Raw genomic sequence first — 461373 nt, forward strand, 5'->3', positions numbered from 1 at the left:
AACTGACGGCACCCCGCGGAGCGCCCGAAGTTCATGCAAACCCCGATTCTAACCTGATTCGGCACTCCATGCGGATGCGTATGGTTGGGGTGCCCACAGGATCAGGGCGAGCTGTAGTCTCTGTCTGCCGGGAGCGGCAGGATCCGGTGCAATGTGGCGCGCGCGGCCTCGAAGGAGAAGTGTTCGCGCACGTTGTCCAGTCCGTGCTCCGAAAGGCGATGCCACAGCGCCTCGTCATCGTGCAGCCGCAACACAGCAGCGACGAAACCCTCGGCATCATCGGCAAGCAGGATCTCTTCGCCGTCGCGCAATTGCATGCCCTCGGCCGCGATGCCAGTGGCGACCACCGGCAAACCGTGGCTCATTGCCATGTTCACCTTGCCCTTCACGCCGGCACCGTAGCGCAACGGGGCAAGCGCTACGCGGCAACCCTCCATCCACGGCGTGAGATCGGCTACGCGTCCGTGGATCTGCACGCCGGGCGTAGCCAGTGACGGCCGCGCGGTTTCGGGAATGTCCCCGATCAGGTGCAGCGCGATGTCAGGCCGTTGTGCGTGGAGGCGCGGAAAGATCTCGCCGACCAGCCAGCGCACCGCGTCCTCGTTTGGCGGATGGTTGAAGCCGCCCACGAAGACCAGTCCGCTGCGTGGGGCGAAACCAGTTTTGCGCCCATACACTTCATGCACATTGGAGAGCAGTTCGATCCGTGCTTCCGGCAGCTCCCGGGTGAGCAGGGCATGTTCGACCGGGCTCACGACGAGAGTGATGTCGCAAGCCTGGATCAGTGCCAGTTCCCGACGCCGCGACAACTCGGCCTGACGAGCAAGCGTGCTGTTGTCGGTGTGTTCCGCAGCGCGTTGTTCGCGCAGAAAGTGCAGGTCCACGGTGTCGAACAGCACCTTGGCGCGCGGCACCAGCCGGCGCACGAGATCGAGGTTGGGAGCGGCCACGTAGTGGCGACAGAGCATCACGGCATCCAACGTGATGCCCTCACTGCGCAGCCATGCAGCCAACGAGGGCGACCATGGCTTGCACAGCGTGTGAGCGCCGACACGTCCCAACCGCACGATCTCGTCCTGCGTGGCGGTGCGGTTGTCCGCCATGAAGCTGACACGCCAACCGAGCTGACGCAACAGATGCATGATGTTGAGCAGGCGCAGCGATCCAGAGTCCCGAGCCGCATCCGGCGTCAATGCATCGACGATCAGGATGTGAGCTCGCTGTGCATGGTGAATGGCTATCTCAACCGGTGTGCGCGGCACTGGCTGCCGCTGCAGTGCAACCTGCCATTTGTCCACGAAGGTGGTGCGGTTGGTGGTCTGGTATTGCTTCACACCGGCGAACGGATCCAGCCCGGAGCTGATTCCCTCGCAGTGCACCACCAGGCTTTCCGGTTGGTAGAGCACACGTCGGCCGACGGCCCGCACTGCAAAAGCTAGATCCATGTCTTCACAGTAGGCGGGGGCGTAGCGTTGGTCGAAGCCACCGACAGCATGGAACAACGTGGACTCGATCATTAGTGCCGCCCCGGAAACATAGTCCGCGTCGCGGCGATACAGGAAGCGCGGATCGTCGCGATCCTCGAAGCGGCCGTAGTTCCATGCGCTGCCGTCGGCATACACGATGCCTCCGGCCTCTTGCAGGCGGCCGTCTGGGTACGCCAGCCGGCTACCGGCGATGCCGCAGGCCGTTTCCTCGGCGAAGCAGTCGAGGAGGCGGTCCAGCCAACCCGGTGTCACCTGGGTATCGTTGTTGAGAAACAGCAGGTGCGCGCCGCGCGCCGCCGCGGCGCCGGCGTTGCAACTGCCTATGAAGCCGAGATTGCGTTCGTTGCGCAGCAGGCGCAGGCCATCGACGCGTCTCAGCACGGCAACGCTCTCATCGGGCGAGGCATCGTCCACCACGATCACCTCGAACGCCGCCTCGGCGCCATGGCGGGCGATCGAGCGCAGGCAGGCCAGCGTGTAGGGCAACTTGCCGTGGATCGGTACGATCACCGAGACGCGTGGTGTTTCGCTGCACGGCAACGCGAATGGCGCGAAAGGCGTATCGAGCGGTTCAAGTTGCCACGACGCGTCGGTCGTGTTGCGCGGACGGAACTCCTGCGCGATGCGTGCCATCGTGCCGCGCAGACCGCGCTGCGCCACGCTGCCGCCCAAGCGTTGCAGCAAGTAATGCAGGCGTTTTAGTCGCCACGAGATCGTACTGGTCAGAGTCGCTTCCTTGTTGATGCAGGGCGGTGGATTATCCGTTGCCGGACGAGGTCGCGCGGTCACAGGTTCTGGTAGTTCGGCCCCGAACCGCCTTCCGGCGTTACCCAGTTAATGATCTGGTACGGGTCCTTGATGTCGCAGGTCTTGCAGTGCACGCAGTTGGCGGCGTTGATCTGCAGGCGCTTGCTCCTGCTCCCATCAGGCATGGTGTCCTGCACGATCTCGTAGACGTTGGCGGGGCAGAAGCGTGTGCAGGGGTTGCCGTATTCCGTGGCGCACTTGTCCACGCACACGCTGGTGTCGGCCACGTGCAGGTGGACGGGCTGGTCCTCGTCGTGCTCGGTGGCGGCGAAGTAGACCGCCGCGAGGCGGTCGCGCGGCGGCAGTTCGCGCGGTTGCACATAATCGCGCTTCGGTTCCTCGCACTGGCCGAGCTTGTGCAGCGACGACCAGTCGGCCTTGTTCTTCAGCGTCCAAGGCGAGCGGCCGCCGGTGACGGTTTCCCACGCGGCGTTCAACAAGCCGAACCACAGGCCCTTCTTGAAGGCGGGCTTGATGTTGCGCACCTTCTTCAGTTCCGCCATGGCTTCGGAACCGCGCAGCTTCGCATCGAAGCCGGCAGGGGCGAGTCCGTTGGCGGCGAGGTGCTCGGCGGCCAGCACGCCGCTGCGGATGGCTTGATGGGTGCCCTTGATCTTGGGCACGTTGAGCAGGCCGGCGGTATCGCCGATCAGCAGCGCGCCGGGCATCTCCACCTTCGGCAGCGACTGCCAGCCGCCGGTGACGATGGCGCGCGCACCGGCCGAAAGGATGGTGCCGCCCTCCAGCAGATCCTTCACATGCGGATGGTTCTTCCACTGCTGGAAGGCTTCCCACGGCTGGTAGTTCGGGTCGCTGTAGTCGAGGCCGCTGACGTAGCCCAGCGCGATGCGGTCCTTGTCCAGGTGGTAGAGGAAGCTGCCGCCGTAGGTGTGGCTGTCGGCGGGCCAGCCGAAGCTGTGCACGATCTTGCCGGGCGTGACGCGGCCGACGGGTACCTGCCACAGTTCCTTGATGCCGATGGAATAACTCTGAGGGTCGCTGTCGGCATCGAGCTTGAAGCGTTGGATCAGCTGCTTGGTGAGGCTGCCGCGCGCGCCTTCCGCGAGCACGGTGACCTTGGCCTTGATGTCGATGCCCTGGGTGTAGCCGGGCTTGTGCGAGCCGTCCTTCGCCACGCCCATGTCGCCGATGCGCACGCCGGCGACGGAACCGTCCTCGTTGAAGACAGTGTCGGCAGCAGCGAACCCGGGGAACACGTCTACACCCAGCGCCTCGGCCTGCGGTGCCAGCCAGGCGCACATGGCACCCAGCGAGACGATGAAGTTGCCGTGGTTGTGCATGCCCGGCGGCACCGGCAGCTTGCGGCCGCCGGTCTTGCTCAGCAGCCAGAATTCGTCTTCCGTGGCAGGGACGCAGATCGGTGGCGGGTTGTCGCGCCAGCCGGGCAGCAGGGCGTCCAGCGGGCCGGGTTCGATCACCGCGCCGGAGAGGATCTGCGCGCCGATGGTCGAGGCCTTCTCGATCACGCACACCGTGGTGTCGGGCTGCAGCTGCTTAAGCCGTATCGCGAACGACAGTCCTGCCGGACCGGCGCCGACCACGACGACGTCGTATTCCATGGTTTCGCGTTCGCTCATGGCTTCCCCGGCATTTCAGTGGACGGTGTCGCCAGTGCGACACATGCATTGCGGTATTGTCCGGTTTCGCGCGCTGCGCGGCAAACCCGGCGCCCCGGGCTTGCGCAGGCTTCACGAATGATGGCGATAATTCGGTCACGCTTAATTGAGGAGTGCGGCCACGGATGGCCGCTTCTTGATCTTCGCGTTCATGGATGAGCGCATATCTAAGGGATGCCGATGAGTTCGCTTCCGCCGATCACCGACCTGGACCTGCGCCGCGCCACCGTGTGCCAGCTGTTGCACTGGATGGCCATCGGACGCATCAATCCCCAGGCCGTGGCCGAGGCTTATGGCGAGGCGATCGAACGCATCAATCCGCAACTCAATGCTTACGTGGGCCTCAGCCCGGGTTTGTTGCATGAGCAGGCGCGTACCGCCGGGCACCGCCGCCGCGATGGCGTAATCGGCCGGCTGGACGGCATTCCGGTGGCGGTCAAGGACAACCTCGACATCGCCGGCTGGCCCACCCGCGCCGGCCTGCCGGGTCGCGGGGCGCCCGCGACGGACGATGCCCACGTGGTGGCGCGGCTGCGCGCCTCGGGTGCAGTGCTGGTGGGCAAGACCAATATGGACGAAGGTGCGTTAGGCGCAGCCACCGACAACCCGCATTACGGTCCTACCCACAATCCGTGGAAGCAGGGTATGAGCGCGGGTGGATCCTCGGGCGGTGCCGCGGCGGCAGTGGCCGCCGGCTTGGCCGCCGCGGCCGTGGGTTCGGACAGCCTTGGCTCGATACGCATACCCGCCAGCTACTGCGGGGTATACGCGCTCAAGCCTACCCATGGCGAAATTTCCGCGCGCGGCCTGGTGCCGGCGGCGCGTCGGCTGGATGCGGTGGGCTTGCTCGCGCGCAGCGTGGCCGACCTGACCGTGCTGCTGCAGGTGCTGGCCGGCTACGATGCCGACGACGCACGTTCGCGCCGCCGCCGCGTAGCGCTGGACCTGCCGGACTGGGAGCCGGGCAAGCTGCGCAGCGGTGTGCTGCCCGACCTCGCCGCGGTCGGCGTGCAGCCGGACGTGGCGGCACTGTTCGGTACGGCGCTGGAAAAACTCGCGCACGCGCTGGGCGGCCGCCGCACCGTGGACTTCGCCGACTGGGATTTTGCGCGTACCCGTCGTGCCGGCCTGCTGCTGATGGAGGCCGAGATGCTGGTTACCTTCGCGGACGATTTGCAGGATGCGGCGCATCCGCCGTCGCCGCGCTTCCGCGAGATGCTGAGTTACGCCGAACGCAAGGGCGCGGCCGATTACGCCAGGGCCGACCGTGTGCTGGATGCGGCCACGCTCAAGATGCGCCGGCTGTTCTCGCAGATCGACGTGCTGGTGCTGCCCACCACGCCATGCGGTGCATTCCCGCTGGCTGGGACGGAGCCCGGCAACCATGCCGACCTCACCAGTTTCGCCAGCCTTGCTGGGTGTCCCGCGGTGAGCATCCCGATGGGTATCCTGCCGAACGGGATGCCGGTGGGCCTGCAACTGGTGGGGGCGCGCGGTTCGGATTTGCGCCTGCTGGAGCTGGCCGCGGTGTGCGCCGCCACGCTGGATGCCGATCCTGCTTATCCGGCCATCGTTTGACACCTAGGTTCGCGCTTTTGTAGGTGCGCCCCCTTGCGCGATGGCTTTTGGCTTCGACAGACACTGGAGTCGTCGCGCACAGGGTGCGCTCCTGCAGGCGGTGTTTTGGCGCTATATGCCGTCTGGTGCAGCTTCCAGCCAACCTGGTTGTTTGGGCAATCGGCCATGCTCGCGTAGGATGCCCGTTCGGCCCGTCCGGCGGCGGGCCGCATATCGTTTCCGAAGTCGGCATTCCATGAACGCACGTTTAGCTCCGCGCACCGATCATCTCGACGAACTCGAGGCCGAAAGCATCCATATCTTCCGCGAGGTGGCGGCCAGCTTCCGCCGGCCGGTGATGCTCTATTCCATCGGCAAGGATTCCTCGGTACTGCTGCACCTGCTGCGCAAGGCGTTCTATCCCGCGAAGTCGCCGATCCCCTTGCTGCACGTGGACACCACCTGGAAGTTCCGCGAGATGATCGCCTTCCGCGACGAGGTGGCCGCGCAGGGCGATGTCGAGGTGCTGGTGCACATCAATGAGGATGGCGTGCGGCAGGGCATCTCGCCGCTCACCCATGGCGCCACCGTGCACACCGACGTGATGAAGACGCAGGGGCTGAAGCAGGCGCTGGACAAGTACCAGTTCGACGCGGCCATCGGCGGTGCGCGGCGCGACGAGGAAAAATCCCGCGCCAAGGAGCGCGTGTTCTCGTTCCGCAACGCACAGCACCGCTGGGATCCCAAGCACCAGCGTCCGGAGTTCTGGCACACGTTCAACACGCAGATCCGCAAGGGCGAGAGCGTGCGTGTGTTCCCGATCTCCAACTGGACCGAGATGGACGTGTGGCAGTACATCCGTCGCGAAGGCATTCCGGTGGTGCCGCTGTACTTCGCCAAGCCGCGCCCGGTGGTGGCGCGCGACGGTGCGCTGATCATGGTGGACGACGAACGCTTCGCCCTGCGCGAGGGCGAGAAGGTGGAGATGCGCACGGTGCGCTTCCGCACGCTGGGCTGCTACCCGCTCACTGGCGCGGTGGAATCCACCGCCGGCACGCTGGACGAGATCATCGACGAGATGGCCGAGTCGCGCAGCTCCGAGCGGCAGGGGCGCGTGATCGACCACGATCCCACGGCATCGATGGAGCGCAAGAAGCAGGAGGGCTATTTCTGATGGCCGCCAACGCCAACAGCGCCGAGCGCGCCCGGGGCCTGCTGCGCTTCATCACCTGCGGCAGCGTGGACGACGGCAAGAGCACCCTGCTCGGTCGTCTGCTGTACGACGCCGGCATGGTGCCGGACGATCAGCTCGCCGCGCTCGAACGCGACAGCCGCAAATTGCACGCCGAGGCGGGCGCCGCCTTGGATTTCGCCCTGCTTACCGATGGTCTCGATGCCGAGCGCGAACAGGGCATCACCATCGACGTGGCGTGGCGCTATTTCCATACCGAGCGACGCAGTTTCATCGTGGCCGACTGCCCCGGACACGAGCAATACACGCGCAACATGGCGACTGGCGCTTCCAACGCCGACCTGGCCGTGGTGCTGGTGGATGCACGTAAAGGCCTGTTGCCGCAGACGCGCCGTCACACCTACATATGCAGCCTGCTCGGCATCCGCCAGGTGGTGTTGGCGGTGAACAAGATGGACCTGGTCGGTTGCGACGCAACCGTTTATCGCGGAATCACCGAGGCTTATCGCGAACTGGCGCAGACGCTTGGCATCACCAAGGTCGATTGCCTGCCGGTGATTGCTCCGGGCGGCGACAACGTGGGTGCGCGCTCCGAGCGCTTGTCGTGGTACCAGGGCCCGACCTTGCTGGAATTGCTTGAGGTTGCCGATGCCGCGCCCGCGCGCGCTGAGGATTTCCGCATGCCCGTGCAATGGGTGAACCGGCCCGACCAGAGTTTCCGCGGCTACGCCGGTACGATCTGCGGCGGTCGCGTGTCGCGCGGCGACGAAGTGCTGGTTCAGCCAGGCGTGCAGCGTGCGCGCATCGACCGCATCGTCACGGCCAGCGGCGACCTGGAGAGCGCGAGTGAAGGGCAGGCGGTCACGCTGTGCTTCGACCGCGAGCTTGACGCCAGCCGCGGCGACGTGGTCGCCGACGCGCTGCGCCCCGTGCCGGTAGCCGACCAGTTCGCCTGCCACGTGGTATGGCTGGGCGACAACGCACTGCTGCCCAACCGCACCTACTGGCTGAAGATCGGCGCGCGCACCGTCAACGCGCGGGTGATGTCGATCAAGCACAAGGTGGACGTGAACACGCAGGCGAAGCTCGCCGCACGCCATCTGTCGCTCAACGAAGTGGGTTATTGCACGGTGGGCCTCGACGAGGCGATCGCGTTCGAGCCTTACGCCACCAACCGCACGCTGGGCGGTTTCATCCTGATCGACCGCCAGAGCAACGCCACCGTGGCCTGCGGCATGATCGACTTCGCGCTGACGCGCTCCGCCAACGTGCATTGGCAGCACGTGGACGTGGACAAGTCGGTGCGCGGCGGCAGCATGGGCCAGCGCCCGTTGTGCCTGTGGTTCACCGGCCTGTCCGGCGCGGGCAAGTCCACCATCGCGAACCTGGTGGAGAAGCGCCTGCATGCGCTGGGCCACCACACCTACCTGCTCGACGGCGACAACGTGCGCCATGGCATCAACAAGGACCTGGGTTTTACGCCCGAAGACCGCGTGGAAAACATCCGCCGCATCGGCGAGGTGGCGCACCTGATGGTGGACGCCGGCCTGATCGTGCTGGTCAGCGCCATCTCGCCCTACCGCAGCGAGCGGCGTTCGGTGCGCGAGTTGTTCGACGAGGGCGAGTTTGTCGAGGTATTCGTGGACACGCCGCTGGCGGAATGCGAACAGCGCGACCCCAAAGGCCTGTATCGCAAGGCACGTGCTGGCGAGATCCGCAATTTCACCGGCATCGACGCCCCCTACGAGCAGCCGGAGTCGCCCGAGGTGCACCTGCAAACCGCGGGCCTGCGCGCCGAGCAGCTGGCGGAACAGGTGACTGCACAGCTGCTGGAGCGCATCATCGAGCCAGCGGACGACGATTATCCCGTCTAGGCCATGAGCGGCTGGCAGCACATCCCCTTGCCGGGTGCCGATGTGGATGTGTGGCCCCAGTGGCTGGACGCAGCCGAAGCGGATGCATTGTTCGGGAAGTTGCGGCAGGCCATTGCTTGGGAGACCCACCGCATCCGCCTGTTCGGCCGTGAAGTCGCGTCGCCGCGCCTGAGTTGCTGGATCGGCGATCCGGGCGCTGCCTACACCTATTCGCGCAGCCGCTTCGAGCCTCGGCCATGGCCAGCGGTGTTGGCTGCTCTGCGGCCGCGCGTCGAACAGGCCTGCGGTGCGCGCTTCAACAGCATGCTGGCCAACCTGTACCGCGACGGCAACGACACAATGGGTTGGCACAGCGACGACGAACCGGAATTGGGCGCGCGGCCAGTCATCGCTTCGTTGAGCCTGGGGGCGGAGCGGCGCTTCCGCTTTCGCCGCCGCCGTGCGCGCGGCGAACCCGTGCAGCTTGGCGATACCTTCGAACTGATGCTGCCGCACGGCAGCCTGTTACGCATGGCCGGCGCTACCCAGCGGTTGTGCCGACATGACCTGCCTCGCATGCGCAATCTGGCGGAAGCCCGCATCAACCTCACTTTCCGCCATGTCGATACGGCTGCGCACTGAGTCCATGGCTTGGAATGCCTTGCGCGCGCAGGGGATAATGGGTGTCTCTTTCCCCCGCAGAGCGCCACCGCGATGACCGAGAAGACCGTACTCAATGCCACCCACCGCGCGCTGGGCGCACGCATGGTCGATTTCGGCGGCTGGGACATGCCGATCAACTACGGCTCGCAGATCGAGGAGCACCACGCGGTGCGTCGCGACGCCGGCATGTTCGACGTCTCGCACATGACCGTGATCGACCTGCACGGTGCACGCACCAAGGATTTCCTGCGGCACCTCGTGGCCAACAGCGTGGAAAAGCTCAAGGTGCACGGCAAGGCGCTGTACACCTGCATGCTCAACGAGCAGGGCGGCGTGATCGACGACCTGATCGTGTACTTCCTGGGCGACGAGCACTACCGCCTGGTGGTGAACGCCGCCACGCGCGCCAAGGACCTGGCATGGATCGAGAAGCAGGCTGCGGCCTTCGGTGTGGAAGTGAAGGAGCGTCCCGAGTTCGCGATGATCGCGGTGCAGGGTCCGAACGCCCGCGCGAAGGTGCTTGGCCTGTTGCACGAGGTGGATCGTCCGCGCATCGAAAAGCTCGGCAAGTTCGCCGCCGCTGCGGCGCAAGGACCGCATGGCATGCCGCTGTTCGTGGCGCGCACTGGCTATACCGGCGAGGACGGCTTCGAAATCGTCGTGCCGGCCACCCATGCCGTGGCGTTGTGGGAAGCGTTGGCTGCGGCAGGCGTCGTACCGGCCGGCCTCGGCGCGCGCGACACGCTGCGCCTGGAGGCCGGCATGAACCTCTATGGCCAGGACATGGACGAAACCGTTTCGCCGTGGGAGGCCAATCTCGGCTGGACCATTGCACTGGACGAAGGCCGCGACTTCATCGGTCGCGCCGCGCTGGAGAGGCAGAAGGCCGATGGCGTGAAGCGCGTGATGGTGGGCCTGGTGCTGGACGAGAAGGGCGTGTTGCGCCACGGCCAGAAAGTGCTCACCGCGAACGGGGAGGGCGAAATCCTCTCCGGCAGCTTCGCGCCCACGCTGGAGAAGGCCGTCGCCTTCGCCCGCATCCCGGCCGGCGAGCCGGGCACGGTCCGTGTGGATATCCGCGGACGCGAGTTGCCCGTACGCCTGGTGAAATATCCCTTCGTGCGCGATGGTCAGCCCTGCGAAGGCATCTGACCGCGCATCCTCTTGCGGCTAGAATGGCCGCCCGACTCCGCCCCTTTCCAGACCCGATATAGGACCCGACCATGAGCGAGATCCCCGGCGACCTGAAGTTCAACAAATCCCACGAGTGGGCCCGCGTCGAGGACGGCGGCCTGGTGCGCGTGGGCATCTCCGACCATGCGCAGGCCCAGCTTGGCGATCTGGTCTATGTGGAGCTGCCGGAAATCGGCGCAAGCGTCACTGCCGGCAACGCCGCCGCCGTGGTGGAGTCGGTGAAGGCCGCTTCGGACATCTACTCGCCGGTGTCCGGCGAGGTGGTGGAAGTCAATGAGGCACTCAACGACAAGCCGGAGACGATCAACGAAGACGCCTGGGGCGAGGGCTGGATCTACCTGGTGCGCATGAGCGACCGTGCCGAACTGGACCAGTTGCTGGACGCCGGCGCTTACGAGGAACTGGTCGAGAACGAAGACCACTGAGTCTTCTTGCCCTGCGAGTTCGACGACGGCCGCCTTGCGCGGCCGTCGTCGTTTCCGGCATCCGGTGTGGTGCATCGATTTCGCAAATGGACGTCCATTTGCATTGGCGGGCGGGTGAATCGGCGTGGCTTTTGGCTGGGTCGCCGCGCCACCCTGCCGGTCGAGCCGGGATGTCTTGGGCGGGTTTTGGTGTCCTTGGCGGAGGCGAATCCCTTCCGTTGCCGGTCGGTTCGAGATGCGGCTGGTCGCGTCCCGTTCATCTGGCTGGACGCTGCTCGTGGGTGCGCGTGACGTGTGTCGTTGCGTTGCTGAAACGGAGCGGCTAATTCCTCGCGATGCGCATGACATTGCCGTGAAGTGCCTTGTTTCCAGCGTTTTGTCGTTGTCTTCTGGTTAATGCTTGATTTTTCGTGTGGAAGTATAGACGTCCATAAGAAAATGCATGGCGCGGCGATCCGGAGTTGCTGTCGGCATGGTCGGCGTGGGCCCTCCGGCGAAAGGGTTTGATTTGCCGATCAAAATCCATTGACAGCTGAAATCTTACGGAATAGCTTTCGCCCAAGTTCACGGGGAACGGCAACATGGCATCACCGAAATTCATCAAGCCTTACGTGGAGCACGGCGAGAAAGCGAACGCAGTACGCAAGATCACCGTTTCGATTCCGCTCCATGTACTGCGAACGCTGTCCGACCTGCGCACCGAACGTCAGGTGAAGAATTTGAGGCATGCCACGAACAGCGATCTGCTGGTCGAGGCGTTCCTCCACGCTTTTACTGGGCAACCACTGCCAACCGATGAGGAGCTAAGACGAACCATGGCCACTGCCAAGAAATCCGCTGCAAAGAAGCCGGCTGCCAAGAAGGCCGCCGTGAAGAAGGTCGCCAAGAAGGCCGCCGCCAAGAAGCCGGCCGTCAAGAAGGCTGCCGTGAAGAAGGTCGCCAAGAAGGCTGCCCCGAAGAAGGCTGCCGCCAAGAAGCCGGCTGCTGCCAAGAAGGCCGCTGTGAAGAAGGTTGCCAAGAAGCCGGCAGCCAAGAAAGCTGCTGCGAAGAAGCCTGCCGCCGCCAAGGTGGTGAAGGCTGTCAAGACCACCGCCAAGAAGTAAGCAACACAACAACGAGCGTCAAACGATTTCTCTCCCTGCGGTGCCCAGCGTGGGGAGATCGATTCGGAACTTCGTCCCGGCCCTGCCGGGACGTTTCGTTTTGGGCACGGGAAAACCGGTAGCGTTTGGGCCCGGAGTGGCTTGAAAGTCCGTGGCACGATGGCCGTCATGGTGCCGAGGCGTGTGTCACGGCTTGCGGGGGCGGATCGCGCGATTTGCGCACCTTGGCGCAATGCGGTTACCTTGTCGTCAATCCGCGCCGCGGCGAGTCGGGGACTCTCCGCATCCTGGATGCACAGGGGGAAAGCGCGGGTATCTGTCGACACTCGGTGAGAGACCATGGGTACCCGATATACCTACATCGCACGCCGTCGCGCGCGCGGGGCCGTCCGGCCCGTTGCCATAGCCATCGTCGCCATCGTCGCAGCGCTCGCTGCGGCGTCGTGGTTCCTGATCGTTCGCCCTTACCGACAGCAGATGCAACTTGATGCCGGCCTTGCGCCTTCGGCGCCCGCGGCAGGCAAGGCGGAGGCGACGCAGGCCGAGGCCGCGCCGGCCAACCTGCAGGCGCTGGACGTCAACCAGTTGTTGAACGAGGCCAGCAAGGCCCTGAAGGCGCAGCGTTACCTGGCGCCTGCCGGCAACAACGCGTTCGAGTTCTACTTGCGCGTACTTGCCAAGCAGCCGGACAACCCGGTGGCGACCAGCGCCTTGCGCGAGACGTTCCCGTTCGCCGCCTCGGATGCCGAGCAGTCGGTCAACTCACGCAACTTCGACGAAGCGCAGCGCGAGATCGACCTGTTGGCCAAGGCCGATCCGGCGAATTACACGTTGACCATCCTGCGTTCCAAGCTCGATGCCCAGCGCAAGCTGGCCAGCCAGCAGGAGCAGCAGACGCAGGATCAGCAGAAGGCGGCGCAGCTCGCCGCGCAGAAGGCCACTGCCGACAAGTTGGAAGCCGCCAAGCAGGCCGAGCAATTGCAGGCGCAGCAGGCGCTGGCCGCCGAGCAGGCCAAGGCCAAGCAGCAGAAGGCCGCCGAGCAGCCGCAGACTGCGACGCAGCCGCAGGGACAGACGCAAACGGCTTCGACCGAGACCGCCGGCGCGCAGAACAGCAGCGCGGTATTGTTGAAGGCGGTGCAGGCGAGGTATCCGACTGCGGCGCTGCGCACGGGGCAGGCCGGTTGGGTGCTCGTCGGTTTCACGGTCACCGCGGAAGGCGCCACCAGCAACGTACACGTGGTCGATGCACAACCGCGCCATGTGTTCGACCGTGCCGCCATGGATGCGATCGAACGCTATCGTTTCAAGCCGGCGATGCGCGACGGCAATCCGGTGGAAAGCACGAACGAGCAGAAAATTGAATTCAGCACCGGTCGCTGAGCGGCCACGCGATTCGTGAAGAAAAAACGGCACATGCATCGCATGCGCCGTTTTTGTCCGGTTCGAAGCTGATCGTCAGTGCTGCTGGTGCTTGCGGGACTTCTTGCGCGCGGGTTTGGCCGGTGCGGTCTTGGCTGGGGTGGCGCTTTCCACGCCGGCCCAGTCGACGTGGGGCAAGCCGAGCAGATCGTCGAACACCATCGGCATCAGCCCGCTGGGCATCGCGCCGCTGGAATTCCACAGCGTCACCACGCCGGCGTGGTACTTCGGGAAAAAGCCGATCATGGTTCGGTAGCCCGCCACGGCGCCGGCATGGAAGAGCAGCGTTTCGCCGTTGTAGGTGTAGACGCGCCAACCCAGCGCGTAGCTGGCATTGCTGAGCCGCGCGTGTCGCCACGGCGTGGCGCGCACCTCGGTGGGAGTCGCCACGCCGGGCGCGTGCAGCACGTCGAGCAGCGTGGTGGGCAACACGTCCTGGCGGCCGCCCATCTGCGCGATCAGCCATAGCTCCATGTCGCGGATGCTGGCATTGACTCCGGCGGCCGGCGCCACGCGGTAATAGGCGTCCTTGGGTTCGAACGGCACCCAGCTCTGGTTCCTTCCTGCATGGTGCGGCTGCGCCCAGCTTTTGCTGGACTCCAGCGCGGCACGTCCGTAGCTGGCCGTCTGCATGTGCAACGGTTTGAAGATGTCCTGTTCGACGAGTTTGTCGAAGAAGTTGCCGGTACGCGCGAACAGTACGTCGCCGATCAGGCTGAACGCCACGTTCTGGTAGCCGTAGCACACGCCGGGTGCGCAGGTGTTCTCGACTTCGTCGAGCTTGCGCACCAGTTCGTCGTAGGGCACGTCGTCTTCGAGCAGGTTGTCATAGGTGTTGTGCGGCAGGCCCACTCGCTGGCCGAGGATGTCGGCCACGGTGGCCAGCTCGGTGGACTGCACATCCTTGAGCTTGAAGTAGGGCAGCACGTTGACCAGCTTGGTATCCCAACCGAGCTTGCCGGCGTCGACCTCAAGTCCGGTGACCGCGGTGGCGAAGGCCTTGGAGAGCGACGCCAGGCGGAACACCGTGATGGCCGTCACCGGTGTCCGGGCAGCGGCGTTGGCGTAGCCCTGGGTGTGCTCGAACACCACCTTGTCGTCGATCACCACCGCCGTGGCCAGCCCTGCGGCGCCATGGCGCGCATCGAGCTCGTCCAGCCAGCGTTGGTAATCCATCAGCGTGGCCTGGACGCGCGCCTGCGGAAGTTCCTCGGAGGGGATGTTCGCGCTGGCCGGCGGCAGGGCGCTTGCCGGGGCGGCTCGGACTTGGGGCTGTGCTTGGAGCTGTGTCTGCGCCTGTGTTTGGGACTGCGCCTGCATGGCGTGGACGCTGGTGCAGGCGAGGCAGGTGGTGCAGGCAAGGGCGAGGTGTCGAATCCGCATCTTCTTCGCAAGGCTGGGCGACGCGCGAAACGCCGAGATGGAATGCGTGGACGGGATCCATCGGCCACGCGGAACGCCGATTTTCCGGTACTTCGCGTGCCGGGACAATGCGCCCCCCGAGATGACCTTCGACGGCCGCCATATGGCGACACGCGGCGTGGAGGCGCGTGCTAGCCTTGCGCCCTTCCGGGCATGGCCCGTGCGGGATGCCACAGTGAGTTCGATTCGTTCCGCCGCCACGCGCGAGGGCGCCGAGTCTGGGCTGTCCGCGTTGGCGTTCTTCTTCGTGATGACGTCGTACTACATCATCCGGCCGGTGCGCGACCAGTTGAGTGGAGCTGTAGGTTCGCAGTCGTTACCGTTGTTCTACGGCGTGGTGTTCGCGGTCATGCTGTTGTTCACGCCGGTGTTCGGCTGGCTGGTGGCGCGCTTCTCGCGGCGCCGCATGCTGGCCTGGAGCTACAGTTTCTTCGCCGTCTGCCAGTTGGCCTTCGTGCCGGCCTTCATGGCGCAGGATCGCGTGGGCGCCCGAGAACTGGGTGTGGTGTTCTTCGCCTGGGGCAGTGTGTTCAACCTGTTCGTGGTGTCGCTGTTCTGGAGCGTGATGGCGGACATCTTCTCCAGCGAGCGCGCACGCCGAGTGTTTTCCTTGATTGCGCTCGGCGGCATGGCGGGAGCGATCTGCGGCCCGTTGCTCACCCGTCTGCTGGTTCACTGGCTGGGCGTGGCGCCATTGTTGGTGGTATCGGCACTGACGCTGGCGGCTGCACTGGTGCTCTTGCTGCACCTGTCTGCACACCACGAGCAGGCGCGGCCGGGCAGGTCGGGCGGCGAGGCGATCGGTGGCTCGTTGTGGGCCGGCGTGCGTGAACTGTGGTCGCGCCCATTCCTGCGCTACATGGCATTGCTCATGCTGTTTGGCGATGGCGTCGGCACGTTGGCCTACGCGCTGGTGGCGGATTACGCGAAGCTGCATTTCGCCGGGAACGTAGCGCGCACCGCGTTCTACAACGACCTCGACCTTGCCACCAACACGCTGGGCGCGCTGCTGCAACTCACGCTTACGCGCTGGTTGCTAGTGCGCTTCGGCCCGGGCTGGGGCCTGGTGCTTCCTTCGTTGGTGAATGTGGCGCTGTTGCTGACGGTGATGATGGTCGGTCATGGCAGTGTGGCGGTGCTGGGTACCACGATCCCGGCGCTGGCCGTGATGATGGTGACCACACGTGGTTTCGCCTATGGCATGACCAAGCCGGCGGTGGATGCGCTGTATACGCGCGTGCCGCGCGAGACGCGCTACAAGGGCAAGAACTTCGTGGAAACCGCAGTGTGGCGCTTCGGCGACTTCGCGGTGACCAGCGCAGTGAGCGGCCTGCGCCTGCTGGGCGCGGGTATCAGCGGCCTCGCACTGGCGGGCGCCGGCGTGGCCGTGCTCGCCACCTGGGTGTCGATACGCGCCGGCTGGTCGCCCGATCTCGCGTCGGAGGAAAAGCGGGCCGCGTGAAGTGGCCGCCGCGCGCCTTCCGTACGCCCAATCCCGGCCTCAACCGGTGATGTAGCGTTCCAGATGCTCGATCTGTTCGGCCTGCGCGTCGATCACCGCCTTCACCAGGTCGCCGATCGAAATGACGCCCACCACCCTGCCGTCGTCGAGCACGGGCAGGTGGCGCACGCGGCTGTCGGTACACAGGCGCATGCAGTCGAGCACGTCGGTTTGCGGCCCCACGGTCAGCGGATCGCCGTGCATGATCTCGCTCACCGTCGCCTGCGACGACGAGCGACCCTGCAGGATCACCTTGCGCGCGTAATCGCGTTCGGACACCACGCCCAACAACTGCTCGCCACGCATCACCAGCAGTGCGCCGATGCGGTGCTCGGCCATCCGCTTGATCGCGTCCAGCACGGGCGCATCGGGCGCGATGGTGTGGATGGTGCCGCCTTTGTTCTCCAGCAGATGCTTGACCTGACGCATGTCCGATCTCCGGCCGTGGGAGCATGTGGTCAGTCTAACGCTGACATGCGCAACGGGTGTTGCCGCCCTGTGAAACACCGGCCTGGAGACGGCGGCAGAGGACAGTCGCCCGCTCCATTTCCGCGATCATGGAGGATCGCAATGGTCAGGGGCGCCCGAGGTAGGACGGGCCGCCGAGTTGGCGCATCTGCCGCTCGATCCAGCCAGCGCGGCGCATTACATAGGCGCTCGGACGATCCGCGTGCAGGCGCCGTGGGCTGGGCAGCACGGCGGCCAGCCGTGCCGCCTGCGACGGATCGAGCCGCGCGGGAGGTTCGTTGAAATAAGCCTCGCTGGCTGCGCCCACGCCGTAGATGCCGTTGCCCAGCTCGGCGATGTTCATGTACACCTCGAGGATGCGCCGCTTCGGCCAGGTCAGTTCGATCAGCACGGTGAAGTACGCCTCCAGCCCCTTGCGCACGAAGCTGCGGCCGTTCCACAGGAATAGGTTCTTCGCGACCTGCTGGCTGATGGTGCTGGCGCCGCGCAGGTGAGCGCCGTCGTCGGCAGCGTCGATCGCCTGGTGGATGGAGCTGAAGTCGAAGCCGTGATGGTAGGGGAACTTCTGATCCTCGCCGGCCACCATCGCCAGCGGGACCCATGGCGATACCTGCGACCACGGCACCCAGTGCTGGTGCAGACGGAAATCGCGCTCGCCATGCACCCAGGCGCCGACGTGCCGCTCCAGCATTACCGCGGAGGTGAAGGGCGGCACGAAGCGCATTGCCAGCACCATCAACCAGGTGAGCCCCAGCCAGGCCAGTACGGCAAAGACGATCCAGCGCAACACGCGGCGAGGGGAGAGTTGAAGGGGCATGGTGGGCGAATGGCGGGGAGTCGGGGCAGTATAGGTGCGGCTATTGCGCGGCCGTCATCCGGCCCCATCTAGCGGGGATCGTTTTGCGAGGTATCGGCTGTGGAAACCGTATTTGTCGAAGATGTGCTGCACCGCTTCCTGCTCGAGCGCGCCGGCGTGCGTGGCGCGTTGGTGCGGCTTGGGCCGGCGTGGCGCGAGGTGGCTGGACGCGTCGACTACCCGGTCGAGTTGCGCAATCTGCTGGGCGAGGCGCTGGCCGCCAGTGCGTTGCTGACCGCCAATATCAAGCTCGACGGCGAGTTGTCGGTGCAGTTGAAGAGCGCAGGCGCGTTGCGTCTGCTGTTCGCCGAGTGCACGGACCATGGCCGTTTGCGTGGCCTGGCGCGCTGGGATGGGCCGCTGCCCGAGCCGCTGTCGCTGGAATCATTGCCGCAGGCGGTGATGGCCATCACCATCGGCAACGTTGAACGCGGCCAGCGTTATCAGGGCCTCGTGGAATTGCGCGCGACGGACCTGGCAGGTGTCCTGGAGAACTATTTCGCGCAGTCAGAACAGTTGCCCGCGCGCCTGCTGCTGGCTGCCGACGGCGAGCACGCGGTGGGCCTGATGCTGCAGAAGCTGCCCGACGAAGGCGGCCAGGGCGCGGTGCAGGACGACGATGCGTGGACACGGGTGATGCACCTCACAGGCACGCTCGGTGCCGAGGAAATGCTGACCACCGCGCCGGAGCAACTGCTGTACCGCCTGTACCACGAGGAGTCCGTGCGCCTGTTCGCGCCGCGCCCCTTGGCCTTCGGCTGCAGCTGCTCGCGCGAACGGGTGGTGGCGATGTTGCGCTCGCTGGGCCGCGAGGAAGTGGAGGCCACGCTGGCGGAGCAGGACGGCCGCATCGAGGTGAACTGCGAGTTCTGCGCGCAACGCTACGAGTTCGACCGCATCGATGCGGAGCATCTGTTGCGCGATGCGGGCGGGGCGGGCACTTCCGGCACGGCGTAAGCGCCCGGCGGGCGCGCCTTGTGCGTGTCTACGGCAAGCGGTTTTCCGGGCGCAGCCAGTATTCGGCGGCCTGCCCACGTGCGAACAGGAAGCCTTGGCCGTAACGGCAGCCCATGTCGAGTAGAGCCTGTTGTTGCGCTGTGTTCTCGATGCCTTCGGCGATCACTTGCATGCTCAGCGCATCGGCCAGCACCTGGATTGCGCGAATCACGGCCGCACCCTGGCCCTTGCGGTCGCTGTCCAGCTCGGTGACGAAGGAGCGGTCGATCTTCAGCGCGTCGAACGGATACTGGTGCAGGTAGCTCAGCGAGGAGTAGCCGGTGCCGAAATCGTCGAGCGCGATGCCCATGCCCTGCAGGCGCAGGTTTTCCAGCATCCGCTTCACCTGCGCCGGATTGTCCAGCAGCGTGCGCTCGATCACCTCGACGCGGATGCTGGAAGGCGGCACGTGGTACTTGTCCAGCAGCGCCAGCAAGCGGGCATCGAAGTCATCCGAGCGGAAGTGCAGGCCGGAGACATTGATGCTGATCGTGCCCTTGCCGCCAAGCAGCTGCATGGCTTGGGCGCAGACCTGTTCGAAGACCAGCCAGTCGATGGCCTCGGCGCAGCCGGTCTCCTCGGCGATCAGCAGGAAATCGTGCGGCAGCAGCAGGCCGCGCTCTGGGTGGTTCCAGCGCAGCAGCGCCTCGTAGCCGGCGATGCAGCCGTCGGCCAGCGACACGATGGGCTGGTAGAACGGCACGAACTCGCGGCGAGCCAGCGCATGGCGCAGATCGCCCTCCATGCGCAATTGGGACAGCGCCTCGTGGCGCAGGCGATCGTCGAACAGGGAGGCGCGATGGCGGCCGCCGTCCTTGGCGTGGTACATCGCGGAATCGGCGTCGCGCAACAGCTCCTCGGGTTGGCGATAGTGCGTATCTGCCATCGCGATGCCGATCGAGGCGGAGGTGAAGATTTCGCGGGTACCCAGGCGGAACGGCGCCTGCAACTCCTTCAGCACACGTTCGGCGGTGCGCTGCGCCGCGGCGACGTCTGGCACCTGCTCGAGCAGCACGGCGAATTCGTCGCCACCCAGTCGAGCCACGATGTCGCGGGTTTTCAGGCAGGCGCGGATCCGACCGCCGACCTGGAACAAGAGGTCGTCACCGACCAGATGGCCGACCGAATCGTTGATGACCTTGAAGCGGTCGAGGTCGATGAACAGCACCGCAAACCCATCCTTCGGGTTCGCGAGGTAATGCTGCAATGCCTGCTCCAGACGTTGCAGCAGCATGGTGCGGTTCGGCAGGCCGGTGAGCGAGTCGTGCAGGGTCTCGTACTTCAGCCGGCGCTCGATGCGTTCGCGTTCGGCGATCTGCTCGCGCAGATCGCGGTTGGCGAGGCCCAACGCGCGGGTACGCTCCACCACGCGGCGCTCCAGGCTGGCGTAAGCCTGCTTCAGCGTGGCGTCGGCATGCTTGCGCTGCAATGCGTTGGCCACGTGGTAGCTGACGAAGGTGAGCAGTTCCTGGTCGCGTTCGCTGTAGGTATGTTCGGGGCTGTAACTCTGCACGGCCAGCACGCCGCGCACCTTGTCGGCCCAACTCAACGGCACGCCCAGCCAGCACACCGAGCGCGCCCCCGGGTTGACGATCTCGCCGCTGGCGATCAGGCGATCGATGGTCGCCATGTCCGCCAGCAGCGGTTTGCCGGTGCGTTGCACGTATTCGGTGGCTCCGCCGCCACGGCGGCGTGGCGGGCGTTCGCTGTTCATCTCGTCCACCGAATAGGGAAAGGTGATGAACTGCGTTTCCTCGTCGATAAGCGCGATGTACAGATTGCGTGCGTACAACAGACCGCCGATCACGCGATGCACGGCGGGATAGAAGTCGTCGAGGCTGTCGGTGGTGCCGGCCAGCTCGGCGATGCGGAACAGCGCCGCCTGCAGTCGTTCGCCGCGCTGGCGCTGCAGCACTTGCTGTCGCAGCACGCGGTTGGCCTCGCGCAGCGCGGTGGTGCGATCGGCGACGCGGCGTTCCAGTTCCACGTGGGCGCCACGCCGTTCTATCGTGGTCTGCACGTGCTGTGCCACATAGCTCAGCAGGTCGAGATCGTGCCGGGTGTAGCGCATCTTGGCGCGATAACTCTGCACCACGATGCAGCCGACGACCTGTCCTGAGCGGAACAATGGCACGCCGATGCAGTGCTCGCAGCGCGTACCGTGCAACTGGAACTGCCCGCCCAGTTCCTGCGCCAGCTCGTCGATGGCACCGAACAGAGGGCGCCCACGACGCAACAGGTTCCAGGTGACACCATGCAGCAGCTCGTTCAGCGGCACGCTGCGTTCGGGCGAAGGCACATCGACATCAAGGCTGTCCACGTAATACGGGAAGCGCACGCTGTCGCTGGCGGCGTCATACAGCGCTATGTAGAAGTTCTCCGCGTACATCAGGCTGCTCACGATGGTGTGCAGTGAGCGCATCAGCGCGGGCATGTCCTGTTCCGCGCTGGCTTGCTCTGCGATTGCATAGAGCGCGCGCTGCAGGCGTTCAGCCAATGCCAGCCGGGAGATCGCCTCGTACAGACGGCTGGATTCGGAGAGTTGGTTAAGGCGGGCATCGGCGAGCCGTCCCAGCCAGGCCAATTTGCCGCGCAGCGGCAGGGCAACCGGTTCGTCGTGGCTCAGTACGAGCACGAGCTGGTGTTGCACATCTTCCGCCAGTTCGTGGCGCCACCCGTGAGATTCCACACCCGGGCTTGCCAGCGGTTGCCAATGCAGCCGACCGGCGATGCCGAGATCCTCCAGGATGCGCGCGCAGGCCTCCAGCACGCTTGCGCTGTCCTGCGCCTTGAGCAACTGCTCGATGGCTGCCGGCACGCCGGCCAAGTCCTTGGCCAAGGCAGGCATGGGCGTGGAGCGCGGCGGCGGGGAAGCTGGGCTCATCAAAAGGGCAGGCGGGCAGGCTTCGGCGAAGAACCCGTTATATCCTGCGGGTCAGTAGTGCGCCAGTTGGAATCCAAGGTGACGCGAACCCCGCTATTGAGATGGCGGTCACAGGGTGTATTCATTAACTGTACCGAAACCCTTGTGTCGTTGTTATTTAAATGTAAAGTGCAGTAAACTTCTGCCGACAATTCCGAATCATAGCTACCGTAACGAACCTGCCGTCTATGCGTCGACTGCTTGCCCCAATGCTGCTGTGCTTGCTGCCCTTTGTGGCGGCCGGTCAGGGCGTGGACGATGCTAACGGCCAACTGGCCGGACAGTTGCTGAAGCAGCCGCCAGCGCAGGTCGCCAAGGTGAAGTCGGGCTTGGCGGTGCCGTTGTGGCGTGGCACGGACGGCCGCCTGCTCGTGCTCAAGGCAGGCGGAAGCAATGGCGCCCAGGCACAGCGCGATTCGCTGTTGTCCCCCCATGCTGTCGATGCCTCCACGCTCGTGAGCACCGGCCTACAATACGGCCTGGCACCGAACTGGCAAGCGAACGCTGATGTCAGCCAGCAATCCTGGGTCAACAGCCCATTGCGTGTGGTAGGCAGCGAGGTTGGCGCCACTTACTTCAACGGGCCTTACAGCCTTGGCGTGAGCGTTGGCAGCAACAGCACGCCAAACAGTACCAGTCTGCCGCGTGTGCTGCCCGGTGTGACACCCAGCGTCGATGGCCTTACCGGTTTCGACAGCAGCTCGCAGCTCAATGCACGCGGCCGCCTGGCGCTGGGTACCAACAGCGGTGTGGACGTGGGCGCCAGTGTCGGCCGCATCCATCTGTTGCCGGGCAACCTGTTGGGCATCAGTACGCTGGATCAGAAAGCGATCAGCTTCGGCGTCGACCATGGCCCGATCAGCGGCACCCTTATCGGCCGCACCATGCAGCCCTTGGCTGGCGTGCCAGGGAATGGCTACAGCCCCGACCGCCGCTGGAACAGCATCGACCTTGGCGTGACGTGGCACTTGCCGTGGCAGGGCTCACTCAGCGTGGGAGCTCAGAACCTGTGGTCGTCCGGTGCGCCGACGAACACGCCGGCCGGCCCCGAGCCGGATCAGTCGCGTACACCTTACGTGCAATACCACCAGGATCTTTGATCCGCGATTCGCCCTGAATATCGCGCAGACAAGAGCGCCGTCGCGTACAGCGATGGCGCTCTTGCTTTGATGGTGCGATAGATCTCGGCTGTATGGACGCGTGTCTCCACATTGGCCGGGTCGTTCGGCTCCTAAAGCGTGCGAGTTCGCCAGCCTAAGCTGGGTATCTCATGCAACGCGCGCATAGCAGGCAGCAGTAATGGCGCGTCATCGCGCTGGGCGCTGCGCTGTCACATTGGGAAGGCGAGCGCTGCTTGCGGAGCCTCCAGCGCCAGACGTAGCGGCTCCAGTTGCTGTGCATAGCGGCGCCATTGGCCCAGTCCGCGTACATGGATCGACTCGCGTACCTGAGCGCTGCTGGGCGTAGCGACAGGCGCGGCATTGCGTTCAGGGCGGAAGCAGCCTTCCTCGACAGCCAGTCCGCAGTGAGCCAAGACACGGCTTACGGTTGCTTCGGTACCCTGCACGAGCGCCTCGTAGCCCACGTCGAGCATGGCGCCGGGCATCGTGCTGTGCCAATGCTGCGCCTGTCGCATGTATTGCGCGTGATAGTGCGCGAGTGCTGTGAGGTCGTAGCTGTACGAGGAAATGTTGCCGAACAGAGCCTTGTAGTTGGAAAAGCAGGTATCCATGGGATCGCGCACCATATGCAAGATGGGGGCGTGCGGCAGGGCTCGCCGGATGAAGGAGAGCATCTGGATGTTCGCGGGCAGCTTGTCGATGTAATAGGCCCTGCCTTGCGCACGCCATTGGGTCTGCTTCAAGTAGCGCTGACCCAGCTCGCGGTAATCGACGTTGCCGCTGCGGCGGATGATTTCCAACAGGCCTGCGGACTGCGCAGGTGCCACGTCGGCCACCCAGTGCAGTTGGCGCCAGAAGTCGATGATTTCCCCTGCCGAAGCGACTAGCGAGTGGCTGGAAAGGATTCGTTCCAACAGGGTCGTACCCGACCGAGGCATGCCCACGACGAAGATGGGTACGGGGCCTGGCGGTCTGGCAGGGCCAGGCGGCGCGGGTGTCGCTGGCATGTTGAGCAGGGCCGCCGTGACAGCTTCCTCTGCCGCAGCGTCGTAGGGATTCAGGCTGCGCATGATCGCATTGCAACGCGATAGCGCCTCCCAGGCCTCCCCGTTCTGCCCGAGATCATCCAGCGTCTTGAAACGGGCATATTCGAATTCCGCACGCACGAAACCACGATCGGTATCGGTAGTTTCATGCGGTATCTGACGCAATTGCTTGTCGATCCGATCCAGCCGGTTCGCCCCGGGACGCTGCTTGCGTAGATTGACCAGTACCGTAACGGCGTCGCCGAATTGCGGCCATCGCGCAAGGCAGCGCTCCAGCACAGCCTCAGCCTCGTCAATCCTGCCGCTGAATTGCAGCAGCAGGGCGTGCATGTGGTGCTCGCCGGGCGAGTCGGCTCCAGCGTGCAGGGCCAATTGGATCCGCTCCAACGCCTTGGCGAGGTCGCCGATCATGAAGCGCAGGTGGGCCTGTGCAGCCAACAGGTCGGCCGGTGGAGCAGGTGCTTCTTCCAACAGGTCGAGGCAAGCCCGTGCAGCAAGGATTTCGCCATTGGCAACAAGGCGTTGCGTCAAGGAGACGATCAGCGGCGCATTGCGCGGGAGCCGGCTGGCAGCCGCCAGCAGCGGATGGCTGGAGGCGCGCAAGCGTCCGCGCCGAAACAATACTTCCGACAGCTCGATGAGCGTAGTGGTGTCGTGTGGCGCTTGGGCCAGTCGTGCTTCCAGCGACGTTTGCGACGAGGCTAGGCGGAGGTCGTCAGCCTCTTCCGGATGCCCGGAACGATGCTGGAATTTGTCGGGAAGGAGAGGCGTGAAAGGCATTGGGGGATAGTAGTTCTGCTCTTCTGTGGGCTCAATTCGTTGCTTCGTTCAGCGCTGTAGGGGCGGACATCGGTACTTGAACATGCCTTGGCAAGGGGTGTTCGTTACCGCCAATTCGTAAATATTTGCGGTTATAAAGTATAAAATTTGTGTTGACCTGCATTTTCTAACGTCATATTTTTGCTGTCGGTGGTCGTTAAGCGTACGGAATTTCGCATAATCTCATGCGAACTTGCGTCGCCGGAGGAATTTCCGCGATCCGCCGGATCCTGGCATTTGGGCCATCGATCCTTTGCACGCAATCCATTTGGGGAGAATCACGATGAGCATTCGATACCGTGCCGACGCCACGCGCTGGCGCCCGACGGCCTTGGCGATTGCCGTGGGCTTGAGTTTCAGCGGGGCCACGCTTGCGCAGAGCACTGTCGGCAGCGTCTTCGGCCAGGCGCCAGTGGCGTCGGGTGAGACTGTAGTGGTCAGCAACACGTCGGGCTTCACGCGGGAAGTGCCTGTGGACAGCACGGGCCGCTATCGCGTCGACAATCTGCCCGTGGGTACCTATACGGTCACCCTGAAGCAGAACGGCAAGACGGTGAGTGCGCGCGACAACACCTATGTCTCCACCGGTGCCGCCGCAGGCGTTGACTTCGCTAGCGCCGCCGGCGGCTCGAGCAACGCCAATCCCACCCAGCTGTCCTCGATAACGGTCTCGGCCAGTGCGTTGCCCGCTATCGACGTCACCAGCGTCAACTCGAGCACTGTCATCACTGCAGCCGATCTGCAGCGGTTGCCGGTGGCGCACAGCGCCGAGGCCATCGCACTGCTCGCGCCGAACACCGCCTCAGGTAGCGGCTTCTTCACCGGGCCGTCCGGTCAATCGCTGGTGTCGTTCGGTGGTTCCAGCGTGTCAGAGAATGCCTATTACGTGAACGGCTACAACGTCGGCGAACCGTACAAGAATCTGGGCGGCTTCCAGTTGCCCTATGGTGCCATCGAGCAGCAGGAAACCCTTACCGGCGGGTACGACGCCAAATATGGTCGTTCCGACGGCGGCGTGATCAACCAGGTCGGTAAGCGCGGCAGCAACGAGTGGCACTTCGGTGGCCAGGTCGCTTGGCAGCCGCGCTATCTGGAGAGCGATCCGGTCAATTACCGCTACGGCAACCCGGCCATTCCCGCATCGAGCAGCCTGGTCAACTATGCCGCGGGTCCGAATGCTCCCGGGTCTCTGCGCCAGTACCGCAACGACAACACGTCCTGGCAGACGATCTACTCCGCCTACGTGGGCGGCCCGCTGGTCAAGGACAAGCTGTACATGTTCCTGGCAGGCGAGACCACGCGCACGCAAGGCACCAATGTCGAGAACAACGACAATGCCAAGGTGCAGGATTACCGCAACAAGGAAACGAAGTTCTACGGCAAGCTGGACTGGAACATCACCGACAGCAACATCCTGGAACTGACGGCGCTGAAGGACAACAACAGCCTGGGCGCCGGATCGACCTACGATTTCGACTACGACACGCTCCAGCGCGGTGCGTTCTCCAGCAAGAACGATGTCACCAAGGACAACGCGCAGATCTATGTAGCGCACTTCACCAGCTACATCACCGATGCGGCCACGCTAAGCATCACCGGTGGCAAGGCACGCTTCCAGGATCCTGTCGTATACGGCAATACCAGCCCGCTGCCGTTCATTTCCGGCGCGAGCAATGCGACGCTGCCCGACGGCAGCCATCCGGGCAACGCGCAGACCAACACCTCATGGACCGCGCCGGGCGCCAAGAACGCTACCCGCGGTCTGCGCGTGGATTTCGATTACAAGCTGGGCGACCACGATCTGCTTGCGGGTATCGACAACATGTTCTACCGGGCTGTGGACCAAGGGCCGGATCAGCAGAACCCGTTCGATCCATCGGTCAATTACTACTGGCGTTACATGGCTGGCGGTCAGGTGCAGAAGCGCGAGATCGGCTGGATGACCAGCATGTCGACGGCGCAGAAGGCCTACTACCTGCAGGACAACTGGCAGGTGGCGCAGAACGTGTACCTGAGCATCGGTCTGCGCAACGACCGCTTCACCAACTACAACGACTTGGGGCAAGCCTTCGTCGACGAGAAGAACCAGTGGGAGCCCCGTATCGGCGCTAGCTGGGATGTGTTCGGCGACTCGTCGTTCAAGGTCTACGGCAATGCAGGCCGCTACTACCTGGCGCTGCCCGACAATGCGGCGGAGCGAGCAGCCAACCGCTCGACCTATCTCACCACGCTGTATTCGTACGCCAGCATCGACCCGGTCACGGGTATCCCGCAGGGCCTGACCCAGGCCGGACCGACGACTTCCCCGGACGGCGAAACGGGAGCGCCTAAGGATCCGATGCAGGTTGCCGCGCGCAATCTGAAACCTGAGTACCTGGACGAATTCATCGTCGGCTTCGACAAGAAGCTGGGGGACAACTGGGTGTACGGCGCCAAGGCCACGTGGCGTAACCTGAAAGCCGCAATCGACGACGAATGCGAGCCCGGCATGATCGCCGCCAAGATGACCAAGATGGGCCTCGATCCGAACGCCTACTCCGATTCGTTGTATGGCGCTTCGTATTGCCGCCTGTTCAACCCGGGGCGCACCAACGACATGCTGGTGGTGTCGGACGACGGCAGCAGCAAGGTCACCGTGCCCATGACTCTGCAGGACTGGGGCTTCAGTCGCGGTGCCGTCCGCAAGTACGGCGCGCTGAACCTCTATCTGGAGCACCCGTTCGACGGCAAGTGGTATGGCCGCATCGATTACACCTTCACGCGAGGCTTCGGCAACACCGAAGGCCAGGTGCGCTCGGACTTCGGCCAGGAAGACATTTCCAAGACCGAGGACTGGGACAGCTGGCAGCTTATGGATGGGCAGTACGGCGAGTTCGCCAATATCCGCAAGCACCAGGTCCGCTTCCGCGGTAATTACCAGATCAATCCAGAGTGGCTGCTCTCCGCCACGCTTCTGGTGCAATCCGGTATGCCGCAGGAGTGCCTTGGTTATTACGGGCCGCTCACCCAGGGGCCGGGAGGCTACAAACCCGGCGGCGACAACGACCCGACCGGCTACAACAACTACGGTACCGGCAACTATCACTGGTGCAATGGCCAGCGCGTGCCGCCTGGATCGGTCGGCCACACGCCATGGACCGAGCTGCTCAACCTTGGCGTGCACTATCGTCCGGCGTTCGCCGGGAACAAGCTTGGCTTCAACCTGGATATCTTCAACGCGCTGAACCAGCAGCGGCCGTTGCAGACGGACCCGTCGTTCCCGGCTTCGTTTGATCCGACCAGCAACACGATTTACGTCAACACTTACTACAAGCAGCCGTTGTTCACCAACCCGCCGCGCACCGTGCGGTTGTCGGTGACCTACGATTACTGACAAGTTCCGGCGTTGATGCCACATCGCCACCGGTCGTCAAGACCGGTGGCCTTTTTTATGGGTGTCCGGCTGGCCTCGTTTGCATCATTTCGATGTACGGATGCGCAGGTCGCCGCTGAAGGTCTCGACATTGATCGTGCCGCTGCCGTTGCCAAGGGTGGCGTCGAGCTTGCTGCCGGGGCCGTGTTCGGATTTCTGCGCGGCGCCGACGTCGCTGCGCAGGTCGCCGCTGAAGCTGCTGGCATGCACGGTGGCATTGGCGACGGCGGGCAGTTGCAATTGCACGTTGCCGCTCATGCTGTCGACAGACAGCTTGCCGTCCTGCGCGAGGTTGCCGGCGAGCTGCACGTCGCCCGACACCGTGCTCAGCGTGAGCTGGCGCCATGGGCCGCCATTGCCTTGGATGCGACCGGAAACCGTCTGCAGTTTCGCCTGATCGCCCAGCACCGGGGCGAGGATGTCGCCGCTCACGGTCTGCAGGTTGGCTTGCGTTGCATGGCCAGCCAATTCGATGTTGCCGCTGACGCTTTCGATGTAGAGCGACGGACTGTTCGCGTTGATGCGCGCCCGCCCGCTGACCGTATTGACGGAGATCTTGCCGCCATCCATGCCGTCGACTACCAGCGGTGCGCTCACCACGCGTACATCCAGCGAGGCGCCGCGCGGTACGTGCAGATCCAGCATGGTCGGGCCCATGCGGTTGTCGCTGCCCCAATTGAGCCAGCCGCCGCCGTTGCCCTGCGGTTGAACTTCGATGGCGAGCTTGTCGTCATTGCCTGTGATCGCCAGCGGCTTGGCGCCGTCGCCGAGCTGGCCGTCGACCTGCACCGTGGCCCGATCCCATGCGGTGACGCGTACTTCGCCGGAGATGTTGCTGATGCTGATGTGGGCAGTGGGCGTCGCGGCATGCTGCAGGTTGATCGGCGTGCCAGCCATGGCCTGGCCTGCGCAAAGGCACAACAGCAAGGGGGCGTAACGGGCGGTGGTTTTCATGGTCGTTCCCGGCTGCGGTCAGCCGGCCTCCTGGGCGAGATGGCGCAATTGCGTTTGTTGCTGTTCGGTGCGCGCCAGCAGGCGCTGCAACGAGGTGGAATCGGGAGACTGTTGCATGGCCTGCCGCAGTTCGATGCGGGCAGCATCCAGTTCGATCGCCGCACCGCTGAGGCGCGGATCGGCCGGCTTCCAAGGCGCGCTGGCCAGTGCAGGTGCGTTGCCCGGTGCGTCATGGGCGGTGCGGTGCAGGTGCAGACCGATATCACCGACAAGCAGGAAAGCACCAGCCAGCGCGGCGGCGAGCAGCCATGGCCGCGGCGGCGCATGACGGGTGACGTGCTGCGGTGCCGCGCTTTCGCCGCGGTCTTCCAGTGCGGCGTCGATCGTCTCCCACAGGTCGCGGCGCGGTGCGACGGGCTCGCGCAGCTTGCGCATCTGCTGGCGCCATTCGAATTCGTTCATGGGTTTTCTCCCAGGGCGCGGCGCAGCAGTTGCCGCGCGCGGTGCAATTGCGCTTTGGACGTGCCCACGGCCATGTCCATCTCCTCGCTGATTTCTTCGTGCCGCCAACCTTCCACGTCGTGCAGCACCAATACGGCGCGCGCGCGCGGCGGCAGCTTGCCGATGGCGCGTTCGAGTTCTTCGCGTTCGGCGGCGCAGAACGGCGTTTCGCCATGGTCGGGCAGTTTTTCCTCGTCCATGAAACCGACCGGGTCGGCGCGGCGGGCGCGGATTTCCATCAGTGCCATGTTGACCGCGAGGCGGTACAGCCAGGTGCCGAACGCACTTTCGTGACGGAAGCTGGGCAGCTTCTGCCATGCACGCACGAAGGCTTCCTGGGTGAGATCCTCGGCACGGGCATGGTCATAGCCGGCCAGCCGGTACATCGCGCCGTTGATGCGTTCAACATGCCGGCAGTACAGCCGCTGGAACGCACGGCGGTCGCCCATGGCGGCCGCGCGCGCGTCGTCCTTGTCGTCGTCGGCGGCAGCGGGGGCTGGCGGCATGGGGCTGGCGGTGGCGGGGCAGGCAGCGATCATCTTGCCAGCTTGGATGCCCGCCGTGCCGAAAGGGTTTGCATCGCCGCGGGCACAGGTCCGCGGCGATGCGCGCACGCTCAGGCCGAGGCGACCTTGCGCTCGATGGTTTCCAGCGCGAGGGCTACGCGTTGCTGTTCCCCGCGCAGCGCCGCCGGTGTGCGGGGCGAAAAGCTGGCCAGATATTCGCCGATAGCGGCCAACTCGACCTGCCAGCCTGCCTGATCCACGTCGAGCAACTCCGCCAGTGCGGCCTTGTCGAGGCTCAGCCCGTCAAGCTTCAGCTCGCCGGGGGCGGGGAGGGTGCCGACGGGGGTTTCCTTGCCGCGCACCTTGCCTTCAACGCGCGCGATCATCCACTCCAGCACGCGCAGGTTGTCGCCGAACCCCGGCCACAGGAACTTGCCGTCCTTGCCCTTGCGGAACCAGTTGACGTGGAAGACCTTGGGCAACTTGGCGCCGGGCTGGTCGAAGCTCAGCCAATGCGCAAAGTAGTCGCCGTAGTGGTATCCGCAGAAGGGCTTCATCGCCATCGAATCGCGGCGCAGCACGCCGACGGCGCCGGTGGCTGCGGCCGTGGTTTCCGAGCCCATCGCGGCACCCATCAGCACACCGTGCGTCCAGTCGCGCGCCTCCATCACCAGTGGCAACAAGGAAGGGCGGCGACCGCCGAACACGATGGCGCTGATCGGCACGCCCTGCGCGTCTTCGGCCTTGGGCGACCAGGTGGGGCACTGCCTGGCGCTCACCGTGAAGCGCGAGTTGGGATGTGCGGCGGGTCCATTGGCAGGGTCGTAGGGGCGGCCCTGCCAATCGGTGACCGGCGTGCCGGGCAAGCCCTCCCACCACGGCTGGTTGTCGGCGGTGACGGCGACATTGGTGAAGATGGTGTCGTGCGAAATGCTTTTGAGCGCGTTGGGGTTGCTGCTGTCGCTGGTGCCCGGTGCCACGCCGAAGAAGCCCGCCTCGGGATTGATGGCGTATAGACGTCCATCTGTGCCGGGGCGCATCCAGCAGATGTCGTCGCCCACCGTCCACACCTTCCAGCCATCCCTGCGGTAGCCCTCGGGCGGAATCAGCATCGCGAGATTCGTTTTGCCGCAGGCCGAGGGGAAAGCGGCGGCGATGTAGTGCGTTTCGCCGCTGGGGTTCTCGATGCCGACGATCAACATGTGCTCGGCCAGCCAGCCCTCGTCACGGGCCTGGTTGCTGGCGATGCGCAGCGCGTGGCATTTCTTGCCCAGGAGTGCGTTGCCGCCGTAGCCGGAGCCGTAGGATTTAATCGTGCGCTCCTCGGGGAAGTGCATGATGAAACGGCGTTCCGGATCCAGTTCGCCGGTGGAGTGCAAACCCTTCACGAAGATGCCTTCGTTTTCGATGCGCTCCTGCGCCGCTTTGCCCATGCGGGTCATGATCTTCATGTTGGCGACCACGTAAGGGCTGTCGGTGATCTCCACGCCGCAACGCGACAGCGGCGAGCCGATCGGGCCCATGCAGTACGGGATCACGTACATGGTGCGGCCTTCCATGCAGCCGTCGAATAGCGCATCCATCTTCGCGTGCGCCTCGGCCGGGGCCAGCCAATGGTTGTTCGGACCCGCATCCTGCTCGTTCTGGTGGCAGACCAGGGTGAGGTGCTCCACGCGTGCCACGTCGGACGGATGGGAGCGATGCAGGTAGCAGCCTGGGTGGGTCTGCTGGTTGAGCTCGATCAGGGTGCCATCGGCCAGCATTTGCCGGACCAGCGTCTGGTATTCGGCTTCGGAGCCGTCGCACCAGTGGATTTTCGCGGGACGGGTAAGTGCCGCAACTTCGTTGACCCAACGTTCGAGCGCGTCCAGAGTGCTTGCCATCATGTCCTCACTGGTCTTTATAAAAAAGGGTGGAGGAACCGTAGTTTGCGAGCACTGGCATTGCAAGGAAGAGTGCAGCAAAAACCGCCAGTGGCGTTTTCTTGCGCCGCATCTTAGGGATGGCGCGTGGGATGGTGGCCAGGAAGATCGGTCGTAAAAACGGCGCCAAGCGGCGCCGTTCGCAAGCTCTTGCCGGAGGGGGTCAGGCCGGAATAAGGGTAGCGATCATGTGTTCCACGTAGCCATCGAACTCTTCGTGGTTGATGCGCGGAAGACCCAGGGTGAAATTCAGTTGCAGAAAGCCCACGTAGGCGGCGTACGTGAGCCGCGCGCGATTCAACGCCTCACGTGGCGGCAGACCGGCTTCGCGGTAGGCGGTGTGCAGGAACTCAGTACGTCGCTGCGACACGCGCGCCATCACGGGAACCACCAGCGGATGATCCAGCGCCTTCAGCAAAGCGGCGTACACGCGGTGTGGCTGCAGCTCGTGCGCCACGCGGCGGAACAATTCGGGCAGGCGCTGGCGCGGATCGGCGATCTGCTCGATCTGGCCCAGCACTTCGTTTTCGCCGTACTGCTCCCAGCGTTCCAGCGCGGCCTGCAGCAACGCTTCGCGGGTGCGGAAGTGCCAGTAGAAGCTGCCCTTGGTGACGCCCAGTTGGCGGGCCAAGGCTTCGACGGCCAGCGCACCCACGCCTTGGTCGGCGATCAATTGCAGGGCGGCTACTTCCCAGTCTTCCGCGGTGAGGCGGGTTCGTTCGGGTTTCGGGCTTGAATCCATGACCGTATGGTAGCCGCTGCGCCGGGCTTTAGTAACCCGCGCGAATGGGTTGACGGCGCTCGATCGAGCAATCCATACTCATCCGTATGGACAAGTCAATTGCCCCTGCTGCCCACATCGAATCCATCGCCGCCCTCGACGGTGCACAGTTAGCTATGGAGACGCATCGTGCGGATGGCGCGCCCACTCTCTTGTTCGCCCATGGCTTCGGCCAGACGCGTGGTGCGTGGAACGGGGCAGTCGCCGCGTTGGCGGCGTGTGGCTGCCGCTGCGTCAGCTTCGACGCACGTGGTCACGGCGAGAGTGGACGCGCGCCGGGCGGCGATTACCACATGCAACAGTTTGTGGACGACCTGCTGCTGCTGGCCCGTGCGCAGCCCGAACGGCCGGTGCTGGTCGGTGCCTCGATGGGCGGGCTGCTTGGGCTGGTGGCCGCAGGAGAGGCGCAGCCTCCACCGTTTCGCGCCTTGGTATTGGTAGACATCACGCCGCGTTGGGAGACGAAGGGCGTGGAGCGCATCCTTGCCTTCATGCAGGCGCATCCGGCCGGTTTTGCCGACTACGTGGAAGCCGCCGAACAGATCGCCGCCTACCTGCCACACCGTCCCGGCCGCAAGAGCGAGGAACAATTGCGCCCGCTGCTGCGCGAAGGCGCAGACGGTCGCTTGCGCTGGCATTGGGATCCGGCCTTGCTGGCCGGCGACTTGATCGCCGAGAGCGAGCGCTATCAGCCGCGCCTGTTCGCCGCCGCCACGAAGGTGGGGGTACCGGTGTTGCTGCTTTCGGGCGAGCGCAGCGACGTGGTGTCGCATGACACCGTCGCCGAGTTCAGGCAACTGGTGCCGCACGCACGCCACATCGAAGTGGCTGGCGCCACCCACATGCTGGCGGGTGATGCCAACGATGCATTCACCCGCGAGATCGCACATTTCATCCAGTCACTGGACGATGCAGTTGCCGGGTCAGGCGCATGCATCGCCCAACAGGCATGACCGCAACGAGGAAGTCGAGATGGCCGTAATACTCACCCTGCTGGCGGCGCTCATCGCGAGCGGCGCCTGTGCCTACCACCGCAGCAGCCTACGCACTTTCGCCATCGCGGCGCCGTTGGTCACGCTGGTCGTCGGCCTGCTCGCCGGCGCGTTCTGGACGATGGTCGTCCTGCTGATTGTCGAACTGGGCATCGCGATACCACTGCTGATGGACAGCTTCCGCCGCAGGAAGATCACCGCCCCGCTGCTGAAAATGTTCGCCAAGGTCACGCCGAAGCTGTCGGAGACCGAGCAGACCGCTCTGGAAGCCGGCACCGTGGGGTTCGAGGGCGAGCTGTTCTCCGGCAAGCCGGACTGGCACGAGCTGCTGAAGCAGCCCAAGCCCGAACTGAGCGTGGAGGAGCAGGCCTTCCTCGACGGTCCGGTGGAAGAGCTCTGCGGGATGATCGACGACTGGCAGATCACCCATGAGCTGGCCGACCTGCCGCCGGAAATCTGGGCCTTCATCAAGAAGCACCGCTTCTTCGGCATGATCATCCCGAAGCAGTACGGCGGCCTGCAATTTTCCGCGCTGGCGCATTCGGCGGTGCTGCAGAAACTGTCGACGATGTCGGCCACAGTGGCGTCCACGGTGGCCGTGCCGAATTCGCTGGGCCCGGCGGAGCTGCTGCTGCACTACGGTTCGGACGAGCAGAAGAACTACTACCTGCCGCGCCTCGCGGTAGGTGAGGAGATTCCCTGCTTCGCGCTCACCGGCCCCTACGCCGGCTCCGACGCCACCTCGATTCCCGACTACGGCGTGGTCTGCAAGCAAGTGGTGGACGGCGTCGAGACGCTGGGCGTGAGGCTCAACTTCGACAAGCGCTACATCACGTTGGCACCGGTCGCCACCGTGGTGGGTCTGGCTTTCCGCATGTACGACCCCGAGCATCTGCTGGGCGAGAAGGAAGATCTCGGCATCACGTTGGCGCTGCTGCCACGTTCCACACCTGGGCTGGAAATCGGCCGTCGCCATTTCCCGCTCAACATTCCGTTCCAGAACGGCCCGATCCACGGCAAGGACGTGTTCGCACCGCTCAGCACCCTGATCGGGGGCCCGCAGATGGCCGGCCACGGCTGGCGCATGCTGGTGGAATGCCTGTCGGTGGGCCGCGCGATCTCGCTGCCGTCGAACGCAACCGGTGCGATGCGCGGCTCCGCGGCGGCTACCGGCGCGTACGCGCGCATGCGCAAGCAGTTCGGTCTCGCGATTGCCCGCTTCGAGGGCGTGGAGGAGGCGCTGGGCCGCATCGGCGGACTTACCTACGCCACCACTGCGCTTTCGCGCGCCACCGCGGCGGCGGTGGACCGCGGCGAGAAGCCCGCGGTGCCCTCGGCCATCGCGAAGTACCACGCCACCGAATGGGCGCGCGTGGTGGCCGGCGACACCATGGACGTGCACGGCGGCAAGGCGGTGCAGCTGGGCCCGAAGAACTACGCAGGACGCGGTTGGTCCAGCGTGCCGATCGCGATCACGGTGGAGGGCGCGAACATCATGACGCGCAGTCTGATGATCTTCGGCCAGGGCGCGATCCGCTGCCATCCTTACGTGTTGAAGGAAATGGACGCGCTGTCGATCGTCGATTACCGGGAACGGTTGCACAGCTTCGACAAAGCGCTGTTTGGCCACATCGGCTTCGGCCTGTCCAACGCAGCGCGCAGCTTCGCGATGGGACTCTCCGGCGGACGCATGGGTGAGGCTGCGGGCGATTCCTATACGCGCCGCTACTACAAGAAGCTCAACCGCTACTCCGCAGCGCTGGCGTTGTGTGCCGATACCTTCATGGGCGTATTGGGCGGCAAGTTGAAGTTCAAGGAGAAGCTCTCTGCGCGCCTCGGCGACGTGCTGAGCTATCTGTACATCGCGAGCTCGATGCTCAAGCGCTACGAGGATACCGGCCGGCCGGAGGCGGATCGTCCCTTCCTCGCCTGGGGCTTCCACGAGTGCATGTGGCTGATCCAGAACGCGCTGGATGGCGCCATACGCAACTTCCCGGTGCGTCCGGTGGCGTGGCTGCTGCGCGTGCTGGTATTCCCGCTGGGCCGCCGCGAAGTGCCACCATCAGATCGCCTTGGCCGGCGCGTGGCCGCGCTGCTTACGGCACCGAACGATGCCCGTGCGCGCCTCACCGAGTGGGTGTACCTCACGCCCACGGCGAACAACACGGTAGGCCGCATGGACGCGCTGTTGCCCGACGTGATCGCCGCCGAGCCGGTGGAGCGCAAGTTCCTCAAGGGCTTGAAGGCCGGCCAGTTCAAGGCGCACGACTACGATGGCCAACTGGCCGAGGCGCTCGCCGCCGGCGTGCTCAGCCAGGCCGAACACGACCTGCTGAAGCGAGTGCACGCGGCGGTGTTCGAATTCATCTCGGTGGATGACTTCGACCCGTCCGAGCTGGGCGCGGCAGTGACCCGCGCGGACGAGCGCCGCAAGCAGTTGGCCGACGCGGCCTAAGCCGGGTCGTGCCCAGGGTTATGGACGACGGGGCGTGCGTCGCCCCGTTCGTCCGTCGGGAGCCAGGAACATAAGCAGCGCGCGGAGACTGTGACGCCGGTTTTCCGTATTGTCGCCGGCCGTGGGCTCTCGGCCTGTTGATCTGCTTCAAGGCGCCGAATTTCGCCGCCATCGCGCCGCGCGTTGTGGCGCTGGGGCCGGGGCGTTGCAAAATCGCGATCAGCGATCGCTGATCGCTGGCCTCTGCCGAGCTCGGCAACGGTTATGCGTGGCCGGTGGCGGTGCGGGTGCGCGACGACGCAAGCACGGAAGCGTCCCGTGCACCCATCGAGATATGGCTGTCGCTGCGACCCAGGGATGAGGCGCCTTAGGCAGCGTGCGCCACATCGAGCAGGCAGCGGTTCTTGCCCGCCCGTTTGGCCTCGTAGAGCGCCCGATCGGCACTCTGGATAAGCGCCTCGTCCGACGGCGTATCGGTGCGCCACACCGCGATGCCGATGCTGGCGCTGACCCGGGCCGTCACCTCGCCGGACGGTCCGGGCAAGGTATAGGGCAGGGCGAGCGTATCGCACAGTTGCTGGCAGCGCTGGAGCAGCAGCGACAGTTCCATCGCGTCTTCAAGGACCAGCGCGAATTCGTCACCGCCCAGCCGCGCCACCGTGTCGCCGGCGCGCACGCACCCGCGCAGGCGTTCTGCGATGGCCTTCAGCAGGGCGTCGCCGACGGGATGGCCGTGGGTGTCGTTGACTGCCTTGAAGCCGTCGATGTCCAGCATGGCCAACGCGAAGCCGCGGCCACTCGGGGAGTTCGCGATGGCCTCGAGCAGGCGCTCGTGGAACAGCGCGCGGTTCGGCAGGCCGGTGAGGATGTCGTGGGTGGCCTGGTGGCGCACCTGGGCCTCGACGCGCTGGCGCTCGGCGATCTCTTCCCGCAGTTGGTGGTTGCGCTCGGAAAGTTCGCCCAGCGTCTGCTGCAGCTGCATGCGCGCGTTGTAGAGGTCGAGGAACACGCGCACTTTCGAGCGCAGGATGGTGTCGTTGACCGGTTTGGCGATGTAATCCACCGCGCCGGAGCGGTAACCCTTCAGGCGGTTTTGGTCATCGGCATACGCGGCAGTAACGAAGATGATGGGCGTGTCACGCAGCTGCTCGGCATCGCCGAGCAGGGAGGCGACTTCGAAACCATCCATGTCGGGCATGTTCACGTCGAGCAGGATCAGCGCGAACGAGTGCTCCAGGCACAGGGCCAGCGCCTCGCTGCCGCTCGTCGCTTCGATCAGCTCCGCGCCGCAGTCGCCGAGCAGGCGGCGCATCGCCACGAGGTTGGCGTGGGTGTCGTCGACGATCAGGAGCTTCGGACGCTTGTCGTTCATGGCAGGCATAGCCGGTTGAGCAGGGGAGCGATCGCATCCAAGGGTACGCAATGGTCGGTGCCGGCGCGATCGATGGCAGCTTGTGGCATCACGCGCGCCAGGGCGCTGTCCGGCGACTGCACGATGGCGCAGCCTCCCAGCCGGCGCAACTCCCACATGCCCTCGGCACCGTCGGCGTTCGCTCCGCTGAGTACCACGCCGATCAGGGCGCTTCGCCATGCTGCGGCAGCGGAGGCGAAGAGGACGTCAATCGAGGGCCGTGAAAGGTTGACGCGTGGATCGGCCGACAGCGTGAAATGGAAATCGCGCTCCACCAACAAGTGGTAGCCGGCAGGTGCGACCTGCACCACGCCACCGCGTACCGGCTCACGCTCCCCCGCCTCGATCACCGGCAGCTGCGAGACATGTCCCAGCATCTCGCAGAGCAGTTCCACCGTTTCCGAGCCGGTGTGGCAGCAGACCAGCACCGCCTGCGGCAGGCGTGGATCAAGTCCGCCCAGGACTGCCTTCAGCGCTTCGGTGCCGCCGGCGGAGCCGCCCAGCACGATCGCCGCCATGCGTTTCACAGCCGTCGTCCCGACATGGCCGCGCCGCGCCGGTAGATCCGCAGGTTGGCATCGACGGGCGCGAAGTCGGCTTCGGCCGCGGCCGCACCCGGGCGCTCGCGCAGCCCCAGGCAAAGGAAGCCGTCGCGCACCAACGAGTCGCGGAACAGCGCAAGGCAGCGCTGCTGCAGCGGGTTCGTGAAATAGATCAGCACATTGCGGCACAACACCAGCTGCGCCTCGCAGAACATCTCGTCGGCCGTCAGGTTGTGCTGGGCGAACGTGACGTTGCGACGCAGCCGCCGGTCGAGCTTGAGCAGGCCGTAGCGCGCGCTGCAGTAGTTGGAAAACGAATGGAGGCCGCCGGCCGCCACATAGTTGCGCGACCACTGCTGCGCGGAGCGCAGCGGATAGATGCCTTCGTGCGCACGCTCCAGTGCGCGCGTGCTGAGGTCGGTGGCGAAAATCTGGCTGCGTTCGTACAGTCCGGCTTCCTCCAGCAGGATCGCCAGCGAATACACCTCCTCGCCGTGTGCGCAGCCCGCCTGCCAGATATTGATCTGCGGGTGCGAGGCGAGCATCGGCAGCACCTGCTCGCGCAGCGCATGGAATACGGAAGGATCCCGGAACATGTCCGAGGCCGGTACCGACAATCCTTCCAGCAGCTGCGGCAGTAGCTCCGGTTCGTGCAGCAGGCGATGGATGAGCGCGCTGATCGAACCGCCGCCGTGCCGTTCGGCCAGCAAGCGCGCGCGGCGCAGCAGAGAAGCCGGCGCGTACTGACTGAAGTCATAGCCGTGGCGTCGGCGCATCGCCTCCACGAACAGATCCAGTTCGATGCCTTCCAGCTCGATTTCGTCCAGCACGTGACTCATTGCTCAGCGGCGCAGCCAGACGCGGATCATCGAGTTGAGCCTGTCGAGGTCGACCGGCTTGGAGAGATAGTCGTTCGCGCCAGCCGCAAGGCAGTGCTCGCGGTCGCCACGCATGGCCTTGGCGGTGAGCGCGATGATCGGCAGTTGCGCGAAGCGCGGCTGGGCACGGATCTGCCGGATCGCCTCGTAGCCGTCCATGCCCGGCATCATGATGTCCATCAGCACGAGTTCCAGCGCGTCTTCCTCGTCCAGCATGCGCAGTGCCCTGGGGCCGTCCTGCGCCATGCTGACCTTGAGGCCCCAGCCGCGCATCACCTTCGACAGCGCGAACAGGTTGCGCATGTCGTCGTCCACCAGCAGCAACTGGTGACCCCGCAGCCCGTCGGTGGCGTCGATGGCGCCAGCAGATGGCTCCTGTCGTATGCGGTGCAGGAACAGGCTGACCTCGTCCAGCAGCCGGTCCGGCGAACGCGCCCCCTTGATCACGATGCTGTCGGTGTACTGGCGGATGCGCAGGCTTTCCTCGCGGCTGAGATCGCGGCCGGAATAGATCACCACCGGCGGCACGCTGCCGCTGGCGGCGAGGCGTTCCAGCAGCTCCATGCCGGAGAGGCCAGGCAGGCCGAGATCCAGCACGATGCAGTCGTAGGTATTGTGCGCGAGCTGCTCCAGCGCCTGTTCGGCGGAGTCCGCCTCGTCGATCTCGACGCGATCCTGCTGCAACAGACTGTGCAAGGCGCGGCGCTCGGTGGCATTGTCCTCGACCACCAGCAGACGGCGTGCGCGGTCGCGCGCCACATGCAGCAGGCGATCCACCGCGCCGTTGATCTGCTCGCGGCTGACCGGCTTGGTGAGGAAACCCGCCGCACCCAGTTCGCGGCTGTGCTCGGCGTCGTCGGCAGCCGACAGGAAATGCACCGGAATGGAGCGCGTGGCCGGATCGGCCTGCAGCCGCTCGGCCACGGTCCAGCCGTCGATGCCCGGCAACATCACGTCGAGCAGGATGCCCAGGGGGCGGTAACGACGGGCCAGCTCCAGCCCGCTCTCGCCATCGGTGGCGAGCAGCATGGGGTAGCCCTTCTGGCGCACCATGTCGGCGAGGATCCGCGCGAACGGAAGATCGTCCTCCACGATCAGGATCGAGGTCTCGCCGGGAGCGAGGCGTTCGCGGTCGTCGGGCAGGTTGCCCGGCAGCAGCGACGGATTCGGCAGCGGCCGAATGGGTGGTGCTGTCGATGGTTCCACGGCCGCCGTCGACGTGGCGGACGCGCTGTGTTCGGGCAGCAGCAGGGTGAATTCACTGCCTTTGCCGCTCTCGCTGCGCAACACGATGTCGCCGCCGAACAAGGCAGCCATGCGCCGCGAGATGCTCAGGCCCAGCCCGGTGCCGCCATATTGCCGGCTGGTGCTGGAATCGACCTGTTCGAACGCGGCGAACACCTTTTCCAGCTTTTCCGCGGGAATGCCGATCCCGGTATCGGTCACGCTTATCGCCAGCAACGGCGTTCCGGTGAGCAACGCGGGAAGTGGCAGATCGGCGGTTGGCCTGTCGATGCGCACCTGCACCGATCCGGAAGCGGTGAACTTGAAGGCGTTGGCCAGCAGGTTGTTGATGATCTGCTCAAGCTTGCCCGGATCGGTATGGATGCTTGCGGGCAATCCCTCGGCCAGCTGCACGCCGAAGTCCAGCCGTTTGTCGCGGGCCACGTGATCGAAGTTGCGGCGCAGGCTACGGGCGAGGTCTTCCAGCGCGTAGTCGCACAGCGCCAGTTCCATCTTGCCAGCCTCGATCTTGGACAGGTCGAGGATGTCGTTGATCAGGCGCAGTAGGCTGCTTCCCGCGTCGTGGATGATCTGCGCCGACTCGACCTCCTCGCTATCCAGTCTGCCGCCCGGGTTCTCAGCCAGGCTGCGCGAAAGGATCAGCAGGCTGTTCAGCGGCGTGCGCAATTCATGCGACATGTTGGCGAGGAACTCGCTCTTGTACTGGCTGGCGCGCGCCAACTCGTGAGCCGTCTCGGCGGTCTCCGCCTGCAGCGCCTCAAGTGTCCGCTTCTGTTCGTGCAAGGTGTCGCTCTGCAGGCGCAGCTCCTCGTTCGAGGCCTGCAACTCCTCCGCCTGCACTCGCAATTCCTCCTCGGAGACCAGCAGGCGCTGCGACTGCTCCTCAAGTTCCAGGGTCTTCGCATGCAAGGTGTCGTGCGATTCGCGCAGGGCCTGCTGCTGCTGGCGCATGGTGATGCTGCTGAGTCGCAGCTGGTCGGCCTGCTCCTGGGTCTGTTCGAGCAGATACTGGGTGCGGACGGCTCGGCTGAGGTTGTCCAGCGAGAGGGCAACCATCGGCAGCAGCTGTTCCAGCAATTGTCGATGCAATGCGGTCGGGGCTTCGAAACTGGCGAATTCCAGGACACCGATCAGGCGGTCGCGCAGCAGCACAGGCAGGATCACCAGGTGGCGCGGCAGTGCGCTGCCGGTGCCGGAATCGATGCGCAGGTAGTCGTCCGGCAATTGGTCCAGTTCGATGGAGCGATGGCTCTGCGCGCACTGGCCGACCAGACCTTCGCCCGGCAGATAGTGCACGGCGGGATTGGCGCCGAGCCGCAGGCCGTAGCTGCCGATCAGGTCGAGCCGCCTGCTGGTTTCATCGTGCAGATAGAGCAGGCCAAGGCCGGCCTTGAGCAGGGGCATCAGCTCGCCGGTCAGCCGCTCGGCGTACTCGCGGTGACTGGTTGCTTCCTGCAGTTGCCGCGAGATCGCCGCGACCTGGCTCTTCAGCAGGGCGTTGTCGCTTGTCGCGATCGCCATTTCCTTGAACACCTGCAGCGCGCGGGCGATCTCGCCGATCTCGTCGCCGCGTTCCAGCTGGCGGATCTCGACGCTGTGGTCGTGCGTGGCGAGCCGGCTCATCTGATCCGTGATGCGTCGCAGCGGCCGGGTGATTAGGCGGAAGCACAGCGAAACCACCATTCCGCCCAGCAGCAACATGATCAGCGTGAATACGCCGTCGATCACGCGGGTGCGCGTCATCAGGCTGTCCAGGCGCGCGGTGCGGCTGGACAGCAGGTCCTGCTCGCTGGCGCTCATTTGATCAAGCAGGGTAAGGACGTCGGTGGCCTGCACGGTACGGTGCTCGATGTAGTCGGCCTGGATGTGCTGCCTTTGCGCGGGCTGTTGCGCCGGATCCAGCGTCCCGAGGTTCTTCAACGGCGTGAATACCCCGACATTCACCTCCTGGATCCATTGCGCCACCAGGTTGTCGAGCCGATCGATGCGCACCTGCTGCAGCGGGTTGTCAGCAGTCAGCGCGCGCAGGTGGTGCGCAAGCCCCGCATATTCCTGCATGTTGGAGAGGTAGGCGTTGCGCTCGTCGGCGCGTTGGTCGAGCAGGTAGCCGCGGATGCTGACCTGGGCGGTCTTGGTCGCATGGCGGATATCGTCGATCTGCTGCAGCACCGAGTAGGTATGCACGTACCAGTGCCGCGCCACATCCTGCTGGCGCAGCGAATCCAGCGTGAGCAGGTTGGCGACCAGCGGCACGCCAAGCAATAGCACGATGGCCAGCTGGATCTTGCGTTGGATCGGCTGGTTTGCCAGCCAGGAGTACTTTTTTCGGGGCTTCGTAGGTGTCGTCGCTGGCATGGTCGTGTCGCCGAACGTGTCGAGGAACTGACCGTCGCACGTCCCTGCCGTGCGCGGGCCTACTGCTGCGCACAGGGTAACCGCTACGGGCGCCCAGCCATAGACGGGCGCCCGTTTGGGCTTAGCGTCGACGCCAGAAGGGGGGCACCAGCGAGTGCCGTCGCAAGGCGACGGCCAGCAGCGCCGCCGAGCACAGCAGGCACAGCGTCAGCGCCACCACGGAAGCCTCGGCGCCGAACACGCCGCCGCTGAGCCAGTCCGGCCCCGTGCGCGTGGACACCAGCCAGCCATCGGCCTTCAGGCCGGAGACCGGGATGCCGTAGACGGTGCCCTGGCAGAAGTTCCAGGCTGCGTGCAGGCCCATGCAGAGCAACAGCGAGCGGGTGGCGTGGTAGAGCAGGCCGAACAGCAGGCCTGCCTCGATCGCGATGGCCGTCGAGCTCCACACGGTGGCGCCTGGGTTGGCGGCATGGGCGAAGCCGAAGAACAGCGCGGAGATCAGCAGCGCAGCCCAGGTGCCCAGGCCTTCCTCCACGACGCGGAACAGCACGCCGCGGAACAGGATCTCCTCGGTGATGCCTGCGCCGATGCCGGCGACCAGCAGAGGCGGCAGCCAGTCGGCGTGGGGGTTGAAGCCGACGACGTGATAGCTGCCCAGCAGCCAGAGCACGCCCACCACGGTGCTGAACAGCAGGCCGCCCGCGAGCAGGCCGCGGAATACATCGGGCCAGCGCCGCAGCGCCAGCTCAGCCGGCTTGCGGCGTTCGACCACGAGGGTCAGGAACAGGTAGGTGACGATCGCCGGAAGCATGGCAACCGCGAGATAGGTCAGTGCCGAGGTCATCGGCGTCTTGGCCATGCCCTGCATGAGCAGATGGACGAGCGCCGCAGCCGATCGGTTCAGCACGAGGAAGAGCGCCATGAAGATCACGATGCGCGCCAGCGGCGAGCACACCAGCCAGCGCTTCCAGGCTGGCGGTGTGGCCGGCGTGACGTAGGCGAGCGTTGGCGTGGCATTCATGCGTGCGATCCATGGGATGAGGTGCCGCAGAGCCTAACTGGCGTACGGTGTCCCGTCTGCGTGACTTCCGCCACGCGCAGCCGCAGGTGGCTGCTACGAGGTGGCGTACAGGACCTGGGCCGCCTCCCCGTATGCATGCTGCATTATCCGGCCATGGACGGGCGTCCACTCCGTGTTCCTCGACGCCAGGTCCATCCATCAGCCCCCGGACGTGGCCTTCTTCCGTGGCCGGCGCATAAACAGCTGCCAGCGCGAACCACGGGAAGGGCGGGACTTACATTTCCACTGACGTCGCATGCTCGCGCGTGGCCGAGAAGCGCACCGCGGGCGAGCGCTCCTGCGCCAGCTGCAGGTTCACCCGCGAAGGCGCGAGATAGACCAGTTCGCCTGCAGCATCGATGGCCAGGTTCATGGCGTTCTTCTCACGGAACTCTTCCAGCTTCTTCGCGTCGTCGCAGTGCACCCAGCGCGCGGTGGACACGGTCACCGGTTCGAACGCGGCATCCACGCCGTACTCGTCCTTGAGGCGGTAGGCCACCACGTCGAACTGCAGCACGCCCACCGCACCGAGGATCAGGTCGTTCGACATCAGCGGACGGAAGAACTGCGTGGCGCCTTCCTCGGACAGCTGCGCCAGGCCTTTCTGCAGCGCCTTCATCTTCAGCGGATCGCGCAGGCGCGCGCGGCGGAACAGCTCCGGCGCAAAGTTGGGGATGCCGGTGAAGGAGACCGGCTCGCCCTCGGTGAAGGTGTCGCCGATGGAGATGGTGCCGTGGTTGTGCAGGCCGATCACGTCGCCGGGATACGCGGTTTCCACGATCTCGCGGTCGCTGGCCATGAAGGTGAGCGCGTTGGCGATGCGCACCTCCTTGTTCGTGCGCGTCTGGATCATCTTCATCCCGGCGCTGTAGGTGCCCGAGCACACGCGCATGAAGGCCACGCGGTCGCGGTGCGCCGGATCCATGTTGGCCTGGATCTTGAACACGAAGCCGGTGAGCTTCTCCTCTTCAGGCTGCACTTCGCGCGTGATGGTGGCGCGGGCGCGCGGTGCTGGCGCGTGCTCGACGAAGAAGTCCAGCAGCAACTGCACGCCGAAGTTGTTCACCGCCGAACCGAAGAACACCGGCGTGAGCTTGCCGGCGAGGTAGTCGTCCAGGTCGAACGAGGGCGCGGCGCCCTGCACCAGCTCCAGTTCTTCGCGCAGTTCGGCCAGGGCCTCGCTGCCGAGGGCTGCTTCGAGGCCCGGTGCATCGAGGCCCTTGAAGATGGTGGAGTCCTGCCGCGTGAAGTTCTTGCCCTGCTCGAACAGGTGCACCTCGTCGAGCAGCAGGTGGTACACGCCCTTCAGGCGCTTGCCCATGCCGATGGGCCAGGTCAGCGGCGCGCAGGCGATGCCAAGCACGGATTCCACTTCGTCCAGCAGCTCGATCGGCGACTTGCCCTCGCGGTCGAGCTTGTTGATGAAGGTCATGATGGGCGTATCGCGCAGGCGACACACTTCCATCAGCTTGATCGTGCGCTCTTCTACGCCTTTGGCGCAGTCGATCACCATCAGCGCCGAATCCACCGCGGTGAGCACGCGGTAGGTGTCCTCGGAGAAGTCGGCATGGCCGGGCGTGTCGAGCAGGTTGACGATCTTGCCCTCGTACGGGAACTGCATCACCGACGAGGTCACCGAGATGCCGCGCTCCTTTTCCAGCGCCATCCAATCCGAGGTGGCGTGGCGCGCGGCCTTGCGGCCCTTCACGCTGCCGGCCATCTGGATCGCGCCGCCGAACAGCAGCAGCTTTTCCGTCAGCGTGGTCTTGCCCGCGTCGGGATGGCTGACGATGGCGAAGGTGCGGCGGCGGCGGGTTTCGGCGAGATGAGTGGACATAAAGGAGGCATCAGTCGATGAGCTAACCGCTCATTCTAGCTTGCACGGGGCGGGTTGGCCTTGGGCGGCCTGGGCAGCCTCAAACGGGCGATCCTGGGGATATTCGGCCTCCCGATGCTGCTGAAGGGCAGGGTGCCATGAGCGAGCCCAGGCAATAAGTCGACAGCAAGGCGTTTAGGTGCCTCGCTTTCCATGGCTTTTGCTGGAGACGCAACCATGGAACGTTTGAACGGCAAGGGGCATTGGCGCCGCCATCTCGGCTGCCTCCGCGAATGAGGGCGGGTGCGTGCGTCCACGTGACCGACATTGACGTCGTGCGCGGTAGGGAGCTGGCAATGCGGCTTCGCGTGCTGGTGAATGATGCCGGCGCGTCCAGTCGCTGCGCCTGGCCGCCGCCACGTGCATGTGCCCGGAAAGGTAGATCGGCTTGCGCATGCTCTTGCCTTGGTCGGTGCCGCGGCAGCGCGCCAGCAGGGCGGCCGTCACGCCGGCCGGGATGATCTACAGGTCGTCGGCGTCGAAGCCGCCGGCCTTGAGCTGATCCGCGAGATAGGCGGCGAGTGCGGGCGCCTAGTGTTGGCTCTGCGCCGTGGGCATGCCGATCGCATGGTGCAATGCCGCCATGGTGTCGGTCAGTTCACGCGCAAGCGGCGCGGTATCGGTCAGCACCGTGCCAACGAACAGGCCCAGGACGAGCAGGGTGGCCAGCGGCCGCAGCGGTAGCGTCGAATGACCTTCATTCGGCGATCTCCCCGCGGTGCGCCAGATGACACACCACGGGGAGCATGCGCGGCGCATCGGTCGCGTGCAGCGACGGCGCCGGGCCGGACGGGGTCGCGGAACGGCGCCGCACGGTTCAGCGCATGATACCGGTATGCCCCAGCGAGTAGCGGCCCGGCTGCGGCCACACCGCCAGACCGTGCGGCTCGGCGCCGACCTTGATCTTGCGCACCGCGCCGGTGGCGGTATCAAAGGCGTAGACCACATCATCGAAGCGGCCGGACAGCCACAGCGTCTTGCCGTCCGCGCTGACGTTGCCCATGTCCGGGCTGCCGCCGCCGGGGATCGGCCAGTTGGCGACGACCTTGCGCGTGGCGAAATCGATCACCGACACGCTGCCCTTGCCGCCGCGCGGGCCGTGCACCTTGTTGGAGCCGCGGTTGGCGACGTAGAGCTTGGTGCCGTCGCGGCTCGGATATTCACCATGCGTGCCGATGCCGGTCTTGATGAAGCCGATCTTGGTGAAGCTGTCCCCGTCGATCAGGAACACGCCGTCGGCCATCATGTCGGCGACATAGAACACCTTGCCGTCGGGCGAGACGCGGATGTCCTGCGGCATGCCGTGCTTGTCGAGGTCGAGGTAGCCGAGCACCTTGTGGTTGACCATGTCGATCTTGACCAGCTTGCCGCCGAACTCGCAGGTGAAGATCGCGTAGCGGCCGTCAATCGAATAGTCCGCGTGGTTGATGCCCTTGCATTCCGGCGCCTCGATGCTGAACTTCAGCGCCATCGTGTGCGCATCGCGGAAATCCAGGCGCGCATGCGCCTCGGCCACCACGATGGCGAGCTTGCCGTCGGGCGAGAAGTACATGTTGTACGGGTCGTCCACCGGAATCGCCGCGCCCGGCTTGCCGGTCTTCGGGTCGATCGGGGTGAGGCTGCCGTTGTTGCGGCCTTCGGAATTGTTGGTGACCCACAGTGTCTTGAGATCCCACGAAGGCACCACGTGCTGCGGGCTGCGGCCGACGGGGAAGGTATCGATCACCTTGTAGGTGGCAGGGTCGATCACGCTGACGCTGTTGCCGCGCAGGTTCGGCACGTAGATGCGCGGCAGCGCACCGGCCACTGCCGGGCTGAACATGTTGTAACCCGCCTGGCTGTACATGTCGGCGGCATTCACCACGCGCGGCATGCCCGGCACGGTGGTGACCGACTGGGCCACGGCGACGGCGGAAGCGCAGAGGCCAACAAGGGCGCCAGCGATCAGGGCGAGGCGGGGAAGACGATGGGTGTGTCGGGTCATGATCGGTTCGCTGCGGGAATGGGGAAAAGCGGATCGGGCATTATCGCTCAGACGTGTCCTTGCGGATCGCCTCGACAGTGCGCGTCACGATGGCGTCGACGCCGAGCTGGCCCAACGCGGCGCTGGAACGATGCGGATCGCCGCCATACACGCCATCGGCGGCGCCGAGCTTCGGCGCACCGCGCAGGCCATCCAGCCGCACCATCTGCGGGGCCACCGCCAGTTGCAGCGAGGTGTCGGCCAGCCCTGCGTGGGTGCCGATCTCGTCGTCGCGGACGCCGTGCTGGCGCAGGATTTGCGCATATCCGGTGGAGCTTGCCTCGTAGTACTCCGGCGGCACGAAGGCGCGCGCTTGCGTACCGGCCCATTGTTTGTTGAGTTGCGCCACTACGCGTTGCAGATCCTTCTGGTAACCGCCGTGGTCACCGAGAAAGACGATGTTGCGGAAGCCGTGCACAGCAAAACTGTTCGCGGCCGATGCGAGCAGTTGCTCGAAAGTGGCGTCGGGGATGGTGATGGTGCCGGGAAAGCGCATGTGCGAACTTGGCGGCGCATAGCTGCCCTCGGGCACGTAGTCGACGGTCGGCGCCACCAGCGCATTGCCGAGCTTTTGCGCGATCCGCTCGGCCAGCACGGTGGCGCGCCGGTTGTGCTTGCCCACCGCGATGTAGGGACCGCTCTGCTCCGTGCCGCCGATGGGAATGATGAGGGTGGTCCTCCCGGCATGGACCTGGTCGCGGATTTCGGTCCAGGTGAGATCCTGCAGTTGCACGGTGGCAGGGGTCTGGGCGAACGTGGCTTGCGCGGCGAGCAGTAGTACGGCGAGCGCGAAGGCGCGTTTCGGGAAGCGTGGCGACATGTTGGTCCTTGCGTGGGATGTGGGGTCAGGCTGCCTTGAACGTCACCACCAGCACGTCGCGGTGCGCGGCCTGCATGGGATCCTTCGGCACCACCGGGGTAACGCCGTGGAATACGCGGTGGTCATCCAGCAGGGCCGCGTCGAAAGCATGGACGAGGGTGAACTGGCCCAGTTCGCGGCCATCCGGTGCGTGGATGGTGGTGGTGCCGCGCTCGATGTTCTCGCGGTCGATCAGCAGTACCAGGACATAGTCCACGCCGTCGCGGTGAACGCCCTCGGGCGTGGGTTCGCCGGCGGCGTCGGCGCGTGCCTCGATGCGGAACTGGTGCGTCTCGATGCGCCAGGTCCGCACATCCGGCGCCAGCGCACCGAAGTTGTCGCGACAAAACGCAAGGATGCGCCGCAGGCTACTGCTGCCCGCGATGGCCGGTTCCACCGGTTCGAACCAGCGCTCGATGCCTCCCTGCAGGGCGTTGTAGGCGAGGCTCTGGTAATGCGGCTGGTTGGGTTCGCGGATGATTGCGCCGGTGGTGGCGTCGGCGGTGAACACGGCATGCCGGCGCCGGCGAAGGCGGCCGCGCGCGGCCAGGTAGCCGTCATCGCCCAGCGTGTTCCAGCTCGCGGCAAATGCGGGCCAGTCGTCCAGCGTGGCTGCGTCCAGCAGGCCGTGCATCGCGTCGGCGGTGAGGAAGGCGAAGCCTTCGTGCTGCAGCGCTGCATGCAAATCGGATGGGTTGGGGAGGTCCATCCGCGCAAACTAACAGTTTGCGCATGAAGCGGCACTGGCTGGTGCGTGGCGGAACGCGGGCAAATCCTTGCGTTTGCCGGTGGATTCCTCTCCCTCAGGGAGGGTGGCGGTAGCCGGGTGAGCGGTCGGGCGGGACGAGGCAATGCGGCAAGTCCGAGCCACTGTTTCGCGTCGCCTTTCTCGGGAGAAGAAGTTCTCTTCGTGCGAACGAAAAGCTTCGGTCACAAATGGACATATGAACGTCCAGACGTTTAGACGTCTATTGACATGAAGGAAAGTCATATTGCAGAATCCGTCGTACTCATCGAGACCGGCTGAGGGACAGGCCCTTTGAAGCCGGGGCAACCTGCGGAATGTTCCGCGACGGTGCCAACTCCTGCGGTGGCGCGAAGGCGCCCCGGCAGATGGGCAGCTTGCGCAGCGGCGTCTTGCCGTATCGCGCGGGGCTCCTCTCCGGCATCCGCAGGCGATGCCGAACGGAGAGACGCATGAGCCAGCCGCAGCCCGAAACCTGTATTCCTTGTACCAGCGACGTGGTCGGCCCGTCCGTGGCGCCGCGCGCGCTCGGCGCGCAGCGCAGCACGCGGCGGCTGACGCTCAGCCCGAAGCACGGCAACGGCCCGCGCGAGGTCGACGTGCACTACCTGTGGTGTGGTGCGCCGGATGCGCCCACCGTGATCGTGCAGGGCGGCATTTCCGCGAACCGTGACGTCACCGCGCCGACCGGAACCACGGCGGGCTGGTGGCAGTCACTGGTGGCCGAGGACGCGGCGATCGACTTGGTCCGCTTCCGTGTCCTGGCCATCGACTGGCTCACCCCAGTGGAGCTGGGTACCACCACCATTTCCAGCGAGGACCAGGCCGATGCACTGGCCGCGCTGCTCGACGCGCTGGGCATCGTCAAGACGCATGCCTTCGTGGGTTCCTCCTATGGCGCGATGGTCGGCCTGGCTTTTGCGGCCCGGCACCCGCAGCGCACCGACCGCCTGGTGCTGCTGGCCGGCGCGCACCGGGCTCATCCGCTTTCCACCGCGCAACGCAGCGTGCAGCGCGGCATCGTGCGGCTCGGCCAGTCCAGCGGCCAGCTGGACGAGGCGTTGGCGCTGGCGCGCCAGCTCGCCATCACCACCTACCGCGGCAGCGCCGAATTCGGCCGGCGCTTCGCCGGCGAGCCGGAATGGCGCGGCGAGCGGTTCCATTTCCCGGTCGAGGACTACCTCGAGCACCAGGGGCGCCGCTTCGTGGAGCGCTTCGATGCCGACCGCTTCCTTGCGCTGTCCGAATCCATCGACCTGCACGACGTGAAGCCCGAGCAGGTGCCGTTGCCGACCACCCTGATCGGCTTCCCGTCGGATCGCCTGGTGCCTCTGGCCGACCTCTGCGAACTGCAGCGCCGCCTGCGCGGCCCGGCCACGCTCGAAGTGGTGGAGTCGCCCTATGGCCACGACGCCTTCCTCAAGGAGCCGGAGCAACTCGCGCCGCTGCTGCGCGAAGCCCTGCGCTGAGACACACATAGCCAAGTATCGGATTCCGGAGAACACCATGAGCGAAAACACGGCCCCCAGCACCCGCGCAGTGCGCGCCGGCATCGAGAGCGACACCCAGCACGGTGCGGTGGTGCCGCCGCTCCACTTGTCCACCAACTACAGCTTCGAAGGTTTCGGTCGCAAGCGGCCCTACGACTACTCGCGCAGCGGCAATCCCACGCGCGACCTGCTGGCGAACGCCCTGGCCGAACTGGAGCAGGGTGCGGGCGCGGTGGTCACCGCCAGCGGCATGGCCGCGGTGGCGCTGGCGCTGGAGCTGGTGCCGGCCGGCGCCACGGTGCTGGCTGCGCACGATTGCTACGGCGGCACCTGGCGCATCCTCGACGCCTGGGCGAAGAAGGGCCGCTTCGCGGTGCAGTTCGCCGACCTCACCGATCCCGCCGCGCTGGCGGCCGGCCTTGCCGCCAAACCCGCGCTGGTATGGGTGGAAACGCCGTCCAATCCCTTGCTGCGCATCACCGACGTCCGTCATGTGGCGCAGGCCGCGCACGCCGCCGGCGCGCTGGTGGTGGTGGACAACACCTTCCTCTCGCCCGCGCTGCAGCAGCCGCTGGTGCTGGGCGCCGACGTGGTGGTGCATTCCACCACCAAGTACATCAACGGCCACAGCGACGTGGTGGGCGGCGCCGTGGTGGCGCGCACGCCGGAGCTGGCCGAGCAGCTCAAGTGGTGGGGCAACTGCAATGGCCTTACCGGCGCGCCGTTCGACAGCTACCTCACCCTGCGCGGCCTGCGCACGCTGGGCGTGCGTCTGCGCCAGCACCAGGAGAACGCCGAGCGCATCGCAGCGCACCTGGACGGCCATGCCGCTGTGCGCAAGGTGTACTACCCGGGTCTTGCGTCCAACCCGTACCACGCGCTGGCCGCGCGCCAGCAGCAGGGCTTCGGTGCCATGCTCAGCTTCGAGCTGGACGGTGACGAGGCACAGATCGCCGCCTTCGTCGACGGGCTGGAGTACTTCTCGCTGGCCGAGTCGCTGGGTGGCGTGGAAAGCCTGGTCGCGCATCCGGCCACCATGACCCATGCCGCGATGGCGCCGGAAGCGCGCCGCAAGGCCGGCATCGCCGACACGCTGCTGCGCGTGTCGGTGGGCATCGAGGACGGCGACGATCTGCTGCGCGACCTCGATGCCGGGCTGGCGCGCGCCGTGGCCGCGGGCAAATCCAAACGTGCGGTGGGTGCGTGAGCGCGGTGCTGGTCGAGACCATGCCTGCAGCGAAACGCGAGCAGGCATTCGCGATCGCGGTGGTGCTGCTGGGCACCGGCGTGGTCGGCGGTGCCTTCCTCAAGCTGCTCAACACGCCGGCCGCCGCTTCGCTGCACCTGGTAGGCGCAGCCAATTCGCGCCGCCAGCAGACCGAGCCCGCCAAGCTCGCCGAGCGCAACCTGCGCGAGCAACTCAAGAGCACTGGCGCGCAGCGCGACGACGCAGTCCTGCTCGCCGCGCTGGCCGCCAGCGATGCGGCGACCAAGGTGATCGTGGACGCCACCGCCAGCACTGCGCTCGCTGCGCGCCACGCGGAATGGCTGGCGCAGGGCTATCACGTGGTCACCGCCAACAAGTCGCTCGGTGGCGGCGAGCTGCCCGGCTGGCGGACATTGCAGGCCGCACTGGCCAACGGCGCGCGCTACGGCGATTCCGCCACCGTGGGAGCAGGCCTGCCGGTACTCTCCACCCTGCGCCGCCTGCGCCAGTGCGGCGATGCCCTGCTCACGCTGGAAGGCGTGTTCTCCGGCTCGCTCAGTTACCTGTTCAACGGCTACGACGGCAGCCGTCCGTTCTCCGCATTGCTGCGCGAGGCGCGCGAGCGTGGTTACACCGAGCCCGATCCGCGCGCCGACCTTTCCGGCGAGGACGTGGCGCGCAAGCTGCTCATCATCGCCCGCAACGCCGGCTTCGCGCTGGGCTGGGACGAGGTACAGGTGGAAAGCCTGGTGCCCGAACCGCTGCGCGCCATCGATACCGGGGAATTCCTCGCCCGTCTCGAAGAACTCGACGAACCGCTCGCCACCCTCCATGCCGAAGCCAAGGCGCGTGGCAACGTGCTGCGCTTCCTCGCAAGGCTCAACCAGCGCGGCCATGCGCGCGTAGGCCTGGTCGAGGTGCCGGCCGAGCATCCCGCCGCACGCCTCTATGGCACCGACAATCAGTTCGCGCTCACCACCACCCGCTACCACACGCAGCCGCTGGTGATCCAGGGGCCGGGTGCGGGGCCGGAGGTCACCGCACAGGCATTGCTGGGCGACGTGCTGGCACTGGGCTGAAAATCTTTATGGGAGCGCACCCTGTGCGCGAATGCTTTTGCTCTGGTCGGGCATCAAGGCATTTGCGCACAGGGTGCGCTCCTGCCGTTAGGCCTTCGGCACGAACTGCAGGTACGGCTCCGCCTCGCGCAACGCGCGGGCGAAGGACGGCCGCTCCATCAGCCGCTGCCGATAAGCGGCGATATGCGGGAAGTCGTCCACCGGCTCCGCCCACGCGGAGTAGAACAGCGGCGGTGCGGCCGCGCAGTCGGCCATGGTGAACTCGTTGCCTGCTGCCCAGGTGCGCTGACTCATCTCCTGATCGAGCAGCGCATATGCCGTGCGCAGCTGCGTACGTGCCTGGTCCACGCCAATCGGGTCGTGGCCGCCCTCGGGGCGCATGCGGTCGGTAATGATTTTCTGCGTGGGCACGTGCAGGTAAAGGTCGAAGAAGCGGTCGCGCTCGCGCACGGCCAGCGCAGCTTGCGGACCGATCGGCACCAGCGTCGTGCGCCCCGGATAGTGCAGCGCCAGGTATTCGATGATGATGCTGGACTCCGGCACGGTGCGGCCGCGCGTTTCGTCGCGCAGCACCGGGAAGCGCAGGATCGGCCACACCTTGCGGAAATCCTCGCGCGAAGCTTCGTCGTCCAGCCGCACCATGCGTGGCTCGAACGGCGTGTCGTTCTCGTACAAGGCGATCAGCACCTTGTGGCAGAACGAGGACAGCGGGTGCATGTAGAGCAGCAGGCTCATGAAATTTCCTTTGTGGGGCTGGGCCATAGTGGCGGTCTTCCATGGATCGACGAACGGACTGACAGGTTTTCGACAGGCCGGGTGATTGTCGGCGGACCCGGCCGGATGCTAGCGTCGGCGCACCCCACACCCACAAAGGAACGTGCATGAATTCCGTACCGTCGGAAGCCGTTGAAGTGCGTTTGGCCCGGCTCGAGCGTTCGTTGCGACGCGCGCGCTGGGGCATGGTTGGCCTGTTGTTGCTGGTGGTAGCGATGTTCCTCGCCTGGTACGGCGTAGGCGGCATCGTGCAGCGTGAGATACGGGTGCATCGCATCTATGCGGTGGATGACGCGGGCACGGTGCGCGTTCGGATCGGACAAGATCGCCCTGGCATCCAGCGCTTGAGTCCTGTATCGGGTGTCGTTCTCTATGACGAAACGGGCTTGGAGCGCGGAGGCATGGCGACTATGGCCAATGGCCGCGTGGCGCTTGGGTTGGATGCGCCGACTACACCGAAGGGCACGGCGCGCGATCGTGTCGGCCTGATGGTCGATGGCAAAGGCAACACGATGTTCATGCTGCTGGACGCTCAGGGTGCGCCCGTGGTGATGGCAAAGGGTGCCGACAAGGGCGGCACCCTGCAGGTTCTGGAGGCCACGCCGGATGGGAAGCAACTGCAGGTGCGCACGTTGGGCGTGCATGGCGATACGCAGTCGACGGAGAGCGACGACTGACGGGGAAACGGCGGTTGCCTGCGGTGCAGGGCGAAAGCCCGCTTGCCGCAAGCAAAAAGACGACGGCCGCTTGCGCGGCCGTCGTCTTTTCACCCAGAAGTGAGCCTCAGCGTCCGCCGAGGAACAAGCTGAGGTTGGCCACGTTGAGCGTGCCGATGCCGGCGCCAGGCGTGTAGTTCGGCGCGCCGTAATAGAACCAGTTGTCGCCTGCGTTCACGCTGTTGAATGCCGACCACTTGCCGTAGCCGAAAATGTCCTGCAGCAGATACACCTGCGGGTTCCACAAGCCCACGCGATGCCCGGTGCTCTGCGTCAGCAGCGCGCTGATGCCTTTGAGCTGCGGCGCCACGAAGCGGGCTCCGCCTTCGGAGATCACGTCGCTGCCGGCACTGGACACCATCACGTAACCGGTTTCCAGATCCGCATTGAGCGAAATATCCGGTACGTTGTGGCCGGTGAAATTGGCAGGCAGCTTGAGCAGAGTGGTGGGGCCCGCGCTTGGGTCGATGCAGACCAGCGATTGCTTCTTCTCGCTGCTGCGGGTGCCGCGGGTGAGCCACTGATGCCACGCCGCCTGCCACGCTTGGCATGGCCGGCTGAGCGACGGAATGCCAGAAAAATGCCGCTGCACCGCGGTCTGGCGATGCCGCGGCAATTGGAGGCGGCCTCGAGGAGGGACTTTTGCGGGGGGCTCGCCTTAATTTGTCCAGCGTCAGTCGTACAACGCGAGCTCGGTACCGGGTTCGTGTTCCAGCGCAAAAGTGTCGACATGGCTGCTGGTCGACTCGCCGAGGGTGAAGAAGGCGACCTGGCGCAGCAGCGTGCTGGCTTGTTCGTGCATGGACCGGCTGGTGGCGGATACCTGTTCGACCAAGGCCGCGTTGCGTTGCGTGTTGTCGTCCATCGCGGTGATGGTGCGGCTCACCTCGTCGATGCCGGTGGCCTGCTCCTGGCTGGCGGCGACGATCTCGGCCACGCTGTCGGTGACTTTCTTCACGCTGTCGATGATGCCGGCCAGGGTCTGTCCGGAGCGTTCCACCAGTTCGCTGCCGATATTGACCTTGTCGACGCTGTCGGCGATCAGCGCCTTGATCTCTTTGGCGGCACCAGCAGAGCGCTGCGCCAGACTGCGCACTTCGCCGGCCACTACCGCGAAACCGCGGCCCTGTTCGCCGGCGCGTGCGGCCTCCACTGCCGCGTTCAGCGCGAGCAGGTTGGTCTGGAAGGCGATTTCGTCGATCAAGCCGACGATGTCGGCGATGCGCCGGCTGGAGGCGTCGATGGCCTGCATGGCGGCGTTGGCCTCGGCCACCACACGGCCACCTTGCTCGGCCTGCGTGCGTGCGCTGCGGGCGAGCTGGTCGACGTGGCTGGCGTTGTCGGCGTTGTGCCGCACCGAGGCGTTCATTTCTTCCATCGAGGCGGCGGTTTGCTCCAGTGCGGCAGCCTGATCCTGGCTGCGCTGCGAGAGGTCATCGTTGCCTTCCGTGATCTGCGCGGAGGCTTCGCCGACGGTTTGTGAGGCGCTGCGGATCGAGCCGACGATCTCGCCGAGCTGTTTCATCATGCCCTGCAGCCGGCCCAGTACGGATTCCGAATGCGCCGTGTCGTTTGCCTCGTGGCGCAGGTCGCCGGCAGCGATGCGTCCCACGATCTCGCGCAGGTGCTCGGGTTCGGCGCCGAGATCGCGCGTGATGGCGCGCAGCACCAGCCATGCGCCCAGCACCAGCACGACCACGATGGCGGCCCCGGAGACGGTGTTGGCCACCATCGCGCGATGCACGCCTTGCGCCGAAGCGTCCAGGTGCTGTTGCACGTCGGCGCGGGCGGCGGCGATCTCGTGGTTCAGCAGGGTTTCGAGAGCATGTTGCGCGTCCTGCATGGCGGACACCTTGCTGGCGGTGTCGCCCTTGCCGCCGAGCATCACGGAGGCTGCGTCGGTGGCGCTCTTCACGTAGGCATCGTAAGCGTCGCCCAGGGTCTTGGCGGTGTCCTGATGGCCGTTCAGCGCAAGCATGCGCTTGCTCGTGGCGGCGGCTTCGGTCGCGATCGCCTTGACGTCGTCCAGCTTGCTCTTGTCGCCTTCGGCAACGGCGCTCTGGATGGTCTGCGTCGTGCGCTTGCTCAGCTCGTCAAGCTGGGTGACGCCTTCCAGGTAGGGGTAGTCGTCGGTGCCCAGCGCGGACACCATGGTGGCGGAGCGCGAGGCGATGGTGCTGCTCGCCAGCCAGCCGGCGACGAACAGGGCGAGGGTGACGCCGGGCAGGAGCAGGATGCGGGTCTTGAACTTCATGGACGGGCTCTCGGGCGGGCTGACTCGCCCGTCGCCTCGAGGCGACGGGCGTGCACGGTCAGGGCAGCTGCAGCACGGCCCGGACCGAGCCGTTCACCGCGCTGCTGTCGACGTAGCCGACCGCGGATGGATCGGCGGCCACGGCCTTGACCACGGCGTCGTCGCTGCCCAGCTCCTTGGGCGGCACGGCGCGGCCGCTGAATACCAGGCGCGACCATACCGATTTCACCTGGCTGGCCGACTTGCCGGTGGCTGCCTGGTAGAACTTTTCACGCAGCGGGTTGGAATCGGCCAGGTCGAACAACTTGGCGTTACCGCCCGCGGGCAGGCTGGTGGTCTTGCCAAGGTAGAGCGCGGCGGCGTCGTCCTTGCTGAGCGATTTGACCGGGCTGCTGGCGCTCACGATCACCACGGTGCCAGCGAAGGCAGGGGCGCCGACCAGCGCCAGTGCGCCAGCGACGAGACAGTTTCGGAAGATGCGATGCATGACGAACCTCAGAACAGGAAATCGACGACGGCGGAGTACACGTCCACGGCATGCCCGTCGTAGCCGGGGACCACGTCCGTGAAAGTGCCGCCATGGGAAGAAGGCTGGACGTGATCGGCCTGCAGCTTGATCGCCACGTTCTTGTACACGTCCCAGCGCACGCCCGCCGAGGCGGTGTGCTGGCTGTTGCCTTCAACCAGGCCGTCCACGCCCTGCGCAAGGGGCATCAGCGGCGGATACGGCGGGAATGCGTAGTTCGAGCTGTTGTCGCGCTTGGCGTAGCCAGCCCACGTGACATAGGGCATCCACTTGCCGAAGTGGTAGCCGGCCGTGCCGTACCAGCCGGAGGCGGTGCCCAGCGCGTCGGAAGCGGAGCGCAGCTTGGCGTACTCGCTGGTGAGCAACAGCTTGCCGTCGTCGTAGTTGCCGCCCAGGCTCATGAAGGTGGTGCGCGCACCGTCGGCGTTGATGGTACTGGCGTACTGGTCGAAGCCGACCATCTGCAGGCTGTCCACCAGCAATCCGAGGTTGTCCGAGCGGTAGGTCACCTTGCCGGTGCTGGCTCCGCCGCGCAGGCGCAGGTTGCCGATCTCGTAGGTGACGTAGGCACCAGCCAACTGGTTGACCTTCAACCGTGCGGTCGTCTCGGTGGTGTCGGGCAGCGGGCTGGAGGCGTGCCCGCCCAGCGCCTGCAGGGTGAGGTAGCCCGCGCCGGCGTTGTGCGACCAGCTGATGTCCGCACCTTCGTAGTTGTCCATCGCGGCGAGGTTGTAGACCTCCAGCGGCGCGCGCACCCACGGGTTGGCATAACCCACATAGCGGTAATCGGAGACCAGGTAAGCCGGCCAGCCCAGCCGGCCCAGTCGTAGCGTGGTGTCGCTGCTGAGTTTGTAGCGCAGGAAGGCCCACTCCACCGTCGGGCGGAAGCGGCCCTTGGCGTCCTGCATCGCGATGGCCTGTGCGGTGGCACTGAGGCTGGACGTGAAGGTGAGGTCGAGCTGGCCGCCGACGCGCGAATCGACCAGGCCGGTGCCGCCTTCCTGGGCGCCCTTGAGCTGGCCTGGATTGACCAGCAGCATGTCGTTGGTGTTCGTGGCGGTATAGCCGACCGTGCCGAAGCCGGAAAAACGCCAGGAGAAGCTGTCGTCGGCATGCGCACTGGAGGCAGCGGCAATCGTTGCCACGAGGGTCGCGGCAAGGGTCTTCTTGGAAAGCATTGGGTTGGATCCGTTGATGGTCGATAGGGAAGGGCGTGGCCCTTGCCAGACGTTTAACGGCAATCCAACGAAAAACTTGAGAGGCGGGCGGTTTGGGAGTCGGCCCCGAGCCCGGAACGGGGCGCTTGCGGCACAATAAGCCCTTTGGCGCGTCGCTGGCGGCAGTCCAGACGGCGCCTTTCTCCGTTCCCCAGTCAAGCCATCCCCATGACCGCCATCAAGCAAGCCGACCTGATCCAGTCCGTCGCCGACGCACTGCAGTACATCAGCTACTACCACCCCGTCGACTACATCAAGAACCTCGCCGCCGCGTACGAGCGCGAGGAGTCGCCGGCGGCGAAGGATGCGATGGCGCAGATCCTGATCAATTCGCGCATGGCCGCCGAAGGCCATCGTCCGCTGTGCCAGGACACCGGCATCGTCACCGTGTTCCTCAAGGTGGGCATGAACGTGCGCTGGGACGACGCCACGATGTCGCTGGAGGACATGGTCAACGAAGGCGTGCGCCGCGCCTACAACGACCCGGACAACAAGCTGCGTGCCAGCGTGCTGGCCGACCCGGCCGGCAAGCGCAGCAACACGAAGGACAACACGCCGGCCGTCATCAACGTCTCCATCGTGCCGGGCGACACCGTGGACGTGATCGTCGCGGCCAAGGGCGGCGGTTCGGAAGCCAAGAGCAAGTTCGTGATGCTCAACCCCTCCGACTCCATCGTGGACTGGGTGCTGAAGACCGTGCCGACCATGGGTGCCGGCTGGTGCCCGCCGGGCATGCTGGGCATCGGCATCGGCGGCACCGCCGAGAAGGCGATGTTGCTGGCGAAGGAGTCGCTGATGGAGCACATCGACATCCAGGAGCTGATCGCGCGCGGCCCGCGGAACCGCGCGGAAGAACTGCGCATCGAGCTGTACGAGAAGGTCAACGCGCTGGGCATCGGCGCGCAGGGCCTGGGTGGTCTCACCACCGTGCTCGACATCAAGGTCAAGGATTACCCGACCCACGCGGCCAACCTGCCGGTGGCGATGATCCCCAACTGCGCCGCCACCCGCCATGCGCACTTCACGCTGGATGGTTCGGGGCCCGTCCTGCTCGATCCGCCGTCGCTGGAAGACTGGCCCAAGCTCACCTACAGCCCGCAGAACGCGCGCCGCGTGAACCTCGATACGGTGACCAAGGAAGAAGTCGCCGCGTGGAAGCCGGGCGAAGTGCTGCTGCTCAACGGCAAGCTGCTCACGGGGCGCGATGCTGCGCACAAGCGCATGGTGGAGATGCTCAACAAGGGCGAGCCGTTGCCGGTCGATTTCCATGGCCGCTTCATCTACTACGTCGGCCCGGTCGATCCGGTACGCGACGAAGTGGTCGGCCCGGCCGGCCCCACTACCGCCACGCGCATGGACAAGTTCACCGAACAGGTGCTGGCGCAGACCGGCCTGCTCGGCATGGTCGGCAAGGCCGAGCGCGGCCCGGCCGCGATCGAGGCGATCAAGAAGCACCAGTCGGTGTACCTGATGGCCGTGGGCGGCGCCGCCTACCTGGTGTCCAAGGCGATCAAGGCCTCGCGCGTCGTCGGTTTCGCCGACCTTGGGATGGAGGCGATCTACGAGTTCGAGGTGCAGGACATGCCGGTGACCGTGGCGGTGGATTCCGCCGGCACTTCCGTGCACCAGACCGGACCGAAGGAGTGGCAGGCGCGGATCGGCAAGATTCCCGTGGTGGTCGCCTGATTTTCCCCTCTCCCCTTTGTGGCGAGGCCATGCTGCTTGCGAGCCACTGGCTTGCGTATGGCTGAGCGCCCGAGCGCTGGTGCGAGTGCCGGGGGTGCTTGGCGAGGAACGAGCCTAGCAACGGACAGGGTGAGGGGGCGCGAGAGCATCACATCGAAGCACGTGGTGCTTCGTCAAAGTCATTCGCCAGATTGTCCCTTCAGCCCAACCCTCTCCCCGGCGGGGAGAGGGAGTGCGTCGTGCAGTGCCTTCAAGGCATCGAGCAGGCGCTCGGGTTTCCGCAGCGCCTGCCTTGCCGTGCCCACCGCGCGCCGTACATTTCCAGGCGTGGCGGCTCGTTCGATCAATGCCAGCGCGGGCGCACGACAAGCGGACAGCGCATCGATCCAATCTGCCGGCTGGCGCAGCCCGAGCATGCGTGCAGCACGGAACGCGGGAGCCAGCGATGCCACGTCATCGAGTGAACGAACGAAGGCTGCCGCATCGTGTCGTTCAAACGATGGATCCAGCGCTTCGCCCAGCGCGGCCAACGCATCGGCCATGCGCCGGCGCAATACATCGGTGGAACGCACCGGCAACACCAGCCATGCGGTGGCTACGCCGATGGCCGCACCGGCCGCGATGGCGGCCAGGCGCAGTGTCATCGCCGATGCCGCGGGTAGTCCCGCGTAGTTCTGCAACAGCGCCAGCGCCACGGTAACGAACAGCGCCCACCAGGCGTAGTTGAGCTGGCGCAGCCAGGTGCCGAGGAACAGCGCGAGCAGGATCACCGCGGCGCTGCCGTGCGCATCGGCCGGTGCGGCGAGCAGGGCCGCTGCAACGCAGCCGCCCGCCGCGCCGGCCAGGCGCAGCAGGCTCTTGTATGCCACCTCCAGCCGACCGCGGTTGCCGCTGTGCACGATGAAGGCGGTCAGCACCACCCATGGCCAGTGCTCGCCGAAACCCAGGTGGCCCACGGCGAAGGCGAGCGCCAGCGCCACCGCCATCTGCAAGGCCATGCGCGTGGTGGCCGAAAGTCGCGCCTGGCTGGCCGGGGCGCGCGTCGGTGCGGCAACGTGGTGCTTGCGCTCATCGACCAGCCAACCCATGCGCCGGCCCAGCGCGTCGAGCAAGGACACCCAGGCCAGCGCCAGCAGCGCCACCAGGATCGGAACCAGCGCGGCGGGCAACGGCCCGCGCTGCGCCCCGGACAGGTGCGGCACGGTGAGCACGGTCACGAAGGGCAAGGCGACCAGCCGGCTGGCACGCCGCGCCAGCTCGCCGAACTGGCGCAGCCACACCGACGACGCCACGCCCACGGTGAACGCCGTGGCGCCGATCCACGGTGCGTGCAGCAGCAACCAGCCGACGCCGGTCGCGGCGAGGCCTACCACGGGCAGGGCGATGGCCGCTTCCAGTTGGCCGCGGTGGTCGCGGTCGAGCCGGCTGCGCGCCAGCGACAGGCTCAGCACCACCGCCAGCACCGCGCTGCCAGGGCCGGGTGCGAGCCATTGGGCGCAGGCCATGGTGAGCAGGGCGGCCAGCATCGCCGCCATGGCCTCGGGCAGTGCCCGCAACATCGTGGACAGGGCGAAAGGCGCGGCAGTCATGTGCTGGCGGGTTCCTGGTCGGCAGCGCCGCAGTCTAGCAGCGCGGCGACAGGGTGCTCTTGGTTCCGGCAAGTGGACGTCTGGACGTCCAAATGGCATTGGATGAATCGACGGTTGCAATCGTGTTGCCGCAGCGCAACACTGGGCGGATCATTTCCCCAGCCACCACCCAAGAGACCCGTGAACCCCAACGCCCCTGCGCCGCTGCCTGCGGACGCCCCCTGGATCGTGATGAAGTTCGGCGGCACCAGTGTCGCCACCCTGCCGCGCTGGCAGAACATCCGTGAGCTGGTCGCCAGCCGCCGCGCCGAAGGCGCGCGCGTGCTGGTGGTCGTATCCGCGCTCACCGGCATCACCGACGCGCTGAAACAGCTGTGTGGCGAGGGCGACCAGGGCAAACGCAAGGCGGCGGCCAGCGCGATCGCGCAACGCCACTACGACCTGCTCGGCCATATGCAGCTCCAGCTGCCGGCCACGCTGGGCGCGCGCCTGGACGAGCTGGCCGCATTGGCGGCGGAAGGCCCGTCGCGACTGGGCGAACTGGCCTGGGCAGCCTTGGTGCAGGCGCACGGCGAGCTGATGTCCAGCGCGCTGGGCGCAGCCTTTCTCAGCTACAGCAGCTTGCCCACGCAGTGGGTGGACGCGCGCGATTGCCTCGCCGCCGTTGCGCTGCCCAACCAGAACGAGCGCACCAAGCTGCTTTCCGCGATGGTCGAGGCCAGGCCCGATCCGGCCCTTAACGCGCGCCTCGCCGCGCAGGGCGAGGTGTTCATCACGCAGGGCTTCATCGCGCGCGAGAGCGAAGGGCGCACCGTGCTGCTCGGCCGAGGCGGCTCGGACACCTCGGCCTCGTACTTCGGCGCGTTGCTCAAGGCAGCGCGCGTGGAAATCTGGACCGACGTGGCCGGCATGTTCACCGCCAACCCGCGCCAGGTGCCGGGTGCACGCCTGTTGCAGAAGCTGGACTACGAGGAGGCGCAGGAAATCGCCTCCACCGGCGCCAAGGTGCTACACCCGCGCTGTCTGTCGCCGCTGCGCGAGCCGCGCGTGCCGCTGCTGGTGAAGGACACCAACCGGCCCGAGCTGGAGGGCACGGTGATCGGCCCGCAGGTGCGCGAGCACGCGCCCTCGGTGAAGGCGATCAGCGCGCGCAAGGGCATCACCCTGGTGTCGATGGAATCGGTGGGCATGTGGCAGCAGGTCGGTTTCCTTGCCGACGTGTTCGCGCAGTTCAAGCAACACGGTCTCTCGGTGGACCTGATCGGTTCGGCCGAGACCAACGTCACCGTGTCGCTCGATCCCACCGAGAACCTGCTCGATTCCGACGCGATCGCCGCGCTGGCCGGCGATCTCGCCAAGGTGTGCCGGGTCAAGGTGATCGCGCCCTGCGCGGCGATCACCCTGGTCGGCCGCGGCATGCGCTCGATGCTGCACACGCTGTCCAGTGTGCTGGCCGAGTTCGACCAGCTGCGCGTGCACCTGATCTCGCAGTCGTCCAACAACCTCAACCTCACCTTCGTGGTGGACGAGGACGTGGTGGACGACCTGCTGCCGCACCTGCACGAGCTGCTGATCACTGCCGGCGCGCTGCGTACCGACGACAGCGTGCTGTTCGGCCCGAGCTGGCAGCAGCTGTACGGCAGCGGCGAGGCGGCGGTTGCGCACGCGTGGTGGCGCGAGCCGGCCGAACGCAGCCGGCTGCTCGATATCGCCGCCGAGGCCACGCCGCGCTACGTCTACCACCTGCCAACGGTACGCCAGCAGGCGCGCGAGCTGAAATCCTTGGCAGCGGTGGATCGCCTGCACTACGCGGTGAAGGCGAACACGCACCCGGCGATCCTGCGCGCATTGGCCGCGGAGGGTTTCGCCTTCGAATGCGTGTCGCCGGGTGAACTGGAATCGGTGTCGGCGGGGGTGCCTGCGGACGTGCCGCTGCTGTTCACGCCCAACTTCGCCTCGCGTGCGGATTTCGAGCGCGGCCTGGCTACACGCGCCACGATCACGCTGGATGCGCTGCACCCGGTGGAATACTGGGGCGAGCTGTTCCGCGGCCGCGAAATCGTGTTGCGCGTGGACCTAGGGCGCGGCCTCGGCCACCACGAGAAGGTGCGCACCGGCGGCAGCGGCAGCAAGTTCGGCCTGCCCGTCGAACAGCTCGATGTCTTCCTGCGCCACGCCGACGCGCATGGCGTGGTGGTGCGTGGCCTGCATGCGCACCTCGGCTCGGGCGTGCTTGACGCGAAGCACTGGGGCGAGGTGTACAGCCAGCTGGCCAGCCTCGCCGAGCGCATCGGCAGCATCGCCTTCCTCAACATCGGCGGCGGCCTGGGCGTGCCCTCGCACCCGGGCGAGGCGAAGCTGGACATCACCGCGCTGGACAAGGTGCTGCGCGAGGTCAAGGCGGCCTACCCGCATTACCAGTTGTGGATGGAGCCGGGCCGTTACCTGGTGGCCGACGCCGGCGTGCTGCTGGCGCGCGTCACCCAGACCAAGGGCAAGGGCAGCTGGCGCTACCTCGGCGTGGACACCGGCATGAACAGCCTGATCCGTCCCGCGCTGTACGACGCCTGGCACGAGATCGTCAACCTCAGTCGCCTGGACGAGCCCTCCGACGCGCTGTTCCAGGTGGTTGGCCCGATCTGCGAAAGCGGCGACGTGCTGGGCAGCGACCGCCGCCTGCCCGAGCCACGGGAAAGCGACGTGATCCTGATCGCCCAGACCGGCGCGTACGGCAAGGTGATGTCCTCGCCCTACAACCTGCGCGGCGAAACGGAAGAGGTCGTGCTGGATAATTGACTGCCTTTCTCCCTCTCCCCTCTGGGGAGAGAGTTGGGTGCTCGTAGGAGGCTATCCAACGAAGCGGAGGTTTCAAGGATGAAACACTTGCACGTGGATCGGGCACGACGTCTGAGAGTCGGCCAAACCGAAGCCGAACAAAAACTCTGGCACCACCTGCGCAACCGCCAGATGCAAGGCTGGAGATTCCGCCGCCAGCATGAAATGGATCGTTACATCGCCGACTTCGTCTGTCCGGATGCAGGCCTGATCGTGGAGTTGGACGGCAGCCAGCATGGCGAACAGGTGATTTATGACGAAACTCGCACGCGCAAGTTGGAAGCCATGGGCTACCGCGTGCTGCGTTTCTGGGACAATGACGTACTGACAAATATCGAGGGCGTGCTTGAGGCGAGTCTGGAGGCCTTGGCAAGCCCGGCCCCCCACCCCAACCCTCTCCCCGGAGGGGAGAGGGGGCAGGGCTCGCGGGAGACTTGAGAGAATGACGACGATCCACAATCCCCGCCTGACCCGGGTGTTCCGCTTCCTGCACGCAAGCTACGCCGACGGCGTGGCCGAGCTGGCATATGCCTTCGACGATGGCGAGCCCATGGTGGAGCGCATCCGCTTCCCGCATGCCCCCGCACTGCCGGTGGAGCGCAAGGCCGCATTCGATGCCGCACTGAAACTGCTGCACCTGGTCGCCGGCGTCAGCTACTACAAGGCCGGCGTGCCGCCGAAGATCGAGGTGACCTACGGTCCGTTGGACGACGCCACCGCCGACCTGCTCGATGCGCTTTACCTGCATGGTCTGGCCGAGTTTGCGTATCGCAACGGGCTGGACCTGCGCGGGCGCATCGTGTTCCCGCGCCTTGGTGCGGAAGCCGATCCGGCGATCCCACGTGGTGGCGTGAGCTGGCCTGAAGCGAAAGCCCTGGGCCTGCCGCAACGCACCCTGGTTCCCATCGGCGGCGGCAAGGATTCCCTGGTCGCGGTGGAAGCCATCAAGTCCATCGGCGGTGAAGCCACCGCCGTGTGGGTCGGCAACTCCGCGCTGATCGCGGCCTGCGCCGAGCGCACAGGTCTGCCCATGCTCAACCTTCAGCGCGAGCTGGCGCCGGCGCTGTTCGAGCTCAACCAGCGCGGTGCGTGGAACGGCCACATCCCGGTGACCGCGGTGAACTCGGTCATCCTCGCCGTGGCCGCCATCCTCTATGGCTTCGACTCCATCGCTTTCGCCAACGAACGCTCCGCCTCCGCCGCGACGCTGGAATACGAAGGCCAGCAGGTGAACCACCAGTGGAGCAAGGGCTACGCCTTCGAACAGCTGCTGGGCGACTGGTTGCACACGCACGTGGCCGCCGACCTCGACTATTGCTCGCTGCTGCGCCCGTACTCCGAACTGGCGATCACGCGTGCGTTCGCAAAGCTCACGCCGTATTTCGACGCCTTCTCCAGCTGCAACCGCAACTTCAAGATCCTCGGTCCCAAGCCGGCGGACCGCTGGTGCGGGCAGTGCCCGAAGTGCCATTTCGTGTTTCTCGCACTGGCGCCGTTCCTGCCCAAGCCTCGCCTGCTCGCGATCTTCGGGCGCAACCTGCTCGACGACGAGACGCAGGCGGCAGGGTTCGACGCCCTGCTGGAATACCAGGACCACAAGCCGTTCGAATGCGTGGGCGAGGGCGCCGAGGCGCGCGCGGCCATGTATGCGCTGAGCCAGCGGCCGGAGTGGCAGGAGGACGCGCTGGTGGCGCGTTTCAGCAGCGAAATCCTGCCGCAGCTCGAGGTGGCGCAACTCGCGCTGGAGCCATGGCTCGAACCCTCCTTCGAACATCGCGTGCCAGAGCGCCTGCAGGCCGCGTTGAAGGCCATCGCCTGATGCGCATCGCCGACCTGGCGGGCAAGCGCGTCGCGGTGTGGGGTTTCGGCCGCGAGGGCCGCGCCGCGATTCGCGCCATCCATGCGCAACTGCCGCAGCTGCCGCTGGCGCTGTATTGCAGCGAGGATGAGGCCGATGCGGCGCGCGCATTCGACGCCGCGCTTACCGTCTATGGCCAGGAGCCGGGCTCGGTAGCTCTGTGCGCCTACGACGTGGTGGTGAAGTCGCCGGGCATCTCCGCCTACAAGCCTGCGGTGACCACCGCGCAGGCACAAGGCACCGCGTTCACCTCGGGCACTGCGCTCTGGTTCGCGGAGAACGCGGACGCACGCGTGATCGCGGTGACCGGCACCAAGGGCAAGAGCACCACCACCGCCTTCATCGCGCATCTCGCGCGTGCCCTGGATGTGCGCACCGCGCTGGCCGGCAACATCGGCCTACCCTTGCTGGAGCTGCAAGGCCAGTCCGCCGATTTGTGGGCCGTCGAACTTTCCAGTTTCCAGACCGGAGAAGCGGGTGCGCTGGAGCTGGGCGTGGTCACCAGCCTGTACGAGGAACACCTCGACTGGCACGGTTCGCGCGAGCGCTACGTGGCCGACAAGCTCAAGCTCGCGGATGTGTCGCGTACCCTGCTGGTCAACGGGCAGCAGGCGTACTTGCTGGAGCGCACCGCCGCGCATCCGCATCGCCTCGTGTTCGGCACGCCCGAGGGCTGGCATGTGGCCGATGCTGCGATCCGCCGTGGCGAACAGGCCGTGTTCGACATCCACGCGATGGCTGCGCCCGGCCTGCACAACGCGCTCAACGCCTGCGCGGCGCTGGCTGCACTGGAAGCGCTGGGCTACGACGCGATCAAGGCCGCGCCGGCATTGGCGGATTTCCGCCCGCTGCCGCATCGCCTGCAACCGCTCGGCATCCGCGACGGCCTGGCATGGATCAACGATTCCATCAGCACCACGCCGCTGGCCACGCTGGCTGCGCTGGACAGCCTGGCCGGACGCGAGGTCACGGTGATCGTGGGCGGGCATGATCGCGGGCTGGACTGGTCGGACTTCGTGCGTGCCGCCAAGGATCGCACCGACCTGCGCATCGTGACGCAGGGGGCCAACGGACCGCGCATCGCGTTGGCGCTGCGTACGGCCAAGGCCACGGTACCGCTGGGCGAGGCCGAGGATTTCGCCGACGCGGTGGCGATGGCACGCACTGTCACGCCGGCGGATGGCGTGGTGCTGCTGTCGCCGGGCGCGCCCAGCTTCGACCAGTTCAAGGACTATGCCGAGCGCGGTCGCCGTTTCGCGGAGCTGGCCGGCTTCGCTGTCGAAACGACCGGCATCGATGGGCTCGGCATCCGCTGACGCCGTGGTGGCGTGCCCGCTGTGCGGCGATTCGTCCGGCGTGTCGTGGCGCGAAACCACCGGTATCTACCGCCATTGTGCGTCGTGCGATCTGGTCAGCCGCGACCCGGCGACATGGCTGGACGCCGTGGCCGAGCGTGCCTATTACGGCACACACGACAACCGCGTCGACGATCCCGGCTATCGCCGTTTCCTCGCGCAACTTGCCGGACCGTTGATGGTACGTCTCGCGCCTGGCGCGCATGGTCTCGACTATGGTTGCGGTGCGGCGCCTGCGCTCGCCACGATGCTGAGCGAAGCGGGTTTCCCGACGGTCGGCTATGACCCGTTCTTCGCTCCCGATGAGATGCCGCTGGCCGCGCGCTACGACTTCGTCACCTGCACTGAAGTGCTGGAGCACATGCATGCCCCCTTGCGCGATCTTGCACGCATCGACGCGATGCTCGTGACTGGCGGCTTGCTCGGCCTGATGACCGAATTGCGTCCGGCAATGGCGGGGTTTGCGCGCTGGCATTACCACCGTGACCCTACGCATGTGGGATTTCATTCCGAGGCTTCGCTGCGTTGGATCGCGCGGCGGTTTGGCTGGGAGCAGGTCGGTATGGATCGGCGCGTGAGTTTGTGGCGCAAGTCGCGGTGAGCTGCGCGTTTTCTCCCTCTCGTGCCTGCGGGGAGGAGTGGGGGAGAGGGTGGTTCTGGCGACGACCGTTCGTTTCCGCGATCGGGCTCGCCTGCCGGCGCTCGAGCCCCTTTCTTTGCTGGCCCAAAGGAAGGTGGCCCAAAGACCGGCCTTGCTCAATCCGCCGGGATTACAAGCCTGTTGTTTCGAGGATGTTGGAACTGCATCGCGCGACACGACCGCCGCCGCCGTCACGCCGCGCCGAATCCTGGAGCTGAGGCACACGCGAAATCGGGGTCGTCACGCTCGTCATCCCGGCGAAGGCTGGGATCCAGTAGCCGTATAGCTCGTCGCAACTGGATTCCGGCCTTCGCCGGAATGACAGGCAACCGCCACGCTCTGCTTTGGCCGTTTGCTTCTGCACGCAGGAGCGCGCTGCTTTTCTTGGGGCGCACGAAACCGCTTTGTCACTTGCGAGAACGACATGGAAACTTCTGCGCGACCTCATGCCGCCGAAGTGTCGATCCCGCCTTCCCGCAGCAATGCATCCAGTTCCCCCAGCCAGGGCCGAAATTTTTCCCAGCGGCCTACGGCGCGGCGGTGCATGCCCTCGCGGACCTGCGCGGTGCTGGCGGTGGCCACGGCGGAAGGATTGTTCTGGAAGGCCAGGCAGGCGTCGTGCCATTCCAGGTCGCAGTGTGCGAGCAGCTTGCGGGTGGTGGCTTCCTGTTCGGCCACCAGGGTTTCGTAGTCCACCTGCAGGATGCGGCCGGGCAGCACGGCGTTCCAGTGGGCCATCATGCGGTCGAACTGGATGTAGAAGCGGCCGATGTCGAGCAGGTCGAAGCTGTAGCCGTGGAAGGCGGAATTTTCCGCGAAGGCTTCGCGGAAGTTGCTGAGGCAGGTGTCGAGCGGATGGCGGCGCAGGCAGATGATCTTCGCTTTCGGCAGCGCCTTGGCGATCAGTCCCAGATTTAGGAAGTTATGCGGCAGCTTGTCGATGAAGCGCGGCTTGAGCGCGGTCTGCGGGCGGGTGGCGTCCACGTAGCGCAGGCCGAGCTGGTGCCAGTCGTACCGGTGCGATTGCGCGATCAGTTCCGGGCACAGCCTTGCCGGTGCGCCGGCAGGCGCCAGGCGGCAGAGCTGCGTGCCGAAGTCCATCAGTTCGCCGGCGGAATGCACGTCCGGATGGCTGGACAGGATGCGCTCCACCAGCGTGGTGCCGGAGCGCGGCATGCCTACGATGAAGATGGGTTCGTCGCTGCCGTAGCCGCTGCCGCTGTCCACCGTGCCGGGGAACGCCGCGATCAGCGCGTCGACCATCGCGCTATCCCGCTGGGGTTGGTAGTCCACGCGCGTGCGCGCGGCGGCCTTCCCCAGCCGCATGTGCTCGAAGGAGGCGGCATGGTCGCCGAGATCTTCACACTCCTTGGCCAGCGCGCTGTGCAGGTGGATTTGCGCATCGATATCGCCGGCATGTTCGGCCAGCAGCGTGCGCAGAGCTTCGACGTGGTTGCGGTCCGGCGTTTGCCGGTACAGGCGCGATCGCAGCCCGTAGGCCGGCCAGTACGTCGGCTGCAAGGCTACGCAAGTGTCGAAGTGCGTTTCGGCGGCGGCGAGGTTGCCGGTGAAGGTGGCGGTCACGGCGGCATTGAAGCGGACGACGGCGTGATCCGGCAGCGCGGCCGTCGCGCGACGGAACATCGCATTGGCGCGCTCGAACGCATTGCATTGCATATAGACGCCGCCCAGCACATCCAGTGTCAGCGGATCGGCCGGCGTCAGCGCGTAGGCGATGTTGGCGACCTGCAGGGCTTGGCCATAGCGGCATGAAATCGCCAGCGCAAGCGCGAAATACGTGGCGTATTCGGCGTTCTCGGTTTCGATGGCCACGGCGCGGTTCAGATGTTCCAGTGCACGACCCTGTTGCCTGGTGTCGAGGCAAATGCGGCCGGCGAGGTAGTGCGCTTCGGCGCAGTTGGCATCCACCTGCGTGGCGTGCGCGGCGAGTTGGCCGGCTTGCGCGTGGTCTCCGCGGGCCAGGGCTTGCCGGGCGTCGTCCAGCAGCTTGCGCAGTGCGGGAGGGGTTGGCTTGGTGTTGTTCATGGCCGCCATTATGGAAAAAACCGCGCCTTTTCGGGCGCGGCTTTTCGAGGTTTCCTATGGCAGGGGCGCTTACCAGATCTTCACCCGCTGGTCCGGCGCAAGATAGAGCTTCTGGCCGGGCTGCACGTTGAACGCCGGGTACCATGCATCGAGGTTGCGCACGGTGAGCGCGCGGAACTGCGCGGGCGCGTGCACGTCGATGCTGAGGCGCTGGCGCTGGGCGGCGTCGCGTATCTTCGAGCGCCAGGCCTGCCCGAAGGCCAGGAAGAAGCGCTGGTCGCCGCTCAGGCCGTCGATTGTCGGCGCGGGCTTGCCGCCCAGCGACTTGTGATACGCGAGGTACGCGATGGTGAGGCCGGAAACGTCGGCGATGTCTTCGCCCAGCGTCTGCTCGCCGTTGACATGCAGGCCGGGCAGCGCCTCGTACTGGTCGAACTGCTTGGCCAACTGCTCGGTGGCGCTCTTGAAGTGCGCCTCGTCGGCGGGAGTCCACCAGTTTTCCATCTTGCCCTGAGCGTCGAAGTCGGCGCCGGTGTTGTCGAAGCTATGGCTGATCTCGTGGCCGATGATGGCGCCGATGGCGCCGTAATTGGCAGCGGCGTCGGCCTTCGGGTCGAAGAACGGTGCCTGCAGGATCGCGGCGGGGAAGTTCAGCGCGTTCTGCAGCGGCAGATTCACCGCGTTCACCGTCTGCGGCGTCATCCACCATTCGCCGCGATCCACCGGCTTGCCGAGCTTCGCCAGCTGGTGTTCGTATTCGTGTTTTTCCGCACGCAGGTGGTTGCCCAGTGGATCGTCGGCGCTGACCAGCATGCTGCCGTAGTCGCGCCAGTGTTCGGGATAGCCCACGCCCACTTTCAACGTGACCAGTTTCTCCTTCGCCTTGGCGCGGGTTGCCGGGGTCATCCAGCTCAGCGTGTCGAGGCGTTCGTCGAAGGCGGCGATCAGGTTCTTCACCAGTTGCTGCACTTCGGCTTTGGAGGAGGCGGGGAAGTATTTCTGCACGTAGAGCTGGCCCACCGCATCGCCGAGATCGGTGTTGGTGGCGCCCACCGCGAGCTTCCAGCGCGGCTGTTGCTGGGGCGTGCCCTGCAAGGTGTGGCCATAGAAACCGAAATGGAGGTCGGCGTAGGCCTTGGGCAGCAAGGGTGCGGCGCCGTCCAGCGTGTGGAAGGTGAGCAGGGTCTTCCATGCATCCAGCGGTTCGCTGCCGACCAGTGCGGCGAGGCGGGTGATGGCGCCGGGCTGCCACGCGTCGATCCGCTTCTGGCCGCCCAGGCCGGCGGCCTTGAAGTAGCTGGCCCAGCCCAGGCCGGGTGCCTTCTGCGCGAAGTCGGCCGTGCTCCACAGGTTGTTCGCCTTGTGCACGTCCTGGCTGTCGACCAGGCTTTCCTGCGCCTTGGCGATCTTGGTTTCCAGGTCGATCACCGTGGCGGCCTTGGCCTCCGCGTCGGCGATGCCGGCCTGCTTGAACAGCGCAACCACGTAGGTGTGGTACTGGCTGCGGAACGCCGCCATGTTTGAATCGTCGGCGAGGTAGTAGTCCCGGCTGGGCATGGCCACGCCGCCCTGCAGCAGATACGCGACGGTGTGCGAGGGATCTTCCAGCCCCTGCGTCACGAACAGGCCGAACAGGTTCTCGGTATGGAAGTTGGTGGCGTTGACCGGATCCACGTCGGCGCGCAGGCGGCTGCCGAGCACGCGGGCGAGGTCGTCCTTCGAGGCGATGGCGTCGATGGCGGACAGTTCGGTCTTCAGCGGCGCGAGGCCATGCTGCTCGATCGCGGCCTCGTCCATGTAGGCGGCGTAGTAGTCGGCGATCCTGCGTGCGTTGCTGCCCGCGGCGGGATGGCTGGCGCCGGCGTTCTTGATGAGGTCGGCGGTGTGCTGCTCGGTCAGCTCGAAGATCTTGAGGAAGGTGCCGGTGCTGGAGCGGTCGGCGGGGATCTGCGCGGTCTTCAGCCAATTGCCGTTCGCGTAGTCGAAGAATTCGTCGCCCGGCTGTACGGAGTGGTCGATGCCGGCGAGGTCGATGCCGATGTCGGGGCCGTGTGCGACAGGCACGGCGGCAAGGGCTGGCATGCCGCAAAGCGCGGCGGCGATCGCCGTTGCCAGGATCCATCGAGTGCTTTGCATGGGTGCCACCTCGCTGTCTTGGGAGACGGGCACGATAGCGCCAAGCGGGTGGTGTTGCAGGTGCCGGAAGACCGGGAGCGCGCTCTTGCGCGCTCCCGGCGTGCCTTGCCGTCAGTGCTGGTTGTTGTCCTGTTTCTTCGGCGGAGTGTGTGCGGGCTTGGCAGCCTGATGCTGTTCAGCCGGCGCCGGATGGGCAGTCGGGCTGGGTGCCGGCTGGGGCCTGGCTTCCGGGCGCGGCGCGGGAGGTTGCGGTGCACGTTCCATCTCCACCGGTCGCGGTGCGGTGGCGTGGGTGGGCTCGGGGCGCGGAGGTGCCGTGTGCATGGCTTCGGGGCGCGCTGCTTCATGCGGCGCTTCGACGCTATGCACCACCTCGGCAGCACGGGGTGCCTCGGCGGGACGCGGCGCTGCCACCGCATGCGGAGCCTCGACGGGACGCGGTGCCGCGGCAGCTCGCGGCGCTTCGAAAGGACGCGGTGCTGCGGCAGCCCGAGGCGCTTCGAAAGGACGCGATGCTGCGGTAGCGCGCGGGGCTTCGACGGCCCGCGGCGCTTCTGCAGCGTGCGGCGCCGGCTGGGCGGGAGCGCCGGCGTGTGCCTGCTGGAAACGCGCAGGCTCGGCGCCGCGTACCGGCGTGCCGAAGTGCGGCATGGTCATGGCCTGCATGGCGGGTTTCTGCGCAGCCGCTGCTGGCGCGCGTTCGTTGTTCGCGCCGTTGCCGATGTAACGGTTGTTGCCGCTGTTCGTCGTATTGACGTAGCGGGTGTTGTTCGTAACGTTGTTGATCGTGCGGCTGTTGTTGATGTTGTTGGTGACATAGCGGTTGACCACCGTCGTGGAGCGCGAGACATAGACGGTGTTGTTGTGCACCACCGCCGGACGCTGCCAGCCGCCGCCCTGGCCTTCCGGGCCGCCGCCATGCCTGCCCCAGTTCATGCCCCAACTGTTCCAGCCCCAGCCGGGATTCGGGCCGGGACCGCCCTGGTTGTCGTGGTGGTGTTCGAACAATGCTCCAACCACGATGCCGACGCCGAAGGCGATGGCGCCCGTCGCCACGATCTGGCCGGTGCTGTAACCGGCGGGCTGGGCATAGGTGTAGCCGGGGTAGGGCGCCATCGGCTCGCCGTATACGGTTTCCGGGTCGTATTGCGGCACGTACACCGTATCGGGCTGCGCGGGCAGGATCTCGATGGTCTGCGGCGGCGGTGGCACCTCGGCGGGGCCGGCATACACGGGCTGTGCGTCGCCTTCATACGCCACTTGTTGTTCGTCCGTCGGCGCGGTCGAGGGCTGGCTGACCACCTGCATCTGCGCCGAGCTGCGCAGGCTGCCATTGTGCTGCGCGCGCTGGCGCATCACCTGGATGGCGTTCATCACGTCGGACGGGTCATTGACGTAGGCCTCGCCCAGCGCGGTCGTCCACGGGATGTTCTGCGCCATCTGGTCCAGCACATTGGGAAACTGCGTCAGGCCCTTCACGCTGGGATCCCACGGCTGCGGATTCACCGCATCGGCCAACTGGCTACCGGTGAGATTCGGATGCTGCTGCAGCATGTTGTCGGCGGCCGTGATCTGGTCGGGATACGTCGAGCCGGCCAGCACTTGCGCTACCAGCTTGTCGGGGAACAGGGCGATCGGCGCCACCATTTGATAGAGCTGGTCGGCCGAGGGAGGCGTGTACGGCGCGGGCTGTTGTGCGCTGGTGCCGGCGGATGCGGGTGCGGTGCCCGCGGCGGCCGGGTTCGCGGCTTGCGAATCGGCGGCCTTGTTGCAGCCGGCCAGCATCACGACGCCGGCGCAGAGCAGCGTGCAGGCGGCGTTGCGGGGGAAGGTTCGGTCGATCATCGGAAACACTCCATGGGGATGACGATGGAACAGAAGCGGTGCGGTGATTATTGCCATGCGCGTCGTACGGTATTCGTTACGCGCAATGCGCCGGTCATGCGCGATTCCGCAAAAAGGACGGTGTTACGGACTTTCTTGCGAACACGTTCAGCGTTCGTACCGGTAGTTGAAGCTGGCGCGACTGAAGTCGGTGGCGCTTTGCGCCTCGAAATTCCAGCGATGGTTGAGCCGGTAGCGTAGCGTGACGACCTGGCCGGGTTCGAAAAGACCTACGCCGTAACTCAGGTAGAGCCGTGGCGACAGGTACTTGCCCACGGTGAAGGCGGAGTTGCCGCCCAGCGCCTCGTTGTTGGAGACGCCGATGTCGTCCACGCCGATCTTCGAACCGATGCTCTTGGCCAGCAGGTTGCCCGCCGCCGAACCCAGCGCCTGCGCGGCGGCGCCCAGCATGTCGCCCTCGCCGCCCTTCACCTGCGACAGCGGCTTGCCGGTGACGAGATAGGAAAGTGCGTCGGACTGCTCCATCAGCGGATTGGAGAACACGGTGAGCACGGGGCGTTGCGCGGTGCCGGAAATCTGCAGCCCCACTTCCTGGCCTTCGTCGATGGTGGCATTGGGATTGAGCTTGCGGCTCGCCCGGATGTCCAGGCCCGGGTTGTCGATGGGGGTGCTGGCGAACAACAGCTTGCCACTCTGGATCGCCAGGTTCTGGCCGTAGGCCTTGTACGTGCCGCTCACGGTGACCTGGCCCTGGCCGGTGGTGGTGCGGCCAGGACGCTCGCTCGCCGTGAGTACGCCGCGGAGGCGGCCGTCCAGGCCCATGCCGGCGAGATGGGTCTTGTTGCCCAGGTCCACTTTCACCGTGGCGGTGAACGGCAGCGATGCGCCCGGCTCCGGCTGCGGGCGATCGACCACCACCACGTCGGGCGACGCCTTGCTCGCACCCGCGCCGGGCAGCTTGTCGAGATTCACGTCGGCGCTGTCCAGCAACACTGCACCGTTGAGGTCCAGCCCTTGCGCGTTGCGCTGCAGGCGCAGGTCGGGCGCGATCGCGACCTTGGCGGCGGGGATGTCGGCGGCGGTGAACTGGCTGCCCTTGATCGCGATGTCGGTGGAGACGTCGCCCCCCAGGCCCACCACGCCGCTTACCGTCAACGTCCCTGCACCGGACTGCACACTGCCATCCACGCGCAGGCCGCGCGTGTCGATGGCGCTTGCCGTCAGCCGCCCTTGCGCAAGCTTCAGCCCTGCTGCGGGAACCTCGGCGGCGAAGTCGTCGAGCGTGGCATTGCCGTCGATGGCCGGCTGCGTCAGCGTGCCGCCGAGATGGAAGCTGCCGCTGGCCCGGCCATGCACGTTCGCCAGCGCGTCGCTGAACAATTCGATGAAGGCAAGGCTGTTCAGACGCAGGTCGATCTGTCCGGCCAGTGCTTGTTGCTTGCCGCTCAAACTCATTTGGCCGTCCAGGCGTCCGCCGTGGTCGAGTCCTGCCTGCAGGGTGAAGCGCTGGCTGTGCGGGTCGAGTTCGACGTTCAGCGCGAAGCTGTCATAGCTCAGCAACGGCGCGTCGGCATGCTCGGTGTAGGTGATGCTGCCGCTGCTGGAGCCGATGTTGGCGTGGCCGCTGAATGTGCCGGCCGCATTGCGGTGCATTTGACCGTCGCCCTGCAGGCTTCCGTCCACGCGCACCGGCAAATCGGATTCGCCTGCGGCATTGAGCAGCAGCGCAAGCGGCAACGCGCGCAGCCGGTAGCTGGCGTCGAGGTTGCCGGCCTTGTCCTGCTTTGCGCTGGCGCACAGCTGCGGGTCGCCCGCCGTGAGGCACAGTTCGGACAGGCTGAAGGCGCCGTCGCGCCAGGCCAACTGGCTGGCGTTCTGCAGGCGCCAGCCGGGCAGGCCTTGCGGATCGAGGTTCAGCGTGGACAGCGTGCCGCTCCATCCATCGTTCTTCAGCGCCCCATGTAATGCCAGCGCACCGGAAACCTGGCTGCCGCGCGCGTCCAACGTCAACCGGTGGTCGCCCTGGCTACCCTCGGCGAGCAGGTGGATACGCTGGAACACCAGTCCGCCGGCGTGCGTGCCGCCCATGGTGAGTTCCAGCTTTCCCGCGGGATGGCTGATGTCGGGAATGCCGACGATCAGTTGCAACGTATCCACGCGCTGCTGCTGCCATGCCAGCGCGTTGCCGTTCAAGTGACCGTTGACGGAAAGTTTCGGCAGCAGGCCGCGGATGGAGAACCGGCCATCCAGGCGGCCGCCGGCATCGGGCAGCCAGTCGCCCAGCGAGGCGATGGCGAGCGTGAGCTCGGCGTTGTTGCCCACGCCGGGTTTGGCGTCGATCTGCACCGTGCTGCCGCCGGAGGACAGCTTCAATTTGCCGTCGATAACCCGGTCTGGCGACAGATGCAGTTTTCCCTCGCCGCCGAGGCTGCGGTCGCGCAAGCGTCCGGCGAGTTGCTTGAGCTCCAGCGTGGCATCGGGTCCGGCTTTCGCCAGCGTTCCCTGGCTGGCGATTGCGAAATCCAGCGCGCCGTTCCATCCGGCGAACAACTGGCCGGGATCGATGCGGCTGGCCTTGGCGTCGAGTTGCCAGCCGAGCACGGGTTGCAGTTGCAACCTGCCTTGAGCCTGCAACTGGCCCTGCGCCTGTTGCAGGGTGAGCGGGTGCAGGGCGATGGCCTGCGGCGTGCCGTCGATGTTCAACACTAAGTGCGCGGGCTTGCCGGGCGGCCCGACAGTGAAATCGCCGGCCGCATGGAAATTTTCTGCATTGCCGTATGCATCGAGCTTGCCCGCGCTTGCCAAGGGCTGGCCAACCAGTTCGGCGGGCAATTGCAGGTCGCTCCATTGGATCGCCAACTGGCCACCCAAGGGCTTCGCGTCCAGTCGCAGTTTGCCGTTGGCTGCCAGTGTTCCCTTGATCTGCGGCGAAGCCAGCGTGAGCTGCTGCAGCTCCAGCGTGTTGCCGTCGCCGCTGAGGCTGGCGCGCAACGGTTGCAACAGGAGACGGTACTGGTTCAGATCCAGCGTGCCGGTGAGTTCGCCGCCATGGCGGTCGCCCTGGCCGTGCACGGCCATCGCCACGGATGCCAATGGGCCGTCGCCGAGCAGCGGCTTGGGATCGAAGCGTGGCGCATCGAGCGTTGCCTTCCATGCGTACTGGGCGTCCTGGCTCAAACCCAGTTGCAGATGTGCCGCCATGGGTTGCGCGAGTTGCAGGTCGAGCTGCGCCTGCCTGCCGTCGCTGCTGGCGACCAGCTGGCCGGCGTAGCGGGTAGCGCCCAGTTGCCACGCGAAGTCGGCATGGCCGTTGCCGCGTTGTCCGCGGGCGAGGGCCAACTGGCCCTGGAGATCGACAACGCCGTCCGGCGCGCGCAGTTTCAGCGTGTTGATGGCGATGCCTGCATGCGTCCAGCGGCCGGCGAGGTCGAGGTTGTCGGAGGCGAACACGGGCTGGCCGCCCCGGCTTACATGCACCGCGCCGACATGCGTGCGATCCAGCAGCAGGTCGATCGGCGGCTGCAGCGAGAAGCTGCCGGAGCTTTCGTTGGTGTCGCTGCTTTTCGGCAGCGACACCGTCACGTCTTCGAGGTCGAGATCGCGCACGTGTACGCGGGCCGCCAGCAATGCCCAGAAGCGCAGGTCGAGGCGTGCGTGTGCTACGTCGATGCGCGTGCCCTGGCCATCGTCGTAGCGCAGCCCGTCGAGTTGCAGCGGACCGATCAAGCGGCCTTGCGCGTGCTTCCACTGCAGCGCGCCATGCGTGGCGGATTGCGCGCGTGCCAGGGCGAAGCGCAGCCCTGCGCCGGTATCCAACAGCCACCACAGCGTGGCTGCAATCACTGCCAGCAGGATCGCGAAGGCGATGGCGAGGCGCTTCAGCCACTTCATGATGTTGTCTGCTGCCTCCGGTTTGTTTCGGTCGCCGTGCATTTGCGCGTTGCAGGGCCAGGCCCTTTGCCTATGTTGAAGCCGGGCTGTCCTGCCCGTCTTCGACTCGTCGAGTCCGTTGCGCAGACCCGGCACCGCGCATCGTCCACTTTGTGGCCGATGCGCGTGCGACCCATCCGTGGATCGCCTGTGAGCAGTCGCTGCAGGCGAATGCTCACAGGTCCGGCCCGATCACCAGGTGCAACACCACGCCATGGCGCTGCGAATTGTCGATGGGCGTGCCGAGGTCCACCCGGACCATGCCTACGGGCGAACGCCAGCGCACACCGATGCCGGTGCCGAGCTTGGGCTGGAAATCCACGGCGTCGAAGGCATTCCCGGCGTCGAGGAAAGTGGCGATGCCCCAGTTGCGGGTGAAGTAGTGCTCCACCTCCGCGCTGGCGACGAACAGGTTGCTGCCGCCGACAACCCGGCCGTAGCTGTTTTCGGGGCCAATCGACTGGAAACCATAACCGCGCACCGAGCGATCGCCGCCAGCGAAGAAACGCAACTGCGGCGGCAGCGCGGAGAAGTCGTCGGTCCAGGTCTTGCCGGCGCTGCCGCGCAGGATCAGGCGGTTGCGCTTTTTCGCGCCGAACGCATGTATCCATTTCGCATCCGCGGTGAGCTGGCTGAAGCTGGCCGAGGAGAGCAGGTCACCCGCGGTGCTGCGCGCCGCGAAATTCAGCGACCAGCCGTCGTGCACGAAGTCGTAGTTGTCCGCCTGTTTGCGCGACAGCGAGGCCTCGGCGAACACCAGCGTGCTGCTGCCGTGCTCGATGCCAGGCGTATCGTCCGGTTCGTCGCTGCGCTTGCCCACGGTGAAGGTGCCGGACAGCGCATGCAGGCCCACGGTGCGCGTCCAGCCGTGCCAGAGCTGCGTTTCGTTGGCGACCAGCTCCAGCGTGCGCGATTGCGAAGTGTCGGTGTTCGCGTCGCGGTAGTTAGCGCCGAAGTCGAGGCTGCGCTGGTTGTCGCCGGGCAACGGTATGGAATACAGCGTGGACAGCGTTTTCAGCCGTTGCGCCAGTACCAGTTCGTTCTTCCATTTGTCGCCGCTGCGGTTCACCCAGCGCCGCTCCAGTCCGCCGCGCACACCGAAGCCGGTGTCGGTGCCGATGAACGGGCCGCCGGTGTAGATCGTACGTTTCGCCGGCGCCAGCTCGACCTTGACGTCGACCTTGCCGTCGGCCTTCTCGTCAACCTGCGGCAGCACGTTGACCACGGCGAAGTAGTCCGCACCGTTCAATGCCTGCTGCAACTGCAGCAACTGGTTCTGGTCGAAATAGTCTCCCGGCTTGAACGGCACGTAGCGCTCGAGGAAGCCATCCTTGAACTGCGACCCTACGAAGTGCACCGCGCCGTAGCGATAGCGTCGACCGACCTGCCATGCGAGACGGATCGCCGCCGTGTGTTGCGCCGTGTTCACTTCCACGCGATGCGTCGTCAGCCTCGCATCGAGAAAGCCGCTGGCGGTGAGCGCCGCCGACAATGCGTCGCGTGCGGCGTCGTAGCTGGCGTCGTCCAGTTGCCTGCCGCGCATGCGGGTCAAGGCACTGCGGGCGCGGCGGATCGAAGGCAGCGCGAGCGCTTCGGCATCCAGTTGCACATCCACCGAAGCGACCTTCACCGGCTCGCCGGGGTGCACGTCCAGCGTCACCTTCCAGTCCTTGCCGACCTGCTGCAATTGCGCCGTGATGTCCGCGTCGTAATAGCCGTAGGGTTCCAGTGCGGCCTTTGCCTGCGCAGGCGCCCGCGCGTACAGGCGGCGCACCTGCGCGTCGCTCACGTCGCGCCGCGCGTACTGCGACAGCCCTACCGATGCGCCGATCGCCTGCTGCAGCGGTTCGTCCACGCCACGCACCACCAATTGCACGCCAGCCTGCGCGAGTGTCGCGAACAGCAGCAGCGGCAGCAGCGCGAACGGAAAGATGCGACGCATGCGTGGGGATCCGTCCTCGATGGATGTAGTCGGGGACAGCTTAGCGAAGTGGCGTGGCGAGTGCGCCGGTGCAGGCTTCCCTGGAAACGGTACCGACTGTGGTGGCGGTGCCATCTCGCCAGTATTGCCGGCATGCTTCTAGGTGGAAGCGGACATCTCGCGTTTCATCGGCTCCCACACTTACTTCGCAAAACTCACGCTGCCTCGCACACCACGAGGGTCTGAGGGAAGGCAAATGGCCAAGGCACTCCTTGCTGGAGGGCGCGGGTCAGAGAAGTCGACAACGCTTACGATCAAGCCATTCGGCCCTCATAGACCGCCAAACCGCCGCTCCCAAGAGATAGAGATCGAATTAGGTATCTCTTGCCTGGCGCTTCACAACTAAGGCCAAGGCAGCATAGTGGCGTTCATGCGCCAGCGGCCGGTTTGCGTGGCCAACGGCGCCACGGTTTGTAGAGCTCGGCCAGGAAACATGGCGCCTTGCCGAGGCGTGGGCGCCAAGAACTTGCGCCTCGCGCTACCTCATAATCGGCAGTGCGTATTGTCGGAATCGCCGGGTCGATCCAGCGTACCAGGGGCCGGGCCAGGGACAGGCGCACACCATCCATAACGCGAGGGAATGACCATGGCACTGACGCGGCAAGTGATCTCGACTCTGCAGGACAACGGCACGGACATCATGGGGCCGGACGTGATGGCCTACCACTACCCGGACGCGAGCATCATCTCCGGGAGTTTGTTGACGGTGGAGGCGAACCATTTCGCCGTGCTCAAGTCGCGTGGCGCAGTGCTCGGCGTCTACGACACTGGCCAGTATCCGATCCAGACGCCCGACAAACCGCTGCTGGGCGGCTTCGTCACCGGTTTCTTCGGCGGCAATTCGCCGTGGCAGTACGAGGTGCTCTATGTGAATCGCGCCAAGTTGCTGGTGCGCGCCAGCGGCGTGGCCACCTCGGCGGAGATGGCCGAGATGGTGTACCAGGTCGACTACTACATCCACGTCGACAGCAAGGACGATGCGCTCAAGCTCACCACGCACATGCCGTTCAGCGGGCACTACATCAAGGCCGACGAGGTGGCCAGTTACGCGGCTCCGGTGGTCGAGCAGGCGATCAACCAGGTCGTGCAGGTCACGCCGATGGAGAAGATCAACGAGCACATCCACGAAGTGGTCGAGCTGCTGAAGGAGCACATGAGCGCGTTCCTCTCGGTATTCGGCATCACCTTGAACGACGCCAAGGTGCTGATCCTGCCCAAGGACGACCGCATGCGTGAACTGATTTCGCTGCGCGCGTTCGGCTTGAGCGAGCTCGATGCGGTGCGCTACTACACGGCGTTGAAGATGGCCGAGCGCGGCCTGGTCTCTGCGCCGAACATGGCGGTGGGCGCGCCGTTCTCGATTGGCGGCGCCACGATGGGCACGTACCCGGTGCCCGATGGTCATGCATCGGTGACGCTGCCGAAGGGGTGACGGCTGTCCACGCACACCGCCCCCGCCGGGGCGCGGTGTGCGTCCACCGGATTGGAGATTGCACGATGGAATTGAAGACGACGGAAAACCCGATCGAGACCGCGGACCCGGCCACGCAGGTGCTGTCGAACCTGTTCTACGGCTGGGGCTACAACTTCTATCGCAAGGAAAACCAGCTTCGCGCGGACGACCTGCTGATACGCGCCAAGGTCAGCGAGATGCTAGGCCAGATGCGCGCGCACCTGGCCGGATTGGAACGGGATTGGCGGCGCGAACACCTGCCCGCGCCGACGCGCGAACACCCGTTCCCCGATGCCGCGGCCATCGCCACGGCGCAGGCCTTGCAACGCGCGCAGCAGGGTCTGGAATCGCTGGAGACAAAAGTGCGCACGGCGCCCGTGCCGGAGATGGATCGGGTGACGCAGCGGCACGTCAACGAGCGTGACGCACTCGAACGCCTCGCGGCGGTGGACGGCGATCTGGTGATGGCGGTGAAGTCGGTGTTCGATGCGGCGGCCGGCCTGCTTGATCCGGCCACGGCCGCCAGCGCGCTGTCCGCGATCCTCGCGCACTCGGGCATCGATGCGCTGCTGGCGCGGCGTGCCGAGGTACTGTCGGTTGTCGCTGTGACCTGACTTGCCGCTGCCTTTGTCACGATCGCGCGCTGTGACACGTCGTATGGCACTCAGCCTGGCTGGATCGCATCGAAGTCCACCAGGTCACTCTCTTCACCGCGTACATACAGGCGCTTGCGGCGGTGTGGGTAGTCGCAGACGTCCTGTTCCAGCCGCTGGCCAGCCACCAGCAGCACCAAGGGTGCATCGGTGGTGTTGGTGATGACGTGGGCGGGGCCGTTGCGGGCGAAGCCGAGGAAGTCGCCGGGGCCGATGTCGTGGGCCTGTTCGTCGATCAATGCACGTCCGTGTCCGGCGAGTACGTAGACGAATTCTTCCTCGTACAGATGGCGGTGGTATTCGCTGGAATCGTGGCCGGGCGGCAACTCGATGCGATGCACGCCGAGCTGGGTCAGGCCGGTGACGTCGCCCAGCGACTTGCGCAGCCGCAGCGCATTCGGATTCAACGGATGCGGACGTGCTTCCGCCTCCATGGCTTCGATGTCGGCGGCGGCCAGCAAGGCAGGGTGTGGCATGCGGTTCTCTCGGAAGGTTGATATCAGCGGCGCGGTCGCCGCACGCCTGCGCCCAGAGTGCCGATCAACAGCAGGGTGAGCGTGATTTCGATGACGGCGAGCATGCGTTCGATCGATGAACTCCATGCCTCGGCCACGCCATGGCAGAAGTAGAACAGGGCAAGGATGCCGACCCAGAGCAGGGCGCGGCGCGGATTGCGCAGCGCGGCCAGCGGCAGCAACAACGGAATCAGGGCGATCGCCAGTACGAGCGTCATCGGCATGCTTTGCGGCGGCAGCAGCCAGCCATGCCAGACCAATTGCAGCACGGCGAGCGCAGCCCATGCGGCAAGGCCGAGCTTTTGTTCGGAGGGCAGGGCGCCAGCGCTCATGCGCCTGCGGCCAGCTTGCGCGCGGTGTCGGCGAGGCGGCGGCCCAGTGCGCGGGCGAGTTCGCGCTCGTGCTCGCTGATGGCGTTCTCGCCCTTGGGGCCGGCTACATGGCTTGCGCCGTAAGGGGAGCCCCCGGTTTGCGTGATGCTGAGCGTGGGCTCGGTGAACGGAATGCCCACCAGCAGCATGCCATGGTGCAGCAACGGCAGCGCCATCGTCAGCAGGGTGGATTCCTGGCCGCCGTGCATGGTGCTGGTGGAAGTGAACAGCGCGGCGGGCTTGCCGGCCAGCGTGCCGCTGGCCCACTCGGCGCCGGTGCTGTCGAGGAAGTGCTTGAGCGGTGCGGCCATGTTGCCGAAACGGGTCGGACTGCCAAGCGCGAGGCCGCTGCATTCCTGCAGATCCTGCCTGGTCACGTAGGGTGCGCCCTCGTCAGGTACAGGCGGCTGCGCAGTTTCAGTGACGGGCGCCACCGGCGGCACCTGACGCAGGCGCGCGCGCATGCCGGGCACCTCCTCGATGCCGCGGGCGATCAGTCGCGCCAGCTGCGCGGTGTGGCCGTTGCGGCTGTAATAGAGGACGAGGACGTCATTCATGCGTGTGGGCGCGATGTGGGCAATGCGCTAGTGTAAGAGTTATGCAAGGCCCGATCTTGCTCGTCATTCCTGCGCCTCCGGCCTTCGCCGGGATGACGAGCAAGGAGCCCCATCGCTCCACCCGCTCGTCCAGGGCGTAGCGAAGCGGAGTCGAAGGGCAATGCCTTGCGCAGGTGTTTCGACTTCGCGGAACTCTGTTCCGCTACGCTCGGTACGAACGGTTTCCGGTTTTTGATCAGGTTGGCGAGCCGCCCATGCAACTGCGTTTCGACCGCGACCGCACGCACAGCTTCGGCCACTTCCTGTGGCAGCGCTTCGTCGACGACAAGTGCTTCGAGACAGCTGGAGCGCTGTCCTACACCACCTTGGTGTCGCTGGTGCCGCTGATGGTGGCGGCGCTGGCGATGTTCGCGGCGTTCCCGGTGTTCGCGCAGTCGCGCGACCTGCTGCTGGACTTCGTGTTCCGCAACTTCGTGCCGGCGGCGGGTCATCACATCCAGGACGCGCTGCAGAGCTTCGCCGGCAATGCCAGCCAGCTCACCGGCATCAGCATCCTGATGATGCTGTTCAGCGCGATCTCGATGATGGTCAGTATCGAAGACCGTTTGAACCGCATCTGGCGGGTGCAGCGGCCGCGCCGCTGGGCTGCGCGCCTGCTGTTGTATTGGGCGGCGCTGACGCTGGGGCCGGTGCTGGTGGGCGGCGGTATCGCGGCCAGTTCCTACCTGAGTGCGCAACCGCTGTTGCAGGGGACGGCCACCGTCGCCGCGTCGTCCGTGCCGCTGCGCCAGGGAGCGGCGGCTGTCGCCGCATCGCCCGGTCTGGGCACGCATGCGTTGCGGGTGGTGCCATTCGTGGCCACCTTCGTGTCCCTGTGGCTGATGTACGTGCTGGTGCCGAACCGCCGCGTGTCGCGGCGCGATGCCACCGTGGGCGCGCTGGTCGCCGCGATCCTGTTCGAGTTCGCGCGCTGGGGGTTCCGTCTGTTCGTGCACGGGGCGCACACTTACCAGCAGATCTACGGCAAGGCGCTGGCGGCGATCCCGATCTTCCTGGTGTGGATCTATTTGTCATGGATCATCGTGATCCTCGGCGCCTCGATCGCCGCCTCGATCTCGGCGTACGAGTACGAGCCGCCAGCCGAGCGGCTGCCCGAGGGCGCGGAGTTCCTCGGGCTGATGGTGGTGCTCAAGCACTTCGTGGACGCGCAACGGCGGGGCGAAAGCGTGGATCCCGCGTCGATCTGCGCCAGCGAACCGCGGCTGCGCGCCGCCTCGGCGGCGGTCTATGTCGACGACCTCCTGCGTGCAGGTCTGGTCCAGCGCAACGAATCGGGCGGCTGGCTGCTCAGCCGCAGCCTGGACAGTGCCGATCTGCTGCGCGTATACCTGCACACCCGCTACCGCCTGCCCCTGCAGCCGACGCAGGAAGCGACGGCGTTGAACCTGCCGTTGCCGCCGGAGTTGCTGGCGATGCTAGACGAGCTTGCGACCGCGATGCGCTCGACCTTGGGCACGCCGCTCCTGCAAGTGTTTCCCGCAGCGCTTGCTGCTCCGGAGGAATCTTCACCATGAAACGACACGTCTGGCTTGCGGCACTGCTGCTACCGCTGGCGCTGGTGGGCACGGCGCGCGCCGCGATGCCTGCCCATCCGGCCATCCACGTCACCACGATGGACGGCAAGGCCTATGACCTGGCCGCCCAGCACGGGCATTGGGTGATCGTGAATTTCTGGGCCACGTGGTGCGTGCCATGCATTGCCGAGATGCCGGTGCTTTCGCACTACGTGGCCTCGCACAAGAACGTGCGTGCCATCGGCCTCGCCTACGAAGACAGCGAACCCGCCGACATCAAGGCATTCCTCGCCAAGCATCCGGTGGTCTACCCCATCGCGCAGGTCACGCTGGACAAGCCGGTCAAGGATTTCGACGAACCGCGCGGCCTGCCAACCACCTACCTGATCGCACCGGACGGCACGGTGGCGGCGCATTTCCTCGGCCCGATCGATGCCGCCAAGCTGGACGCGGCGATCAACAAGGCCAGGTGATGCCAGCAGCGCGCTTCCTCGTCCGTGGCCGCGTGCAGGGCGTGTGCTTTCGCGCCAGTACCCGCGAACAGGCTTTGGCGCTGGGTATCGAAGGCCATGCGCTCAACTTGCCCGACGGCGGTGTCCAAGTGCTGGCCGTCGGCAGTGCCGCCGCGCTCGATGCGCTGGAGCGCTGGCTGTGGCAAGGGCCGCCCGCGGCGCAGGTGGATGCGGTCGAGCGAATGGCCCTGCCCGAGCAGGCAGCGAACGGATTCCGCATCGCCTAGCAGGCGCCTGTTGGCTAGTACGTGTCCGGCACCCAGTGGGCTAGCTTGGTGACATGCTCCTTGCCGGGCTTGCCCTTCAACTTGGGCAGCTTTACGGGCGGAGTGGCCTTGCCGTGCAGGGGCACCTGCTGCAGCAGGTGCCGGATCAGGTTGATGCGGCCGCGTTTCTGGTCGTTGAAGTCGGCCACGAACCACGGGGCCTGGTCGCTGTGCGTGCATTCGATCATCGTGTCGCGCAGCCGCCCCATCTCGGCATATTTGTGCCGCGCCCGCAGATCCACCGGCGACAGCTTCCAGCGCTTCAGCGGATCGTTGGCACGATCGGCGAAGCGCTGTTCCTGTTCGGCCTGGTCCACCGTCAGCCAGTACTTCAGCAGGACGATGCCGTCGTCGACGAGCAGCTTCTCGAAAGCCGGCACCGCCTGCATGAAGGCCTCGTATTGTGCCTTGCTGCAGAAGCCCATCGCCGGCTCGACCACGGCGCGGTTGTACCAGCTGCGGTCGAACAGCACGAGCTCGCCGGCGTTGGGCAGGTGGGGGACGTAACGCTGGAAGTACCACTGCGTGGCCTCGGTGTCGCTGGGCTTGGGCAGCGCCACGATGCGGCAGCCGCGGGTATCCAGTCTTTCGCTGATGGCCTTGATGGTGCCGCCCTTGCCGGCGGTGTCGCGTCCTTCGAAGATCACCAGCAGCCGCTTGCCGCTGCTGCGCAGCCCGTGCTGCAGGCGGGTCAATTCGACCTGGAGCTCCTCCAGGGTCTCGCGGTAGCGCTTGCCCATGCCTGCTCTATCCGTTGCCGTGGCGGGAAAGACTATACCTGCCGGGCGTCAGGTGCCGTGCGAGACGCATTTGTTGGGCGTCAGATGCCGCCTAGGGCCTGCAGCTGATCGGCCTGGTTCTCGCGGGTCAGCGTGTTGACCAGCTCATCGAGGTCGCCCTGGATGATTTCCGGCAGGCGGTACAGGGTGAGGTTCACGCGGTGGTCGGTGATGCGGCCCTGCGGGAAGTTGTAGGTGCGGATGCGCTGGCTGCGATCGCCCGAGCCCACCTGCAGGCGGCGCTCCTGCGCCTGGGCCGCGGTCTGCTTGGACTGCGCCTCGTCCAGCAGGCGGGCCCGCAGCAGGCTCATCGCACGGGCGCGGTTCTTGTGCTGGCTGCGCTCGTCCTGGCACTCGACCACGGTGCCGCTGGGCAGGTGGGTGATGCGGATGGCCGAGTCGGTCTTGTTGACGTGCTGGCCGCCCGCTCCCGAGGCGCGGAACGTGTCGATCTTCAGGTCGGCGGGGTTAATCTCGATGGCGTCGATTTCGTCCAGCTCGGGCAGGATCGCCACCGTGGCCGCCGAGGTGTGGATGCGTCCCTGCGACTCGGTTTCCGGCACGCGCTGTACGCGGTGCGTGCCCGATTCGAACTTCAGCCGCGAGTACGCGCCCTTGCCCTCGACGCGTGCCACGATCTCCTTGTAGCCGCCATGCTCGCCGTGGCTCTCGCTGAGGATTTCCACCTGCCAGCGCCGGCGTTCCGCGTAACGCGCGTACATGCGGAACAGGTCGCCGGCGAAGATCGCCGCTTCGTCGCCGCCGGTGCCGGCGCGCACCTCGAGATAAAGGTTGGCCTCGTCGCGCGGATCTTTCGGCAGCAGCAGGATCTGCAGTTCGCCGTCGAGCTCGACGAGGCGCGCTTGCAGTCGTGCGATGTCGTCGGCAGCCATCTCGGCGAGCTCGGGATCGTCCAGCATCGCGCGTGCATCGACGAGTTCGCGCGTGGTGGATTCGTGCTCGCGCAGTGCGCCGGCGACGGGCTCCAACTGCGCGTATTCGCGCGACAACTCGCGGAAGCGCGTGCCGTCGGCCAGCACGTCGGGCTGGGCCAGCAGCAGGCCGATTTCCTCATGGCGTTCGGCGAGGGTTTCGAGTTTGCGGCGGATGGAAGGCGTCATGGCATCGTCGGTTGCGTGTGCAGGAGCGCACCCTGTGCGCGATTGCTCCTGGCTTCGGTCGAAGCGCAAGGCATTCGCTCACAGGGTGCGTTCTACAACAGGTCGGGGTCTTGCGGATCGAGGTCGTACAGCCGACCCGCCGCATGCAGCAGATCAAGGTCACCCGAAAGCGCCGCTTCGCGCAAGCGCGCACTGGGATGGTGCAGCAGCTTGTTGGTGAGCGTGTGGGCGAGGAAGCCCAGCGCCTCTTCGGGCGACTTGCCGCGTGCGAGCATGGCGCGGGCCTTCTCCAGCACCTCGTCGCGCTGCGTCTCGGCGTGCTGGCGCAGGTCGAGCGCGGGGTTGCGCACGCCGAGGGCGCGGCGCCAGGCCATGTAGCGATCCACCTGCAGGTCGATGATGGCGTCCGCCTCGCGGGCGGCGGCGGCGCGCGAACGACGGTTGTCGTCGATCACCTGCTGCAGGTCGTCGATGGCGTAGAGGTAGACGTCGGGCAGTTCGGCTACAGCCGGTTCGATGTCCCGTGGCACCGCGATGTCCACCATGAACATCGGCTTGCGTCGGCGCGTGGCGAGGGCCTTTTCCACCATCGCACGAGTGACGACGGGCGTACGAGCCGCTGTGGAGGAAATCACGATGTCGGCTTCGGCCAGGTGCTGCGGCAGGTCGGCCAGCGCGATCGCGTAGCCGCCGTAGCGTTGGGCGAGATCCTGCGCGGTCTCCAGGGTGCGGTTGGCCACGATCAATCGGCGCGCCTGCTTGTCGGCAAGATGGCGCGCGGCCAGCTCGATGGTGTCGCCCGCACCGATCAGCAGCACGCAGGCTTCGCGCAGGTCGGCGAACACCTGTTCGGCAAGGCGCACCGCGGTGAACGCCACCGACACGGTGTGTGCGCCGATGCGGGTTTCGGTGCGCACGCGCTTGGCCACGGCGAAGGTGTGCTGCAGCAGGCGATCCAGCGGCGCCTTCAACGCGTTCGCCTCACGCGCCAGCTGGTAGGCATCCTTCACCTGGCCGAGTATCTGCGGCTCGCCCAGCACCATCGAATCGAGGCCGGTGGCGACGCGGAACAAGTGGCGCGCGGCGGCCTGTTCGTCGTGGCGATAAAGGAACTCATCCAGCTTGCCGGGAGTCAGCTGATGGTGGCGACTCAACCATGCCTGCGGCAATTGTTCGGCTCCGGCGGCCACGCTCACGTACAGCTCGGTGCGGTTGCAGGTCGACAGGATCAATGCCTCCTCCACGCCAGGCTCTCGCTGCAGTTCGTGCAGGGCAGCGAGGGCGGAATCGGGGTCGAACGCCACCTGCTCGCGCAGGGATACCGGCGCGGTAAGGTGGTTGAGCCCGAGGGCGATCAGCGGCATGAGGTAACGAGAGTCCCGGCGTGGATCAGGCGGCGTAGGCTAAGCTTGTCGTCGAGGCGCCGTGGATTCGGACACGGTGTGGCATGTGTGCAGACGTGACGGACAGACGATGGTCAGTGTGCGAAGCGGGCGTTGCGGATTCAAGCAGATGCGGCATTTTACGGCAGCCGCCACGCTGATGCTCGGGCTGGCCGCCTGCGCGCAGGCACCCCTCAGGCCTGCGGCCAGGCCGACGCCTGCGGCCGCCCCTCAGCCGTTGGCGCACATGGTGGTGGCGACGCCGGATGCGGACCACGACCTGCTCGCGCAGCTTATGGCTGGCGAGATGGCATTGGGCCGTACCGACCTGAAGTCTGCCGCTTTGCACTACGGCAAGGCGATGGCGATCAGCAACGACCCCGAGGTGGCCGAGCGCGCGGCGATGCTGGCGATCGCGGTGCACGACGATGACGCGGCCAGCCGCGCGCTGGCCCGCTGGCAGTCGCTGGGCGCCAAGCCGGCACCGATGGCGCAGGCGCGCGCGCAGCTTGCGCTTGATCACGGCGATACGCCCGAGGCGCAGCACCAGTTGCAGATCCTCACCGACAGCCACGACAAGAATGCCTGGCGCGACTTCGGACAAGTGCTGGTGGCCGCGCGCGACCAGGCGCAGGCCGCGCAACTGCTGGAAACGCTGGCAACGCCGCAACGCCTGCCTGCCGATCCGCAGGCTTGGCTGGCGATGAGCGAGCTGGGCGACAAGCTGGGCCGGCATGCCTACGCACAGCGGGTTGCGGACGCCGCCATCGTCCGTTTCCCGGGCAACGCCGAGGTTTATGTGTGGTCGGCGCAGATGAAGGCCGGCAACGGCGATACGAAGGGAGCGTTCGCGTTGCTGCAACAGGCGACTGCCAAGTCGCCGGACAACGTGCGTCTGCGCCTTGTCTACGCCAGCCTACTCAGCCAGTCGGGCGATGATGCGGCGGCCATGAAACTGCTGGATCATGGCCCGCAGGACGCCGACACCTACCAGTTGCGTGCTGCGCTCGCCGTGCACGACAAGGACAGCAAGGCGCTTTCCGCGCTGTATCGCCAGTTGCAGCAGGCTGCGCCCGGCGTGCGCGCACAAAACGCCTTCCTGCTCGGTCAGCTGGCGGAAATGCAGCATCGCGACGCCGAAGCCCTGGCCTGGTACGACCAGGTTGGCGACGACGATCCGCATGCCTTCGACGCCGATCTGCGCAGCGCCGTGTTGCTGCAGGCGCAAGGCAAGAGCACCGACGCGCACGAACTGCTCGGCCAGATGGAAATGGACTATCTCGACCAGCCGAACCAGCTGCGCCAGGCGTGGCAGCTCGACGCCGAAATCTACATGCAGGAGCAGAACTATCCGCAGGCCATCAGTGCCTTCACCCGCGCGCTGCAAGTGGTGCCGAACGACCCGGGGCTGCTGTATGGCCGCGGGCTGGCTTATGCCAGCGCGGGGCAGGTCGACCCCGCCGTGCGGGATTTCCGCAGCCTGCTCAAGCTCAAGCCCGACGACATCGACGCCAGCAATGCGCTGGGCTTCACCCTGGCCGACGCCAACCGCGACCTGCCGGAGGCTGAGCAGTTGATCGGCAGGGCGCGGGCGGCGCGGCCGAACGATCCGGCCATCGCGGATTCGTGGGGCTGGGTGCAGTACCGGCTGGGCCATCTTGATCAGGCGGTGCAATCGCTGCGCAGCGCATGGCAAGCCGGCAAGGATGGCGACATCGGCGTGCACCTCGGCGAGGTGCTGTGGGAACAGGGCGATCACCGGGGCGCGCAGCAGGTGTTCGATGCCGTGCGCAAGCTCGACCCGCACAATGCCAGCCTGCAGAGCACCCTCAAGCGGTTGAATCCATGAAGCGTCATTTCCGATTTCTCGCGGTGGCCGTGCCGCTGCTGCTCGCCGCCTGCGTGCCGCAGCAGGCGACGCGTATCAAGGGCGATGCGGGTTTGCTGAGTGCGCAGGTCGCGCGCGAACAGGCGCTGGCGCACACCGACCACTGGACGCTGCAGGGGCGGTTGGGCGTTTCCGACGGCCATGCCGGCGGTAGCGGTAGCCTCACCTGGACACAGGACGGCGATCGCTACGAATTCGTGCTGCATGGACCGGCGCTCAGCGGCGCGGACTTCCGCCTCAGTGGCGGTCCCGATGGCGCCACTTTGGAAGGAGTGAACGGCGGTCCGCTGCACGGTCCGGACGCGGAGGCGCTGATGCAGCGCGCATTGGGCTGGACCGTGCCGCTGCACGATTTGCGTGCCTGGGTGCTGGGCCTGCGTGCCGACAGCGGGCCGGCCGAGCTGGCGTTCGGCGACAACCGGCTGCCATCGTTGCTTACGCAGGATGGTTGGTCGGTGGACTACCGAACCTGGGACACCACGCGCCAACCGCCATTGCCTACCACCGTCTTTGCCGCGCGGCCGCCGTACAAGGTGCGGCTGTCGATCGAGGCATGGAGTCTGCATTGAGCGGACAGTCGCGCCGGATCCGATCGTTGGCGCCATGGTCCTGGGCGGAGGGGTTGCTGCAGGAGTGACCGCACGCATCCGACTCGCTAGAGTGCGCCGGGGCGCGCATGGGGAAGGGTGGACGTGGCTGCATTTCGACGAAGTGCCATAGGGGCTGCCATGTCCCTGATGCTGGGGCTGGCGACCGTCGTCGGCGCGCAGCAGCGGCCGGGCGATGGGCCGCCGCCTGGCATGCCGTTACGACCGCCACCACCCGGCACGCCGCCGCCAGGTCCGCGGCCACCTCCACCTCCTCCTCCGCTTCCGCGGATTGAGTCGGTTCAGGCGAGCACGCCCGCGCCCTTGCTGCCTACGTCGGCAACGACGGCAAGCCCGCAGGCGACAGCCGATGCCGCAATGCCAGCAGTGCCCGTGTCGACGCCTGCGGCCCATGCCGAAGCGGTTCCGGCGACACTCCCGGCGCAGGTCGCGCCGACGCCGATCCACGCCGAAGTTCCGGCGAATCCATCGCAGCGACCGCTGCCGTGGCTGTTGTTGCTCGCGCTGGCCGGTGCGCTGCTGGCCTGGTGGGCGTCGTTGCGCCGGTCGCGGCAGCTGCACGCGGAGGCCGAGCGGCTGGTGCGCCAGCAGCGTTTCCTGAAGTCGGCGCACAGTCATTTGCGGCAGAAGTCCGAGCAGTTGCAGCAGTTGTCGATGCACGACCCCCTCACCGGCACGCTGAACCGGCAGGCGTTCGCCGCGGAACTGCGCGAGCGCATCGATCACCTGGCGAAGTACAACCAGCCGCTAAGCCTGATCGTGTTCGACCTCGACCACTTCAAGGCGATCAACGACAGCCACGGCCATCTGGTCGGCGATGCAGCACTGGCCCTGGTGGTCGGTGTGGTGCGCGAGCATCTGGTGAGCGACGATCTGTTCGGCCGCTTCGGCGGCGACGAGTTCATGATCGCCTGCGCCGGGCACCACGTCGCACATGCCATGGCGCTGGCCGAGCAGTTGCGCGCCGCCGTTGCCGCGCGGGCGCCCCTGGCCGAGCCGCCGATTCCCGACCTCACCCTCAGTCTTGGAGTGGCGCAGGCGGATCCGGATCACGGCTATCACCCCGACGAGCTGTTCGCGCGCGCGGACGCGGCGCTCTACGCCGCCAAGCAGGGTGGCCGCAATCGGGTCGCTGCCGACGTGCCGGTCGAGGCGGCGTCGGGTGCGATCCGTCGGCATCTGTGATCCGTGCGCCGGCGCGGCGGTTAAGCTAGAGGGCTCCCTGGAATCCATCGGCCCATGTCATTCCGCATCGAGCGCGCCCGGCTGGCGCAGGTTGACGATCTCCGCGGCATCGAGCGCGCAGCGCAGGAACTGTTCCGCGGCCATGCCGCGTGGTCGTCCTATGCCGCCGCACCCATGGACGCACAGGCATTGGTCGAGGCGATAAGCGCGGCGCGCGTGTGGGTGGCGCTGGACGTTGGGGATCAGGTCGTGGGCTTCGTGGGCGTGGCGATCGAGGACGGCGAAGCGGCCATCGCCGAGATCGACGTGCTGCCCAACCATGGACGGCGCGGCATCGGTGCGGCGCTGCTGGAACACGCCTGCGCGTGGGCGGCCGAGTCGGGTTATCCGTCGGTGGTGCTGGGCACGCTCTCGGACGTACCGTGGAATGCGCCGTTCTACGCCCGTCACGGTTTCGAGGCTATCGATCCGAAGCAATACACGCCGGCGCTGGTGGCACACCAGGCGTACGACCGCGAACGCGGCTTTCCCATGCACCTGCGTGTCTTCATGCGCCGTCGCCTGCGCGCTTCCCCGGACAGCTGGACGCGCTGGCCGGCACCCGCCAAGCTCAATCTGTTCCTGCGCATCACCGGCCGCCGCGCCGATGGTTACCATGAGTTGCAAACCGTATTCCGCCTGCTCGACTGGGGCGACGAACTGCGTTTGCGCGTGCGTGCAGATGATGCGATCCGGCGCCTCACCGACGTGCCCGGCGTGCCCGAACAGGACGACCTGGTGGTGCGCGCAGCGCGGCTGCTGCGCGAGCATGCGGGTGGTGTGCGCGGCGTCGACATCGAGGTGGAAAAACGTATTCCGATGGGCGGCGGCCTTGGCGGCGGCAGCTCGGATGCGGCCACCGTGCTGGTGGCGCTGAACCATCTCTGGGGTTGCGGGCTGGATGAAGGCGCGCTGGCGGAACTGGGTCGGCAGCTGGGCGCCGATGTGCCGGTATTCGTGCGCGGCCGTTCGGCCTGGGCCGAGGGCGTAGGCGAGCGGCTCACCTCGCTGGCACTGCCGCGGCGACATTACGTGGTGCTCGATCCCCACGAGCACGTGCCTACCGCTGCGCTGTTTCAAGCGCCTGAATTGACACGAAATGCGCCCCGGGCGACAATTTCGTCCTTTGTTTCGGGCGAAACGACGGAAAACGCCTTCACACCGGTGGTGCGCGAGCGCCATCCGCGCGTGGCGGCGGCGCTGGACTGGCTGGGCCGCCACGGTGCGGCAAGGCTTTCCGGCAGCGGTGGTTGCGTGTTCCTGGAGCTGCGCTCGCGGGAACAGGCGCAGGCCATCGCGGATCGTTGCCCCGCTGCGTTCACGGCCCACGTGGCCACCGGCGTCGCGGTTTCGTCCTTGCATGAAGCATTGGGGCGCCATGAAGGCGGCTCGAACCAGCCGGAAACGGCGGGTTGAACTACAAGCGAGTCAGGGATGGTTCGCGACCCGAGGGGCAGCCACGAAGGCTGCCTTTCGGTATCCATGATGGGGCGTCGCCAAGCTGGTTAAGGCACGGGATTTTGATTCCCGCATACGCAGGTTCGAATCCTGCCGCCCCAGCCACTCAGAGAGCTTGGGTGGCGGAAATTGTCCGGGCTGGAGAGCCCGTCGTGCGGTAGATGTTTACGACGTTTCCCGGTCCATGGAACCGCCACGGGCCGGCGAACCGAGGACAATCTGCCCTCGCACGGCGAGTTTTCGGCCTTGAATGTTTTCACCACCCTAGCTCTCTGCACTTTGCAGCATTTTCGAGGAATGCACGCGTGGACAGGTCCAGCCCGATGATGCTGTTTGCCGGCAAGGCGCACCCGCAGCTTGCCGAGGATGTCGCCCACCGACTGGGCGTGCCGTTGGGCAAGGCCCTGGTCAGCACCTTCAGCGACGGCGAGGTGCAGATCGAGATCGAGGAGAACGTGCGCAACCAGGAAGTGTTCGTGCTGCAGCCCACGGGTGCGCCGAGCGCGAAGAACCTGGTCGAGCTGCTGGCGCTGGCCGATGCGCTGAAGCGCGCCTCCGCCGCCCGCGTGACTGCGGTGGTTCCGTACTTCGGCTATGCGCGGCAGGATCGCCGGCCGCGTTCGGCGCGCGTGCCGATCACGGCGAAACTGGTGGCCAAGATGATCGGCACCGCCGGCATCGACCGCGTGGTCACGGTGGACCTGCACGCCGAGCAGATCCAGGGTTTCTTCGACATCCCGGTGGACAACGTCTACGCCTCGCCGGTGCTGCTGGCCGACATCTGGCGCAACCACAGCATGGACGACCTGATCGTCGTGAGCCCGGACGTGGGCGGCGTGGTGCGCGCCCGTGCGCTGGCCAAGCGCCTGGACGACGCCGACCTGGCGATCATCGACAAGCGTCGCCCCAAGGCCAACGTGGCCACGGTGATGAACATCATCGGCGACGTCGCGGGCAAGACCTGCGTGATGGTGGACGACATCGTCGATACCGCCGGCACGCTGTGCGCCGCGGCGGCTGCGTTGAAGGAGCGCGGTGCGAAGAAGGTGGTGGCCTATTGCGTGCACCCGGTGCTTTCCGGTGCGGCGATGACCAATCTGGAGAACTCCCAGCTCGACCAGCTGGTGGTCACCAATACGCTGCCGCTGAGCGCGGAGGCGAAGGCCAATGCGAAGATCCGCGTGTTGTCGGTGGCCGAGCTGCTGGCCGAAACGATCCGCCGCATCGCCTTCGGCGAGTCGGTAAGTTCGCTGTACGTCGATTGAGAATTTGCTGGTCCGCTCAGGATGAGCGGTTTTGATGTTTGGCTTTTCGCGGCAGGACGCCGCGTAGAAGTGACGGACTTTTCTGGTCGCGGAAAAGTCGAACTGCCGCCGCGAGGCGGCTTCCCAAATCAAGGTAGTACCGAAATGGCACAGACTCATGAAATCAAGGCCGAGAGCCGCAAGGACGAGGGGAAAGGTGCGAGCCGCCGCCTGCGTCGTGCGGCCTACGTGCCGGCCGTCATCTATGGCGCGGGCCAGCCCCCGCAGAGCATCCAGATCGAGCACAACACCATCCTGCTCGCCGCCAAGCACGAGTGGTTCTTCTCCTCCGTGCTCGACCTGAGCGTCGACGGCAAGGTGCAGAAGGTGCTGGTGCGCGACTGGCAGAAGCACCCGTTCAAGCAGCAGATGATGCACATGGACTTCCTGCGCATCGACGAGAAGCACGCCATCCGCGTGAACGTGCCGCTGCACTTCCTCAATCAGGAAAAGTCCGCCGCCGCCAAGACCTCCGGCGTGGTGATCTCGCACAACCTGACGGAAGTGGAAATCTCCTGCCTGCCGAAGGATCTGCCGGAGTTCATCGAACTCGACCTGGCCGACCTGAAGCCGGGCGACATCATCCACCTGTCGCAGCTGAAGCTGCCGAAGGGCGTGGAGATCGTCGCGCTGCACCTGGGTGCCGACCATGACACCACGGTGGTCACTGCGAACGCGGTGAAGGAAGAAGTCGAGGAAGCGCCGGCCGCCGAGGCCGCTCCGGCTGCCGAGGCCAAGCCTGCCGCTCCGGCCAAGGACAAGAAGTAAGCCGCGGCACCCCGCGTCCCATCGGGCGCGGGGTGCGTGCGCTTGCTTGCCGTCATGGCGGGTCTGCGACTCATCGTCGGGCTGGGCAATCCCGGTGCCGAATACCTCCGAACCCGGCACAACGCCGGGTTCTGGTTTGTGGACGCCCTCGCGGCGGGGCAGGGCGAGCGCTGGGGTTTCGACGGCAAGCTGCACGGCGAAACCTGCAAGCTGCGCATCGGCGGCGAGCCAGTGTGGCTGCTCAAGCCTGCCACCTTCATGAACAAGAGCGGCATCGCGGTGGCTTCCGCGCTGCGCTATTACAAGATCGAGCCGGACGAGTGCCTGGTGGCGCACGACGAGCTGGACCTCGATGCCGGCACCGTGCGGATGAAGTTCGACGGCGGCCACGGCGGCCAGAACGGACTGCGCGACATCGTGGCCCATCTCGGCCATGCCAAGTTCCATCGCCTGCGCATCGGCATCGGTCATCCGGGTCACAAGGACAGGGTCACGCCCTGGGTGCTCGGTCGCCCCTCGGTGCAGGACGAAGACGCCATCCTCGACGGCATCGCGCGCGCGCTGGACGTGCTGCCGCTGGCGGTCGAGGGGCAGTTCGACAAGGCCATGCAGCGGTTGCATACCGTCGCTGGCAAATAGTTTCCGGGTATCGCTGCCGTTTTCGCGGAGCGGCGCCTGCAACGGCACAAACGCTTTCGGAGTTTTCCATGGGCATCAAATGCGGCATCGTCGGCCTGCCCAATGTCGGCAAGTCCACCCTGTTCAACGCGCTGACCAAGGCCGGCATCGCCGCGGCGAACTTCCCGTTCTGCACCATCGAGCCCAACGTGGGCGTGGTGCCGGTGCCCGATCCCAGGCTCAATGCGCTGGCGGCCATCGTCAACCCGCAGAAGGTGATTCCGACGGCGGTCGAATTCGTCGACATTGCGGGCCTCGTTGCCGGCGCGTCGAAGGGCGAGGGCCTCGGCAACAAATTCCTCGCGCACATCCGCGAGGTGGATGCGATCGCCCATGTGGTGCGCTGCTTCGAGGGCGACGTGATTCACGTGGCCGGCAAGGTCGATCCCATCGCCGACATCGAAACCATCGACACCGAGCTGGCGCTGGCCGACCTGGAGTCGGTGGAGAAGGCGCTGAATCGCGCCGAGCGCGCGGCCAAGGCCAACGACAAGGAAGCGCTGGCGAAGAAGCCGGTGCTGCAAAAACTTGCCGCCGCGCTCAACGATGGCAAGTCGGCCCGCAGCGTGAAGCTGGACGAGGAGGAAAAGGCGCTGGTGCGCGACCTGTTCCTGCTCACGCTGAAGCCGCTGATGTACATCGCCAACGTGCTGGAAGACGGCTTCGAGAACAATCCTCATCTTGACGCCGTGCGCGCCCGCGCCGTCGAGGAAGGTGCCGAGGTGGTGCCGGTGTGCGCCGCCATCGAGGAAGAGCTGGCCCAGCTCGACGACGCCGACCGCGACGAGTTCCTCAAGGACCTGGGCCTGGACGAACCGGGTCTCAACCGTGTGATCCGCGCCGGCTACAAGCTGCTCGACCTGCAGACCTACTTCACCGCCGGCGTGAAGGAAGTCCGCGCCTGGACCATCAAGCGCGGCCACACCGCGCCGCAGGCCGCCGGAGTGATCCACACCGACTTCGAGCGCGGTTTCATTCGTGCCGAAACCGTCTCCTACGACGATTTCATCCAGTACAAGGGCGAATCCGGCGCCGCTGCTGCGGGACGCCTGCGCAAGGAAGGCAAGGATTACGTCGTCAAGGACGGTGACGTGCTGCATTTCCTGTTCAACGTCTGAGCCGGATCGCGCGCACGGCCGCGCCAATCGCCTCCATTCCGTGCAAGGATGCGCGCCGTCCGGCGAGGTGCGGGGTGGATATGGCGAAGGCGGCGTTGCGGATCCGGCTGGGACGCCCGGACGACGCGCGTGCAGTAGGTGCGCTGGTGCGCCGTTTGACTCGGCGCTGGATCCTTCCCGACCAGCCGTACGAAGCCGGGTTGGCGCTGCTGTCGCGGCAAGGCACGGCCATCCAGCGCATGCATATGAGCGAGGGTCATCGCTTCCATCTTGCCTGGCTCGGCAGCACCCTGGTGGGCGTGGCGACGATGCGCGACGACAGCCACCTTACCCAGCTTTTTGTCAGTACCCGTTATCAAGGTCGTGGCATTGCACGACGCCTGTGGCTGCGCACGATGGCCGATGCCGTGCGCCGAGCCGGCACGCACCGCTTCACGCTCAACGCGTCGCGCTGTGCGGTTCCGGCGTACCGGCGGCTGGGGTTCGTGGCCACCGGGCCGGAACGCCTGTCGCCGAACGGCGTGCTCACCACGCCGATGGCGCTGGAGCGCGTCCAGTAGCGCGTCCAGCGGGCATAATGCGGGTTTTTCCGCCTTGTGATTGGAGCGCGCATGCCAGGCCAGCAGCACGAAGTCACTTTCCGTTTCCTCGCCCAGCCCACCGACGTCAACTTCGGCGGCAAGGTGCATGGCGGCATGGCGATGAAGTGGATCGACCAGGCAGGCTACGCCTGCGCGGTGGCGTGGAGTGGGGCGTATTGCGTCACGGTTTCGGTCAGCGGCATCCAATTCGTGGCGCCGATCCTGATCGGTGATGTGGTCACGGTACGAGCCAGGCTGATCCATACCGGCACTTCCAGCATGCATCTGGCGGTGGATGTGCTGGCCAGCGACCTTCGCAAGAACGAGCAGCGACTGGCGACCAGTTGCGTGATGGTATTCGTGGCGCTGGATGCCCCGGACGGCAAGCCCACGCCGGTGCCGAGCTGGGAGCCACGCGACGCCGCCGAGCGTCAGCTGCAGGCGCATGCGCGCCGGTTGCAGGAGCTGTCGCGCGAAATGGAGCGCCTGGTCGACGTGCAGGCCGGCGAAGGTGCACAGAATTCGGGCTGAAATCGTCGCGCCAATGTGTTTGCGAGGCGCCGCAGGTGTTGACAGTCGGCGGGTCGATCCACACAATACGCGTTCTTTGTTGGAGGGATACCCAAGCGGCCAACGGGGGCAGACTGTAAATCTGCTGGCTTACGCCTTCGGTGGTTCGAATCCACCTCCCTCCACCAGTCGATTCGCGCAGGTTGCGATTGGACTGGTTCGCCGGGTCGACCTGGTCGATTCGGCAACGGGTTCCGCGCAGGGCGGGAGTAGTTCAATGGTAGAACCTCAGCCTTCCAAGCTGATGGTGCGGGTTCGATTCCCGTCTCCCGCTCCATTGATCCCGCCGTTTGAAATCTTGCTCATGTAGCTCAGTCGGTAGAGCACTTCCTTGGTAAGGAAGAGGTCGCTGGTTCGATTCCAGTCATGAGCACCATCATCGTTGCTCGCCCGTTCCGGGCGGTTTTCCTCTCACTGACTCCACCGGGATTCTGGTCATGGCAAAGGGCAAGTTCGAGCGCACCAAGCCCCACGTGAACGTGGGCACGATTGGTCACGTGGACCACGGCAAGACGACGCTGACGGCGGCGCTGACGAAGGTCGGTGCGGAGCGTTTTGGCGGTGAATTCAAGGCCTACGACGCGATTGACGCGGCGCCGGAAGAAAAGGCGCGCGGTATCACGATCTCGACGGCGCACGTGGAATACGAATCGCCGAATCGCCACTACGCGCACGTGGACTGCCCGGGCCATGCCGACTACGTGAAGAACATGATCACGGGTGCGGCGCAGATGGACGGCGCGATCCTGGTGTGCTCGGCCGCGGACGGCCCGATGCCGCAGACGCGCGAACACATCCTGCTGTCGCGCCAGGTGGGCGTGCCGTACATTGTCGTGTTCCTGAACAAGGCCGACATGGTGGACGACGCCGAACTGCTCGAGCTGGTCGAGATGGAAGTGCGCGAGCTGCTGTCGAAGTACGACTTCCCGGGCGACGATACCCCGATCATCAAGGGTTCGGCGAAGCTGGCGCTGGAAGGCGACCAGTCGGAAATCGGCGTGCCGGCGATCATCTCGCTGGTGGAAGCGCTGGACACCTACATTCCGGAGCCGCAGCGCGCGATCGACCAGCCGTTCCTGATGCCGGTGGAAGACGTGTTCTCGATCTCGGGTCGCGGCACGGTGGTGACCGGCCGTATCGAGCGCGGCGTGATCAAGGTGGGTGACGAAATCGAAGTGGTCGGCATCCGTCCGACGCAGAAGACCACCGTCACGGGCGTGGAAATGTTCCGCAAGCTGCTGGACCAGGGTCAGGCGGGCGACAACGCCGGTCTGCTGCTGCGCGGCCTGAAGCGCGACGACGTGGAGCGCGGCCAGGTGCTGGCGAAGCCGGGCACGATCACCCCGCACACGGACTTCGAGGCCGAGGTGTACGTGCTGTCGAAGGACGAGGGTGGCCGTCATACCCCGTTCTTCAAGGGCTACCGTCCGCAGTTCTACTTCCGCACCACCGACGTGACCGGTGCGATCGAGCTGCCGGAAGGCGTGGAAATGGTGATGCCGGGCGACAACATCAAGATGGTGGTGAGCCTGATCCACCCGATCGCGATGGACCAGGGTCTGCGCTTCGCGATCCGCGAAGGCGGCCGCACTGTCGGCGCCGGCGTGGTGGCCAAGGTCATCAAGTAATACCCTGCGGGATCCGGGTGACGGGATTCGGGAGCGTGACAGCGCGCTTTCGGGTCCTGGGGTCCGGATCCCGTTTTCCGTTTCAGATACGCCAGTAGCTCAATTGGCAGAGCAGCGGTCTCCAAAACCGCAGGTTGGGGGTTCGAGTCCCTCCTGGCGTGCCATCTTCCGAGGATCGACGACGGATGGCGGCAAACGGATGCTTCATGCATCCGGTTGCCGATGACATCCGCAGATTGCGCATGAATACCAAGGCAGAACAGCCCAAGGGCACGACCGCCGCCGATATCGCCAAGCTGGTGCTGGCTACCGTGATTCTGGTGGCCGGCATCGTGGCGTATTCGTGGTTCAGCAACGACGCCGGCGTGCCGCCGGTGGCGCGTCTGCTGGGTGTGTTGGCGGCGCTGGTGGTCGCACTGGCGATCGCCTCGTTCACCGCGCTGGGTCGCCGCGTGCGGCACTTCCTCGCCGAGTCGCAGTTCGAAATGCGCAAGGTGGTCTGGCCGACTCGCGACGAGACGATCAAGACCACCGGCGTCATCATCGTCGTGGTCATCGTGCTCGCCCTGTTGCTGGGGTTGATTGATTTATTCCTGAAGACAGTCATTCTTGACTGGCTACTGAAGCTTTGAGGCCTGAGCCATGAGCAAGCGTTGGTATGTGGTGCACGCCTACTCGGGTTTCGAGAACCAGGTTCGCCGGGCGCTTTCCGAGCGCATCCAACGTGCCGGGATGGAAGAGAAGTTCGGTGAAGTGCTGGTGCCGACCGAGGAAGTGATCGAGATGCGCGGCGGCCAGAAGCGCCGCAGCGATCGCAAGTTCTTCCCGGGCTATGTGCTGGTGCAGATCGAGACCAACACCGAAGGCAAGGCGCTGCGCATCGACGACGAGTGCTGGCATCTGGTCAAGGAGACGCCCAAGGTGATGGGCTTCATCGGCGGCACCGCCGACCGTCCGTTGCCGATCCGTGACAGCGAGGCCGACGTCATCCTGAGCCGCGTGCGCGAAGGCGTGGAAAAGCCCAAGCCCAAGGTGCTGTTCGAGCCGGGCGAGATGGTTCGGGTCACCGACGGCCCGTTCAACGACTTCAACGGCGTGGTCGAGGAAGTCAACTACGAGAAGAGCCGTCTGCGTGTGGCGGTGCTGATCTTCGGTCGCTCCACCCCGGTGGAGCTGGAATTCGGCCAGGTCGAGAAGGCCTGAGGCAAATCCTTGCCCCGGCATGGGGCTTGCTAGGAAGCTGGTCAATCTTTATACTGCACGGTTCCCGCCGGGGTCTTTCGACCCGGCGTGTCCGTGTTTCAAGGAACCCGCAGGATGCGGGTTTCCCTCCCAACCAGGGACGTTGTCTGGCGAGGAGCCGCAAGGCGCCTGAACTCGCGAGGAAAATCCAATGGCAAAGAAAGTAGTCGGCTACATCAAGCTGCAGGTCAAGGCCGGTCAGGCCAATCCCAGCCCGCCGGTCGGTCCGGCGCTGGGCCAGCGCGGCCTGAACATCATGGAGTTCTGCAAGGCGTTCAACGCCGCCACGCAGAAGATGGAGCCGGGTCTTCCGATCCCGGTCATCATCACCGCGTACTCCGATCGCAGCTTCACCTTCATCACCAAGACCCCGCCCGCTTCGGTCCTCATCAAGAAGGTCACCGGCGTCGCCAAGGGTTCTTCCAAGCCGAACACCGACAAGGTCGGCAAGATCACCCGCAAGCAGCTGGAAGACGTTGCGAAGCAGAAGGAGCCGGATCTGACGGCTGCCGATCTGGACGCTGCAGTGCGCACCATTGCCGGTAGCGCGCGCAGCATGGGCCTGGTGGTGGAGGGTTAAGACATGGCAAAGATCACCAAGCGTATGAAAGCCGCCCAGGCCGCTGTGCAGCCGGGCAAGATCTACGGTCTCGAAGAGGCCCTGAAGATCGTCAAGGACAACGCCAAGGCGAAGTTCGCTGAATCCGTCGACGTGGCCGTGCGCCTCGGCATCGACGCCAAAAAGTCCGATCAGGGCGTGCGCGGCTCTTCGCTGCTGCCGCACGGCACCGGCAAGACCGTCAAGGTCGCCGTGTTCGTGCCGGCCGGTGAGAAGGCCGAGGCTGCCAAGGCCGCCGGCGCCGATGCTGTCGGTATGGACGACCTGGCCGAGCGCATGCAGGCCGGCGACCTCGACTTCGGTCGCGTGATCGCCACGCCGGACGCGATGCGCGTGGTCGGCAAGCTGGGCCAGCTGCTCGGTCCGCGCGGCCTGATGCCGAACCCGAAGGACGGCTCGGTCACCGCCGACGTCGCCACCGCAGTGAAGAACGCCAAGGCCGGCCAGGTGAAGTTCCGCAACGACAAGGCGGGCATCATCCACGCCACCATCGGCAAGGCCACGTTCGAGGCCTCGCAGCTGGCGGACAACCTCAATGCGCTGGTTGCCGACCTGCTGAAGGCCAAGCCGGCCACGGCCAAGGGTCAGTACCTGCAGAAGGTTGCGCTGTCGTCCACCATGGGCGTCGGCGTGGCCGTCGATACCTCGTCGCTGAACATCGCGACCAAGTAAGCAAGTGTTTTTCCGCGCAGCAGGTTGCTGCGCGGACCGTTTTTGAGGGCAGCCCGGTCGCATGGCCGAGGCAGCCGTCAAAGACCGCAGGCGCGACCAGCGCGCGACGACGACGGGCAGGGAGCTCGTTCATGGCAGGGAATCGCCGTCGCCGCCAAGCCGGTCGCTTAATCGGGTGCTCGTCACCTGGCCTGCGCAGATGGTGTCGCCCCCACTGGAATGATTCGTCGTTCTGGAAAGGCCACCACCCGGGGCGTTTCGCGTCCCCGACGTCAAGGATGGCGTCGCCCAGGACCGCAAGCGGCAGGAGCCGTGAGCGGAGTTCATTTGGAGGAGTGCAATGGCTCTCAATCTGTCCCAGAAGCAAGAAGTAGTCGCCGAGCTGGCAGAAGTCGCCGCGAAGGCTCACTCCCTGGTCGCTGCCGAGTATGCGGGCACCACGGTCGAACAGATGACCGCGATGCGCAAGAAGGCACGCGAGACCGGCGTGTTCTTGAAGGTTGTCAAGAACACCCTGGCGTCGCGCGCCGTGGCAGGCACCGAGTTCGAGGTCGTCAAGGACGTCCTGACCGGTCCCCTGCTGTACGCGTTCTCGACCGAGGAGCCCGGCGCTGCCGGTCGCCTGATCAAGGAATTCGCGAAGACCAACGACAAGCTCAAGGCCAAGGTCGTCTCCGTGGAAGGCAAGCTGCTGCCGGCCGCGCACGTGGACGTGCTGGCCTCGCTGCCGACCCGTGAAGAAGCCCTGGCCATGTTGGCCCGCGTGCTTGCCGAGCCCGCTGCGATGTTCGCCCGCGCCATCAAGGCCGTGGCCGACAAGCAGGGCGGCGGCGAAGTCACCGCGGAAGCCACGGCTGAAGCCTAAGCTCGACGCTTATCCCATTCGAATCAATTTCCAGAGGAAATCAACATGTCCCTGAGCAACGAACAAATCGTTGAAGCCGTCGCCGCCAAGTCGCTGATGGAAGTGATGGAGCTGGTGAAGGCCATCGAAGAGAAGTTTGGCGTGTCCGCCGCTGCCCCGGTTGCCGTGGCCGCTGCCGGCGCCGCCGCCCCGGTTGCCGAAGCGCAGACCGAATTCGACGTGATCCTGAAGTCCGCCGGCGACAAGAAGGTCGACGTGATCAAGGCCGTTCGCGCGATCACCGGCCTGGGCCTGAAGGAAGCCAAGGACCTCACCGAGGCCGGTGGCGTCCTGAAGGAAGCCGTGTCGAAGGAAGACGCCGACAAGTTCAAGAAGGACCTGGAAGCTGCCGGCGCCACGGTCGAACTGAAGTAATCGGCGCTCTTGCGCGCCGTCGGTTCGACCTAGCGCAAGCCAAGCCTGGGGGCGAAAGCTCCCGGGCTTTGGCCGCTTAAGGAGTTGCGCGGCGCGAAGCGCCGCCGCGGGCCAGGATGGCCTGCCGTGGATCAGGCGCTAGCGCCCGATTCAGCGGAACCCGCCGGAGGCGGGCGAGTCGGAAGTGGGCAGGAGCCCATTTCCGACACATCGGGCACGGACGCTTTTGCTTTTTGAGGTATCGCGGCTGTCGATTCGCCAAGAGTCAACAACCGCGATCCCCCAGATCAAGCTTTCATCATTTCAGCCGGTGCGTGCACCACCGGCGTCACTGCGAACCGAGGCGTCAACCATGACCTACTCGTTTACCGAGAAGAAGCGCATCCGCAAGGATTTCGGCAAGCGGCCCCCCGTGCTGGGCGTGCCCAACCTGCTGACCATCCAGACCGACTCCTATCGCGAGTTCCTGCAGGAATTCGTCGCGCCCAAGCAGCGCGAAGACAAGGGTCTGCATGCCGCCTTGAAGTCGGTGTTCCCGATCGTGAGCTATTCGGGCAACGCCGCACTGGAATATGTGGACTACCGCCTGGGCGAACCGGGCTTCGACGAACGCGAATGCCGCAACCGCGGCATGACCTTCGGTGCGCCGTTGCGCGTGACCGTGCGCCTGGTCATCTACGACAAGGACAGCCCGGCCTCGAAGAAGGCCGTGAAGTACGTCAAGGAGCAGGAGGTCTACATGGGCGAGATCCCGCTCATGACCGACACCGGCACCTTCATCATCAACGGCACCGAGCGCGTCATCGTCTCGCAGCTGCACCGTTCGCCTGGCGTGTTCTTCGACCACGACCGCGGCAAGACGCACAGCTCGGGCAAGCTGCTGTTCTCGGCCCGCGTGATTCCCTACCGCGGTTCGTGGCTGGACTTCGAGTTCGACCCGAAGGACGCGCTGTTCACCCGCATCGACCGTCGCCGCAAGCTGCCGGTGACCGTGCTGCTGCGCGCGCTGGGCTACACCAATGAGGAGATGCTGGGCATCTTCTTCGAGCACAACGTGTTCCATCTCGGCGCCAAGGGCGGCACCACGCTGGAGCTGGTTGCCGAGCGCCTGCGCGGCGAAACGCTGTCGTTCGATCTGGCGATTGGCGGCAAGGTGCTGGTGGAAGCCGGCAAGCGCATCACTGCGCGCCACGTGCGCCAGTTGGCGGCCGAGGACATCACCGCGCTTGAAGTGCCGGACGACTATCCGGTCGGTCGCATCCTCGCCACCGATATCGTCGATGCCAAGACCGGCGAGCTGCTGGCTTCGGCCAACGACGAAATCACCGCCGAGCATCTCGAGAAGTTCCGCAAGGCAGGCATCGGCACGCTGCCGACGCTGTATGTGAACGACCTCGATCGCGGCGCGTACATCTCGAACACGCTGCGCATCGACAACACCCGCACTCCGCTGGAGGCGCTGGTGGAGATCTACCGCATGATGCGTCCGGGCGAGCCGCCGACCAAGGACGCCGCGCAGAACCTGTTCTTCAACCTGTTCTTCACCTTCGACCGCTACGACCTGTCGGCCGTGGGCCGCATGAAGTTCAACCGTCGCGTGGGTCGCAAGGACATCCTCGGTCCCGGCGTGCTGTACGACCACAAGTACTTCGGCGACCGCAAGGAAGAGGAGTGCCAGCGCCTGGTCAGGGAGCAGGGCGAATCGTCCGACATCCTCGACGTGCTGAAGGTGCTGATCGAGATCAAGAACGGCCACGGCACCGTGGACGACATCGACCATCTCGGCAACCGTCGCGTGCGCTCGGTCGGCGAAATGACCGAGAACACCTTCCGCATCGGCCTGGTGCGCGTCGAGCGCGCCGTGCGCGAACGCCTGTCGCTGGCCGAGGCCGATGGCCTCACCCCGCAGGACTTGATCAACGCCAAGCCGGTGGCGGCGGCGGTGAAGGAGTTCTTCGGCTCCTCGCAGCTCTCGCAGTTCATGGACCAGAACAACCCGCTGTCGGAAGTGACGCACAAGCGCCGCGTCTCGGCCCTGGGCCCGGGCGGCCTGACGCGCGAGCGCGCCGGCTTCGAGGTGCGCGACGTGCACCCGACCCATTACGGCCGCGTCTGCACCATCGAGACGCCGGAAGGCCCGAACATCGGCCTGATCAACTCGCTCGCCGTGTACGCGCGCACCAACCAGTACGGCTTCCTCGAGACGCCGTACCGCAAGGTGGCGAACGGCAAGGTCACCGATAAGGTGGATTACCTGTCGGCGATCGAGGAAGGCGACCACGTGATCGCGCAGGCGAACTCGCCGCTCGACAAGCACGGCGCCTTCGTCGAAGAGTTCGTGTCCTGCCGCTTCCGCGGCGAGTCCGAGCTGCGTCCGGCGGCCGAAGTCGACTACATGGACGTCTCGCCCATGCAGACCGTGTCGGTGGCTGCGGCGCTGGTGCCCTTCCTCGAGCACGACGACGCGAACCGCGCACTGATGGGCGCGAACATGCAGCGCCAGGCCGTGCCGACCCTGCGTTCGCAGACGCCGCTGGTGGGTACCGGCATCGAGCGCGCGGTGGCACGCGACTCCGGCGTCATCACCACCGCCAAGCGCGGCGGTGTGATCGACCAGGTGGACGCCGGCCGCATCGTGGTGCGCGTGAACGAGGACGAGGTGGGCGAGCACGATGCCGGCGTCGACATCTACACGCTGACCAAGTACACCCGCTCCAACCAGAACACCAACCTCAACCAGCGTCCGCTGGTGAACGTGGGCGACGTGGTGGCGAAGGGCGATACGCTGGCCGACGGTTCGTCGACCGACCTGGGCGAGCTCGCGCTCGGCCAGAACATGCTGATCGCCTTCATGCCGTGGAACGGCTACAACTTCGAAGACTCGATCCTGCTCTCCGAGCGCGTCGTGCAGGAAGACCGCTATACCTCGATCCATATCGAGGAGCTGGCCTGTGTCGCGCGCGACACCAAGCTGGGCGCCGAGGAAATCACCGCCGACATCCCGAACGTGGGTGAGCAGGCGCTGGCACGTCTCGACGAGAGCGGCATCGTCTACATCGGCGCCGAAGTGAAGGCGGGCGACATCCTGGTCGGCAAGGTCACGCCGAAGGGCGAGAGCCAGCTGACGCCGGAAGAGAAGCTGCTGCGCGCGATCTTCGGCGAGAAGGCTTCGGACGTGAAGGACAGCTCGTTGCGCGTGCCGCCGGGCATGGATGGCACCGTCATCGATGTGCAGGTGTTCACCCGCGACGGCATCGAGAAGGACAAGCGCGCGCGCCAGATCGAGGAAACCGAGGTCAAGCGCATCCGCAAGGACTTCGACGACCAGTTCCGCATCCTCGAAGGCGCGATCTACAACCGCATGCGCGTCCAGCTCGTCGGCCAGACCGCGGTGAGTGGTCCCGGCGGCCTGAAGCGTGGCGCCGAGATCACCGACGCCTACCTCGATGGCCTGAAGAAGGACGACTGGTTCAAGATCAACGTCAAGGACGAGTCCATCACCGAGTTCCTGGAGCGTGCGAGCGACCAGGTCAAGCGCCACAAGGAAGAGTTCGACAAGCGCTTCAAGGAGAAGCAGGGCAAGATCACCCAGGGCGATGATCTCGCGCCGGGCGTGCTCAAGATGGTCAAGGTGTTCCTGGCCGTGAAGCGCCGCATCCAGCCGGGCGACAAGATGGCCGGCCGTCACGGCAACAAGGGCGTGGTGTCGAACGTGGTGCCGGTGGAAGACATGCCGCACATGGCCGACGGTACGTCGGTGGACATCTGCCTGAACCCGCTGGGCGTGCCCAGCCGTATGAACATCGGCCAGATTCTCGAAGTGCATCTGGGCTGGGCGGCCAAGGGCCTGGGCAAGAAGATCCAGCAGATGCTGGAGGCGCAGGCCAAGGTCAAGCAGATCCGCGAGTTCCTCGACCAGATCTACAACCACCACGTCTCCGGCGCGGTGCAGCACGTCGACCTGAAGTCGCTGACCGACGACGAGATCCTCGCGCTGGCCAAGAACCTTCAGGCAGGCGTGCCGATGGCCACGCCGGTGTTCGACGGTGCCGAGGAAACCGAGATCAAGGCGATGCTGAAGCTGGCGGATCTGCCCGAGTCGGGCCAGACCACGCTGTTCGACGGTCGCACCGGTGAGGCGTTCGATCGTCCGGTCACCGTGGGCTACATGCATTACCTGAAGCTCAACCACCTGGTCGACGACAAGATGCACGCGCGCTCCACCGGTCCGTACTCCCTGGTCACCCAGCAGCCGCTGGGCGGCAAGGCGCAGTTCGGCGGCCAGCGCTTCGGCGAAATGGAAGTCTGGGCGCTGGAAGCCTACGGCGCGGCCTACACCCTGCAGGAAATGCTCACGGTGAAGTCCGACGACGTGCAGGGCCGCAACCAGATGTACAAGAACATCGTCGACGGCAACCACGAGATGGCGGCAGGCATGCCGGAATCCTTCAACGTGTTGGTGAAGGAAATCCGCTCGCTCGGCATCGATATCGATCTGGAAGAGGTCAAGTGAGGATCGGGATCCCGCAGTCGGGACTCCGTGCGGGCAACAGCCGTTGCCGCCGGAATCCCCCTGCCGGATCCGCGAAACAGTCCACCTGACCACCGGCCCCGTCCAAGAATTTGCTCCGATCGGAGACTCCCATGAAAGACCTGCTCAACCTGTTCAACCAGCAGCGCGCCACGCCCGAGTTCGACTCGATCAAGATCGCGCTGGCTTCGCCGGAGCTGATCCGCTCCTGGTCCTACGGCGAGGTGAAGAAGCCGGAAACGATCAACTACCGCACCTTCAAGCCCGAGCGCGACGGCCTGTTCTGCGCCGCCATCTTCGGCCCGGTGAAGGACTACGAGTGCCTGTGCGGCAAGTACAAGCGCATGAAGCACCGCGGCGTGGTCTGCGAAAAGTGCGGCACGGAAGTGACGCTGGCCAAGGTGCGCCGCGAACGCATGGGCCACATCGAGCTGGCTTCGCCCACCGCGCACATCTGGTTCCTCAAGTCGCTGCCGTCGCGCATCGGCCTGATGCTGGACATGACCCTGCGCGACATCGAGCGCATCCTGTATTTCGAAGCCTTCGTGGTGATCGACCCGGGTTTGACTGCGCTGGAGCGCGGCCAGCTGCTGAGTGAAGACCAGTACCTCGAAGCCGTGGAAGAACACGGTGACGAGTTCGACGCGCGCATGGGCGCCGAGGCCGTCTACGAGCTGCTGAAGTCGCTGGACCTGCCGGGCGAAGTGATCCGCCTCAAGGAAGAAATCGCTTCCACCAACTCCGAGACCAAGCTGAAGCGCCTTACCAAGCGCGTGAAGCTGATCGAAGCCTTCATCGAGTCCGGCAACAAGCCGGAGTGGATGGTGCTGACCGTGCTGCCGGTGCTGCCGCCGGACCTGCGTCCGCTGGTGCCGCTGGATGGCGGCCGTTTCGCCACGTCCGACCTCAACGACCTGTACCGCCGCGTCATCAACCGCAACAACCGCCTGAAGCGCCTGCTCGAACTCAATGCGCCCGACATCATCGTGCGCAACGAGAAGCGCATGCTGCAGGAGTCGGTGGACGCGCTGCTCGACAACGGCCGCCGCGGCCGTGCCATCACCGGCACGAACAAGCGCGCGCTGAAGTCGCTGGCCGACATGATCAAGGGCAAGCAGGGCCGCTTCCGCCAGAACCTGCTCGGCAAGCGTGTGGACTACTCCGGCCGCTCGGTGATCACCGTGGGCCCGACGCTGCGCCTGCACCAGTGCGGCCTGCCCAAGAAGATGGCGCTGGAGCTGTTCAAGCCCTTCATCTTCGCCAAGCTGCAGGCCCGCGGCGAAGCCACCACCATCAAGGCCGCCAAGAAGCTCGTCGAGCGCGAGGAAGGCCAGGTGTGGGACATCCTGGAAGAGGTGATCCGCGAGCATCCGGTGCTGCTGAACCGCGCGCCGACGCTGCACCGCCTCGGTATCCAGGCGTTTGAGCCGATCCTGATCGAAGGCAAGGCGATCCAGTTGCACCCGCTGGTCTGTACCGCGTTCAACGCGGACTTCGACGGCGACCAGATGGCCGTGCACGTGCCGCTGTCGATCGAGGCGCAGCTGGAAGCGCGCGCCCTGATGATGTCCACCAACAACATCCTGTCGCCCGCCAACGGTGAGCCGATCATCGTGCCGACCCAGGACGTGGTGTTGGGCCTGTACTACATGACCCGCGAGCTGGTGAATGCGAAGGGCACCGGCATGGCGTTTTCCAGCATCAGCGAAGCGCGCCGTGCCTACGACAACCGTGCGGTCGAGCTGCACGCCAAGGTCAAGGTGCGCATGAAGCAGGTGCACATCGCCGCCGACGGCAGCCGCACTGAAGAGACCAAGCTGGTCGAGACCACCGTGGGCCGCGCCCTGCTGGCCGAGATCCTGCCGGAAGGCCTGCCGTTCCAGCTCGCCAACACCGAGCTGACCAAGAAGGCGATCTCGCGCCTGATCAATGCCAGCTACCGCGGCCTGGGCTTGAAGGAAACCGTGGTCTTCGCCGACAAGCTGATGTACACCGGCTACCGTTTCGCGACGCGCGCCGGCATCTCGATCGGCATCGACGACATGAAGATCCCGGCCGAGAAGAAGGCGATCCTCGAGGAGGCCGAGAAGGAAGTCGTCGAGATCCAGCAGCAGTACCAGTCGGGCCTGGTCACCGCCGGCGAGCGCTACAACAAGGTGGTCGACATCTGGTCGCGCACCAACGAGCAGGTGGCCAAGGCGATGATCGACGGCATCGGCACCGAGACGGTGACCGACGGCACGGGCAAGCAGGTCGCCCAGAAGTCGATGAACTCGCTGTACATCATGGCCGACTCCGGCGCGCGTGGCTCGGTGGCGCAGATCCGCCAGCTGGCCGGCATGCGCGGCCTGATGGCCCGCCCGGACGGCTCAATCATCGAGACCCCGATCAAGGCCAACTTCCGCGAAGGCCTGAACGTGCTGCAGTACTTCAACTCCACCCACGGCGCCCGCAAGGGCCTGGCGGATACGGCGCTGAAGACAGCGAACTCCGGTTACCTCACCCGCCGTCTGGTGGACGTGGCACAGGATGTGGTCATCACCATGGACGATTGCGGCACCGAGGACGGCATCCTCATGCAGCCGATCGTCGAAGGCGGCGACGTGGTCGAGCCGCTGCGCGACCGCGTGCTGGGCCGCGTGGTGGTCGAGGACGTCTACGCCCCGGGCAACGACGACCAACCCATCGTCGAGCGCGATACCCTGCTCGACGAAGCCCTGGTCGAGAAGCTCGACAAGGCCGGCGTGCAGTCGGTGAAGGTGCGTTCGCCGATCACCTGCGCCGCCAGCCATGGCGTGTGCAAGCTGTGCTACGGCCGCGACCTGGCCCGCGGCCACCTGGTCAACATGGGCGAGGCCGTGGGCGTGGTCGCCGCGCAGTCGATCGGCGAGCCCGGCACCCAGCTCACCATGCGTACCTTCCACATCGGCGGCGCGGCTTCGCGTGCGGCTGCCGTGGACAATGTGACGGTGAAGACCACCGGCACGCTGAAGTTCAACAACATCAAGACGGTGCAGCACGCCCAGGGCCACCTGGTGGCGGTGTCGCGTTCGGGCGAAGTGTCGGTGCTCGATGTCAGCGGCCGCGAGCGCGAGCGCTACAAGGTGCCTTACGGCGCCACCATCGCAGTGAAGGACGGCGATTCGGTCAAGGCCGGCCAGGTCGTCGCCAACTGGGACCCGCACACCCACCCGATCGTGTCGGAAGTGGCCGGTACCGTGCGCTTCATCGACTTCATCGATGGCGTCACCGTGCAGAGCCAGACCGACGAACTGACCGGTCTGGAGTCGGCCGTGGTGACCGATCCGAAGCGCCGCGGTACGGCCGCCAAGGACCTGCGTCCCATCGTGCGCCTGGAAGACGCCAAGGGCCGCGAGCTGAAGCTGCCGGGTACCGATGTGCCGGCGCAGTACATGCTCCCGGCCGGCGCCATCGTGTCGATCCAGAACGGTGCCGCGGTGGGCGTGGGCGACGTGGTGGCGCGTATCCCGCAGGACGCCTCCAAGACCCGCGACATCACCGGCGGTCTGCCGCGCGTGGCCGACCTGTTCGAAGCGCGCAAGCCGAAGGAGCCGGCGATCCTGGCCGAGCGTTCGGGCGTGGTCAGCTTCGGCAAGGACACCAAGGGCAAGCAGCGCCTGATCATCAAGGACGTGGACGGCAACGAGCACGAGGAGCTGATCCCGAAGTGGCGTCAGGTCATCGTGTTCGAAGGCGAGCACGTGGAGAAGGGCGAAACCATCGTGGACGGCGAGCCCAGCCCGCACGACATCCTGCGCCTGCTGGGTGTGGAGCCGCTGGCTACCTACCTGGTCAAGGAAATCCAGGATGTGTACCGCCTGCAGGGCGTGAAGATCAACGACAAGCACATCGAAGCGATCATTCGCCAGATGCTGCGCAAGGTCGAGATCACCGAGCCGGGCGACAGCCACTATCTGCGCGGCGAGCAGGTGGAGCGCGTGCGGATCAATGCCGAGAACGAACGTGCAGAAAGCAAGGGCGAACGCCCGGTCGACTACCAGTCGGTGCTGTTGGGCATCACCAAGGCATCGCTGGCCACCGAGTCCTTCATTTCGGCGGCTTCGTTCCAGGAAACCACCCGCGTCCTTACCGAAGCGGCAGTTCGCGGCACGCGCGATACCTTGCGTGGGCTGAAGGAAAATGTTATCGTCGGACGTCTGATTCCCGCGGGTACCGGCTTGGCATACCATGCCTCGCGTCGCAACCAGGGCGGCTTGTCCGCCTCGGATTTCGAGACGCTCTCCGGTACCGCTTCCGTCGTCTCGTTTGCCGAGGCGCCGGCCGGTGGTGATGGTGGTGTCGAGTAAGTCCGATACGGGCTTTGCTCGCTAGACATACGAAATGAGGTGCACGGATGCACCTCGTGTTCGGGTCATGGAAGGCGGGACGCTGGCTTGCCCAAGGCAGGCTGTCCGTGTTATATTCCCGCTTCTTGGCAGACCGAGCTTGTTCGGGCTGCCTTTATGTTTTCAGAATAGGCTACGCATGGCGACTATCAACCAGTTGGTGCGCAAATCCCGCAGCCCGAAGAGCTACAAGAGCGATTCGCCTGCCCTGCAGAACAGCCCGCAGCGTCGCGGCGTCTGCACGCGCGTGTACACGACCACCCCGAAGAAGCCGAACTCGGCGTTGCGCAAGGTTGCCAAGGTGCGCCTGACCAACGGTTACGAGGTCATCAGCTACATCGGCGGCGAAGGCCACAACCTGCAGGAGCACTCGGTGGTGCTCATCCGCGGCGGCCGTGTCAAGGATCTCCCCGGCGTGCGCTACCACACGGTGCGCGGCAGCCTCGACTGCGCTGGCGTCACCAAGCGTCGCCAGTCGCGTTCGAAGTACGGCGCCAAGCGCCCGAAGGCCTAAATTGAAGAGTGCGGTCAGGATGACCGCTTTTCTTGGGGCATGGATGCCTACTCAAAGAGACAATAACTATGTCGCGTAAAGGTTCCCATCCCGCCCGTGTGGTGTTGCCCGATCCCAAGCACGGCAGCCAGCTGATCGCCCGCTTCATCAACATGGTGATGAAGAGCGGCAAGAAGTCGGTGGCCGAGAGCATCGTCTACGGTGCCCTTGAGCATCTGGGCGAGAAGCACGCCGAGCCGGTGGCTCTGGTCGAGAAGGCGCTGAACAACGTTGCGCCCGCCGTCGAAGTGAAGTCCCGTCGCGTCGGTGGTGCCACCTACCAGGTGCCGGTCGAAGTGCGTCCGGGTCGTCGCATGGCGCTGGCGATGCGCTGGGTGATCGAGGCTGCCCGCAAGCGTGGCGAAACCTCGATGCCGCGCAAGCTGGCTGCCGAGTTGCAGGAAGCTTCCGAGAGCCGTGGCGGCGCCGCCAAGAAGCGTGAGGAAACTCATCGCATGGCGGAAGCCAACAAGGCCTTCTCGCACTACCGCTGGTAATCCAGCGGTAAATGCGCCGCCCGCATGTGCGGGCGGCGCCAAACAAGCCGGCACTTGTGCCGGATTTTTTCATGACTAGTGCGGCTCGGATGGCCGCCGCTGCCCACATCGGGGATGGATCTCCGTCGGATACGACTATGGCACGCACCACTCCCATCGAGCGCTACCGCAACTTCGGCATCATGGCCCACATCGATGCCGGCAAGACCACGACCACGGAGCGCATCCTGTTCTACACCGGTGTCTCGCACAAGATCGGCGAGGTGCATGACGGTGCGGCCACGATGGACTGGATGGAGCAGGAGCAGGAGCGCGGCATCACCATCACCTCCGCCGCCACCACGGCGTTCTGGAAGGGTATGGATGGTTCGATGGAGCAGCACCGCTTCAACATCATCGACACTCCCGGGCACGTTGACTTCACCATCGAAGTGGAACGTTCGCTGCGCGTGCTCGACGGCGCGGTGTTCGTGCTGTGTGCGGTCGGCGGCGTGCAGCCGCAGTCCGAGACCGTGTGGCGCCAGGCCAACAAGTACCACGTGCCGCGCCTCGCGTTCGTCAACAAGATGGACCGCACCGGTGCGAACTTCTACAAGGTCGTCGACCAGCTGAAGGCCCGCCTTGGCGCCAACCCGGTGCCGATGGTGGTGCCGATCGGCGCCGAGGACGACTTCGAGGGCGTGGTCGACCTGCTCAAGATGAAGGCGATCATCTGGGACATGCCGTCCCAGGGCATGAAGTTCGAATACCAGGATATCCCGGCGAACCTCGCGGCCAAGGCTGCCGAGGCCCGCTCGTACATGGTCGAATCCGCCGCCGAAGCCAGCGAAGAGCTGATGAACAAGTACCTTGAAGAGGGTGACCTCTCCGAGGACGACATCATCGCGGGCATGCGTTCGCGCACCCTGGCCAGCGAAATCATTCCGGTTTATTGCGGCACCGCCTTCAAGAACAAGGGCGTGCAGGCGATGCTGGACGCGGTGGTGCATCTGCTGCCGTCGCCGGTGGATCGTCCGCCGGTGGCTGGCGTGGACGAGAACGACAAGGAGGCGACGCGCACGGCGGACGACGCCGCGCCGTTCTCCGCGCTCGCGTTCAAGATCATGACCGATCCGTTCGTCGGTTCGCTGACCTTCTTCCGCGTCTACTCGGGCGTGCTGAATGCCGGCGATGCCGTGTACAACCCGGTGAAGTCCAAGAAGGAGCGCATCGGCCGCATCCTGCAGATGCACGCGAACGATCGTCAGGAACTGAAGGAAGTCCGCGCCGGTGACATCGCCGCAGCGGTCGGCCTGAAGGATGTGACGACCGGCGACACGCTGTGCGCGCAGGATCACGTCATCACCCTGGAGCGCATGACGTTCCCGGAGCCGGTGATCTCGATGGCGGTGGAGCCGAAGACCAAGTCCGACCAGGAAAAGATGGGTATCGCGCTGGGCCGCTTGGCCGCCGAGGATCCGTCCTTCCGCGTGCGTACCGACGAGGAATCCGGTCAGACCATCATCTCGGGCATGGGCGAGCTGCATCTCGACATCATCGTCGACCGCATGAAGCGCGAGTTCAACGTGGAGGCGAACGTCGGCAAGCCGCAGGTGGCCTACCGCGAGACGATCCGCAGCAGCGACGTGAAGTCCGACTACAAGCACGCCAAGCAGTCCGGCGGTAAGGGTCAGTACGGTCACGTGGTGATCGAGATGTCGCCGATCAGCGATGCCGATCGTGCGGACGAGAAGATCGCAGCGCAGATCAAGGACGACTTCCTGTTCATCAACGACATCACCGGCGGCGTGATCCCGAAGGAATTCATCCCCTCGGTCGAAAAGGGCCTGCGCGAAACCATCACCAGCGGTCCGCTGGCTGGCTTCCCGGTGGTGGGCGTCAAGGCGAAGCTGGTGTTCGGTTCGTACCACGACGTCGACTCGTCCGAAATGGCGTTCAAGCTGGCCGCCTCGATGGCGTTCAAGCAGGGCTTCGCAAAGGCGTCGCCGGTGCTGCTCGAGCCGATCATGAAGGTCGAGGTGGTGACGCCTGAGGACTACGTGGGCGACGTGATGGGCGACATGAGCCGTCGTCGCGGCATCCTGCGTGGCCAGGAAGACACGCCGTCGGGCAAGACCGTCGACGCGTTCGTGCCGCTGGGCGAAATGTTCGGTTACGCCACGAGCATCCGCTCGCTGACGCAGGGTCGCGCCACCTTCACGATGGAATTCGACCACTACGCCGAGGCGCCGAACAACATCGCCGAGCAGGTGATCAAGAAGGCTTGATTTTTGCGGTCGTCCTTGACCGCGAAAATCAAATGGGCGGCCATTCATGGCCGCACTCTTCAAGTAAAGCGTCGCGGTCTTGGCTGATCGCGAAATTTTAGAAGCAGGCAGTGCGGCCTTCTGGTCGCGTAAGCACAACGACGCGGCGTAAGCCGCACTGACAAAAGTACTATCCAGAGGTCTCTAGTCATGGCAAAGGGCAAGTTCGAGCGCACCAAGCCCCACGTGAACGTGGGCACGATTGGTCACGTGGACCACGGCAAGACGACGCTGACGGCGGCGCTGACGAAGGTCGGTGCGGAGCGTTTTGGCGGTGAATTCAAGGCCTACGACGCGATTGACGCGGCGCCGGAAGAAAAGGCGCGCGGTATCACGATCTCGACGGCGCACGTGGAATACGAATCGCCGAATCGCCACTACGCGCACGTGGACTGCCCGGGCCATGCCGACTACGTGAAGAACATGATCACGGGTGCGGCGCAGATGGACGGCGCGATCCTGGTGTGCTCGGCCGCGGACGGCCCGATGCCGCAGACGCGCGAACACATCCTGCTGTCGCGCCAGGTGGGCGTGCCGTACATTGTCGTGTTCCTGAACAAGGCCGACATGGTGGACGACGCCGAACTGCTCGAGCTGGTCGAGATGGAAGTGCGCGAGCTGCTGTCGAAGTACGACTTCCCGGGCGACGATACCCCGATCATCAAGGGTTCGGCGAAGCTGGCGCTGGAAGGCGACCAGTCGGAAATCGGCGTGCCGGCGATCATCTCGCTGGTGGAAGCGCTGGACACCTACATTCCGGAGCCGCAGCGCGCGATCGACCAGCCGTTCCTGATGCCGGTGGAAGACGTGTTCTCGATCTCGGGTCGCGGCACGGTGGTGACCGGCCGTATCGAGCGCGGCGTGATCAAGGTGGGTGACGAAATCGAAGTGGTCGGCATCCGTCCGACGCAGAAGACCACCGTCACGGGCGTGGAAATGTTCCGCAAGCTGCTGGACCAGGGTCAGGCGGGCGACAACGCCGGTCTGCTGCTGCGCGGCCTGAAGCGCGACGACGTGGAGCGCGGCCAGGTGCTGGCGAAGCCGGGCACGATCACCCCGCACACGGACTTCGAGGCCGAGGTGTACGTGCTGTCGAAGGACGAGGGTGGCCGTCATACCCCGTTCTTCAAGGGCTACCGTCCGCAGTTCTACTTCCGCACCACCGACGTGACCGGTGCGATCGAGCTGCCGGAAGGCGTGGAAATGGTGATGCCGGGCGACAACATCAAGATGGTGGTGAGCCTGATCCACCCGATCGCGATGGACCAGGGTCTGCGCTTCGCGATCCGCGAAGGCGGCCGCACTGTCGGCGCCGGCGTGGTGGCCAAGGTCATCAAGTAATAAGTGGCCAAAACGCCGTTGGAATAGCGGCTTTTGGTAAAAAGTCCGGCCATGGATGGCCGGTTCTTGATCTTCGCGAACACGGATGTGAGCACGGGTAACGCCGAGCTCTTCCCATACGGGAAATTTGTCGTTATAATTCCCAGCTCCCTAGTCGTTCGAACTCGGTTTCGATCGACTCACCGCGAAATGAGGCGCAGGAAGTGCTTCGAGTTCGCAGGCCGTGGACGGCCATCGCATTTGGTCTGATTCCGGGGTTATCCCGTCGTCAAGCCAGATTGCGCAGCAGGATTTGCGCCAGGCGAGCAGACCAATGCTCGCTTGGCGTTTTTCGGGTCGGGATTTCGCCTTGGCGCAATTCCGATGGTTCCAAAGAGCAGTGCGAGGCGGTGAGAAGCCGCTTCGTTGCACATTCAAGTTCTTTTGATAACAGGACACGGTTTATGGCGAACCAGAAGATTCGCATCCGGCTCAAGGCGTTCGATCATCGTCTGATCGACCGTTCGGCCAGCGAGATCGTCGAGACGGCCAAGCGCACGGGCGCCACGGTGCTCGGCCCCATCCCGCTCCCGACCAAGATCGAGCGTTACACCATTCTGGTGTCGCCGCACGTCGATAAGGATGCACGCGACCAGTACGAGACCCGTACCCACAAGCGTGTGCTCGACATCGTCGATCCCAACGACAAGACCGTGGACGCGCTCATGAAGCTTGATCTCGCCGCTGGCGTCGATGTTCAGATCAAGCTCGGTTGAGCGATAGACAGGATACGAACATGAGTATCGGACTGGTAGGCCGCAAGTGCGGCATGAGCCGGCTCTTCACTGAAGACGGACGCTCGATTCCGGTGACGCTGATTGAAGCGACCCCGAACCGCGTCACCCAGCTGAAGACGGAAGACAACGATGGCTACAGCGCGGTGCAGGTCGCGGCGGGCGTGAAGCGCGCTAGCCTGCTGACGACGCCGCTGAAGGGTCATTACGCCAAGGCCAAGGTTGAGCCGGGTCGTGGCCTGTGGGAGTTCCGCGTGTCCGCCGACGACCTCGGCAAGTACAGCGTGGGCACGGAGATCAAGGCGGACGAGGTGTTCTCGGTCGGCCAGATCGTCGACGTCGCCGGCGTCTCGAAGGGCAAGGGCTTCCAGGGCACCATCAAGCGCCACAACTTCAAGATGGGCGATGCGACGCACGGTAACTCGCTGTCGCACCGCGCGCCGGGTTCGATCGGTCAGCGTCAGACGCCGGGCCGCGTGTTCCCGGGCAAGAAGATGTCGGGCCACATGGGTGCGGTGAACCGCACGCAACAGGGTCTGGAAGTGGTCAAGGTCGACGCCGAGCGTCACCTGATCGCGGTGAAGGGCGCTGTCCCCGGTGCGGCCGGTGGCGACGTCGTCATCCGTCCGACCACCAAGGGTTGAGGAGAGACGCCATGGAACTGAATGTCATTGGCGCCAAGCCGCTCAGCGTGTCGGACGAAGTGTTCGGCGGCGAGTTCAAGCAAGCCCTGGTTCACCAGGTGGTGGTTGCGTACCAGGCCGGCGGTCGCGCCGGTACCAAGGCGCAGCTGTCGCGTGGCGAGCTGTCGGGTACCACCAAGAAGTTCAAGAAGCAGAAGGGCGGCGGCGCCCGTCACGGTGACTATCGCGCCCCGATCTTCGTGGGCGGTGGTGTGACCTTTGCCGCGAAGCCGCGCAGCTACGAGCAGAAGGTCAACCGCAAGGCCTACCGCGTGGCGATCCGCTCGATCCTTTCCGAGCTGAACCGCCAGGGTCGCCTGAAGGTGGTCGACGGTTTCGGCGTCGAGCAGCCCAAGACCAAGGCGATGGTTGCCAAGCTCGCCGAGCTGCAGGTTTCCGGTCGCGTGCTGCTGGTTTCCGAGGATGCCAACGAGGCGCTGTACCTGGCTTCGCGCAACATCCCCTATCTGCATGTGCTGGACGTGATGGCGCTGAACCCGGTCAGCCTGGTCGGTTCCGACCACGTGGTGATGACGGTCGACGCCGTGAAGAAGATCGAGGAGTGGCTGGCATGAGCAACGAACGCATTCTCGACACGCTGCGCGCGCCGCACATCTCCGAGAAATCGGCTCGCGTCAGCGAGCACAACCAGTACGTATTCGTGGTTGCCCCCACGGCGACCAAGGCCGATGTCCGCGAGGCGGTGGAGAAGATGTTCGACGTCAAGGTCGAGCAGGTGAACCTCGTCAACAGCAAGGGCAAGGTCAAGTCCTTCCGTTTCCGCGCTGGCAACCGCCAGGGCAAGCGCAAGGCCTATGTGCGCCTCGCTGATGGCCAGTCCATCGACGTGTCGGCCAAGGCCTGAGCCAGGAGTTCCTCGAGATGGCACTAATCAATCACAAGCCAACCTCGCCGGGTCGTCGTGACGCCGTCAGCGTCCGCACCGAGGGGCTGCACAAGGGCGCGCCCTACGCGCCGCTGACCGAAAGCCAGTCGAAGACGGGTGGTCGCAACCATTTCGGTCGCATCACCACGCGTCATCGCGGCGGCGGTCACAAGCAGGCTTACCGCATCATCGATTTCAAGCGCGACAAGGAAGGCATTGCCGCCAAGGTCGAGCGCATCGAATACGATCCGAACCGCACCGCGCACATCGCGTTGCTGTGCTACGCCGACGGCGAGCGCCGCTACATCATCGCGCCGAAGGGCGTGCAGGTGGGCGACCGCCTGTTGTCCGGTCACGACGCGCCGATCAAGGTGGGCAACTGCCTGCAGCTGCGCAGCATTCCGGTGGGGTCCACGATCCACTGCATCGAGATGAAGCCCGGCAAGGGTGCACAGATCGCCCGCTCCGCCGGTGCCTCGGTGCAGCTGGTGGCCCGTGAATCCGGCTATGCCACGCTGCGTCTGCGCTCCGGCGAAATGCGCCGCGTGCCGGTCGAGTGCCGCGCCACCATCGGTGAAGTGGGCAACGGCGAGCACAGCCTGAAGAAGCTCGGCAAGGCCGGCGCCAAGCGCTGGATGGGCATCCGCCCGACCGTGCGCGGCGTGGTGATGAACCCGGTCGACCATCCGCATGGCGGTGGTGAAGGTCGTACCTCCGGCGGCCGTCATCCGGTCAGCCCGTGGGGCACGCCGACCAAGGGTTACAAGACCCGCAACAACAAGCGCACGCAGCAGTTCATCGTGCGTCGCCGCAAGTAACAGGAACCCGACATGCCACGCTCTCTGAAGAAAGGTCCGTTCGTCGACCTTCACCTCGCCAAGAAGGTGGAAGCCGCGGTTTCCGCCAACAACAAGCGTCCGATCAAGACCTGGTCGCGCCGCTCGATGATCCTGCCCGAAATGGTGGGCCTGACCATCGCCATCCACAACGGCCGCCAGCACGTGCCGGTGCTCGTCAACGAGAACATGGTCGGGCACAAGCTCGGCGAGTTCGCGGTGACGCGCACCTTCAAGGGCCACGTCGGCGACAAGAAGGGCAAGTGATGAGCACCGAAGCCAAAGCGATCCTGCGCAGCGCCCGCATCTCGGCGCAGAAGGCACGCCTGGTGGCAGACCTGGTCCGCGGCATGCCCGTGGGCCGGGCCAGCGACGTGCTCCAGTTCACCAACAAGAAGGCCGCGCACATTGTCCGCAAGGTGCTGCTGTCTGCCGTCGCCAACGCCGAGAACAACCTCGGTGCCGATGTCGACGAGCTGAAGGTCTCGCGCATCTTCGTGGACGAAGGTCCGGCGATGAAGCGCATGTATGCCCGCGCCAAAGGCCGCGGTTCCCGCATCCTGAAGCGCACCAGCCACATCACCGTGGTCGTTGGCGAGTAAGAGGAAGAAGACGATGGGTCACAAAGTTCATCCCACCGGCATCCGCCTCGGCATCGCCAAGGACTGGAACGCCAAGTGGTACGCCAACAAGGGCGACTACGCGAAGTATCTCGTGGCGGACATCAAGGTCCGCGAGATGCTGAAGAAGAAGCTGGCTGCCGCCGGCATCTCGAAGATCCAGATCGAGCGCCCGGCCAAGACCGCGCGCGTGACGATCCACACCGCCCGTCCGGGCGTGGTGATCGGCAAGAAGGGCGAGGATATCGAGAAGCTGCGCAAGGAAGTCAGCGATCTGATGGGCGTCCCGACGCACATCAACGTCAACGAAGTGCGCAAGCCCGAGCTGGACGCCCAGCTGGTGGCCGAGTCGATCGCGCAGCAGCTCGAGCGCCGCATCATGTTCCGTCGCGCGATGAAGCGCTCGGTGGGCAATGCGATGCGCCTGGGCGCGTTGGGCATCAAGATCAACGTTTCCGGCCGTCTGAACGGCGCCGAGATCGCCCGCTCCGAATGGGCCCGCGAAGGTCGCGTGCCGCTGCACACCCTGCGTGCGGATATCGACTACGGCACCGCCGAGGCGAAGACGCAGTACGGCATCATCGGCATCAAGGTGTGGGTCTACAAGGGCGAGATCTTCGACGTGGCCCAGATCGGCCAGGAACCGAAGGACGAGTCCCCGGCGCCGTCGTCGCGCCGCGAGGGTGGCGAAGGCCGCCGTGACCGTGAACCGCGTCGCGATCGTGATGGCGAAGGCCGTCGCGAGCGTGCGGCGAAGTAAGGAGAGTTGCCATGTTGCAACCCAAGCGAACCAAATACCGCAAGCAGTTCAAGGGCCGCAACGACGGTCTGGCGCACTGCGCCAACCTCGTCAGCTTCGGCGAATTCGGCCTGAAGGCGACCACCACCGGCGCGCTGACCGCGCGCCAGATCGAGGCCGGTCGTCGTTGCATCACCCGCTTCGTGAAGCGTGGCGGCAAGCTGTGGATCCGCGTGTTCCCGGACAAGCCGATCACCAAGAAGCCGATCGAAGTGCGCATGGGCGCCGGCAAGGGCGGCGTGGAATTCTGGGTCGCCCCGATCCAGCCCGGTCGCATGCTTTATGAAATCGAGGGCATCGACGAGGCGTCGGCGCGCGAGGCGTTCCGCCTGGCTGCCGCCAAGCTCTCGGTGCAGACCCAGTTCGTGACCCGGGCGGTGATGTGACATGGCCATCAAAGATCTGACCACCAAGTCGGCCGAAGAGCTCAATCAGCACCTGCTGGACCTGCGCAAGGAACAGTTCAACCTGCGCATGCAGAAGGGTGCTGGCCAGCTCAACCAGCCACATCAGCTGCGCCGCGTCCGGCGCGACATCGCCCGCACGAAGTTCGTGCTCGGCGGCAAGAAGTAAGGGACCGCCGATATGAGCGACAACCAGAAGCAGGCGCGTACCCTCGAGGGGCGCGTCATCAGCAACAAGATGGACAAGACGGTCACCGTCCTGATCGAGCGCCAGGTGCAGCACGGCCTGCTGGGCAAGATCGTGCGCCGGTCGACCAAGCTGCACGCGCAGGACGACCTCGGCGCGAACGAGGGCGACCTCGTGCGCATCGCCGAGTGCCGTCCGCTGTCCAAGACCAAGCATCACCGCGTGGTCGAAATCGTCACCCGCGCAGCCGTCTAAGAGGAGGGTGCAGACATGATCCAGATGCAAAGCACGCTCTCCGCGGCGGACAACAGCGGTGCCAAGGAACTGATGTGCATCAAGGTGCTCGGCGGCTCCAAGCGCCGTTACGCCGCGATCGGTGACGTGATCAAGGTCACCGTGAAGGACGCCATTCCGCGTGGCAAGGTGAAGAAGGGCGAGGTGTACAACGCCGTGGTGGTTCGCACCGCCAAGGGTGTGCGCCGTCCCGATGGCTCGCTGATCCGTTTCGACGGCAATGCAGCGGTGCTCCTTAACAACAAGCTCGAGCCGATCGGCACCCGTATCTTCGGGCCGGTCACCCGCGAGCTGCGCAGCGAGAAGTTCATGAAGATCGTCTCGCTCGCGCCCGAAGTGCTCTGAGCGGAGACCAAACCATGAACCGTATCCGCAAGGGTGATCAGGTCCTCGTGATCACCGGCAAGAACAAGGGTCAGCGCGGCGAAGTGCTGCGCGTGGAAGGCGAGCGTGTGTTCGTCTCCAACGTGAACCTGATCAAGCGTCACACCAAGCCGAATCCGCAGGCCAACCAGGCCGGCGGCATCGTCGAGCGCGAAGCTTCGATCCATCTCTCCAATGTGCAGCTGTTCAACCCCGCCACGAACAAGGGTGAACGCGTTGGCACCAAGACGCTCGCTGATGGGCGCAAGGTCCGCGTGTTCCGTTCGAATGGCGAGGTCGTGGACGCGTAAGGATTAATGACATGACGCGCCTTGAGACGTTTTACAAAGAGCAGGTAGTGCCGAAGCTCACCGAGAAGTTCGGCTACCAGAACGTGATGCAGGTTCCCCGCATCACCAAGATCACGCTGAACATGGGCGTGGGCGAAGCTGCGGGCAACAAGAAGATCCTCGAGAATGCCGTGGCCGACATGGCGAAGATCTCGGGCCAGAAGCCGATCACGACCAAGGCGCGCGTTTCCGTGGCCTCGTTCAAGATCCGCGACGGCTGGCCGATCGGCTGCAAGGTCACCTTGCGCCGCGCCCAGATGTTCGAATTCCTGGATCGCCTGATCAACATCTCGCTGCCCCGTACCCGCGACTTCCGCGGCGTGTCGGGCCGCGCCTTCGATGGCCGTGGCAACTTCAACTTCGGCGTGAAGGAACAGATCATCTTCCCGGAAATCGACTTCGACGCCGTCGATGCGATGCGCGGCATGGACATCGCGATCACCACGACCGCGAAGACCGATGCCGAGGCCAAGGCGCTGCTGGAAGCCTTCAACTTCCCCTTCCGTAATTAAGCACGTCGCAACTGATAGACGCGAGAGATATATCAAATGGCAAAGACCTCGATGGTCAACCGCGACATCAAGCGGACCAAGCTCGTCAAGAAGTTCGCCGCCAAGCGCGCCGAACTGAAGGCGATCGTGCTGAGCACCACTGCCTCCTACGAGGAAAAGATGGAAGCGCAGGGCAAGCTGCAGAAGCTGCCGCGCGACGCCAGCCCGATCCGCCAGCGCACCCGCTGCGCGCTGACCGGTCGCCCGCGCGCCGTGTACGCCAAGTTCAACCTCGGCCGCAACAAGCTCCGCGAAGCCACCATGCGTGGTGACGTGCCGGGCCTGCGCAAGGCCAGCTGGTAAGACCCAAACTGGGGCAGGGCGGACGAGTCCGCCTCGCCCGATGCGGCGGCAGGCCTTGAGGGCTGCCGCCGTCGGCGCAATTCCAGTGCCGATATTCGCAAAGCCGGAAAAAGCTGTTATAGTCGTCGGTCTGCGCAACGCAGGCTGACGCTTTGTCAGCATCACAATCTAGAAGATTTCCGGTTTTATCGGATATCGGTGCACTCTGAAGGATGTTTTCATGAGCATGACTGATCCCATCGCCGACATGTTTACGCGTGTCCGCAATGCCCAGCTGATGGGCAAGCACACGGTGAGCATGCCGTCGTCGAAGCTGAAGGTGGCCATCGCCAACCTTCTCAAGAACGAAGGCTACGTACTCGACGTGCAGTCCGCCCAGGCGGAAGGCAAGCCCGTTCTCGAAATTCGCCTGAAGTACTTCGAAGGCCGTCCGGCCATCGAGTCCATTTCCCGCGTCAGCCGTTCCGGTCTGCGCATCTACCGCGGCAAGGATGAACTGCCGAAGGTGCTCGGCGGTCTGGGCATCTCGATCATCTCGACGTCCGCCGGTCTGCTGACCGACGCGCAGGCCCGTGCCAAGGGTCTGGGCGGCGAAGTCATCGGCCAGGTCGCTTAAGGAGCCGACGATGTCACGTGTTGCCAAGAAGACGATCAACCTGCCGAAGGGCGTGGAGCTGAAGGCTGCCGCCGACGGTGTTTCCGTGAAGGGCCCGAAGGGCACGCTGTCCATTCATGTGTTGCCCGGCGTATCGCTGAAGGTTGAAGGCGATGCCGTCAACATCCAGCTGGCCGAAGGCGCCGACGACAAGTTCGGCGGTACCGCGCGCGCACTGCTGGCCAACATGGTCAAGGGCGTGTCCGAAGGTTATGAGCGCAAGCTGGAGCTGGTCGGCGTGGGTTACCGCGCGTCCATGACCGGCAAGGCGCTGAACCTGAGCCTGGGCTTCTCGCACCCGGTGGTGTTCGAGGCTCCGGAGGGCATCACCCTGGAAACCCCCACGCAGACGGAAATCCTGATCAAGGGTGCCGACAAGCAGGTGGTGGGCCAGGTTGCCGCCAAGATCCGCGCCTTCCGCTCACCCGAACCCTACAAGGGCAAGGGCGTGCGCTATGCCGGCGAGAAGATCACCCTGAAGGAAGCCAAGAAGGCCTGAGTACGCTTTCCCTGCGTGTGGAAGCGGCCATCCATGGCTGCACTACTCACAAGAGCACTGCGTAACTATTGCCGATCCGCTTTCGAGGAACAGACAGATGAACAAGAACGAATCACGCCTGCGTCGCGCCAAGTCCACGCGTTCGCACATCCGCAAGCTCGGTGTGGCGCGCCTATCGGTGCACCGCACTGGCCAGCATCTCTACGCCCAAGTGTTCGCCGCCGACGGCCAGCAAGTGGTGGCCGCTGCCTCCACCGTGCAGAAGTCGGTTGCCGAAGGCCTGAAAGGCACCAAGAACCTGACCGCCGCTGCCGCGGTGGGCAAGGCCGTGGCCGAGCGTGCGCTGGCTGCCGGCGTGGAGTCGGTGGCGTTCGACCGCTCCGGCTTCCGCTTCCATGGCCGCATCAAGGCGCTGGCCGACGCTGCCCGCGAAGCCGGTCTGAAGTTCTGATTGAGGAATCCGGCCATGACGGCCGGACAGTTTTCGCGGCATGGATGCCGTGTCTTGAATCGACCACAAAAACTCCAAGCGGCCCAGCCGCAAGCAAAAGTCCCGGATGATCCGGGCATACGGAAAAGACTATGTCTTCGACTGATCGTGAAAATTCAGACGGCCTGCTCGAGAAGCTGATTGCCGTCAACCGCGTGGCCAAGACCGTCAAGGGTGGCCGCCAGATGAGCTTCACCGCGCTGACCGTGGTCGGCGACGGCGAGGGCAAGGTCGGCTTCGGCTATGGCAAGGCGCGTGAAGTGCCGGTCGCCATTTCCAAGGCCATGGAGCGCGCCCGCCGCAACATGGTGAACATCGATCTGAACAACGGCACCCTGTGGTACGCCATCAAGGCCAACCACGGCGCTGCCCGCGTCTACATGCAGCCGGCTTCCGAAGGTACCGGCGTGATCGCCGGCGGCGCCATGCGTGCCGTGCTGGAAGTGGTCGGCGTGAAGAACGTGCTGGCCAAGGCCGTCGGCTCGCGCAACCCGATCAACCTGGTGCGCGCCACCATCAAGGGCCTGCAGGCTGTCGCTTCGCCGAAGCAGATCGCCGCCAAGCGTGGCAAGACCGTGGAAGAGGTGCTGGGCAATGGCTAAGAAGAACGAAACCGCCGGCACCGTGCGCGTGCGCCTGGTGAAGGGCCTGCGCGGCGTGCAGGCACGGCATCGCCTCAGCGTCAAGGCGCTGGGCCTGAACAAGACCAATGACGTCAGCGAGCTGAAGGACAGCCCGCAGGTGCGTGGCTTGATCAACACGGTCTACTACCTGGTCCAGGTGGAGGAATAATCATGCGTCTCAACGACATCAAGCCCGCCGCCGGTTCGCGCAAGACGCGTCTGCGCGTGGGTCGTGGCATCGGTTCGGGCCTCGGCAAGACGGCCGGTCGCGGCCACAAGGGTCAGCACGCCCGTGCTGGCGGCACCCACAAATACGGCTTCGAAGGCGGCCAGATGCCGCTGCAGCGTCGCCTGCCCAAGGTTGGCTTCCGCTCCAAGCTGAAGGCCGAGAGCCAGCAGGTGTTCCTGTACCAGCTCGCCAACCTCAAGGCCGACGTGATCGACGCGATCGAGCTGCACAAGGCCGGCCTGATCGACAGTCGCGCCAAGAAGGTCAAGGTGGTGTTGAAGGGCGAAATCGGCCGTGCGGTGAAGCTTTCGGGTCTGCTGGCTACGGCCGGCGCCAAGGCTGCCATCGAAGCGGCCGGCGGCAGCGTGGAGTAATCGCGTGGCCCAGGCCAAAGGCAACGCACTCGGCAAGCTCGGCAAACTGACCGAGCTGCGCCAGCGCATCTTCTTCGTGATCGGTGCGCTGGTGGTGTTCCGCCTCGGTTCGTTCATTCCGGTGCCGGGCGTTAACCCGGACGCGATGAGCAACCTGGTTCAGGGCAACGGCCTGATGGACATGTTCAACATGTTCTCGGGTGGTGCACTGGCGCGCTTCTCGGTGTTCGCGCTGGGCGTAGTGCCCTACATCTCGGCATCCATCGTGATCCAGATGATGGGTTCGGTGATCCCCAGCCTGCAGGCGCTGCGCAAGGAAGGTGAATCCGGCAAGCGGCGGATGACGATGTATACCCGCATCGGCACCGTGGGCCTGGCGTTGTTCCAGTCCTTCGGCATTGCGGTAGCGCTGCAGAAGCAGGTCGCCGCGGGCGGAGCGCCGGTGGTGTACATGCCAGGCTTCGGCTTCGTGCTGGCTTCGGTCGTGGGCTTGACCGCAGGCACCATGTTCCTGATGTGGCTGGGCGAGCAGATGACCGAGCGCGGCATCGGCAACGGCATCTCGCTGCTGATCTTCGCCGGCATCGTGGCCGGTCTGCCGGGCGCGGTGGTGCACACCCTGGGCATGTCCAGCAACGGTGAGCTCTCGGTGCTGATGTTGCTGGTCGTGTTTGCGATCGTGCTTGGCGTTACCGCGTTCTGCGTGTTCATGGAGCGCGCGCAGCGGCGGATCACGGTCAACTATGCACGGCGTTCCGGTGGCCAGCGCGGCTATCAGAACCAGAGTTCCAGCCTGCCGCTGAAGATCAACATGTCGGGCGTGATTCCGCCGATCTTCGCATCCAGTCTGCTGATGTTCCCGGCGACAGCGGTGAGCTGGTTCGGCGCCGGCCACCAATCGCGCTGGCTGCAGGACCTGACCCAGGCCCTGAGTCCGGGCGAGCCGCTGTGGGCGCTGGTCTATACGGTGCTGGTGATCGGCTTTGCGTTCTTCTATACCGCGGTCGTGTTCAACTCGGAAGAGACGGCGGACAACCTCAAGCGGTCCGGCGCACTGATCCCGGGTATTCGCCCGGGTCGCGCCACCGCCAGCTACATCGACGGCGTGATCACCCGCTTGACCGGAGTGGGTGCGCTGTACCTGGTACTGGTCTGTCTGGTGCCGTCGTTCATGCAGAAGTTTTGGCATGTGCCGTTCTACTTCGGTGGTACGTCGCTGCTGATCGTGGTGGTCGTGGTGATGGATTTCACCTCGCAGGTGCAGGCGCACCTGGTCAGCCACCAGTACGAAAGTTTGCTCAAGAAGGCCAATCTCCGTCGCAACTAGTGGCTGCTGGGCGCGGGAGACGGGTCGAAAACCCGGAGGGTCAGGCGGCGTTGAGCGCTGCAGGACTTTCCTGACAAGTTGATTCAAGATAGAATTGCGCGTTTACCGCGCACGAAAGCACTCGGAGAAAGCACATCATGGCGCGCATCGCAGGTGTCAATTTGCCGGTCCAGAAGCATGTCTGGGTTGGTCTGCAGAGCATTTACGGCATTGGCCGCAGCCGGGCCAAGAAGGTCTGTGTGGACGCTGGCGTGGTTCCCACCACCCAGATCAAGTCGCTCAGCGAAGGCGAAGTGGAAAAGCTTCGCGCGGAAATCGCCAAGTACGTCGTGGAAGGCGATCTGCGCCGCGAAGTGGGCATGGCCATCAAGCGCCTGATGGATCTGGGCTGCTATCGCGGCCTGCGCCATCGTCGTGGCCTGCCGGTGCGCGGCCAGCGCACGCGTACCAACGCACGCACCCGCAAGGGCCCGCGTCGCGCCATCAAGAAGTAACGGATCGAGAATATGGCCAAGCCTGTCAAGACCAAGAAGAAGATCAAGCGCGTTGTCACGGATGCCGTGGCCCACGTGCAGGCCTCCTTCAACAACACCATCGTCACCATCACCGATCGCCAGGGCAACGCCCTGTCGTGGGCGACTGCCGGCGGCGCGGGTTTCCGCGGTTCGCGCAAGTCGACCCCGTTCGCCGCCCAGGTCGCCGCCGAGAAGGCTGGCCGTGCCGCTGGCGACTACGGCGTGAAGACCGTGGAAGTGCGCATCAAGGGCCCGGGCCCGGGTCGTGAGTCGGCCGTGCGTTCGCTGAATGCCTTGGGTTACAAGGTGCTCAACATCATCGACGTCACGCCGATTCCGCACAACGGCTGCCGTCCCCCCAAGAAGCGTCGAGTCTAAGGAGCACAACCATGGCACGTTATCGTGGAGCTACCTGCAAGCTCGCCCGCCGCGAAGGCGCCGACCTGAGCCTCAAGAGCCCGGCCCGCGCAATCGACTCCAAGTGCAAGCTGGAGAACAAGCCCGGCCAGCATGGCGCCAACAAGCGCATGCGTATGTCCGACTACGCCGTCCAGTTGCGCGAGAAGCAGAAGGTCAAGCGCATCTACGGTGTGCTTGAACGCCAGTTCGGCAACTACTACACCAAGGCTTCGACCCTCAAGGGCAACACCGGCGAGAACCTGCTGCGCCTGCTCGAGAGCCGCCTGGACAACGTCGTCTACCGTATGGGTTTCGCGGTCACCCGCGCCCAGGCCCGCCAGATGGTTTCGCACAAGGCGGTGCTGGTCAACGGCAAGAAGGTCAACATCCCGTCCTACCAGGTCAAGCCGGGCGACGCGATTGCGTTGACCGAGCGTGCCCGCGCCCAGCTGCGCGTTCAGGAAGCGGCGACCGTGTTCGACACCATGGACCTGCGTCCGGGTTGGGTCGAAGTCGACAGCAAGAAGTTCGAAGGCACGTTCAAGGCGGTGCCGGATCGCGGCGACCTGCCGTCCGACATCAATGAAGCCCTGATCGTCGAACTTTACTCGAAGTAATCATCGGAGCCTTGCATGGCAGTTTCGTCTACTAGCGTGCTGCGGCCGCGTGGCCTCAGCGTCGAACAGCTTGGCGCCAATCGCGCCAAGGTGGTGGTCGAACCGCTCGAGCGCGGTTTCGGTCACACCCTGGGCAACGCGCTCCGTCGCGTCTTGCTTTCCTCGATCCCCGGCAGTGCCATCGTCGAGGTCGAGATCGACGGCGTGCTGCACGAATACACCACGCTTGAGGGGCTGCAGGAGGACGTGATCGAAGTCCTGCTGAACCTCAAGGACGTGGCGATTCGCCAGCATACCGGCGACGAAGTCACCCTCACCTTGTCCAAGAAGGGCAAGGGCGTGGTCACGGCCGGCGACATCGTCGTCGACCACTCGGTGGAGATCATCAACCCCGAGCACGTGATCTGCCACCTGACCAAGGACATCGCGCTCAACATGCGCCTGAAGGTGCGTCGCGGCGTGGGTTACCAGCCGGCCAGCTCGCGCGTCCATCCGGACGACGAAGCCCGTCCGATCGGTCGCCTGCAGCTCGACGCCTCGTTCGCGCCGGTGCTGCGCGTGGCCTACGAAGTGGACGCCGCTCGTGTCGAGCAGCGCACCAACCTCGACAAGCTGGTGCTGGACATCGAGACCAACGGCACGATCGGTGCCGAAGACGCGGTGCGCAAGGCTGCCGAAATCATCAACGACCAGCTGTCGGTGTTCGGTGACTTCTCGCGTCGCGAGAGCGCCACCGACAAGGCCGAGAAGAGCGGGTTCGATCCGCTGCTGCTGCGCCCGATCGACGATCTGGAGCTCACCGTGCGTTCGGCGAACTGCCTGAAGGCCGAGAGCATCTACTACATCGGCGACCTGGTGCAGAAGACCGAGGTCGAGCTGCTGAAGACGCCGAACCTAGGCAAGAAGTCGCTCACCGAAATCAAGGATGTCCTTGGTTCGCGCGGCCTGGCCCTGGGCATGAAGCTGGAGAACTGGCCGCCGGCCGGCCTCTCGCACGGCATGCAGTTGGGTTGATAGTTACTAGAGCGATCGTCCTTGATCGCCATGCAGCAAGACATCGGCCAAGGCGTGCATAGCGCCTTGGCCGAACGTCAAAAGCGGCCACTCATGGCCGCGGCGTAATTTTTGCGATCGTCCGTGATCGCTGCGCCATACGCGTTCGGTGGGCACATGTCGTGCGTTGTCACCGGGCGCCGGAAGTGGCCATCCATGGCCGCACTCTGAATAGAAGCCCGTATCACCAAGGGCCTCATCAGCGGGCAACCGCGGGAAGCCGGACATGAGTGCCGGCTTTTCATAACAACAGACCTACATAGAGAGTATTCGCCATGCGCCACATGAAATCCGGTCGCAAGCTCAACCGCACCAGCGCCCACCGTGAAGCGATGTTCAAGAACATGGCTTCGTCGCTGTTCAAGCACGAGTTGATCCGTACCACCCTGCCGAAGGCCAAGGAACTGCGCCGCGTCGCCGAGCCGCTGATCACCTTGGCCAAGACCGATGGCGTTGCCAACCGTCGCCTCGCGTTCGCGCGCCTGCGCGACAAGGAAGCGGTCGGCAAGCTGTTCGTCGAGCTGGGGCCGCGTTACCGCGAGCGTCCCGGCGGCTACCTGCGCATCCTGAAGTGCGGCTTCCGCGACGGCGACAACGCCCCGATGGCGTATGTCGAGCTGGTCGGTCGCCCGCAGGCCGAGGCTGTCGACGCCGAGTAAGCGTCGCGTTCGCGGACATTCAGACATCCAAACGAAACCCCGGCCGGGCGACCTGCCGGGGTTTTCGTTTGCGCAGCCGGGAGCGTGGCGTGACGGTACTGACAGGCCGCTGGCAAGCGGGTAATGTCGTCTCTCCGCTCCACTTCCTCTCGCCCATGAATCCCATGCGTTGGTCGTTTCGCATTTGCCTACTGGCGGGTTTTCTCGTCTGTGCCAGTCTGATCGGTTTTGCGCTGTATGCGCAGTACGTGCTGCAGATGGACCCGTGCCCGTTGTGCATCCTGCAGCGCGTGGCGTTCATTGGGCTCGGCGTGGTGTTCCTGGTCGGCGGCCTGCACGCGCCGCGCGGCGGCAGCCGCTGGCTTTACGTGGCGCTGCTGGTGTCGGTCGCGCTGGTGGGCATCGGCATCGCCGCCCGTCACTTGTGGATCCAGTCGTTGCCGTTGGACCAGGTGCCGAGCTGTGGGGCCCCGCTGGGCTATCTGCTGGAGACCCGTGCCAGCAACGGGGGCCTGATCCATGTGCTGCTCAAGGTGCTCACCGGTTCCGGCGAATGCGCCAGAGTGCAACCCATCCTTGGTTTGTCGATGCCGTGGTGGTCGCTGATCTGGTTCGCGCTGCTCGGACTGTGGGCAGTCCTGGCCGGCCTGCGCCGCACGAAGGTGATGGTGCGATGAGCAACGGAACACAGAGCGAGGATTGGGCGCCGTCGTCCTGGCAGCAGCGCAGGGCACTGCAGCAGCCGCACTACGAAGACGCCGCCGAGTTGGCGCAGGCCACGGCACAACTGGCACAGCTGCCGCCGCTGGTAACTTCGTGGGAAGTGTTGGCGTTGAAGCAGGCGCTGGCCGAGGCGCAGGAGGGCAAGCGCTTTCTCTTGCAGGGTGGCGATTGCGCGGAAAGTTTCGCCGACTGCAGCAGCCCGATCATCTCGAACCGGCTCAAGGTGTTGCTGCAAATGAGTCTGGTACTGGTGCACGGGTTGAAACAGCCGGTGCTGCGGGTAGGACGTTTCGCGGGCCAGTACGCCAAGCCGCGTTCGGCCGATACCGAGACGCGCGACGGCGTGGCGTTGCCCAGCTTCCGCGGCGACGTGGTCAATGGGCCCGAATTCACCCCTGCGGCGCGGCGCGCCGATCCGCAGCGCCTGATTCGAGCGCATGCGCATTCCGCGCTGACGATGAACTTCGTGCGCGCGCTGATCGACGGCGGCTTCGCCGACCTGCACCACCCGGAATACTGGGACCTGGCATGGGTCGAGCACTCGCCGCTGGCCGCTGAATACCGCCGCATGGTGGCCGGTATCGGCGATTCGTTGCGCTTCATGGAAACCCTGGCGGGGCCGATCGCCGGCTTCACCAAGGTGGATTTCTTCACTTCGCACGAAGCGCTGTTGCTGCATTACGAGCAGGCGGTCACGCGGCAGGTGCCGCGGCATCGGGGCTGGTTCAACTTGTCCACCCACTTTCCGTGGATCGGCATGCGCACTGCGGCGCTGGACGGCGCGCACGTGGAGTATTTCCGCGGCATCCGCAACCCGATCGCCGTAAAGGTCGGCCCTTCGGTGACGCCGGATCAGCTGCTGCCGTTGATCGACGCGCTGAACCCACAGAATGAGGCTGGCCGGCTCACTCTGATCCATCGCATGGGCAATGCGAAGATCGCCGAGGCGTTGCCGCCGCTGTTGCAGGCAGTGATGCGCGATGGTCGGCGCGTACTGTGGGTTGCCGATCCCATGCACGGCAATACCGAAAGCACCTCCAACGGTTACAAGACGCGCCGCTTCGACAATATCCGTGGCGAGCTGGACCAGGCGTTCGACATTCACGCTGCGGCCGGTACGCGGCTGGGTGGCGTGCATCTGGAGCTGACGGGCGAGGACGTCACCGAATGCACCGGCGGTGCGCGTGGACTGTCGGAAGCCGACCTGCAGCGCGCGTACAAGTCGATGGTTGATCCGCGGCTCAACTACGAGCAGTCGCTGGAGCTCGCGATGCTGATCGTGCGCAAGTCGGTGGGCGGCCAGGGTAGCGAAGCGGGTTGAGTCGAGTTGCGACGGACTCAGCCCGTCGTTTCGAATGCGTCTTCCGCTTCGCGCGCATCAGCATCTGCCGGCGGCGGAAAGTGGTACCACGCCTCGTGTGGAGAGGCCTTGCAGCAAGACAGGCATTGCGTCATCGACCAGTAATGTCCGCAGCCCGGGCAGCAGCCGGCCGTCCAGAACGTATTCCACACCGTACCGCAGCCGGAGCCGGGTTCGCTCGATGTGCACTTCCAGCGGCTGCCGGGGCGCGGCTCCCAGGCGCAGAGCGGGCAGTGGATGTGCGGCTGGCGTTCCATGTGAGGTATCCGTTGCCCGTTATTTCGGCGGTGCCACCGGCTTGCCGTCCACCGTGTCCAGGAACTTCGGCGGCTGCCACGCATGCGTGTGCTGCTCAAAACCGTATGCGATGGAGATCAGCGTGGGCTCGCTCCATTTCGCGCCGAACAGCACGATGCCCACCGGCAAGCCGTGCGCCCAGCCAGCGGGCAGCGTGATCGAGGGATAGCCGGCCACCGCGGCGGGTTGCGAGGGGCCGCCGATGGTTGGATCGCCGCTGACTATGTGATCGCCCAGCACGGGATCGGTCATGAAGGCCGGTCCCCAAGACGGTGCCAGCAGTGCATCGAGGTGCTGCGCTTGCAGTGCTGCATCGATGCCCTGGGGACCGGAGAGCTGCTTTGCCTTCGCCAGCGCGTCGCGATAGGCCTGATCGGTGAGCGAGCCGCGCGCCTGGGCCTGCTCGAACAGCTCCTGCCCGAACCACGGCATCTCTTCGGCGGCGTGCGCGTTGTCGAAGGCGATCAGGTCGGCCAGCGTGTGTACCTTCAGCCCGGTGCGCGTAGCGAGGTAGGCGTTGATGTCGTGCTTGAAGTCGTACTGCATCACGGTGGACTCGGCGTCGCCGAGTTCGTTGATGTGCGGCAGCTGCACCGGGTCGACGATGATCGCGCCCTGCGCCTTCATCGCGGCGATGGCTTCGTCGAGCACGCGGTCGGCGTTCGGCTCGACGCCGCCCAGTGCGCGCACCACCCCGATGCGCTTGCCGCGAAGACCGTTCGGGTCGAGGAACTGAGTGTAATCGGTGGCGTGCTGGTCGGCGTCCGCAGTGGCCGGGTCGCGCTCGTCGCTGCCGGCGATCACCGAGAGCAGGGCGGCCGCGTCGGCCACGCTGCGCGCCATCGGCCCCGCGGTGTCCTGGTTGGTGCTGATCGGCACGATGCCGGCGCGGCTCACCAGGCCCAGCGTGGGCTTGATGCCGACCAGGTCGTTCATCGACGAGGGACAGATGATGGAGCCGTCGGTCTCGCTGCCGATGGCCACCGTCGCCAGCCCGGCGGCCACCGCTGCGGCGGAACCCGCACTGGAACCGCAGGGGGTGCGGTCCAGCGCGTAGGGGTTCCGGGTCTGCCCGCCGACACCGCTCCAGCCGCTCGAAGCGTGGTTGGAGCGGTAGTCGGCCCATTCGCTGAGGTTGGTCTTGCCGAGGATTACCGCGCCGGCCGCGCGCAGCTTCGCGGCCACGGTGGCGTCGTGCGGCGCCGGGGCGCCGGCCAAGGCCAGCGAGCCGGCGGTGGTCTGCTCGCGGTCGCCGGTATCGATGTTGTCCTTCAGCAGCACGGGGATGCCGTACAGTGGCCCATGCTGCTTCGTCCGCTTCGCGTCGAGCGAGGCGGCGATCTTCAGCGCATCGGGATTGGTCTGCAGCACCGAGTGCAATGCGACGCCGCTGCCATCGATGCGCCGGATGCGGTTGAGGAAATCCCGCGTCAGCCCCTTGCTGCTCAGGTTGCCCTCATCCATGCGCTGTTGCAGCTGGGCGATGGAGGCATAGTCGTCGTCGTGCTGCTGCGCGGCCAGCGGCATGCTGGCGAGCAGGGCGACGACGAGCAGTGGGCGGGCGAACAGTTGGCATGTCATGGCGTCCCCCAGGCACTGCGACGTGGTGTCGCGATGCGCGGAGCATAGCCCGGTTGGGCAACCCGATCTGCCTATACTCGACGCATGAATCGGCCACCCTTCTGCCTGGCGCGTGCCGTCGTCATACGCATCGTCCGGTGCGCGATGGTGCTTGCCCTGTCGTCGCTGCTGTCGCCAGCGTTTGCCGGATCCCAGGCATCGATGGCACCGGCGGTGCCCGATACGCTGCAGCAGCGCATCGCCGCATGCGTCGCATGCCATGGCGGGCATGGCGAAGGTTCGCCCGGAAGCGGCTTCTTCCCGCGCCTTGCCGGCAAGCCGGCCGGGTATCTCAGGCGCCAGCTCATGGATTTCCAGAACGGCCTGCGCCAGTACGCGCCGATGGAATACACCGTGCGCGGCTTGAGTCCGGACTACCTGCACGAGATCGCCGAATACTTCGCGGCGCAGCAGGTGCCATACACGCGCTCGCCTTTGCCGCCCGTGCCTGCGCAGGCAATGCAGCGCGGCGAGCAGCTCGTCACGCTGGGCGATGCCGCACGCGGCGTTCCCGCGTGCGCACGATGCCATGGCAACCAGCTCACCGGGGTGCAGCCGGACATTCCCGGTCTGGTGGGCCTGCCGTACGACTACATCAGCGCCCAGCTTGGCGCGTGGCGCACGCATACCCGTGCCACCGTGGCACCGGATTGCATGGCGGAAGTGGCAGCGCGCCTGGGCGAGTCCGACATCACTGCGGTGTCGGCATGGCTCTCCAGCCGCGAGCTGCCCGCCGACATGCATGCGCAACCGGCCGGCAGCGTGCGGCCGCCGCTGCATTGCGGTGTGCTCGCCGGGAATGGAGCGGGTACATGAAGCGGCTGCTGCGTGTCCTGTCCTTGGCGTTCGTGTTGGCGCTGGTGTTGCTGACGTGCTGGTTGCTGCATCCACTCGGGCATGTACCGGTATCGCACGGCGAGAGCGCCGCCAGCGAGGCGAGCCTGCGCGATCCGGCGTTGATTGCAAGGGGCGCGGCACTCGCCGTCGCCGGCGATTGCGCCGCCTGCCACACTGCGCAAGGCGGGGTGCCCTTTGCCGGTGGCCGCCTGTTGCCGACGCCGTTCGGCAGCATCGCCACGACCAACCTCACGCCCGATCGAACCACCGGGCTCGGCGACTGGAGCTTCGAGGATTTCTGGCAGGCGCTGCATTCCGGCATCGGGCGGCAGCGCGAGCCGCTGTACCCCGCATTCCCGTACACCTCGTACACCCTGCTCACGCGCGACGACGCACTGGCGATCTATGCATACCTGCAATCCTTGCAGCCGGTGCATCGCACGGACATTCCGAATGAACTGGCGTTTCCATACAGCATCCGCCGGTTGCTGGTGGCGTGGCGTGCGCTCCACTTCCGCGAAGGCACGTATCGACCCGATCCGAAACGGACGGCCCAATGGAATCGCGGTGCCTATCTCGTCCAGGGCCTCGCCCATTGCAACGAATGCCACGCACCGCGCGATGCGTTGGGCGCGGTCATGCCGGATCGTTTCCTCGCTGGCGGCGAGATGCCCGCGCAGCACTGGTACGCGCCCGATCTTTCCACGCAGGCCAACGGCGGCCTCGCAGGCTGGCATGCGCAGGACATCGTCGACCTGCTGAAGACCGGCCAGTCCGCGCGCGGCACCGCCTTCGGCCCGATGGCCGACGTGGTGCGGCAAAGCACGCAGCACATGGACGACGCGGATCTGCACGCGATGGCCGACTACCTGTCCATGCTGCCGTCGCGCCAGTTGCCGGCCCCATCGCCAGTGCCACCCGACGCTGCCCATCTGGTGCAGCAGGGCAAGGACGTCTATCGGCAACGCTGTGCCGACTGCCACGGTGCCGACGGCCATGGCGCGCCCGGCACCTATCCGTCTCTGGACGGCAACGTCTCCGTCGTTGAGCCTGGCGCCATCAATGCCATCCGCATGGTGCTGCTCGGTGGCTTCGCCCCCAGCACCGTCGCCAACCCGCGGCCGTATTCCATGCCGCCGTATGCGCAGCAGCTCGACGATGCCGAAGTTGCCGCCGTGGTCAGCTACATCCGTCAAGCCTGGGGCAACCACGCGGGCGCCGTGAGCCCGCAGGATGTGGGAAGGTATCGGCATACTCCCGAGGATTAGGGTCGAACCCGGTCAGCCTGCGGGAGGTGTGCTTGCGTTGATTGCGAGTTGGGCGGCGAACGCCCGTTTGTACGCGGGGCGTGCTTCGCCGCGGGCCACATAGGCGGCCAGGTCCGGGAATTCGTCCAGGATGCCCGAGGATCTCGTCCTGAGCAGCACCGACACCATCATGAGGTCGCCTGCGCTGAACGCGCCGTCGAGCCAGTCGGCATCGCCAAGGCGAACGGAGAGCTCGCGCAGCCGGTGGCGGATGCGATCCTTGACGAGCGGCAGGCGCTCCGCGGCCCAGGGCTTGTCGCCCTCCATGAACTTGGCGGTTTGCAGGTCGAGGATGGGCGGCTCCACGGTGTTGAGCGCGGCGAACATCCACATGACCGCGCGCGCCCTGGCATCGGCATTGTCCGGCAGTAGGCCCGCATGGCGTTCGGCGATGTGGAACACGATCGCACCGGTTTCGAACAGGGCGAGATCGCCTTCCTCGTAGGTCGGGATCTGGCCGAAGGGATGCAGGCGCCGATGCGCGGGCTCCTTCATCGCACCGAACGAAACAAAGCGGACTTCGTAGGGCAGGTCCGTTTCCTCGAGCGCCCAGCGGACGCGCGTGTCGCGCGCCAGTCCCTTGCCGCCATCGGGCGAGCGTTCAAAGGCGGTAATCGTGATGGTCATCGCGGGGCTCCCGCAAAACAGGTATTGCCTATGGGTGGTCTGCGCTCTTCGACGGTTTGCGCAGCACCGAGTAAACCACCGGCAGCACCAGCAATACCAGCGGCACCTGCACCAGCATGCCGGCGATGATCGCCACCGCCAGTGGTTGCTGCATCTGCGAGCCTTCGCCGATGGCGAGCGCCAGCGGCAGCAAGGTGAGGATGGCGGCGATGGTGGACATCAGGATCGGCCGCATGCGGTGGTGGCCGGCGTGACGCAACGCTTCGTGCAGCGACATGTCTTGCTCGGCTTCGCGCAATTCGGTGAAGTAGAAGATCGCCAGCTCGGTGACGATGCCCACGATCATCGTCATGCCCATCATTGCCGAGATGTTGAGTTCGATACCGGTGATCCACAGCCCCACGAACACCGCCGCCAGCGCCAGCAACGGCGCCACCATGATCGCCAGCGCGACACGGAAGCTCTCGTACAGGAACAGCAACAGCGCGAACACCAGCGCGATGGCCGCCAGCATCACCAGGCGCAGGTCGTGGAAGGCGGTCTGCTGCTGCGCGTAGAGGCCGCCCAGCTCGTGGTACATGCCGGGTGGAAGCAGGCCCGGTTTGGCCAGTACCTGTTTCACGTCGTTGGCGGTGGAGCCTAGGTCGCGGCCCACGATGCGCGCAGTCACGGCGATCATGCGCTTGAGATTGTCGCGGTTGATTTCCGGCTGGCCCTGCACCGCGCGGATGGTGGCGAGTTCGGACAACGGGACGACGTGGCCGTCGCCTGCGCGTATCGGCAGCGTGGCGAGCTGTTCCACCTGCGCGCGCGAGGCAGGCGGCAGCCATACGCGCACACCGAGCATCTTCGGTCCCTGCGGCAGCTGCGCCGCCACGTTGCCGCCCATCGCGTCTGACACCTGCTGCGCCACCGTCGCCGGATCGAGGCCGAGCAGACCGGCCTTTGCCGGATCCACGCGCACGTCCAGCGCGTCGCCTGCGGGATTGATGCCGTTGTGCACTTCGGCGATGCCATCGACCTTGCCGATGGCGGCGGCCACCTTCTTCGCGGTGTCGTCCAGCTGCGTCTCGTCGTCGCCGTAGAGCATGATCTCGATGGGCTGCGGCACTTCGGTGAGGTCGCCGATCAGGTCTTCCATCAGCTGCGCGACGTCCACGTCGAGGCCCGGCACCCGTGCCGCGACCTGCTGGCGGATCTGCTCCATCACATCGGCAGTGGCGGGGCGGGAGCCGTTCTTCAGGCGCACGAAGAAGTCGCCCGTATTCGCCTCGGTGAGCCCGCCGCCGAGCTGCAGGCCGGTGCGCCGCGAATAGGTGTCCACGTAGGGGTTGGCGCGGATGATTTTTTCCACCTGTTGCAGCAGGCGATCCGTCTCGTCCAGCGAGGTGCCGGGCGGCGAGAGATAGTCCAGCGTGAAACCGCCTTCGTCCATCTGCGGCATGAAGCCGCTGCCGACTTGCCGGTACGCCAGCGCGCCAGCCAGCAGCAACGGGATCACGCCGATCAGCACCAGCGCCGGGCGCTGCAGCAGACGGCCCAGCGTGCGTTCGTAGCCGGCGAGCATGCGTTGCGAGAAGCGGCCTGGCGGATGTTCCGCGGCATGGCGTTCGTCGATCAGCCATTCGGCCAGCAGCGGCACCGCCACCCAGGTGAGCAGGTAGGAGATCACCAGCGCGCTGGCCATGGTCAGCGACAGCGCCTTGAAGAACGCGCCGGTGACGCCGCTCAGGAAAGCCAGCGGCAGGAAGATCACTACCGTGGCGGCGCTGGAACCGGTGAGCGGGCGGGTGAATTCCAGCGCCGCGCCAGCGATGCGTTCGCGCACTTCGCCGGCGCCGCCGTCGCGCAGCCGGCGCATGATGTGTTCCAGCATCACGATCACATCGTCGATCAGCAGGCCCACCGCGGCGGCCATGCCGCCCAGTGTCATCATGTTGAAGCTCATGTGCAGCACGGTCAGCAGCAGCACGGTGATCGCCAGCGTGGCCGGTACCACGATCAGCGCGACCAGGATCACCCGCACGTTGCGCAGAAACACGAACAGCACCAGGGCCGCCAGCACGATGCCGATCAGGATCGCGTCGCGCACGCTGCCGGCCGCGCCCAGCACCAGTTGCGTCTGGTCGTACCAGTTGGCGATGTGCAGGCCCTTCGGCGCCTGCCGTTGGTACTCGGCCAGCCGCTGCTTCACGTCGTTGGCGATCTGTACGCTGTTGCCGTCGGGCTGCTGGAATACCTGCATCAACACAGCATCGTGGCCGTCGGCGGTGGTGCGCACCCACTGCGGCTCGTGATCCATGACTACCGTGGCCACGTCGGCCAGGCGCAGCAAGCCGTGCGCGTCGGCGCGCAGCACGATGTCGCCCAGCGCCTTGATGGTGGCGGGCTGGTTGTCGGCCAGCAGCAAGTACAGCTTGTAATGGTCCTGCAGGCGGCCCATCGATTGGATGGTGGCGGCGTTCGCCACCGCATGCTCCACGTCGGTGAGCGCGAGGCCTTGCGAGCGCAGCTTCGCCGCATCCACATCCACATGGAACTCCGCGACTTCGCCACCCTGCACGTCCACCTGCGCGACGCCGGCGACGCCGGAGAGCAGCGGGCGCAGCTGGTATTCGGCAATGTCGTGCAATTGCGCGGGCGTTAGCGTGTCGGAGCGCAGGCTGTAGGCAAGGATGGGGAAGACGGTGGGATCGAGCCGGATCGCCTGCACGTCCACGCCGGGCGGCAGGTGCGGCAGCGCTTCGCCGACGGCGGCGTCGACGTCGAGCAGGGCGCGGCCCATGTCTGCGCCCCAGTCGAAACCGATGTTGATCTCGGCGCTGCCGCGACTGGTGGTGGAACGCAACTCGCGCACGCCGCGCACCTGGCGGATCGCTTCCTCGACCGGCCGCGTGACCATCGCCACCATCTGATCGGCGGGCTGGTCGCCGGTATCCAGCGTCACGCGTACGCGCGGGAACGACACGTCGGGGAACAGCGATACCGGCAGATTGAACGCGCCGAGGATGCCGCCGATGGCGAGGACGAAGGCGAGGAACAACAGCGAGCGGCGATGCCGGTGCATCCAGTCGGTGATCGTCGATGGCGTGGCGATCACGGTTTGCTCTCGCTGCCGGCCTTGTCGCCTGTCTGGTCGTCGTCGGCCTTGCTGTCGCCCGTGCGCACCGCCGAGCCGTCGTCGATTTCGTAGGCACCCTGCACGATCACCGGAAGCCTTGCGTCGAGCTTGCCCAGCACGCCCACGGTATCGCCTTCCGGTTGGCGCAGCTGCACGTCCACGCGATGCGCCTTGTCGTGGTCGAGCTGGAACAGATAGTCGCCCTGCTCGTCGTTCAGCACGGCGGCGCGCGGCACGGCCCATGCGGTGTAGTCGTCACTCTGGATCGTGGCGGCCAGCGCCACACCGGCCACCAGCGCCGCATGGCCGCTGGCGGCGATTTCCGCCTGCACGGGCAGCAGATGGGTCTGCGGATCGATCGCGCTGCCCACCATCGTCAGCTTGCCTGCGAACGGCTTGCCGTCGCCGTACACGCCGTGCAACTGCACCGGCATGCCCGCGTGGAGTAGCGCGCCGGCGTCGGGTTGTACGCCCAGTTCGGCGACCAGCGCATGCGCGGGCATGAAGTTCAGCAGCGGCGCGTTCGCGGCGAAGCGGTCGCCCAGCGCCACCGACACGGCGGCGACCACGCCGTCGTCCGGCGCCGCGACAGTTTCCTGCGCAGTACCGCCGCCCAGCGCCTGCTGCGCTTCCAGGGCGGATTGCGCGTCGGACAACGCTTTGCGCGCGGTGGCGACCTGCGACTGCGTGGCCAGGTGCTGTGCCGCCATCTGTTCGGTGCGCCGCAATTCGCTGCCGGCCAGGGTCAGCGCGCCCTGCGCCTGCTGATAGGCGCTGCGCGCGACTGGATCGGGCGCAATCGTCAGCAGCGCGTCGCCGCGCTTCACCGTCTGTCCCGCGCTGACCTTCAACGCGATCACCTGGCCGCCGTGCGCGAGGCTGATGGTACGTGCGTGGTGCGGGTCGGCCACTGCACTGCCCCAGGCCTCCACGCTGTCGTGGAAGCGCTGCTGCGCCGGCATCACGGTGGTGACCAGTGCCACGCCCTTGGCGTCGTCGGATTGATCGTCGTCGCTTCCCTTGCCGCCGCAGGCAACCAGCAGCAGGGCTGTGGCGGCCAGCGCAGCACAGCGTACGAACAGGGATCGATTCATTGTCTGGGTGTCCGTTGCATGACGAAATCCGTACGGCCCAGCAGGGCTTCCAGCGCGATGGCCGTGGCGGAGCGCGATTGCCGCAGCGCGATCAGGTCGGTGTCGGCGGCGAGTGCGTTGGCGCGTATCGAAAGATACGTCGGCCAGTCGATCAGGCCTTTCTGCCAAGCCTGCTGCGCGGCGTCGCGCGCGGCATCGAGCTGCTTTGCATGCACGGCCTGCGCCTGTTGCTGCGCATCCAGCGTACGCAGGTCGGCGGCAAGACGGTGCATGTCGCCGCGTGTGGCAAGCAGGCGCGCATCGTAGTCGTCCTTCAACTGCTGGCGCGTGGCTTTCTCGATGGCGATGTTGCCGCGGTTGCGGTCGAACAGCGGCAGGCTGAGGTTGATGCTGAAGCCGTTGGACTTGATGCCGGTATTGTCGCGAGCGTTGTTGAGGCCCACGCTGATCGCGGGGAATTGCGCGAGGATGGCGCCGCGCAAGGTCGCCTCCTGCGCGCGGTAGCCGGCTTGCAGCGCGAGCAGGTCGGGACGGCGCTTGGGCAGGTCGATCAATGCCTCTTGCAACTGCGCGTCATCCGGATCGGCGCGATATGGCTGGCCTACCAGGTCCAACGGGGCGTTGGGCGCAAGGCCAAGCAACTGGCGCAGGTCGCTTTCCGCCTGGTGCAAGGCCACTGCGTTGTCGGACGCCTGCTTGCGCGCGTCGGCCATCGCATTGAGCCCTGCGCTGGCACCGTCGTAACTCAGGTTGCCGGCACGCACGGCGGCCTGCACCGCCTGGTCCACTGGCGCCAACGCCTGCTGCTCGGCATCGAGTTCGGCCTGCTGCGTGCGCAGGTTCTGCACTTGCTCGAACAACAGCCGCGCCTGTGCGATGGTCTGCCATTCCGCCCACAGCAGGTCGAGGTTCACCTGCTCGGCCTGCGCATTTGCCGCGTGCTTGCGCGAGGAACGCAGCAGGATGGAACTGACGTCCTCGGCGATACCGAGGCTGTAGGCCCTGGTGACACCGCTTTCGCCGCCATCGCCATGCGGCAGATCCTCGCCGAAGCTCAATTGCGGATCGGGCAGCAGGCCCGCGGCGAAAGCCTGCGCGCGCGCGATGCCGAGTCCATCGCGCTGCGTCCTGAGGTCTGGATTGTTCGCCACCGCCAGCATCGCCACCTCGGTGACGTCGAGGCCATCGGCCGGATCGAAACGATGCGTCGCCAGTTCCGGCACGGGCATCGTGTTGGCCGGCACGCTGAGTTGCGTGGCACTGGCGGCACCCTCGCCGTTGCCCAAGGGCAGTGGGTGATAGGTGGCGCAGCTGCACAGCAGAGCTGCCGTGGCGAGCAGGGCAGCGCGAAGAAATGGGCGTGGGCGCACGTCGGAAATCATGTTGGATATGATTGCAGGGAGGCGCTTAGGGCTTTCTTATCGGTTGATGTTTTCGCAAGATTCAAAGCGATTTCGAGCCGCTGTCGCGGTCTTTTCTCTGCGCGGCTGTATGGACTGGAGACATTGGTAACAGGTGTGCCAGGACATGGGTTACACCGCGGCAGGCGATCGAAAGCCCGCCGCAGGCGAGCCAAGTTGCGAAAGTGAAAACTTGTCGCGAGCCACCTGCCCTCATTCCATCCCTTTTTCCGGAGGGGAGAGGGAGACGAGCGCGGCAAGCGCGCGCCAGGGCTCGATGTCCCAATGTCCTCGTGCCTGTCCTGAGGGTGAGGGCAGCACGAACACGCTTGTCGTGCCAATGCACTCGTCCTGCAGGCCATACGAAACGGCGTGCCCCAATGCGGCGCGTGCCGCGTTCTTGCTGGTGAAGGCGATCACCCTAGGCGCATAGCGTTCCATCTTCGCGCGCAACGCCGGCACGTCGAACGCCCCGGGCGGCAGTTCGTCGTCGTTGCCGCTGTGGCGCTTGGCGAGATCGGTGAGGCCGATGCCGAATTGCGGCAGCAGAGGGAACTCCGCGGGAGCAAGCAGGCGTGCGGTGATGCCGGCTTCGTGCAGCGCACGCCAGAACAGGTTGCCCGGATGCGCGTAGTAGGCGCGTTCGGCGGCGGAGCGCTTGCCGGCCGCGGTACCGCAGAACACCAGCGCGAGACCGGGCTGCAGCACGTCGGGCAGGACGTGTAGAGACAGGTTCCTAGCCTTGCGCGTCATCGTCGAGCAGGAAGTCGGTGAACTGGAAGCGGCCGTCGCGCAGCACGGATTCGCCGCGCTTGAGCCTGACCGGCTGGCGGAACAAGGGGCCGCCCCAGCTCAGGGTGTGGAACTCGCCGCGCTCGCCGCAGGGGTCGACGCCGGCGGGCAGCGCGTCGAGCAGGCTGGCGTCGTAGGCGCGGCCGCTGAACGCGGCGTCGAGCTGTTGCGTATCCACGCAGCACAACATGGCGCGGTGTCCCTCGGCCACGAAACGGCGCGACAGCGCAGCGGTGTCCTCGCCCCACAGCGGGAACACCGCGCGCCAGTTGTCCCGGCCGAGCTGGCGCACGCGGTAGTCGCGCACGTCTTCCAGGAACAGGTCGCCGAAGGCGCAATGGCGGATGCCGGGCCAGCGCATGCGTGCCTCGGCCAGTGCCTGTGCGTGCGCGGCTTCGTAGGATTCGTTGCTGCCCGGCCAATCCAGCAGCACTTCCACCAGCGGCAGGCCCAGCGCGGCCACCTGCGCCTGCAGCACGTCGTGCCGCACGCCATGCATGGCGATGCGCTGATAGTTGCGGTTGATCGTGGTGAGCAGGGCGACCACCTCCCAGCGAGGGTCGGTACGCAGGCGCTGCAGGGCCATCAGGCAATCCTTGCCGCCGCTCCAGGCGAGCAGGGTGGGTGTGGGCGTGTCGCTCATGGCGTGGTCGTTTCCCGGATGACGGCTGCCTGCCAATCGAGTGTGGCATGCAGGCGTTGTTGCGGATCGAGGCGGAAGTCCAGCGCCAGGCCCAGCGCGCGCGCGGCGGCGGCGGTGAGCGCCAGGCCGAGCCCGGCGTGCCCTGCATGGGGCAGCTGTTTGCGCCAGAAGCGTTGGCCGAAGCTGGCGAGGTCGGCGTCGGTGAGGCCGAACGCGGCGTTGTCGATGGCGAGGCCGCGTTCGCTGATGCTGAGCCGCACGGTGTCGCTTTCGGGAGCGTAGGCGCAGGCGTTGCCCAGCAGGTTGCCGACGATCACCTCCAGCAGGGCGGGATCGGTATGCAGTTCGGCCGGCGCCGTCCCCTGGATCACCAGCGCGATGCCGCGCGCGGCGACCGTTGCGTGCTGACGTTGCAGCTGGCGCTCCAGCCAGGGTGCCAGCGACAGTTGTTGCCACTGCGGCTGCTCCAGCCCGGACTGCAGGCGCGTGAGCAGGAGCAGGGCGGTGACGGTGGCTTCCAGCTCCGCGCCGATGCTGCCGATCTCCGCCAGCAGATCAGGCAGGCTGCGGCCGCTGGGGTAGCGCGCCTCCACCTCGGCCAGCGCACGCAGCTCGGCGAGACGCGTGCGTGTTTCATGGGCAAGGCCGCTGGCGAACTGGCGCTCGCGTGCAAGGCCGTCATCCATGCGCGCCAACACATCGTTGAAGCGCGCCACCAGCGGGTCGAGCTCCTTGAGGCCGATGGGCGCAAGGCGCTGTCCCGGGGCCTGCGGGCCGATGCGTCCCATGTGATCCACCAGTGCACTCATCGGGCGCAGGCCGCGGCGCACCACCAGCGGCACGGCGATCAGGGCGATGGCGGCGGCGAGCAGCGGGCCCAGTGCGAGGATCCAGTCGAACGCCAGCATCAGTTCGTCGAGCGAGTGGCGGTCCTGTACGAACAGCAGGCGACAGGTGCCGGGCGCGGTGCTGCCGGGACGGGCGAAGCTCAGTCGCACCGTGTCCAGATGGTGCTGGTGGTGGCCGAGCCGTGCGTAGCGTGGCTTCGCATCCACGTTGTCGGGCCAGCCCTCAGGCACGGCTGGCGGTGGCGGGTCACTGCGTTGCGGTGGGGTACCGTCGCAGCGGAGTTCGTACCAGGCATCGTCGCCTGCCGGGCCGGCGACGACGTGGCCGGAAGGCGCGGCCTGTTCCTGGGCGAGCATGCTGCCGAGCGCGCGGGCCTGGTCGAGCAGGTTCTGGTGAAAGCGGCTGGACAGCTCATGGTCGATGCGCCAGTCCATCAGCTTTGCGCCGCCGCCCAGCACCAGCAGGCAGACGATGGCCAGCAGCACGGTGACGCGGGCGGAGAGGGAGGCGGGCTTCATGCTCGGCTTCGCTTCGTGGGCGCGTGCCAATCTCCCCTCGTCCGCTTGCGGGAGAGGGGTTGGGGGAGAGGGGCTTTTGCTTCTGCTTGTGGGCTTACGCAAGGTTCAAAGCGGTTTCGAGCGCCTGCCGGCGCCCGAGTTACTTTTCTCTTGCGTGGCCAAGAGAAAAGTAACCAAAAGAGAAGGCCACCCCGCGGCGGCGCTCTCCGGGCATCCTGCCCTGCGAGTCCGTGAGGCGTGGCCGGGCTTTTCGGCCGGGCTCCTGCCCGGTCGAAAAGGCGAGCCCATCCTTGGGCTCGCCCGCTGCGCGGCCTGATCGTCCCCGCCTCACCGTCACCGAGGGGGCCCGGGAAAAGCAGGCGCGCATCGTGCGCGCCGGAAGCAAAAACAGGAGCCGAGGCGTTGCAAGCTTGCGATGCTTTCGTTCTCGCTTCCGCGCGCCTGGAGTGCGCTGCTTTACCAGGGGCCTCTATGGCGCGGCGGGTGGGCGGAGGAAAGCCCGCAGGGTGGCCCGCAGGGAGGCCGGCCAGTTTTTCGCCGGGACAGGAGTCCCGTCGAAAAAGCCCGCAGCCCACCCGCGCACCCGCAGGGCAGGATGCCCGGAGGGCGCGCCATCGGGGTGCCCTTTCTCTTTGGGCACGCAAAGAGAAAAGAACTCGGCCACCGGCAGGTGGACGAAACCGCTCTGTTACTTGCCATAACGCAGCCAAAGCAAAAGCACCCTCTACCCCAACCCTTCTCCCGCAAGCCGGAGAAGGGAGAATGAGCGCAAGCGAGTAATGAAACGTCCTCACGGGATCAAATACCCCGCCCCGCGCCGCGTCTCGATCAACCCGGCGACGCCCGCCGCGTCCAGCTTGCGCCGCAGACCGAACACCAGCACCTCCACACTGCGGTCCGACACCTCACTGTCGCTGCCGGCGGTGCGGTCGAGGATCTCCTGCCGGCTGAAGGCGCGGCCCCGGTGGCGCAGCAGCAGGCCGAGCACGGCGAATTCGCGTGGCGTCAGCGCCAGCGGCTGGCCGTTGACGCTGGTGCTGTGCGAGCGCGGATCCCAGCTCAGCGCACCATGGCTGAGCACGTCGGGCCGGGCCTGCTGCGGGCGCCGCGACAGCGCGTGCAGGCGGGCCACCAGTTCGTCGAAGGCGAAGGGTTTGACCAGGTAGTCGTCGGCGCCGGCGTTCAGCGCCTCGATGCGGTCGGGCACCTGGTCGCGGGCGGACAGCACCAGCACGCGCGGCCGGCGCCCGCTGGCGGGCAGGCTGCGCAGCACGCCGATGCCGTCCAGCCGCGGCAGCATCAGGTCCAGCACCACCAGTTCGTAGTCGTAGCTGGTCAGGAAGCCGCAGGCTTCCATGCCGTCGCCGGCGGCATCCACGGTGAAACCCGCGCCCTGCAGGCCGTGGCGCAGGGTCTGGCGCAAGCGTTCGGAGTCTTCCACCAGCAGCAATTTCATGCCAGGTCCATTGTCCAAGCCGGGACGGGGAGGCCTATTGTCGCCGTTCGGGCTTAGCAAAACATTCGGCTTTTTGCACCCTGCGCCGCGCATCGACAGTTATGCCAGGCAACCGCTATAAAGGCTTTCTATTCGGGGAGTTACGCAGTGAGCGAAGAGATCCTGATCAACGTGACTCCGCGCGAGACGCGGGTGGGCGTGGTCGAGAACGGCATGTTGCAGGAGGTGCATGTCGAGCGCGCCTCCAGGCGCGGCTACGTGGGCAACATCTACAAGGGCCGGGTGCAACGGGTGATGCCGGGCATGCAGGCGGCGTTCGTGGAGATCGGGCTGGATCGCGCCGCCTTCCTGCACGCCTCGGACATCGTGCGCCCCGCGTTGCCGGAAGGCGCCGAGGGCAACGGCCACGGCAATGGCCATACGCCGTCGATCAGCGAGCTGGTGCACGAGGGCCAGGAGGTCGTGGTGCAGGTGGTGAAGGATCCCATCGGCAGCAAGGGCGCGCGCCTGTCCGCGCATCTGTCGATTCCTTCGCGTTACCTGGTGCTGCTGCCGTATGCGCACACCATGGGCATTTCCGCGCGCATCGAGGACGAGACCGAGCGCACGCGCCTGCGCGAGGTGATGGGCAGCCTGGTCGGCGAGAATCCGCTGGGCTACATCGTGCGCACCAATGCGGAAGGGCAGAGCGCCGAATCGCTGGCCTTCGACGTGACCTACCTCGGCAAAGTGTGGCGCGTGGTGCAGGAGAACATCGCCAAGACCCGCGTGGGCGAGCGCGTGTACGAGGAGCTTTCATTGCCGCTGCGCAGCCTGCGCGACATGCTCACCGACGACATCGAGAAGGTGCGCGTGGACTCGCGCGAAACCTTCGACAAGGTGGTGAAGTTCGTGCACAAGTTCATGCCCAGCCTGGACGACCGGGTGGAGCACTACGACGGCGAGCGGCCGATCTTCGACCTGTACAGCGTGGAGGACGAGATCCAGCACGCGCTGAAGAAGGAGGTGCCGCTGAAGTCGGGCGGCTATCTGGTGGTGGATCAGACCGAGGCGATGACCACCATCGACGTGAACACCGGCGCCTACCTCGGCACGCGCAATCTCGAGGAAACCGTCTACCGCACCAATCTCGAAGCGGCGCAGGCGGCGGCCCGGCAGCTCAGGCTGCGCAACCTCGGCGGCATCATCATCATCGACTTCATCGACATGGTCGACGAGGAGCACAAGCGCCAGGTGCTGCGCATGCTGGCCAAGGGGCTGGCGCGCGACCACGCCAAGACCACGGTATATCCGATGTCTTCGCTGGGCCTGGTGGAGATGACCCGCAAGCGCACCACCGAAAGCCTGGAACGCCAGCTGTGCGAACCGTGCCCGGCCTGCAGCGGGCGCGGCACGCTGAAGACCGCCGAGACGGTGACCTACGAGATCTTCCGCGAGATCACCCGCGCGGTGCGCCAGTTCAACGCCGAGAAGCTGCTGGTGATGGCCAGCCCCGCCGTGGTCGGCCGCATCCTCGAAGAAGAGTCCGCCGCGGTGGCCGAACTGGAGGAGTTCATCTCCAAAAGCATACGCTTCCAGGCCGAGGAACATTATTCGCAGGAACAGTTTGATGTGGTTCTGCTGTAACCCAGTCGCCATGGCCGTGGCCCCCCGATGAACGCCGGCTGGCAGCGGCGGCTGCACTTCGTCGCGCTCGCATTGGGCTGGTTCGTCGGCATCGCGGTGATCGCCTTGGCCGTGCTGATGGCGCTGGCGCAGTTGCTGGTGCCGCTGGTGGCACGGCATCCCGAGTGGGTGGCGCGCGAGTTGTCCGCGAAGCTGGAGCGTCCGATCAGCTTCGCCTCGCTGCAAAGCGGATGGAGCGGCTCCGGTCCGCGGTTCGTGCTGCGCGATGTCACCGTGGGCGTGCCGCCGGGGGGCGCAGGCAAGACCATCCACATTCCCGAATCCGAATTGCAGATCGATTTTGGCGGCTGGTTGCCCACGCGGCACCTGCTGAACCTGCGCACGCACGGCCTGCAGCTCGACCTCAGTCACGCCAGGGACGGCAGCTGGCACGTCAACGGCCTCGGCACAGGCGGCAGTTCGCAGCAGCCCGGTTTCGGCCGGCTCTCGGTGGAACTGTGGCTGGACGATCTGCGGCTCGACATCACCGAGGAGGCCAGCGGCAAGCATTACAGCCTGATCGCCAGTCAACTGCGGCTCAGCCGGCGGGGCAACCACATCCGCGTCGGCGCGCTGCTGCGCCGCGAGGGTGCGCCGGGCGTGCTGCACGGTGCAGGAGATTTCCGCGACGACGGCAGCAGCGGCAGGGTGTGGCTGTCGGGGCGGCAACTCGACCTCGCCGCGCTGTTTGCAGGAGTGGATCTGGGCGGCTACACCGTGCAGGGCGGCAAGGGCGACGTGGCCGCATGGCTGGACTGGAAGCAGGGCAAGGTGGTGCGCAACCTCAGCCGCTTCGATCTCGACGGCATGCGCATCACCGGCACGAACGGGAGTACCGAGGTACCCGCGCTGCATGGCGAGGCCGAACTCACGCGCACCGCCGATGGTTACGAACTGCGCTGGGCTGGTGACGACCGCAGCGCGCTTGCGGTATGGCTGCACGATCCCGGCACGCCTCGGCTCTCCGTGCAGGCCGCTGCGCGCGACCTGCAGATCGCGCCGTTGCTGCCTTGGCTGGGTCTCGCTCCCAAATTGTCGCCCGCGCTGGCCGCATGGCTGGGCGGTGGGCGGCCACGCGGCAAGTTCGACAACGTGTCGCTGGGATGGTCGCAGGCCGGCGGCTTGCAGCGCCTGGGCGCCACGTTCAGCGGTCTTGCCATCGATCCGGTCGGTACGCTGCCCGGCGTGGACGGCCTCGATGGCACGTTGCGCGGCGACAGCGAGGCCGTATCGCTGGAGCTGCCCGCACAGGCGACGACGGTACGCGCCACGCATGTGTTCCGCCAACCCTTCGTCATGTCGAATCTGGCCGGTACGCTGGCGTTCTGGCATGCGGACGACGACTGGCATGTCGGCGTCGATGCGCTGGATTTCGAAGGACAGGGTTACGGCGGCCAGGCACGCGGCGAGATTCGCCTGCATGACGCCGGCGGTCCGCCGTTCCTCGACATCTATACCAGCCTGACGCATGCCGACGTCGTTGCCGCCAAGCTGTTCTGGCCGGTCAATGTGATGCCGCCGCCTACCGTGGCATGGCTGGATCGTGCGCTGGTCGGCGGCAGTATTGACCACGCCGAAGCGCTGGTACGCGGCGACCTCAGGGACTGGCCGTTCCAGCACAACGAAGGCCGTTTCGAAGCACGCGCGGAAATCAGCGACCTCGGCTTCCGCTACGCCGCCGACTGGCCCGAGGCCACCGGTGTCCACGCCATCGCCAGCTTCATCGACAGCGGCATGCTGGTGCAGGCCGATACCGGGCAGTCGCTCGGCGTGAAGGCCGACAAGGTGGTGGCGCTGATCCCGGAATTCGCCAACGGCACGCTGGATCTCAACGTCGATGGCCATGGCAACGGTGCCGACTTGCTGGGCTTCGTGCTGAAAAGCCCCATTGCCAGCAAGCAGGCCGACCAGCTGGCCAAGCTGAAACTGGGCGGCAGCGGCAACTTCGACTTCCATCTCTCGTTGCCGCTGGGCGCGCCGCAGGACTTCAAGCTTGCCGGCAACGCGCAATTGAACGATGTGGACGTGAGCGACGAGGACTGGAGCCTCAAGCTCGACAAGCTCAACGGTCCGGCCACCTTCGACGGCAAGGGCTTCCATGCCGGCCCATTGAACGGCAGTGCACACGGCCAGCCCTCCACGCTGGACCTGGCCATTGCCGGCGCGACCGGCAATCCGAATACCGTGGTGGCGGCGAAGCTGAGCGGCATCTACAGCCTGGCCGACATCACCAACGGCTATCCCTCGCTGGACTGGCTGGCGCCGCTGGGCGAGGGCCGCAGCGTCTTCAACATCGGCTTCAACCTCGCTGCGCCGGCCGATGGCGGCGAACTGGCGCAAACCCTCACCATCGACTCCACGCTGACCGGCATGGTGCTGAAGGTGCCGGTGCCGCTGAAGAAGGACGCCGCGACCGCGTTGCCGCTGCATCTCGTGCTGGCACTGCCGGTGAGCGGCGCCGATCTCAAGGTGCAGCTGGGCGAGCAGGCGCGCGGCCATCTGCGCCTGGCGGATGGCAGCAAGCCGCTGGCCGGCACGCTGGCGTTCGGTACGCAGATGCCCACCGAGCTGCCCGTGCAAGGTCTGCGCATCCGCGGTCATGCGGCCAAGCTGGACGTGACCGGCTGGGTGCAGCAGGCCGTCGCCCTCACCTCCGGCAACAGCGGCGCCGCCACGGGCAGCGCAGGCAGCACGAGTAGCGCAGTGGGTGCGAGTAGCGCAGCGGGTACGAGCAGCGGCCCCGCGCTGGAAAGCGTGGACGTGAGCACCGACCACGCCGAGTGGTTCGACCACCCCTTGGGCGCGATGACTTTGCAGGCCACGCCAGCCGTCGGTCATTTGCAGGTGGACGTGGACGGCGTGGCGTTGGCAGGCCGCTTCACCGTGCCCGACAACGATCTCGACAAACGCGGCATCACCGCGCGTCTCACCCATCTGCACTGGCCCAACCCGCCTGCACCTGCCGGCAAGGCAGCCGCCAACCAGCCCGTCGAAGATCCCGCCAACACCGGCATCAATCCCGCCGCGCTGCCGCCGCTGCACCTGTGGGTGGGCGAATTGAGTTTCGGCGACGCAAAGCTGGGCGAGGCCCGGCTGGAAACCTGGCCCACGACGCAAGGCATGCACATCGACCAGTTGCGCGCGCTGTCACCCAGCGTGCAGATCACCGGCAGCGGCGACTGGAACGGCACGCCTGCCAACAGCCACACCCGCATGCACATCGGCTTCGCCGCCGACGACCTTGGCAAGATGCTTGCCGCGTTCGGCTACACCGGCCTGGTCAACGGCGGCAAGACGGAAGACCAACTGGATGCGAGTTGGCCTGGCTCCCCCTCCGCCTTCAGCCTCGCCAACGCCACCGGCACGCTGGCTGTCGACGTCAGCGATGGGCGTATCCCCGAAGTGGCGCCCGGTATGGGGCGTTTGTTCGGCCTCATCTCGCTGGCCGAATTGCCACGCCGCCTGACACTGGATTTCGGCGACGTGTTCGGCAAGGGTCTCGGCTTCGATTCGATCAAGGGCGATTTCCAGCTCGCCGACGGCAATGCCACCACCAACAACCTGGCCATCAAGGGGCCGGCCGTGCAGATCAGCATCACCGGTCGCACCGGTTTGCGCGCCAAGGACTACGACCAGTACGTGCAGGCGACTCCGCATATCGGCAACAGCCTGCCGGTCATCGGCGCGGTGGTGGGCGGTCCGGTGGGCGCCGCCGCAGGCCTGGCCGTGCAGGGCATCCTGGGCAAGGGCCTCAACAAGATCGCCAGTACGCGCTACCGCTATCACGTCACCGGCAGCTGGGACAAACCGGTGATGACCCTGGTAGAGAAGAACGATGTGCCCGCCGCATCGGCCCCCGTGACCGTACCGCCCTTGTTGCCCGCCGCGTCATCGTCCAGTCCCGCCATCACGATGCCGCTGCGCGATCCGTCGCAGGCGTTGCCCGCCGCGGCGTCCTCGGCCGGTCGCTGACACGGCTTTGATTTCACGCGTCGCGCCCCCATTCTTACGACTCTCACCGCATCGACACAAAGACCCATGGAATCCCTGATCGCCCAGGCCCAGAGCCGGCTGCTTACCCCCGGCGGACTCGCCACTGGCGACCTGGAGCGCGTATTCGCGCAATTGATGGGGCCGTCCATCGATGCCGCCGACCTGTATTTCCAGCACTCGCGCAGCGAGTCGTGGACACTGGAGGAGGGCATCGTCAAGGACGGCAGCCATTCCATCGAGCAGGGTGTGGGTGTGCGCGCGATCTCCGGCGAGAAAACCGGTTTCGCCTATTCCGACGAAATCGTTCTGCCGCAGCTGCTGGAAGCTTCCAGGGCCGCGCGCGCCATCGCGCAGGATGGTCGCGGTGCCGGCCAGCCGCTGGCGCTGGGCAACGCGCGGCAGCTCTATCCGGCCATCGACCCGGTGGAAAGCCTGCCCAATCCGGACAAGATTGCGTTGCTGCGTGAGGTGGACGCCTACGCTCGCTCGCGCGACCCGCGCATTACCCAGGTCATCGTCAGCATCGCCGCCACGATCGACACCGTGCTGATCGCCGCCTCCGACGGCACGCTCGCGGCCGATGTGCGTCCGCTGGTGCGCCTCAACGTGCAGGTGATCGCCGAGGCCAACGGCCGCCGCGAGCAGGGCTATGCGGGCGGCGGCGGCCGTTACGGCTACCGCGAGCTGATCGAGAACGGCCGCGCACTGGCCTTCGCCGATGAGGCAGTGCGCCAGGCGCTGGTGAACCTGGATTCCGTCGATGCCCCTGCCGGCCAGATGACCGTGGTACTCGGTCCCGGCTGGCCCGGCGTGCTGCTGCACGAGGCGATCGGCCATGGCCTGGAGGGCGACTTCAACCGCAAGGGCAGCTCCGCCTTCGCCGGTCGCCTCGGCCAGCGCGTGGCCGCGCCCGGCGTCACTGTGGTGGACGACGGCACGCTGCCCGGCCGCCGCGGCTCGCTCAGCGTGGACGACGAAGGCACGCCGACCAACTGCACCGTGCTGATCGAGGACGGCATCCTCAAGGGCTACATGCAGGACAAGCTCAACGCACGCCTGATGGGCGTGGCACCTACCGGCAACGGCCGTCGCGAATCCTTCACCGCGCTGCCGATGCCGCGCATGACCAATACCTACATGCGCAGCGGCAGCCACGAGCCGGAGGAAATCATCCGTTCGGTGAAGAAGGGCCTTTATGCCCCCAACTTCGGCGGCGGTCAGGTGGACATCACCAACGGCAAGTTCGTGTTCTCCGCCAGCGAGGCCTACCTGATCGAGGACGGCAGGATCACCGCTCCCGTGAAGGGCGCCACCCTGATCGGCAGTGGCCCCGACGTGCTTACCCGCGTCTCCATGATCGGCAACGACATGAAGCTCGATGAGGGCGTGGGTGTCTGCGGCAAGGACGGCCAGAGCGTGCCGGTAGGCGTGGGCCAGCCCACGTTGAAGATCGATGCGATGACGGTGGGCGGGACTGCCGCGTAACGCCTGAGTTGCGCGGCTTTTGCCACCGGAGAATTTGATCGAGCAGGCAGCCAGCCCCTGCAGGCAGGCTCGAGCGCGTAGCTAGGCCGCGCTGCCGAGCGCACCGGCAGCACAATGCGCAACTTGATCTTCCAGTCCTTTGATTTGCTCGCCAAGCGAATTCATGTGTCTCGCATTGGCCTCGTGATCAAAGACTTTCGGAGCATCGAGTGTCGAAGGATCTGCACCTGCGGCAAGCAAGTACGCCACGATGGCCGAGTGCCCGAAGTCGGAGGCTACCCGAAGTGGAGTAAAGCCGAATTCGCCCTTTTGATGCAGATTGATGCCGCTTTCGACGAGCAGTTTGGCGGCTTCGAGATCTCCCCAGGCGCAGATGCAATGAAGCGCATTGTCCCCCAGGGCATTCGTATCGTTGATCGAGTGGAACGGCACGGAACCGAAGTCTGCGGTGCTCTGGACCTTTTCCAAGAGCTCTTGGATTTGCACTTTCATGGCGAAGCCTCGGAATGCTTGATGTTTGAATCAATCCGCGCCGCGAAATGGCGTCGGCTCATATGAACTGCCGCCCTTATTGCACGAGAAAAGCACCGCAGACGCTGTTGCCGTGCACTGGAAGATAGGCCCGATATCGAGGGCTCGCCAGTGCACCTCTAATTCGACTTCCCCGCCTGATCGCCGTATTCCCACTCGTAGGGCACACCGGTGTCGCCAAGGATGAAGCGGACAAGATCGGCAAAGCCGGCTTCGGCTCGCACGTCGTTGGCGAGGATCAGTACGCATCGCTCATGGGCTTCGATGCAGACAAGCGTGTTGCCGGTCTGCTCGTCATGGCCACCCTTGAAGAAGCCGTGCCCCTGCGGGCCATCGAACACGACCACGCCGAGCCCGGCATACAGGTCCTTGCGCTGCTGGTCGACAGGCAGGTCCTTCTGGACCGTCGGGAACTGCGTCCGCGTTCCGATGTGCAGTTGCGGCTTGACCATCTCCATGCGCGAAGCTGGTGACAAGCCCTTGCCGCTCACCAGGGCCGCGGCGAACTTTGAGAGGTCGTCGATGGTCGTGTCCATGGAGCCGGCGGCACGGACCTTCGAGCGCCTGTCATGCGGCTGCGGCTCGCCCTTGTCGTTCCAGCCATCCGCGAGATTGCCGGCGAAGTCGGCACGCCACATCAGCGAGCTGCGCTTCATGTCGAGCGGCTCGAACACGTTCTCCTGCACGAGGTCGCCGACGTCCACGCCGAGGTGTTGTGACTTGCGGCCGTTCTCGATCGCAAACTGCAGCAGGATCATCCCTTCGCCCGAATAACTGAAATGCGAGCCCGGCTCGAAATGGATGCGCAGTTTGTGGTCGGGCTCAAGCCAATAGAAGTTCAGGAAGCCCGTCGAATGGGTCAGCACCATGCGCGGGGTGATCTTCTTCCAGCGCTCGTCGTCGGCGAGGTCCTTGTACGGACCGTACTTGTCCCGATAGATCGCCTCGGTGTCGTAGGCAGGGAGCGGCTTGTCGAGATATGCGGCGACCGGCGTGTCCAGATCGATGCGGTGCTGGTCGACCAGTCGCATCACCGTATAAGCAAAAACGGTCTTGGTCAGCGAAGCGCCGTACATGACCGTGTCGGTACGCAGCGGGTCGCCCTTGGCGTTCCGGTCGCCATAGGCCTTGATGTAGATCACCTTGCCGCGGTCGATGACGGCGATGGCCACGCCCCTGGCGCCCGTGTGCTCCATAAGCTTTTCGACCTGCCGGTCGATGGCACTGCCCGCGGGGAGTGCCCCGGGCTCGCGCGCCATGAGGGGAGCGGCGAACAACAGCAAGGCGAGTAGGCAGATACGCATCATGGTCGCTCCTACGATGAATTTCTGGGTGCCTGTTCGTGCGAGAGCACGCGACTGCGCGGGCTGGCGTTTCAATGCTCGTGCCTGCACGGACTCGGATCGGTACATGTCCCGATCAATCCCGGTCGAATGCCTGCCTGTGACCGATACGACTCATCTTCCTGTGGCTGGCGACTAGGCTAAGCGGTGGCGAAGCCATCCGCATTGAACGAAGCATTAGATGATTGCCTCGCCTCGCCTTGGCACAAGCGCAAGCGCAAACGCAAACGCAAGCGCAAACGGCAGAATCATCATTGCAGAACTCGATGGGCAGGCAGCACCGTCTACCCGACATCCTCCCGCGTCCCCCAGATGCTGCCCATGACAGGGAGAACGATTCAAAACCAATAGTCAGCGACGCATCGACCGTCTCGTGGCAAGTCATCCGTAGTGGCAAGCCCGTCGTGACGGACGATGGGAATCTGCGCAACGCTCTCCAGGTCGGCCAGCCGCAGGTTGACCCCCATGGGGCGCAGCCCATTGTTGTCGTCCTTCAAACCGCGCCAGTAGGCCACGCAGCCGCAGACGGCGCAAAAATGAAACACGACCCATCTTCCCTGCGTGTAGGTTTGGGTAGGGCCCGAGACGTCAATGCCTTCCTCTTCATAAGCATAGGCCCACAGCGCGCCATAGCGGTGACATGCGGTGCAGTTGCACGCCGTAGCTGACTCGAGCACTCCTTTGAAGCGCCATTGAACAATGCCGCAGCGGCAGGAACCATGGATCATTTCCGTCTTCGCCACGGGATTCTCCTTCGATCTCGCCGCCGCCATCCGACGCTTGATTTAAGCGGCGACAGGGCGTCCGCTCGGATGAATAATCAGTCGTTACCCGAATAGTTCAGTATGGCTTTCAAGGATTGTTGATCGATCGGTGCGGACGTGTGCTCGTGGAAGATTTTCCATGACTCGTCGGAGCGCTTTAACCCTATCGTTATGCGGTTGCTGAGCGATCGCAGCTCTTTCCCTTCGGCTGATACCGCGGTGTATGTAAGGATCGCGTGCCCAATGGCCAACGCTCCGGCCACAGTGGATTGAGCATCTCTGACATCAACAACAACGCGTTCGGTGCCGAGGGAAGAAAACCAGCCATCCGCCATGTTTCGTCACGACTGGATACCTTGAAGCGACCATGCGCCCCACATGTCGAAGACATGCACGTCATCGTCATAGAGAGCTGCGAATGCGTCGACGTCTTTGGCAAAGACGGCTGCCTTGTACGAGTCGAGTATCTGTACAACCGGATCGGTTCGTTCATTCATGCGAAATCTCCCTTGACGGCCAACGCCTGAACCAAACCGCTCCGCGAAACGGTGTCGGCCCGGATGAATTGCTATGTGCCAAGCTCGCCAGATACATATTCGATCAGTTCTCGGGTGTTTCTGACAAACTCCGCCTCCAAATCAATGTCACACTTGCTTGCAAGAACCATGATCGACCACAAGCAATCCGACAATTCATGGCCAAGTTTTGCTTTGTAGCCGTCAATATCCCGGATGCCGGCGTTTGCCTGGACGAGCTTCGCCAGATCGCCCACGTCCCCTACGAAACCAAGCATCAGTTCTTCCGTGGTCCAGGCGCGTCCATACTTCTTGCTCTCAAGCTGCTCGTAGAGCTCATTCAGCTGCAGCGCCGATTTTTCAAGATCGCTGAGTTTCATATGGATTGCTCATGACTCTGGAGTTAAACGGCGGCGGAGCCGTCCAACTTGGATGAAAGGTTAGAACTCTACGACGCGTACATGGCCTGCGAGCTCGCCTGAAAGCTGTTCTGCGAGAAGGACTGCGTCTTGAAGAGTTTCATTTGTGTCGTGGGAAGCGGTGAGCATGAAGTAGGGGTACGAACCGTCTCCGACGCACAGCTCGTCAATGGCGCCCTCGATCTTTGCCGCGTCAACTCCAACCACTCCGACATAGCCGACCTGTTCCTTGATCCATTGCGCAACGATTCCATCGAGCTCAGTGCGATAGCAGTGCAGCGAATGAAGAACAACTTTGCGGGGAGGAGTCATTGAGTTTTAACTTGGATTCGGTTGTTGAATGAAGTCTAGTTCTGCAGCTTATCCCGACCTGCGGACTCCAGTCATGGATGGCTTTCTATACAGACCAACCATTCCCCCAGGTCGCGCTGTCTATTCCCAAGGCCTAATCCTGCAGCTTTTCCCGGATGCAACGATCGTGCGGCGATCCTCTCCTCAAAGCGGATGTCGGCAACCGCAAGGTGCGTGCAAGGCGTCGGCGTGCATCGAGCTCAGAGCAGCGCTGCAACCTTCTTCGCCGTCGCCCTGGCCGATTGGGGATTCTGGCCGGTTACCAGTCGGCCGTCGGCGACGACCTTCGAAGTGAACGGCAGCAAGGCCTTCTCGTAGTGCGCGCCGCGCTGCCTCATGGCTTGCTCGGCGTTGTAGGGCACCTTTCGGGCGACCCCGGCCAGCACTTCCTCCGCCCATGCAAAGCCGGTGATCCGTCGTCCGGCGACCAGTAGCGTGCCGTCCGACAGCTTCGTGTTCAGCAGGCCGCAATAGCCATGGCAGACAGACGAAACGATGCCGCCGCGCTCATAGATGTCGCGCGTGATCCGCTGCAGCCCTGCGTCATCGGGGAAGTCCCACATGACCGCGTGTCCGCCCGTGAAATAGATCGCATCGAACTCCACCGGATCGATCTGGTCGGGCTGGGCGGTTTCCGACAGGAGTGCCATGCGGGCATCGTCGGTCAGCCATGCCTTCGCGGTCGCGTCGATGTTCGGCCATTTGAGGGAGCGCGGCTCCAGCGGCGAGATGCCATCCTTTGGGCTCACGATCCGCTGCGCCCAACCTCGCTCGGCGAAGACCTGATACGCGTGGGTCAGTTCCGCAACCACAGGCCGGTCGCCTCGGAAGGGTCGGCGTAGTGGGCGACGTTGGCGACGACGTGAAGTATGCGTTTGGTCATGGCGGAGGCTGCTGCTGAATGCATTTTCCACACCCGCTGCGAGAGTGCAGGACCGCCCAATGCCAATGTCTGTGCCTTGTCGAGGTATAGCTATGCATAGGCAACCTTGGGACAGTGACCGCAACATGCAGTCGATTCGACTCTATGGCATGCCGTCAGTTATTCCCCGTCGGCAGCAACTCGCCAACCCTGGGGCCATCCTCCTTGCCTTCGGTGAGCCAGAATTGGATGCCGTAGGCACCTGTGTGTCGATGTATGTAGTAAGTCGTCCCCTCCTTGGCGGCAATCTCGAATCGCGCCGAGGCCGTCAGGCCCGTGTGTCGGTAGAGCACACGGAATTGATGCGTACCAGGCGTCAGGTAAACATCGCTGGGTATTTCCCGGAGCTCCCAGTCATTTTTGCTCCACTTGCCATCCACGGACGTAATGAACAGGAAGTACCCTCCAGAGTGCAGGAGGGTTCCTGCGGGGTCCGAAAGAGCGACCAAGTGCGCCATATGGGTCAGGTCCGCGGTTGGGGGCACAAATCGGCGTACATCGGCCGAGCAGCCGGCCAACACGATCAGGGACATCCAGAGCAGGTTTTTCATCAGAGTGTCCAGACGTTCGTGTTTAAGGGACGACATACCGGATATCGAACCGGCCGACGGGGTAAGTCAAAATATTCAGCTGATTGCCCCAACTAAAGTTGATCCGGGTTATGGATGTGTCCAGGCGTGAGTTGTCGGAAGCAACCAGTGCATAGCCGGCATCAGCGCCGGGCACCGCCACGTCGAGCGTCATCGAGAGCGGCGTGAAACCATGTGCGCCGTCTACGGAATAATCGTATCCGTCCGGCGATGGGTTGATCACTTGTCCAGTCTTCGTCAGTACGCGGACCACCGGGACCGCAATGCGCTTGTCCAGGCCGAAGCACGCACAGTACGAGGTGACTTTCAGATGAAGCGCGCCGTGCACGGGCGACAGGCGATACAGGCGGTAATAGGAATTGCCTTGCGCCAACTCCACCACCGGGGCACCCGGCCCCAGTTCGCCCTCGACAGATTGCGCACCTAGCAACGGCGCATCGGTCTGAAGTCTTACTGCTGCCAACGGAACCGGGTTGGCATGTGCCAAATCGCCCATGACGTCTTGGGTGGGGGGCACGGTGGCGCACCCGGAGATGAGAGGAATCGGGAGAAAGAGCCATCTGACTTTCATGCATGCGTCCTTGATTGTGTTTCACCGAAAAAGGGCAAAAAAGGGCGATACCTGTCCTGGCGAACGGTGAAACTCGATTACCCTGTCGCCCGAGATCTGAGGGGCGGTGAAGCCGTCCGAATTGAACGATATGCCGGGCATCTGCTCCGTTGCGAAAGCGCGACACTCATAAGCTGGCAACTGGAATGCCGGAGAATTTATGGGCCAGACCGTGGAATTTGCCAAGCCTGTGGGCGGCGAGACTAGAGATGTCAGCGGGTGTCGGATGGGCGCTTTCATGTCGCTTTGAGGATCCTGCGCCCCGTTTGGCTTTCCAACGCCGGTTCCAGATCCTGAAGATCGGCCAGCGTTGACTACTGTGACGTGTGCGTTGGGACTGGTGCAATTCCATCCCGCCAATGCCGTTGGGATTGTCGACGTCCTGATTCGGACCAGCTCCTTACCCGCAGAGTGAAATCGGTGAAGCCCCCCACGCAAACGTGTCTCATCGATTGCCCCCGTTTTGGACCTTGACGGTGGGGCCAAGTGTGGCTGCCGCATCGCTCGACAGCTTAGCGCGACCGATCCGCAGCTGCCCGCCTGGATGAGTAGTCATGGCGCAGCAAGCCAGGAGCGCCGGAAAGAGCTGGCAGTCCGCCCATGGCTTGTAATGGCTCGAAATTCTTCCGCCTCGTCGACTTGCGCAACCTGACAGCCAGTTATTGACGTGGCGCTGTCGTTGGTTTCCGGCAAGGGCGCAAGCGGGCGTGGCTGCAAGCCTGTAAAATGCCTGCTTCGCATGGGCGCCAGGCCCGTCAAGGATTGCTGCTGACATGAAGACCATCGAAGGCGATTTCGCCACGCCCAAGGGCCGATTTGCCATCGTCGCAGGCCGTTTCAACGGCTTCGTGGTGGAGCCGCTGGTGGCCGGGGCGCGTGATGCGCTGGCGCGCCATGGCGTGAAAGACGAGGACATCGACCTGATCCGCGTGCCTGGCGCGTGGGAGATCGCTGCCGCCGTGCACAAGCTGCTCAATGGCTCCCGGGAGAGCGCCAATCGTTACGCCGCGGTGATCGCACTGGGCGCGGTGATCCGCGGTTCGACGCCGCATTTCGACTATGTGGCTGGCGAGTGCGCCAAGGGGCTGGCCAAGGCGGGCTTCGATTCCGGCGTGCCGGTGGCGTTCGGCGTGCTCACGACCGACTCCATCGAGCAGGCCATCGAACGCTCCGGCACCAAAGCCGGCAACAAGGGTGCCGACGCGGCGATGGCCGCGCTGGAGATGGTCAACCTGTACGGCCAGCTTTGATGCACGCGCGCCCCGAAGGCATCGACCTCGCCGCGCGCTCGCGCGCCCGCCGCCGTGCGCTGCAGGCGCTGTACGCGTGGCAGCTTTCCGGCAGCCACATGAATGCGGTGATCGAGCAGTTCCGCCACGAGCAGGACATGGAAGTGGCCGACCTCGACTACTTCGAGGACCTGCTGCATGGCGTGGAGCAGCACGTCGCCGAGCTGGACGCCTCGCTGCGCCCCTACCTCGATCGCGAAGTGGCCGAGGTCGATCCCATCGAGCGCGCCGCGTTGCGCCTCGCCGCCTACGAGCTGAAGCACCGTCCCGACGTTCCGTACCGCGTGGTCATCAACGAGGCGATCGAGGTCACCAAGCGCTTCGGTGCCGACCACGGCCACAGCTACGTCAACGGCGTGCTGGACAAGCTGGCTGCCGAACTGCGCAGCACCGAGAAGCGTGGCTGATGACCGGCATGGGCGTCTCGTCCGTGCCTGAGCTGGAAACTGCGCGGCTGCGCCTGCGCGCGCATCGTCCCGACGACCATGACGCTTGCACGGCGATGTGGGCCGATCCGGCGGTAGTGCGCTACATCGGCGGCCGGCCGTTCACCGCCGAGGAAACATGGCGCCGCATGCTGGGTTCGCGTGGCATGTGGAGCATGCTCGGGTTTGGCTACTGGGCCGTCGAGGAAAAGGCCGGCGGGCGTTATGTCGGCGACATCGGCTTCGGCGACTTCCGCCGCGAGATCGAGCCCTCGCTGGTCGGCATGCTGGAATTCGGTTGGGTGCTGTCACCGCAAGCCCATGGCCATGGCTATGCGAGCGAGGCGATCGCTGCGGCGACTGCCTGGGCCGATGTGCATCTGCCGGATATGCGTGCGGTGTGCCTCATCAACGAAGGCAACGCCGCCTCCATCCGCGTGGCCGCGAAAGCCGGCTTCCGCGAGTGGCAGCGCACCACCTACCACGGCGAGCCTGCCCTGGTGTTTGCCCGCTGAGCGGGCGACTCACCTCGCCGGGCAATCGCGGCTGTTGTCGGCGATGCCGGTGATCAGCCAGCGCCCGTCCACCTGCGCCAGGTTGAGGACGTCGGTGCCGCAGTGGTGCGGCTTGCCGTCGAGCAGGAAGACATAGGGCGCCCATACCACGGCGATGTTGTCGTCCACGCGCACCTGCGGGTCGCGGATGCGTTCCTCGATGCTCGCCTTGCCCGGTTTCACATGGTCGACGAAGTCGCCCAGCGCGATTTGTTCCGGTTTGCCGTGGCGCATCAGCGTAGCCATGCCCGCAGACAACACTTGCGCGCGCATGCCTGCCTGGTCGTAGCGCGACATGGCCGCGAAGAAGGCCTGGACCGGCGCCAGCACGGCTGCGTCGCCGGGTGCGGATGGCGAGGCTGCAGCCAGCATCGGTGCGGCCGCGAGCAGGGCGAGTGGCAGGACGGCAGGACGGAAACGGGCACAGTGCATGGCGGCAAGCTCCGGCGGGGAAGTGCAGCCAGCCTTGCACGCATGCGGCCCCGGCACATGCGCCGCAGGTCACGGGCTTGCGTCGCGTGCGCCCGGATGCTCTGCTCTTGGGTCATCCCTGCTGCAGATCCGCCATGGAATTCCGCCTGATTGACCGTATCCGCGAGCGCACGGCGCTGGGGCGCGAGGACGTGCGCCTGGGCATCGGCGACGACGCCGCACTGCTGGCCGTACCTGCGGGGCAGGAACTGGCGGTGGCGATCGACACCCTGGTCGAGGGCGTACATTTCCCGCTGGGCACCGCGCCGGCCGACATCGGCTGGAAGGCGCTGGCGGTGAACCTGTCCGATCTCGCCGCGATGGGGGCCGTGCCGGCCTGGGCCTTGCTTGCGCTGACCTTGCCGCAGCCCGATGCGGCCTTCATCGACAGTCTTGCCGACGGCTTCGCGCAATTGGCACAGCCACATCGGCTGGCGCTGGTGGGAGGCGATACCACGCGCGGTCCGCTCACGCTCAGCGTGGCCGTGCACGGCTTCGTGCCGCCGGGACAGGCGTTGACACGTGCCGGCGCGCGCGTGGGGGATGCCGTGCTGGTCACCGGCACGCTGGGCGATGCGGCGGCAGGGCTACGCTGCCTGCAAGGGCCGATGCAGACGGACGCGCGGACATCCATGCGCGATGTGCTGATCGATCGCCTGAATCGCCCCATGCCGCGGGTGGCGGCGGGATTGGCGCTGCGTGGCCGCGCCAGTGCCTGCCTTGACGTGTCCGACGGACTGCTCGCCGACCTCGGTCATCTCTGCGACGCTGGCGGTGTGGGCGCGGAGATCGACGCGGCCCTGCTGCCACGCTCGCCTGCATTGCTGGGTCTGTTCGACGAAGTGGCCGCACGCGATTTCGCGTTGGGCGGCGGCGACGACTACGAGTTGTGCGTCACCGTGCCTGTCGCGCGCGTGGCCGAGGTACAGATCGACCTGGCGCGGCTGGGCTGCGGCGCCACGCGCATCGGCCGCATCGTGGCGGGCGAGGGCGTGCGCGTGCGTGATGCGGACGGCCGCTGGCTGGAACCCGGACGTGCGGGCTGGGATCATTTCGCCGCATGAATACTCCCGTCGAACGCAAGACACTCACCGCCGCGCAGCGCGGCGCACTGCTTGCCACGCCCGCGGGCTGGATCGCTTGCGGCCTCGGCTCCGGCCTCGCGCCGGCGGCGCAGGGCACCTTCGGCTCGCTGGCGGCGATCCTGCCGTGGCTGTTGCTGCGCGAGCTGTCGTTGCCGCTGAACCTGCTGGTGATCGTGCTGGGTTTCGCGTTGGGCGTATGGGCTTGCGAGATGGCTGGCCGAGCACTGGGCGTGGACGACCATCGTGCCCTGGTGTGGGACGAGTTCGTCGGCCAGTGGATTGCACTCCTGCCCGCGCTGCTGGCGCCTTGGTGGGCGGTGATCCTCGGCTTCGCGCTGTTCCGCCTGTTCGACGTATGGAAGCCGTGGCCGATCCGCGTGTTCGACCGACGCCTCAAGGGTGGCATGGGCGTGATGGTGGACGATGTGATCGCCGGCGTGTTTGCCGCGGTGGTGCTGGCGATCGTGCTGCACTTCCTCCACTGAGGCGTTTCACTTCAGGCAACCAAAGCTGCGCAAGGTGGCTTCGACGGCCTGATCCAGCGGGGTGTGCGGTTCCTCGCCCAGCCACGCCAGCAGCCGGCGATTGTCCAGTTGCAGCGGCTCGCTCCACAGGTAGCGCATCTCGCGCAGTTCGCGCAGCATCACCACGAACGGCGCGGCCAGCCATGTCAGCCACCATGGGAAGGCACGCAGCGGCAGCGCGGCATTGCCGGTGGTGCGACGCACGGCGGCAAGCAGGGCGGCTTCGTCCACGTGATGGCCGGCGAAGTGGAAGCGGGCATGGCGTTCCAGCTCGCCTTCGCGCTCCAGCAGGCGCGCCACTGTTTCGCCCACGTCGGGCAGATAGGCCCAGGCGTGCGGCAGGCCGTGGCGCCCCGGGTAAAGCAGGCTGCGTGCGGGGCGCCCCGGTTTGATCATCGCCGCGAACCAGTTGTTGCCCGCGCGCGGCCCGAAGAAGTCGCCACAGCGCAGGGTCAGGCTGCGCACGTCGGTGGCCTCGGCCAACCGCCGTTCCATGGCCACGCGGATGGCGCCCTTGCGGGTCAGCGGTTGCTGCGGATCGTCCTCGGCAAGCAGGGGGAAGGCGTCGGGGCCGTAGTTGTAGACCGTGCCCGGCAGCACCAGGCGTGCCGCATTGGCGCGCGCTGCGGCAAGGCTGTTGTCCAGCATCGGCAGCACCAGCTTGTCCCAGTCGCGGTAGCCCGGCGGATTCACCGCGTGGACCAGCACGTCCACGCCGGCGGCGGCTCGCGCCACGTCGCTGGCGTGCATCGCGTCGCCTTCGCGCCATTCGATGCGTGGATCGAGGCCGGGGCGGTCAGCGTTGCGTACCAGCGCGCGCACCGTCCAGCCACGGCGCAGCAGGGCCGCGGCAATCGCGCCGCCAGCGCCGCCGGTGGCGCCGAGGATCAGGGCTGTCTTCGATGTGTTCATGGCGGTACTCCTGGATGGGTGGAGCCAGCCTGGTACAGGACTGCATATTTGAAAATTGCCTAATGTCGAACGTCTGCTATAAATAAATGTATGGATGTCAACGAACCGGGGTGGGACCTCTACCGTTCCTTTCTCGCGGTAGCGAGCGAAGGCAGCCTGTCCGCGGCTGCGCGCATGCTGGGCATGACCCAGCCCAGCCTGGGGCGGCATGTACGGCAACTGGAAGCAACGCTGGGCGTGGCCCTGTTCACGCGCTCCCCGCAGGGATTGATGCTGACCGAGGTTGGGTCCGAACTGGCGGAACATGCGCGCGGCATGGCCGCCGCGTCATCCGCGCTGCGGCGCGCGGCTTCGGGCAGCCGGCAGGAGGTGCGCGGTGTGGTTCGCATCACCTGTAGCGAGGTGATCGGCGGCGAGGTGCTGCCCGCCATGCTGGCCGGCCTGCGCCGGCAGCAGCCCGGCATCGTGATCGAGCTTTCGCTGTCGGACGCGCCCGAGGATCTGCTGCGCAAGGACGCCGACATCGCCGTGCGCATGTTGCGGCCCAGCCAGGCTGCATTGGTGGCGCGGCGCGTGGGTGCCATCGGCTTGGGGTTGTATGCCCACCGGCGATACCTGAAGGAACGCGGCACGCCGGACACGTTGGCCGATCTGCATCGGCACGCATTGATCGGTTTCGATCGCGAGACGCCGGCCCTGCGCGCGATGCGCGGCCGCGCACCGGGCGGAGAGGTGTTTGCGCGCGAGCATTTCGCGTTGCGTACCGACAGCGGGCTGGCGCAACTGGCGGCACTGCGCGCCGGCTACGGCATAGGTGCATGCCAGCGCGCGCTTGCCCGCCGCGAACGCCAACTGGTGCCGGTCTTGCCCGAGGCATTCGGACTGGACCTGGACACCTGGCTGGTGATGCACGAGGACCAGCGGGCGAACCGTCGCGTGCGGCTGGTCTACGACTACCTGTTCGAGGCACTGGCGGCCTACGCGGCCGAGGGCCCCTGAGGCCGCTCCACTTCCCGTTGTGCCTGGGCGGGACGGCGGGCGATATGGTTGCCAGTTTTTCGCAGCGGTTGAGCCAGAACCTTTGTCGCGGGGCTTGCGGGCATTTTGATCGTCGGCTTGGCTGGCAACGGGCGTTTATCGGTAATATCGGCGAACTGGTTTCGGTGGTGTGGAATGGTCGAGGCCATGCGCTCACACCAGCTTTCTTGCATCGTGTTCACAGGGGGAGCGATATGCGTCAAGGGAAGATCGTAGGTGGCGTGTTTACGGCGACGGCTGCCGTCTTGCTGACGGGTTGCGTGCCGCCTTCCGCGGTGCGGCCGCCAATCACACAGGGGCAAACGACGGTCAAGTCGATCATGCAGGACACCGATGGCTATGTGAGCCGCGAGTTCTCGCCGTATGAGTTGTCTGCCGAGGTTCGCAACGATGTCGTCAACATGGATGCGAGTCCCGCCGGGTTCGGTCGGATCGTTGTTGAAGGGCAGACCATCAACAAGAAGATCGGCGGCACCGATGTTTCTCAATTCGATTACCACTGGGTGGTTGAAAATCAGGGAAACGGCATGATGCGCAGCGTCGTGACGATGTCGGCCAATGGCATTCCCGTGAACTTGGCGCTGAATCTCAATTATCGGAACATCTTCAATTTGCGTTCTCAGCTTGTGCGGCTGGACCAGACTTACGCCCCACTCATCATCGAGACCAACGCCATTTCCCATTTCGATGCCGTCTCGAGCGGCCGCAACCAACTGGACTATGAGTTCACCGAAACCTACGAGGGGCAGCCGCGCGGATCGGTCGACAGCCAGACCAAGTGCACCATGGGCGTCGCATTCAGTGCGGCGGATCTGAACCCGAAGATTGCCGGTTCGGCGCGCAGTCTCGACTGTGACTTCATCAACAGGAATGGTGTGACGACCAGCAGGTCGCATTACGCCTATCTGGACAAGTACGGCATTGCCATGCTGCTTGATCGCGAGAACGCCACGGCGCACATCACCTTCAAGGTCACCGACTTCACCGTCAACTGAGGTTCGTCGCTTTGTCAGAGCATCTGCGGCCCGTATCGAAAATGCGGGCCGTGTGCGCTCAGAGCGTCGACTCGTGCGCGCGGCAGTCGTTGCAAGGGAGTAATGGCGGGGTGACGTGATTGCGGTTGTATTGCACTTTGCGCATTGGTTGGTGCAATGCGCGTGTCGCTTGATGGCTGGCTGGATGCATTCATGTCGAAGCGACGGACCCTGAAAACGGTCACGATCGGAGTGGGTGCCGTGGTACTCGCGCTGTCGGCGGCCATCTGGATCGCGGGCGTCGTGTTGACGCATCCGGCGCGTGCCGTCATCGGTGCGCCGCCAGCGGACTTTCCTGCGCGCGATGTGTCGATCGAGAGCGCCTCCGGCGCACTCCTGCACGGCTGGTTCGCGCCGGGATCGGGAAAGGGTGCGGTGCTGCTGCTCCATGGCGTACGCGCCAATCGGCTGAGCATGTTGGACAGGGCGAGGTTCCTGCATGACGCCGGCTATTCCGTGATGCTCGTCGACTTCCAGGCTTCCGGCGAAAGCAGTGGCAGCGGGATCACCTTCGGTTATCTGGAGTCACGGGATGCGGCCGCGGCGTTGGCCGAACTGAAGCGACTGGCTCCGGGCGAGCGCGTGGGCATCGTGGGCACGTCGATGGGTGGTGCGGCGATCTTGTTGGCCGACCCGCCGCTGGATGCCAATGCGATAGTGCTCGAACAGGTTTATCCCACGCTGTCCCAGGCGCTGGATGATCGGTTGGAGTTGCACGCGGGTGTTGTAGGGCGTTGGCTTGCACCTTTGCTGGCTGTCACTGTCAAGCCGCGTCTTGGCGTAACAATGGAGCAGATGCGACCGATCGACCGGATCAGTCAGATTCGCGTACCGAAGCTGCTCATCGTCGGCGATGCCGACCAGCACACGCGCCTGGCCGAGTCGATGGCGATGTACCAGGCAGCGGCAGAACCCAAGGCATTATGGGTAGTCCGCGGCGCGGCCCATGTCGATCTTTGCAAGTACGGCGGCATGGAGTACCGGACGCGCCTGTTGGCCTTCCTGGATCATTGGCTGCGCCCGTCTTCATGACCGGTTGCCGTCACTTCTCGTTGTGTCCCGGCCCGTATCGGCGATCCGGACCACGGTAGACCGCCACGCGCGAAAGCCGTGGCGTGTCGTAGGCGAATTCCAGCAACATGCGCAGCCTGCTCGTGCGCACCGGGTCGAAGCGCGTGAGCTTCTTGTGGCCGATGGTGGTGCCCCAGGCCAGCGGTTGCCACGCGCCGTCGTTCCAGGTTTCCACGCGATGGTTGGCGATGCCCTGGCCCAGCGCGATTGCTTCGCCGAGTTCCAGCGTATCGAATTCGACCTCATGCGGCAGTTCGAATTCCAGCCACGCATTGCGCACGCTGCGCGCGGCGCTCCAGTACGCGTCGGGATTGGCGTCGAGCACGTTGGAGGCCGGGTGCGCGATGTCGCTGCTGCTGGCGTGCACGCTGGCGCCTTGCAGCAGATTGGCGGCGAGCAACGCGGTGCGCTTGGCGGTGAAGCCTTGCAGCGACGCGATGTCCGTATCTTCGAACAGCCCGTCGCGGTTCGGCGGCACGTTGAGCAGCAGTTTGCTGTTGCGGCCCACCGAGCTGAAGTAAAGCTCCATCAGCGCGTCGGGCGAGCGCACCTCGTCGTCCTCCTCGGGATGCCAGAACCAACCGGGCCGGATCGACACGTCCGATTCGCCCGGGCGCCACGCGCTGCCGTGCGGGTCGCCGTGCCCCAGCAGGTCGCCGACCCAGGGGCGGTCGTAGCCGGGATAGGGCACGCTGGCCGGGGCGATGCTGGACCAGCAGGTTTCGCCGGCTACGCCTTTCTCGTCGCCGATCCAGCGTACGTCGGGGCCGGCATCGGAGAACATCACCGCGTCGGGTTGCAGCTTGCGTACGGTGGCGTGGATACGCGGCCAGTCGTAGGCCTGCTTGCGGCCGTTCGGGCCCTCGCCGTTGGCGCCGTCGAACCATACCTCCACGATCTTGCCGTAGTTGCCGAGCAGTTCGGTGAGTTGCGCGATGTAGTAGTCGTTGTAGGCCTCGCCGCTGCCGTAGACCTTCGCATTGCGATCCCACGGCGACAGATAGAGGCCGGCGCCCAGCCCTTCGGCGCGGCAGGCGTCGGTGAACTCGCGCACCACGTCGCCTTGTCCGTTCCGCCATGGGCTGCTTTTCACCGAATGCCGGGTGGTGGCGGTTGGCCACAGGCAAAAGCCGTCGTGGTGCTTGGCGGTGAGGATCATGCTGCGGAAGCCGGCCTGCTTCGCGGTGCGCGCCCATTGCCGCGCGTCGAGCTTGCGCGGATTGAAGATGCCGGGCGATTCGGCGCCATCACCCCATTCCTTGCCAGTGAAGGTGTTCACCGTGAGATGCACGAACATGGCCAGTTCGTCGCGCTGCCAGCGCAACTGCTGCGGCGTGGGGCGCGGGCGCATTCCGACGGTGACGGGTGCGGCCGTCGCGTCGGCGCGACCGGTGCGGGTCAGGCCAAGCGCGCCCATCGAAGCGGCGGCCGAGCCGGCGAGCAGGAAACGGCGACGATCCATGGGCGAACCTCCGCGAGCGATGCCATGGCATCCGGTAGGCCACTATATTCAAATATGACCATATTGTTCAAATATGATCCATTCCGGCGACTGCATCCGGTGCCTGGCCTCATCGCTCATGCAAAGCACGCCGCGCACACGCGCAAGACTTGCATTGGTTCGATGCGCCGACGCAGCATGCGGAAGGATCGGCACACACCGATCGCCCCTGCCTGTCGATGGAGTCCCCCATGCAATACCGCCGCCTTGGCCAATCCGGCCTGCCTCTTTCCGTCCTCTCCTTCGGTACCTGGGCCACGTTCGGCAAGAGCGTGGGGCGTTCGCTGGCGCGCGATATGCTGGCGCTGGCCTGGGATCGCGGGGTGAATTTCTTCGACAACGCCGAGACCTATGGCAACGGCGTGGCCGAGTCGCTGATGGGCGATGTGCTGGCAGACCTGCGCTTCCCGCGCGACAGCTGGTGCGTGTCCAGCAAGGTGTTCTTCGGTGCCAGCGATCATCCGAAGCCGACCCAGCGCGGGCTGTCGCGCAAGCACGTGGTCGAAGCCTGCCACCAGGCCCTGCAGCGGTTGCGCGTGGATTACCTGGATCTCTACTTCTGCCATCGCCCCGACCCGGACACGCCGATCGAAGAGACCGTGGCGGCGATGGATCTCCTGGTACGCCAGGGCAAGGTGCTGTATTGGGGCACCAGCGAGTGGCCCGCCGATGCGATCCGCGAGGCGCATCGCATCGCGCGCGAGAACCACCTGACGGCGCCGACGATGGAGCAGCCCCAGTACAACCTGCTGCATCGTGAGCGGGTCGAGGTGGAATACGCACCGCTGTACCAGGACTTCGGCATGGGCACCACGATCTGGTCGCCGTTGGCCTCGGGCCTGCTCAGCGGCAAGTACGACGACGGTGTGCCTGCCGACTCGCGACTGGCGCACCCCGACTATGCATGGCTGCACGACACGGTGCTCGGCGAGCATGGCCAGCGTGTGGCGAAGGTGCAGCGGTTGCGGCCGCTTGCCGACGAGCTGGGTTGCAGCACCGCGCAACTGGCGATCGCCTGGTGCGTGGCCAATCCGCATGTCTCCACGGTGATGCTGGGCGCAAGCCGGCTGGAGCAGCTGCAGCACAACCTCGACGCGCTGGACGTGTTGCCGAAGCTGGACGAGGCGATGCGTCAGCGGGTGGCGCAGGCTGTCGCGTAAGGCCGGCGACCGGCTCTGCCCATCGTGGCGATTGACATGTTAATGAGAATCATTATCATCAATTTCGCTTGAAACTCACAGCGGAGTTATCCATGTCGATCGCCACTACCTTGAGTTTGCCTACCTTGAGTTTGCCGGCTGCCAGCATCCGCAAGCTGCCGCGTCTTTCACTGCGTTCCCGTGCCGGCGAAACGACAGCCGCCGTGCGCCGCATCAGCAGCCAGTCGCTGCTGGAAGGCGGGCGCGAACTGGTGATCCAGCACCAGGGCAGCGAATACCACTTGCGGCTCACCCGCAACGACAAGCTGATCCTCACCAAGTAAGCGCATGGCCGGCGTTCGCAGGCGCAGCGGGCGACGGCGCGCGCGCTATTGCGGATCGGATGGTACGCGTTCGTGACGCTGGAGGCGGCCGATGCATGGTCCATGGTGGCGACAACGACTGACGCGATGCCCGCAGGCCGCACGCGGGGATGTATGTCGACGCCATCTGCGCATGACGCCGGCGACGCTGGCCGCCGCGCTGCCGGCACTCGGCAGCGTGTTGTACATGCCGCTGGTTGTCTGCGGCCAGGATCTGCCGCAGCGGCCGTGCAAGGTGCTGGTGGCGGCACCCGAGTTGGCGCCGCTGTTGCGGGTGGACTGGCTGTTGGCGGCCAGCGAAATCGCACCGGATGGTCCGCGCGAGTGGATCGACGGCATCGATCGTGAGGGGCATCCCTGCCTGCGCCTGCATCTTCTGCCGGATACCGACTACCTGGGCTGGGACCGCCTGTTGGCGCTTGGCAAACCGATATCGGTGCCGCCGCCGCCACACCTGCGGGCGCTGGACGCCCACCCGCTGCGCTTCCATCGCCAGCGGCTGTATGGCCTTGATTTGCTGCGCGGCGAAACGGCTGCCCGGTTGTCGCCTTTGGGCCGGCAACTGCTCGGACGCATCGTGTGTGCGCAGGCAGGGCAGGGAGATCGCGAACAAGGTTCTTAGCGCGAGCGAAGCAGGTCGTCCGCGGCAGGAGTGTGGAAATGCCGCTTGAATGCGAGCTCGCCGGTGCGCGGTTCCTGCAGTTCGCGGGCGTAGCGATGGCCGGCGTAGATCGCGTGCGCGATCAGCCCTGGTGCCTCGGCGTCGCCGATGCAGCGCAGGCTGCGGATGCCGGCATCGGACCACTCAGCCTCACGCTGCTTCAATTCCCGGTACAGCGCATCGTCGGGCAGGCGGGCGGTGACGGTGACCACCGCATCGCAGGCCAGCTCGCAGCGCTGATGGGTCCAGACGTCCTCGACGGTGAGCGTGCCGCCGTCGTAACCGACGATGTCGTGCGATACCAGCGCCTCGATTCCCAGCTTGGCCATCCGCTTCCGGATATGCCGGTAGTCGAGCGTGTGCTGGCTCCACGGCGCGATGCCGTCGTCCGGGGTCAGGTGCACCACGTCGCAGCCGCGCAGGCGCAGCAGTTCGGCCGCCACGCTGCCGTGATAGAAGCCGTCGTCGTCGAACACCACCACGCGGCCTTGTGGCAGGCGACCGTCCATCAGGTCGTCGGGGGTGAACACGCACGGGTTGTCGGCGAAGCCGGGGATGTCGAAGCCGTTGCTGCGGCCGTAGCCGTCGCGGCGCCAATGGCAGCCGGTAGCCAGCACCACGTGCTCGGCACCGAAGTCGAGCACGTCCTGGGCACTCAGCGCCGAGTCGAGATAGACGGCCACGTTTGCCAGCTTGTTGATCTGTCCGACGCGCCAGTCGCGCACGCGCGCCCATTCGGCCAGCCCCGGCATGCGCGACTCGCGGGTGACGCGTCCGCCCAGTTCGCGGCGTGCCTCGGCCACGCTCACATCACAGCCGCGCTGGCCCAGGGCAAGCGCGGCTTCCAGTCCGGCAGGGCCGGCGCCGACCACCAGCACGCGGGTCGGGGTGCGCATTGGCGCGATGCGTTCGGGATGCCAATCCTTGCGCCATTCCTCGCCCATGGTCGGGTTTTGCGTGCAGCGGATCGGCGAGATGGTCATGTCGCCGGAGACGCAGATGTTGCAGCCGATGCATTCGCGGATGTCGTCGATGCGGCCCTCTTCGATCTTCCGCGGCAGGAACGGATCGGCGATCGACGGCCGCGCGCAGCCGATCATGTCCAGCACGCCGCGCTTGAGCTGCGACACCATGGTGTCGGGCGAAGTGAAGCGGCCAACGCCCACCACCGGCTTGCTCGTGCTCTTCTTGACGAAGGCTATGAAGGGCTCCTGCGCACCCTCGGCGGCGAAGCGCGAAGGCACCGAGTCGTTGTACCAGGCGGCCAGGTTCACATCCCACAGGTCCGGCAGTTCGGCCAGCATGCCCACGATGTCCTGTGCCTCGGCAAGTTCCACGCCGCCGGGGCCAAGCAATTCCTCGGTGGCGAAGCGCAGCGCCACCGCGCAGCGGTCGCCCACCGCATCCTTCGTGTCCTCCAGCACCTCGCGCAGCAGGCGCACGCGGTTCTCCAGCGGGCCGCCGTATTCGTCGCTGCGCCGGTTGCGCCGTCGCTGCAGGAAGTGCATCGCCAGCGACAGGTCGTGCGCAGCGTAGACGTAGATGATGTCCATGCCTGCGCGCTTGCCGCGGATCGCCGCCTCGCGGTGCCAGCGCCGGTACTCGCGGATATCGTGCAACGTCATCTCGCGCGCCTGGTGCGGATAACCGTACTTGGTGGGCTGCGCTGAAGGTGCGAGCAGTACCTCGCGCGAATACAGGTTCGACGCGGTGGGGCCGTTGTGGGTCAGCTCCAGCGCAGCCAGCGCGCCGTGCGCGTGCACCTTGTCGCACATCAACGCCAGCGCGGGGATGTCGCGGTCGTCCCACAGCCGCGCCTCGACGTAAGGCGTGAGGTCGCCGCTGGGGTGGATCTCGCATTCCTCCGTGGAAACCACTGCCCAGCCGCCTTCGGCCTTGGTCTCGCGCATCGCCGCATGCGCCAGCGGCATCGCGTGGCCCATGCCATTGCAGTGCGGCACCTGGAAGAATCGGTTCTTCGCGGTGACGGGGCCGATCCTGAGCGGGGTGAACAGGATGTCGTAGCGCGGGTCCCTCATTCCGGCAGCACCCCGATGGTCGGGCCGGCATGGCGACGCAGGCGCATCAGCGCGTACAGCGGCAGGCCCGCGGCGATCAGCCCGAGTGCGTACAGAAAAGGTTCGCGGCCGGTGCCGACGAAGGCGAACACCACGAACAGCACGCAGACGCTCGCGACAATCATGGTCCGGCGCGTGGCGCAGGCGGCGTTGCGCCTGCGCCACAACACGGCCAGCGCCAGTCCGCAGCACAGGTAGAGCGGCAGGCTGGCGGCCGTGCCCACCCGGGTGAGGAAGGTGAACGCCGACACCAGCGACTTGCTGTAGCTCATCGCGATCATCGCCGAAGCCAGCGCACCGGTGACGAGCAGCGCCACCACCGGGGTGCCCTGGCGGTTGTGACGCGCCAGGACGGCGGGCAAGACGCCGTTGCCGGCCATCGTGCAGGTCAGCTCGCCCACCAGCAAGGTCCAGCCGTTCAACGCGCCCAGCCCGCTGATCGCCACGAACAGTGCCAGCCAGCGTCCGGAGCCGGCGACGGCATAGCGTTCCATCAGCAGCGCGAACGGCGCGCTGGCGTCGGCCAGTTCCTGCTGCCGGATCAGCAGCAAGGGCACGGCCGAGACGACGATGTAGATGGCCGCGGTGAGTATGGCGCCGACCATGGTGGAGCGCGGGATGGTGCGTGCCGGGTCGTCCACGCGTGCCGCCGGTACGCTGGCCGATTCGATGCCGATCATCGCGAACAGGGCGATGGTCGAGGCTGCGGTGACGCCGCCCAGGGTGATCGGCGTGGCGGGCAGGTGCGCGGTGTAGCTTGCCGGCGAGGTCAGCAGCACCCAGCCGCCCAGCAACGCGATCGCCAGCATCGGCAACAGCTTCAGCACGGTGGTGAGGATCTGCATGCCGCCGCTGCTGCGCACGCCGCACAGGTTGACCGCCACCAGCGCGCACAACAGGCCTTGCGCGAACCACATGGGCGGCAGCGCGGCCAGCGGCGGGAACACCACGACCAGGTAGCCGACCACGCCCGTCGCCAGCGCGGAATTGGTGAGCCACACCGACACCCAGTACGACCACAGCGCCAGATACGCCGTCAGCCTGCCCAGCGTGTGGCTGATGTAACCGTAAGGGCCGCCAACGTCCGGCAACGCCTGGGCCAGTTGCGAAAACACGCGGGCCAGCACCAGGCAGCCCGCCAGCACGATGCCCCAGCCGATCAGCGCGTTGAAGCCGTAAGGCGCCAGCGATGCCGGCAGCACGAAGATGCCCATGCCGATCACGTTGCCGATCACCAGCGCCGTGCAGGTCCAGAAGCCGATCTTGCGCTCGCCGTGCGCGGCGGCCGCGTTGTTGCTCATGCGGACTCCCCGGCAGGCCCGGCGTAGGCCGCGCGCAGCAGGTTCTGGAAATGCCAGACCCCGCTCTCGCGTTTTGGATTCAGCCGGCCGGGCACGTAGCGGCCGGAGGCGAGGCCCTTCTGTACCGCCTCGCAGATGGCAATGTCCTCGTGCTGCACCTCATCGCTGAAACCCTGGTCGGCGGCGATGCGCGCCTGCGCGCCCGTATCCTGCGCGTAGTAGTAGTCGAACACCACGCGGCAGCGACCGGGCCCCAGCGGCAGGATGCGGTTGGTCTGCAGCCGCCCGGGCATGATGTTGAGCATCACGTTGGGATAGACGAAGTAGTAGAAGGCCTCGCCATCGCCATAGATCTCGCTGCTGTTGCGCAACGGCGAGGATTGCAGCGAGTGCCACGGGAACAGCTCGGTGTCGTAGGCGCGATAGTCGAGCACGCGCGACAGGCCGGGGTGCACATGCGGCAGGTGGTAGCCCTCGAGGAAGTTGTCGACGTAGACCTTCCAGTTGCATTCGATGTCGTAGGTGTCGCGGCGCAGGTAGCGCATCGCCGACAGGTCGATCGGCGCGATGCGCTCGGCGATGCCGCCGTAGACCGCATCGAATGGCGGCACCTCCGCGGCCAGCGCGACGAACACCAGGCCCTGCCATTCCTGCACGCGCAGCGGCGGCAGGCGGATGTCCTCGACCTTGAAGTCGCAGGCGTCCTGCATCTCCGGCGCGCTGCGCAACTGGCCTTCCAGCGTGTAGGTCCAGCCGTGGTATTTGCAATGCAGCGCGCGGATACCCTTGCCGTCGCACAGCGCCAGCGGGCCAGCGCGGTGGCGGCACACATTGGGGAAGGCGCGCAGCACGCCGTCCTGCCCGCGGACGAGCAGGATGGGAACGCCGGCCACCTGCTCGACCACGTGGTCGCCCGGCTCGGCCAGCTGCCCCTGCTGCGCGACCAACTGCCAGCTGCGTGCGAATACCGCGCGCTGCTCCATCGCCAGCATCGCCTCGCCGGCGTAGTAGCGGGCGGGCAGGGCATGCGCGCGATTGAGTTCCTCGACCCTGGTGTCGGCAGTCATGACGGCTTCGATTCCCCGGTGGCATGGGCGCAACGGGCCATCGTCTTCATCGGCGTCCCCGCTCGGCGCGTTCCGGCAGTGTATGTCCGATCACGGCGAGTGTGTCCATCGTCGCAGCGCCACCGTCGTGCCACTATCTGCCGGCCGGATTCGAATGCTAGATTGCCGCGAACCCAATGAGGAGCTGCCGTTGCCCATGCCACGCGCTGTGTTCCTGCCGTGCCGTTCGGGGATTGCCCCACAGGTACCTGTCGCATCGTCGCGGCAAGCCGGCGCATGACGGAAGTCGTCGTCACCGGCACGCTGGAGCAGGCCCTGGTTCACGCCGCGCGGTTGCTGGAGCGCGATCCGGCGCTGGCGGTCGGGCAGCTCGACGAGATCCTGCACGCGGCTCCCGGTCACCCGGGCGCCCTGCAATTGCTGGCGACGGCGCGTTCGCTGCAGGGTGACTTGCCTGGCGCGCTGGACGTCCTCGCGCCGCTGGCGCGCGCCCAGCCGAACTGGGCGGCGATCCACTTCGACCTGGGCGTGGCCCTGGCGCGTAGCGGCCGCGGGCAGGAAGCCATCGCCGCGCTGCGCCGGGCGGTGATGCTGAAGCCGGATCTGCCGCAGGCCTGGCGCGTGCTCGGCGATTGCCTGATGGCGGCCGGCGAGCAGGAGGCTGGCGATGCGGCGTATGCCAGACACGTGCGCCATTCCACCCGCGATCCGCAATTGATGGCCGCCGCCGTCGCCCTGGTCGAGAACCGCATTCCCGAGGCCGAGCAACAGCTGCGCGCGCACCTGAAGCAGGTGCCCACCGATGTGGCGGCGATCCGCATGTTCGCCGAGGTCGCCGCCCGGCTGGGCCGCAACGAGGACGCCCTGCAACTGCTCGAGCGCTGCCTGGAGCTGGCGCCCGGTTTCCGCGAGGCGCGCCGCAACTACGCGCTGGTCCTGCATCGAAGCAATCTGCCGGAGCAGGCTCTGGCCGAGATCGAGCGCCTGCTCTCGGCCGATCCCGGCGACGCCAGTTGCCGCAACCTGAAGGCGGCGGTGTTGTGCCGGGTCGGCGACTACGAAGCGGCCATCCGCATCTACGCCGAACTGGTGGAGAGCTATCCGGACACGCCGAAGCTGTGGGTGAGCTACGGCCATGCGCTGAAGACTGCCGGCCATCTCGAACGCGCCGTCGCCGCCTATCGCCGCAGCCTGGAACTCGAACCCTCGTTCGGCGAAGTCTGGTGGAGCCTGGCCAATCTGAAGACCTTCCGCTTCGGCGCAGACGAACTGGCCGCGATGTGCGCGCAGCTGGCGCGCGCGGATCTGGCCGAGGGCGACCGTTTGCATCTGGAGTTCGCCGTCGGCAAGGCATTGGAGGATGCCGGCGAGTACGAACCGTCGTTCCGCCATTACGCGCAAGGCAACGCGATCCGCCGCGCGCAGTTGCACTACAGCGCCGACGACACCAGCGCGCGGGTGCGCTACATCCGCGAGCATTACACCCGCGATTTCTTCGCTGCGCGCGCCGGTGGCGGCAGTACGGCACCCGATCCGATCTTCGTGGTCGGCCTGCCGCGTGCCGGCTCCACCCTGATCGAACAGATCCTCTCCAGTCACAGCCAGGTCGAAGGCACGATGGAGTTGCCGGAGATCATCTCGATCACCCGCCTGCTGCGCCAGCAGGGCGACACCGACGAGGCGATGCCCTATCACGCTGCGCTGGCGGCGCTCGATGCCGACGCGCTGCGCGCGCTCGGCGAGCGCTACCTGGCGCACACCCGGATCCAGCGCAAGACTCCGGCACCGTTGTTCATCGACAAGATGCCGAACAACTTCATGCACATCGGCCTGATCCAATTGATGCTGCCGAACGCGAAGATCATCGACGCGCGCCGACATCCGCTGGCCTGCGGCTTTTCGGCTTTCAAGCAGCATTTCGCGCGCGGGCAGCATTTCAGTTACGACCTGACGGACGTAGGGCGCTACTACCGCGATTACGTGGCGCTGATGGCGCATTTCGACGCCGTGCTGCCTGGACGCGTCCACCGCGTGGCGTACGAGCGCATGGTCGAGGACACCGAGGGCGAGGTACGCCGGCTGCTCGACTATTGCGGTCTGCCGTTCGAAGACGGGTGTCTGCGTTTTTTTAAGAATCCGCGGCCGGTGCGCACGCCCAGCTCGGAGCAGGTACGCCAGCCGATCTACCGGGAGGGGTTGGATCACTGGCGGCATTACATGGCGTGGCTGGAGCCGCTGGCATCGGCACTGGGGCCGGTGCTGGAGAGTTATCCGGAGGCGCCGGAAGGGGAGTAGCAGTTCGACAACGATCGACAGTCGTGGACTTGCCTGGGGAGGGTTTATGCACACGAGTAGATTGAAACGGATCATGGGGATGCGGCGGGTCCGGGTAGCCCGGCTGCCGCTGGCGGCGGCTATCTGCCTGGCCATCGCCGCGCCGGCCATTGCCCAGGACACAGGGCAACCTGCCGGGCAGGGCGGAACGGCGACGGCGACGGCGAAGCAAGCAACGCCGCCGGCGAAGAAGCCGAAGACCACCACCCTGAGCGAGGTCACGGTGACCGCGCAGAAGCGCGTCGAGAACCTGCAGAAGGTGCCGATCAGCATCAACGTGCTGGAGAACGACCAGCTCCAGTCGTTGCAGGTGCAGGGCTTCAAGGACTACGTGCAATACCTGCCCAGCGTCGATTTCCAGGAAGGCGGCGGCGGCATCGCCACCGGACCGGGCTTCGCCTCGATCTACATGCGTGGCGTGGCCAGCGGCGGCAACACCAACCACTCCGGTTCGCAACCCAGCGTGGGCGTATACCTCGACGAGCAACCGATCACCACGATCCAGGGGCCGCTCGACATCCACATGTACGACATCGCCCGCATCGAGGTGCTGGCCGGACCGCAGGGCACGTTGTACGGCGCCAGCGCCGAGGCCGGTGCGCTGCGTATCATCACCAACAAGCCCGACCCCAGCGCTTTCGCGGCGAACTATTCGCTGGATACCAACACGGTCACGCATGGCGGCATCGGCGGCACCGTGGAGGGCATGCTCAACATTCCGCTGAGCAGCGACGCGGCGATCCGCCTGGTGGGTTGGCACGAGCACGATGCCGGCTATGTCGACAACGTGGCCGGCACCCGCACCTACCCGACTTCCGGCATCACGATCAGCAACGCGGACAACTGCGTGCCCAGCGCCACGCTGCAGTGCGTGGGCCATGCCCGCAACGACTACAACGACGTCAACACCAGCGGCGGCCGCGCCGCGCTCAAGGTGGACCTGGACGACAACTGGTCGATCACCCCCACCCTGATGGGTCAGCAGACCATTTCGCACGGCACCTTCGCCAGCGACCCGACCGTCGGCTATCAGGACGTCACCCACTTCTATCCCGAATATGTCGACGACCGCTGGTGGCAGGGTGCGCTCACCGTGCAGGGCAAGATCGGCGATTTCGATCTCACCTACAACTACTCGCATCTCAAGCGCAACCAGGAGGAAGCGACCGATTACAGCGACTACTCCTTCTGGTACGACACGCTGGAGGGCTGGGGCAGCTATATCACTGACAACAGTGGCCAGCTGATCAATCCGTCCCAGTTCATCACCGACCGCGACCACTACACCGACAGCAGCCACGAGCTGCGCATCGCCTCGCCCAGCGACGACCGCTTGCGCCTGGTGGCCGGCGCGTTCTGGCAGAAGGACAAGCACGACATCATGCAGGACTACCAGATCGACGGCCTGGCGTCCTCGCTGTCGGTGCCCGGCTGGCCGAACACGATCTGGCTGACCCGGCAGATGCGCTACGACTACAACGAGGCGGTGTACGGCGAGCTGTCCTACGACTTCATTCCCGACGTGCTCACCATGACGGTCGGCGAGCGCTACTACCGGACCAAGAACAACCTCTACGGCTTCTACGGCTACAGCACCGGCTTCGACCCCACCTCGAGCTACGGTCAGGCCGGCTGCATCAACGCCTCACCCTTCCTCGGCGCGCCATGCCTGGACTTCAACAAGTCAGTCAAGGACAGCGGTTCGCTGGGCAAGGCGAACCTGACCTGGAACATTTCGCACGACGCGATGATCTACCTCACCCACTCGGAGGGTTTTCGACCGGGTGGCATCAACCGTGCGGGCGATACACCGCCTTACCAGGCGGATTTCCTGACCAACTTCGAATTCGGCTGGAAGACCTCCTGGCTCGACAACCGCCTCTCGTTCAACGGCGCCGTGTTCCGCGAGAACTGGAACAATTTCCAGTTCAACATCCTCGGCCCCAACGGCCTGACCATCATCAAGAACGCGGGCTCCGCGCGCATCGACGGTTTCGAGTCGCAATTGGTCTGGCAGGCCAGCTACCACCTGAATCTCAGCGCAGGCGTCGCGTTCTACGATGCCAAGCTGACCTCGAACTACTGCGGTTTCACGGACAACGCAGGCAACCCGGTCACCAACTGCCCAGCCGGCACCATCAACCCGCAAACCGGCGACGCCGTGACCGGGCCGGAGGCGCCCACCGGCACCCACCTTCCGATCACGCCGCGCTTCAAGGGCAACCTCATCGCGCGTTACACCTTCGACCTGGGCGACAACGACGCCTATGTGCAGGGCGCCCTGGTGCACGTGGGCGAGCGTAGCACCGACCTGCGAGTCGAGGAGAACAGCCTGTTCGGCGACCTGCCGGCGTACAACCTGGTCAACCTTTCCGCGGGTTTCGAGAAGGGTAGCTGGACGGCCAGCCTCTACCTCAACAACGCGTTCAATGCACACGCGGCACAGTACAAGTTCGCCGAGTGCGGCGTGGATATCTGCGGCGCCCACGGCGCATCGTCGCTGTATCCGGACGGGCAGGTCTATACCGGCTACAGCCAGCCGCGCACCTTCGGCGTCCGCTTCAAGCAGGACTTCTGATCGGCGGCCGCAGGCCGCCGATCAGGGCGATCCACGGACGGATCGCACACCGGTCAAGCGCTACGCTTGACCGGTGGAACTGCACCCGGACCTGGTCTGGGTGCAGCGAGCCCGGAAAGTGCAGCCCTGCACTTTCCGGACATCAGGCAAGCCGCTTCAAGGCGGATCGGCAAACCATCCGACGCCCTCAAACCGCGAATTGCTGCGTCCACCGAGCTTTTCGGCACCAGACCGCACTGCCCTGTCCGTTGTCCGCGCAGTGTCCGCGGACACCGGGTGGCCTCGGTGTCGTGATCGCAAGTTGCAGTAATCAAAGGTGTTTTTGTGGAGTTTCGGGTTGGCATGCGGATTGCTGAAATGAGGGCAGGGTCGCACTGTCCGCGGCCGGGGAATACACGATGATCCGCGACACTTCCGCGCAAGACCGCATCGTCGAGGTCAAGCCCAACCGCAAGCGCCGCCTGCTGTTCATTGGCGGTGGCGTGGCCTTGCTGGTGGTGCTGGCGTTCGTCATGCCAAGCATCCTTCGCCTCTTCTCCGCCGATGCCTCGGTGAGCGCGTCGCGGTTGGCCTTCGCCACCGTCGAGCGCGGGCCGTTCGTGCGCGACATCGCCGCCGAGGGCAAGGTGGTGGCGGCGAACAGCCCCACGCTCTACGCCACCTACGGCGGCGCGGTGAAGCTGCTGGTGCACGCCGGCGACGTGGTGAAGAAGAACCAGGTGCTGGCCGTGGTGGACAGCCCCGAGCTGCGCAACAAGCTGGCGCAGGAACAGTCCAAGGCTGATGGGATGCAGGTTGACTACCTGCAGGCGCAGGTGGACGCCCGTACCAAGCGCGGCGACCTGCAGAAGGCCTACGACAACGCGCAGATCGACGCGAAGAGCGCCGCCAACAACCTCGACCGCGAGCAGAAGGCCTACGCCGCCGGCGCCTCCACCGGAGTCGCGGTCGACAAGGCCAAGGACGATCTGGAAAAGGCGCGCATCGCGCTGGACCACGCCAAGGCCGATCTCGGCATGAACAACGACAGCCTGAACTTCAACATCCAGGCGAAGAAGCTGGCGCACGACAACCAGATGCTGGTGGTGCAGGACCTGCAGCGCCAGGTGGACAACCTCAACGTGAAGTCGCCGGTGGACGGCCAGGTCGGCCAGCTGTTCATTGCGCCGGTGGCCACGGTGGCGAAGGACGCGCAACTGCTCAGCGTGATCGACCTCACCGCGCTGGAAGTGGAAGTGCAGGTGCCCGAGAGCTTCGCGCGCGACCTTGCCATCGGCATGGGCGGCGAGATCAGCGGCAACGGCACCACCTGGAAGGGCCTGGTCAGCGCGATCTCGCCCGAAGTGGTGAACGGCGAAGTGGCCGCCCGCGTGCGCTTCGAAGGCACCACGCCGAAGGAGCTACGCCAGAACCAGCGCCTGTCCGTGCGCATCCTGCTCGACCAGCGCAGCAACGTGCTTACCGTGCAGCGTGGCTCTTTCGTCGACGAGTCCGGCGGCAGCTATGCCTACGTCGTCACCGACGGCATCGCCACCAAGACTCCGATCCGCGTCGGCGAAAGCAGCATCGACAAGGTGGAGATCCTGCAGGGTCTGAAGGAAGGCGACCGCATCGTGATCTCCGGTACCGACAGCTTCAAGGGCGCGCAGCGCGTAGCGATTAGCAGGTAAGGGCTTTTCCTCTCCCATCGGGAGAGGGTGCCCGCGGGGCGGGAGAGGGTACGGGCGGAGCACAACGTTTCGTTCCAGCCGAATCCTCTCCCCCAACCTCTCTCGCAGAGAGGGGCTTCAAAGAACCATCCACCACCACCGAGGAACGTGAACCATGCTGAAGATGACCCACCTGTCCAAGGTCTACCGCACCGAAGTGGTGGAGACCTACGCGCTGCGCGATTTCAATATCGACGTGAAGGAAGGCGAGTTCGTCGCCGTCACTGGTCCGTCCGGCTCGGGCAAGACCACCTTCCTCACCATCGCCGGCCTGCTGGAAACCTTCACCGGAGGCGAGTACCACCTCGACGGCATCGAGGTGAGCCAGCTCAACGACAACGCGCGCTCGAAGATCCGCAACGAGAAGATCGGTTTCATCTTCCAGGCGTTCAACCTGATCCCTGACCTCAATGTGTTCGACAACGTGGAAGTGCCGTTGCGCTACCGCGGCATGAAGGCGCCCGAGCGCAAGCAGCGCATCATGGACGCGCTGGAGCGCGTGGGCCTGGCCTCGCGCTTCAAGCATTACCCGGCCGAGCTCTCCGGCGGCCAGCAGCAGCGCGTGGCGATCGCGCGTGCACTGGCCGGCTCGCCCCGTCTGCTGCTCGCCGACGAACCCACCGGCAACCTCGACACGCAGATGGCACGTGGCGTGATGGAGCTGCTGGAGGAAATCCACCGCGACGGCGCCACCATCGTGATGGTGACGCACGATCCTGAACTGGCAGCACGCGCGCAGCGCAACGTGCACATCATCGACGGCCAGGTGGTGGACCTGTCCGAGGATCCGCGCTTCCACGCCAGCGTGGCCGCCGGCCGCGGCAACGCCAGTCAGGCCTGAGCGCGCATGGCCGTCCACGTATCCATCAATCGCGAGTCTCATCCATGCGCCTGAAGCTGCTGCCCGTGCTGCTCCTGCTCGCCGTCGCCCCCGTCGCGGGGCACGGCGAGGATTTGATGGATGCCTACCGGCAGGCCATCGCCAACGATCCGGTGCTGGCCACGGCCGATGCGCAGCGGCTGATGGTGGCCGAGGGCGTGCCGGTGGCGCGCGCGGCGTTGCTGCCGCAGTTGTCCGGCGCGCTGGAGGTGGATCAGATCCACGGCGGTGGCGGTGAGACCACCAGCAGCAACGGCAACATCGTGAGCACCGGCAGCGGCGGTCACACGCGTGACCGCAACCTCTCCGGCAACCTCAGCCAGTCCATCCTCGACCTGTCCGCCATCGACAACCTGCGTGCGGCGGGCGCGGCCAGGGACTCGCAGGAGCAGACCTACCAGGCCGCGTTGCAGAGCCTCTACGTGCGCGTGGCCACGGCGTACTTCAACGTGTTGCAGGCACAGGACATGCTGGACATCGACCGCGCCTACGAGGACGGCTACAAGACGGAGTTCGAGCAGACTTCCACGCGCTTCAAGAGCGGTTTGTCGATGGAGGCGGACGTCAACCAGTCGAAGTCGTACTACCTGTACATCAAAGGTATGCGGATCAGCGCGGAGGACAATCTCAAGGACGCGCGTCGCGCACTGGAACAGATCACCGGCAAACCGATCGATGCGTTGAAGAAGTTGCGCGACGATATCCCCATGCAGGCACCGCAGCCGAACGACGAACAGACGTGGGTGGACGCGGCGATGAAGACCAACCCCACCGTGCTTGCCGCGCGCTACGCCGTGACCAGCGACGAGCACAAGGTGTCGGCCGCGCGCGCCGGCCACCTGCCCACGCTTACCGCGGGCGTGGGCTACAACAAATTCGGCCAGTGGTCGAACAGCATGCCGGGCACCGCCGCCTACGGACCGGCCACCACCACCGTGGGCCTCACGCTCAACATTCCACTGTTCAGCGGCGGCCTGGTTCATGCGCAGGTCAAGCAGGCGCTTTACCAGCGCGATGCCGATCTCGGCACGCTGGAAAGCCAGCGCCGTCAGGCTGCGCGTGACGTCGCCAACTATTTCAACCTGGTCAACGACGGCATCGATCAGGTGGGCAGTGCGCGTGACGCGGTGGACGCTGCGCAGAAATCGCTGACCTCGATGCGCGCGGGTTATTCCATCGGTACGCAGACCCTGACCAGTGTGGTTTTCGCGATCCAGAACCTGGCCGAGACGCAGAGCCAGTACGCCGCGGCCAGGTACCAGTTCGTCCTCGACAAGCTGCTGCTCAAGCAGGCCGCAGGCACCATCGACATGCACGACCTGGAAGCGGTGAACGGGTTGCTGCAATAACACTGCTTCCTTCTCCAGCTGCGGGAGAAGGAAACAGCTACGGACCTCTCCCGCAGGAGAGGATGTTCAACCTCGGAGTGACGGCATGTTCGCCTACTACTTCCAACTCGGCTTGCGCAGCCTGCGCCGTAATCCCGCGCTTACCGCGTTGATGGTGATGGCGATTGGCTTCGGCGTGGCTGCGTCGATGATCACGTATTCCGTATTTCGTGCTGTATCGGGCAATCCGATTCCCGACAAGTCAGCGCAGTTGTTCACGCCGCAAGTGGACAGCTGGGGGCCGCAGCAGAACCTGAAGGGTGGAGAACCACCGAACGCACTGGACTACGTGGACGCGATGGCGCTGCTGCATGCACATGCGGCGAAACGCCAGACGCTGCTGTATCCGGTGCAACTCGCGGTGATGCCCGATGCCAGCCACGAGCTGCCGCTGAACGTGGGTGGCTATGCCGTGGACGATGATTTCTTCGCGATGTTCGAGGTGCCGTTCCGCTACGGTGGCGGTTGGGGCGCGCTGGACGATGACGCGCGTGCCGCAGACGTCGTCATCAGTACTGAGCTCAACCAGAAGCTGTTCGGTGGCGCGAACAGCGTGGGACGCACGGTCAACCTGAGTGGTCATGACTATCGCGTGGTGGGAGTCGCCAGCCACTGGAACCCGAACCCGCGCTTCTACGACCTGTTCAGTACCAACGGCTTTGCCGGTCTAGGCGAGCTCAGCGGCGAGCCGGACTTCTACTTGCCGGTTACCCGTGCGCTGGACTTGCACATGTATACCGCCGGCAGCAACAGCTGTCGCGGCGCGCTTAGCTACATCAGCTGGGCCGAGTACACGCAGAGCACCTGTGTGTGGATCACGCCATGGGTGGAATTGGACAGCGCCGCCGAAGTCGCGAGCTATCACGCGTTCCTCACCCACTATGCCGCCGAGCAACAGCACGCTGGCCGCTTCAACTGGGCACCCAACGTACGCCTGCGCGACGTGGCGCAGTGGCTGGACTACCAGCAGGTGGTGCCCCCGGAAAGCCGCATCTCGCTGGCGGTGGCGCTGGGCTTCTTCCTGATCTGCCTGGTCAACACCATCGGTTTGTTGCTGGCGAAGTTCATGCGCCGCGCCGGTGAGATCGGCGTGCGCCGCGCGCTGGGCGCGACGCGCGGCGAGATTTACGCGCAGTACCTGACCGAGGCCGGCACGGTGGGATTGGCTGGCGGCTTGCTGGGGCTGCTGCTTACCGCAGTGGGTGTTTCCGGCGTGGGCATCCTGTTCCAGCCGGAAATCGCGCAGTTGGCGCGGCTCGATTTCTCGCTGGTGGGTCTGACGCTTGTGGTGGCCATCGTCGCCACTGTGCTGGCGGCGTTCTATCCGGCATGGCGGGCGGCGCACGTGCAGCCCGCCTGGCAATTGAAGTCGAGCTGAGGAGGCGACCATGAGCTTGCAGATCCGCCCCATCCTCATCGCGCTGCGCCGGCACAAGGCGGGCACCCTGCTGATCGCGCTGCAGATCGCGTTGACGCTGGCCATTGTGTGCAACGCGCTGTTCATCATTCACCAGCGGCTGGCCAAGTTGTCCGAAGTCAGCGGCGTGGACGAGGCCAACGTATTCGTCATCGCCAACTTCTGGGCCGACGTCAACCAGCCGACCACGCAGATCGATGCGCAGGTGCGTGCCGACATGCTTGCGTTGCGGCAATTGCCTGCCGTGCTTGATGCCGCGCCCGCCAGCGGTTACCCGCTGAAGGGCCGCGGCTGGGACAACCTCGTCACCATGGCGCCCGACCAGACCAAGCCGACCACGGATACGGCGGTGTACACCGGCGACGAACACTTCATCGATGCGCTGGGTCTGCGACTTGTCGCTGGGCGGAATTTCCGGCCGGACGAAGTGGTTGCTTTGGGCACCCAGCAGAACATCACTCCGGCGACGGTGATCGTGAGCAAGGTGCTGGCCGATCGCCTGTTCCCAGCCGGAGACGCCTTGGGCAAGAGCTTCTATGCGATGGGAACCACGCCAAGCACCATAGTTGGCATCGTCGATCCACTGCACCGGCAAGGCGTGGATCAGTACAGCACCTCGTATGCCGGGCAGGCGCTGATCTGGCCGATGCGGGCGGATGATTCGCGCGGCATCTACTACATCGTGCGTGCCAAACCCGGCCAGCTTGCCGACGCCATGCGCGAGGCGCCGAAGGCGCTGTACGCGCAGAGCCCCATGCGCATCATCGATCCCAAGGACGGCATCCAGAATTACGCCACGATCCGCCAAAAGGCATATGACAGCGACCGCGGTATCGCCGTCCTGATGGGCATCATCTGCGTGGTACTGCTGGCGATCACCGCCGCGGGCATCGTGGGGCTCACCAGCTTCTGGGTCGGCCAGCGCCGCAAGCAGATCGGCGTGCGTCGTGCACTGGGCGCACGGCAACGCGACATCCTCACGTATTTCCTCACCGAGAACTTCCTCATCAGTGCGGCGGGCGTGGCACTTGGCACCGTGCTCGCGATCGCCTTCAACCTGTGGACGGTGACCCGCTTCGCGATGAGTCCCATGTCGATGGCCTACGTGGGCGTTGGTGTGCTCGTGCTGATTCTGTTGGGACAGGGTGCCGTGCTGGCGCCGGCGCTGCGCGCCTCGCGCGTGTCGCCGGTCGAGGCGACGCGTTCGGTGTGACGTTTTTGATCCCTCGCCTGCCTGCAGGGGAGGGAAGGCAAACGTCTTCTCCTGATGAACAGGAGGAGACAAACCCCGGAGAGAACGAAATGTTCGCCTACTACCTTGACCTGGCACTGCGCAGCCTGAAACGCAGCCCCGGCCTCACCCTGCTGATGGTGCTCGCCATCGGCTTCGGCGTGGCCGCATCGATGACCACGTGGTCGGTGTTCCGCGCCGTGTCGGGCGATCCGATCCCGTGGAAGTCGTCCCGGCTGTTCGTGCCCCAGCTCGACATCTGGGGACCGGACAGCCGCAAGAAGGGTGGCTATACCGATATCTCCGATGCGTTCGACTACACCGACGCGTTGGCATTGATGCGCGACCACCGCGGCAAGCTGCAGTCGGCGATGTACCAGGTGTCGCCGTCGGTGGTGCCGGCGGATGCCGCCAAGCACCCGATCAACGTCAGCGGCCATGCCGTGTTCAGCGAGTTCTTCCCGATGGTGGAGGCGCCGTTCAAGTACGGCAGCGGCTGGAGCGCGCAGGACGACCAGAACCGCTCGCACGTGCTGGTGCTCAGCGACAAGCTCAACCAGAAGCTGTTCGGCGACGTCAACAGCGTGGGCAAGAGCGTCAACATCGAGGGCAAGGATTACCGCGTGGTCGGCGTGGTCGACCGCTGGAATCCGCAGCCGCGCTACTACGACGTGGTGAACACCGGCGGCTTCGTCGGCGACGGCGCCGAGGATGTGTTCCTGCCGTTCAATACCGCCATCGACGTGGGCATGCCCAACAACGGCAACACCAACTGCAACGAGATCCCGAAGGAAGCGGGCTTCATCGGCCTGCAGCATTCGAGCTGCGTATGGATCGCCTACATGGTGGAGCTGGACAGCGCCACCGACGTCGACAGCTACAAGAACTACCTCGATGGCTACATGCGCCAGCAGCAACAGGCCGGCCGCTTCAACTGGGCGCCCAAATACAAATTGAGCGACCTGCCCGCATGGCTGGACTCCGAGCACGTGGTGCCCGACGACACCAAGGTGTCGCTGCTGGTGGCGCTGGGCCTGCTGATCGTCTGCCTGGTCAACACGGCAGGGCTGCTGTTGGCGAAGTTCCTGCGCCGCAGCGGCGAGATCGGCGTGCGTCGCGCGCTGGGTGCTCCGCGCGCGGCGGTGTATGCGCAGTTCCTCACCGAGGCGGGCATGGTCGGTGCGGCGGGGGGCGTGCTGGGCCTGCTGCTCACCGGCGTGGGCGTGGCCTGCGTGGGTTGGGTGCTGCCGAAGGACATCGCCGCGCTGGCGAGGCTGGACGTGTCGCTGCTGGCCATGACCCTGGTGGTGGCGGTGATCGCCACCGTGCTGGCCGGTTTGTATCCCACCTGGCGAGCCTCGCGCGTGCAACCCGCGTGGCAGCTGAAGAGCAACTGAGGAGAGCGCCATGAAACTGCATCCCATGATCTCGGCGCTGCGCAGGCACAAGGCAGGCGTAGTGCTGATCGCGCTGCAAATCGCGTTGACGCTGGCCATCGTCTGCAACGCGGTCTTCATCATCGGCCATCGCGTGGAACGCGTGAATCGCGCCACCGGCCTCCAGGAGCAGGACCTGTACCTCGTCTCCCAGCAATGGGTAGGTGCGCCCACCGGCGACGATGCGGACAGCATCCAGAAGATGGACGCCATGCAGCGCGAGGATCTCGCTGCGCTGCGCGCGATGCCGGACGTGGCCTCGGTGACGCCGACGAATTCGCTGCCGCTGCTCAACCAGAGCTGGAACGGCGCGATGTCGCTCAATGCGGACGCCAAGCTGCTCGACGGAAATGCGCGGACCACCTACTACTTTGGTGACGAGAATTTCGTGCATACGCTGGGCCTGCACCTGATCGCCGGACGCGACTTCAACGCAGGCGACGTCACCAACAAGGGCTTCCGCAACACCAGCGAACCCGCCGTGGTGATCGTGACCAAGGCACTGGCCGACAAGCTCTTCCCGAAGGGCAGTGCGGTGGGCAAGATCGTCTACCTCGACGGCAGCGGTACGCCCAGCACCATCATCGGCGAGGTCGAGCGCCTGCAGGTGCCTTCGACGGGCAGTTGGGCCGGCAGCTTCGCTTGGAATGCGACGATCGAACCGGTGCGCCTCAACGGCAATTCGTCCAGCTACGCCGTGCGCGCCAAGCCGGGTCGCCTGCTGGCGGCGATGAAGGCCACCACGCCCCTGCTGTACAAGGTCAATCCCCTGCGCGTGCTCGACGACGACAGCGTCAAATCGTTCGCCGACATACGCAGCGATGCCTATCGCGCCGACGTCGGCATGGCCGCGCTGATGGGCGTGATCTGCGTGATCCTGCTCGGCGTCACCGCTGCCGGCATCGTCGGCCTCACCAGCTTCTGGGTGGGCCAGCGCCATCGCCAGATCGGCGTACGCCGCGCACTGGGCGCGCGCAAGGTGGACATCCTGCACTACTTCCAGATGGAAAACCTGCTGATCGCCGGCATCGGCGCGGTGGTCGGCGTGGCATTGGCCATCGGCCTCAACCTGCTGCTGATGAAGCACTACGAGATGGACCGCATGCCCATGTTCTACGTGCTGGCCGGCGTGGTGCTGGTGCTGCTGCTGGGGCAGGGCGCCGTGTTCAATCCTGCGCGCCGCGCCTCCAACGTGCCGCCGGTGGTGGCTACGCGGGCGGCTTGAGCTTTCGCTGTATCCCCCTCTCCCGCAGATGGGAGAGGGGCCAACCGGGGAGATGCACAGCGTGTTCGGCTACTACTTCGATCTGGCACTGCGCAGCCTCAGGCGCAACAACGCGCTCACCGCGCTGATGGTGCTGGCGATCGCGCTGGGCATCGGCGCGTCGATGACCACGCTCACGGTGCTGCACGTGCTGTCAGGCGATCCGCTGCCTGGACGCAGCGGATCGCTGTATTACCCGCAACTCGATCCGCGCGATGGCCATGGTTACGTGCCTGGAAAGGTGGAGCCGATGGACCAGCTGACCTGGATCGACGGCATGAACCTGCTGCAGGCGAAACGCGCCGATCGGCAGGCGCTGATGACCGGCGGCGACGTGGCGGTGCAACCCGACAACAGCACGCTTGATCCGTTCTACGAGGACACGCGCTTCACCACGACCGGATTCTTTCCGATGTTCGGCGTGCCCTTCGAGTACGGCCACGCCTGGGGCGACGCGGAAGACGAGGCGCATGCCAGGGTGGCGGTCATCAGCAGCCGGTTCAACGACAAGGTTTTCGGCGGCGGCGACAGCACCGGCAAGACGCTGCGGTTGGATGGTGCGGCCTTCCGCATCGTCGGCGTGACCGGCGACTGGCGTCCCAACCCGAACTTCTACGACCTGAACCGCAAAAGCTACAACGAGGACGAAGGCGTGTTCATACCGCTGTCCACCTCGCAGGACCTGAGCATGGCCCACGACGGCAGCGTCAACTGCTGGGGCAACGGCGGCGCCGGTCAGGCGCCGGACCACGATTCCCCCTGCGCATGGATGCAGCTCTGGGTGCAACTGGACAGCCCGGCCGAGGTTGCCGCCTACAAGGAATTCCTCGTCCACTATTCCGAGCAGCAGAAGGCGCTGGGGCGTTTCCAGCGGTCGCCGAACGTCCGGCTGCGCAACGTGATGCAGTGGCTCGACTACCAGCAAGTGGTGCCCGACGACGTGCGCCTGCAGACGGGGCTGGCCTTCGGTTTCCTGCTGGTGTGCCTGGTGAACACGGTGGGCCTGATGCTGGCGAAGTTCCTGCGCCGTGCCGGCGAACTGGGCGTGCGCCGGGCGCTGGGTGCCTCGCGTCGTGCGCTGTTCGCGCAACTGCTGGTGGAGTCCGGCGTGGTCGGGCTGATCGGCGGCGTGGGCGGCCTGTTGCTGGCGCTGGTCGGCTTGTGGCTGGTACGCCGGCAGCCGGCGGAATACGCGCCGCTGGCGCACCTCGATCCTCTGATGTTGCTGGCCACCTTCCTGCTGGCACTGGGCGCGAGCCTGCTGGCCGGCCTGCTGCCCGCATGGCGCGCCTGCCAGGTGACGCCCGCCCTGCAATTGAAGAGCAACTGAGGACGCCACGATGGAGCTGCGACCGATCTTTTCCACCCTGCGGCGGCACAAGACCACGGCGTGGCTGCTGATACTGGAAATCGCGCTGACCTGCGCCATCGTCTGCAACGCGGTGTTCCTGATCGGGCAGCGCCTGCAGCGCATGGATCTTCCCAGTGGCATCGCCGAGCACGAGCTGGTGCAGATCCAGCTGGGCCCCATCGGCAAGAACGCCGATGCCAAAGCGCAATCGGCCACGGATCTGGCTGCCCTGCGGCAGATCGCCGGAGTGCGGCAGGCGGCGATGACCAACCAGATGCCCTTCAGCTGCTGCAGTGATTCCACTGGCAGCATCATGCTCGATCCGCACCAGCAGCAGGGGACCGCGCAGGTCGCGGAGTTCATGGGCGGCGCCGGCTTGCTGAGCACGCTTGGCGCCGAACTGGTGGAAGGGCGCGACTTCCAGCCCAGCGAATACGTCGACTTCGATGCGGCGGTGCAGGCGCTGCACGATGGCAATGCGCGTGGCCTGCCGCAGGAGATCATTCTTACCCGAGGTCTTGCCGAACGCCTTTGGCCGGGACAGGAAGCCTTGGGCAGGACGGTTTACTTCGGCGACGCCTTGCCGTTCCGCGTCATCGGCGTGGTCGCAAGCCTGGCGCGGCCGAAACAGCTGGAGCAGGGAGTCCAGTACAGCACGGTACTACCGATACGCATGACGGTAGCCGACGGCTCCAGCTACATCCTCCGCACGGCGCCGCAGGATCGCGAAGCGATACTCAAGGCCGCGGTGGCCAAGCTGAAGCAACTCGATCCCAACCGCGTGGTGCTGGTGAAGCGCACCTACGACGATGCGCGCCGCGAGTATTTCGCCGGCGACCGTGCGATGGCCGGCATCCTGGTGGGCGTGATCCTGGCGCTGCTCACCGTGACTGCGCTGGGCATCGTGGGCCTCGCCAGTTTCTGGGTGGGGCAGCGTCGCCGCACCATCGGCGTGCGCCGCGCATTGGGCGCCACCCGCGGCGACATCCTGCACTACTTCCAGGCCGAGAACTTTCTGCTGGCCAGCTTCGGCATCGCGCTCGGCATGGTGCTGGCCTATGGCATCAACCTGTTCCTGATGCTGCATTACGAATTGCCGCGGCTGCCCGGAATCTACTTTCCGGTGGGCGCCCTGGTGCTGTGGGGCATCGGCCAGCTGGCCGTGCTCGGCCCCGCGCTGCGGGCAGCGAACGTGCCGCCGGTGGTGGCGACGCGCAGCGTGTGAGTTTCCCTCTCTTTTCTTCCGTTTGCGGAAGAAGGGAATGCAGTAAGGAGAAAAGGATATGTTCGGCTATTACCTCGATCTCGCCTTGCGCAGCCTAAAGCGCCACAAGGTGCTCACCCTGTTGATGGTGCTGTCGCTGGCGCTCGGCATCGGCGCCTGCATCACCACCACGACCGTGTTGCGACTGCTTTCGGGCGACCCGCTGCCGCAGAAGAGCGGCCAGCTGTTCTATCCGCAGGTCGATCCCAACGCCAAAGAAGGCTATATCGCCGGCCAGACCGAGCCGCCGGCGACGATGACCTACGTCGACGCGATGTTCCTGCTGCACGCGCACCGCGCGAAGCGGCAGGCGGCGGTGGCGCTGACCTCGGGCAAGATCGCGCCGCAGCGGGCCAACGAGCGGCCCTTCTACAGCGACGGAGTGCAGACGACGGCGGATTTCTTCGGCCTGTTCGATGCGCCGTTCGAGTACGGCAGCGGCTGGACGGCGGCGGACGACGAGGGCGGCTCCCAGGTGATCGTGATCGCGGGCTTCCTCAACCAGAAGCTGTTCGGCGGCGCCAACAGCGTGGGCAAGACGATCCGCATGAACGACCACGACTTCCGCATCGTCGGCGTGCTCAAGCCGTGGTCGCCGCAGCCGCGCTTCTATGCGCTGGACCTGGGCGGCCATGACTACGGCGGCGATGGCGATGCGATGTTCCTGCCGCTGAAGACCGCCATGGATCTGAAGATGGGGCCGCAGGACATCGAGTGCTACAACGCAGTCACCGATGTCGACAACCTCGCGGCCGCGCCGTGCATGTGGCTGGGCGTGTGGGCGGAACTGCCGGACCAGGCGGCCGTGGCCGACTACCGGACGTTTCTCGCCAACTATGCGAAGCAACAGGTGGCCCAGGGTCGCTTCAGTCGCGACGAGACCGCGCTGCTGGATCTGATGGGCTGGCTGCGCGACCAGCAGGTAGTGCCCGACGACGTGCGGCTGCAAGCCGGCCTGGCGTACGGCTTTCTGCTGATCTGCGTGCTGAACACGGTCGGTCTGCTGCTGGCCAAGTGCCTGCGCCGCTCGCGCGAGATCGGTGTGCGTCGTGCGCTGGGCGCCACGCGTGGTGCGATCTTCGGCCAGTTCATGGTCGAAGCCGGCATCGTCGGCCTGGTCGGTGGCGTGCTCGGACTCGGCTTCGCCGAGCTGGGCCTGTTCGGGATACGCCACCAGCCCGCCGAGTACGCCAGCCTCGCGCATCTGGATCTGTCGATGTTCCTGTTCACCTTCGTGGTCGCAGTGATGGCCAGCCTGGTCGCCGGGCTGCTGCCCGCATGGCGCGCCTGCGCGGTGGCGCCGGCACCGCAACTCAAGGCCAGCTGAGGAGATACCTATGGAAATCCTTCCGATACTCGCCAGCCTGCGCAAGCACCGCATCCCGACCGTGCTCATCGTGCTGGAGATCGCGCTGACCTGCGCCGTGCTGTGCAACGCCGTCTTCATGATCGGCCAGCGCGTGAGCGCCATCCGCCTGCCCAATGCCATCGACGAGCACAGCCTGAGTACGGTCGGGCTGAGCGGCACCGACGAGAAAACCGCCGGCAGCGATATCCCGCGCAACCTCGCGGCGCTGCGCGGCATTCCCGGCGTGCAGGCGGTAGGGGCGATCAGCACCTTGCCGCTCAGCCACAACAACTGGGGATGGAGCTTCGGCACCTCGCCAGATGAGTCGGTCTTCAACAAGAAGACGGTCAATTTCTCGCTGTTCTTCCTCGGCGAAGGTGCCGACAAGGCGCTGGGCCTGCGGCTGCTGGAGGGACGCTTCTTCAACGCCGACGACTACGCGGACAGCTCGTTCGGCAGCGCGCCCCTGCCGGAGACGCACGTGACCCTGGTGACGCACAGCATCGCGGAGCGCATGTGGCCCGGGCAGTCGGCGCTGGGCAAGACCTACTACACCACGTCGCATTACTACACCGTGGTCGGCGTGATCGCCGACGTGCTGCGGCCGAACATCGATGGCCAGGGCGAAGCGAGCAATTACTTCAGCGCCTTCTACCCGATGAGCGCAGAGGGCTCCAAGGGCAATCTTCGGCGCTATGTGCTGCGCAGCGCTCCGGGCGACCGCGACCGCGTGATGCGCGCGGCGGAGCAGAAGCTCATCGAACTGAATCCCAACGGCGTGACCAAGAGCGCGATCTACTCGGACATGCGCGACCAGTACTTCGCCGACATGCGCAGCATGGCGTGGATGCTGGTGCTGGTCTGCGTTGTGATGCTCGCGGTGACCGCGTTCGGCATCGTCGGCCTCACCAGCTTCTGGGTGGGGCAGCGGCGCCAGCAGATCGGCATCCGCCGCGCGGTGGGCGCCAGCCGCGGCCACATCATGCAGTACTTCCAGACCGAGAACTTCCTGCTCAGCGCCGCCGGCGTGGTGCTCGGCACGGCGCTGGCCGATGGCATCAACCTGTACCTGATGCGGTACTACGAGATAACGCGCATGCCTTGGTACTACCTGCCGGTCAGCGCGGTCGCGCTGTGGGCCATCGGCCAGCTTGCTGTGCTCGGCCCTGCGTTGCGTGCGGCAGCCGTGCCGCCGGTGGTGGCGACGCGTAGCGCATGAGTTTTCCCTTCCTCGCGCGCGTGGAAGGAAATGCAACAAAGGAGAGATGCAATGTTTGGCTACTACCTCGACCTCGCCTTGCGCAGCCTCAAGCGCAACAGGGTGCTCACCGCGCTGATGGTATTGGCCATCGCGGTGGGCATCGGCGCCAGCATGACCACCTTGACGGTGGTGCATCTGCTGTCGGGCGATCCGATGCCCGGCAAGAGCAGCGTGCTGTTTTTCCCGCAGGTGGATCCGGAGAACCCGGTCACGCTCTCGCTGCATCGCAATCCATGGCCGGCCATGGATTACCGTTCAGCAGTCGACATCTGGAGTTCGCACCGAGCCGATCGTCAGGCGATTCTCACCAGCAGCTCCGTGAAAGTGCGCCTGCCGGATAGTGGTCAACCGCCATTGATGCTGAGCATGCTCTCCACGTCGACGGATTTTTTCCCGATGTTCGACGTGCCGTTCCAATACGGCTCGGGCTGGAGTGCGGATGATGACGCCAGTCGTGCACGCGTGGCGGTGATCTCGGCCGACCTGAACCAGAAGCTGTTCGGCGGCGCCAACAGCGTGGGCCGCATCCTGCGCGTGCGCGATGCCGACATGCGCATCGTCGGCGTGCTCAAGCCCTGGCGCCCCACGCCGCTGTTCTACGACCCGTGGAGCCAGAACTTCAGCAAGTCGGAAGATGTCTTCGCTCCGTTCAGCAGCAGCCTCGAGATCAACAAGGGCAACTTCCAGGCCTACACCTGCTGGCACGTGCCGCCGTCGATGGGCAATCTGCAGGATGCCGATTGCGTATGGGTATGGGTGTGGGCCGAGCTGGACAGCCCGGCCAAGGTGCGCGACTACGCGCGTTTCGTGGACGACTACGCCAACACGCAAAAGTCGCTGGGCCGATTTGCGGTGGGCAGCGAGCACGCGCGTTTGCACGACCTGATGACATGGCTGACCGATCGCGGCCAGGTGCCCGACGATGTGCGCTTGCAGGCATGGCTGGCGTCGGCCTTCCTCGTCATCTGCCTGTTCAACGCGGTAGGCCTGCTGCTGGCGAAATTCCTGCGCCGCAGCGGCGAGATCGGCGTGCGCCGCGCGCTGGGTGCCAGCCGTGGCGCCATCTTCGCGCAGTGCCTGGTCGAAGCCGGTTTGATCGGCTTGCTCGGCGGCTTCTTCGGCTGGCTGCTGACCCTGGTCGGCTTGTGGCTGGTGCGGCGGCAGCCTGTGGATTACGCCCATCTCGCGCATCTGGATACCGCCATGTTCTTCGTCACGTTCGCAATGGCCATCGGTGCCAGCCTGATCGCCGGGCTGATACCGGCGCTGCGCGCCAGTCGCGTGGTTCCCGGCTGGCAACTCAAGGCGCTGTGAGGAGGCCGAACATGCAGATCAAACCGATACTCGCGGCACTGCGCCGCCACCGCCTGGCCACTTTGCTGATCGCGATGGAAATCGCGTTCGCCTGTGCCGTGCTGTGCAACGCCTGTTTCCTGGTGGCGCGGCGCTGGACGATGATCCAGATCAACAGCGGCGTCGACGAGAGTTCGCTGGCGGTGTTGACGGTCAACGGCTTCGAACCGAGCCAGGCCGCCGACGTTAATGCGCGCATGCTGGCCGGCTTGCGGGCGATCCCGGGGATGCAGTCGGCCACCCTCATTAGCGAGGTGCCCTTCGGACCGCAAACAGGTGCAGCCGGCATCTCGCCAGATGCTGGCGGGTTCAAGGACCTGATCGGCGTGGTGGATTTCGTGATGGCAGGCCCGGGCACGTACAAGGCGCTCGGTTTGAAACTGGTCGAAGGGCACCTGCCGCAGCCCGGTGACTACCAGCCTGCCACCAGCTTCGCTCCTGAGGATGTGCAGGTGCTGGTCACCCGCGCGCTGGCCGAACACGCATGGCCTGGCGAAAGTCCGCTGGGCAAGGATTTCTGGTGCGACAAGATGCACTTCCGCGTCATGGGCGTGGTGGATCACTTCGCCCGCGCCCAGCCCGGTCAATACGACATGCAGCAGGGGGAGTGGACCGTGTTCACGCCGGTCGTGCCGGGTGGCTCGCTGGCCGGCACCTACCTGCTGCGGGCCCAGCCGCAGGATGTGCGGCGCGTGCTGCAGGTGGCGCGTGGTGCTGTGCAGAAGATCGCGCCCGACGTCGTTCTGGACCAGGACAACAGCAGGACCTTGAGCGACCTGCGCACGAAATACTTCCTGACCGACCGCATCATGATCGGCCTGCTGCTGGGCGTGGTCGCCCTCATGCTCGGTGTCACCGCTCTCGGCATCGTCGGCCTCACCAGTTTCTGGGTGGCGCAACGTCGCAAGCAGATTGGCATACGCCGTGCGATCGGAGCGACGCGCGGGGACATCCTGCGCTACTTCCAGACCGAGAACTTCCTCATCGTCACCTTCGGTATCGCCCTCGGCATGCTGCTGGCCTACGTGCTGAATGCGGTGTTGATGAAGTTCTACGAATTGCCGCACCTGCCGCTGTACTACCTGCCGATGGGCGCGCTTGCGCTATGGATGCTTGGCCAGCTCGCGGTGCTGGGTCCGGCCCTGCGCGCGGCGGCGGTGCCGCCGGTGGTGGCGACGCGATCCGTGTGATTTTCCATGGGCGGGCGAACCCGCCACCAATCGTTGACCTTGATGGAGTGATGCATGAAGAAGATTCGGCGGGCGATCGGCACCGTATTGGCTACGGCCGTGCTCGTAACAGCAGGTGCCGCGAGCGCCGCCCCGGCGGAGCAGGATGCTGCGCACTGGATGACACGTGCCCAGGTCACCGGCGTCATCGCCGCCAACCAGAAGATCGTTTCGTCGAACGGCATCCAGGAGCAGATCAAGGTGCGCATCGGCGGCATCGACCAGTGGCTGACGATACGCGGCCGCGACCTGCGCAATCCCATCCTGCTGGTGCTGCATGGCGGCCCGGCTTCGACGGACATGCCGCAGGCCTGGACGTTCGAATCGCCGTGGCAGGACTACTTCACCGTGGTCGAGTGGGACCAGCGCGGCGCGGGCAAGACCTATGCAGCGAATACCGAAGCGCAGATGGCACCGGGCATGAGCATCGCGGGGATGGCCGACGATGCGGCGCAGCTCGTCGACTACCTGCGCCAGCGCTTCCACAAGCAGAAGATCTTCGTGATGGGGCACTCCTGGGGCAGCGTGCTGGGCGTGGAACTGGCGCAGCGCCATCCGGACTGGCTCTACGCCTATGTCGGCGTGGGCCAGGTCGTGAACATGCGCCGGAACGAAGAGGACGGCTACGCCTTCGCCATGCGCGAGGCCAAGGCGCGTGGCAATGCCGCCGCCGTGCACGAGTTGGAATCGATCGCCCCTTATCCGGGGCCGAAGGACATCACGCTTGACCAGATCAGCGTGCGCGACAAATGGGAGATGTACTACGGCGGCCTCGCCTGGGGGCGCCAGGATTACCAGTTCGCGGCGGACACCTGGGACCTGTCGCCCGACTACAGCGAAAGCGATGTGGACGCCGTCGGCAAAGGCAGCCTTTTCTCGCTGAAGCATCTGCTGAAGCCGCTGCTGTCGGTCGATTTCGATCGCACCACCACCTTCGGCTGCCCGGTGGTGCTGTTCGTCGGCGCGCACGACAACACCACCTCGCACACCTTGGCTGAGCAGTGGTTCGACAAGCTCCAGGCACCGTCCAAGCATCTGGTGGTGTTCGCCGATTCGGCGCACATGATCATGCTGGAGCAGCCTGGTCGCTTCCTGGTTCATTTGGTGGACGACGTGTTGCCGTATGCGCAGAAGGCCGGCGATGCGGCGCCGACCGAGACCGAGCGCAACCACTGATCCTGGGCGAGGTTCCCGCGATGCTTCGGCATCACGGGCGGCCTCGGGAGAAGTCTGTAGTAAGCATCTGGACGGGGAACCAATGTTCGGTTACTACCTGAATCTCGCACTGCGCAGCCTGAAGCGCACGCCGATCCTCACCGGCCTGATGGTGCTGGCAACCGGGCTCGGCATCGGCGCGTCGATGACGATGCTGACCGTGCTGCACGTGATGACCGACGATCCGCTGCCGGGGCGCAGCGCGCAGCTGTACACGCCGCATCTCGATCCGCTGCCGCTTGAGTACAAACTAAGAGACGACAGTCCCAATCCCACCGACGATCTGACCTGGCCCGATGCGATGGCGCTGCTCAAAGCCCATCGCGGCGTGCGGCAGGCGGCGATGGCGGGCGGCTCGTTGCTGCTGTGGCCGGGTCGCAGCGATCTGCGTCCTTTCTATGTGAACGGGCGCTACGCCACAGCAGACTTCTTCGCGCTGTTCGGCGTGCCGTTCGAGCGCGGCGGCGGCTGGAGCGCGGCAGACGATGCGGCCGCAGCGCAAGTGGTGGTGCTGACCGAAACGCTGGCGCGCAAGTTGTTCGGTACGGGCAACGCGGTTGGCCAGACGGTGCGCTTGGGCGAGCACGACTTCCGCGTGATCGGCGTCGCCGCCCATTGGGTGCCGAAGCCTCTGTTCTATGCCGACCAGACCGGCACCCAATACAGCGACGCCGATCTGTTCTTTCTGCCGCTCTCGGTGGCGGTGAGCCAGAAGTTGCAGGTCAGCGGCAATCGGTCTGGCTGGGCCAAGGGCGACGACAGTTCGCTGACCAGCGCGAACATGAGCTGGCTGCAGTTCTGGGCGCAACTGGACACGCCGACACAGGTCGCAGCATATCGACAGTACCTTGTCGACTACTCCGCGCAGCAAAAGGCGCTGGGTCGTTTCCAGCGGCCGCCGACCAACGCGAAGCTGTACAGCCTGATGGGCTGGCTGGCGCACGAAAATCTGGTGCCCAACGACGTGCGTTTGCAGCTGTGGCTGGCGCTGGGTTTCCTGTTCGTGTGCATGGTCAACATCGTGGCGCTGCTGTTGGCGAAGTTCCTGCGCCGCAGCGGCGAGATCAGCGTGCGTCGTGCACTGGGCGCCCGGCGGCTCGACATCTTCGTGCAGCTGGGCCTCGAGTCGGCGCTGGTCGGCGTGGCCGGTGGCGCGCTGGGCGTGGCCATTGCGCAACTGGGCTTGTGGAGCATCCGCCAGCGCCCGGACGACTACGCCAGGCTGGCGCAGATGGACGCATCGATGCTGCTGGGCACGCTCATGTTCGCCGTCGTCGCCAGCGTATTGGCCGGCCTGCTGCCGGCGTGGCGTGCCTGCCGCGTGCCGCCGGCGCTGCAACTGAAAGCGATGTGATGGCGCGAAGCATCGCTATTTCTCATGTTCGTCCTCCCGGCGCAAGCCGGGATCCAGTGGCGACCACGCCTGTACAGACCACACGGCCGCTGGATTCCGGCTTGCGCCGGAATGACGGTACGAATGCATCACGGGGCTGACCATGCAAATCCGACCCATCCTTTCCACCCTGCGCCACCACAAGCTCACCGCCACCTTGCTGACCCTGCAGGTGGCCTTCACCTGCGCCATCGTCTGCAACGTGGCCTTCATGGTGGCCAAGCGCGTGCAACGCATCAGCGTGCCAACCGGTATCGCCGAGAACGAACTGTCGGTGATCCACAGCGTCGGCATCGGAAAAGGCGAAAACATGCAGGCGCGGCAAACGACTGATCTGGCGGCCTTGCGCGCGATTCCCGGGGTGCGTTCCGCCGCGGCGGTCAGTTATTCGTTGCCGCTGAACCAGAACGAATCGTCCAGTGGCATCTGCCCCAGCAAGCAGGCGCTGGATCGGGCGATACAGCTCAATTCGATCGATGGCAGCGGCTGCGTGCAACCTGCCTTGTACGACGGTACGCCGGGATTGGTCGCCACGTTGGGCCTGCATCTCGTTGCAGGGCGCGATTTCCTGCCGGGCGAATACGTGAGCGAGGGCAAGCCCGCGGTTGCGATCGTCACGCGTGCGTTGGCGGAGAAACTGTATCCGGGTCGGCCGGCGCTGGGACAGAACATGTACGACGGCGACAACTTCATCCGCATCGTCGGCATCGTGGATACCCTGCTGCGACCTGCCTTGCGCAAGCCGGGCGTCGACGGCGACAGCATGATCTGGCCGCAACGGCCCGACGACACCGGCGTCACCTACGTGTTGCGCAGCGCGCCGCAGGATCGCCAGCGCGTGCTCACGGCCGCCGAAGCTGCGTTGCTCCAGGCCAACCCCAACCGCATCGTCGATCCCCAGCAGATGCAGACCTACACGCAGATCCGCCGCGGCTACTTCCAGCGCGACACCACCATGATCGGCCTGCTGATCGCTTCCGCGCTGGGTCTGCTGTTCGTCACCGCGCTGGGCATCGCCGGGCTGGCGAATTTCTGGGTGCAGCAGCGCACGCGCAGCATCGGCATCCGTCGTGCCATCGGTGCAACGCGCGGCGACATCCTGCACTACTTCCAGGCCGAGAATTTCCTGATCGTCACCGCCGGCGTGGCGATCGGCGCACTGCTGGCCATCGGCCTGAACCTGTTGCTGATGACGCAGTACGAACTGCCGCGCCTGCCGTTGTGGTACCTGCCGGTCGGCGCGCTGGCACTGTGGGCGCTGGGCCAGCTTTCGGTGCTGTCGCCTGCGCGGCGCGCGGCGGCGGTGCAACCGGTGGTGGCGACGAGAAGCGTGTGAGTTTTCTCCTCTCCCGCGGTGGGAGAGGACAGTGAGATTGAGGGAGACAGGAATGCTCAGCTACTACCTCGACCTGGCATGGCGCAGCCTCAAGCGCAACAGGGTGCTGACCGCGTTGATGGTGCTGGCCATCGCGCTAGGTATCGGCGCGAGCATGACGATGATCACCGTGCTGCACGTGATGACGGCCGATCCGATACCGGGGCGAAGCGTGCAGTTGTTCTATGTGCAGGTCGATCCGAAGGGCATGGAGGAGTACACCAAAGACAGCGATCCACCGGATGAGATGACCTGGCGTGATGCGATGAATCTGGTGCATGCCGGCAAGGGTGCGCGTCAGGCAGCCATGTCGGGCGGGCAGGTGACGGTAGTGCCATCGCAGGGTGTATCGCATGCCTACGATGCAGATGCGCGCTACACCACGGCGGATTTCTTCGCGATGTTCGGCGTGCCCTTCGTCGATGGCGGCGGCTGGACGGCCGGCGATGACGCCAAGCATGCGCGCGTGGCGGTGATCGCCAGGGATCTCGCCGACAAGCTCTACGGCACATCACATGCGGTGGGCCAGACCCTGCGGCTGGGCAAGTACGACTTCCGTGTCGTCGGCGTGATCGACCGCTGGAACCCGGTGCCGCATTTCTACGATCTCTCGATGGGCAACTACGCCAAGCCGGAGCAGGTGTTCCTGCCGTTCGAGACGGCGATGGAGCTGAATCTGGACACGTCAGGAAGCCTGATGTGCTGGGGCGGGAATTTTCCCGGCATGGGCGGCATGCCCAAGTCGGATCAATGCGCCTGGGTGCAATTCTGGGTGCAACTGGACAGTCCTGCACAGGTGGCGACTTATCGGGCATTTCTCGTCAGCTATTCGGATCAGCAGAAAGCACTGGGCCGCTTCGGGCGGCCACCGAACGCACGCCTGCGCGACGTGATGGGATGGCTGGACTACAACCGGGTGGTGCCGGGCAGCGTGCAGTTGCAGACATTGTTGGCATTGGGCTTCTTGCTGGTGTGTCTGGTCAACACGGTGGCGATGTTGCTGGTGAAGTTCCTGCGTCGGGGCGGCGAACTTTCCGTGCGCCGCGCGATGGGTGCGTCGAAGCGCGATGTGTTCGCGCAATTGCTGGTGGAGGCGGCGTTGATCGGCGTGGCGGGTGGCGTGGTGGGCCTCTTCTTGTCGGCTTTTGGTTTGTGGATCGTACGGAAGCAGCCGGTGCCATACGCCGCGCTGGCACACATGGATGGCGCCATGCTCGGCGCCACCTTCGTGCTGGCGTTGTGCGCCGCCTTGCTGGCGGCCTTGTTCCCGGCATGGCGCGCCTGCCGCATCGTGCCTGCCCGTTTGCTCAAGACACAATGAGGCCGCGACCATGCACCCCGTCGTTTCCGCACTGAAGTACCACAAGACCACCGTCGTGTTGGTGGCGCTGGAAATCGCGCTGACTTGCGCCATCGTCACCAATGCGTTGTTTCTGGTGGGCGACCGCATGGCGGCCATGCGCATGACCACCGGCGTGGCCGACAACGAATTGGTATGGGCGCGCACCACTGGCCTCGACCTGGGGCAGGGCGACAAGCCCGTGGACGACACCGATGCCGACCTGGCCGCCTTGCGCAGCATACCCGGCGTGGAGTCAGTGACGACGACCAACTCGCTGCCGCTGTCCAGAAATTCCTGGGGCTCAGGTGTGTTTCGGCGTCCCGGTGACGCCAAGAGTGATTTGAGCGACCCCGTGGTTCAGTACCTTGGCAGCCACGACATGCTGAAGACGCTGGGCATCAAGCTGTCGGCAGGGCGCGATTTTCTGCCGCAGGAATACGTTGATTTCAACCCGTTCAAGAATCAGCCGCCACCGTCAGTCGCCATCGTCACACACACGCTGGCCGAGCAATTGTGGCCGCGACAGAGCCCTATCGGCAAAACCTTCTGGCTGGACAGTCGTGGCAAGAAACCAGTACAGGTGGTTGGTGAAATCGACCACCTACTCAACCCGGAGATCAGCAAGAGTCTGGGCGTCGATCGCAGTTACATCCTTCCAGTGACGCATTCCGACACTTACGTGCTTCGCGTACGGTCGGACAGGCGCGGCGCGGTCAAGCTGGCGATACCCAAGGTGCTGCAAGGCACCGACCCCGCGCGCATGGTCGACGCCCATATCTACTCGAATACAGTTTCGGACTACTACCACGGCGACCGCGCGATGGTCTGGTTGCTGCTGGTGGTCACGGGCTGCCTGTTGGCGCTGACCGCACTGGGCGTGGTGGGCCTCTCCAGCTTCTGGGTGCAGCAGCGCACGCGCAGCATTGGCATCCGTCGCGCCATCGGCGCCCAGCGGCACGACATCCTGCGCTACTTCCAGTTCGAGAACCTGCTGATCGTCAGCGCCGGCATCGTGATCGGCTCGCTCGGCGCGGTCGGATTGAACCTGTGGCTGATGCAGCACTACGAGCTGGCGCACATGCCGCTGGCGTGGCTGGCCTCGGGCGCCGTTGTGCTGTGGCTGCTCGGGCAGCTCGCCGTGCTCGGCCCTGCGCTGCGTGCCTCGCACGTGCCGCCGGTGGTGGCGACACGGAGCGTATGAGATTTCCCTTCGACCGTTGGACGAAGGTGTTGAATAGGTGGGCGTGGATGCGGATGGAACGGGATGTTCCTCTTGGGCCGGATTTCCGCTCGTCTCCCTTCCGTGGAAGGGTTGCAGATAGGGGGTATTGGGATGTTCGGTCATTATCTGGATCTGGCCCTGCGCAGTCTGAGGCGCAACAAATTGCTCACCGCGCTGATGGTGCTGGCGATCGGCTTGGGCATTGGTGCGTGCATCACCACGTTGACCGTGCTCCATCTGCTTTCGGGTGACCCGATGCCGGGCAAGAGCGGACAGTTGTTCTATCCCCAGATCATGCCGGACACGCGCTCGAAGACCGAGCCTGAAGGCGAGTACACCTACATCGACGCCACCAACCTCCTGCGCGAACATCGCGCCGATCGCCAGGCCATCGTGGTGAGCGCGAAGCTGAAGGTGTTCGGGCGGCCAGGCACACGGCCGATGTCGCTGTCTACGGTGGCGACTACCGCGGATTTCTTCCCGATGTTCGGTGTGCCGTTCCACTACGGCGCAGGCTGGAGGTCGGCGGACGACGATGCCCGGGCGCGCGTGGCAGTGATCTCGCAGGCGCTCAACGACAAGCTGTTCGGCGGTGCCGACAGCGTGGGCAGGAGCATCCGGCTGGACAAATGGGATTTCCGCATCGTCGGCGTGCTCAAGCACTGGCGCCCGATACCACGTTTCTACGACCTGTACGGACAGGGCGGTTTCGCGAGCGACGACGGTGTGTTCATCCCATTCGCAACCTCGCGCGACCTGGCGGAGCTGGGCATCCAGGGCAACTCCCTCGACTGCTGGGGTCAGCTCACCGACCAAGTACACCTGGAAAGTCAGCCTTGCGTGTGGCTGCAGTACTGGGTGGAACTGGATACGCCATCGAAGGCGGCGGCGTACCGCGAGTATTTGGTGCATTACTCCGAGCAACAAAAGGCCCTGGGGCGCTTCCAGTTCAAGGGCAAGCCGCTCACCGCACTACGCGGCCTGATGGACTGGCTCAGCTACAACCAGGTGGTGCCCAGCGATGTGCGCCTGCAGACGTGGATGGCATTCGGATTCTTGCTGGTGTGCCTTATCAACACGGTGGGTCTGCTGTTGTCAAAGTTCCTGCGACGCTCGGGGGAGATCGGCGTGCGACGAGCCTTGGGAGCATCTCGCGGGACGGTGTTCGCACAGTTGTTGACCGAGGCCGGCCTCATTGGCGTTGCCGGCGGCATGCTTGGTCTGCTGCTGGCGCTGGCGGGGCTATGGGCAGTGCGATGCTCGCCAACAGATTACGCCACGTTGGCGCATCTGGATCCGGACATGTTCCTCATTACCTTCGTGCTGGCCATCCTTGCCAGCCTGCTGGCGGGTCTACTGCCCGCATGGCGTGCCTGTCTGGTGCCCCCTGCCTTGCAACTGAAGAGCCATTAAGGACGCCATGATGGAATTGCGACCGATCCTTTCCGCATTGCGTCGGCACAAGCTGGCGACCGGCCTGCTGGTGCTGGAGATTGCAGTGGCCTGTGCGATCCTGTGCAACGCGGTGTTCATGATTCGTCAGCGACTGGTCGAGATGCAGGTGCATACCGGTCTCATCGAAAGCGGACTGACGTGGCTGATGACCGACGGTGTGTCGGGCGACGATGCCACGCCAGTGACGGAACGTAACCTCGCCGCATTGCGCGGCATAGGTGGAGTACAGTCCGTCGCGACTGTGGTATCGCTGCCGTTGGCCAACAACGACATGAACTTCAATCCCAGCATGGACGCGGATGGCCGGAGGCGCGGGCCGAATGCGCAGCTGATGCTAGGCTCGCCTGGCTATCTACAGACGCTTGGGTTGAAGCTCGTGGAGGGGCGTGATTTCGCGGCCGATGAATACGCCGGCATGGACGTATGGCTGCCACAGTCGTCCTCGATGATCGTCACCCGTGCGCTGGCCGAGCGCCTATGGCCTGGCAAGGATGCGCTTGGACAGGTGTTCTGGATCGGTAAGCGGCGCTTTCAGGTGATCGGTGTGGTGGAACACATGGTGCGCGGCGAGTTGCGCGGCACCGCATCGGAATACGTGGCACTGTTCGCCGCGCGACCGGGTTCATCGCTTTCGGCCCTGTACGTGCTGCGCACCGACACAGCTTCGCGCGACCGTGTGCTGCGCGAGGCCGCCGACAAACTGATGGCACTCAATCCGCAGATGCTGATCAACGACAAGGGCACCTACACCTACTTGCGTGACGATTACTTCGCCAATGACCGGGCCATGGCGTGGCTGCTCGCCACGGTGTGCGTAGCACTGCTGGTTGTCACGGCTCTGGGTATCGGCGGCCTCGCCAGCTTCTGGGTGGCGCAGCGGCGCAAACAGATTGGCGTGCGCCGCGCCATCGGTGCTACCCGCTGCGACATCCTGCGCTACTTCCAGACCGAAAATTTCCTCATCGTCACCGGCGGCGTCGTACTGGGCATGGCGTTGGCCTATGTGATCAACCTGCTACTGATGGAGCATTACGAGCTACCGCGCTTGCCGGTCAGTTATTTTCCGATCGGCGCCCTGGCGCTTTGGGCCATCGGCCAGCTTGCTGTGCTTGGTCCCGCGCTGCGCGCTGCGCGCGTACCGCCGGTGGTAGCCACGCGCAGCGTGTGATGCAGAATTTTTCGTGCATCTAGGTCGATGGTCATGGCAACCTTTTCCCTTGGAGCCGCATCCATGCGGACATGTGCAGGAACAAGATGCGTACCGTACTGATCGTCGATGACAACCCCGCCGTGGGCGAGGCGCTGTCGCTGCTGCTGTCACTGCATGACATCCGCCCGCTGGTGGCGCTGAACCAGGCCGATGGCCTGGCCGCGCTGGAGCGCGAGCGGGTGGATGTGGTGATCCAGGACATGAACTTCACCGCCGACACCACCTCGGGCGAGGAGGGCGTGGAGCTGTTCCGCGCGATCCGCGAGCGGCACCCCGACCTGCCGGTGATCCTGCTCACCGCTTGGACGCACCTGGAAACCGCGGTGGAGCTGGTGAAGGCCGGCGCCGCCGACTATCTCGCCAAGCCGTGGGACGACAACAAGCTGCTGGCGACGGTGGAGAACCTGCTGGAGCTTTCCGAATCCACGCGCGAGGCAAGCCGCGTGCGGCGCGAGCGCCGCCGCCGCCGCGAGGTGTTGCAGAACACCTACGAGCTGGACGGCCTGGTGTTCGCTTCCGAGGCGATGGCGCGCACGCTGGACCTGGCCTGCCAGGTGGCGCGCGCCGAAGTGCCGATCCTCATCACCGGGCCGAACGGCGCGGGCAAGGAGCGCATCGCCGCCATCGTGCACGCGAACTCGCTGGTGAAGAAGGGACCGTTCGTGGCGGTGAACTGCGGCGCGTTGCCCGGCGAGCTGATCGAGGCGGAGCTGTTCGGTGCCGACGCAGGTGCCTATACCGGCGCGAACAAGGCGCGCGAAGGCCGCTTCGAGCTGGCCGATGGCGGCACGCTGTTCCTCGACGAGATCGGCAACCTGCCGTTGCCGGGCCAGATGAAGCTGCTGCGCGTGCTGGAAACCGGACAGTTCGAACGGCTGGGTTCCGGGCGTACGCGGCAGGCGAAGGTGCGCGTGCTTTCCGCCACGAATGCCGACCTCAAGGGGATGATACGCGCAGGCACTTTCCGTGAGGATCTCTATTACCGCCTCAACGTGATCGAAGTGAACCTGCCGCCGCTGTCCGAGCGCACGGACGACGTGCTGCCGCTGGCCGAACATTTCCTCGCCGGTCGCGCCGTGCTGGGTGACGCCGCGCGCGAGGCATTGCTGGCCTACCCGTGGCCGGGCAACGTGCGCGAGCTGAAGAACGCCATCGAACGCGCGGCGCTGTTGGCCGGCGGTAAGCCGATCACGCCCGAGCTGCTCAACCTGCCGCAGGTCGCGCCGGCCGTCGCGCGCAATCTCGATGAACCCAGCCGCGAGGCAGTGGAGGGTGCGCTACATCTGGCCGATGGCGTGGTGAGCCGCGCGGCACAGTCGCTGGGCCTGTCGCGCCAGGCGTTGTATCGGCGCATGGAGCGTTATGGACTGACGGCACCGGCGTGACCTATGTCGCTTGCGGGCAGGGTGGCGGCATGGAAAGCTGCTGTGACGTTCGCGCTGCTCCACCGGGGGATCCCATGCGTATCCGAAGCCTTGCACTCCTGTCGCTCTGCCTGCCGTCCCTCGCGGCCACGGCGCAGACGGCATCCGACCAGTGGACCACGCCCGCGCCAGCCGCCAGCATCGCCACCGCACACGACTTCCGTTCGCAGGTCGCCGGTGCTGCGGCCAAGCCTTCGCCGTTCAAGTTCAAGGCCGAACGCAAGACATGGGAGGAGGAGCCTCCGCCGCCGCGCGCCAACGACCAGAACGCGGTGATGGGTACTGAACGCCCCTGGCAGAACGGGCAGCCGCCGGTGAGCTGCGCGCAGACGCCGCACGATCCCGCGTGCCATTGAGCAGGCTCCTATGTGGCGTCACCTGAATTCGTTGCAGTTCCGCCTGACCATGCTCCTCGCGGTGGCCGCGGTGGCGGGTGCATTGGTGTATGTGGGCCTTACCCAGTGGCCGCTGCCGCAGCTGATCGGGTGGCTGCACAAGGATCTGGCGGTGTCCTTGCGGACGCCGGCGCAGATGGGCATGTATGGCGGCCTCGTGGTCAGCGTGCTGGTGCTGTTGCCGCTGGCATGGGGGTTGGCCTATCAGGTGATGGCACCGGTGAGTCGGCTGCTGCGCGCGCTGGAAGGCGCGGTGGCGAGCTACCGGGACGGCGATTTCAGCTTCTCCATCGCAGCACGCCGCAGCGACGAACTGGGCGAGCTGATCCGCATGCACAACGCGCTGGGCCAGACCCTGCGGGATCAGCGCCAGCACCTGGTGCAGCGCGAGCTGCTGCTGGAGACGGTGGTGCAGAACACGCCGGTGGCGCTGGTGCTCACCGACATCAGCGGCCGCGTGGTGTACTCCAACATCGCTTCGCGCCATCTGTTCAACGATGGCAAGAGCCTCAACGGCTTGAACTTCGCCGACACGTTGACAGCTGCCCCGGAAGCCCTGTCCCGTGCGGTGGAAAGCGGCGAGGACGCGCTGCTCAGCGTGGAACTGGATGGTGCCGAGGAAACCTTCCACCTGTCGCAGCGGGCGTTCCGCCTGCAGGGGCGGCCGCATCGCCTGCACTTGTTCCGGCGCATGACGCGCGAGTTGTCGCGGCAGGAAGTGGCGACCTGGAAGCGGGTGATCCGCGTCATCAGTCATGAGCTCAACAACTCGCTGGCGCCGATTTCTTCGCTGGCGCATTCCGGCGCAGAACTGGCCCGTCGCGGCGACCTGGAACGCCTGCCCGGCGTGTTCGCCACCATCGGCGAACGCGCGCGGCATCTGCACGGCTTCATCGCCGGCTACGCCAGCTTCGCCAAACTGCCGGCGCCGCAGCCGCAGGCGGTGGAGTGGGAGCCGTTCCTTGCCTCGCTGGCCTTGCATTGCCGCTACCAGCTCGCTTCGCCCGTGCCTGCGCACCCCAGCCATTTCGACCCGGTGCAGATCGAGCAGGTGCTGATCAACCTGATCAAGAACGCGCACGAATCCGGCAGCGCCGAGGACGGGGTAAGCCTCGCCATCCTCGACGCCGGCAGCGAGTTGCGCATCGAAGTGGCCGATCGTGGCCCTGGCATGAGCGAAACCGTGCTGGCGCAGGCGTTGCTGCCGTTCTATTCCACCAAGCGCTCCGGCACCGGCCTGGGCCTTGCCCTGGCACGCGAGATCGCCGAGGCGCATGGCGGACGCGTACTGCTTGCCAATCGCGAGGGCGGCGGCCTGCGCGTGAGCCTGCGGCTGCCGCAATACGGCTCGCGCTAGGCACAAACCCGTAGAAGCGCACCCTGTGTGCGACGGCTCTTGGCTTCGGCCAGACACCGGAACATTCGCGCACGGGGTGCGCTCCTACGGCGGTCATCGCGCTCGCCTATACTGCCTTCCTCACCGGAAAGAGGGGCAAGTCATGGGATCGGTTCTTGCATTGGTCATCGTGGTGCTGGTGGTCGTCACCTTGCTCAAGATGGTGCGCATCGTGCCGCAGGGCTACGAATGGACGGTGGAGACTTTCGGCAAGTACACGCGCACGCTCACGCCGGGCCTGCACCTGCTGATTCCGGTCTACCAAGGCGTGGGCCGCAAGATGAACATGATGGAGCAGGTGCTGGACGTGCCCAGCCAGGACGTCATCACCAAGGACAACGCCGTGGTGCGCGTGGACGGCGTGGTGTTCTACCAGGTGCTGGACGCGGCCAAGGCCGCCTACGAGGTGGCCCAGCTGGAACAGGCCACGCTGGCGCTGATCATGACCAACATCCGTACCGTGCTGGGCTCGCTCGACCTCGACGAAAGCCTGAGCCAGCGCGACGCGATCAACGCCAAGCTGCTGCGCGTGGTGGACGAGGCCACCCATCCGTGGGGCGTCAAGGTCAACCGCATCGAGATCAAGGACATCGCGCCGCCGCGTGACCTCGTCGACGCGATGGCGCGGCAGATGAAGGCCGAGCGCGAGAAGCGCGCCAACATTCTCGATGCCGAGGGTTTCCGCCAGGCGGCGATCCTCAAGGCCGAGGGCGAGAAGCAGTCGGTGATCCTCGCCGCCGAAGGCGAGAAGGAAGCCGCGTTCCGCGCCGCCGAGGCGCGCGAGCGTTCGGCCGAAGCCGAGGCCAAGGCCACCACCATGGTGTCCACCGCGATCGCCAACGGCAACGTCAACGCGCTCAATTACTTCGTCGCCAACAACTACGTCGAGGCGCTGAAGGCGATGGCGGCCTCGCCCAACCAGAAGATGCTGTTGCTGCCGATCGAAGCCACCGGTGTGATCGGTGCGATGGCTGGCATCGCGGAGCTGGCCAAGGAGTCGCTGGGGCAGCAGCAGGCTGCCGCGAAGGCGATGCCGCCGGCACGGTGACGCGCAGGCCTCTCTCCCGCGGAGGGAGCTTTGTTTTCTTGTGGTTGGCAAGCGACGAAGTGGTTTCGTGTGCCTGCCGGCGCCCGAACTACGTCTTTTCTGCGTGCCCAAAGAAAAGCGGCCAAGGGGTAAGGGCACTCCACGGAGGCGCTCTTCGGACGTCCTGCTCGGTCGAAAAGGTATTGCCATCCCTCCTTGGCGACTACCGTTGCGCAGCCTGATCCATGCGGCTCCGTCGCATAGTGGCTTTCAGGGAGCAGCGCGCTGATGCAATGGCCAGATGAGGGCAAAGCCGAAGCAGAGCGTAGCGAGGCGTTCGGGGCTCTGCTCGTCATCCCGGCGCAGGCCGGGATCCAGCGGCGACCAAGCTTGTCCATGCCGTCGCGCCAGTGGACGACCAGCTTCGTTGTTGTGAGGCTCCTCCGGCCTACGCCGGAATGACGAGCGCGTGGATCCTCGCTATCTGGGTATCGCGCGGTGTGGCCGTCCTGTCTATCGCGCAGGCGAGAGTGGCTTCCAAGTCCTCGACACGGCTTGCTCGTAGTTTCGGCGGATTGCGGATTCGGCCGGTTCATGCATACCAGCAAAGAGAGATGACCCGGCGCCGGTCGGTGACCGACACCGCTTTGCTCCTTGCTCCAGGCATCGAAAGCCGCATCGCCGCGCCCGCGGAAAGCAACGCCAAGCACATATCCGAGAAAAGCCCGGTCAATGCGAGAAACGCCTGATCAACCTGCCCAATCTGGCCTATGATCGTTCGCCATCAGGACAAGCGAGCCCGCTCCCCTATGCAGGAGTGGAAACCAATCTTCTGGATACCTCCATGCTCGGACAGATCGCAACGCATTACCTGTGGTGGATCCTCGCCCTGGCGTTGATCGCCGGCGAGGTGATGATGCCCGGCTATTTCCTGCTGTGGATCGGCATCGCGGCGGCGGCGATGGGCGTGCTGCTCTGGCTGTTCCCTGGGTTGGGCCTGCTCGCACAAGCGGTACTGTTCGCACTGCTGGCGCTGGCCGCATGCGTTGCCTATGCGCGCTGGTTGCGGCCGCGGATCGAGCGCGGCGCCCCTGGTGGCGAACGGCTCAACCGCCGTGGCGAGCAGATGATCGGCCAGCGCTACGATTTGATCGAACCCATCGTCAACGGTCGCGGCAAGGTGCGTGTAGGTGACGGCCAATGGCTGGTGAGCGGGCCGGACTTGCCCTTGGGCAGCACGGTGGAAGTGGTGGCGGTGGACGGCACCACGCTCAAGGTGCGCGCCGCCGCATGAGCGCCAGCTTCGCGGCCGCCACTGCGAATACGCGCATCGCTTTCCTGCTGGAACTGGCACGGCGGCTGCATCAGTACGGCACCTCGGCACCCCGTCTGGAGATGTCGATCGACCTCTGTGCGCGGCGGCTGGGCCTGCAGGCCGATGTGTGGTCCAGTCCCACCGCCATCATCATCTCCTTCGCGGATCTGGCACTGGGCGACGAGGGCGTGGCGCAGACCACGCAGGTGATGCGGCTTGCGCCCGGCGACGTGAACCTCGCACGCCTGTGCGACGTGGACGCCATCGCCGACCGTGTTATCGCGGGCGAACTGGATCTGCGCGAAGGCTTCCGCCTGCTGCGCACCCTCGGCGCGCCGGATACGCGCAAGGCGAAGGCCTATGTGGTCGCCAGCTACGGTTTGTCCGCGGCCAGCATCGCGGCGCTGTTCCTGCAGAGTTCCTGGGCCGACCTCGCGGTGGCCGCGGTGGTCGGCATGCTGATCGGTGCGATCACGTTGCTCTCCGCCACCCGCCCGCGCGTGGCCGCCGCCAGCGATGCGATCAGCGCCATCGTGGCGACCTCGGTGGCGATCCTGGTCAGCGCCTTCGTGGTGCCGCTGGCGATCAAGTCGGTGGTACTGGCGGCGCTGATCGTGCTGGTGCCTGGCATGTCGCTCACCACGGCGGTGCGCGAGGTTTCCAGCGGGCATCTGGTGTCCGGCATGGCGCGCATGGGAGGCGCCACCGCGACCTTGCTCAAGCTGGTGTTTGGCACGGTGGCGGCCACCGAGGTTTGCGCCGCGTTTGGCATCGAGCCGAACAATGCCGTTTTGCCGCCCTTGCCGGCTTGGACGGACTGGCCCGCCCTGCTGGTGGCCGCCGTGGCGTTTGCGATGCTGTTCCGTGCGGCCAGACGCGACTGGCCGGCAGTGATCGTGGCGGTGATCGTCGGCTACCTGGCCACGCGTTGGGGCGGTGCCTTTTCCGGTCGCTTGCCCAGTGCGCCGTTCGGCGTATTCGTCGGCGGTCTGGTGGTCAGTGCGCTGGCCAATCTTTATGCGCGGACGCGGCACCGGCCGGGTGCGGTGATCCGCGAGCCGGGCATCCTGCTGCTGGTGCCGGGCAGCGTGGGGTTTCGCAGCATGTCCTTCCTGCTCGAACGCGACACCACGCTGGGCATGGATACGGCCCTGCTGCTGGTTACCCTATTGGTATCGCTGGTGGCGGGTTTGCTGTTCGGCGAATTGCTGGTTTCGCCGCGTCGTTCTCTTTGAAGGGAGCGACGGTCCAGATCGGGGCCTGGGTTTTGCATCCGGCCTGTGGCGAACCCATCCGGTGCATTCCACCTGTTTCGCGCCAGGATAATCCGGGAAGAATCCGCTTGCGCCAGTAATAAAAACGCCGGCTCGGAAGCCGGCGTCTTCATGTCATGTAGAGAGGCGAATCAGACCAGCAGGTCCTTTTCCTTCTTGCCGGCCTTCAATGCATCGTTGAACCAGCGCGGACGCTTGCCGCGGCCGGACCAGGTCTGCTCGGCATTCGCCGGATTGCGATACTTCGGGGGCACTACGCCGCCGCTGCGGCGCTTGCCGCGCACGCCGCCGAAAATGTCGTCGAAGCTGTAGCCCTCGGCCTTGATCAGGGCATGGACCTTTTCACGCAGCTTGGAGACCTTTTCTTTCTTCAATTCATGCTGGCGCGACTGTGCCTTGGTGATGAGGTCATTGAGCTGGTTATGGTTGAGGTTCTTGATATCGATGGCGGCCATCGGAGACTCCAGTGACAGGATGGATTTGTGGCGACCCGGAAGCATGCGGACGAATGGCATTGCCGGCGCGGCGTTATTCTTACCTGAATAAACGACATTTTGCAAAGAAAATGGTTCCGGATTGGCCATTGCATGCATTTTGGCAATTATCCGGATAATCTCCGACATGGCCATGAAAGCAAACGGCCGCACAAGGCGGCCGTTTGTCGTTGCATTTGAAACCGATTTCAGCCGAGCATTTCAATCAACTCGTCGCGCGTCACGGCACGGCTTTCCGCTTCATGACGCGCACGGTATTCCAGCGTGCCGGCGGCGAGGCCGCGTTCGCTGACCACCACGCGATGGGGAATGCCGACCAGTTCCATGTCCGCAAACATCGCGCCGGGGCGCAGACCGCGATCGTCCAGCACGACTTCGATACCGCGCGCGGCGAGTTCCTGGTACAGCGATTCACCGGCAGCGGTGATATCCGGATTGCCCTTGGGATTGATCACGCATACGGCCACGCGCCACGGTGCCATCGCTTCCGGCCAGACGATGCCGGCATCGTCATGACGCTGTTCGATAGCCGCCGCCACGATGCGGCTGATGCCGATGCCGTAGCAGCCCATCATCATCACCTGGGACTTGCCCTGGTCGTCCAGCACGGTGGCGCCCAGTGCCTCGGCGTATTTGCTGCCAAGCTGGAACACATGGCCCACCTCGATGCCGCGGGCCAGGTGCAGCGTGCCCTTGCCGTCGGGCGAGGGATCGCCCTCGACCACCTGGCGCACGTCCTCGATGCGGGTGATGTGTGCGTCGCGCTCCCAATTGGCGCCGACGTGGTGCGTGCCGTCGGCGTTGCCGCCGCAGACGAAATCGGACAGCACGGCTGCGCTGCGATCCACGATCACCGGAATGGTGGCTGGCAAACCTGCCGGTCCGATGAAGCCGGGGCGCGTACCGGTGGCGGCGAGGATTTCCGCTTCGCTGGCCAGAACGACCTCATCGGGTAATTCGGCCAGCTTGCCGGCCTTCACTTCGTTGAGTTCGTGGTCGCCGCGCAGGCACAGCGCCACCAGGCCGTCGCGGCCTTTCACCAGCAGGGTTTTCACGCATTGCATCAGCGATACGCCGAGAAATGCGCTGACTTCGGCAATCGTCTTCTGGGTGGGTGTATCGACGCGCTTCAATTCGGCGGCGGGAGCGGGGCGTGTGGTGGTGGGCGCCAATGCCTCGGCCTTTTCCACATTCGCCGCGTAATCGGAGCCATCGGAAAACACGATGGCGTCTTCGCCGGAAGCGGCCAGCACCTGGAATTCGTGACTGGCATTGCCGCCGATCGCGCCGGTGTCGGCCTGTACCGCGCGGAATTGCAAACCCAGCCGGCTGAAAATGCGCGAATAAGCGTCGTACATCGCCTGATAGGTTTCGGCCAGCGACTCCTGGCCGAGATGGAAGGAATAGGCGTCCTTCATCAGGAATTCGCGTGCACGCATCACGCCGAAACGGGGGCGGATCTCGTCACGGAACTTGGTCTGGATCTGATAGAAATTGACCGGCAGTTGCTTATAGCTGTTCAGCTCGTTGCGCGCGTAATCGGTGACGACTTCCTCGGCGGTGGGCGCGTAACAGAATTCCTGCTCCTTGCGGTCCTTGATCTTCAGCAACTGCGGACCGAATTTCGCCCAGCGGGCGGTTTCCTCCCACAGCTCCTTGGGCTGGATCGTGGGCATCAGCATTTCGATGGCGCCGGCGCGGTTCATTTCCTCGCGCACGACGTTTTCCACCTTGCGCAGCACGCGCAGGCCAAGCGGGGACCAGGTGTAGAGACCGGAGGCGAGTTTGCGGATCATGCCGGCGCGCAGCATCAGCCGGTGGCTGGCGATCTCGGCGTCGGCGGGTACTTCCTTGACGGTGGCCAGATGGAATTGGCTGAGGCGCATGCAGGCGGTTTCCGGCGTTGAAAGAGCCGGATTATAGCGGCGCGCGCACCCGCACCCGCGGGCCGCACTCGACGGCTCCGCGGATAGGCATGGCAGGGGAGATTCCGGTGCCGGTCGAAGTTGCGGCCGTTCCCGCAGCGAGTGCCTGCGTTGCAGGCACGGCACCAGCTGCGATCATTTGCGGTTACTTGCCGGCGCAGTACTGCTGGTATTGCGCGTTGGCGGTATCGACCTGCTGCTTGCGCTGGGCGTCGTCCAGCACGGCAGGCTTGCCGCCCTGCTGCATCACCACCGGGCCGCTTCCCTGCAGGGTGGTGAGGTTGGATTTCAGCGTGGCGCACAGCTTGGCGCGGTTGTCGGGCGTGTCGGCCATCGGGGCCGACGGGGCGGGGGGCGGAGTGTCGGCCTGCGTGGAGGCGTTGTCGGCAGCCGGCTGCTGGGCCGGTGCGTCGGCATCGGCGGATTCCACCCCGCCGGCCAGCTTCACCTGCTGGTATTTGGTGCCCTGTGCCGGCGCCGACTGCGAGTAGTGCACCGTGCCCGATGCATCGGTCCACTTGTAGATTTGCTGGGCGGTAGCTAGCGGGGCGAGCAACAGCAGCGCCACGGCGATCAGCGAACGGGACATGGGGTTCTCCAGAGGCTAGGTTGGGCGGGGCTCCCCACCCCGCACAGGTGCATTAGTAGAACTCCCGCGCGGCCGGGACTCAAGCGGGTGATGGTTTACACTTTCTGCACCCTGTCACGGATAGCTCCATGAGCGACTCGCTGCCCGCCCGCCAGCCAAGGCATCGTGGCATTTACCTGTTGCCGAACCTGTTCACCACCGGGGCGATGTTTGCCGGCTTCTACGCGATCCTGGCCAGCATCGGCGGCCGTTACGCCGACGCGGCGGTGGCGGTGTTCGTCGCCGCGCTGCTGGATGGGCTGGACGGCCGCGTGGCGCGGCTTACCGGCACCCAGAGCGAGTTCGGCGTGCAGTACGACTCGCTGTCGGACCTGGTGAGCTTCGGTTTGGCGCCGGCGCTGGTGATGTATACGTGGTCGCTGTCCACGCTGCACGACTTCGGCCCACTGCTGGGCAAGCTGGGCTGGGCCGCCGCCTTCATCTATGCCGCCTGCGCCGCGCTGCGGCTGGCGCGCTTCAACACGCAGGTAGGCGTGGCGGACAAGCGTTATTTCCAGGGACTCGCCAGTCCGGCCGCGGCGGCGGTGTGCATGTCCTTCGTGTGGACGATGGACAAGTTCAAGATTCCCGGAGCCGAACTGTGCTTCGTCACGCCGTGGATCGCCGTGATCACCGGTCTGCTCATGGTCAGCCGCGTCCGCTATTTCAGCTTCAAGTCGCTGCCGCTGGGCGACCGCCAGCACGTGCCGTTCGGATGGATCGTGACGGCGCTGCTGATCCTGGTGTTGCTGTATCTCGACCCGCCGCGGGTGCTGTTCGTCGGCTTCAGCATCTATCTGTTGTCCGGCCCGGTGATGACGTTGTGGGGGCTGGCCCTGCATCGCCGGCGCGCACGGCGCGGGGGAGTCGGATGATGTCTGCCGCCGCGCATCGCGAGCGCGTGTTGCGCGCCCTGGGGCTGGAGACCTGGCAGCGCCGGCAGCAGGCCGTTGCCGACGCGCCGGTCATGGCCGCTGAAGCGCTGCCGTCGCCTGCGTCCAGTACCGATTGCGTGGTGCTGTTGCCGGCTGCCTGCGATGCACGCGAACTGGATCTGCTCGGCCGTGCATTGACCAGCGGCGGCGCGGCATTGGCACGTGCCGCGCGCGTGCGGGTGTCGCCAGGCGAAGCGGAAACGGCGATGCCGCAGGCGCGCGCCTACCTGGCCTGTGGGGAAGCGCAGGCGCACGCGCTGGGGCGCAGCTTGCCGATGCAGGTGACTGCACAGGCGCAGATCGTGCTGGTGGACGAGCCCGTGCGCCTGCTGGGCGACCCTTCGGCCAAGCGGCGGTTGTGGATCGCGTTGCGCACCTTGCGCCGCGGTCTTGCGGCGGGACGGTAGGCGCAATGGTCGCGGTGGCCAAACCGGCCAGCCACATGCGCCTGATGCGCATGGACGACCTCGATGCGGTCGCGGCGGTGGAGCAGGCTTCCTACGACTTTCCGTGGACGCGTGGCATCTTCGCCGACTGCATCAGGGCGGGGCATCCCTGCTGGGTGCTTTGCGTCGACGAGGAAGTGGCCGGCTACGGCATCCTCTCGGCAGGCGCGGGTGAGGCGCACGTCCTCAACATCTGCATCGCCGACGCATACCGCGGGCAGGGCTTGGGCCGGCACCTGTTGGGCCGTCTGCTGGACGTGTCGCGCTGGAGCGGCGCCCAGCGCGTGTTCCTGGAGGTGCGACCCTCGAACCCCTTGGCGAAGGCGTTGTACGAATCGGTGGGTTTTCGCGAGATCGGTCGCAGGCCGCGCTATTACCCTGCGAAGGACGGACGCGAGGACGCGATCGTGATGGAGCTCGATCCCAATACGGCCATGGGCCATATTGGGAAATAGGCGAGGGTGCTTTGTTTCTGTCGCAAGATTGACCCCTCACCCCAACCCTCTCCCTAAGGGGAGAGGGGGAAAGTCAGTCAACCCTTCAGCTTTCCCGCCTGCTCTCGCATCGCCGCGAGCTGGGTGTTCCAGTCCACGATGCGTTGGCGCTCCTGTGCCACCACTTCCGCCGGTGCATTGGCGACGAAGTTCGCGTTGCCCAGCTTGCCCTCGCACTTCTTGATCTCGCCCTCGACGCGGGCGATTTCCTTGGCGAGGCGCGCCTGCTCGGCGCCGAGGTCGATCAGGCCGGCCAGCGGGATCAGCACGCGCAGCGAGCCGACCACGGCGGCAGCTGCGGCAGGTTCCTCTGCGCCCGGTTCGATCCACGCCGGCGATTCGGTGCGGGCTAGGAAGGCGATCTGCGCGGCGAACTTCGCGGCACGCGTGCTATCCGTGGCTTCGCCACCGGCGAGCAGCAGCGGGATGGTCTTGCCCGGTGCGATGTTCATTTCCGAACGGATCCTGCGGATGCCGGAGAGCACGGCCTTGAACCACTCGATCTCGGCGGCGGCCGCGGCATCGGATGCGAAGTCCGCAGCACACGGGTAGGGGCGCGCGTACACGCTGGATTCGGCGAGGCTGAGGCGCGGCGCCACTTCCTGGTAGATCTCTTCGGTGATGAACGGGATCACCGGGTGCAGCGCGCGCAGCACCGCTTCCAGCACTACCAGCAAAGTGTGGCGCGTCGACGCGGCCGCTGCCGCATCCTCGCCGTTGAGGGCAGGCTTCGACAGCTCCAGGAACCAGTCGCAATACTCGTTCCACACGAATTCGTACAGCGCCTGCGCCAGGTGGTCGAAGCGGTACGAGGCGAAATGCTGCTCCACTGCCGCCAGCGTCTGCCGGAGACGGGTGAGGATCCAGCGTTCGGCTTCGGTTGCCGGCGCACCGGCGGGTGCGGGAATCCGACCCTCGGGCAGGTTCATCAGCACGAAGCGTGCGGCGTTCCACAGCTTGTTGCAGAACGCCTTGTAACCCTCGGCGCGCTTCAGGTCGAAGTTGATGGTGCGGCTGTAGCTGGCCAGCGCGGCGAAGGTGAAGCGCAGCGCGTCGGTGCCGATGGCCTTGATGCCCTCGGGGTATTCCTTGCGGATGCGCTTTTCCACCTTCTCGCGCACCTGCGGGATCAGCAACGACCGGGTGGACTTCGCCACCAGCGGCTCCAGCTCGATGCCGTCGATCAGGTCCAGCGGGTCCAGCGTGTTGCCCTTGGACTTGGACATCTTCTGGCCTTCGGCGTCGCGCACGATGGCGTTGATGTACACCTCGCGGAACGGCACCTGGCCGGTGAAGTACTTGGTCGCCATCACCATGCGCGCGACCCAGAAGAAGATGATGTCGAAGCCGGTGACCAGCACCGCGCTGGGCAGGAAGATCTTGTCGGCTTGCCAGTTGGCGATGACTTCGCCGCGCTCGTTCTTCACCGAGCCATCCAGTGGCCAGCCAAGGGTGGAGAACGGCCACAGCGCGGAGCTGAACCAGGTGTCCAGTACGTCCTCGTCCTGCTTCAGCACGCCGACCGGCGCGACGGCGGCATGCGCGCGCGCGTCCGCCTCGTCCTCGCCCACGAAGATGCTGCCCGCTTCGTCGTACCACGCCGGGATGCGGTGGCCCCACCAGAGCTGGCGGCTGATGCACCAGTCCTGGATGTTGTCCAGCCACTGCGTGTAGGTGGTACTCCAGTTTTCCGGCACGAACTTGACCTCGCCCGAGTGCACGGCGTCGAGCGCGGGTTCGGTGATCGCCCTGCGGCCGCCCGGACGGCCGTCCGCCTGGACGTCCGACGTGAGGTCGACGAACCACTGGTCGGTAAGCATCGGTTCGATCACAGCGTCCGAGCGCTGGCTCACCGGCACCTGCAGCTTGTGCGCCTTGGTTTCGACCAGCAGGCCGGCGGCTTCGAGGTCGGCCAGCACACGCTTGCGTGCGTCGTAGCGGTCGAGGCCGCGATAGGCCTCCGGCCCGTTGTCGTTGACCTTTGCGTCCAGCGTGAAGATGGTGATCGGCGCGAGCTTGTGGCGCTGGCCGATGGCGTAGTCGTTGAAATCGTGCGCGGGGGTGATCTTCACGCAGCCGGTGCCGAATTCGCGGTCGACGTAATCGTCGGCGATCACCGGGATCTCGCGGTTCGACAGAGGCAGCGTGAGCATCTTGCCGATGAGGTGCGCGTAGCGCTCATCCTCCGGATGCACGGCCACGGCGACGTCGCCCAGCATGGTTTCCGGACGCGTGGTGGCGACCACCAGCGATTCGTCGCTGCCGGTGACCGGGTAGCGGATCGACCACATGTGGCCGTCGCGCTCCACGTTGTTCACTTCGAGGTCGGAGACGGCGGTGCCCAGCACCGGGTCCCAGTTCACCAGCCGGTTGCCGCGGTAGACCAGGCCGGCGCGATACCACTCCACGAACACCTTGCGCACCGCGGCGGAGAGGCCTTCGTCCATGGTGAAGCGCTCGCGCGACCAATCCGCGGCGGCGCCGATGCGACGCATCTGGTTGGTGATGGTGGAGCCGGATTCCTCCTTCCACTGCCACACGCGTTCCACGAACGGCTCGCGTCCCAGGTCGTGGCGCGTCTTGCCCTCGGCGGCGAGCTGGTTCTCCACGATCTTCTGGGTGGCGATGCCCGCGTGGTCGGTGCCTACCTGCCAGAGCACGTTCATGCCGCGCATGCGCTGGTAGCGCACCAGCATGTCCATCACGGTCTGCTGGAAGGCATGGCCCATGTGCAGGGTGCCGGTGACGTTCGGCGGCGGCAGCAGGATGCAGTAGGGTTCGCCCTGGCCGGACGGCCTGAACGCGCCGCTGGCTTCCCAGCGGGCGTACCACGTCGACTCGATCTGGGCGGGTTCGAAACTCTTTTCCATGGGGGCTCGCGATGGCGCGCACCGGCCGGGTGCGGAATCTGGCGTCAAAGCCCTGAATTGTACGGGTGCGGGGGCGGAACTGACAAAGCGCCGGGACCGCTGGCGGTCGTCTCGCCAGGCGGGCGCAAGCTCAATGCTCGACCAGTTCGCCGCCCCAGCTGGCAGGGTCCGCATCGGCCACCGTCTGCGTGAACGTCCACAGGTGGCCGCCGATGTCCATGGCCGAATACTGGCGTTCGCCAAAGGGCCAGCTGGCCGGCTCGCGGACGATGCGCGCCCCCGCGGCGACGGTATGCGCATGATGTGCGTCGGCATCTTCCACCCGCACCATCACGGATTGCCGCGGCGGCTGTTCGTCGCTTTCCGGGCCGGCGTCGCTGACCACCATCGCGCCGTCACCGTAGACAAGCTGGATGCGATGGTCGCCGATGCGCAGCCTGGTACGGAACCCGAATGCCCGGCACAGCCAATCGGCGGCCTCGTGCACGTCGGCGTAGCCGAGCACGGGGATGATGGTGGCGTTCGGGATGGACCGGTTGGTGCGCATGAGTGGACCTCGATGCGGGGTGGCGACTTCAGCCAGGTGCCGTGGCGACGCTTCCTTCGAGGATCATTCCAGCTTTCGCGCGATGACGTAAGTGGCGATGGCGCAGGCACTGGCGACGTTCATCGAGGAATTCTCGCCGCGCATCGGGATGTGCACGGTGGCGTCCGAGGCGTCCAGCAGCGGCTGGCAGACGCCGGTGCTCTCGTTGCCGAGGACCAGGCAGATGCGCTCGCCGGGCGTGATGGCGAGCTCGGCGAGGTCGATGCTGGTCGAACTGATTTCCAGGCTGACGATGCGGTAACCGGCCCGTTTCAGCCCGGTCACGATCGGCAGCGGATCGTCGGCCTGCTCGAACGGCACGCGTTGCTCGGTGGTGCGCGCGGCCTTGCGTGCCTTCGGGTGCGCCGGCGTGCAGGAGCCGCCGGTCAGGAAAATCTTCTCGATGCCCAGCGCGTCGGCGAGACGGAACAGGCCGCCCACGTTCGCAGGTCGCCGTACGTCGTGCGCCAGCAGGCAGAGCGCGTGCTTCGCGGGCGCGGGCTGGTGCGTGCGGTGGCCGAGTTGCGTGTTCGACATGCCTGGAGGCGGCTGGTGGGTTTGTGTAGGAGCACCCTGTGCGCGATGGCTCTGGTACTGATCGGAGCAAAAGCCATCGCGCACAGGGTGCGCTCCCATGGAGGAGCAATCAGGCGCGGCGGTGCCGGTTGATGTTGTCGCGCAGTTCCTGCGCGGCCGCCCGCGCGGCCTGGGCGAAGTCTTCGCCGCTGCCGGCATAGAGGATGGCACGCGAGGAGGAGATCATCAGGCCGCTGCCGCCGGCCGTGAGGCCATGCCTGAGCACGGCTTCCACATCGCCGCCCTGCGCACCGATGCCGGGCACCAGCAGGGGCATGTCGCCGACGACGGCGCGCACGTGGCCCAGTTCCTCCGGCCAGGTGGCGCCGGTGACCAGTGCGCAGTTGCCGTGCGCATTCCAGTCGCGGGCGATGGTTTCGGCCACGCGCAGGTAGAGCGGCGCACCGCCGCAGTCCAGCGCCTGGAAATCCGCGCCGCCGGGGTTGGAAGTGCGGCATAGCAGGATCACACCCTTGTCGGCGCGCTCGAGGAAGGGGGCGATGGAGTCGCGGCCAAGGTAGGGATTCAGCGTCACCGCGTCCGCCTGGTAGCGTTCGAACGCTTCGCTGGCATAGTGCTGCGCGGTGCTGCCGATGTCGCCGCGCTTGGCGTCGAGGATCACCGGCACGCCGGGGTGCCGGGCGTGGATGTGCGCGATCAGGCGCTCCAGTGCATCCTCGGCGCGCAGCGCGGCGAAGTGCGCGATCTGCGGCTTGAAGGTGCAGACGAGGTCGGCGGTGGCGTCGACGATGTCGCGGCAGAACTCGAACACCGCGTCAGTATGACCCTGCAGGTGCGCCGGGAATTTTGCGGGTTCGGGGTCGAGGCCGACGCAGACGAGAGAACGGTTGCGCTGCCATGCGTTTTGCAGGGACTGCATGAAGTGCATCGGAATTTCCTCGTCGCCGCTTTGGTTTGCTCCCTCGCCCCTCCGGGAGAGGGTTGGGGTGAAGGACAATCTTGCGTTGCCGCCTGATGGTGGTGCTGTTCTTCCGGAGATCGGGGCCAGCCTTGGCCCCTCACCTCAATCCTCTTCCGCGCTCCTCAGAGCAGGGCCATCCATGGCCCTTCCCCACTCCCGGAGGGGAGAGGAGGCAAACGCAAAGAGTCGTGCTTACGCCAGCTTCTTGTACTTCACACGATGCGGCTTTGCGGCCTCGTCGCCCAGGCGGCGCTTCTTGTCCGCCTCGTACTCGTTGTAGTTGCCGGGGAAGAACTCGACGTGCGAGTCGCCTTCGAACGCGATGATGTGCGTGGCGATGCGGTCGAGGAACCAGCGGTCATGCGAGATCACGATCGCCGCGCCGGGGAATTCCAGCAGCGCGTCTTCCAGCGCGCGCAGGGTTTCCACGTCGAGATCGTTGGACGGTTCGTCGAGCAGCAGCACGTTGCCGCCCTGCAGCAGGGTCTTGGCCATGTGCAGGCGGCCGCGTTCGCCGCCGGACAGGCTGCCGACGATCTTCTGCTGGTCGGTGCCCTTGAAGTTGAAGCGGCCGATGTAGGCGCGCGACTGGATCTCGAAGTTGCCGATGGTGAGGATGTCCGAACCGCCGGAAACTTCCTGCCACACGTTGTTCTTCGGGTCGAGCGCGTCGCGCGACTGGTCGACGTAGGCCAGCTTGGTGGTGTGGCCCAGCTTCACCTCGCCCGAGTCCGGCGTCTCCTTGCCCATGATCATCTTCATCAGGGTGGACTTGCCGGCGCCGTTGGGGCCGATCACGCCGATGATGGCGCCCGGCGGCACCTTGAACGACAGGTCCTCGATCAGCACGCGGTCGCCGAACGACTTGGTGACGTTCTTGAACTCGATCACTTCCTGGCCCAGGCGCTCGCCCGGCGGAATGAAGATCTCGTTGGTTTCGTTGCGGCGCTGGTAGTCGACCGAGTTCAGCTCCTCGAAGCGGGCCAGGCGCGCCTTGCCCTTGGACTGGCGGCCCTTGGCGGCCGAACGCACCCACTCCAGTTCCTTCTCGATCGCCTTCTGGCGCGACTTCTCCTGGTTGGCTTCCTGCTTCAGGCGCGCGTCCTTCTGCTCCAGCCATTCGGTGTAGTTGCCCTTCCACGGGATGCCGCGGCCGCGGTCGAGCTCGAGGATCCACTCGGCGGCGTTGTCGAGGAAGTAGCGGTCATGGGTGACCGCCACCACGGTGCCGGGGTAGTCGTGCAGAAACTGCTCCAGCCAGTCGACGGATTCGGCGTCGAGATGGTTGGTCGGTTCGTCCAGCAGCAGCATGTCGGGTTTGGACAGCAGCAGGCGGCACAGCGCCACGCGGCGCTTCTCGCCGCCGGATAGCGGGCCGACCTTGGCGTCCCATGGCGGCAGGCGCAGCGCGTCGGCGGCCACTTCGAGCTGGCGCTCCAGCGCGTGGGCGTCGTTCGCGGCCAGGATGCCTTCCAGCTGTTCCTGTTCCTTGGCGAGCGCGTCGAAGTCGGCGCCTTCCTCGGCGTAAGCGGCATAGACCTCTTCCAGCCGCTGCTGCGCGTCGAGGATCACCGACACGCCTTCCTCGACCACTTCGCGCACGGTCTTTTCCGGATTCAGGTCCGGCTCCTGCGCCAGATAGCCGACCTTGGTGCCGGGTTGCGCACGCGCCTCGCCCTGGAAGTCGGTATCCACGCCGGCCATGATTTTCAGCACGGTGGACTTGCCCGCGCCATTGACACCGAGCAGGCCGATCTTCGCGCCGGGGAAGAAGCTCAGCGAGATGTCCTTGATGATCTGGCGCTTCGGCGGGACGATCTTGCTGACCCCGTTCATGGTGTAGATGTATTGCATGGGTGCTCCTCAGGGCAGCCCGCAGGCCGCGAAGGCGGTCTGGGCAGGCAGGGAAAAACTAAAGACCATCAATTATCGCCGATAGGCCGTTTTCCTGCCATGGCGGGCTGGCAAAATGCCGGCTAACTGGCCCGTTTCACGTCAATTCCGGATCCCGTGCCGATGCCCGCCGCCTGGTCGCTGCCCCTGCTCATCCTCGTCTCCTTTGCCGCCGGCGTGCAGAACGCGCTGGCGGGCGGCGGCTCGTTCATGACGTTCCCGGCGCTGCTGTTCGCCGGCCTCGATCCGCGCATGGCGAACATCGCTTCGACCATCGCGCTGTTCCCGGGACAGGTAACCACCGGACTGGCGGGGCGCAGGCAGGTTTCCGGCGCCGAGGGCCTGTCGTTCCGCATCCTGTTCTGGATCAGTCTGGCCGGCGGCGCGGCGGGCGCGGTGCTGCTGCTGGTGACGCCGATCAGCGTGTTTACCAGGCTGGTGCCGTTCCTGGTGCTGTTCGCCACCGTGGTATTTGCCTGGGGCAGCTTCTTCCGCAAGCCGCGCAAGGAAGGCGAGTCGCCCGCGCTGGGCCACAAGGCGGCGTTGGCGGCGCAGGTCGGCATCGCCATCTACGGCGGTTACTTCGGTGCCGGCATCGGCATCCTGATGCTGGCGGCGCTGACGGCGGCGGGGCTGGCCGTGCGCGTGGCCGGTGCCACCAAGAACGTGTTGGCGGCGGTGATGAACGCGGCGGCGGTGGTGATCTTCATGGTGCAGGCACACACGTTGCCATGGCGGCTGATCGCCTGCGTGGCGGTGCCGGCCATCGTCGGCGGCCAGATCGGCGCCTACCTGCTGCGCCGGGTCAACGAGAAGGTGCTGCGCGTGGTCGTGGTGTGCATCGGCATCGCATTGACCGTGGGGCTGTTCGTCAAGCAGTAAATCGTGTCCGGACGGCTATTCGCAGCCGGATGCACTGGCTGCGCTATCATGGACGGCCCCTTTCCCATCCCCGGATCCACGAGGTTCGAATGTTCCCGAAGGACTGCACCATCGCCGGCTACGACTCCGAGCTGGCCAAGGCCATTGCTGATGAAGGTCGTCGTCAGGAAGACCACGTCGAATTGATCGCTTCCGAGAACTACGCCAGTCCGCGGGTGATGGAAGCGCAGGGTTCCAAGCTCACCAACAAGTACGCCGAAGGCTATCCGGGCAAGCGCTATTACGGTGGTTGCGAGTACGTGGACGTGGCCGAGAAGCTGGCCATCGACCGCGTGAAGCTGCTGTTCGGCGCCGACTACGCCAACGTGCAGCCGCACTCCGGTTCGCAGGCCAACCAGGCGGTGTACTTCGCGCTGCTGCAGCCGGGCGACACCATCCTCGGCATGAGCCTGGCGCACGGCGGCCACCTTACCCACGGCGCCAAGGTCAACCTGTCGGGCAAGATCCTCAACGCCGTGCAGTACGGCGTGGACGGCAACGGCATTGTCGACATGGACGAGGTCGAGCGCCTCGCCCTCGAACACAAGCCGAAGATGATCGTGGCCGGCTTCAGCGCCTATTCGCAGGTGATGGACTGGGCGCGCTTCCGCGCCATCGCCGACAAGGTCGGCGCCTACCTGTTCGTGGACATGGCGCACGTCGCCGGTCTGATCGCCGCGGGCGTATACCCCAGTCCGCTGCCGCATGCGCACGTGGTTACCTCCACCACCCACAAGACCCTGCGCGGCCCGCGCGGCGGCATCATCGTCGCCAGCAAGCAGGGCATGGGCGAGGGCGCGGAGGAGATCGAGAAGAAGCTGCAGTCCATCGTGTTCCCCGGCATCCAGGGCGGCCCGCTGATGCACGTGATCGCCGCCAAGGCGGTGGCCTTCAAGGAGGCACTGGAGCCGGCCTTCAAGGACTACCAGGCGCAGGTGGTGAAGAACGCCCAGGCGATGGCCAAGACCATCATCGCACGCGGCTACAAGATCGTTTCCGGCGGCACCGAGAACCACCTCATGCTGATCGACATGATCGGCAAGGGCGTCACCGGCAAGGACGCGGAAGCCGCGCTGGGCAAGGCGCACATCACGGTCAACAAGAACGCCGTGCCGAACGACCCGCAGAAGCCCTTCGTCACTTCCGGCCTGCGCGTGGGCACCCCGGCCGTCACCACTCGCGGCTATCAGGAGGCCGATTGCGTGGATCTGGCGAACTGGATCTGCGACGTGCTCGACGCGCCGAACGACGAGGCGGTGATCACTGCCGTGCGCGCCAAGGTCGAGGCGCAGTGCAGGAAGTTTCCGGTCTACGGCTGAGCGATCCGGCATGCCAGCCCTGCAGGTAGGACTGATCGGCGATCGCAACGACGGGGTGATCGCCCATCGCGCCATCCCACTGGCGCTGCAGAAGGCGGCCGAGGCTTGCGAGATGACGGTCGAGCCGGTTTGGCTGCCGACCGATACGATCGGCGATGGGGCTGCACTGGCCGAGTTCGACGGACTCTGGTGCGTACCGGCCAGCCCTTATCGCGACATGGATGGTGCGCTTGCAGCCATTCGCGTTGCGCGTGAGCGGCACGTGCCCTTCCTGGGCACGTGCGGCGGCTTCCAGCATGCGGTGATCGAATACGCGCGCAATGTGCTGGGATGGCGCGACGCAGAGCATGCTGAAACCGCGCCCGATGCGCAGCGCCAGGTCATCGTGCCGCTCTCGTGTCCGTTGGTCGAGGTGACCGATGCCCTGCGACTGGTCGAGGGCTCCCGGTTGGCGAAAGCCTATGGCGTCACCGAGGCCGCCGAGGGTTACCACTGCAACTACGGATTGAACCCGGAATTCCGCACAGCGCTCGCCGATGGCCCGCTGCGCATCAACGCGGTGGATCGCGTCGGTGACGTGCGTGGCCTGGAGTTGGACCGCCATCCGTTTTTCGTCGTCACGCTGTTTCAGCATGAGCGTGGTGCATTGCAAGATCGGCTGCCACCGCCGGTGCGTGCATTCGTGCAGGCAATGATCGACACTCGCTGACATGCATTGCCCCTTCTGCCAGCACGAAGACACCCGCGTGATCGACTCGCGCCTCACCGACGATGGCTCCACCGTACGCCGTCGTCGCGAGTGTCCGCAGTGCGGCGAACGCTTCAACACTTTCGAGACGGCCGAGCTCAAGCTGCCTGCCATCGTGAAGAGCGGCGAGCGACGCGAGGCCTTCGACGAGCGCAAGCTCAGGGTGAGCTTCGAACGGGCGCTGCAGAAGCGCCCGGTGGCCAGCCACAACGTGGACAGCGCGGTGCGCGAGATCATCAACGACCTGCGCCGCAGCGGTGAGCGCGAGGTGCCTTCGCGCCAGGTCGGCGAGCTGGTGATGCGCGAGCTGAAGAAGCTCGACCAGGTAGCTTACGTGCGCTTCGCCTCGGTCTACCGCAAGTTCGAGGACGTGCAGGCTTTCCTCGAAGAAATCGCACGGCTGGAGCACGACTTGCCCGAGCTGGAAAAGCTGCAGTTGTCGCTGCTGGGCAGCGGCGAAGGTGCGGAGCCGCGCCGCTCCCGCAAAGGTTAGTCACCTTGCCGCTCTCCCCGGCGAGGAGGATCAGCATGAGCCAAGCCTTCACCGCCCTCGATCACCAGCACATGGCGCACGCACTGCGCCTTGCCGAGCGCGGCCTGTACACCACGCAACCCAACCCGCGCGTGGGTTGCGTGATCGCGCACGGCGACGAGGTGGTCGGCAGTGGATGGCACCGGCGCGCGGGCGAACCGCATGCCGAGGTGCATGCACTGCGCGAGGCGGGTGAACGCGTACGCGGAGCCACCGCTTATGTGACGCTGGAACCCTGTGCCCATCACGGCCGCACGCCACCCTGCGCGGATGCACTGGTCGCCGCCGGTGTGGCGCGCGTGGTGGTCGCGGCGGAGGATCCCTTCCCGCAGGTGGCCGGTCGTGGCATCGCAAAGCTGCGCGCCGCCGGCATGACCGTGGACGCCGGTCTGCTGCGTGACGAAGCGAGAGAACTCAACGTCGGCTTCTTCAGCCGCCTCGAGCGCGGTCGCCCTTTCGTGCGGCTGAAGCTGGCGATGAGCCTGGACGGCCGTACCGCATTGGCCAATGGGGAGTCGAAGTGGATCACAGGCGAAGCCGCCCGCGCCGACGGGCACCGCTGGCGTGCGCGCTCAAGCGCCATTCTCACCGGCAGCGGCACGGTGCTGGCCGACGATCCCCATCTCACTGTGCGCCTGCCGGTGGCCGAAGCCTTCGCGACGCCGTTGCGGGTGGTGCTGGACCGCGACCTGCGCGTGCCGGCGCACTTTCACGTGATGGATGCCACCGCGCCCACCCTGTGCATCCACGATGCGCAACGGGCGCCGCCAACCGTTGCGCCGGCGTCCGTGCGCCATGCAGGCGTGCTGCTGGACGGAAACGGGCGGCTCGATCTGAACGCCGTGCTGGCGCTGCTGGCACGCCTCGAAGTCAACGAACTTCACGTGGAAGCGGGCTCCCGGCTCGGCGGCGCTCTGCTGGTTGCGGGCTTGGTCGACGAACTGCTGTTGTACGTCGCCCCGGTCCTGTTGGGTGACCTGGCATGCCCGCTGCTGGAGCTGCCGCCGCTGGCGTCGATGGCCGAACGCTGGCGGCTTGCCGTGGTCGAGCAACGCCAGGTTGGCGTGGACTGGCGGCTGCGCCTGCGGCCACAGCCAGCACGCCCATGGGCGGTCTCGCCGGACTGAACGGCGACCAACGTCCACGACAACGGAGACAACGCTGAAACATTGGTGGCGTTGGATGGCTGGGGAATCCTGCCGATCTTGCCGTCCGCCATGCCGTCGATGTACGCCGATACCGTCTTGCGCCCCGCCTCGCCGTCGTTCATGCGGGAGCCTCGCCCCATGGTCGGCGCCAGCTGGTCCCGCGGCGACTGGACGTGGCTGGTGCTGCTGTCGCTGCTGGCCTTGGCCGCTCGCTGCATCCGCCTGGGCCACCAGCCGTTCTGGCTGGACGAGGTTTTCACCTACCAACGCATCCGCCTGGACACCGCGACGCTGATCGCCGACAGCTTCGCCAACCGGCACATGCCCAATTATTTCCTGCTGCTGCGCTCACTGATGCCGGCGCAGCCGGACTTCGCCGCGTTGCGCCTGCCCTCGGCGCTGTTCGGCGCGCTGTCGGTCGGCGTGGTGTTCGCGATCGGGCGACGGGTCGCCGGGCGTTTTGCAGGTTGCATGGCCGCGCTGTTGATGGCGCTCGCGCCGACCCAGGTGCAGTACGGCCAGGAAGCGCGTTCGTACGCGCTGCTGTTGTTGCTGGTCGCGATCGCGCTGTGGGGCCTGATAGGTCTGGCGCAGCAGCCGGTACGCGCCGCCCTGGGCTGGCGTCGCCCGGACAACCTGTGGCTGGGGTGGGTGGCCTGGTTTGCCGGAACCCTCGGTGCGCTGGACCTGCTGGGCGATGCGATGCCCTGGCTGCTGGCCTCCAACGGCGCGCTGTTCTGCATCTGGCGGCACCTGCGCGTGACGCATCCACCGGCCCTGGCGCATGGATTTCTGCGTAACTGGTTGTGGATACAGGCGTTGGTGCTGGCGTGTTGCCTGCCGTTCTACGTCGCGATATGCGTTGCCAGCAACGCGCGCATGCTTGATGTCTTCGACTGGGTACCCGCGCTGAGCTGGCGCGGGCTGTGGGTGGCGGCCGGCAGCATCTACCTGATGCGCCCGGCCGAGGTGGTGCAGTTCGGCCTGATGCCGGCAGGGGCGGCCGTGCTCTCGCCTTGCGTGGTGGTGCTCTGCGGGCTGGGGCTGTTCCGTCTGCGCGGGCGCATGGAAGGACGCGTGCTGGGCCTGGCCTTCGCCGTGCTTCCCCTGTTGCTGCTGGCGGTGTCGCTGGTCAAGCCGATGCTGGTGCCGCGTTACCTGCTGTGGAGCGCGTTGGCGTTCTTCGTGCTGGCCGGTGTGGGCGCTGCCGCGCTGCCGCAGCGGTGGCGGCCGATCATCGCGGTAGCGTTGCCCTTGCTGTGCCTGCTCAATCTGTGGCCGGTGTATCGCGTCGAAGCCAAGCCGCGCTGGGATCGCACCGCTGCCATGCTGGCGACAGTCGCTCGGCCCGGCGACACGATCTACGTGGACGATCCGAATGCCCCCGCGATGCTGTCGACCCTGCAGCCACGCAGCCAGCCGCCTTTGGCCAGCAAGGCCCTGGTGACCGGCCGGCTGGATCTGGCTGTGGCGCGCTGGAGGCAGGGCAGCCGGGTATGGGCGGTGAACGGGCGCTCGGCGCTGGGACAGCGCGAAAGTCTTGCGGGTTTCGAGGCGAAGCTCGCGGCACTCGGTCATCCGCAGCAAACAACGGCGTTGGGCCGCGAGATCACGGTGCTGGAGTTTGCGCCGCCTCCGGCGGGTTGATCCTGGTGTCGTGCGCCAGCGGAAACGCTGTGTCATGCCCCCGATCGGGGCTGCCAGGGGCATTGATGCTAGACTTTCGCTGTCGGCCCTTGAGGCCGGCGTTATGTTCAACGTCTTCAGGGCGGGGTGAAATTCCCCACCGGCGGTAGGTGTCCCCGCGGACACGAGCCCGCGAGCGCCTTCGCCGCAAGACGAAGGGTCAGCAGATCCGGTCCGACGCCGGAGCCGACGGTCAGGCCATCCCGGTTCACCGGGGCGGCGCACAGTCCGGATGAAAGAAGACGGTTCGACGCGCGGCCTTGCCGTGCGGCGGCCTCATGCCTTGGGGCGTTCTCGCTCGTTTCCATGGAGAACGTTTCATGATCCTGTTTGTGCCCCATGCCGTGGCGGCCTTCCCCGGGAGGCTGTGCTGATGTTCACCGGCATCATCCAGACCGTGGGCCGCATCGCGCGGCTCGAACCGCGCGGCGGCGACCTGCGTCTGCACGTCGATACCGCCAACCTCGACCTTGCCGATGTGCAGCTGGGCGATTCCATCGCCGTTTCAGGCGTGTGCCTCACCGCGGTGGCGCTGGAAGCGCGCGGTTTCGCCGCCGACGTTTCGAATGAAACACTGTCGCTAACCACGCTGGGCGGGCTCAAAGCGGGCGATCCGGTGAACCTGGAGAAGGCGCTGCGCCTTGCCGATCGCCTGGGTGGCCATCTCGTCTCGGGCCACGTCGACGGCCTCGGCAAGGTGGTGTCGGTGACGCCCGATGGCCGTTCGCAGCGCTGGACCTTCGAAGTGCCGGCCAGCCTGGCGCGCTACATCGCCGCGAAGGGGTCGGTGTGCATCGACGGCACCAGCCTTACCGTCAACGAGGTCGCCGGCAATCGCTTCGGCGTCAACCTGATCCCGCACACCGTCGAGCGCACAACCTTCCACGCGAAGCGCGCGGGCGACGCGGTGAACATCGAAGTGGACGTGATCGCGCGCTATGTCGAGCGGCTGGTCGCTAGCGGGGATGCGCCGAAGCTCGACGAGGCTTTCCTCAAGCAGCACGGCTTCGCCTGACGCCCCAGCTTGTCATGCCGGCGCAGGCCGGCATCCAGTGACAAGAAGGCGTCGCCAGGCGAGGGCGTGCATTGCTTCCGGCTGATCGTGATCTCGTGCGTTGTCGTTACTGGATGCCGGCCGCGCCGACATGATTGAAAAACAAACTCCTGAATCATCTGGATTCCCCATGAGCTTCAACACCATCCCCGAAATCCTCGACGACCTGCGCGCCGGCCGCATGGTGGTGATCCTCGACGACGAGGACCGCGAGAACGAAGGCGACATCGTGATGGCTGCGCAGATGGTGCGGCCAGAGGACGTCAACTTCATGGTGCGCGAGGCGCGCGGCCTGCTGTGCCTCACGCTCACCGAGCAGCGCACGAGGCAGCTTGGCCTGCGCCCCATGGTCAGCGACAACACGTCGCCGTACCACACCAACTTCACCGTCTCGATCGAGGCGGCCGAGGGCGTCACCACCGGCATTTCCGCGCACGATCGCGCGCGCACCATCCAGGTGGCGGTGAAGAGCGACGCGCAGCCGCAGGATCTCTCGCAACCCGGGCACATCTTTCCGCTCACGGCGCAGCCCGGTGGCGTACTGACCCGCGCTGGCCACACCGAGGCGGGTTGTGATCTCGCCGCGCTGGCCGGATTGGAGCCGGCCTCGGTGCTGATCGAGATCCTGCACGAGGACGGTTCGATGGCGCGTCGCCCGGAGCTGGAGGTGTTCGCGCAGAAGCACGGCCTCAAGATCGGCACCATCGCGGACCTGATCCGCTACCGGTTGGAAACCGAGAAAACCATCCAGCGCGTGCACGAGGAGGACGTCGACACCGAGTTCGGTCCTTTCCGGCTCATCGCCTGGCGCGACGCGATCCGCCACGGCCTGCACTACGCCCTGGTGCGCGGTACGGTGGACGATGGCGCGCCGGTGCTCAGCCGCGTGCACGTGCGCAACACCTTGTCGGATGTGCTGCACCTCAAGCGCGACGATCTGGGCCTCACCGTCACCAGCGCGTTGCGCCGCATCGCCGACGAAGGGCGCGGCGTGCTGTTGGTGCTCTCCGGCGAGGACACCCCGGATGCGCTGTTGGCCCGGCTCAAGCGCCAGCCCACGACGCTGGAGCCGGAAGCCGCGCAGCAGCAGGAATGGCGCCAACTCGGCCTGGGCGCGCAGATGCTGGCCGACCTCGGCGTGCACAAGCTGCGCGTGCTGGGTACGCCACGCAAGCTGGTGGGGTTGGGCGGCTTCGGCCTTGAAGTGGTCGAACACGTATAGGAGTGCCGCGAGCGCGATAGTCCTGTGTTTGGTCGAAGCCACGAAACGCCGTCAAACGTACACGGGGCGCTCCTGCACGATTGCCTGCGGCGTGCCACGCGCACGCCATATCTTGCGCGCCGCCTGCCCGCATAATCCGGGAATCCCAGCTGATTGACCATGGCCATGCCCGCGACCCGCGTCCGATTGATTGCCCCTTCCGGTTATCCGCGCGACAGCGTCGCGGTGGCACGCGGCGTGGATCGCCTGCGCGAGGCCGGTTGCACGCTGGACGGTCTGGACGTGCTGGATCGCATCGAACAACGCTACGCCGGCAGCGATGCCGAGCGTGCCGCCGACATCAACGCGCTTGCCACGCTGGATGTCTTGCCCGACATCGCGCTGGCGATCCGCGGCGGATACGGCGCCACGCGCCTGCTGGAACACCTGCACTACGGTGCGTTGCGCGAGCGCCTGGCGGGCACCGGCACCGTGCTGGTGGGACACAGTGACTTCACCGCAATCCAGTTGGCGCTGCATGCCAGGTGCGGCCTGATCACCTTTGGCGGGCCCATGTTCGATCCCGATTTCGACGCCGAGGTTCCGAGCGAACTGACCTTGCCGCATTTCTGGCGCACGATTCGTTCGACGCAGGGATGCGCCGAGTGGAACAGCAGTGCCGAGTGCGAACTGGAGGTCGAAGGCCCGTTATGGGGCGGCAACCTCGCCATGCTGTGCAGCTTGCTTGGCACGCCGTATTTCCCGCGCATCGACGGCGGCATCCTGTTCGTGGAGGACGTGGGCGAGCCGCCGTTCCGCATCGAACGGCTGTTGTACCAGTTGCATCTTTCCGGTGTGCTGGGGCGCCAGCGTGCCCTGTTGCTTGGCGACTTCACCGAATGCAGGCATGGCATTCACGACAACGGCTACGACCTGGCTGCAGGTCTGGCGCAGATCCGCCGCGTCATCGGCATCCCCGTGCTGGAAGGTCTGCCGTTCGGCCATGTGCCGGACAGGTTCACGCTGCCATTCGGCGTGCCGGCGCGATTGCGCGCGAATGGCGGCAAGGCGACGCTGGAATTCTCGGGCTACCCGCATTTGGGGTAGGAGCAAGCCTTGGTGCAACGGCTCCGGCGTTTGATCGAGGTCTGGGGACATCAAGTACAGGGTGCGCTCTTATCGGGCTGCGGCGAGCGCTAGGTAGCGCCGGTGCAGTGCGGCCACGGCCGCGTCCAGCGCGTTTTCGTCGCCACTGTTGTCGATCACGTCGTGGGCCAGCACGAGCCGCTGCTCGCGGCTGGCCTGTTGCGCCAGCATGCGCCGGGCCAGAGCCTCGTCGATGCCGTCGCGGGCGACCAGTCGGGCCAGCTGCAATTCCACCGGCGCATCGACCAGCAGCACGCGGTCGATCCAGCGGTAGTGGTCGAGGTTTTCGGCCAGCAGCGGGATCGCCAGCAGGCAGTACGGCGACGTATTTGCCAGCGCCCGTCCGTGCAGCCATTGGCGCACGCGTGGATGGATGATGGCTTCAAGCGTTTCCCGCGCCGCCGGGTCGGCGAACACGCGGCGACGCATGGCAGGGCGGTTCAGTCGGCCCTCGGCGTCCAGCGCCGTGTCGCCGAAGGCAGCAACCACGGCGGCGAGGCCTTCGCTGCCCGGCGCGACCACTTCGCGCGCGGCCACGTCGGCGTCGTGTACCGGTACGCCCAGTGCGATGAAGCGTTGCGTTACCACGCTTTTGCCTGCCGCGATGCCGCCGGTGAGCGCGACGATGTAACTGCTCATCGCAGGCCTGTGAGTCGCAGATAGATATGCAGCAGGCTGTCGCCAGCTACGAACCAGACCCAGCCGGCCATGGCGATGAAGGGGCCGAAAGGCATGGGTACGCCGCTTTCATGGCGGCGTAAAGCGATCAGGCTGCCGCCCACGATGGCGCCGATCAGCGAGGAGATGAGCACGATGGGCAGCAATGCCATAGGCCCCATCCAGGCGCCCAGCGCTGCCAGCAGTTTGAAGTCGCCGTGGCCCATGCCTTCCTTGCCGGTGAGCAGCTTGAACAGCCAGTACACGCTCCACAGGCTCAGGTAGCCGATGGCCGCGCCAACAATGGCGGCGGGCGTGGCGATGAACATGGCCTTCAGCGCCAGCAGCAGACCCAGCCACAGCAAGGGCAGGGTAAGTTGGTCCGGCAGCAATTGGGTTCGGAAATCGATGCCCGAGAGCGCGATCAGCGTCCAGGTGAGTATCAGGCCGGCAAGTGCTGGCCAGGTCGGGCCGAACTTCCACACCATGACGGCACTGAGCATGCCGCTCAGCAATTCCACCAATGGGTACTGGATCGAGATCCTGACCTTGCAATAGCGACAGCGTCCACCTAGCAGCAGCCAGCCGAACAGCGGGATGTTGTCCGCCGCCGACAATGGGTGCTTGCAGTGCGGGCAGTGCGAAGGTTCGCGCACGATGCCGGGCGGCAGGGTCTCGTCGGCAGCTTCCAGTTCCAGTATGTCGCGCGCCTCGCGGCGCCATTCTGCGGCCATGCGTTCGGGCACGCGCAGGATGACCACGTTGAGGAAACTGCCTACCAGCAGGCCAAGCACGGCGGCAAGGGCGATCCACACGGAAAGGGGCAAATCGGGCATGCGTGTCGGAGTAGGGCTACAGGGCGCTCAAAGCTTACGGTGTCGTTGCAGGAGCGCACTCTGTGCGCGATGGGCTCCTGCTTCGATCAAGCGCTAGAGCTATCGCGCACAGGGTGCGCTCCTACTGCAAGACGATCAGAATGTGCCGGCGAGCTTGAAGATCGGCAGGTAAAGCGCCACCACCATGCCGCCAACCACCACGCCGAGGATCACCATGATCATCGGCTCGAGCAAGGTGGAGAGGGTATCGACCGCGTTCTCGACCTCTTCCTCGAAGAACTCGGCCACCTTGAACAGCATATTGTCCAATGCGCCGGATTCTTCGCCGATGGCGGTCATCTGCACCACCATGTTGGGGAACAGGCCGGTCTGCTTCATCGCCAGCTGCAACTGGTGGCCCACCGAGATGTCGTCACGCATTTGCTTCACGGCGTCGCCGTAGACCACGCTACCGGTGGCGCCGGAGACCGAGTCCAGCGCCTCTACCAGCGGGACACCGGCATGAAAGGTGACGCCCAGCGTGCGGGCGAAGCGGGCGATGGCCGATTCGCGCATGATCTTGCCGAACACCGGCAGCTTCAGTGTCACACGGTCGAGAAAGTGGGCAAATTTCACTGAGCGACGCTTGCCTTCCACCAGGCCAACCACGCCCCCGATGACGACAAGGAGGATCAGCCACCACCAGCTTTTCATGAATTCCGAAGCGGCGACCACGAACTGGGTTGGGGCCGGCAGGGCAGCGCCTGCTTGCTTGAAGGTGTCCGCGAATACGGGCACAACGAACAACAGCATGATCATGCTGACCAGGAAGGCCACCGCCACCACCATGATGGGGTAGAACAATGCTTTCTTGATCTTCTTCTTCAGCGCCTCGGTGCGTTCCTTGTAGGTGGCCACGGTGTCCAGCACCGTATCCAGCACACCAGACGCTTCGCCGGCACGCACCAGGTTGCGATAGAGCTCGTCGAACTGCACCGGATAGCGCCCCAGCGCTTCGTGCAGCGACTGGCCGCCTTCCAGGCCTTGCTTCACGTCCATCAATATGTTCTTGAAGCGGACGTTTTTCTGGCCGTCGGCAATGATGTCGAAGGACTGCACCAACGGCACGCCCGACTTCATCATGGTGGCGATCTGGCGGCTGAACACCGCCACGTCGCGCGGCGTCACCTTGCTACCCGCGGAGCCGAACAGCGGCTTGGCGCGTTCTTTCACGTTCTGCGGGTTCATGCCCTGGCGGCGCAGTTCGGCCTTCACCAGCGAGGCATTCTTCGCCGGCATCTCGCCCTTCATGACCTTGCCACGCTTGTCCAGCGCCACCCAGTCATAGGTGGTGAGCTTGCTGACGGCGGAACGCTCGGCGCCGAGCGCGCGCGTGTCCTTCTTTACGGTGGCGGGTGCCGTAGCCATGCGTGTCCCCCTGATGGTGCGTTCCGGTAGCCATCTGGGCCGCGGAACCGTTCTGATACCGTAGCTTACGTCATTTTCCTACCGTAAAACCGTGGCGGCCGCCGCAGCTTCGCGGCTAAATCGATCCGGTGATTACAGCGGTGCCCGGTCAGTCCTTGGTCACGCGATCGATCTCGGTAAGGCTGGTGAGGCCCTGTTTTACCTTGAGCATGGCCGAGGCGCGCAGGTCGTTGATGCCAGCCGCCCTGGCGACTTCGGCGATCTGCAGCGCGTTGCCGCCCTGCAGCACGATCTTCTGGATCTCTTCCAGCATGGGCATCACCTGATAGATGCCGACGCGCCCCTTGTAGCCCTCGTTGCACTCGTCGCAGCCCACCGCCTCGTAGAGGGTGAATCCTTCGTCGATCTCTTTCTGGGTGAAGCCGGCGGCCAGCAGGGCTTGTGGCGGCAGGTGCTGCTCGCGCTTGCAACTGTGCAGGCGGCGCGCCAGGCGCTGGGCGATGATGAGGGTGACAGAGGAAGTAATGTTGTATGGCGCAATGCCCATGTTCATCAGGCGCGCGATGGTCTGTGACGCATCGTTGGTATGCAGGGTGGAGAGCACCATGTGGCCAGTCTGCGCGGCCTTGATCGCAATCTCGGCGGTTTCCAGGTCGCGGATCTCGCCCACCATGATCACGTCCGGATCCTGGCGCAGGAAGGAGCGCAGCGCGCTGGCGAAGGTCATGCCGCGCTTGACGTTCTGCTGCACCTGGTTGATGCCCTCGACGCGGATTTCCACCGGGTCTTCGGCCGTGGAGATATTGCGCTCGGCGGTGTTCAGCATATTCAGGCCGGTGTACAGCGACACCGTCTTGCCCGAACCGGTGGGGCCGGTGACCAGCACCATGCCGTAGGGTTTGTGGATGGCGTCGATGAAGAGTTTCTGCTGGTCCGCTTCGTATCCCAGCTTCTCGATGCCGATCTTCGCCGCCGCACCGTCGAGAATACGCAGCACGATCTTCTCGCCGAACAGCGTGGGCAAGGTGCTGACGCGGAAGTCCACCGCGCGGCTCTTGCTGAGGTTGAGCTTGATGCGGCCGTCCTGCGGCACGCGTTTTTCGGCAATGTCGAGCTGGGCCATCACCTTCAGGCGCGAGGCGATGCGGTTGGACATCTTCAACGGGGGGCTGGCCACCGCGCGGAGCATGCCGTCCATGCGCAGGCGCACGCGATACTGGGTTTCGAATGGTTCGAAGTGGATGTCCGAAGCGCCGCGCCGAATCGCGTCCACCAGTATCTTGTTGATGAATTTCACTACTGGGGCGTCGTCGTTGGCATTGGCGTCGATGCCGGTCGAGCCTTCCTCACCGTCGCCGCCTTCGGTATCCAGGTCGCTGAAGTCTTCGCCGCCCATGTCGGGCATCACGTCGTGCATGCTGCTGAGCGCGACGTCGATAGCGCGATTGAGCTGGGCGCGTTCGACCAGGATCGGCTCCACCATGCAGCCGGAGTGGAACTTGATCTCTTCCAGCGCATTCAGTTGCATCGGGTCGGCGATGCCGACGAACAGGCGTTTGCCACGTTGGAACAGAGGCAGGGCTCGGTGCTTGCTCAGCAGGGCCTCGCTGACCAGGCTGATCGGCAACTGCGCCGGGTTCATCGCCGTCACGTCCAGCATCGGCATGCCGAATTCCTGCGAGGCCAGGCGCAGCAAGCGCAGGCCATCCACCATGTTTCGGTCCAGCAGCCACGAGGTCAGGGTGGCGCGTTGTTGGGTGCTTTCCTGCACCGCGCGGCGCGCATCCGCCTCTGGTAGCAGGCCTTCGGTCACCAGTCGCCGGGCAAGCCCGGTCAGCCCCATGAGTGGCGTTTGCATTGTAGATGACATGAATGGCGCCCCTTGGATCTTTAGATCTGCGGCCGAATCTACCCCAGTCCGCCTCGCAGGTCATCAAGGGGGTGATAGGCGCAGTCGCCGGGCCGGCTTCACGTTATGATCCGCGGAGACCTAGGGGAACCCGCCGTTGAACCGCCTCAGCATTATCCTTCCCGCCAAGAACGAAGCCCCGGCGCTGGCCGAATTGTTGCCACGCTTGCGCATTGCGCAACCCGATGCCGAAATCATCGTAGTGGACGACGGCTCCACTGACGGTACTCGTCTGGTTTGCGCCGAAGCTGGCGTTGTCTGCCTTTCGTCACCGTACTCGATGGGCAACGGCGCAGCCATCAAGCGCGGCGCTCGCGCAGCTCAGGGTGACGTGCTGGTGTTCATGGATGGCGACGGCCAGCATGATCCGGCCGATGTGGCGCGCCTGCTGGGCAAACTGGATGAAGGCTACGACTTGGTGGTCGGTGCGCGCGACTGGGACAGCCAGGCTGGAGTGGGCCGTGGCGTCGCCAACACCCTCTACAATTGGCTGGCCACCCGCATGACTGGGCACCAAGTCGCTGACCTCACCTCCGGCTTCCGTGCCGTGCGTGCGGACAAATTCCGCGAATTCATCTATCTGCTGCCCAATGGGTTCAGTTATCCCACCACCAGCACCATGGCCTTCTTCCGCAGCGCCTACCCGGTGGCTTACGTGCCGATCAAGGCGGCGCAGCGAGTAGGTAAGAGTCATATCAAGCCTCTCAAGGACGGCGTGCGTTTCCTCCTTATTATTTTCAAGATCGCCACGCTGTACTCGCCCCTCAAACTCTTCGTGCCGGCCAGCGGGCTGTTCTTTTTGCTGGGTTGCGTCAATTACGCCTGGACCTTCATGCACTATGGCCGCTTGACCAATGGCAGCACGCTATTGTGGAGCGCTGCGGTAATTGTGTTTCTGATCGGGTTGATATCGGAGCAGATAACATCCCTGATTTATCGGCAAAATCAGTAATGATGGCGCGGCCAAGATCGTCACACTGAATTAGAGATTATCCATCAATGGAAGCAGCAACAAAGCGTGCGTTGATCACCGGTGTTACCGGTCAGGATGGCGCCTATCTGGCCGAATTCCTACTTGATCGTGGGTACGAGGTTCATGGGATCAAGCGGCGCGCATCCTCCTTCAATACCAAGCGTATCGACCATCTTTACCGCGATCCGCATGACGCTGGGGTGCGCTTTTTCTTGCATCATGGTGACGTCACGGATTCTTCCAGCATGATCCGTATCATGCAGCTGGTGCAGCCGGATGAGGTCTACAACCTGGCCGCCCAAAGCCATGTGGCTGTGTCGTTCGAACAACCGGAATATACTGCCGATACCAATGCGCTTGGCACATTGCGTCTACTGGAGGCCATTCGCATTCTAGGGCTGCGTCAGCGTACCCGCTTCTATCAGGCATCGACCTCCGAGATGTACGGACTGGTGCAGGAAACCCCGCAGCGCGAAAGCACGCCATTTCATCCGCGCTCTCCCTACGCGGTAGCGAAGCTCTATGCGTACTGGATTACGGTGAACTACCGCGTCGCGCACGGCATCCATGCGAGCAACGGTATCCTGTTTAATCACGAATCCCCGGTGCGGGGAGAAAATTTCGTTACTCGCAAGATCACTCGCGGTCTCGCGCGTATCAAGCTCGGATTGCAGTCGTGCCTGTATCTGGGAAACCTAGATGCGAAGCGGGACTGGGGGCATGCGCGTGACTATGTTGTTGCGCAGTGGCTGATGCTGCAGCAGGACCAGCCGGATGACTATGTGATTGCTTCGGGTCACCAGTACAGCGTCCGCGAGTTCGTCAATGCGGTCGCACGTGAAATGGATATTCGCCTAACTTGGCGGGGCAACGGCTTGGACGAGCAAGGTATCGACGACGATGGGCGGGTAATCGTCGCCGTCGACCCGCGCTATTTCCGCCCGGCGGAGGTGGATACCTTGCTGGGCGACGCCTCGAAGGCAAAGAGCAAGCTCGGCTGGTCACCGACCGTCGGTTTCAACGAGCTCGTACGCGAGATGGCGCAGACCGATTTACTAGCCGCGCAGCGCGATGAATTGATTACCCGGCACGGCTACCGTGCCGACGATTTCAACGAGTAGCGTGCATGCGTTTGGCATGGAACATAGCGGCGGCAATGGCCAATTCGGTCGTTCTCGTGCTGATCAACCTCATTGCGTTGCCGTTTTACCTGCGCTTCCTTGGCATGGAGGCATACGGCCTGATTGGGTTCTACACGACACTGCAGGCGGTGCTGCAGGTACTCGATCTGGGGCTTGCGCCGACGGTCAGTCGTGAAATTGCTCACGGCGCGGAAACTGAGCAGCAGCGGCGTTCAGCATCGCTGTTGCGAACGCTGGGCCTGATATATGCCGGTGTCGCAGTTGCGATCGCCACTATTGTCGTGCTGATCGCGCCATGGATCGGTGCGCACTGGCTGCAGGCAAAGGCGTTGCCGGAATCGGTCGTTGCCCAGGCCGTTATGCTGATGGGGGTTAACCTTGCCTGTCGTTGGCCTATAAGTCTTTACCAAGGTGCATTGATTGGTGCGCACCGACTTGCGCGCGCCGCTGCCACGAGCATGACGGTCAATATTTGTGCGGCCATCACCACCATCGCGGTGCTTGCATGGGGAATGCGCAGTATTCGGGCTTTTTTTGTCGTGCAGGCGGGATTCGGCTTATTGCAGGTGATCGTCCTGCGAGTGCTGGCGCACAATGCCGTCGGCGAACGTGATGCACCATATGACTTTGGTGATCTGCGTCGGGTATGGCATTTTTCTGCTTGGATGTCCGGGATTGCGACTACCTCTCTCGTTTTCACCCAGCTCGACAAGGTGTTGCTCTCGCGTCTGATTGACCTCGGTTCGTTCGGGCACTATATGCTCGCCGTGCTGCTGGTAAGCGGGTTATCGGTATTGACGGTGCCTACCTTCAACGTCATATTTCCGAAGTTCACGACATTGCACGCTCGCGGCGACATTGCCAGTCTTGCAACCTTCTATTCGGACACGAGTCGCATATTCGCCGTTGCAGTGTTTGCTTTGGCGCTGGCGCTGGCGCTGCACGTCGAAGCAATCGTGACTCTTTGGACGGCACGCCCGGACGTGGCATTGCAGGTGGCGCCGTTGGTCGCATTGCTCGTTGTTGGTTCGGCGCTTAATGCGGTTATGAATTTCCCGTATGCGCTACAACTTGCTTTTGGTCGGCCACGTATTCCATTCGCGATCAATATTTCGCTTCTTGTGCTTGCGCTGCCAACGATCGTGTGGCTGGCGAGGCATTACGGCGCAATCGGTGGTGCATTGTCCTGGGCGCTGCTCGGCAACGTATACCTGTTTGTCGGTACGATAGTGACGGGGCGTCGTGTTGCATCGTTTGCAGGTATTGGTTGGCTTGCGCGCGATATTCTGGTGCCGCTCGCGATCGTGCTCATGCCGGCATTGCTGGGGCTGTGGGTGACCAGAGATGCCATCCTTCCGCCATGGGCGGAAACCATGGTTGCGATGCTGGCCGCATGCGTCGGTGTCGCCGTGGGCGCGTCCTACAGTCCCTTCGCTCGTCGACAAGTGTTGATCTTTCTCAGGAGATACATGCGGCTATGTCCGAATTGAAGGGAACTTCGGCCGGCGCGGATGGTGTAATCAAGCGGCATCTCAGTTTTCCGGGGTCGCCTCCGTCGCCAACGGGCATATCGCAGGCTGCGTACCTGCTGCTGGGCTTGCTGCTGTTTCCGTTTTACTGGCTTGCGGCAGCCCTGCTCGGTGCACCTGGAATGCGGTTTCGTCGCAAATGCTTTGCCGCTGGAGTGCGCCTCCTGCTTGCAGGTCATTTTGCCGATGCGTACCGGTGCATCGTGTGCCCCCTGGATTCAGTGCGACATTTCGAAATGGAATTTTTCTGGGGGCGCATATACTCATTGCGTCCGTCGCGCATTCTTGACATTTCATCGCCGCGTCTGCTGACGTTACTGGCATTGCGCGCGGATACGGGTGCATGCGCTGACCTCGTCAATCCTGATGCTAAGGATCTTGCCCGCACCCGCGCGATGGCGCAGGGATTAGGTGTCAATGATCGCTGCCGCTTTCTTGAGGTCCTCGTTGACGCGTTGCCTGATGATGCGCGCAATTATCCGTTGGTCACATGCATGTCTGTGCTGGAACACATCGTCAACGATCTTGATGCGGTGCGTGTTATGTGGGGGTGCGTCGCGCCTGGTGGTCGACTGCTTCTATCGATGCCCTGTGCTGCCCAGGCCATGGATGAATTCACGAATGTGGATGAGTATGGCTTGCTTGCTCACGACAGTGCGGGGTTCGTCTTCTGGCAGCGCTACTACGATGAATCGCGCCTGCAGGAGATCTTCGCCATTACAGGCTCTCCCGTGGCGCGCGAGCTGTATGCTGAACGTGTGTCTGGCACCTATGATGCCGATGTGCTGGCCAAACGCTCGAATTATTTCTTTGCCCGTTGGCGCGAGCCTTTGGCCACGGTTCTGGCCTACGCTCGCCGCGATAATCTCGCTACCCTACCGGGAATGGGTGTGGTAGCCCTGGAATTCAGAAAACCCGTCGTTGAATGACTGTGCAAACAAACAACATGATTCCATGGGCCGAACCCACATTGTGGGGGCGTGAAGAAGAATATGCGGTAGATGCCCTGCGTTCGACTTGGATTTCCGGCGGTATCTACGTAGATCGGCTTGAGAGGGACTTCGCGCGTTACGCAGATGCGCGCCAGGTGCTGGCGGTGGCAAACGGTACGGCGGCGCTTCATCTTGCATATCTGGCTGCTGACATTGGCGTAGGCGATGAAGTCATCGTGCCGGGTTTCGCTTTCATGGCTGCGGCTAACATGGCGCGTATGGTGGGTGCGACCCCGGTGTTTGCCGATATCGACCCGGCAACGTGGTGTATTTCTGCTGAGACCGTAGCGCCATTGATCACGTCGCGCACGAAAGCAATCGTGCCTGTACATACCTACGGAAATGTCTGCGCGCTGGAGCCGTTGCTTGCTCTTGGCGCAGAGCATGGCGTACTGGTGATCGAAGACGCTGCCGAGTCGATTGGTTCGAAATATCGCGGCCGTATGTCTGGCACGATTGCGCCGATTGGTACCTATAGCTTCCACGCTACCAAGACCATCACGACCGGTGAGGGGGGCGCGGTCACCACGAGCAACGATGCTTTTGCCGCTCGCATGCGCCTTTATCGCAGCCACGGCATGGCTCAGACGCGTTACCTGCACGAAGTGGCGGGTCATAACTTTCGCCTGACCAACTTGCAGGCGGCGATTGGGTGCGCGCAACTCGAGCAGATTGACCGCATAGTCGCCAAGCGCGCCGAAGTCTGGAGCAGGTACCGTGCGCGTCTTCTGGCGCTCCCTGGCGTGGAGATGCAGGTCATCGAGACGGACGTCGACCCGGTGATGTGGGCGGTTGGTGTGCGGCTGAACTACGCACATTTTCCGCAGGGACGCGATGCGGTGATGAATCTGATGATGGCGTCTGGCATCGAGACGCGCCCGGGATTTTATCCCGCCAGTGCGATGCCTCATCTATATGGCCCGCAGCTGCTGCCGATCAGCGATGCGCTTGCCGCGTCGATCTTAGTGTTGCCATCGAGCCCCAGTCTCGAGGTGGCGCATATTGATCGCATCTGCGATGCGTTGGCCTCGTTCGCGCGCTGACATGCCCGCATCCGGCGCGATTGAATGTCTGTTGTTGCGGCCAGGTGGCGAAGTGGCGCTCGCGCGCTTTTTTGCCGATCTTGAGGTTGCTGGCGACGATGTATTCTTCCATCCGCATGCCGGCGATGTTGCAACGTTGCGTGCAATCGCCGAACGACCCGGCAAGGATCTGTATGTGGTGTTTCTCGAAGAGGGTAACGTGCGGGCCTACGGCCTGTTGCGTGGCTGGAATGAAGGTTATGACGTTCCAAGTCTGGGGGTCGCGGTGCATCCTAACGTGCGTACCTGCGGCTTCGGTCGACTGATGATGGAATATCTTGAAGCGATGGCCCGTTATCGGGGTGCTCCGGCGATACGTCTGCGTGTACGCAAAGACAACGTGCGGGCGATCGCGATGTACGGGCGCCGCAGCTATGTGATGCAACCCGACGCAGGTGACGCGCAGTTGCTCGTAGGCTTCAAGACGCTAGGTGCAGGCGCATGAACGCCGAACTCAGCATTTGCATTCCCACGCTCAACCGGGCGAACTTCATTGGTGAGACGCTGGACAGCATCGTGTCGCAGCTCGATCCTGGCATGGAGATCGTCATCGTCGACGGAGGCTCGACCGATGGGACGAAGGGCATTGTAGAGTCTTATGTTGCTCGCTTCCCACAGATTCGCTATGTGCTCGCTGGTCAGGCTGCACAAGCTTCCAATGCCGGTTTCGATCGCGACTGCAGCTACGCCGTGCAACTCGCCAATGGCACGCACTGTTGGCTGATGACGGACGACGATGTGCTGAAACCCGGTGCGGTAGCCCGCGTGCTGGCTGCGGTGCGAGAGGCTCATGACCTGGTAATCGTCAGCTGTGAAGTTCGTGACCTGGAATTGCGCGAACAATTGATGCGCTCCCGCCCTGGCCTGTCGCAGGACCGTGTGTTTGTCGCCGGGGAGTGGGATGACTTCTTCCGCAAGGTCATTGCTCACGTGACTTTTGTCGGAGCGGTGGTCGTGCGTCGTTCGTTGTGGCTCGAGCGCAACCCCGAAGACTACTTCGGCAGTGGCTTCGTGCACGTAGGGGTCTTGTTCCGCAAGCCAATTGAGGGCACTGCAATTATCCTGGCCGAGCCGCTTGTAGTGATCCGCAACGGCAACGGTCAATGGAATGCGCGCGCCTTCGACATCTTCATGCTGCGGTGGCCGCAACTGGTATGGTCGTTCGAGGGTATATCGGATGGTGCCAAGCGCGTCGCAACGCCGCGGGAGCCATGGCGCCTACTGCGCGTTCTGCTGCTGCAACGTGCATACGGGCGATATTCAATGCGTGAATACGAGTTGATGCGCGATCGCTTCGGCTCGGCGTGGAAGCGATTGCTTGCACGAAATATCGCTCGCCTCCCGCTGGGTCTTTTGTATTGGCCGGCGCGGCTGTACGGGCATTTCAGGCATGAAGATCCGCGCTTCTTTATCGAAACCTTGGACGAAGCAATGCGAGCCGCTGACGCGCGCCGACACACTTCGTTCTGACGAGACCAACATGCCATCGAACACATACAGTTCCATCGATTGCTGCCGCATTTGCGGTAACACACATCTTGAGCAGGTTCTCGACCTCGGCGAACAAATGCTGACGGGAGTGTTCCCGCGTTCACGCGACACGCAAGTCACCTCCGGTCCGCTGAGGCTGGTGAAATGCATGGGGGATGAAGCTTGCGGCTTGCTGCAGCTCGCGGAGTCTTACGATCTGGGCGAAATGTATGGCGACAACTATGGTTATCGTTCTGGACTCAACGCGAGCATGGTGCAGCATCTGCGCGCGAAGGTAGAGCGAGTGCTCAACTTGGTATCTCTGCGAGCTGGGGACCTTGTTGTTGACGTCGGCTCCAACGACGGGACAACGCTAGGTGCCTACCCGGAGTCGCTTGGCATCGACCTGTTAGGTGTCGACCCCACTGCTGCGAAGTTCCGCCAGTACTACAAGCCGCACGTTGACTTGTGTGCCGACTTTTTTACCGCCGATTCGCTGCGAAAAGCGCGGCCAGACAAACGTGTGCGCGTGTTGACGTCATTCTCGATGTTCTATGACCTCGAGTCGCCCATGGCCTTTATGCAGGACGTATACAACGTCCTCGCAAACGATGGCGTATGGGTGTTCGAACAGAGCTACATGCCGGCGATGCTTGATTCACTGTCCTTCGATACGGTCTGCCATGAGCATTTGGAGTACTACGCCCTCAAGCAAGTGAAGTGGATGGCGGACCGCGTTGGCTTCACTATCGTCGATGTCGAGTTCAACAGCGTCAACGGAGGCAGTTTTTCGGTAACCGCAGCTAAGACAACGTCCGGCATTCCGGAAAGTCCTGACGTCAAGCACATCCTTGCCGAAGAGCGGTCGCGCGGTTTCGACACGCTTACACCGTTCAAGGATTTCGCTGGCCATGTCGCGGCGTCGCGTGATGCCCTACGAGCGTTTATGGCTAAGTCGAAGGCTGAAGGCAAGACCATCGCTGCTCTTGGTGCATCGACGAAAGGCAACGTGCTGCTGCAGTATTGCGACGTCAGCACAAATGATGTTACCGAGGTGGGGGAAGTGAATTCGGATAAGTTCGGTGCGATGACGCCCGGAACGTTTCTTCCGATAACCGCCGAAGCGGATGTGCTCGCACATGGATACGACTATTTCCTTGTGCTTCCGTGGCATTTTCGTCGCCATTTCCTTGCCAATCCCAACTACGTTGGACGTACGTTGGTGTTTCCTTTGCCGAGCCTGCAAGTTGTGCACGTAGGCTAGATGCCTAGATGATGCAGCGCCCCGAGACAGGTCCGTCGTTAAGCTGCACGCTCGCATTGACTGCTTTATATACGTGCCCGGGTAGCGGTTTGGTAATCCATGCGGCACGGTTTGATTGCCGCTTCGTGCACTCCGCTGAGAGTGCGATGCGACCTTAGGATATCTTCGGCATCCCGTGCCGGACCAGCATTGTGAGCTTTCGCAGTTGCCAACTCACCGTCGAGAACCATTTTGCGATTGAAATCGTACGCGTCGCCTGTATTTCGCGCCGGCGCGCGCGTAGAAAGCCGCCTTCACGAAACGGGGATGCAAAGGCCGGCAGGTAAACCTCGTGCAGCAACGTGGTATTGCGACGCAGTAAAGAGAGGATGAGGCCCTCGATCAGTAGCGCGATTAGGTGCGCGAAAAGTAACGGCCACATCAGCAGGGTGGGAGTCAGAATCATCAACGCCCGGGTCTTGTTGTGCTCGCTCAGCTTGCGGCGTCGGATCGAGGTATGCAGGCCGGCATCGGCACGGTTCCCGCCAAAGGTTGCGCCCTGTCGATGGCGATAGTAGCTACTGCGCAGTGCGCGAACAGGTATGCCGTGCAGACGGGCGACTCCGCAAAGATATAAATCCTCACCGATTGATCCCATCCAGTCCGGGAAGCCGCCGAGTTCATGCCAAGTATCGCGCGAACACCACAGGCATGCGCCAATGACATAGGCAACTTCATCCCTCCTGGGATCAAGATTCGGAATTGGATTGCAGAATGGATCCAAAAGGCACCCGCGATCGACCAGGGTGTCGTTCTCCCAATCCAGTTGTGGAAGCGTCAAGATTGCCTGTCCATCGATTTTCGTGGCTTCGCCTAGCAGGTGCTGGATGGCGTCTGGTGCTAGCGTGGCATCGTTATTAAGCAGGAGGACATATTTTCCTCGGGCACGCGCAACCATGCGATTATTGCCAATACAGAAGCCAACGTTTTGTTGGCTGGCAATTATGTCTACCTGTGGATAGCGTTGTTTTAGCAGGGCAAGCGAGTCATCCGTCGAGGCGTCATCGTGAACAATGACCTCGATATTATGGCTGCCTTGCTGAGTCAATACGGACTCCAGACACTCGGTAAGCAATGCGGCGCCGTTATAGTTGGCAATACATACCGAGCAGTCAGGTACCGCCGGGGGATTCACGGCTGAGTGGTATTGAACCATGCCCATGTTTTCTCCAGCCCCTCGCGCAGAGAAGTTCCGGCGCTCCACCCGAACTGCTCCTTGGCCGAGCCGGCATCCATAACGATATACGGTGCATCGACGGCACGGCTGGCATCGTAGTCCCGATACAAGAATTTGCCAGTAACTGATTGCAGAGTATCGAACAAAGTATTGAGGCTAATGCCTATACCGCTGGCCGCGTTATAAGGACGGTGTCCGACCGGCGCCGGCGTTTCTGCCACGGCGACGCACAGCTTAATGAAATCGTCGATATAGAGATAGTCACGAACTACGGATCCATCACCCCATACAGATAATGTTTCGCCGCGACTAATTTTTTTCATACAGGCGGGGACGATGCCAAAACCGGCGCGCACTATTTGACCGGGACCGTACAGATTGGACGGCCGCAATATGGTGGCACTTCCGTCATATTGGCTGCACCAAGCGCCGATGAAGTGCTCGGCTGCGACTTTGCTCGCACCGTGATAGGAGCGCGGCTGAATGGCTGAATTTTCCTTTGCACTCTCTCCCGGATTGGTAGAGTAGAGACTTCCCCCGGAAGAAAGATAGAGCAGCTCCGTTTGGGGATGACACTGCAAGGCCTGTAGCATGGTAACCAATGGCCGCAGGTTGTGCTGCAACTCCTCCATTGGACGGTCTGCCGAACTTCCTGGCGTCGAGCAGGAAGCGGCATAAACCACCACGCGGCTACGTTTGAGCAAGGGTAGGAAGTGTTCCACTTGGCTCAAATTGCTGGTGATGACCTCCACGTTCTTCATGTGAAGATCCACAGGGCGACGGCTTACAGCGATCACCCTTTCATCGCGCTCTGCGAGTGCATGTGTCAGTGCGGATCCTACAAAACCACTTGCACCAAAGACTAGGATGGAGTCACGCAATGCCGTCACCCTCGAGCAGCTTCTTGTAAATGCCAGTGTAGCGGAGGGCACAGTCGCGCCAGGTGCCGAACTCATGCAGAGCCCGATTGCGCGCTGCGCTGCCAAAATGCCGATTGGTTTCGGTGTTCTCCAAAGCGGTTAACGCATGGCCATAGTCTTCCGGGTTGTCACACAGCATGCCGGTTACTTTGTCGTTCACTATGCTTGCGTGTGCAGGCATGCGCGAGGCAATGATCGGCAGCCCGGCAGCCATGGCTTCTAGCATGACTTGCGGCCTCCCCTCTGCATGGCGGCTCAACGTTATAAGGCCGCTGGCGTACGGAAACCAGTCAGTCGCTAGTTGTCTTGGCGTCGCCGCGCCGTGATACTGCACCCAATTTGGAACCTCAACGCTTTCCTGCATGGGGCCGAACAAGTGCAGCTTGCGTTCGGTACCTTGGAAATACTCTTTCGACCAATCAAATAATGGGCCCAGCTTGTCTGCAGTCAAGCGAGTAACCGCCAGCCACTGTTTGGTGGGATATGCAGTGACATCTCGGTCAATGGCGTACCAGCACGTATCGATGCCAAAAGAGACAGGCACCACGTCGGCAACGTCGCCAAACGCCGCTTGCAGCGGTTCAGTCATCCATTCGGCATTTGGGCAAATTACTGTTTTTCGTCCACGCATGACTCGTCGCAATGCTCGACGCATCAGAGGAAGGCGAAGTAACTTGAGATCGTTGCCTAGAGCGGTAACCAGAGCAGGTTTGCCGTCGTTCGGTAATGGAAGGGCGCACTGAAGCCAATTTATGTGATAGATGTCGGTCGCAAATTCTCGGCGATAAGCCGACGCCAGCATCCATAGTAGGGTGACAGGAGCAAAAAGATCCTTGATGCGCCCCTGTCGCATCAAATGCGAGATGCCTCCCATAGACATGAGCCGTCGAAGCCACTGCTCTTCCGCTGCGGTAGTGACTGCTGTCGCGTCAGCAGGTAACTCGCCGGGAGGGGCCCAGACACCCAATTGGACGCCATCGGATCGTGCGAGCGCATCGACCATGTGACGAATGAATACGCCGCGCCAATCCAATTCATCGCTTGGATAAGAGGGGCTTGTCAGGAGTACGCGCATAATTGGGTAATGCCGAATGTGTCTTATGGTGAGCTTTCTTCATTGCAGCGCTGGGAGTGCGCGCAATTGCGCTAACGTGGCACTGAGACGGTCGCCATAATTCAATGCTTCAAGTTGCTTGATGGCGTCCAGCGCATCCTCTTTCCTGCCGAGCGCTGCAAGCATTCGTATCAAGGTAATTCGATAGACGGGTTCGTGAGGATCGGCTTCCACGGAAGCTTCAGTCATGCGCAAGCCAAGACCCTTGTCGTTGAGCACGTTCCAGCCGTAATCACCATAATTGGCAAGCAGACGGGCATCGGGATTGGGATGTGAAAGCGCGGCCATGAAAGCTTCCATCATGCGATTGACAGGCAGATCGCAAAAGCTGTCTTGCACGCACTTGGTCAGTGCAGCCAATGAGCTCTCATCTTGGATGCCCGGCTTGTGTGCCTTGAGCTTGCCAATCAGGCTGGTCCACCAGGCATCTTTGATGGGCAAGTGCATTCGCGCGTTCATGAAGATTAGCGCTTGCTCGGGGAGAATGGACGAACCGGGCAGGGCAGCTGAACGCTCAAGTGGCGCATAGGCCAGCTTGGTGAAGGGCGATGTGGGGTCGTAGTTCGAATAGATGATGTATGTGCGTCCCAATTCGTACTGGGCACGCGGTGAGGTGGGGCGACGGACTGCCAACGATTCAGCCATGCTGATCGGGTTGCTCCATTCGATCGAGGTGGCCAGAGTCTGGCTTGCCCATAGCAGCAGCAGGCCAATCAGTAGTACGCGGCGTGCAAACATGAAACGGCTTACTTCGAGGGCCTGGCTTCGAACCGGTGTCAGTGATGGGATGATTGCCAGCATCAAGCCAAAGCTGGCGAAGTAGTTGCGATGCTCGAAGATCAGTTCCAGCGGAATAATGGTTGCAGTTAGCGACTGACAGCCGAGGAACAATGCTAGGCCAAGGGCGGCGAGAGGCTGGCGCTTTCGGATCGCGAAGATCGCGGCGCCCAAGGCGGCAAGTGCGAGGACGCAAGCCAGTGTCGTCCATGGTTGGAGCAGGCCTGTCGAAATGTTGAAGTCATCGTGATAGAACGATAGTGCATGTGGTGTTGGCAGTACTGTCCACACTAGATAGTCCATCACGATGCGGGCTTCGCTGAGCAATCGCGTGCTCATGGTGAAATCGCGTGTTGCCCATGCTGCTGGATTCAATAGTCCGTGCAGCAGCCATGTGATCCCAATGATCATCGGCAGGAGCAATACCATCACGAATAGTGAGGCGATGCGCCAATCTTTGTGATTTTCGTTGCTACGGAATCCGAAAACGAGCCATTCGATCAAAATTGCGTAGAGCGGCAACATAACCGCAGTTTCTTTGGCCAGTAACCCTACGGAAGTTGCGGCGATGAGGCTGGATACGCAGAGTGACAGCCCAGCCCAGCCTTGCTGCTTCTGGCGCAGCATGGACTGGCGACCTGCCACATAGCCGATCAGGCCGAGCATTACGAAGAGATTCGCCATGCTCTCCATGCGCTGCACTACGTAGAGCACGGCTGTGACGTTGACTGGTAACACCAGCCAGCCGCCAGCTATCAGTGCGGCGAGAATGCCTGTTTGCTGTTCTGCAGGAGTAGGAAGGATTTCCCCTGGTCCTTCAGTCTTTGTGCTTCTCAAGGTAGCCGTGAGCAGTTTCTTGGCAAGAACGAACGCCAGCAATCCGTTCAACAAGTGGATGATCAGGTTGATCAGTTTCCAACTCCATGGATTCAGCCCGCTAGCCAGGTAATTTGCAGCAAAACTCAATGAAGCCAAGGGGCGTTTGAAATCACTGGAGGGTGATGAGAGGGCGGCATTTATCAAGGCCGGTATGCTGGTACTTGCAGGTTGCACGCCGTGGTTGTCGACAATATTGGGGTAGTCATCGAACAGCCAGTAGCCGGAGAGACCGGGCCAATAGATCGCAGCCGTGATACCGAGGAAGCCAAGCAACAGCCAAAAGCCAGGGCGGCGGAATCGCAATATCTTCATGAATGGATGGAAGACCTGGAGGGTTTTGTGCGAACCATGTATGAGGCGCCCGAGTTATTGTGGAAGGACGATGGGGCACTTCTTGCCAATGGTCGCCTTGTCAAAATCGACGCTCCACATGCTTGAGTTGACGATGCGAGGGCGATACCGCCAGCTTGGGCTGAACAGGCTGAGCGTTTCGTCGTGCCCTGGAAAGTCCACTCCAGCCATGTCCGTTAATGAAGGGAAAGTGCTGGTGCTGAGGGTGCGCTTTTCCGCATTGCTGCGCAAAGTGGAGAGCCTGTCCGGGAAGTTCGTCGCGTAAGCGTCCGAGTACCAAAACAGTGCAGGTATTTCATACTCGTATTTGGTGCCTATTCCGTGGCCTCCTTGGTCGCAGGTTGGCGTAATTAACATTTCACCGTGATCTGACTCGTACCAGAGTGCGCTGATCGCGTCGCTTTTGCGCAGCGTGTCTATGATGGCTGCAAGCACATGATCGGTATACAGGATGGTGTTGTCATAGCTGTTCTGCAGGCGCACGCCGTTTGGTACCTGGCTGATCGAGTCGCTCCATGTAGGTTTGAATTGCTTGAACTTGTCAGGGTAGCGAAAGTCGTACTGGAGGTGACTTCCCATCATATGCAGTACGATAAAAAGATTGCCCTGGGTATTGCTCAACGCGTTGTGCAGAGGTTGCAGAAGATTGCCGTCGTAGCTGCCGGGGGCGTTCCAACTGGAATGGTTGAGCCATTCAACATGCTGCGCTTCGTAAGCGTACACCGCGATTGGTGAATCAAAGTAGCCAATTGCCAATTGGTTGGAAATCCAGAATGTCTCGTAACCGGCTTCTTGCATGGCTCGAAGTATGGATGCCTGCCCAAATGCTATGCTTCGGTTGGTAATCGGCTTGCGAGTGATAATCAGCGGAATGGCGTCGATTGATTCTGGCCACGAGGTCACCATGTGCGTGATGGGCACAAGGTTTGTCATATGGCTGAGTTCGGGGTTGGTTGGACGCGAATAGCCAAAGAGTTGCCAATGGTCGCGACGGCTGCTTTCGCCGATCACCAGTACGTAGACTTGCCGCTGCGGTTTGAGTGTTACCAGATGTGCTCCAAAACGATACGCATCAAGCTTGGCGGCATCGGCACGCATGCTGATCCATTCGGAATGATATGTTGCAATGCGCTCAACCACGCCAAAGGGGTAGCCGAGCGCAATGGTGCCGGACAGCATTGGCCCGAGATTTAATGTTCCATGTGTTGGTTTCTGCGATGCCTCTCTATCGGTTATTGCGGCGACGCCTGCGGCAGCCAAGGGGGTGGCTACAGCAATCACCAATGTCCATGTACGGAATGAATTTCGCCATCGCAGGCGGACGCGGAAGCACCTCCAGGCGCACCCTAGGCTCAGCATTGTCGAGGACAGCAGAATCACAGCGAGAGGAATCAGGGAGGTTCCCAGGTATTCGCGAGCTTCGTTTGGGTTGGTGGCCATCAAGGTAGCAATGACTTCAGCCGAAGTCGGGTGCTGATACCTTGAGACGAAGTACGCCTCCATCGGAGCTAGCAGCGCGAATGGAGTTAACAACAGGCAACCCAGCCAGGGCACGTCACCGAACAAGGCGAAGAAAACCAGTAGCAGGACGACGGGGAAAACGAAACCCTCGATCCATACTGGAAGGCTGTGGTAGTACCACAACCACAGCAGGTTAGGCAGCATCAGCAATGCACAAAGCAAAAGCACAGCAAGCCAATCTTTGCGTGAATCGCGTGGGGTTGGAAGCGTCGTCATGGATGCTTTTGGTTGGCAGCCGGGACAGAGGGGTATTGGGTTGTCGTATCGGTTTGCAAAGTGGCCCGAAGGCGAGCTAGCTCATCTTGCCAGTAATTCTGTCGCTCCAGCACCCATTCGTGCAGCATAGACATGCTTACTTGGGCATGGGTGATATTTCCTTTCACCAGCTGATAGTGATCTAGCAACTGCAGCCCAAGTGGTGGATATCCTGCTGCTCCCAAAGTGGCAGCGGCCTGTAATGCAAAGGCCGGACGAATCTGCATATCCAATGCGCGCTCGAATTCGATCAGCGCGACATCGGGTTGGTGTTCGGCAAGCGCGATGCGGCCACGCAGCCAAGTCAAATCTTGTTGAGAGTTTGCGGCGGACAGCCTTGGGTTGTGCAGGCCTGCGTCGATGAAGGATTGCAAAGTTGCCAGGTCAAGCCCGGGGCAACGTTCCGATATGGCGATTGGCAATGCGTGCTCAAACCAGCGCACGAACAAAGTGCCGGTGCTAGTCGTGCTCTGCATCGCTTTGCGTGCGGCATCGGTATCAGTCATGCCAACGCCCCCAACCATGCAACGGGCGTCGATCAGGTTGAAAACGAGTTGGGATTGTTCGGGGTGCGCGGCCAACGAGACTTCAAGGCGATTTATTGCCGCCAGTGGCCGGTCATTTTCCATCTCGATTTCAGCGGCATTCGCCTGAGCCCGGGGCGAGGCGGGGTTGATCTTAGCCCAAACCAATCCCTGTGTCCTTACGTCGCCCCACACCTCGGCGCGTGCATGCGTGATGGTGGCAAGAATCAAAGGGAGTACGACCACCAATGAGACTTTGAAGATCTTCAACCTGCATGTATCCGTCAACCACAGCCCCAGTGGCCAGAACATGAGCAGAGCCGGCGCGTAGTTCCGGTGCTCAAAGTAGAGTTCCAATGGAAGCGAGGTAGATTCGAGCAGCTGGCCCGCGAAGTAGAACAACAGTGCAAGCGCGAATGCCGGATGCCACCTACGTTGCCACCATGCAACGGCAATTAGCGAGCACACCGCCAGTGTGGAAGGTAAGGTGATTGCCGGATGCAGCCACGAGCTCGAGGCGACGTACTGGTCGTTGAAAAGGCCACTGGAAAAAGGGCGAGGTAACCACAGCAATTGGAGGTAATCCATCAGCACGCGTGGTTCGGTCAGCAAGCGCTGGCCGATACTCCAACTACGGATGCCAACCGGGCCGCCAGTCATCAGGCCCTGCGCGCCGGCTTTCACGAGGTAGCCGATCAGGGCGAGGGCAGGAAGAAGGCCTAGAACCGCCATGGTCCAGCGATAGGCGCGGCGCGAAGCATGGGGCCGTACGGGATGTCGGTCTCGCAGCAGAACGATTTCTATCAGCAATGCGTACAACGGCAGGAGCGCACCATTGGCCTTGGCGAGGGTACCAAGCAAGGTAAAGCCGCCCAGCCCGAGCACGCTCCACATCATGCCGGACTTCAGCCGGCCTTCGCATAGTCGGTGACGACCATGTAGCCAAAGCAGCAGCCCCGCCAATGTACAAACAGTCGCCAGCATGGCTTCGCGCTGCACGACATATAGCGTGGTGGACACCATCAAGGGATGCAGCAACCACAGTGCGCAGCCCAGCGACGCAGCCACACTGCTGCGCCTCTTTTCAATTCCCAGGAACTTGCCGAGGCGGGCCAGTAGCAGGTACAGCAGTACACCGTTGAGCAGGTGCAGGATCAGATTGGTTCGTTTGAAAGGTAGAGGGTTGGCTGGCCAGTCATGGGCGTCTAACAAGAAGGTCAACATGGCCAGCGGGCGCCCAGTAGGGTCGGCAGTGCCCGAAGTGATGTAGCGCCAGAACGTATCCCAGTGAGTTACCGGGCCGTATGCCCCCAACGCAGGTAGGCTGCCAAGGTCATCGAACAGGAATCCGCCGGAAAGTCCGGGCCAATAGGCCCAGAGCGCAAGCAGGCCAGTCAGCAACAAGGTCGCCACGGGAAGAATCTGTTGATGTCGCTGCTGCATCATCTTCCGACAGCCTTTGGAAAAGCGAAGGGCCGCATGTAGCGGCCCTTCGCAGTGAACACGATCTTTGGAAATCAGCCGCCGTTGTTGCAGGAAGACGGCAGATACTTCGCGTTGACGGTGGTGGCAGCGTTGTTGCAGCTCCAGGAGATGCTGCCGCCGTTGGGGATGGCCGACAGAGCAAAGAACGCACCGTTGATGGCTGAGTTGGCCTGGCCACCGAACTCGGCGATGATCTTGCCGGAGGTGGCAACGCTCACCTGGGTCACGTATTTGCCGCTGATGGAGGCGACATTCGACGGCAGGCCAGCGGATTGCGGGGTGGTCGGCCAGTATCCCTTATTGGCATAAAACTCGGCCATCGGGGTCTTGACGCCGTCGGCGAGCACAGCACCTTCCGATACCTGCGAACGGATCAGGTAGTTCTGATAGGCCGGGATGGCGATTGCGGCGAGGATGGCGATGATCGCGACCACGATCATCAGTTCGATCAGGGTGAAGCCTTTCTGCAAGTTCTTCATGGTGGTTCCTCTGTTGGCTAGCTAGCGTTGTGGCCCCCTGGGTTCCGCCCCGATACCCCCTAGGCGGGATCGAACCCCATAACGTCATGGTCAGGAACGACCAGGAAGCTGGCAGATGCGAAGCACCGAACATGCCACGTCATCATGCATGAATATTGCCGCATATCTTGCGTAATCGCTACTGAGGAGACTGTCACGAAAGACAGCTCCGATGGATTGGGAACAGTCGAATGTGCCTAGATCGGAGGGCAGTCGCCCATCGGTATGCGTGCAATTTATGGCGACAAGTGACGCATTTTGTCAGTTTTCCCGCGCGGGCCGGCTATCAATTGCGGCAGGTCGCCGGCAGGTACTTAGGGTTGATCGTGGTACCGGAGGTGTTGCAGGTCCAGTTGATGCTGCCGGTACCCATGGTGGGAGACAGCACCAGCTGTTGGCTCAGGATGGCCTGGTTGGCAGCCGGGCCTGCGTACGACACAGTGATCTTGCCCCCGGTGACGTTTACGCCGGAGACATACTTGCCGCTGATCGAGGCTGGAGACGGCAAGCCGGCAGATTGATTGCTGGTTGGGAAATTGCCGACGTTGGCAGCGTAGTCCCAAACTGCAGACTTGACCCCATCGGCCAAATTCACGCCTTCGGTGACCTGGGCACGGATCAGATAGTTCTGGTAGGCAGGAATGGCGATGGCGGCAAGGATGGCGATGATCGCGACCACGATCATCAATTCGATCAAGGTGAACCCTGAAACTTTGTGTTGATATGGCATGGTTTATCCCCCTTAGGATTCCATGGATCTAGGCATGATCCATACCAAGGGCAAGGCGTTGCTCGACGACAGGCGCCGGAAATGCGATGGAAATCACTGATGCGCCTGCAGCCCTCGTGGCTCTGCGTCGATGGCCTGGTCACCAGGCATCGATGGCCAGAATCTTCAGTGGCTTTTTGGTCTTTGGCGAAAGGATGACCGTGAAGTCTTGGTCGCCGCGCAGCAGCGGGAGCGCCAGCAACGGATTGCCCCCCATCGCAGTCTGAAGTTGTCGGAGTTGCCGATGTTGATCCGGTGTGGCCTTGACGAGTTGATCCAGTGATTTGGTATGGCTAATGAACCTGCCGACGATCTGTTCGTAAGGTACATAGAAGCGAGGAAGCCGATCGATGTCTTTGCCACTGGACAAGACCTTCAAGGCGAACGCTGCACCCTCACTACTCGACGGAGGGATGGCTCCCACCAGCATAGGTCCAGTCCACGAGCGTTTGCGAAAAGCAGGCAGGTCCCCTTGGGCCAGATCCGCATCGCTGATTTCGTCGGCGGCTACCAATACGAACCGATCCGCTTCCGCGACGATGAAGATTGGCCGTGCGGCGGCAATTGCATGGATGCCATAGCCGAACGCAAGCGTTTGCAAGGCGGCGATGATTGAGAGATCCAGCCTCAAGAGTCTCCTCGGTTTGCGCGGGTTGGCCGCCAGCAAGGTCAGCAAGGGGCCGATACTTATGTCCACCCCCATCAATACGAGCATCAGCTTGCTGGCGCCGGCGGCGATGAAATAGGGCGGTGGAAACCAGAGGAAATACAAGACGGCGCCGATCGACGTGGCCAGAACGAGGCTGATCGCGAGATGGATGCCCGCGGCTTTCCAGCGTGACATGCTCGGCTCCTGTGAATGAGGCACTTACGTAGCCCGGCGTACTGGGTGCGGCGGCTATTTTGCATGATGTTCAAATTGATGATGAAGCCGCGGTCTTGCGCCGTCGCCAGTGCATGCTTACCTTGGTGCATTGACAACCACTTTGTGCCGGGGAACCACCATGAAAAACACACTGACCGCCGTGCTGCTGCTGGCGCTGGTGACCTCGCCCGTGCTGGCGGCTGACACCGATACCGTGGCACCGATGGATACCGCGATCACGCTGGAGCATGTGCCGCATCCGTTCAATGTGCGCGATCTGGTGATGATGCAGCGGGTGAGCGATCCGCAGCTGTCATCTGACGGGCGGTACGCGGCATTTGGTGTGCGCAGCACGGACTACGCAGCGAACAAGGGCGTCAACGCCCTGGCGGTTCTGGATCTGTCGCGCGACGGTAAACCGGTGACGGTGGTGGACAAGGGGGCTTCCTTGCCGCGCTGGTCGGCGGACGGCAAGAGTCTTTACTACCTGGCTCCGGCCGCTGGCATGTCGCAGCTATGGCGGTTGGATTTCCCGGCGGGCAAAGACGGTATGGACCTCACTGGCCACAAGGCCCCGGTGCAGGTGAGCCATGGCGTACTGGACGTGCAGGCCTACAAGCTGGCCCCTGATGGCAAGAGCGTGCTGCTTTCCTATGCGGTGTTCACCGATTGCGGCACGCTTGCCTGCACCAAGCAGATGCAGGACAAGCGTGCGGCGGACAAGGCCAGCGGCACGATCTACAAGAAATTGTTCGTGCGGCATTGGGATACCTGGGCCGACGGCACGCGCAATCAGCTCTACCTCGGGCACTTCGATGCCAAAGGCCAGCTGCCCGCGGAGCCGACCCTGCTTTCGCGCGGCATCGATGGTGACATCCCAAGCAAGCCCTTCGGCGACGACGGCGAATTCGCGTTCTCACCCGACGGCAAGACGGTGTACTTCGACGTGCGCATCGCCGGCAACAGCGAACCGTGGTCCACCAACTTCGACATCTACAAGGTGCCGGCCGATGGTTCCGCGGCGCCGGTGAATCTCACTGCTGCGAACAAGGCCTGGGATGCCTATCCGGTGCCTTCGCCAGACGGCAAGACGCTGTACTACCTTGCGATGAAAACGCCGCGTTTCGAGGCGGACCGCTTCGGCATCATGGCGCTGGACCTGGCCACGGGTGCGACGCACGAGATCGACCCGCAGTGGGATCGCTCGCCAGGTGGCATGGGTATTTCCGCGGACGGCAAGACGCTCTACGTCACCGCCGACGATAATGGTCAGCATCCGCTGTTCGCCGTCGATGCGGCCAGCGGCAAGGTGCGCCAGATAGTGGGCGATGGCGAAGTGGATAGCTATTCGTTGGCCGGTTCGCGCTTGCTGATTGCGCGCAACGATCTGAAGCGTCCTACTGATCTCTACACTGTGGATGCCGACGGCAAGGATCTCAAACAGGTCACTCACTACAACGCTGCCATGCTTGCGAACGCGCACGAGGGCGACTTCGAGTTCTTCACCTTCAAGGGTTGGAACGACGAAACCGTGCAGGGTTACGTGGTGAAGCCGGTGGGCTACCAGCCAGGCAAGAAGTACCCGGTGGCCTTCATCATCCATGGCGGCCCGCAGGGCGCAATGACCAACAGCTGGAGCTACCGCTGGAACCCGCAGACCTATGCGGGGCAGGGCTTTGCGGTGGTCACCGTCAATTTCCACGGCTCCACCGGCTACGGCCAGAAGTTCACCGATGCCATCTCGGGCGACTGGGGCGGCAAGCCGCTGCAGGATCTCAAGCTCGGCTGGCAGGCCGCGCTGGGCAAGTACGGCTTCCTCGACGGCAATCGCGCCTGCGCCCTGGGAGCAAGCTATGGCGGTTACATGACCTACTGGATCGCCGGCGTGTGGAACCAGCCGTGGAAATGTCTCGTCGACCACGACGGCGTGTTCGATGCGCGCATGATGTATTACGCCACCGAGGAACTGTGGTTCGAGGAACACGAGAACGGTGGCCCGCAGTTCGAGGTGCCGGACAATTACGAGAAGTTCAACCCGATCGATCACGTCAAGGACTGGCGCGTGCCGATGCTGGTGGTGCACAGCGGGGACGACTTCCGCATCCCGATCACGCAGGGTCTGGGGGCGTTTACCGCGATGCAGCGTCGCGGCATCCCCAGCGAGTTCCTCACTTTCCCGGACGAGAATCACTGGGTGCTGAAGCCGCACAACAGCGTGCTCTGGCACGACACGGTGAATGCGTGGTTGAAGAAGTGGACCGCTGAGCCGCAGCAATAAGGGCTGGCGCCTGTAGGGGCGCGCAAGACGCGCCCCTACAGCCACTTCGCCCGCTTCAATCCGATGTAGATGCCGCCGACCAGGCAGGCCACCACTCCGATGATGAGCGGGTAGCTCCACGGCTTGGACAGTTCGGGCATGTGTTGGAAATTCATGCCGTACCAGCTGGTGATGAGGGTGGGGGCGGCGAGCATCGCGGCCCAGCCGGCGAGTTTCTTCATCACTTCGTTCTGGCCGAAAGTGACCAGTGAAAGATTCACGTTGATTGCCGCGGCGAGCATCTCGCGCATGGCGTTGATGGAGTCGTTCACCCGTGTCACATGGTCGTGCACGTCGCGGAAATACACCGCGAGCTCGTCGGGGATCAGTTGCGGATGCAGGCGCACCAGCTGGCTGATGACGTCCTGCAACGGGGCTACGGCAAGACGAAGTGTCATCAGGTCGCGCTGCATGTCGTACAGGCGACGCACGGTATCGCGGTTGAAGTTTTCGGAGAAAATGCTCTGCTCCAGCTCCTGCAGTTCCTCTCGGTGGTCGCGCACGATGGGCAGCAGGTTGTCCACGATGAAGTCCAGCACGCTGTACAGGCCATAGCTGGGGCCCAGCGCCAGCAGTTCCGGCGTGTGTTCGCAGCTGCGCCGCGCCGGGGCGTACGACAGCGATGCGCCGTGGCGAACGGTGACCAGGTAGCGTGGCCCCAGGAAGATATGCGTTTCGCCGAAGGCGATGTGGCCGTTGTCCAGCTGCGCCGTCTGCACCACGATGAACAGCGAGTTGCCGTAGGCCTCGATCTTGGTGCGCTGGTGTGCGCTTTGCGCATCCTCGATGGCGAGATCGTGCAGGTCGAACTCTTCCTGCAGTTGTAGCAGCAGTGTTTCATCCGGCTCATGCAGTCCCACCCACACGAAGGTGTCGGGTTCCTTGAGCACGTCGCTTATTGCATCAATGTCCACGTCTCCAATGCGCTGTCCGTTGTTGCGATAGGCGACGCAGTTGACGACCATCGAGGTGTTGGCGGATGCGCTAGGGACGCGGGCCATCGGATTCATGTGGGCATGATGCCGTGCGGGCCGTGATGCGGCAACGCCGTGAGACGTGGATCCTTGCCTGCCTGTACCATCCGTCGGGTTTGTATTCGTCATGAAACAGGGGCGCAGAGTAATGAAGGGGCACGATTACCGGCTGGGTTACCGTGCCGACCTCGAGGGACTGCGTGCCGTGGCCATCCTGCTGGTGGTTGCTGTGCACGCCGGTGTGCCTTGGCTGCGCGGCGGCTTTGTTGGCGTGGACGTGTTCTTCGTGCTATCCGGTTTTCTCATCACCGGGTTGCTGGTGAATGAGATCACCAGTACCGGGCGGCTCTCCTTCGCGGAGTTCTACGTGCGCCGCCTGCGCCGTCTTTTGCCGGCATTGCTGGTGATGCTGTTGATAGTCGGCGCGCTAGCGTCCTTGTTGCTGGCGCCGGCGGAACAGCTCGGACAGTCGTCCGCGGCAGCCACGGCGACCCTGTGGTTGAGCAACATCCATTTCGCTTTCGCCCGACTGGATTATTTTTCACCGGGAACCGAGACGAATCTGTTCCTGCACACGTGGTCACTGGGCGTGGAAGAACAGTTCTATCTGATCTGGCCGGCGCTGCTGGTGTGGTTGCTTGGGCGTGATGGCGAGCCCGGCATGGCGCGATTGAAGATCGGCATGTTCGTCGTCGCGCTCGTCAGCATCGCGGCGTGCGTGTGGCTGAGCTACAAGGCGCCACAGCTAGCGTTCTACATGATGCCAATGCGCGCCTGGCAGTTCGCTGCTGGTGCGTTGGTATGGCTGTATTTCAAGGGAAACGGCGCGGCCGGTGCCTTGCAAGTGATGAGTCGCTATGCCGACCTATTGCCGGTTGCTGGGTGGGCAGGGTTGGCCGCAATCGCACTGGCGGCGGTGTGGTTCAGTGCGGACATTCCTTATCCGGGCGGCTATGCCTTGCTGCCCACGCTGGGTGCCGCGGGCGTCGTCGCGGCGGGATGCATGACCACGCAACCGGTAGGGGTATCGCGACTGCTATCGTGGCGGCCCCTGCAGTGGATCGGTGGGATTTCCTATTCGTGGTATCTGTGGCATTGGCCGATCTTGCTGCTCGGCTACGCGTTCACTGGCTCCGACGCGCCGCAATACCGGGCTACCTGGCTGTTGCTGTCACTGCTGCTTGCCTATGTCTCCTGCCGGTACATCGAAGCGCCTGTCCGTAACCGACAAGAATGGTTGACGCGTCCTCGCACGGCGATCTTCGCAGCGCTGGCGCTGATGCTGGTGGCCAACAGTTTGTGCGTGCGCTGGAACAATCGCGCCGACGAGCGGATGAAGTTGCCCACCATGCAGCGCTACGTCTTGGCGCATGGCGATGCGCCGGTCATTTACAGCATGGGCTGCGATGATTGGTACCAGAGTGACCGGGTACGTATCTGTGCCTTCGGTCCAGCCGATGCCATGCATACGGCAGTGTTGATGGGCGACAGTCACGCCGGGCAGTGGTTCCCAGCCGTCGCCAAGGTGTTCGATCGACCGGGTTGGCGCTTGCTGGTGCTTACCAAGTCGTCCTGTCCGATGGTGGACGTGCCCTTCTTTTATGCCCGGATTGGCAAGCAATACACCGTATGTGAGACGTGGCGCGCACATGCCCTGGCACAGATCGCCGAGATCAAGCCCGATGTTGTGCTGCTTGGATCGACGGACACGAACGGCTTCTCAAGAGAACAATGGGTAACCGGCACGGCTAAGGTGTTAGGCGCGCTCAACCCCGCAGTGGGCCGCATCTGGCTATTGCGCGACACGCCCAGCCTGCCGTTCGACGGGCCGGATTGCCTGGCGGAGCATGCGGGGCGGCCAGCGTGGCTCGGTTTGCAGCATGCATGCAGTGCCCGGGTGGACAATGGCCACGCGGATCAGGTGTATCGATGGCTCGATGAGGCGGCGAGCCGCTTTGCCAATGTCGGTGTGTTGGACATGGACAGCCAAGTATGCCCTGGGAAAGTGTGCTCGGCAGAACGCGATGGCTTGGTGGTGTTTCGCGACAACCAGCACCTGACCAGCAGCTTCGCAGCTTCGCTGGGGCCGGCGATGGCCGAGAAATTGGGTATCGGCACGCCGCAGCCGTAGGCGCCGCGGCTCTGCTAGCGGTTGGGTAGCGGAGCCGCGCCCAAAACTGTCCTCACGATCGTGCCGGGGTCACGCGGCGCAAGTTCCACGCTAGTGCCAGCCAGACCGGCAGGGCCAGCAGTATCCAAGGCTGGTTCTGCTGCACGGCGCCAGGCAGCAGGTGCAGCGCCACGGTGGCAAGCACCGCGAACAATTGCAGCATCAGCACGATGTTGGCGAAACGAGTGGGGGCGATGCCGTGGCGGACGCGCCACAAGGTGGGCAACAGGAGAAAGGCGAGCGGGCTGAACAACAGCAGGTTGGCGTTGGCCCAGGCGGAGTGGTGGCTGGTGAGCGTCCACAGCGCGAGCAACACGATGCCGACGAGGCCGGCGGCGATGAGGTAGAGCGTGCCGAGTAGTGCGTGCGCCGTTGGCCGGCGCCGCGCGGTCAGCGCGAGCACGATGGCGAAGATCAAGCCGGCTATGCCGAGCGGCATGCGTAGATCGGGTGCCAGTGCCGGCGGCACCGAAACATGGTTGGGTGACAGCAGTTGCTCGTCCTGCACCAATGGTCGCTTGCCACCGTGATCGTCGGTTACGCGGACGTCGCGCAGGTTCGCCTGCAACTCGGCGGGAAGGAAGCTTCCCTGCCACGCATTGAGCGGTTGGTCGGCATAGGGGCCGAGTCCCAGGTCGAGCAGCAACATGAGCCAGGGCTGGGCGCTCATCAGGCGGTCGGTCTGCTGGCGGTAGGTCATGCCGGCCGCTTGTGCAGTCAGGTGCGCCTTGATGACACCGCCAAGCGCCTTGTCCAATGCATCCCGCACGCGGGTGGTGCAGTTGTCGGCGTAGTAGTCGTAGTTGTAGCCGGCGTTTTCCGGGCGCAGGTTCCAGAGCAGGAAGTCGCGCAGCGCGGCGGCCTGCCCCGGCGAGAGGGCCAGATGCTGGCGCGTGATCGAACGGCCTACTTGCACGTAGTAGCCCTCTTCGTCCTCGGTGGGCTCGGCATCCATCAGGTAGTGCATGCGGCCGCGTGCGAAGTTGAGGAAGAAGTTCTTCTCGTTGAAGTCGAACACGCCGTAGTTGAAGTTCATCGCCTCGCCGCTGACGGTGTCACGCAGCTCCAGCGCGTCGTGGCCGAAGCGCTCCCAATACACGTCGCCGGGCCCATAGGTGACCAGCGAGACTTCCAGGTTGGCGCCAGGAGCATTGGCGATGCTCGCATGGGCAGGCAAGACGGCCAACAGGAGCAGGACAAGGAAGGTGAGCAGGCGGGCGGTAGGGCGCATGGGTTCCGGGCTTTTCATCTTCCCCTGCACGCAGGGAAAGCATGGGACGAGGGAAGGTTTGTGACGAGAGGTGTATCCCGCTGCACCCTTCCTCTGCAACCAGGGGAGGGGTGAAAGCCATAGCCCATTGGTCACTGCAGATGCGTGGCTCAGGCGTCCGACGCGCGGCGTGACACGTGGAACTGTTGCACGCGGCGGTCATCGGCTTCGGTGACGTGGAACCGGAATTCACCTGCCGTAGTTTCCTCGTCCACTTCGGGCAGGTGGCCAAACTCGGCGGTGACGAGGCCGCCGATGGTGTCGAACTCTTCGTCGGAGAAGTCCGCGCCGATTTCCTCGTTGAAGTCCTCGATGGGCGTGAGCGCGCTGACCAGCCATGAGCCGTCGGCCTGGACATGAATCTGCGCCGGCTCTTCCGCGTCGTCGTGCTCGTCGTCGATCTCGCCGACGATCTGCTCGAGCACGTCCTCAATGGTGATGAGGCCGGCCACGCCGCCGTATTCGTCCACCACCATCGCCAGATGGTTGCGGCTGCGCCGGAACTCCGCCAGCAGCACGTTGAGGCGCATCGACTCGGGAATCAGCACCGCGGGGCGCAGGATCGCCCGGATGTCGAAATCGGCGCCGTTGCCGAAGTACTTCAACAGGTCCTTGGCCAGCAGCACGCCGAGGATCTCGTCCTTGTCCTCGCCGTGCACGGGAAAGCGCGAATGGCCCGATTCGACTACGGCGGAAAGGATGTCGGAAAGCGGGGCGTCGGCGGCGATCATCACGATCTGCACGCGCGGCACCATCACGTCGTCCACGGTGAGCTCGGTGACCTTGAGCGCGCCCTCCAGCATGGGCAGCGTGTCGGCGCTCAGCAGGCCGTTGGCCTGGGCGGTGCGCAGCTCGTCGATCAGTTCCGCGCGGTTGCGCGGTTCGCCGGAAAACAGGTGGCCCAGTCGATCCCACCATTTGCGATGGGCCGGGCCGCTGGTACTGCCGGGGTCGTCGTTCATTACTCGGGTTGCAACTGCCCGGATGCGGGCGGAAGCACGAGTCTAGCGGAAAAAGCGTGACAGTTCAGGGTGTAAGAGCCTGCTCACGATCTCCAGGCACCCCCACGTTGCCATCGATTGGGCGTCCGGTGGAAGTGCGTGGCGCAATGCCCGACTACTGTCAGGTCAAGCCGCGCGCTGCCGTATGGCGCTCAATCGATGACAACGCGAAGGGCCGGGTTTGTTTGCGCGTAGGCTTGCGTCATCGCTCGGTCTTGGACGCACGTCCACTCCTTCGCTCTTCCTTGGCCTGCACGCAAACAGCCTCCGGCGCAGAGTGTTTGGAAATCGTGGGCAGCCGTCACGCATAGGGATCGGCGATGCCCAGGCCGGCGAGGATGCGCGTTTCCAGCGCCTCCATCGCCACGGCTTCGGCCTCGACGATGTGGTCATGGCCGAGCAGATGCAGCACGCCGTGCACGGTGAGGTGGGCCCAGTGGTCGTGTGCGCGCTTGCCTTGTTCGGCGGCTTCGCGTGCCACCACGGGGGCGCAGATCACCATGTCGCCGATCAGCGGCAACTTCATGCCCGGCGGCAGTTCCGCCTCGAAGGACAGCACGTTGGTGGCGTAGTCCTTGCCGCGGTAATCGCGGTTGAGCGCACGGCCTTCGCCGGCATCGACGATGCGGATGAAGAGTTCGGTGGCTTTGCGCCGCTTGGCCCCATGCAGCGCGGCTTCCACCCAACGGCGGAAGCTGGTGGACGACGGGATGCCGGCGCGTGGTACGGCATAGCCCACATGCAGAGTCGTCGTGCTCACCGCGTTTGTTCCTCGGATGCCTGCTCGAAGGCCTCGTAGGCGCGCACGATCTTCGCCACCAGCGGGTGACGCACGACGTCGCGCGAGGTGAAGAAGGTGAAGCTGATGCCGTCCACGCCACGCAGCACTTCCACGGCATGGCGTAGGCCGGAGCGCACATTGCGGGGCAGGTCGACCTGGCTGACGTCGCCGGTGATCACCGCCACCGAGCCGAAGCCGATGCGGGTGAGGAACATCTTCATCTGTTCGACGGTGGTGTTCTGCGCCTCGTCGAGGATCACGTAGGAGTCGTTGAGCGTACGGCCTCGCATGTACGCCAGCGGCGCGATCTCGATCACGTTGCGCTCGATCAGCTTGGCCACCTTTTCGAAGCCGAGCATCTCGTACAGCGCGTCGTACAGCGGGCGCAGGTAGGGGTCGACTTTCTGCGAGAGGTCCCCGGGCAGAAAGCCCAGTTTCTCGCCGGCCTCGACGGCAGGACGCACTAGCAGCAGGCGTTGCACGCGGTTCGCCTCCAGCGCCTCCACCGCGCTGGCCACGGCGAGGTAGGTCTTGCCGGTGCCCGCCGGGCCCACGCCGAAATTGATGTCGTGGCGCGCGATGGCGTGCAGGTAGCGCGCCTGGTTCGCGCCGCGGCCTTTGATCACGCCGCGCTTCACCTTGATGGCGACTTCCTGTGCGCCCTCGCCCGCGTCGTCGGTGAGAGAATCCACGCCCGATTCGGCCAGGTGCAGATTGATCTTCGCGCCGTTGAGGGTCTCGTTCTCTGTGACGACGTACAACGCGCGCAGCACCTTCTCGGCGGCGCGCGCGCCGGTTTCCTCACCGATCACCCGGAACAGGTTGCCACGGTGGTCGATCTCCACGCCCAGGCGCAGTTCGATCTGGCGCAGGTGCTCGTCGAACGGCCCGCACAGGCTGGCGAGCCGGGCGTTGTCTTCCGGGGCTAGGGCGAAATCGCGTTCGTTGAGGCCTGGGGTCATGCTTTTGGGCTTCCTCTCCCCTCCGCGGAGAGGATTGAGGTGAGGGGATGGTCTTGCGAAAACCTGCGGAGCGTGTGGCCAGATTGACCCCTCACCCCGCTCCTCTCCCCGGAGGGGAGAGGAGGTAAATCAAATCTCAGGCGGCCGCTTCGGCCAGCGCGTGTACGCGCCCGCGCAGCGAGTTGGTCATGGCGTCGGTGACGAACACGTCCACGAAGCGGCCGATCATGCGTGCGTCGCCGGGGAAGTTCACGTAGCGCATGTTTTCGGTGCGACCGGCGAGTTCGTGCGGGTTCTTGGTGCTGGGCTTTTCCACCAGCACGCGTTGCACGGTGCCGACCATCGCCTCGTTGATGGCCCTTGCCTTGGTGTTGATCGCGGCCTGCAGGCGTTCCAGCCGTTGATGCTTCACCGCCATCGGTGTGTCGTCGGCAAGGCTGGCCGCCGGGGTGCCAGGGCGGGCGGAGAAGATGAAACTGAAGCTCTGGTCGAAGCCCACGTCCTCGATCAGCTTCATGGTCTTCTCGAAATCCTCGTCGGTTTCGCCGGGGAAACCCACGATGAAGTCGGACGACACGCAGATGTCCGGGCGCACCGCGCGCAGCTTGCGGATCTTCTGCTTGAACTCCAGCGAGGTGTAGCCGCGCTTCATCGCCGCGAGGATACGGTCCGAGCCGGCCTGCACCGGCAGGTGCAGGAAGTTGGCGAGCTTGGGCACGCTGGCGTAGGCCTCGATCAGCGAGTCGGAGAACTCCAGCGGATGCGAGGTGGTGAAGCGGATGCGGCCGATGCCCTCGATCTGCGCGATGGCGTGGATCAGCACGGCAAGATCCGCGATGCCGCCGTCGTGCATCGGGCCCCGGTAGGCGTTGACGTTCTGGCCCAGCAGATTCACTTCGCGAACGCCCTGTTCGGCGAGCTGCGCCACTTCCACCAGCACGTCGTCGAACGGACGGCTGATCTCGGTGCCGCGGGTGTAGGGCACCACGCAGTAGCTGCAGTACTTCGAGCAGCCTTCCATGATCGAGACGAAGGCGGTGGGGCCTTCGGCGCGCGGCTCCGGCAGCTTGTCGAACTTCTCGATCTCGGGGAAGGAGATGTCCACCTGCGGCTTGCCGCTTTCGCGGCGCGACTCGATCAGCTCGGGCAGGCGGTGCAGGGTCTGCGGGCCGAACACCAGGTCCACGTAGGGGGCGCGCTTGATGATGGCCTCGCCTTCCTGTGAGGCGACGCAGCCGCCCACGCCGATCAGCACTGGCCTGCCGCCCTGCTTGTGTTCCTTCCAGCGGCCGAGCTGGCTGAACACCTTCTCCTGCGCCTTCTCGCGGATCGAGCAGGTGTTGACCAGGATCACGTCCGCCTCGGACTCGTCCTGGGTCAGCTCCAGGCCGTGCGATGCCTTGAGCACATCGGCCATCTTGGCCGAGTCGTACTCGTTCATCTGACAGCCGTGGGTCTTGATGAAAAGCTTGCCGCTCATGGTGCTGGTTACCGTGGTTGCGCGAGGCGCGGCGCGGATTGCGCCGAACCGCGCATTTTACGCCGGCTGGCCCTTGCCTGCCATCAGCGGGCTTGTCGGATCAGATACTTGAGGCGGTTCGTTGCGCGGGCATGGTGCACGAAACGATGCGATCGCTCTTGGCGCGGAAGTCGCACGGCGGCACACTGCCGCCATGTTTGAAGCCGTGCGCCACAGGGGGAACGCCGGCCGGCCTGATCCCGGTTCCCCAACGACCAGCATGATCCTTGCACGGATCGCGCTGGGCTGCGCCCTGCTGGCGGCATTCTGGCTGCCGAAGGCGCACGCCAGCACCCTGTACCGCTGCACCGGAGCCAGCGGCGAAGTGGCATATACCACCAGTACGGTGGGCTTTCGGGGATGCAGCCGCATAGCGGGTGCCCAAGGTCCGGCGCTGCGTCGTGCCGTGGCGAAACCGGCGGCGTCCCTGTCCGGCGTGACGGGGCGCGTGTACAGCGCGAGCATCGACCGATTGCCTTTGGCATCGCTGGCGCAGGTAACCAGCGAGGTATTCACCACGGCCCGGCCGGCATCGGAAGGAATGAGGGGAGTCGCTGCAGCCGAGGCCATGCCGAAGACAAATTCGGCGGCAGACAGCGGTCCAGGCGCCAACCCGGCACAGGATCAACAGACGCGCCACTACATAGAAACGCACTACTACAAAGTAGTGCACGCCGACGGCAGCGTGTATTTCGGCGATTCCATACCCATGCGGCAAAACGGCGATGTGCTGACGAAGAACGTGTTGATGATACTCACCTGTATCGCCTGCGATCTGCACTCGAATATCCATTGGGACACCGTGCATCTCAACACGGCCGACTACGCGGATGCCATCCAGCTGGCCAGCCGGGAATCGGGCGTGGACGAAGCCTTCATCCGGGCGATCATCCACGCCGAGAGCGCGTTCAATCCGCGCGTGCAGTCGATCAAGGGGGCGCAGGGATTGATGCAGCTGATGCCTGGCACGGCTGTCAGCATGGGGGTCCTCGACGCGTTCGACCCCAGCCAGAACATCCGCGGCGGAGCGCGTTACCTGGCCTTGCTGCTGCGCACCTTCAACGGGAACAAGCACCTCGCCGCTGCGGCCTACAACGCCGGCCCCGGGGCGGTGGAGAAGTACAACGGCGTACCTCCCTATGCGGAAACGCAGGTTTACGTCGAGCGCGTGGATACCCTGCGCAAGCGTTACGAGGCGAAGCTGCACGAGCCGCAGGCGGAGCGCTCGGGCTGAGTCACTGCTGCTCGCCGTTGTCGGTCGCCGCGGCCGCGCTCATCGGCGGCCGTTCGGCCAGCGTGGCCGTGACATGGAATGGGCTGCCGTTGCGCAGCCCGGAGATTTCCACCTTGGTGCCGGGCTTGATTGCCGCTTCGCGCCGACGCAGGTCTGCCGGGTCGCGGATATCGTCGTCGCCGATGCGCAGAAGGATGTCGCGCGACTGGATGCCGGCCAGCGCTGCGGGACTGCCCGGGTAAACGTCGACGACCGAGGCGCCGCGCGCAGCCGGCGGCAGGCCGCTGTTGGCGTCCACCGGCACGAAGGTGTAATCGGCGCCCAGCCAACCGCGCACCACGTGACCGGTGGCGACGATCTGATCCAGCACTTTCTTGGCGGTCCCGGCCGGAATGGCGAAGCCGATGTTTTTGGTGTTCGTGGTCTGGTTGATCAGCAAGGTGTTGATGCCCACCAGCTGGCCCGTGGTGTTGACCAGGGCGCCGCCGGAATTGCCGAGGTTGATCGCCGCATCGGTCTGGATGAAATCCTCGGCGCTGGAGGCGTTCAACTGGCGCCCCACTGCGCTGACGATGCCCATGGTCACGGTCTGGTTGAGGCCCAGCGGGTTGCCGATCGCCAGCACCACGTCGCCGGGGCGCAGGTTCTGCTCGGCGAGCTGGATTACCGGCAGGTTGCCGGCGTCGATCTTCAACACGGCGAGGTCGGTTTCATCGTCCGCACCGACCAGGGTGGCCTTGGCCACGCGGCCGTCGTACAACAGTACCTGGATGTCGGTGGCGTGCGAGATCACATGGTAGTTGGTGAGCACATAGCCCTGCGCGCTGACGATCACGCCCGACCCGAGCGTCTGTTCGCGGCGCGCATAAGTGGTGAGCGTGCCGCCGAGCATCTGCTGCAGGATGGGGTTGTCGTACATCTTGATCGCCCGTTCGTTGACGATCTTGTCGGCATAGATGTTCACCACCGAGGGCGCCGCCGCGGCGACCGCATCGGCATAGGACGCGGGGGCATGGAGGGGCGGTGCGTCGTTGGTCTGCGCGACAGGCAAGTGCAGGCGCGCACGAAGGCGCTCGCCGCTGGCCGGCCAGAGCAGGCCGATCACGAAGGCCGCGGCCAAGCCGGCGACGACACAGCGGGCGAGGAAGGCGAGCGTGCCGGCGGCATGTTTCATGTCGTGCTACGAGTCCGTGACGGGCGGGCTGGCGGTGGGTTAGGCTGGCGACGACGAGCAGCGTCGAATAGCCGCAGCCCTTTTATTGTACGGTGTGGGGGCTGACGCTAGACTAACGCGATTCACAGGGGTTCCAATCTGATTGCTGGGCGCGAGCCCTTCTTGACGCAGCAAGTACCGGAGAGCCTGATGGCGAACGAAGTCGTCGATCATGGCCGCCGCCGGTTTCTCACGTCGGCCACCGCAGTGGTCGGTGGCGTGGGGATCGTGTCGGCAGCCGTGCCCTTCATCAAGTCGTGGGAACCCAGCGCGCGAGCCAAAGCCGCAGGGGCTCCGGTCACCCAATCCCTCAAAAAGATAGAACCAGGCCAGCAATTGATCGTCGGCTGGCGCAGCCTGCCGGTATTCATCGTCAACCGCTCGCCGTCGCAGTTGGCCGCATTGCCCAAGCAGGACGCGCGGCTCGTCGACCCGAAATCCGACGGCGCCTCCGCCGCTCAGCAACCCAAGTACGCACAGAACGAAACGCGCTCGATCAAGCCCGAGTGGCTGGTGATGATCGGCATCTGCACCCACTTGGGCTGCGTGCCGAATTACGTGCCGGACCTCAAGCCCGAGCCGTTCGACCCGAACTGGCAAGGCGGCTACTACTGCCCCTGCCACCACTCGCGCTACGACATGGCCGGCCGTGTATACCAGGGTGTGCCTGCGCCTAAGAACATGGAAATTCCGCCGTACCACTTCATCGACGATACGACCGTGCAGATCGGCGTGGATCCGAAGGAGGGCGCGTGATGGCCAACGTATTCGTCCGCATCGGCGACTGGGTCAACGAGCGTGCGCCCGGCCTCGCGCCGACGTACCGCAAGCACATGACCGAGTACTACGCGCCGAAGAACTTCAATCTCTGGTACTACTTCGGCTCGCTGGCAATCCTGGTGCTGGTCAACCAGATCGTCACCGGCATCTTCCTCACGATGAACTACAACCCGAGCGCGGCCGGCGCCTTCGACTCGGTGCAGTACATCATGCGCGACGTGGAGTGGGGCTGGCTGATCCGCTACATGCATTCCACCGGCGCATCGCTGTTCTTCGTGGTGGTGTTCCTGCACATGTTCCGCGGCCTCATGTACGGCTCGTACAAGAAGCCACGCGAGCTGGTGTGGCTGCTCGGCATGCTGATCTTCCTGGTGTTGATGGCCGAGGCCTTCATGGGCTACGTGCTGCCCTGGGGCAACATGTCGTTCTGGGGCGCCAAGGTGATCGTGTCGCTGTTTGGCACCATCCCGGTGATCGGCAGCCACCTGGTCGAGTGGATCATGGGCGACTTCCTGCCCGCCGACGCCACGCTCAACCGCTTCTTCGCGTTGCACGTGATCGCGCTGCCGATCGTGCTGCTGCTGCTGGTGGTGCTGCACCTGGCCGCGTTGCACGAGGTGGGTTCCAACAACCCCGACGGCGTCGACGTCAAGCACGGCCCCAAGGGCAACCGCTGGGACGCGCTGAAGCCGGCCGACGGCATCCCGTTCCATCCGTACTACACGGTGAAGGATCTGTTCGGGGTTGGTTTCTTCCTGATCGTGGCAGCCTTCATCATCTTCTTCGCGCCGACCTTCGGCGGCTGGTTCCTCGAGCACGACAACTCGATCCCGGCCAACAACCTGGTTACCCCGGCAGAGATCAAGCCGGTGTGGTACTTCACTCCGTTCTACGCGATCGTGCGCATGATCCCGTCATTCGCAGGCACGGCCGTGTGGGGTGTGCTGGCGATGTTCGGCGCAATCGCGGTGCTGTTCCTGCTGCCCTGGTTCGACCGTGGCCAGGTCAAGTCGGTCCGCTACCGGGGTACCGGCTACAAGGTGGCGCTGACGTTGTTCGTGATCGCGTTCTTCGGCCTCGGTGCGGTGGGTGCGGGCATCACCGCGGAGGTGATCCCCGCATGGTTCGGCAACGTCGACCTGACCACGTGGGAGAACGCGTTCGGCCGCACGATGACGCTGATCTATTTCGGCTTCTTCGCTTTCCTGTGGGCCTACACACATTTCGGCTGGGAAAAGACCAAGCCGGTTCCGGATCGGGTGACGACGCATGACTAAGCCGACGCTCTTGATGAAGCCCGAGCTCCTGATGAAGCGACTCCTTCCTGCATTTGCGCTGGCTCTTGGCCTGCTGTTTGCCGGTCAGCCGGCGGCGCATGCCGAAGGCGAAGGGCAGTTGATGGCGTCCGGCTCCAACATCCGCGACCAGGCCTCCCTGCAGCGCGGCGCCAAGCTGTTCTTCAACTACTGCGTGGGCTGCCACTCGCTGAAGTACATGCGTTACTCGCGCATCGCCGACGATCTCGGGCTGACCGAGCAGCAGGTGATGCAGAACCTCAACTTCACCGGCGCCAAGTTCGAGGATCCGGTGATCTCGCACATGCCGGCGGAGGACGCGACGAAGTGGTTCGGCAAGGCCCCGCCGGACCTGTCGCTGGAAGTGAGTGCGAAGACCGCCGACTGGGTCTACACCTACCTCAATACCTTCTACCTCGACCCGAAGAGCCCGATCGGCTGGAACAACACCACGCTGCCGAACGCGGCGATGCCGTTCCCGCTGTGGGAACTGCAGGGCGAGCAGGTGGCAGTGACCAAACCCGGCTCCGATGAAGCGGAGAAGCTGGAGCTGGCGCATCCCGGCAAGCTGACCCCTGGGCAATACCAGCAGGCCACGCGTGACCTGGTGAACTTCCTGGAGTACGTTTCGGAGCCGGCGGCCCTGCAGCGGCATCACTACGGGGTCTGGGTCCTGCTGTTCCTGGCGCTGTTCACCCTGCTGGCCTACCTGCTCAAGAAGGAATACTGGAAAGACGTCCACTGATTCCCGGCAGCAATACCATCGAATGCGGCGGCCAGGGGCTGCCGCATTCGCGCAACCGCAACAGGAATATCGCGCATGGTTCCAAGCGCCCGCTCACGCAATGCACTCACCCTCTACACCACGGCCGATGACATCCAGTGCCATCGTGCCAGGCTGGTGTTGGCCGCCAAGGGCGTCAGCTACGAGCGCGCACTGGTCGAGCCGGGCAAGCCGCCGGAGGATCTGCGCGACCTCAACCCCTACGGCAGCACGCCCACCCTGGTGGATCGTGACCTGACCCTGTACGACGCGGGCGTGGTGTGCGAATACCTCGACGAGCGCTACCCGCACCCGCCGCTGATGCCGATCGACCCGCTCTCGCGTGCCAGGTTGCGCGTCGCTGCGGTGCGCATCGAGAAGGACTGGCTGGTTGAGGTGGATACCATCCGTGCCGGTGGGCGCACCGCCGAACCTGCGCGCAAGCGCCTGCGTGCGCACCTGCTGGCGGCGTTGCCGTTGTTCAAGGCATCCAAGTTCTTCCTCAATCCCGAGATGAGCCTGGCAGATTGCCTGGTGGCGCCGGTGGTCTGGCGCTTGCCGTGGCTGGGCGTGGATCTGGGGCGCGAGGGCAAGCCGATCTTGGATTATGGTGAGCGGCTATTCCACAGCCAGGGTTTTGCGCGCAGCATGACCGAGCAAGAAAAGGCCATGCGACCCTGATGAGCGAAGCAACGCAACCGATGACTTCCAATCGCCCCTACCTGTTGCGGGCGATCTACGACTGGATCAGCGACAACGGCCTGACCCCGTACCTCTTGATCGATGCCAGCGGCGAAGGCGTGCGCGTGCCGCCGCAAGTGATCAAGAACGGCCAGGTGGTACTCAACATCGCGATGCGCGCGGTGGCGAACCTGGAACTCGGCAACGACTGGATTGGGTTCTCTGCGCGCTTCTCTGGCGTCAGCCAGGTGGTGCGCATCCCGGTCGGCTCGGTGCTCGCGCTGTACGCGCAGGAGAACGGGCAGGGGATGATGTTCCCGACCGACGAGGAAGGTGGCGATACACCACCGCCCGCGCCAGCGCCCGACGAGCCGCCATCCAGTCAGGGCGGTGCGGGCGGCGACAAACCCAAGCGCGGTGCACCGTTCCTGCGGGTCATCAAATAAGACAATGTTTCCGGATGCGGGGCGCTCGATGAGCGTAACCGGGCTCCGGGTGTCGATCGATCTCAGTGCAGTGTGTTGCCGCCGCTGGAGCGGCGGCGTGGACGTAGCGGGATCACATTGCTGCTGGCAGCGCCGTCCGCGTGAGGTGCGCCCGGCTCGGTGGGTGGATGCCACGTTTCCGTGCCGGCGGCCGGGATATCGAGCTGATCCGACGGCGAGAGCACGACCGTGGGCAGCCGCAGCTCGCTGAGCGTGTCACCCAGTACCCACAACGAAGCCTGTTCGCGATCCGCGCCGTCGATGCTCACTTCGAAGCCGTAGCAGCGCTCCAGTCGCTGGCGGCCGGCCACACGACGCAGCCGCAATGCACGCAATCCCACGGACTCGTCCAGCATTTGCAGGCCGTAGCGTTCGCACTGCAGGCGCGCTTCGGTGGCCGCGCGGTCGCGCGCGGCGCTCAACTTCAGCCACAACGCTATCGCGGCGACCAGTGCCAGCAGTATCAGGAGATCATGGATGTTGCCCATGCATGCAGTGTGTGGGCAGGCGGCGCGGCGTGCAAGTTCAGGAAATGCGCAGGCGCAGCGAAAGGTCAACCGCGTGTACGTGCTTGGTCAACGCACCGACCGAGATGAAATCGACCCCGGTGCGTGCGTATTCGCCAATCGTGCGCAGGTCGACGTTGCCGGAAGCTTCCAGCGGCACGCGCCCCGCGGTGAGCTGCACGGCCTCGTCCATCAGCGGCACGTCGAAGTTGTCGAGCATGATGCGATCCACGCCGGCGTCCAGCGCCTGCTCCAGTTCGTCGAGGTTCTCCACTTCGACTTCCAGCAGCAGGTCGGGATGCAAACGGCGCGCGGCCGTCACCGCGGGAACGATCCCGCCGGCGGCGATGATGTGGTTCTCCTTGACCAGGATCGCGTCGTAAAGGCCGATGCGGTGGTTGTGGCCACCGCCGCAGCGCACGGCGTATTTTTGCGCCAGGCGCAGGCCCGGCACGGTCTTGCGCGTGTCGAGCACGCGCGTGCGGGTTCCGGCCACCGCTGCCACGTAGGTGGCCGTAGCGGTGGCGGTGCCGGAGAGCAGCTGCAGGAAGTTCAGCGCCGAACGCTCGGCGCTCACCAGCGAACGGGCATGGCCGAACAGCCGGCAGATCGTGGTATCCGGTGCCACGCGCTCACCCTCGCGCACCTGCCAATGGATTTGCACGGCGGGATCCAGGCGCCGGAAGCAGGCATCGAACCATGGCGCGCCAGCAATCACCGCGTTGTCGCGGCAAGTGAGCACGGCATCGGCCACGGCGTCGGCCGGCAGCAATTCAGCGGTGGCGTCGCCCTTGCCGAAATCCTCGGCAAAAGCGCGTTCCACGTCGGTGGCGATCAAGTCGGAGCTGGGCGGGTCGAACATGAAACCAGAATTCATCCGGCGTCCGGGCTGTTGGGTGCGTCGGGCTGGCGCAGGCGGCTGACGATGGCGCTCATCGCGCGGTCGAACAGCGCATTGGTGGCCAATACCTGGGCGTGGCCGCTGGCCAGCAGCACGGCCAGTTCCTGCGGCGAGTAGTCGGCCACCTTCAGCCCGCGCCGGTTGACGAAAAGATAGCGGCCGCTCATCGGGCTGACCCAGGAAAGCTTGGCGCGCACCATCGGTTCGTCCGGCAGCTGGAACTCCAGCCATATGCCGGGCTGCAATGCCTCCACCTGTTTCCATTCGGGGCTGTCGGTGTCGACCGGTACGCTTTCCTCGGGCAATTCCTCCGGCTCGGCGTGCTGCTCGACGATGGGTTGGATGCTTTCCGGAATCGCGGCGACAGGGGCCGTCTCGGCGACTGTTGGTGCGTTGGGTACGGCGACGCGCGCCGGCTCGCCCAGTTGCTGACCGTACCAGTCGCGCAGTTGGGTCAGCAGGCGCTCGATGTCCTGCGGCTGGAAAGCGACATTGGCCAGGCCCTGGCGCAGCGCGCGTTCGATAGCAGGCAGCAGTTGGCGCAATTGCTGGCGCGAGGTGGCGTCCGGCACGGGCCGCGTGCTGGCGATGAAGTCGTCCACAAAGCGCAGGGCGTCACGGAATTCGCCCGACTCTTCGCCCTGGCGCAGCAACACCAGCACCAGATGGTTGGCCCAGGCGCGAGCCAGCACTTCATGCACCAGCGGTGGCAACTTGCGGCCGTCGATGCGTTCGACGATCTCGCGGGCGGCGCGTCGGCGCGCCTGCTCCAGCTTTTCGCGGCCGCGCGTGGACTCGGCCACACGCTGCTCGGCCAGTTCGGAGCGGCGCCGGTTGGATTCGTGGAACTGCTGCAGCCCCTGCAGCAGGCGCTCGAATATGCCGAGGTCGTCGTCGAACTCGTGGAGCAACTGGTCGACAATGCTCTTGATCGTGTCGTGCAGGCGATTGTCGCGATCGGACTCCGGCGACCAGCCTTTGGCCTGCTCGGCGAGGGCGTCAAGCAGGCGGCGCGCCGGATGCTGGCGATGGGCGAACAGCTTGCGGTCGAGGATCGCGGCCTTGAGGTAGGGAATCTGCAGCCGCGCCAGCAGCGCTTGCATCTCGGGCGGCAGGGTATGGTCGTCGAGGATGAACTCGAACAGCATGCCGACCAGGTCGATGGTGTCCTCGTCGACACCTGCGACATGGGTGGGTCGCATGCCGCGCAGCGCCCCGAGCTGGCCCAGCAGTTGCTCCTTGAGCTGTGAGACGGCTTCGCGATCGAAATTGCCGGTGCCGTCCACCATGGACGGTGACTGCTGGGCACCACCAGCCGCCAGCTGGGTCTGCAGCACGCTGAGCGCACCCAGCAGTTCGCCGGCGGAAGGAGGTGGCCCGCTGCTCGCATGGCCGGCATGGGTCGCTGCAGGTGCTTCGCCGCCACGGCGGGCGACGAACAGGCTATGCAGGGTCTGCAGCAGTTCGACGGCAGCGGGATCGGCAGCTTCGTCCGTGCCGGCTCCACCCGTGGCCACGGATGCCGTTGACGTGGCGGTGCGCGTTGCGGTGCCGCCACGCGGCGCCGATACGCGCAGCTGCGGCAGCACGCCGGCGCGCGCCAGCGTTTCATTCGCGTCGGCGTACAGTTCTTCCAGCGTGGACAGCACATAGCGGTCGAACAGCTTGTAGATCAGCAGTTTGACGCGCATGTCCGCGGCCAGCTCCTTCAGCGCCAGCCGGAAGGCCTGCGAGAGCGCCGTCGGGGCGATCGGGTTGCTGGAATCCTCGACTTTGCGGCCACCGCAGATCACTGAGAGGCGCTGGTTGATCGCAAACAGGTCGCGCGCCAGCCGGCTCTCGTGCTTGCTGCCCATGCTGGTGATCGCCAGCGACTCCTCCAGGTCGGCATCGGCCACCAGCGAAAGCTCGGCCATCGCTGGCGCCGGCGTGGCGGATGCCGTGGCGGCGTTCCCAGTCAGGCCGCCCAGCTCCCGGTTCACCGTGGCGAGGAAGCTGCGTTCGACCGCCGGCCGGCGCTTGCGCACCTCGCGCATGCCGTCGAAGTAATGCGTCTGGGTGGCGTTGTTCTCGGCCTTTTCGGCGAGATCGAACAGCGCGTCGTCCACATGCTCGAACAGGTTGCCCAGGCACTGCTGCAGCCGCTTGCCGGCTATGCCGCGCACGGCGTTGAGCAACTCGCCCACGCGTTCGCCCGTGTTGGCGTCGAGACGTGGCCCTAGCGGCACGATCTTGGGCGGTTCGAAGGCGTCGGTCATGGCCATACCGGGAGTCTGTCGTTGGCTAGGTGGCGTCTTGCGGGCGGGCCGGTCCATCGGCGGGTTCGTGGCGAGGGAAGGGGGGCTCAGCCGGCGGTCGGGAAGTCGTGCAGTTGGATAGTGGCGATCCCTTCCTCCGGCAGCATCACAGGGATGCCGTCGGCGACACGATAAACCAGCTTGCGGTCGATGGTGATCAGGCCTTCTTCAAGACGCTCGCCCACGGTGTTGCCGGCTGTCGTCACCAGGCCGCCGGCCGCTATGGCGCCGTTGAGCGCGCCCAGCTCGGCGCGACCGAGCAGGCGCACCGGTGTCTTGCTTACGGGGCAGCACAGGATGTCGAGCAGACGCTTGTCCATGGGGCAAAATCGTTGCGAAACCGGAAAGCCCGTACAATAACCCCTTTTGGACGGCCGAACCATGACAGCAACGACGGAAACGCCGCGGGTGGGCGTGGTAATGGGCTCGCGCTCGGACTGGGAAACCATGGAGCACGCCTCCGCGGTGCTGACCGAGCTGGGCGTTGCACACGAAGTGCAGGTAGTGTCTGCCCACCGCACGCCGGATCTGTTGTTTCGTTATGCCGAGCATGCAGCCGGGCGCGGTATCCAGGTGATCGTTGCCGGTGCCGGCGGTGCCGCCCATCTGCCGGGCATGCTGGCGGCCAAGACCCGGTTGCCGGTGCTCGGGGTGCCGGTGCAGTCGAAGGCGCTGAACGGCATGGATTCCCTGCTTTCCATCGCGCAGATGCCGGCCGGTATCCCGGTAGGCACGCTGGCGATCGGCCGCGCCGGTGCAGTAAACGCAGGCCTGCTCGCCGCCGCGGTGCTGGCGCTGCACGATACCCGCCTTGCACAGGCGCTGGAGAACTGGCGCGCCAAGCAGACGCAGGCCGTGCTCGATCAGCCGGACCCGCGTGCATGAGCGAGTCGCGCCAACCCGTGCTCGGCATCCTCGGCGGCGGCCAGTTGGCGCGCATGCTGGCGCTGGCGGCGGCGCCACTGGGCGTGAACAGCCTGGTGGTGGACAGTGCCGCCGATGCCTGCGCCGGCCAGGTGGCGCCGCTGGTCAAGGCCGACTGGGGCGACTACGCCACGCTGGAAGAGTTTGCGCGCAAGGTCGACGTGGTTACCTTCGATTTCGAAAACGTGCCGGCCGAGACAGCGCAGTGGCTGGCCGAGCGCGTGGCGGTATTCCCGAACCCGCGCGCCCTGGCGGTGGCGCAGGATCGCCTCGCCGAGAAGACCCTGTTCCGCGAGTGTGGCCTGCACACGCCCGAGTTCATGGCGGTGGACGATCGAACCGGCCTCGATCGAGCGTTGGCCGCGGTGGGTGCGCCGGCCATCCTCAAGACGCGACGTTTGGGTTACGACGGCAAGGGTCAGTTTCGCCTGAAGTCGTTGGCTGACGCCGATGCGGCCTGGGCCGCGCTGGGGGCGCAAGCGGCGAAGCACGGCCTGATTCTGGAAGCCTTCGTACCGTTCCAGCGCGAGCTGTCGGTGGTGGCGGTACGTGGCCGCGACGGCGATTTCCGTACCTGGCCGTTGACCCGCAACTGGCATGTGGATGGAGTGTTGTCGATGAGCCTGGCTCCGGCGCCGCAGATCGACGAGTTGCAGCCGCGCGCTACTGCGTTGGCGCGCACGCTGGCCGAGCATCTGGATTACGTGGGCGTGTTCGCGCTCGAGTTGTTCGTGAAGGATGGCGAGCTGCTGGGCAACGAGATGGCGCCGCGCGTGCACAACTCCGGGCACTGGACCATCGAGGGAGCGCATACCAGCCAGTTCGAGAATCACGTGCGCGCCGTGCTCGGCCTGCCACTGGGCGACACCGGCGCACGCGGGCAGTCGGCCATGTTCAACTGGATCGGCGAGCTGCCCGACCCGGCGCCCGTGCTGCGGGGCGTCGATGCGCACTGGCATGACTACGGCAAGTCGGCCCGTGCCGGTCGCAAAGTGGGGCACGCCACGGTTTGCGCGCCGGACGCGGTGCAACTGGCACAACGGCTGGAAGTGTTGGGCCGTGAGTTGAACCGCGAAGCGCAGGTGGCGCCGACAGTGGAAGCGCTGCACGGCTAAACTGCCTGTCGCTTCAGGCATGAAAAAGCCGCGGGTGTCCGCGGCTTTTTGTTTACGGGCGTTTGGAAGGCTAGAGCAAGAGCATTCGTGCTTGATGGTCAAAAAGGGGCTTTTGCTCCTTTTTTGACTCGCCTGATTCGCAGGGCGAATCAGGCTCCGCTTCGCGTGCGCTCATTCCAGAGCGGGGAGCGCACGAGCGCGCTCCTCAGCCCTGCATCGCCTTGGCGACTTCGGCCAGGTAATCTTCCTGCACCTTCTCGATGCCTTCGCCTACGGCCAGGCGCACCACCGAAACCACGTCGGCGCCTTCCTTCTTCAGCGCGTCGCCCACGGTGACGTTGGTGTCCAGCACGTAGGGCTGGCCGACCAGGGTGACCTCGGAGACGATCTTGTTGATCTTGCCCGAGACGATCTTTTCCAGGATGTCGGCCGGCTTGGCCTTTTCCTTGTCCGACATCGCGGCCAGCGCGATTTCCTTTTCCTTGGCGATGAAGTCGGCAGGGACGTCCTCGGCCTTCACATAGGGCGGGTTCATCGCCGCTACGTGCATGGCGATGCCCTTGGCCAGCTCGTCCGAGCCGCCCTTGAGCGCCACGATCACGCCGATCTTGCCGCCGTGCGAGTAGGTGGCCAGCGGGCCATCGTTCTCGACGCGCGCCGCGCGGCGCACTTCGATCTTTTCGCCGATGGTCGCGGTCTGCGCCTTGGCGGCTTCCTCGATGCTGGCGGCGCCCGGGAAGGCGGCGGCCTTCACGGCGTCGATGTCGCCGGCGCTGGCCTTCAGCGCGGCCTCGGCGACGGCGTTGGTGAACTCGATGAAGTTCGGCGCCTTGGCGACGAAGTCGGTCTCGCTGTTGACCTCGACCAGCACGGCCTTGCCGCTGGCCTGCGCGGCGGCGATGCGGCCTTCGGCGGCAATGCGGTCGGCCTTCTTCTCGGCCTTGACCATGCCGGTCTTGCGCAGCCATTCCATCGCGGCGTCGATGTCGCCGTTGTTCTCGACCAACGCCTTCTTGCACTCCATCATGCCGGCGCCGGAACGCTCGCGCAGTTCCTTCACGAGTTGGGCGGAGATATTGCTCATCGGTATTCCTCGAATGCTTGAGGCGTCGTGGCGGATCGCGCCACGACGCCGGGATGGGCTTCGTCGTTGTCGAAGCGACGGCGGTCGCCCGCCGTCACGTCGCCTTACTTGGCGTCGCGCGGAGCACGGCCTTCGCGACCGCCGTCACGACGCGGCGCACCGGCACCCTTGCGCGGGGCGGCATCGCGGTCACGGCGCGGAGCAGCCTTGCGCTCGCTGCGCTCGGCCTTGGCGACCGGATTGCCTTCCTCGTCCAGCTCGACGAACTCGTCGGCGTCGCCCTGGGCGGCAGCCGGGGCAGCGGCCTTGCCTTCCAGGATCGAGTCGGCGGCAGCGCGGGCGTACAACTGGATCGCGCGGATCGCGTCGTCGTTGCCGGGAATTGCGTAGTCCACCAGCTCCGGGTTGTAGTTGGTGTCGACCACTGCCACCACCGGGATGCCCAGCTTGCGGGCTTCCTGCACGGCGATGTCTTCGTGGCCGATGTCGATCACGAACAGCGCGTCGGGCAGGCGGTTCATGTTCTTGATGCCGCCCAGCGAGTTCTGCAGCTTCTCGCGCTCACGACGGCGTGCCAGCACTTCGTGCTTGACCAGCTTTTCGAAGCTGCCGTCGGTTTCGGCCGCTTCCAGCTCCTTGAGCTTGGCCACCGACTGCTTCACGGTGCGGAAATTGGTGAGCATGCCGCCCAGCCAGCGCGCGGTGACGAAGGGCATGCCAGCACGGGATGCTTCCTCGGCCAGCGCCTCGCGAGCGGAACGCTTGGTGCCCACGAACAGGATGGTGCCGCGCTTCTGCGCCAGGCCCGACAGGAAGTTCATCGCATCGGTGAACAGCGGCAGGGTCTTTTCGAGGTTGATGATGTGGATCTTGCCGCGGGCGCCGAAGATGTACGGACCCATCTTCGGATTCCAGTAACGGGTCTGGTGACCGAAATGCACGCCGGCTTCGAGCATTTCGCGCATGGTGACTTGAGCCATGGTGTAACTCCTTAAAGCATTGGGCCTTGTGTAGGCGGCCCGGGGGTTGGGACCTCCACGCATCCCCGGCTTCGACCGCGGCAGCGAATGCTGCGCGCGGCACCCCGAAGAACGGTGCCGATGCGTGTGTGGCGTTGGGTTTGGGATGCTGCCGCGGCGCGGTTACAATCCCGTTTCGCCTTGCAGTGCGCACCGGTCGAAAGCCTCGATGACGGTCTGCAAAACTGTGAGATTGTAGCCGGTACGCCGGCGCGGCGGCAAGTTGCCTGCGATGCCGGCTTGATCGGCACAAGGACGCCGCCATCTGGGTTTCCACTATGGCCATTACGCTGAAATCCCCGAAGGACCTTGAAGGCATGCGCGAGGCCGGCCGGCTGGCCGCCGAAGTGCTGGCCATGCTCAAGGAGCACGTCAAGCCCGGCGTCACCACCGAGGAGCTGGACCGGCTGGCCTACGAGCACATCGTCAACGTGCAGAAGGCGGTGCCGGCCAACGTGGGCTATCACGGCTTCCCGAAGACGCTGTGCACTTCGGTCAACCACGTGATCTGCCACGGCATCCCCAGTCCCGGCAAGGCACTGAAGGAAGGTGACATCGTCAATCTCGACGTCACTGTCATCAAGGACGGCTGGCACGGCGACACCAGCCGCATGTATTTCGTGGGCACCCCCTCGGTACTGGCCAAGCGGCTGGTGGAGACCACGCACGAGGCGATGATGCGCGGCATCCGCGCGGTGCGCCCAGGCGCCACGCTGGGCGACGTCGGCCATGCGATCCAGCAGCACGCCGAGGCCGCCGGCTTCAGCGTGGTGCGCGAGTACTGCGGCCACGGTATCGGCAAGGTCTACCACGACGAGCCGCAGGTGCTGCACTACGGCAAGCCTGGCACCGGCGTGGAGCTGCAGGAGGGCATGACCTTCACCGTCGAGCCGATGGTCAACGCCGGCAAGCCGCAGACCAAGCAGCTGCCCGACGGCTGGACCGTGGTTACCAAGGACCACTCGCTTTCCGCGCAGTGGGAGCACACCATTGCGGTCACCGCCGACGGCTTCGAAATCCTCACGCCTTGGCCGGATGCCTAAAGCGTGGGTGCGGCAAGGTGGCATCAGGCGTGATCATCGTCTTTCTCGCTTCCCTGGTATTAATCGCGCTCTGCATCCTCTGGTTGCCAGCATGGTCGGCGGCATTGCTGCTGCGTCGCATGGGAGTGCCGCAACCGCTTCGCGTATTGCGCGTCGTCATGCCGTCGCAGTTGCTGGTCGCTGCGGCTCTGATCTGGGCGGCCGATGCGGCCGGATTGACCAATCCTGCCGGCTATTCGCTGGCAATCCTGCTGCTGACCGGCATCGCCGGCGCCGCCATCGTATGGCGCCAGCGGCGCGGAAACGTTTGACTGGTGCTGAGGCCGTGCTGTACTGGGCGCCATGACGACTGCGCCTCGGTTGCCCTTGCCTCCCTTACCGCGTCTGCCGCCGGCCGTGCCGCGTTCCGGCGTATCCGTGGACGCGCGGCGTGCGTTGCGGCAACTGCTCGGTGATGTGGACCGCGACCTGGCGACCGTCTTCCGCGAAGGTGCCGATGCCAGCATGCTGGCACGACGGCGTGCCGAGGCGGTGGCGCGCATCGTCGTGCATGTGTGGACGGCCTGCCTCGGCGAAGTGAGCGGCGCGGCGCTGTTCGCGGTCGGCGGATTCGGTCGCGGCCTGCTGTTTCCCCATTCCGACGTGGATCTGCTGGTGCTCGTCACGCAGCCCGAGCCGGCGCGCCTGCGTGCGCTGGAGCAATGCTTCGCCACGCTGTGGGACGTGGGTCTGAAAGTGGGGCATGCGGTGCGCGAGCCGGCACAGTGCCGTGCCCTGGCGGCCGAAGATGCCAGCGTGTTCACAAGCCTGCTCGATGCGCAATGGATGGCGGGCGATGCGGCATTGGAAGTCGCGCTGCGCGCCATCGTGGACGATCCCTCGCTGTGGCCGCCGCGCGATTACCTCGCCGCGCGACTGGCCGAGCGCGACGCGCGCCATGCACGCCACGGCGACACGGCGAGCAATCTTGAACCCGATCTCAAGGACGGCCCCGGCGGCTTGCGCACGCTGGATTCGCTGCGCTGGCTGGGGCGCCGGCTCGCGCATGCCGGCGGTTTCGAGGCAATGCAGGATGCGGGCCTGCTGGACCCCGCCGAGCGCGCCAGCCTGTGCGATGCCGAAACCACGCTGCGGCGTTACCGCTGGGCGCTGCACCAGGAGGCCGCGCGGCCGGAAGAGCGCCTGCTGTTCGACTACCAGCGCGCGCTCGCCGTGCAGCTGGGTTTCGAGGACGAGCACGAAAAGAACCTCGGCGTCGAGCAGTTCATGCAGGGGTATTACCGCGCGGCCAGCCAGGTCGAGCGATTGGGTGTGCAGATCGCCGAACGTTTTGTCGAGCTGCTGGAGCCGCCCGGCGAAGCGAAGCCGGTGGGCGAGCATTTCGTGCGTTACGGCACGCGGCTGGCGGCGCGCGATCCAGAGTTATTCGCGCAGCGGCCGGCGGCGCTGGTGGAAATCTTCATCGCGCGGCTGGACGAGCCGGGCCTGATCGGCTTCACCGCCGACACCATGCGGCGCATCCACCAGGCCACCGCACAACACGACGGCAAGCTGGCCGACGATCCCGCGGTGCTGGCGGCATTCCTGCACTTGCTCAAGCGCGGCGCGCCAGCGGTGGATGCGCTGTGGCGGATGAACCGGCACGGCCTGCTCGCCGCGATCCTGCCTGCGTTCGGCAAGGTGTTCGGGCGCATGCAGTACGACCTGTTCCACGTCTATACCGTGGACGAGCACACGCTGCGCGTGCTGCGCCAGATGGCGCGTTTCGCCGATCCGGATGCGCGCCGCGAATTCCCTGTCGCCTGCGATGTCTGGTCCAGCCTGGGGCAGCCGGAACTGATGCTGCTGGCCGGCCTTTTCCACGATATCGCCAAGGGGCGAGGCGGCGACCATTCCGTGCTGGGTGAGAGCGATGCACGCGCGTTCTGCGCCAGGCTGGGCTTGCCCGCTGCCGACGGCGAGCGCGTGGCATGGCTGGTGCGCTGGCACCTGCTGATGAGCACCACCGCGCAGCGGCAGGACATCACCGATCCCGACGTCGTGCGCAAGTTCACCGACGCCGTGGGCGACCGCGAGCGACTTGGCCGGCTTTACCTGCTGACCGTGGCCGACATCATCGGCACCAGCCCCAAGCTGTGGAACGGCTGGAAGGATCGCCTGCTGGTCGATCTCTACGTGGCGGCACGGCAGGCGTTGCGCAGCGACACGCGGCCGGGACACGACGCAGCGGCACGCATCGACGCCTGTCGCGCGCAGGCGCTGATCCTGCTGCAGGAAGACGGTATCGCCGCGGCGACCGCCGAGCAGGCGTGGGGAGCATTCCCGGCATCCAGTTTCCTGCGTCATCGCCCCGAGCAGGTCGCCTGGCAGACCGCGGCCATCGTGCGCGCGGGCGGCGTGTGGCCGCTGGTCGCCGTGCATCCGCTCTCGGTGCGCGGCAGCACCGAGCTGTTCGTCTGCACACCCGATCGCGACGGCCTGTTCGCCAGTGTCACCGCAATGCTGGACCGACTGCATTTTTCGGTGGTGGAGGCGCGCATCCTCGGCTCGAACGCCGGCATGGCGATGGACACTTTTCTGTTGCTGGAGGCGGATGGCCAACATCCGGCCAGCGCGGATCGTGCGGAAGAACTGCACCAGCGCATGCAGCGCGCGCTGGCGCAGGGCGGGCGGATCCTGCCACCGCGGCGCAGCATGTCGCGCCAGCTGAAGCACTTCCAGATGCCGCCGCGCATCGACTTCCGGCAGGAGAGCGGGCGTACGCGCATGGCGCTGGTATGCAGCGATCGCCCAGGCCTGCTGGCTGCGGTGGCCCAGGTGCTGGTGGCCTGCGATGCGCGCGTGCACGACGCCCGCATCGCCACCTTCGGCGAGCGCGTGGAGGATTTCTTCCAGCTCACCGATCGCCATGATGCTCCGTTGGACGAAGCGCGGCGACAGCGACTGCGGCGGGCCTTGCTGGAGCGGCTGGGCTAGCCTTGCAGTGGCTCCTGTGGACGACGGGTTTCCGCACAAGGAACGCGTCCCCGGGGGAAACTTCAATCCGATGCGTCGGCACCCCACAGCGCTTCCATGTTCACGTCGAGGTTCAGGTTCCACAGGTCCGCCACCTCGACGATGCCAAACGATTCCACGTCTCCGCTGCGCCGGATCGGCGAAACCAGGCGCAGGCCCTCCGGCGTGGTGAGCGAAGCCACCACGGGCTGGTGGCCGGCGATGCCGCGCTGGACCACGATGCCGGCCGAGCCGTTGCGCAGGCGCACGCCGGTGCCGGGCGGATAGATCCCCAGCGTCTTGATGAACACCCGGGCCAGTTGTTCGTCCAGCACGGCGTTCTCGTTGAGGAACAACCAGCGCAACGCCTGCTTCGGTGGCAGTGGCGAGCGGTGGTCGCGGCCGACGATGCGCGCGCAGTACACGTCCGCCATGGCCAGCAGGCGGGCGGGTCGGCCGACTTCCGCACCATGCTTGCCGGCGGGGTAGCCGCTGCCGTCGCCGCGTTCGTGGTGGTCGCGCACGGCGTCCAGCCAGATCGCATCGTCGATGCCCAGTTCGCGCAGGCGCGTTGCGCCGCGTTCGCAGTGCGCACGCACCGCCGCCCGCTGGGCGTGACTGATCGGGCCTTTGTGCATGGCGAGTGCATCGTGCAGGGCGGACATGCCGATGTTCATCGTCAAGGCGGCGCAGACGGTGGAGGCCAATTCGTCGGCATCCAGCTCCAGTGCGATGCCGGTGATCTGGCAGACGATGGCCACGTTCACCGCGTGGCGGCTGCTGTAAGGCCCTTTGATGCACAGCAGGGCGCTGGCCAGTGCCACATCGGGGTTTGCCTCGCAGGCAGCACGCACCTGCGTGGCGATGTTCGCCAGTGTGGCCGAGAAGTTCTCACGCGCCGGGTTGGACAGCAAGGCATGCAGGCTCCGGCGAGCGCCCAGCACGCGTGCCAGTGGCGATGGCGGGGGCTCCTGCGACTCCAGCGGCAACGGTCCGCGGCATTCCTCTTCGGAGCCGTAGAACAGGCCGTGTTGCAACAGCATGTCCCGCAACGCCTCGCTGACGATGACCTGGCCTGAGCACAGCAGCAGATTGCCCCGCGCATCGTAGGCGTTGAAGCGCATGGGGCGGCCGACGATCAGCTCGCTAGTGTCGATGGGACGCCGCGGCACGGATCCTCCTTCGATTCGGTTGAGGTGGTGGAGAGGCTGTTCACTTCATCGCCTCCTGCGGTCCCGCGCCAGCCCATGACGCCAGGATGGGAAGCGGCCCAGGCCCGGGCAGGCGGGCAAGCGCTTCCCGCAGCGCATCGGCGGTGTCGCCAGCCGGCGACGGAGTGGCCACCGGGGGAACGCCGGCCCAGGCATTGCGGCCTTGCCGCTTGGCCGCGTACAGGCACTCGTCGGCGAGGTTCACTACTTGTTCCCAGCGGAGTTTTTCCGGTTCGCCGGCAAAGAACGGGTAGTTGGCGAAGCCGATCGAGCAGGTGAGGTGCACGTGCTCGCCGTTGCCCAGGTCGAAGCGCTCGGCGGCCACGGCCGCACGGATGCGTTCGGCGAACTGCGGCCCGGCGTCCGGCGGGGCGGACCGGGCCAGGATCAGGAATTCCTCGCCACCCATGCGCACAGGCGTGTCGGCACCACGGGTGGCCGACAGCAGCATGTCGCGGAACTGCTGCAGCACGCGGTCGCCGCTGGAGTGGCCCCAGGTGTCGTTGACCCGCTTGAAGTGGTCGATGTCCACCATCAGGAACAACAGGTGCATCGGCGGCAGGCCATGCATCAGCGCGTCCTGGTGATATCTGCGTGCGCTGGCCAGGTCGGGCTCGATGTGCTCGCTGAGGTAGCGGCGGTTCTTCAGGCCGGTGAGCGGATCGATGAGAACCTGCCGGGCGAGCGCTTCATTGGCCTGTTGCAATGCTTCGTTGGCCTGCGCCAACTCGGCGGTACGTTGCGTGACCAGCGTTGCCAGCGCGCGGTTGCGCCGACGCAGCGCCGTCGAGCGCCAGTGCACGAGCTGGGCCAGCACCAGCAAGGCCGAAGCGATCCATAACAGCCAGGCCCAGGTAGAGCGGTACCACGGCGGCAGGATGCGGAAGTCGAACGTGGCCTCGCGGCCCTGCTGGCCATAGACGTTGCGCGCACGCACGTGGAAGCGGTAATGGCCATCGGGGAGATTGGTGTAGTCGCGGTAGGTGCTTTCGCTCCATGCCGACCAGTCGCGATCAAGCCCCTGCAGCCAGACCTGGTAGCGGGTGGCGTCGGACAGGGTATAGCTGGGCAGGGCGAACTCGAAGCGGATCGAGTTCTGTTCCCAGGGTATGTCGGGCGAACCGGCTGTCGCGAAGTTGTCGGCGAACAGTACGTGATTATCCGGACCGGTCGCGCGGCGCAGCAACGTGCTCAGTTGTGCGTCCTGCGGTATGACGCGCGTGGAGTCGTAACGGAACAGGCCCGCGTCGCCACTCATCCACAGAATGCCGTCGGCGTCGTCCAGGAGCGCGGAAATGTTGGTCCCCGCCAGCGGCTGCAGCGGGGCGGCCTTCCAACGCCAGCCTCGGGCGGTATGCACGGCATGGCGGACCTCTTTCAATCCGCCGCCGTGGCCGGTGTACATCCACAATTCGCCGTTGCTGTTCTGATGCAGTGCATCGATCTGCGGCGGCCCATCCGGGAACAGGTCGGCGAGCGCGGGGTCGGGTCCGAAGCGATTGCTTCGTTCGTCGAATCGATAGATGCCGTGCGCGGTGGTGAAGTGCAACGTGCCGTCGATGACGACGATATCGTTCTGCTCGGCGGGCAGCCCCGCCTCGTTGCCGTAGCGCTCGATCTTGAGGGTCCGGGGATCGCCGGGCCCCTGCCAGTCCGGCGGCAGGCTCAGGCGAATCGCGCCGCCGCCCCACAGGCTCAGCCATACATGGCCCGCTGCATCCTGCCGGATGGTGCGCACTTCGTTCCGCACGCCGGGGATGTGGCCCTCGTCGACCCAATGATTGTTCTCGTATTTCAGCGTGCTGACGCCGTCCGTGCGGCCCACGAAGACGCGCGAGGGATCGGTGGTGGATTGCCGCAGGGAAAGCGCGGTGATCGAGAGCTGGGACTGTTGCGGAGCTAGCAGCTGTTGGAACGTGCCGCCGGAAGCGGCGAACACCCCGCTGTCGCTGGCGATCAGCATCTGGTCGCCGATCTCGGCGAAACCCCAGATGACTCCTGGCACCTGCGTCACATCCTCGAAATGGGGGTTGGTGCCGCTCGCCAGGCGATACAAGCCTTCGGTGGACCCTGCGTAAAGCGTGCCGGCATGGCGATGCAATGCCTGCACGCTGCCCGGCAGTCCGCTGGACCGGTCGAAGATGGTCAGCGGACTGCCGATGTCGATGCGGGTGATGCCGTAGCCGCCGGCAATCCAGAGGCCGCCCTCGCGATCCTGCATCAGCGCCAGCACCGCATTCGAGGTCAGGCCGCTGTCGCGGGTCAGGGTGCGCAACAGATGGCCTTGTGCGTCGAGCAGGAGCAGGCCGCTGCGCAAGGTGCCGACGGCGAGCCGGCCGTCGGCCAGTCGGATGGCATCATACAACTGGCCTTGCCGGACCGCGTCGTCAGCCTCGGTAGTCCAGGGATGCCATGCGCCGCCATGGCTGACGAACCAACCCTGCGTACGAGTGCCTGCCAAAAGGTCGCCTGGCTGTGCGCCCGGGCCGCGCCATGCCAGCAGCGCGTAGACTTTCTCGTTGGCAAAGCGCTCGCCGCCGGGTACCGGCACCAGCTTGTCGCCGTCCAGTTGCATGAGGCCCACGCCTGTCTCGCGGACGTAGAACCGGCCGTCAACCACGAAACTCGTATGGAAGACGGCTCGCGGCTTCCATGTTTGCATTGCGCCGTTGCGATAGCGGAACAGCGTCGTCGTCGTGACGAAGACCATGCCGTCGGCCGTGGAATGGGTGGCCCAGACGTCGGCGAAGTTGCGTTCGCTCGGCGGAATCCTGTCCCGCAAGGAAACGAAGGCCAGTTGCCCGGTGGCATCCGGCTTCAGATAGCCCAGGTCGCCCACGGTGCCCATGTACATGCGACCATCCGCGCCCAGCGCCAGCGAGCGCACGGTGGCTTGCTTGGGAGCGGGGATGTGTTGCCAGCGGGCGCCGTCCCAGACCAGCACGGTGCCATCGTCGTTGCCTACGTAGATCGCACCTTGCTTGTCCTGCGCCAGCGCCCAGTTCTGCGCGGCGCCGCCGTAGCTCTTGGGGCTGAAGCTGTGGATGTAGTGGCGCCCGCCTTCGTAGTGGGCTGCCGTCGCGGTGGCGGACAGCGCGGGTGCGATCCATGCCATGCCGGCCAGCAGGCAACACGCAACCAACGCCAGCGCGCGGGCGAGGCGTTGCATTTGCTTGTCTATGGCGGCGACCCTTTCATCCATTGCACCCTCGCGGCAGGCCGCGTGTTGGCTGGCTCTTCTCGCAAGGTCATATCGGCCGCCGGGCACGAATCTTGAGTGGGCTGGCGATGTCTGCCGGTTTCGCTACGCCGTGCGGGCGGGCACAATGGGCATTCCCCCGCGACGATTTGGACGTCCATTCGCCATGCAGAGCATTGAATCCCTGATCGACGACGCCTTCGAGCGCCGCAACGAGCTGACCCAGGCCGAGGTCGAAACCCATCTGCGCCCAGCGGTGGGACAGGTGCTGGACCTGCTCGAATCCGGCGAGCGCCGCGTGGCCGAGCCGAACGGGCAGGGCGGCTGGAACGTCAACCAGTGGCTGAAGAAGGCGGTGCTGCTGTACTTCCGCATCAACGGCAATCGCGTGGTCGACGGGGGCCCGGCGCTCGCTTTCGACAAGGTGCCCCTGCGCTTTGCCCACGGCAGCGACGCCGAACTCGAGGGTTTGGGCGCGCGCGTGGTGCCAGGCGCGCTGGTGCGCCGCGGCGCGCACATCGCGAAGGACGCGGTGTTGATGCCCAGCTACGTGAATATCGGCGCCCATGTCGGGTCTGGCACGATGGTGGACACCTGGGCCACGGTGGGTTCCTGCGCGCAGATTGGCGCGGGCGTGCACCTCTCCGGCGGGGTCGGGATCGGCGGTGTGCTTGAGCCGCTGCAGGCCAGTCCCACCATCATCGAGGACCACTGTTTCATCGGTGCGCGCTCGGAAGTGGTCGAGGGCGTGGTGGTGGAGAAGGGCAGCGTGATCGGCATGGGGGTGTTCCTGGGCCAGTCCACCCGCATCTACAACCGCGCCACCGGCGAAACCAGCTACGGCCGCGTGCCGGCCGGCAGCGTGGTGGTGGCCGGCAGTCTGCCTGCGAAGGACGGTTCGCACAGCCTGTACGCCGCGATCATCGTGAAGCAGGTGGACGAGAAGACCCGGGGCAAGACCTCGATCAACGAATTGCTGCGGAGCGGCGAATGAGCACGACCGTCTACGGCCTGTCCACCTGCGACACCTGCCGCAAGGCGCGCAACTGGCTGGACCGCTTTACGGTGCCCTACACGTTCGTGGACTACCGCGCCAACCCGGTACCGGCGGCCACACTGAAGACCTGGGCTCAGCAGCTCGGCGGCTGGGAGGCGCTGGTCAACAAGTCCTCCACCACCTGGCGCAGCCTGTTGCCACAGCGCAAGAACCCCGGCACCGATCCCGAGTGGACCCTGCTGCTGAAGGAATACCCGGCACTGATCCGCCGCCCGGTGGTGCTGCAGGAAGACGGCAGCGTCAGCGTCGGTTTCAGCGACAACGGTTTCAAGAAACTGTTCGGTCGCTGACGGATGCTCCTGCGCCTGTGCAAGATCGCGGTGCTGGCGGCGATCGCGCTGTGGATCGCGCTGGTGGCCTTCGGCAACCTCAGCGACTACGGCAGCAACTGGCCGTTCGTGCAACATGTGCTGGCGATGGACACGGTCTTCCCCGACGCACACATCCGTTACCGCGCCATCCATTCGCCGCTGCTGCAGCATGTGGCCTACGCGCTGATCATCGCGGTCGAGGTGTTGGCCGCCCTGCTGTGCTGGCTGGGCACGTGGCAGCTGTGGCGCGCCCGGCGGGGCACGGCCGCGGCGTTCCAGCGCGCCAAGCGCATGGCCGTGCTGGGGCTGTCTGCCGGCGTGCTGCTGTGGCTGGGCGGCTTCGTGGCGATCGGCGGCGAGTGGTTCGGTATGTGGATGTCCAGCCAGTGGAACGGCATCGCCAGCGCGTTCCGCTTCACCATCGTGCTGCTGGCGATGTTGCTGTGGCTGGGCCAGCGCGACGACGAACTGGAAGGCTGACGCATGAGCGACCACCGCATCCGCCACTACCGCATCAATCTGCGCATCGAGCGCGACAACGCCGCCTTGTACACGCGGCTGGCCGGGCTGGCTGCCGACCCGCGGCTGGCGCGTGCGTACCGGCGCATCGCGGAGGGCGAACAGGTCAACGCGGCCTTTTGGGAATCGCGCCTGCGCGCATCGGGCGCCGCCGTGCCGTCGCCACGCATCGGTCTGCGCATACGGGTGCTGGGCTGGTTCGCGCAGGCTTTCGGCACCGAATTCGTGATGCCCACCGTGGTGCGGCTGGAACATGCCGACCACGACGAGACGCCGGTGGACCGTAGCGGCCACCGTGACCACTTCCTGCCGCCGCACCTGCGCACCGCGCGCGGCCACAGCCACCGGGCGCAGAGCGGCAACACGCTGCGCGCCGCCGTGCTGGGCGCCAATGACGGGCTGGTTTCCAACGTCAGCCTGGTGATGGGCATGGCCGGTGCCGCCGCCAGCGACCGCGCCGTATTGCTGGCCGGCCTGGCCGGGCTGGTCGCCGGCGCCTGCTCGATGGCGCTGGGCGAGTGGCTGAGCGTGAACAGCTCGCGCGAGTTCTACCAGGCGCAGATCACCGAGCGGGCGGAGCGCCTCGCGGTGGCGCCCGAGGACGGTGTGAGCCATATCGCCGGCATCTATCGCGAAAAGGGCCTGGGCCACGCCGAGGCCGAACACCTGGCCGAGCATCTCACCGAGACGCCGCGCGCCGCGCTGGATACCGTGGTGCGCGAGGACCTTGGCGTCGATCCCTCCGAACTGGGTGGCTCGGCCTGGAGTGCGGCGATCTCCTCGTTCTGCCTGTTCGCGTTCGGCGCCGCGTTTCCGGTGGCGCCGTACCTGTTCCTGCGCGGACATGCCGCGTTGCTTGGGAGTGCCGCTGCCGCCGCAGTGGGGCTGGCATTGATTGGCACGGGGACGTCGCTGTTCACCGGACGCAGCATGCTGTTTTCGATCGCGCGCCAATTCGCCATCACGGTGGCTGCGGCGGCGATCACCTACGGTGTGGGGCACCTGCTCGGCACGGTGATCGCCGGCTAGGAACGGCTTGCTATGCTGCTGAGTCACGAATGCCTGCGGTGGCCTGTTTCATGTCCGATGTCCTCGACCTTGCCTGCGAACTGATCCGCCGCCGCTCGGTGACGCCGGAAGATGCCGGCTGCCAGGCGCTGCTGGCCGCACGCCTGCAGCGCGTGGGCTTCCGCATCGAGCACCTGCGCCACGGCGAGGTGGACAATCTGTGGGCCGTGCATGGTGCCGGTGGACCGACGCTTGCCTTCCTCGGCCACACGGACGTGGTGCCGAGCGGGCCGGAAACATCGTGGCAAAGCGCGCCGTTCGAACCGTCGATCCGCGAAGGAAAGTTGTACGGACGTGGTGCCGCCGACATGAAAGGTTCCGTGGCGGCGATGACCGTGGCGCTGGAGCACTTCGTTTCGACGCATCCCGGGCATGCCGGCCGCGTGGCGCTGCTGCTGACCAGCGACGAGGAAGGTCCGACCAACCTCGACGGTGTGCGCAAGGTAGCCGAAGGTTTCCGCGTCCGCGGCGAACGCATCGACTGGTGCGTGGTGGGCGAACCCTCGGCGAAGGAGAAGCTCGGCGACCTGATCCGCGTGGGACGACGCGGCTCGCTCTCGGGCACGCTTGCGGTGCGCGGCGTGCAGGGCCATGTGGCCTATCCCGAGAAGGCGCTGAATCCCATCCACGTCTTCGCGCCGGCCCTGGCGGCGCTCGCCGCCGAACGCTGGGACCAGGGTAACGCCGATTTCCCGCCCACCTCGTTCCAGGTCTCCAACCTCAACGCGGGCACCGGCGCGACCAACGTCATCCCGGGCGAGCTCACCGCACTCATCAACTTTCGCTACTGCACCGCGAGTCGCGCCGAGGACCTGCGCGCGCGCACCGAATCCATCCTCGCGCAGCACGGCCTGAACTACACGCTGGCGTGGAACCTCTCCGGCGAACCCTTCCTCACGCCGCCTGGCGGCCGCCTGCGCGAAACCGTGGTGGCGGTGTGTCGCGAACTGTGCGGCACGGAGCCCGAGCAAACCACCGGGGGCGGCACTTCGGACGGCCGTTTCATCGCGCCGCTGGGTGCGGAAGTGGTGGAGCTCGGCCCGGTCAACGCCACCATCCACAAGGTGGACGAGTGCGTGGACGTCGCCGAGCTGGAGCGCCTGCCGGCCTTGTATCAGGCGATCTGCGAGCGGATGCTGGCGATCTGACTACGCGACAGACGGAGGCGGTATGCGTATCGAGTTCCACGGTGCGGCAGGCGGCGAGGTCACCGGCTCATGCCATCTCATCGAAGCGGCGGGCAGGCGTATCCTGCTCGATTGCGGCATGGTGCAGGGCGGCCGTGAGGCGGACGCGCGCAACGCCGAGCCGTTCGCGTTCGATCCGGCCTCCATCGATGCGCTGGTCATCAGCCATGCGCACATCGACCACATCGGCCGCGTACCGCAGCTGGTCAAGCGCGGCTTCAAGGGCCCGATCTATGCGCAGGCAGCCACCTGCGACCTGTTTCCCATCATGCTGCTCGACGCCGCCTCGTTGTCCGAACACAACGCCGAGCGCACGAACCGCGAACACGCACCCGGCCAGCCCGAGGTCGCGCCGCTCTACACCGCCGCCGATGTCATCGCCGCGCAAGCGCAACTGCATCCGCTGCCCTACGAAACCGACACGGACATCCTCCCCGGCGTGACGCTGCGCCTGCACGAGGCGGGGCACATCCTCGGTTCGGCGATGCTGGAGCTGCGCGCGGACAGCCGTTCGATGCTGTTCACCGGCGACCTCGGCATGCGCGGCACACCCATCCTGCGCGACCCGGCACCGGCACCGCGCACCGATCTGATCCTGATGGAATCCACCTACGGCGACCGCAACCACAAGGATCGCGCCGCCACCGTGGCCGAGCTGGGTCAGATCCTCGCCGCGGCGCGTGCCGACGGCGGCAACGTGGTGATCCCCGCGTTCGCGGTGGGGCGCAGCCAGGAGTTGCTCTATTGGTTCGCCGAACACTTCGAAGACTGGAACCTCGCGCCGTGGACGATCTTCCTCGACAGCCCGATGGCGGCCAAGGTGATGGCGGTCTACGACCACCACGAAGAATTGTTCGACGCCGAGGCCGCGAAGGTCTGGCAGGGGCGCATCAAGCCATTCAAGCTGCCTAACCTGCGCGTCAGCGCGGGCGTGGAGGACAGCAAGGCGATCAACCGCATCCATGGCGGCGCCATCGTCATCGCCGGCTCCGGCATGGCCAACGGCGGGCGCGTGCGCCATCACCTGGCCAACAACCTCGCCTTCGCGCGCAATCACGTGATCTTCGTGGGCTACCAGGCCGCCGGCACGCTGGGCCGGCTGCTGGTCAACGGCGTGAAGCAGGTGCGCCTGTTCGGCGAGGAGATTACGGTGCGCGCGCGCATCCATACCGTGGGCGGTCTGTCCGCGCATGCCGACCAGCAAGGCTTGCTGGAGTGGTACGGCGACAGCCCCAACCATCCGCCGGTGGCGCTGGCGCATGGCGAGAACCCCGCACGCGAAGCGCTGGCGGCGATGCTGAAGCAGCGCTTCGGTACCACGGTAACGCTGTCGCAGCCGGGCATGCGGCTGGAGGTCTGACTCAATCCGCGTGCTGGCGCCGCGCGTAATCCGCCGGTGCGCAACCGACCAGGCGGCGGAAGTCGCGGATGAAATGCGCCTGGTCGTAGTAGCCGAGGGCCAGCGCCAGCTCGGTCCAGGCCAGCTCGCGGCCAGCTTGCAATTGCGCCACCGCTTCGTGCAGGCGATAGCGTGCAATCACCCATTTCGGACTGACTCCCACGTAGTCGCGGAACAGCCGCTGCAGGGCGCGCAGGCCCATGCCGGCGCGCTCGGCCAGTTGCTCGGCGCGTAGCAGTTCGCGATCGTTCGCTGCCTGCGCTACCAGGGCGCGAGCCTGCACTGCGAGCGGGTCGGGAGCGGGCGCCGTCGCCAACAACAGAGGTTCGACCAGGGCCACCATCGCGGCGATGTCAGTGCAGGCGGGAATGGCGGGCACGACGTCGTCGATGCCGGCTCCGAATACTTCGCGGGCGTGCAACGAGCGATTCGCCAACGCGCCTACCGATCCGCGCAGGAAGGCGTGAAAGCCGCCTGCGGCGAACTTCACTCCAAACACCGTTTCGCAGCCTTCCATCGAGCGACGGTAGCGACCCTCATGCACGCCCCATACTCTCGCTTCGCCGCGTTCCAGCACCAGGTGCACGTTCGGGTGCGGCAGCGTCTCCTGCTGTTGCGGCGGACGACCGCGCAGGTCCCAGCGCACGCACCAATAGTGTTCGACGAAGGCGGCCAGCGCTGGCGTGGGCGCCTGCCGTGCATGCCCGAACGCGCCATCGCCGAGGCGCATGTGCAGCACACCGCGCGGCGCATCGGTGGCGATGGAGTCGGTGTGTCGCGTTTTTCCAATCATCGGCGGCGGGGCGGTGCTGGAATGTGCAGGTGCCAGCCACGATCATCGCAGAGGCTTCGCCACGACACGATGGTTTCGTCGCAGCCCTGTCTCGCCACCCGGTCTCGTCGCAGCGGCCGCCACCCCTATGGAGGATTCACCATGCAAGCCAGCGGCATCTTCACGGTAAAACTCGAACCGCAATCGCCTGCACATGCCGACAGCGGGTTGGGCCGCATGGGCATCGACAAGCGGTTCAGCGGTGACCTCAAGGCGCACAGCCTGGGCGAAATGCTGGCTTACCGCAGCGCGGTGGACGGTTCGGCAGGTTACGTCGCGATGGAGCGCGTGGCGGGCGCGCTGCACGGCCGGCATGGCACATTCGTGCTGCAGCATTCGGGCACGATGGATCGCGGCGCTTCCGCGTTGCTGGTGAGCGTGGTGCCGGACTCGGGCACCGAAGAATTGTCCGGATTGACCGGCACGCTGGCGATCCACATCGATGCGCAGGGCGGTCACTCGTACACGTTCGACTACCAGCTGCCGTGATGCGGAATCACTGCGGCACGAATACCGCGAAGATGCCCGCATAGGGCTTCACGAGAAAGGCCGGTGCGCCGGCATAGCCTTCGCCTTCCACGAAGATCTGCGAGATGCTGCCGTCGAGATACAGCGCGTCGCGGCAGCCGAGCTTGTCGCGGAACAACCGCGCGAAGCCGTGGAAATTCACTGGTACTTCGCTCACCGCAAAGACCACTTCGGTGGGCGATTTCGCGCATACCCCGCTGCGCCACTTCAGACTGCCCGAGTCGTCCACGAAATTGGGGTTGAGCTGGCCGTCGATGACCAGCATCGGGCCGGACTGGGTGGCCCAGCGCACCGGCTTGCCGTCGGCCTTGAACGCCGCGCTGGTGCGCACCGCCGCGTGGCCGTCGGGGTAGATCGCGAACACGCCGTTCGGCAGCAGCGAAAAGTTGCCCGAGGCCGGGTTGCCGTGCGCCATGTTCAGCGGCACCAGCGTCTTGCCGTCTTCCACGTACAGGCCCAGCGGCTTGCTCTGGCGGTCGTAGATGCCGGCGTTGGCAGCGAACAGCAGGTGCTGGCCGCGCGACTCGCCCCACTGTTGCAGGGTTTCGACATCGCCAAAGGCATCGCCGCTGTCCGGGTCGCGCCAATGCAGGCTGAGCGGATCATGCTTCAGATCAAGCGACACCACGCGATAGTTCTGTCCGTCGAACACCAGTTCGCGACTCACCGGTATGCGCGACGACGCGCCGCAGGCGGCCGTGCCGGCGAGCAGCGCCAGCAACACGAACTGGCGGGGGAAACAGGCAGCGAAGCGGGAGCGAAACGTCGTGCACATCTGCCGATGGTCGCATGCCCGGTGCGGGTCGATGCAAGCCTGCGGCGCGGCCGCGTTGGCAGACGCTAGAATGGCCGCTTTCCCCAGCAATTTCGCCATGCCCTATACGCCCATCGTCGCCACCCTTGGCTACGTGCTTTCGCCCGACCGTGGCCAGGTGCTGATGATCCACCGCAACGCACGGCCCGACGACCAGCACCTCGGCAAATACAACGGCCTCGGCGGCAAGATGGAGCCGGGAGAGGACATCGCTGCCTGCATGCGCCGCGAGATTCGCGAGGAGGCCGGCATCGAATGCCTCTCCATGCAGTTGCGCGGCACGCTCAACTGGCCCGGCTTCGGCAAGCGGGGCGAGGACTGGCTGGGTTTCATCTTCCTGATCGACCGCTACGAGGGCACGCCGCTGGCGAGCAACCCCGAAGGCACGCTGGAATGGGTGGCGCGCGACAAACTGATGGAACTGCCGATGTGGGAGGGCGATCGCCACTTCCTGCCGCTGGTGTTCGACGACGACGCACGCCCTTTCCATGGCGTGATGCCATATAAGGAAGGGCGCATGCAGTCGTGGTCGTACACGCGCTTGTGAGCGGAACGCCGGTGATTCGCATTGTCGCCGTGGTGATCTGCGACGGCTAGGGCGACCTTCCGCACCCGCGCGCGAATTGCGCGAGGAACTGGGTTGTACCCTGGACCGGTTCGGCACGTTCCCTCTGCCGTGCCAATGAGCTGATTGCCGTTGCCGGGACTCCGGACCGACTTTCCAGCCTAATTGCCGCTTTTTTCCGTTTCGTCGTCGGGCACCCAGACCAGCAGGTCGCCGGGCTGGCATTGCAGGAATTCGCAGATCTTCCCCAGCGTCTCGAAGCGCACGCCGCGCACGTGCCCGGATTTGAGCAGCGACAGGTTGGATTCCGTGATGCCCACGAACTGGGCCAGGTCGCGCGAGCGGATCTTGCGCAGCGCGAGCATCACGTCGAGTCGGACGACTATGGCCATTGGCGCCTCACACGATCGAGCGGCTGTCGTCTTCGAGGCGTGCTGCTTCGTCGAACAGTCGCGCCACGAGGAAAAACACCGCCGTGATCAGCAATGCCAGCAGGTCGCCGCCGTCGAATGTCAGCGTGGCGGCATGGCGGCCCGCCTGGCGGGCCGCGGCAATGGCGGCGAACGCCGGCAGCACGACGCGTAGCGCGGCCGCCAACGCCAGCAGGCCGGCGAAGTGGCGGAAGTGGCGCGTCGCCGCCGGCGCGAACAGGGCGTGTTCCCGCACTTGGCCCAGCATGCGCGCCAATTCGATCAGGGCGGCGGCGCTGACCAGGGCCAACACCAGCACGATGCCGGCAGCCCAGGCATGGGGCAGGTCGCTGCCGGTCAAGATGGCGGCGACCGGTGCCGTGGCGCCCGGCGGCACCAGCACGCCGACCACGGTGACGAGCACGCAGGCGGCGGCGCCCACCCAGGCGGCCAGGCGCAGGATGCGAGCGGTCCTGACGATGTTTGAATTTGTTGTTGATCGCATAATTATTTCTGTAATACGATAAATTATGTTCATGAGACAGTGGTGAATCTAGCATGCCGTACCGGTTCGTTCGTGCGTGGGGTTGCCGCGGGGCGGCGCTCGTCGTCGGCATGCTGCTGTCGCTGGGCGGCGCCAGCGTCAGCGTGATGGCGGTGCAGGCGTCACCGATGCCGCCCGAGCCAGTCGCCAGCGTGGAGTCGATGCTGGCTGCGCCAGCGCAGGAGATCTTCGCCTTGCGCACGGCCTTGCCGCAGATCGAACCTCCGCTGGCGCTGCTGGCCCGGGCGCGCGTCGCAGCGGCACGATTGGACGGCAGGCGATCGGCGCAACTGGTGGAACAGTTCCTCGCCACCGGCGAAGCGTCCGATCCGCGGCAGCGCGCCATCGCCTGGGAAATCGCCGCCGACGCTGCCTTCGCCGATGGCGATTACGCACGTGCGGCCAAGGCGGCGCAGCAACTACAAGCCGCATTGGTGGCATCCCGCGCCGACGCGGCGGAGCAGGCCGGCGCCGCCCAGACGGCGGCGATGGCCGTGCAATTGGCCGCATTGCCGATGCAGCAGAAGGTCGCATACCAGCCGAAGGCGGAACCGGTGCGCAGGGACAAGGTGGGGTTGCCGCGTGCGACGGCGAGCATCGACGGTCGCGTGCAGGAAGTAGTGCTGGATACTGGCGCCAACCTGTCCGTGCTGTCGTTGTCGACCGCGCGCCGGCTGGGCCTGCACCTGCAACAGGGCGGCGCCAGCGTGGGCAGTTCCAGTCGCGACGCGGTGGCGGTGCGCTTGGGCTTGGCCGATACCCTGAGCTTCGCCGGGCTCACCCTGCACGATGTGCCGTTCCTGGTGCTGGACGATGCGCAACTGGCCATGCCGGTGCCGGGCGGCTACCGGATCGATGCCATCCTGGGCTTCCCCGTGCTGCGTGCCTTGCAGCGGTTCCGCATCACGGCCGCCGGACGTCTGGAGCCGTCGCTGTCGACGGCGAATCCCGCGGCGGCGGAAACGGGAAACCTGCTGATGGTCGGCAACGACATGTACGTGCAGGCGAACGTCGGCGGTGCGTCGTCGATCGCGATGCATCTGGACAGCGGCGCGGCAAGTTCGGCGCTGTCCGCCGGTTTCGCCCGGCGCCATGCGGCGTTGCTGAAGGGCCTGCCGTCACGTCGCGCCCACGTGGCGGGCGCCGGCGGCGCGGTGGAGCGACGTACGACGATCTGGCCCGCCGTGCAGGTGAGCGTGGGCGACCGCGCGACGACATTGGCCCGCATGGACGTGGAACTGGCCGGCGATGCGGACACCGCACCGAATGTGCTTGGCGAGGACGTACTGGGCGCGTTCGAGTGGTGGTCGGTCGATTTCGGGCGGATGCGGCTGGAGCTCGGTCCGCCGAATCCAGAGGTGCCGCAGGCGAGGCATGTGCCATGAGCGTATCCCTGGCTACCGAACGCTCCTGCGGCGACACGCAGGCAACCCTTGCGGACAGGCTTGCGGTACTTCGGGTCGCTGGCGAAGTTGAACCCGATCCTGGCCGTGCGTTGGCGTGGTACCAGGAAACGCCCATCGCCCGGTTCGGTTCCTGCACGGCCGACGAACTGGTCAGGCTAGGGCGCGTGGCGGACGTGATGGCTTTCCTGCATTCGATAGCGAAATAGTATCCGGCGTTGCAATCCGCGTATCTCGGGTGGGCATGGACAAAATGATTGAACTGCAGGTGCTGGAGGGTCGCTATGGCATCGTTCGTCTGGACGGCGATGCGGCCATTCCGACGTGGGCCGATGGTGCGGGGTTTGTTTCGATCACCCGGAATGGCGATGAGTTGTCGATCACCTGCCGGGTCGAGCGGATCCCGGCGGGCGTCCGTGCCGACCTGGATTGGGTCTGCCTGAGGTTCGTGGGGCCATTCGCCTTTGGCGAAACGGGTATCGTGCTCTCCGTCGTGAAGCCACTGTCGGAAAACGGGTTGGGCGTTTTCCTCGTGTCCACGTTCGATGGCGATTGCCTGCTGCTCAAGTCGGAGGATCTGGAAGCCGGGAAACGACTGCTTGTCGCCGCAGGGCACACGGTCACCGGCTAGACCGGAAATTCCGCGGCAGTTTCCTTAAGGAATTGCACGAACCGATGTGGAGCGTGGGTATCGGCATCGCGGCCCACGCAACCGCTTTGGTGCCCGCTCGTGATCGAACATCGATTCCCGCATTGAGGCTGCGGCTAGCGCTGCTACCACCCGCGCCCATGGAATTGCCCCTGGCTCACGCCCACGGAGAAGCTGACGCCGCCGCTGGGGTGATCGCAGTCGCCAAGGTTCTTGGTGACGCTGACCGCGCCGCTCTGGTAGCTGCCGCTCGTGTGGTTGCCGGACATCACGCCCATGCCCACGTCGCCGTGCACCTGCGGCTGGTTGTAGGTGGAGTCGTCGCAGGTTTGCGATGCGCTGGCGGTATGGGTGTCGGCGTTGCCCATGCGACCGCTGGTATCGCCGTAGTACGCACCGGGAGCGCTGGCCGCGCCGGAACTGTTGGCGGGCTTGGCCGAGCTGCCGCTGGCGGCCGGCAGGTCGGAGGGCATGTTGTTGACCTGCGGCAGCTTGAGGTTGAGCGGCGGCGGCGCCTGGTTGGACGAGGTCTGCGCCCAGGCCGTGCCGGCGAGCAGGCAGGCGGCGAGCAGGGCAACGGCAGTGCGGGTGGTCTTCATGGGGAACTCCGGGGCTTGCCGCTTCCAACGCGCGAGCCGATGTTGGGGAATACAGGCTTGGACGCCGCGGTCGGCGGATGGTTCCGTGCGCTGCGGGTCAATGCACGCCCACCAGCTCGACCTCGAACACCAGCGTGGCGTTCGGTGGCACCGCGTCACCCGCGCCGCGGCTGCCATAGGCCAGTCGCGCCGGGATGACGAGGGTGCGTTTGCCGCCTACGTGCATGCCCTGGATGCCCTGGTCCCAGCCGGCGATCACTTCACCCGCGCCCAGCGTGAAGCTGATCGGCTCGCCGCTTTCCTCCGAGCTGTCGAACTCGGCGCCATGGTGGTCCTTCGCGCCAGCGTCGTACAGCCAACCGGTGTAATTCACCCGTACCACGTCGCCATCGCGCGCCACCGTGCCAGTGCCGACCACCAGGTCGGTTTTCTGCAGCAGGGTGACCTGATTCGTCGCCGGCGCGGGCAGCGGCGCGCCGGCAGCGAAGGCGAATGTGGCGGCGAGAAGCAGGCGGCGCATGACGGGATTCCCGGGTGAGGTGCGCGCAGTCTATCGGGATCAGTGCGCCAACTGCCCCTGTACCTGGTTGATCGAATCGCGGATGCGCTTGGAGAAAACGGAGTCGAGGTGGTGGATCAGCACCAGCCGTTCGGTGGCGCGGGTCATCGCCACGTAGAGCAGGCGCGCCTCGTCCACTTCGCGCTGGCCTTCGTGCGGCAGCGAGCCGAGGCCGGGCACGATCACGAAGGGGAATTCCAGGCCCTTGCAGGAGTGCATGGTGAGCAGCTTCACGCTGTCCTTCACCACGAACAGCGCCTGCTTGCCGCGCTCGTCGGCGAGGCTGGAGGGGATGTCGATGCGCGTCAGTGCCTCGTGCAGCTTCTCGCCTTCCCAGTTGTTGCGATAGATCACCGCCATGTCGCTCCACGGACGGCCGTGTGCGTGCTCGTCGCGCAACTGGGCGATCAAGGCATCGAGCTGGGCGCCGGCCGTGTCGGTGCGGATCAGCTCGGGCAGCGGGCCGCGGCGGCCGGCGCTTTCCGGGGCGATCAGCGGCACGCCGTCGTCGTCCTCGCTGCGTGCGGCGAGCAGTTCGCTGGCGAAATTGCGCGCCACCGCGAGGATCTCCAGCGTGTTGCGGTAGTTGAGCTTGAGGATGGTGGTGCGGCCCTGCGCCTGTACGCCCAGACTTTTCCAGCTGATGCGGCGGCGGTCGGCCTTGCCGTAGATGTTCTGCGCGTCGTCGTAAAGCACCAGCAGCGAGTTGGTGGCCGGGTCGATCATCTGCACGATGAGCTTGTACCAATCCGGCTCGAAGTCATGACCTTCGTCCACCAGCACGGCGCCGTACTGGAAGCGCGGGATCTGGCCCTTGTCCACGCCTTCGATCACCCGCTCCACCATCTGCTCGAAGAAGCGCTCGCCCTTGGGCGGCAGCTCCACGTGGTAGCTGGTGAGCATGCGCCGGCACCAGCGGTGGAAGTTGTATACCTGCACCTTGTCGCCGAGGCCGCGTTCGCCGATGAGTTCTTCCAGCCGTGCCGCCAGCGCCTTGTTGTAGCAGAGCACCAGGATCGGACGGCTCATCGAGCGCGCCAGCTGCATGGCACGGAAGCCGAGGATCATGGTTTTGCCGGAGCCCGCGACGCCGTGGATGATGCGGTGCTCGTCGCCCAGCGAGCGCGCCAGCTGCTCCTGCTGCGCATCCATCACCTTCACCAGTTCGGGGATTTCCAGCGGGCGCGCGTCCTTGCCCGCGGTGGCGAACAGGCCGAACTGGCCGCTGCCCGGTTCCACACGGATCTCGGGAAACAGGTGCCAGCGCACGCGGTCGATCTGCGGCAGGGTGAGCGCCACCGGGAACACCTGCGGGAACATCGCCCACAGCTGCTCCTGGAAGGCTTCGGAATCCACCGTCTCGTACAGGTCGTCCCGGCAGATCGCAAGATGAGCGGGGATCACCGCGTCCAATCCACCTTCCTCGAACTGCTTGCGGGTGATGTTGGCCAGCACCACACCGTAGCCCCAGGGCATGACCAGCTTGCCGGCGTAGCGATGGCCGTCCGGGTTGCGCAGCGCCGGATCGTTCTCCAGCACCACGCCGATTTCCAGCGCATAGGCCCGTGCCTGCAGCAGCGGGCTGGTTTCCTTGGCCAGCCCGCGCTCGGTGACCAGGGTGAACTGGGTCTTGTCGGCGTGGCGGATGGTGTCCGCCTTCCAGTCCTTCACTTCCAGCACCAGCAAGCCGCGGCGCGGATGGAATACCACGAAGTCGGGCTGGCGCTGCTTCAGCCCCACCGGTACGTCGTACCAGAGCAGGTAATCGTTTTCGAGCTTCTGTTCCAGCCGTTCGGATACGCGCTTCTCGCCGCCGGTCATGCGCGGCAGGCAGCTGTTGCGGGAGGGTATGAGGGTGGCCATGCCTGCTTCCGTGGAGGGCTTGCCGGAAAGTAGCCGAACGCTGCGGCCTGTCAACGGCGCCTTGCATCGGCCGCTTTGTGGGTGTCGTATGCTTGAAAATGTGAACTGCGTCTCAAGAATTCCGGGCTGAGGCCGATACGACTTCGATATCCCAGACGTCTTGTTCGGGGAGGGTGGATGTCCGTTTTGGTGCAGAGCCTGTCGTTGCTGGGCGCGATGCAGGCCGCGACCGTGGCGTTGATGCTGTGGTTGGGCGTGCATTCGGACGAAAGCCGAGCAGTACGCAGCCTGCATCTGCGCGCCAGCGCGTTGGCGGTGGAAGCGTTGGGCTACAGCACGGTGGCATTCGGGCATTACCTGCCTGCAGGCACGGCGACCCTGGGCGGCAATGCCCTCAACCTGCTCGCGCAGGCGATGAGCGTGGTTGCGCTGCGGATGCTGCTGGGCGCGCCGTTGCGTTGGCGCGCGGCGGTTGCGGTAGGCGTGATCGGTTGGGTGGGCGTGGCCTGGTTCGCCGCCGTCCAGCCCGATTACCGGAGCCGTGTGCTGTGGGGCTCGGTGGCCATTGCCTGCAACCTCATGCTCAACATCGAGGCGCTGGTGCGCGGGCGCTGGGACAACTGGTCGCGAGCACGCCATGCGCTGCTGTGGATCTTCGCGTTGTCGTTGCTGTTGCTGGTGTGGCGCAACGGCATGCTGTGGCTGGGGGATACGAGGCTGGACAGCGTGCTCGCGCCCAGCTCGATCAACGTCTTCTGGATGCTGCTTTCGGGCATGCAGTCGCTGTTCTACGGCCTGGGTTTCCTGCTGCTGTACAACGAGCTGCTGCAGCGCCAGCTGCATGTGATGGCACGCGTGGATTCGTTGACCGGCGTGCCGAACCGGCTGGCCTTGGAAGAGCGGTTCACCGGCATGCTTGCCACGGATGCAGGCGCGCATGCGCCGTTCTGCCTGTTGCTGCTGGACATCGACCATTTCAAGAGCGTGAACGACCGTTTCGGGCACGACTGCGGCGACAAGGCGCTGAAGGCGCTGACGCGCCGCGTCCGTGACGTGCTGCGCGGCACCGACATGGTCGGCAGGCTGGGCGGCGAAGAGTTCATCGTGCTGGCACCGGACGTGGGCCGGGCGGCCGGCGAGGCGTTGGCGGAGCGGATTCGCGAGGCGGTTGCCGGCGCACCGGTAAGCATCGACGACCGCGACCTGCCGCTCACCGTTTCGGTGGGCGTGGCCGAGGCCGAACTGCACGAGCGGGACATGTCCACCACGCTGCGGCGCGCCGACAAGGCGCTCTACGTCGCCAAGCACGGCGGCCGCAACCGGGTGGTGGTGGCGCCGACGTATGCCGGCGGCATGGCGCGATAGTCGCACCTGTTATTTGCAGTGCGCCGGGCGTGGTGCTATTGATGGACGTCATGAATCCCACCGCCCGCCAGTATTTTTGGTTTTATGGCTATCTGAAGCCGCTGGCGGAGGCATGGGTGCGATCGTCCTGACGAAACACTGAAACCCCATCCCGAAAGCCGCCAGCAATACCGAGGCGGCTTTTTTCATGGCCGCCGCACCCCACACGAGGAGCCGCCGCCATGTCCCACGTTTCCACCGATGATCTGCGCATCCGCAGTATCCATCCGCTCGCCACGCCTCTCGAGGTGATGGACGAGTGTCCCGCCACCAACGCGATGCTGGACACTGTGGGCAATGCGCGCGTGGCACTGCACCGCATCCTCGATGGCCTGGACGATCGGCTCGCGGTGGTGATCGGCCCATGCTCGATCCATGATCCGCGCGCTGCGCTGGATTATGCGCAGCGGCTGGCGGCGCAGCGCGAACGCCTCGGTGACGAGCTGGAAATCGTGATGCGCGTGTATTTCGAGAAGCCGCGCACCACCGTGGGCTGGAAAGGACTCATCAACGACCCCGACCTCGACGGCAGCTTCCGCATCGACAAGGGTCTGCGCGTTGCGCGCAAGCTGCTGTGCGGCATCAACGCGTTGGGGGTGCCGGCGGCTTGCGAATTCCTCGACATCATTTCGCCGCAATATCTCGCGGACCTGGTGGCGTGGGGGGCCATCGGTGCGCGCACCACCGAGAGCCAGGTGCACCGCGAGATGGCCTCGGGCCTGTCGTGCCCGGTGGGCTTCAAGAACGGCACCGACGGCAACGTGAAGATCGCGGTGGACGCGGTGCAGGCCGCCTCGCATCCGCACCATTTCCTCGCCGTGACCAAGCAGGGGCAGGCCGCCATCGCCGCCACCAGCGGCAACCGCGATTGCCACGTGATCCTGCGCGGCGGCAAGGTTCCGAACTATGACGCGGCCAACGTGGAAGCGGCATGCGCCGCCATCGCCAAGGCTGGCCTGCCGGCGCGGGTGATGATCGACGCCAGCCATGCCAACAGCAGCAAGAAGCCGGAGAGCCAGCCGCTGGTTATCGCCGACATCGCCGCACAGCTCGAAGCGGGTGAACGGCGCATCGTGGGCACGATGGTGGAAAGCCATCTCGTCGCCGGCCGCCAGGACCTGCTGGAGGGTCATCCGCTGACCTACGGCCAGAGCATCACCGACGGCTGCATCGGCTGGGACGAATCGGTGCGCGTGCTGGAACAGCTGGCCGCCGCCGTACGCCACCGCCGCGCGGCGGCACGGAAAGGGCTTGCGGCATGAGAGAGGTATGCTTGACGGCATCGTCCACGGAGGCCGCCATGCATCTGGAGATTCATCATGACCGCGCCGCACAGCGCTTCGAAACGCGGGTAGAGGGCATGCATTGCGTGCTCGACTACAGGCTGGCTGCTGGCGTGATGACGATTACCCACACCATGGTGCCGCCGCCTGTCGGCGGCCGTGGCGTGGCCGGTGAGCTGGTGCGCTCGGCGCTGGAGTTCGCACGCGACGAGGGCCTGCTGGTGCAGGCCGCCTGCTCGTATGCCGCAGCATGGATGGAGCGTCACCCCGACTACGCGGAGTTGCGTGCATGAGCCACGGACCGCTCGACTCCAACGGTGCGGCCAAGCCGCGACGCTGGCGACCGTTCCGTTACGTGAGGGCACGGCCGCGGCTGAGCGTGTCGTTCGTGATTTTCGTGGTCAGCGGTACGGTGCTGATCGCGCTGGGTCTGCGCGTGGCCACCGCGATCCTGCTGGGCTTCGACTTCGCTGCGGTGGTCTATCTGTTGGCGCTGGCGCGGCTGTTCAATCATTCCACGCCCGCGCATATGCGGCTGCAGGCCAAGGCGCAGGACACCGGGCGCTGGGGCGTGCTGTGGAGCGCGGTGGTGCTTTCCGGTGTGGTGTTGGTGGCGCTGGGCACCGAGCTGCACGCGGCGAAGGGTGGCGGCCTGCCTGCGCTGGGCGTGGGCGCGCTCAGCGTGGTACTGAGCTGGCTGTTCCTCAACATCATGTTCGCGCTGCACTATGCGCACGGCTTCTATGGCGATTTCGGCGAGAAGCACGCGGGGCTGGAGTTCCCGGACACGCCCAAACCCGACTACTGGGACTTCACCTACTTCGCCATCGTGATCGGCATGACCTTCCAGGTCTCCGACGTGCAGATCAGCAGCCGCTACCTGCGTCGCGTGGCGCTGCTGCACAGCGTGATCGCATTCTTCTTCAACGTGTTCATCATCGCGATCACGGTGAATATCGTGGCGGGGATGGGCGGATAACTGGCTGTCGTCAGACAGCCAGTTATCCCGGTCCACGGATGGATTGGCCGGCGCAGCCGAGTCCGGCGAGCGCCGGATTCGGCGAGTCGGGAAAGGGCGGGAAAGCACTTTCCCGGCAACAGGCAAGGCGCTTAGGCTTCAATCGCGGAAATTGTCGAACTGCAACGGCAATTCCACGTCAGCCTTGCGCAGCACCGCCATCGCCAGCTGCAGGTCGTCACGCTTCTTGCCCGTCACGCGCAGCTTGTCGCCGTTGATCTGCGCTTCGACCTTGAGCTTGGCTTCCTTCAGCGTGGCCACCAGTTTCTTCGCCACGGGCTGCTCGATGCCCTGCTTCACCGTGACCTTCTGCCGCGCGCCGGCCAGGTTGGTTTCCACCTCGCCGATGTCCAGCGCACGGATGTCGATCTTCCGCGTGGTGAGCCGGCCGCGAAGGATGTCCAGCATCTGCTGCAGCTGGAAGTCGCTGGGTGCGGTGAGCAGGATCTCGGACTGCTCCAGCGCGAACTTCGCCTCTGAGCCCTTGAAGTCGAAGCGGTTCGCCAGCTCGCGGTTGGCCTGGTCCACGGCATTGGTGAGTTCGTGCTTGTCGACTTCGGAGATCACGTCGAAGGAGGGCATGGCGAAAGCTCGCATGTGGGGAGGCGCAAAGTGTACGCGATGCGATAATGTGCGCCTTGCATGGCGGGAGTGGCCGGTTGAAAACGGATGTACTGATCGTCGGCGCCGGCGCCGCGGGCCTGATGTGCGCGATCACCGCGGCGCGGCGCGGTCGCCGCGTGCTGGTGGTGGATCACGCGAACCGCGTCGGCAAGAAGATCCTGATGTCCGGTGGTGGCCGCTGCAACTTCACCAACACCGGCACGTCTCCCGCCAACTACCTCAGCGCCAATCCGCATTTCGCCAAGTCGGCGCTGGCGCGCTATACGCCGGCGGACTTCGTCGCGCTGGTGGAAAAGCACGGCATCGCCTACCACGAAAAGGAGCTCGGGCAGCTGTTCTGCGACGATTCCTCCAAGCAGATCGTGCGCTTGCTGCTGGACGAATGCGCCGCCGCTGGCGTACGCGTCGAAACCAGCTGCGGTGTCGAGCGCGTGCGCAGAACGGACGAGGGTTTCGCCGTGCTCACTGCGCGCGGCGAGGTGCATGCGGAGTCGTTGGTGGTGGCGACGGGCGGCCTGTCGATCCCCAGCATGGGTGCCAGCGGTTTCGGCTACGAACTGGCGAGGCAGTTCGGCCATGCCGTGCTGCCCGTGCGTGCGGCGCTGGTGCCGCTGACCCTGAGTGGCAAGCACCAGGAGCATTACGCCGATCTCGCCGGCGTGGCGCTGCCGCTGGCCGGAACGCGAGTGGGCAAGCGCGCGTTCCGCGCGGGTCTGCTGTTCACGCATCGCGGCCTGAGCGGGCCGTCCATCTTGCAGATTTCCTCGTACTGGCAACCGGGCGACGACTTGCGGCTCGACCTCGCGCCGGATGTCGGCCTGGGCGACTGGCTGGTGCAGCAGCGCGGCGCGCGACCGGCGGCAGAACTGAAGAACGTGCTGGCTGACGCGCTGCCGAAGCGCCTCGCGCAGCGCCTGTGCGAACTGGTCTTCGAAAGCCGCCCCATGCGCCAGTACCGCGACGCGGATTTACGCGAGATCGGCCGGCAGTTGCACGACTGGCCGATCACGGCCAGCGGCACCGAGGGTTACCGCACCGCCGAGGTGACGTTGGGCGGCGTGGACACCGACGGGCTCTCCTCAAGCACGATGCAATCGAGGCTGGTGCCCGGCCTGTATTTCATCGGCGAAGTGGTGGACGTCACCGGCTGGCTGGGTGGCTACAACTTCCAATGGGCATGGGCGTCGGGCCATGCGGCAGGTGAGGTTGCCTGAGCTCGTAGGAGCACCCTGTGCGCGATTGCCTTGCGCTTCGGTCGGAGCGAATGGCAATCGCGCACAGGGTGCCTTCCTGCATGAGCCCCGCGGGCGAGAATGGTGCGTCAGCGCCGCTGCTGCTGCAGCCAGTGGTCGAGCTGGTTCGCGAACGCCTGCTTGTCACGTGCATGGAACGGCGCGTGGCCGCCGGTGTCGATGCCGGTGCTGCGCAACTCATCCATGAAATTGCGCATGGTCAGTCGTTGGGCGATGGTGTCGGGCGTGTGCAGCGTGCCGCGCGGATCGAGTGCCAGCGCGCCTTTTTCGACCACCATTGCGGCCAGCGGAATGTCCTGCGTGACGACGAGGTCGCCGGCATTCGCGCGACGCGCGATCTCTTGGTCGGCGACGTCGAAGCCGCCGGGCACCTGCACGGCGCGCACGTAGCGCGAGGGCGGCGTACGCAGGTACTGGTTCGCCACCAGCGTCACCATCACCTGTTCGCGATCGGCGGCGCGGAACAGCATTTCCTTGATGACTACCGGGCAGGCATCGGCATCGACGAGGATCTGCGCCGCGTCGCTCACGCCGCATTCCAGTGCAGCGTGCCGTCGACGATGGTATGGGTGCGGCCACCGACCCAGACCGTGCCGTTCACGATGTGGACGACAAGCTGGGCATCGTGGCCGATCTCGCGTCCCTGGCTCACGACATACCCGCCGGCTAGCGATCCGCCTGGTTCGGCGTGAGCGATGTATGCGGCGATCAAGCCGTTGGCAGCGCCGGAAGCGGGGTCCTCGACGATGCCCACGCCGGCTGGGAAGGCGCGCACTACCAGCTGGTAGTCGGGATGGGTGCTGCGCGCGAACGCGCACAGCCCCATGCTGTCGCTGGCATGGGCCAGCGCACCGATGGCGCTGTGATCGGGCTTCCAGGCGCGTAGCGCCGCCTCGCTTTCCAGCTCGGCCAGCCACCAACGGCGGCCGCCATCGACCAGAGCAGGTGGCAGGGCACCGCAGCCGGCTCCGGCCAACGAGGCAGCCAGCAGGGGATGCGCGTCATGGCCGGTGTCCAGCACGCGCTCGCCGGGAGATTTCAACAGCATGCAACGATTCGCACCTTCGCCTTCCACGCGCATCGGCAGCACGCCGGCACCGCACTCCTGCCACAGCTGGCCATCGACGGGGCGCACTAGTCCGCACTCCAGCGCGGCGTGCGCGCTGCCTACGCTGGGATGGCCGGCGAACGGGATCTCCTTGTGCGGCGTGAAGATGCGCACGCGGTAGCTGGCCGAAGGATCGGCGGGCGGCAGCAGGAAGGTGGTTTCGACCAGGTTCGTCCAGCGCGCGAAGCGCTGCATCGCGTCGCCGCTCCAATGCTCGGCGCCGACCACCACGCCGAGGTGGTTGCCGCCGCCGTGTGTGGCCGCAAAGACGTCCAAATGAAGGTAGCGAATCGCAGGCATGGGCATAGGGTTCGTGGGGAAGCGCGCATGATAGTCGCGTCCGCCAGCCGGCGGGGCGTTTTATCGCGGATTCGACAAGTGCGCACGCTGCGGCCAAGATGCCGCCACCTCATCACCCGGGCGCGGAACCGTTCATGTTGATTACCCTCATCATCATCGCGATCACCTGCATCGTCTCGTTCATGGCGTTTAAGAACGGGCGGCTGATGAACGACCTGATCCTGTGGCCGCCGGCGATCAGCCGACAGCGCGAGTACCACCGGCTGGTGACCTACGGGCTGGTGCATGCGGACTTCAACCATCTGCTTTTCAACATGATCACGCTGTTCTTCTTCGGTCAGCAGATGGAGCGTTTCTACACCATGGCAATGGGCACGTTCGGCTTCGTGCTGTTCTACATCGGCGCGCTGGTGGTCTCGATCCTGCCTACGTATTTCCAGAACCGCGGCAATCCGAATTACCGCAGTCTTGGCGCGTCGGGCGCGGTGTCGGCGGTACTGTTCTCCTTCATCATGCTGGCACCGTGGTCGCGCATCATCGTGTTAGTGCTGCCGATGCCGGCGATCGTCTATGCCGTGCTTTACACCGCATACTCGATCTACATGGACAGGAGCGGACGGGGCAACGTCAACCACAACGCGCACCTGTGGGGCGCCGCCTACGGTGTCGCATTCACCCTGCTGGTGGATCCGCAAGTGCTCTCGAGTTTCCTCGGCCAGTTGTCGCATCCGCGGTTCTGAGCTCGGCTTCTGTTGGAGGCTCCCACAAGGCCCCCTGCCGCATCCGGATGCCGCCGGCCGGCTCTCAGCACCGGTTCAAGCGGGTCGGCGCAAGCTGGCGTTGTCGTCTCCCAAGGAGGCCGTGTCATGAAACGTCTGATTTGCGGTTTCATCCTCATCGTGGTGGCCGCCTTGCTGTCCGGTTGCTACTACGAGCCTAGCTACGGCTACGTGCGCGCCACGCCGTATGCCGGCCCTGCCTATTACGGCAACGCTGTCGTCTATGGTGACAGTTACTACGCTGCGCCAGGCTGGTACGGCTATGGCGGCTGGTACGACGGTTATGGCTATGGTTGTTGTTATGCACCGGGCCTGGTGGTCGGCGGCGTGTGGTACGACCACTGGGGCCATCGCCATTATCGCGGGGGCTACTACGGACATGGTCCCGTCCACTCGGCTGGCGGCGTGCACGGCCACGTCAGCGTCCACACCGGCACCACGCACCACTGAGCACAGCTGCGGCATGATGGCGGGATGACCCGCCATCATGCCTTTGTTCGCCGCCTGCGGCCCGGGTACCTCGCGCTTGCGACGCTGGGTCTTGCGCTATGCGCCTGCAGCAGCCTCCGCTACTACGCGCAGGCAGTGCACGGGCAAGGCGAGTTGGTGCTGAGACGAGAGCCGGTAAGCAAGCTGTTGCGCAATCCGGCCACCGATCCGAAGCTCGCGGCGCGCCTGTCGCTCGCGCTCGCCGCACGCGAATTCGCTTCGCGGAAACTGGGCCTTCCCGACAACCGCAGTTACACCAGTTACGTGGCGTTGCCTCGGCCGTACGTGGTGTGGAACGTGTTTGCCACCCCGCGCTATTCGGTGGAGGCAGTGCGGCACTGTTTCCCCGTGGCGGGTTGTGTGGCGTATCGCGGCTGGTTCAGCGAGGCCGCAGCCGAGGCCGATGCAGCGCGTCTGCGCAGCACGGGCGACGACGTATGGGTGGGCGGCGTGCCGGCGTATTCCACGCTGGGCTGGTTCGCCGATCCCATCCTCTCCAGCATGCTGCGCTGGGACGACGACGAACTGGCCGCCACGATCTTCCACGAGCTGGCGCACCAGCTGATCTATGCGAAGGGCGACACGGCGTTCAACGAATCCTTCGCCATGTTCGTGCAGACCGAGGGCCTGCGCGAATGGCGCGAATCGCGGGGCCTGCCGCCGGATGATGGCCGCGCCCAGGCGATGGACGACGGCTTCACGAAATTGGTGCTGGATCTGCGCGACAGGCTGCAAGCTCTTTATGCCAGTAGCGCGGATCTTGAGGCGATGGAGGCGGGCAAGCAACGCGAGATCGCTGCGTTTCGCGAGCGCTATGCGCAGTGGCGCGATACGGACTGGCCGGGTGACCATCGCTACGACACGTGGATGACCAAGCCCATCAACAATGCCCGGTTGTTGCCGTTCGGCCTTTACGATCAGTGGACGCCGGCCTTCGCAGCGCTGTTCCGCGTGAGTGGCAGGCAATGGTCGGCGTTCTACGCGCGCGTGCGGGCGCTGGCTCGCGAGCCGAAGGCGGCGCGCGATGCAGAGCTCCATGCGCTGCTGCCTTGAGGGTCAATGCGCGGCCTTGTGTTTCGCCATGTAACGCAGGTAGGCCAGCACCGCATCGAGGTCGGTATCGCTGAGCGATTCCTGGGTGGGGAAACCGATCATCCTTGCCTCGGGCCAGCGGCGCAGCGATTGCGGGTTGCGGATGTAGCCGCGCAGCAGATCCGCGCGCAGGTATTCGATGGGACTGTACGGCAGGTTGAGGTCGGGGCCCAGTTTCGAATCGCCCTCACCGTTCATGGTGTGGCAGGCGAAGCAGGTGCGCTTGAATACGTCGAAGCCTCGGCGCACCTCGGCGGTTGCGCCGACCGCGGGCACGATGACAGGAAAGCGCGCATCCACGCCCGAAAGCGTGCGGATCACGGCCAACTGGTAAGGCCACTGCTCCGGACTGACATGTACGCCCTGCGGATGCGTCCACACCAGGTAGAACGGGCCGGCGCCCTTGGCGTTTTCGGGCAGCGCTGGCCAGGGCCGCGCCGGATCTTCCACCGCCAGCCATGCCTGCGAATCCTGCTGGTTGAGTATCGTCGTGGCGGGAATTTCCGCCGCGAAGCCATCGACAGCAACGAACTGCAGGTGCTGACCGGCACTCAGGCCCGGCAACAGCGCAAGCAGCGGCACGGCGCGATAGTGCATAGGGCGTCGGAACGCCACGTCGTCCGTAATCGTCACCGTAGTCGCATCGGCACGCGAAAGCAGCTCTGCGGTGCTCCAGGTTTTCGCGCCGTGGCCCAGGTCGATGCGCAAATCTGCCGCATGGACGAGCGGTAGCAGGCAGAGCCAGAGCAGGCAGCAGTAAAGCAGCGATTTCATGAAGGCACCGGCGATGGGAGGCGAAAACTCCGATTCATCTTCGCATGCCGGCATCAGCGCGAGTCCGCGTCGAGCCTCCGGGCCACGGCAGGATCGAGGTTGCGCATGAACGCTTCCACTGCAGCGGTGTAGTCCGAAGGCTGGCCGAGTTGCTCGTTGATCTCCTCGTGCGACAGATCTTCGGGTCGTACCTGCGCAAGCGTGCCCAGGCCCGCAGCCTTGGCCACGAAGCGTCGCGCCTGTGGGCAGGAATCTGCACGTTGCGTCGAACACACGGCGAGGAAGGGCGCGAGGCGCGAATCGAGTTGCTGCTGGGGCGAGGCCGCCGCCCAGTGGGAAGGATCGTTGCCGAATGCGGTGTCGTAGAGGCGCAAATGGCGGTTCTGCATGATCTCCGTCACATCGTAGGCGGCGCTGTCCAACGCTACGGTTCCCAGCCAGGGTGTGGCTCCCTGCCGCAGCGCCAGCGACGGCAGGGCGCTGATGAGGCTCACCAGATGCGCACCCGCCGAGTGACCCATCAGGATGAAGCGCAGACGGTCGCCGCCCCAGCTGGCGGCCATGCGTTGTGCGGTTGCCAGCGCGAGGCCAAGATCCTGTGCCTGCCGCAAAGGTGTTGCCGCGGGTATCAGCGGGTAGTTTGCCGAGACCACGATGAAGCCGCGGGGTACCCAGCGCGCCACTTTGTTCTCCACTACCCGCGCGGAGGCCTTGTCACCGAATGCCCACGCTCCGCCATGCACCAGGAAAATCACCGGTGCGCCGCGCACAGGTTGCTGGGGCAGATAGACGTCGAAGCGTTCTTGCGCATCGCTGCCATAAGCCACGTCGTGGATGGCGCGTACGCCGGGTGGCAACACGGCCATGGGGTCTTGCGCACCCTGCTGTTGCAGGCGGCGCTGCATCAGCGCACGACGGAACATCCCTGTCTGCGCCGACGCAGACGGCGGCACCAGCATGGCCATGGCGATCGCGCCACCGAGCGCGGCGAGCCAGTTTTTGGGTTTCATGTCTGCTCTCCGGAAAGCGCACGGCTGCACGGTGGTCTGCTGGCCGTGACGACCACCGTGCACGCAGTTGAAGACTGTAGCGACGTGCGACGCGGACGGGGTTCGTTTCGTCAGCGCGGGCAGGAAATGGTGGTGCCGCTCGAGTCGGTGCAGGTTCCGGTGTGGGTGATGCCCTGGCCCTTGGTGTAGCTCGTCTGGCCGGTATAGGTGTCGCCGGCGGCGTTGGTGATGGTGCTGTCATGGGTCGCGGTGCCGTTGGAGGCAGTCGTGCTGCCGTCGTAACTGCCGCGCGTGCCGCTGGCCGTGGTCTGCCTGCTGCTGCTCCAACTGCCCGAACTGTTGCGCACATAGCTGCCGCTGCTGTCGTAGGAACCGCCAGCCGCATTGCTGCCGCTGCGCTGGAAGCTGCCCTGGGCGGAACCGTCGGCGTTCCGCGTGTAGTTGTTGCTGCCAGTGAAGCTGCCGCCGTTGACGCCATTGGCCTGAGTGCCGCCGCGGTGGCTGATGCTGCCATCCGGGTGCGCCGAGGTCACCGAGCCGTGCGTCACCGTGCCGTCGGCGCCGGAGACGCGCGTTGCGCGGAAGTGTTCGAGACCGCCCTGGCCGTTGCCGGTCGTGCCGCCCACGTGGCCTACCGTGTTGCCGTTGTGCTGAACGCGGAAGCCATGGACGCGCGCCTGTACTGGCAGGGTCGTGCCTGCGGCCAGGATCCCAATCAAGGCGAAGGAAGCAAGACGAGGGGCGTAGCAAGTGTTCATCGCGGAACTCCTGTGAGGGGGAGGGCCGGTCGCCCCGCCGGGCGACCGGTGCAGCGCGACTGTCGCGCAGACGCACCGCCAGAGTGTTTCCGCGCCGGTGCCAGATGTGAGCACCTGTTGCGGTCTGACCGTCCGGAAACAATTGCTTGCAATTGCCCTCACGGTCCGCTTGCCGTTGCCGCCGGACGCGCGGGATAGTCGCGCCATGGACACTCCCTACATCCTTGTCGTTGACGACGACCTGCGCCTGCGCGATCTGCTGGAACGTTATCTCGCCCAGCAGGGTTTCCATGTGCGCGGCGCCGCACATGCCGCGGCCATGCATCGGGAGCTGGCCATGCATCACGTCGACCTCATCGTGCTGGACCTGATGCTCCCGGACGGCGACGGCCTCGAACTGTGTCGCGTGCTGCGTGCCCAGGGCATGGATATGCCCGTGATCATGCTTACCGCGAAGGGCGACGAGGTGGACCGCATCGTGGGGCTGGAGATCGGCGCCGACGATTACCTGTCCAAGCCATGCAATCCGCGCGAACTGGTGGCCCGCATCCGGGCCGTGTTGCGCCGCCGCCCGCGCGCTCCCGCGGGTGCGCCGCAGGCCGAGCGCGAACCGGTGTACTTCGGCCGCTTCAGCTTCGATCCGGCCAGCCGCCAACTGCGCGACGGCGACGAGTCAGTCAAGCTGACCAGCGGGGAGTTCGCCGTGCTGGCTGTCTTGGTGGACCATCCTTACGAGACGCTCAGCCGCGAGCGCCTGATCGCGTTGGCACGCGGACGCGATCACGAGTCTTTCGACCGCAGCATCGATGTGATGGTGTCGCGGCTGCGTCGTTGCCTGGAGGACGACCCGCGGCGGCCGCGCTGGCTGCAGACGGTATGGGGCAAGGGTTATGTATTCGTGCCGGATGGCACGGCGCGGGACGGGGAGGGCGCATGAACCGCAAACCCACCACTTTTACGCTGGTACTGGCGCTGCTCGCGCTTGCGTTGCTGTTGGCGCTGGGCCTGTCCTCCGCGCTGTCGGTGCACTTCAACCGGCAGATCGCAGCCAATATTTACGGACGCCTCGCCAGCGCCACCGCGGTGGCCACCGACGAATTGGCGCTGCGCCACGACGCCGAGGCCGGACGCGTGCTGGCGCGGCTCGCTGAATGGGGCGTGCGTGTGGAGACAGGGACGCCGCCGCCGTCCACGGTACGTGTGGCCCCGGTCGCGCTGGCGGTAGGCAAGCAAGTCGGCGAGCAGTTGCAGCTTGCCGACCCTGCGCGCGTGGCAGTCGTGCAGACCCCCGATACGCACATCTGGGTTCCCAGCGCCCACGTGCCAGGCCAATGGGTCGTCATGAGCGAGCCGAGCAACCGAGCGCGGCTGCTGGCCTCGTCGGTAGGGATTGCCATGCTCGCCGGTCTCATCGCGCTCGTGCTTGCGGCGTTGCTGGCGCGCCTGTTGACGCAGCCGCTCGAACGGCTCGCCGGGAGCGCCGGTGCGCTGCTGGCAGGCGAGCCGGTGGCGCTGGACGGTAGCTCGCGCGAAGTCGAGCGCCTGGCCCAGTCGTTTCGCGAAGCGGGAGCGCGCCTGCGCGGCAGCGCCCGCGAGCGCGAATTGATGCTGGCCGGCATCTCCCACGATCTGCGCACGCCGCTGGCCAGGCTGCGGCTGGCGCTGGAACTGGGCGATGCCGCCGACCTGCAGCGCCGCGAAGCGATGGTGTCCGACCTCGAGGAGCTCGACGCCGCGTTGGAACAATGTCTTGCCTTTGTGCGCGACGGCCGCGACGAGGTTCCCGATGCCATCGATCTCGCCACTTTGCTTGGCCAGTTGCTGGGCTTGCGCCGAGAGCCCGATGCCTGGCAACTGGACGGCCCCGACAGCCTGCGCGTGGTCGCGCGCCCCCGTCTGCTGCGCCGCGCGATCAGCAACTTGATGGACAACGCCGAGCACCACGGCGCCGCGCCGTTCCGCGCGGTCATCGGCAGGGATGCGTGCGGTGTCTTCGTCAGCGTTGCCGACAAGGGGCTGGGCGTGCCGGAGCTGCTGCTGCCGCAACTCGGCCGGCCGTTCCTCCGCGGCGACCGCGCGCGCAGTACCGCCGGCACCGGCCTGGGCATTGGCATCGCCATGCGCGCTGCCGAGTTGCATGGAGGTGCGCTCGAACTCGCCAACATTTCCGGCGGCGGCTTCGTTGCCACGATGCGTCTGCCCGATCCTTCCTCTTCGCACTGACGAACCCTGGCCATGCTCCCGACTATCCGCTTCGTGCTCTTGTGCCTGCTGCTGTCGCTGGGCGTTCTCGCACCGGCGTTTGCCGGCGAGGACACGCTCTACACATTGCGTGCCGGTGGCCTCGAACGCAGTTACCTGGTGCACATGTCTCCCGGCAATGCGGATTCGCCGCGCCCGCTGCTGCTGGTTTTTCATGGTGGCGGCGGTACCGCGCGCGGCATGCCGCGCTTCACCCATCTGGACGAGATCGCCGATCGCGAAGGCATGATCGTGGTCTATCCACAGGGCGTGGACCGGCATTGGAACGATGGCCGCGACTCGATCAAGCGCAAGGTGGATGACGTGGGTTTCGTGCGTGCGTTGCTGGACGACATGGAGAGCAACTTCGCCGTTGACCGCTCGCGCATCTATGCCGCCGGAATTTCCAATGGCGCGATCTTCGTCGAGCGGCTGGCCTGCGACATGTCCGACCGTATCGCCGGCATCGCGGCCGTGGCCGGCACCTTGGCGCGGGACTACCAGCCGCAGTGCCAGCCGCAGCATCCGGTGTCGGTCCTGCAGTTCGACGGCACCGCCGACCCGATCATGCCCTACGCGGGCGGTGAGGTGGCCAATTTCGGCGGCCATGGCGAAGGAGGTCCGGTGCTTTCGGTCGATGCCACCACCGCGTTCTGGGCGCGCATGGATGGTTGCCCGGCGGCGGCCGCGCCGGCATTGCTGCCGCCGGAGGCGCCGCTCGATCCCACGCGGGTGTTCCGCAGCCAGTGGCGATCTTGCCGTGACGGCCGCGCCGTGGTGCTTTATTCCATCCAGGAGGGTGGTCATACCTGGCCAGGTGGGCCGCAATACCTGCCGAAGTTCATCGTGGGCCGTGTCAGCAGGCAGATCGACGCCAGCGAGACGATGGTGCGCTTCTTTCTCGACCACTCACGCGCCGGTTCCTTGGCGCGCGTCATGCCAACGCCGCCATCGCCGCGGCTTGCTGGAAACTGAATCAACCCCAAAAATTTGGTCGGATTACCTTGAACTTCAGCTTCATCGGCTACACTAAGCCTACGTATCGCCGTGAGGCGAAAGGAGACGGAGCAAAACATCGCATCGTCGAGGGGTCGGCCCCTCTCTCCCCTCTTGACGCGCCGACCTGACGAATCCCGGTAGCTACTCCCCTGGCTACCGGGATTTTTTATGCCCGCGATTCGGCTCCGGCATGGATAATCAACCTCTTGGCGCAACGGGCGCCGCCGTGCTGTACGGGCGACGCATGATTGTCGAATCGCTGCTGGACACCGATCTCTACAAGTTCTCGATGATGCAGCTGGTGCTGCATCACTACCCGGCCGCGCAGGTCGAGTACCGGTTCAAGTGTCGGAATCCGGGCATCGACCTGGTTCCGTACATCGCCGAGATCCGCGCCGAGCTGGAAGAGCTGTGCGAGCTGCGTTTCAGCGCGGAAGAGTTGGATTACCTGCGCGCGATGCGCTTCATCAAGAGCGATTTCGTGGACTTCCTGGGCCTGTTCCGGCTCAACGCGAAATACGTGACCATCGCACCGGCCGAGGCCAACAACGGCGAGATCGAGATCCGTATCAAGGGCCCCTGGCTGCATACCATCCTGTTCGAGGTGCCGCTGCTCGCCATCGTCAACGAGGTGTACTTCCGCAACACGCAGCCACAACACGATCTCGCTGAGGGCCGGCGCAGGCTGCAGGAGAAGATCGCGCTGCTGCACGGCACGCCTGGCTACGAGCACTGCCGCATCGCCGACTACGGCACGCGGCGGCGATTCTCGCGCATCTGGCACGAGGAAGTGCTGGTTGCCTTGCGCGACGGACTGGGCACGCAGCTCGCCGGTACCAGCAACGTGTGGTTCGCCATGCGGCTGGGCCTCACCCCGCTGGGCACGCTGGCGCATGAGTACCTGCAGGCGCACCAGGCACTGGGCCCGCGCCTGCGCGATTCGCAGGTGGCCGCGCTGGAGGCCTGGGCGAAGGAATACCGTGGCGACCTCGGCATCGCGTTGTCCGATGTCTACGGGCTGGCCGCCTTCCTGCGCGACTTCGACATGTACTTCTGCAAGCTGTTCGACGGCGCGCGCCACGATTCCGGCGACCCGTTCGACTGGGGCGAGCGCATGCTGGCGCACTACCGCGCCAACCGCGTCGACCCGCGCGGCAAGGTGCTGGTGTTCAGCGACGGGCTGGACATACCCAAGGTGATGCAACTCTACGAACACTTCCGTGGCCGCTGCCTGCTGGCCTTCGGCGTGGGCACCAATCTCAGCAACGACACCGGGCCGAAGCCGCTCAACATCGTGATCAAGATGATCCGCTGCAACGGCCAGCCGGTGGCCAAGCTCAGCGATTCGCCGGGCAAAAACATGTGCGAGGACGAAGCCTACGTGACCTACCTACGGCAGGTGTTCGGCATTCCTGACACGCAGGGCTGACGCCGGAAGCGGAGCATGTCTGCTCGTCATTCCGGGGCAGGCCGGAATCCAGTTGCCGCATAGCCCGAGCAAGCGTGACCGTCAATGGATCCCTGCCTGCGCCCGGAGACGGGTTTAGGTCGGGCCATGCTCGCAGCGGGTTTGCTGCGCCAATGCCCAGGCCACATGCTCGCGCACGACGGGCGATGGATGGTCGGCGCGCGCATTGAGCGCCTCGCGCACCGCCGCCGAGACCGGTGCATTGCCCAGCGCCACCGCGATATTGCGCAGCCAGCCTTCGTAGCCGGTGCGGCGGATCGCCATGCCTTCGGTGCGTTTCAGAAACTCGTCCTCGCTCCAGGCGAAAAGTTCGACCAGCTTCGCGCCGTCGAGGCTGTGACGCGGCGCGAAATCCGGTTCGTCGGTGTCCTGTGCGAACTTGTTCCAAGGGCAGATCAGCTGGCAATCGTCGCAGCCGAAGATGCGGTTGCCCATGAGCGCACGCAGTTCCTCGGGAATCGTGCCCTTCAGTTCGATGGTGAGATAGGAAATACAGCGGCGCGCGTCGAGCCGGTACGGTGCCAGGATCGCCTGCGTGGGGCAGATGTCGATGCAGCGTCGGCAGGAGCCGCAATGCGCGCTGGCAGGTTCGTCCACCGGCAGCGGCAGGTCGGTGTACAGCTCGCCGAGGAAAAAGTACGAACCGGCACGACGGTTGATCAGCACCGTGTGCTTGCCGATCCAGCCCAGTCCCGCGTTGCGCGCCAGCGCCTTCTCCAGTACCGGCGCGGAATCGACATAGGCGCGGTAGCCGAAGTCGCCCACCACGGCGTGGATGCGTTCGGCCAGCTTCTGCAGGCGGTTGCGCATCAGCTTGTGGTAGTCGCGGCCCAGCGCATAGCGCGCCACGTAGCCGGCTTCGCCGTCGCGGATGACCTCCCAGGCATTGCGCGTACCAGGCGGCACGTAGTCCATTCGCACCGAAATCACCCGCTGCGTGCCCGGTTCGAGTTCGGCTGGCCGCGCCCGCTTGGCGCCATGGCGCGCCATGTATTCCATCTCGCCATGGTGCCCATCGGCCAGCCAGCGCTCGAGGTGTCGCTCGTCCTCACCCAATGCCACGCCGCTTATGCCTGCTTCGGCGAAGCCCAATTCGAGCGCCCACTGTTTGATGTCGCGGGCGAGGATGGCGTAGTCGATGGCGATGCTGGAAGGCATGCGCGCATTGTAGGTGCGCGGCGCTGCCTATAATCCGCGGCATGTGCGATCACTTTCATAGCCATCAGCTCTATACCGTCGCGCAGGTGCGCGAACTGGATCGCCGCGCGATCGAAGAACTGGGTGTGCCGGGTTTCGAACTGATGCGGCGCGCAGCGTGGGCGGCACTCTCCAGCCTTCGCCGGCATTGGCCGCAGGCGCGCCGCATCGCCGTGTATTGCGGGCAGGGCAACAACGGCGGCGACGGCTTCCTGCTGGCGGTACTGGCGCGTGAGGCCGGCCTGCAGGTGGACGTGTTCGCGCTGAATGAGGCGTCCGCGGGCGATGCCGCCACGGCCCGGCAGGCGTGGAAGGATGCCGGAGGCGCCGTACGCCTTTGGCGCTCGAGCGATGCCTTGCCCACCGTCGATGTCCATGTCGATGCGCTTTATGGGACAGGTTTGCGGCGTGCGCCCGAGACATCGGTGGCAGCGCTGATCGAAGCGATCAACGCCAGCGGTACGCCTGTCTTGGCGCTGGACGTGCCCTCCGGGCTGGATGCCGATACCGGTCGGACGCCCGGCACGGCGATCCGCGCCGAACGCACGGTGAGTTTCATCGCGGCCAAGCGCGGCCTGCATACCGGTCGCGCGGCGAATGTCGTGGGCTCGCTGGAGCTGGATGCGCTGGGTTTGCCCGAATCGTTGTGGCGGGACGTTTCACCCGACGCACGGTTGCTGATGCCCGCGCACCTGCCGCCGCGCCTGCGTGACGCAAACAAGGGCACGAACGGCCACGTGCTGGCGATCGGCGGCGAGCACGGCATGGCTGGGGCGATCCGCCTGAGTGGCGAAGCGGCGTTGCGCACCGGCGCGGGTCTGGTCAGCGTGGCGACGCGCACGGAGCACCTGCTCGCGTTGAACGCGGCGCGTCCCGAGCTGATGGCACATGGCGTGGATGGCCCGCAGACGCTGGAGCCGCTGCTGGCCCGCGCCAATGTGCTGGCCGTGGGGCCGGGCCTGGGGCAGGGTGCATGGAGCCACGCGCTGTGGCTCACCGCGTTGGACAGCGGCAAGCCGCTGGTGCTCGATGCCGATGGGCTCAACCTGCTGGCACGCGAGCCGCGCCGCTTCACGCAGCAGGCGGTGCTGACGCCGCATCCCGGCGAGGCCGCGCGCCTGCTCGGCGGCACGGTGGCCGAGGTGGAGGCGGATCGTTTCGCCGCCGCGCGCGCGCTGGCGCATCGTTTCCAGGCCGTGGTCGTGCTGAAAGGCTCCGGCAGCCTGATCGCCAATCCGGACGGACGTCTGAACGTTTGTCCCTGGGGCAATCCCGGCATGGCCGCGGGCGGCATGGGCGACCTGCTTACCGGCATCGTGGCGGCGCTGCTGGCGCAGGGCTGCGACGCCTGGCAGGCGGCCAGCCTTGGCGTCGGCCTGCATGCGCGCGCCGGCGACTGCGCGGCAAGGCAGGGCGAGCGGGGCCTGCTTGCCACGGATCTCCTCGCGCCATTGCGTGCACTGTGCAATGGAATCGACGCATGAACAGGCAACGCTGGGCATTGGCCGACGAGTCCGCCACCGATGCGCTGGGCCGCTGCTTCGCCGCCGCACTGGCCGGAGCCGGCATGGTGATCTACCTGCATGGCGACCTGGGTGCGGGCAAGACCACGTTCGCGCGTGCGTTGCTGGGCGCGCTGGAAGTGGGCGAGCGCATCAAAAGCCCCACCTACAGCCTGATCGAAGGCTATGCCGCCCAGGGCCGGCCGGCCTGGCATCTGGATCTCTACCGCATCGCCGATCCAGGCGAGCTCGAATGGCTGGGGTTGGACGCGCTGGCTGATCCTGCAGCGCTGGTACTGGTGGAATGGCCCGAACGTGGCCGCGGTGCGTTGCCGGCTCCCGATCTCACCTTGCACCTGGCTTACGCCGGGGCTGGCCGGCAAGTGCAGCTCGAAGCACATACCGCGCGTGGCCGCGATCTCTTGCAGCGCTTGCGCTGATTGAAGCCGGCAAGTCGCTATTTCTTCTGGAAAAACCCTCGTGGGCCTGGCGGGTGCTGGTGGCTCGGAGAATGGCAACTTGCGAGCCATAGCTAGATGTTGACTGATGAATGACCTGCAGGTCATGGATATTCAAAGGAAAACTTCTTGCTTTCCTGATCCGCCTGCGATTCAATGCGCCCCATGCGGGGATACCTGAACAGCTTGGGTGGGATAGTCGTCGTCGCTTTGGCCGCGGCGATGGCGCCCGTTGCCGCGCATGCGACCGATTTGATGGCGGCGCGCGTCTGGTCCGACGCCAGCCACACCCGGCTGGTGCTCGATCTGGATGGCAAGCCGAACTACCGCATCGATCGCCAGAGCGACCAGGTCGTGGTGGATTTCGCCCGCGGCCGGATCGCGGACGGCTATGCCGATCCGACAGCGCACGGCCTGTTTCGTGGCATCAGCCACAGCAGGCAAGGTGGCAGCCTGCAGCTCACCGCAAAGATGGCCGCTGGCAGCCAGGTGCGCAGCTTCGTGCTCGCGCCCAGTCAGGGTGACCATTACCGCTTGGTGCTGGATTTGTTGCCGGGTGGCGGTACGGGCGCAGCGGATGCTGCCGCCATCACCAAGCCCGCCGGCGCCGCAGTCGCTGATGACGATGTGGCGGCCCCTTTGCCCGTCGTCGCGGCGGTGACCAATCGCCGCGGCGGCCAATCCATCGGTTCCACCCGGCGGATTACCCAGCAGGCCGCCGCGTTGCTGAACGGCCAGCGCAAAGTGGTGGTGTGTATCGACGCCGGCCACGGCGGCAAGGATTCTGGCGCGATCGGTCCCGACGGCACGATGGAGAAGAATGTCACCCTGGCGGTGGCGCGCGACCTCGCGGCGCAGATCAACAAGCAGCCGGGAATGACGGCCATCCTCACCCGCGACAGTGATTACTTCATTCCGCTGGAGCGCCGCTACCAGATCGCACGCGAGCACGATGCCGACCTGTTCGTCGCCATCCACGCCGACTCCTATCCCAGCGGCGATGCGCGCGGCTCCTCGGTGTGGGTGCTCTCTTCGCGCGGCAAGAGCTCGGTGGCGGCGCAGATGCTGGCCGACCGCGAAAACAGCTCCGACCTGATCGGCGGCGTATCGCTGAGCGACCAGAGCGATGGCCTCGCCAAGGTGTTGCTGGATATGCAGCAGGGCTGGGCGGTGCAGGCCAGCGACGTGGTCGCCGGCAACGTGCTCAAGGCGCTGGGGCAGATCGGTCCAACCCACCGTGGTTATGTCGAGCGTGCCAACTTCGTGGTGCTGCGTTCGCCCGACGTGCCTTCGATCCTGGTCGAGACGGCCTTCATCAGCAATCCGGACGAGGAACAGAAGCTGCGCGACCCCGGACACCAGCAAGCGTTGGCCGCGGCGGTGATGAGCGGCGTGAAAAGCTACTTCGAATCTTCGCCGCCGCAGGGCAGCTGGTTTGCGGCACAGGCCGCGCAGCGCAGCGGCGTTCAACTGGCTTCGGCCAAGTCCGGTCGATCGGATGGTGGCGACGATGGCGCTTCGGTCGCCGATGCCTCACCCGTCGCCGACGCCGGCGTACGCGACCTGCATCGCGTGGGCGAGGGCGAAAGCCTGCGCAGCATCGCGCGGCAATACGGCATCAGTGTCGGTGCGTTGAAGAGTGCCAACCACATCGACGGCAACGTGGTGCGCACGGGCACCGTGCTGGCCATTCCCGCAGGTTGATCCGGCGGCCTGATCGCCCCAACTGCTAAAATCCGCGGATGCCCGTCATCCGCCCGCTGCCTCCCGAGCTCATCAACCAGATCGCCGCCGGCGAGGTAATCGAGCGCCCTTCGTCCGTGGTCAAGGAACTGGTCGAGAACAGTCTCGACGCGGGCGCCTCGCGCATCGAGGTGGACATCGAGCAGGGCGGTGCACGCCTGATCCGCGTGCGCGACGACGGCGGCGGCATCGCGCCCGATGAACTGCCGCTGGCGGTGGCCTCGCATGCCACCAGCAAGATCGGCAGCTTCGACGATCTCGAACATGTCGCCAGCATGGGCTTCCGTGGCGAGGCGCTGGCCTCGGTGTCCTCGGTGGCGCGCTTCGCGCTCACCTCGCGCCTGCGCGAGGCAGACGCCGCGTTCCGCATCGAAGTGGATGGCGGCAGGCTGCAGGCCGCGCGCCCTGCGCAGCATCCGGCCGGTACCAGCGTGGAAGTACGCGACCTGTTCTACAACGTACCCGCGCGCAAGAAGTTCATGCGCGCCGAACGCACCGAGTTCGCGCACATCGACGATCTTCTGAAGTCACTGGCGCTGGCGCGTGGCGGCGTGGAATTCCGGCTCAGCCACAACGGCAAGCCGGTGCGCATCTGGAAAGCCGCGCGCGATGCGCAGGCGCAACTGGCGCGCGTGGCCGAAGTGCTGGGCGATGATTTCCCCGCCCAGAGTCTGCGCGTGGATCACGCCGCCGCCGGCATGCATCTGTCCGGCTGGGTTGGCCTGCCCACTGCCTCGCGTTCGCAGGCGGACCAGCAGTACTTCTACGTCAACGGCCGGCTGGTGCGCGACCGCGTGGTGGCGCACGCGGTGCGCCAGGCCTACGCCGACGTGCTGTTCCACGGACGCCATCCGGCCTTCGTGCTGTATCTCGAACTCGATCCCGTTGGGGTGGACGTCAACGTGCATCCGGCCAAGCACGAGGTGCGTTTCCGCGAGCAGCGGTTGGTGCACGACTTTCTGTACCGCACCTTGCACGAGGCGTTGGCGCAGACGCGCGCGGGGCAGGTGGAATCGCATGCGCAGGACGACGATGGCCGCCTGCACATGAGCACCGCGGGAACGGGCGCCATGCATGCGCACGCTCCCGGCCTGCCGTCCATCGCACGTACCGCAGCATGGTCTGCGCGCGCGGAGCAGAACCGCCTTGCGCTTGGCGTGCGCGACGAGCCGCTGGCCGATTACGCGGCCTTGCTGGGCGAGTCGCCGCGCTCCGCATCTGCCGCGGTGGCGATGCCTGTCGCGGAGGAGGGCGAAGCGCCGCCATTGGGCTACGCGATCGCCCAGCTCAAGAGCATCTATGTGCTCGCCGAAAATGCACAGGGCCTCGTGCTGGTGGACATGCACGCCGCGCACGAACGCATCACCTACGAGAAGCTCAAGGCCGGCCGCACCAGCAGCAACCTGCGTTCGCAGCTGCTGCTGGTGCCGCTCAACCTCGCGGTGAGCGCGAAGGAGGCCGCCGCCGCGGAGGAGCACGGCGATGCGTTGGCCGAATGGGGTCTGGAGCTGTCACGCAGCGGTCCGTCCGGTGTGGTGGCACGGCGCATTCCCGCCTTGCTCGAAGGTGCCGATGTGACGCAGCTGACCCGCGACGTGCTGGCCGAACTCGCCCAGCACGGCAGTTCTCGCCGCCTGCAGGAGCTCGAAAACGAGCTGCTTTCCACCATGGCCTGCCACGGTTCGGTGCGCGCGGGGCGGCGCCTCAGCCTTCCCGAGATGAATGCGCTGCTGCGCGAGATGGAAGCCACTGAGCGCTCCGGGCAGTGCAACCACGGCCGTCCCACCTGGACGCAGCTATCGCTTTCGGAACTGGACCGGTTGTTCATGCGCGGGCGATGAGGGCGTGCTGGATGTCCGCTTGCCTGTCCGGCATTTGGACGTCCATACTCGGACTTTCATTGCCGCGGATCGTCCCCATGTCGCGAATCGCCGCCGTCCTGTTCGCCTCGTTTTTCGGAGTCGTTGCCGTGTCTTTTGCCGAAACCCCGTCGTCCTATACGCACGAAATCGAACAATGGCGCGCCGACCGCGTCGCGCGGCTCACCGGCCCGGACGGCTGGCTCAGCCTGATCGGACTGGAGTGGCTGCACGAAGGTGCGAACCGCGTGGGCAGTGCCGCGAACAACGACATCGTGTTGAAAGCCGGTCCTGCGCATCTTGGTACGGTGACGTTGGCGGCGGACGGCGCGGTACGCGTTGCGCTGGACAAGGACAGCGGCGCCACCGTGGACGGCAAGCCTGTCGCCGAGGCTGCGCTGGTCGACGACATGCATGCTGCCGCGAACAGCGGCCCCACCATCGTGCGTTTCGGCAACGCCAGCTTCTTCGTGATCGACCGCGACGGCCGCAAGGCGCTCCGGGTGAAGGATGTCGACGCCGAGGCGCGCCGCGGTTTCCTGGGCATCGATTACTTCCCCATCGATGCGTCCTGGCGCATCGAGGCCGACTGGGTGCCCTTCGTGCCGGAGCACGATCTCGAGATCGGCACCGCCATCGGCACCATCGACAAGGTGAAAGTGCCCGGCAAGGCGGTGTTCCGGCGCGACGGCCACACGTTCGAGCTATTGCCGTACCAGGAAGAGCCAGGTGGCGAACTGTTCTTCGTGATCGCCGACAAGACCTCGGGCAAGGAAACCTATGGCGCCGCGCGTTTCCTCTACGCGGCGTTACCTGCCGGAGGCGTGGCCACGCCCGGCAAGGTCGTGCTGGATTTCAACAAGGCCTACAACCCGCCTTGCGCGTTCACTCCGTTCGCCACCTGCCCGCTGGCGCCGCCGGAGAACCGTCTCGACGTCGCGGTGACGGCGGGCGAGAAGAAGTATCGCGGCGGCCATCACTGATCGCCGCTTTTCGCAGCGATCAGGATCAGGGGCCACGCTCGGCTTTCTGGCTTATCGTCCGCTGAATGCTGCCTTGCGCTTTTCCAGGAAGGCGTTGGTGCCTTCGCGCATGTCCTCGGTCGAAAACATCAGCGAGAAACCCTGCGTTTCGAATTCCAGCCCCTGGTCGAGCGAGGCCTCGCCACCTTGCAGCACCGCATCGAGGATGCCGGCGGCCGCCAGTGGTGCGGCGGCGGCGAGCTGGTCGGCCAATGCGTTCACCGTATCGTCCAGCGCCTCCGGTGCCACCAGGCGGTTGACGACGCCCAGCTCGTAGGCGCGTTGGGCGTTGATCGTCGCGCCGGTGAGGCACAGTTCCAGCGCGGCGCTGCGGCCGGCGAGGCGCAGCAGGCGCTGGGTGCCGCCGAAGCCGGGGATCAAGCCCAGGTTGATTTCGGGCTGGCCGAACTTCGCCTTTTCGCTGGCCACGCGCAGATGACAGGCCATCGCTAGTTCCATGCCGCCGCCCAGCGCAAAGCCCTGGATGCGTGCGATCACCGGTTTGCCGAGGCGCTCGATGCTCGTCATCAGGCGTTGGCCGGTACGCGAAAAGCCTTGTGCCTGTACGGGCGTGTAGCCGTTCATCTCGGCGATGTCGGCGCCGGCTACGAAGGCCTTTTCGCCCGCGCCGGCCAATACCACCACGCGCACGGCGTCTTCCTGCGCGGCCTGGGCGAAGGCGATGGTGAGTTCGTTGAGCGTGTCGCGGTTCAGAGCGTTCAGCTTGTCGGGGCGGTTCACCGTGATGATGCGCGCCGCGCCGCGGTTGGCGATTTCCAGGTTGCGATAGGCCATGGGCCGGTTCCAGTGCTGCCGAAACGCTTATGGTAACAGCGGGAACCTTTGTGGCTGCGAGAGGTTCTCAACCTGCACTCGGTGGGCGAAACCCTTACGATGTGGCGCCTTGGTACGCGATGGAGAACGGCATGATTCGACTGCATTGGTTGCTGCCCTGCCTATTGCTGGCCGGCGTCGCGCATGCGCAGGATCAGGCGCAGTTGCCGGCACCGGGGAAGCTGGACAAGGTCAAGCTTTCCTACGCCATCGGCTACCAGATCGGCAGCCAGTTCGCTGCGGGCCGCAACCAGCCCGGCGTACCGGAAATCGACATCGCCACGTTGCAGCGCGCGATCCAGGACGCTTACGAGAAGCGTCAGCCCACCGTGTCGATGCAGGCGATGCACCAGCAGTTGAGCTCCCTCAACCAGCAGTTGCGCACCGACGCGCAGGTCGAGTTCGAGCAGATCGCGGAAGCCAATGCACGCAAGAGCGCCGCGTTCATGGTGCGCAACGCCAAGCAGCCCGGCGTGATCCGGCTGCCCTCCGGCATCCAGTATTCCGTGATCAAGCGCGGCGACGGCACCGCCACTCCCATGGCCACCAGCACGGTGGTGGTGGACTATCGCGGCATGCTGGTGGACGGCACCGAATTCGACAGCACCTGGGCGCACAATGCGCCAGCGAGCATCACCGTGGATCACATGATCCCCGGCTGGCGTGATGTGATCCCGCGCATGCACGTGGGTGACCGCTGGAAGGTGGTGATCCCGCCGCAGCTCGCCTACGGCAAGGAAGGCCAGTTGCCGCGCATCGGCCCCAACGAGGCGCTGGTGTTCGAGATCGAGCTGCTGGCGATCAAGCCGCCTGCATCCGACCAAGATTCGCACTGAGAGGGCGCTTGTCCCTGCTGCTAAAATCGCAGGGTCATGCCGAACGAACTTCCCACCGCACCGCCGCCCGTGGCCACGCCGTGCATCGGCGTCTGCCAGCTGGATCCGCAGGGTTACTGCATCGGCTGCCGCCGGACGATCGACGAAATCGGACGCTGGCGTGCGATGAGCGACGCCGAGCGCCTGCGCGTAATGCGCGACGTGCTGCCCGCGCGGAAGCACCCATGAACGACGATCTGCTGCAGGCGCTGTTGCCGCTCTCCACGCCAACCGACACGCCCGGCTGGAACCACGCCGACATGAACGAGCTGCTGGGTACGGCGCAGCGTCGCCCCGCGGCGGTCTTGCTGGCCTTGCGCGATGGCGAATCGCCGCTGGTGGTGTTCACTGTCCGCACCGACAACCTGCAATCGCATGCGGGGCAGGTGGCGCTTCCCGGCGGCCGGGCGGACCCCGGCGATGCTGACGCGCTGGCCACCGCGCTGCGCGAAAGCGAGGAAGAGATCGGCCTGGATCCTGCCCAGGTCACGCCGCTGGGCTACCTCGACAACTTCGATACGATCAGCGGCTACCGCATCACGCCGGTGGTGGCGCGCATCGCAGAGCACAGCCAGTTGAAGGCCGCGCCCGCCGAAGTCGCCGAAGTGTTCGAGGTGCCGCTGGCGTTCTTTCTCGATCCGGCCAATCTGCGCCGCTACACCATGGAATTCCGCGGCCATCGCCGCGAAATGGTGGAGTTCGTGCACGGCGGCCATCGCATATGGGGCGCCACTGCGGCGATCCTGCTCAATCTGCTGAAGAGGATGGGACGCGCATGAAGACCACGTTGATTTCCGCGACCGAACTCGCCGCGCTGCCACCGGATGCGGTGCTGATCGTCGATTGCCGCATGGATCTCGCCGATCCTGCGCAGGGCCGCCGCGACTACCTTGCAGGCCATATCCCAGGCGCCGTATACGCCGAGCTGGACACCGACCTCTCCGACCTTTCGCTGCAATCGCAAGGGCTGGGGCGCCACCCGCTGCCGTCGGCGGAAGCGTTTTCCGCCGTGCTCGGCCGCTGGGGCTGGCGGCCGGGCCTGCAGGTGGTTGCCTACGACGCGGGCAACGGTGCATTGGCCGCAGCGCGCCTGTGGTGGATGCTGCGCTTTGCCGGCGAACGGGCCGTGACGGTGCTCGATGGCGGCTACGCTGGATGGCAGAGAGCAGGCCTGCCGGTGGAAACCACTGTGCCGCTGCGCGCGGCGACCTCGGTTGCCGTGCAGTTCGATCCGGCCCAGGTCGTGCTCGATCACACCGCCTTGCACGCGGCACCCGCGCCGCTGCTGATCGACGCCCGCGCCGCGCCGCGCTACCGCGGCGATACCGAACCGCTCGATCCCGTCGCGGGCCATGTGCCCGGTGCGCGCAATCGCCCGTTCGCCGACAACCTCGCCGCCGATGGTCGTTTCAAGGATGCGGCGGAGCTGAGGCGCGATTTCCTCGCCGTACTCGGTACGCGAGCTCCTGCCGAAGTCGTGCACATGTGCGGCTCCGGCGTCACTGCGTGCCACAACCTGCTGGCGATGGAACACGCCGGCCTCGCCGGCTCACGGCTCTACGCGCCGTCGTGGAGCGGCTGGGTGAGCGACCGCTCGCGACCGGCGGCGACGGGCGAGGAGTGATCGCTGCATTTCGCGCATGGCGCGGAACGCGGAAGCATCGCCGACTCCGGCAACCGGTGTCTCGCGGGAAGCGCGAATGACCACCCCGGCACGGCAGGACAATATCCGCATCGTCGGCTTCGACCCGCGCTGGCGCACGGCGTTCGCTGCGCTCAACATCGAATGGCTGGAGCACTGGTTCGTGGTCGAGGACTACGACCGCGAAGTGCTTGGCAACCCCGAGGGACACATCCTCGCGAATGGGGGACACATCCTTTTTGCCATCGGCGAGGACGACCAGGCGCTCGGTACCGTCGCGTTGAAATACGAGGGCGACGGCGTCTACGAGCTCACCAAGATGGCGGTATCGCCCGAGGCGCGCGGTCGCGGGGTCGGTCGCCTGCTGATGGACGCGGCACTGGACTTGTACCGCGGGCTTGGTGCGCGCGAACTGTTCCTGGAGTCCAGCAGCCTGCTCGGGCCGGCGCTGGCGCTGTATGAGAGCGTCGGCTTCCGACATCATCCCGCGCCACGCGCGGGGTCACACTACGCTCGGGCGGATGTGCACATGATCTGGGAACCCTGAGCGGGTTCAGCCTTTGCTCTTGAGCCTGGCCGCCAGCGCTTGCAGCGTGGCCTGCGTCTGCGGGTGATAGAAGCCTTCGACGAACTCGTCGATGGGCAGCGTATCCAGGTCGGCGTAGGTGGCGATGAGGTCGGCGCGCGCGACGCGGCGGGTGGCGAGCATGGCGTGCGGGGGCAGGGCGAGCAACCCGTTCATCCAGTGCAACGCGCGCGTCACCACCTGGTCGATGCCGGTGGTTTCGTCCACGAAGCCGCAGGCCAGCGCCTGTTCCGCGTCGATCATCTCGCCGGCAACCAGCAATCGCTCCGCGCGGTAGGCGCCCACCACGCGGCGCAGCGCGAGCTGGATGCAGTCGGGCACGGCAAGCCCCACCTGCACTTCGTTGAGGCCGATCTTGTAAGGCCCTTGCGCCATCACGCGGTAGTCGCACATCAGTGCCATCACCGCACCGCCGGCGGGACTGTGGCCGGTGACCGCGGCAGCCACCGGCACCGGCGAGCAGGCCAGCACGGAGGCCGTGGCGAAGAATTCGCGCCAGAAGGCCTGCACGCCGGCGCGGTCCGCCTGCAACAGTGCCGGCACGTCTACGCCGGCGGAAAACATGCCAGGCACGCCGGAGAGCACGATGCCGCGTGCGCCATCGGCCACCGCCTTGTCCAGCGCGGCATGCAGCGTTTGCAGCAACTCCAGGTTCAGTGCGTTGACGGGCGGTCGTGCGAGATGGACTTCCGCAACGGCATCGTGATGGATGACTTCGATCATGGGATTGCTCCGGTCAGGGCTTCGGTTGCTGTTCCGCCGTCCAGGCGTAGTGCACGGCATAGTCCAGTACGGCCTTGCCGCCGGCTGGTACGTCGATGCGGAACTCCAGCGTGTCGGTGGTCTGCTTGCTGGGCGGCGTACTGGACGAAGCCAGCTTCCATTCGCGCCAGCGGTTGGGATGCTCGCGCACGGTGACGGTGCGCGCGCTGTCGCCGGCATTGGTGAGGGTGATGCGGAAGGCTTCGTCCATCGTGCGGCCAGCCTTGTCCACGTGGAAGGCGGTGCGTTCGCGCGTGGAGCGAAGGTCGAAGGCACTGCCCAGCTCAATGGTGGCGGCGCTGCCCTTGGGCGTGTCGCTGATGCGTCCTTCGCCGATGAATTGCGGGGTGCCGTGGCTGTCCTGCGTGAGCACGCGCAGGTAGCCGGCGGGCAGGCTGTCGAAGGCGGTGAACTTGAGCGTGCTGACGACGTTGCTTTCGCCGCCCGCGACGGGATCGGAACTCAGCATTGGCTGTTCGGGTTGCCAGACGCTGCCGCTTTCCACGAGATTGGTGCGTTCGCATGAAAGCGGGCGCGTGTCGTACAGCGACACCTGGCTCACGCTGCCGTCGGGCAGGTTCACTGGAGACGGCAACGTGTAGCTGCGGTAGTTGTCCATTTGCTCCTGCTGCGGCTCCGTCTTGGCGGAGAACGAAAGAGCGGCTGCCCTCATCATCATCGGGCGCGGTGCGGAAGGCTTGGCGAAGTTCGGCTCGCCCGCGATCAGGGTGAGCTTCGCGTCGTTCCAGTCGCGCCCGCTGCGGTTAGCGATGCTGGCGCGCGATTCGAACTGCATGCGGCAAACGTTGTTGCCTGGTTGCAGTGCGGCCACGTAAGCGGCGCGCCAGCCCAGGCCGGAAGTGGGATAGCTGAGCACGGCCTCGCTGTTGCCGCCACGCGCGGCGTCCACACGCAGGCGCAGGCTGGAGCCGGTGGGGAAATCGCCGCCGTTCACGCGCACGCCGGCGTACTGGCGGATCCAGGTCGTGCCCAGCACGCTTTTGCCGGAGACGCTTTCAATCATCAAGCCATCGTTGCTGACACGCTTCAATGTGCCAGTGGCAAGTGCCTCGCCGTTGTCACCCAGTATGGTGACCTCGCGGCCGATCAGGCCGGTCAGTGCGGCGCTCTCGCCCTGGCCCAGCAGCAGGCGCTGAGAAACCACTTTCGCGCCGCCATCGGGAAAGCCCAGCGCCAGCGCTTCTGCGTCGAGCTGGTCGGGCAGGTCGCCGATGGTGATGTCCTGCACGCCGGGCTGCAGGGCGAGCGCGCGGCGCTCGCGGATCACCGCGTAGCCGTCGCTGACATTGCCGTCGCCGCTGCTGGCGTACAGCGCCGTGCTGTCGCTGCGGTAAAGCGTGATGTCGGCGCCGCTCGCGGCAGGCGTGGCCGCGCCAACGGGCATGGCGACGGCGAGGCCGGCGACGCAGGCCAGTGCGAGGGCCGACAGGGCGGGCTGGTTCATGGCAGGGCTCCTTGCGTGGGAAGAGTTGCAATGAAGATCATGCACGGACTGTTGCGGTTTCCATCGCGTCCGGAGCTGTATCGCACGGCATCCGTTCATCTGAAGGCAGTCGAACAGCGAATGGATGGAGGGAGCAGGGCGCGTCGCATGCCCAGCTCCTTATTCGCTTTCAAGCCATCCATCGCTTCATCGTTTTTGCGTCGCCGTGCCGTAATGCAGGATGTCGGAGATTTCCGCGGTGGCTTTGCACAAGGCGGCGATGGTGCGCTGCTGGGTCTGCGCGGAGGCGCGCTGCGCGATGAAAGGCACGGTGAGCGCACACACGGCGCGACCGTGCTGCAGCACCGGCGCCGAGAGGTCGGTGACCGCATCCACCACGTGGCTGCGCGCGCAGGCATAGCCCTGGTTGCGCACCTGCGCGAGTTGGCGGACCAGCTTCTTGCGGTCCAGGTCGGCCTCCTGGCCGGCGATGATGTCCAGCCAGTGCTCGCGCAGCTGTTCGTCCTGGAAGGCCAGCAGCACGTGGCCGGAGGTGGATTGAGACATCGGCCGGCGATGGCCGATGCGCACCACCAGGGCGATCTCGCCCGGCGGGTCGGCGCGGGCGATCACCACGATCTGGTCGCGCGAGGGCACCACGAGATGGCAGGCCTGCTCAGTGGTTTCGGCGAGGCGGTGCATCACCGGCAGTGCGGCTTCGATGGCGCTTTTCACGGGCGGCTGTTCCATCGCCAGCAGGAACAGCCGCGGCGTGATGCTGTAGCCGCCGTCGCCTTCCGTGCGTGCGAGGTAGTCGCGTTCCTCCAGCACCTGCAGCATGCGGAAGATTTCGCCGCGCGAGCGGCCGACGCCTTCGGAGATTTCCACGATGCTCAGCGGCTTGTGCGCGCTGGCCAGCAGTTCGAGGATGTCCAGGCCCTTGTCGAGCGCGGGAGCGCGGTATTTGGGAGCAGGCTTCGTCATGATCTTGCTAGCTTGCCGCATGTGGTGGACGACTTCCATGCGGAGGGGCATGTTGCAGCGCGTCTTTGCGCTGGTGAATAACTGTTTCATATTTGCACTGCCGTGTCCGGCATCTGTGAGTCGCAACGGGAGATCGGGGTGGATGCACGAATGACGACGGAATATCCGGCCATGTCGGCCACCGCTGCGCCGCAAGGCCTTCGCCGCTGGCTGCCATTGTTCCTGATCGTTGGCCTGTTCTTCCTGTGGGGTGCCGCCAACAACCTCAACGACGTGCTGATTGCGCAGTTCAAGAAGGCCTTCGTGCTGGACGATTTCCAGGCGGGCCTGGTGCAGAGCGCGTTCTACCTCGGCTATTTCCTGGTGGCGATGCCGGCGGCGATGTTCATGCGCCGCTACGGTTACAAGCAGGCGGTGGTGCTGGGGCTGGTGCTGTACGGTGCGGGGGCGCTGCTGTTCTGGCCGGCGGCGGAGCTGCACACCTATGGCGTGTTCCTGTTCGCGCTGTTCGTGATCGCCACCGGGCTGGCCTTCCTGGAAACCTCGGCCAACCCGTTGATGACGGTACTGGGTACGCCCGATGGCGCGACGCGCCGGCTCAATTTCGCACAGGCGTTCAACCCGCTGGGTTCCATCGCCGGCGTGCTGGTCGGCCAGCATTTCATCCTCGCGGGCGTGGAACACACGCCGGTGCAGCTGGCTGCGATGAGCGCCGCCGAGCGCGCCGCGTATTACGCGGATGCGACGCACGCGGTGCAGCTGCCTTACCTTTGCATCGGCCTGGTCGTGCTGGCCTGGGCCGTGCTGGTGTTGCTGGCCCGCTTCCCTGCGGTGACCGCGCCGCATGCGCTTGCAACGCATGCCACCGGACGCGATGGCGTGCTGGCGCGGCTGCTGCGCGATCGCCGCTTCACCGGTGCGATGGCGGCGCAGTTTTTCTACGTGGGCGCGCAGGTCGGCGTGTGGAGCTACACCATCCGCTACGTGCAGGCGACGATGCCGGGCACGTCGGCAGCGTCGGCAGCCAACTTCATCCTCGCCGGGCTGGTGTGCTTCATGCTCGGCCGCTTTGCGGGCACGGCGCTGATGAAATACCTGGCGCCAGTGCGCCTGCTGCTGGCATTCGCGCTGATCAATGTCGTGCTTGCGCTGTATGCGCTGGCTTGGCCCGGCCTGAGCGGCGCCCTCGCGCTGGTGGCCTGCAGCTTCTTCATGTCGGTGATGTATCCGACCATCTTCGCGTTGGGCGTCGAAGGCATGGACGACGACGAGCGCAAGCTCGGTTCGGCCTTGCTGGTGATGACCATCATCGGCGGCGCGGTGCTCACGGCGGCGATGGGCAAGGTGTCCGACCTCGCCGGCATTGCGCGTGCGCTGAGCGTGCCGGCGCTGGGTTTCGCTGTGGTGGCCTGGTTTGCATGGCGTCGGCTGCCGCGTGCCCGCAACGCGAGGGGCTGATCGGTGCCTCGCCTCTACTACGCGCTCGATCTGCGCGATGACGCGGCGGCCATCGCCGAGTACGAAAACTGGCACCGTCCCGATGTGGTCTGGCCGGAAATCGTTGCTTCGATCCGAGCTGCGGGCATCGAGGACATGGAGATCTTCCGCACCGGCAACCGGCTGGTGATGGTGATGCAGGTGCCCGACGGCTACGACGCCGCGGGCAAGCAGGCGGCCGATGCGACCAACCCGCGAGTGCAGGCCTGGGAGCGGCTGATGGATGGTTATCAGCAGCGCCTGCCGTGGGCGAAGCCGGGCGAAAAGTGGGTGGCGATGCGCGGGATTTTCTCTCTGAAGGACGCGTTGGCGGCGCCCGGAACCAGTCGTTAGTGTCAGTGCGAGATCATCAGCTCTCCCCTGGCCGGCAGGTTGGGGTGCGTGCGCCGGTGCAAGTAACAAAGCGGTTTCGGTCGCTTGCCGGCGCCCGAGTTACCTCTCTTCGCTGGCCCACTCCGCCGCAGGAGCAGTGGCGAACATGAAGGGCGGAGGGCAGGATGCCCGGAGTGAAGAGAGGTAACCCAGAGAAACGGCCTGAGTTCAATCCGCCGGAACTACGAGCAGGCCGCGCCGAGGATTTCGGAATCCTTCTTGCCTACGCGATTGACGGCGTGGCCCACCGCGCCGTATCTGGGAACTGAGGGAACTCGTTTCCAGCGCGGGATGTACCAGGGTTTTGAGTGCGTTCTCAGCGAGGGTTGGTGGTGACAACCAGCACGGTATCGGTCGGATCGAGTGGCTTGGCGGGCAACTGCACATCAAGCTGCGTGCCGTGCTGGGTGAACTTGAGCGGGGTGTGCCGCGGATCGGCCAGCAGGTAGGCGCCGGTGGCGTGAATGTTCGCGTCGGCGACGTGGAACGAGCTTCCGGGCCATTCGAGCAGGTGGATGTAGACCTTGCCGGGCCGGCTGGTGGCGCGCCAGTCCCAGGTGGGCACCCATGCAGGCTTGCCGTCGGAATCCTTCTGCGTGGTCGAGTAGCTGCCATGCGGATCGGCGAATGGCGTGGGGTGCGTGCCGTAGATCGATTCGCCGTTGATCTTGAGCCACTGGCCGATGGTCTGCAGGCGTTCGGCTTCGGCCGCGGGAATCACGCCGCGCGCGTCGGGTCCGACGTTGAGCAGGTAATTGCCGCCCTTGCTGGCGATGTCGACCAGGTTGCGCAGCAGCACGGTGGTCGACTTGAAATCGGTGTCGGCGGACTTGTAGCCCCAGGTGTCGTTAATCGTCATGCAGGTTTCCCAGTCCTTGCCGGGAAAGCCTTGCGGCGGGATGTGCTGCTCGGGCGTCTCGGTGTCGCCTGCGTAGCCGCCGCCCAGCCGATTGTTCCAGATCAGCTGCGGATACTGGTCGAGCAGCTTCACGATTTCCGCGGCGAGCTGCGGCGTCATCTCGCGGGTGGGCGTATCGAACCACAGCACCGCCGGGTGGTACTTTGCCAGCAGTTCCTTGATCTGCGGGATCGCCTTGGTCTGCAGATAGGTGGCGAAGTCGCCGTCCTGCGCCTTGTCCCAGTGGCCACCGATCGCGGCACCGCCCGGTGCGGTCCAGTCCTGGTCCTGTGAGTAGTAGACGCCGAACTTGATGCCCTGCCGCTTCGCCTCGTCGGCCAGTGCGCGCAGCGGGTCGTGCTTGAACGGCGTGGCGTCGACGATGTTGAACGCGTTCGCCTTGGAGTCGAACATCGCGAAGCCGTCGTGGTGCTTGGCCGTGATCACGATGTACTTCATGCCCGCGGCCTTGGCCAGCGAAACCCAGGTATGCGCGTCGAACTGCATCGGATCGAAGCGCGCGGGCAACTGTTTGTACTCCTCCACCGGGATGCGCGCGTCGTGCATGATCCATTCGCCCGCGCCGTCCACCGGCTTGCCCTGCCACACGCCTGCGGGCACCGAATACACGCCCCAGTGGATGAACATGCCGTAGCGTGCTGCGTGCCACCAGGCCATGCGTGCGTCGCGCTGCGCCGGCGTTTCGGTGTCCTGGATCGCGGCGACCGGATGCGTGCCGGCGTTTGCCGGCGTCGCGGCGTGCGCCATGGCGCACGTGGAGGCGAGGGCGCAGGCGAGGGCGGATTTCACGAGGCGGTACGGCATGTTCATCATGCGACTCCGGTTTGTCAGGATTGCCACACCACGCCTTGCGGGAAGGCATAGTCGCGCAGCGAGCTTTCCTTCATCTCCGCGGAAAAACCCGGTGCCGTGGGCGCGATGTAACGGCCTTCGCGTATCACCACCGGATCAACGAAGTGCTCGTGCAGGTGGTCGACGAACTCGATGGCGCGGTCTTCCTTCTTGCCGGTGATCGCCACGAAGTCGGCCATCGCCAGGTGCTGCACCAGTTCGCACAGGCCCACGCCGCCGGCGTGCGGGAACACGCGCACGCCGAACTTGGCGGCCAGCAGCAGGATCGCCAGGTTCTCGTTGACGCCGCCCACGCGGGCCGCGTCGATCTGCACCAGGTCCACCGCGCCGGCCTGGAACAGCTGCTTGAACATCACGCGGTTGTGGGTGTGCTCGCCGGTGGAGACCGGCATCGGCGCGATCGCGCGGCGGATCGCCGCGTGGCCGAGGATGTCGTCGGGGCTGGTCGGCTCCTCGATCCACGCGATATCGAAAGCGATGAGCTGCTTCAGCCACGCGATGGCGTCGGGCACGTCCCAGCGCTGGTTGGCGTCGATGGCGATGCCGATGTCGGGACCGACGGCCTCGCGCGCGAGGCGGCAGCGGCGCACGTCATCCGCTGCGTCGAGGCCCACCTTGAGCTTGATCGTGCGGAAACCGTCGGCGACCGCTTCGTGCGCCAGCCGCTGCATCTTCTCGTCGCTGTAGCCCAGCCACCCGGGCGACGTGGTGTAGGCGGGGTAGCCTTCGGCCAGCAGCTGTTCGATGCGCTGCTGCCGATGCGGCACCGCCGCGCGCAGGATGGCCAGCGCCTCGTCGGGCGTGAGCGCGTCGCTGAGATAGCGGAAATCGATGGCGGCGACGATTTCCTCCGGCGACAGCTCGGCGATGTAGCGCCACAGCGGCTTGCCGGCGAGGCGCGCGGCGAGATCCCAGGCGGCGTTGATCACCGCGCCGATCGCCATGTGCATCACGCCCTTCTCGGGGCCGAGCCAGCGCAACTGCGAATCGCCGACCAGGCGTTTGGCGAAGCCACCGAGGTCGTTGACGATGGCGTCGACGGAGAGGCCGGTAACGTGTTCGGCCAGCGCCGTCAGTGCGGCGGTCTGCACGTCATTGCCGCGGCCGATGGTGAACACGAAGCCGTGGCCCACTACGTCAGGCCGGTCGGTGCGCAGCGTGACGCAGGCGGCCGAGTAATCCGGATCGGGGTTCATCGCGTCCGAGCCGTCCAGCTCACGCGAAGTGGGGAAACGCACGTCCAGCGTGTCGAGCGCCACGATGCGCGTGGCATGGATGTCGATGGCGCTGCTCATGATTGCGCCGCGTCGCTGTAGGCCACGGTGCGCTGGCGCTGCGTGCCCAGCCCGTCGATGCCGAGCTCGATCACGTCGCCGGCGCGCAGGTACACCGGCGGCTTGAAGCCAAGGCCTACGCCCGCCGGCGTGCCGGTGCTGATAACGTCGCCCGGCTGCAGGGTCATGTAGCGGCTGATGTAGCTCACCAGCTCGGCCACGCCGAAGATCATGTTGCGCGTGTTGCCGTTCTGGTAGCGATGGCCGTTGACCTCCAGCCACATCGCCAGGTCCTGCGGGTCGGCCACTTCGTCGGCGGTGAGCAGCCACGGGCCGATGGGACCGAAAGTGTCGCAGCTCTTGCCCTTCACCCATTGGCCGCCGTGCTCCAACTGGAACTCGCGCTCGGAAAGGTCGTTCACCAGCACATAGCCGGCGACGTGGTCCAGCGCATCGGCCACGCTCACGTGGCGTGCGGTGTCGCCGATCACCACGCCGAGCTCCACTTCCCAGTCGGTCTTGACCGAATCCTTGGGGATGATGACGTCGTCGTTCGGGCCCATGATGGCGCTGGTGGCCTTCATGAAAAGGATGGGCTGTTCCGGCGGCGTCGCGCCGGTTTCGGCGGCGTGGTCGGTGTAGTTGAGGCCCACGCAGATCATCTTGCCCACGCGCGCCACCGGGGCGCCGTGGCGCGGCGTGCCGGCGACTTCCGGCAGCGTGGCCGGATCGATGGCTGCCAGCCGCACACGACCGGCGCGCACCAGCGTAGCGGCGTCGATGTCACTGACGTGGGCGGAGAGGTCGCGCAGCTTGCCCTGCGTGTCGATCAGGCCGGGGCGCTCCTGACCGGGTGCGCCGTAGCGAACGAGTTTCATGATGATGTGTCCGTGTTCAGTTGGACCAGCCGCCATCCACGACGTGGGTGGTGCCGGTGGTGAAAGAGGATTCGTCGGAGGCGAGATACAGCGCGAGGGCGGCGATCTCCTCCGGCGTGCCAAGGCGGCCCATCGGCTGGCGGTCGGTGAAGCTCTTCCACACTGCCTGTTCGTCGCCACCCAGCGCGCGCACACGGTCGGCCAGCGACGGCGTCTTCACCGTGCCGGGACAGATCGCGTTGCAGCGCACGCCGCGTGCCACGTAGTCGGCGGCGATGGAGCGGGTGAGGCCGATCACCGCGGCCTTGGTGGTGCTGTAGGCGAAGCGGTTGGGCACGCCCTTGATGCTGGATGCCACCGAGGACATGTTGATGATGCTGCCGCGGCCGCGCTCCAGCATCGCCGGCAACACCGCGCGGCACAGCCAGTACATGCCGTCCACGTTGATGCGGAACGAGCGCTGCCAGGCGTCGTCGTCGGTGTCGAGGATGGTGCCTGCGTGCACGAAGCCGGCGCAGTTGAACAGCACGTCGAACGGCGCGTTGGCTTCGACCAGCGTGCGGATGGCGGCGTTGCTGGTGACGTCCAGCGTCTGGGTGCGGATGGCCGAGTGTTCCTGCGCGAGGCTGGCCAGCGCGGCGGAGTCGATGTCGGTGGCCAGCACCTGCGCACCCTCGCGCGCGAAGGCGAGTGCGGTAGCACGGCCGATGCCGGCACCGGCCGCGGTGACCAGGGCGTGCTTGCCTTGCAGCCGGGCGCTCATGCGCGTGGCCTCGGTTGGGTATTCATGGCGGCGGTATTCACGGGATAGCTCCTGCGGAGGCGGTGGATGCGCGTGCGCGTTGCGGCCGATAGAACGCCAGGGCGTTGCGACCGAAGATGTCGTCGAGTGCGTGCGGCGCGCGTTGCTGCGCCAGCGTGCGAGCGAGTTCCAGCCAGTGCGCGTAGTTGTCGCGCAGCGTGAGCACCGGCCAGTCGCTACCCCAGATCAGCCGGTCCGCACCGAAGCAGGCGAACAGGTGGTCGACGTAGGGATCGAGTGCGTCGCCCGGCATGCCGGGCGCAAGCTCGGTCAGCAGGCCGGAAAACTTGCAGTGGACGTTGGGCAGCGCGGCGAGTTCGCGGATGTGCGCGGCCCAGTCGTCGAAATGGCCGTGAGCGATATCGGGCTTGCCGGCATGGTCCAGCACCACCCGCAGTTCGTGTTCGCGTTGCAGGCGTTTTTGCAGCGCCGGCAGTTGTGTCGGCTTTACCAGGGCATCGAAAGCAAGGTCCTGTTCCTGCATGCGGTCGAACGCCGCATCGAGTGTGGGATGCGCCAGCCAGTTCGGATCGGGATGGTCCTGCGCCATCGGCCGCAGCCCGAGCAGCAGGCCGCCGCCGTCGCGCAGCAGCGCATTGATGTGCGACGGCGCGTCGGGCGCCTCGAAATCCACCCAACCCACCACGCCGAGGATGCTGGGGTCGGCGCGGGCCAATTCAAACAGGTAGCGCGTTTCCGCCTCGGTTGCCGCAGCCTGCACCAGCACGCTGCCGGTCACCTTGGCGGTGATGCGCTGTGCTTGCAGATCAGAGGGAAGGAAATCGCGTTGCAGCGAGGTGGGTGCGTCGTGCAGCCACGCGTAATCGCCGCGATCCACACGCCAGTAATGCTGGTGGGCGTCGATCAGGTTCATGGTGTGCGCGCGTTGGCGTCGAGCACGCCAGCCTGGCGCAGCTGGTCCCACAGTGTTGCCGGCAGGGCGGTCTGCAAGCGCCGCACGGCACTGTCCACTTCCGTCATGGAACGCAAGCCGCACACCACGGTGGCGACGGCGGGGTGGCCCAGCGGGAATTGCAGCGCGGCGGCACCGACGCTGGCACCGAACTGGCCGCAGACGTCGTAGAAGCGTTGCGCGCGGGCGCGCGTCGCCTGGTCGGCAGCTGCGTAGTTATACGTATCGCCGGGTGCGTCGTCGGCACCGAGCAATCCTGAGTTGTACGGACCGGCCGCCATGATCGCGACATCCTGTTGTATGGCCAGCGCCATCAATTGCGCGCTGTCGCGTTGTTCGAACAAGGTGTAGCGGCCCGCCAGCATGATGACGTCGAGAGGAAATTCCGGCAGCACCTGCAGGCACACGTCCTGCTCGTTGACGCCGAGGCCGATCGCACCGCACACCCCCTGGCTGCACAGTTCGGCCATGGCCGGCAGGGCTTCGTCCAGCGCTTGCCGCAGGATGCTTGCGTGATTGGCGCCGTGGGTGAGTGCGCCGATGTCGTGCAGCAAAAGGATCTCGACATGATCGGTGCCCAGCCGGCGCAGACTGGATTCGACCGAGCGCAGGATGCCGTCGCGGCTATAGTCGAACACGGCGCGGTGGCCCTGCACGGCGAAGCCATCATCCGCTGCCGGAGCACTGCCGTCGGCGTCCAGCAAGAGTCGGCCCACTTTCGTGGACAGGCTGTAGTCGCCGCGCGGAACGCCGGCCAGCGCAGTCCCGAGTCGCGATTCGCTGAGGCCGTAGCCGTAATAGGGGGCTGTATCGAAATGGCGCACGCCGAGATGCAAGGCGTGGCGTACCGCATCGAGCGCGTCGCGCTCTTCCACGCCCGCATACAGGTTGCCGATGGGTGCGCCACCGAAGGACAGTCGCGGCAACTGGCGCGCTACGGGCTTCCGCATTTTTGCGGAGTGTGTCGAGTCGGGGGCCGTATTGGCGTGCGTCATGGATTCAAACCGCCTTGTGCCTTGCATGCTAGTGTGCACATATGAAACGATGATTTACAAGTGATTATGGATGTTGCCGCCACGGACTCCAGGCAACCCGAACCAACTGAGGGGTAGCACTGATGTCGAAGTTGCTTGCGCGATGCCTGCTGGGCCTGTCCACGCTAATGCCGGCCTTGGGCATGGCGTCAGGCATTTCGATCATTCCCGAGCCGCAGCATATGCAGGTCGGGCAGGGCAGTTACCAGTTGGATGCGCATGCACGCGTATCGGCGCCCGACGATGCGCGCGGCCGTGAAATTGCTGCCTTCCTGCGTGATGCGATCCGCGCGCAGACCGGCATTGCAGTACAGGAAGGTGATGCCGCGCACGGCATCGCCCTGAAACTCGACCCGGCCGTGCAAGGCGAGGAAGCCTATCGCCTCGCGGTGACGCCATCCGGCATCACGATCAGCGCTTCCGCCGAGAAAGGCCTGTTCTGGGGCGTACAGACGCTGCGCCAGCTGCTGCCGGTGCAGAAATCGACGAAGGTGGCTGTGCCCGTCGTGGACATCGAGGACGCGCCAGCCTACCCGTGGCGCGGCGTGATGCTGGACGTCGGCCGGCATTTCTATCCGGCGAGCTTCGTCGAGAAGCAGCTAGACCTGCTCAGCTACTACAAGATCAACACTTTCCACTGGCACCTCACCGACGACCAGGGCTGGCGCATCGAGATCAAGCGCTATCCGAAGCTCACCAGTGTCGGTGCATGGCGTACCGAGGCGGACGGTTCGCGCTACGGCGGCTTCTACACGCAGGCGCAGATCCGCGAAGTGGTGGATTACGCGCGCCGGCTCAACATCACCGTGATCCCCGAGATCGAAATGCCGGGGCACAGCGTGGCGGCGATCGCGGCCTATCCCGAATTGTCCTGCAGCAAGAAACAGGTGGCCGTGACCACTGCCTGGGGCGTGCACAAGAACATCGACTGCGTGGGCGACGAAGGCACCTTCACCTTCCTCGAGAACGTGCTGGACGAAGTGCTGCCGCTGTTTCCGTCGCAGTACGTGCACATCGGCGGCGACGAGACGCCGAAGGTCGCCTGGCACGAGTGCGCGTCCTGCCAGGCGCTGATGCACAAGCTGGGATTGAAAGATGAGGACGGTCTGCAGAGCTACTTCATCAAGCGCATCCAGCGTTACCTCGAAGGCAAGGGCAAGACCCTGGTCGGCTGGGACGAGATTCTCGAAGGCGGCGCCGACACGCAGGCCATCATCGAAGCCTGGCGCGGTGCGGACGAACAGGCCAAGGCCTTGGCGAATGGCAACCATGTGGTGGTCGCCGGGCCGTTCTACATCGACCAGGCGCTGGATTCGCTGACGGTGAAGGACGTTTTCCGCACCGACATCGCCAACGACAGCAGCCTGGACGATGCAAAGACGGACGCCGCCGTGTTCGCGGCGCACCGCTCGCAGCTGCTGGGCGGCGAGGCCCCGCTGTGGAGCGAGCGTGCGAACCCGTACAACGCCGAGTCCAAAATGTATCCGCGCGTGCTGGCCTTCGCCGAGAACCTGTGGCGCGGCAATGCGCACGACGATGCGGCCTGGGCGGATTTCCAGCAGCGCCTGCAGGCGCAGTACCCGCGACTGGATGCGTGGCACGTGGCCTACGGCCCGGAAGATCGCGTCGTGGCGAAGTACTCGATCGCGGCGGACGCGCAGGGCGGCTGGGAACTGCACGCGCAACGCGGTTTCGATGACCTGGTGAACCACTACACGCTGGACGGCAGCGTGCCTACGGCCAGCTCGCCTTCGTTCACCGACTCGGTGACCCTGCACCATGCGGGCACGCTGCAGGTGGTGCCGTTCCGCAAGGGCCTGCGCTACGACAACCCGGCCCGCTTCGCGCTGGTGGACAACCTGGCCACTGGCAAGCCGCTGAGCCTCGTCCAGCCACCTTCGAAGAAGTACGCCCCGGCTGCCGCGTTGACCGATGGCGTGCTGGGCAGTGACGATTTCCACAACGGTCAATGGTCGGGTTGGAATGACGCCGACGTGGATGCTGCCATCGACCTGCAGAAGCCTTCGATGGTTCATGCGATTGCGGTGGATTTCCTGCAGGACACGGGTTCGCGCATCCTGCCGCCGCAACAGGTGAGCTTCCAGGTTTCCGCGGACGGGAAGCACTGGACCACGGTCGATACGGAGCAACCCAAAGCTGACGTGCTGGACTCGAGTCCCCACGTATTCCACATCGTGTTCAAACCGGCCAAACCGTTGGAGACGCGGTATGTGCGCGTCGTGGCAGGCCGCTACACCACATTGCCGGCGGCCTTTCCGAATGGAGCGGCGAATACCTGGCTATTCGCGGACGAGATACTGGTGAAGTAATTCGAACGGAGCGCTCCGGGTCAGAACGGTCCAAGCGCGCAACGAAGGCCTCCGGCAGACTGTCGCAATGACAGTCTGCCGGAGGCGGTTCAACATGACGACATCGGAAATCGGCATTGCGTCGGCCCGTTTTCCCGAAGACGGCGACGTGGTACGCGAGCTGTTCGCGGAATACGCGGACAGCCTCGGCATCGATCTCTCCTTCCAGGGTTTCGAGGCAGAGCTGGCGCAACTGCCGGGCAAGTACGCGCCGCCGCTGGGCGACATCCTGATCGCCCGCGGCATCGCGGGCCTGCCGCTGGGTTGCGTGGCGCTGCGACCAGCAGTCATGCCGGGTGCCGGAGAGATCAAGCGTCTCTATCTGCGCCCCGCTGCGCGCGGGCAAGCGCTGGGGCGCCGTCTGGCGGAAGCGGCCATCGCGCGCACGCGTGAGCTGGGTCATGCACGCGTGGTGCTGGATACGCTGGCAACTATGGATACCGCGCGACATCTGTATGCAGCACTGGGGTTCCTTCCGGTGCCCCCTTACTACGACAACCCGTTGCCGGGCACGCTATACATGGCGCTGCAGCTTGGCTGAGCGGTCTTATGCGGCAGCAGCCCAACCACCACGAAAGGCAGCCGGCGTCATGCCATAGGTGCGGACGAATTCGCGGTTGAGGTGCGCCTGGTCATAGAAGCCGGCTGCCAAGGCGGCCTCCGCTACGGGAGCCTGCCGGCGCAATAGTGCCTTGGCTTGCTGCAGGGCGAGCACTACGTGGAAATTGTGCAGGCTGCTACCGGTCTCGCGGCGGAATGTGCGTGACAGGTGGCCTTCGGACACGGTACAGCCCTGTGCGATGGTGGCGACATCGGTGCGCAACGTTGGCCGTTGTGCAAGCAGCGTGGCAGCCCGTGCAGACAGCGTTACGGTTTCGTGGGCACTTGTATGCGACGGGGACGCGAAGCGCGAAACGAACGCCCAGCCATGTCGATCAAGCGGCTCGAAGCGATGAATCACGCCGGCTGGCACCACCAGCGTGTCGCCGGCAGCTACCTCGCGGCAGCCTTCGAGCAGGCGCAGTCTTGCGCGGCCGGCAAGTACGTGCACGATTTCGTCGCCGGCGTGGAAATGCGGGCGAAAGCACCAGGCATGGCGCGCGCCCGCAATGCTCTCGACCGGGCCGTCTGCGTCACGGTTGACCGCAAATGCGGTGCGGACGAGAGCGGGGCGGTCGCGCATTGCCGGCGATCTAGCCGACCGCGTCGCGGATCGCCTGCGGCAGCGATACCGGCTTGCCGCTGGTCGGGTCCATCCACACCATCACCACGTGGCCGTCGCAGTAGAGGATGCTGGCGTCGGTGGCATCCACCAGGCGGTGGGCGATGGTCATCGAGCTGTTGCCGATGCGCTCGCAGTAGAGCTCCACGTGCAACTGTGCCGGCCACTCGATCGGGCGGCGGTAGTTGAGTTGCACGGCGGCCATCACCGGCATGCTGTGCTCGTCGAACCACGGGCCGGGCACGTGGCTCAGCCATTGCAGCCGCGCTTCCTCCAGATAGGTGAGGTAGTTGGAGTTGTTGACGTGGTTGAAAGCGTCGAGGTCGCGCCAGCGCGCGGCGATGTCCGCGGTGAACAGCGGTGCCGGCGTGGCCTGCGCCGCATCCGCGATTGCAGGTGCAGCAACCGGTTCGGCTTTCTTGCCGCGGCGCGCTGGCTTGGGTGATTCGTTGTCGGTGTTGCTCATGGGGTCTTCTTCTTTCCGCGCATCGGCTTGTACTTGTCGGCCGAGGCGATGTGCTTGAGTTCGTTCTTCGTCCGCTTGGTGGCAGCGGGTTTGGCCTTGGTCTGTTTCAGGTGCGGCGCGAGGAAATGGCCGGTGTGCGACGCGGGCGTGGCGGCCACGGTTTCCGGCGTGCCGCTGACCAGGATGCGGCCGCCGCCGCCGCCGCCCTCGGGGCCGAGGTCGACGATCCAGTCGGCGGTCTTGATCACGTCGAGGTTATGCTCGATCACCACCACCGTGTTGCCCTGATCCACCAGCTGGTGCAGCACGTCGAGCAGCTGCTCGATGTCATGGAAGTGCAGGCCGGTGGTGGGTTCGTCGAGGATGTACAGCGTGTTGCCGGTGTCGCGCTTGCTGAGTTCCTTGGAAAGCTTCACGCGCTGCGCCTCGCCGCCGGACAGCGTGGTCGCGCTCTGGCCAAGCTTGATGTAGTCCAGCCCCACCGCGCGCAGGGTGTCAAGTTTGCGCGCGATGGTGGGCACGTTCTCGAACAGCTTCAGCGCGTCTTCTACCGTCATGTCGAGCACGTCGGCGATGGTGTGTCCCTTGTAGTGGATCTCCAGCGTCTCGCGGTTGTAGCGCTTGCCGTGGCAGACGTCGCAGGGCACGTAGACGTCGGGCAGGAAGTGCATTTCCACCTTCAACATGCCGTCGCCTTCGCAGGCCTCGCAGCGGCCGCCGCGCACGTTGAAGCTGAAGCGGCCCGGCTCGTAGCCGCGTGCGCGCGCCTCGGGCACCTGCGCGAACAGCTCGCGCAGCGGGGTGAACAGGCCGGTGTAGGTGGCCGGGTTGGAGCGCGGCGTGCGGCCGATCGGCGACTGGTCGATGTCCACCACCTTGTCGAACAGCTGCAGCCCTTCCACCGACTTGAACGGAGCGGACTGCGCGCTGGCGCCGTTGAGCTCGGCGGCGGCGAGGCGGAACAGGGTGTCGTTGATCAGCGTGGACTTGCCCGACCCGGATACGCCGGTGACGCAGGTGAACAGACCGGCGGGAATCGCCAGGTCCACGTTCTTCAGGTTGTTGCCGTTGGCGCCACGCAGGTGCAGCCAGTACGAGTCGTCGTTGGGCTGGCGGCGCTGCTTCGGCACTTCGATCGCGCGCGCACCGGAAAGGAACTGGCCGGTGACCGAACGCTTGGCGGCAAGGATGTCCTTCACCAGGCCCTGCGCCACCACTTCGCCGCCGTGCACGCCAGCGCCGGGGCCGATGTCGAGCACGTGATCGGCCATGCGGATGGCGTCCTCGTCATGCTCGACCACGATCACCGTGTTGCCGAGGTCGCGCAGGCGGGTGAGCGTGCCGAGCAGGCGTTCGTTGTCGCGCTGGTGCAGGCCGATGGAGGGCTCGTCCAGCACGTACATCACCCCGACCAGGCCCGCGCCGATCTGCGAGGCGAGACGGATGCGCTGTGCTTCGCCGCCGGAAAGCGTGTCGGCCTGGCGGTCCAGCGTGAGGTAGTTGAGGCCCACGTCGTTCAAGAAGGTCAGCCGCTCGCGGATCTCCTTGACGATCTTCGCAGCGATCTCGCCACGCCAGCCGGCGAGCGTCAGTTCCGCGAAGAACGCGAGCGCGTCGTCGATGGAGCGGTTGGTGAGCGCGGGCAGCGCGCGGTCGGCCACGAACACGTTGCGCGCCGACCGGTTCAGACGCTGGCCTTCGCACTCGGGGCAGGGGTGGTCGCTGATGTACTTGGCCAGCTCTTCGCGCACCGCGGCGGATTCGGTTTCCTTGTAGCGCCGTTCGAGGTTGGGGAGGATGCCTTCGAAGGCGTGCTCACGCGTGACGCGGCCGCCGCGTTCGGTGAGATAACGGAAGGCGATCTTCTCCTTGCCGCTACCGTGCAGGATCGCCTGCTGGGTGGCCTTGGGCAGATCGACCCAGGTCGTGTCCACGTCGAAACCGTAATGTGCGGCCAGCGACTGCAACATCTGGAAGTAGTGCGGATTGCGCCGGTCCCAGCCACGGATCGCGCCGCCGGATAGCGGAAGTTCCGGGTGGCCCACCACGCGTGCGGGGTCGAACACCTGAGTCACGCCGAGGCCGTCGCAGGACGGGCAGGCGCCCACCGGCGAGTTGAACGAGAACAGGCGTGGTTCCAGCTCCGGCAGCGAGTAGTCGCACACCGGGCAGGAATAGCGCGAGGAGAGCAGCTGCTCCTTCGCGGACGGCTCGTCCATGTCCGCCAGGATCACCAGGCCGTCGCCCAGCCGCAACGCAGTCTCGAAGGATTCGGCGAGGCGCTGCTTGATGTCGTCGCGCGGACGGAAGCGGTCGATCACCGCCTCGATGGTGTGCTTGATGCGCAGGCCCAGCGGCGGCACCGCGTCGAGGTCGTACACCTGGCCGTCCACGCGGGCACGCACGAAGCCTTGGGCACGCAGTTGCTCGAACACCTGCACGTGCTCGCCCTTGCGCTCGCGCACCACTGGGGCGAGCAGCATGTAGCGCTTCTCCGGGTCGAGCGCGAGGGTGGCGTCCACCATCTGGCTCACCGTCTGCGCCTCCAGCGGGATGCCGTGATCGGGGCAACGCGGCGTGCCCACGCGGGCATACAGCAGACGCAGGTAGTCGTAGATCTCGGTGATCGTGCCCACGGTGGAGCGCGGATTGTGCGAGGTGGACTTCTGTTCGATGGAGATCGCCGGCGACAGGCCCTCGATATGGTCGACGTCGGGCTTTTCCATCATCGACAGGAACTGGCGGGCATAGGCCGACAGCGACTCGACGTAGCGCCGCTGGCCTTCCGCGTAGATGGTGTCGAAGGCCAGCGAGGACTTGCCGGAGCCGGACAGGCCGGTGATCACGATCAGCTTGTCGCGGGGCAGGTCGAGATCGATGTTCTTGAGGTTATGCGTGCGCGCGCCGCGGATGCGGATGGTGTCCATGACGCTCTGGGGTCGTGGGGGAGCCCTTTACTATACCAAACAGTTTAGTTCGGTTCGCTTTATGGGCGTCTTGCGGCGGCATTCCCGGATATTCGTCGGTATGGCTAAATGCCCAGCGACCGCGGCCATGAGGGCCGTGGCCTCATCTTCAAGGGGAGAGGAGCATGGCTAGGCACAGGTGGATGGGCGCCATCGCAGGCGCCGCGATGTTGCTCGGAGCGGCAGGGCCGGCACTGGCCACGCAACCGAGCGAACAGCAGGTGCGCAAGTTGTTTCAGGTCATGCATCTGGATCAGAGGGTGATCCAGATGGGCAAGCAATTCTCCGGCACAATGGGGCACAACGTGCCGTGCGTACCCGCCAGCTACTGGGACGGTTTCGTCGACGAAGCAAGCGTCAACGATCTCATGGGGCGCATGGTGCCCATCTACCAGGCTCATTTCACGGCCGAGGACATTGCCGGTCTGCTGAAGTTCTACCAGTCGCCGCTGGGTCAGAAGGTGGTTACCGAATTGCCGAAGACCATGGAAGAAGGGATGTCGGTCGGCAGGCTCTGGGGTGAGGAGCGTGCCATGGCGCTGATCCAGGCCTTGCAGAAGAAAGGGACGCTCAATGTCGAGGGCAAATGCCCGGCCAGTCCGGCGGCGGATGGCACTGCGTTCGAACCCGGCAAGTGAGGTTTTCGCTGTCGTGGCGGCGGACTTGGCAGAGGGGTTGGTCACGATTTGACCAGCGCCGCGCCGGTTGGCTACAATCCCAGGTTCGTCCGGCTCGAAAGGCCGTGACGGAACCCAAGAGAATAACGACAGAAGGGCCATTCCCATGAGTTACGCAGTCATCAAGACTGGCGGCAAGCAGTACCGCGTGCAGCAGGGCGACGTCCTGCGCGTGGAGCTGCTGGACGCCGAAGAAGGCGCCGCCGTGAAGTTCGACCAGGTGCTGCTGGTTGGCGAAGGTGAGTCGATCACCGTTGGCGCGCCGGTCGTGGCCGGTGCCACCGTGTCCGCCACCGTGCGCAAGCACGGCCGTGCCGACAAGGTGCGCATCATCAAGTTCCGCCGCCGCAAGCATTACAAGAGGCAGCAGGGCCACCGCCAGCATTTCACCGAAGTCGAGATCACGGGCATCAACGCCTGATATAGCCGGAGTAAACAGTCATGGCACATAAAAAAGGCGTAGGTTCGTCCCGCAACGGTCGCGACTCCAACCCGAAGTACCTGGGCGTGAAGGTGTACGGTGGCCAGGCCGTCGAGGCCGGCAACATCATCGTGCGTCAGCGCGGCACCCAGTTCCATGCCGGTACCGGCGTGGGCCTCGGTCGCGACCACACCCTGTTCGCCCTGCTGGACGGCAAGGTGGAGTTCAAGGTTCGCGGCGAGAACAATCGTCGTTTTGTCAGCGTCGTGAAGGCCTGACCCTTCCGAAGCTGCTGCAAGAGCCCCGCTTCGGCGGGGCTTTTGTTTTGCGAGGCGGCCAGCGGGATTTTCCCGAGTAAGCTTGTTTCCCGCTTCATTCTTTCCTTTCCGATTCCTCGCTCCTGGTCCCCATGTCATGAAATTCGTCGACGAAGCCATCATCAAGGTCCAGGCCGGCGACGGCGGCAACGGCTGCGCGAGTTTCCGGCGCGAGAAGTTCATCCCGTTCGGCGGCCCGAACGGAGGCGACGGCGGTAGCGGCGGCTCGGTGTGGCTGGTGGCCGATGAGGGCATCAACACCTTGATCGATTTCCGCCACCAGCGCAGCTACAAGGCGCAGCGTGGCGAGAACGGCAGGGGCAGCGACATGTACGGCAAGGGTGGCGAGGACGCCACGATCCGCGTGCCGGTAGGCACCATGATCACCAACGTCGATACCGACGAGACCATCGGCGACCTCACTGCGCATGGCCAGCGCCTGCTGGTGGCAGAGGGCGGCAAGGGTGGCCTCGGCAACATCCATTTCAAGAGCTCGGTGAACCGTGCGCCGCGCCAGTTCACCAACGGCACGCCGGGCGAATCGCGCGAGCTGAAGCTGGAGCTGCGTCTGCTTGCGGACGTGGGTTTGCTCGGTTTCCCGAACGCGGGCAAGTCCACTTTCATCCGCGCAGTGTCGGCGGCGACGCCGCGCGTGGCGGATTACCCGTTCACCACCTTGCATCCGAACCTCGGTGTGGTGAGCCTGGGTACCGATCAGAGTTTCGTGATCGCCGACATTCCGGGCCTGATCGAAGGCGCGGCTGACGGCGCAGGTCTGGGCATCCAGTTCCTGCGCCATGTGGCGCGTACCAGCCTGCTGCTGCACCTGGTAGATATCGCGCCCGTCGACGACACCGATCCGGTGGAGCAGGTGCGCGCGATCGAGCACGAGCTGGCGAAGTTCAACCCCGAACTGCTGGAGCGTCCGCGCTGGCTCGTGCTGAACAAGTCCGATGCACTGCCCGAGGACGAGCGCCAGCAGGTGGCCGAGAGCATCGTGCGCCGCCTCGAATGGCAGGAGCCGTGGTTCCTCGTCTCCGCGCTGGCGCGCGAAAACACCATGGCAGTGTGCCAGCAGGTGCAACGCTTCTTCGAGGAGCAGCGCGCCGCGCGCGCGGAAGAACGTGCCGAGATCGCGCCTGGCGACGTGCGCCTGCGCGGCGAGTGAGCGGTATCGCGGCACGGTTGTGCGCGGCGCGAATCTGAATTTGCTGCAGGAGCGTGGCGTGGGTGAGGTGGTGTGGGTCACGCGGCCGTGGCAGTTGCCCGAAAACAGGCGATGTCATCGCTTGATCGTGCCGGCTGTTCCTAAAGAGCGCGGCCATGGATGGCCGCGGTTGGCGCTCGGGTAAAGCGGACACTTGAAGCTCGCCGTATTACTGGGTCGAGTCGCGATTCCGGGCGAATCGCACCAACTTACACGCTCCTGTGCAGGATCAATTCCAGCACCGCCTTGCTGCCGAAGAAGGCCAGCAACAGCACAGCCATGCCGGTCAGGCACAGGTTCACCGCGCTGCGCCCGCGCCAGCCATGCTTCCAGCGGCCCCACAGCAAGGTGCCGAAGATCAGCCACGCAAGCACGCTGAGCACCGTGGTGTGGATCAAGTGCTGGGCGCGGATGTTCTGGATGAACAACGAGCCGCTCAACAGGGTGAGCGTGAGCAGGGCAAAGCCGGCGCCGATCAGGCGGAACAGCAGCGATTCGGTCTGCGTCAATGGAGGCAGCGCGCGCATCAGCTGGATCGGGCGATGCGTGCGCAGTGCGCGTTCCTGCACGGCCAGCAGCACGGCCAATACCGCGGCGATCGACAACACGCTGTAGCCAAGCAGGGCAATGGCCACGTGCAGGCTGATCTGCCAGTCCAGCGGATTCGGCGTGGTGGGCGGCGCGAAAAAGACGTCCAGTCCCAGCAGCAGCGCCGCCAGCGGAAACACGATCATGCCCAGTCCGGCCACCGGCTTCGACAGGTTCACCAGCAGGGTCAGTGCCGCCACCACGCAGGCGACCAGTGACAGCGCGGCGAAGAAATGCAGGTCGACTCGTCCGCCATGCGCGCCTAGCAACACCGCGATGTGCAACAGCAAAGCCAGGGTTGCGGCACCCAGGCCGAGGCGCTGCGGCGTGCGCGGACAGCCGGTCAGCGGTGCGGCCAGCAGGCTGGCGCCGCCGAGGTAGAACACGATGGCGAGGGTGGTGGGCAGTGCGAGTGACATGGCTTGGAAGTGTCGCACACGCTTCCGTGAGTCGTGAACGTGGCAAATAGTGCGATGGCACTTGCAATATTTAGAAAAATATCTAATTATCTAGCAACGCTCTCCAATGGCATCCCACATGAAGCAGCAGGAAGTATTCAAGGCCATGGCCGATCCCACCCGGCGCGCGATCCTCAAGCGCCTGCAGGGCGGTCCGCTCACTGCAGGCGAAATCGGCGAGGCGTTCGACATCACGCCGGCATCGCTGTCGCACCACTTCGCCGTGCTCAAGCACGCCGACCTGGTGCGCACCGAGCGTCGCGGCCAATACATCGTTTATTCGCTCAACAGCACCGTGTTCGAGGACCTCGCCCGGGTGCTGATGGATCTGTTCCCCACCAAGGGCAAGGCTGGAGGCAAGTGATGAAACCCGCACGTACCTTGATCGTTTCCGCTGTATTCGTGGCCATCGCCGTAGGCGTGGCGGTTTGGCTCTGGCCGCACTTGCCGGCGCGCATACCTGTCCACTGGGGGCTTGGCGGACAGGTGGATGGATACGCCCCACGGTTCCAGGTCGCGGCCATGTGGCCTTTGACGATCATCGTGATGGCCGTGCTCACGATGGCGTTGCCGCGCATCTCGCCGAAGCGTTTCGAGATGGAGTCCTTCGTTGGCATCTACGCCGCGCTGATGCTGGCGAGCCAGGGCATGGTGCTGGTGCTTGACATCGCGACGCTGCTGGCCGGTGCCGGCCATGCAGTGCCCATGGCGATCATCGCTCCGCTGGCGGCCGGCGTGCTGCTGATGGTGCTGGGCAACTACATGGGCAAGCTGCGTCGCAACTTCTTCGCCGGCATCCGCACGCCATGGACGCTGGCCAGCGAGGCGGTGTGGGAACGCACGCACCGGTTGGCCGGCTGGATGTACGTGCTGGCCGGCGTGGCGATGGTCGTCCTCGGGTTGACGGGGACCCTGCTGGGCTGGGGGCTGGCGGTCGTGGTGATCCTCACGCTGCTCCCGCACGTGTGCTCGTACTTCATCTATCGGCGCCTCGAGGGGCGTCGTCCGTCGGAAGGAGATGCGTGATGAAATCTTTGTATGTCTTGTTGACCGCGGTTGCCTTATCCATCCCGGCGGTTTACGCCGCCGATGCGCCCACCCCGGCTTGCGTGGCCCATGCGGCCGCATCGCTGGATGCCCTGACGCATGGCGACTACGCCGGTGCGCGCAAGGACTTCGACGATGCCGTCGCCAGCAAGCTGGATGCCGCCAAACTCGAACAGGTGTGGGAGCAGCTGCAAGGCTCGCTTGGCGCCTATCAGTCGCATGGCGTGGTGGGGCAGAAAATCAATTCCGGTCACGCCGTCGCTGGTACGGCGTTGAGCTTCGCCAACATGCAGCTGGGTTTTGTGGCGGCATGCGATGCGCAGGACAAGATCAGCAGCTACCGCTTCGTGCCTGTGGAGGCGCTCGCTTCCACGACAGTGCAGGCGCATGTCGAAGCTGGCGGGGTGCGGGTGTCGCCGCTGGATGTGCCGACGCCGGTCGGCCCGTTGCATGGTGCGCTGACCCTGCCGGCGGGATCCGGGCCGTTCCCCGCGATCGTACTGGTGGCCGGTTCCGGCGCGCACGACATGGACGAGACCATCGGCCCGAACAAGCCGTTTCGCGACATTGCCGAGGAGTTGGCGCGCGCCGGAGTTGCCACGCTGCGCTACGACAAACGCACGTTCGATCACCCTGAACGCAGCGCCAATCTCGTGATCGATGCTGAAGTCACCGACGATGCCGTGGCGGCAGCCCGTCTGCTGGCGCAGCAGAAAGAGATCGATCCGAAGCGCGTGTTCGTGCTCGGCCACAGCCTGGGTGCGCTGATGGCGCCGCGCATCGGCCAGCGTGATCCGCAACTGGCCGGGTTAGTGCTGATGGCTGCGCCGGGGCGTCCGTTGCTGGACGTGTCGGCCGAACAGGCGCGTGAACAGGGGCAACGCGCTCACGAGACGGCGGCGCAGATCGCTGCCGACGAACAGGTCATCGCCGCCGAGCAAAAACTGCTGGCTGGCGCCGATCCACGGCATCCGCCAGCGGGTTCGTTCGATAACCTGCCGCAGGGCTACTGGCTGGGCCTGCGCGACTACCGCCAGGTGGAAGTGGCGAAAGCCTCCTCGATGCCCATGCTGCTGCTGCAGGGTGGTAGCGATTTCCAGGTATCGCCCACGCTGGACTTTGCGCAATGGCAGAAGGAGTTGACCGGCCGTCCGCATACGGCATTCCACCTGTATCCGGGCCTCAGCCACCTGTTCATGCCGGCGGGTAAGACCGGCACGCTGGTCGACTACAAGGCGCCCGGACACGTAGATGCGAAGGTGGTCGACGACATCGTGTCGTGGGTGAAGGAGCAGCCTGCGCGCTGACCGCAGGCAGGTCCCGGGCGGCCTCGGCTATAATCATCCGTTCGCTCATACCGATGCCGCATTCATGTTCGAATCGCTCAGCCAACGCCTTTCAGCCACCGTCAACCGCCTGCGCGGCCGCGGCCGGCTGACCGAGGAAAACATCCGCGAGGCCTTGCGCGAAGTGCGTATCGCCTTGCTCGAGGCCGACGTGGCGCTGCCGGTGGTGCAGGCCCTGGTCCAGCGCGTGAAGGTGCGCGCGGTGGGCCAGGACGTGATGAAGAGCCTCACGCCCGGCCAGGCGCTGGTAAAGGTGGTCAGTGACGAGCTGACCGCGGTGATGGGCACGGCCAACAGCGAGCTGAACCTCGCCGTCACGCCGCCGGCGGTGGTGCTGATGGCCGGCCTGCAGGGCGCGGGCAAGACCACCACGGTGGCGAAGCTGGCGCGCCTGCTCACCGAGCGCAAGAAGAAAAAGGTGATGGTGGTGAGCTGCGACGTGTACCGTCCGGCCGCCATCGAGCAGCTGCGCACGCTGGCCGAGCAGGTGGGCGTGAAGTTCTTCCCGTCCGAAGCGGGGCAGGATCCGGTCGAGATCGCCAAGGCGGCGATCATCGCCGCGCGCAAGGAAGTGGTGGACGTACTGCTGGTGGATACCGCCGGCCGCCTGCACGTGGACGAGGCGATGATGGCCGAGATCAAGGCGCTGCACGCCGCGATCACGCCGGTCGAAACCCTGTTCGTGGTCGATTCGATGACCGGCCAGGACGCCGCCATCACCGCCAAGGCGTTCGCCGACGCACTGCCGCTCACCGGCGTGGTGCTGACCAAGACCGACGGCGACGCCCGCGGCGGCGCGGCACTGTCGGTGCGCTACGTCACCGGCCGCCCGATCAAGTTCCTCGGCGCTGGCGAGAAGACGGACGCGCTGGAGCCCTTCCATCCCGACCGCCTGGCGCAGCGCATCCTTGGCATGGGCGATGTGCTGTCGCTGGTCGAGGAGGTCGAGCGCAAGGTCGACCAGGAAAAGGCGCAGAAGCTGGCCCAGAAGGTGATGAAGGGCAAGCGCTTCGACCTCGAGGACATGCGCGACCAGCTGGAACAGATGAACAACATGGGCGGCCTGGCCGGCCTAATGGACAAGCTGCCCGGCGTCTCCGGCCTGCCCGACAGCGTGAAGTCCAAGGTCAACGATGGCGAGATCAAGCGCATGGTGGCGATCATCGGTTCGATGACGCCCAAGGAGCGCCGCCATCCCGACCTGCTGAACGGTTCGCGTCGCGCCCGCGTGGCCAAGGGCTCGGGCACCCAGCCCGCCGACGTCAACCGCCTGCTCAAGCAGTACATGCAGATGGAGAAGATGATGTCCAAGCTGTCCAAGGGCGGCGGCAAGGGGCTGCTGCGCCAGATGAGCGGCGCCCTGAAGGGCATGGGCGGAATGGGCGGCATGCCGCCCATGCGCTGACACGGCAGATCTCGTCACCCGTCGCGTAGCAACGGGTGATAGAGCCGGGGCCTGTCTGCTGGCCTTGGCGAACCTTGAAAGGGCAGGAAAGCCCTTCCAAGGCAATCAGGCAGCCGCTGCGGCTCTCGATAGGCCAAAGCATCGCCAACACTTCCTTTTTTGTGCCAATGTCCCTAAAATGCCGGATTCACCGCGCACGATACGCGTGCGCGAGGCCGGCACACCGGCATCTCTGGAGCTTTCATCATGGTCAAGATTCGTCTTTCGCGCGGTGGCGCCAAGGGCCGTCCCTTCTACCACGTCGTGGTCACCGATCAGCGCAACAAGCGCGATGGCCGCAACATCGAGAGCGTGGGTTTCTACAACCCGGTCGCCTCGGGCAAGGACAAGCGTCTCGAGCTGAACGTCGCGCGCGTGCAAGAGTGGGTGGGCAAGGGCGCTCAGCTGAGCGACAAGGTCGCCGCGCTCGTCAAGGAAGCCGGCAAGCAGCAGGCGGCCTGAGCCGGCTCTGATGAGTGAAGCGGTAGCCGGTCGCCGCGTCCCGGTCGGGCGCATCGTCGGGCTGTATGGCGTGCAAGGCTGGGTCAAGATCGAATCCTGGACTGAGCCGCGCACGAAGATCTTCGATTACCACCCCTGGCTGCTGGCAACGGCGCCGGGTGCGGTCACGGAGATCGCGGGAGCGAAAGGGCGCCCGCAGGGCAAGGGTCTGGTGGCCTGCCTGCCCGGCGTGGACGACCGCGACACGGCAGCCGCCCTCGTCGGCAGCGACATCCATGTCGCCCGCGAGCAGCTGCCGCCTCCCGGCAAGGACGAGTATTACTGGGTCGACCTCGAAGGGCTTGAGGTCGTCACCACCGAAGGCACGGCGCTCGGGCGGGTCAGCCACCTGTTCGCCACCGGTGCCAATGACGTGGTGGTGGTGCGGGACGGCGAGCGCGAGCGGCTCATCCCCTTCGTCCAGGGCAATTACGTGCGTACGGTGGACTTGTCCAGCGGGCGCATGGTGGTGGACTGGGACCCCGAATTCTGAAGACTGGAGTTTGAGGTCCATGCGCATCGATGTCGTCACGCTGTTTCCCGACTTCATGCGCCAGTGCGCCGCCGTTGGTGTAGTGGGGCGCGCTCAGCAACGCGAGTTGCTGCAGGTGGAAACCTGGAACCCGCGCGACTACGCCACCGATAATTACCGTACCGTGGACGGTCGCACCTGCGGCGGCGGACCCGGGATGGTGATGCTGATCGAACCCTTGCGGGCGGCCATCAAGGCCATGCGCGAGGCGGCGCCGGAACCGGCGCACGTGATTTACCTCAGTCCGCAGGGAGCGCGGCTGACGCAGGGCAGGGTGGAGGCGCTGGCCAGGTTGCCGCGCATCGCCTTGCTCTGTGGGCGTTACGAAGGAGTGGACGAGCGTCTGCTGGCGCACGAGGTCGACGAGGAGCTTTCCATCGGCGACTATGTGCTGTCCGGCGGCGAACTGGGTGCCGCGGTCATCATTGACGCGGTGGGTCGGCTGCAGGATGGCGCGTTGAACGATGCGCAATCCGCTGCGCAGGATTCGTTCTCGGACGGCCTGCTGGACTGCCCGCACTACGCGAAACCGGTGCGGGACGCCTACGGCGATGTGCCGGCGGTGCTGCTTTCCGGCGATCACGCGGCAATCCGCCGCTGGCGCCTGAAGCAGGCGCTGGGCCGGACCTGGTTGCGGCGCCCGGAGCTGTTGGCGCAACGCGCGCTGGATGCGGAGTCCCGCGCGTTGCTGGAAGAATTCCGTCGCGAATACCACGCGGCGGGCGTATGTTGAAGAGTGCGGACAGGACGGCCGCCGTTTGATCTCCGCGATCAGGACGATCGCAATTAACCAATGACAATTGCGGCCACGGACAGCCGCTGCTAGAAACCACGCGGTCAGGGATGCCCGCAAACCACTGAGGTCGCCATGAACAAGATCATCCAGCAGTTCGAAGCCGAGCAGATCACCCGTCCCTTGCCGGAGTTCGGCGCTGGCGACACCGTGGTGGTCAACGTCAAGGTGAAGGAAGGCAATCGCGAGCGCGTGCAGGCTTTCGAAGGCATCGTCATCGCCAAGCGCAACCGTGGCCTGCATTCGGCCTTCACGGTGCGCAAGATTTCCCACGGTACCGGCGTGGAGCGCGTGTTCCAGGCCCACAGCCCGGCCATCGAATCGCTGGAAGTGAAGCGCAAGGGCAAGGTGCGTGGCGCCAAGCTGTACTACCTGCGCAACCTGGAAGGCAAGGCTGCCCGCATCAAGGAAGACGTCGCCGCTGCCGCTGCCATCAAGGCTGCGAACAAGGCTGCTGCCCGCGCCGAGTAAGCGCGAACGCCTGCTTCGAGGCAAAGCAAAAACCCGCGGATTGCTCCGCGGGTTTTTTGTTGCCCGTCTGTTGCCGCGGGAGCGGCGCCAGGGCAGCGGGGCCAAGACCCGGATGCGCTTGGGTGCATGCCTCGGCAGTCGCGATTCAGTCCAGCCGCTGCGGCACCTGCAGGAAGTTGCCTTGCACGAAATCCACGCCCGCGGCGAACAGCAGCGAGGTGCTGGTGGCATCTTCGACCCACTCGGCGATGGTCTGCTTCTTCAGCTCGCGCGCCTGCTGACAGATCTCGGCGACCTTTTTCTGGTTGTCAGGCGACTTCGGCAGGTCGGCCATGTAGCTGCGGTCGATCTTGAGATAGTCCACGTCGATGTGGCTGAGCAACTGGAACGAGTTGAGGCCCGAGCCGAACTGTTCCAGCGCGAAACGGCCGCCCAGCTTCTTCCAGCCGGCGAGGAACTCCTGCGCGGGACGCAGCAGGGTCATCACCTTGCTCTCGGTCATCTCCAGCACCAGTCGGCCGCGCTTCAACCCGGCTTGTGCAAGGCGCTCACCCAGCCAGACGAGGAGGGTGGGATCCTGCAGCGAAGCGGCGGTGATCTTGACGAAGAATGTGGTCTGCTGGCCCATGCCTTCGCGTCGTTGCAGTGCGGTGATGGCCTGGTCCAGCACCCAGCGGTCGATGGCGCCGGTGAGGCCGTGCTTGTCGGCGATCGGCATGAAGAAACCCGGCAGCACCTCGCCCTGCGGGCCATCCATGCGCAGCAGGATTTCCGAGTAATCGCCCTCGGCATCCTGCAGACTGATGGTGTGCTGGTGGTAGAGCATCAGGCCCTTGCCGTCCAGCGCCTTCTGCAGCAGATCCAGCCAGTAGCGCTCGCGTTCCTCGTCGGCCTTCTCGCGCGCGGAGGGGTCGTGCAAGTCGGCCTGGTTGCTGCCGAGGCTCTGCGCCGTGCGCAGGGCCTGGCTGGCCTGGTTGAGCAGCAATTCGGTGTTGGCGTTCTTCTCGCCGAGCAGGCTGCCGCCGATGCTGGCGGTGGCGGTGATCGAGCGCGAGCCGGCATCGAAGATCGCGCCGGCGATGCTTTGCTGCAACTTGGCGATCCATTCGCGGATGGCTTCGTCCGAGCGCGAGTCGAGGATCACCCCCAGCGTGTGTTCGGCCAGCATGCCGGCGGTGTCGTTCGTGCCCAGCAGGATGCGTACGCGGTCGGAGAAGCTGGCCAGCAGCTCGTCGGCCTTGGCCAGCCCGATGCCGCCGACCATCGTTGCCCAGTTGTCCGGCTCGATCAGCAGCAGCGCCTGACCCTTCTTGCCCTTGGCCGCATCGGTCACCGCATGGTCGATGCACTCCAGCATGTGGGCGCGGTTGTACAGGCCGGTGACCGGGTCGCGCTGCAGTTGTTCCAGCATGGCCGGGTCGATCGTCTGGCGACGGAACACGATCTGCAGGCAGGGCTCGCCCTCGAAGGTGGCCGGGGCGAATTCCACGGTGGCGTCGAACGGGCTGCCATCGGCGCGGCGTGCGCGCAGGCTGACCTGGTTCGCCAGTTTCTCCTGACGGGTATGGCCGCGCAGCAGGTTCTTGAATTCGTCGACGCTGGAGGCGTCGATCATGTCGAGGATGGGCATGCCGAGCAGGTCGTCGAAGCTTTCGTGGCCGAAGGCTTCCAGGTAGGCCTGGTTGGCGCGCACGTGCACGCCTTCGTGCACGTAGGTGATGGCATCGCGGGACGAGTCGAGCAGGGCGTCGCAACGGCGCTCCAGCTCGCGCTGCGTGCCTTCCAGCAAACGCAGCATGCGGCGGTTCTGCAGGGCGTCGAATTCGCGCCGGACCACGGCCAGCAACTGGCCGGGCATGCCGCGCGTGACGATGCCATGCACCCCCTGCTCGAACAAGGTGGCCACTTGCTGGTTGTCCAGGGTTCCGACCAGGCCAAGCACCGAATAGTCGATGCCCTGCGCATCCAGCATGCGGATCACCTCAACCAGGGTGATGGCGCCATTGCCGGGGTCGAACATCACCAGATCCGGTTCCAGCTCGGTCAGCGCCGCCTGCACCTGGTCGGCGGCAGTGGCGCGCGCCGGACGCACCGCGATGCCGGTATTGCGCAGCAGGCTGATGATTTGTTCAGCATCCTCGACCGAATGTTCGATGAAGAGGATCTTGATGACGAAATCTTTTTTCATGGATTGTCGGCGTCGCGAAAAGCTGGTGGTGGTTGTTCGCGTCCCCCGCGAGGCGATCCGCAAGGGCGGTTGTAACGGATTGGCGCGGGAACCGCCAGCCGAGATTTGAACAGGCGCAGGTGCAACGGGTGTTTACAGGGGACGCTTCGAGGGGTCGCCACCCACCTCGCGCACCAGTTTCGGCACGAGGTAACCGGGCAGGCGCGCGCGCAACGTATCGAGCAACGCCAGCGCGCGGGCGTCGTCGACCTCGAAGTGCGCGGCTCCCTGGACGCGGTCGAGCTGGTGCAGGTAATACGGCAGCGCGCCGGCGGCAAAGAGGCGCTCGGACAGCGCGGCCAGCGTGTCGGCATCATCGTTCACCCCGCGCAACAGCACCGACTGGTTGAGCAAGGTGGCCCCGGCGTCGCGCAGACGGGCGCAGGCGGCATCCACGTTGGCGTCGAATTCGTTGGCGTGGTTTGCGTGCAGTACCACCACTTTCTGCAGCGGCAGCGTAGCGAGCCAGCTCGTGAAGGTCTCGTCGATGCGTTCGGGCAGCACCACCGGCAGCCGGGTGTGGATGCGCAGGCGGGTGACGTGCGGGATATCGGCCAGTCCGCGCGAAAGCTCTTCCAGCTTGGCGGTGGACAGCGCCAGCGGATCGCCACCGGAGAGGATCAGTTCCCGGATGCTGGCGTCCTGCCGCACGTGTTCCAGCGCCTTGCGCCACTGGCCGGCGGCAGCCATCTCCTCGCCGTAGGGAAAGTGCCTGCGGAAACAGTAACGGCAATTGATCGCGCAACTGCCGCTGGCGATCAGCAGCGCGCGCCCGTGGTACTTGTGCAGCACACCCTGCGCCTCGCGGGCGGCGAGGTCGCCCACTGCGTCGGCGACGAAGCCGGGCGCCTCGTCCAGCTCGGCCAGTTGCGGCAAGACCTGCAGCAGCAGCGGATCGCGCGCATCGCCATGGCGCATGCGAGCCACGAAGCCGCGCGGCACGCGCAGGGCGAAGCCGGCATCCGCGGGTGGCAGCCGCACAGCAAGCGGCGACAGGCCCACCAGGGCGAGCAGTTCGGCGGCGTCGGTGACGGCCTCGCGCCACACCTGCCGCCAGTCGCCGGCTGGCGTGGCGGCGGCCTGTGTAATGCGTGCGCCGGGGCTTGCGGTTATCATGTATGGCCTTGTCCGGGCCGTACCGGACCCTCGAATCGCCCATTTTAGCCGCCGTTGCGGCACGAGGGGCGTTCGGGCCCCGACCCATTCACCTTTGGAGTTCATCGCATGGCCACCGCTGGTCTCAACGACGTCAAGAAGGGCATGAAGATCCTTCACAACAACGATCCTTGGATCATCACCGAAGCCGAGTTCATCAAGCCCGGCAAGGGCCAGGCGTTCACCCGCATCTTCATCCGCAACCTGAAGACCGGCCGCACCACCGAGCAGACGATGAAATCCAGCGACAGCTTCGAAGTCGCCGACGTCACCGACACCGACATGCAGTACCTGTACTCCGACGGCGAGTTCTGGCACTTCATGCACCAGGAGAGCTTCGAACAGCACCAGGCCTCCAAGGCAGGTATCGGCGACACCGCGAAGTGGCTGAAGGGCGAGGAAGAGTGCGTGGTCACCCTGTTCAACGGCGAGATCATCGCGGTACAGGCGCCGAACTTCGTCGAGCTGAAGATCACCGAGACCGACCCCGGCGTGCGTGGCGACACCTCCGGCGGCGGCGGCAAGCCGGCCACGCTGGAAACCGGCGCCGTGGTGCGTGTGCCCCTGTTCGTTGGTCAGGACGAAGTCGTCAAGGTCGACACCCGCACCGGCGAATACGTCAGCCGCGTCGGCAAGTGACGCAACGGCCCGCGCGTCTGCGCGCGGCTTGCCGTTGCGTCATCCCGGCGTAGGCCGGGATCCAGTGAAGTACCTGCGCGCAGCGTTCGTTACAGATGTGCTTCGCATGAATACTGGACTGGGTCCCGGCCTGCGCCGGAATGACGAGCCAAGGGGCGGCGCCGCAAGGTTGGCCGCCCTTCGCTTATCCGCTTGATGGAGTTTTTCATGAGCGACACGCAGCCCCAACCTGTCGACCTCCTCATCGAAGCCCGCTGGGTCGTCCCCGTCCAGCCGCATGGCGTTGCGCTGGAAGACCACGCGGTGGCGGTCGACGGCGACCGCATCGTGGCCCTGCTGCCCATCGCCGAGGCGCGCGCCGCCTACGCTCCGCGCGAAACCGTGCGGTTGCAGGAGCATGCGCTGATCCCCGGCCTGGTGAACGCCCACACACACAATCCGATGACCCTGCTACGCGGACTGGCCGACGACCTGCCGCTGATGGTCTGGCTGCAGCAGCACATCTGGCCGGCCGAGGCCAAGGTGATCGGCCCTGAATTCGTGCGCGACGGCGTGGAGTTGGCGGTGGCCGAGATGCTGCGCGGCGGCACCACTTGCGCCAACGAGAATTACTTCTTTCCCGACGCCATCGGCGCCACCTACCGCAAGCTTGGCTTCCGCGCGGTGGTGGGCCTGCCGGTGATCGAATTCCCAACCGCATGGGCGAAGTCGCAGGACGAATACTTCGAACGCGCCAGCGAAGTGCATGACAGCTTCCGCGGCGATGCGCTGGTATCCACCGCGTTCGCGCCGCACGCGCCGTATACCGTCTCCGACGAGAGCTTCGCGCGCATCCGCGTGCTGGCCGACCAGCTCGACATTCCGGTGCACCTGCACCTGCACGAGACCGCGCACGAGGTCGAGGAAGAGAAGCAGAAAAGCGGCCTGCGTCCGTTCCAGCGCCTGCAGAAGCTGGGCCTGGTCAACGACCGCCTGATCGCCGTGCACATGACCCAGCTCACTGACGGCGAGATCGTTGCCTGCGCCGAGGCCGGAGTATCGGTGGTGCATTGCCCGGAGTCCAACCTCAAGCTCGCTTCCGGCTTCTGTCCGGCAGAGAAGCTGCACAAGGCTGGCGTGAACCTCGCCATAGGTACGGACGGCTGCGCCTCGAACAACGACCTCGACATGTTTGGCGAACTGCGTACTGCCGCATTGCTGGCCAAGGCAGTGGCACAGGACGCCGCGGCCCTGGATGCCGCCAGCGCACTGCGCGCGGCCACGCTGGGCGGCGCGAAGGCGATGGGACTCGACGCGAAGATCGGTTCGATCGAGCCGGGCAAGCAAGCCGACCTTGCCGCGGTGCGGTTGTCCGACCTGGAAACCCAGCCGCTGTATCACGTGGCCTCGCAACTGGCCTATGCCACGGGGCGCCACCAGGTCAGCGACGTGTGGATTGCCGGTCGCCGCAAACTGGCCGCGCGAGAGCTGGTAGGCATGGACGTCGATGCCATCCTTGCCCGTACCCGCGCCTGGCGCGAACGCATCGCGACGCATTGAGCTCGCATGCGTCTCCGAGTTTGAGACTCAAGAGGCGCCGTTCTTGGCTGCGCTTTTCAACAGGCACCTATCATGCACCGTTATCTCGTCCTACTCATGCGTCGCCCGCAGTGCGATCCGGCAATCGTCCCGTTGCATCGCGAGTTTCTCGAGACCTTGCGCGCGCAGGGGCGCAACGAGTTGTCGGGCCCGTTCGGCGACAAGAGCGGCGGCGCCTACCTATTGCGCGCAGAGTCGCTGGACGAAGCATGCGCGATAGCCCATGGCGATCCGGCCTACGCCAGTGGAGGCTGGGACATCACGTTGCATGAATGGCATGCTGCTTAAGCTCTTGCGCCCATCCATGACATGCAGATCAACGACGCGACCGTCCATGGGCACACTTTTCAATAAACTCATGCGATGAGTACCGTCATGACCGCAAGCAACGTCAGCCACGCCGAGATCGCCCGCTTCGACCAACTGGCCGCGCGCTGGTGGGATCCCGACGGCGAGTCGCGCCCGCTGCATGATCTCAACCCCGTGCGCGCCGACTACGTCGCCGCGCGCGTGAACCTGCGCGGCGCGAAGATCGCCGACGTGGGTTGTGGCGGCGGCCTGCTCAGCGAGGCGCTGGCGCGTGCTGGCGCACAGGTCACCGGCATCGACATGGGCCTCAAGGTGATCGAGATCGCGCGCCTGCACCTGCACGAATCCGGCCTCAAGGTGGACTACCGCAAACAGTCGTCGGCCGAACTGGCCGCTACTGAGCCGGAGACGTTCGACGCCGTGTGTTGCCTAGAGTTGATCGAGCACGTGCCCGATCCCGCCGCTCTGGTGCGCGACCTCGCAGCCATGCTCAAGCCCGGCGGGCGCGTATTCCTGTCGACGCTCAACCGCACGCCGGCCGCATTCGGTGCGGCCATCCTCGGTGCGGAGTACCTGATGCGCCTGCTGCCGCGTGGCACGCACCACTACGCGCAGTTCCTGAAGCCCTCCGAGCTGGCGCGCCTGCTGCGCACGGAAGCACTGGAGCTGGAGGACGTCAGCGGCCTGGGCTACAACCCGCTCAGCCGGAAGGCATGGCTCAGCCGCATCACCGCGGTGAACTACATCCTTTGCGCGAGGAAGCCGGCGTGAAGGCCCCGCCTGCGGACATCGAAGGCGTGCTGTTCGACCTCGACGGCACCCTGCTCGACAGCGCTCCCGACCTGCATGCCGCGCTCGTGGCCTATTGCGCGGAAGTCGGCGCACCCGCGCCGGAATACGCCGCGGTCCGCAATGTGGTTTCGCGCGGCAGCCGTGCGATCCTGCGTTGTGCCTTCGACGAAAGCGACGAGGTTCTGCTGGCGCGCATGCCGCGCTACCTCGAGCTTTACCAGGGCATGTTAGCCATGCATACGCGGCCATTCGAGGGCATCGCCTCGCTGCTGGAAAACATCGAGTCGCGCGGACAGCGCTGGGGCATCGTCACCAACAAGCCTGGCTTCCTCACCGAAGAACTGATCGCGCGCATGGATTGGGACCTGCGTGCCAGCGCGGTGGTTTGCGGCGATACCTTGCCGGTGAAGAAGCCCGATCCCGCACCGGTGCTGTTGGCCTGCGCGCGAGCTAGCGTGGCGCCCGCGCGTTGCGTGTTTGTCGGCGACGACGCGCGCGATGTCGAAGCCGGACGAGCGGCCGGGCTGTACACGGTAGCCGTGCGATGGGGCTACCTGGATGGCGGCGACCCGGATCATTGGGGCGCCGACGTGGTGGTCGACGATCCGTATCAGCTGGCGTCCCTGCTGGGATTGCAGGTGGCCGCGTGAGCGAACCGGTGGTCTCGCACGGAGCGTTGCAAAGTTACGTCGACAAATGGCTGGCAGTGCAGCCGGCGCAGCGCATGGCCCTGGTCTTCGTCGATCCGGGGAAATACTCCGGACACATTGCGCTGGCTGCGCTTGAGCAGGAACTGCTCTCTGCGGCCTACGGTATCCGCGAACCGCACGTGGCCTTGGGCAAGCTCAACTGGTGGGCCGAGGAATTGTCAGGAGCCGGCGCCAGCGGCGGTCGCCACCCCCTGACCCAGGTGCTGTTCGACGACGAGCGCGCCCATGCGATCGCCACCGAACTCTGGATGGCCCCCGTGCTCGCCGCCATGGCGCAACTGGAAGAGGGCACGGCGGCGGATTTCCCCGCCCAGATCGCCGCCGCCAGTTCATTGCACGGCGCGCTGGCCGAATTGGAAACCGCATGGTGGTATGGCAACGGGGCGGCGTCGGAACGCGCCGCGCGCGTGGCCACGCTCAGTCACCTGCTGCATGTGTTGCGCCGGCTGGAGGACGATGCCGAGCGTGACCGCCTGCCGTTGCCGATGGCGCGGCTGGCCCGCTACGGCCTTGCCCGCGACGCCTTGCGGCGGCGCAGCGAAGCGCGCGACGAGGCGATCAGGGCGCAATTGGCCGACCTGCAATCGAGCTGGCGCGAGGCAGGGCGGCTATCCGGGACGCTCAGCGTGTTCCGCGCACTGGAGTCGCGTGAAGCCGAACGCTTGCTGGGCCGTGCGCGCGGAGCGGACGATCCACTGGCCGCGCTGCAACAGGGTGGGCGGGGCAACTTCGGCACCACCTTCGCCGCGTGGCGGGCGGCACGTCGCTGGCGGACAGCGGCGGCCGACTGAACGCAGCGTTTCCCGCCGTTGTCTGTTGCAATGCGCCAGACCGGCCCAAAATAGACGACTCCGCGCCACGAGTACGCTCATGCATAGCCACGAGAACACTATCCGCCTGATGCCCGACGTCGCCACACAGGCGCAGCCGCATCTGCGTGGGGCGCTGGACTGGGTGGGCATGGACGGCATCGAGGTGCCGGTGCGGTTCGATGCGGGCGACGGCGAGGTGCAGCGCGCCAGCGCGCAGCTCGGCGCCTTCGTCAACCTTGTGCAACCCGACAAGCGTGGCATCCACATGTCGCGGTTGTACCTGTTGGTCGACCACCACCTGGGCACGCAGCCACTCAGCGCGGCGATGCTGGAAAGCCTGCTGCACGCCTTCCTCGAATCGCATGGTGGGCTGTCCGACCACGCGCGCCTCAGCATCCGCTTCGACGCGCTGGTGCGCCGAAACGCCTTGCGCAGCGCACACAGCGGCTGGCGCAGCTATCCGGTGTCGGTCGAAGCGAGCTTGGGGCCGGAGGGTTTCCGACTGGAACTGGGCACCGAGGTGGTCTACTCCTCCACGTGCCCGGCTTCCGCGGCGCTGTCGCGCCAGCTGATACAAGAGCAGTTCGCGCGCGACTTCGACGCGGCCACGCCAGTCGATCATGCTGCCGTGCTGGCGTGGCTGGGCAGCGAGCGCGGCATCGTCGCCACGCCACATGCGCAGCGCAGCGTGGCGCGCCTGCTGGTGCGGTTGAAGGAAGGCGTGCCGTTCGACCTCCTGGCCACGCTCGACCGCGTGGAGCAGGCCCTGGGCACGCCGGTACAGACGGCGGTGAAGCGCGAAGACGAACAGGCCTTCGCGCTCGCCAATGGCGGCAACCTGATGTTCTGCGAGGATGCGGCGAGGCGCATACAGCAGGCACTCGATGCGGATGCACGCCTTGCCGATTTCCATGTACGCGTGGAGCATCAGGAAAGCCTGCATCCGCACGATGCGGTGGCCTACGCCAGCAAGGGCGTGGAGGGCGGCTTCGGTTCGCCCTGACTCCTCAATGCCCCTCGCCCGCTTGTGGGGGAGGGACGTTCGATTCACCCTGGTGCCGGCAGCGCACGAAGTGGAAGTGCCCCGGGACGGGATCCTCTCCCCCGGCGCACAGCGGCTGGCAGCGCAAAAGCCGCCAGGCGGCGAGCAGGCAACCGCGCCACGGGCCGAAGCGCACGATCGCGCCGCGTGCATAATCGGAGCAAGTGGGGTAGAAACGGCAGTGCTGTCCGATCAGGGGGCTGAGCCAGCGTTTGTAGAGGCGCAGCAGGAGCAGCAGGAATCGGCTAGGCACATTCACGTTGCTGGAACAACTTGTTGCTGGTTAATGTGGCGAGTATCCCAGAAGCCGGCTTGCCGGTGCAGGGTACATGGGCTATAACACGCGGCCGCCTAGGCCAATAAATGGTGAAGGAAGATGGCGAAAACCACGCGCAGTTCGACCGCCGCCAAGGCTTCGAAAGGGAAAGCCGCAGCTAGCAACGCATCCGCCAAGGCGAAAGCCGCAGGCGCGAAGGCGTCTGCGAAAAAGCCTGTCGCCAAGAAGGCGGTCAGGCCGGCAGCGAAGAAGCCTGTCGCGAAGAAGGCCGCGGTGAAGAAGGTCGTGGCGAAGAAAGCCCCGGCCAAGAAGCCGTCGCCGGCAAGCAAGCCTGCCGCAAAGAAGCCGGTAAAGGCGGCCACGAAGAAAGCGGCCAAACCCGCGGCCAAGAAGCCGGCAGCCAAGCCGACCCCGAAGGCTGTCGCGAAGAAGCCGCTGAAGCCCGCAGCCAAGGCGGCAACCAACAAGGCCGTGGCCAAACCGGCAGTCATCGCCAAGCCGGCAAAGGGCAAGGTCGCCGCTCCACAGCCGGTGGCCGTACCGGTCAAGGCACCGCCTGTCGAGAAAAAAACATCCCCGTCGCCCGTCACCCCGCCGATCAAAGGCAAGGTGGCGAGCGCCACGGCCATGGTGCTGCCACGTACCGCAGATACCATCGCTTCCGCATCCCACAAGCCATCGAAAAACGCATCATCCGCAATGAACAAAAAGGCAGAGAAGAACACCGACAATGGCGTCACCCGCGAAGACGGGCGCTACGCGTTGCCGGCTACCACCCAGATCGCGTTGCCCAAGGGTTACCGCCCCTCCTCCAAGGAGGAGTACATGAACCCGATGCATCTGGCCTATTTCCGCAACAAGCTGCGCGACTGGCGCGATCAGCTGGTCGAAGAGTCGCGCCAGACCATGGACAACCTGCGTGACGAAGTGCGCGACGTGGGTGACGAGGCCGAGCGCGCCACGCGCGAAACCGAGAACTCGCTGGAACTGCGTACCCGCGACCGCTACCGCAAACTGATCTCCAAGATCGACAAGGCGCTGCGTCGCATCGAGGACGGCAGCTACGGTTACTGCGAGGAAACCGACGAGGAGATCGGCGTGGAGCGCCTGGACGCGCGTCCAATCGCCACGCTGTCGCTGGATGCGCAGGAGCGTCGCGAACATCTGCAGAAGCAGATGGGGGATTGATTTCTGCGCTCCTTCGTGAGCGCAAAGATCAAACCCGACATCCATGCCGGACTTTTCAAAGGAGCCCCGCTTCGAGCGGGGCTCCTGCGTGGAGCGAAGCGAAAGGCGCGGTGCTGCGCCGCTCCCTTTGCTCACTCCTTACTTGCGGCCGCAGCGGCGTAGCCTTTCAGCTTGGTGAGCATCGCCGCCAGCCCGTTCGAGCGCGTCGGCGAAAGGTGCTTGGCGAGGCCGATGGCCTGGATGAAATCCGGCTCGGTGGACACGATCTCCGCCGCCGGGCGGTCGGAGTACACGCGCAGCACCAGTGCAATCAGTCCGGACACGATGGCCGAGTCGCTGGCCGCGGCGAAGTGCATCTTCGAAGCGTCGCCGCTGGGTACCAGCCATACCATCGACTGGCAACCGTGCACGCGCCACGCATCGGTGCGGTACTGCTCGGGGAAGGGCGGCAGCTGTCTGCCCAGGTCGATCAGGTACTGGTAGCGCTCGCTCCATTCGCTGAAGTAGGCAAACTCTTCGGCGATCTCGCGTTGTGCCTCAGCGGCGCTGGTGGTGGTGCTCGTGGCGGTGTCGTTCATGCGCACATTATCGCGCGCATGCCGACGATGCGCTAAGTATCTCCCGCTGCGGCGATCACGTCTTGGCCACACTCCAGCGCGTGCCCTGCGCGCCATCCTCGATGGTCACGCCCATGGCGGAAAGCTCGGCGCGGATCGCATCGGCGCGGGCGAAATCGCGTGCGGCGCGCGCGGCGCGGCGTTCCTCCAGCAAGGCTTCCACCTTGGTGGCATCGACTTCGTTGCCGCCAACCTGCTTGAACCATGCCTCGGGGTCCTGCTGCAACAGGCCGAGCAGGGCGCCACCGCCAAGCAGGACGGCTTTGGCTTCGGGCGTGCCCTGCATGCGGGCGGCATCGGCCAGTACGGAGATTTCGGCCAGCGCTTGCGGGGTATTGAGGTCGTCGCACAATGCGGCTTCGATGGCGGCAGGCACCGGCAATTGCGCGGTGTCCACCGCGACATGCGCCAGATCGCGCAGCACGCGGTACCAGCCGTCCAGCGTGCTCACCGACTGCGCAATCGCAGCGTCGGACCAGTCCAGCGGCTGGCGGTAGTGGCCGCTCATCAGGCGCAGGCGCAGCGCCTCGGCCGGATGGCGCTTGAGCATCTCATGCAGCTGCAGCACGTTGCCCAGCGACTTGGACATCTTGCGGCCGTCGAAGGTGAGCATGCCGTTGTGCAGCCACCAGCGCGAGAAGGTCTTGCCGCCGTGGGCGCAGGTGGATTGCGCGACCTCGTTCTCGTGGTGCGGGAACAGCAGGTCCACGCCGCCGGCGTGGATATCGATGGTCTCGCCCAGGTGCGTGGCGCTCATCGCCGAGCATTCGATATGCCAGCCGGGACGGCCGCGGCCCCAGGGGCTCTCCCAGCCGGGCAGCTCGGGTGTGGAAGGCTTCCACAACACGAAGTCGACGGGGTTTTTCTTGTAAGGCGCCACTTCCACACGGGCGCCGGCGATCAGCTCCTCGGTGTCGCGGCCGGAGAGCTTGCCGTAATCGGGATAGCTGGCCACGTCGAACAGCACGTGTCCCTCGACAGCATAGGCGTGGCCGTCTGAGATCAGTTTCTCGATCATCGTCACGATCGGGGCGATGTGCGCGGTGGCGCAGGGTTCCATGTCAGGAGGGGCGATGCCCAGCGCAGCCATGTCTTCGCGGTAGGCGGCAGTGAACCGACCGGCGATCGTCTCGATGCCCACGCCTTGTTCCAGCGCGGCGGCATTGATCTTGTCGTCCACGTCGGTGATGTTGCGGGCGTACACCACGTTCGGGTAATGCCGGCGCAGCAGCCGGGCCAGCACGTCGAACACCACCGGGCCGCGCGCGTTGCCGATGTGCACGTAGCTGTACACCGTGGGCCCGCACAAATACATCGTCACGCGCTGCGGATCGAGCGGCGCGAAGGTTTCGGTGCGGCGCGTAAGGCTGTTGTAGAGCGAAATCGGCATCGTGATGAAATTCCAGCAATGGCCGCGGGTACGGCCCAGCCTTGCATCTTAACAAGGCGTAAGCGACGCGTTGGCAAGCCGATGCAGTCGGGGAATTTCAGGGGCCGTCCGCGGTCTGCGCATGGCTCGTGCCGGGGGGTGTTTCGCGCAGGCCATGGAAGAACGAAGGTACGCAGGGAGGCATCGGGGGATCGGGGGATCGGGCGCCGCTCCGCGACTGCGGGAGTGGCGTCGTCCCCGTCCCTGCGGAGACATAGAACCGGCTCTAAGCCTCGATTCAGCATCCCTTTGCTGCAATCTGCCATGCGCCGAAGCTGCGCCCAAAAGAATGTCCCGGAGTCCGCAATGCCTAAGTTTCTCTTTGTTCCGCTGGTGCTGGCCCTGGTCGCCGTCACCGGCGTCCAGGCGCAGGATGCGAATTACCCACCCCCGCCGCCGCCCGGTGCGCAGCCAGGACCGCCACAGGACGACAGTGCCCATTTCGGTTGGGCCGACGTGTTGCGGGTCGATCCGGTCTATGTGCAGGTGACCGCGCCACGCCAGGTTTGCCAGAACCAGACCGTGGTCGAGCAGCATCCGGGCAATACCACGGCGGGCTCGATCCTGGGCGCTGTCGTCGGTGGCGTGCTGGGCAACACGGTTGGCAGGGGCAATGGGCGCGTGCTCACCACGGCGGTCGGTGCCGTGGCAGGCAGTGCGGTAGGCGGCCAGGTGGCGGCCAACAGCGGCACCCAGACTGCACAGACGGTGACCAACTGCAGCATGGTCAACACGGGCAGCCAGCAACAGATCGCGGGTTACGACGTGGAGTACCGCTACCGCGGCGAGATCTACGAGTCGCGCCTGAACTACGATCCCGGCGAGCGCCTGCGCGTGCGGGTGAGCGTGACCCCCGCCGAGTGATGTTCGCAGACGCCGCCTCCGGGCGGCGTCTTCGTAGGGGTTTCCGGAAAGGCCGCCGCCAGCGACTTTGGCATCGCGCACCGGCGTCAGCCCGAAGTGCGCGATCCCTGGATGGCGATCGCAAAAACGCATGTTGCATGGCAGCGAAAATCCCGTCATGATGTCGGCTCGCTCGACCGGAAGCCCCATGTCTACAGCCGTCTATACCGCCAATGTCCTGACCAGCGCCCGCATGGCTGCTGGCATGACGTCGCGTGCGCGCCGACCGCTGGACGAACATTCGGCCGGGTAGGCTGTCGCGCGCTGCTGCATCACGTATCGACAAAAACCCGGCCATCGTGCCGGGTTTTTTTGTTTCTGGTTTTGGAGTTGTTTCACGCGGTTCCATCCGCGAACGGCAATACCGGCCATCCATGGCCGCACTATCAACAAGAGCGATTTCACTGAGGGCGATCCAACCCATGACCATCCGCCACTTCCTCACCACCCAGGACTGGAGCCGCGCCGAGATCGATGCGCTGCTGGAACAGGCCGCCGCGTTCAAGCGTTCGCCCGCGGGCGCACAGCTGGCCGGCAAGTCGGTGGCGCTGCTCTTCTTCAATCCTTCGATGCGCACGCGCACCAGCTTCGAGCTGGGCACGTTCCAGTTGGGCGGTCACGCGGTGGTGCTGGCGCCCGGCAAGGATGCGTGGCCGATCGAGTTCGAAGCGGGCACGGTCATGGATGGCGACACCGAGGAGCACATCGCCGAAGTGGCTCGGGTGCTCAGCCGCTACGCCGACCTCATCTGTGTGCGCGCCTTCCCGAAATTCCAGGACTGGTCGGTGGACCGCGAGGACAAGGTCATCAAGGCGTTCGCGAAGTACGCCACGGTGCCGGTGATCAACATGGAGACGATCACCCACCCCTGCCAGGAGCTGGCGCACGCGCTGGCTATGCGCGAGCACCTTGGCGACCTCGCCAGGAAGAAGTACGTGCTCACCTGGACCTACCATCCCAAGCCGCTCAACACCGCGGTGGCCAACTCCGCGCTGCTGATCGCCACCAAGATGGGCATGGACGTGACCCTGCTGTGCCCCACGCCCGAGTACGTGCTGGACGAACGCTACATGGAGTTCGGTCGTCTGAACGCCGAGCAGAACGGCGGCTCGCTCAAGGTCAGCCACGACATCGAAGAGGCCTACAGCGGTGCCGACGTGGTGTACGCCAAGAGCTGGGGCGCGCTGCCGTACTTCGGCAAGTGGGAACAGGAGAAGCCCATCCGCGACGCGCACAAGCATTTCATCGTGGACGAGGCCAAGATGGCGCTCACCAACAACGGCTTCTTCAGTCATTGCCTGCCGCTGCGCCGCAACGTCAAGGCCACCGATGCGGTGATGGACGCGCCGTACTGCATCGCCATCGACGAGGCCGAGAACCGCCTGCATGTGCAGAAAGCGGTGATGGCGTCATTGATCGGCCAGCGTTGAGTCCGCCATGTACATGCCGAAGTCGTTCGTCGAAACGCGCCCGGAAGCCTTGCATGGGCTGATCCGCGACTACCCGTTCGCTACCGTGGTGGCGAGCACGGCGGGAGGCGTCGTCGCCAATCACTTTCCGCTGGAATGGGTGAAGGGCGCTCTGCATGGCCACGTGGCGCGAGGCAACGAGCTGGCGCGGATGGATGGCGCCGAAGTGATGGCGATCTTCCAGGGACCGCAAGGCTATGTCAGCCCGAACTGGTACCCGACCAAGGCGGAGACGCACCGCGAAGTGCCCACATGGAACTACGCGGTAGTGCATGTTCGCGGCCGGCTGAAAATCGTCGAGGACGCCATCTGGCTGCGTGCGTTGCTGGAGTGTCTGACCGATCACCACGAGGCCGCCGAACCGCAGCCGTGGCACGTCGGCGACGCACCCGATGATCACGTCGAGAAGCTGATGCAGGCCATCGTCGGCATCGAGATCGCCGTCGAGCACGTCGAGGGCAAGTTCAAGCTCAGCCAGAACCACCCGGAGCGCAACCGTCTCGGCGTGATCGCCGGCCTGCGCCGCCGCGGCGGCGCAGGCGACGCGTCGCTGGCCGAATGGATGGCCAAACTGGAAGAGGAAAAATCGTGAACCATCCTCACCGCTACCGCGTGGACGTGGTCTGGACCGGCAACCGCGGCACCGGCACCGACGGCTACCGCAACTACAGCCGCAACCATGTGATCCGCGTCCCCGGCAAACCCGACCTCGCCGGCTCGTCCGACCCGACCTTCCGCGGCGATGCCACCAGGCATAACCCGGAGGACATGCTGGTGGCGGCGCTCTCGACCTGCCACATGCTGTCCTACCTGCACATGGCCACCGTGGCCGGCGTCGTGGTCGTCGCCTATGACGACAGCGCCGAAGGCACGATGGTCACCGAGGGCGACGGCGGCCGCTTCACCGAAGTCGTGTTGCGCCCGGTAGTCACCATCCGCGCCGACAGCGATTCCGACAAGGCGCTGGCCGCGCATGAGGACGCGCACCACGCCTGCTTTATCGCCAATTCCGTGAACTTCCCGGTGCGCTGCGAGCCGCGCATCGTCGTTTCCTCCGACTGACATCATCCCCGACCAGGATTCGCAAGCCATGAGCAAAGACATCGTCCTCGCCTTTTCCGGCGGCCTCGACACCAGTTTCTGCGTGCCCTATCTCAAGGAGCGCGGCTGGGCCGTGCATACCGTGTTCGCCGACACCGGCGGCGTGGATGCCGAGGAGCGCGCCTTCATCGAGAACCGTGCGAAGGAGCTGGGCGTGGCCAGCCACGTCACCGTGGACGGCGGTCCGGCGATCTGGAGCGGCTTCGTGAAGCCCTTCGTGTGGGCGGGCGAGGGTTACCAGGGCCAGTACCCGCTGCTGGTGTCCGACCGCTACCTGATCGTTGAAGCCGCGCTGAAGCGCGCGGCCGAGCTCGGCACGCGCGCCATCGCGCACGGCTGCACCGGCATGGGCAACGACCAGGTGCGCTTCGACCTCGCGGTGAAGTCGCTGGGCGACTACGAGATCGTGGCGCCGATCCGCGAGATCCAGAAGGAGCATACGCAGACGCGCGCCTACGAGCAGAAGTTCCTCGAAGAGCGCGGCTTCGGCGTGCGCGCCAAGCAGCAGGCCTACACCATCAACGAAAACCTGCTGGGCGTCACCATGTCCGGCGGCGAGATCGACAAGTGGGAAGCTCCGGGCGAGGGCGCGCGCGGCTGGTGCAAGCCGCGCGCTGAATGGCCGGTCGCGCCGCTGCGCGTGAAGATCGGTTTCGAAAAAGGCGAGGCGGTGTCGCTGAACGGCGAGAAGCTCGCCGGCCACAAGATCCTGGCCAAGCTCAATGCGCTGTTCGCGCCCTACGGCGTGGGCCGCGGCCTCTACACCGGTGACACCACCATCGGCCTCAAGGGCCGCATCATCTTCGAGGCACCGGGCCTGATCTCCCTGCTGACTGCGCACCGCGCGCTGGAAGAGGCCGTGCTGAGCAAGCAGCAGAACCGCTTCAAGCCGGACGTGGCGCGCAAGTGGGTGGAAGTGGTGTACGAAGGCTTCTTCCACGATCCGCTGAAGGCCGACCTGGAGGCCTTCCTCGCTTCCAGCCAGTCCACCGTCAACGGCGAGGTCACGCTGGAGACGAATGGCGGCGTGGTCAACGCCGTGGCCATCGAATCGAAGCACATCCTCAACGCCAAGGGCGCCACCTACGCGCAGTCGGCCGACTGGGGCGTGGCCGAGGCCGAAGGCTTCATCAAGCTGTTCGGCATGAGCAGCACGCTGTGGGCGGAGGTCAACCGCTGACATGTTCGCCTCCCTGTTCGCGTACAAGGCGTGGGCGAATGCGCAGATGCTGGAGGCCATGGCCGCCATCGACGGCGAGCGCCATGTGGAGCAGCGGCGCAAGGCCATCCGCGTGATGAACCACACGTTCGTGGTGGACCGGATCTTCGCGGCGCATCTGCTGGGCGATCCGCATCCGTACACCGCCACCAATACCGAGGAAACGCCGGAGCTTCCGGCGTTGACCGCAAGCATCCGTGCCAGCGACGCGTGGCTGGTCGACTATGCGCGCGAATTGCCAGCGGAACGCCTGGACGAACGCATCAGCTTTCATTTCACCGATGGCAAGGCGGGCGGGATGTCGCGCGCCGAAATGCTGCAGCACCTGATCGTGCACGGCGCGTATCACCGAGGTGCAGTCGGGCAGATCCTCGATAGCTTGTCACTCCCGCGTCCCGCCGACACGATCAACGTCTACCTGCACGCGGCAGAGCCGTCGCGGCGCGAACACAGGAGCGCTGCCTGATGGGCGCACTGCAGGTCAGTACGGACAAGGAGCGGCTCGATATCGGGTTGATCCACCGCTTCCTCACCGCCGAGGCTTACTGGTGCCGAGGCATTCCGCGCGAGACGGTGGAACGGGCCATAGCCGGCTCGCTGTGCTTTGGCGGTTTCGTCGACGGATGCCAGGTGGCATTTGCCCGCGTGGTCACCGATGGCGCCACGTTTGCCTACCTGGCGGACGTGTTCGTGCTGCCGGAGCATCGCGGGCAGGGCCATTCCAAGGCACTCATGGCGGAAGTGATGGCGCACCCGCAGCTGCAGGGCCTGCGCCGTTTCAGCCTGGCCACCGGTGATGCGCACAGCTTGTATGCCGGCTTCGGTTTCACCGCGCCCGTGCGGCCGCAGAACCTGATGGAAAAACTCGATCAGGACGTCTACACGAGAGCATCAGCCCAGCCATGAATCCCTTGCTGCAATCCACCCTGAAACACCTCAAGGCGCTGGTGTCGTTCGACACCCGCAATCCGCCGCGCGCGATCACCACCGGCGGCATCTTCGACTACATCCGCGCGCAACTGCCGGGTTTCGACATCGTGGTGACCGACCACGGTGCCGGCGCAGTTGGCCTGCACGCAGTGCGCGGTCGGCCGAAGCTGCTGTTCAACGTGCACCTGGACACGGTGCCCGACTCGCCGGCGTGGACGGCCAGCCCGCACGAACTGCGCGTGACGGCGGATCGCGCCATTGGCCTCGGTGCCTGCGATATCAAGGGCGCGGCAGCGGCGCTGCTGGCGGTGGCGAACGCCAGCGACGGCGACATGGCGCTGCTGTTCACCACGGACGAAGAGGCCAACGATCCGCGGTGCATCGCCGGCTTCCTCGCGGACAAGCCGGCTTACGATGCGGTGATCGTGGCCGAGCCCACCAAGGGCGAGGCCGTGCTGGCCCATCGCGGCATCCAGTCGGTGCTGATGCGCTTTGCCGGCCACGCCGGGCACGCCTCGGGCGAGCAGAAGCCCAGCGACAGCGCGCTGCACCAGGCAGTGCGTTGGGGCGATGCCGCGCTGGACTTTGTGGCCGCGCAATCGCACGAGCGCTTCGGCGGCCTCACCGGCCTGCGTTTCAATATCGGCCGCATCGAAGGCGGCATCAAGGCCAACATGATCGCACCCAGCGCCGAAGTGCGCTTCGGCATGCGGCCCTTGCCAACGATGCATCCCGACGGACTGCTCGAACGCTTCCGCACGCTGACCGAGCCGGTGCCCGCGCATTTCGAGGAGACCTTCCGCGGCCCCTCGCTGCCGGCCGGCGATACCGCCACTGCCGAGGCGCGGCGCCTGGCCGCGCGCGACCTGGCCGACGAGCTGGACATCCCCGTGGGCAACGCGGTGGATTTCTGGACCGAGGCCTCGCTGTTTTCTGCCGCCGGCTACATCGCCTTCGTCTATGGCCCCGGCGACATCGCGCAGGCGCATACCGCCGACGAGTGGGTCGCGCTGGACCAGTTGCAGCACTACGCGGAAGTGATTTTCCGCCTTGTTGAGAAGTGCGGCCATGGAAGGTCGCTTCTTGATTCCCGCGATCATGGATGAGCGCAAAGGATGACCATGGAAACTCATACGCATACACGGAAAACCATCGTGCGCCTGCTCTCCAGCATGGGCAGCGCGAAGGAAATCCAGCAATATCTCAAGCGCTTCTCCGAACTGGATTCCAAGCGCTTCGCCGTGGTGAAGGTCGGCGGCGCGGTGCTGCGCGACGAGCTGCAGGATCTCGCTTCCTCACTTACCTTCCTGCAGCAGGTCGGCCTCACGCCCATCGTGCTCCACGGCGCCGGACCGCAGCTGGACGAGGAGTTGTCTGCAGCCGGTATCGTCAAGCAGACGGTGAACGGCCTGCGCGTCACTTCACCGAAGGCGCTGGGCATCGTGCGCAAGGTGTTCATGCAGCAGAACCTCAAGCTGGTCGAGGCGCTGCAGGCGATGGACACGCGCGCCACCGCCGTGCCTTCGGGCGTGTTCATGGCCAGCTACCTCGATCGCGATCAGCTCGGCATGGTGGGCAAAGTGGAGGGTATCAACCTCGCGCCGATCGAGGCCAGCCTGCGCGCCAACTCGATCCCGGTGATCGCCAGCCTGGGCGAAACCGACGAAGGGCAGATCCTCAACATCAACGCCGACGTCGCCGCCAACGAACTGGTGCGCGTGTTGCAGCCGTACAAGATCGTGTTCCTCACCGGCACCGGCGGCCTGCTCGATGGCGAGGGCAAGCTGATCGACTCGATCAATCTCAGCACCGAGTACGAACACCTGATGGCGCAGCCGTGGATCAACGGCGGCATGCGCCTGAAGATCGAGCAGATCGCCGACCTGCTGAACAGCCTGCCGCTCACCTCGTCGGTGTCGATCACGCGCCCCGCCGAGCTGGCCAAGGAGCTGTTCACCCACAAGGGTTCGGGTACGCTCGTGCGGCGCGGCGAGAAGGTGCTGCGCTTCGAGTCGTGGGACGGCATCGACCGGGTGCGCATGCGCGAGCTGATCGAGTCCAGCTTTGGCCGCACCCTGGTGCCGGACTACTTCGAACGCACTAGGCCTTACCGCATCTATGTGAGCGAGAATTATCGCGCGGCGATGATCCTCACCGAGGAAGACGGTCTGCCGTACCTCGACAAGTTCGCCGTGCTCGACGACGCTCAGGGCGAAGGGCTGGGCCGCGCCGTGTGGCAGGTGATGCGCGAGGAAAATCCGCAATTGTTCTGGCGCTCGCGCCACCACAACCAGGTCAACATCTTCTACTACGCCGAATCCGACGGCTGCCTCAAGCAGCCGCGCTGGAAGGTGTTCTGGTACGGCCTGGACAGCAACTTCGACACCATCGCACGCTGCGTGGCGCATTGCGCGCAACGCCAACCTACCCTGGTGGACCCATGATGACCGATACCGACCTGCCGCTGGCCTGGCGCGATACTCCCTCGCTGGCGGGGCGATACGTTTCCCTCGTTCCGTTGGAGGCGACGCACCTCGAGGGGCTGCGCAAGGCGCGCGACCATGCGGGACTCGACGGCCTGTGGTTCACCAATACGCCTTCGATGGACGACATGCCTTCCTATCTGGACGCCGCGCTGCAGGCGCGCGACGAAGGCAAGGTGCTGCCGTTCGCCGTGCTCGACCCGCACGGCGAGCTGGTGGGCACCACGCGGTTCTACGGCCTGGAACCGGTGGTGCCGCGGATCAGCATCGGCTACACCTGGTACGCGCCGCGCGTGCAGCGTACGGGCGCCAACACCGAGACCAAGTTGCTGCTGCTCGGTTACGCCTTCGACACGCTGGGCAGCATTTGCGTGAACCTGGAGACCAGCACGCTCAACGCTCGCTCGCGAGCCGCCATCGCAAGGTTGGGCGCGAAGCAGGATGGCATCCTTCGCAACCACAAGCGCCATGCCGACGGCAGTCCGCGTGACACGGTGATGTTCTCGATCATCGACGGCGAGTGGCCCGAGGTGAAACGCAATCTGCAGGCGAAACTGCAGCAGCACGGAAACGCATGACATGAACAGGAAAACCATCGGCATCGTCGGCGCACGCGGCCACACCGGGGCGGAACTGATTCGCCTGATCGCGGCGCACCCGTCGCTGGAGCTGCGCTTCGTCTCCTCGCGCGAGCTGGACGGCCAGCGCGTCAGCGAACACAGCGATGCCTACGCGGGCGAGCTGCGCTACGAGAACCTCGATCCCGCTGCCGTGGCTGCCAAGCACGCCGATGTGGTGATCCTTGCGTTGCCCAACGGCAAGGCCGCACCTTACGTGGAAGCCATCGACAAGGATGCGCCGGACACGGTGGTGGTCGACCTCTCCGCCGACTACCGGTTCGACAAGGCGTGGTACTACGGCCTACCCGAACTCACCCGCCACAAGTGGCGCGGCGACGGTACCTATCAAAGCCGGCGCATCAGCAATCCCGGTTGCTACGCCACGGCGATGCAGCTTTCCATCGCGCCGCTGAAGGAGTTGCTGGCCGCGCCGCCGGTGTGTTTCGGCGTGTCCGGCTATTCCGGCGCGGGCACCACGCCCTCGGACAAGAACGATCCGGAAAAGCTGCGCGATAACCTGATGCCGTATTCACTCACCGGCCACACGCACGAAAAGGAGGCCAGCTTTCAGCTCGGCCTGCCGGTGGAGTTCATGCCGCACGTGGCGCCGCATTTCCGCGGCCTTACCGTCACCACCAACCTCTACCTTGCCAAGCCGCTGAAGCGCGAGGAGGTGCTGGCGCGCTTCCGTCACGCCTACGCGGGCGAGCCGCTGGTGCAGGTGCTGGATGAGGCGCCGTGGGTGAGCCGCATTGCGCATCGGCACCACGTCGAGATCGGCGGCTTCGCGCTGTCGGCCGACGGCAAGCGCGTGGTGGTGGTCGCGACGCTGGACAACCTGTTGAAGGGCGCGGCCACCCAGGCCATGCAGAACGTCAACCGCGCCATCGGCAGCCCGGAGCTGGCCGGCATTCCGCTGGACGTCGCCGCACGACCGTGAAGCGGCATGCCGCCGCTTCCGCCGTCGTTCGCCACGTTCCTCCGGAGTTCCCGCCATGCGTCTTTCGCATTATCTGTTGCCCACCCTCAAGGAGAATCCTGCCGAAGCGCAGATCGCCTCGCACCGGCTGATGCTGCGCGCCGGCCTGATCCGGCAGGAAGCCGCCGGCATCTATGCCTGGCTGCCGCTGGGGTTGCGCGTGCTGCGCAACATAGAACGCATCGTGCGCGAGGCGATGGATCGCGCCGGTGCGGTCGAGCTGCTGATGCCCACGCTGCAGCTGGCCGAGCTGTGGCGCGAGAGCGGCCGCTACGACGTCTACGGTCCGGAGATGCTGCGCATCCGCGATCGCCATGAGCGCGAGCTGCTGTACGGGCCAACCAACGAGGAAATGGTCACGGAGATCTTCCGTGCCTGCGTGCACTCCTGGCGCAACCTGCCGCTGACCCTGTACCAGGTGCAGTGGAAGTTCCGCGACGAGCAGCGGCCGCGCTTCGGCGTGATGCGCGGCCGCGAGTTCCTGATGAAGGACGCCTATTCGTTCGATCTCGACGAGGCGGCCGCGCGGCGCTCGTACCAGCGCATGTTCGTCGCCTACCTGCGCATGTTCGCGCGCATGGGCCTGCGCGCGATCCCGATGCGTGCCGAGACCGGGCCGATCGGCGGCGACCTGTCGCACGAGTTCATCGTGCTGGCGCAGACCGGCGAGTCGGCGGTGTACTGCGACCAGGCATTGTTGCAATTGCCGGTGCCGGGCGAAGACGTGGACTATGCGGGCGATCTGTCGCCGTTGATCGCGCAGTGGACCGGCCCCTACGCGGCCACCGAGGATGTGCACGACGCGGCGCGCTTCGAGCACGAGGTGCCGGAGACACGGCGCGTGCTGGCGCGCGGCATCGAAGTCGGCCAGATCTTCTACTACGGCACCAAGTACGCGCTGCCCATGAAGGCGCACGTGACCGGCCCGGACGGGGCCGAGCGGCCGGTCCACGGCGGCTGCTACGGCGTGGGCGTGTCGCGCCTGCTCGGTGCGATCATCGAAGCCGGCCATGACGGGCAGGGCATCGTCTGGCCCGAAGCCGTGGCGCCGTATCGCGTGGGGCTGGTCAACCTCAAGATCGGCGACGCACGTACCGACGCGGCCTGCGCGATGCTGCAGGAACGCCTGGCGCAGGCCGGCACCGAAGTGCTGTACGACGATACCGACGAGCGCCCTGGCGCCAAGTTCGCCCGGATGGACCTGATCGGCCTGCCCTGGCAGCTGATCGTGGGGCCGCGCGGACTGGAAGCCGGCACGGTCGAGCTGAAGCACCGGGCCAGCGGCGAGCGCCGCGAACTCACGGCGGAGGCCGCGCTGCAAACGCTGGCCGCGCCACACCCTTTCGATACGGACCAGACAGGCAGGCAATCACCATGAGCGATCTTTTGTGGCAGAAGGCGGGCGTTGCGACCAACGAACGCATCATGCGTTTCCTGGCCGGCGATGACGTCGTGCTCGACCGCGAGTTCTTCCTGCACGACATCGCCGCCAGCAAGGCGCACGTGGAAGGCCTGGCGCACATCGGCGTGGTGAGCGCCGATGAAGCAGCCGCGCTGAAGCGCGAGCTGGATGTGCTGGCGGAGGATTTCAAAGGCGGGGCCTTCGTGCTGGACGAACGCTACGAGGACGGCCACTCCGCGATCGAGGCGCGCCTCACCGAGCGGCTGGGCGACGCCGGCCGTCGCGTGCACACCGGGCGCAGCCGCAACGACCAGATCCTGGTCGCCACGCGGCTGTGGCTGAAGGAAAAGCTCGAGGCGCTGGAAGCGCATTGCCGCGCCATTGCCGAAGTGTGCCTGCAGCGTGCCGCGCAGCCGGCCATCCCGCTGCCGGGCTACACCCACCTGCAGCGCGCAGTGGTGTCGTCCACCGGCATGTGGTTCGCGGGTTTCGCCGAAGGCTTCATCGACAACGCCTTCCGCGCCCGCGGCACGCGCGAGCTGGTCGACGCGAATCCGCTCGGCACCGCCGCCGGCTACGGCGTGAACCTGCCGCTGGACCGCGCGCACACCACCGCCGCGCTCGGCTTCGGGCGCATGCAGGTGTCGCCGATCTACGCCCAGCTCTCGCGCGGCAAGTACGAGATCGCGGTGCTGGAAGCGATCGGCGCGGCGATGCTGGACGTGCGCCGCATGGCCTGGGACCTGTCGCTGTTCACCACCGCCGAATTCGATTTCGTGAAGCTGCCGGGCGAGTACACCACCGGCAGTTCGATCATGCCGAACAAGCGCAACCCCGACGTGGTGGAGCTGTTGCGCGCCAGCTACGCCAGCGTGGCGGCGGCGCGCACCGAGATCGAGCAGCTGCTGTCGCTGCCCTCGGGCTACCAGCGCGACCTGCAGTTCTCGAAGGGATCGATCTTCCACGGCGTGCGCCACGGCTTGATGGCGCTGGAGCTGGTGCCCGACCTGCTGGCGCGGCTGCAATGGAACGAAGCCGCGATGCGCGCCGCGATCGAGCCGGCGATGTACGCCACCGACGTGGCCATCGAGCAAGCCGCCGCAGGCGTGCCGTTCCGCGATGCCTACCGTGCCGCAGCCGAGACGGCCGCCTCGGCGGGGCAGGGGCGCACGCCCGAGTCCAGCCTTGCGCAACGCGTTTCGCCGGGATCCGGCAACGACCTTCGCCTGCATGAATTGCATGCTAGGCTTGGACGTCTGGACGTCTAAACGGAGATGGTCATGTCGGTGGTCGGTACGCGCAATGCCGAACATTATCGCTGGGGACAAGGCTGCGATGGCTGGCACCTGCTGGCAGGTGACGACCTCAGCGTGATCGAGGAACGCATGCCGCCCGGCACGGCCGAGCTGCGTCACCGCCACATGCACGCGCGGCAGTTCTTCTACGTGCTGGAAGGCGAGGCCGTGCTGGAGCTGGAAGGTGCCCCGCACCGGCTGAACCGCGGCGAAGGCCTGCACGTGCCGCCGGGCGCGGCGCACCAGATGCGTAACGACAGCGACGCAGGCACGCGCTTCCTGGTGGTCTCGTCGCCGAAAAGCCACGGCGATCGAGTCGCCGCGCCGCTGGGGGCAGGCGCGTGAGCGCGCACCTGCCGGAACAGGCGCTGCCCGGCTGGCGATGCGCCGTGGTCAAGGTCGGCAGCAACCTGCTGGCCGCGGACGGCGGCGGCCTGACCGATCGCTATGCCTTGGCACTTGCCGGTTTCATCAACGCCAGCCACGCCGCAGGACGGAAAGTGGTGCTGGTGTCCTCCGGCGCGGTGGCCGCGGGGCGTGCCCTGTTGCGCGAGCATGCGCCGGCCGCGGGCGACCTCGCGGCACGGCAGGCGCTGGCTGCGCTGGGACAGGCACCGATGATCGCCTTGTGGCAGTCGCTTTCCGCGCGCCCGGTGGCGCAGGTGCTGCTCACCCACGACGACTTGCGCAACCGCCGCCGCTACCTCAACGCGCGCAGCACGCTGCGCGGACTGCTGGCGCTGGACGTGCTGCCGGTGGTGAACGAAAACGACACGGTGGCGGTGGACGAACTGAAGCTCGGCGACAACGACAATCTCGCCGCCATCGTCGCGGCGCTGGTCGATGCCGACCTGCTGCTGATCGCCTCGGACATCGATGCGCTGTACAGCGCCGATCCGCGTCGCGATCCGCAGGCGGCACCGATCGCCCGCGTGGGGGCGTTGACGCCCGAGGTGCTGGCGATGGCGGGTGGCAGCGGCAGCGTGGTCGGTACCGGCGGCATGCGCACCAAATTGGAAGCGGCGAGCAAGGCTGCCGCTGCGGGCATCCCCACCGTGCTGTTCGGCGGGCGCGATGCGGTGACGGTGGAGGCGCTGGGCCGCGATCGCCTGCGCGGCACCCTGATCGATGCCGCCGCGACGCGCATGCAGGCACGCAAATACTGGCTGCGCCACGCACCGGCCGCAGCAGGGTGCATCAGCGTGGATGCCGGCGCGGCGCACGCGCTGGCGGGTGGTCGCGCGTCGCTGCTGCCGGGCGGCATCGCCGGTGCGCGGGGCGAATTCCAGCGCGGTGACCTGGTGGAGATCGTGGATGCCGGCGGCAAGGCGGTGGCGCGCGGTCTTTGCCAATACGCCGCGGGCGAAGTGCGTCGGCTCGCCGGGAGGCACAGCCGCGACATCGAGGCGGTGCTGGGCTACAGCTACGGCAGCGAGGTGGTGCACCGTGACGACCTCGTCGCGCTTGAAACCGCGGGAGGCATGACGGTATGAGCGAGATCCGTTTCCTGGCACAGGCCTGCTGCGATGCGGTGCCGGCGATGGCCGGGCTAGACACCGATACCAAGGCGGCGTTGCTGCGCGACATGGCGGCTGCCCTGGAAGCCCGTTCCGCCGATGTGCTCGCCGCAAACGCGCAGGACATGGCGCAGGCCGCCGCCAAGGGCGTGCAGGGCGCGATGCTGGATCGCCTGCGGCTGGACGAAGCGCGCGTAGCGGCCATCGCCAACGCCTTGCGCGAAGTGGCCGAACTGCCCGACCCGGTCGGCCAGGTGACGCGTCGCGAGACGCGCCCGAACGGTCTTGCGGTGGAGCGCGTGCGCATCCCGCTGGGCGTGGTGGCGATGATCTACGAGGCACGCCCCAACGTCACCGCCGATGCTGCGGCGCTGTGCCTGAAGGCCGGCAATGCGGTGATCCTGCGCGGCGGTTCCGAGGCCATCCATTCCAACACCGCCATCGCCGCGGCCCTGCACGATGCCTTGCGCGCGCATGGCCTGCCGACGGCGGCGGTGACGCTGATGGAGGACCTGCGCCGCGAGGCCATGGTCGAGCTGCTGCAGTTGACCGACCTCGTCGACCTCGCCATTCCGCGTGGCGGTGAGGGATTGATCCGCTTCGTCGCCGAGCACGCGCGCGTGCCGGTCATCAAGCACTACAAGGGTGTCTGCCATCTCTACGTGGACCGCGCGGCCGACCTCGACCTGGCGCTGGATCTGCTGGTCGACGGCAAGACCTCGCGCCCCGGCGTGTGCAATGCGCTGGAGACCCTGCTGGTGCATCGCGACGTGGCGGTCGATTTCCTGCAGCGCGCCGCGCTTACGTTGCGCGAACGCGGTGTGGAACTGCGCGGCGATGCGCGTACGTGCGAACTGGTGCCCGATGCGAAACCCGCCATCGAGGACGACTACGCTGCCGAGTTCCTCGACCTGATCCTGGCCGTGCGCACGGTGGACAGCCTGGACGAGGCCATCGCGCACATCCGCCGCTACGGCTCCGACCACACCGAGGTCATCGCCACCCGCAACGAAGCCGCCGCGCAACATTTCGTGCAGGCGATGCGCTCGGCGGTGGTGATGGTCAATGCCTCTTCGCGTTTCAGCGACGGCGGCGAGCTGGGGCTGGGTGCCGAGATCGGCATCTCCACCACGCGATTGCACGCCTACGGCCCGATGGGCGCGGAGGCCCTCACCATCGAACGTTTCGTGGTGCGTGGCGAAGGGCAGGTCAGGCACGCGCAGAGCCGCGTGCGGTAACGCCGTGCATGCGGAAGCGGCGACGCTCCCGCATGCACGAAAGCAGGTCAGTAGCCTGCGGCCAGACCGGCAGGCGTCCTGGGGTCGCTGGCGCCTTCCCGGAGCCCCGTGCGGGGATCGATAAGGATGGCCTCGTCATCGCCGATCCCCTTGCGCATTTCGAACTGGTAACCCATGGCCTCCAGGGCCTTGCGGGTCTGCGGTGTCACCAGCCCGGGCTCGATGTAGACGACGTCGGGATACCATTGATGGTGCATACGCGGCGCGTCGATCGCCTGCTGCACGTTCATGCCGAAATCGATCACGTTGACGATGCTTTCCATCGTGGTCGAGATGATCGTCGCGCTGCCGGGGCTGCCGGTCAGCAGGAACGGCTTGCCGTCGCGCAGCACGATGGTGGGCGTCATCGAACTCAGCGGGCGCTTGCCGGGTTCGACCTGGTTGACCACGCCCTGCACCAGGCCGGCGCCGTTCGCCACGCCGGGCTTGCCGGTGAGGTCGTCCATCTCGTCGTTGAGGAAGAAGCCGGTGTCGCCGGCGATCTGGCGGATGCCGAACAGGTAGTTGATGGTGTAGGTCACTGCGACGGCGTTGCCGTCCTTGTCGATCACCGAGTAGTGCGTGGTGTGGGTGCCCTCGGGCTGGCCCAGGCTGCCCTGGATGTCGGACGACGGCGTGGCCTTGTCAGGCTGGATGCCGGCCCTGATCTCGGCCAGGTGGTCGGCGGATAGCAGCCGGTCGACCGGGTTGTGCGCGAAGGCCGGATCGCCGAGGTAGGTATTGCGGTCGGCGAAGGCACGACGCTCTGCTTCGACCAGGTAGTGCAGGCTTTTGACCGACCCATAGCCCCATTGGCCGAGCGCATAGGGTTCGACCAGCTTGAGAATCATGCAGACGGTGACGCCGCCAGAACTGGGCGGCGGCGCTGAAACGATCGTGTAGCCACGGTAGTCGCACTGCACCGGCTTGTCCCACTGCACGGTGTAATCGGCGAAATCCTTCATCGAGAGGATGCCGTGGTTGGCCGTGCTCGCCTCGACCAGCTTGCGGGCGATCGGCCCCTTGTAGAACGCATCGGTGCCGCCCTTTGCGATCTGCTCCAGCGTTTGCGCCAATTGCTTCTGCACCAGGCGCTGCCCGGCCACGTAGGGTTTGCCGTGGTCGAGGAAGATGGCCGCGACGTTCGGGTACTTGGCGAAATCCTCCGCGCTGTCGTCCAGGAAGTCCACGTCGCCCTGTTCGAGCACATAGCCTTCGTCGGCCAGCCGGATCGCCGGCGCGATGACCTGCTGCAGCGACATCGTGCCGTATTTCTTCAGCGCCTCGTCCAGTCCCATCACCGTGCCCGGCACGCCTACGCCGAGATAGCTGTCCGTGCTGAGCCCTGGGATCACGTTGCCCTTGGCGTCCTGGAACATGGTCGGGGTGGCCTTCAGCGGGGCCTTTTCGCGGAAGTCGAGGAAGACGTTGCGGCCGTCCTTGAAATGGATGGTCATGAAGCCACCGCCGCCGATGTTGCCGCAGCAGGGATGCACCACGGCCTCGGCGTAGCCGACCGCCACCGCGGCGTCGATGGCGTTGCCGCCGCGCTTGAGGATGTCCAGCCCGACCATGGAGGCCAGGTGTTGCGCGCTGACCACCATGCCGTGTTTTGCGATGACCGGTTTCGCCAGCTTCAGCGCGGACTGGGTGGAGGCGGGCGCACTGGCCATTGCGACGGTTTGTGGCGGGTTTGCATCGCGCGCGTGCGATGGCAGGCAGCACGTGACGAACGCAGTCGCCAGGACGTGGCGTTGCCATTCCGGCAATACACGACGCCCATGTCTCGCTTGGTCCGCTCCGCGTTGTGGCCGCGGTGTGCTGGTGTCGGACATCCGTTCAGTCTCCTCGCCGTGTCGCAGCAGCATAGCCATGCGTGCGACGGCCACTCCAATGAAAAGACGCGCAAGGGGCATAACCGGCGGTTGTGGGCACGCACGCCGGTCCCACCGATGGCTGGATTTCAGTTCATGCGTTCCGGCTTGCCGCGCTCAATCCGCCAATACGCCCGCATTGCGCAGGCGTTGGCGCAGGCCGTCCAGTTTGTCGCCGTAACGCGCGCTGCGCGCGGTGTCGCGGCGCATGGGTTGCCGCACTTGCGCGGCACTGGGCGAGCTCAGCACGGCACGCGAGGTTTTGTGGAAGTCCAGGCAGGCCGAATCGAACGGCAGGCCACAGAAATCCAGCAGGCGGCGGATGGTCGGCTCGGGCTCGGCGGTCAGCGTCTCGTATTCGAGATCGAACACCTGGCCCGCGTAACGCTCCAGCCAGAAGCGCGTCAGGCGGATGAAGTCGATGCAGTAGTCGGCCATCTCGTCGAGATCGCAGGTGAAGCTGCTCTGCTCGGTGAAGAGCTGGCGGAAGCACCCCAGGCAGGTTTCCAGCGGATCGCGTCGCACCACCACCACGCGTGCCGACGGCAGCATCGCCAGCGCGGCGCCCACGAGGTACCAGGTGACCAGGCTCTTGTCGGTGAAGCGAGGCTTAGTCCTGCGCCACTGCGCAGTGCGCGCCAGGTATTCCTGGCCCAGGCGTTGCCAGTCCGCCGCGCTGGCATGCGGCGTCCACAGCGGGAACGCGGAATGGCGGCGACGCGTTTCCGCATCGATCACCTGCGACAGGTCCTTGATCTCGTTCGCGCCCTCGACCTCGGGATGCGAGGCCAGGATCTGCTCGACCAGGGTGGAGCCGGAACGCGGCACGCTGACGATGAAGATGGCTTCGCGGCCCATTGCGGGATCCAGCGGCGCTGGCGTGTCGTGTGCAAAGACGCGCTGGATCGCTTCCACCCGTCGCCGTTCGCCTGCGGCATCCCAGTGCACGCGCTTGCGTCGCGAGGCATTGGCTTGCCGGAACAAGTCGAAGGCCTGGGTGTAATCGCCCTGGTCCTCCAGGGCCTTGGCCAGCGAGAAACCCAGCAGTTCGTGGTGGCGGGGCGATTGCCCGCCACGCGCCAATGCCTGTCGCAGATGAGTTGCGTCGGAGGCGTCGAAGCGCACGGTATTGAGGTTGGACAGGCCGAACCACGCTTCGGCGTTGCCCGGATCGCGCCCGAGCACCTCGCGGAAGCCGGCCACCGCGGTATCGATCTGGCCCTGGCTGGCTTGCGCCTTGGCCAATGACAGGCGAGCAGGGAGATGCGCGGGCACGAGCTCGAGCGCGCGGCGCAGTGCGCCGATGGCTTCATCGGCGTGTGCCTGCCGCCAAAGCGCCTCACCCAGATTGAACCAGGCTGATGCAGAGGCAGGGTCCAATTCGCAGCCGCGCCGAAGGTGCGCCAAGGCTTCTTCGATCTCGCCGCGTTCGTGCAACGCGATGCCCAGCCCTACATGCAGGTCGGAGTCGTCGGGCCACACCGGCAGCACGCGCCGGAAACAGTCGACGGCCTTGGTCTGGTCGCCGCGGTGCTGAGCCATGACTCCGAGCATCCGCAATGCGTCCGCGTTGCCGGGGGCGAGCGCCAGCACCTGCTGGATCGAACGCTCTGCGGCATCAGGTTGCCGTTGCTGCCATTCCGCGCGCGCCCGTGCCAGCAACTGGACGACTGCGTGAGGCGGGGACGAGGGATGCGTGGTTTCGCTGCTCATGCCACCAAGCTACACAAGTCGTCCGCGGGCTGCAAAAAATCGCCAGGAGCGATGTTCGACATCAAAAAATGCGCCGGGCAAGTGCCCGGCGCGTGGGGAGGCCATGCATGGCTCAGAAATCGTAGGCAACCGAAAGACGCACGTAGCGTGGGTTGTACGTGTCCTGCACGCGGCCGTAGTCCGGGTTGGGCGTGGAGGTGGTGCTGTAGAAGTCGTTGTAGAAGATCGTCGTCTGATCGTTGAGTACGTTGAACACGGTGAGGTTGAAGTCGAGTTTCTGCTGCGCCCACTTCGGCTTGTAGTCCAGGCTGAGGTCGACGTCATGCACCCACGGAGTGAAGCCGAGCGAGCCGGGCGGTACGGGCTCGCCGCCGCACCAGTAGTAGGTGTGCGAGCCGTGCAGTGCGATCTGAGCCGGTCCGTAGCCGCCACGGCACATCACCGGCGTGCCCGAGGTGATGTACAGGTTGGCACCGACCGTCCACTCCGGAGTGAGCGCATAGGAGCCAAAGATCTTGAACTGGTGCTTGCGGTCGTTCGGCAATATGCCGCCCGAATACTGCATGCGCTCCGGGAAGTCCCAGGCGGTGGTGAGGGACTCGTACGAGCCGCCCTGCTGCGAGAATGTGCTCACCGGGCCTTCGTCGTTGCCCCAGCTGCGCGAGAACACGTAGTCGAACTTGGCGAACCACTTACCGTCCCAGGCGTGCTCCAGCGACAGGTCCATCGAGTAGTAGCGACGTTCCGGTCCCTTCGGGAAATCCTGGTCGGCGCCGGTAAGCGTCACCGGCACGACGCTGCCGTTGGGTGACAGCATCCAGATGTCGTTGGTCTCGCCCGGATTGACCAGTACCAGACTCTGCGCGTAATTGGAGCAGTTCTGCGGCGTCATCCACGAGTAGCCTTGCGCACGGCCGGCCGCGCATTCGATCTGCTCGTCGTCGAAGTCGTCGATGATGCGGTTCATGCGCTGGTAGGTGCCGGTGGCGCTGAATACCCAGTTCGTGCCCAACATGTTGAACTGCTGCTGCAGACCCAGCACGTAGTTGTCGGAGAACTCGGCCTTGGCGTTGCTCGCGGCGGAGAGGCGCGGATCCTTCGCCTGACCGTATTCGCTGTCGATGGACACTCCCGTCGACGGATTCTGTGGCAAGGGCGTGAAACCGGTTGGCACGCCGGTCACCGGGTCGACGCCGGTGTAGGTGCCGTAGATGCCGGCATTCGTCACCGGGGCAGCGATGGACAGTGCCACGTTGGTAGGCAGCGAGAGGTAGTAGCGGCCGGCATTGCCGAACACCTTGAGCGAGGCGTCGCCGTGCACATCCCAGCTGAAGCCCAGGCGCGGCGCCCACTGCGGCTTGGTTTCGCGGATATAGGGCACGCCGGAGGCGTCGTAATTCACGAACTGGTCGTTGCGTATGCCCAGGTTGAGCAGCAGGTTCGGGGTGACCTGCCAGTTGTCCATGACGTACTGGGCGCGCTGCGTCACGCGCACAGTGGCGACGCTGATGTCGGTGTGCTTCTGCACGTAGTAGCAGGTCTGGCCATTGCACTGGCTGGAGGGCGCGACATACGGCGGCACGTTCGGGTCGACGCCGAACACCGGTTGGCCGGCGATGCTCTCGCCGTAGATCCACTGGTAGCCAGGGCCGGTGTCCACCGAGCCGTCATCGATATCCCAGGAGTTGATGTTGTCGATGCCGACCTGGAAGTCGTGGTTGCCCAGTTTCCAGTCGAGGCTGAGGCGGTAGTTGGTGATCGACTCGCGGTGGTCAGGGTCGCTGAGCGTCGAATTGGACTGCGCATTGACGACGCCGCCGGGCGGGACGAAGGCCGGATCTTGCATGGACGCGTAGGCGACGTGCGGCAGCTCGGGGTCGTAGCCCGGATAGGCGGGCTGCGTCGAGTAGTACTGGCCATGCATCTTGCCGACGGTGGCGTTCAGCGTGATGTCGTCGGTGATGTAGGAGGTGTAGTTCAGCACCGCCATCTTGAACACGGTCTTGTTGTACTGGCCGAGGTAGGCGAAGGCGCCGTTCTGCAGCGTGCTGTAGTCGAAGTCGTAGTAGGTGCCCTGCGTCTGGTGCGCGTTCTGCAGGTAGCTCAGCGTCAGCACGTTGCTGTCGTTGATGTTCCAGTTCAACTTGCCGTAGAACTTTGGATCATGTTCGGTGAAGGTGTCGGAGACGCCGTTGCCGAATTCCTGGGTGCTGTGGTATTGGCTGTCATCCTTTTCGGCGCTCAGAAAGAAGAACAGCTTGTCCTTGATCAGCGGTCCACTGACGTAGGCGTCGTAGATCTTTTCCTCGGAGGTATTGCCGTTTCGGTACACGGCCATGTCGCCGGGCGAATAGGCCGGATCCCCTGCAAGCAATGGATTGGCGTAGTAGAGGTTGTCCGGATCGGCGCGCATGCTGGCCGGCTGCCACAAGGCGCGTACGCCGAAGTGCCAGTCGTTGGTGCCGCTCTTGCCGATCTGGTTGATCACGCCGCCGATGGAACGGCCGTAACGTGCGTCGTAGCCGCTGATGTAGGTCTGTTGCTGGTCGATGGCGCCATAGGGCAGGGCGATGCCGCCCGAGTTGTTGAGCGCCTCGGTGGTGTTCATGCCATCGACGTAATACGCGTTCTCCGCCGTGGAGGCGCCGCCGAACACGTTCATCGGCGTGCCGAGCGGACCGGTGCCGAGTTCGGGCGAACCCATGTTGACGCCCGGCGCCAGCATGGCGATGTCTTCGGCGGTGCGCGCCAGCGGCAGCTGCTGCAACTGCTTGGAGGTGATCGTGGTGACCTGGTTGGTAGTGGTCACGTCGATCGGTGGCGTGGTGTTGGCGGTGACGTGGATCGAGTTGAGGTTGACCGCGTTCGCGGGGCCGCCGGCGGCTGAGGTGAAATCGACCGCCACCGCACCTGCCGCCACCGGCATGACGTCGGTGCGGGTCTGCACGACCTGACCGTTCTGCAGCAGCGATACCGTGTAGTTGCCCACCGGCAGGGTGATCGAATACCTGCCGGAATCGCTCACCGGAATGCTGCGATTGAAGCCGCTACCGCTGGTGATCTGGACGGTTTCGCCGGGTGCCACCGGCACCGTGCCGTAGATGGTGCCATTGGTCGCCTGCGCCCACGCCGTGCCTGCAGCGCCGCAGGCCAGCAGGCCTATGGCAAGGGGCAATGCCTTGCGCTTGAGAACGTTGTTACGGTGCATCACGCGCTGGGATTTGCCCTTCATGTATTCACTCCACTGTGGTGAAACGCGGGGTATCGCGACTGGATTCGCAAGCGGGTGCCATCGTCCGGACGATCCGCGCGCCCAGAATGGGTGGCGCGCGTGCGTGTCGTCGGATCGAATGCGGGCGTGGAGATGCCGAAACGTGGCGGCATCGCGGCATGTCACGGCGCTGGCGTTCCCTGGGTTCGCCCTGCGTCTGGCAGCGATGCGCATCGAGCGGACATCCTCCATGCCCACAGTGCTGATCGAGCGTAGTCCGCGGCGAGCGAGAGCCGCCAATGAAAAGTCTTGGGACCGCCATAACTGCGGGTTATGCGTGTCGTTTGGCGCTTGAAAAATTTCTCGTCGTGCGCTTCATTCGCGATCTCTCGATCCAATCGAAGGCACGGGGAAACGCATGAAACGATGGCCATCACTGGTGGGCGCAGCTGCGCTCGCCGCATCCGCAGCCTGCGCGGCGCATGCCGACACGAACGCTCCTGCCAACGTCGTTGCATTGACGGTGACCCTGCCCAACCCGGCACAGAAAGTGTTTTACGTGCACGAGACGATGCCTGTCGCGCCGGGCAAGCTCACGCTGTACTACCCGAAGTACATTCCCGGGGACCATGCGCCCGACGGCCCCATTGGCGCGATGATGGGTCTGGAGATCAGCGCCGGTGGCAGGCGCATCGCGTGGCAGCGCGATCCCGTGGACATGTTCACTTTCCACCTGGATGTGCCGGCCGGAGTCGGCAGCATCGACATCCGTTTCCAGATCCCGGACACGGACCGGATCACGCCGAACCTGATGGATCTCACCTGGGATCACATGGCGCTGTACCGTGCAGGCGAGCCAACCAGGGATCAGCTGTTCCGGCCCACGCTGGAAATGCCGGCGACCTGGGGTTATGGCACGGCATTGGAGACCGACGCGCGCGATGGCGGACGCATCCGCTTCAAGCCCGTGCCGTTCAACACCCTGGTCGACTCGCCGGTGATCGCCGGCCAGTATTTCCGGCAGATCGACGTCACTCCGGCGGATTCCAGCGTGCATCGCTGGCTCGACCTGGTGGGCGACAGCGAGGCCGCGCTGCAGATCAAGCCCGAACAGCTTGAGGGTTACCGCAACCTGGTCGTGCAAGCGCAGAACCTGTTCCATTCGCACCACTACGCCAACTACCACTTCCTGCTGACGCTCAGCGACCACACTTCGGTCGGCGGCCTGGAGCACCACCAGTCCAGCGACGATCGCGCGCGCGGCGGTTCGCACATGTTCGCCGACCCCGAACACTTCATGCTCGACGGCTCGCTGCTGCCGCACGAATACACGCACTCGTGGAACGGGAAATTCATGCGTCCAGCAGGCCTGTGGCAACCCGATTTCGAGCAGCCCGAGATCGCCGACGGGCTATGGGTGTACGAAGGTCTCACCGTCTACCTGGGCGATGCGCTGACCGCGCGCAGCGGCCTGTGGTCTGCGCAGGACTGGCGCGATGCGCTGGCTTATCGCGCGGCGACGTTCGCGCATCGTCCGGGCCGCGAATGGCGGCCCTTGTCGGACACCACCCGGGCCGTGCAGCTCCTGTACGGCGGCGATCTTGGCTGGGTGAACTGGCGCCGTGGCACCGACTTCTACCGCGAAGGCCAACTGCTGTGGCTGGCCGTGGACACGAAGATCCGCGCGCTCAGCCACGACAAGCGCACCCTGGACGATTTCGCGCAACGCTTCTTCAGCAAGGACGACGGCAGCTACGTCACCCAGACCTACACCTCCGACGACGTCGTCGCCGCGTTGAACGCAGTGCAGCCCTGGGACTGGGCGAAATTCCTGCACGGCTGGATGGACGGCGTGGGCGACGAGGTGCCGCTGCTGTCCGGCATCGAGCAGAGCGGCTGGAAGCTGGTCTACACCGATACGCCTTCGCGCTACCAGAACGCCGTCGAGAACGTGGGCAAGAGCGAGTTCAGCGCGTCGGGTGTCGACGAGACGTTCTCGGTAGGCCTCTTCATCAACCACGACGGCAACATCATGGATGTGCTGTGGCAGGGGCCCGCCTTCAAGGCCGGACTCGCGCCGGAGATGAAACTGCAGGCGGTCGACGGGCATGCGTATACCTCGCGTGTCCTGCGTGACGCGATCGTGCGTGCGCAGAAGGACAAGCAGCCGATCCAGATCCTGGCGGAGATGGATGGGATCAGTCGGACGTATGCGGTGGATTACTTTGGTGGGCTGAGGTATCCGCATCTGGTGCGGGTGGCGGGGACGCCGGATTATTTGAGCGAAATACTGGCAGCGAAGCACTGAGGTAGCCGTATTTATTTCCCTTCTTCCACTTGCGTGCGGGAGAGGGCATTGCTCTTTAAAGTCGTGTGGTTTCCGCAAGTAACAAAGCGGTTTCGAGCCGCTGCCGCGGCCCGAGCTACTTCTCTTTTGCGTGCCCAAAAGAGAAGTAGCCAAGAGAAAAGGGCACCTCGATGCGGCGCTCTCCGGGCATCCTGCCCTGCGAGTGCGTGAGGCGTGGCCGGGCTTTTCGGCCGGGCTTCCTGCCCGGTCGAACAGGCGAGTCCATCCTTGGACTCGCCCGCTGCGCGGCCTGATCGTCCCCACCTCACCGCTGCATAGGGGCCCCGAAGAGCAGCGCGCTCCCAGCGCGCAGAAGCAACGGCCAGAGCAGAATCAAACCAAAGCAGAGCCAAGCTAAAGCGGGGCGAGGTACCAGCGTCTCTGCTCGTCATTCCGGCCTGCGCCGGAATGACGAGCAAGACATGCAGAGCGAAGCGGCCCAGGATCCAGCTCTCAGTTCCCAGATACGGCGAGGTGTGGCGGCTGTGCAGGACGTGTCGCCGTGAGTGGTTCCAACCTCCTCGACACAGCCTGCTCGTAGTTCCGGCGGATTGAACTAGGCCCTTTCTCTGGGTCACTTCTCTTGACTTCGGGCATCCTGCTCTTCGCCCTTCGGGCCGGCCCCGCCGTTCGCCATCGCTCCTGCGACGGCGTGGGCCAGCAAAGAGAAGGGACTCGGGCGCCGGCAGGCGACCGAAACCGCTTTGTCCCTTGCGAATTAGGGGGCAGTCGATTCCGTTATCGAAGCTCGAAGCTCGGAACTGGGGTTCTGAGCGTCGAACTTGGAGTTCAAAGCTCAGAGCCCGGCGCTCGGAGATCGAGACTCGAAGCTTCAAGCGCCAAGGCGCAAAGCCCAAGTCTCGCCCATCAATGCCACCCGTTGACGAACCCCGTAATGATGATCGCGTTGGTGAAATCGATCAGGAATGCCCCCACCACCGGCGCCACCAGAAACGCCCGCGGTGCCGGACCATAGCGCTCCGTCAGCGCGCTCATGCAAGCCACCGCGTTCGCCGTAGTACCCAGCATGAAGCCGGTGAAACCACTCGCCATCACGGCAGCGTCGTAGTCGCGTCCCATCAGCTGCAGCAGCGGCCAGCAGCAGAACGCCAGCACCAGGACCGATTGCACCGCCAGGTTCGCCAGCAGCGGCAGCGCCAGTCCGGCCAGGTCCCACAGGTGCAGGTTCATCAGCGCCACGACGAGGAACAGCGACAGCGCGGTGTTGCCGATCAGCTCCATGCCGCGCGTCGACAGGCCAAACCAGCCCAAGGCGTCGTCGATGTTGCGGATCACCGCCCCGACCAGCATGGCACCGATGTAGCTTGGCAGGGTCACGCCGAGCCGGTTCAGGCCGCCGCTGATCCACGCGCCGATGCCCATCGCCAGCAGCATGAACACCAGGGTCTTCAGTCCTGCGTAGGCCGGGTCGATGACGCGCTCGGGTTCGGCGGACGTGATCGTCGCAGGCGCGTCCGCGCTGATGTCGCCAACTGCAATGGCCGGGCGCAAGTTGAAGCGCTCGATCAGCATCGCCGCGATGGGCGAACCGAAAATGGAGCCGAGTACGATACCGGCCATTGCGTTGGCCAGCGCCACGCTTTGCGCACCGTGCACGCCCACCTTTTCGAACAGCGGCGCGAAAGCCATCCCGGTGGCGGGTCCGCCCGCCAGCGTGACCGAGCCGGTGATCACGCCGAACAGCGGCGGCAGGCCGAAGGCCTTGGCGATGGCGATGCCCAGGAAGTTCTGCGCGATCGCCAGCACGCTGGCCAGAGCGAGAAACAGCAGGATCTGGCGGCCGCCGATCTTGAGCAGGCTTGCGCTGGCGTTGAAGCCGATGCCGGTGAAGAACGCGATCATCAGCGGTTGCTGCCACGCCGTGTCGAAGCGCAAGGGCGTGACGTTCCAGTGCCTGCACGCGAGCATGAACAGCGCCACCAGCAGGCCGCCGATCACGGGTGCCGGAATGCTGAAGCGCATCAACAGCGGCACGCGCCGCCGGATCATGTAACCGGCCAGCAGGAACACGCCGCCGCAGGCCAGGGTCTGGATCGAATCGAGGGTCAGCACGCTGGGTTGTCCCGGGCGGCGATCAGGCCACGAAAGGGCCACTATGCCGGATGTTCAATCGGGGAAGCACGCGACGAGGTTGTCCACGATGGCTTCGACACCCATGGTGACCGGATCCTGGCAGGGCAGCCCGAACAGTGCGGCGACCCGTTCGCACGCAGCCTGCGCATCCTGTGCAGGCATCTTCGAGGTGTTCAAGGCGATGCCCACGGGCTGCACGGCGGGGTTGGTCAGCCGCGCGGCGGCAAGGTTGGCTTCCATGCAGGCCACCAGATCCGGGAGCGGGTAGTGCGACAGTCCGCGCATGTGCCGCCGCGTCGGCTCGTGGCAGAGCACGATGGCGTCGGGTTGCGAACCGTGCAGCAGACCCAGCGACACCCCGGCGAAGGACGGATGGAACAGCGAGCCCTGGCCTTCGATCAGATCCCAGCCGTTGTCGTCGCGCGCGGGCGAAATCGCTTCGGCGGCACCGGAGATGAAGTCCGCCACCACGGCATCCACCGGGATGCCTGCGCCGGCGATCAGGATGCCGGTCTGTCCGGTGGCGCGGAAATCCGCGGCATGGCCACGCGCGCGCATTGAGCGCTCCAGTGCCAGCGTGGTGTACATCTTGCCGACCGAGCAGTCCGTGCCCACTGTCAGCAGGCGCCGGCCCGCGCGCGGCTTGCCGTTGCCTACCGGGATGTTCGGGCCGGCTGCGCGTGCATCGAACAGCGCGCGGCCGTTCCGGTGCGCAGCGGCCACGATGTCGGCGTTGTCGCGCAGCTTGTGGTGCAGGCCGGAGACCACGTTGAGTCCGGCGTCCAGGGCGGCAACGGCATCGGCGACGATCTCGGGGCCCATCACGCCGCCCGCGTTCGCCGCGCCGATCACCATGGTGTCGGCGCCCATGGCTTTGGCCTGGACAAAGCCGAGCTCAGGCAGCTCCAGGGTCACTTTGCAATCAGGGCGCCGATGCTGCCCGAGGCAATGCTCCGACCGCCAGAACGCCAGGCCGCGCGCAGTCTTGATCGACAGATCGTCGACGGCGCTGCCCAGATACAACAGGTACGGCGGCCCCCAGCGGACTGCGGTTTCTGCACCTTGGTTCGACATGTGGGCACTCGCTCCAGAGTTTGTGGACTTCCGCCTCTCGCGGTGCGGCGAGCATAGTCAGCGGCCGATGTGCGTCGCCAATGAAAAGACGGGCAGATGGCATAACCGGCGGTTGTAGGTGTCGCGTAGTCTGCATGCAACCTGCATGCAGTTTGCCTGCAAAAACGTTATGTGTTGCACTCGAACGGAGCATGCCGGAAGCGGGACGGGGAGTGAGATGCGACTGCGCTACATCGAGTTGTTCCATGCCGTATTGAGCACCGGTAGTCTGACCGGCGCGGCGAACCTGCTGAACATCTCGCAGCCCGCCGCGAGCAAGGCTCTGCAGCAGGCCGAAAACCACCTGGGCTTTCCACTGTTCAGCCGGGTGCGCGGTCGCCTGCACCCCACCCAGCAGGCCTTGCTGATGCGTCATCACATCGACCGCATCATGCAGGAGATGTATGACCTGCAGCGCCTCTCGGCCAACATCACCCGGCCCGAGAGCCATCCGTTGCGGGTGACCTGCACGCCCACCCTGGCGCAGACCCTGGTGCCCGACGCGATCGCGCGGCTGGGCAAGGTCTACCCGGACACCAGCATCGAGCTGTATACCCAGCACTCGGCGGCGATGTGCGAGTCGCTGATGCTGCGCGAAAGCGACATCGGACTCACCCTGCAGGACATGAGCCATCACGGGCTGGTGCAGCAACCACTGTGCGACGGCAATATCATGGTGATCGCACCGCCGGGCTGGTGGCCGCAACGCGACCTTGCGAAGCCATTGCCGATCAGCGCGCTTGCCGGCCAGCCGATGATCGGCATCACGGTGCAGGACGCGATGGGTAACATGCTGCACGGCCACCTTGCCGAGGTCGAACCCGCCCCGCGTGCACACGTCTGGGTGCAGACCTACCAGCTGGCCTGCTCGCTGGTTGCGCGCGGTGGCGGCCTGGCGCTGGTGGACCCCTTCACCGCGCGATGCAGCAAGGAGCCCTTGCAGACACGCCCGCTGAAACTGGAACTCGACGTCACCCTGCGTGCCGTCTATCGGCCGGACAGCCCGTTGAACGGTGTGCAGACACGCTTCCTTGATTATGTGCGTGACTTTGCGCAAGGGTTGCTTGCAGCCGGCGCGGCGTAGGATCTTGCTCGAAATCTCTGGGCACGGGTGCCAAGGGGGCGATTGCGATGCCGAGCTCGCGCAGATGGTTTCGGGCAACCTTTTGGACCATCAAGGAAAGCGGCATGGCCGCCGATATCAATGGCGGTAAGCCTCATGTAGCCAACGGGGGAGACGCAGCGTGGATATTGAAAGGTTCAAGAAGGAGCACGTGGACTTGCTTTCGGCTGTGACACTTCTGCGTGAGCTGGTACAGCAGGGATGCAAGGAGCACGCCGAGGCGATACATCGGCAACTGTCGGCAATGAGTTCGGCGATCAAGCTGCACCTTGCTGCGGAAGACCGGATGCTCTACCCGGCCCTGATGAGGGCGGCCGATCCGGCGATTGCGCAAACCGGGCAGAGATTCCAGGAAGAGATGGGCGGATTGGCCACCACCTACATGGCGTTTGCCACACGCTGGGCATTGGCCAACAAGATTGCCGCGGACCCGCAAGGTTTCAGGGACGACGCCAACGAAGTGTTCAAGGCGCTGCACCAGCGCGTGCAGCGGGAGAACAGGGAACTGTATCCGTTGGCGGAGCGCTTGTAGGCACGCCCGAATCGAGCTGGTGGCCGTATTGCTTAGGATGGCCGCTTGGCGTGAGGTTGCGTGCGGCCTGCCGGGTGGGCAATTTCTTGAGCGATGTGCCGACGCGCCTCCTCTGTTGCGCGTACCCGTTGGTGCGCGGGTTTTGGCGAAGTGCTCGCGGCGGCGCGCGTCAGGGGACACGCTCCGTCGCGACTTGTGCGCGGCCAGACTGACCGGACTGATAAGAGCCGTAGTAGCGGGACATCAGATACAGCGTGCAGAAGGGGACCAGCAGGTATTTCGACGTGATGCAGAGTAGTTGGGAAACAAGCCCGTAGTTTCCGCTGACGCCGTCGCCGCCAAAGAACGAGAAGAACCAGAAGGCAGTCAATGTCACCAGGACGATGAAGTTGTTGCCGCAACCGCCGGTGATTTTTTGCTGGCAGAGCGGGAACGTCCTGCGGAAGAAGTGCTGGACGATGTAGAGCGAAGGCGCGGCGACGAACGGGAACAACGCCCACACGGACACATGCAGGCCTTCGGCAGCGAGCGCGATGTCGGCGTGCGTGGTGATCGCCCTAAGCGGGACGTAGCCCCATACGTTGCCGGCGCACATCAGGGAGAACCAGTAGGCGAACGCGATGCCGGGACGGTTTGTTCCGACGGCCGTTCGCCGGATCAGGCCGTAGACGATGAAGTACGCCAGCCCATTGCCGACAAAGGGACCGGCGAGGGCGATAAGCGCGGCATCGAGCCCGTGCCCACTGGCGAATATCGGCGGATAGTTGACGTTGTCGCCGACGTCGTCGAGGAAGAGGAAGTTGTAGAGCGTCGGGTGTCCGTAGTCGATCCCGAACGGCTTGCTCATCCAGCCGAGGCTCCATGCCGTCAGCGAATGGGAGTACTCGTGGGTAAGATAGGCGATGGCGTGGGTCACCAGCAGCAGGACGAATGAAACGACGCCGAAGCGGATGTTCTCGCCGGTGATCTTCCTTTCCATGGCTGCCCCCGAGTAATCCGCCTGCCTGGTTACGCTCCCAGAGCCTGTCCATGATCTACCCGTGGGCCACGGCAAGGCAATCCGCAGGGCCGCGTCTGATTGCGCGCATCCCTGCGTCATCACTCAGTCGTGGACGGACGGCCACCCCTTCGCTCTTCCTTAGGTCCGCGCGCAAACAGCTTGTGGCGCAGGCCATGAGGAGCTCGCGAACGGGCTCTCACGGCACGGACGCGATAGAGCATCAGCCAGCCTGCTGCCAGTCGCGCACCACTTCCGCGAACCTCAGGCAATCCGCGAAGCGGTTGTACAGCGGCGCGGGCGAGATGCGGATGACGTCGGGTTCGCGCCAATCGCCGATCACGCCGTGTTCCATCAGGTATTCGAACAGCGCGCGGCCACGCTCGCGACCGCCGCGCACCCGGATGGAAAGCTGTGAGCCTCGGCGCGCGGGATCGGCGGGCGTGAGCACTTCCAGCGCATCGGCGAGCTGCGTCTGCACCAGCCACTCCAGGTAGCCGGTGAGCTTGAGCGACTTCTCGCGCAGTCTCGCCATGCCGGCGCGATGGAAGATTTCCAGCGACACGCGCAGCGGAGCCAGCGCGAGGATCGGCGGGTTGGACAGCTGCCAGCCGTCGGCGCCGGGCGTGGGCACGAATTCGGGGCCCATGCGGAAGCGGGTGGTCTTGTCGTGGCCCCACCAGCCGGCGAAGCGTGGCAGCGCCGCATGCGCGTGGCGCTCGTGCACGAAGGCGCCGCCCACCGCGCCAGGGCCGCTGTTGAGGTACTTGTAGCTGCACCAGATCGCAAAGTCGGCGCCGCTGTCGTGCAATTGGATCGGTAGGTTGCCTACCGCGTGGGCGAGATCGAAGCCCACCACGCAACCGTGCCGGTGGCCGAGTTCGGTGATGGCCTTGAGGTCGAAGGCCTGGCCGGTGCGGTATTGCACGCCGGGCAGCATCACCAGGGCGATGCGCGAGCCGTGCTGAGCCAGCGCGCGTTCGATGGCAGCCATCGACAACGTGCCGTTCGACTCGTCGGCCTGCAGTTCGATCAGCGCTTCCGCCGGATCGAAGCCGTGGAAGCGGATCTGCGATTCCAGCGCATAGCGGTCGGTGGGAAAAGCACCCGCTTCCATCAGGATGGCGGCCCGCTCGGGAGTGGGGCGGTAGAAGCTCACCATCATCAGGTGCAGGTTCACGCCCAGCGTGTTCATCGCCACCACCTCGGAAGGTCTGGCTCCCACGACTTCGGCCAGGTGGTCGCGCACGAATTCGTGGTAGTCCATCCATGGCAGGCGGCCCTTGAAGTGGCCCTCCACGCCCAGTGCGGCCCAGTCATCCAGTTCTGCCGCGAGCGCGGTGCGTACAACACGCGGCTGCAAGCCCAGCGAATTGCCGCAAAAATAAGTGCTGTCGCCGCCTTCGTGCGGCGGTATCAGGAATTCGTCGCGGAACGCGCGCAGCGGATCGGCAGCATCGGCGGCTTGCGCCCAGGCGGCGCTGGCTTGGTAATCGGACATCGGGGTTCCCGCGTAACGTGTGTCTGTTGCCGTAACGCTTTCTGCACGCGATGGCTTTGCGCTTCGATCAAGGCATAAGGCAATCGTGTGTTGGGCGCGATCCTGCCGAGCGGTTATTTCAGCCGCGCGGCGATGGCATCGCAGCCGCGGTCAAAGGCAGCGATCCACGCGGCGCCCGCCTGGCTTTGCTGGGGGCGCACGCAGCGCAGCTGGATCGCATGGCCGTCCTTGAACCAGTAGCGCTCGCGGTAGCTGGAGGCAACGCCGGCTTCCTGTGCGGTGTAGCTGACGTTGAGCGGGTCGGTCGTGTTGACGGCCTTGTAGCTGGGCAGCATCGTTGCCTTGGCGGTGGCCTGGTTCTGGTAGGCCTGGAAGCCGTCGACGCCGGCTATCTGCGTCACGGTCACCGTGACGCGCGCCAGCACGGCCTGCCCGGTGGGCGAAGGGTCGGGCACTTCGAATGCGCGCACCTCCGGGTCGCCGTCGGTTTCGAGTATCTCCATCCAGCCATCCGGCGTGCTGAAGTTCACACTGCCGTTGGCCATGCTGACGTCGGCGGCCGGTGCCGGCGTGGAGGCAAGCAGGCCGATGGCGAGCACGACGGCGGCGATGGCGGTACGCGGAAAATCCATGCGGAGTCCTAAGGTCATGAACAGATTCTAGACAGTGGTATCGGGTGCGAAGCGGTGCATGGGCAGGCCCAGCCATTCCAGCGCAGTGCCATGGAACAGGCGGGCACGGTCGGCATCCCCCAGCCCCAGGGCCTCGATGCTTTCGCCTGGCTCCTGTTCACCCAACGGGAAAGGATAATCGGTGCCCAGCATCACCTGGCGGACGCCCGTCACATGCAGCAACCAGCGCAACGCCTGGTCGTCGTGCACGCAGGAGTCGTAGTAGAAACGTTTGAGGTATTCGCGCGGGTTGCGCGGATTGTCCGTGGCCACCAGGTCGGGTCGCATCTTGAAGCCATGCTCGATGCGGCCGATCGTCCACGGGAAGCTGCCGCCGCCGTGGGCCAGCATCACGCGCAGTTTCGGCAGCCGCTCCAGCACGCCGCCGAAGGCGAGGCAGCAAGCGGCACGCGCCTGCTCGGCAGGCATACCCACCAGCCACGGCAGCCAGTATTTGGGCATGCTGGCCATGCCCATCATGTCCCAGGGATGCACCAGCACCGCGGCGCCTAGGTCGGCGGCGGCCTCGAAAAACGGGAACAGCTCGGGCGCGTCGAGGTTCCAGTCGTTGCAGTGCGAGCCGATCTGCACGCCCTGCAGGCCGAGCTCGTCGATGCAGCGCTCCAGCTCGCGTACGGCGAGGTCGGGCGCCTGCAGCGGCACGGTGCCGATGCCGGCGTAGTGGCGCGGGTAGTCGCGGCACATGCCGGCCATGTGGTCGTTGAGGTGCCGGTGCAGCTCCAGTGCCTGGTACCCCGGGGCCCAGTACGAAAACAGCACCGGCACGGTGGAGATCACCTGCACGTCCACGCCGAAACGGGCGTAGTCGGCGATGCGCATATTCGCGTCGAAGGCCGAGTCCCACACTTCCCGAAAGAACTTGCCGTCCTTGTAGATGCGATGCCGGCCGTCGGTATGGGTCATCACCGGGAAGCGTTCGTCGCCGAACTTGGCGGCAAGGTTGGGCCAGTCCTTGGGCAGGATGTGCGCGTGAGTGTCGATCTTGAGCATCCACCAAGTTTAGGGCCTTGGGGCGTGGGCGTCGTGCGGCGGGTGCACATCGTTCCTGGCACATGCGCGGCGGTTTCGGGAAGGCCTATAATTTCAATTCTGTGAGGCGCATCACGGAAAATGCGCTGGGGGCCACAGGGGGAACCCGTGAACGAGGAATGCCGAACACGCTACCTCCGCGCGAAACCGATCGCATTGGCGGCGTTGGATCTGGTTGAAGCGGAGCGTGAGCAGTATGTCACCGCGAACTGCGGCGACGACGAGGTGCTGCGCAAAGAAGTGCGCTGGATGCTGGAGGCTGCCGAGGCGACGGTGGGTACCACGTTGCCGCGGTTGGCTGTGGCGTCCGCAGTCATCGGCTCCACGGTCAACACCGCTGCCAGCAGCAGCGGCTATCGCATCCTGCGCCAGTTGGGCGAAGGCGGCGGCGGCGTGGTGTATCTCGCCGAGCGTTCGCTCGGCGAGGGCACGCCGGACGAGCTGCGCCAGCAGGTGGCGATCAAGCTCCTGCACACCAAGGGTGTTCCTGGGCGCGAGCCGCTGAAGCGTTTCGCGGAGGAGCGTCGCATCCTCGCCACGCTCAACCATCCCAACATCGCACACCTGATCGATGGGGGCACCACCAGCGACGGCCGTTCGTTCCTGGCGCTGGAATACGTGCAGGGCGAGCGTATCGACCGCTGGTGCGAGCACCGGCAGTTGCCGTTGCGCGAGCGGGTGGCGCTGTTCCTCAAGGTATGCGCGGCGGTGCATTACGCGCACCAGCGTCTGGTGATCCACCGCGACCTCAAGCCGAGCAATATCCTGGTGACCGACGAAGGCGAGCCGAAGCTGCTGGATTTCGGCATCGCCAGGCTGCTCGACCACGTTGGCGGCGTGGCTGCCGTGCAGACCCGCACCGACATGCGCACCCTGACGCTGGCTTACGCCAGCCCCGAGCAATTGCGCGGCCGACCGCTGGGCACCAGTGCCGACGTCTGGTCCCTTGGCGTGGTGCTGTACCAGCTGGTTTGCGGCATGCGCCCGTTCGGCGACGCGGAGGAAATTTCTCCGGTGAGCCTGTCGCTGGCCATCGACACCGGCAAGCTGCTGCCGCCAAGCCGGCGCCTGCGCCAGTCCGGGAGTGCCACGCCGCTGCGGCGCGAGGTGTCGGCGGACCTCGACGCCATCGTGATGAAGGCGTTGCGGCGCGACCCATGCGATCGTTATGCCGGCGTGGATGCGCTGGCCGATGATCTGCAACGCTTCCTGGCGGCACGGCCGGTGCGCGCCCGGCACGGTGCGGCCTGGTATCGCGCACGGCTCTACCTGCGCCGCCATGCGGTGGGTGTCGGTGCGGCGATGCTGGTCCTGGCGTTGCTGGCCGGCTTCGCGGTGCAGCGCATGCAGCAGCTGCGACGGTTGGAGCTGGAACGCGACAAGACGGCGGCCATCGCCGGGTTCCTGCAAAACCTGTTCGAAAACGCCGACCCCACGCATGCGCACGGCAGCAACATCACGGTGCGCGAGGTGCTCGATCGCGGTGCGGCCACCCTGATGTCACGGCACGACATCGCGGCACCGGTGCGGGTCAGCCTGCTGCTGTCGATGGGGCGTTCCTACAACCAGCTGGGGCTGGGCGGTCAGGCGATTCCGTTGCTGGCGGAAGCGCGCAAGCTGCAGACTTTTTACGATGCCGCTCCACTGGAGCGGGGGCAGGTGCTGGCCGCCTTGGGCCGCGCCTATTCGACGGTGATGAATCTGAACACGGCGATTCCCCTGGATCGCGCCGCTATCAACCTGTTGGCACAGGCGCCCGGCGATCACGCCGACGAAATCCTGCGGGTGCGCATCAACTTGCTGTACAACGAGCTGGGCGGCCCAGGCGCCACGCCGGAGGCCATTGTGCGCGAGACGCGCCAGATTCTCGCCCAGCTTGATGCGGCTCCGTCGTCGGATCGCGAACTGCATTTGCAGGCGCAGGCCGTGCTGGCAATGGCGCAAGCCGCGATGGACGACGACGCCGGCTCGATCGCCAGTGCTCAGGCTGCGTTGGGGGAGGCCCGGCACCTCTATGCCAAGGACGATCCGGCGCTGGTCTACTACCGCTTCGTGCTGGCGCTGGTCTCGATGCGGCGCGACCCTGCCGGCGCGATGCAATTGTTCCGCCGCTCCATTGCCGACTACGACAGGCAGGTTGGTTCGGTCGGACCCAGCATGTCCGGCATGCTCACCTATTTCGGCATGGCGCTGATGCAGGCCGGTGACTTGCCGGATGCGTGCGACGCGTTGGAGCGTTCGGTGAAGCTGGCGCGGTCCTTCGCGCAGGTGTCGCCCGATTTCGAACTGTACACACTGACCGGGCTGGCGAAGGTTTACGTGGGGTTAGGACGCGCGGCCGATGCCACCGCCCTGCTGCAGCCGCAGTTGGAGCGGCTCGACCAGCGCGCGCTCACCGGCTTGCCGTGGGCGAGGGAAAATCGCGTCAATGCCTTGATCGCGCTGGGTCAGGCGGATCTGGCGCGCGACGACGCAGCGTCGGCCACCCGGGATTTCGGTGCGGCGATGGCGCAGATGGGCACGCAAGGGCCACGCGAGATGCCCGAAGCCTGGGCCGGCACGCTGGCGGGTCTTGGCGAAGCCGCCTTGCTCGACCGGCAAATGGACCGGGCGGGGCAATGGTTGGCGCAACTGCTGGCGTTCAACCGTGCGGGCAAGGCTGGGCCCAGCGGCCCGGGCGTGGTCGAGGCGACATTGCTGGACGCCAAGCTGCGGCAGGCGCGCAACGGCGCCGTGGCCGTGGCCGATCTCGCCGGGCGAGCACGCGGTACGACGTCAGGTAGCGACAATTGCCAGGCGACGGCAACCGGCCCGGTAGTCGATTCGTCACCGCCGACGTGTCACGATTCGGCGGCTGGCGGCGCCGCAAAGGTGCTCCGCGAAACGGGAGCGAAGCATTGAACGATACGGTCGAGGTGACCCGACTGCTGCATGACGCACAGGCCGGTGACCCGGCAGCGCTGAACGAGGCGCTGCGCCAGATGTACGACGCCCTGCGCGGCATAGCGCGCGCGCAATTGAGTGGCGAGCAGATGGAGCGCACCTTGAGCGCCACGGCTCTGGTCAACGAGGCTTACCTCAAGGTCTTCGGTGGTTCGCAGCCGCCGGATTGGGCGAGCCGCCGGCACCTGCTGGGCGTGGCGGCACGCGCGATGCGCGAAGTGCTGGTGGACTCGGCGCGCCGACGCAACGCCGCCAAGCGGCCGCAGGAAGCGGACCGACTGCAGCTCACCGAAATCTCCATGGAATTGTCCGACGGCGTGGACTACGGCGCCCTGGTCGAATGCCTGGACATGCTGGCCACGCTGGATCGCCGCCAGGCGGACATTGTGGCGATGCGGTTCTTCATGGGCATGAGCGTGGAGCAGATCGCCATGGCGATGGAGATATCCAGCAGCACCGTGCAACGCGAATGGCGGTTGGCGCGTGCCTGGTTACAGCGCGAATTGGGCGGATAAGTCGCGACCATAGCGCGCTTTTGGAAAGCAGGCCGGAAGCGATCCCAACCCCGGCTTTCATTTTGCCGTTTCAGGCCACGGTGTCGACAAAGACTCCGCGCAATCCCGAAATGCCGCTTTCGCCAAAGTTGCTTGCCAGCGATTGCAGGAACGCGGGCAGGCTAGGGATGGCAGGGGCGCCCGAAGAGCCGGTCGATGTTCCCGGTGTCGCGCCCAGCGAAGTCCAGAGGTTCTGGAACGTCGAGGTCAGGCCGCTGGGCTGGCTGGCGGCGGCCGAAGTGCCGCTTGCACTGGATTCCAATGCCCGGGCCAGGCTGGAGAAGGTCGATGCCATGTCTTTGTACTGCCGCACCTGCCGCGATCCGGGCAGGACGGTGGCCGAGGTATTGCCTTGCGCCGGCGTGGTGCCGTTTGCGGTCTGGCCTGGCGAGGCCGTCAGCCCCAGTTGCGCCATTGCCGCGGCAATGGCGGCAGCCATCTGGCCGGCATGTTCAGTGGTGATGCTCGACGCGGCTGCGGCGGGAACGACTTGCGATCCGACAGGCTGCTTTTGGTACTGCGCATAGCCGGATGTGACCAGGCCGCTCGCGGATTGCCATTGGGTACCGTAGATGCTTGAAACATTCATGGCAGGTGGCCCGCGCGGGGATGGTTGGCCCTCGCCATGTTATCGCATCGGTTTATCGGCGCACACAGCATTGAGAGATGCGGCCAGACGGCGCCGGACGGCCAATTACGCATTCGCGGAGGCTGCCTGCGCGCGCTTGAGCACATGAGCAAGCGTATTGATGTTGTTGGCCAACCGGTCGCTAATCTGGAGCAGTGCTTCGTTGGTTGACGGATCGCCGACTTGCGCCAGCGCGCCGGGCAGCGATTGCTGCAGGGCGCGCAGGTCCGGCGCGCTTTCGGGCGCGTGCCGTTCGCGCAGGGCATCGGCGATGGATTGTGTGGCATGGGCGCAGGCGACGACAAAGTCGTTGACGGCGGCGGGGCGTGGCGACGGATCGCCGCCCAGCGCCTCCAGCGCCATCGCCGTGCGTGCCAGCCGGTTGCCGTTGGCGAACAGCGCGCGCGCCAGTTCCAGCAATGCCTGCGGCGTGGCCGGTTCGGTGCGCATGCGTTCGAGCGAGGCGGCCGCATTGCTGCGCGCGGTACGCGCCAGACTGCGCGTCTCGCGCTGCGCCTCGCGCTGCTCCGGCATGGCAAGTGCGTGCAGGTAGCCGGCGTAGGCGTCCAGCATTTCGGCAAGCGCGAAGCGGGCGCGTACGCGTTCCCAGGTCGGCCACATGAGGTAGGTGGCCATCGCCATGCCGCAGCCCAGCACCGTGTTGACGACGCGGTCGGTCACCGCCACGCCCGAGTTGACGCCTTCGTACGAGAGCAGGATCACCACGGTACCGGTGAGCGCGGCCACGGCGATGCCGTAGTGCGCATTGGCCAGCCAGCGGAACGCCATGCACAGCAGCGCCATCAGCGCGAGATGCGCCCATGGCGAGGCCGGCGTGAGACGCAGCAGGGCCGTGGTCAGCACGAGTCCGAGCACCGTGCCCACCACGCGCAGCAGGCCGAAGTTAAAGGTGGCGGCGAAGTCGGCGCGCAGCACGATGGCCGTGGTCATCGGCAACCAGTAGCCGTGCGGCAGATTGAGCAGGCGGGATACCAGCAGCGCCGTGCTGAGGCAGGCCGCCGTGCGTATCGCATGGCGGAAGGCTACCGAGCGTGGCGTAAGGTTGGCGCGCAGTACGGCCCATGCCGAGCTGCTTTGCAAGGTGCGCGGCAGTTGCGTTTCCGCAGCCGCGGCGCGCAGTTCGCCACGACTGCCCGCCCAGTTTGCATTGCGCACGGCGGCGGCCAGTTGGCCATCCAGTGCGCGCAGATGCGGAACCAGCCCGGCCGGCGCGGTGCGGGCATCGCTACGCAAGGTTTGCAGCGCTTGCTCTGCTTGTTGCGGCGGCTCTGCGGTTTCCAGTGCGCGCGCGATGGCGTCCAGCACGTGCGCGGCGTCATCACGGTAGCGTGCGTGCGGAGCGGGATCGGCATACAGCGCGGAAATCGCCGTCAATTCCAGCCGGATGCGTTCGGCCAGTTCCAGCAGTACGGCGAATGCTTCCATCGCGCGACCGTGCGCGCGATAGCGGCCGAGCAGGGTGTGCTGCAACGAAGTCATGGCGTCGGTGAGCGCGGGATTCGCGTTTTCGTCGTCACCCGGTTGGCGTGCCAACATGGCGAGGCCCGCGTACACGCCGGCCAGCGCATGGCGCTCCGGACGATAGCGTTGCAACGGCCATGCGGCTACGGCGAACAGGGTGAGCAGCAGTCCGCCGCAGGCAATCAGGCCGGAGGCGAGCAGGGCATTTCTGGGCGAGATCGGCGTGGCGGCGGCGATCACCAGCAGGATCATGCTGGTCATGCCCACGCGCGCCGCGTCCGTGCCGAACACCACCAGCATGCCGCCACAGAAGCCGAACACGGCGGTGATCAACAGCATCGGCAGCAACTGGCCGCCGATGGTGAAGCCCAGCAGCGCAGCCACCCCCGCTACCAGCGTCGCCAGCAGCAACCAGCGCATGCGTTGGCGGTAGGGGCCTGGCTGGTCGGAGAACATCGTGTCCAGTGCGCCTGCGCTCACGCCGAGGCCGACCTCGGGATAACCCGTGGCCAGCCCGACGGCCAGGGGCAGGACCACCGCCATCGTATTGCGCAGGACCACCCACAGCGGCACCTCCGGCCGCTTGAACAGCGTCAGGGTTTCGACGAATTGTGCGCGCAGGGAATAGCCGCGGTTGGGCATGGGATCTGGATATTGCGGGGGTATCGGGATTCTGCCCTAAGCCGTTTGAAACTTTCGTGCCGGCGCATTGTTTCGCTACCATCGGTGACACACTACGGCCATGCCATGACCATGTCGCTCAAGAACCAGTTCGAACTGATGGCCGGATACAACCGGTGGATGAATGACAAGCTTTACGCCGCCGCGTCGCGGCTGGACGCGGCGGCCATGCATGAAGATCGGGGTGCGTTCTTCGGTTCGGTGTTCGGCACGCTCAACCACCTGTTGGTGGCCGACACCATCTGGCTGAAGCGGTTCGCCGATCATCCAGCGGTGTTTCGTTCGCTCGATCGAGTGCGTGGCTTGCCGCATCCGTACTCGCTAGCGGAGGTCCTGTACCCCGAATTCGACCCATTGCGCGAGGCGCGTCGCGACATGGATGAAACGATCGTGCGGCTCTGCGCGGAAGCGACGAACGATGCATACGATCAGGCCTTGACCTACAGCAACCGCTCAGGCCAGGTGTTCGTCAGGAAGTTCGGGCATCTGATGCAGCATTTCTTCAATCATCAGACGCACCACCGCGGGCAGGTCACCACCCTGCTCAGCCAGTCGGGCATCGATGTGGGCGTGACGGACTTGTCCGCGATGCTGCCCGAGGCGGATTGACGGCGCCGGCTTGCCGGGCGCCGTCCTTGCGTGTCAGGCGCGTCCGGCGAACTCGCCGGTCAGCGTGTTCACCCACACCTTCTCGTCGTTGGTGATGTATTCGGGCACCTGGATCTCGACGCCGGTGTTGAGCTTGGCCGGCTTGGTGCGCTTGGTGGCGCTGGCGCCCTTCAGCTCCGGCGCGGTGTCGACCACGGTGAGCACCACGCTGGTGGGCACCTGCAGGCCGACCGGCGCATCGTCGATAACCTGCACGTAAAAACCTTCCACGTCTTCCACGATGTAGCCGGCGTTGTCGCCCACCAGTTCGGGGCCGAGCAGGTACTGGGTGTAATCCTCCGCGTCCATGAACACGAAGGCCTCGCCGTCCTTGTAGGAGAAGTTGGCGGCGCGGCGCACCAGGTCCATCTCCTTCAGGTCGTCGTCGGCGCGCAGGCTGAGGTCGAACTTGCGACCGCCAGGGATGGAATACAGGGTGAAGCGGAAGGTGACGTTGCCGCCACGCGCGGTAGGCGAGCTGCGTTCGATGTCGCGCACCTGGTAGACGATGCCTTCGTGCTCGACCACGTTGCCTTTCTTGACGTCGGAAGCTTTCATGGATTGGAACCGGGTGTTGGTTGATGGAAGGTACGGCATTCCGTCGAAAGCCGGAATCCAGTGGAATGTGCAGCGCGAAGCGCTCGAAACAGATTATGCGTGCTGAACACGAGTGCCCGGCTGGATTCCGGCTTTCGCCGGAATGACGGCGAAGGCCGGATCCCGTGGCATTGGCCGTCCACGGCCTGCACGGCTCACTTCGGCTGCAAGCGCACCGCGCCGTCGAGGCGGATGGTCTCGCCGTTGATGTAGCGGTTGCCGAGGATGAAAGCCACCGTCTGCGCGAACTCCTCCGGCTTGCCGAGGCGCGAGGGGAACGGGATCGAGGCGGACAGCGACTCCTGCACCTGCGGCGGCATGCCATCCACCATCGGAGTCCAGAAAATGCCCGGCGCGATGGTCGCCACACGGATGCCGAAGCGCGACAGCTCGCGCGCCATCGGCAAGGTCATGCCCACCACGCCGCCCTTGGAGGCGGAATACGCGGCCTGCCCGATCTGGCCTTCGTAGGCGGCAACCGAAGCGGTGTTGACGATTACGCCGCGCTCGCCGTCCTCGCCCGCCTCGTTGTGCTGCATCAGTGCCGCTGCGGCCTTGGCCACGTTGAAGCTGCCGACCAGGTTCACCATGACGGTGCTGGCGAAGGTGGAAAGCGGCATCGGGCCTTCCTTGCCCAGCACGCGGCCGGCACCGAGGATGCCAGCGCAGTTCATCACCACGTTGAGCCCGCCCATCGCCTCGCGCGCGGCGGCGACATTGGCGGTGACGCCGTCCTCGCTGGTCACGTCGGTCTTGTAGAAGCGAGCAACGTCGCCCAGCGCCTTGGCGGCGGCGTGGCCCTTTTCCTCGTTGACGTCGAAGAGCGCCACTTTGGCGCCATGGGCGACGAGGTGTTGCGCTACCGCGTGGCCGAGACCGGAAGCGCCGCCGGTGATGATCGCCTTGACCTGATCGAGTTGCATGTCGGGTATTCCGTGGATGACGAAACGGCCATTTTAGCAGCCCTACCGTCACCTCAATCGTTTGGCTTGGACGTCGGCGTACCGGATCTCCGGGGCATGGCAGGGTGCGAGCGCGCATGGTGCGTCGGCCTCCTCTCCCCTTTGGGGAGAGGATTGAGGTGAGGGGCCAAGACTTGCGGTTATGTAGTTCGAAGTGCGCTTCGAAACGCAATCACTCCGCGAGTCCGTCGCTTGGCCTGGTTCTCTCCCGTCGGGGGCGAAGGAGAAAAGGCTACGTCGCCGTGCGCGCCCGCGTCACGCGGCTGGCGGTGTCCTTGTGCAACTGCGCGGCCAACCAGGCGCCGGTGGCGACCAGCAGGTCGAGATCGACGCCGGTCTCCATGCCCATGCCGTGCAGCATGTACACCACGTCCTCGCTGGCCACGTTGCCGGTGGCACCCTTGGCGTACGGGCAGCCGCCGGTGCCTGAGACCGCGCTATCCACCACACGCACACCTTCTTCGAGGCAGGCAAGGATGTTCGCCAGCGCCTGGCCGTAGGTGTCATGGAAATGCACCGCCAGCGCGCCGATTGGCACGGATTGCGCCACCGCATGCAGCATGGCGCGCGCTTTCGCCGGCGTGCCGACGCCGATGGTGTCGCCCAGCGAGACTTCATAGCAGCCGAGTTCGTGCAGCCGCCACGCCACGCGCACCACGTCGCTCACCGGCACGTCGCCCTGGTAAGGGCAACCAAGCACGGTGGACACGTAGCCGCGCACCGCCACGCCGTCGGCCTTGGCACGCTCCAGCACGGGCATGAAGCGTTCGATGGATTCGTCGATGGAGGCGTTGATGTTCTTGCGGTTGAACGCCTCGCTGGCGGCAGTGAACACGGCGATTTCATTGGCGCCGACTTCGCGCGCACGCTCGTAGCCCTGCAGGTTCGGTACCAGCACCGGGTAACTCACGCCCGGCACCTTGCGGATGCCGGCGAACACCTCGGTCGCGTCGGCGAGTTGCGGCACCCATTTCGGGCTGACGAAGCTGGTGGCCTCGATGGTCCTGAGGCCGGTGGAGGAGAGACGGTCGATCAGCGCGATCTTCACCTCGGCCGGCAACAGGGTCTTCTCGTTCTGCAGGCCGTCGCGGGCGCCGACTTCGACGATGCGGACGTGGTTGGATGCGGTCATCACGGTTCTCCGAAGGTAGGAACGCACCCTGTGCGCGATGGCTTTGATGCCTGATCGAAGCAAAGGCATTCGCGCACAGGGTGCGCTCCTACAGGTGTAGGGCGGTCAGGCGACGAATTTCACCAGCACCGAGTCGGCCTCGACAAAGTCGCCCTGGCTTGCGGTGACGCTTTCGATGGTGCCCGCGCGCGGCGCCTTCAGGGCCAGCTCCATCTTCATGGCTTCCATCACCAGCAGCTCCTGGCCTTCCTCGACGTGGTCGCCAGGCTTGGCCTTCACCAGCACGATGCGACCCGGCATGGGGGCGACGACCTGGTTGCCGCCCGCGCTGTCCTTCGATGACCACGCATAGGCGGCCGCGCGGCTCAGGTGCCAGCGGCGGCCATGGGTGTCGTGCAGCAGCACGCGATGTGCGCTGCTGCGCAGGGCGTGGCGTTCGGCTTCGTCGTCGAAGCGGGCGCTGAGCGCATCGCCGTCGAATCGTGCGCCGCGCACTTCGCAAGCGTGTTCGCCATGATGCAGTCGATAGTCGCCTGCGTGGCCGTGGGCTTCGATTTCGTAGCGCGTCTCGCCGCGCGCCAGCGCCACGATGCGCTTGCCCGCATGGCCCACGCGCCATGCATCGGCGCTGGCCCACGGGGAATGCGGATCGGCAGGGTTCGCCGCGACGTGCGTCTCGTCATGCAGCAGGGCGGCGGCGGCGGCGGCAAACAGCGTGCGCGCATCGGGTTCTTCATCGCCAATGACGAATTCGTCGAGATGACGGTCGAGGTAGCCGGTATCGATGCTTGCCCCGGTGATCGCCGGATGGCGCACCAGCCGTTCGAGGAAGGCGATGTTGGATTTCGGGCCTTCGATCTCGCACTCGGCCAGGGCTTCGCGCAGCCGCTGCAGGGCCTGCGGGCGGTCTGCATCCCACACGATCAGCTTGGCGATCATCGGGTCGTAGAAGATCGTCACCGTGTCGCCCTGCGCCACGCCGCCGTCGATGCGCACGTGGCGCGAAGGCGCGGGCAGGCGCAGCGTGTGCAACTTGCCAGAGCCGGGCAGGAAGTTCTGCTCGGGGTCTTCCGCATACAGACGCACCTCGATCGCATGGCCGTGCGAGGCAACCTGTTCCTGCGTGAATGGCAATGGCTCGCCGTGCGCGATGCGCAGCTGCCATTCGACCAGGTCGATGCCGTGGGTGAGCTCGGTGACCGGGTGCTCCACCTGCAGGCGCGTGTTCATTTCCATGAAGTGGAAATCACCCTGCGGCCCCACGATGAACTCCACCGTGCCCGCGCCCACGTAGTTTACGGCCTTCGCGGCGGCCACCGCGGCAGCGCCCATGGCCGCGCGCTTCTCCGGCGTGAGGAAGGGCGAGGGCGTTTCCTCCAGCACCTTCTGATAGCGGCGCTGCGCCGAGCATTCGCGCTCGTCGAGGTGGATCACGTGGCCGTGGCGGTCGCCGAAGATCTGGAACTCGATATGGCGCGGGTGTTCGACGTAGCGCTCCAGCAGCATGCTGGCGTCGCCGAACGCGGCTTGCGCCACGCGCTGCGCGGTGGCCAGCGCCTCGGGGAAATCCGCGTCGCTGCGCACGATCTGCATGCCCTTGCCGCCGCCGCCCGCCGAGGGCTTGATGATCAGCGGATAGCCGACGGCATGGGCCTGCTGGGCGAGAAAGGCGTTGTCCTGGTTGTCGCCGTTGTAGCCGGGCACCAGCGGCACGTCGTGTTTCGCCATCAATGCCTTGGCGGCGGATTTGGAACCCATTGCCTCGATGCTCGCGGGATCCGGCCCGATGAACACGATGCCCGCGTCGGCGCAGGCGCGGGAGAAGGCGGTGTTCTCGGAGAGGAAGCCGTAGCCGGGATGGATGGCCTGCGCGCCGCTCTTCTTCGCGGCCTCGAGGATCGCATCGATGCGCAGGTAGGATTCCGCCGGGCGCGGGCCGCCGATGGGCCAGGCCTCATCGGCTAGGCGCACGTGCTGCGCGTCGCGGTCCGCTTCCGAATACACCGCGATGCTGCGGATGCCGAGCCGCCGGCAGGTGCGGATCACGCGGCAGGCGATCTCGCCGCGGTTGGCGATCAGTACGCGTTCGAACATGCGGGTTCCTTGCGATGCCTTGGTTTTGTCGCCATTCCGGGGCAGGCCGGGATGGCGGGGGGCTGCAGGCTTGCCTTTGACAGGGCGCGCGATGCAAAGCCTCGGAAAACTAGCAGATGCGTCGCCTTGCGCCGATGCGCAGCGCAGCATGAGGGTCAGCCAGCAACCCATTGCGGCGCGCGCTTGTCCAGGAAGGCGGAGAGCCCTTCCTGGCCTTCCGGTGAAACGCGCAGGCGGGCGATCAGTTCGGCGTTGTCACGATCGATGGATTCGGCGCAGGTTTCGTCGAGCCCTTCCACGCGGAAGGCGAGTCGCTTGGCCTCGCGCAGGGCCACGGGCCCGGCCTTGGCCAACAGCTTCAATGCGAAGACCACGGCCTCGTCCAAGGCTTCGGGGGCCACGACCTGGTGCAACAGGCCGATGCGCTGTGCTTCGGCGGCATCGAATATTTCACCGGTGAGGAACAGCTTACGTGCCTGGCGCAGGCCGATGGCGGCGAGCACATAGGGCGAGATCACGGCAGGCACCAGGCCCAGCTTCACCTCGGTGAGGCCGAACTTGGCGCCATCCGTGCCGATGGCGACGTCGCAGCAGGCGACCAGGCCCACGCCGCCGCCGTAGGCCGCGCCATTGACGCGGGCGAGGGTGGGTTTGGGGCAGAACTGCAGGCTGCGCATCAGTCGCGCGAGCCGCAGCGAATCGTCGCGATTCTCCGCCTCGCTGGCTTTGGCCATGCCGCGCATCCAGTTGAGGTCCGCACCGGCCGAGAAGCTGGCGCCGCTGCCGGTGAGCACCACCGCGCGCACCGCCGGGTCGCGGCCCGCGTCTTCGATGGCGGCGGTGAGCTCGGCGATCAGCGCGTCGTCGAAGGCGTTGTGCACCTCGGGGCGGTGCATGGCCAGCGTGCGCACGCCGGCGAGATCGGTGATCCGTACGGAGGAAGCCATCGGAGGATCCTGCGGAGAAAGCCGGCATTTTAAATCGTTGTGCAACCCCCGGCCGGATGCCCCGCAGAAGCCCTGCAATACGCGCGTAATGTGGCTACAATGCGAACCATTCTTATTTGTACTCGGATTGACCGTGCGCTTGTCCGACTTGCCGAAGGGTGTCACCGCCGTGGTGGACCGCGTGGACGACGCGCACGCCAATGACACCGTGGCGCAGCGGCTGCGCGACCTCGGCTTCGTCGATGGCGAGCCGGTGCGCGTGGTGGCGAGGGCGCCACTGGGAGCCGATCCGTTGCTGATCCAGATCGGCTTCACCCGCTTTGCCCTGCGTCGTGCGGAAGCGAACCGGGTCAGCGTGCGGGCGGAGGCAGCATGAGCGCCGACGCCCTGCGCATTGCCCTGGTTGGCAATCCGAACTGCGGCAAGACCGCGTTGTTCAACCTGCTCACCGGCGGTCGGCAGAAGGTGGCCAATTACGCCGGCGTGACCATCGAGCGCAAGGAAGGGCGTTTCCTGGCGCCGTCCGGGCGCATGTTGCAGATACTCGACTTGCCGGGTGCGTACAGCTTCGATGCAGTCAGCCCCGACGAGCAGATCACCCGCGACGTGCTGGAGGGCAACTACCCCGGCGAGGCGCCGCCCGACCTGATCGTGTGCGTGGCCGATGCCACCAACCTGCGCCTGCACCTGCGCTTCCTGCTGGAAGTGCGGCGGCTGGGTCGCCCGGTGGTGTTGGCCTTGAACATGATGGATGCGGCGCGTCGGCGCGGCATCGAGATCGACGTGCCGGAACTGTCGCGTCGCCTGGGTCTCCCGGTGGTGGAAACCGTTGCGGTAAAGCGTGGCGGCGCACAGGCGCTGGTGGAGCGCGTGGACGGCGAGCTGCCGCAGGCTGCGCCTGCGCAAGCCGACGACGCGGCCAGCCGCGCCGACCTGCATGCCGACGTGCGGGCCTTGCTCGCCGCCACGGTGCGCATGCCGCGCCAGACGGCGGAGCTGGACGATGCGCTGGACCGCTGGGCGCTGCATCCGGCGTTCGGCCTCGCCATCCTCGCGGTGGTGATGTTCCTGGTGTTCCAGGCGGTATATGCCGCCGGCAAGCCGATGACCGACCTGATCGGCGACGGCTTCGGCTGGCTGGGTGCGCACGTCGCCGCGTGGTTGCCGGAAGGGCCGCTGCAGGGACTGATCAACGATGGCATCTTCACCGGCCTGGGCACGGTGCTGGGCTTCATGCCCGAGATCCTGGTGCTGTTCTTCTTCATCCTCGTGCTGGAGGAATCCGGCTACCTGCCGCGAGCGGCCTTCCTGCTGGACCGGCTGATGGTGTCGGTGGGGCTGACCGGGCGCTCCTTCATCCCGCTGCTGTCCAGCTTCGCCTGCGCCATCCCCGGCATCATGGGCACGCGTTCGATCACCGATCCGCGCGACCGCGTCGCCACCATCCTCGTGGCGCCGCTGATGACCTGTTCGGCGCGCCTGCCGGTGTATGCGCTGCTGATCGGCGCCTTCATTCCGGCGCATCGCGTGCTCGGCCTGTTCAACCTGCAGGGGCTGGTGCTGTTCGCGCTCTATCTTGCGGGTATCGTTGGCGCGATGCTGGTCGGCTGGGTGATGAAGCGGATCCGCCGCGACCAGGGCGACCATGCACTGCTGATGGAACTGCCTTCGTACCGCCTGCCCAAGGTGCGCGACGTGGCGATCGGCCTGTACGAGCGCGGCATGATCTTCCTGAAGCGGCTGACCGGCGTGATACTCGCGCTCACCGTGCTGATGTGGGCGCTGTCCAGCTTTCCCGCGCCGCCGGCGGGTGCCAGCGGGCCGGCCATCGACTACAGCTTTGCCGGCCATCTTGGCCATTGGCTGGCGTATCCGTTCGCACCGATCGGCTTCAACTGGCAGATGAGCCTGGCGCTGATCCCCGCCTTCGCCGCGCGCGAGACCGCGGTGGCCGCACTGGCCACGGTGTACGCGGTGGGCGGCGACGCGGGCCAGCTCGCGCCGGCTCTGGCCTCGCATGTCTCGCTGGCTTCCGCGTTGTCGCTGCTGGTGTGGTTCGCCTACGCACCGCAGTGCATGTCCACGCTGGCCGTCATCAAGCGCGAGACCGGCGAGTGGCGCAACGTGGTTGTCTCGTTCGGCTACCAGTTCGTGATGGCCTACGCGGCTTCCTTCCTCGTCTATCAGGTCGCGAGCATGCTGGCATGAGCACCGGCCTGCTGATTCAGTACATCGTGCTCGGCCTGATCGTGGCGGCCAGCGCGCTGGTGGTGTTCCGCAAGCTGGCGCCGCAGCTCACCAGCCGCTGGCTGGCGGCGGTTTCGATGCGTTTGTCGCGCCATGATTCGCGTGTACTGAAGATTCTGGGCCGCCGCCTGCAGCCCAGCAAAGGCACTGGCGATTGCAGCGATGGCTGCAGTACCTGTGGCGCCTGCGGGCCAAAGTCTCCCGCGGGTGCGAAGGGCGAGGCCGTGCCACTGACATTCCGGCCTCGCAGCCGCTGATGCAGGTTGGGGTTTGCCCCAACCTGCATGGTCCTGTTTCGACCACTCCCTGTGCGCCAGGGGAGGTGTTCTTGGAGCCTTCTCAATCCGACCAGGGCGTGCCACCCGCGTAGTCGTTGCTTAGGGTGCTTTCCAGCTGCGAGAGGATGCTGGAGTTGGTGGTGGTCAGGCCCAGTTCGCGATTCTCGGTCAGCGAGGCGTTGGAGAAATTCTCCGAGCCCACGAATGCCAGCTGGTTGGCACTGCCATAGTCGGCCACGATCACTTTGGCGTGGATGTACAGCGAGGTGCTGTTGTCCGGGTAGGTGCTGATGTTCGCGCCGGCGCTGGCCAGTTCGTCGAATTCGCTGGCGTAGTCGTTGTCGTCGTTGGTCATCACGATGGTCACGCTCACGCCATTCGAAGCCGCATTCTTCAGTGCGCTGACGATGGCGCTGTCGCTCATTTCCTCGTTCTCGACCAGCAGGCTGGTCTTGGCGTTGTTGATGATGCCGAGCAGCGATGACTCGGAGTTGGTCGGGCTCCATACGAGGTCATCGCCGTTGGACGGCGTCACGGCGGCGTGCGCGTAGTCCTTGGCGAAGGTGGCTTCGATGGCGGCGATATCGTTGGCGTCGTTCTCGATCACCGCGAAGTCGCGCGTGGTGCTGTAGTAACGGCTGGTGAGGTTCGCCGTCATGATCGCGGTCTGCGCATTGGACGTCGCGGCGTCGATGGTGATCGTCTTCTGATGGGTTGCCTGGTACTTGGTATAGGCCCACTTCACCTTCACGCCGCAGCTGTTGAGCTGGTTGTAGGCGGCCGTGTTGTTGCTCTTTTCCAGGTTCACGTCGAGGATCACGCGAACGGTCACGCCACGGGAAACGGCATTGCAAAGATCGGCCTGCGCGGTGCTGTCCTGCAATTCGTACATCGTCATGTCGACGGTCGACTTCGCCGAATTGATCAGGTTGTAGATCGAGGCGTAGCCCTGGTCCGGAAAGGTCACCAGCGTCTGCGAGACGGTCTGCGCGGCTGCGGGCAGGGCTACGCCGAGCGTGCAGGCCATGCCCAGTACAGCGGAAAGTGCGGTCTTTGTGAAAACGGAGTGCTTGCAAGGGCTTTTCATGTCTGGATCCTTGTCGTCGAGTTTGAGTGGGCGCATTCCCTGCGCGATCGACTGCCGCTCTCCCTGCGCGGCTTCGGCTGACCGGACTGCGGCCATCCCCCTAATGTCGGCACTGTGCGTGCCGCAGCCGAAGCGGCAATGACAACCGCCCTGCGTGACACAGATCTTTCGGTGGAATGGCAGGTGTTTCCCCTGCACGGAAAGTGCGTGGCTCACGTTCGTGGATAACGGTTCAGAAGCCCGTCGCGTTGGGAGCGCCGGCGTCAGCGCCGGTTTCCCGCGCCAGGCAGCGGGAACCGCTTCGCACCAGCCGTCGCCATTCGTCGACGCCGGCCACGAAAGGCACCAGGCAACCGCCAAGCGCATGCTGAGAAGCTGCGGTCTGCATACGGCGGCCGAGCACATGCCCGTCGGTGCGACGGTCGGGGATCGCCCACGACCTCGAGCTTGCCAAACGGCTACATGCGGAATACGCCGTAGCGCTGCGGTTCGATCGGCGCGTTCATCGAGGCGGAGATGGCAAGCCCAAGCACGCGGCGCGTGTCGGCCGGGTCGATGATGCCGTCGTCCCACAGGCGAGCGCTGGCGTAGTAGGGATGGCCTTGATGTTCGTATTGTTCGCGGATCGGCGTCTTGAAGGCGTCCTCTTCTTCCGCGCTCCACGACTTGCCGGCGGCCTCGATGCCGTCGCGTTTCACGGTGGCGAGCACCGACGCGGCCTGTTCGCCGCCCATCACGCTGATGCGCGCGTTCGGCCACATCCACAGGAAGCGGGCGCCGTAGGCGCGGCCGCACATGGCGTAGTTGCCGGCGCCGAAGCTGCCGCCGATCACCACGGTGAACTTGGGCACGTGGGAGCAGGCGACCGCTGTCACCATCTTGGCGCCGTCCTTCGCGATGCCGGCCTGTTCGTATTTCTTGCCGACCATGAAGCCGGTGATGTTCTGCAGGAACACCAGCGGCACGTTGCGCTGGTTGCACAGCTCGATGAAGTGCGCGCCCTTGAGCGCGCTCTCGGCGAACAGGATGCCGTTGTTGGCGACGATGCCCACCGGGTAGCCGTGGATGTGCGCGAAGCCGCACACCAGGGTCTTGCCATAGCGGGCCTTGAATTCATGGAATTCCGAGCTATCCACGATGCGCGCGATCACTTCGCGGATGTCGAACGGGCGGCGGGTGTCCTCGGGGATCACGCCGTACAGTTCGGCGGCCGGGTATTTCGGTTCGGCGGGTTCGCGCAGCGCCAGCGGAACGGTCTTCCTGCGGTTGAGGCTCGCCACGATGTCGCGGGCGATAGACAGTGCATGCGCATCGTTCTCGGCGTAATGGTCGGCCACGCCCGAGATGGAGGTATGGACGTCCGCGCCGCCCAGCGTCTCCGCATCGACCACCTCGCCGGTGGCGGCCTTCACCAGCGGCGGCCCGCCGAGGAAAATCGTGCCTTGCTCTCGCACGATGATGGTCTCGTCGCTCATCGCCGGCACATAGGCGCCGCCGGCGGTGCAGCTGCCCATCACCACCGCGATCTGCGGGATGCCCAGGCCCGACATGCGTGCCTGGTTGTAGAAGATGCGGCCGAAGTGCTCCTTGTCCGGGAATACCTCATCCTGCAAGGGCAGGAAGGCGCCGCCGGAGTCGACCAGGTAGACGCAGGGCAGGCGGTTTTCCAGCGCCACCTCCTGCGCCCGAAGGTGTTTTTTCACCGTCATCGGAAAGTAGGTGCCGCCCTTGACGGTAGCATCATTGGCGACCACCACCACTTCGATGCCGTTGACCCGGCCGATGCCGGTGATGACGCCTGCCGCGGGCGCCGCATCGTCGTACATGCTATGCGCCGCCAGCGGCGAAAGTTCGAGGAAGGGCGAGCCGGGGTCGAGCAGGGCACGGATGCGTTCGCGCGGCAGCAGCTTGCCGCGGGCGACGTGCTTCTCCCGAGCCTTGGCGCCGCCGCCCTCGGAGCTGCGTGCCAGTTCGCGGCGCAGATCTTCGGTGAGCGCGCGCAGGCGTTCGCCGGCGGACTGGAATTCGGGGGAACGCGGGTCGATCTGCGAGACGATGACACTCATGCGCGGCTGCCGTCGGCGGAATGAATCCGCGCATGATACCGGGAGTGCCATGCAGCAAGGCGGCCCCGGAGCGGCGCTCCCTAAAGAGTGCGGCCATGGATGGCCGCCCGTGTGATCTTCGCGCTTTTGGACGAACGCATGTGTGCGTTCGCACGGATACATCCAAAAAAAACGGCCGCTCGAGGCGGCCGTTTTCTCGAACTGCGTAACGAGGATCAGTGACCCTTCATCGCGTCCTTGGCCTTGTCGGCAGCCTTGCCGGCAGCGCTGGCAGCAGCGGCGGGAGCGGCAGCAGTGGAAGCCGGAGCAGCAGCGGTCGAAGCCGGGGCAGCAGCGGTGGAAGCCGGAGCGGCAGCCGGAGCAGCAGCGGTCGAAGCCGGGGCGGTCGCCGCAGCCTGCTGAGCCTGGTCAGCGGAGGCCTGCTGGGCCTGATCGCTCGACTGGGCGTTCTGCGCGGAATCCTGCGCGCCGTTGCTGCAAGCCGCCAGCAGCGCGACGAGCGCGGAGGCGAGAAGGGTACGCGTCAACTTCATGGTGTATCTCCTAAGCCGTGGAATGCCGAATGGCGGATTATTATTAGCGCTTTCCCGCGCCGCGCGCCATAACTTTCGGCGAGCCGCTTCAGACTCCGTTGAAAGCCGGCATGGCGCCTTTGCAGAGAAACCTCAGTCGAGACGTTCCACCGCGATCGCGGTGGCCTCGCCGCCGCCGATGCACAGGCTGGCGACGCCGCGCTTGAGGCCGCGCACCGTCAGGGCGTTGAGCAGGGTCACCACCAGGCGTGCGCCGCTGGCGCCGATCGGGTGGCCCAGCGCGCAGGCGCCGCCGTTGACGTTGACCTTCTCATGCGGGATGCCGAGCTCCTTGATCGGCGCCATCGCCACCACTGCGAAAGCCTCGTTGATCTCGAAGAGGTCGACATCGGCCACCTTCCAGCCGGCCTTGTCCAGCACTTTCTGGATGGCACTGACCGGGGCGGTGGTGAACCACTCCGGCTCCTGCGAATGGGTGGCATGGGCGACGATGCGCGCCAGCGGCTTGAGGCCGCGCTTGTGCGCGTCGTCGGCCGACAGCAGCACCACGGCGGCGGCGCCGTCGGAGATGCTGGAAGAGCTGGCCGCCGTGATGGTGCCGTTCTCCTTGCGGAAAGCAGGCTTCAGCGAAGGAATCTTGGCGATATCGGAACGGCCGGGCTGCTCGTCGGTGTCCACCACCACGTCGCCCTTGCGGCCGGCCACGGTCACCGGAGCGATCTCGCCGGCGAAGGCGCCGGACTGCTGCGCGGCCTGCGAGCGCTTCACCGATTCGATGGCGAAGGCATCCTGGTCCTCGCGGCTGAAGTGGTACTTGTCGGCGCACAGTTCGCCGAACACGCCCATCGCCTTGCCGTCGTAGGGATTGGTGAGGCCGTCCCACGCCATGTGGTCGACCAGCTTGCCGTCGCCGTAGCGGATGCCGGTGCGGGCATTGACCAGGTGCGGCGCGTTGGTCATCGACTCCATGCCGCCGGCCACCACCACATTGGCCGAGCCGGCCTTGATCAGGTCGTGGCCCAGCATGATCGCCTTCATGCCCGAGCCGCACACCTTGTTGATGGTGGTGCAGCCGGCAGACTTCGGCAGGTCGGCTTCCAGCGCGGCCTGGCGGGCGGGCGCCTGGCCGAGGCCGGCCGGCAGCACGCAGCCCATGATGACCTCGCCGACGTCGGCGGGCGCGACACCGGATTGTTCCAGCGCGGCACGGATCGCCGTGGCGCCCAGCTTCGGGGTGGGCACGCCGGTGAACTGGCCGAGGAAGGAACCAATGGCGGTGCGCTTGGCACCGACGATGACAACGCTGACGTCGGACATGGGGATCTCCACGCAATCACGAATGGCGCAAGGCGCCGGGGGACGATTGCAGGATTATCGCAGGCCCCAGCGAAACGCGGCAAACTGCGTGGCTCGATCGCAAGGTTTTGCAGGGCGTTCGCCGCGCCGGCGTTGTGAGAAACTGGGCTTCCACCGGATCCGCGCCGGTAGCCGCGGCTCTTCGAGGTGGCTGGCGCTGTTCGTGGATCGGGGAGGAATCATGAAGCCGCATGGAGAGATGGGCAGTCGCGTCCTGCGTCGTTGCCGTTTGGCCGGTGCAGTGGGCCTGGCGTTGAGTCTGGCTGCTTGCGGCGGGGGCGGTGGCAGCAACGTCAAATCGACTCCTTCGTCGTCGCCTGCGTCATCCTCGACCGCGCCGGCGCAGCCGCCGATAGACGCCCAGCTTTCGATCACCAACACCTATGCCGCCCACAACCAGGGTTACACCGGTGCGGGCGTCACCATCGGCATCGTGGACAGCGGCATCATGGCGAGCAACCCGACGGTTGCGGGGCGCGTGACGCAGGAACTGATCTACGTCGATCCGAGCACCAACAACACGAAGGTGGACGACGTGGTGGGCCACGGCACCTGGGTGTCGGAGATCGCGGCGGGCACGCCGTTCGCCCAGTTCCCCGGCGGCATCGCGCCGGGCGCCGACCTGGTGTCGGCGCGCATCATCGACGACAACTCGCCGGACGACAACGGCTCGACGGCGCCGTCGACGGTCACCGCCAGCGATGCGCAGTTCTTCGGCCAGGTCAATTCGGACCTGATCAATGCCGGCGTCAAGGTGATGAACAATTCCTGGGGCGGCATCACCTGGGATACCACCAACGCCAGCCTGAACCAGGCTTTCGACCAGGCCTACAGCCCGTTCGTGAACCAGCAGGGCGGACTCGTGGTGTTCGCCGCCGGCAACGATTCGGAAGCCAACCCGAGCACCATCGCGACCCTGCCCAACGTCGCGCCGGATCTTGCCAAGGGTTGGCTGGTGGCGGTGGCGGTCAACAGCAACAACCCGACCCAGTTGGAAGGCTATTCGAACAAGTGCGGTTCGGCGATGAACTACTGCCTGGCCGCACCTGGCGACGTGATCGTGCTCGACAAGGACACCACGGCCAGCACCAGCAATCCCAGCTACTACATCGTGGAGGGCACCTCGTTCGCGGCACCGGAGGTGTCGGGCGCAGCTGCGCTGGTGTGGCAGGCCTATCCGTATTTCACCAACGACTTGGTGCGGCAGACCTTGCTGGGTACCGCCGATCCGCTGGGTGGCTCGCAACCCAATCCCACCTACGGCTATGGCGAACTGGACGTGGGTCGCGCGGTAAATGGCCCGATGCAGTTCAACTGGGGCGACGTCACCGTCAGTTTCAGCGGCAACTCCAGCTGGAATAATCCGATCTCCGGCGCCGGCGGCCTGATCAAGCAGGGCAGCGGTACGCTCAACCTCACCCAGCCTTCCAGCTACACCGGCGAGACGCAGGTGCAGGGCGGCGTGCTGACCGCGGTATCGCTGGCCGGAGCGGCTGCCGTCAGCAGCGGCGCCACTCTGGGCGGCATGTCCGCCATCGGCGGCAACGTGAGCAACGCCGGCACGCTCGCGATCGCGAACACCAACGTCAGTGTGGGCGGCAACTACACGCAACAGAGCGGTGGCCAGTTGGCGGTGTCGCTGGGTTCGACGCTCAACGTGGCCGGCACGGCCAGCATCGCCGGCAATCTTCTGGTGATCGGCGCCAACTCGGGCTACACCGCCAACTCGCAGACCAATGTGATCCTTGCCAAGGGCGGCCTCAGCGGTACGTTCGCCAGCATGACCACGGCGTCGAACGTACTGCTTACCGCCTCGCTCAACTACAGCGCGACTGCGGCATGGCTCGACGTGCAGCAAGTGAAGGTGAGTGCGGTGCAGGGCACCAGCTATACCAGTGCCTCGTCCGGCGCGGCGCAGCGTGTGGATGCGGCCTTTGGCCAGATCAATGCGCAGTTGGCCAACGCCGCGGCGGCAGGCTCGCCAGTGGCCAGCAGCTTCATTTCCGGTGCGGCCACCCTGCAGCAGACGACCACCCTGGGCAATTTGCAGCAATCGCTGGAAAGTCTCTCCGGTCAGCTGCACGCCGCCAGTGCGGCGATGACCTTCGAGGCGATCGACGCCGGCACGCGCGCCTTGACCGACCATTTCGACCAGTTGCTGTCCGCGCCATCGCAGCAGCCGATCGGTGCGTGGGTGCAAAGCCTCGGTTATCAGGGCTCCATGTCGCGCAGCGGTTACAGCAATGTGGCCTATGACCTCAACGGTTGGCTGGTGGGGCAGGACTTCCGTGTCGGTGGCAGCGGTGTGGCCGGCTTTGCGTTGAGCGGTACGCAAGGATTGGGACGCCTGACCGAAAGCGCAGACCAGGGCTACAGCCGCGCCGTGGAAGGCATGCTCTATGGCGGCACGATGCGTGGCAACTGGTACGCGATGGGCCGCTTCGGCTTTGGTACCTACCAGGAAACCATGCAGCGCCAGCTGCAACTCGGTGGTCAGGCCACCGGCGTGGGCAGCGACAGCAGTGGCCGCTATGGCGTGGCCTATGGCGAGAGCGGCTACCGCATGATGCTGGGTGAAACCCGCGTCACGCCGTATGCGAGTCTGGAATACGCGCAGATCCAGCGCGACGGCTTCGACGAAATGGGCGGCGACGGCTTCGGCCTGAAATCCGACGGGCTCACCACCGCGCGTTGGCAGGCTGGCCTGGGCCTGCGCGCCAGTCACAACTGGCAACTCGGTCGTGCCGGCAGCCTCAGCCTGCAGGGCCAGATGGCATGGCAGCAATCCTTCGGCCTGCGCGGCGAAGTGTTCGATGCCAGCTTCACCGGCGTGAACCAATGGGCACCGCTGGGCGGCATCGGGCTGGCACGCTACGGCGGTTTGGCCGGGGCTTCGCTGGACTGGAGCATGAACACGCACAACAGCCTGTCGCTGGGTTACGACCAGTACTTCGGTCAGGGGCAGCAGGCGACGATGGCGATGCTCAACTACAAATGGACGTTCTGAATCCGGTTGCCAGCCAGGAATGGTCCGGTCGATCAGCCGCTTGCCGTGTCATTCCTGCGTAAGCAGGGACATGCGCGAAGCGTGCATAACGCCTGCAGGACGGCCGTGAAGGAGCGGGTGCGGCGAGTCATCAAGTGACTTTGCACACGAGGGACCGCAGGCACCGGATCCAGGACTGGCTAGCCATCGGCCTTTGAAAAACGCTTCGTCGGAAAATCGAGGGTCACTCCGGAAGCCCTCCCCTTGCGGGGAGGGCTTTTTGCTCCTATCCGTCAGAACTTCCAATCCAGGCTGATGCGGCCGGACTGGTCGCGCGACTGCTTGCCGAACTGGCCCTGATAGGTGCCATCCACCGTCACGTTGGGCGCGATGGTGAAGCTGATGCCCGCGTTGGCCACGCCGGCATTGCGCAGCACCGGCGTACCGGTGATGTCGAAGCTGTCGCTGCCGCTGGCGAAACGCATCGTATCCACCGGCAACACGTCGCCCCAGGCATGTTGCCAACCGAGGCTGGCGTGGGCATGCAGGCCGTGGTTCGCCGCGCCGAGGTCGAAGCTGGCGCGCAGGCCCAGCGTGCCATAGCCCACGGTGCTGTCCTGACCCGCCACATCGAGCGCGGCCGGCGTGCCGTTCTCCTGCACGCTTGGCGTGCTCAGGCGTTCCACTGCCAGGTTGGCGAACGGCGCCAACGTGGTGTTGCCCTGCACGAACGGCAGGCTGCCATCGAGGTACGCCTGTGCGGTGTGCGCGTGGTAGCTGCTGTCGGCGACGCCATTGAACGAACCGAAGTCGATGGCGCGATGGGTGTCCACCTTCTGCCAGCCGTAGATCGCCGCGCCCTGCCACAGCAGCGCACCGGTCTGCGCGCTGCCGTAGACGCCGAGGTGCTGGTCGAGGGTGTGTGCGGCCGAGCCCTGCGCGTCGATGCGCGTGCTGCCTTCGCCCGTGCTCATCACTGCGCCGAGACGTGCCGTGCCCAGCGGCAGATCGGCGCCGAACAGCAGGCCGCTGCCGTTGGAATCCATGGTCGAGGCGTTGCTGTTGCCGTCGTGGCTGCCCCAGTGGCCCCACGTGGACGTCCAGGCCGTGACGCCGTCGGCATCGGTGACGTTGAGGCCGTTGGCGTCGTTGCTCTGACCGGCGATGTGCTGGTTGATCGCGTCGCGCACGTAGTGGTCGTCGTCCATGATCGCGGTGCGGGTGGAGGCATGGATTTCGCCGCCGAGCTGGGCGAAGGCCGAGCGGGCGGTGGCGGCATTCAGCGTAACCACTGCGTCGTACACCGGATTGCCTGTGCCCAGCGCCTGCGTGGCGGCGGCGGTCGCGGTCTGGTTCGGCGTTTGTCCGACGGACGGGAAGCTGACGTTGTTGCGTGCCATCGTCAGGGTCAGAGCCACGTTGTTACCCGCGTAGCTCACGGTCGGCGTGAGGAAAGCGAAGTTCGACGCGCCCGCGATGGTGGTAGTGCCGAACGTGCCGTTCACGCTGCCGGCCGAAAGCAATGTGAACTGCTGGCCTTGCGTGTAGGTGCCGGCGTCGACGGTCAGCGCCAGCGTGCCGGCCAGCGTGGCCGTACCGCCCACCTTCAGTTCCGAAGCGGCCGTCGCGCCGACTTCGATGTCCAGCGTGGCGTTGCTGGCCTGCGTGTAGTTGCCCGCAATCGTCAGCGTGCCGATGGAGCCGCCCGGCCACACCGTGCCGTTGTTGACCACGTTGCCGCCGATGCTGCCGTGGCCGCGCAGCGTGGCGCCGCTGTTGACGGTGACGTTGCTGCCCAGCGCGGCCGACGGCGTGGATGCATCGCCTACTTCCAGCGTGCCGGCCTGCACGGTCGTCGTGCCGGCGAACGCGCTGCTGTCGCCGTCGAGGATCAGGATGCCCGCGCCACTCTTGGCCAAGCTGCCGCTGCCGGCGATGGCGCCGGCGAGGGTGCCGTCGCTGGCCTGGTCGAACACCAGTGCCGCGTTGTCGGTGACCTTGCCCGGCAGGCTTGCGCTGCTGGCCACCAGCGTGCCCGTGTTGATCGTGGTGCCGCCGGTGTAGTCGTTGGCGCCGGTCAAGGTGAGCGTGCCGCTGCCGTTCTGCACCAGCGCGCCGCTGCCGGTAATCGCGCCGGCGAAGGCCGTATCGCCGGAGAGCTTGAAGGTCAGCGTGCCGTTGTCCGCCACGTTGCCGGTGATCGAGCCGGTCGAACCGCCGTTGCCGACCTGCAAGGTGCCGCTGCTGATCGTGGTGCCGCCGGTGTAGGTGTTCGCACCCGTCAACGTGAGCGTGCCCGCGCCCTGCTGGGTCAACGTGCCGCTGCCGGAAATCACGCCGGCATACGTGCTGGTGGCGGTGTTGTCGAACACCAGCGCGGCATTGTCGGTGACGCTGCCGGTCAACGCGCCGTCGCCGCCGTTGTGGCCGCTGCCCACTTGCAGTGTGCCGTCGCTGATCGTCCATGTCGCGCTGGAAGCCGTGCTGCCGGTGACGATCCAGGTGCTGCTGCCGGTCTTGGCGAGGCTGGCGAAGCCGTCGTACTGCACCGTGCCGGTCCAGCCCGTGGGCGTGGTGGCAACGATCTGCGACAGGTCGAACGTGGCGTTGCTGCTGCCGCCCAGCGCCAGCGTGTCGCCACCGTTGGTGGTGCCGCTGCTGCTGATGACGTTGCCGGTGAAGCTGTAACCGCTTTCCAGCGTGAGCGTGTTGCCGCCGCCGGAGAACTCCACCGCATCCGCATACGCACCGATGCCGCCATCGGCATTGCCGCCGGAGATGCTGCCCGCGTTGATCACGGTGCTGTTGCCCATGGCGATCAAGCCCACGCCGCCGACGCCAGCGGTGCCATTGCTGCCGCCGTTGCCGGGAGTGCCGCCGCTACCGCCATTGCCGCCGACGATGCTGCCGGTGTTGGTCACGGTGAAATCGCTGCCGCTGATACCGGCGCCACCGTTGCCACCGGCACCGCCGTTGTTGCCGTTGACACTGTTGCCACCAGTACCGCCATTCGCACCGTTGCCGCCAGTGATGCTGCTGCTGTTGACCAGGGCGAAATTGCTGCCCCCGATGCCGGTGCCGCCATTGCCGCCGTTGGCGCCGTCATTGCCACTGCCGCCGGTACCGCCGCTGATCGAGCCTGCGTTATTCAGTGTGGACGGGTTGGCGCCGGCTTCCACGTACACACCCGCGCCACCGTTGCCGGCCATGCCGCCGGTATAGTTGCCGCCGCCCATGCCGCCGGTGATGGTGCCGGTGGCGGCGTTGGCCAGGGCGAAGACGCTGCCGTCGATGCCCGCGCCGCCCACGCCACCCGTGCCGCTGATGCCACCGTTGCCCGTGGTGTAGTTGCCATTGCCGCCGCCGATGCCGCCGGCGTTGTTGACGGTGAAGCCGCTGCCGCCGATGCCTGCGCCGCCCGCGCCGCCGTTTGCGGCGGCGGCGCCTCTGCCGTAGGTGTAACCGCCTGCGCCACCGTCGACGCTTGCACCCTTGGCGTTGTTGACGGTGAAGCCGGTGCCACTGATGCCTGCACCGCCCATGCCACCGCTGAAGGCGTAGCCGGTGTTGCCACTGCCGCCACGGATGCTGGCCGACGACGAGGTGTTGCCGCTGACGGTAGGAGCGTTGTTGACAGTGAAGCCGGCGCCGCCGACACCCGCGCCGCCATTGCCGCCAACGGCATTTTTGGAATAGCCGCCGCCACCGCCTGTCACATTGCCGGCATTGTTCAAGGTATTGGCGCTGCTGCTGGCTCCGAAATAGATGCCTGCGCCACCGTTGCCGACGGTCGTGCCTGAATTGCGGTAATTGCCCCAGCCACCCTGCACGGTGCCGTTGGCGCTGACGGTGACCGTAAAGCCTGCCCCCGAAACCGTGTTGAAGCCGTTCAAGGTGCTGCCGGTGGGTCCGGGGCTCCACAGATACCCTGCGTCCAACACCAGCGTGGTGCCGCTGGCCATGCTGATGGGGGTGTTCAGATAGCCCGCGTAGGTGGTGTTGCCGACTTCATCGCCGATCTGCAAGGTGCCGCCAGCCACGGTGATGCCGCCGCTCAAACTGTTCTCGCTGTCGCCAGTCAGCACCAGCGTGCCGAGGTCGGTCTTGGTGAAGCCGTCGGTGCCGGTGAGCCTGCTGTTGAGGGTGGCGGTCATGCTTGCGCCGTCGGCACTGCCGTCACCCACGCGGATGACGGGCGCGGTGGTGGTGCTGCCATCGGTGGTGGGATCCAACTGGAAGTTGCCGTTCACCGTGTAGCCGTCCACCGCGAACTGCATGCCGGTGGCATCCACGCTGCCGTTCACCGTCACCGTGCCCGCCGTGCCGCCGAACACGGCAAAGTTGCCGTTGACCCACGTGCCGTTGGCGGCGCTGCCGTCGGCGTTCGTCCAGTTGGCGCCGTTGGTGCCGTTGGTGCCGTTGGTGCTGGAGGTGGTACCCCACGAGCCGCTGCCGCCACCCATCTGCGTGGCGCTGGCCGCGCCGTTGGCGTTCCAGTAGTTGAGCGTGACGCCGGTGCTGTCCACCAGGTTGATCTGGCCAGCAAGGCTTTGCAGGGCCAGCGACTGCCCACTCGGCGTGGTGCCAAGGGTGAGGCCGCCATTGAGCTGGTTGAGCGTGCCGGTGTAGCTGATCACCTTGTACACGCCCGGCCCCATGATGCCGGCGTTGGTGACGTTGAGCGTGGCACCGTCCAATGCCAGGGCGCCGTTGACCTGAATGCTGTCGCCCGAGGTCGGTGCGCCGTAGGCAATGTCGATGATGCTGCCGTTGGCGGCGGTGAGGCTGCCGACCGTGAGCGTGCCGAGGGCGGTGTCGTTGGTGTTGCCGGTGCCACCCAATGCCAGGGTGGCCAGATCATTCAGCGTCACGTTGCCAAGGATGCTGCCGTGGCCGCTCAGCGTGCCGTCGCTGTTCACCACCACGTTGCCGACCACTTGTGCCGTGGTGTTCGACGCATCGCCCACCATCAGGCTGGCGCCGCTGTCCACCGTGGTCTGGCCGGTGTAGGTGTTGACGCCGTTGAGCGTTTCCGTGCCGCCGCTCACTTCGAGGCTGCCGGTGTTGCCGGCGCCGCCGTCGGAGATCACCCCGCTGAATGTGCCGCTGGCATTGGTAAGCGTGAGGTGGCTTTGACCAAGGTGGACGCTGCCGCTGCCATCGAGCGAGGTGATGTAGGCATTGCCCTCGTTGGACGTATCAAGCGTGGCGCCGCTGCCCACGTTCACGTCGGACGAAGCGGCGATGCTGCCGCCGTACAGCGTCAGCGTGCCGCCCACGATGTCCGTGGCGCCGGTGTAGGTGTTGGCGGCGGTGAGCGACAGCGTGCCCGTGCCGGTCTTCTCCAGCGTGCCGGCCGGGGTGCCGTCGGAAATGATGCCGCTGTAGGTGGCGCTGTTGCTGCCATCCACTTCGATGGTGGGATCGCCGTTGATGGTGAGCGCATTGGCAACGGCCACGCCGTTGCTGAGCACCAGGGTGGTGCCCGCCGCCATGTTCAGCGTGCCGGTGCCCAGTGCCGAGCTGTTGCCCACCGTCAGCGTGCCGCTGCTGAGGGTGGTGCCGCCGGTGTAGGTGTTGTTGCCGCTCAGCGTTTCAGTGCCGCTGATGACCAGCTTGCCGCCCACGCCGTTTCCGCCATCGCTGACCGTGCCGCCGAACATGCCATTGGCGTTCGTCAGCGTCAGCGTATTGCCACCCAAGGTCACGCTGCCGTTGCCATCCAAACTGACGATGGATACATCGAGGTTGGTGCTGCCGCTGATATCCAATGTGCCATTGGCAGTCACGGCGCTGGAGTTGGCGATGCTGCCCGAGCCAGCCAGCACCAGGGTCGCGCCGCTGCCGATGTTCGTGGTGCCGGTGTAGGTGTTGGCGTTGGTCAGTGTTTCCGTGGTGGTGCCGGTGAGGGCGAGGCTGCCGCCTGCGCCACCGTCGCTGATCACGCCCTGGAACGTGCCGCCTCCTGTCAGCGTCAGTTCCTGGCTGCCCAGGTTCACGAAGCCGACGCCACTCAGGCCCGCGATGGACGCGCTGCTGGTGATGCCGGAGATGTCCAGCGTGCCGGCGTTCGTCACTACGCCAGTCGTCGCGTTCAGCGAGCCGGAGAGCATCACGCCACTGGAGGAGGCGATGTCGGCCCCACCAGAAAGTGCGAGTGTTGCGTTCGCGTCGATGTATGTGCCGCCGGTGTAGAGGTTATAGCCGGCGAGCGTTTCGGTGCCGCCGCTTATTTCGACGCTGCCGACGGAGCCGCCGTAGATGCCGCTGTTCTGGATCGTGCCGCTGAACGTGCCGCTGGCATCGGTGAGCATGAGATGGTTGCCGCCGAGTGCGACGATGCCGCTGCCGTCCAGACTCTTGATGGACGGGCTGCCGTTGTTGAAGCCGGAAACGTCGAACGTGGCGCCGCTGGCTACGTTCACATCGGACGACTCGGCAACGCTGCTGCTGCCCGACAATGCCAGCGTACCGCCGCTGATGTTGGTGATGCCGGTGTAGATGTTGTTGCCCGCGAGAGTCAGGGAGCTACTGCCGGTTTTGGTCAGCGAACCGGAGCCGTCGATCAAGCCATTCAAGGTGCCATGGCCGGATGACACATCGATGCTGGCGTTGCCGTTGAGCGAGATACTGTTGCTGATGCTGACACCGCCGCCCAACCCCAGCGTGGCACCATCCTCGATGGTCACGCCGCCGGTACCTAGTGCGTTGTTGTTGTTCGCCAACAGTTCGCCGGCCTGAATGTCCGAGCCGCCGTTGTAGTAATTGAAGCTGCTGACGGTCAGTGTGCCGTCGTCGATCTTGCTGACCGATCCAGCGCCGGAGATGGTGCCGTTGTAGGTGCCGTTGGTGGCGAAGCCCGTGTTGCCGTTGTTGCTGCCCACGTCGAACGTCGCGGTGGCGCCGCTGCTGATCGCGAGGTCGCCAGCCATCGAATTGGGGTCGCCGATCAAGGTGCCGGCCGCGACGGTCCACGCCTGGCTGCCCGTGCCGCCGAGCGTCCACGTGCCGCTGCCGGTCTTGGTGTAGTTGCTGAAGTTGAAGAACTGCGGCGCGCCGGTGTACGACGAGGGCGGCGAGGTGGTGATCTGCGACACGTTGAACGAGGCAGCACCGCTGCCGCCCAGCGCCAGCGTGTCGCCCCCTCCGCTGCTGAGCACATTGCCGCCAAGGTAATAGCCGCTTTCCAGCGTGAGCGTGTTGCTGCTGCCGGCGAGAACCACGGCATTGGTGGTGCCGGAGTAGGGCGTGATGCTGCCGCCCAGCGTCAACTGCTGGCCGCCTTGCAGCATCCACTGCGTGTTCGTGCTGGTGCCGGTGTAGACGACCGAGCCGCTCCCGTTCGACAGGTTCAGGGTTGGGTTGCTGCCGCTGCCGGTGACATTGCCGGTGAGTGTCAGCGTGGTGTCGTTGTTGACATTCAACCAGGCGCCTTCGGTGCCGCCACCGTTCGTCACATAGATCGCACGGGCCGAGCTGAAGCTCGCCGTGGTTTGCAGCCAGCCACCGTCAAAGTCGAGCAAGCCAGAGGTGGCGCCGAGGTTGGCATCGCTGGACACCGACACGGTGCCGCCACCTTGGAGGTAGGTGCCGCCGCTGTAATTGTTGCTGGTGTTGCTCAGCACCAGCGTGCCGTAGTCGGTCTTGAGCAGCGCGCCGCTGCCCGACATTTTGCCCGACAGGGTGAGGGTGCCGCCGCTGACGACATCGAAGGTTTCGGCGACGCCCGCACCGCTCAGTGCGACAGCTCGTGCAGAGGTGAAACTGGTGGTGCTTTGGTCGTACAACGTGCCGTCGTTGGCAAGCGTGAGGCTGCCTGCGGCGTTGCCGAGGTTGGCGTCGCTGCTGATCACCAGCGTGCCGCCATTGATGGTGGTGCCGCCGGTGTAGGTGTTGTTGCCGGTGAGCGTGAGCGAGGCGCCGCTGCCTATGGTCAGGCTGCCGCCGTTGCCCTGGATCACGCCGCCGAAGGTGCCGCCGTTGCCGCTGATCGTGAGCGCCTTGCTGCCGAGGTTCACAGTGCCGCTGCCGTTGAGCGCCTCAATGGTCGCGCCGCTGGTGGTGCCGCTGATGTTGAACGTCCCCGCCGCGCCGCTGAAGACCACGTTGGAGGACTGGGCGATGCTGCCGCTGCCGCTCAACGCTAGCGTGCCGCCGTTGATGGTGGTGGCACCGGTGAAACCGTTGTTGCCGGCGAGGGTTTCGGTGCCGGCGCTCAATGCCAGGCCGCCGCTGCCGTCGATCGCACCGCTGAAGTTGCCGCTGGCGTTGGTGAGCGCGAGCGTCTTGCCGCCGAGGTTCACCGTACCGGCATTGCCGCTGAGCGAGGTGATGGATGCACCGCTGGTGGTGCCGCTGACGTCGAACGTGCCGTTGGCGGTGATGCCGGACGATTGGGCAAGGCTGCCGCTGCCGGTCAAGGCCAGCGTGCTGCCGCTGTCGATGGTGGTGGCGCCGCTGAAGGTGTTGGTGTTGGTCAGCGTGAGCGTGCCGCCCTTCGATTCCAGCGAACCGCCGGTGCCGCTGCCGTTGTTGCTGCCGCTGATGACACCGGAGATGGTGAGTGCACCATAGGTGGTGTCGATGATGGTGGTGCCATCGGCGATCAGCGCGGTGGGGTTGGCCGTGCCGTTGATGGTGCCGCCATTGAGATTCAGGCCGCTGGTCATGGTCTCGATGGTGGCGGTGGCGCCGCGCACCACCTCGATTGCGCCGTTCTCCACCGATCCGTAGTGCAGGTACAACGTATTGGTGCCGCCGCTGAACAGCACGGCATCGCCATTGCTGCCGGCGTAGCCGGATGAAGTGCCGCCGTGGCCGGCCGCGCCACCCGCGCCGCCGGTGATGGTGCCGTAGTTGCCGATGCGGATGCCGGAGCCGGTAATGCCGTTGCCGCCGCCGCCGCCGCCACCACCCGATACGCCGCCTGTGCCACCTGCGCCACCTGCGCCACCTGCGACGGTGCCGCGATTGGAGATGTAGGTCCCGCTGGTGGCGAGTACGCCATTGCCGCCGCCGCCACCGCCGCCACCGTTGGTGGTGCCCGCACCGCCTGCACCGCCTGCACCGCCGGTGAGGGTGTTGCCGAATGCATTGTTGAGTACGCCGGTGTTGTTCAATACGTAACCCGCACCGCCGCCGCCACCGCCGCCGCCTGAAGCGCCAGTGCCGTTGCCTGCGATGCCGGCGCCGCCCGTATAGCTGGTTGGGGCACCGCCTACACCGATGTAGCCGGGGGCCCCGCCAGCACCGCCCGCGTTATTGGTGTTGCTGGTGCCGCCCGTGCCGCCCGTGCCGCTGGCGTTGGCGGGCGAAGTGCCGCCGCCGCCGCCGCCCGCGCCACCGCCACCCGTGCTGGCACCCGAACCGGCATTGGCTCCGGGCGCGCCGCCTTGCCCACCCACCACGGTCTGCGCAGTGGCCTGCGGCGCCACCGCCCCCAACGCCACGCCCAACACCATGCTCAAGGCCAGCGCCAGCGGATGCCTGCGCATCGGCGACGTGCCTTCACCGGTGGCCGCGCCGCCTTGCGAGTGCGCGAATTCGGAGGCGACCTGCAGCACGCGCAGCGCGCGGTTCCAGACGAGACGGTAGATGCGGTTCATGGTGTAGCCCCTGTGATGTTGCGTTGTCGATGTGGTGGGTGCAGCCCCTCGTCACTGCACAGCGCAGGGCGAGGTCGGGAATGGGTGGAGGCGAGGGGAGACGGAGCACGACACGACCACCCGGTGGGGTGGCTCAGGTGACGTGCATGCCTCAGGGGTGCAAGTGGGCGCGATGGCCTAGGCGGGTGGCCCATGCCGGCGTTGCAACGCGAGTCGGTTGCGCGTGGCAAGCCGCGGATGAAGCGGGTGGATACGCTGGTGCATGGGGAGCCCCCTTCCCATGGGGCGGCTGGGTAGCCGTCGATTGTGTGATGGTGTTCACATTAACGTTGCGCGCGGCTTGCGCCCATCCCCCAAATGGGGGGGGCATGTGTCGACGGAGTCGTCCTTGTCCGTGTACTTCGCGCCTCTCTGGCTTTCACCCGGACAGCGAGCCAACCCAGGCTCGTCGGGTGTGGTTGGGGGAAGGGGCAAAACCGCTAGACTTATGTGCTGATGACTGACACCAATCCCCCTGCAGCCGATCCCTTGCCCGCCCCCGTCCTGATCGTGGAAGACGAACCCTTGTTGCAGCAGCGGTTGCACCGCGTACTGGTGGGGCTGGGGTATGCGGCGGATGCGGTGATGTTCGCCGCGTCGCTGGCGCAGGCGCGTGCCTGCCTGGTTGCGCGACCGGCGGCGCTGGTGCTGCTGGATTTGAACCTGCCGGACGGCAACGGGCTGGCATTGATGCCCGAGTTGCGCGCGCAGGACCCGCAGCCGGCCGTCCTGGTGGTCTCGGGGTGGAGCGCGGAGGATGCCATCCTCGACGCCTTCCGCGCCGGGGCTACGGGCTACGTGCTCAAGGGCCGCGACGACGCGGAGGTTTCGTTCTCCATCCGCAACGTGTTGCGTGGCGGCGTGTCCATCGATCCGTTCATCGCACGCCGCATCCTGGATCTGCTGCCGGCCGCCAAGCCCGCGGCTGCGCCCGCACCCGCGGCGGATGCCCCGCTGGAAGAGACGCTGACCAAGCGCGAGGCGGAGATCCTGCGACGGGTGGCCGGAGGCCTCACCAACCGCGAGATCGCCGAGCAGCTCGCCATTTCCCGCCACACCGTGAACGACCACGTCAAAGGCATCTACCGCAAGCTCATGGTTTCCTCACGCATGGGTGCCGTGGGCGCGGCCCGCTCCCGGGGTTTCCTGGCGTGATGCGCTGGCTGGTGGTGTGGGGCCTGCTGCTGGCGGCGGGCTTGCTGCCTTGCCGGGCTTTGGCCGAACAGGGGTGCATGGCGCATATCGTGGCGGTGCAGGCGGCGCGCGCACCCGACGGGGCGCGACCCGCGCAAGGCTGGGAGAGCGTCAAGCTGCCTGACGGCTGGGACAGCCGCTGGCCGGGCTACGACGGTTCGGCGTGGTACCGCATCGACTGGATGCGTGATTGCGCGTCGGGTGCCGATGCCGCGCAGCCGATGGGGTTGGGCATCGACGGCATGAACATGGCGGGCGAGGTCTTCATCAACGACGACTTGCTGTGGCGCGATGCCTCGCTGGTGGAGCCGCTGTCGCGCAGCTGGAACATCCCGCGCTGGTGGCCGCTGCCCGCATCCAGCCTGCATGCCGGGATGAATACGGTGTGGGTGCGCCTGGTGGGCGTTTCGGCGCTGTCCCCCGGGTTGTGGGGGCTGCGCATCGGGCCGGCGGCGGAGGTGGAGGCCGTGCAGGTGCATCACCAGTGGCGGCAGCGCAGGGTGTTCGATCTCTCGGCTGGGTTGTCGATGTCGGTGGGATGCCTGTTCGGCGTGGTGTGGTGTCTGCGCCGCAAGGAGCGCGCCTTCGGCTGGTACGCGTTGATGTCGCTGGCCTGGATGGCTTACCTCTACACGATATTGGCCACCAGCTCGTGGCCGTTCGCGAATGCGCTGGGCATGTCGCGCGTGAACGTCGCCGTCTTCGCGTTCTACGTGCTGTGCTTCTGCCTCTTCACCTGGCGCTTTGGCGGGCAGGCGATACCGCGCGTGGAGCGCACGCTGTGGGGCTTGACGATCGCCGGCGCGGCAGCGGTGCTGCTGGCGCCGGTCGCGATGGTGCCAGTGATTTTTCCCGTGGTGTGGCTGAGCTTCGCCCTGGTGTTTTTCGCCACCTGCCTGCAATTCCAGTGGCACGCGTGGCGCACGCGCGAGCCGCAGCATGTGCTGCTGGCGTTGTGCTGGCTGGTGTTCGTGGTGGTGGGTGTACACGATCTGCTGATGGTGTTCGGCGGACATCCCGCGGACGAAAGTTGGGCGGCCGTCGCGGCCCCCGTGACCACGGTGTGCATGGCCCTGCTGCTGGGCGGCCGGTTGGCCACCGGCATGCGGCGCATCGAGGGCTTCAATGCCGAGCTGATGGCGCATGTCGAGCAGGCGCGCGCCGAACTGGCCCTGGTGCTGGCGCGCGAGCATGCGCATGCGCTCGACCACGCCAAGCTGCAGGAACGCATGGAGATCGCCCACGACCTGCACGACGGCCTGGGCGGCAGCCTGATGCGCAGCATGGCGCTGCTGGAACAGTCGGTGCCGCTGCCCAACGAACGCGTGCTGTCGATGCTCAAGGTGTTGCACGACGACCTGCGCGAAGTGATCGACCACGGCTCCAGCGTGGGCGCCAGTGTGCCCGACACGCCGGTGCAGTGGGTCGCGCCGCTGCGTCACCGCTTCACGCACATCTTCGACGAGATGGAGGTCGATTCCGCCTGGCAGGTCGCCCCGCACTGGCAGGGCCAGCCCAGCGCACTGCAATGCATCGGCCTGACGCGCCTGGTGCAGGAGGCGCTTGCCAACGTCATCAAGCACAGCCGGGCGCGCCGCGTGCGAGTGGACGTGGAGACTCGACCGGGCAGGCTCACCGTGCGAGTCGCGGACGATGGCCGCGGCTTCGACGTGGAGGCTGTGCGCAGCGCGGGCATCTCGGTGGGCATGCGCAGCATGGCCGCGCGTGCCGAGCGCTTGGGTGCCAGCTTCGACGTGGATTCCGGGGCGGGCGGCACGGTGGTGGAGTCGAGCATCACGTACCCGTTGGCCGGGCAGTGAATCCCTCTCCCTTCGGGAGTGAAACGGGGCGTTGAGCTTTTCCCTTCTCTCTCCGGGAAAAGGTGCCTGCAGGACGGGTGGGGGTTCGGGCGTAGCGCGGTATTGTGCGCAGGCCGGACCCTTACCTAGGCCCTCTCCCGCAGGAGAGGGGCAAGCAGGGTTTCGTCAGACGATGCGCACGCCGCGCAGGTTGAGCTTGGGCTCGCGCCAGAACGCGTCGTTGGCGAAGCGCGCGAACAGGTCGGGCGGCAGGATGGTGGCGCGCTCGTTGACCTGCACGCGCGGGCGCACCGTGTGCAGGCCCGGCGTGCCGGCCTTGGCGTCGAAGGCGCTGGCGTCGTATTCGATGTGCTCGACGTCGTGCTGGAAGGCCGGCTCGCCGATGAAGTCGTAGACGGCCCTGAGCGCCTTGGCCGGATCGCTGGTGAGGGTTTCGTATTGCACCAGCAGCAGGCGGTCGGCGTGCTCGCCGAAGTAGGCCTCTTTCAGCGCGTCGTAGGCGTAGCCCAGCATGCCCTCGCCTCCGGCGATGCCGTTGGCGCGGGTGAACACGGTGCCGCCGGGGGCGTAGTTGAAGATGGAGGACGGCTGGAAGGCGTTGCTGCGGATCAGCCGTTCGATGCTGTCCACGATCCACGGCACGTCGCGCACGCAGGCGATCACCCTGGCCTGGGGAAACAGGTGCGACAGCGCGGGCAGGCGGGTGCACCAGCCGCGATTGGTGTCGAACACCACCTCGGCCGGCGTGTCGGCGTAGAACTGCTCGAACACTCCGCGCAGCACGCGCTTGCGCTGGGCATCGTCGATGAAGACGGAGAACTCGTTGCGGGCGCTCATTTCGCCGAGCAGGGCGCCGAACAGGCCGGCCAGCGGGCCGCTCATGCCGGCCTGGAAGCGCGGGTTCTGGCACAGCAGGGCGGACAACAGGGTGGAACCCGACCGTGGCAGGCCCGAGATGAAATGGATGCGCTGGAACATGGAGCCTCTTGCCGTTGGGCGAAGCGACCGCCTATGGGCCGCGACGAAAGTGATCGGCGCCACGTTAGCCGGTATCGGCGAGTCCGGATATCCCCAAAACAGAGGAATGGCACCAAGCACGCTCCCGGCTTTTGCCCATCATGCCGACTCGGAGCGGAATGACGGGCCGGTTTGCGTGACTCGGGCCTGCGCCTGGGGCGCGCGATTCAGTGGTGCGGGCCCCGCGCCGTCCAGCCGATGCCGCGATACGAATCCGCGACGGCCGCCGCGCCCGCGGCGATGGCGCCGGACATCAGGAAGGCCGACCACGCATCCGTGTCGTGTGCATGTGCGAGCAGCGGTGGCAGCCAGACCAGCAAGGTGATGACGCCCAACATGGCCGCTTCCAGCACGGCCGCCAGGCGCGGCCATGCCGCGAACAGGATGGCCAGTGCCGTGGCCAGGCTGCCTGCGCCGGTCAGGTAGGCCCAGCCATGCCTCCACGGCAGCCACGCGGGAACGAAGCCCGCGGTGATGTCGGCGTAGAAGTAGTGCGAGAGGCCGATGGTCGGCAGGGCCAGTACGAAGAGCAGCCGCGCGTTGCGGATGCCGCGGCGGCCCGCGAAGAAGCGCCCGTCGGGCTTCGCCAGTGAGGCGAAGACGATCCACGCGCCGGCAAGGATCGCCGCGATCTCGCCCGCACCCAGCCAGGTCGCCTCCATCGCAGGCGCATAGATGACGGCGGGGAATTTCAGCAGCACCATCCACAGCAGCGCGAACACCGACAACAGGCCGGCCGCCGCCTTCGCAACGCGCGGAACCAGCATGCCGGCACCTGTCGCGAGCTCGACCAGCGCCGCGAGGTAGACGAAGAAATCGTGTGCCGGAAGATGCGCGATCGGGATGCGTTGCCAGATGCCGGCGAAGTCGCCGAACAGCAATCCGCGCAAGCCCAGCGCAATCATCACCAGCGCCAGCAATACGCGGCCGGGGCTCATGCCGCGCGCGATCTGGTTGCCGGCACCTGCGGCCAGGCATGCCGCCAGCCATGCGGGCGCCGCCGTGCGCCCGCTACCCACACCGGATGTTGCGTCCATCACCCATCCTCTTGCGAAGCTGCGCGAGCACAAGGCGTCGAGCCTAATCAGGCTGGTTCTTCCAGACAATAGACCGCAGTACGGAAGCAGGTGCCGCGATGGATGGCGAGACTTTCGCCCAGGACCTTCCGACGAGGCTCAGACCAGTTCGACCTGCACCCCGGCGTTGCGCAGCGCTTCGACGACTTCCGCCGGCGCACCGGCGTCGCTGAGCACCTTGTGCACGAGGCGCACCGGCGCGATCACCGACAGGCTGCGCTGGCCCAGTTTGCTGGAGTCGCACACGGCCACGGTCTGCCGCGCCACGCGTATCATCAAGGCGTTGAGCGCGGATTCCAGCGGATCGGGCGTGGTCACGCCCACCTCGGGATCGAGGCCGTCCACGCCGAGGAACAGGCGGTCGGCGGAAAGCTTGGCCAGCGCATGCTCCGCGTCGGGGCCGACCAGCGAATAGGAGGTCTGGCGCAGCAGGCCGCCCAGCATCATCACGCGTATCGACGGCTGGCCAGACAGCTCCAGCGCGATGTTCAGCGCATTGGTGATGACGGTGAGCGATTCGAAGCGGCGCTGGCGGATCTGCCGCGCGATCTCCACCGTGGTGGAGCCGGAGTCGAGGATGATGGTCTCGCCGTCGCGGATCATCGCCGCCGCCGCCTGGCCGATGCGCAGCTTCTGTGCGTGGTGGCGGGTTTCCTTGATGTTGAGCGGGATGTCGCTGCTGACCGGCACCACCGGCAGCGCGCCGCCATGCGAGCGCACGATGGCCGAAGCATTCGCCAGGGCTTCGAGGTCGGCGCGGATGGTGACGGCGGAGGTGTGGAACTTCTTCGCCAGCTCCTCCACCGTGGCGCGGCCTTGCTCTTCCACGTGCTCCACGATCAGGCGGCGGCGCTCGCCGAGCAGCAGGCGATGGCGGGGTTTGGCGGCGGGTCTGGTGGTCTGGGCTTTGCTCATTCGGCAGCAATATGCAGGAGTCGGGCGGCGTTGTCATGATAGACCTTGCGCAGCACGGTGTCCGGCAGCTTCAAACCGTAGATCGACCAGCGCCCCTGCGGGGGCACGTCAGCGGGGGCGTAATCGAAGTATTCGTCCTCGGTTTCGAGGAAACGGTAGTAGATCTCGTACAGCGCGTCGCCGAACAGCTGCTGCGGCACATCGTCGCCCCAGGGCGAGGGCACCGCGTCGGTACCGAACAGGATGCGATCCTGGTAACGGTCGAAGAAGCGCTGCGCGATGCGCGGCTGGCGCCCCAGTTCGCCGATGCGCGCGCTGATGTCCACCAGAGTATTGGGGAAACGCTCCAGGCAGGACTCGACGGCGGCGAGGTTTTCGGCGTTGTTGCCCACGTGCAGCAGCACGAAAGTGGTTTTCGGGTGGCGCGCGATCATGCGGTCGCGCGCGGCGATCAGTTCCTGGTGGCTGGGGAACTCGGGGCCGTAGAACGACCAGTCCGGGTGGTTGGCCAGTTCCTCGTAGCGCTCGTTCTCGCCGTCCGTGGGGAGGAAGAAGGCCTCGGGGTCGGATACGTGCAGGAACACCGGCATGTCATACGCGGCGCAGGTTTCCCACATCGAGTCGAAGCGGCGGTCGTCCACGCCCACCAGCGGGCCTTCGTCGATGCGTTCGCGCAGGTACAGGCCCAGCGTCTTCAGCAGCTTCAGGCCGCGGGCGCCGATGCGGTGCGCGTGCGCGATGGCGTCGGCCTGGCGTTGCGGATAGTCCGCCTCGGGGAACAGCGCGAACGAGGGTTCAGTGAGGGTGAGGAAGCGCCCAGGGGCAGCCTGGTCGAACAAGCGGATGCTTTCCTCCAGGCCCTTGCCGACGCCGCCGGTGAGGTTCACCAGCGTGCGCACGCCCTTGCGATCCATCACCGGCAGCAGCTCTTCCGGCGTGGTGAACACGGTGATTTCATCGCCTACCGAGACGCCGCTGCGTACGTTCTTCGACCAGGTCAGGTGCGCGTGCACGTCGATCACCGGGAAGCGCGGGCGCTCGATGCGCGTCTGTGGCACGCGCAGCATGCTGCGCGGCTTGAAATCCTTCAGGCGCAACTCGCCCTTGCTGTCGTCTCGCGCGGTCTGCAGCGGGTTCTTGCTGCTGTTCTCGATGCGCACGGTGCCGGCGCCGGTGGGCGGGGCGCAGCAGAGGCAGGCTTTCTGGTGGGTCATCGTTTTTCTCCCTCTCCCCTCGGGGAGAGGATTGAGGTGAGGGGCGGGTGCTTGCGACGAGGATGCTAGTGCGAACTGCTTCGTTGGAAGCGTGCCGCAAGATTGGCCCCTCACCCCAGCCCTCTCCCCCCGGGGGAGAGGGGGACAGGCGTCAGCGCGGGTACTTTGCCATGATGCCGTGCACCTGGCGAACCAGGGCAACCGCCTGATCGAACGGGCGCAGCCACATGTTGCGGCCGAACATCACGCCGGTGGCGCCGCTCTGCATGTAGTGCTCCACCTTGCGCAGCACCGCCGCATCGTCGTCGTTCTTCTCGCCGCCGGAGAACAGCACCATGGTGCGGCCGGCCGAACGCACCACGCGGGCGCAACGGGCGGCGGAGTCTTCCTGCAGCTTGTCGTAGGGCGCCGGCACGTTGGCCACGCTGTCGTTCGGCTCGTGCAGCTTCACGAGGTCGGCGCCCATTTCCAGCGCCACGCGCGCAGCGTAGTCCTGCGCGTACAGCGTATTGGTGCCGCCCTTGGCATTGACCGCGCTGCCGCGCGGGTACGACCACACCACCAGCGGCATGCCGTAGCGTTCGCAATCCTGGCGTACCTTCTCGAACTGGCGGAACTCGTCACCCTGGCGCGGCGAGCCCACGTACATGGTGTAGCCCACCGCCTCGGCGCCCAGGCGCACGGCGTCCTCCACCGAGGCGAACAGCGGCGAGGTGGCCTCGGCGTCGCTGGGGATGTTGGTCTTGCCGTTGAGCTTGAGGATCAGCGGCACGCGGCCGCAGTACTCGGTCATGTACTTCTCGGCCAGGCCGATGCCCAGCGCGATGGCAGAAAAGCCGCCCGCCGCGGCCATCTCGAATTGGTAGCTGGGATCCACGGCGGGCGGGTGGGGAAAGAAATCGGTGGGGCCGTGCTCGAGGCCCTGGTCCAGCGGCAGCACCAGCAGGCTGCCGTTCTTCGGGCCGGAGCCATACAGAAGGCGCCACAGGCGCGTGCGCTTGCCATGCGAGAGCGGCAGTTTCGAAAACTTTTCGGAAGCTTGCGAAGGGACTTGTAAGTTCTGATTCATTTCGAATACGCTGGGCTGGTGGACGGATGGCTTCACATTCGGACGAAATGAGTCAAATGTCAATACTCGAAACCAAAACGAAAGAAATCGACAGCTTTGCCGCATTGAAGGCTGCTGCTCCGGCGATGCAGCGCGAGCGCGGCTATGCCGATACCCTGCGCGAAATCCTGCAGCAACCGGCGACCTGGCAAGCCACGGCGTTGCTGTTGCGCGAGCCCTCGATACGCGCGCAATTGCAGGCCGCGCTGACGCCGCGCCCTGCGCACGTCGTGCTGACCGGTTCGGGCAGTTCGATCTATGCCGGCGAATGCATCGCGCCGGACCTGCAGCAGACGCTGGGCGTGCCGGTGCTGGCGATTCCCGCAGGCACCCTGCTCACGCATCGCAGGGCGCTGCCGCCGGGCGGTGGCCTGCTGATCTCGATCGCACGCTCGGGGGACAGCCCGGAAAGCTCCGCCGTGGTGGACCAGTTGCTGGCGCACGCGCCGGACTGGAGCCATCTCGCCGTCACCTGCAACGCCAACGGCAAGCTCGCCACGCAGTATGAGAGCTCGCCGCATTACACGACGCTGGTGCTGGACGAGCGTACCAATGACCGCAGCCTGGTGATGACCAGCAGCTTCACCAACCTAGTGTTGTCCGGCAGCGCCCTGGGCGGTCGCGCCGATACCGCCGAATGGCAGGACGGCGTGAAACGCCTCGCCGATTGCGTGCAGCACGTGTTCGATCACCAGTCCGCTGCGCTGGCGGCCGTCGCCCATCGCAACTTCGAGCAGGCCGTGTACCTCGGCAGCGGCGGCGCGCTGGGTGCCGCGCGCGAGGCCGCACTGAAGATGCTGGAAATGACCGGCGGCAAGGTCATCACGATGGCCGAAACTTTCCTCGGCCTGCGCCACGGTCCGATGTCCAGCCTCGACGGGAACACCCTCGTGGTGGCTTATCTCTCGCCCGATCCGGCGGTGCGGGCCTATGAATACGACTTGCTGCGCGAACTCACCCGCAAGCAGCTGGGCACGGTGCGCGTGCTGGTTGGCGAGGGCATTGCCGACGACGTGATCGGTGCGCAGGACGTGGTGGTGGATCTGCAGGGCCTGCAGGCCAGCGACGACGCGCTGCCGCTGCTCGCCGACGTGGCCGTGGGGCAGGTGCTGGCGTTCTTCCGTTGCCTGGCGCTGGGCGGCAAGCCGGACACGCCCTCGCAAGGCGTGCTCACCCGCGTGGTCGAAGCCTTCGCGTTGCACGCGGGAGGCAATGCGTGAAGCGCATCCTCATCGCCGGCGAACTCAATGTCGACCTGGTGTTCCGGGACTGCCAGTCGTTTCCTGCGCCTGGGCACGAAGTACTGGCCGAGGACGCGCAGGTCGTGCCGGGCAGCTCCTCGATGATCTGCGCGATGGGGCTGGCGCGGTTGGGCGGCAAGGTGGCCTTCGCCGGCAAGACGGGGGCGGACGGCTGGGGCGATTTCTGCGTGTCGGCGCTGCAGAACGCCGGCATCGACGTGACTGCGGTGCGACGCGATCCCGCGCTGCGCACCGGCATCACCGCATCGTTTTCCACGCACAGCGATCGCGCGCTGGTTACCTTCGCCGGCGCCATTGGCGCGTTGCGCGCCGATGACATCGAAGATGCACTGCTGGCAGGCGCCGATCACCTGCACGTATCGTCGTATTACCTGCAGGGTGCGCTGCGGCCGGATCTGAAGACCTTGTTCGCGCGCGCACGTGCGCAGGGATTGAGCACTTCGCTCGACCCGGGCTTCGATCCCGAACAGCGCTGGGGCAACGAATGGCTAGGCCTGCTCGCCGAGGTCGATCTGTTCCTGCCCAATGACAAGGAGCTTGCAGGTATCAGCGGCTGCGTTTCGCCGCTTGATGGCTTGCGTGCGCTGGACAATGGTCGCACCCGCATCGTGGTGAAGCTCGGTCGATACGGTTGCGCCACGCTGGGTCACGCGGGCGACCTGCTCGAATCGCCGGCATTCAAAGTGAGTGCGGTGGACAGCACCGGTGCCGGCGATTCCTTCGATGCCGGCTTCCTGCACGCGTGGCTGGGCGGTCATCCGCTGGTTGACGCCATGCGCTGGGGCAACGCCTGTGGCGCGCTTTCCACGCGTGGCGTGGGCGGCACGGCGCGACAGGCCGATGCGGGCGAGGTGGAAGTTCTGCTGGAGTCCGCGCCGTGATTGCCGTACTCGGCATCAACACCGCCATCGACCATCTGATGCAGGTGAGCGAACTGCGCGTGGGCGAAGTCAATCGCACGGTGCACGAGCAGGTGCTGCCGGGCGGCAAGGGCTTGCACGTGGCGCAGACCGTCGCCGCATTGCGCGAGCCCGTGCAGCTGATCGGCTTGATCGACGCCGCGCACCGCAATCTCACCGCACGCCGCATGAGCGAACGTGGGGTGCTGTTCCACGGCGTGGAGATCGACGCGCCGTTGCGCCATTGCATCGCATTGCAGGACGCGCGCGGGCAGATCACCGAAGTGCTGGGGCAGGGACCGGAGCTGGGCGAGCGCGACAACGCGGCCTTGCAGCGCGCCTTCCGCCGTGCGCTGGAAGAAAGCGATCTGGTGGTGATCTCCGGCAGCCTGCCGCGTGGCCTGGCCGCTGGCACCTATGCCGAACTGGCGCAGCAGGTACGCGCCGCCGGCAAGCGCTGCCTGATCGACGCCAGCGGCGAAGTATTGAAGCAGGCGGTGGCGGCGCGGCCCTTCCTGTTGAAGCCGAACCGCGACGAAGCCGAGGCCTTGTTCGGCCGCGCCATCGACAGCGTCGACGCTGCGGTTGTCGCGCTGCGCGAACTCCATGCGCGTGGCGTGGCGATGCCGGTATTGAGCCTTGGCGCGCTGGGCGCCGTGGGCATGGACGACAGCGGTGCGTGGCATGCCGCGGTGGAGCTGGAGCAGGTGCGCAACACCGTCGGTTCGGGCGATTGCTTCCTGGCCGGCATGGCGGTGGCGCTTGCGCGCGGCGAGCCCTTGCGCGAGGCGCTGCGCCTCGCGGTGGCCTGCGGTGCCGCCAACGCTATGGATGTGGAAACGGGTTACGTACGTCCGGATCAGGTCGAGGCATTGCTCGGCCGGATCCAAGTGAGGGAATGGACACGCTGAGCATAGACGGAGCCAGCCAGCTTGCCGATGAGGATGAGCCATCGGCGTTTGAACAGTTAGCGAGCGCGGGGAGTGCAGCGGCTCGCGACTATCCACATGTAAGGCGATCCTATGAGAGGGGCAATCATGAAATCCGGCAGAAGCGTTTTGCTACGACAGACCAGTTTGGCATCGGCACTGGGTCTGCTTCTGGCATCCATGGCCGCGCACGGCCAGTCGACCACCAGCAGCATTTTCGGCCATGTGCCGATGCAGGCTGGCGAGAGCGTGATGGTCAGCAATGGCTCCGGCTTGACCCGTACCGTCGGCGTCGACAGCCAGGGCCGGTACAACGCCAACCAGTTGCCCATCGGCACGTACACGGTGAGCCTGATGCTTGATGGCAAAACCATCCAGCAGCGCGCCAACGTATTGCTGAAGGTGGGCGTGGGCTCGGAAGTCTCCTTCAGTGAGGAAACTGCCGCAGCCAGTGCGACCAACGCAAAGCAGCTGTCGGGGGTGAGCGTTTCGGCCAATGCCCTGCCGCCGATCGATGTCAGCTCGGTGGACTCGCGCACGGTTCTCACCGCCGACCAGCTGGCCAAGCTGCCGCTGGGTCATACCGCGGAGGCGGTCGCGCTGCTGGCACCGGCAGCCAACCTCGGTGCGGGCGGGGCGGCGAGCACCACGGGCGAGCCGCTGATCAGCTTCGGCGGTTCATCGTCCACGGAGAACGCGTACTACCTCAACGGCTTCAACACCACCGATCCGAATATTGCCGAAGGCGGCATTACCCTGCCGTACGGCTCCATCGATCAGGAGGAGGTCTATACCGGCGGCTACAGCGCGCAGTACGGCCGCAGCGACGGTGGCGTGCTCAACATGATCGGCAAGAGCGGCACCAACGACTGGCATTTCGGTGGACAGTTCCTCTACGAACCGTCGTCGATGGTCGGGAGCCAGAACAACGTCGATTACGCGAACGGCCTGCCGCCTTCGCCGGTGGCCGGTCGCCTGTACCAGCCCAACAGCAAGAACGACTACTGGTCCTCGGTGTACGACCTCTACGTCGGTGGCCCGATCATCAAGGACAAGCTGTTCTTCTTCGCCTCGGCCGAGATGACCAACACGCAGGGCAATACGGTCAATAGCGTCGAGGCCGGTACCGACTCGCATTACAAGGACAAGCTGCCCAAGTGGTATGCCAAGGTCAACTGGAACATTACCGACAGCAACCTGCTGGAGCTGACGGGCGCCTCGGAAAAGAGCGAAGACTCCGGCACCGTCTACAACTACGACTACAACAATCTCACCGATACGAGCTTCAAGTCCTACGCCAATGACACCAAGCACGGTGGCGACTTGTGGCTGGCGAAGTACACCGGCTACATCACGGACAAGCTGACCCTCACTGCCATGTACGGCAGCATGAAGACGCGAAGCTACAGCGAGAATCCCGCCTACGATCCGAGCGAGACGTATATCGCCGGCTACACGTACGAGAATCCGGCGCTGAACGGTGGCAACCCGATCACCAACAACCAGAACGTCAGCGATATCACCAACCCTGGTCAGAACTTCGTGACGACCAACCTGCGTGTCGCGCTGACCTATGCCCTAGGTGATCACACGATCACGGCGGGTATCGACAATCTGCGCACGGCGGCCAGGGATCAGGACGAGCTGACCTCCGGCCCGGGCTACTACTGGGGCTACGGTTACACCAACACGCCGAATCAACCGCTGGTTCCCGCACTCGGGGTGGGCGCGCTGAGCAATTATCCCAACGGCTCGAGCGGTTATTACGTCTCCAAGAACATCTTCAACCAGGGCGGCAACCTGTTCTCCACCGAGCGTGCCGAATACATCGAGGACCAGTGGCAGTTCAACGATAGGCTGCTGTTCTCCATCGGCCTGCGCGACGACGGTTTCACCAACACCAATGCCAGCGCGCTGGCCTATATGCGGCAGACCAAGCCGCAATGGGCGCCGCGCCTGGGCTTCAGCTGGGACGTGTTCGGCGACAGCTCCTTCAAGGTGTTCGGTAACGCTGGCCGCTACTACCTCGGCTCGCCGATCGCCCCGGGCGATCCTGCCAATGGTTACGTCTCCACGCAGCAGTACTTCACGTACAGCGGCATTTCGTCCAGCGGCACGCCGACCGGTCTGACCCAGGTCTCGGTACCCGTCTCGGCGGACGGCGCCTATGGCCAGACACCCGACCCGCGCACCATGACGGTGACCAGCCTCAAGGCCATGGACCAGGACGAGTTCATGCTGGGCTTCCAGAAGACCGCCGGTCCGAGCTGGGTCTATGGCGCCAAGCTCACCCGCCGCATCCTGCGCCACATCATCGACGATTACTGCGATGCGGCGGCTGTGGTCGCCAAGGCGGCGACGGAAGGCATCACCGACGTCAACAACGCCACCTGCTACTACATCAATCCGGGTGAGGCCAACACCTTCGCAGTGCAGGATCCGACCGGAGCTT

The 461373-nt window shown here is 65.5% G+C and carries 404 protein-coding genes, 5 tRNA genes, 1 pseudogene and 2 riboswitches (1 of these 412 cut by a window edge); of the genes and pseudogenes, 252 read left to right on the top strand and 158 right to left on the bottom strand.

The annotated features are described in order from the left end of the window. Window positions 1-101: 101 nt before the first annotated feature. Together ISP25_RS17215 and ISP25_RS17220 are read right to left on the bottom strand one after the other, a co-directional pair. Window positions 102-2171, bottom strand: coding sequence for a glycosyltransferase (locus ISP25_RS17215; RefSeq protein WP_404615624.1), 2070 nt, complete (start codon window positions 2169-2171; stop codon window positions 102-104). Between the two features lie 101 nt (window positions 2172-2272). Continuing rightward, on the bottom strand, window positions 2273-3892 hold the full coding sequence (locus tag ISP25_RS17220; protein ID WP_404615625.1) for an electron transfer flavoprotein-ubiquinone oxidoreductase: 1620 nt from the start codon (window positions 3890-3892) through the stop codon (window positions 2273-2275). Window positions 3893-4111: 219 nt separating this feature from the next. Between ISP25_RS17220 and ISP25_RS17225 the strand changes: the two genes are divergently transcribed. From ISP25_RS17225 to ISP25_RS17260, 8 genes are all read left to right on the top strand, one after another. Next, entirely contained in the window at window positions 4112-5509 is a 1398-nt protein-coding gene (locus ISP25_RS17225; RefSeq protein WP_404615627.1) for an amidase, read from the top strand. Window positions 5510-5744: 235 nt separating this feature from the next. After that, window positions 5745-6662, top strand: coding sequence for a sulfate adenylyltransferase subunit CysD (gene cysD, locus ISP25_RS17230; protein WP_404615629.1), 918 nt, complete (start codon window positions 5745-5747; stop codon window positions 6660-6662). After that, on the top strand, window positions 6662-8554 hold the full coding sequence (gene cysC / locus ISP25_RS17235) for an adenylyl-sulfate kinase (RefSeq protein WP_404615631.1): 1893 nt from the start codon (window positions 6662-6664) through the stop codon (window positions 8552-8554). The genes cysD and cysC overlap by 1 nt, the downstream gene beginning before the upstream one ends. A 3-nt stretch (window positions 8555-8557) precedes the next feature. Beyond that, complete coding sequence (locus tag ISP25_RS17240; RefSeq protein WP_404615633.1) at window positions 8558-9175, top strand: alpha-ketoglutarate-dependent dioxygenase AlkB family protein; 618 nt, start codon at window positions 8558-8560, stop codon at window positions 9173-9175. Window positions 9176-9247: 72 nt separating this feature from the next. After that, the gene (gcvT, locus tag ISP25_RS17245; RefSeq protein ID WP_404615635.1) at window positions 9248-10348 is read left to right on the top strand and encodes a glycine cleavage system aminomethyltransferase GcvT; all 1101 of its coding nucleotides are present in this window, start codon (window positions 9248-9250) and stop codon (window positions 10346-10348) included. Window positions 10349-10419: 71 nt separating this feature from the next. Further along, a complete protein-coding gene (gene gcvH / locus ISP25_RS17250; RefSeq protein ID WP_404615637.1) occupies window positions 10420-10815 on the top strand; it encodes a glycine cleavage system protein GcvH in 396 nt (131 codons plus the stop codon). Window positions 10816-11396: 581 nt separating this feature from the next. After that, window positions 11397-11918, top strand: coding sequence for a met regulon transcriptional regulator MetJ (metJ, locus tag ISP25_RS17255; RefSeq protein ID WP_192158376.1), 522 nt, complete (start codon window positions 11397-11399; stop codon window positions 11916-11918). 339 nt (window positions 11919-12257) lie between these two features. Continuing rightward, window positions 12258-13301, top strand: a complete 1044-nt coding sequence (locus ISP25_RS17260) for an energy transducer TonB (protein WP_404615639.1) — start codon at window positions 12258-12260, stop codon at window positions 13299-13301. A gap of 75 nt (window positions 13302-13376) precedes the next feature. Here the strand turns inward: ISP25_RS17260 and ISP25_RS17265 are convergent, their stop codons facing one another. Next, complete coding sequence (locus ISP25_RS17265; RefSeq protein ID WP_404615641.1) at window positions 13377-14723, bottom strand: serine hydrolase domain-containing protein; 1347 nt, start codon at window positions 14721-14723, stop codon at window positions 13377-13379. Between the two features lie 214 nt (window positions 14724-14937). On the opposite strand from ISP25_RS17265, the gene ISP25_RS17270 reads away from it, so the two are divergent. Next, complete coding sequence (locus tag ISP25_RS17270; protein WP_404615643.1) at window positions 14938-16224, top strand: NTP/NDP exchange transporter; 1287 nt, start codon at window positions 14938-14940, stop codon at window positions 16222-16224. 39 nt (window positions 16225-16263) lie between these two features. Here the strand turns inward: ISP25_RS17270 and ISP25_RS17275 are convergent, their stop codons facing one another. Further along, window positions 16264-16692: a CBS domain-containing protein gene (locus ISP25_RS17275; protein WP_192158379.1), complete on the bottom strand. Its 429-nt coding sequence runs from the start codon at window positions 16690-16692 to the stop codon at window positions 16264-16266. Between the two features lie 145 nt (window positions 16693-16837). Then, entirely contained in the window at window positions 16838-17548 is a 711-nt protein-coding gene (gene mtgA, locus ISP25_RS17280) for a monofunctional biosynthetic peptidoglycan transglycosylase (protein WP_404615645.1), read from the bottom strand. Window positions 17549-17647: 99 nt separating this feature from the next. On the opposite strand from mtgA, the gene hslO reads away from it, so the two are divergent. Further along, window positions 17648-18544 (top strand): Hsp33 family molecular chaperone HslO, encoded by an 897-nt coding sequence (hslO, locus tag ISP25_RS17285; protein ID WP_192158383.1) that lies wholly within the window; start codon window positions 17648-17650, stop codon window positions 18542-18544. A gap of 28 nt (window positions 18545-18572) precedes the next feature. Here the strand turns inward: hslO and ISP25_RS17290 are convergent, their stop codons facing one another. Continuing rightward, window positions 18573-21431: an EAL domain-containing protein gene (locus ISP25_RS17290; RefSeq protein ID WP_225578420.1), complete on the bottom strand. Its 2859-nt coding sequence runs from the start codon at window positions 21429-21431 to the stop codon at window positions 18573-18575. 263 nt (window positions 21432-21694) lie between these two features. On the opposite strand from ISP25_RS17290, the gene ISP25_RS17295 reads away from it, so the two are divergent. After that, window positions 21695-22606: a hypothetical protein gene (locus ISP25_RS17295; protein ID WP_404615647.1), complete on the top strand. Its 912-nt coding sequence runs from the start codon at window positions 21695-21697 to the stop codon at window positions 22604-22606. Window positions 22607-22836: 230 nt separating this feature from the next. Here ISP25_RS17295 and ISP25_RS17300 read toward each other — a convergent pair whose 3' ends face one another. Next, complete coding sequence (locus ISP25_RS17300; RefSeq protein WP_404615649.1) at window positions 22837-24276, bottom strand: tetratricopeptide repeat-containing sulfotransferase family protein; 1440 nt, start codon at window positions 24274-24276, stop codon at window positions 22837-22839. 499 nt (window positions 24277-24775) lie between these two features. On the opposite strand from ISP25_RS17300, the gene ISP25_RS17305 reads away from it, so the two are divergent. After that, a complete protein-coding gene (locus tag ISP25_RS17305; RefSeq protein WP_404615651.1) occupies window positions 24776-27865 on the top strand; it encodes a TonB-dependent receptor in 3090 nt (1029 codons plus the stop codon). Between the two features lie 84 nt (window positions 27866-27949). Here the strand turns inward: ISP25_RS17305 and ISP25_RS17310 are convergent, their stop codons facing one another. The 5 genes from ISP25_RS17310 to ISP25_RS17330 form a co-directional block, all read right to left on the bottom strand. Then, complete coding sequence (locus tag ISP25_RS17310; protein ID WP_404615652.1) at window positions 27950-28858, bottom strand: DUF4097 family beta strand repeat-containing protein; 909 nt, start codon at window positions 28856-28858, stop codon at window positions 27950-27952. 18 nt (window positions 28859-28876) lie between these two features. Next, a complete protein-coding gene (locus ISP25_RS17315) occupies window positions 28877-29320 on the bottom strand; it encodes a hypothetical protein (protein ID WP_404615654.1) in 444 nt (147 codons plus the stop codon). Continuing rightward, complete coding sequence (locus ISP25_RS17320; protein WP_404615656.1) at window positions 29317-29898, bottom strand: RNA polymerase sigma factor; 582 nt, start codon at window positions 29896-29898, stop codon at window positions 29317-29319. The genes ISP25_RS17315 and ISP25_RS17320 overlap by 4 nt, the downstream gene beginning before the upstream one ends. Window positions 29899-29975: 77 nt before the next feature. After that, window positions 29976-31748 (bottom strand): phosphoenolpyruvate carboxykinase (GTP), encoded by a 1773-nt coding sequence (locus ISP25_RS17325; protein WP_404616338.1) that lies wholly within the window; start codon window positions 31746-31748, stop codon window positions 29976-29978. A gap of 202 nt (window positions 31749-31950) precedes the next feature. Beyond that, a complete protein-coding gene (locus tag ISP25_RS17330) occupies window positions 31951-32529 on the bottom strand; it encodes a TetR/AcrR family transcriptional regulator (protein WP_192158399.1) in 579 nt (192 codons plus the stop codon). 86 nt (window positions 32530-32615) lie between these two features. Here ISP25_RS17330 and ISP25_RS17335 point away from each other — a divergent pair, with 86 nt between their 5' ends. Together ISP25_RS17335 and ISP25_RS17340 are read left to right on the top strand one after the other, a co-directional pair. Continuing rightward, window positions 32616-33521 (top strand): alpha/beta fold hydrolase, encoded by a 906-nt coding sequence (locus ISP25_RS17335; RefSeq protein ID WP_404615659.1) that lies wholly within the window; start codon window positions 32616-32618, stop codon window positions 33519-33521. A gap of 19 nt (window positions 33522-33540) precedes the next feature. Then, window positions 33541-36015 carry an acyl-CoA dehydrogenase gene (locus ISP25_RS17340; protein ID WP_404615661.1) on the top strand — a complete coding sequence of 825 codons (2475 nt, stop codon included), beginning with the start codon at window positions 33541-33543 and terminating at the stop codon, window positions 36013-36015. Window positions 36016-36382: 367 nt separating this feature from the next. Here ISP25_RS17340 and ISP25_RS17345 read toward each other — a convergent pair whose 3' ends face one another. From ISP25_RS17345 to ISP25_RS17390, 10 genes are all read right to left on the bottom strand, one after another. Continuing rightward, window positions 36383-37387: a diguanylate cyclase domain-containing protein gene (locus ISP25_RS17345; protein WP_192158406.1), complete on the bottom strand. Its 1005-nt coding sequence runs from the start codon at window positions 37385-37387 to the stop codon at window positions 36383-36385. Beyond that, window positions 37384-37944, bottom strand: a complete 561-nt coding sequence (locus ISP25_RS17350; protein ID WP_404615663.1) for a chemotaxis protein CheB — start codon at window positions 37942-37944, stop codon at window positions 37384-37386. The genes ISP25_RS17345 and ISP25_RS17350 overlap by 4 nt, the downstream gene beginning before the upstream one ends. A gap of 5 nt (window positions 37945-37949) precedes the next feature. Further along, window positions 37950-38807 (bottom strand): CheR family methyltransferase, encoded by an 858-nt coding sequence (locus ISP25_RS17355; protein ID WP_404615665.1) that lies wholly within the window; start codon window positions 38805-38807, stop codon window positions 37950-37952. A gap of 3 nt (window positions 38808-38810) precedes the next feature. Beyond that, window positions 38811-42446 carry a response regulator gene (locus ISP25_RS17360; RefSeq protein ID WP_404615667.1) on the bottom strand — a complete coding sequence of 1212 codons (3636 nt, stop codon included), beginning with the start codon at window positions 42444-42446 and terminating at the stop codon, window positions 38811-38813. 121 nt (window positions 42447-42567) lie between these two features. Then, the gene (locus ISP25_RS17365; RefSeq protein ID WP_404615669.1) at window positions 42568-43467 is read right to left on the bottom strand and encodes a CPBP family intramembrane glutamic endopeptidase; all 900 of its coding nucleotides are present in this window, start codon (window positions 43465-43467) and stop codon (window positions 42568-42570) included. 274 nt (window positions 43468-43741) lie between these two features. Then, window positions 43742-45343, bottom strand: coding sequence for a peptide chain release factor 3 (locus ISP25_RS17370; RefSeq protein WP_404615671.1), 1602 nt, complete (start codon window positions 45341-45343; stop codon window positions 43742-43744). A gap of 570 nt (window positions 45344-45913) precedes the next feature. Further along, complete coding sequence (locus ISP25_RS17375; RefSeq protein WP_404615673.1) at window positions 45914-46141, bottom strand: hypothetical protein; 228 nt, start codon at window positions 46139-46141, stop codon at window positions 45914-45916. 58 nt (window positions 46142-46199) lie between these two features. Next, the gene (locus ISP25_RS17380; protein WP_404615675.1) at window positions 46200-47366 is read right to left on the bottom strand and encodes a YVTN family beta-propeller repeat protein; all 1167 of its coding nucleotides are present in this window, start codon (window positions 47364-47366) and stop codon (window positions 46200-46202) included. Window positions 47367-47406: 40 nt separating this feature from the next. Beyond that, complete coding sequence (locus ISP25_RS17385) at window positions 47407-48225, bottom strand: creatininase family protein (RefSeq protein ID WP_404615677.1); 819 nt, start codon at window positions 48223-48225, stop codon at window positions 47407-47409. 25 nt (window positions 48226-48250) lie between these two features. After that, entirely contained in the window at window positions 48251-48973 is a 723-nt protein-coding gene (locus tag ISP25_RS17390; RefSeq protein WP_404615679.1) for a 2OG-Fe dioxygenase family protein, read from the bottom strand. Window positions 48974-49271: 298 nt separating this feature from the next. Beyond that, a riboswitch (SAM riboswitch) is annotated at window positions 49272-49384 on the top strand. A 77-nt stretch (window positions 49385-49461) separates the two neighbouring features. Here ISP25_RS17390 and metX point away from each other — a divergent pair. Genes metX through ISP25_RS17405 form a run of 3 tightly spaced genes read left to right on the top strand, consistent with a single transcriptional unit; the run spans window position 49462 to window position 52785 of the window. Continuing rightward, window positions 49462-50478: a homoserine O-succinyltransferase MetX gene (gene metX, locus ISP25_RS17395; RefSeq protein ID WP_404615681.1), complete on the top strand. Its 1017-nt coding sequence runs from the start codon at window positions 49462-49464 to the stop codon at window positions 50476-50478. A 37-nt stretch (window positions 50479-50515) separates the two neighbouring features. Then, window positions 50516-51706, top strand: a complete 1191-nt coding sequence (metB, locus tag ISP25_RS17400; protein ID WP_404615683.1) for a cystathionine gamma-synthase — start codon at window positions 50516-50518, stop codon at window positions 51704-51706. Window positions 51707-51726: 20 nt separating this feature from the next. Beyond that, entirely contained in the window at window positions 51727-52785 is a 1059-nt protein-coding gene (locus ISP25_RS17405) for a homoserine dehydrogenase family protein (protein WP_404616339.1), read from the top strand. 87 nt (window positions 52786-52872) lie between these two features. On the opposite strand, the gene ISP25_RS17410 is transcribed toward ISP25_RS17405, so the two are convergent. Further along, window positions 52873-53520: a glutathione S-transferase family protein gene (locus ISP25_RS17410; RefSeq protein WP_404615685.1), complete on the bottom strand. Its 648-nt coding sequence runs from the start codon at window positions 53518-53520 to the stop codon at window positions 52873-52875. Between the two features lie 146 nt (window positions 53521-53666). Here ISP25_RS17410 and ISP25_RS17415 point away from each other — a divergent pair, with 146 nt between their 5' ends. Continuing rightward, window positions 53667-54236 (top strand): hypothetical protein, encoded by a 570-nt coding sequence (locus ISP25_RS17415; protein ID WP_404615687.1) that lies wholly within the window; start codon window positions 53667-53669, stop codon window positions 54234-54236. Window positions 54237-54342: 106 nt separating this feature from the next. On the opposite strand, the gene ISP25_RS17420 is transcribed toward ISP25_RS17415, so the two are convergent. From ISP25_RS17420 to ISP25_RS17435, 4 genes are read right to left on the bottom strand one after another with little or no spacing between them, the layout of a single operon-like run. Next, on the bottom strand, window positions 54343-54891 hold the full coding sequence (locus tag ISP25_RS17420) for a S8/S53 family peptidase (RefSeq protein ID WP_404615689.1): 549 nt from the start codon (window positions 54889-54891) through the stop codon (window positions 54343-54345). A 57-nt stretch (window positions 54892-54948) separates the two neighbouring features. Continuing rightward, window positions 54949-56529, bottom strand: coding sequence for a methyl-accepting chemotaxis protein (locus ISP25_RS17425; protein WP_404615691.1), 1581 nt, complete (start codon window positions 56527-56529; stop codon window positions 54949-54951). Window positions 56530-56587: 58 nt separating this feature from the next. Continuing rightward, window positions 56588-57016 carry a type 2 periplasmic-binding domain-containing protein gene (locus ISP25_RS17430; protein WP_404615693.1) on the bottom strand — a complete coding sequence of 143 codons (429 nt, stop codon included), beginning with the start codon at window positions 57014-57016 and terminating at the stop codon, window positions 56588-56590. Window positions 57017-57024: 8 nt separating this feature from the next. Beyond that, the gene (locus tag ISP25_RS17435; RefSeq protein WP_404615695.1) at window positions 57025-58233 is read right to left on the bottom strand and encodes a hypothetical protein; all 1209 of its coding nucleotides are present in this window, start codon (window positions 58231-58233) and stop codon (window positions 57025-57027) included. Window positions 58234-58440: 207 nt separating this feature from the next. Here ISP25_RS17435 and ISP25_RS17440 point away from each other — a divergent pair, with 207 nt between their 5' ends. Beyond that, complete coding sequence (locus ISP25_RS17440; protein ID WP_404615697.1) at window positions 58441-59958, top strand: fumarate hydratase; 1518 nt, start codon at window positions 58441-58443, stop codon at window positions 59956-59958. Window positions 59959-60137: 179 nt separating this feature from the next. Here ISP25_RS17440 and ISP25_RS17445 read toward each other — a convergent pair whose 3' ends face one another. Further along, entirely contained in the window at window positions 60138-61547 is a 1410-nt protein-coding gene (locus ISP25_RS17445; RefSeq protein WP_404615699.1) for an FUSC family protein, read from the bottom strand. Between the two features lie 180 nt (window positions 61548-61727). On the opposite strand from ISP25_RS17445, the gene ISP25_RS17450 reads away from it, so the two are divergent. The 5 genes from ISP25_RS17450 to ISP25_RS17470 all read left to right on the top strand — a co-directional run bounded on the left by ISP25_RS17450 (window position 61728) and on the right by ISP25_RS17470 (window position 68196). Beyond that, on the top strand, window positions 61728-64343 hold the full coding sequence (locus ISP25_RS17450; protein ID WP_404615701.1) for a bifunctional aspartate kinase/diaminopimelate decarboxylase: 2616 nt from the start codon (window positions 61728-61730) through the stop codon (window positions 64341-64343). Window positions 64344-64421: 78 nt separating this feature from the next. Next, complete coding sequence (locus ISP25_RS17455; protein ID WP_404615702.1) at window positions 64422-64820, top strand: endonuclease domain-containing protein; 399 nt, start codon at window positions 64422-64424, stop codon at window positions 64818-64820. A gap of 4 nt (window positions 64821-64824) precedes the next feature. Beyond that, window positions 64825-66201, top strand: coding sequence for a UDP-N-acetyl-alpha-D-muramoyl-L-alanyl-L-glutamate epimerase (murL, locus tag ISP25_RS17460; protein ID WP_404615704.1), 1377 nt, complete (start codon window positions 64825-64827; stop codon window positions 66199-66201). After that, window positions 66201-67556 (top strand): UDP-N-acetylmuramoyl-L-alanine--D-glutamate ligase, encoded by a 1356-nt coding sequence (gene murD / locus ISP25_RS17465; protein WP_404615706.1) that lies wholly within the window; start codon window positions 66201-66203, stop codon window positions 67554-67556. Before murL ends, murD begins: the two co-directional genes overlap by 1 nt. Further along, the gene (locus tag ISP25_RS17470; protein WP_404615708.1) at window positions 67537-68196 is read left to right on the top strand and encodes a class I SAM-dependent methyltransferase; all 660 of its coding nucleotides are present in this window, start codon (window positions 67537-67539) and stop codon (window positions 68194-68196) included. The genes murD and ISP25_RS17470 overlap by 20 nt, the downstream gene beginning before the upstream one ends. 483 nt (window positions 68197-68679) lie before the next feature. On the opposite strand, the gene ISP25_RS17475 is transcribed toward ISP25_RS17470, so the two are convergent. The 5 genes from ISP25_RS17475 to ISP25_RS17495 form a co-directional block, all read right to left on the bottom strand. Further along, complete coding sequence (locus ISP25_RS17475) at window positions 68680-70281, bottom strand: tetratricopeptide repeat-containing sulfotransferase family protein (protein ID WP_404615710.1); 1602 nt, start codon at window positions 70279-70281, stop codon at window positions 68680-68682. Window positions 70282-70350: 69 nt separating this feature from the next. Next, window positions 70351-72417 (bottom strand): M13 family metallopeptidase, encoded by a 2067-nt coding sequence (locus ISP25_RS17480; RefSeq protein ID WP_404615712.1) that lies wholly within the window; start codon window positions 72415-72417, stop codon window positions 70351-70353. Between the two features lie 111 nt (window positions 72418-72528). Continuing rightward, window positions 72529-74262, bottom strand: coding sequence for a DUF3300 domain-containing protein (locus ISP25_RS17485; RefSeq protein ID WP_404615714.1), 1734 nt, complete (start codon window positions 74260-74262; stop codon window positions 72529-72531). 147 nt (window positions 74263-74409) lie between these two features. Continuing rightward, window positions 74410-78153, bottom strand: coding sequence for a translocation/assembly module TamB domain-containing protein (locus ISP25_RS17490; RefSeq protein WP_404615716.1), 3744 nt, complete (start codon window positions 78151-78153; stop codon window positions 74410-74412). Between the two features lie 214 nt (window positions 78154-78367). Beyond that, complete coding sequence (locus ISP25_RS17495) at window positions 78368-80134, bottom strand: autotransporter assembly complex protein TamA (protein WP_404615718.1); 1767 nt, start codon at window positions 80132-80134, stop codon at window positions 78368-78370. 625 nt (window positions 80135-80759) lie between these two features. Between ISP25_RS17495 and ISP25_RS17500 the strand changes: the two genes are divergently transcribed. Then, window positions 80760-81605, top strand: coding sequence for an SPFH domain-containing protein (locus ISP25_RS17500; protein ID WP_192158460.1), 846 nt, complete (start codon window positions 80760-80762; stop codon window positions 81603-81605). Window positions 81606-81670: 65 nt separating this feature from the next. Continuing rightward, on the top strand, window positions 81671-82240 hold the full coding sequence (locus ISP25_RS17505; RefSeq protein ID WP_404615720.1) for a hypothetical protein: 570 nt from the start codon (window positions 81671-81673) through the stop codon (window positions 82238-82240). A gap of 50 nt (window positions 82241-82290) precedes the next feature. Here ISP25_RS17505 and ISP25_RS17510 read toward each other — a convergent pair whose 3' ends face one another. The 3 genes from ISP25_RS17510 to wrbA are packed head-to-tail and all read right to left on the bottom strand — an operon-like array spanning window position 82291 to window position 83722. Beyond that, entirely contained in the window at window positions 82291-82755 is a 465-nt protein-coding gene (locus ISP25_RS17510; RefSeq protein WP_404615722.1) for a cupin domain-containing protein, read from the bottom strand. A gap of 23 nt (window positions 82756-82778) precedes the next feature. Then, window positions 82779-83126 carry a DUF2069 domain-containing protein gene (locus tag ISP25_RS17515; RefSeq protein WP_404615724.1) on the bottom strand — a complete coding sequence of 116 codons (348 nt, stop codon included), beginning with the start codon at window positions 83124-83126 and terminating at the stop codon, window positions 82779-82781. Continuing rightward, the gene (gene wrbA / locus ISP25_RS17520) at window positions 83123-83722 is read right to left on the bottom strand and encodes an NAD(P)H:quinone oxidoreductase (protein WP_404615725.1); all 600 of its coding nucleotides are present in this window, start codon (window positions 83720-83722) and stop codon (window positions 83123-83125) included. Before wrbA ends, ISP25_RS17515 begins: the two co-directional genes overlap by 4 nt. 254 nt (window positions 83723-83976) lie before the next feature. Between wrbA and ISP25_RS17525 the strand changes: the two genes are divergently transcribed. From ISP25_RS17525 to ISP25_RS17535, 3 genes are read left to right on the top strand one after another with little or no spacing between them, the layout of a single operon-like run. Continuing rightward, window positions 83977-85296 (top strand): YihY family inner membrane protein, encoded by a 1320-nt coding sequence (locus ISP25_RS17525; protein WP_404615727.1) that lies wholly within the window; start codon window positions 83977-83979, stop codon window positions 85294-85296. Beyond that, window positions 85293-85769: a TlpA family protein disulfide reductase gene (locus tag ISP25_RS17530; RefSeq protein WP_404615729.1), complete on the top strand. Its 477-nt coding sequence runs from the start codon at window positions 85293-85295 to the stop codon at window positions 85767-85769. Before ISP25_RS17525 ends, ISP25_RS17530 begins: the two co-directional genes overlap by 4 nt. Beyond that, window positions 85769-86035 (top strand): acylphosphatase, encoded by a 267-nt coding sequence (locus ISP25_RS17535; RefSeq protein WP_404615731.1) that lies wholly within the window; start codon window positions 85769-85771, stop codon window positions 86033-86035. The genes ISP25_RS17530 and ISP25_RS17535 overlap by 1 nt, the downstream gene beginning before the upstream one ends. Window positions 86036-86049: 14 nt before the next feature. On the opposite strand, the gene ppk2 is transcribed toward ISP25_RS17535, so the two are convergent. The 3 genes from ppk2 to hemA all read right to left on the bottom strand — a co-directional run bounded on the left by ppk2 (window position 86050) and on the right by hemA (window position 89338). Continuing rightward, window positions 86050-86814: a polyphosphate kinase 2 gene (ppk2, locus tag ISP25_RS17540; RefSeq protein ID WP_404615733.1), complete on the bottom strand. Its 765-nt coding sequence runs from the start codon at window positions 86812-86814 to the stop codon at window positions 86050-86052. A gap of 80 nt (window positions 86815-86894) precedes the next feature. Continuing rightward, window positions 86895-87974: a peptide chain release factor 1 gene (gene prfA, locus ISP25_RS17545; RefSeq protein ID WP_404615735.1), complete on the bottom strand. Its 1080-nt coding sequence runs from the start codon at window positions 87972-87974 to the stop codon at window positions 86895-86897. A 92-nt stretch (window positions 87975-88066) separates the two neighbouring features. Further along, a complete protein-coding gene (gene hemA, locus ISP25_RS17550; RefSeq protein WP_404615737.1) occupies window positions 88067-89338 on the bottom strand; it encodes a glutamyl-tRNA reductase in 1272 nt (423 codons plus the stop codon). A gap of 148 nt (window positions 89339-89486) precedes the next feature. On the opposite strand from hemA, the gene ISP25_RS17555 reads away from it, so the two are divergent. The 57 genes from ISP25_RS17555 to ISP25_RS17835 all read left to right on the top strand — a co-directional run bounded on the left by ISP25_RS17555 (window position 89487) and on the right by ISP25_RS17835 (window position 135121). Further along, window positions 89487-91205 carry a tetratricopeptide repeat protein gene (locus tag ISP25_RS17555; protein ID WP_404615739.1) on the top strand — a complete coding sequence of 573 codons (1719 nt, stop codon included), beginning with the start codon at window positions 89487-89489 and terminating at the stop codon, window positions 91203-91205. After that, a complete protein-coding gene (lolB, locus tag ISP25_RS17560) occupies window positions 91202-91813 on the top strand; it encodes a lipoprotein insertase outer membrane protein LolB (RefSeq protein ID WP_404615741.1) in 612 nt (203 codons plus the stop codon). The genes ISP25_RS17555 and lolB overlap by 4 nt, the downstream gene beginning before the upstream one ends. 411 nt (window positions 91814-92224) lie before the next feature. Next, window positions 92225-93037, top strand: coding sequence for a GGDEF domain-containing protein (locus ISP25_RS17565; protein WP_404615743.1), 813 nt, complete (start codon window positions 92225-92227; stop codon window positions 93035-93037). Between the two features lie 54 nt (window positions 93038-93091). Further along, entirely contained in the window at window positions 93092-94492 is a 1401-nt protein-coding gene (gene ispE / locus ISP25_RS17570) for a 4-(cytidine 5'-diphospho)-2-C-methyl-D-erythritol kinase (RefSeq protein WP_404615745.1), read from the top strand. Between the two features lie 70 nt (window positions 94493-94562). Further along, window positions 94563-94639 (top strand) — tRNA-Gln (locus tag ISP25_RS17575). 221 nt (window positions 94640-94860) lie between these two features. Beyond that, the gene (locus ISP25_RS17580; protein WP_404616340.1) at window positions 94861-95799 is read left to right on the top strand and encodes a ribose-phosphate diphosphokinase; all 939 of its coding nucleotides are present in this window, start codon (window positions 94861-94863) and stop codon (window positions 95797-95799) included. Between the two features lie 144 nt (window positions 95800-95943). After that, window positions 95944-96606 (top strand): 50S ribosomal protein L25/general stress protein Ctc, encoded by a 663-nt coding sequence (locus ISP25_RS17585; RefSeq protein ID WP_192158499.1) that lies wholly within the window; start codon window positions 95944-95946, stop codon window positions 96604-96606. Window positions 96607-96660: 54 nt separating this feature from the next. Beyond that, window positions 96661-97245 carry an aminoacyl-tRNA hydrolase gene (gene pth / locus ISP25_RS17590; protein ID WP_192158526.1) on the top strand — a complete coding sequence of 195 codons (585 nt, stop codon included), beginning with the start codon at window positions 96661-96663 and terminating at the stop codon, window positions 97243-97245. A 68-nt stretch (window positions 97246-97313) separates the two neighbouring features. After that, the gene (ychF, locus tag ISP25_RS17595) at window positions 97314-98402 is read left to right on the top strand and encodes a redox-regulated ATPase YchF (RefSeq protein ID WP_404615747.1); all 1089 of its coding nucleotides are present in this window, start codon (window positions 97314-97316) and stop codon (window positions 98400-98402) included. A gap of 80 nt (window positions 98403-98482) precedes the next feature. Beyond that, window positions 98483-98962, top strand: a complete 480-nt coding sequence (locus tag ISP25_RS17600; RefSeq protein WP_192158528.1) for a GNAT family N-acetyltransferase — start codon at window positions 98483-98485, stop codon at window positions 98960-98962. Between the two features lie 51 nt (window positions 98963-99013). After that, window positions 99014-99514 carry an acyl-CoA thioesterase gene (locus ISP25_RS17605; protein ID WP_404615749.1) on the top strand — a complete coding sequence of 167 codons (501 nt, stop codon included), beginning with the start codon at window positions 99014-99016 and terminating at the stop codon, window positions 99512-99514. Between the two features lie 81 nt (window positions 99515-99595). Continuing rightward, window positions 99596-99681 (top strand) — tRNA-Tyr (locus ISP25_RS17610). A 75-nt stretch (window positions 99682-99756) separates the two neighbouring features. After that, window positions 99757-99830: transfer RNA gene (locus tag ISP25_RS17615), tRNA-Gly, on the top strand. 23 nt (window positions 99831-99853) lie between these two features. Beyond that, window positions 99854-99929 (top strand) — tRNA-Thr (locus tag ISP25_RS17620). A 61-nt stretch (window positions 99930-99990) separates the two neighbouring features. Further along, the gene (tuf, locus tag ISP25_RS17625) at window positions 99991-101181 is read left to right on the top strand and encodes an elongation factor Tu (RefSeq protein ID WP_192157137.1); all 1191 of its coding nucleotides are present in this window, start codon (window positions 99991-99993) and stop codon (window positions 101179-101181) included. 88 nt (window positions 101182-101269) lie between these two features. Beyond that, a tRNA-Trp gene (locus ISP25_RS17630) sits at window positions 101270-101345 on the top strand. A 78-nt stretch (window positions 101346-101423) separates the two neighbouring features. Then, window positions 101424-101813, top strand: coding sequence for a preprotein translocase subunit SecE (gene secE, locus ISP25_RS17635; protein WP_192160606.1), 390 nt, complete (start codon window positions 101424-101426; stop codon window positions 101811-101813). 10 nt (window positions 101814-101823) lie between these two features. Next, window positions 101824-102384: a transcription termination/antitermination protein NusG gene (nusG, locus tag ISP25_RS17640; RefSeq protein WP_192160608.1), complete on the top strand. Its 561-nt coding sequence runs from the start codon at window positions 101824-101826 to the stop codon at window positions 102382-102384. A gap of 190 nt (window positions 102385-102574) precedes the next feature. Beyond that, a complete protein-coding gene (rplK, locus tag ISP25_RS17645; protein ID WP_115480003.1) occupies window positions 102575-103003 on the top strand; it encodes a 50S ribosomal protein L11 in 429 nt (142 codons plus the stop codon). 3 nt (window positions 103004-103006) lie between these two features. Continuing rightward, the gene (gene rplA, locus ISP25_RS17650; RefSeq protein ID WP_192160610.1) at window positions 103007-103714 is read left to right on the top strand and encodes a 50S ribosomal protein L1; all 708 of its coding nucleotides are present in this window, start codon (window positions 103007-103009) and stop codon (window positions 103712-103714) included. Window positions 103715-104054: 340 nt separating this feature from the next. Beyond that, window positions 104055-104579 carry a 50S ribosomal protein L10 gene (rplJ, locus tag ISP25_RS17655; protein WP_192160612.1) on the top strand — a complete coding sequence of 175 codons (525 nt, stop codon included), beginning with the start codon at window positions 104055-104057 and terminating at the stop codon, window positions 104577-104579. 45 nt (window positions 104580-104624) lie between these two features. Further along, entirely contained in the window at window positions 104625-104993 is a 369-nt protein-coding gene (gene rplL, locus ISP25_RS17660) for a 50S ribosomal protein L7/L12 (protein WP_192160614.1), read from the top strand. Window positions 104994-105345: 352 nt separating this feature from the next. Further along, on the top strand, window positions 105346-109506 hold the full coding sequence (gene rpoB, locus ISP25_RS17665; RefSeq protein WP_192160616.1) for a DNA-directed RNA polymerase subunit beta: 4161 nt from the start codon (window positions 105346-105348) through the stop codon (window positions 109504-109506). Window positions 109507-109637: 131 nt separating this feature from the next. After that, window positions 109638-113852 (top strand): DNA-directed RNA polymerase subunit beta', encoded by a 4215-nt coding sequence (gene rpoC / locus ISP25_RS17670; protein ID WP_404615753.1) that lies wholly within the window; start codon window positions 109638-109640, stop codon window positions 113850-113852. A 178-nt stretch (window positions 113853-114030) separates the two neighbouring features. Beyond that, window positions 114031-114405: a 30S ribosomal protein S12 gene (rpsL, locus tag ISP25_RS17675; protein WP_077481292.1), complete on the top strand. Its 375-nt coding sequence runs from the start codon at window positions 114031-114033 to the stop codon at window positions 114403-114405. Between the two features lie 68 nt (window positions 114406-114473). After that, window positions 114474-114941 carry a 30S ribosomal protein S7 gene (gene rpsG, locus ISP25_RS17680; RefSeq protein ID WP_192105773.1) on the top strand — a complete coding sequence of 156 codons (468 nt, stop codon included), beginning with the start codon at window positions 114474-114476 and terminating at the stop codon, window positions 114939-114941. A 137-nt stretch (window positions 114942-115078) separates the two neighbouring features. Continuing rightward, complete coding sequence (gene fusA / locus ISP25_RS17685; protein WP_192160620.1) at window positions 115079-117208, top strand: elongation factor G; 2130 nt, start codon at window positions 115079-115081, stop codon at window positions 117206-117208. 189 nt (window positions 117209-117397) lie between these two features. Further along, window positions 117398-118588, top strand: a complete 1191-nt coding sequence (gene tuf / locus ISP25_RS17690; RefSeq protein ID WP_192157137.1) for an elongation factor Tu — start codon at window positions 117398-117400, stop codon at window positions 118586-118588. 443 nt (window positions 118589-119031) lie between these two features. Next, window positions 119032-119343 carry a 30S ribosomal protein S10 gene (gene rpsJ, locus ISP25_RS17695; RefSeq protein ID WP_014402136.1) on the top strand — a complete coding sequence of 104 codons (312 nt, stop codon included), beginning with the start codon at window positions 119032-119034 and terminating at the stop codon, window positions 119341-119343. A gap of 20 nt (window positions 119344-119363) precedes the next feature. Beyond that, window positions 119364-120005 (top strand): 50S ribosomal protein L3, encoded by a 642-nt coding sequence (rplC, locus tag ISP25_RS17700; protein ID WP_404615756.1) that lies wholly within the window; start codon window positions 119364-119366, stop codon window positions 120003-120005. An 11-nt stretch (window positions 120006-120016) separates the two neighbouring features. Next, complete coding sequence (rplD, locus tag ISP25_RS17705) at window positions 120017-120619, top strand: 50S ribosomal protein L4 (protein ID WP_192157056.1); 603 nt, start codon at window positions 120017-120019, stop codon at window positions 120617-120619. After that, window positions 120616-120909, top strand: a complete 294-nt coding sequence (rplW, locus tag ISP25_RS17710; RefSeq protein WP_192157055.1) for a 50S ribosomal protein L23 — start codon at window positions 120616-120618, stop codon at window positions 120907-120909. The genes rplD and rplW overlap by 4 nt, the downstream gene beginning before the upstream one ends. Window positions 120910-120926: 17 nt before the next feature. After that, window positions 120927-121748, top strand: coding sequence for a 50S ribosomal protein L2 (gene rplB / locus ISP25_RS17715; RefSeq protein WP_192157053.1), 822 nt, complete (start codon window positions 120927-120929; stop codon window positions 121746-121748). Between the two features lie 12 nt (window positions 121749-121760). Next, a complete protein-coding gene (rpsS, locus tag ISP25_RS17720) occupies window positions 121761-122033 on the top strand; it encodes a 30S ribosomal protein S19 (RefSeq protein WP_077481308.1) in 273 nt (90 codons plus the stop codon). Continuing rightward, window positions 122033-122368: a 50S ribosomal protein L22 gene (gene rplV, locus ISP25_RS17725; RefSeq protein WP_192157051.1), complete on the top strand. Its 336-nt coding sequence runs from the start codon at window positions 122033-122035 to the stop codon at window positions 122366-122368. Before rpsS ends, rplV begins: the two co-directional genes overlap by 1 nt. 13 nt (window positions 122369-122381) lie before the next feature. Continuing rightward, window positions 122382-123146: a 30S ribosomal protein S3 gene (gene rpsC, locus ISP25_RS17730; protein ID WP_192157049.1), complete on the top strand. Its 765-nt coding sequence runs from the start codon at window positions 122382-122384 to the stop codon at window positions 123144-123146. Window positions 123147-123157: 11 nt separating this feature from the next. Continuing rightward, window positions 123158-123571 carry a 50S ribosomal protein L16 gene (gene rplP / locus ISP25_RS17735; RefSeq protein WP_192105764.1) on the top strand — a complete coding sequence of 138 codons (414 nt, stop codon included), beginning with the start codon at window positions 123158-123160 and terminating at the stop codon, window positions 123569-123571. A gap of 1 nt (window position 123572) precedes the next feature. Then, complete coding sequence (rpmC, locus tag ISP25_RS17740; protein WP_192105763.1) at window positions 123573-123758, top strand: 50S ribosomal protein L29; 186 nt, start codon at window positions 123573-123575, stop codon at window positions 123756-123758. Between the two features lie 12 nt (window positions 123759-123770). Next, the gene (gene rpsQ / locus ISP25_RS17745; RefSeq protein ID WP_181300988.1) at window positions 123771-124031 is read left to right on the top strand and encodes a 30S ribosomal protein S17; all 261 of its coding nucleotides are present in this window, start codon (window positions 123771-123773) and stop codon (window positions 124029-124031) included. A 15-nt stretch (window positions 124032-124046) separates the two neighbouring features. Beyond that, window positions 124047-124415 (top strand): 50S ribosomal protein L14, encoded by a 369-nt coding sequence (rplN, locus tag ISP25_RS17750; protein WP_007513359.1) that lies wholly within the window; start codon window positions 124047-124049, stop codon window positions 124413-124415. A gap of 14 nt (window positions 124416-124429) precedes the next feature. Further along, window positions 124430-124744 carry a 50S ribosomal protein L24 gene (gene rplX, locus ISP25_RS17755; protein WP_192157047.1) on the top strand — a complete coding sequence of 105 codons (315 nt, stop codon included), beginning with the start codon at window positions 124430-124432 and terminating at the stop codon, window positions 124742-124744. Window positions 124745-124755: 11 nt separating this feature from the next. Then, window positions 124756-125295, top strand: coding sequence for a 50S ribosomal protein L5 (gene rplE, locus ISP25_RS17760; protein WP_192105761.1), 540 nt, complete (start codon window positions 124756-124758; stop codon window positions 125293-125295). A gap of 36 nt (window positions 125296-125331) precedes the next feature. Continuing rightward, the gene (rpsN, locus tag ISP25_RS17765; protein WP_192157045.1) at window positions 125332-125637 is read left to right on the top strand and encodes a 30S ribosomal protein S14; all 306 of its coding nucleotides are present in this window, start codon (window positions 125332-125334) and stop codon (window positions 125635-125637) included. 220 nt (window positions 125638-125857) lie between these two features. Then, window positions 125858-126253 carry a 30S ribosomal protein S8 gene (rpsH, locus tag ISP25_RS17770; RefSeq protein ID WP_192157043.1) on the top strand — a complete coding sequence of 132 codons (396 nt, stop codon included), beginning with the start codon at window positions 125858-125860 and terminating at the stop codon, window positions 126251-126253. 10 nt (window positions 126254-126263) lie between these two features. Next, the gene (rplF, locus tag ISP25_RS17775) at window positions 126264-126791 is read left to right on the top strand and encodes a 50S ribosomal protein L6 (RefSeq protein ID WP_404615762.1); all 528 of its coding nucleotides are present in this window, start codon (window positions 126264-126266) and stop codon (window positions 126789-126791) included. Between the two features lie 97 nt (window positions 126792-126888). After that, entirely contained in the window at window positions 126889-127242 is a 354-nt protein-coding gene (gene rplR, locus ISP25_RS17780; RefSeq protein WP_192157039.1) for a 50S ribosomal protein L18, read from the top strand. Window positions 127243-127373: 131 nt separating this feature from the next. Continuing rightward, complete coding sequence (rpsE, locus tag ISP25_RS17785; protein ID WP_192157037.1) at window positions 127374-127883, top strand: 30S ribosomal protein S5; 510 nt, start codon at window positions 127374-127376, stop codon at window positions 127881-127883. Beyond that, window positions 127876-128073: a 50S ribosomal protein L30 gene (gene rpmD / locus ISP25_RS17790; RefSeq protein WP_192157034.1), complete on the top strand. Its 198-nt coding sequence runs from the start codon at window positions 127876-127878 to the stop codon at window positions 128071-128073. Before rpsE ends, rpmD begins: the two co-directional genes overlap by 8 nt. Beyond that, entirely contained in the window at window positions 128070-128507 is a 438-nt protein-coding gene (rplO, locus tag ISP25_RS17795) for a 50S ribosomal protein L15 (RefSeq protein WP_192157135.1), read from the top strand. The genes rpmD and rplO overlap by 4 nt, the downstream gene beginning before the upstream one ends. 4 nt (window positions 128508-128511) lie before the next feature. After that, a complete protein-coding gene (gene secY / locus ISP25_RS17800; protein WP_192157032.1) occupies window positions 128512-129834 on the top strand; it encodes a preprotein translocase subunit SecY in 1323 nt (440 codons plus the stop codon). Window positions 129835-129971: 137 nt separating this feature from the next. Further along, entirely contained in the window at window positions 129972-130328 is a 357-nt protein-coding gene (gene rpsM, locus ISP25_RS17805; RefSeq protein ID WP_192105753.1) for a 30S ribosomal protein S13, read from the top strand. A gap of 12 nt (window positions 130329-130340) precedes the next feature. Next, window positions 130341-130727 (top strand): 30S ribosomal protein S11, encoded by a 387-nt coding sequence (gene rpsK / locus ISP25_RS17810; protein ID WP_007513384.1) that lies wholly within the window; start codon window positions 130341-130343, stop codon window positions 130725-130727. Between the two features lie 11 nt (window positions 130728-130738). Continuing rightward, window positions 130739-131365 (top strand): 30S ribosomal protein S4, encoded by a 627-nt coding sequence (gene rpsD / locus ISP25_RS17815; RefSeq protein ID WP_192157030.1) that lies wholly within the window; start codon window positions 130739-130741, stop codon window positions 131363-131365. A gap of 15 nt (window positions 131366-131380) precedes the next feature. Next, entirely contained in the window at window positions 131381-132379 is a 999-nt protein-coding gene (locus ISP25_RS17820; protein ID WP_181301024.1) for a DNA-directed RNA polymerase subunit alpha, read from the top strand. A 314-nt stretch (window positions 132380-132693) separates the two neighbouring features. After that, window positions 132694-133077 carry a 50S ribosomal protein L17 gene (gene rplQ / locus ISP25_RS17825; protein WP_181301027.1) on the top strand — a complete coding sequence of 128 codons (384 nt, stop codon included), beginning with the start codon at window positions 132694-132696 and terminating at the stop codon, window positions 133075-133077. 155 nt (window positions 133078-133232) lie between these two features. Next, window positions 133233-133754: a disulfide bond formation protein B gene (locus ISP25_RS17830; RefSeq protein WP_404616341.1), complete on the top strand. Its 522-nt coding sequence runs from the start codon at window positions 133233-133235 to the stop codon at window positions 133752-133754. Further along, window positions 133751-135121, top strand: a complete 1371-nt coding sequence (locus ISP25_RS17835; protein ID WP_404615767.1) for a class II 3-deoxy-7-phosphoheptulonate synthase — start codon at window positions 133751-133753, stop codon at window positions 135119-135121. The genes ISP25_RS17830 and ISP25_RS17835 overlap by 4 nt, the downstream gene beginning before the upstream one ends. A gap of 315 nt (window positions 135122-135436) precedes the next feature. Here the strand turns inward: ISP25_RS17835 and ISP25_RS17840 are convergent, their stop codons facing one another. Beyond that, window positions 135437-137038 (bottom strand): amidase, encoded by a 1602-nt coding sequence (locus ISP25_RS17840; protein ID WP_404615769.1) that lies wholly within the window; start codon window positions 137036-137038, stop codon window positions 135437-135439. Window positions 137039-137239: 201 nt separating this feature from the next. Here ISP25_RS17840 and ISP25_RS17845 point away from each other — a divergent pair, with 201 nt between their 5' ends. Further along, on the top strand, window positions 137240-137893 hold the full coding sequence (locus tag ISP25_RS17845; protein WP_404616342.1) for a c-type cytochrome: 654 nt from the start codon (window positions 137240-137242) through the stop codon (window positions 137891-137893). Beyond that, a complete protein-coding gene (locus ISP25_RS17850) occupies window positions 137890-139182 on the top strand; it encodes a cytochrome c (protein ID WP_404615771.1) in 1293 nt (430 codons plus the stop codon). The genes ISP25_RS17845 and ISP25_RS17850 overlap by 4 nt, the downstream gene beginning before the upstream one ends. A gap of 12 nt (window positions 139183-139194) precedes the next feature. Here the strand turns inward: ISP25_RS17850 and ISP25_RS17855 are convergent, their stop codons facing one another. From ISP25_RS17855 to ISP25_RS17890, 8 genes are all read right to left on the bottom strand, one after another. Beyond that, window positions 139195-139848 carry a glutathione S-transferase family protein gene (locus ISP25_RS17855; RefSeq protein WP_404615773.1) on the bottom strand — a complete coding sequence of 218 codons (654 nt, stop codon included), beginning with the start codon at window positions 139846-139848 and terminating at the stop codon, window positions 139195-139197. Window positions 139849-139876: 28 nt separating this feature from the next. After that, complete coding sequence (locus ISP25_RS17860) at window positions 139877-142915, bottom strand: efflux RND transporter permease subunit (protein WP_404616343.1); 3039 nt, start codon at window positions 142913-142915, stop codon at window positions 139877-139879. Window positions 142916-142944: 29 nt separating this feature from the next. Next, a complete protein-coding gene (locus tag ISP25_RS17865) occupies window positions 142945-144063 on the bottom strand; it encodes an efflux RND transporter periplasmic adaptor subunit (protein WP_404615775.1) in 1119 nt (372 codons plus the stop codon). After that, window positions 144060-145433, bottom strand: a complete 1374-nt coding sequence (locus ISP25_RS17870; RefSeq protein ID WP_404615777.1) for a TolC family protein — start codon at window positions 145431-145433, stop codon at window positions 144060-144062. The genes ISP25_RS17865 and ISP25_RS17870 overlap by 4 nt, the downstream gene beginning before the upstream one ends. A 243-nt stretch (window positions 145434-145676) precedes the next feature. Next, window positions 145677-146216 carry a mismatch-specific DNA-glycosylase gene (locus ISP25_RS17875; protein WP_404615779.1) on the bottom strand — a complete coding sequence of 180 codons (540 nt, stop codon included), beginning with the start codon at window positions 146214-146216 and terminating at the stop codon, window positions 145677-145679. Then, the gene (locus ISP25_RS17880; protein WP_404615781.1) at window positions 146200-146898 is read right to left on the bottom strand and encodes a Dph6-related ATP pyrophosphatase; all 699 of its coding nucleotides are present in this window, start codon (window positions 146896-146898) and stop codon (window positions 146200-146202) included. The genes ISP25_RS17875 and ISP25_RS17880 overlap by 17 nt, the downstream gene beginning before the upstream one ends. Continuing rightward, window positions 146895-148265, bottom strand: coding sequence for a sensor histidine kinase (locus ISP25_RS17885; RefSeq protein WP_404615783.1), 1371 nt, complete (start codon window positions 148263-148265; stop codon window positions 146895-146897). Before ISP25_RS17885 ends, ISP25_RS17880 begins: the two co-directional genes overlap by 4 nt. Window positions 148266-149055: 790 nt before the next feature. Next, window positions 149056-149721, bottom strand: a complete 666-nt coding sequence (locus tag ISP25_RS17890; RefSeq protein WP_192157009.1) for a response regulator transcription factor — start codon at window positions 149719-149721, stop codon at window positions 149056-149058. A 147-nt stretch (window positions 149722-149868) separates the two neighbouring features. Here ISP25_RS17890 and rng point away from each other — a divergent pair, with 147 nt between their 5' ends. The 3 genes from rng (at window position 149869) to tldD (ending at window position 156864) form a co-directional block, all read left to right on the top strand. After that, complete coding sequence (gene rng, locus ISP25_RS17895) at window positions 149869-151347, top strand: ribonuclease G (protein WP_404615785.1); 1479 nt, start codon at window positions 149869-149871, stop codon at window positions 151345-151347. A 27-nt stretch (window positions 151348-151374) separates the two neighbouring features. Then, the gene (locus ISP25_RS17900) at window positions 151375-155358 is read left to right on the top strand and encodes a YhdP family protein (RefSeq protein WP_404615787.1); all 3984 of its coding nucleotides are present in this window, start codon (window positions 151375-151377) and stop codon (window positions 155356-155358) included. Window positions 155359-155424: 66 nt separating this feature from the next. Next, the gene (gene tldD / locus ISP25_RS17905; RefSeq protein ID WP_404615789.1) at window positions 155425-156864 is read left to right on the top strand and encodes a metalloprotease TldD; all 1440 of its coding nucleotides are present in this window, start codon (window positions 155425-155427) and stop codon (window positions 156862-156864) included. A gap of 81 nt (window positions 156865-156945) precedes the next feature. Here tldD and ISP25_RS17910 read toward each other — a convergent pair whose 3' ends face one another. The 6 genes from ISP25_RS17910 to ISP25_RS17935 all read right to left on the bottom strand — a co-directional run bounded on the left by ISP25_RS17910 (window position 156946) and on the right by ISP25_RS17935 (window position 160397). Then, window positions 156946-157356: an ankyrin repeat domain-containing protein gene (locus tag ISP25_RS17910; protein ID WP_404615791.1), complete on the bottom strand. Its 411-nt coding sequence runs from the start codon at window positions 157354-157356 to the stop codon at window positions 156946-156948. 158 nt (window positions 157357-157514) lie between these two features. Next, window positions 157515-158702, bottom strand: a complete 1188-nt coding sequence (locus ISP25_RS17915) for a serine hydrolase domain-containing protein (RefSeq protein WP_192157000.1) — start codon at window positions 158700-158702, stop codon at window positions 157515-157517. A gap of 374 nt (window positions 158703-159076) precedes the next feature. Then, window positions 159077-159481, bottom strand: coding sequence for a GFA family protein (locus tag ISP25_RS17920; RefSeq protein ID WP_404615793.1), 405 nt, complete (start codon window positions 159479-159481; stop codon window positions 159077-159079). Window positions 159482-159558: 77 nt separating this feature from the next. Continuing rightward, window positions 159559-159837 carry a nuclear transport factor 2 family protein gene (locus ISP25_RS17925; protein WP_404615795.1) on the bottom strand — a complete coding sequence of 93 codons (279 nt, stop codon included), beginning with the start codon at window positions 159835-159837 and terminating at the stop codon, window positions 159559-159561. A 6-nt stretch (window positions 159838-159843) separates the two neighbouring features. After that, window positions 159844-159999 (bottom strand): hypothetical protein, encoded by a 156-nt coding sequence (locus ISP25_RS17930; RefSeq protein ID WP_404615797.1) that lies wholly within the window; start codon window positions 159997-159999, stop codon window positions 159844-159846. A 71-nt stretch (window positions 160000-160070) separates the two neighbouring features. Further along, window positions 160071-160397, bottom strand: a complete 327-nt coding sequence (locus ISP25_RS17935) for a nucleoside triphosphate pyrophosphohydrolase family protein (RefSeq protein ID WP_404615799.1) — start codon at window positions 160395-160397, stop codon at window positions 160071-160073. Between the two features lie 129 nt (window positions 160398-160526). Between ISP25_RS17935 and ISP25_RS17940 the strand changes: the two genes are divergently transcribed. After that, window positions 160527-160751 (top strand): hypothetical protein, encoded by a 225-nt coding sequence (locus ISP25_RS17940; protein ID WP_404615801.1) that lies wholly within the window; start codon window positions 160527-160529, stop codon window positions 160749-160751. 236 nt (window positions 160752-160987) lie between these two features. Here ISP25_RS17940 and ISP25_RS17945 read toward each other — a convergent pair whose 3' ends face one another. From ISP25_RS17945 to ISP25_RS17955, 3 genes are all read right to left on the bottom strand, one after another. Next, window positions 160988-161599, bottom strand: a complete 612-nt coding sequence (locus tag ISP25_RS17945; protein ID WP_404615803.1) for a type 1 glutamine amidotransferase domain-containing protein — start codon at window positions 161597-161599, stop codon at window positions 160988-160990. A gap of 226 nt (window positions 161600-161825) precedes the next feature. After that, window positions 161826-162260, bottom strand: coding sequence for a hypothetical protein (locus tag ISP25_RS17950; protein ID WP_404615804.1), 435 nt, complete (start codon window positions 162258-162260; stop codon window positions 161826-161828). 22 nt (window positions 162261-162282) lie between these two features. Further along, entirely contained in the window at window positions 162283-162870 is a 588-nt protein-coding gene (locus tag ISP25_RS17955) for a hypothetical protein (protein WP_404615806.1), read from the bottom strand. A gap of 812 nt (window positions 162871-163682) precedes the next feature. Between ISP25_RS17955 and ribH the strand changes: the two genes are divergently transcribed. Genes ribH through ISP25_RS17970 form a run of 3 tightly spaced genes read left to right on the top strand, consistent with a single transcriptional unit; the run spans window position 163683 to window position 165138 of the window. Beyond that, a complete protein-coding gene (gene ribH, locus ISP25_RS17960; RefSeq protein WP_404615808.1) occupies window positions 163683-164159 on the top strand; it encodes a 6,7-dimethyl-8-ribityllumazine synthase in 477 nt (158 codons plus the stop codon). Further along, window positions 164159-164605, top strand: coding sequence for a transcription antitermination factor NusB (gene nusB / locus ISP25_RS17965; protein WP_192156990.1), 447 nt, complete (start codon window positions 164159-164161; stop codon window positions 164603-164605). Before ribH ends, nusB begins: the two co-directional genes overlap by 1 nt. After that, complete coding sequence (locus ISP25_RS17970) at window positions 164605-165138, top strand: GNAT family N-acetyltransferase (protein ID WP_404615810.1); 534 nt, start codon at window positions 164605-164607, stop codon at window positions 165136-165138. The genes nusB and ISP25_RS17970 overlap by 1 nt, the downstream gene beginning before the upstream one ends. A gap of 9 nt (window positions 165139-165147) precedes the next feature. Here the strand turns inward: ISP25_RS17970 and ISP25_RS17975 are convergent, their stop codons facing one another. Beyond that, window positions 165148-165609, bottom strand: coding sequence for a nuclear transport factor 2 family protein (locus ISP25_RS17975; RefSeq protein WP_404615812.1), 462 nt, complete (start codon window positions 165607-165609; stop codon window positions 165148-165150). A gap of 134 nt (window positions 165610-165743) precedes the next feature. Between ISP25_RS17975 and thiL the strand changes: the two genes are divergently transcribed. Both thiL and ISP25_RS17985 read left to right on the top strand, forming a co-directional pair. Further along, window positions 165744-166712 carry a thiamine-phosphate kinase gene (gene thiL / locus ISP25_RS17980; protein WP_404615814.1) on the top strand — a complete coding sequence of 323 codons (969 nt, stop codon included), beginning with the start codon at window positions 165744-165746 and terminating at the stop codon, window positions 166710-166712. Further along, complete coding sequence (locus ISP25_RS17985; protein WP_404615816.1) at window positions 166709-167218, top strand: phosphatidylglycerophosphatase A family protein; 510 nt, start codon at window positions 166709-166711, stop codon at window positions 167216-167218. The genes thiL and ISP25_RS17985 overlap by 4 nt, the downstream gene beginning before the upstream one ends. A gap of 6 nt (window positions 167219-167224) precedes the next feature. Here ISP25_RS17985 and ISP25_RS17990 read toward each other — a convergent pair whose 3' ends face one another. Then, window positions 167225-168169, bottom strand: coding sequence for an NAD(P)H-binding protein (locus ISP25_RS17990; protein WP_404615818.1), 945 nt, complete (start codon window positions 168167-168169; stop codon window positions 167225-167227). A 90-nt stretch (window positions 168170-168259) separates the two neighbouring features. Here ISP25_RS17990 and ISP25_RS17995 point away from each other — a divergent pair, with 90 nt between their 5' ends. The 3 genes from ISP25_RS17995 (at window position 168260) to ISP25_RS18005 (ending at window position 171273) form a co-directional block, all read left to right on the top strand. Then, window positions 168260-169168 (top strand): LysR family transcriptional regulator, encoded by a 909-nt coding sequence (locus tag ISP25_RS17995; protein ID WP_404615820.1) that lies wholly within the window; start codon window positions 168260-168262, stop codon window positions 169166-169168. 44 nt (window positions 169169-169212) lie between these two features. Then, window positions 169213-170202 (top strand): hypothetical protein, encoded by a 990-nt coding sequence (locus ISP25_RS18000; protein WP_404615822.1) that lies wholly within the window; start codon window positions 169213-169215, stop codon window positions 170200-170202. A gap of 156 nt (window positions 170203-170358) precedes the next feature. Continuing rightward, complete coding sequence (locus tag ISP25_RS18005; RefSeq protein ID WP_404615823.1) at window positions 170359-171273, top strand: alpha/beta hydrolase; 915 nt, start codon at window positions 170359-170361, stop codon at window positions 171271-171273. A 10-nt stretch (window positions 171274-171283) separates the two neighbouring features. Here ISP25_RS18005 and ISP25_RS18010 read toward each other — a convergent pair whose 3' ends face one another. Further along, on the bottom strand, window positions 171284-172774 hold the full coding sequence (locus ISP25_RS18010) for an alpha-L-fucosidase (protein ID WP_404615825.1): 1491 nt from the start codon (window positions 172772-172774) through the stop codon (window positions 171284-171286). Between the two features lie 230 nt (window positions 172775-173004). Here ISP25_RS18010 and ISP25_RS18015 point away from each other — a divergent pair, with 230 nt between their 5' ends. From ISP25_RS18015 to ISP25_RS18025, 3 genes are all read left to right on the top strand, one after another. Then, entirely contained in the window at window positions 173005-173973 is a 969-nt protein-coding gene (locus ISP25_RS18015) for a potassium channel beta subunit family protein (protein WP_404615827.1), read from the top strand. 92 nt (window positions 173974-174065) lie between these two features. After that, complete coding sequence (hemP, locus tag ISP25_RS18020) at window positions 174066-174296, top strand: hemin uptake protein HemP (RefSeq protein WP_404615829.1); 231 nt, start codon at window positions 174066-174068, stop codon at window positions 174294-174296. Between the two features lie 172 nt (window positions 174297-174468). After that, the gene (locus ISP25_RS18025; RefSeq protein ID WP_404615831.1) at window positions 174469-174957 is read left to right on the top strand and encodes a hypothetical protein; all 489 of its coding nucleotides are present in this window, start codon (window positions 174469-174471) and stop codon (window positions 174955-174957) included. Here the strand turns inward: ISP25_RS18025 and ISP25_RS18030 are convergent. The 3 genes from ISP25_RS18030 to ISP25_RS18040 are packed head-to-tail and all read right to left on the bottom strand — an operon-like array spanning window position 174954 to window position 179442. Continuing rightward, complete coding sequence (locus tag ISP25_RS18030; protein WP_404615833.1) at window positions 174954-177035, bottom strand: oxidoreductase; 2082 nt, start codon at window positions 177033-177035, stop codon at window positions 174954-174956. The two genes, ISP25_RS18025 and ISP25_RS18030, sit on opposite strands and share 4 nt — an antisense overlap. Then, window positions 177032-178375, bottom strand: coding sequence for an APC family permease (locus ISP25_RS18035; RefSeq protein WP_192156962.1), 1344 nt, complete (start codon window positions 178373-178375; stop codon window positions 177032-177034). Before ISP25_RS18035 ends, ISP25_RS18030 begins: the two co-directional genes overlap by 4 nt. Continuing rightward, window positions 178372-179442, bottom strand: coding sequence for an aromatic ring-hydroxylating oxygenase subunit alpha (locus tag ISP25_RS18040; protein WP_404615835.1), 1071 nt, complete (start codon window positions 179440-179442; stop codon window positions 178372-178374). Before ISP25_RS18040 ends, ISP25_RS18035 begins: the two co-directional genes overlap by 4 nt. Window positions 179443-179718: 276 nt before the next feature. On the opposite strand from ISP25_RS18040, the gene ISP25_RS18045 reads away from it, so the two are divergent. The 28 genes from ISP25_RS18045 to ISP25_RS18180 all read left to right on the top strand — a co-directional run bounded on the left by ISP25_RS18045 (window position 179719) and on the right by ISP25_RS18180 (window position 217489). After that, window positions 179719-181737, top strand: coding sequence for a tetratricopeptide repeat-containing sulfotransferase family protein (locus tag ISP25_RS18045; protein ID WP_404615837.1), 2019 nt, complete (start codon window positions 179719-179721; stop codon window positions 181735-181737). 79 nt (window positions 181738-181816) lie between these two features. Further along, window positions 181817-184354, top strand: coding sequence for a TonB-dependent receptor (locus tag ISP25_RS18050; protein WP_404615839.1), 2538 nt, complete (start codon window positions 181817-181819; stop codon window positions 184352-184354). A 398-nt stretch (window positions 184355-184752) separates the two neighbouring features. After that, a complete protein-coding gene (locus tag ISP25_RS18055) occupies window positions 184753-186024 on the top strand; it encodes an efflux RND transporter periplasmic adaptor subunit (RefSeq protein ID WP_192156949.1) in 1272 nt (423 codons plus the stop codon). Between the two features lie 154 nt (window positions 186025-186178). Beyond that, window positions 186179-186904 (top strand): ABC transporter ATP-binding protein, encoded by a 726-nt coding sequence (locus ISP25_RS18060; RefSeq protein ID WP_404615841.1) that lies wholly within the window; start codon window positions 186179-186181, stop codon window positions 186902-186904. Between the two features lie 44 nt (window positions 186905-186948). After that, window positions 186949-188292 carry a TolC family outer membrane protein gene (locus ISP25_RS18065; RefSeq protein ID WP_404615842.1) on the top strand — a complete coding sequence of 448 codons (1344 nt, stop codon included), beginning with the start codon at window positions 186949-186951 and terminating at the stop codon, window positions 188290-188292. Window positions 188293-188377: 85 nt separating this feature from the next. Continuing rightward, on the top strand, window positions 188378-189709 hold the full coding sequence (locus tag ISP25_RS18070; protein WP_404615844.1) for an ABC transporter permease: 1332 nt from the start codon (window positions 188378-188380) through the stop codon (window positions 189707-189709). A gap of 10 nt (window positions 189710-189719) precedes the next feature. Beyond that, entirely contained in the window at window positions 189720-190961 is a 1242-nt protein-coding gene (locus tag ISP25_RS18075; protein WP_404615846.1) for an ABC transporter permease, read from the top strand. Window positions 190962-191050: 89 nt separating this feature from the next. Beyond that, window positions 191051-192376, top strand: a complete 1326-nt coding sequence (locus tag ISP25_RS18080) for an ABC transporter permease (RefSeq protein WP_192156939.1) — start codon at window positions 191051-191053, stop codon at window positions 192374-192376. Between the two features lie 10 nt (window positions 192377-192386). Beyond that, complete coding sequence (locus tag ISP25_RS18085) at window positions 192387-193640, top strand: ABC transporter permease (RefSeq protein ID WP_404615848.1); 1254 nt, start codon at window positions 192387-192389, stop codon at window positions 193638-193640. A 61-nt stretch (window positions 193641-193701) separates the two neighbouring features. Beyond that, window positions 193702-195009: an ABC transporter permease gene (locus tag ISP25_RS18090; protein WP_404615850.1), complete on the top strand. Its 1308-nt coding sequence runs from the start codon at window positions 193702-193704 to the stop codon at window positions 195007-195009. A 10-nt stretch (window positions 195010-195019) separates the two neighbouring features. After that, a complete protein-coding gene (locus ISP25_RS18095) occupies window positions 195020-196255 on the top strand; it encodes an ABC transporter permease (protein WP_404615852.1) in 1236 nt (411 codons plus the stop codon). Window positions 196256-196313: 58 nt separating this feature from the next. Further along, on the top strand, window positions 196314-197621 hold the full coding sequence (locus tag ISP25_RS18100; protein WP_404615854.1) for an ABC transporter permease: 1308 nt from the start codon (window positions 196314-196316) through the stop codon (window positions 197619-197621). A 10-nt stretch (window positions 197622-197631) separates the two neighbouring features. Beyond that, window positions 197632-198861, top strand: coding sequence for an ABC transporter permease (locus ISP25_RS18105; RefSeq protein WP_404615856.1), 1230 nt, complete (start codon window positions 197632-197634; stop codon window positions 198859-198861). Window positions 198862-198912: 51 nt separating this feature from the next. After that, complete coding sequence (locus tag ISP25_RS18110) at window positions 198913-200217, top strand: ABC transporter permease (protein ID WP_192156923.1); 1305 nt, start codon at window positions 198913-198915, stop codon at window positions 200215-200217. Between the two features lie 11 nt (window positions 200218-200228). Beyond that, window positions 200229-201446: an ABC transporter permease gene (locus tag ISP25_RS18115; protein ID WP_404615857.1), complete on the top strand. Its 1218-nt coding sequence runs from the start codon at window positions 200229-200231 to the stop codon at window positions 201444-201446. 54 nt (window positions 201447-201500) lie between these two features. Next, window positions 201501-202661, top strand: a complete 1161-nt coding sequence (locus tag ISP25_RS18120) for an alpha/beta fold hydrolase (protein WP_404615858.1) — start codon at window positions 201501-201503, stop codon at window positions 202659-202661. An 82-nt stretch (window positions 202662-202743) separates the two neighbouring features. Continuing rightward, the gene (locus tag ISP25_RS18125; protein WP_404615859.1) at window positions 202744-204054 is read left to right on the top strand and encodes an ABC transporter permease; all 1311 of its coding nucleotides are present in this window, start codon (window positions 202744-202746) and stop codon (window positions 204052-204054) included. 142 nt (window positions 204055-204196) lie between these two features. Continuing rightward, the gene (locus ISP25_RS18130; RefSeq protein WP_404615860.1) at window positions 204197-205429 is read left to right on the top strand and encodes an ABC transporter permease; all 1233 of its coding nucleotides are present in this window, start codon (window positions 204197-204199) and stop codon (window positions 205427-205429) included. A 52-nt stretch (window positions 205430-205481) separates the two neighbouring features. After that, window positions 205482-206789 carry an ABC transporter permease gene (locus tag ISP25_RS18135; RefSeq protein ID WP_404615861.1) on the top strand — a complete coding sequence of 436 codons (1308 nt, stop codon included), beginning with the start codon at window positions 205482-205484 and terminating at the stop codon, window positions 206787-206789. Window positions 206790-206799: 10 nt separating this feature from the next. Then, window positions 206800-208011 carry an ABC transporter permease gene (locus ISP25_RS18140; RefSeq protein WP_404615862.1) on the top strand — a complete coding sequence of 404 codons (1212 nt, stop codon included), beginning with the start codon at window positions 206800-206802 and terminating at the stop codon, window positions 208009-208011. 132 nt (window positions 208012-208143) lie between these two features. Next, a complete protein-coding gene (locus ISP25_RS18145; RefSeq protein ID WP_404615863.1) occupies window positions 208144-209445 on the top strand; it encodes an ABC transporter permease in 1302 nt (433 codons plus the stop codon). 10 nt (window positions 209446-209455) lie between these two features. Beyond that, window positions 209456-210655 carry an ABC transporter permease gene (locus ISP25_RS18150; protein WP_404615864.1) on the top strand — a complete coding sequence of 400 codons (1200 nt, stop codon included), beginning with the start codon at window positions 209456-209458 and terminating at the stop codon, window positions 210653-210655. Between the two features lie 86 nt (window positions 210656-210741). Beyond that, the gene (locus ISP25_RS18155) at window positions 210742-212082 is read left to right on the top strand and encodes a sigma-54-dependent transcriptional regulator (protein WP_192156907.1); all 1341 of its coding nucleotides are present in this window, start codon (window positions 210742-210744) and stop codon (window positions 212080-212082) included. Between the two features lie 74 nt (window positions 212083-212156). Further along, window positions 212157-212477 (top strand): hypothetical protein, encoded by a 321-nt coding sequence (locus tag ISP25_RS18160; protein ID WP_404615865.1) that lies wholly within the window; start codon window positions 212157-212159, stop codon window positions 212475-212477. 10 nt (window positions 212478-212487) lie between these two features. Continuing rightward, window positions 212488-213873, top strand: coding sequence for a sensor histidine kinase (locus ISP25_RS18165; protein WP_192156903.1), 1386 nt, complete (start codon window positions 212488-212490; stop codon window positions 213871-213873). A gap of 142 nt (window positions 213874-214015) precedes the next feature. Beyond that, entirely contained in the window at window positions 214016-214960 is a 945-nt protein-coding gene (locus ISP25_RS18170; RefSeq protein ID WP_192156901.1) for an SPFH domain-containing protein, read from the top strand. An 823-nt stretch (window positions 214961-215783) separates the two neighbouring features. Beyond that, window positions 215784-216233: an NfeD family protein gene (locus ISP25_RS18175; RefSeq protein WP_192156899.1), complete on the top strand. Its 450-nt coding sequence runs from the start codon at window positions 215784-215786 to the stop codon at window positions 216231-216233. Next, on the top strand, window positions 216230-217489 hold the full coding sequence (locus ISP25_RS18180) for a threonine/serine exporter family protein (protein ID WP_192156897.1): 1260 nt from the start codon (window positions 216230-216232) through the stop codon (window positions 217487-217489). Before ISP25_RS18175 ends, ISP25_RS18180 begins: the two co-directional genes overlap by 4 nt. 170 nt (window positions 217490-217659) lie before the next feature. On the opposite strand, the gene ISP25_RS18185 is transcribed toward ISP25_RS18180, so the two are convergent. The 3 genes from ISP25_RS18185 to ISP25_RS18195 form a co-directional block, all read right to left on the bottom strand. Next, entirely contained in the window at window positions 217660-217983 is a 324-nt protein-coding gene (locus tag ISP25_RS18185) for an H-NS histone family protein (protein WP_192157121.1), read from the bottom strand. Between the two features lie 227 nt (window positions 217984-218210). Beyond that, window positions 218211-219908 (bottom strand): proline--tRNA ligase, encoded by a 1698-nt coding sequence (locus tag ISP25_RS18190; protein WP_404615866.1) that lies wholly within the window; start codon window positions 219906-219908, stop codon window positions 218211-218213. A 184-nt stretch (window positions 219909-220092) separates the two neighbouring features. Then, window positions 220093-220536, bottom strand: a complete 444-nt coding sequence (locus ISP25_RS18195) for a DUF4124 domain-containing protein (RefSeq protein WP_192156893.1) — start codon at window positions 220534-220536, stop codon at window positions 220093-220095. A gap of 128 nt (window positions 220537-220664) precedes the next feature. Here ISP25_RS18195 and pssA point away from each other — a divergent pair, with 128 nt between their 5' ends. Genes pssA through rimI form a run of 3 tightly spaced genes read left to right on the top strand, consistent with a single transcriptional unit; the run spans window position 220665 to window position 222411 of the window. Further along, entirely contained in the window at window positions 220665-221450 is a 786-nt protein-coding gene (gene pssA / locus ISP25_RS18200) for a CDP-diacylglycerol--serine O-phosphatidyltransferase (protein WP_192156891.1), read from the top strand. Beyond that, window positions 221450-221917, top strand: a complete 468-nt coding sequence (locus tag ISP25_RS18205) for a hypothetical protein (RefSeq protein WP_404615867.1) — start codon at window positions 221450-221452, stop codon at window positions 221915-221917. Before pssA ends, ISP25_RS18205 begins: the two co-directional genes overlap by 1 nt. A 5-nt stretch (window positions 221918-221922) precedes the next feature. Next, complete coding sequence (gene rimI, locus ISP25_RS18210) at window positions 221923-222411, top strand: ribosomal protein S18-alanine N-acetyltransferase (protein WP_192156887.1); 489 nt, start codon at window positions 221923-221925, stop codon at window positions 222409-222411. A gap of 77 nt (window positions 222412-222488) precedes the next feature. Here the strand turns inward: rimI and ISP25_RS18215 are convergent, their stop codons facing one another. The 5 genes from ISP25_RS18215 to ettA all read right to left on the bottom strand — a co-directional run bounded on the left by ISP25_RS18215 (window position 222489) and on the right by ettA (window position 229258). Continuing rightward, window positions 222489-225320, bottom strand: coding sequence for a valine--tRNA ligase (locus ISP25_RS18215; RefSeq protein ID WP_404615868.1), 2832 nt, complete (start codon window positions 225318-225320; stop codon window positions 222489-222491). 130 nt (window positions 225321-225450) lie between these two features. Then, a complete protein-coding gene (locus tag ISP25_RS18220) occupies window positions 225451-225867 on the bottom strand; it encodes a VOC family protein (RefSeq protein ID WP_404615869.1) in 417 nt (138 codons plus the stop codon). A gap of 63 nt (window positions 225868-225930) precedes the next feature. Further along, window positions 225931-226443, bottom strand: a complete 513-nt coding sequence (locus ISP25_RS18225; protein ID WP_404615870.1) for a TrmH family RNA methyltransferase — start codon at window positions 226441-226443, stop codon at window positions 225931-225933. A 109-nt stretch (window positions 226444-226552) separates the two neighbouring features. After that, window positions 226553-227371 carry an orotidine-5'-phosphate decarboxylase gene (gene pyrF / locus ISP25_RS18230; RefSeq protein ID WP_404615871.1) on the bottom strand — a complete coding sequence of 273 codons (819 nt, stop codon included), beginning with the start codon at window positions 227369-227371 and terminating at the stop codon, window positions 226553-226555. A gap of 225 nt (window positions 227372-227596) precedes the next feature. Continuing rightward, the gene (gene ettA, locus ISP25_RS18235) at window positions 227597-229258 is read right to left on the bottom strand and encodes an energy-dependent translational throttle protein EttA (RefSeq protein ID WP_404615872.1); all 1662 of its coding nucleotides are present in this window, start codon (window positions 229256-229258) and stop codon (window positions 227597-227599) included. 162 nt (window positions 229259-229420) lie between these two features. Between ettA and ISP25_RS18240 the strand changes: the two genes are divergently transcribed. The 9 genes from ISP25_RS18240 (at window position 229421) to ldcA (ending at window position 239013) form a co-directional block, all read left to right on the top strand. Next, window positions 229421-230179, top strand: coding sequence for a sulfite exporter TauE/SafE family protein (locus tag ISP25_RS18240; protein ID WP_404615873.1), 759 nt, complete (start codon window positions 229421-229423; stop codon window positions 230177-230179). An 89-nt stretch (window positions 230180-230268) separates the two neighbouring features. Beyond that, window positions 230269-231537 (top strand): serine hydroxymethyltransferase, encoded by a 1269-nt coding sequence (gene glyA / locus ISP25_RS18245; protein ID WP_404615874.1) that lies wholly within the window; start codon window positions 230269-230271, stop codon window positions 231535-231537. Window positions 231538-231547: 10 nt separating this feature from the next. Continuing rightward, complete coding sequence (locus ISP25_RS18250) at window positions 231548-232246, top strand: CTP synthase C-terminal region-related (seleno)protein (RefSeq protein WP_404615875.1); 699 nt, start codon at window positions 231548-231550, stop codon at window positions 232244-232246. 1 nt (window position 232247) lies between these two features. Further along, entirely contained in the window at window positions 232248-232778 is a 531-nt protein-coding gene (gene nrdR / locus ISP25_RS18255; RefSeq protein ID WP_192156870.1) for a transcriptional regulator NrdR, read from the top strand. A 35-nt stretch (window positions 232779-232813) separates the two neighbouring features. Continuing rightward, window positions 232814-233944: a bifunctional diaminohydroxyphosphoribosylaminopyrimidine deaminase/5-amino-6-(5-phosphoribosylamino)uracil reductase RibD gene (gene ribD / locus ISP25_RS18260; protein WP_404615876.1), complete on the top strand. Its 1131-nt coding sequence runs from the start codon at window positions 232814-232816 to the stop codon at window positions 233942-233944. Window positions 233945-234103: 159 nt separating this feature from the next. Beyond that, complete coding sequence (locus tag ISP25_RS18265) at window positions 234104-235612, top strand: glycosyltransferase family 39 protein (protein WP_404615877.1); 1509 nt, start codon at window positions 234104-234106, stop codon at window positions 235610-235612. Window positions 235613-235720: 108 nt separating this feature from the next. Beyond that, a riboswitch (FMN riboswitch) is annotated at window positions 235721-235899 on the top strand. Window positions 235900-236024: 125 nt separating this feature from the next. Next, a complete protein-coding gene (locus ISP25_RS18270) occupies window positions 236025-236666 on the top strand; it encodes a riboflavin synthase (protein ID WP_404615878.1) in 642 nt (213 codons plus the stop codon). A 169-nt stretch (window positions 236667-236835) separates the two neighbouring features. Continuing rightward, the gene (gene ribB, locus ISP25_RS18275) at window positions 236836-237927 is read left to right on the top strand and encodes a 3,4-dihydroxy-2-butanone-4-phosphate synthase (RefSeq protein ID WP_404615879.1); all 1092 of its coding nucleotides are present in this window, start codon (window positions 236836-236838) and stop codon (window positions 237925-237927) included. Between the two features lie 165 nt (window positions 237928-238092). Next, entirely contained in the window at window positions 238093-239013 is a 921-nt protein-coding gene (gene ldcA, locus ISP25_RS18280; protein WP_404616344.1) for a muramoyltetrapeptide carboxypeptidase, read from the top strand. Between the two features lie 69 nt (window positions 239014-239082). Here the strand turns inward: ldcA and coaE are convergent, their stop codons facing one another. The 4 genes from coaE to pilB all read right to left on the bottom strand — a co-directional run bounded on the left by coaE (window position 239083) and on the right by pilB (window position 243822). After that, window positions 239083-239691: a dephospho-CoA kinase gene (coaE, locus tag ISP25_RS18285; RefSeq protein ID WP_404615880.1), complete on the bottom strand. Its 609-nt coding sequence runs from the start codon at window positions 239689-239691 to the stop codon at window positions 239083-239085. Continuing rightward, window positions 239688-240545, bottom strand: a complete 858-nt coding sequence (locus ISP25_RS18290) for a prepilin peptidase (RefSeq protein ID WP_404615881.1) — start codon at window positions 240543-240545, stop codon at window positions 239688-239690. The genes coaE and ISP25_RS18290 overlap by 4 nt, the downstream gene beginning before the upstream one ends. Window positions 240546-240680: 135 nt before the next feature. Continuing rightward, window positions 240681-241952 carry a type II secretion system F family protein gene (locus ISP25_RS18295; protein WP_404615882.1) on the bottom strand — a complete coding sequence of 424 codons (1272 nt, stop codon included), beginning with the start codon at window positions 241950-241952 and terminating at the stop codon, window positions 240681-240683. A 148-nt stretch (window positions 241953-242100) separates the two neighbouring features. Beyond that, window positions 242101-243822 (bottom strand): type IV-A pilus assembly ATPase PilB, encoded by a 1722-nt coding sequence (gene pilB / locus ISP25_RS18300; protein WP_404615883.1) that lies wholly within the window; start codon window positions 243820-243822, stop codon window positions 242101-242103. Window positions 243823-243958: 136 nt separating this feature from the next. Between pilB and ISP25_RS18305 the strand changes: the two genes are divergently transcribed. The 8 genes from ISP25_RS18305 to ISP25_RS18340 are packed head-to-tail and all read left to right on the top strand — an operon-like array spanning window position 243959 to window position 252313. Beyond that, complete coding sequence (locus tag ISP25_RS18305; RefSeq protein ID WP_404615884.1) at window positions 243959-244813, top strand: glycosyltransferase family 2 protein; 855 nt, start codon at window positions 243959-243961, stop codon at window positions 244811-244813. Between the two features lie 47 nt (window positions 244814-244860). Continuing rightward, window positions 244861-245955, top strand: a complete 1095-nt coding sequence (gene gmd / locus ISP25_RS18310) for a GDP-mannose 4,6-dehydratase (protein ID WP_404615885.1) — start codon at window positions 244861-244863, stop codon at window positions 245953-245955. A gap of 5 nt (window positions 245956-245960) precedes the next feature. After that, a complete protein-coding gene (locus ISP25_RS18315) occupies window positions 245961-247466 on the top strand; it encodes a lipopolysaccharide biosynthesis protein (protein WP_404615886.1) in 1506 nt (501 codons plus the stop codon). Beyond that, window positions 247454-248434, top strand: coding sequence for a class I SAM-dependent methyltransferase (locus ISP25_RS18320; RefSeq protein ID WP_404615887.1), 981 nt, complete (start codon window positions 247454-247456; stop codon window positions 248432-248434). The genes ISP25_RS18315 and ISP25_RS18320 overlap by 13 nt, the downstream gene beginning before the upstream one ends. Then, window positions 248431-249540, top strand: a complete 1110-nt coding sequence (locus tag ISP25_RS18325) for a DegT/DnrJ/EryC1/StrS family aminotransferase (RefSeq protein WP_404615888.1) — start codon at window positions 248431-248433, stop codon at window positions 249538-249540. Before ISP25_RS18320 ends, ISP25_RS18325 begins: the two co-directional genes overlap by 4 nt. A gap of 1 nt (window position 249541) precedes the next feature. Continuing rightward, the gene (locus tag ISP25_RS18330; protein ID WP_404615889.1) at window positions 249542-250024 is read left to right on the top strand and encodes a GNAT family N-acetyltransferase; all 483 of its coding nucleotides are present in this window, start codon (window positions 249542-249544) and stop codon (window positions 250022-250024) included. Further along, complete coding sequence (locus tag ISP25_RS18335; RefSeq protein WP_404615890.1) at window positions 250021-251049, top strand: glycosyltransferase family 2 protein; 1029 nt, start codon at window positions 250021-250023, stop codon at window positions 251047-251049. Before ISP25_RS18330 ends, ISP25_RS18335 begins: the two co-directional genes overlap by 4 nt. Beyond that, window positions 250970-252313, top strand: coding sequence for a class I SAM-dependent methyltransferase (locus ISP25_RS18340; protein WP_404615891.1), 1344 nt, complete (start codon window positions 250970-250972; stop codon window positions 252311-252313). Before ISP25_RS18335 ends, ISP25_RS18340 begins: the two co-directional genes overlap by 80 nt. 154 nt (window positions 252314-252467) lie before the next feature. Here ISP25_RS18340 and ISP25_RS18345 read toward each other — a convergent pair whose 3' ends face one another. The 9 genes from ISP25_RS18345 to ISP25_RS18385 form a co-directional block, all read right to left on the bottom strand. Continuing rightward, entirely contained in the window at window positions 252468-253514 is a 1047-nt protein-coding gene (locus tag ISP25_RS18345) for a glycosyltransferase family 2 protein (protein ID WP_404615892.1), read from the bottom strand. Beyond that, window positions 253484-254461, bottom strand: coding sequence for an NAD-dependent epimerase/dehydratase family protein (locus ISP25_RS18350; protein WP_404616345.1), 978 nt, complete (start codon window positions 254459-254461; stop codon window positions 253484-253486). The genes ISP25_RS18345 and ISP25_RS18350 overlap by 31 nt, the downstream gene beginning before the upstream one ends. Beyond that, complete coding sequence (locus ISP25_RS18355; protein WP_404615893.1) at window positions 254403-255524, bottom strand: glycosyltransferase family 4 protein; 1122 nt, start codon at window positions 255522-255524, stop codon at window positions 254403-254405. The genes ISP25_RS18350 and ISP25_RS18355 overlap by 59 nt, the downstream gene beginning before the upstream one ends. Window positions 255525-255563: 39 nt before the next feature. Beyond that, a complete protein-coding gene (locus ISP25_RS18360) occupies window positions 255564-257531 on the bottom strand; it encodes a hypothetical protein (protein WP_404615894.1) in 1968 nt (655 codons plus the stop codon). A 54-nt stretch (window positions 257532-257585) separates the two neighbouring features. After that, window positions 257586-259307, bottom strand: a complete 1722-nt coding sequence (locus tag ISP25_RS18365; RefSeq protein WP_404615895.1) for a phosphoethanolamine transferase — start codon at window positions 259305-259307, stop codon at window positions 257586-257588. Continuing rightward, on the bottom strand, window positions 259304-261316 hold the full coding sequence (locus ISP25_RS18370; RefSeq protein ID WP_404615896.1) for a tetratricopeptide repeat protein: 2013 nt from the start codon (window positions 261314-261316) through the stop codon (window positions 259304-259306). Before ISP25_RS18370 ends, ISP25_RS18365 begins: the two co-directional genes overlap by 4 nt. 71 nt (window positions 261317-261387) lie before the next feature. After that, window positions 261388-261834, bottom strand: a complete 447-nt coding sequence (locus ISP25_RS18375; RefSeq protein ID WP_404615897.1) for a pilin — start codon at window positions 261832-261834, stop codon at window positions 261388-261390. 325 nt (window positions 261835-262159) lie between these two features. Continuing rightward, on the bottom strand, window positions 262160-262603 hold the full coding sequence (locus ISP25_RS18380; RefSeq protein ID WP_404615898.1) for a pilin: 444 nt from the start codon (window positions 262601-262603) through the stop codon (window positions 262160-262162). A 139-nt stretch (window positions 262604-262742) separates the two neighbouring features. Next, on the bottom strand, window positions 262743-263486 hold the full coding sequence (locus tag ISP25_RS18385) for a hypothetical protein (RefSeq protein ID WP_404615899.1): 744 nt from the start codon (window positions 263484-263486) through the stop codon (window positions 262743-262745). A 244-nt stretch (window positions 263487-263730) separates the two neighbouring features. On the opposite strand from ISP25_RS18385, the gene ISP25_RS18390 reads away from it, so the two are divergent. Further along, entirely contained in the window at window positions 263731-265785 is a 2055-nt protein-coding gene (locus ISP25_RS18390) for a S9 family peptidase (protein ID WP_404616346.1), read from the top strand. Between the two features lie 35 nt (window positions 265786-265820). Here ISP25_RS18390 and ISP25_RS18395 read toward each other — a convergent pair whose 3' ends face one another. Further along, window positions 265821-266834 carry a magnesium and cobalt transport protein CorA gene (locus ISP25_RS18395; protein ID WP_404615900.1) on the bottom strand — a complete coding sequence of 338 codons (1014 nt, stop codon included), beginning with the start codon at window positions 266832-266834 and terminating at the stop codon, window positions 265821-265823. Between the two features lie 112 nt (window positions 266835-266946). Here ISP25_RS18395 and ISP25_RS18400 point away from each other — a divergent pair, with 112 nt between their 5' ends. Continuing rightward, window positions 266947-268929: an acyltransferase family protein gene (locus tag ISP25_RS18400; RefSeq protein ID WP_404615901.1), complete on the top strand. Its 1983-nt coding sequence runs from the start codon at window positions 266947-266949 to the stop codon at window positions 268927-268929. A 52-nt stretch (window positions 268930-268981) separates the two neighbouring features. Here the strand turns inward: ISP25_RS18400 and ISP25_RS18405 are convergent, their stop codons facing one another. From ISP25_RS18405 to miaB, 5 genes are all read right to left on the bottom strand, one after another. After that, window positions 268982-270199 (bottom strand): lipoprotein N-acyltransferase Lnb domain-containing protein, encoded by a 1218-nt coding sequence (locus ISP25_RS18405; RefSeq protein WP_404615902.1) that lies wholly within the window; start codon window positions 270197-270199, stop codon window positions 268982-268984. A 149-nt stretch (window positions 270200-270348) separates the two neighbouring features. Further along, complete coding sequence (locus ISP25_RS18410; RefSeq protein WP_404615903.1) at window positions 270349-271200, bottom strand: HlyC/CorC family transporter; 852 nt, start codon at window positions 271198-271200, stop codon at window positions 270349-270351. Window positions 271201-271540: 340 nt separating this feature from the next. After that, window positions 271541-271999 carry an rRNA maturation RNase YbeY gene (ybeY, locus tag ISP25_RS18415; RefSeq protein ID WP_404615904.1) on the bottom strand — a complete coding sequence of 153 codons (459 nt, stop codon included), beginning with the start codon at window positions 271997-271999 and terminating at the stop codon, window positions 271541-271543. Continuing rightward, window positions 271996-272982: a PhoH family protein gene (locus ISP25_RS18420; RefSeq protein ID WP_404615905.1), complete on the bottom strand. Its 987-nt coding sequence runs from the start codon at window positions 272980-272982 to the stop codon at window positions 271996-271998. Before ISP25_RS18420 ends, ybeY begins: the two co-directional genes overlap by 4 nt. Window positions 272983-273118: 136 nt before the next feature. Further along, window positions 273119-274462 carry a tRNA (N6-isopentenyl adenosine(37)-C2)-methylthiotransferase MiaB gene (gene miaB, locus ISP25_RS18425; RefSeq protein ID WP_404615906.1) on the bottom strand — a complete coding sequence of 448 codons (1344 nt, stop codon included), beginning with the start codon at window positions 274460-274462 and terminating at the stop codon, window positions 273119-273121. Window positions 274463-274721: 259 nt separating this feature from the next. On the opposite strand from miaB, the gene ISP25_RS18430 reads away from it, so the two are divergent. Then, window positions 274722-275735 (top strand): lytic transglycosylase domain-containing protein, encoded by a 1014-nt coding sequence (locus tag ISP25_RS18430; protein ID WP_404615907.1) that lies wholly within the window; start codon window positions 274722-274724, stop codon window positions 275733-275735. A 1-nt stretch (window position 275736) separates the two neighbouring features. On the opposite strand, the gene ISP25_RS18435 is transcribed toward ISP25_RS18430, so the two are convergent. After that, a complete protein-coding gene (locus ISP25_RS18435) occupies window positions 275737-276909 on the bottom strand; it encodes a S1C family serine protease (protein ID WP_404615908.1) in 1173 nt (390 codons plus the stop codon). A 189-nt stretch (window positions 276910-277098) separates the two neighbouring features. Between ISP25_RS18435 and petA the strand changes: the two genes are divergently transcribed. The 5 genes from petA to ISP25_RS18460 all read left to right on the top strand — a co-directional run bounded on the left by petA (window position 277099) and on the right by ISP25_RS18460 (window position 280913). Then, window positions 277099-277704, top strand: coding sequence for a ubiquinol-cytochrome c reductase iron-sulfur subunit (gene petA / locus ISP25_RS18440; protein WP_192156795.1), 606 nt, complete (start codon window positions 277099-277101; stop codon window positions 277702-277704). Beyond that, a complete protein-coding gene (locus tag ISP25_RS18445; protein WP_192156793.1) occupies window positions 277704-279005 on the top strand; it encodes a cytochrome b in 1302 nt (433 codons plus the stop codon). Before petA ends, ISP25_RS18445 begins: the two co-directional genes overlap by 1 nt. Before the next feature lie 31 nt (window positions 279006-279036). After that, entirely contained in the window at window positions 279037-279768 is a 732-nt protein-coding gene (locus tag ISP25_RS18450) for a cytochrome c1 (protein WP_404615909.1), read from the top strand. Window positions 279769-279843: 75 nt separating this feature from the next. Beyond that, window positions 279844-280467 carry a glutathione S-transferase N-terminal domain-containing protein gene (locus ISP25_RS18455; protein ID WP_404615910.1) on the top strand — a complete coding sequence of 208 codons (624 nt, stop codon included), beginning with the start codon at window positions 279844-279846 and terminating at the stop codon, window positions 280465-280467. A 20-nt stretch (window positions 280468-280487) separates the two neighbouring features. Next, entirely contained in the window at window positions 280488-280913 is a 426-nt protein-coding gene (locus ISP25_RS18460; RefSeq protein ID WP_192156787.1) for a ClpXP protease specificity-enhancing factor, read from the top strand. 62 nt (window positions 280914-280975) lie between these two features. On the opposite strand, the gene ISP25_RS18465 is transcribed toward ISP25_RS18460, so the two are convergent. From ISP25_RS18465 to ISP25_RS18480, 4 genes are all read right to left on the bottom strand, one after another. Next, window positions 280976-281440, bottom strand: coding sequence for a DUF3301 domain-containing protein (locus ISP25_RS18465; protein WP_404615911.1), 465 nt, complete (start codon window positions 281438-281440; stop codon window positions 280976-280978). Between the two features lie 37 nt (window positions 281441-281477). Further along, the gene (nadC, locus tag ISP25_RS18470) at window positions 281478-282320 is read right to left on the bottom strand and encodes a carboxylating nicotinate-nucleotide diphosphorylase (protein WP_404615912.1); all 843 of its coding nucleotides are present in this window, start codon (window positions 282318-282320) and stop codon (window positions 281478-281480) included. Between the two features lie 11 nt (window positions 282321-282331). Then, a complete protein-coding gene (locus tag ISP25_RS18475; protein ID WP_404615913.1) occupies window positions 282332-284617 on the bottom strand; it encodes a DUF1631 domain-containing protein in 2286 nt (761 codons plus the stop codon). Between the two features lie 86 nt (window positions 284618-284703). Next, on the bottom strand, window positions 284704-284976 hold the full coding sequence (locus tag ISP25_RS18480; protein ID WP_404615914.1) for a Trm112 family protein: 273 nt from the start codon (window positions 284974-284976) through the stop codon (window positions 284704-284706). A gap of 61 nt (window positions 284977-285037) precedes the next feature. Between ISP25_RS18480 and purE the strand changes: the two genes are divergently transcribed. Together purE and ISP25_RS18490 are read left to right on the top strand one after the other, a co-directional pair. Then, a complete protein-coding gene (gene purE / locus ISP25_RS18485) occupies window positions 285038-285541 on the top strand; it encodes a 5-(carboxyamino)imidazole ribonucleotide mutase (protein WP_192156778.1) in 504 nt (167 codons plus the stop codon). After that, window positions 285538-286695, top strand: coding sequence for a 5-(carboxyamino)imidazole ribonucleotide synthase (locus tag ISP25_RS18490; RefSeq protein ID WP_404615915.1), 1158 nt, complete (start codon window positions 285538-285540; stop codon window positions 286693-286695). The genes purE and ISP25_RS18490 overlap by 4 nt, the downstream gene beginning before the upstream one ends. Window positions 286696-286900: 205 nt before the next feature. Here ISP25_RS18490 and tsf read toward each other — a convergent pair whose 3' ends face one another. After that, window positions 286901-287779: a translation elongation factor Ts gene (gene tsf, locus ISP25_RS18495; RefSeq protein WP_404615916.1), complete on the bottom strand. Its 879-nt coding sequence runs from the start codon at window positions 287777-287779 to the stop codon at window positions 286901-286903. Window positions 287780-287883: 104 nt separating this feature from the next. Next, window positions 287884-288759: a 30S ribosomal protein S2 gene (gene rpsB, locus ISP25_RS18500; protein ID WP_192156772.1), complete on the bottom strand. Its 876-nt coding sequence runs from the start codon at window positions 288757-288759 to the stop codon at window positions 287884-287886. A 317-nt stretch (window positions 288760-289076) separates the two neighbouring features. Here rpsB and map point away from each other — a divergent pair, with 317 nt between their 5' ends. Genes map through glnD form a run of 3 tightly spaced genes read left to right on the top strand, consistent with a single transcriptional unit; the run spans window position 289077 to window position 292817 of the window. Further along, entirely contained in the window at window positions 289077-289841 is a 765-nt protein-coding gene (gene map / locus ISP25_RS18505) for a type I methionyl aminopeptidase (protein WP_404615917.1), read from the top strand. 29 nt (window positions 289842-289870) lie between these two features. Next, window positions 289871-290152 (top strand): hypothetical protein, encoded by a 282-nt coding sequence (locus ISP25_RS18510; RefSeq protein WP_404615918.1) that lies wholly within the window; start codon window positions 289871-289873, stop codon window positions 290150-290152. Window positions 290153-290183: 31 nt separating this feature from the next. Then, complete coding sequence (glnD, locus tag ISP25_RS18515) at window positions 290184-292817, top strand: [protein-PII] uridylyltransferase (protein WP_404615919.1); 2634 nt, start codon at window positions 290184-290186, stop codon at window positions 292815-292817. A 62-nt stretch (window positions 292818-292879) separates the two neighbouring features. Here the strand turns inward: glnD and ISP25_RS18520 are convergent, their stop codons facing one another. Together ISP25_RS18520 and ISP25_RS18525 are read right to left on the bottom strand one after the other, a co-directional pair. Beyond that, window positions 292880-294007 carry an HD-GYP domain-containing protein gene (locus tag ISP25_RS18520; protein ID WP_404615920.1) on the bottom strand — a complete coding sequence of 376 codons (1128 nt, stop codon included), beginning with the start codon at window positions 294005-294007 and terminating at the stop codon, window positions 292880-292882. Between the two features lie 40 nt (window positions 294008-294047). Next, a complete protein-coding gene (locus tag ISP25_RS18525; protein WP_404615921.1) occupies window positions 294048-297248 on the bottom strand; it encodes a ligand-binding sensor domain-containing diguanylate cyclase in 3201 nt (1066 codons plus the stop codon). Window positions 297249-297411: 163 nt separating this feature from the next. On the opposite strand from ISP25_RS18525, the gene dapD reads away from it, so the two are divergent. Genes dapD through ISP25_RS18555 form a run of 6 tightly spaced genes read left to right on the top strand, consistent with a single transcriptional unit; the run spans window position 297412 to window position 302747 of the window. Continuing rightward, entirely contained in the window at window positions 297412-298239 is an 828-nt protein-coding gene (gene dapD, locus ISP25_RS18530; RefSeq protein WP_404615922.1) for a 2,3,4,5-tetrahydropyridine-2,6-dicarboxylate N-succinyltransferase, read from the top strand. After that, on the top strand, window positions 298236-298592 hold the full coding sequence (locus ISP25_RS18535) for a Spx/MgsR family RNA polymerase-binding regulatory protein (RefSeq protein ID WP_192156762.1): 357 nt from the start codon (window positions 298236-298238) through the stop codon (window positions 298590-298592). The genes dapD and ISP25_RS18535 overlap by 4 nt, the downstream gene beginning before the upstream one ends. 3 nt (window positions 298593-298595) lie before the next feature. After that, on the top strand, window positions 298596-299093 hold the full coding sequence (locus ISP25_RS18540; RefSeq protein WP_404615923.1) for a DUF2165 family protein: 498 nt from the start codon (window positions 298596-298598) through the stop codon (window positions 299091-299093). A 3-nt stretch (window positions 299094-299096) separates the two neighbouring features. Then, window positions 299097-300161 carry a VIT1/CCC1 transporter family protein gene (locus tag ISP25_RS18545; RefSeq protein WP_404615924.1) on the top strand — a complete coding sequence of 355 codons (1065 nt, stop codon included), beginning with the start codon at window positions 299097-299099 and terminating at the stop codon, window positions 300159-300161. Between the two features lie 50 nt (window positions 300162-300211). Beyond that, window positions 300212-301348 carry a succinyl-diaminopimelate desuccinylase gene (gene dapE, locus ISP25_RS18550; protein WP_404615925.1) on the top strand — a complete coding sequence of 379 codons (1137 nt, stop codon included), beginning with the start codon at window positions 300212-300214 and terminating at the stop codon, window positions 301346-301348. Window positions 301349-301370: 22 nt separating this feature from the next. Next, window positions 301371-302747, top strand: coding sequence for an MBL fold metallo-hydrolase (locus ISP25_RS18555; protein WP_404615926.1), 1377 nt, complete (start codon window positions 301371-301373; stop codon window positions 302745-302747). A 1-nt stretch (window position 302748) separates the two neighbouring features. Here the strand turns inward: ISP25_RS18555 and ISP25_RS18560 are convergent, their stop codons facing one another. Further along, the gene (locus tag ISP25_RS18560) at window positions 302749-303579 is read right to left on the bottom strand and encodes a DUF6597 domain-containing transcriptional factor (protein WP_404615927.1); all 831 of its coding nucleotides are present in this window, start codon (window positions 303577-303579) and stop codon (window positions 302749-302751) included. 141 nt (window positions 303580-303720) lie between these two features. Here ISP25_RS18560 and ISP25_RS18565 point away from each other — a divergent pair, with 141 nt between their 5' ends. Beyond that, window positions 303721-304107, top strand: coding sequence for a DUF3224 domain-containing protein (locus ISP25_RS18565; RefSeq protein ID WP_404615928.1), 387 nt, complete (start codon window positions 303721-303723; stop codon window positions 304105-304107). A 7-nt stretch (window positions 304108-304114) separates the two neighbouring features. On the opposite strand, the gene ISP25_RS18570 is transcribed toward ISP25_RS18565, so the two are convergent. Then, entirely contained in the window at window positions 304115-304921 is an 807-nt protein-coding gene (locus ISP25_RS18570) for a phosphodiester glycosidase family protein (protein WP_192156746.1), read from the bottom strand. A 97-nt stretch (window positions 304922-305018) separates the two neighbouring features. On the opposite strand from ISP25_RS18570, the gene ISP25_RS18575 reads away from it, so the two are divergent. Next, window positions 305019-305507 (top strand): NUDIX hydrolase, encoded by a 489-nt coding sequence (locus ISP25_RS18575; RefSeq protein ID WP_404615929.1) that lies wholly within the window; start codon window positions 305019-305021, stop codon window positions 305505-305507. A gap of 179 nt (window positions 305508-305686) precedes the next feature. On the opposite strand, the gene ISP25_RS18580 is transcribed toward ISP25_RS18575, so the two are convergent. Next, window positions 305687-305917, bottom strand: coding sequence for a helix-turn-helix domain-containing protein (locus ISP25_RS18580; RefSeq protein WP_404615930.1), 231 nt, complete (start codon window positions 305915-305917; stop codon window positions 305687-305689). Window positions 305918-305924: 7 nt separating this feature from the next. After that, a complete protein-coding gene (locus ISP25_RS18585; RefSeq protein WP_404615931.1) occupies window positions 305925-306440 on the bottom strand; it encodes a DUF2975 domain-containing protein in 516 nt (171 codons plus the stop codon). A gap of 53 nt (window positions 306441-306493) precedes the next feature. Between ISP25_RS18585 and ISP25_RS18590 the strand changes: the two genes are divergently transcribed. Genes ISP25_RS18590 through ISP25_RS18600 form a run of 3 tightly spaced genes read left to right on the top strand, consistent with a single transcriptional unit; the run spans window position 306494 to window position 308513 of the window. After that, window positions 306494-307864 carry a retropepsin-like aspartic protease family protein gene (locus ISP25_RS18590; RefSeq protein ID WP_404615932.1) on the top strand — a complete coding sequence of 457 codons (1371 nt, stop codon included), beginning with the start codon at window positions 306494-306496 and terminating at the stop codon, window positions 307862-307864. Next, window positions 307861-308091 carry a hypothetical protein gene (locus ISP25_RS18595; protein ID WP_404615933.1) on the top strand — a complete coding sequence of 77 codons (231 nt, stop codon included), beginning with the start codon at window positions 307861-307863 and terminating at the stop codon, window positions 308089-308091. Before ISP25_RS18590 ends, ISP25_RS18595 begins: the two co-directional genes overlap by 4 nt. 44 nt (window positions 308092-308135) lie before the next feature. Beyond that, window positions 308136-308513, top strand: a complete 378-nt coding sequence (locus ISP25_RS18600) for an ACT domain-containing protein (protein WP_404615934.1) — start codon at window positions 308136-308138, stop codon at window positions 308511-308513. Between the two features lie 143 nt (window positions 308514-308656). On the opposite strand, the gene ISP25_RS18605 is transcribed toward ISP25_RS18600, so the two are convergent. The 3 genes from ISP25_RS18605 to ISP25_RS18615 form a co-directional block, all read right to left on the bottom strand. After that, a complete protein-coding gene (locus tag ISP25_RS18605) occupies window positions 308657-309130 on the bottom strand; it encodes a hypothetical protein (protein WP_192156723.1) in 474 nt (157 codons plus the stop codon). Window positions 309131-309227: 97 nt separating this feature from the next. Continuing rightward, a complete protein-coding gene (locus tag ISP25_RS18610) occupies window positions 309228-309650 on the bottom strand; it encodes an FKBP-type peptidyl-prolyl cis-trans isomerase (RefSeq protein WP_404615935.1) in 423 nt (140 codons plus the stop codon). Between the two features lie 39 nt (window positions 309651-309689). Next, window positions 309690-311552 carry a 3'-5' exonuclease gene (locus tag ISP25_RS18615; protein ID WP_404615936.1) on the bottom strand — a complete coding sequence of 621 codons (1863 nt, stop codon included), beginning with the start codon at window positions 311550-311552 and terminating at the stop codon, window positions 309690-309692. A 177-nt stretch (window positions 311553-311729) separates the two neighbouring features. Between ISP25_RS18615 and ISP25_RS18620 the strand changes: the two genes are divergently transcribed. The 4 genes from ISP25_RS18620 to ISP25_RS18635 all read left to right on the top strand — a co-directional run bounded on the left by ISP25_RS18620 (window position 311730) and on the right by ISP25_RS18635 (window position 315218). Beyond that, entirely contained in the window at window positions 311730-312917 is a 1188-nt protein-coding gene (locus ISP25_RS18620) for a GGDEF domain-containing protein (RefSeq protein WP_404615937.1), read from the top strand. A 221-nt stretch (window positions 312918-313138) separates the two neighbouring features. Then, window positions 313139-314218 (top strand): 3-deoxy-7-phosphoheptulonate synthase, encoded by a 1080-nt coding sequence (locus ISP25_RS18625; protein ID WP_404615938.1) that lies wholly within the window; start codon window positions 313139-313141, stop codon window positions 314216-314218. A gap of 38 nt (window positions 314219-314256) precedes the next feature. Continuing rightward, a complete protein-coding gene (locus ISP25_RS18630; RefSeq protein ID WP_192156713.1) occupies window positions 314257-314532 on the top strand; it encodes a GNAT family N-acetyltransferase in 276 nt (91 codons plus the stop codon). Continuing rightward, window positions 314529-315218 (top strand): DUF1345 domain-containing protein, encoded by a 690-nt coding sequence (locus tag ISP25_RS18635; protein WP_404615939.1) that lies wholly within the window; start codon window positions 314529-314531, stop codon window positions 315216-315218. Before ISP25_RS18630 ends, ISP25_RS18635 begins: the two co-directional genes overlap by 4 nt. A gap of 138 nt (window positions 315219-315356) precedes the next feature. Here the strand turns inward: ISP25_RS18635 and ISP25_RS18640 are convergent, their stop codons facing one another. After that, window positions 315357-315839, bottom strand: a complete 483-nt coding sequence (locus tag ISP25_RS18640; protein ID WP_192156709.1) for a YajQ family cyclic di-GMP-binding protein — start codon at window positions 315837-315839, stop codon at window positions 315357-315359. A 77-nt stretch (window positions 315840-315916) separates the two neighbouring features. Between ISP25_RS18640 and ISP25_RS18645 the strand changes: the two genes are divergently transcribed. After that, window positions 315917-317095, top strand: coding sequence for a BaiN/RdsA family NAD(P)/FAD-dependent oxidoreductase (locus ISP25_RS18645; protein ID WP_404615940.1), 1179 nt, complete (start codon window positions 315917-315919; stop codon window positions 317093-317095). Window positions 317096-317202: 107 nt separating this feature from the next. Here the strand turns inward: ISP25_RS18645 and ISP25_RS18650 are convergent, their stop codons facing one another. Further along, the gene (locus ISP25_RS18650) at window positions 317203-317664 is read right to left on the bottom strand and encodes a YaiI/YqxD family protein (protein WP_404615941.1); all 462 of its coding nucleotides are present in this window, start codon (window positions 317662-317664) and stop codon (window positions 317203-317205) included. Next, window positions 317661-318542, bottom strand: a complete 882-nt coding sequence (locus ISP25_RS18655; protein ID WP_192156703.1) for a PhzF family phenazine biosynthesis protein — start codon at window positions 318540-318542, stop codon at window positions 317661-317663. Before ISP25_RS18655 ends, ISP25_RS18650 begins: the two co-directional genes overlap by 4 nt. A 134-nt stretch (window positions 318543-318676) precedes the next feature. On the opposite strand from ISP25_RS18655, the gene ISP25_RS18660 reads away from it, so the two are divergent. The 3 genes from ISP25_RS18660 to ISP25_RS18670 all read left to right on the top strand — a co-directional run bounded on the left by ISP25_RS18660 (window position 318677) and on the right by ISP25_RS18670 (window position 320863). Next, on the top strand, window positions 318677-319282 hold the full coding sequence (locus tag ISP25_RS18660) for a rhomboid family intramembrane serine protease (protein WP_404615942.1): 606 nt from the start codon (window positions 318677-318679) through the stop codon (window positions 319280-319282). A gap of 126 nt (window positions 319283-319408) precedes the next feature. Then, window positions 319409-319771: a lipoprotein gene (locus tag ISP25_RS18665; RefSeq protein WP_404615943.1), complete on the top strand. Its 363-nt coding sequence runs from the start codon at window positions 319409-319411 to the stop codon at window positions 319769-319771. 24 nt (window positions 319772-319795) lie between these two features. Then, window positions 319796-320863 (top strand): aminopeptidase, encoded by a 1068-nt coding sequence (locus tag ISP25_RS18670; RefSeq protein ID WP_404615944.1) that lies wholly within the window; start codon window positions 319796-319798, stop codon window positions 320861-320863. A gap of 3 nt (window positions 320864-320866) precedes the next feature. On the opposite strand, the gene ISP25_RS18675 is transcribed toward ISP25_RS18670, so the two are convergent. From ISP25_RS18675 to ISP25_RS18685, 3 genes are all read right to left on the bottom strand, one after another. Then, the gene (locus ISP25_RS18675; RefSeq protein WP_404615945.1) at window positions 320867-321676 is read right to left on the bottom strand and encodes a cytochrome c; all 810 of its coding nucleotides are present in this window, start codon (window positions 321674-321676) and stop codon (window positions 320867-320869) included. Between the two features lie 53 nt (window positions 321677-321729). Then, a complete protein-coding gene (locus ISP25_RS18680; RefSeq protein ID WP_404615946.1) occupies window positions 321730-322686 on the bottom strand; it encodes an alpha/beta hydrolase in 957 nt (318 codons plus the stop codon). Window positions 322687-322796: 110 nt separating this feature from the next. Beyond that, complete coding sequence (locus tag ISP25_RS18685; protein ID WP_404615947.1) at window positions 322797-323444, bottom strand: hypothetical protein; 648 nt, start codon at window positions 323442-323444, stop codon at window positions 322797-322799. Between the two features lie 205 nt (window positions 323445-323649). Here ISP25_RS18685 and ompR point away from each other — a divergent pair, with 205 nt between their 5' ends. From ompR to pncB, 4 genes are all read left to right on the top strand, one after another. Further along, window positions 323650-324381 (top strand): osmolarity response regulator transcription factor OmpR, encoded by a 732-nt coding sequence (gene ompR / locus ISP25_RS18690; RefSeq protein WP_404615948.1) that lies wholly within the window; start codon window positions 323650-323652, stop codon window positions 324379-324381. Next, window positions 324378-325667, top strand: coding sequence for an ATP-binding protein (locus ISP25_RS18695; RefSeq protein WP_404615949.1), 1290 nt, complete (start codon window positions 324378-324380; stop codon window positions 325665-325667). Before ompR ends, ISP25_RS18695 begins: the two co-directional genes overlap by 4 nt. A gap of 12 nt (window positions 325668-325679) precedes the next feature. After that, window positions 325680-326660 carry an extracellular catalytic domain type 1 short-chain-length polyhydroxyalkanoate depolymerase gene (locus ISP25_RS18700; RefSeq protein ID WP_404615950.1) on the top strand — a complete coding sequence of 327 codons (981 nt, stop codon included), beginning with the start codon at window positions 325680-325682 and terminating at the stop codon, window positions 326658-326660. A 268-nt stretch (window positions 326661-326928) separates the two neighbouring features. Continuing rightward, window positions 326929-328113: a nicotinate phosphoribosyltransferase gene (gene pncB, locus ISP25_RS18705; protein WP_404616347.1), complete on the top strand. Its 1185-nt coding sequence runs from the start codon at window positions 326929-326931 to the stop codon at window positions 328111-328113. 114 nt (window positions 328114-328227) lie between these two features. On the opposite strand, the gene queG is transcribed toward pncB, so the two are convergent. Next, complete coding sequence (queG, locus tag ISP25_RS18710; protein WP_404615951.1) at window positions 328228-329310, bottom strand: tRNA epoxyqueuosine(34) reductase QueG; 1083 nt, start codon at window positions 329308-329310, stop codon at window positions 328228-328230. A gap of 41 nt (window positions 329311-329351) precedes the next feature. Between queG and ISP25_RS18715 the strand changes: the two genes are divergently transcribed. The 5 genes from ISP25_RS18715 to ISP25_RS18735 all read left to right on the top strand — a co-directional run bounded on the left by ISP25_RS18715 (window position 329352) and on the right by ISP25_RS18735 (window position 335894). Further along, on the top strand, window positions 329352-330833 hold the full coding sequence (locus tag ISP25_RS18715; RefSeq protein WP_404615952.1) for an NAD(P)H-hydrate dehydratase: 1482 nt from the start codon (window positions 329352-329354) through the stop codon (window positions 330831-330833). Then, window positions 330830-331291, top strand: a complete 462-nt coding sequence (tsaE, locus tag ISP25_RS18720; RefSeq protein WP_192156679.1) for a tRNA (adenosine(37)-N6)-threonylcarbamoyltransferase complex ATPase subunit type 1 TsaE — start codon at window positions 330830-330832, stop codon at window positions 331289-331291. Before ISP25_RS18715 ends, tsaE begins: the two co-directional genes overlap by 4 nt. 183 nt (window positions 331292-331474) lie before the next feature. After that, window positions 331475-333013 (top strand): N-acetylmuramoyl-L-alanine amidase, encoded by a 1539-nt coding sequence (locus tag ISP25_RS18725; protein WP_450088480.1) that lies wholly within the window; start codon window positions 331475-331477, stop codon window positions 333011-333013. Between the two features lie 38 nt (window positions 333014-333051). Then, window positions 333052-334893, top strand: a complete 1842-nt coding sequence (gene mutL, locus ISP25_RS18730) for a DNA mismatch repair endonuclease MutL (RefSeq protein ID WP_404615954.1) — start codon at window positions 333052-333054, stop codon at window positions 334891-334893. Between the two features lie 77 nt (window positions 334894-334970). Next, complete coding sequence (locus tag ISP25_RS18735) at window positions 334971-335894, top strand: DUF1684 domain-containing protein (protein ID WP_192156673.1); 924 nt, start codon at window positions 334971-334973, stop codon at window positions 335892-335894. A gap of 51 nt (window positions 335895-335945) precedes the next feature. On the opposite strand, the gene ISP25_RS18740 is transcribed toward ISP25_RS18735, so the two are convergent. Further along, window positions 335946-336728, bottom strand: a complete 783-nt coding sequence (locus ISP25_RS18740; protein ID WP_404615955.1) for an enoyl-CoA hydratase/isomerase family protein — start codon at window positions 336726-336728, stop codon at window positions 335946-335948. A 131-nt stretch (window positions 336729-336859) separates the two neighbouring features. Between ISP25_RS18740 and ISP25_RS18745 the strand changes: the two genes are divergently transcribed. The 4 genes and pseudogenes from ISP25_RS18745 to ISP25_RS18760 all read left to right on the top strand — a co-directional run bounded on the left by ISP25_RS18745 (window position 336860) and on the right by ISP25_RS18760 (window position 339831). After that, complete coding sequence (locus ISP25_RS18745) at window positions 336860-337603, top strand: FKBP-type peptidyl-prolyl cis-trans isomerase (RefSeq protein WP_404615956.1); 744 nt, start codon at window positions 336860-336862, stop codon at window positions 337601-337603. A gap of 36 nt (window positions 337604-337639) precedes the next feature. After that, window positions 337640-338421 (top strand): annotated as a pseudogene (locus tag ISP25_RS18750) (NUDIX hydrolase). Next, window positions 338418-339266 carry a sulfurtransferase gene (locus ISP25_RS18755; protein WP_404615957.1) on the top strand — a complete coding sequence of 283 codons (849 nt, stop codon included), beginning with the start codon at window positions 338418-338420 and terminating at the stop codon, window positions 339264-339266. Before ISP25_RS18750 ends, ISP25_RS18755 begins: the two are co-directional and overlap by 4 nt. A gap of 76 nt (window positions 339267-339342) precedes the next feature. Further along, complete coding sequence (locus ISP25_RS18760) at window positions 339343-339831, top strand: GNAT family N-acetyltransferase (protein ID WP_192156663.1); 489 nt, start codon at window positions 339343-339345, stop codon at window positions 339829-339831. A 6-nt stretch (window positions 339832-339837) separates the two neighbouring features. Here the strand turns inward: ISP25_RS18760 and ISP25_RS18765 are convergent, their stop codons facing one another. The 3 genes from ISP25_RS18765 to ISP25_RS18775 form a co-directional block, all read right to left on the bottom strand. After that, a complete protein-coding gene (locus ISP25_RS18765; protein ID WP_404615958.1) occupies window positions 339838-340593 on the bottom strand; it encodes an enoyl-CoA hydratase/isomerase family protein in 756 nt (251 codons plus the stop codon). 13 nt (window positions 340594-340606) lie between these two features. After that, on the bottom strand, window positions 340607-342097 hold the full coding sequence (locus ISP25_RS18770) for a DUF4139 domain-containing protein (protein WP_404615959.1): 1491 nt from the start codon (window positions 342095-342097) through the stop codon (window positions 340607-340609). A gap of 186 nt (window positions 342098-342283) precedes the next feature. Continuing rightward, window positions 342284-343060, bottom strand: a complete 777-nt coding sequence (locus ISP25_RS18775) for an IclR family transcriptional regulator (protein ID WP_404615960.1) — start codon at window positions 343058-343060, stop codon at window positions 342284-342286. A gap of 171 nt (window positions 343061-343231) precedes the next feature. Between ISP25_RS18775 and fucP the strand changes: the two genes are divergently transcribed. Then, window positions 343232-344518: an L-fucose:H+ symporter permease gene (gene fucP, locus ISP25_RS18780; protein WP_404615961.1), complete on the top strand. Its 1287-nt coding sequence runs from the start codon at window positions 343232-343234 to the stop codon at window positions 344516-344518. Window positions 344519-344521: 3 nt separating this feature from the next. Then, complete coding sequence (locus ISP25_RS18785; protein WP_404615962.1) at window positions 344522-344890, top strand: L-rhamnose mutarotase; 369 nt, start codon at window positions 344522-344524, stop codon at window positions 344888-344890. A 355-nt stretch (window positions 344891-345245) separates the two neighbouring features. Here the strand turns inward: ISP25_RS18785 and ISP25_RS18790 are convergent, their stop codons facing one another. Genes ISP25_RS18790 through ISP25_RS18815 form a run of 6 tightly spaced genes read right to left on the bottom strand, consistent with a single transcriptional unit; the run spans window position 345246 to window position 351517 of the window. Next, window positions 345246-346658 (bottom strand): alpha-L-fucosidase, encoded by a 1413-nt coding sequence (locus ISP25_RS18790; protein WP_404615963.1) that lies wholly within the window; start codon window positions 346656-346658, stop codon window positions 345246-345248. A 17-nt stretch (window positions 346659-346675) separates the two neighbouring features. Then, the gene (locus tag ISP25_RS18795; protein ID WP_404615964.1) at window positions 346676-347995 is read right to left on the bottom strand and encodes an L-fuconate dehydratase; all 1320 of its coding nucleotides are present in this window, start codon (window positions 347993-347995) and stop codon (window positions 346676-346678) included. Further along, window positions 347992-348852, bottom strand: coding sequence for a fumarylacetoacetate hydrolase family protein (locus ISP25_RS18800; RefSeq protein WP_404615965.1), 861 nt, complete (start codon window positions 348850-348852; stop codon window positions 347992-347994). The genes ISP25_RS18795 and ISP25_RS18800 overlap by 4 nt, the downstream gene beginning before the upstream one ends. Before the next feature lie 16 nt (window positions 348853-348868). Beyond that, entirely contained in the window at window positions 348869-349615 is a 747-nt protein-coding gene (locus ISP25_RS18805) for an SDR family oxidoreductase (RefSeq protein WP_404615966.1), read from the bottom strand. 37 nt (window positions 349616-349652) lie between these two features. Beyond that, complete coding sequence (locus ISP25_RS18810; RefSeq protein WP_404615967.1) at window positions 349653-350528, bottom strand: amidohydrolase family protein; 876 nt, start codon at window positions 350526-350528, stop codon at window positions 349653-349655. Beyond that, window positions 350525-351517: an aldo/keto reductase gene (locus ISP25_RS18815; protein ID WP_404615968.1), complete on the bottom strand. Its 993-nt coding sequence runs from the start codon at window positions 351515-351517 to the stop codon at window positions 350525-350527. Before ISP25_RS18815 ends, ISP25_RS18810 begins: the two co-directional genes overlap by 4 nt. Window positions 351518-351684: 167 nt before the next feature. Between ISP25_RS18815 and ISP25_RS18820 the strand changes: the two genes are divergently transcribed. Continuing rightward, window positions 351685-353931: a glycoside hydrolase family 20 protein gene (locus ISP25_RS18820; protein WP_404615969.1), complete on the top strand. Its 2247-nt coding sequence runs from the start codon at window positions 351685-351687 to the stop codon at window positions 353929-353931. Between the two features lie 94 nt (window positions 353932-354025). Beyond that, complete coding sequence (locus ISP25_RS18825) at window positions 354026-354511, top strand: GNAT family N-acetyltransferase (protein WP_404615970.1); 486 nt, start codon at window positions 354026-354028, stop codon at window positions 354509-354511. Window positions 354512-354517: 6 nt separating this feature from the next. On the opposite strand, the gene ISP25_RS18830 is transcribed toward ISP25_RS18825, so the two are convergent. The 3 genes from ISP25_RS18830 to uvrA are packed head-to-tail and all read right to left on the bottom strand — an operon-like array spanning window position 354518 to window position 358585. Further along, on the bottom strand, window positions 354518-355153 hold the full coding sequence (locus tag ISP25_RS18830) for a helix-turn-helix domain-containing protein (RefSeq protein ID WP_404615971.1): 636 nt from the start codon (window positions 355151-355153) through the stop codon (window positions 354518-354520). A 10-nt stretch (window positions 355154-355163) separates the two neighbouring features. Next, entirely contained in the window at window positions 355164-355658 is a 495-nt protein-coding gene (locus ISP25_RS18835; RefSeq protein ID WP_404615972.1) for an acyl-CoA thioesterase, read from the bottom strand. Beyond that, entirely contained in the window at window positions 355655-358585 is a 2931-nt protein-coding gene (gene uvrA, locus ISP25_RS18840; RefSeq protein WP_404615973.1) for an excinuclease ABC subunit UvrA, read from the bottom strand. The genes ISP25_RS18835 and uvrA overlap by 4 nt, the downstream gene beginning before the upstream one ends. Before the next feature lie 164 nt (window positions 358586-358749). Here uvrA and ISP25_RS18845 point away from each other — a divergent pair, with 164 nt between their 5' ends. The 4 genes from ISP25_RS18845 (at window position 358750) to cgtA (ending at window position 361207) form a co-directional block, all read left to right on the top strand. Then, window positions 358750-359262, top strand: coding sequence for a DUF2059 domain-containing protein (locus ISP25_RS18845; protein WP_192156631.1), 513 nt, complete (start codon window positions 358750-358752; stop codon window positions 359260-359262). Between the two features lie 145 nt (window positions 359263-359407). Beyond that, window positions 359408-359722: a 50S ribosomal protein L21 gene (rplU, locus tag ISP25_RS18850; RefSeq protein ID WP_192156629.1), complete on the top strand. Its 315-nt coding sequence runs from the start codon at window positions 359408-359410 to the stop codon at window positions 359720-359722. Between the two features lie 20 nt (window positions 359723-359742). Then, window positions 359743-360000 (top strand): 50S ribosomal protein L27, encoded by a 258-nt coding sequence (gene rpmA, locus ISP25_RS18855; RefSeq protein ID WP_192156627.1) that lies wholly within the window; start codon window positions 359743-359745, stop codon window positions 359998-360000. 136 nt (window positions 360001-360136) lie between these two features. Continuing rightward, window positions 360137-361207 (top strand): Obg family GTPase CgtA, encoded by a 1071-nt coding sequence (gene cgtA, locus ISP25_RS18860; RefSeq protein WP_404615974.1) that lies wholly within the window; start codon window positions 360137-360139, stop codon window positions 361205-361207. A gap of 248 nt (window positions 361208-361455) precedes the next feature. Here cgtA and ISP25_RS18865 read toward each other — a convergent pair whose 3' ends face one another. Further along, window positions 361456-362253 (bottom strand): cytochrome C assembly family protein, encoded by a 798-nt coding sequence (locus ISP25_RS18865; protein WP_404615975.1) that lies wholly within the window; start codon window positions 362251-362253, stop codon window positions 361456-361458. A gap of 118 nt (window positions 362254-362371) precedes the next feature. On the opposite strand from ISP25_RS18865, the gene ISP25_RS18870 reads away from it, so the two are divergent. The 8 genes from ISP25_RS18870 to rplS all read left to right on the top strand — a co-directional run bounded on the left by ISP25_RS18870 (window position 362372) and on the right by rplS (window position 368426). Next, window positions 362372-362656, top strand: coding sequence for an autorepressor SdpR family transcription factor (locus tag ISP25_RS18870; protein ID WP_192156622.1), 285 nt, complete (start codon window positions 362372-362374; stop codon window positions 362654-362656). Then, window positions 362656-363318: an SdpI family protein gene (locus tag ISP25_RS18875; RefSeq protein ID WP_404615976.1), complete on the top strand. Its 663-nt coding sequence runs from the start codon at window positions 362656-362658 to the stop codon at window positions 363316-363318. The genes ISP25_RS18870 and ISP25_RS18875 overlap by 1 nt, the downstream gene beginning before the upstream one ends. Then, entirely contained in the window at window positions 363318-364646 is a 1329-nt protein-coding gene (locus ISP25_RS18880) for an alpha/beta fold hydrolase (RefSeq protein WP_404615977.1), read from the top strand. Before ISP25_RS18875 ends, ISP25_RS18880 begins: the two co-directional genes overlap by 1 nt. A gap of 64 nt (window positions 364647-364710) precedes the next feature. Then, entirely contained in the window at window positions 364711-366090 is a 1380-nt protein-coding gene (gene ffh, locus ISP25_RS18885) for a signal recognition particle protein (RefSeq protein ID WP_404615978.1), read from the top strand. A 246-nt stretch (window positions 366091-366336) separates the two neighbouring features. Next, window positions 366337-366591, top strand: coding sequence for a 30S ribosomal protein S16 (gene rpsP, locus ISP25_RS18890; protein WP_192105606.1), 255 nt, complete (start codon window positions 366337-366339; stop codon window positions 366589-366591). 10 nt (window positions 366592-366601) lie between these two features. Further along, on the top strand, window positions 366602-367123 hold the full coding sequence (rimM, locus tag ISP25_RS18895) for a ribosome maturation factor RimM (RefSeq protein WP_192156614.1): 522 nt from the start codon (window positions 366602-366604) through the stop codon (window positions 367121-367123). A gap of 19 nt (window positions 367124-367142) precedes the next feature. Then, on the top strand, window positions 367143-367895 hold the full coding sequence (gene trmD / locus ISP25_RS18900; protein ID WP_192156612.1) for a tRNA (guanosine(37)-N1)-methyltransferase TrmD: 753 nt from the start codon (window positions 367143-367145) through the stop codon (window positions 367893-367895). A 135-nt stretch (window positions 367896-368030) separates the two neighbouring features. Further along, window positions 368031-368426, top strand: a complete 396-nt coding sequence (gene rplS, locus ISP25_RS18905) for a 50S ribosomal protein L19 (RefSeq protein WP_192156610.1) — start codon at window positions 368031-368033, stop codon at window positions 368424-368426. Window positions 368427-368571: 145 nt separating this feature from the next. Here rplS and ISP25_RS18910 read toward each other — a convergent pair whose 3' ends face one another. Together ISP25_RS18910 and epmB are read right to left on the bottom strand one after the other, a co-directional pair. Continuing rightward, the gene (locus tag ISP25_RS18910) at window positions 368572-370614 is read right to left on the bottom strand and encodes an EAL domain-containing response regulator (protein WP_404615979.1); all 2043 of its coding nucleotides are present in this window, start codon (window positions 370612-370614) and stop codon (window positions 368572-368574) included. 132 nt (window positions 370615-370746) lie between these two features. After that, the gene (gene epmB, locus ISP25_RS18915; protein WP_404615980.1) at window positions 370747-371769 is read right to left on the bottom strand and encodes an EF-P beta-lysylation protein EpmB; all 1023 of its coding nucleotides are present in this window, start codon (window positions 371767-371769) and stop codon (window positions 370747-370749) included. Between the two features lie 108 nt (window positions 371770-371877). On the opposite strand from epmB, the gene efp reads away from it, so the two are divergent. The 7 genes from efp to folE2 all read left to right on the top strand — a co-directional run bounded on the left by efp (window position 371878) and on the right by folE2 (window position 377651). Next, entirely contained in the window at window positions 371878-372447 is a 570-nt protein-coding gene (gene efp / locus ISP25_RS18920; protein WP_192156604.1) for an elongation factor P, read from the top strand. A gap of 207 nt (window positions 372448-372654) precedes the next feature. After that, window positions 372655-373986 carry a TRZ/ATZ family hydrolase gene (locus ISP25_RS18925; protein WP_404615981.1) on the top strand — a complete coding sequence of 444 codons (1332 nt, stop codon included), beginning with the start codon at window positions 372655-372657 and terminating at the stop codon, window positions 373984-373986. A 72-nt stretch (window positions 373987-374058) separates the two neighbouring features. Then, the gene (locus ISP25_RS18930; RefSeq protein ID WP_192156600.1) at window positions 374059-374313 is read left to right on the top strand and encodes a YciI family protein; all 255 of its coding nucleotides are present in this window, start codon (window positions 374059-374061) and stop codon (window positions 374311-374313) included. Between the two features lie 87 nt (window positions 374314-374400). Then, a complete protein-coding gene (gene ubiG / locus ISP25_RS18935) occupies window positions 374401-375105 on the top strand; it encodes a bifunctional 2-polyprenyl-6-hydroxyphenol methylase/3-demethylubiquinol 3-O-methyltransferase UbiG (RefSeq protein ID WP_404615982.1) in 705 nt (234 codons plus the stop codon). After that, the gene (locus tag ISP25_RS18940) at window positions 375102-375776 is read left to right on the top strand and encodes an HAD-IA family hydrolase (RefSeq protein ID WP_404615983.1); all 675 of its coding nucleotides are present in this window, start codon (window positions 375102-375104) and stop codon (window positions 375774-375776) included. The genes ubiG and ISP25_RS18940 overlap by 4 nt, the downstream gene beginning before the upstream one ends. Next, entirely contained in the window at window positions 375773-376627 is an 855-nt protein-coding gene (locus ISP25_RS18945; protein WP_343227557.1) for a squalene/phytoene synthase family protein, read from the top strand. The genes ISP25_RS18940 and ISP25_RS18945 overlap by 4 nt, the downstream gene beginning before the upstream one ends. Window positions 376628-376706: 79 nt before the next feature. Then, on the top strand, window positions 376707-377651 hold the full coding sequence (gene folE2, locus ISP25_RS18950; protein WP_404615984.1) for a GTP cyclohydrolase FolE2: 945 nt from the start codon (window positions 376707-376709) through the stop codon (window positions 377649-377651). Between the two features lie 4 nt (window positions 377652-377655). On the opposite strand, the gene yidD is transcribed toward folE2, so the two are convergent. Continuing rightward, on the bottom strand, window positions 377656-377949 hold the full coding sequence (gene yidD, locus ISP25_RS18955; RefSeq protein ID WP_192156590.1) for a membrane protein insertion efficiency factor YidD: 294 nt from the start codon (window positions 377947-377949) through the stop codon (window positions 377656-377658). A gap of 117 nt (window positions 377950-378066) precedes the next feature. Between yidD and dksA the strand changes: the two genes are divergently transcribed. Continuing rightward, window positions 378067-379155, top strand: a complete 1089-nt coding sequence (dksA, locus tag ISP25_RS23205) for an RNA polymerase-binding protein DksA (protein WP_450088481.1) — start codon at window positions 378067-378069, stop codon at window positions 379153-379155. 131 nt (window positions 379156-379286) lie between these two features. Here the strand turns inward: dksA and ISP25_RS18970 are convergent, their stop codons facing one another. Further along, window positions 379287-379733 carry a SufE family protein gene (locus ISP25_RS18970; protein ID WP_404615987.1) on the bottom strand — a complete coding sequence of 149 codons (447 nt, stop codon included), beginning with the start codon at window positions 379731-379733 and terminating at the stop codon, window positions 379287-379289. Between the two features lie 55 nt (window positions 379734-379788). Further along, complete coding sequence (gene cysS, locus ISP25_RS18975) at window positions 379789-381162, bottom strand: cysteine--tRNA ligase (RefSeq protein WP_404615988.1); 1374 nt, start codon at window positions 381160-381162, stop codon at window positions 379789-379791. 345 nt (window positions 381163-381507) lie between these two features. Here cysS and ISP25_RS18980 point away from each other — a divergent pair, with 345 nt between their 5' ends. The 16 genes from ISP25_RS18980 (at window position 381508) to ISP25_RS19055 (ending at window position 396357) form a co-directional block, all read left to right on the top strand. Next, a complete protein-coding gene (locus tag ISP25_RS18980) occupies window positions 381508-382065 on the top strand; it encodes a glycine zipper 2TM domain-containing protein (RefSeq protein WP_192156582.1) in 558 nt (185 codons plus the stop codon). Between the two features lie 461 nt (window positions 382066-382526). Next, window positions 382527-383534, top strand: a complete 1008-nt coding sequence (locus ISP25_RS18985; protein WP_404615989.1) for an N-acetylornithine carbamoyltransferase — start codon at window positions 382527-382529, stop codon at window positions 383532-383534. 7 nt (window positions 383535-383541) lie between these two features. Further along, window positions 383542-384165, top strand: a complete 624-nt coding sequence (locus ISP25_RS18990) for an FMN-binding negative transcriptional regulator (protein WP_404615990.1) — start codon at window positions 383542-383544, stop codon at window positions 384163-384165. Continuing rightward, on the top strand, window positions 384162-384635 hold the full coding sequence (locus ISP25_RS18995) for an OsmC family protein (RefSeq protein WP_192156576.1): 474 nt from the start codon (window positions 384162-384164) through the stop codon (window positions 384633-384635). The genes ISP25_RS18990 and ISP25_RS18995 overlap by 4 nt, the downstream gene beginning before the upstream one ends. 28 nt (window positions 384636-384663) lie before the next feature. Further along, the gene (locus tag ISP25_RS19000) at window positions 384664-385854 is read left to right on the top strand and encodes an argininosuccinate synthase (RefSeq protein ID WP_192156574.1); all 1191 of its coding nucleotides are present in this window, start codon (window positions 384664-384666) and stop codon (window positions 385852-385854) included. 1 nt (window position 385855) lies between these two features. Next, window positions 385856-386359, top strand: coding sequence for a DinB family protein (locus ISP25_RS19005; RefSeq protein ID WP_192156572.1), 504 nt, complete (start codon window positions 385856-385858; stop codon window positions 386357-386359). Next, window positions 386359-386799 carry a GNAT family N-acetyltransferase gene (locus ISP25_RS19010; RefSeq protein ID WP_192156570.1) on the top strand — a complete coding sequence of 147 codons (441 nt, stop codon included), beginning with the start codon at window positions 386359-386361 and terminating at the stop codon, window positions 386797-386799. The genes ISP25_RS19005 and ISP25_RS19010 overlap by 1 nt, the downstream gene beginning before the upstream one ends. Beyond that, window positions 386796-387929: an acetylornithine deacetylase gene (locus tag ISP25_RS19015; protein ID WP_404615991.1), complete on the top strand. Its 1134-nt coding sequence runs from the start codon at window positions 386796-386798 to the stop codon at window positions 387927-387929. The genes ISP25_RS19010 and ISP25_RS19015 overlap by 4 nt, the downstream gene beginning before the upstream one ends. Before the next feature lie 15 nt (window positions 387930-387944). Further along, window positions 387945-389267 carry an acetylglutamate kinase gene (locus ISP25_RS19020; protein ID WP_192156566.1) on the top strand — a complete coding sequence of 441 codons (1323 nt, stop codon included), beginning with the start codon at window positions 387945-387947 and terminating at the stop codon, window positions 389265-389267. Then, the gene (locus ISP25_RS19025) at window positions 389267-389884 is read left to right on the top strand and encodes a GNAT family N-acetyltransferase (protein WP_404615992.1); all 618 of its coding nucleotides are present in this window, start codon (window positions 389267-389269) and stop codon (window positions 389882-389884) included. Before ISP25_RS19020 ends, ISP25_RS19025 begins: the two co-directional genes overlap by 1 nt. 1 nt (window position 389885) lies before the next feature. Beyond that, entirely contained in the window at window positions 389886-390866 is a 981-nt protein-coding gene (gene argC, locus ISP25_RS19030; RefSeq protein WP_404615993.1) for an N-acetyl-gamma-glutamyl-phosphate reductase, read from the top strand. A gap of 55 nt (window positions 390867-390921) precedes the next feature. Then, on the top strand, window positions 390922-392283 hold the full coding sequence (proS, locus tag ISP25_RS19035) for a proline--tRNA ligase (RefSeq protein ID WP_404615994.1): 1362 nt from the start codon (window positions 390922-390924) through the stop codon (window positions 392281-392283). Further along, complete coding sequence (locus ISP25_RS19040; protein WP_404615995.1) at window positions 392280-393575, top strand: argininosuccinate lyase; 1296 nt, start codon at window positions 392280-392282, stop codon at window positions 393573-393575. Before proS ends, ISP25_RS19040 begins: the two co-directional genes overlap by 4 nt. Before the next feature lie 12 nt (window positions 393576-393587). Next, window positions 393588-393947, top strand: a complete 360-nt coding sequence (locus ISP25_RS19045; RefSeq protein ID WP_404615996.1) for a cupin domain-containing protein — start codon at window positions 393588-393590, stop codon at window positions 393945-393947. Beyond that, window positions 393944-395095 carry a glutamate 5-kinase gene (gene proB, locus ISP25_RS19050; RefSeq protein WP_404615997.1) on the top strand — a complete coding sequence of 384 codons (1152 nt, stop codon included), beginning with the start codon at window positions 393944-393946 and terminating at the stop codon, window positions 395093-395095. Before ISP25_RS19045 ends, proB begins: the two co-directional genes overlap by 4 nt. Further along, window positions 395092-396357 (top strand): glutamate-5-semialdehyde dehydrogenase, encoded by a 1266-nt coding sequence (locus tag ISP25_RS19055; protein ID WP_404615998.1) that lies wholly within the window; start codon window positions 395092-395094, stop codon window positions 396355-396357. The genes proB and ISP25_RS19055 overlap by 4 nt, the downstream gene beginning before the upstream one ends. Before the next feature lie 47 nt (window positions 396358-396404). Here ISP25_RS19055 and ggt read toward each other — a convergent pair whose 3' ends face one another. The 3 genes from ggt to ISP25_RS19070 form a co-directional block, all read right to left on the bottom strand. After that, complete coding sequence (ggt, locus tag ISP25_RS19060; RefSeq protein WP_404615999.1) at window positions 396405-398069, bottom strand: gamma-glutamyltransferase; 1665 nt, start codon at window positions 398067-398069, stop codon at window positions 396405-396407. Window positions 398070-398387: 318 nt separating this feature from the next. Next, complete coding sequence (locus ISP25_RS19065) at window positions 398388-399983, bottom strand: tetratricopeptide repeat-containing sulfotransferase family protein (RefSeq protein WP_404616000.1); 1596 nt, start codon at window positions 399981-399983, stop codon at window positions 398388-398390. Between the two features lie 112 nt (window positions 399984-400095). Continuing rightward, window positions 400096-403215, bottom strand: a complete 3120-nt coding sequence (locus tag ISP25_RS19070) for a TonB-dependent receptor (protein WP_404616001.1) — start codon at window positions 403213-403215, stop codon at window positions 400096-400098. Window positions 403216-403612: 397 nt separating this feature from the next. On the opposite strand from ISP25_RS19070, the gene ISP25_RS19075 reads away from it, so the two are divergent. After that, complete coding sequence (locus tag ISP25_RS19075; protein WP_404616002.1) at window positions 403613-405502, top strand: M61 family metallopeptidase; 1890 nt, start codon at window positions 403613-403615, stop codon at window positions 405500-405502. Between the two features lie 906 nt (window positions 405503-406408). On the opposite strand, the gene gltS is transcribed toward ISP25_RS19075, so the two are convergent. Together gltS and dgcN are read right to left on the bottom strand one after the other, a co-directional pair. After that, window positions 406409-407614, bottom strand: coding sequence for a sodium/glutamate symporter (gene gltS / locus ISP25_RS19080; RefSeq protein WP_404616003.1), 1206 nt, complete (start codon window positions 407612-407614; stop codon window positions 406409-406411). 54 nt (window positions 407615-407668) lie between these two features. Further along, on the bottom strand, window positions 407669-408709 hold the full coding sequence (gene dgcN, locus ISP25_RS19085) for an N-acetyltransferase DgcN (RefSeq protein WP_404616004.1): 1041 nt from the start codon (window positions 408707-408709) through the stop codon (window positions 407669-407671). A gap of 217 nt (window positions 408710-408926) precedes the next feature. On the opposite strand from dgcN, the gene ISP25_RS19090 reads away from it, so the two are divergent. Both ISP25_RS19090 and ISP25_RS19095 read left to right on the top strand, forming a co-directional pair. Further along, window positions 408927-409832 carry a LysR family transcriptional regulator gene (locus ISP25_RS19090; RefSeq protein ID WP_192156541.1) on the top strand — a complete coding sequence of 302 codons (906 nt, stop codon included), beginning with the start codon at window positions 408927-408929 and terminating at the stop codon, window positions 409830-409832. A 160-nt stretch (window positions 409833-409992) separates the two neighbouring features. Continuing rightward, window positions 409993-410403, top strand: coding sequence for a hemerythrin domain-containing protein (locus tag ISP25_RS19095; RefSeq protein WP_404616005.1), 411 nt, complete (start codon window positions 409993-409995; stop codon window positions 410401-410403). 169 nt (window positions 410404-410572) lie between these two features. Here ISP25_RS19095 and ISP25_RS19100 read toward each other — a convergent pair whose 3' ends face one another. The 4 genes from ISP25_RS19100 to ISP25_RS19115 form a co-directional block, all read right to left on the bottom strand. Then, a complete protein-coding gene (locus ISP25_RS19100) occupies window positions 410573-411382 on the bottom strand; it encodes a hypothetical protein (protein ID WP_404616006.1) in 810 nt (269 codons plus the stop codon). A 241-nt stretch (window positions 411383-411623) separates the two neighbouring features. Further along, the gene (gene kynU / locus ISP25_RS19105) at window positions 411624-412901 is read right to left on the bottom strand and encodes a kynureninase (protein WP_404616007.1); all 1278 of its coding nucleotides are present in this window, start codon (window positions 412899-412901) and stop codon (window positions 411624-411626) included. Between the two features lie 113 nt (window positions 412902-413014). Next, the gene (locus ISP25_RS19110) at window positions 413015-413551 is read right to left on the bottom strand and encodes a hypothetical protein (RefSeq protein WP_404616008.1); all 537 of its coding nucleotides are present in this window, start codon (window positions 413549-413551) and stop codon (window positions 413015-413017) included. 9 nt (window positions 413552-413560) lie between these two features. Next, the gene (locus ISP25_RS19115) at window positions 413561-414583 is read right to left on the bottom strand and encodes an amidohydrolase family protein (RefSeq protein ID WP_192156534.1); all 1023 of its coding nucleotides are present in this window, start codon (window positions 414581-414583) and stop codon (window positions 413561-413563) included. A 147-nt stretch (window positions 414584-414730) separates the two neighbouring features. Here ISP25_RS19115 and ISP25_RS19120 point away from each other — a divergent pair, with 147 nt between their 5' ends. Continuing rightward, window positions 414731-417523, top strand: a complete 2793-nt coding sequence (locus ISP25_RS19120) for a serine/threonine-protein kinase (RefSeq protein WP_404616009.1) — start codon at window positions 414731-414733, stop codon at window positions 417521-417523. Beyond that, a complete protein-coding gene (locus ISP25_RS19125) occupies window positions 417520-418080 on the top strand; it encodes an ECF-type sigma factor (RefSeq protein ID WP_192156530.1) in 561 nt (186 codons plus the stop codon). The genes ISP25_RS19120 and ISP25_RS19125 overlap by 4 nt, the downstream gene beginning before the upstream one ends. 70 nt (window positions 418081-418150) lie before the next feature. Here ISP25_RS19125 and ISP25_RS19130 read toward each other — a convergent pair whose 3' ends face one another. Continuing rightward, a complete protein-coding gene (locus tag ISP25_RS19130; protein WP_404616010.1) occupies window positions 418151-418708 on the bottom strand; it encodes a hypothetical protein in 558 nt (185 codons plus the stop codon). A gap of 105 nt (window positions 418709-418813) precedes the next feature. After that, on the bottom strand, window positions 418814-420871 hold the full coding sequence (locus ISP25_RS19135) for an FUSC family protein (protein ID WP_404616011.1): 2058 nt from the start codon (window positions 420869-420871) through the stop codon (window positions 418814-418816). 105 nt (window positions 420872-420976) lie between these two features. Here ISP25_RS19135 and ISP25_RS19140 point away from each other — a divergent pair, with 105 nt between their 5' ends. Continuing rightward, window positions 420977-421519 carry a DinB family protein gene (locus tag ISP25_RS19140; protein WP_404616012.1) on the top strand — a complete coding sequence of 181 codons (543 nt, stop codon included), beginning with the start codon at window positions 420977-420979 and terminating at the stop codon, window positions 421517-421519. A 33-nt stretch (window positions 421520-421552) separates the two neighbouring features. Here the strand turns inward: ISP25_RS19140 and efpL are convergent, their stop codons facing one another. The 5 genes from efpL to ISP25_RS19165 all read right to left on the bottom strand — a co-directional run bounded on the left by efpL (window position 421553) and on the right by ISP25_RS19165 (window position 427290). Next, window positions 421553-422116 (bottom strand): elongation factor P-like protein EfpL, encoded by a 564-nt coding sequence (gene efpL / locus ISP25_RS19145; RefSeq protein WP_192156524.1) that lies wholly within the window; start codon window positions 422114-422116, stop codon window positions 421553-421555. A 194-nt stretch (window positions 422117-422310) separates the two neighbouring features. Then, a complete protein-coding gene (locus ISP25_RS19150) occupies window positions 422311-423078 on the bottom strand; it encodes an SDR family NAD(P)-dependent oxidoreductase (RefSeq protein ID WP_404616013.1) in 768 nt (255 codons plus the stop codon). 271 nt (window positions 423079-423349) lie between these two features. Beyond that, window positions 423350-424249 carry a hydroxymethylglutaryl-CoA lyase gene (locus ISP25_RS19155; RefSeq protein ID WP_404616014.1) on the bottom strand — a complete coding sequence of 300 codons (900 nt, stop codon included), beginning with the start codon at window positions 424247-424249 and terminating at the stop codon, window positions 423350-423352. 105 nt (window positions 424250-424354) lie between these two features. Beyond that, entirely contained in the window at window positions 424355-426343 is a 1989-nt protein-coding gene (locus ISP25_RS19160; protein ID WP_404616015.1) for an acetyl/propionyl/methylcrotonyl-CoA carboxylase subunit alpha, read from the bottom strand. A 155-nt stretch (window positions 426344-426498) separates the two neighbouring features. After that, a complete protein-coding gene (locus ISP25_RS19165) occupies window positions 426499-427290 on the bottom strand; it encodes an enoyl-CoA hydratase-related protein (protein ID WP_404616016.1) in 792 nt (263 codons plus the stop codon). A 133-nt stretch (window positions 427291-427423) separates the two neighbouring features. Between ISP25_RS19165 and ISP25_RS19170 the strand changes: the two genes are divergently transcribed. From ISP25_RS19170 to ISP25_RS19180, 3 genes are read left to right on the top strand one after another with little or no spacing between them, the layout of a single operon-like run. Beyond that, a complete protein-coding gene (locus ISP25_RS19170; RefSeq protein ID WP_192156515.1) occupies window positions 427424-427666 on the top strand; it encodes a FeoA domain-containing protein in 243 nt (80 codons plus the stop codon). Continuing rightward, window positions 427663-429498 (top strand): ferrous iron transporter B, encoded by a 1836-nt coding sequence (feoB, locus tag ISP25_RS19175; RefSeq protein ID WP_404616017.1) that lies wholly within the window; start codon window positions 427663-427665, stop codon window positions 429496-429498. Before ISP25_RS19170 ends, feoB begins: the two co-directional genes overlap by 4 nt. Beyond that, complete coding sequence (locus ISP25_RS19180; protein ID WP_404616018.1) at window positions 429495-429794, top strand: DUF6587 family protein; 300 nt, start codon at window positions 429495-429497, stop codon at window positions 429792-429794. Before feoB ends, ISP25_RS19180 begins: the two co-directional genes overlap by 4 nt. Before the next feature lie 82 nt (window positions 429795-429876). Here the strand turns inward: ISP25_RS19180 and ISP25_RS19185 are convergent, their stop codons facing one another. The 4 genes from ISP25_RS19185 to ISP25_RS19200 all read right to left on the bottom strand — a co-directional run bounded on the left by ISP25_RS19185 (window position 429877) and on the right by ISP25_RS19200 (window position 434818). Next, window positions 429877-430902, bottom strand: a complete 1026-nt coding sequence (locus ISP25_RS19185; RefSeq protein ID WP_404616019.1) for a phospholipase D-like domain-containing protein — start codon at window positions 430900-430902, stop codon at window positions 429877-429879. A 458-nt stretch (window positions 430903-431360) separates the two neighbouring features. Beyond that, entirely contained in the window at window positions 431361-432968 is a 1608-nt protein-coding gene (locus ISP25_RS19190; RefSeq protein WP_404616020.1) for a carboxyl transferase domain-containing protein, read from the bottom strand. Window positions 432969-433183: 215 nt separating this feature from the next. Further along, the gene (locus ISP25_RS19195) at window positions 433184-433501 is read right to left on the bottom strand and encodes a hypothetical protein (RefSeq protein ID WP_192156505.1); all 318 of its coding nucleotides are present in this window, start codon (window positions 433499-433501) and stop codon (window positions 433184-433186) included. A 132-nt stretch (window positions 433502-433633) separates the two neighbouring features. Continuing rightward, window positions 433634-434818, bottom strand: a complete 1185-nt coding sequence (locus ISP25_RS19200; protein ID WP_404616021.1) for a thiolase family protein — start codon at window positions 434816-434818, stop codon at window positions 433634-433636. Window positions 434819-435038: 220 nt separating this feature from the next. On the opposite strand from ISP25_RS19200, the gene ISP25_RS19205 reads away from it, so the two are divergent. Further along, complete coding sequence (locus ISP25_RS19205; protein ID WP_404616022.1) at window positions 435039-437864, top strand: S8 family serine peptidase; 2826 nt, start codon at window positions 435039-435041, stop codon at window positions 437862-437864. Window positions 437865-438136: 272 nt separating this feature from the next. On the opposite strand, the gene ISP25_RS19210 is transcribed toward ISP25_RS19205, so the two are convergent. Then, the gene (locus tag ISP25_RS19210) at window positions 438137-447448 is read right to left on the bottom strand and encodes an autotransporter-associated beta strand repeat-containing protein (RefSeq protein WP_404616023.1); all 9312 of its coding nucleotides are present in this window, start codon (window positions 447446-447448) and stop codon (window positions 438137-438139) included. Window positions 447449-447943: 495 nt separating this feature from the next. On the opposite strand from ISP25_RS19210, the gene ISP25_RS19215 reads away from it, so the two are divergent. Beyond that, window positions 447944-448642, top strand: coding sequence for a response regulator (locus ISP25_RS19215; RefSeq protein ID WP_404616024.1), 699 nt, complete (start codon window positions 447944-447946; stop codon window positions 448640-448642). Further along, window positions 448642-450501 carry a sensor histidine kinase gene (locus tag ISP25_RS19220; RefSeq protein WP_404616348.1) on the top strand — a complete coding sequence of 620 codons (1860 nt, stop codon included), beginning with the start codon at window positions 448642-448644 and terminating at the stop codon, window positions 450499-450501. The genes ISP25_RS19215 and ISP25_RS19220 overlap by 1 nt, the downstream gene beginning before the upstream one ends. 165 nt (window positions 450502-450666) lie before the next feature. Here the strand turns inward: ISP25_RS19220 and ISP25_RS19225 are convergent, their stop codons facing one another. The 5 genes from ISP25_RS19225 to ISP25_RS19245 all read right to left on the bottom strand — a co-directional run bounded on the left by ISP25_RS19225 (window position 450667) and on the right by ISP25_RS19245 (window position 455792). Then, on the bottom strand, window positions 450667-451479 hold the full coding sequence (locus ISP25_RS19225) for a sulfotransferase family protein (RefSeq protein WP_192156500.1): 813 nt from the start codon (window positions 451477-451479) through the stop codon (window positions 450667-450669). Window positions 451480-451685: 206 nt separating this feature from the next. Further along, window positions 451686-452555 (bottom strand): DoxX family membrane protein, encoded by an 870-nt coding sequence (locus tag ISP25_RS19230; protein ID WP_404616025.1) that lies wholly within the window; start codon window positions 452553-452555, stop codon window positions 451686-451688. 138 nt (window positions 452556-452693) lie between these two features. Beyond that, window positions 452694-453509, bottom strand: a complete 816-nt coding sequence (locus ISP25_RS19235; RefSeq protein WP_192156494.1) for a DeoR/GlpR family DNA-binding transcription regulator — start codon at window positions 453507-453509, stop codon at window positions 452694-452696. Continuing rightward, window positions 453506-454723 (bottom strand): amidohydrolase family protein, encoded by a 1218-nt coding sequence (locus tag ISP25_RS19240; RefSeq protein ID WP_404616026.1) that lies wholly within the window; start codon window positions 454721-454723, stop codon window positions 453506-453508. The genes ISP25_RS19235 and ISP25_RS19240 overlap by 4 nt, the downstream gene beginning before the upstream one ends. A 151-nt stretch (window positions 454724-454874) precedes the next feature. Continuing rightward, on the bottom strand, window positions 454875-455792 hold the full coding sequence (locus tag ISP25_RS19245; RefSeq protein WP_404616027.1) for a class I fructose-bisphosphate aldolase: 918 nt from the start codon (window positions 455790-455792) through the stop codon (window positions 454875-454877). 56 nt (window positions 455793-455848) lie between these two features. Here ISP25_RS19245 and ISP25_RS19250 point away from each other — a divergent pair, with 56 nt between their 5' ends. From ISP25_RS19250 to ISP25_RS19265, 4 genes are all read left to right on the top strand, one after another. Beyond that, window positions 455849-457051 (top strand): SIS domain-containing protein, encoded by a 1203-nt coding sequence (locus ISP25_RS19250; RefSeq protein ID WP_404616028.1) that lies wholly within the window; start codon window positions 455849-455851, stop codon window positions 457049-457051. Beyond that, window positions 457048-457974, top strand: a complete 927-nt coding sequence (locus ISP25_RS19255) for a carbohydrate kinase family protein (protein WP_404616029.1) — start codon at window positions 457048-457050, stop codon at window positions 457972-457974. The genes ISP25_RS19250 and ISP25_RS19255 overlap by 4 nt, the downstream gene beginning before the upstream one ends. After that, entirely contained in the window at window positions 457971-458903 is a 933-nt protein-coding gene (locus ISP25_RS19260; RefSeq protein WP_404616030.1) for a 1-phosphofructokinase family hexose kinase, read from the top strand. Before ISP25_RS19255 ends, ISP25_RS19260 begins: the two co-directional genes overlap by 4 nt. 126 nt (window positions 458904-459029) lie before the next feature. Further along, window positions 459030-461373, top strand: partial view of a TonB-dependent receptor gene (locus ISP25_RS19265; protein ID WP_404616031.1) — the 5' portion only. 683 nt of this gene lie beyond the right edge of the window; only the first 2344 of its 3027 coding nucleotides appear in the window; it begins with the start codon at window positions 459030-459032; its stop codon lies off the right edge, out of view.

It is taken from the genome of Rhodanobacter hydrolyticus (assembly GCF_044904645.1).

Bases quoted from the DNA above. Each gene is read 5' to 3' on its own strand.
- ISP25_RS17435 (WP_404615695.1), bottom strand. From the start codon at position 58,233: ATGCTTTCCAAGAAGACCCTTGCCGCGACCCTCGTGGCAACGATTGCC.
- ISP25_RS18845 (WP_192156631.1), top strand. From the start codon at position 358,750: ATGGCTAGGCACAGGTGGATGGGCGCCATCGCAGGCGCCGCGATGTTG.
- ISP25_RS18675 (WP_404615945.1), bottom strand. From the start codon at position 321,676: ATGAAATCGCTGCTTTACTGCTGCCTGCTCTGGCTCTGCCTGCTACCG.
- nadC (WP_404615912.1), bottom strand. From the start codon at position 282,320: ATGTTCGACCCGCCCAGCTCCGACTTGATCGCCACCGACGTGGAACGC.
- ISP25_RS18795 (WP_404615964.1), bottom strand. From the start codon at position 347,995: ATGAGCAGCGCCATCGACATCCATGCCACGCGCATCGTGGCGCTCGAC.
- ISP25_RS18395 (WP_404615900.1), bottom strand. From the start codon at position 266,834: ATGAATCCGATGGCCCGCGTCCCTAGCGCATCCGCCAACACCTCGATG.
- rpsQ (WP_181300988.1), top strand. From the start codon at position 123,771: ATGAGCGACAACCAGAAGCAGGCGCGTACCCTCGAGGGGCGCGTCATC.
- ISP25_RS18040 (WP_404615835.1), bottom strand. From the start codon at position 179,442: ATGACTGCCGACACCAGGGTCGAGGAACTCAATCGCGCGCATGCCCTG.
- ISP25_RS17985 (WP_404615816.1), top strand. From the start codon at position 166,709: ATGAATACTCCCGTCGAACGCAAGACACTCACCGCCGCGCAGCGCGGC.
- ISP25_RS18450 (WP_404615909.1), top strand. From the start codon at position 279,037: ATGAAGCGACTCCTTCCTGCATTTGCGCTGGCTCTTGGCCTGCTGTTT.
- ISP25_RS17835 (WP_404615767.1), top strand. From the start codon at position 133,751: ATGAGCAACGGAACACAGAGCGAGGATTGGGCGCCGTCGTCCTGGCAG.
- ISP25_RS18625 (WP_404615938.1), top strand. From the start codon at position 313,139: ATGTCCCACGTTTCCACCGATGATCTGCGCATCCGCAGTATCCATCCG.
- ISP25_RS18910 (WP_404615979.1), bottom strand. From the start codon at position 370,614: ATGAAAAAAGATTTCGTCATCAAGATCCTCTTCATCGAACATTCGGTC.
- ISP25_RS18170 (WP_192156901.1), top strand. From the start codon at position 214,016: ATGGGATCGGTTCTTGCATTGGTCATCGTGGTGCTGGTGGTCGTCACC.
- pth (WP_192158526.1), top strand. From the start codon at position 96,661: ATGGCGGGTCTGCGACTCATCGTCGGGCTGGGCAATCCCGGTGCCGAA.
- tsaE (WP_192156679.1), top strand. From the start codon at position 330,830: ATGAACAGGCAACGCTGGGCATTGGCCGACGAGTCCGCCACCGATGCG.
- cysS (WP_404615988.1), bottom strand. From the start codon at position 381,162: ATGCCGATTTCGCTCTACAACAGCCTTACGCGCCGCACCGAAACCTTC.
- kynU (WP_404616007.1), bottom strand. From the start codon at position 412,901: ATGTCCGATTACCAAGCCAGCGCCGCCTGGGCGCAAGCCGCCGATGCT.
- ISP25_RS18250 (WP_404615875.1), top strand. From the start codon at position 231,548: ATGCCAGCCCTGCAGGTAGGACTGATCGGCGATCGCAACGACGGGGTG.
- ISP25_RS18535 (WP_192156762.1), top strand. From the start codon at position 298,236: ATGAGCACGACCGTCTACGGCCTGTCCACCTGCGACACCTGCCGCAAG.
- ISP25_RS17360 (WP_404615667.1), bottom strand. From the start codon at position 42,446: ATGCCAGCGACGACACCTACGAAGCCCCGAAAAAAGTACTCCTGGCTG.
- ISP25_RS18385 (WP_404615899.1), bottom strand. From the start codon at position 263,486: ATGTCACGCTGGAAAGCCGCGGGCATCCATCTCGCGATCAGCCTCGTT.
- dksA (WP_450088481.1), top strand. From the start codon at position 378,067: ATGGCGAAAACCACGCGCAGTTCGACCGCCGCCAAGGCTTCGAAAGGG.
- ISP25_RS18365 (WP_404615895.1), bottom strand. From the start codon at position 259,307: ATGACGACGCTTCCAACCCCACGCGATTCACGCAAAGATTGGCTTGCT.
- ISP25_RS19215 (WP_404616024.1), top strand. From the start codon at position 447,944: ATGACTGACACCAATCCCCCTGCAGCCGATCCCTTGCCCGCCCCCGTC.
- ISP25_RS18060 (WP_404615841.1), top strand. From the start codon at position 186,179: ATGCTGAAGATGACCCACCTGTCCAAGGTCTACCGCACCGAAGTGGTG.
- ISP25_RS17975 (WP_404615812.1), bottom strand. From the start codon at position 165,609: ATGCACTGTGCCCGTTTCCGTCCTGCCGTCCTGCCACTCGCCCTGCTC.
- ISP25_RS19230 (WP_404616025.1), bottom strand. From the start codon at position 452,555: ATGGACGCAACATCCGGTGTGGGTAGCGGGCGCACGGCGGCGCCCGCA.
- rplS (WP_192156610.1), top strand. From the start codon at position 368,031: ATGAACAAGATCATCCAGCAGTTCGAAGCCGAGCAGATCACCCGTCCC.
- ISP25_RS18835 (WP_404615972.1), bottom strand. From the start codon at position 355,658: ATGAGCAACACCGACAACGAATCACCCAAGCCAGCGCGCCGCGGCAAG.
- ISP25_RS18660 (WP_404615942.1), top strand. From the start codon at position 318,677: ATGTTGATTACCCTCATCATCATCGCGATCACCTGCATCGTCTCGTTC.
- ISP25_RS18830 (WP_404615971.1), bottom strand. From the start codon at position 355,153: ATGCGCGACCGCCCCGCTCTCGTCCGCACCGCATTTGCGGTCAACCGT.
- ISP25_RS17990 (WP_404615818.1), bottom strand. From the start codon at position 168,169: ATGAACACATCGAAGACAGCCCTGATCCTCGGCGCCACCGGCGGCGCT.
- ISP25_RS17475 (WP_404615710.1), bottom strand. From the start codon at position 70,281: ATGAACAACACCAAGCCAACCCCTCCCGCACTGCGCAAGCTGCTGGAC.
- ISP25_RS18400 (WP_404615901.1), top strand. From the start codon at position 266,947: ATGAAGGGGCACGATTACCGGCTGGGTTACCGTGCCGACCTCGAGGGA.
- rplK (WP_115480003.1), top strand. From the start codon at position 102,575: ATGGCAAAGAAAGTAGTCGGCTACATCAAGCTGCAGGTCAAGGCCGGT.
- rplP (WP_192105764.1), top strand. From the start codon at position 123,158: ATGTTGCAACCCAAGCGAACCAAATACCGCAAGCAGTTCAAGGGCCGC.
- ISP25_RS17495 (WP_404615718.1), bottom strand. From the start codon at position 80,134: ATGCGTCGCATCTTTCCGTTCGCGCTGCTGCCGCTGCTGCTGTTCGCG.
- ISP25_RS18725 (WP_450088480.1), top strand. From the start codon at position 331,475: ATGCGGGGATACCTGAACAGCTTGGGTGGGATAGTCGTCGTCGCTTTG.
- pncB (WP_404616347.1), top strand. From the start codon at position 326,929: ATGATTGTCGAATCGCTGCTGGACACCGATCTCTACAAGTTCTCGATG.
- ISP25_RS17410 (WP_404615685.1), bottom strand. From the start codon at position 53,520: ATGAGCCTGCTGCTCTACATGCACCCGCTGTCCTCGTTCTGCCACAAG.
- ubiG (WP_404615982.1), top strand. From the start codon at position 374,401: ATGACCGCAAGCAACGTCAGCCACGCCGAGATCGCCCGCTTCGACCAA.
- ISP25_RS18315 (WP_404615886.1), top strand. From the start codon at position 245,961: ATGCGTTTGGCATGGAACATAGCGGCGGCAATGGCCAATTCGGTCGTT.
- ISP25_RS17915 (WP_192157000.1), bottom strand. From the start codon at position 158,702: ATGATGCGTATCTGCCTACTCGCCTTGCTGTTGTTCGCCGCTCCCCTC.
- ribD (WP_404615876.1), top strand. From the start codon at position 232,814: ATGAGCCAAGCCTTCACCGCCCTCGATCACCAGCACATGGCGCACGCA.
- pssA (WP_192156891.1), top strand. From the start codon at position 220,665: ATGAGCGACTCGCTGCCCGCCCGCCAGCCAAGGCATCGTGGCATTTAC.
- ISP25_RS18985 (WP_404615989.1), top strand. From the start codon at position 382,527: ATGACCATCCGCCACTTCCTCACCACCCAGGACTGGAGCCGCGCCGAG.
- ISP25_RS18570 (WP_192156746.1), bottom strand. From the start codon at position 304,921: ATGTGCACGACGTTTCGCTCCCGCTTCGCTGCCTGTTTCCCCCGCCAG.
- ISP25_RS18455 (WP_404615910.1), top strand. From the start codon at position 279,844: ATGGTTCCAAGCGCCCGCTCACGCAATGCACTCACCCTCTACACCACG.
- ISP25_RS19045 (WP_404615996.1), top strand. From the start codon at position 393,588: ATGTCGGTGGTCGGTACGCGCAATGCCGAACATTATCGCTGGGGACAA.
- pyrF (WP_404615871.1), bottom strand. From the start codon at position 227,371: ATGCACTTCATGCAGTCCCTGCAAAACGCATGGCAGCGCAACCGTTCT.
- ISP25_RS17380 (WP_404615675.1), bottom strand. From the start codon at position 47,366: ATGACCCGACACACCCATCGTCTTCCCCGCCTCGCCCTGATCGCTGGC.
- ISP25_RS18760 (WP_192156663.1), top strand. From the start codon at position 339,343: ATGACCACCCCGGCACGGCAGGACAATATCCGCATCGTCGGCTTCGAC.
- ppk2 (WP_404615733.1), bottom strand. From the start codon at position 86,814: ATGGGCAAGCGCTACCGCGAGACCCTGGAGGAGCTCCAGGTCGAATTG.
- ISP25_RS18600 (WP_404615934.1), top strand. From the start codon at position 308,136: ATGATTGAACTGCAGGTGCTGGAGGGTCGCTATGGCATCGTTCGTCTG.
- ISP25_RS17365 (WP_404615669.1), bottom strand. From the start codon at position 43,467: ATGAATGCCACGCCAACGCTCGCCTACGTCACGCCGGCCACACCGCCA.
- ISP25_RS17485 (WP_404615714.1), bottom strand. From the start codon at position 74,262: ATGATCGACCGAACCTTCCCCCGCAACGCCGCCTGCACGCTGCTCTGC.
- ISP25_RS18055 (WP_192156949.1), top strand. From the start codon at position 184,753: ATGATCCGCGACACTTCCGCGCAAGACCGCATCGTCGAGGTCAAGCCC.
- rpmD (WP_192157034.1), top strand. From the start codon at position 127,876: ATGGCTAAGAAGAACGAAACCGCCGGCACCGTGCGCGTGCGCCTGGTG.
- ISP25_RS17950 (WP_404615804.1), bottom strand. From the start codon at position 162,260: ATGAAAAACCTGCTCTGGATGTCCCTGATCGTGTTGGCCGGCTGCTCG.
- ISP25_RS18635 (WP_404615939.1), top strand. From the start codon at position 314,529: ATGAGCCACGGACCGCTCGACTCCAACGGTGCGGCCAAGCCGCGACGC.
- ISP25_RS17880 (WP_404615781.1), bottom strand. From the start codon at position 146,898: ATGAGCGACACGCCCACACCCACCCTGCTCGCCTGGAGCGGCGGCAAG.
- ISP25_RS17585 (WP_192158499.1), top strand. From the start codon at position 95,944: ATGGCACAGACTCATGAAATCAAGGCCGAGAGCCGCAAGGACGAGGGG.
- ISP25_RS19135 (WP_404616011.1), bottom strand. From the start codon at position 420,871: ATGCCCAACCGCGGCTATTCCCTGCGCGCACAATTCGTCGAAACCCTG.
- metJ (WP_192158376.1), top strand. From the start codon at position 11,397: ATGGCATCACCGAAATTCATCAAGCCTTACGTGGAGCACGGCGAGAAA.
- ISP25_RS17355 (WP_404615665.1), bottom strand. From the start codon at position 38,807: ATGAGTCACGTGCTGGACGAAATCGAGCTGGAAGGCATCGAACTGGAT.
- rpsJ (WP_014402136.1), top strand. From the start codon at position 119,032: ATGGCGAACCAGAAGATTCGCATCCGGCTCAAGGCGTTCGATCATCGT.
- ribB (WP_404615879.1), top strand. From the start codon at position 236,836: ATGAGCTTCAACACCATCCCCGAAATCCTCGACGACCTGCGCGCCGGC.
- ISP25_RS18970 (WP_404615987.1), bottom strand. From the start codon at position 379,733: ATGAACGACACCGCCACGAGCACCACCACCAGCGCCGCTGAGGCACAA.
- ISP25_RS18925 (WP_404615981.1), top strand. From the start codon at position 372,655: ATGAGCGACACGCAGCCCCAACCTGTCGACCTCCTCATCGAAGCCCGC.
- fusA (WP_192160620.1), top strand. From the start codon at position 115,079: ATGGCACGCACCACTCCCATCGAGCGCTACCGCAACTTCGGCATCATG.
- rplL (WP_192160614.1), top strand. From the start codon at position 104,625: ATGTCCCTGAGCAACGAACAAATCGTTGAAGCCGTCGCCGCCAAGTCG.
- argC (WP_404615993.1), top strand. From the start codon at position 389,886: ATGAACAGGAAAACCATCGGCATCGTCGGCGCACGCGGCCACACCGGG.
- ISP25_RS17290 (WP_225578420.1), bottom strand. From the start codon at position 21,431: ATGCCTGCCTTGGCCAAGGACTTGGCCGGCGTGCCGGCAGCCATCGAG.
- rpsN (WP_192157045.1), top strand. From the start codon at position 125,332: ATGGCAAAGACCTCGATGGTCAACCGCGACATCAAGCGGACCAAGCTC.
- ISP25_RS18980 (WP_192156582.1), top strand. From the start codon at position 381,508: ATGCCTAAGTTTCTCTTTGTTCCGCTGGTGCTGGCCCTGGTCGCCGTC.
- rplB (WP_192157053.1), top strand. From the start codon at position 120,927: ATGGCACTAATCAATCACAAGCCAACCTCGCCGGGTCGTCGTGACGCC.
- ISP25_RS17500 (WP_192158460.1), top strand. From the start codon at position 80,760: ATGGCACTGACGCGGCAAGTGATCTCGACTCTGCAGGACAACGGCACG.
- rpoB (WP_192160616.1), top strand. From the start codon at position 105,346: ATGACCTACTCGTTTACCGAGAAGAAGCGCATCCGCAAGGATTTCGGC.
- ISP25_RS17850 (WP_404615771.1), top strand. From the start codon at position 137,890: ATGAAGCGGCTGCTGCGTGTCCTGTCCTTGGCGTTCGTGTTGGCGCTG.
- ISP25_RS18815 (WP_404615968.1), bottom strand. From the start codon at position 351,517: ATGCGGAAGCCCGTAGCGCGCCAGTTGCCGCGACTGTCCTTCGGTGGC.
- ISP25_RS19245 (WP_404616027.1), bottom strand. From the start codon at position 455,792: ATGAATCAGAACTTACAAGTCCCTTCGCAAGCTTCCGAAAAGTTTTCG.
- ISP25_RS19070 (WP_404616001.1), bottom strand. From the start codon at position 403,215: ATGAAGGGCAAATCCCAGCGCGTGATGCACCGTAACAACGTTCTCAAG.
- ISP25_RS17440 (WP_404615697.1), top strand. From the start codon at position 58,441: ATGACCGCCATCAAGCAAGCCGACCTGATCCAGTCCGTCGCCGACGCA.
- ISP25_RS18075 (WP_404615846.1), top strand. From the start codon at position 189,720: ATGAGCTTGCAGATCCGCCCCATCCTCATCGCGCTGCGCCGGCACAAG.
- ISP25_RS18295 (WP_404615882.1), bottom strand. From the start codon at position 241,952: ATGGCTACGGCACCCGCCACCGTAAAGAAGGACACGCGCGCGCTCGGC.
- ISP25_RS17340 (WP_404615661.1), top strand. From the start codon at position 33,541: ATGGCCGTAATACTCACCCTGCTGGCGGCGCTCATCGCGAGCGGCGCC.
- nusG (WP_192160608.1), top strand. From the start codon at position 101,824: ATGAGCAAGCGTTGGTATGTGGTGCACGCCTACTCGGGTTTCGAGAAC.
- ISP25_RS17855 (WP_404615773.1), bottom strand. From the start codon at position 139,848: ATGACCATCACGATTACCGCCTTTGAACGCTCGCCCGATGGCGGCAAG.
- ISP25_RS18595 (WP_404615933.1), top strand. From the start codon at position 307,861: ATGAGCGTATCCCTGGCTACCGAACGCTCCTGCGGCGACACGCAGGCA.
- rplX (WP_192157047.1), top strand. From the start codon at position 124,430: ATGAACCGTATCCGCAAGGGTGATCAGGTCCTCGTGATCACCGGCAAG.
- ISP25_RS18015 (WP_404615827.1), top strand. From the start codon at position 173,005: ATGCAATACCGCCGCCTTGGCCAATCCGGCCTGCCTCTTTCCGTCCTC.
- ISP25_RS18080 (WP_192156939.1), top strand. From the start codon at position 191,051: ATGTTCGCCTACTACCTTGACCTGGCACTGCGCAGCCTGAAACGCAGC.
- ISP25_RS17525 (WP_404615727.1), top strand. From the start codon at position 83,977: ATGCAACTGCGTTTCGACCGCGACCGCACGCACAGCTTCGGCCACTTC.
- rplJ (WP_192160612.1), top strand. From the start codon at position 104,055: ATGGCTCTCAATCTGTCCCAGAAGCAAGAAGTAGTCGCCGAGCTGGCA.
- proS (WP_404615994.1), top strand. From the start codon at position 390,922: ATGCGTCTTTCGCATTATCTGTTGCCCACCCTCAAGGAGAATCCTGCC.
- ISP25_RS18175 (WP_192156899.1), top strand. From the start codon at position 215,784: ATGCTCGGACAGATCGCAACGCATTACCTGTGGTGGATCCTCGCCCTG.
- ISP25_RS18490 (WP_404615915.1), top strand. From the start codon at position 285,538: ATGAGCGAGTCGCGCCAACCCGTGCTCGGCATCCTCGGCGGCGGCCAG.
- ISP25_RS17265 (WP_404615641.1), bottom strand. From the start codon at position 14,723: ATGCGGATTCGACACCTCGCCCTTGCCTGCACCACCTGCCTCGCCTGC.
- ISP25_RS18615 (WP_404615936.1), bottom strand. From the start codon at position 311,552: ATGGCCACCCTCATACCCTCCCGCAACAGCTGCCTGCCGCGCATGACC.
- ISP25_RS17345 (WP_192158406.1), bottom strand. From the start codon at position 37,387: ATGAACGACAAGCGTCCGAAGCTCCTGATCGTCGACGACACCCACGCC.
- ISP25_RS17425 (WP_404615691.1), bottom strand. From the start codon at position 56,529: ATGAAGTTCAAGACCCGCATCCTGCTCCTGCCCGGCGTCACCCTCGCC.
- ISP25_RS19090 (WP_192156541.1), top strand. From the start codon at position 408,927: ATGCGACTGCGCTACATCGAGTTGTTCCATGCCGTATTGAGCACCGGT.
- folE2 (WP_404615984.1), top strand. From the start codon at position 376,707: ATGCATAGCCACGAGAACACTATCCGCCTGATGCCCGACGTCGCCACA.
- ISP25_RS18825 (WP_404615970.1), top strand. From the start codon at position 354,026: ATGACGACATCGGAAATCGGCATTGCGTCGGCCCGTTTTCCCGAAGAC.
- wrbA (WP_404615725.1), bottom strand. From the start codon at position 83,722: ATGAATGACGTCCTCGTCCTCTATTACAGCCGCAACGGCCACACCGCG.
- ISP25_RS17860 (WP_404616343.1), bottom strand. From the start codon at position 142,915: ATGCACCGGCATCGCCGCTCGCTGTTGTTCCTCGCCTTCGTCCTCGCC.
- ISP25_RS17845 (WP_404616342.1), top strand. From the start codon at position 137,240: ATGGCACCGGCGGTGCCCGATACGCTGCAGCAGCGCATCGCCGCATGC.
- ISP25_RS18380 (WP_404615898.1), bottom strand. From the start codon at position 262,603: ATGCCATATCAACACAAAGTTTCAGGGTTCACCTTGATCGAATTGATG.
- ISP25_RS18065 (WP_404615842.1), top strand. From the start codon at position 186,949: ATGCGCCTGAAGCTGCTGCCCGTGCTGCTCCTGCTCGCCGTCGCCCCC.
- glnD (WP_404615919.1), top strand. From the start codon at position 290,184: ATGACGACTGCGCCTCGGTTGCCCTTGCCTCCCTTACCGCGTCTGCCG.
- ISP25_RS18345 (WP_404615892.1), bottom strand. From the start codon at position 253,514: ATGGGCATGGTTCAATACCACTCAGCCGTGAATCCCCCGGCGGTACCT.
- ISP25_RS18070 (WP_404615844.1), top strand. From the start codon at position 188,378: ATGTTCGCCTACTACTTCCAACTCGGCTTGCGCAGCCTGCGCCGTAAT.
- tuf (WP_192157137.1), top strand. From the start codon at position 99,991: ATGGCAAAGGGCAAGTTCGAGCGCACCAAGCCCCACGTGAACGTGGGC.
- ISP25_RS18355 (WP_404615893.1), bottom strand. From the start codon at position 255,524: ATGCGCGTACTCCTGACAAGCCCCTCTTATCCAAGCGATGAATTGGAT.
- ISP25_RS18155 (WP_192156907.1), top strand. From the start codon at position 210,742: ATGCGTACCGTACTGATCGTCGATGACAACCCCGCCGTGGGCGAGGCG.
- ISP25_RS19110 (WP_404616008.1), bottom strand. From the start codon at position 413,551: ATGACCTTAGGACTCCGCATGGATTTTCCGCGTACCGCCATCGCCGCC.
- ISP25_RS17505 (WP_404615720.1), top strand. From the start codon at position 81,671: ATGGAATTGAAGACGACGGAAAACCCGATCGAGACCGCGGACCCGGCC.
- ISP25_RS18005 (WP_404615823.1), top strand. From the start codon at position 170,359: ATGCGCGTGTCGCTTGATGGCTGGCTGGATGCATTCATGTCGAAGCGA.
- ISP25_RS18150 (WP_404615864.1), top strand. From the start codon at position 209,456: ATGGAATTGCGACCGATCCTTTCCGCATTGCGTCGGCACAAGCTGGCG.
- metX (WP_404615681.1), top strand. From the start codon at position 49,462: ATGAGCCAGCCGCAGCCCGAAACCTGTATTCCTTGTACCAGCGACGTG.
- ISP25_RS18420 (WP_404615905.1), bottom strand. From the start codon at position 272,982: ATGACCCCAGGCCTCAACGAACGCGATTTCGCCCTAGCCCCGGAAGAC.
- ISP25_RS18735 (WP_192156673.1), top strand. From the start codon at position 334,971: ATGTCGCGAATCGCCGCCGTCCTGTTCGCCTCGTTTTTCGGAGTCGTT.
- ISP25_RS18465 (WP_404615911.1), bottom strand. From the start codon at position 281,440: ATGGGCAACATCCATGATCTCCTGATACTGCTGGCACTGGTCGCCGCG.
- ISP25_RS19195 (WP_192156505.1), bottom strand. From the start codon at position 433,501: ATGAAGTTGACGCGTACCCTTCTCGCCTCCGCGCTCGTCGCGCTGCTG.
- ISP25_RS17995 (WP_404615820.1), top strand. From the start codon at position 168,260: ATGGATGTCAACGAACCGGGGTGGGACCTCTACCGTTCCTTTCTCGCG.
- ISP25_RS18190 (WP_404615866.1), bottom strand. From the start codon at position 219,908: ATGCGCCTCAGCCAATTCCATCTGGCCACCGTCAAGGAAGTACCCGCC.
- ompR (WP_404615948.1), top strand. From the start codon at position 323,650: ATGGACACTCCCTACATCCTTGTCGTTGACGACGACCTGCGCCTGCGC.
- rplA (WP_192160610.1), top strand. From the start codon at position 103,007: ATGGCAAAGATCACCAAGCGTATGAAAGCCGCCCAGGCCGCTGTGCAG.
- ISP25_RS19015 (WP_404615991.1), top strand. From the start codon at position 386,796: ATGAATCCCTTGCTGCAATCCACCCTGAAACACCTCAAGGCGCTGGTG.
- ISP25_RS17555 (WP_404615739.1), top strand. From the start codon at position 89,487: ATGCGGCATTTTACGGCAGCCGCCACGCTGATGCTCGGGCTGGCCGCC.
- ISP25_RS17225 (WP_404615627.1), top strand. From the start codon at position 4,112: ATGAGTTCGCTTCCGCCGATCACCGACCTGGACCTGCGCCGCGCCACC.
- dgcN (WP_404616004.1), bottom strand. From the start codon at position 408,709: ATGTCGAACCAAGGTGCAGAAACCGCAGTCCGCTGGGGGCCGCCGTAC.
- ISP25_RS19200 (WP_404616021.1), bottom strand. From the start codon at position 434,818: ATGTCCGACGTCAGCGTTGTCATCGTCGGTGCCAAGCGCACCGCCATT.
- rpsD (WP_192157030.1), top strand. From the start codon at position 130,739: ATGGCACGTTATCGTGGAGCTACCTGCAAGCTCGCCCGCCGCGAAGGC.
- ISP25_RS17890 (WP_192157009.1), bottom strand. From the start codon at position 149,721: ATGAAATTGCTGCTGGTGGAAGACTCCGAACGCTTGCGCCAGACCCTG.
- rpsG (WP_192105773.1), top strand. From the start codon at position 114,474: ATGTCGCGTAAAGGTTCCCATCCCGCCCGTGTGGTGTTGCCCGATCCC.
- rimI (WP_192156887.1), top strand. From the start codon at position 221,923: ATGGTCGCGGTGGCCAAACCGGCCAGCCACATGCGCCTGATGCGCATG.
- ISP25_RS17535 (WP_404615731.1), top strand. From the start codon at position 85,769: ATGCCAGCAGCGCGCTTCCTCGTCCGTGGCCGCGTGCAGGGCGTGTGC.
- coaE (WP_404615880.1), bottom strand. From the start codon at position 239,691: ATGAGCAGTTACATCGTCGCGCTCACCGGCGGCATCGCGGCAGGCAAA.
- ISP25_RS18125 (WP_404615859.1), top strand. From the start codon at position 202,744: ATGTTCGGTTACTACCTGAATCTCGCACTGCGCAGCCTGAAGCGCACG.
- ISP25_RS19205 (WP_404616022.1), top strand. From the start codon at position 435,039: ATGAAGCCGCATGGAGAGATGGGCAGTCGCGTCCTGCGTCGTTGCCGT.
- fucP (WP_404615961.1), top strand. From the start codon at position 343,232: ATGTCGGCCACCGCTGCGCCGCAAGGCCTTCGCCGCTGGCTGCCATTG.
- ISP25_RS18195 (WP_192156893.1), bottom strand. From the start codon at position 220,536: ATGTCCCGTTCGCTGATCGCCGTGGCGCTGCTGTTGCTCGCCCCGCTA.
- ISP25_RS17930 (WP_404615797.1), bottom strand. From the start codon at position 159,999: ATGAATGAACGAACCGATCCGGTTGTACAGATACTCGACTCGTACAAG.
- ISP25_RS19185 (WP_404616019.1), bottom strand. From the start codon at position 430,902: ATGAAAAGCCCTTGCAAGCACTCCGTTTTCACAAAGACCGCACTTTCC.
- hemA (WP_404615737.1), bottom strand. From the start codon at position 89,338: ATGCCGCTGATCGCCCTCGGGCTCAACCACCTTACCGCGCCGGTATCC.
- ISP25_RS18360 (WP_404615894.1), bottom strand. From the start codon at position 257,531: ATGAAGATATTGCGATTCCGCCGCCCTGGCTTTTGGCTGTTGCTTGGC.
- ISP25_RS18320 (WP_404615887.1), top strand. From the start codon at position 247,454: ATGTCCGAATTGAAGGGAACTTCGGCCGGCGCGGATGGTGTAATCAAG.
- ISP25_RS19210 (WP_404616023.1), bottom strand. From the start codon at position 447,448: ATGAACCGCATCTACCGTCTCGTCTGGAACCGCGCGCTGCGCGTGCTG.
- ispE (WP_404615745.1), top strand. From the start codon at position 93,092: ATGTCATTCCGCATCGAGCGCGCCCGGCTGGCGCAGGTTGACGATCTC.
- ISP25_RS18205 (WP_404615867.1), top strand. From the start codon at position 221,450: ATGTCTGCCGCCGCGCATCGCGAGCGCGTGTTGCGCGCCCTGGGGCTG.
- ISP25_RS17820 (WP_181301024.1), top strand. From the start codon at position 131,381: ATGGCAGTTTCGTCTACTAGCGTGCTGCGGCCGCGTGGCCTCAGCGTC.
- ISP25_RS18340 (WP_404615891.1), top strand. From the start codon at position 250,970: ATGAAGATCCGCGCTTCTTTATCGAAACCTTGGACGAAGCAATGCGAG.
- ISP25_RS18930 (WP_192156600.1), top strand. From the start codon at position 374,059: ATGCACCGTTATCTCGTCCTACTCATGCGTCGCCCGCAGTGCGATCCG.
- ISP25_RS19240 (WP_404616026.1), bottom strand. From the start codon at position 454,723: ATGACCCACCAGAAAGCCTGCCTCTGCTGCGCCCCGCCCACCGGCGCC.
- ISP25_RS17935 (WP_404615799.1), bottom strand. From the start codon at position 160,397: ATGAAACTCAGCGATCTTGAAAAATCGGCGCTGCAGCTGAATGAGCTC.
- rpsC (WP_192157049.1), top strand. From the start codon at position 122,382: ATGGGTCACAAAGTTCATCCCACCGGCATCCGCCTCGGCATCGCCAAG.
- ISP25_RS19190 (WP_404616020.1), bottom strand. From the start codon at position 432,968: ATGAGTGTCATCGTCTCGCAGATCGACCCGCGTTCCCCCGAATTCCAG.
- rpsP (WP_192105606.1), top strand. From the start codon at position 366,337: ATGGTCAAGATTCGTCTTTCGCGCGGTGGCGCCAAGGGCCGTCCCTTC.
- ISP25_RS18630 (WP_192156713.1), top strand. From the start codon at position 314,257: ATGCATCTGGAGATTCATCATGACCGCGCCGCACAGCGCTTCGAAACG.
- ISP25_RS18775 (WP_404615960.1), bottom strand. From the start codon at position 343,060: ATGACGAAGCCTGCTCCCAAATACCGCGCTCCCGCGCTCGACAAGGGC.
- ISP25_RS18240 (WP_404615873.1), top strand. From the start codon at position 229,421: ATGCCCGCCGCCTGGTCGCTGCCCCTGCTCATCCTCGTCTCCTTTGCC.
- ISP25_RS17260 (WP_404615639.1), top strand. From the start codon at position 12,258: ATGGGTACCCGATATACCTACATCGCACGCCGTCGCGCGCGCGGGGCC.
- ISP25_RS18115 (WP_404615857.1), top strand. From the start codon at position 200,229: ATGCAGATCAAACCGATACTCGCGGCACTGCGCCGCCACCGCCTGGCC.
- mtgA (WP_404615645.1), bottom strand. From the start codon at position 17,548: ATGCCCCTTCAACTCTCCCCTCGCCGCGTGTTGCGCTGGATCGTCTTT.
- ISP25_RS18540 (WP_404615923.1), top strand. From the start codon at position 298,596: ATGCTCCTGCGCCTGTGCAAGATCGCGGTGCTGGCGGCGATCGCGCTG.
- ISP25_RS17840 (WP_404615769.1), bottom strand. From the start codon at position 137,038: ATGACATGCCAACTGTTCGCCCGCCCACTGCTCGTCGTCGCCCTGCTC.
- rimM (WP_192156614.1), top strand. From the start codon at position 366,602: ATGAGTGAAGCGGTAGCCGGTCGCCGCGTCCCGGTCGGGCGCATCGTC.
- ISP25_RS18265 (WP_404615877.1), top strand. From the start codon at position 234,104: ATGGTCGGCGCCAGCTGGTCCCGCGGCGACTGGACGTGGCTGGTGCTG.
- ISP25_RS19160 (WP_404616015.1), bottom strand. From the start codon at position 426,343: ATGTTCGAACGCGTACTGATCGCCAACCGCGGCGAGATCGCCTGCCGC.
- murL (WP_404615704.1), top strand. From the start codon at position 64,825: ATGACGACGATCCACAATCCCCGCCTGACCCGGGTGTTCCGCTTCCTG.
- miaB (WP_404615906.1), bottom strand. From the start codon at position 274,462: ATGAGCGGCAAGCTTTTCATCAAGACCCACGGCTGTCAGATGAACGAG.
- ISP25_RS18805 (WP_404615966.1), bottom strand. From the start codon at position 349,615: ATGAGCGCCCGGCTGCAAGGCAAGCACGCCCTGGTCACCGCGGCCGGT.
- secE (WP_192160606.1), top strand. From the start codon at position 101,424: ATGAATACCAAGGCAGAACAGCCCAAGGGCACGACCGCCGCCGATATC.
- ISP25_RS18810 (WP_404615967.1), bottom strand. From the start codon at position 350,528: ATGAACCTGATCGACGCCCACCAGCATTACTGGCGTGTGGATCGCGGC.
- ISP25_RS18700 (WP_404615950.1), top strand. From the start codon at position 325,680: ATGCTCCCGACTATCCGCTTCGTGCTCTTGTGCCTGCTGCTGTCGCTG.
- ISP25_RS17330 (WP_192158399.1), bottom strand. From the start codon at position 32,529: ATGGATTCAAGCCCGAAACCCGAACGAACCCGCCTCACCGCGGAAGAC.
- ISP25_RS18095 (WP_404615852.1), top strand. From the start codon at position 195,020: ATGGAGCTGCGACCGATCTTTTCCACCCTGCGGCGGCACAAGACCACG.
- ISP25_RS17955 (WP_404615806.1), bottom strand. From the start codon at position 162,870: ATGAAAGTCAGATGGCTCTTTCTCCCGATTCCTCTCATCTCCGGGTGC.
- ISP25_RS19100 (WP_404616006.1), bottom strand. From the start codon at position 411,382: ATGGAAAGGAAGATCACCGGCGAGAACATCCGCTTCGGCGTCGTTTCA.
- rpsK (WP_007513384.1), top strand. From the start codon at position 130,341: ATGGCCAAGCCTGTCAAGACCAAGAAGAAGATCAAGCGCGTTGTCACG.
- uvrA (WP_404615973.1), bottom strand. From the start codon at position 358,585: ATGGACACCATCCGCATCCGCGGCGCGCGCACGCATAACCTCAAGAAC.
- ISP25_RS17605 (WP_404615749.1), top strand. From the start codon at position 99,014: ATGCCAGGCCAGCAGCACGAAGTCACTTTCCGTTTCCTCGCCCAGCCC.
- cysD (WP_404615629.1), top strand. From the start codon at position 5,745: ATGAACGCACGTTTAGCTCCGCGCACCGATCATCTCGACGAACTCGAG.
- rpsE (WP_192157037.1), top strand. From the start codon at position 127,374: ATGTCTTCGACTGATCGTGAAAATTCAGACGGCCTGCTCGAGAAGCTG.
- ISP25_RS17510 (WP_404615722.1), bottom strand. From the start codon at position 82,755: ATGCCACACCCTGCCTTGCTGGCCGCCGCCGACATCGAAGCCATGGAG.
- ISP25_RS18290 (WP_404615881.1), bottom strand. From the start codon at position 240,545: ATGCCCGATTTGCCCCTTTCCGTGTGGATCGCCCTTGCCGCCGTGCTT.
- rplV (WP_192157051.1), top strand. From the start codon at position 122,033: ATGAGCACCGAAGCCAAAGCGATCCTGCGCAGCGCCCGCATCTCGGCG.
- ISP25_RS19165 (WP_404616016.1), bottom strand. From the start codon at position 427,290: ATGGCTTCCTCCGTACGGATCACCGATCTCGCCGGCGTGCGCACGCTG.
- ISP25_RS18655 (WP_192156703.1), bottom strand. From the start codon at position 318,542: ATGCCTGCGATTCGCTACCTTCATTTGGACGTCTTTGCGGCCACACAC.
- ISP25_RS18220 (WP_404615869.1), bottom strand. From the start codon at position 225,867: ATGCGCACCAACCGGTCCATCCCGAACGCCACCATCATCCCCGTGCTC.
- gcvH (WP_404615637.1), top strand. From the start codon at position 10,420: ATGAGCGAGATCCCCGGCGACCTGAAGTTCAACAAATCCCACGAGTGG.
- ISP25_RS18580 (WP_404615930.1), bottom strand. From the start codon at position 305,917: ATGGCCATAGTCGTCCGACTCGACGTGATGCTCGCGCTGCGCAAGATC.
- ISP25_RS18050 (WP_404615839.1), top strand. From the start codon at position 181,817: ATGCGGCGGGTCCGGGTAGCCCGGCTGCCGCTGGCGGCGGCTATCTGC.
- ISP25_RS18010 (WP_404615825.1), bottom strand. From the start codon at position 172,774: ATGGATCGTCGCCGTTTCCTGCTCGCCGGCTCGGCCGCCGCTTCGATG.
- ISP25_RS17455 (WP_404615702.1), top strand. From the start codon at position 64,422: ATGAAACACTTGCACGTGGATCGGGCACGACGTCTGAGAGTCGGCCAA.
- metB (WP_404615683.1), top strand. From the start codon at position 50,516: ATGAGCGAAAACACGGCCCCCAGCACCCGCGCAGTGCGCGCCGGCATC.
- ISP25_RS17415 (WP_404615687.1), top strand. From the start codon at position 53,667: ATGAATTCCGTACCGTCGGAAGCCGTTGAAGTGCGTTTGGCCCGGCTC.
- ISP25_RS18140 (WP_404615862.1), top strand. From the start codon at position 206,800: ATGCACCCCGTCGTTTCCGCACTGAAGTACCACAAGACCACCGTCGTG.
- rplU (WP_192156629.1), top strand. From the start codon at position 359,408: ATGAGTTACGCAGTCATCAAGACTGGCGGCAAGCAGTACCGCGTGCAG.
- ribH (WP_404615808.1), top strand. From the start codon at position 163,683: ATGAAGACCATCGAAGGCGATTTCGCCACGCCCAAGGGCCGATTTGCC.
- thiL (WP_404615814.1), top strand. From the start codon at position 165,744: ATGGAATTCCGCCTGATTGACCGTATCCGCGAGCGCACGGCGCTGGGG.
- ISP25_RS19005 (WP_192156572.1), top strand. From the start codon at position 385,856: ATGTTCGCCTCCCTGTTCGCGTACAAGGCGTGGGCGAATGCGCAGATG.
- ISP25_RS18680 (WP_404615946.1), bottom strand. From the start codon at position 322,686: ATGAAACCCAAAAACTGGCTCGCCGCGCTCGGTGGCGCGATCGCCATG.
- ISP25_RS18130 (WP_404615860.1), top strand. From the start codon at position 204,197: ATGCAAATCCGACCCATCCTTTCCACCCTGCGCCACCACAAGCTCACC.
- ISP25_RS18590 (WP_404615932.1), top strand. From the start codon at position 306,494: ATGCCGTACCGGTTCGTTCGTGCGTGGGGTTGCCGCGGGGCGGCGCTC.
- nusB (WP_192156990.1), top strand. From the start codon at position 164,159: ATGCACGCGCGCCCCGAAGGCATCGACCTCGCCGCGCGCTCGCGCGCC.
- ISP25_RS19065 (WP_404616000.1), bottom strand. From the start codon at position 399,983: ATGAGCAGCGAAACCACGCATCCCTCGTCCCCGCCTCACGCAGTCGTC.
- ISP25_RS18755 (WP_404615957.1), top strand. From the start codon at position 338,418: ATGAAGACCACGTTGATTTCCGCGACCGAACTCGCCGCGCTGCCACCG.
- ISP25_RS17350 (WP_404615663.1), bottom strand. From the start codon at position 37,944: ATGGCGGCGATCGTGCTGGGCGGCTCCGCCGGCGGCACCGAAGCGCTG.
- ISP25_RS18105 (WP_404615856.1), top strand. From the start codon at position 197,632: ATGGAAATCCTTCCGATACTCGCCAGCCTGCGCAAGCACCGCATCCCG.
- ISP25_RS18110 (WP_192156923.1), top strand. From the start codon at position 198,913: ATGTTTGGCTACTACCTCGACCTCGCCTTGCGCAGCCTCAAGCGCAAC.
- rplC (WP_404615756.1), top strand. From the start codon at position 119,364: ATGAGTATCGGACTGGTAGGCCGCAAGTGCGGCATGAGCCGGCTCTTC.
- rplE (WP_192105761.1), top strand. From the start codon at position 124,756: ATGACGCGCCTTGAGACGTTTTACAAAGAGCAGGTAGTGCCGAAGCTC.
- ISP25_RS18430 (WP_404615907.1), top strand. From the start codon at position 274,722: ATGATCCTTGCACGGATCGCGCTGGGCTGCGCCCTGCTGGCGGCATTC.
- map (WP_404615917.1), top strand. From the start codon at position 289,077: ATGGCCATTACGCTGAAATCCCCGAAGGACCTTGAAGGCATGCGCGAG.
- trmD (WP_192156612.1), top strand. From the start codon at position 367,143: ATGCGCATCGATGTCGTCACGCTGTTTCCCGACTTCATGCGCCAGTGC.
- pilB (WP_404615883.1), bottom strand. From the start codon at position 243,822: ATGTCATCTACAATGCAAACGCCACTCATGGGGCTGACCGGGCTTGCC.
- ISP25_RS17320 (WP_404615656.1), bottom strand. From the start codon at position 29,898: ATGATCGCTGCCTGCCCCGCCACCGCCAGCCCCATGCCGCCAGCCCCC.
- efp (WP_192156604.1), top strand. From the start codon at position 371,878: ATGGCCACCGCTGGTCTCAACGACGTCAAGAAGGGCATGAAGATCCTT.
- ISP25_RS17305 (WP_404615651.1), top strand. From the start codon at position 24,776: ATGAGCATTCGATACCGTGCCGACGCCACGCGCTGGCGCCCGACGGCC.
- ISP25_RS18145 (WP_404615863.1), top strand. From the start codon at position 208,144: ATGTTCGGTCATTATCTGGATCTGGCCCTGCGCAGTCTGAGGCGCAAC.
- ISP25_RS17310 (WP_404615652.1), bottom strand. From the start codon at position 28,858: ATGAAAACCACCGCCCGTTACGCCCCCTTGCTGTTGTGCCTTTGCGCA.
- ISP25_RS18715 (WP_404615952.1), top strand. From the start codon at position 329,352: ATGTGCGATCACTTTCATAGCCATCAGCTCTATACCGTCGCGCAGGTG.
- ISP25_RS18745 (WP_404615956.1), top strand. From the start codon at position 336,860: ATGATTCGACTGCATTGGTTGCTGCCCTGCCTATTGCTGGCCGGCGTC.
- tsf (WP_404615916.1), bottom strand. From the start codon at position 287,779: ATGAGCAATATCTCCGCCCAACTCGTGAAGGAACTGCGCGAGCGTTCC.
- ISP25_RS18475 (WP_404615913.1), bottom strand. From the start codon at position 284,617: ATGACCGACGCCTTCGAACCGCCCAAGATCGTGCCGCTAGGGCCACGT.
- ISP25_RS17370 (WP_404615671.1), bottom strand. From the start codon at position 45,343: ATGTCCACTCATCTCGCCGAAACCCGCCGCCGCCGCACCTTCGCCATC.
- ISP25_RS18270 (WP_404615878.1), top strand. From the start codon at position 236,025: ATGTTCACCGGCATCATCCAGACCGTGGGCCGCATCGCGCGGCTCGAA.
- ISP25_RS18575 (WP_404615929.1), top strand. From the start codon at position 305,019: ATGCCCTATACGCCCATCGTCGCCACCCTTGGCTACGTGCTTTCGCCC.
- mutL (WP_404615954.1), top strand. From the start codon at position 333,052: ATGCCCGTCATCCGCCCGCTGCCTCCCGAGCTCATCAACCAGATCGCC.
- ISP25_RS18610 (WP_404615935.1), bottom strand. From the start codon at position 309,650: ATGCGCCGCCTGCTTCTCGCCGCCACATTCGCCTTCGCTGCCGGCGCG.
- ISP25_RS18605 (WP_192156723.1), bottom strand. From the start codon at position 309,130: ATGAAGACCACCCGCACTGCCGTTGCCCTGCTCGCCGCCTGCCTGCTC.
- ISP25_RS18665 (WP_404615943.1), top strand. From the start codon at position 319,409: ATGAAACGTCTGATTTGCGGTTTCATCCTCATCGTGGTGGCCGCCTTG.
- ISP25_RS17385 (WP_404615677.1), bottom strand. From the start codon at position 48,225: ATGTCGCCACGCTTCCCGAAACGCGCCTTCGCGCTCGCCGTACTACTG.
- gmd (WP_404615885.1), top strand. From the start codon at position 244,861: ATGGAAGCAGCAACAAAGCGTGCGTTGATCACCGGTGTTACCGGTCAG.
- ISP25_RS18390 (WP_404616346.1), top strand. From the start codon at position 263,731: ATGGATACCGCGATCACGCTGGAGCATGTGCCGCATCCGTTCAATGTG.
- ISP25_RS17925 (WP_404615795.1), bottom strand. From the start codon at position 159,837: ATGGCGGATGGCTGGTTTTCTTCCCTCGGCACCGAACGCGTTGTTGTT.
- ISP25_RS17445 (WP_404615699.1), bottom strand. From the start codon at position 61,547: ATGACTGCCGCGCCTTTCGCCCTGTCCACGATGTTGCGGGCACTGCCC.
- ISP25_RS17580 (WP_404616340.1), top strand. From the start codon at position 94,861: ATGCTGTTTGCCGGCAAGGCGCACCCGCAGCTTGCCGAGGATGTCGCC.
- ISP25_RS17910 (WP_404615791.1), bottom strand. From the start codon at position 157,356: ATGAAAGTGCAAATCCAAGAGCTCTTGGAAAAGGTCCAGAGCACCGCA.
- ISP25_RS18790 (WP_404615963.1), bottom strand. From the start codon at position 346,658: ATGAACATGCCGTACCGCCTCGTGAAATCCGCCCTCGCCTGCGCCCTC.
- rpsB (WP_192156772.1), bottom strand. From the start codon at position 288,759: ATGGCTCAAGTCACCATGCGCGAAATGCTCGAAGCCGGCGTGCATTTC.
- petA (WP_192156795.1), top strand. From the start codon at position 277,099: ATGGCGAACGAAGTCGTCGATCATGGCCGCCGCCGGTTTCTCACGTCG.
- ISP25_RS19075 (WP_404616002.1), top strand. From the start codon at position 403,613: ATGAAACGATGGCCATCACTGGTGGGCGCAGCTGCGCTCGCCGCATCC.
- ISP25_RS18225 (WP_404615870.1), bottom strand. From the start codon at position 226,443: ATGTCGAACACGCAACTCGGCCACCGCACGCACCAGCCCGCGCCCGCG.
- ISP25_RS18370 (WP_404615896.1), bottom strand. From the start codon at position 261,316: ATGATGCAGCAGCGACATCAACAGATTCTTCCCGTGGCGACCTTGTTG.
- ISP25_RS19020 (WP_192156566.1), top strand. From the start codon at position 387,945: ATGGAAACTCATACGCATACACGGAAAACCATCGTGCGCCTGCTCTCC.
- ISP25_RS19225 (WP_192156500.1), bottom strand. From the start codon at position 451,479: ATGTTCCAGCGCATCCATTTCATCTCGGGCCTGCCACGGTCGGGTTCC.
- ISP25_RS19250 (WP_404616028.1), top strand. From the start codon at position 455,849: ATGTCAATACTCGAAACCAAAACGAAAGAAATCGACAGCTTTGCCGCA.
- ISP25_RS17480 (WP_404615712.1), bottom strand. From the start codon at position 72,417: ATGCAAAGCACTCGATGGATCCTGGCAACGGCGATCGCCGCCGCGCTT.
- ISP25_RS18565 (WP_404615928.1), top strand. From the start codon at position 303,721: ATGCAAGCCAGCGGCATCTTCACGGTAAAACTCGAACCGCAATCGCCT.
- murD (WP_404615706.1), top strand. From the start codon at position 66,201: ATGCGCATCGCCGACCTGGCGGGCAAGCGCGTCGCGGTGTGGGGTTTC.
- ISP25_RS18525 (WP_404615921.1), bottom strand. From the start codon at position 297,248: ATGGATGAAAGGGTCGCCGCCATAGACAAGCAAATGCAACGCCTCGCC.
- ISP25_RS18045 (WP_404615837.1), top strand. From the start codon at position 179,719: ATGACGGAAGTCGTCGTCACCGGCACGCTGGAGCAGGCCCTGGTTCAC.
- ISP25_RS18695 (WP_404615949.1), top strand. From the start codon at position 324,378: ATGAACCGCAAACCCACCACTTTTACGCTGGTACTGGCGCTGCTCGCG.
- ISP25_RS18820 (WP_404615969.1), top strand. From the start codon at position 351,685: ATGTCGAAGTTGCTTGCGCGATGCCTGCTGGGCCTGTCCACGCTAATG.
- ISP25_RS18335 (WP_404615890.1), top strand. From the start codon at position 250,021: ATGAACGCCGAACTCAGCATTTGCATTCCCACGCTCAACCGGGCGAAC.
- gcvT (WP_404615635.1), top strand. From the start codon at position 9,248: ATGACCGAGAAGACCGTACTCAATGCCACCCACCGCGCGCTGGGCGCA.
- ISP25_RS18870 (WP_192156622.1), top strand. From the start codon at position 362,372: ATGAAGCAGCAGGAAGTATTCAAGGCCATGGCCGATCCCACCCGGCGC.
- ISP25_RS17430 (WP_404615693.1), bottom strand. From the start codon at position 57,016: ATGCATCGCATCTTCCGAAACTGTCTCGTCGCTGGCGCACTGGCGCTG.
- ISP25_RS18545 (WP_404615924.1), top strand. From the start codon at position 299,097: ATGAGCGACCACCGCATCCGCCACTACCGCATCAATCTGCGCATCGAG.
- ISP25_RS18085 (WP_404615848.1), top strand. From the start codon at position 192,387: ATGAAACTGCATCCCATGATCTCGGCGCTGCGCAGGCACAAGGCAGGC.
- ISP25_RS19220 (WP_404616348.1), top strand. From the start codon at position 448,642: ATGCGCTGGCTGGTGGTGTGGGGCCTGCTGCTGGCGGCGGGCTTGCTG.
- ISP25_RS17865 (WP_404615775.1), bottom strand. From the start codon at position 144,063: ATGAATCGATCCCTGTTCGTACGCTGTGCTGCGCTGGCCGCCACAGCC.
- rpsH (WP_192157043.1), top strand. From the start codon at position 125,858: ATGAGCATGACTGATCCCATCGCCGACATGTTTACGCGTGTCCGCAAT.
- ISP25_RS18740 (WP_404615955.1), bottom strand. From the start codon at position 336,728: ATGGCCTATCGCAACCTGGAAATCGCCAACCGCGGCGCGGCGCGCATC.
- ISP25_RS18035 (WP_192156962.1), bottom strand. From the start codon at position 178,375: ATGAGCAACAACGCGGCCGCCGCGCACGGCGAGCGCAAGATCGGCTTC.
- ISP25_RS17275 (WP_192158379.1), bottom strand. From the start codon at position 16,692: ATGCGTCAGGTCAAGCATCTGCTGGAGAACAAAGGCGGCACCATCCAC.
- prfA (WP_404615735.1), bottom strand. From the start codon at position 87,974: ATGACGCCTTCCATCCGCCGCAAACTCGAAACCCTCGCCGAACGCCAT.
- rpsS (WP_077481308.1), top strand. From the start codon at position 121,761: ATGCCACGCTCTCTGAAGAAAGGTCCGTTCGTCGACCTTCACCTCGCC.
- ISP25_RS18410 (WP_404615903.1), bottom strand. From the start codon at position 271,200: ATGAACGACGACCCCGGCAGTACCAGCGGCCCGGCCCATCGCAAATGG.
- ISP25_RS18765 (WP_404615958.1), bottom strand. From the start codon at position 340,593: ATGATCGAAGTCATCCATCACGATGCCGTTGCGGAAGTCCATCTCGCA.
- ISP25_RS18770 (WP_404615959.1), bottom strand. From the start codon at position 342,097: ATGAACCAGCCCGCCCTGTCGGCCCTCGCACTGGCCTGCGTCGCCGGC.
- rpoC (WP_404615753.1), top strand. From the start codon at position 109,638: ATGAAAGACCTGCTCAACCTGTTCAACCAGCAGCGCGCCACGCCCGAG.
- dapD (WP_404615922.1), top strand. From the start codon at position 297,412: ATGCAGAGCATTGAATCCCTGATCGACGACGCCTTCGAGCGCCGCAAC.
- ISP25_RS18875 (WP_404615976.1), top strand. From the start codon at position 362,656: ATGAAACCCGCACGTACCTTGATCGTTTCCGCTGTATTCGTGGCCATC.
- ISP25_RS17490 (WP_404615716.1), bottom strand. From the start codon at position 78,153: ATGAAGTGGCTGAAGCGCCTCGCCATCGCCTTCGCGATCCTGCTGGCA.
- rplQ (WP_181301027.1), top strand. From the start codon at position 132,694: ATGCGCCACATGAAATCCGGTCGCAAGCTCAACCGCACCAGCGCCCAC.
- ggt (WP_404615999.1), bottom strand. From the start codon at position 398,069: ATGGCCAGTGCGCCCGCCTCCACCCAGTCCGCGCTGAAGCTGGCGAAA.
- ISP25_RS18560 (WP_404615927.1), bottom strand. From the start codon at position 303,579: ATGATTGGAAAAACGCGACACACCGACTCCATCGCCACCGATGCGCCG.
- ISP25_RS17315 (WP_404615654.1), bottom strand. From the start codon at position 29,320: ATGAACGAATTCGAATGGCGCCAGCAGATGCGCAAGCTGCGCGAGCCC.
- rpsL (WP_077481292.1), top strand. From the start codon at position 114,031: ATGGCGACTATCAACCAGTTGGTGCGCAAATCCCGCAGCCCGAAGAGC.
- ISP25_RS17885 (WP_404615783.1), bottom strand. From the start codon at position 148,265: ATGAAGCCCGCCTCCCTCTCCGCCCGCGTCACCGTGCTGCTGGCCATC.
- ISP25_RS18135 (WP_404615861.1), top strand. From the start codon at position 205,482: ATGCTCAGCTACTACCTCGACCTGGCATGGCGCAGCCTCAAGCGCAAC.
- ISP25_RS18670 (WP_404615944.1), top strand. From the start codon at position 319,796: ATGACCCGCCATCATGCCTTTGTTCGCCGCCTGCGGCCCGGGTACCTC.
- ISP25_RS18000 (WP_404615822.1), top strand. From the start codon at position 169,213: ATGGTTGCCAGTTTTTCGCAGCGGTTGAGCCAGAACCTTTGTCGCGGG.
- purE (WP_192156778.1), top strand. From the start codon at position 285,038: ATGACAGCAACGACGGAAACGCCGCGGGTGGGCGTGGTAATGGGCTCG.
- cgtA (WP_404615974.1), top strand. From the start codon at position 360,137: ATGAAATTCGTCGACGAAGCCATCATCAAGGTCCAGGCCGGCGACGGC.
- ISP25_RS18685 (WP_404615947.1), bottom strand. From the start codon at position 323,444: ATGAACACTTGCTACGCCCCTCGTCTTGCTTCCTTCGCCTTGATTGGG.
- ISP25_RS18180 (WP_192156897.1), top strand. From the start codon at position 216,230: ATGAGCGCCAGCTTCGCGGCCGCCACTGCGAATACGCGCATCGCTTTC.
- ISP25_RS17335 (WP_404615659.1), top strand. From the start codon at position 32,616: ATGGACAAGTCAATTGCCCCTGCTGCCCACATCGAATCCATCGCCGCC.
- rplD (WP_192157056.1), top strand. From the start codon at position 120,017: ATGGAACTGAATGTCATTGGCGCCAAGCCGCTCAGCGTGTCGGACGAA.
- ISP25_RS18880 (WP_404615977.1), top strand. From the start codon at position 363,318: ATGAAATCTTTGTATGTCTTGTTGACCGCGGTTGCCTTATCCATCCCG.
- ISP25_RS17600 (WP_192158528.1), top strand. From the start codon at position 98,483: ATGGCGAAGGCGGCGTTGCGGATCCGGCTGGGACGCCCGGACGACGCG.
- rpmC (WP_192105763.1), top strand. From the start codon at position 123,573: ATGGCCATCAAAGATCTGACCACCAAGTCGGCCGAAGAGCTCAATCAG.
- epmB (WP_404615980.1), bottom strand. From the start codon at position 371,769: ATGATAACCGCAAGCCCCGGCGCACGCATTACACAGGCCGCCGCCACG.
- ISP25_RS17240 (WP_404615633.1), top strand. From the start codon at position 8,558: ATGAGCGGCTGGCAGCACATCCCCTTGCCGGGTGCCGATGTGGATGTG.
- ISP25_RS19155 (WP_404616014.1), bottom strand. From the start codon at position 424,249: ATGACCGCATCCAACCACGTCCGCATCGTCGAAGTCGGCGCCCGCGAC.
- ISP25_RS19180 (WP_404616018.1), top strand. From the start codon at position 429,495: ATGAGCACCGGCCTGCTGATTCAGTACATCGTGCTCGGCCTGATCGTG.
- ISP25_RS18405 (WP_404615902.1), bottom strand. From the start codon at position 270,199: ATGCGCCCTACCGCCCGCCTGCTCACCTTCCTTGTCCTGCTCCTGTTG.
- ISP25_RS19025 (WP_404615992.1), top strand. From the start codon at position 389,267: ATGACCGATACCGACCTGCCGCTGGCCTGGCGCGATACTCCCTCGCTG.
- feoB (WP_404616017.1), top strand. From the start codon at position 427,663: ATGAGCGCCGACGCCCTGCGCATTGCCCTGGTTGGCAATCCGAACTGC.
- ISP25_RS18435 (WP_404615908.1), bottom strand. From the start codon at position 276,909: ATGAAACATGCCGCCGGCACGCTCGCCTTCCTCGCCCGCTGTGTCGTC.
- queG (WP_404615951.1), bottom strand. From the start codon at position 329,310: ATGCCTTCCAGCATCGCCATCGACTACGCCATCCTCGCCCGCGACATC.
- ISP25_RS19040 (WP_404615995.1), top strand. From the start codon at position 392,280: ATGAGCGATCTTTTGTGGCAGAAGGCGGGCGTTGCGACCAACGAACGC.
- ISP25_RS17515 (WP_404615724.1), bottom strand. From the start codon at position 83,126: ATGAGCGCTGGCGCCCTGCCCTCCGAACAAAAGCTCGGCCTTGCCGCA.
- rplN (WP_007513359.1), top strand. From the start codon at position 124,047: ATGATCCAGATGCAAAGCACGCTCTCCGCGGCGGACAACAGCGGTGCC.
- tldD (WP_404615789.1), top strand. From the start codon at position 155,425: ATGGAATCCCTGATCGCCCAGGCCCAGAGCCGGCTGCTTACCCCCGGC.
- ISP25_RS18555 (WP_404615926.1), top strand. From the start codon at position 301,371: ATGCGTATCGAGTTCCACGGTGCGGCAGGCGGCGAGGTCACCGGCTCA.
- ISP25_RS17220 (WP_404615625.1), bottom strand. From the start codon at position 3,892: ATGAGCGAACGCGAAACCATGGAATACGACGTCGTCGTGGTCGGCGCC.
- ISP25_RS17530 (WP_404615729.1), top strand. From the start codon at position 85,293: ATGAAACGACACGTCTGGCTTGCGGCACTGCTGCTACCGCTGGCGCTG.
- ISP25_RS18100 (WP_404615854.1), top strand. From the start codon at position 196,314: ATGTTCGGCTATTACCTCGATCTCGCCTTGCGCAGCCTAAAGCGCCAC.
- ISP25_RS18120 (WP_404615858.1), top strand. From the start codon at position 201,501: ATGAAGAAGATTCGGCGGGCGATCGGCACCGTATTGGCTACGGCCGTG.
- nrdR (WP_192156870.1), top strand. From the start codon at position 232,248: ATGCATTGCCCCTTCTGCCAGCACGAAGACACCCGCGTGATCGACTCG.
- ISP25_RS18185 (WP_192157121.1), bottom strand. From the start codon at position 217,983: ATGGCCGCCATCGATATCAAGAACCTCAACCATAACCAGCTCAATGAC.
- efpL (WP_192156524.1), bottom strand. From the start codon at position 422,116: ATGAAAGCTTCCGACGTCAAGAAAGGCAACGTGGTCGAGCACGAAGGC.
- ISP25_RS17405 (WP_404616339.1), top strand. From the start codon at position 51,727: ATGCCTGCAGCGAAACGCGAGCAGGCATTCGCGATCGCGGTGGTGCTG.
- ISP25_RS18160 (WP_404615865.1), top strand. From the start codon at position 212,157: ATGCGTATCCGAAGCCTTGCACTCCTGTCGCTCTGCCTGCCGTCCCTC.
- ISP25_RS18800 (WP_404615965.1), bottom strand. From the start codon at position 348,852: ATGAAACTCGTTCGCTACGGCGCACCCGGTCAGGAGCGCCCCGGCCTG.
- ISP25_RS18330 (WP_404615889.1), top strand. From the start codon at position 249,542: ATGCCCGCATCCGGCGCGATTGAATGTCTGTTGTTGCGGCCAGGTGGC.
- ISP25_RS18460 (WP_192156787.1), top strand. From the start codon at position 280,488: ATGACTTCCAATCGCCCCTACCTGTTGCGGGCGATCTACGACTGGATC.
- ISP25_RS19140 (WP_404616012.1), top strand. From the start codon at position 420,977: ATGACCATGTCGCTCAAGAACCAGTTCGAACTGATGGCCGGATACAAC.
- ffh (WP_404615978.1), top strand. From the start codon at position 364,711: ATGTTCGAATCGCTCAGCCAACGCCTTTCAGCCACCGTCAACCGCCTG.
- ISP25_RS18325 (WP_404615888.1), top strand. From the start codon at position 248,431: ATGACTGTGCAAACAAACAACATGATTCCATGGGCCGAACCCACATTG.
- rpsM (WP_192105753.1), top strand. From the start codon at position 129,972: ATGGCGCGCATCGCAGGTGTCAATTTGCCGGTCCAGAAGCATGTCTGG.
- ISP25_RS17325 (WP_404616338.1), bottom strand. From the start codon at position 31,748: ATGGCAAGCACTCTGGACGCGCTCGAACGTTGGGTCAACGAAGTTGCG.
- ISP25_RS18480 (WP_404615914.1), bottom strand. From the start codon at position 284,976: ATGGACAAGCGTCTGCTCGACATCCTGTGCTGCCCCGTAAGCAAGACA.
- ISP25_RS18215 (WP_404615868.1), bottom strand. From the start codon at position 225,320: ATGGAAAAGAGTTTCGAACCCGCCCAGATCGAGTCGACGTGGTACGCC.
- ISP25_RS17390 (WP_404615679.1), bottom strand. From the start codon at position 48,973: ATGGACCTCCCCAACCCATCCGATTTGCATGCAGCGCTGCAGCACGAA.
- rplF (WP_404615762.1), top strand. From the start codon at position 126,264: ATGTCACGTGTTGCCAAGAAGACGATCAACCTGCCGAAGGGCGTGGAG.
- ISP25_RS17900 (WP_404615787.1), top strand. From the start codon at position 151,375: ATGAACGCCGGCTGGCAGCGGCGGCTGCACTTCGTCGCGCTCGCATTG.
- ldcA (WP_404616344.1), top strand. From the start codon at position 238,093: ATGCCCGCGACCCGCGTCCGATTGATTGCCCCTTCCGGTTATCCGCGC.
- ISP25_RS17470 (WP_404615708.1), top strand. From the start codon at position 67,537: ATGGGCTCGGCATCCGCTGACGCCGTGGTGGCGTGCCCGCTGTGCGGC.
- ISP25_RS18375 (WP_404615897.1), bottom strand. From the start codon at position 261,834: ATGAAGAACTTGCAGAAAGGCTTCACCCTGATCGAACTGATGATCGTG.
- ychF (WP_404615747.1), top strand. From the start codon at position 97,314: ATGGGCATCAAATGCGGCATCGTCGGCCTGCCCAATGTCGGCAAGTCC.
- dapE (WP_404615925.1), top strand. From the start codon at position 300,212: ATGTCCGATGTCCTCGACCTTGCCTGCGAACTGATCCGCCGCCGCTCG.
- ISP25_RS18030 (WP_404615833.1), bottom strand. From the start codon at position 177,035: ATGAGGGACCCGCGCTACGACATCCTGTTCACCCCGCTCAGGATCGGC.
- ISP25_RS18445 (WP_192156793.1), top strand. From the start codon at position 277,704: ATGGCCAACGTATTCGTCCGCATCGGCGACTGGGTCAACGAGCGTGCG.
- ISP25_RS17970 (WP_404615810.1), top strand. From the start codon at position 164,605: ATGACCGGCATGGGCGTCTCGTCCGTGCCTGAGCTGGAAACTGCGCGG.
- ISP25_RS19010 (WP_192156570.1), top strand. From the start codon at position 386,359: ATGGGCGCACTGCAGGTCAGTACGGACAAGGAGCGGCTCGATATCGGG.
- ISP25_RS19130 (WP_404616010.1), bottom strand. From the start codon at position 418,708: ATGAATGTTTCAAGCATCTACGGTACCCAATGGCAATCCGCGAGCGGC.
- ISP25_RS18165 (WP_192156903.1), top strand. From the start codon at position 212,488: ATGTGGCGTCACCTGAATTCGTTGCAGTTCCGCCTGACCATGCTCCTC.
- ISP25_RS19235 (WP_192156494.1), bottom strand. From the start codon at position 453,509: ATGAGCAAAGCCCAGACCACCAGACCCGCCGCCAAACCCCGCCATCGC.
- rpmA (WP_192156627.1), top strand. From the start codon at position 359,743: ATGGCACATAAAAAAGGCGTAGGTTCGTCCCGCAACGGTCGCGACTCC.
- ISP25_RS18620 (WP_404615937.1), top strand. From the start codon at position 311,730: ATGTCCGTTTTGGTGCAGAGCCTGTCGTTGCTGGGCGCGATGCAGGCC.
- tuf (WP_192157137.1), top strand. From the start codon at position 117,398: ATGGCAAAGGGCAAGTTCGAGCGCACCAAGCCCCACGTGAACGTGGGC.
- ISP25_RS17875 (WP_404615779.1), bottom strand. From the start codon at position 146,216: ATGACGCGCAAGGCTAGGAACCTGTCTCTACACGTCCTGCCCGACGTG.
- ISP25_RS19000 (WP_192156574.1), top strand. From the start codon at position 384,664: ATGAGCAAAGACATCGTCCTCGCCTTTTCCGGCGGCCTCGACACCAGT.
- ISP25_RS18990 (WP_404615990.1), top strand. From the start codon at position 383,542: ATGTACATGCCGAAGTCGTTCGTCGAAACGCGCCCGGAAGCCTTGCAT.
- ISP25_RS19150 (WP_404616013.1), bottom strand. From the start codon at position 423,078: ATGCAACTCGATCAGGTCAAGGCGATCATCACCGGCGGCGCTTCCGGT.
- cysC (WP_404615631.1), top strand. From the start codon at position 6,662: ATGGCCGCCAACGCCAACAGCGCCGAGCGCGCCCGGGGCCTGCTGCGC.
- ISP25_RS18640 (WP_192156709.1), bottom strand. From the start codon at position 315,839: ATGCCCTCCTTCGACGTGATCTCCGAAGTCGACAAGCACGAACTCACC.
- glyA (WP_404615874.1), top strand. From the start codon at position 230,269: ATGTTCCCGAAGGACTGCACCATCGCCGGCTACGACTCCGAGCTGGCC.
- ISP25_RS17830 (WP_404616341.1), top strand. From the start codon at position 133,233: ATGAATCCCATGCGTTGGTCGTTTCGCATTTGCCTACTGGCGGGTTTT.
- ISP25_RS17295 (WP_404615647.1), top strand. From the start codon at position 21,695: ATGCGTCGACTGCTTGCCCCAATGCTGCTGTGCTTGCTGCCCTTTGTG.
- rplW (WP_192157055.1), top strand. From the start codon at position 120,616: ATGAGCAACGAACGCATTCTCGACACGCTGCGCGCGCCGCACATCTCC.
- lolB (WP_404615741.1), top strand. From the start codon at position 91,202: ATGAAGCGTCATTTCCGATTTCTCGCGGTGGCCGTGCCGCTGCTGCTC.
- rplR (WP_192157039.1), top strand. From the start codon at position 126,889: ATGAACAAGAACGAATCACGCCTGCGTCGCGCCAAGTCCACGCGTTCG.
- ettA (WP_404615872.1), bottom strand. From the start codon at position 229,258: ATGCAATACATCTACACCATGAACGGGGTCAGCAAGATCGTCCCGCCG.
- ISP25_RS19115 (WP_192156534.1), bottom strand. From the start codon at position 414,583: ATGCTCAAGATCGACACTCACGCGCACATCCTGCCCAAGGACTGGCCC.
- ISP25_RS18585 (WP_404615931.1), bottom strand. From the start codon at position 306,440: ATGCGATCAACAACAAATTCAAACATCGTCAGGACCGCTCGCATCCTG.
- ISP25_RS17375 (WP_404615673.1), bottom strand. From the start codon at position 46,141: ATGCGCCGCGCATGCTCCCCGTGGTGTGTCATCTGGCGCACCGCGGGG.
- ISP25_RS18025 (WP_404615831.1), top strand. From the start codon at position 174,469: ATGACGCCGGCGACGCTGGCCGCCGCGCTGCCGGCACTCGGCAGCGTG.
- hemP (WP_404615829.1), top strand. From the start codon at position 174,066: ATGTCGATCGCCACTACCTTGAGTTTGCCTACCTTGAGTTTGCCGGCT.
- ISP25_RS19055 (WP_404615998.1), top strand. From the start codon at position 395,092: ATGAGCGAGATCCGTTTCCTGGCACAGGCCTGCTGCGATGCGGTGCCG.
- ISP25_RS18865 (WP_404615975.1), bottom strand. From the start codon at position 362,253: ATGTCACTCGCACTGCCCACCACCCTCGCCATCGTGTTCTACCTCGGC.